We start from the raw sequence: 457,666 nt of genomic DNA on the forward strand, positions 1-457,666 counted from the left end.
GGATGTGGGTGGAGATCACCCAGTCGCCGCCGTCGTCGGCTCCCCACCGAGTCAGGTTGAACTGCAGCCGGCCGAGCCAGTAGAGGGCACCGGACCAGGCCACCCGCATCCAGCCGTAGGTGTGCAGCCCGAACGCGTCGAAGGTCCGGCGGTGCACCCACGCCTGCTGGCCGAGATCGGCCAGGCTCGCCCGGGAGATCTCCGGATCGATGCCCCGACCTGCGTGGAAGGCGGCGACCTCCTCCGCGCTGGCCAGCAGCGCGAGCATCGGCAGCACCCCGACGCCCCACTGGCGGTCGGCACGCTCCCGGACGGCCGCCTCGATCACGGCGTACGGATCGGTCGGGTTGTCGAACGCGCCGACGCCGGCACGCAACGCTTCGGCCATCCGCTCGACCTGGCCGATCGCGTCGGGATCGTCGATCACCCGCTCGATCACCCGGCGTGCGTCGCGCCGATCCTCTTCGGTGAAGCCGAACCTTGCCAGCGCGGCCTCGTCAAACCCAGCCAGTCGGCTGCTGGTCACAGTGGTGGACACAGCCAAACCCTACGGCCGGGAGTTTCCCCGGCCCCAGAGGCCCGTTGGAACGCGATGCAAGAATGCCCCCTATGAGTGAGCAGCAAGCGGCGTTGCCGAACCGTCAGACCCCGTTCTCGGACGCCTTCCGGGCGTTCATCGGCACCGGCTGGGCGCCGGACAGTGGTGAGCTGCCCGAGCCGCTGCCGGCCACCGCGTACGCTCCGGCCCGGCGCGAGCAGCTCAGCGCCGCCTACCCCGGTGAGCGGATCGTCATCCCCGCCGGTGGGCTGGTGGTGCGCTCCAACGACACCGACTACCGTTTCCGGCCGCATTCGGCCTTCGCACACCTGACCGGTCTCGGTACCGACAAGGAACCCGACGCGGTCCTCGTCCTGGAGCCCACCGACACGGGCCACGATGCCACGCTCTACTTCAAGCCGCGTGCGCCGCGGGACTCCGAGGAGTTCTACGCCAACGCCCGCTACGGCGAGATGTGGGTCGGCAAGCGGGAGACGCTGGAGGAGTTCGCCGCGCTGTCCGGGCTGCGGTGTGTGCCGATCGAGGAGCTCGAGGACGCATTGGCGAAGAACGCCGACCAGACCGCGATCCGGCTGCTCCGCGCGGCCGATCCGGCGATCACCGCGCTGATCGACCGGCTCCGGGCAGAGCACGCGGTCGACTCCGCTGACGCAGCGAGCGCCGAGGAGGCCGACGCTGAACTCGAGGTCTTCCTGTCCGAGTTGCGGTTGATCAAGGACGCCTTCGAGCAAGATCAACTTCGGCAGGCCTGCGCACAGACCGCGGCCGCGTTTGCCGAAGTGGCCAAGGACTTTCCGGAGGCGATCCGGCGAGGTCGCGGCGAGCGTTGGGTGGAAGGGATCTTCGGCCTGCACGCCCGGCACGCCGGCAACGCGGTCGGCTACGACACCATCGCCGCCTCCGGTGATCATGCCTGCACGCTGCACTGGATCCGCAACGACGGTGATCTTCGCGACGGCGATCTGATCTTGATCGACGCCGGCGTCGAGCTGGATTCGCTCTACACCGCCGACGTCACCCGAACCCTGCCGCTGAACGGCAGGTTCACCGACGCCCAGCGCAAGGTGTACGAGGCCGTGCTGGCTGCGCAGGAGGCCGGAATCGCGGCCGCCAAGGCCGGCACCACGTTCGCCGACGTGCACAAGGCGGCGATCGCGGTGATCGCGCAATACCTGCAGGAGTGGGGAATTCTGCCGGTCAGTGCCGAGGAGTCGTTGAGCGAAGAGGGCGGTCAGCATCGTCGCTGGATGGTGCACGGCACCTCGCACCATCTGGGCATCGACGTGCACGACTGTGCCCAGGCCCGCAAGGAGAACTACCGCGAGGGCGAACTGAAGCCGGGCATGGTGATCACCGTGGAACCAGGGATCTACTTCAAGGCCGACGATCTGCTGGTGCCCGAGGAGTTCCGCGGGACCGGTGTCCGGATCGAGGACGACATCCTGATCACCGAGGACGGCAACGAGAATCTGTCCGCGGCTCTGCCTCGTACCGCCGACGACGTCGAGGCCTGGATGGCCGGCCTTCAGTAGTTGATCACTGGAAGTACGCGGCCCGGGCGCCGGGCATCTGCTGCAGCATCTCCCGCGCCTTGGCCGCGAGCTTGTGCTCGCACAACACCTCGTACTGGGCGGCGACGGTGTGCGAGATCGAGGTGAAGTCGCGCCGACCGCGGCTCATCGCGTAGCCGAGCGCCTGGAAGCCGATGCCCAGCAGGATGCCGATGCCCAGCGCCACCACCAGCAGCGCCAGGATGCTGGAGGGCCGGGCGAACAACATCATCACGATGCCGACCAGCAGGCCGGTGGTGATGCCGGACTGCACGCCGCCGGCGATCACCGTGCCCCAGCTGCGCCGACCGAGCACCCGCTCGACCGACTTCAGCCCGGTACCCACGATGGCGAGATTCTGCACCTCGAACTTGTTGTCGGCCAGGTAGTCAACCGCCTTCTGCGCGTCCTCATAGGTGTTGTAGAGGCCGACCGACTGCGGGAATTCGAGCTCGAACAGCGAATTCGGCTGCTTGGCGAAGTTCTGGTTGGAGAAAGACATCTGTGCTCGCCTCCCGTTGGTTGTCGCCAACGCTACCGCGCGAACACACAGAATTCGTTGCCTTCGGGATCGGCCAGCACGTCCCAGCTGATCTTGTGGCTGTCCGGGATGTCGGTGGATTCCGGGTCGTCTCGGGCCCGCAGCAGGGTCGCGCCGGCAGCCAGGAAGTCCTCGGTGTCACCCCAGACATCCCAATGCACACGGTTCTTCACCGACTTCGGCTCCGGCACCGGGTTGAAGATCAGATCCCAGGGCAGCCCGGCCTGCCCGCCGTCCAGCCAGAACCACGGATCGCTCTCGTCGTGCCCGGCAGGGACGCCGAATCGTTCGGCCCACCAACTGCTGATCATGGCCGGGTCGGCGGCGTCGACCACCACCTCGTACAGCCGATAGTTGGGGAGTTGATCCGGCGGCCGCGGGAACACGCAGAACTCGCCGCCCTCCGGATCGCGCAGCACCGTCCAACCGGGATGCTCGGTGTCGACGACGGCGCCGAGCCGCAACGCGTCGCTGACCGCGGCGGCGTGAACGTCCAGGTGCACGCGCTGCTTGACCGTACGCGGTTCGGGTACCTGATTGATCCAGATCGTGTGCTCCGGCACGGCACCGTTCAGTACGGCGTTCGGACCGGCGCCCGCCGTCTCAGCCGTCAGACCGAGCAGGTCGGCCCAGAACGCCGCCGTCCGGGCCGCGTCGGTGGCGTCGATCACCAGATCCTTAAAGCTGCTGAAAGCCATATCAGGCAGAGTAAGGGCCAGCGTCATCAGCTGAAACCCGATGGGACGCCCAAGGAGGCGAGCATGCAACACAAGACCCTCGACCCGGGACCGCAGCAGGTTGCCACCCCGACCGCGTTCGTGCTCTTCGGCGCGACCGGTGATCTTGCCCGGCGGATGGTGCTACCGGCCTTCTACGACCTGTTCTGCCGTGGGCTGACCCCGAAGGAGTGGGTGCTGATCGGCAACGGTCGTGGCGACGTCGCGCACGAGGACTTCCGTGATCACGTGCACAAGTCGCTGGTCGAGTTCGGGCCCGGCGAGGACAAGATCGATCAAGGTCAGTGGGCCGAGTTCAGCAAGCGGCTGCGGTTCGCCGGCGGTGGCTTCGACGAGGACGATCCGGGCAGTCTGCTGGACGTGATCAACGAAGCGGCCGGCGGGCTCGGCGAGGAGCGGCAGTTCGTGCACTACCTGGCGATTCCGCCGTCCGCGTTCGGGTCGATCGCCTCCGGGCTGGCGGCCCACGATCTGTTGCAGGGCTCGAAAGTGGTCTTCGAGAAGCCGTACGGCGAATCGCTGGAGTCCTTCGGTGAGCTTGATCAACTGGTGCATTCGCTGATGGACGAGGATCAGGTCTTCCGGATCGATCACTTCCTCGGCAAGGAGGCCACCCAGAATCTGCACATGCTCCGCTTCGGCAACGCCATGATCAACAACAACTGGTCCGCCGACGCGGTGGCCCAGGTGCAGATCGACGCCCCGGAGACCCTGGACGTGGCGCAGCGGGCCGCCTTCTACGACGCCACCGGCGCCTTCAAGGACATGATCGTCACCCACCTCTTCCAGGTGGCTGCCGAGGTCGCGATGGAACCGCCGGCCAGCATGGCCGCCGAGGATCTGCAGACCGCCCGCGAGTCGGTGCTCGGCCAGTTCCGGCCGCTGGACAGTAGCGAGGTGGTGCTCGGTCAGTTCGACGGCTACACCGAGATCGACAAGATCGCCGACGACTCCACCACCGACACCCTGGCCGCGGTCCGGCTGTGGGTGGACACCGATCGTTGGCGCGGGGTGCCATTCCTGCTGCGCAGCGGCAAGCGGATGGCCGGCGACCACGAGCTGGTGTCGTTGATCATGAAAGAGCCGAAGGGCCCGCTGGGTGACCTGCCCGACACGGCCGCCCGGCTGGAGATCTCCCTGAAGGGCAAGGGCGGGATCGGCGTCGCGTTGATCTTGAAACATCCCGGCCCCGGCTTGACCGTCAGCGAGCAGCGGATCGACCTGAGCCTGGCCGACGTCGACCCGGGCGAGGGTCTGGATCCGTACGTGGCCCTGCTGCACGACGTGTTGATCGGCGACCGGTCGCTGTTCACCAGCTCCGACGGGCTGGCGCACGCCTGGCGGGTGGCCGATTCGCTGCTGAAGAATCCACCCCGGCCGATCAGCTACCAGCCGGGCAGTTGGGGTCCGGAGGAGGCGACCGAGCTGACCGGTGGATTGGGCTGGGTCACCCAGCGCAACGAACAGGCCGGTTGAGCCTCGGTACCCCGCGTCGCGTCACGTCCGGTCGAACTCCGCAGGCTGGACCAGGCCGGATTCGTAGGCCGCGATGACGGCCTGCGACCGGGCGTGCACGCCCAGCTTCGCGAACACATGGCCGACGTGGGTCTTCACGGTGGCCCCCGATACCACCAGCGCCCTCGCGATCTCGGCGTTGGACAGGCCGCGCGCGATGAGGACGAGCACCTCCTGCTCGCGCTCCGTGAGCCGCGCGGCGAGCTCCGACCTGGTCGTGCTGCCGCTGCGCGGCGGACGGGCGGCGACGAGCCGGCCGATGAGCCGGCGCGTCACCGTCGGTGCCAGGAGCGCGTCGCCCGCGTGGACCGTACGGATCGCGTCCACGAGTTGGTCAGCCTTCACGTCCTTCAGCAGGAACCCGCTCGCACCCGCCGCGAGGGCGTCGTACACGTGCTCGTCCAGGTCGAACGTCGTGAGCACGAGCACGCGGGGCCCGCCGGGCTGGCCGGTGAGCCCGGCGGTCGCGGCGATGCCGTCCAGCACGGGCATGCGCACGTCCATTAGCACGACGTCGGGTCGGGTCGTCCGAGCGAGCTCGATGGCCTGCTGGCCGTCGGCCGCCTCGGCGACCACGGTCAGGTCCGGCTCGGACTCGAGGATGAGCCGGAACCCGGTCCGCACGAGCCGTTGGTCGTCGGCCAGCAGGATCCGGATCACGGCAGCCCGGCCCCCACCTGCGCGGCGACCTCGTCGAGCGGCAGGACGGCCCGCATGCGCCAACCGCGGTCGTGGGGGCCGACCTCGAGCTCCCCGCGGACCAGCGCGATCCGCTCGCGCATCCCGATGAGCCCGCGGCCGGTGCCCGCGGCACCGCCACCACCGCCGCCACCGTCGTCCGCCACCTCCAGGACGAGGCGACCGTCACCGGCCCGGACCGACACCCGCACCGCCGCCCCGGGTGCGTGCCGGATCGTGTTGGTCAGCGCCTCCTGGACGACCCGGTACGCCGTCGCGTCGGTCAGCAGCCCGAGGCCGGTCGGCGGCTCCCCGCTCACCTCGACCCTCAGCCCCGCCTGTCGGCAGCGTTCGACGAGCTCGGGCAGGCGGCTCAACGACGCGAGCGGCTCGGATGCCGTCTCGTCGCCACCGGACAGCATGCCGAGCAGCTGGCGTAGCTCACCAAGCGCGGCGCGGCCGCTCGACTCGATCGTGGCGAGGACCTCGGCCGCGACGGCCGGCTCGCGGGGCAGCGCGCGAGTACCGGCCTGCGCCTGGATGACGATCACCGCGACCAGGTGCGACACGATGTCGTGGAGCTCGCGGGCGATCGCGGCGCGCTCGGCTGCCGTGGCCCGCTCGACCTGTTCGGCATGCTCCCGGCTCGCGCGCGCCGCGCTGTCCTCCAGGTCGCCGATGCGGCGCTGACGTGTCCGCACGGCCCAGCCGGCGAGCCAGCCGGCCATCATGATGCCGAAGCCCCACACGACATCCCCGACCCCCTGCACGTGCGGGTCCCGTAGCTCGTGAACGGCACCCACGAGCACGACGAACGACGCGCACAGCACAGACCGGCGGCCCTGGACCGCCAGCTCAAACGAGGCCACCAGGAACACCAGAAACGACGTGGTGGCCTCCGCACCCCCGAGAAGCAGGGCGCCCAGGCCGAGCGCCAGCAGCGCGCCGGCGGGCGCGGCGGTCGGATACCGCCGCCGCCACGCCAGGGGCAGCGTCGAGGCGGCCACGAGTACGACGTTGGCCGCCGTCGGCCCGGGCCAGACGGGATCGCCCCCGTACCGCGCGGGCACGAACAGCTCGACGTAGCCGAGCGCGCACAGAACGGCTGCGACGAGAGGATCGCGGCCGACCACCCCACAGTCGCCTCAGGTCGACTCCCGACATATCGCCACTGTAAAACCGAGAAACCTCGCCGGTCGTCACCCTGCGTGGCGATCTTGCACGCGTCTCATCCTGCGGGGTGAGGAACGAGTTCGGACCGTTGGCCGACGCGCGCAGGGGCGCGTCATTCCTATCGTCGGGCGCAACCGATCCACCTCCGACCGATGAGAGCACCGCCATGAACTACCGCACCGCCGCCTTCCTGGCGGCCGCCAGCTTCGCCGTCGAGGGACTCTGCGCTCTCGCGCACCGCGCCCTAGGCTTCGACGGGGCCCCGTACGATCACCTGCTCGACGCCGCGTACGCCGTGGCGATGGTGGGGAGTGCGCTGGGCATCGTCGCCCTAGCAAGGCTCCTGTCCACGAGCAAACCGCTGCGGGTGTTCGCGTTCGTCGCCGCCGCGGGCTTCGGGTGCATGGGGCTCGAGTCCGCCGTCGGCGCGGTGCACCGAGTGGGTGCGCTCGGTCCCTTGTTCACGGTGGGAATGGCGCTCGGCTTGCTGGGGAGCCTCGCGTTCACGATCACGGGCAGCATCGTCGCCCGACCACGCTGGATCGCGGCCGCGCCGCTCGTCGCCATCATCGCCGCTGCCGCCGGCGGTGAGATGGGGCTCTCGCTGCTCTCAGGCGCCGCGTGGCTCTGCGTCGCGGTCGCCGCCGAGATCCCGAGCACGCGGAGCCGCGACGAGTCGAGCGCACGTGCGTGAGGGTCGCCGTCACCGGCGGTCGACCCACAACGTACGCGATACGCTCACCGAGTGAACGGGTCCAGCTCGAGCATCTTCATCTCCCGGATCCGCGGGTTGTCGATCCTGGACGACGCCGGCGACACGATCGGCAAGCTGCGCGACGTGCTGATCACCGAGCGCAGTCTGAGCCGTCCGCCCCGGGTCAAGGGGCTGGTGGTCGAGTTGTTCGCGCGCCATCGGATCTTCGTCCCGATGGCACGGGTCCGCAGCATCGATGCGGTGCAGATCATCACCACCGGCGTGGTCAACACCCGTCGGTTCGCCCGCCGCGAGTCGGAGACCCTGGTGGCCGAGGATCTGTTCGATCAGCAGGTCAGCCGGCCGTCGAGCCCGGCCCCGTGGGTGATCTTCGACGTGGCGATGCACCAGGTTCGTAACCGGGATTGGGAAATCTCCGAAGTCGCACTGCGCGAGTCGACCAGATCGCGCCGCTTCGGCGGTGCGTTCGGCCGGCGCGGCCAGGTGGCGATCGTGGAGTGGTCCGACATCGCAGCCCTGCTCGGATCGTACGGACAGGCCACCGAGCAGTTGCTGGCCGAGATGGAAGACATGAAGCCGGCCGACGTGGCCCGCGAGCTGCATGACCTCTCCCCCACCCGGCGCTCCGATGTCGCCTCCGCGCTCGATGATCAAAAACTCGCCGACGCTCTCGGCGAGTTGCCCGAAGACGAACAGGTACAGCTGATCCAGGCTCTGGACGTCGAACGAGCGGCCGGAGTGCTGGAGGAGATGGACGCCGACGACGCGGCCGACTTGATCAACGAGCTGCCGGACGAGATGGCCGAGGTGCTGCTGGCCGAGATGGAGCCGGAGGAGGCCAAGGACCTGCGCCGGCTGCTCACCTACGAGGAGTTCACCGCAGGCGGCATGATGACGCCCGAACCGGTGATCGTGCCGCCGGACGCGACCGTTGCCGACGCGTTGGCACTGGTCCGGCAGGAGGAGCTCAGTCCGGCACTGGCGGCGATGATCTTCGTCTGCCGATCGCCGCTGGAGACGCCGACCGGACGCTTCGTCGGCGCGGTGCACATCCAGCGGTTGTTGCGAGAACCGCCGTCGGAGCTGGTCTCCGGACTGATCGATTCCGATCTCGAGCCGCTCGATGATCAAGCCGATCTGCACGCGGTCAGTCGCTACTTCGCGACCTACAACCTGGTGAACGCACCGGTGGTGGACAAGGCCGGCAGGTTGATCGGCGCGGTCACCGTGGACGACGTTCTTGATCATGTGCTGCCGGAGGACTGGCGTGGTGATCAACTCGACGCGATGAGCAGCTCCGCCGATGCTGGGGACAACCGCTGATGGCCCGGGCGCCACGGGAGGAGTCGAACCGGCTCAACACGCCGGGCGGCGGCCGGCAGCCGGTGCTGCCACGGATCAAGATCTCTGGGGACGCGTTCGGCAACTTCGCCGAGGCGTTCGCCCGGTTCATGGGCACAGCACGCTTCCTGGCCTACATGACGGCCTTCGTGGTGCTCTGGGTGATCATCAACCTGGTCGGACTGTTCGGGCTGCGTTGGGACCCGTACCCGTTCATCCTGTTGAATCTGTTCTTCTCCACCCAGGCGAGCTACGCCGCGCCGTTGATCTTGCTGGCCCAGAATCGGCAGGAGGCCCGGGACCGGGTCCAGTTGGAGCAGGACCGCCGGCAGGCCGCACAATCCCGTGCCGACATGGACTTCCTGGCCCGCGAGATCGCATCCCTGCGGATGTCGGTCGGCGATCTGGCCACCCGGGACTACCTGCGAACCGAACTCCGCACCGAACTGCGGTCGATCCTGGCCGAGCTGGACGAGGACACCGACGAGGAGCCCCGCCGACACGATGACGGTCAGGGACGACGATCTCGAAGCAGCCGGGAGAGCAGCAGGTAGAGGCCGCCGGCGACGACGAAACCGACGATCCAGTTGTAGGGCCAGAACACCTTCAGGAACGGAATGAACCCGTCCACCGGGAACGGGCCGGTCTTGTTGCCCTGGGCATCGAGCGGCGAATTCGCCCCGCCGACGGCCATGATCATCCCGATCACGGTGGCCACCACGGCCTTCACGTGCCAGCCGCCGGTGAACCAGTAGTGACCGTCGCGGCGATAGCACTCGGCGACCTCGATCCGGCGCCGCTTGATGAACCAGTAGTCGGCGATCATCACCCCGGCCACGGCACCGAACAGACCGCCGTAGAAGTCGAGCCAGACGAAGATGTAGGTGTTCGCGTTCTCCAGCAACCTCCAGGGCATGATCACGATGCCGAGGATGCCGGTGATGATGCCGCCGGTGCGCCGGTTGATGATCTTGGGGAAGGCGTTGGAGAAGTCGTACGAGGGTGAGACGACGTTGGCCGCGACGTTGACGGCCAGTGTCGCCACCGCGACCGTCACCACGCCGAACAGCACCACGAAGGTGTTGTCGAACTTGCCGATCAGCTGCGTCGGATCCCAGATCACCTCGCCGTAGAGGGCGACGCCGCCGGAGGTGATCAACACCGCCAGCACGGAGAAGAAGGTCATCGTCGTCGGCAACCCGAGCCCTTGGCCGATCATCTGCCCCTTCTGGGATTTGCTGAACCGGGTGAAGTCGGGGATCGACAACGACATCGTCGACCAGAACGCGATCATGCCCATCAAGCTGGGGAAGAAGACCTTCCAGAATTCAGCACCCCAACCCAGCTTGGACGGCTGGTTGATCAGCGGTCCGAAGCCGCCGACCTTGGTGACGATCCAGATCAGCATCACGATGGCGACCGCGAGCACGGCCGGCCCGGCCCAGTTCTCGAATCGCCGGATGGTGTCCATGCCCTTCCAGATCAGCAACATCTGCAGCACCCAGAAGATCGCGAAGGAGACCCACAAGGTCCACTTTTCCCCTGCGACCGTGCCGGCGTTGTCCCACCAGTCGCCGAACACTCGGCCGAGCACCACGGCGACACCGGAACCACCCAGCCAGGTCTGGATGCCGAACCAGCCGCAGGCGATGAAGGCACGCAGCAGGGCGCCGAAGTTGGCCCCGCGTACCCCGTAGATGGATCGCAGGAAGACCGGGTACGGGATGCCGTACTTCGTGCCGGCGTGGGCGTTCAACAGCATCGGCACCAGCACGATCACGTTCGCCACCGCGATCACCAGGATCGCCTGCGCCCAGTTCATCCCGACGGCGATCAGGCCGGCCGCCAGTGCCCAGGTGGCCAGGTTGTGCGACATCCCGATCCACAACGCCGCATAGCTGTACGTCGACCAGGTCCGCCGCTTCAGCGGCACCGGAGCAAGATCATCATTGACGTACTGGCTCTGCGCCAGGTCGTCACCGAGGATCGTGTCCACCCGCCCGTCGGGCAGCTCCTCGGATCGTGTCTGAACTGTGTCGACCATTCCCGTCCCCCGCCTCGTTGCGTACCGGTGCGCGTCAGATCACAAATCTCCATCACTATGGCGGAACCTGGCGCCCCGGGCAACCGATCCGTGGGCCGCCTGCCCCGAACGACACCAACCCCCAGCCGATCCCCGGACCCGGTCTGCAAATTTCCAGCACATGCGGGGTTCTCAGCGGTGCGGACCCATTCGGGGCGCCAACCTCCAGCACGTGCGGGATTCTGGGCGGTGCAGAACGATTCGATGCGCCAACTTCCGGAACGTGCGGGGTTCAGAGCCCCCGCTGGGCACCGCCCCGACGCCAAGAATCGCAGGAGATTGTAGCCCCATACAGTCCCCCGCGAGAGCCCGAACCTCCTGAAATCCGGAGCCCGCAGCCATCGGTAGGTTGACCGTCATGAGGACAGCCGTCTGGAGTCATCAGCCGGCCGAATACGGGTGCCCGATCTGTGACGCACTCGCCGGTCGCATCGACGGAATAACCGAAGCGGACTATGTGATGCACGATGACTGATCCACGCTGTGGTTTCACCGGTCTGCCCTCTTCGATGTGACCCAGCAGATCGCGGTACGCATGCGCGCTCGCTACGGGTGCACCGGGGTCTCGCTGCGCCAGCACAATGAACCGGACGGGAACCAAACCGTCTGGCACTTCCACCAGCACATCATCGCCCGATGGCCCGATGATCACCTGACAGCAGAGGACCGAGCAACCAGATATCCGTCTGCCGACGAGCGCCGGATGTATGCAGATCTCCTTCGCCTGGACGGGCCCGTTGTCCTTGGCGTCGAGTGATCGATTTGTCTGAGCTAACGGCAACTTGGCCGAGCCAGTGCACAGAGGGGATCGGCCGATTTCGATGCATACACTCGGCCAAATCGACACAGGCTCGGACAAGTCGCCACACGCTCGGAGCAGTCTGCACAAGCCCGGAGATGCCAGGGCGATGTGACCTTGCTTGCATCCGGCCGGTGCGAGCGAGACCGGAGTCGGCTCCGCGAGCCGCGGAGATTACGCTGGCGGCCATGCCGGATGTTGAGACGCTGACCCCTGACAACCCACTGGTGAACGCGATCACCAAGGTGCTGGAAAAGGTGAACGACCCCGAGATCCGGCGGCCGATCACCGACCTGGGGATGGTCAAGCGGATCGACGTCGGCGACGGCGGCCGGGCCGAGGTCGAGGTGTTGCTGACCGTCGCCGGCTGCCCGATGAAGGACACGCTCCGTCGCGACGTGACCGCCGCGGTCGCGACCGTGCCCGGGATCGAGACCGTGGACGTGACGCTGGGGGTGATGTCGGACGAGCAGCGTACGGCGCTGCGGGACAACCTGCGCGGCGGCCAGACCGAGAAGGAGATCCCGTTCGCCAAGGCCGACTCGCTGACCAAGGTGATCGCGATCGCCTCCGGCAAGGGCGGCGTCGGCAAGTCGTCGGTGACGGTCAACCTGGCGATGGCGCTGGCCGCGCACGGCCAGTCGGTCGGCGTGCTGGATGCCGACATCTACGGCCACTCGGTGCCGGCCATGCTCGGCATCGCCGACGCTCGGCCAACCTCGGTCGAGGACATGATCATGCCGGTGCCGACCGCCGATCCGAACACCGGTACCAGTCTGAAGGTGATGAGCATCGGCATGCTCAAGCCGCGTCGTGATCAGGTGGTCGCCTGGCGCGGACCGATCCTGGACCGGGCACTGCATCAGATGCTGGCCGACGTGTTCTGGGGAGATCTGGACTTCCTGCTGCTGGACCTGCCGCCCGGCACCGGCGACGTGGCGATCTCGGTCGGCCAGAAGCTGCCGAACGCCGAGGTGATCGTGGTGACCACGCCGCAGCAGGCCGCCGCCGAGGTGGCCGAACGCGCCGGCACGATGGCCTCGATGGTCAACCAGCGGGTGATCGGCGTGGTGGAGAACATGTCCTACCTGCAGGTCACCTGCCCGGACTGCGGCAAACAGCATCGCTACGACGTCTTCGGCAGCGGCGGCGGCGAGGAGGTCGCCGAGACCCTGTCCACCCGAGTCGGGTACGACGTTCCGCTGCTGGCCCAGGTGCCGCTCGATCCGCAGCTGCGTTCCGGCGGCGATCTGGGCAAGCCGATCGTCGGCACCGACCCGCAGCAGCCGTCGGCGCGGGCGCTGAGCGAGCTGGCCGACACCCTGATCAAGCGCGGCCGCGGCCTAGCAGGCCGCAAGCTCAACCTGCAGCCGGTAGCCCACTGAGCCTGGCTATGCGCCGGGTCGGACGTCCTTGACCGTTGGGATCTCGGTGATGCGCAGGCGGGCACTGCCGTACGGGACCAGGGTGACGTCGTTGCTGACCGGGCAGCCGAGCACCGGGCCTTCGGGGACGGTGGCGGCCTGTTCGCCGTCCATCCCCCAGCCGGGGATGCGGGCGCCGGGCACGCGGATCCGTACGGGTGCGTGGTCGAAGGCGAACGGGACCGGGGCGACCGGGCGATGCTCGATCGGCCACTGCGCCGGTTCGGCCGGATCGATGCCGTAGTTCCAGGAGCTGCGCGGGTGGACCTCCCACTCGCCCAGGCCCGGCGCGTCCGGCACCGGGATCCAGTTCTCCCCCACTCCGGCGACCATGGTCAGCGCGCCGTAGCGGACCGCAACCGCCTGCCGGTCCCGCCGCTCCACCCGAGGCCGGGTGTCAAGATCAACTTCGATCCGATCGCCGGACTGCCATTGCCGCGAGATCCTGGCGTACCCTCCATCCGCATCGACCGAGAACGCCGAGTTGTTGATCATGATCTTGGGTTCCGCGCACCAGCCCGGGATGTGCAGGCCGAGGGCAAAGTCGACGGGCTGCTCCACCGTCACCTCGATGTTGATCTTGTGACTGAACGGATAGTTGCCGGCCACCGCCAGCCGGACGCCGACGTTGTTGATCTTTGTCTGCACGGTGCAGGGCGGATATCCGGTCAGTGCCAGGCCGTCGGGCCGGCCGGCATCGTCCAGGGTCTGCAGGCACAGTGAGCGGACCAGCTTCGGCCAGCCCTGGTGCAGATTCGCTGTACAGCAACCGAAATGCGGTTCCAGCCCGAAGAGGTTGGCGTCGTCGCTGGAGTAGGTCCACGGCCGTTGCCCGACCGAAACCCTGACCTGGTTGGCCTGCTGGTGATACTGATGCGCCAGCATCCGCGGGTCGCAGCTGGCCGGCAGCAGGTTGTAGGCGACCGATTCCAGCCGGTCGGCCCACACCCCGTCGCCGAAGATCAACGACAGCTGCTCCAGGGTGTACATCAGCTCCACCACCAGGCAGGTCTCCGCCCCGGCGGTGGCTTCCCGGCCGCCGAGGAACTCGTCGCCGGAGAACCAGCCATGCGCCTGTCCGTGCCAGCGTTCGAGCGCGGCCAACGACGCTTCGGTACGGGCCCGGTAGCGTTCGTCGCCGGAGCGCAGATAGCGTACGGCGTCGGTCTTCAGTCCCATCGCCACGTTCACCCCGTGGGTGCGGTGATCGAAGAACAACGCCCGGCCGGTGACCAGGGCCTCGGTCAGGTACCGGCCCCAGTCCTCGGTCTGCTCCAGCAGCAGATCGGCCAGCTCCAGCAGCCGGTCCTCAGCCGTGTGCCGATGCAGCCAGAGCACGCTGAGCACGTTGTCTGCACCCCGGACCCGGCCCCAGCCGGACAGCGGACGGCCGGGCAGATTCTCAAGCTGGTAACGGAAGTACGCCGACAGCATCGGCAGCACCCGGTCGTCACCGGTGGCGTCGTGATGCTGGGTCAGGACCTTGGCCGCGATCATCCGCGGCCACCAGTCGTCGTTGTCCGGCGGCCCGAACCAGCCGTCGGCGCGCTGGGAGTCGATCAACCAGTCCACCCACGGCCGGGTCTTCTCGATCAGCTCGCGGTCGTCCAGCAGGTAGGCCAGGGGCAGCAGCCCGTCCAGGTAGTAGGGGCCGCGTTCCCAGGACTCGCCCGGCCCGCCGAGCCAACCGCTGTCCGGGCCGACATCCGGCCAGACCTCGGGCAGCCGGCCGGTCAGACCGTCGGCCTGCAGCCGAAGTTGATCATGGAGCCAGCCGGTCGGGCGGACGGCGCCCAACGGCAGTTCGGCATGACGAGAGCGGCCCGGTGAAACCATGGGCCAGGAGCCTACGGCAGCCCTCGGTCAGGTGGCGTCCGGGTCGAACGGTGTGCCGGCCGTGACTGGCTCCAGGGCGGGCACCATCGTCGCGGTCACCCCGGCTCGGGTGCTGACCGAGGTACGGGTGGTGACGCGGGCCGAACTCTTCGCCTCGTTGATGGCTGCAGTGGCCTCGCCGACGGTGTCCTTGCCGAGGCTGCCCAGGCCCTTCAGTTCGTCCTTCATGTCGTTGGCCAGGGGCTCGATGTCGCCGAGCAGGTGCTTGGCCACGAAGGTCTTGGGGTTCAGGTCGCGGAAGTCGAGGTCGTCAAAGTCGGTGCCCAGCTCGCTCTTCAGCTGGGTCTGCGCGCTGCCGGCCATCTGGCGTACGTAGCGCAGCGCCTTGGCCGCCTTGCGCGCGAACTGCGGCAGCTTCTCCGGGCCGAAGACGATCACGGCTATGACCGCCAGCACCAGGATCTCCGGTGCCCCGATATCCAACATCTCGCTACCCCTTCGTCGCCTCGCGAGCACAGACTAGACGATCCGGCAAGCTAACCCCGTTCCGATGCCAATTTCAGCTGAGCCGAGTGCTCGTCACCGTCACGCTGGTAGCTCAACCGGACCGTGTCGCCGGGACGATGGTTGCGGATCGCCACGATCAGGTCGTCGGTCTCGAAGACCCGTTGGCCGTCGATCGCGGTGACCAGGTCCTCCGGTTTCAGCCCCGCCTTGGATGCCGCCCCACCCGGGGTGATGCTGGCCATCAGGACGCCGCCGCGTTGGCTGTCGGTCGACACCGTCGCGTTGATCACCGGATAGGTGGCGTAGCCGTTCTTGATCAGCAACCCGGCGATCTGGCGGGCCTGATTGATCGGGATGGCGAAGCCGATGCCGATGTTGCCGCTGCGGTCGTTGCTGCCGGATCCGGTCAGGATCGCCGAGTTCACCCCGATCACCGATCCGCTGCCGTCGGCCAGCGGGCCGCCGGAGTTGCCGTGGTTGATCGGCGCATCGGTCTGCAGCGCGTTCAGGTAGGCCTGGCCGCCGGCGGAGGTGCCGCCGACCGCGACCGGACGGTTGACCGCCGAGATGATGCCTTCGGTCACGGTGCCGCCGAGGCCGAGCGGGGATCCGACCGCGACCGCCGCCTCGCCGACCCGCACCGTGGACGAGTCGCCGAGCGTTGCCGGCCGCAGCCCGCCAGGTTTGGACAGTTGGATGACGGCCAGGTCGTAGGCGGGGCTGCGGCCGACCAGCTTCGCCTTGGACCGTCGCCCGGTGGAGTCGGTCACCCAGATGGCGTTGTGGCCGGCGTCGGCGACGACGTGGTTGTTGGTCATGATCCGACCGTGCCGGTCGAGGACGAAGCCCGAGCCGAGTTCGGTGGCGCTGCCGCTGGAGATGCGGATGGTCACCGTGCTCGGCAGTAGTTGTTCGGCCACTCGTACGGTGTCGACCGAGTTGCGGGTGGGCGGCACCGACGCCGTCGGACTCGGCGGATGCGTCGCCGCGGGCGCGGCTTGGGTCGGACCGTTGGTCGCCGGTGATTCGGCCTCGGATGCGTCCGGCTGCGCCAGCTTCGCACCGAGGTAGCCGGCGCCGCCGCCGACCAGCAGAGCTACCAGTGCGACGCTGCTGAGGACGGCCGCCATCCGGCCGGTGCCGCTGCTGCGGCGCGCCGGAGGCCGGTACGGCTGATGCGGCGGGGGGTAACTCATCGGTTCACCCAACGCTGTCGAGGATGCGAGCCCAGCCCGCGCGGACGCGCGCCATCGTACTGGCGCCGTCCGGATCGTCATGCGGCAACGCCGCCACCACCCGATCCCGCAGCGCCGTCGAACCATCGGTGGCAACGGTGAAGACGGCCCCGCCGGACTGCCAGCTGGCGGTGTTCAACAGGGCGTCGTTGCGGTAGGCGCCGAGGGTGGGATCCCAGCGGGACTCCGCCGACGAGTCGGCGAGCAGGCCGCGCCGTTCGAACACGCTCACGGTGGACAGGCCGTCGGTGTAGACCATGTGGACGACGCCGGGCTCGGTCGGCGCATCGGCCTGCAGCCGGCTGAGCGCCATGCCGGCGAGCTCGGCGTGGCAGAACCAGCCCTGACGGGTCAGCCGCACGGCACTGGCAGTGCTGAAGGCCGCCGTGGTGGACGACGAGCCGAGCAGTGGGGCGGCCAGCTGCGAGGGGCTTCCGATCGCGGCGGTGTTCACGGCGCGGCCGAGCCGCAGTGAGCGGTAGCCGACCGACACCACCAATCGGCCGGCGTGGTCGTAGTTCTGTTGCCGCAGGATGAGGCCGGTGGCGTCGTCGATCCACCAGCGAGCGGCCGCCGGCTGCCCCGCAGGACTGCCGTGCCGACGGGCCTCGACCAGGGACACCGGACGGCCGAGCAGGGTGCCACCGCTGACGCCGGACAGCTGGTAGGCCGACGCCATCGCCTGGAGCTGATCGTCGTCGTCGAGTTGGCCCGGCGTCGACGGGATCAGGCCCCGGGTGAGTTCGGCGCCGGACAGCGACCGAACCACGACCCGGCTGCCGATGCCCGGTTCGGTGCTGATCGTCACGTCGGCGGCGGTGGACCGGTGGTCCCGCGGCGCCAGCACCCGTACGACGCCGGTTCTGGCGAGTCGATCGGAGGCACGGTCGGCCTGGTGCAGCAGGGCGGTGATCTGGTCGGCCGTCAGGGCCGGACCGCGCATGGCAGGGTCGGCGGGACTCTGGATCTCGGCGGTCCGCAGCTTGTCGGGATCGACCAGCAGCGCCGCCGACACCGCCGGGTTGGTCAGCGGCAGCTCGTCGATGGCGGCGGAGAAGTCCGCACGCACCGCGGCGGTCGGGTCGGCGACGCGTGCTCGTTCGGCTGGTGCCGCGACGTACCCGACACCGGCGATCACCATCAGCAGCAGCACCACCCCGGCCGCCGACATCGGGGCAACCACCTTGATCCGGTGACCAGGCGGGTCGTAGGTGGCGGTGGCGATCGCGGCGAGCCGGTCGGACAGCTGAGCCGGCATCGGGGTCGGTGTCCGCCCGGTGTCGGTCAGCAGGATCCGCAGTCGCTGGAGTTCGGCGACCTCATCGCGGCAGGCCGCGCAGTCGGACAGATGCCGGAGCAGCGCTTGCCGCTCGGCTTCGCCGAGGTAACCGTCCACGTACGCCGAACGCGCTTCGGCGAAGTCCCGACATGACCGCAGATTCACGCCGTCCCCATGGCTCCCAACATCGACGGCCGACGATCGCCGGACTCGGCCTCGACGCCGAAGTAGCGGGCGTGCTGCTGGGACGGGCTGCGGTGAGCCAGCGCCGTACGCAGCTGGGTCCGTCCGCGATGGATCCGGCTGCGTACGGTGCCGATCTTCACCCCGAGCACCGAGGCGATCTCCTCGTACGACAACCCCTCGATGTCGCACAGTACGACCGCTGCTCGGAACTCCGGTTGCAACGCCGCCAGCGCCGCGGCCACGTCATGATCAAGATCCGCGTCGGCCAGCTGCTCACCGGGAGCCGGCAGTGGGCTTTGCAATCGTTCCTCGGCCCCGTCGGCCAAGCCGTCGAAACGGATCCGCTGCTTGCGACGGGCCGAGTCCAGGAACAGATTCGTGGTGATCCGATGCAGCCAGCCCTCGAAGGTGCCCGGCTTGAACTTGTGCAGCGAGCGGAAGACGCGGACGAAAACGTCCTGGGTGAGATCCTCGGCGTCGTGCCGGTTGCCGGTCAGCCGGTACGCCAGCCGGTAGACCCGGGCGCTGTGGTCGCGGACCACTTCCTCCCAGGTCGGCGGGATCCATTCCTCCGGAGCCGGTACGGGCTCAGTCGCGCTGCGGGACATCGGTTCACCTCTCGGCGGGGTGACACCCGTGCCCTGGACCGTCTCCTTGGCTTCGTACAGCGGGGCGGCTTCGTACAGCGGGTGCAGGGCTGGCTGCCCTGGCGGCTCATTCTTGTGAGCCTTTCTAGTAAACCGCTGTGAGAACACTGGTAAACCGCCCAAGTCTGCGCCCGACTCTCTTAGGAGATTCTCACCAGGCCCAACGGCGGCGGGAAGGGGTTTGTTCCCGGCTCAGAGTCCGGCGGCGGTCAGTGCCTGCTGCAGCGCGACCTTCTGCTCGTCGGTGGCCGGCACCATCGGAGACCTCAGTCCGCCGACCGCGCGACCCTGCAGCTCCAATCCGGCCTTGACCAGGATGCAGCCCTGGGTAGCGAAGACGCCGGTGAAGATCGGCAACAACTGCCGATGCAGCCGTAGCGCCTCCTCGACCTTGCCGTCCAGGTACGCCTCGATCATTTGTTTGGCGCCGACCGCACTGAAGTGGGTCGAGGTGCCGACCAGGCCGACGCCGCCGACCGACAGCAGCGGCAGCGTGTTCGCGTCGTCACCGGAGTAATAGAGCAGATCGGTCGCCGCCATCACCTTGCTCGAGGCGGTCAGGTCGCCCTTGGCGTCCTTGACCGCCACGATCTGCGGATGCCGAGCGAGTTCGATCATGGTCTCGGTCGCCACTGGCGTGCCGGCGCGCTGCGGGATGTCGTAGATCATGATCGGCAACGCGGTCGAGTCGGCGACCGTGGCGAAGTGCCTCAGCAGTCCGGACTGCGGCGGCCTGGAGTAGTACGGAGTCACCACCAGCGCGCCGTCGGCGCCGGCCTGGTCGGCGACCGAGATCAGCTCGACGGTGTGTCGGGTGTCGAAGGTGCCGACGCCGGCGATCACCGAGGCCCGGTCGCCGACCGCCGAGATGACGGTGGTGAGCAGCTCGGCCTTCTCCTGGTCGGTGGTCGTCGGCGCCTCACCGGTGGTGCCGCTGATCACCAGCCCGTCGGTGCCGAGATCGTCGACCAGGTAACGGGCCAGGTCGGCGGCACCCTCGAGATCAACGGACCCGTCGGCGGCGAACGGCGTCACCATCGCGGTCAGCAGCCGGCCGAACATCGGGCCAGATGTGAAGATCATTGTCGAAACCTCAGCACTATCTCTCGTCGATGACGACCAGCGGGTCGCCGTCCGTGACCACATCTCCGGCGCCGGCGATGATCTCGGCCACCATCCCGTCCACCTCGGCCAGCACCGGAATCTCCATCTTCATCGATTCCAAGATCACCACCGGATCATCGGCGGTCACCAAGTCACCGACCTCGACCTCGACCTTGAGCACGTTGGCCACCAGTTCGGCCGTGACGGTGTGGCTCATCCGGTCTACCCCTCGCCGGTTTGCCCGGCCGGGGCACGACTCGTCGGGATCATTGCGTCATCCTAATGGTGGATGCCGGCCGGGCAGGTTCTCGCTCACCACGGCCATTCCGGTTTCGATAGGGTGAACGCCGTGAGTACCTCCGAGGTTGGCAACGTGCCCGCAAGCGCGTCCGTCGGCGCCGATCATCCGAACGCCGAGACCTGGTCCTACGCCGAACTCTTCCACGAGGAGAGCGCTGCGGCCGCCGAGGCCCGGGAGGCCGGTCGCGCGTTCGGCGCGGTGCCGGTCAGCCGCGGTACGGCCAGCACCCTGACCGTGCTGGCCAAGGCGATCAACGCGCGAGCGGTGGTCGAGGTCGGCAGCGGCGCGGGCGTCTCCGGCCTGGCGCTGTTCGCCGGCATGCAGCCCGACGGAATCCTCACCTCGGTCGACATCGAGGCCGAGCATCAGAACGCTGCCCGCAACGCCTTCCGTACGGTCGGCATCCCCAACCAGCGATTCCGGTTGATCGCCGGTGCCGCGCTGACCGTGCTGCCCAAGCTGAGCGACGGTGCGTACGACCTGGTGCTGATCGACGCGGACAAGCTGGAGTACGCCGAGTACTCCGAGCAAGCGTTGCGGCTGCTGCGCCCCGGCGGCCTGCTGGTGATCGACAACTCGCTGTGGCACAACAAGACCGCCGACCCGGCCAACACCGACGACGAGACCGAGGCGATCCGGCACACCCTGACCGCGATCCGGGAGAACGAGGGACTGGTCAGCACGCTGCTGCCCACCGGCGACGGACTGCTGGTCGCCGTCAAACTCTGATCAAGACGCGGTAGGGATCGTCACGGTCACACCGAGGGCCTCGACGTCGCGATCGAAGGTCGCCACGGATCCGCCGTACTCGATCGCCAGCGCGGCCAGATGGGCGTCGGAGGTCAGATTGGCCGCCGTACCTCGCTCAACCAGCAGACCCTTCATGATCATCAGGTGCCGAGCCGTCGGCTCCAGCACGACAGCCTTCGGACTGGCCAGCCAGCTCTGGACCGCATCAAAGGCCTGCTCGACCGTCAGCGGGTGCTGCATCGCGGCCGGGTTGGTGCAGATTCGAACGAAGCCGAGAATCGTCGACCAACTGAAGCCGACCGTGTCGGATCCCTGCAGCGCGGCAGCCAACCAGCCGGCGGCGGCCCGGTGATTCCTGTCGGCTGAATTGATGGCATAGATCAGCACGTTGATGTCGACGATCTTCACCGGCCGGCCGACATCTTTCGCAGAACCTCTTCGTCCTCCATGGCCGCGGCGAGGCGGGAGGCGTGACTCAGATCGACCAGGGGTCGCCCCAGGTCATAGCTCGGAAACTCAAGATCAACAACGGGGTCGAGGTCGAGACCGGCGCGCAGGGCGCTGTTGATCGCTTCCTTGAAGCCGATCCCGCGCTCCTTCATCAGGGCGCGCAACCGAACCTCGACCTCGGACTCCAGTGTCACCGTCGTGCGCATGGCACGCATCATAGCATCAACACCGATGATGCTCTGATGCCCGAACGACGGGCGTGGCCGCCCCGCTCAGGTGGGGTTGCCGACGGTGATGCCCTTGCCGACCACGGTGATGCCGGCCGCGGAGACGGTGTAGCCGCGGGCCAGGTCGGCTTCATGATCAACACCGACCTGTTCGCCCGGTGGTACCACCACGTTCTTGTCCAGGATGGCGTTGTCGACCACTGCCCCGGCACCGACGCGGACGCCCGACATCAGCACCGACCGGTTGATCACCGAGCGTTCCTGCAGCCGTACGTTCGGTGACAGCACCGAGCTCTCCACCTGACCGCCGGAGATGATGCAGCCGGGGCTGACGATGGAGTCCTCGGCAACACCGTCCAGCACGAACTTCGCACCGGGCATCTGCGGGATGAAGGTCCAGATCGGCCATTCGTCGTTGTACAGATTGAAGATCGGATCCACCGACACAAGGTCCATATGTGCCTCGTGATACGCGTCGATGGTGCCGACGTCACGCCAGTAGTTCTTGTCCTTCGCGGTCGCGCCGGGCACCGAGTTCCCGGTGAAGTCGTACACCTGGGCATCACCCTTGGTGACGAAGCCGGGGATGATGTCGCCACCCATGTCATGCCGCGAATCGGTGTCGGCCGCATCGGCCTCCAGCGCGTCCACCAACGCCGTCCGGGTGAACACATAGTTGCCCATCGATGCGTACGAGGATTCGGGGTCGTCGGCCAGGCCGGGCGGATTCTCCGGCTTCTCCAGGAAGGAGTTGATCTTGTTGTCCTGGGCGGCGTCGATCACGCCGAACGCGCTGGCCTGGTTGCGCGGCACCCGGATGCCGGCCACCGTACAGCCCAATCCGCTGTCGATATGGGCGTCGACCATCTGGGAGACGTCCATCCGGTAGATGTTGTCGGCACCGAAGACCACGATGTAGTCCGGGTCCTCGTCGGTGATCAGATTCATCGACTGGAAGATCGCGTCCGCACTGCCCTGATACCAGCGCGGTCCGAGTCGCTGCTGTGCCGGCACCGGAGTGACGTAGTTGCCGAGCATGGTGGACATCCGCCAGGTCAGCGAGATGTGCCGGTCCAGCGAATGGGACTTGTACTGCGTCAGCACACAGATCTGCCGCAGCTCGGCATTGGCGAGGTTGGACAGCACGAAGTCGATCAAGCGATAGGTCCCGCCGAACGGCACCGCCGGTTTGGCTCGGTCCATCGTCAGGGGCATCAGTCGCTTGCCCTCGCCGCCGGCGAGGACGATGGACAGGATCCTCGGTCGCGCTGCCATGAAGTGAACCTAGAGGGCCGCGCGAATGCTGGCAAGGGTGCTGACGCCGACGCGCCGAACGTGCAACGATGCCGCCATGGAAGCCGGTGCAGAAACAGGACTGGAGCTGTCGATCTCGATCCTGACCCGGGAGTACCCGCCGGCCATCTACGGTGGCGCGGGCGTGCATGTCGGTCAGTTGGTGCCGCAGCTTCGCCGGCTCGCCTCCGTCGACGTGCAGTGCATGGGCGAGCCTCGCGAGGGGGCGACCGCGCACGCCGAGGACTACCCCGCCGGTGCCAACGCCGCGCTCCGGGTCTTCGGCGCCGACCTTTCCATGATCGCCGCGCTGGACCGACGCCCGGACGGCCCAGTTGATCTTGTGCACAGCCACACCTGGTACGCCAACCTGGCCGGGCAGTTGGCAAGCCTGTATTTCGACATCCCGCATGTCGTCACCGCGCACTCCCTGGAACCGCATCGGCCATGGAAGGCGGAACAGCTCGGCGGCGGATATCGCTTGTCCAGTTGGGCAGAACACACCGCGTTCGCCGGTGCCGATGCCGTGATCGCGGTCAGTTCCGGGATGCGGCGCGACGTGCTGGATTCCTATGATGATCTTGATCCGGACCGGGTGCACGTGGTCCGCAACGGCATCGACACCGACGAATTCCGTCCCGATCTTGATCTTGATGCGCTGGATCGGTACGGGATCGATCCGGATCAGCCGTACGCGGTCTTCGTCGGCCGGATCACCCGGCAGAAGGGCCTGATCCATCTGGTCCGGGCAGCCGAACGGCTCGATCCCGGCACCCAGTTGGTGTTGCTGGCCGGCGCACCGGACACCCCCGAGATCGCCCAGCAGATCTCCGACGCGTTCGCGCAGCTGCAGCAGAGCCGGGGCAACGTGATCTGGGTGGAGAAGATGCTGCCCCGAGGCGAGGTCCGGCAGATCCTCTCCCACGCCACGGTCTTCTGCTGCCCGTCGGTGTACGAGCCACTCGGCATCGTCAATCTGGAGGCGATGGCCTGCCAGACCGCGGTCGTGGCCAGTGCTGTCGGCGGCATCCCGGAGGTGGTGGTGGACGGCGAGACCGGCTATCTGGTCGATTACGATCCGGCCCAGGCCGACGACCCGGCGGCGGTGGCCGCCTTCGAGCAGGGTCTGGCGGACAAGATCAACGAGCTCACTCGCGACCGTGAGCGGGCGGCCGCATTCGGCCGGGCCGGTCGGCAGCGTTGCATCGACGAATTCTCCTGGTCCAAGATCGCCGCCGAGACGATCGCCGTGTATCGCCGCGCGATCGACATCCACCGAGGTAGTTGATCTTGGTCCGTGGCGGTCGTGATCGTTGATGATCTTGGAGCAGCGATGAGGTTCCGTGACCGCGCCGAGGCGGGTGATCAACTCGCCGATCAGGTCGCCGCGCTGCTGACCGGCGCCGGTCCCGATCGAGAACTGCCCCGCAGGCTTCAGGTGCTCGCGCTGCCGCGTGGCGGCGTACCGGTGGCTCGGCCGATCGCCGATCGACTGGACCGTCCGCTGCGGCTGCTGCTGGTCCGCAAGCTCGGGCTGCCCGGGCATCCGGAGTTGGCGATGGGTGCGATCGCCGCGCTCGGCGGCCGGATCGAGATCGTGCACAACGATGCCGTGCTGCATCAGCACCGGGTCGATCCCGACGAGTGGGCTGCGGTGCTCGAGGCCGAGACCGCCGAACTGCGCCGCCGGGTCGACGAGTTCGGCGCCTGGACCGGGGCCGATCCCGCCGGCGCCGCGGTCGTCCTGGTCGATGACGGACTGGCCACCGGCGCCACCATGCGGGCCGCGGTCGCGGTCACCCGCGCCGTCGGAGCTGGACGGATCGTGGTCGCCGTCCCGGTCGCCTCGACCTCCGCGGTGGCGCAGCTGCAGCAACCCGGCGTCTCGGTGCTGGCTCTGTCCCGGCCGGATCCCCTGATCGCCGTCGGCGAGGCGTACCGCGACTTCCATCAACTCGACGACTCCGAGGTGATCGCCCTGCTGCAACGCCGCTGAGGTTTGGGCCCGGCCGATCGACCGGTGCGGCGCGTGGTCGAGTTCATGCAGCCCTGGACAACACCTCCCGGCCGCGTTCGAGCAGAGTGTTGAGGATGCGTTCGGTCGCCGCGACATCGGCTGCCGGCAGGTCCTCCCATAGACCCCCTGCCAGGGCCGCCGTACGTTCGCGAACGCCTGCCATCAGCGTCCGCGCGGATTCGGTGAGCGCTCCGTCGGCCAACAGGTCGCGAGCCGTGAGCGTCTCGACCAGGTCGGCGGCGTTCTCGAAGTGGGCCCGGTCGCGCGCTGCGGCCACCAACGCGTCGGCATCAGCACTTTCGCCCCGCCCAGCCAGTCGCAATGTCACCCACTGCGGTTCGGTGAGTTCGGTGCCGTCGAGCGCGCGCCGGAGCAGTACCTGCAGCGTCTTCGCTGTCGTCCCGACCAGTTCGGGTCCGAAGGAAATGGACATGATGTCCTCCTAAATCGTTGGATGGCCCAACAGTAGCGTTATTGGTGCCACCAACAACCCCTTTAGACTGATTTCGTGCCCCTTCGCCGCGTCGCCGGTCAGCCCACCTGGCTGCTCAGCCAGGCCAACCACCGTGCCCAAACGATCCTGCAGGCAGCCTTCGCCGGGGCGGGTGCGCGGACCTACCACTACCGACTGATGGCAGCCCTCGAGCAGTACGGGGACCTGTCCCAGGCGGAGCTCTCCCGGCGGACCGGGATCGATCGCAAGGACGTGGTGCACGCGCTCAACGAGCTCGAATCCGGCGGACTTGTGGTCCGCGATCCGGATCTCGCCGACCGGCGCCGCAACGTCATCCGGCTCACCGCCGCCGGCAACGCCGAACTGATCCGACTGGATCGGGTGCTGGCCGACGTCCAGGATGAGGTGGTCGCCCCGCTGTCCGCCGCCGAACGCAGCCGGCTCGCCGAACTGCTCGGCAAGCTCGCCGGCGTCGAAGGACACACCCCACCAGGTGTGACCCGGACATGACTCGGCCCCGGACACCGCCGTGGTGTCCGGGGCCGATCAGGTCGGTACAGCCGTCAGCCGACAACCTCTTTGAGTGCGCCGGCAAGCTCGGCTGCCTCATCAGCATTGAGCTCGACCACGAGCCGGCCGCCACCCTCGAGGGGAACTCGCATGACGATTTCCCGGCCTTCCTTGGTGACCTCCATCGGACCGTCACCGGTTCGCGGCTTCATCGCAGCCATTGCATCCTCATCTCTGTCATCAACTGCAGCATCCAGCATGGGGCAGGCCTATTATCCCGTATCCGGCCCGCCGCGGCCATTCGGGGCGGCAACAGCCTCCGCGCTCAATCGGTCCCGCTGCGATCCCCGGCGGTGACGAAGCAGTCGGCCAGGTGATCATCGACCAGGCCGGTGGCTTGCATCATCGCGTACGCCGTGGTCGGGCCGAAGAAGCGGATGCCCTTCTTCTTCAGCGCCTTGGACAGCGCGATCGACTCCGGTGTCACCGCCGGCACCTCGTCCCCGCTGCGCGGCCGCGGCCGGTCCGGCTGGGCGAAGGACAAGATCAACTCCGCGAACCCGTCGCCCCAGTCGGCGACCACCCGGGCGTTGCTGATCGCGGCGTCGATCTTGGCCCGATTCCGTACGATCCCGGCATCGGCCATCAGCCGGGCCACGTCAGCCTCGCCGAAGGCGGCGACCCTCTCCGGGGCGAAGCCGGCGAAGGCCGTACGGAAGGCCTCCCGTTTGCGCAGGATGGTGATCCAGGCCAGGCCGGACTGGAACGCCTCCAGCGTCAGCCGCTCGTACAGCCCCTGGACCGAGGTGACCGGACGGCCCCACTCGGTGTCGTGATAGTCGAGGTAGAGCGGATCGCCGGTCCCCCACGCGCACCGCAGTCGGCCGTCCGGACCGAGCGTCGCGCCGAAGGCGCGCTCAGTCTGCCCCAGGGCGTCGCTCACGACCGGGCGACGCGGCGTCGCTGCTGTCGGCGCTGACGCTTCTCGGCCTCGTCGGCGAAGATCGGCGCCTTGTTGCGCCGGGACAGATAGCGCCGGGCCGGGTCGGTGAGCTCCGTCGGCCGCGGCGCGTTGTCGGCGACCAGCCGGACGAACCGCTGCAGGCTGTCGGCCAGCTGTCGCTGCAGCAACGGGCGGAACGCCAACGCTGCCTTCTCGGCGACCTTGCCGCCACGCACGGTGATCCGCTCGCGGACCGACAGCCAGGTCCGCAATCCGCGGGCCTCGATCGTGAACACGCCGACGCCGGTGAACCAGGGACCGAGGTGGGTCATCTCCAACTCGTACGGAGGTTCCCAGCAGGTGACCACCATCTCGTCACTGAAGCCGAGCCGGCGGCCGCCGATCGAGGGACCGTGCCGGCCGCGGATCCGGGTGCCCAAGCCCTCGACCTGCCGGCCGATCGCCTGCATGGTGGTCATCGGGATCCACTGGCCCTGGCCGGTCCAGTCGACCAGTTTGGGCCAGACGTCCTCCGGCGTGGCCGCGACCATGATCGAGCCGTTGAACAGCAGGCTCACCGCGCCACCGTCCCTTTCTGTGCTTCGGGGCCGTCCGGGCCGCCGGTCAGTTCGGCGATCAACGCGTCTCGATCGGCAATCTCCTGACCGAGCCGGACCAGCACGTCATCCACCTGATCCATCGCATAGCCACGCAGCGTGACGCCGAACCGGAGCTCCTGCAGATCGGCGCCGGTCAGCGGGTGTTGCGGCAAGTCCTGCCGATAGCCGTCCCGTACGGGTTCGGTCTTCATCTCGCCCACGCCTCCTGCCGCGACCGCCGCAGCGACGCCGAGCACGGCGATCACCAGCACCGCGATCGCCCATTCCATGCAGGGAAGCCTAACGCCGATCACCGACAGCTCCACTCGGGTATTCCGCGTGCGGTCAGCACCCGATCGCGGGATGTGGGGACCGGCGTGTCGGCACCCTAAGGTTGTCCCCATGCCTGACACCGATCCGACGATCTCTGCTGACACGTACGCCCGACCGGCCTGGGGATGGGGCTTGGCCACGGTGCACGCCTCGGGGCAGGTGCTGGACACCTATTACCCGCAGCCGTCGCTCGGCCTGCCGGACTCCGCCGGCGCTCCCGAGGAACTGGCCATCACCGCGGCCGGCGCCAGCAGCAGTGACCCGGTGCGACAGGTGCACACCGATCTGGTCCGCACCGTGATCGACCTGGATCGGGCACCGCACAGCGCCTCCGACGTCTACCTCCGGTTGCACCTGCTGAGCTATCGGCTGGTCCGCCCCCGCGAGGTCAACCTGGACGGCTGGGCCGGTCTGCTGAACACCGTGGTCTGGACCTCGGCCGGTCCGTGCGCGGTGGAGGGCTTCGAGCAGATCCGGACCCGGTTCCGGGCCGACCGCAAGGAGCTCACCGTCCTCGCGGTCGACAAGTTCCCGCGGATGCTGGACTACGTCACCCCGACCGGCGTTCGGATCGGTGACGCCTCCCGGGTCCGGCTGGGTGCTCACCTGGCCCCCGGCACGGTCGTGATGCACGAGGGCTTCGTCAACTTCAACGCCGGTTCGCTCGGCCCGGCGATGATCGAGGGCCGGGTCAGCCAGGGCGTCATCGTGGGCAAGGACTCCGACGTCGGCGGCGGCGCGTCGATCATGGGCACGATGTCCGGCGGCGGCACCCATATGGTCACCGTCGGCGAGCGCTGCCTGATCGGCGCCAACGCCGGCATCGGCATCTCGCTGGGCGACGACTCGGTGGTCGAGGCCGGTCTCTACGTCACCGAGGGCACCAAGGTCACCCTGCCGGACGGGCAGATCGTCAAGGCGGCCGAGTTGTCCGGCTCACCCAACCTGCTGTTCATCCGCAACTCGGTCACCGGCACCGTCGAGGTACGAGGCCGGGCCGGCCGCACGGTCGAGCTGAACGCGTCGCTGCACGCGCACTGAGCCCCGGTAACCAGACGATGGCTCGAACTGCCCGTCGACTGGGCGCCGTGGTCGCGGCGCTCGTCTGCGTGGTGGCACTGCTGGTCGTGTTGGCGGTGATCATCATCAAGTCGATCCCGAATCATCAGCCGCTGCCCGGCGAGCAGCGGTGTGTGGCCACCGCGGCGGATCAGTCGGTCGCGGTGGACACCGAACAGGCGCACTATGCGGCGTTGATCGCCGGCATCTCGGTTCGCAAGGGGCTGGCTCCGCGGGCCGCGTCGATCGCGCTCGCCACCGCGTACCAGGAAAGCAATCTGCGCAATCTTGATCATGGCGATCGGGATTCGGTGGGCCTGTTCCAGCAGCGGCCGTCGATGGGTTGGGGCACCGAGAAGCAGTTGATGAATCCGTACTACGCCACCACCCGCTTCTACCGCGCGTTGATCAAGATCCACGGCTGGGAGAAGGGCGACATCACCGAGATCGCCCAGAAGATCCAGATCAGCGGCTATCCGGACGCCTACCGTGATCATGAAGCCGATGCCCGGGTGCTGGCCTCGGTGCTGACCGGTCAGAGTCCGGCCGGGATCCGTTGCCTGATTCGAGATCAGCGGCCGGGCGACGTGAGCGGATTGATCAAGGACCTGCGCAAGACGTACCAGCTCAAGCCGAAGCATTCCGGCTCGGTGATCACCATCTCCGCCGGTTCCACCACCCTGGCCTGGTCGTACGCGCAGTTCGCAGTCGCGAACGCTCGGCAGTACGGGGTCGCGCGGGTCGAGGTCGGATCGCACAGCTACCAGGTCGACAACCGAATCCTGGCGGAGTGGAAGACGACCCAGGACTCGATCGGCGCCAAGTCGGTGAAGATCACCACCCGAGCATCCTGAGCTGACTCAATGGCTCAAAGCGCCGCGCGAATGACTGTTCTTGATAGATGTTCACGACACAAATACCCCCGAACCAATCCGATTCCAGCCGTCCGCTGCGCCGGGCATTCGCCGACTCCCTCGGCTACACGGTGCGGATGCACTGTCCGGCTCCCCGGATCGACCCGGGCAGCGCGGCCGGCCGGCAGTGGATCAGCGAACAACACCTGCCCGAGGGCTATGCGACGGTGGCCATGACCGAGCTGCCGACGGATGCGGTGGTTCGGGCGTGGGCGACGTCGTACGGCTGGGCCCATCGTCCGCTCGGCGGAGTTCACGCCGACCGACTGCCGCACGTCTGGACGGATTACAGCCGCGGCGTCGACCCGGACATGTCGATGCTCACACTGGACCGATCCGGCGAGATCGTGGCCTTCAGCCTGGTCAGTCCCGACGTCTGGGACGGCCGCACCATGATCATTTCCGAGACGGTCGAATTCGATCAACCCGACGGAACGGGGTTGCAGAAGGCAACGGTTGCGGCATCGTTGGCGGTGCTGGCGCAGAACAAGCTGCACCCGGTCGACCTGCATCGGATCGAATTCGAGGGACACTCGACCGATCCGCATACACCGGCGCTGTTCGACAGCCTGCCCGACGCGGGCGCCGACCCGATGGACATCGTCGAGCTCGCCCCGCCGTTGTGAGTGGCCGGCCATCTCCCGGCCAGGCGGTCAGGCCGACAGGGCGCCTTCCAGCTCCTCGGGCGTGGGGTACGAGGGTTGGGCGCCGGCGCGGGTGACGGCGAAGGTGCCGACCGCGACCCCGTACCGGACGGCAGCTGCCAGGTCGGCGGATTCGGCCAACTGCCGGGCCAGCCCGCCGACGAACGCATCGCCGGCGCCGGTGGTGTCGACCACCTCGTCGACCGGCGGCGGCGCGACGTGGCCGGAGTCGTCGGCGGTGGCCCAGCAGGCACCGGCGCCGCCGAGGGTGATCACCACCGAACGGGCCCGGCCGACCAGCTCGGCCGCGGCCTCCAGCACCTCCGGGATGTCGCGGATGATCCGCCCGATCATGTCGGCGGCCTCGACCTCGTTGACCACCAGCGGGTCGGCCAATGCCAGCACCTCGTCCGGCAGCTGGGTGTACGGCGCGAGGTTGATCACCGGACGCAGCCCTGCTTCGTCGGCCGCGGCCACCGCAGCGCCGATGGTGTTCACCGGGATCTCCGCCTGCACCACCAGGACGCCGCCGGATGCCGCCAGCCGGCGGACTTCCTCGGCCGCACGGTCGGCAGTGACGGTGAAGTTGGCGCCGGGCACCACCGTGATCGCGTTCTCGCCGCCGGGCAGCACGTTGACCAGCGCCAGCCCGGTCGGTTCATCGGTCACCTCGACCGCTTCGGTGTCGATGCCCTCGTCCCGCAATGCGGTGATCATCCGACGGCCGTCGTCATCGTCGCCGATCGCACCGACGAAATGGACGGCCGCGCCGAGCCGTGCTGCGGCCACGGCCTGGTTCGCGCCCTTGCCGCCGGTCAGCTTCTTCATCCCGTTGGCCAGCCGGGTCTCGCCGGGCTCCGGCAGCCCCGTACTGTCAATCACATAGTCCTGGTTCGCCGAGCCGACGACGATCACGTTGCTGGTCACAGACCGACTCCTTCGGGTGCGGACATCGGCGAGCCTATCGTCCGCGGCTCCCTGCGTTGCTCCGGTTCAGCCGGACCGGAATTTCTCTGCCGCGTCTCGGATCTGTCGGGTGAAACGCGCCAAGAAGGCCGGGTCGCCGCCGAGTTGATCCTCGGTGTTGCCGGCCCGGTGGTCGATCAGCTCCCGCACGATGTCGGCGTGACCGGCGTGCTGTGCGGTCTCGGCAAGCATCCGGATCAACAGCACCCCGAGGGTGGTGTCGGGCTCCGTCCACCAGGGCACCCGGCCCGGGCTGTCGAGGTCGAGCTCGTCGATGGTCCGGTCGGCGTGCGTCGCGGCGCGTCGGTACAAGCCGAGGATGTAGTCGCTGGACTCATCCGCGGTGGCCCACATGTCGGCGCCCTCGGCGATGGAGCCGTCCTCGATCCAGCTCAATTTCTCCTGCGCCGGGCGGCCCACACATCCGCCGAGGTAGCCGAATTCCAAGCCGGCCAGATGCTTGACCAGCCCCAGCAGATTGGTGCCTGTGGGCGTCAGTGGCCGTCGCAGGTCGTACTCACCAAGGTCATCGAGATTGGCCAACAGGTTGGCCCTGGCGACGCGCAACTTGCGGTGCAACTCGTCCTTGATGCCCACGCTCATCATGATCTTGACGCTAACTGAGTACGCCGGCCACGATCTTCACGGACGCGCACCCGGTGGTTTCGAGGTTGCCGCCGGATCGCCAGCCAACCGGAGCTGTTCAAGTCGTGCCGCCCCTCCCGACCACGCGCAGTTGCTCAGCCGCCTGCTCGAACGCACCAGCCCAGCAAGCGTTGTACTCGACGATCTCGATCACCCCGGCACGTTACACAAGCCAGCACGGCCGACTTCAGTCACCACAAGCCGGTCTTGATGCCGGACGTCGTCGACTTCGGGCAGGTCGCGGGACAGATCCGAAAACTTGCCGCGCTCGGTCAGATTCACCCGTCGGATCGACTGTCGGGATGAATTGTCGGAGGTCTGGTCTAGATTCGTCTGTATGAGCGAATCGTCGGTGGCGGGTTTGGGGGCGCGGGAGTCTCTCGCGCTGCTGTCGACCTCCCGGACGGCCCGGCGGCGCAGCGAGTGTGACGACCTGATCGTGGTCGCCCATTACGCCGATCTGCACCCACCCCAGCTGCTGGAAGGACGCCCGGTAGTGCGCGGGATGGAACGAGCGATCCGGCTCGGTGGCGAGGGGACGCCGGCGGTGACCGAGTTCTGCGCGGTCGAGTTGGGTGCCGCGCTCGGACTGTCCGATCGGCAGGCGCGGGAGCTGATCGCCGACGTGTTGGATCTGCGGCATCGACTCCCGCGATTGTGGGAATTGGTGCTGCGCGGGATCGCGCCGGTGGACCGGCTGCGGGAGATCGCCCGCCGGACCCGGACCCTGGCAGCCGAGGCGGCGCGGGCGGTCGATGGTGAGGTCGTCGGCTACGTGAACAGTTTGTCGTCGTGGGGCAGGTTGTTCGACGCGGTCGATGCCGCGATCCTGCGCGCCGACCCCGAGCGCGCCAAACGGATGGCCAAGCAAGCCAGAGACGGCCGGTATGTGAAGATCTCAAGCAGGTCGCGGTACGGGACGCGGACGGTGTCGGCCCGAATCGATGCCGACTACGCGGTCTGGATGCAGGCCACCATCGACACCCTGACCAAGACGATCACCGGCCCGACCGGGCTACCGGCCGAGGTCGGAGACCGACACTGTGAAGAACCGGAAGAATTCCAAGCCCAGGCGTTCGGACTGATGGGACTGCCCTTGCTGTCGACCCGACTACTGGCCCAACAACAACACCCCGACCTGTTCACCACCGAGGCTGGCCAGCAGTACGACACGACCACGACGCATCATGATCGGCACGACCATGATCAACCCCATCAGGATGATCATGATCACGAGCCGGGGAACCGCGGCCACGACGAAACACCGGCCGGTGAAGCTGGTCGAACCGCCGGTGGAAAGCATTCGCACACCAAGGACCCGAACCATCCAGACTGGCCCGAAGATCAGCAGCCTGCCGACCACTGCCGGCACCCGCGCAGGAACGACGACGCCGCGCACGGCAAGCTCCCGCCATCCACCGAGACTGCCACCGGAGATCGGGAAACCGTGATCACCGACGATCGCGAGTCTCCGCGCGAGCATGATCACGAGTCGACGAGCCGGGATGGTTACGGTCTGCTCGGCTACGAAGTTGATCATGGTGACCTGCGCCGGGTCCCGATCCCGGTCAATCCCGACCCCCGGTTGAGCAGAGACACGGCGTTCTGGTTGGCCCGAATCAACCCGACCAAACTGCTACCCAAAGTGATCTTGCACGTCCACATCACGACCGACACGGCGGCTACCGGCCGAGGCGTGGCCCGAGTCGAAGGCATCGGACCGATCCTGGCCACCCAGGTCCGGGACTGGCTCGGCAACGGCTGCCGGATCCGGCTGCAACCCGTCCTCGACCCCGCCGACATCCACCCGGTGGACGCCTACGAGACGCCCGACCGAATGCGTGACGCCCTGCTGGCCAGGACCCCGGCCAGTTGTTTCCCTAACTCGGCCAACCGGAGCAGATCGATGCAAGCCGACCACACCATTCCGTACGTGAGAACCGGCGGACCCAGCGGCAACGCCCCACCCGGCCAGACCGGCCTGCACAATCTGGGACCCCTCGGCGAGACCGAGCACCGGATCAAAACCCACGGTGGCTGGTCCGTCAGGCAACCCGTGCCCGGCACCTACGTGTGGCGAACCCGCTACGGCCGGGTCGTGGTCGTCAACGACTCCGGCAGCCACGACCTCGGCGACAACCCCTTCGCTCACGCCGTCTGGCACGCCGCCGTGGCAGCCGACACCGACGTTGGTGCGGGCATGGACGCCGGTGATGATCACCCACACCGCAGCGACCTGGAGTGGGCCATGCAACGGATGTTGGAGGTCGCCTGACCGAACGGAGCACGTCGGCAGAATTACCTTGCACAGAAGGAATCCGGTCGGCACGATCGGTACGTCACCGCTGCAGGTGAGACCGGCACCGTCCGGAGTTGATCATGCCCGAGAGCACTCATCCGCGGGGAATGCCGGATTAGGCACCGACCCGACGCGGCGGATCGCTGTACTACCAGGAGCTCGCCGGGCCTGCGCCGACGGTGATCTTCGAGGCCGGTCTTGCGTCGACGCGATCCCACCCACGATCGCCGTACATGCCGGTGGGTCCGTATGCCGGAGCAGCGCGGGATGGGTGTTGATCGTGCGCCCCTGGTAGGCAGTCGGAACCCGCGGCCCAACCTTCCTCAGGTAACCGGCGAGGGCCACCGGATCGACTCGGCCGTACTCCCGGCGCCGGATCCGATCACTGCTAGTCGCTTCATCGAAGACACATCCGAAACCTAGTGCCTGTGCTGGTCGAGCCGAGCCTCAGTTGTAGTTGGCGGTGACGGTGCGGGCTGCGACCGCCTCGAGGTAGCCACGTTCGCCCAGCCCACGTACCCATCGTTCGACGTCGGCCGCAGCCGGCAGCTGCTCGCTGGTCTCCAGCAGCAGGATCCCGCCGTCCAGACTCTCGGCTTCAGGCATCCGGCCGGCCATCGCGATCTGGTCGATCACCTCGATGCAACCGCCCCACGCGCCATGTCTCCGCGCTGGCCCGGAACTTCCTCGAGCACGGCTTCGACGTCACGATCGCGGACTTCGTCACCGCCAGGTCAATCGATGTCTACCGTCGGGAACTACCGGACTGCTTTGTCGTCCACTTGCAGATCTCTTTCTCGGAAGCACGTGAGCGGAGTTCGAACTGCTGCACCGACAGGCCTCGATCCCACTGCAGGCAGACCTCGTCATCGACGTCGACCATCTCACGCCGGAACAGCAGATCAGCCGTGTCCGAGGCGCGTGGACCGCGGCCGGATGATGCGGCCGCGGTGACTCATGCGGTCAGGATCGCCCGACGAGCTGGGCCAGGCCGTCGGCGGCGATCACGCGGGCGTGGTTGATCTTGCCCCAGGTGCGGCTGGGATGGACGCGGTTGGTGAGCAGGATCGCGTACGCGGCTCGGTCGAGGTCGATCACCAGCGACGTACCGGTGTAGCCGGTGTGTCCGATCGTGTGCAGTGAGGCCAGCCGGCCCATGTACCAGGGCTGATTGATCTCGAACCCGAGACCATGATCATGATCGCCGAATTCCGGCGTCTGGTTGGTGATCATCTCCGCATACAACTCCTCGTCGAGCAGTCGCCCGCCGTCGTACGCGGTCCGGTTGATCATGCACTCCGCGAGCTTGCCGAGGTCGGCGGCAGTGGAGAAGACACCGGCGTGCCCGGCCACTCCGCCCAGCGACCAGGCGTTCTCGTCGTGCACCTCGCCCCAGACCACACCACGATCGGGTACGCGCTCGTACTCGGTGGCGGCGATCTGCGGCCGCAGTAACAAGTTGGGGTTGTATCCCGTGTTGATCATGGACAACGGTTCGGTGATGCCGGTCCGGACCAGTTCATCCAGCGGTCGCCCGGTGAGGCGATGCGCCATCACGCCGAGAGTGATCAGGTTCAGATCGCTGTAGCAGTAGGCGGTTCCGGGCTCGACGACCAGTTCTGCGGCCAACGCGCCCTGGACGCGTGCCGGCACATCGTCGTACAGCCGCCAGAGCGGGATCTCGGCCGGGAAACCGGAGGTGTGGATCAGCAACTGGCGTACGGTGATCGCCGACTTGCCCGCACCCGTGAAGTCGGGCAGGTAGTCGACCACCGCCCGATCAAGATCGATCTTGCCCTGCTCGACCAGCTGCAAGATCACGATCGAGGTGAACAGCTTCGAGATCGAGGCCAGGTCGAAGATAGTGTCCGTCCGCATCGCGATCCGGTCCGACTCCGGCAGCAGCGATCCCTCACCGTCGGCGTAGCAGCGCGCCCACCCGCGGGCCTGGACCGAGATGATCTTGCCGTCGGTGCCCCATTGCATCACCGCGCCGGGAAACAGCGGATGATCACCGCCCTCGCTCCGCAGACCGAGCAACCGCCCCCAGGTCTCCTCCACAACTCCCCCTTCATCTGGACTTGTCAGTCGGTGGTGTGGCTATAGGCAAACTACCGACTGACAAATCGGCTAGTTGGGGACGATACCGGCGCCGAACGGGAACAGCGGATGGTCGGGATTCTCGCCGACCGCAACCGGGAGTCGGCCGGTCGGTTGCCGGCGGCCGAGCAGCACGTCGGCGACCGCATCGAGCGCGACCGGAGTGGCCGAGTAGCTGAGCAGCATGGTGCCGCCGGCGGTCACCAGTCCGGCATCGTACGGCTCGGTGATCGCGACCATGCTGACCTGCGGCGCGATCTCCCGCACGCTGCGCACCAGGGTGCGCTGCCAGCGTTCCCGCCAACCGGACGAGGTGACGATCACCGTCTGCGAAGCTGCCCGAGCCAGCCGTCGGGCTGCGTTGATCAGATCCCGATCCGGCCGCTGCCCGGTGACGAGTTCGGAAACCTCCAGGCCGTCGTCCTTCAATGCCGCGGCCAGCCGGCCGATCGCGACGGCGTCGGCGCCGAGCAGGCAGACCGAGCCGCGCTTCAGGGGGAAGAGTTGATCATCGTCACGGATCAGAGTGAGGGTCCGGGCGGTGATCTCGGCTGCGCGCGCGTGCGACTCCTGACTGCCGACCTCGGCGGTGATCTTGGCCGGTACGGTCGGCGCCGGTTGCAGAATTCCACGCCGTTGCTTGAGTTGCAGGACGCGTACGACACTCTCGTCGATCCGCTGCTCGGTGAGCCGACCGCTCGCCACGGCATCCGTCAGTGCCGACACCGCACGTTCCGGATCCGCGGGTTCGAGCAGCACGTCGACGCCGGCCTCGATCGCGCGCACCGCGACCTCGCCGTCGTCGTACAACTCGCGAACGCCCTGCATCCGCAGCGAATCGGTGATGATCACCCCGGTGTAGCCGAGATACTCCCGCAACAGCCCGGTCAGGATCGGCCGGCTCAGCGTGGCCGGGTCACCGGACGGGTCGAGCGCCGGGAACGACAGATGCCCGGTCATGATCATCTCCACCCCGGCACTGACCGCCTCCCGGAACGGCAGCGCGTCGATCGACTCCCAATCGATCATGGAGTGGGTGATCGTCGGCAGCCCGTGATGGCTGTCGGTGCCGGTGTCACCATGACCCGGGAAGTGCTTGGCGGCAGCGATCATGCCCGCGTCACGCTGCAGGCCGGCAATCGCTGCGACCACCTGTTCGCCAACCACGTCGGGCTCACTGCCGAAGGACCGAACGCCGATCACCGGATTGGCCTGATTGACGTTGACGTCGGCAACCGGCGCAAAGTCGGCGTTCACACCGACGGCAGCCAGCTCCCGGCCGGTGATCTGATATGCCTCCCGGGTCAGGTCAAGATCATGAGCCGCGGCCAGCGCCATCGCCCCGGGGAATTGCGTGGCCGGCGGACCCATCCGCGCCACCCGCCCGGTCTCCTGATCGGTGCCGATGATCAAGCCGATCTCGGAGGCGGCCTGCAAGCCGTTGCTGAGTCGTCCGATCTGCTGCGGATTCTCGGTGTTGCCGGCCCAGGCGAAGTAGATCACCCCGCCGAGCCGATACTTGGCCACCACGTCGGCCGGCGTGTCCACGCCGAACAACGCTCGATTGCGGTCGTCGGCCTGATCGGCCGCCGAACCGTAGACCAGATGGAAGATCAACTGGCCGAGCTTGTCCGGCAGGCTCATCCCGGCCAGCAGGTCTGAAATCACGGGCTGCTGTGAGACATCAGTCATCACGGCGGAACATTACTGGTCGGCAGCCAGCCGATGTACGGCCGCCTCGATCCGTTCATCGGATGCGGTCAGCGAAACCCGTACGTGATCATCACCGGCCGTCCCGTAGAAGGCACCCGGCCCGACCAGGATGCCGAGATCGGCCAGCCGGTCGACCGACTTCCAGCAGTCGTCGCCGATGCCCGCGCTCTGATCAAGGGGGCCCTGAGTTGCCCACAGATACAGCGAACCCTCGGAGTGATCGATCCGGAAACCCGCCTGTTCCAGTGCCGGTCGCAGTAGCTCGCGCCGGCGGCGGTAGCGCTCCTGCTGGACGCGTACATGATCATCGGTGCCGAGCAGTGCGATCATCGCCTGCTGCACCGGCCGGGACACCATCATGCCGACGTGGCGCCTGATCAAGGTCAGCTCGGCGACGATGGTCGGATCGCCGGCCACGAAGGCGGCCCGATAGCCGGCCAGGTTGGCGATCTTGGACAGCGAATGCACCGCGAGCAGGCCGGTGTGATCGCCGCCGCAGATGTCGGGATGCAGCACCGACAGCGCCGGCGCGTCCCAGGCGAAGTCCAGATAGCACTCGTCGGAGGCGACCACGGCGCCCCGTTCGCGGGCCCAGTCCACCCAGGCCTTGAGCTGGTCGGGGCTGAGGATCCGGCCGGTCGGATTGGACGGCGAGTTCAGCCAGACCAGCTTGGGATGTTCGTCGCGTACCGAATCCAGATCGTCGGTCGCGATCACCCGGCAACCGGCCACCTTGGCTCCGACCGCGTAGGTCGGATAGGCGGTGGCCGGGATGATGATCAGGTCATCGGGCTGCAGGGCCAGCTGGGTCGGCAACCAACCGACGAACTCCTTGCTGCCGATGGTGGCCAGGCAAGCCCCCGGCTCGACCGTCGCGCCGCGCCGGCCCAGATAACCGGCGATCGACGCACGCAGCGCGGGCGGACCGACCACCGTCGGGTAGCCCGGACTGTTGCCGGCTGCAGCCAATGCCTCCTGCGCGATCGCCGGAGTGTCGTCCACCGGCGTACCGATGGACAGATCGACGATCCCGTCCGGATGCTCGGCCGCCCTTTGCTGGGCGGACGCGAGCGCATCCCAGGGATAATCGGCAAGGGCTGCGGCCAGCGGGTTGGTCACTCGTCGTGCTCCTGCGGGGGCAGCGCGGCGATCATCGGGTGGTCCTTGTCGATCGGACCCAGCTTGGCGGCGCCGCCCGGCGAACCGAGATCGTCGAAGAACTTGACGTTGGCGTCGTAGTAGTCCTTCCACTCCTCCGGCGTGTCGTCCTCGTAGAAGATCGCCTCGACCGGGCAGACCGGCTCACACGCACCGCAGTCGACGCACTCATCGGGGTGGATGTAGAGCATCCGCTTGCCTTCATAGATGCAGTCCACCGGACATTCCTCGACGCACGCCAGATCCTTCAGATCGACACACGGCTGCGCGATGACGTACGTCACAGCGTCCTCCTTGGTTACTCGTCCACAGATATCCCGCTTAGTATCGCGCCTTGACCGCCGGGAATCGAAGGAAGCCCCCTATCTGGACAGGAATGCCGCCTGATGGACCAGACACCGCCCCGCGCGATCGGAGCCGACGCGCTGTCCGCAATGGTGCCACCGCTGGGGATCGACGACCGGGTGACCATTCGCTACCGCCTCACCGACGGTTCGGCGACCGACGTGGTGGGCTGGGTGGTCGGGCTCGACGACGACCAGGTACGAGTACAGCCGCCCGCCCCGGACGGTCGTCCACAGCCGGCGCTGGTGGATCGCGATCGGATCATCCTGGCCAAGCGCGTGCCACCGGTCCCCGGCGGTCGTCCGGTGAGCAGGACGACGGCCGAGGAACTGGAACGGATCGCGATGCAGGGCTGGATCGACGAGTCCGCACCCCTGCTGCCCGGGCATCACGGATGGACGCTGCGCTTCGGCAACGGCTTCACCGGACGGGCCAATTCCTGTTTGGCAGTAGGCGATCCGGGACTTCCCTATCCCGAGGCGTCGAAGTTGATCATCGAGCAGTACCAGGCCGCGGGGCTGCCGCCGTGGGTGCAGGTGATCACCGACTCGGTGCCGGACCGCCGACTTGTTGATCTTGGTTGGCAGCCGACCTACGTGCCGACCACGGTGATGACGGGCACGCTCGGCGCGGTGGTCGGTGATCATCGGCGCACCGACCGAGTGCAGGTCGCCGAGCAGCTCACCGAGGACTGGTGGCAGGGCTATCTGCAGTACCGGCCGATTCCCGATCATGAAACCGCGCGCCGGATCTTGATCAACAATCCACCGGTCGGACTGGCATCGGTGCACCACGACGGCCGGCTGGTCGCGCTGGGACGTGGCCAGATCACCGCCGACTGGCTCGGCATCGCCGGCCTGTGGACCGATCCGGCGTTCCGTCGTCAAGGCCTGGCGACCATGATCATCCGCGAGCTCGCGCACTGGGCAGCCCGGCGCGGCGCCCGCTACGGCTATCTGCAGGTGGCCCAGGAGAACGCCGGCGCCATTGCTGCCTACTCGCGGCTCGGCTTCGTACGCCATCACGATTACCGCTACCTCGCACCGGCGCCGGTCTAAGTCCAGACTTGCCCGGATCAGATAATCTGATCGCATGCGGACCATGACAGCAACCGAGGCCAGTCGATCGTTCGCCGCGCTGCTCGACGACGCGGAGCGCGGTGAAACCACCATCGTGACCCGTGGCGGGCGACGGGTAGCAACGATTGGTCCGGCACCGTCCGGAAACGGTCGAGGCGTTGCCGAATTGCTGTCGGCCGGCTTGGTTGACGATGAATTCGCCGGCGATGTCGCAGCTGCGCGCGAGTCGGTCGAACTCCAGGATCCGCAATGGCTCGCCGGCTGATCCTCGACACCGGAATCCTGATCAACTCCGAACGCGGCGGCCCCCCACTGCAGGAGGTCATCGAGGACGACGACGATCTGGTGATCGCTGCGATCACGGTCGCCGAACTCCGCACCGGAATCGAACTCGCCTCCGACGCGCATCGCGCCAATCGCAGCGAGTTCCTGGTCCGGGTACTGGAAACCCTGCCGATCCAGTCGTACGACCTTGCTGCGGCCGAAGTGCATGGCCGCCTGCTCGCCCATGTCCACCGGGCCGGGGCCAAACGTGGCGCCCATGACTTGATCATCGCCGCCACGGCGGTCGCCACCAACCGCATCGTGCTGACCCGAGATCGGCAGGCGCGCTTCGGAGAATTGCCCGGCGTCGAGTGCATCACGATCGACTGAGCGGGCCGCACCGGGCTCCGACTCAGACGCAAGTGCGGCGATCGGTGGGGTGGTAGGTCCAGGCGAAGTCTTCCTTCTTCACCTGGTTGCCGTCGCGGTAGAACAGCCGCGAATAGCTGACGTCGAATCCCTGCACCGGCGCGGTCGCGACACAAGTCGCGCTGTCGTCGGTGAGGTCGCGGCCGGTGGTGAAGTTCGACTTCACCGGTTCGGTCGATTCGATCTTGTCGTAGGTCTTGGTCGACCACATCCGCACGGTCAGGGAACCCTGACCGCCCGGCTCGGCCTTCTTCAGTTTGGCCTGCACCAACACGCCGTAGTCGGTGTTGTTGCGGAACTTCAGGTCCAGCGTCGGCCAGGCGACTGTGGCCTCCCGGCCCGCCGGGTAGCGGTCGATGTAGAGCGTGTGCGGCTGGTGCTGAATGTCCTCGAGGCCGGCGAAGAACATCGCGTTGTAGGTGGTGGTCGCGCTCTGCGAGACGCCGCCGCCCAACTCCTGCTTGAATCGGCCGCCGGTGATGATGCTGCCCTCGGTGAAGCCGTTCGCCCGGGTTCGTTCGCCGACCACCTTGTTCAGACTGAAGGTCTCCCCCGGCTTCAGCAAGGTGCCGTTGATCAACTCGGCGGCCCGGCCGATGTTGACGTTGCGGTATTCGGCGTACGGGTAGTGGGTGGTGAATTCGCCGGTCACTTCCTCGACGCCGAGCTTGTGCGCGTCGGCCGTGTTGAACTCCGGCTCGACCTCGGTGGTCTGGACCGCTGCCGTCCGCTCGCTGCCAGTCTTGGTCATGGCCGCGTCGACGGCCGTGGCCAGCTCGTCGGCCGAGATCCCGGTGCCCGGCTTGCCCTCGACCACGGTCGGCTTGCCGTTCTTGATCTTGATCGTGGCGTCAGTCGCCTTCTTGGTGTCGAACGTCGCCAGTGCCGATTTCGCTTTCTGGTGAAGCGTTCTGGCGTTGAGCGTTGCGGTTGGTCTGCCGTGGGTCTGGTCGATCTCGATCGCTTTGGCGATCATCGCCGGCGTGATCTCGGCCTGGCTGCTGTCGGCGGTCACCGTGACTGGGCCGGACAACGCCGGCTGCACCCGGTCCTTGATCAACTTCGCCACCTCGTCGTCGGTGATCTGCGGCTGCGATGTCCGGACCGGCAGCGCCACCGGCTCTTCGGCGAGCAGACCGTCCGGGATCGCCCGTGCCGCCGCGGCACGGTCCAACGACAGTCCGGTGATCATCTTCGTACTGTTGATCTTCGGCTGATCGGAGTCGTTGATCTTGATCTTCGCGTCCTTCGGCTTGCGATCATGGTCGTCGGCCAGCCCGTCGACCGCAGCCTTCAGCTTCGCGTTGTCGGTCGCGATCACCGGATCGACCTCGTGCCCACCGGTCAGCCCGGCCCAGATCCGGCGCGGATCGAGGCTCCGGCCGATGCCGACCCGGTCGACGGTCGCCTGGTAGTCGACGCCGACACCTGCATCGGCCGGATCGACCTCGGCACTGCGGTTGTCGATCGTGACCGCGATCGGTTCCGTGGCCCTCGGTCCGAGCGCCTGCTGCAGCTGCTCGACCGCGTCGGTCCGGCTCATGCCGCCGATCGGGATCCCTGCCACCGAAGCATTCCGCGCGGTCTTGTCGCCGGTCATCAGGTAGCCGATCAGATAGAGCCCGAAGGCGAGCACCACCACCGCGCCGGCACCGAGTCCGACGACCTTGGCCCTGCTCCGCGCCGGTGGCGCGGACTTCTCCCCCGTCATGTCGCTGTCCCCCAACCGCGATTCAGAGCCCGACGAACAGGTCGTCGGCCCACTTGTCGGAATCGGGGAACGGTTCTCCGGCCGCGAGCCGGAAGTGCTCGGCGGCCCAGAAGTCCTCGATCGTTTCGGTGGCGGTGAAGAACCAGCTGTCCTGGGCGATCTGGGTCGGGTAGGCGCGCAGCGCGGCGATCTTGCGGTCGACGTACTCCGGTCCGCGAACCTCGGCGACGATCGACTCGTCCGGCACCGTCATCGGCAGTGAGCCGGCCACATCGGGATCGACGCCCTCCCAGGTGGTGGTGTCGCCGGCCGCCCGCAACGCCCGAATGCCTTCACGCATCCGGGTCTCGCTGTTGGCGGTCCAGAGCACCCGGCGGACCGTCCACGGCTCGCCGAGATCGGGGCGGTAGGTCGGCACCCCGGCCAGCAGATAGGCGTACATCGCCACCCGGTGGGCCTGGATGTGGTCGGGATGGCCGTAGGCGCCGACCTCGTCGTAGGTGACCAGCACCTGCGGCTTGCGATCGCGGATCAGCGGCACCAGTTCGTTGGCCGAGGTGAGCAGGTCGGTGGTCCAGAAGATCCCGTCCCGCAGCGCGTCCCGCGGCACCGCAAGGTGCCCCTCCCACTTCATCCCGGAGTCCCGGAAGCGGTAGTCGCCGCCGAGCCGGACGTAGTCGGTGACGCCGAGCGCGGCCATCGCGTTGTGCAGTTCGGTGATCCGGTGCGGGCCGAGCCGATCCTCTTCCTCGGCGCCGAGATGTACGAGGTCGGGCACCAGCACCTCGCCCTCCTCGCCGAGGGTGCAGGTCACCAGCGTCACGCCGGCACCCTCGGCGACGTACTTCGCCATGGTGATGCCGGTGCCGATGGATTCGTCGTCGGGATGGGCGTGGACCAGCATCAGGCGCCGGTCGGGAAGCTCAGAAGTCACGGCGCAAGCCTACGAAATGCCGCCGACAGTCAACGAACGCTCGTCCGGGTCGCAAATCGCATCGGTCAGCCAGCCGAGATAACGCTCGGCCGATTCGGCCACCACCCGCTTGGCGTCGGACTCGATGCAGGTGCCGAACGCGCCGTAGATCCGGTCGTAGTCGTACGGCTCCACGGCGGCGACGATCTGCCGCACCAGCCGCACCGACAGCGGCAGGTAGTTGGGGAACGATCGCATGAAGCTGGCGGTCCGGTTCGGCGTGACGGCGATGGTGTCGCCGCTGAACAGCACCCCGCGACCGTCCGCGCCGTCGGCCCAGTGCGCCACCGAGCTGCCGGGAAAGTGTCCGCCGGCCTGCACCAAGGTGATGCCGGGAAGGATCTCGAGCCGATCCCGCCAGAGCCCGATCCGGTCGTCGGGATGGCTGATCCAGCGCCGATCGTCGGCGTTGAAGTAGAGCGGTACGTCGAACTCGCGGGCCCAGACCGCGGCCGCCCCGACCAGGTGCGGATGGCTGGCCGACACCGCCGCCACGCCACCGTTCTCGGCGGCAGCGGTGAGCATGGCGTCGGTGACGACCCCGTTCGGCTCCCAGACCAATTGACCGGTCGGGGTCTTGATCAACATCGTCTTCTGCCCGATCCCGAACGTGGGCCTGACTTCCAGCCGAGTCAGCCCCGGCTCGACCTCGACGAACCCGAATTCGTGATCACCGGCGATCTCGGAGCATTTGGTCCATTGCTGGCCGTCCTGGGGCACCCACTGCCGGTCGTCGGCACAGATCGGGCACACCCCGGGCAGGTCCTGATCGATCGGAAATGCGTTGCCGCAGGTGCGACAGAGGTAGATGTCCATGACCCCAGCCAAGCCCCTCAACCCGGGTCGAGGTCAAGGTGTACGAGTCAAGCCTGAACTTGGGGCGCCGCTGAGCGCCCGCTGTCAGCCGACCCGCTGGCTTCGGCCGGAGATCTATCGTGATCCAGCCGTTGCTCGCGGCTAGTTCAGGAAGAGGTGTTCGGTGAGTCCGGTGAGGAGTTCGCAGGTGGTGAACGTGGCCGACGATCCAGAGCTCGAGCCGGACCTGATGGTGCCGACCCAGCTGGGCCGGACCGGTGCCCTGGTCGGGGCGACGGTGAGTTTCGGCGCTTCCTTGCTGTACGTGGCCTGCTTGCTGCTGTTCCAGCTCGGCGTTCACACGGCAGGAGCGACCAGCCGGGCGCTGATGCCCCAGACCGCCGAATGGGCAACCTTGCTGCTGGTCTATTTGATCTTCGGCACAGTCGCCTCGGTCGTGCTCGGCGCCGCTGTCGGTGCGCTGAACGGAGTCATCCAGACCAAGACATGGAAGAGTCAGTCACCCGGTCTGGCCTGGACCATCGGCATGGTGATCGGGCTGGCCGTCGCGCTGCTCGTCCAGCTGATCTTAAACGCCGAGGGGCTGCATCATGACCTGTCCGAGCAACTGCGCTTTTTCACCATCCCGAGCATGATCTTCGTGATCTCGACAGCGTTGACCAGCGTGCTCACCCGCCAGCGGCATCGATTGTGAACGCGGCGACCCGCGGTGCACAGAACTGGTCGAACGCACCCTCGGTTCGTTGACGGATCCCTTCACACCAACGAGTGCAGCGATTCTCGCTCCCGGCCATCGGGCCACAGCCCACGACACCGTCACCGACCGAGGAGTGCCTCGCTGAGACGCTCAGCGCGATCGTCGACGTGAGCGCCGATGCACCGCTAGTGTGCGCTAACGCACCGTCCGAGCGAGCCGAAGACCGCGAATGTGCGCTAGCGCACCGATTTCTTCGCCGATAGGGACGAGAACGGTGCTTCTTCGCACACTCGCGCTCTCTGGCGCGTGCAAACGGTGCGTTTGCGCACACTCGCCGATTCGCTCGGGTTGGCGACGATCCGGGGGTGGTGCGCGAGGCTTCGCCCGAATAGCGCGTCGCACAGTCCTTGGCCGCGCGGCGGATGCCGAAGGCGGGTGTTCGGATCTTTGCGCGCGCGACGTGGATGGGACTGGCCGTCCGTACGATGCCCGACTACCGCCCAATCAACCGGGCCGTCTCCAACGCGCTCGGCGACCAGGGCATCGTGCGGACCGGATGTCGCGCGCACAAAGACCCGAATACCCGACTGACCACCAATCAGCGCTCGCGTCCCGGCCCTTCGACAAGCTCAGCGGCCCTGGTTGGATCAACTCATCGGCTCGGCGAAGTGGCAGGCGGAGTCGTGTTCGTCGATGCCGTCGGGGCGCGGGATCAGGATCGGTTCCTCGACCGAGCAGCGATCCTGGGCCTTCCAGCAGCGGGTGTGGAAGCGGCAGCCGGTGGGCGGGTTTGCCGGACTCGGTACGTCGCCGGTCAGCACGATCTGATTCTTGTTCTGGCGCTGAGTCGGGTCCGGCACCGGCACCGCCGACAGCAACGCCTGGGTGTACGGGTGGGTGGCGTGCTCGTAGATCTGTTGATCATCACCGATCTCGGCGATCTTGCCGAGGTACATCACCGCGACCCGGTCGGAGATGTGCCGGACCACCGAAAGATCATGGGCGATGAACACGTACGACAGACCCAGCTCGGTCTGCAGATCCTTGAGCAGGTTGACCACCTGAGCCTGCACCGACACGTCCAGCGCGGACACCGGCTCGTCGCAGATGATCACCTTCGGGTTCAGCGCCAGCCCGCGGGCAATGCCGATCCGCTGCCGCTGACCGCCGGAGAACTGATGCGGATAGCGATGCAGATGCTCCGGATTCAGCCCGACCAGCTCGAGCAACTCCTGCACCCGCTTGCGACGATCACCGCGCGGCAGCACCGACGGGTGGATGTCGAACGGCTCGCCGACGATCTCGGCCACCGTCTTGCGCGGATTCAGCGAGGTGTACGGGTCCTGGAAGACGATCTGGATGTCGCGGCGCAGCCGGCGCATCGCGTTGCCCTTCTGGGCGTACACGTCGACGCCGTCGAAGGTGAGCTTGCCGGCGGTCGGTTCCTCCAGCCGCATCAGCAGCCGGCCCAGGGTCGACTTTCCGCAGCCGGACTCGCCGACGATGCCCAGCGTCTCGCCGCGGTAGAGCTCGAAGTCGACCCCGTCGACCGCCTTGACGTGGCCGACCGTACGGCGGAACACGCCGGCCCTGATCGGGTAGTGCTTGACCAGCCCTTCGGCCTTCAAGATCACCTCGGTGCCGACACCGGTCTGGGTACTCATCGGCTGACTCCTTCTGCAAGCACATCCTCGGCAAAGTGACACGCGGCCCGACGTTGCAGGCCCACGTCACGCAGTTCCGGCGGCGAACCGGCACGACAGACATCCTGCGCATACCGGCAGCGCGGATGGAAGGGACACCCCGGCGGAATTGCGGTCAGATTCGGCGGCAGGCCCCCGATCGCGGCCAGCTGCTGGCCCTTCTGATCAAGTCGCGGGATCGACTCCAGCAGGCCCTTGGTGTACGGGTGCGCCGGGGCCGCGTACAGGTCGAACACGTCTGCCTGCTCGACGATCTTGCCGGCATACATCACCGCGATCCGGTCGGCAACGTCGGCCACCACACCAAGATCATGAGTGATCAGGATCAACCCCATCCGGCGCTCGTCCTGCAGATCGGCCAGCAGCCGCATGATCTGTGCCTGCACGGTCACGTCCAGTGCCGTGGTCGGCTCGTCGGCGATCAGCACCGCCGGGTCCAGTGCGATCGCCATCGCGATCATGATCCGCTGTCGCATGCCGCCGGAGAACTGATGCGGATAGGCCTTCACCCGCTGGTTCGCACCGGGGATCTGCACCCGTTCCATCAGCTCGACGGCACGTTTCATCGCGTCGGACTTGTTCATCCCGCGGTGTTTGCGGAACATCTCGGCGATCTGCCAGCCGACCGGGAACACCGGGTTCAGCGCGCTCAACGCGTCCTGGAAGACCATCGAGATCTCCGGACCTCTGACCTTGCGGCGTTGGGCTTCCGGCAGTTTCAGCACATCGGTGCCGCAGTAGCGGACCTGCCCGCCGGTGATGTAGCCGGGCGGGCTGTCCAGGATGCCCATGATCGCCTGCGCGGTCACCGACTTGCCGGAGCCGGACTCGCCGAGAACCGCCAGGGTCTGGCCCTCGTACAGGTCGAAGCTGACGCCGTTGATCGCTTTCGCCACGCCCTCTCGGATGCGGAATTCGACCTGCAGGTCGTCGACCTCCAGCAGCAGGCCATCCGGTCCGGGCTGCCAGAGGTTGCCGATGGTCTCCGTGCCGTCCTTGTTGATCTTGGTGTTGCTGCGCATCGTCTCGGTCATGATCACCTCAGTCTCGGATCAAGCGCATCCCGGACCGCGTCGCCGAGCATGATGAAGGCCAGCACGGCAACGGACAGGAACAGGCTGGGGAACAACAACATGTGCGGTGCCGCGCGGATCAGTCCGATACCGGAGGCGTCGGAGATCGCCACACCCCAGGAGATCACCGGCGGCTGGAATCCGATCGCCAGATAGGACAACGTGGCCTCGACCCCCATGTAGACACCCAGGTTGATGGTGGAGACCACGATGGAAGCCGCGATCGCATTCGGTACGACGTGGGAGAAGATGATCCGGAAGCCGCCACCGCCCAGGGCGCGGGCGGACTGGATGTAGTCGTTCGGCAACACCTGCATGACGCTGGAGCGCATGATCCGGGCGGTCACCGGCCAGCCGAAGGCGGACAGGATGAGGATGATCCGGGCCACCTGCAGCGCGTACGGATCGTCCGGATCGGCGGGGAACTGATACAAGATCAACAGCCCGCCGAGCAACAGCGGGAAGGCCATGAAGATCTCCCCGGTCCGTTGCAGCACCGCGTCCAGCCAGCCGCCGAAGTAGGCAGCCATCACACCCATGAAACCGCCGAAGATCAACGTCACCAGCGCCGTCCCGGCGCCGACCAGGATCGACGCCCGAGCGCCGTAAATCGTTCTGGCGTAGACATCCGCGCCCTGACCGTCCATCCCGAACCAGTGTTCGGCCGACGGCTTCTGCCGCGCCTTGGACAGGTCCGCATAGGTCGGATCGACGGAGGTGAAGAGTTGCGGCACCACCGCCATCGCGAAGAACAGCAAGATCAACACCGCGGACACCCAGAACACCGGGCTGCGGCGCAGCTCGTACCAGGCGTCAACCCAGCCCGACCGCGGCCGGCGCTGCTTCTTGCCGATCTCGTCGGCCGGCGGTTCGGTCGGCGCGACCGGCAGGTCCGGCCGCTCGGTGATCGGTTCAGTCATTGCTGATCCTCGGGTCGAGTACGCCGTACAGGATGTCGACGATCAGGTTGGCGAGCAGGTAGACCAGCACCAGGACCAGCACCGCGCCGACCACCGAGACGCCGTCCTTCTGGTTCAGACTGCGCCAGATGAAGAAACCGACCCCGTTGATGTTGAAGATCCGTTCGGTGACGATCGCGCCGCCCATCAGCAGGCCGATGTCGGTGCCGATCTGGGTGATCACCGGGATCAACGAGTTGCGCAGCGTGTGCACACCCGTCACTCGGGACGGGGCCAGCCCCTTGGCCCGGGCCGTCCGGACGTAATCGGACCGCACGTTCTCGACCAGACTGGTACGGGTCAATCGAGCCACGTAGGCGATCTGCAGCGAGCCGAGAACGAAACCAGGTAACAAGAGTTGATACCAGGTCCCTTCGCTGGCGGTGACCGGGAAGATCCCCCACCGGACACCGAAGAGCAGCTGGGCGACGCTACCGAGGACGAACACCGGCACCGAGATCACGAACAGGCTGGACACGGTCACCAGATAGTCGACGAACCGGCCACGGAAGACCCCGGCGAACACTCCGGCGACGATGCCGACGACGATCTCGCACATCAGTGCGATGAACGCCAACTTGATCGTGGTCGGATAGCGGATGGCCAGTTCGTGCGCGACCGAGTTGCCGTAGAAGTTGGTGCCCAGATCACCGTGCAGCAGCTTTCCCAGATACAGCATGTACTGCACGATCAGCGGCTTGTCGAGGTTGTACTCCTCGGTGAACTTGGCCACGTAGGCCGGTGGGCAAGGCCGCTCCCCGCAGCGTCCCTCGGCCGGGTTGCCCAGGGCGAACACGGCCGCGTACAGGATGAAGGTCGCCCCGAGGACGACCGGGATCATCTGGAGAATCCTGCGCACGATGTAACTGATCACGCGCTGCCTCCTCAATCGTTACGTCGGGCCCCACGTCGGCGTGGTCGTCGTCGATTGCGGGAGTCCCGGGCGTGGTTGTGGCGATCCGGCGCGTTCGGCCGAATCGCCACAACTCACGCTTGTCGGCGGGTAGGACGGGTCAGACTGTCGGGTCGGTCAGGTTGATCACTGCTTGACCTGAATGGACGCGTAGTCCAGCACGCCGAAGGCGTTCACCTTCACATTGCTGACCCGATCCGACCAGGCCACCAAGGCGTCGTCGGTCCAGGTCGGGAAGGTCGGCACGTCCTGCGCCAGATGGGATTCGGCTTCCTGGTAAAGCTTGTTGGCCTCGTCCGTGCTGGGAGCCGCAGCTGCCTGCGACAGCAGCTTCTGGAATTCCGGGTTGTTGTAGCGGGTGTCGTTGCTGGCCGCGCCCTTGGCGTAGATCGGGGCCAGGAAGTTCTCGATCGACGGGTAGTCCATCTGCCAGCCGTTGCGGAAGATGCCGTTCAACTCGCGGTTGTTCAGCTCGTCCCGCAGGGTCTTGAAGTCCGGTTCGATCTTGGCCACGCAGTTCACGCCCAGGTTGTTCTTCAACTGGTTACAGACCGCCTCGGCCATCGCCCGGTGACCACCGTCCTGATTGACTGCAAAGGTCAAGGTGCCCTTGTATCCACCGGCCTCGGTGTAGAGCTGCTTGGCCTTGGCGGCATCGAAGGTGCACACGTCACCGCAGGCGCCCTTGTTGTAACCGTCCACCACCGGGGACACCCAGCTGTCGGCCGGAGTCGAGCGTCCGTTGTAGATCTGCTTGGTGATCTCGTCGCGATTGATCGCCATCGAGATCGCCTTGCGCATGTTGGCGTTCTTCAGTTGCGCGTCGTTCGGCGAGAATCCGATCGCCTGGATGACGCCCTGCGGCTGCTTCAGCCAGCGGTCCGGAAGCTCGTTCTGGTAACCGTTTCCGACCAACCGGTCGGTCGGGATGATGTCGGTGTAGTCGAGCTGATTGGCCACCACGTCGTTGTAGGCCGCGCCTTCGTCGTTGTAGATCTTAAACGTGATCTTGTCGACGTTGCCACCGAATTCGCCGGAGTAGTTCTTGTTCTTGCTCAGCGCGATCGAGGTGTCGCTGACACTGTCGACCTGGTACGGGCCGGCGCCGATCGGCTTGGTCTTGAACGAATCCGGGTCGGCGAAGAACGCGTCCGGCTGCGGCGCGAAGGCGGTGTAGCCCAAGCGCACCGGCAGGTTCGAGACCTTCTCGGTGGTCTTGATCGAGAACGTGTAGTCGTCGACCACCTTCAGCCCGGTGAGTTTGTCGGTCTTGGCCGGATGCCCCTTGCAGTCGGCCTCACCGTCCTTGCCGGCACCGCATTGGGTGTCGGCGTACCCTTCCACCGGCTCGAAGAAGTACGAGCCCTGCTGGCCGTTCTCGCCGGCGGCGGTGTAGTTCCAGGCGTCGACGAAGTTCTTGGCCTTGATCTCGGTGCCGTCGGAGAACTTGTACCCCTTCTTGATTTTGACGGTGAAGTTCTGGTTGTCCGAGGTGTCGATGTTCTCGGCGATGTCGTTCTGCGGATTTGCGGTCTTGGGGTCGTACTTGACCAGCCGAGCCACGAACGCGTCCAGGATGTTGCCGCCACAAACCTCGGCTGTGTTGCCGGCGACCAGCGGATTCTGCGGCGTACACCCTCGCAGGGTGATTTCGCCGCCGGTGGCCTTGGCCGCGTTGGTCTGGGTGTCGTTGCCGGTCTCGGACCCGCCGCCACCACAAGCCGCTGCAACCAAAGCGACCGCTGCGATTCCAGCCGCAGCGGCCATTGCGCGAGTGCGTCCTCGCATGGATTCCTCCTACTTCGAGCGCCCTTGTCTCGAGCGCAGGGCTACTGACGGCAACCCTGCCGTCTCGACAAGGCTGACGCGGAGCCACCCTAGAAGAAGAAACCCGATCGTGACCTGGTTGGCACAAGACTTTCTTGATACAACGCGCCGGCCACCATCAATTCGCGCTTGTGGCGAACCGCTGCACCGATGCCAGCGCCCGGCGCAGCGGATCGGTCTCCTCGGCCATCACCCGGGCGATCACCGGCGGAGCCTCGATCGACGTGCGCAGCCGGTCGGCCCGCGCCAGCACCTCCGGTTCGGTGATCGCCATCGGGAAGGCCAGGCTGGGCACCTTGCCGAGCACCCAGCCGGAGCGGAACTCGGCCGTGCCGGCGATGTCGTCGAAGAACCGCAACGCGTACGCCCGGGTCAGCGCGACCTGTTCGGCGGAGTAGCCGAACATCGCTTCGGCCGTGGCGTACAGCTCGTAGGCCGAGAGGTCGGACGGCTCGGTGAGCAACCGGTACGCGGCCTGTTTGGCTGCTGCGGTCGGCAGCGCCGCCCGGGCCCTGGCGGCGTTGACCTGGGCCGCGGCCGAGGTGTCGACGCGCAAGGTTTCGTCGATGATCTCCGGCCGGTCGGCCAGCGAGCACAACCGGGTGACGACGGCCCAGCGCAGCTCCGGGTCGAGCTCGATGCCTTCCGGCAGCTGCTGTTCCCGTCGCCAGGCGTCGAGTTGATCTTGGTCGACCTGACTGGTGATCGCTGCCCGGAAGGCGATCAGCTGTCGATCCGAACCGGGTTCGGCGGCCGCCAGCATCTCGTCCGCCAACCGATGCACCGACGCGAGCCGGGACGCGCGCTGGGCGACCGGGGCGAAGGCGCCGGCCAGTGTGCGTTGGGCGAACGTGAGCATGCTCGCCGCGATCACGTCCTCCGACTCCGAGCCGAGGTTGTCGATGATCACCTGCAGTGCCTGCTGCGGATCCAGCTCGGCGTCGCGGACCTGATCACGCAGGCTGTTGAAGATCACCACCCGGGTGCGCGGATCGCTGATCCTGCTCAGCCGAGCGGTCAGCGCGGACCAGTCCGCCGACTCGAATCTGATCTTGGCCCAGGTCTCGTCGTGGGCGTCCGGCACCATCGCGACCGCGCCGTCCGGCCGCTGCACCGGCTGACCGAGATCACCGACCACGGCCCGGTCGGCGGTGATCAGGGCGCCGTCGTCGCCAACCGCGGCGACGGCGACGGCGTGCAGCCGTTGCGCCGGCCGTTGCTCCGGCGGGGTCCGGACCAGCTCGCGGCTGCCGTCGGCAAGGCTGCAGATCTGCACGGTGTCCAGACCGGCGGTGAGCAGCCACTCCTTGGTCCACCGATCAAGATCAACTCCGCCGGCCGCGTCCCAGCAGGCCACCAACTGGGCGAACTCGGCGTTGCCGAAACGATGATCATCGAAGTACTGCCGCAACCCGGTCAGGAACACGTCGTCGCCGAGGTAGCTGGCCAACTGGAGCAACACGGCGGCGCCCTTGGCGTAGGAGATGCCGTCGAAATTCTGCAGCGCGGTGGCCGCGTCCACCGCTCCGTTGCCGGCCACCGGGTGGGTCGCGTCGGACTGATCGACGACATACCCCCACGCCTTGCGGACGATGCCGAACTCGGTCATCAGCGGGTAGTCGGTCGCCTCGGTGCAGCAGCGGTGCGCCATGTACTCGGCGAACGACTCGTTCAGCCACAGGTCGTCCCACCAAGCCATCGTGACGAGGTCGCCGAACCACTGATGGGCCATCTCGTGTGCGATCACGCCGGCCCGGCTGGCCCGCTCGGCGCGGGTCGCCCGGGATCGATAGATGAAGGAGTCCCGGAAGGTGACGCAGCCGGGGTTCTCCATCGCACCGGCGTTGAAGTCGGGCACGAAGGCCTGGTGGTATTCGCCGAACGGATAGCGGACGCCGAAGATCCGGTGGTAGTAGTCGAAGCACTGGCCGGTGACGGTGAAGATGTCGTCGGCCTCGCGCTGCAGCGCGTCGCCGAGCGAGGCCCGGACGTGGATGCCGTACGGGATCCCGTCGTGCTCGGAGTAGATCGAGGCGTACGGGCCGGCGATCAGGGTGACGAAGTAGGTCGACAACGGCTGCTGTGGTGTGATCGTCCACCGGGTCAAGGGTCCTGAGCCTGTCGAAGGATCCTTGACTGCGGGGCCGTTGCCGTGGATCGTCCAGTCTGCGGGAGCCAGGACTTCCAAGCTGTACAGGGATTTCAGGTCCGGCTGGTCGAAGCAGGCGAACCAGCGCGGAGCCGCGTCGAGGAAGCTCATCGCGTACAGGTAGATCTTGCCGTCGGCGGGATCGACGTGCCGGTGCAGGCCCTCGCCGTCGCTGGAGTAGGCCATCACACCGTCCACCACGACCGTGTTGGTGCTCTGCAGATCGGTCAGGGCGATCCGCTCGTCGGACCAGGCCGACGTGTCGATCGGACGGCCGTTCAGGGTGACCCGGTTGAGTCGTACCCCCTTGAAGTCGAGGAAGGTCTGCGCCCCGGGAGTCGCGTCGAAGTCGACGGTGCTGATCGAGCCGAACTCGGACTCCCCCGAACCGTGTTGATCACCGAGATCCAAGGTGATCCGGGTGTTGCGGACGGTGATCAATTCGGCTCGTTGACGGGCCTCGACCTGACTCAGACTGGGCACGGATGTCGACGCTACCCCATGATGTGATCATGGACCTGACGATCCGCAAACCCAGCAGTCCCGATGAGTACGAGCAGTCCCGCCGGCTGGCCGGCGAGGCGTTCGGGATGCCGGCCCAGCCACCGTCCGAACCGGCCGGACCCGACGGGCCGGGTGCCACCACGTTCGCCGCCTTCGACGGCTCGATCATGGCGGCGCGGATGATCGAACGCGACTACCAGTCCTGGTTCGGCGGCCGGCTGGTGCCGACCAGCGGCATCGGCGGCGTCACGGTCGCGGTCGAGTATCGCGGCCGCAAGCTGCTCGCCGGCTTGTTCACCGAGTTGTACGCCGCCGCCCGGGAGCGCGGTGCGGTGATCTCCACGCTCTACCCGTCGGCCCCGGCGATCTACCGCCGGCTGGGCTACGAGGTGATCGGCACCGCCGAACCGGTTCGGGTGCCGATCTCTGCCCTGGCACGGATCCGCCGCCCCGAAGCAGTGATCACCCGGCGGGCCACCGCCGCCGACGTGCCGGCAATTCGCCGGCTCTACGACGGCTGGGCGGCGGCGCACAACGGCCCGCTGAGCCGCCGCGGCCCCTCCTTCCCGACCACCGACGAGGAGTTGATCACCGCGTTCACCGGCATCACCGTCGCCGTCCGGGACACCGGCAACTCCGCTCCCGCTTCCGGCGAGGTGATCGGCTACGCCAGCTGGCAGCGCGGATCGGACTGGGGCGCCGACGCGGTGATCAAGATCAGCGATCTGATCGCAACGGCGGCCGACGGCTACCGCGCCCTGCTGGCCGACTTCGGCACCTTCGCCGGCCTGCTCGGCCAGCTGTCGCTGGACACCTCCGGGCTGGACGTGGTGCGGTACCTGCTGCCCAGCTCGGATTGGCGTCCAGGCAACTGCGACCCGTACATGCTCAAGATCATCGACGTGCCCGGCGCCATGCGGGCCCGCGGCTTTCCGCAGGGATTCTCACTGTCGTTGGAGTTCGGCCTGTCCGGTGATCCGATCACCGGCATCGACGGCCACTACCGGCTCGACCTCGCCGACGGCAGCGCCGACTGCCGGCGGCTCGCCGATCTTGGCCCAGGCCCCGAGGCACAGGGCCGGTTGGAGTTGCCGATCTTCACACCGAACGGGCTGGCCCTGGCCTACGCCGGTGCGCAGTCGCCAGCGGCCATCCGGACCGTCGGCGGGCTGTGGGGACCGGATGGTGACGACGATGCCTGGGGCGCGATCTTCGCCGGCCGGCCGGTCCGGATCCGCGACCACTTCTGACACAGGGTTCAGCGCTTGGACTCGACCCACGTGTCGTAGGTCGTTGCCCCCAAGACGGCATCGGGCCCGGGCACGAGCGAATCGTTGGCAAGTTCGGTACCGAAGTACTTCGCGTGCGGGTCGACGACCAATTCGCGGATGTCACCGTTGCCCTTCAGGGCGGCCGGAATGAACTCATCCATTCGGACCCGATCCGGGCCGCCGGTCTCCCGCACGCCATTCACCGGAGAGCCGGCAGTCGCACGCGCGACCGCAGTCGACACGTCATCGGCGGCCATCGGCTGATAGTGCACCGGCGGGAGGTGGAGCTTGCCGTCGATCATGGACTCGTCGGCAATCGCTGTGGTGAACTCGAAGAACTGGGTCGCCCGCACGATTGTGTAGTCGATCCCGGATTCCTTGATCAACTTCTCCTGGGCAGCCTTCGCTCGCAGATATCCGCTGTCGGGCAGTCGGTCGTTCCCAACCACGGACAGAGCGACGTAGTGGCCGACACCGGCGGCCTTGGCCGCGGCGATCAGATTGTTGGTTGCGGTGACGAAGAACTTCAGCACATCGTCGTCGGCGAACGACGGTGAGTTGGAGACGTCGACGAGCACCTCCGCTCCGGCGACTGCTGCGTCGACGCCTTCATTGGTGAGAGTGTTGCAGCCGGTCTGCGGTGATGCCGGAGCGGCGTCATGACCGTGTGCATTGAGTTTCTCGATCAGCCTGGAGCCGATTCGTCCGGTTCCGCCGATGACGACAATCTTCATGATGAAGACACCTTTCTGTTCGGGTGGAGAACTCCTGCGGCGATCCGCAAGGAGCCGACAAAAGAGGCAAGGTGGCGAGCGGGTCCAATCGCTCTCTGCTTCCAGCCTGGCGGCTGTGCACATGACAAGGTCGACCCGGGCCGCCCCGGTGATACCCGGTCAGACTCGCCGTTACCTGCGACTCGACCTGGCCTCCGTCACCCGGATCGACCGGGCTGATGCCCCAGGTGTGACACAGATTGTCACACCGCATAGCCGAGCGCGGTCGAGAGGAGAGATCGGCGGAAGCCAGTTCGGCGCAAGCGAAGGAGACAACCATGGCCGACCAGACCGGCGCCCGAGTGAACCTCCTCCATCTACGAGCAGAGGTGGAGACCGAAATCGAATTGACCGAGTCGGTCGCGGATCCCAACAACATCGAAGATCCCGACACCGAGGCGTACGACATCAGGCTGCGCAGCCTCCGTGACGCCGTCGAGGTAGCTGCATTGTACGAGCACGGGTCCGATCAGCCGGCGTGGCTCTCCCCGGAAAAACGAGATCGCTGATCTGGGAGGCGGTCCGCGATCCGACGGCGAGATCGGATGCCGAGCTTGCCGAAAACCTTGCGCAGATGCCATTCCACGGTGTGTGGACTGATGAACAGCCGAGCACCGATCTCGGGATTGCTCAGGCCGTCGGCAGCGAGTAGGGCGATCTGTAACTCCTGCGGCGTCAACTCCTCGCCGGGCCGATTCGTTCTCGATGGTGACCGACGCAGCGTGCCGCCGGTGGCTTCATACTCACGACGCGCGCGGTCGGCGAAGGCCGTTGCACCACTGTCCCTCAACACCTCGTGCGCCATGCCGAGTTGAGCCCGGGCATCGACCCGGCGATTCTTCCGCCGCAGCCATTCGCCGTACAACAAGCGAAGCCGGGCTGTCTGGATCCGCACCCCGATGGGCCGCAACCGGTCGATAGCTTCGCGGAAAAGCTCCTCTGCCTTGGCGCCGTGACTGATCTGGGCCAGCACTTGGGCACGGGTGCCCAGCGCCCAATCGGTTCCGCTCGCCTCGGTGAGCTCACGAATGCGCTCAATCGCGGCATGAGCCTGCTCCGGTCGGCCGACGTGCACCGCGGCCTCGACAAGCTCGATCATCGACCACGTGGACAAGCCCAACTCCTGCGGATGGGCCGCACCCCGGCGTGCCGCGGCCAACGCGTCTTCATACCGGCCGTGGCCGTTGTGCAGAACTGCCGTCGCCCATTCCGTCGCGGTGAAAACCTTGCCCTCGCCGGACAGCGCAAGATCACCTCTGATCGATGCAATCGCGGCGCGCGTGCTCGGCCCGTCGCCTCGCCATGGCTGGAGGACCAGCTGTCCGTAATGGGCGAAGAAGCTGCTGCCGGTGACCTCCCCGATCGCCAGCGCCTCGGCAGCCAGCGAATCGGCGCCGGCCAGATCGCCCGCATACACCCGATTGGACAGCCGAAGCAGCAACGCGGAGGGCAATATCGACAACGCACCGGACTCGCGCGCCAAGTCGACCAACCGGGCCGACAACACCGACCAGTTGCCGAAGTCCCACCCGTTGTGCGCCATCCGGCTCGCCAGCGGCAACCACCCCAACCCTTCAGCGATCGAGATGTCCGGATCGCAGAAGTCGGCGACCGCCCGCAGCAGCAGTGGCACGCCGGCTGAATATCTCTGGGTGATCACCCGGGTCAGGCCGTCCAGCAAGACCTCACCGCGGCACGGATTCGGGCTCCGCGGCATCGTCCGGTAGGCCGCGGCGAACTGCTCAAGGCCGTCTGTGCTGGACAGCTGTCCGGCAGTGAGGGCCGCGTAGCCGGCGTCTCGATAGGTCTCGCGGGCCAACGTCGGGTCCAGTGTCTGCAACTGCCCGGCCGCGGCCAGCAGGATCGGCAACCCTGCGCTGGCGCTTCGCGCGGCGAACATGATCTGCCCACGCACGAGCTCGGCACGAGTCCGGCCGAGGTCGTCCATTCGGCTGAGGTCGGCGGCATCCAGCAGCTCCAACGCCTCGGCGAACGCACCCGCCTGGTACCTGGCCTCGGCGGCTGCCAAGGTCCGCGCGCCGCGTTGTGCCGGGTCAGCCGTGAGCTGTGCGGCGCGGTCCAGGAAGGAAGCAGCAGCGGACAGACCGCCTCGCGAGCGGGCTCGGCCGGCAGACGCCTCCAGAGCCGCCGCAGCAGTCTCGTCCGGTCCGACGCTCGCTCGGGCAAGATGCCAGGCCCGACGGTCCGGATCGGTCACGGGGTCGGTTGCTCTGGCCAGAACGCGATGCGCTTCCTGCCGCTGCACCGGCGTCCCTGCCTCGTACGCCACCGACCGAACCAGCGGGTGCCGGAAAGTCACCGAGCCGTCAACCCTGATCAGTTCCGCGTCGACGACAGCTGCCAGGGCGGCTACGACGTCGATGCCGGCGAACGAGGCGGCCCGACGCAGCAGATCCACGTCTCCGATCGGCTCGGCCGCAGCAATCAGGGCGAGCTGCCGGGTCTGCGGAGGCAGAGCCGCCAGCCGACGCAGAAACCCTCGCTCGATGTGACCCGCCGAATGCTGGCCGCCCGAGGGCATAAGTCCATCGATGGGTTCGGCGGAGTCCAACCCTGTCCACGACTCGAGTAACGCCAGTGGATTTCCCTGCGTCTCGGCAACGATCCGATCCCGGATCCGGTTGTCAAACGGGCCGACCCGCATCGTCGCCAGCAACGCGCGGGCGTGATGATCATCCAGGCCACGCAACCGAAGTCGCTCCAGGCCGTCCAGAATGTGACCACCGATCGGGTCACGGATCGCGAAGACCAACAGGACGGAGTCAGCGACCAGGCGCCGAGCGACGAATGCCAGCGTCTCGGCGCTGGCCCGATCGAGCCATTGAGCATCATCGATCAAGCAGACCAGCGGTCGATCCGCGGCAACCTCGGCAAGAAGGTTCAACACCGATAATCCGATCAGGAACCGATCGGGCGGATCGCCCAAGACCAGACCGAACGCTGTGCCGAGGGCGTCGAGCTGCGGCGACGGCAACCGATCGAGTTGATCAAGGAACGGCGCGCACAGCTGATGCAGCCCGCCGAAGGCGAGTTCCTCCTCGGACTCAACTCCCGCCGCGCGAGCCAGCCGGCAATCCGCGGCGCGCCACATCGCGTAGTCGAGCAGAGCGGTCTTGCCGATGCCTGGCTCGCCGTGTAGCACCAACGAGGCACTCCGGCCACCGTGAATGTCGTCGATCAGCCGGTCGATAATCCGACGCTCGGCGCTCCGACCGATCAGGTCTGGCCGCGCGTCACCCGATTCAGCCCATCTCCTCATGCGGTATATCCCCCGAGGCAGGAGACTACCGGTCGTGAGCAGATCCGGGTCAGGCAGCGCGCGCTTGCTGACCTAACAGGTGGTCACGGAGAACGCCCTCCAGGTGTGTCAGATCGCCGGACTGCGCGGCGCTCATGAAAGCCGCGGTCAGCCGACGCCCAGTGCGGACGTCTGCGAGTCGGATCCGCGGCCCTTGGATTCTCGTCCGGGACCGGGAGACCAATTGGCGTGCATTGGCAACGCTGACGCTCAGCACCCGAGCTATCTCGGCGTACGGGTAGTCGAAGGACTTCCGCAACAGACAGGCAGCCAGTTCGGCGGGGTTCAGCCTGGTCAAGAGATACTCGATGATCAACTCGACATCGGCTTCCTGCCCCGGTTCGCCAATCGGGTCGTCCCGCCCAGGCTGCATCAGCTGGCCCTCCCTGGCTCGATCTGGGAAGATCTCGGCCGTTGTCTCGTGGCGATGACGAGCCGAGTGGATCAGGTTGATGGCCAGCCGGGTGGCGGTCGTGGTGAGGAATGCAGCCGGGTTCTGCACCACACGCCGATCCGCGTGCTGCCAGCGGATCCATGCTTCCTGAACCAGGTCCTCGGCCGTATCGGCGTCACCGACGATTCGTCGCACGATCCGCAGCAATCCATCGCGTTCTGCGAGAAAGACCCGCACGTCTTGCTCCCACTCGACCTCACCCGCGGCCGACCGGTAACCGGCGCACGGAAGCGCCGAGGGAACTTCCAGAAATGACGCTGACATTGCAGACTCCTCCAGCTCGACCGCGGCAGAGTTGCCGTGGTCGTGCCAGCGTCGGGCGTTCGTACAGCGGCTCGCGCCCTGGAGTTGCGTGGTGTGACGCGGGGCCACACAACCACGCACCGGTGCCTGGGCCACCACTGATCACTGGTGGCTGCATGTGTCGGCGCCGATGCTCCGACGATCAGTTGGTGCTTCTGGCCGGTAGCTTGTCGGCCAGTCGCTTGCGGGAGCGCACCCCGAGCTTGTTGTACACCTTCCTGAGGTGCCATTCGACCGTGTGCGGACTGAGGAACAGTTGGGCGCCGATCTCGGGATTGGTCAGCCCGTCGCTGGCGAGCCGGGCAATCTGAGCTTCCTGCCCCGTCAGAGTTGCGGCCGCGTCGAGACTTTGCGCTTGCACGGTGACGCCGACTGCTCGCAGTGTCCGCCGGGCGCGTTGAGCGAAGCCAACGGCGCCCATCGTCGTGAACAGCTCATGGGCGGTCGTCAACTCCGTGCGAGCCTCGGCTCGCCGACCGCCGCGATGTAACCATTCGCCGTACAGCAACCGGCTGCGGGCCAGTTCAGCCACCATCCGGGTCGTGCCGAGCCGGCCGATCGATTCACGAAATGCGTTGTCGGCCGCGCTGTCTCCTGCCAGGAGCGCCCGCCCCCTGGCCTCGACGCCCAGAGCCCAGTCCGTCCCGCTGACCGTGGCGAATTCGGCCAGTCTCTCCAGTACCTCGAAAGCTAGGTCGCGGTGCCCGGCTCCGGCTGCCGCTTCGATCATCTCGCTCATCGCCCACTTCGGGACCGCCAGCTCGTCGGGGTACGAAGCGGCGTCGGTCGCCGCACTCAGCGCCGCTTCGTAGTTGCCGAGTCCGAGCTCGAGCAACGCTTCGGCCCAGTAGGACATTGCCACGCCTACGCCTTCACCACGCGCGCGCACGTCGGCCAAGTTGGTCTCGATCAAAGTGCGCGCACTTCCCGCGTCCCCGCGCCAGGCGGCGAGCGCCATCGCCGCGTATGCGGCAACATGCGTGCCGGTGCTCGCGGTGACGTTCGGGATCTCGGCCACCAGCGATGCCGCCGCGTCCCCCTCACCGGCAAACAGGTGGACCACGGCCCGCGAGTTCAGCGCCAGCGGAAGCTCGGTCAGAGAACCGGTCTCGCGGGCGATCCGTACGTGCTCGGTCGCCAGGCGCTGCCAACTCTCGCCGTCCCAGACGTCGGCCGCCGTAGCAGCGGCCAGCCACAGGTAGCGCAGCTGCCCGGCGGTGAGTTCGCCGTCGCAGATGGCCTGCAGCATGGCCCGGACGGAGTCGATCGATGCCCGATAGCCGTCGCTGAACCGCGCGGTCAGAGCCCGCAGAAGTTGATCACCAAGGCTGTCTCGCGATCGGGAGACCGTGCCGGACCGGGCGTCGCGCGCAACCTGGGCGACGTTCGGCGAGCCCGCCAACCGGCCGGCGAACATCGCAGCCGAGATCGCTTCCAGAAAGGTGTCCATGGCCAGACGGGGATCGATCGGTTCGAGCCGACGCGCGGCTTGCAGCAAGAGCGGCACCGCGTCGCGTCCCCGGTCCGCGACGAACCGGCTCTGGGCCCTGACCAACGCCGCTTTGGCTCGATCGGAATCCGACAGTGGACTGGTTTCGGCGATGGCGAGCAGGCTCAGGGTTTCGTCGACCGCACCGGCCCGCAGCTTGGCCCCAGCCGCAGCCAGCGCTCGTTCGCCTCTCCTACGTGGCTCGGGCGTCAGCTGCACGGCACGCTCCAGCAGGGCCGCCTCGGCCGCCACGCCGCCACGCTGTCTGGCCCGGTCGGCCGAGGATTGCAGTTCGGCCGCTACCTCCTCGTCGGCGGTTCGGGCGGCCAGTGCTCGATGCCAGGCCCGACGGTCTGGGTCGAGGTCGGCGTCGATCGCTTCGGCGAGCGCCTGGTGCGCACGTTGTCGATCTTGTGCGGTGGCGGCGGCGTGAACAGTCGCCCGCAGCAGCGGGTGCCGGAACCTGACCCGATTGCCGATACTGATCAACCCTGCCGACTCGGCGGGCAAGGCAGCGTCGGCATCGATCCCGAGGAGGTCGACCGCGCGCCACAGCAGTGCCGCGTCGCCGGTCGGCTCGACCGCAGCGATCTGCAGTAGTTGTCTCGTCGGCTCCGGCAGCGCGGCGATGCGACGCGCGTAGCTGTCCTGCAGTTGTTCGGTGATCGGCCGGGGGCTGGGGATCGCGAAGCCACCGGTCAGACGTGGATCGAGCCGGCTCGGCAGTTCGATCAGAGCCAGCGGGTTGCCACCGGTCTCGGCGATGATCCGGCTGCGAACGTGGGCGTCGATTCGACCCGGGATGATCGAATCGAGCAGAGCCCCCGCGTCAAACGTGTCCAACCCCTGCAGTCTCAACTCGGGGAGGCCGCGGAAGTCGGAGTCATCCTCCTCACGGGTGGCGAACACCAGCACAATCGGCTCGGCGAGCAACCGCCGCGCGACGAATGCGAGCACCTGGACCGAGGATCGATCCCACCATTGAACGTCGTCGATCAGACAGATCAGCGGTCGCTCGCCCGCGACTTCTGCGAGCAGGCTGAGGGTCGCCAGGCCGACCAGGAATCGGTCCGGCGGCGGTCCCAGCTTGATCCCGAAGGACGTCTCCAACGCGTCTCGCTGCGGGGGAGGCAACTCGGCGATCGGGCCCAGGAACGGGCCGCACAACTGGTGCAAACCGGCGTACGGCAGCTCCATCTCCGCCTGGACGCCGGCTGCCCTCGCCAGGTGGCATTCCGCGGCCCGATCGGCCAGGAACTCCAGCAGTGCGGTCTTGCCGATGCCGGCCGCACCCCGCACCACCAAGACCTCGCTCTGCCCGGCTCGGGCCTTCTCGACCAACCGAGCCAAGGCCTCGCGCTCCCTGCGCCTTCCGCGCAGGGAGTGCCCGGGGTCGGTGTCGTTGGTTGGTGACATCGCAGATGGCCTCGCCCGAGGTTACTTCGCGGCCGCCCTTCGCGGGCGAACTGGGTGTGATTGCTCGAACCCGCCGTCACATCCGAGACCTGCCGCATGGTCGCTCCAGGTGAGAGATACCGCTCCGTTTGATCCCACGAAGGAACCTCCCATGACCGAGCATTTCCTCGAGCCCGAGGCACAGCGGCTGGCCGATGCGACCGAGCAGCCGCCGTACCTGTTCGAGCTCACCGTTGATCAGGCACGAAAGGTCCTTGACGACCTGCAGGCAGCGCCGGTGGCCAAGCCTGACATCGACGAGACCTGGGTCGTCGTACCAGCAGCCGTCGGCGACGTACAAGTCAGAATTGTGAAACCAGTCGGCAGCACCGGATCGCTGCCGACGGTGCTCTATCTGCACGGCGGCGGCTGGGTGCTGGGCAACTCCGGAACGCACGATCGGCTGGTCCGTGAGCTCGCCATGGGCGTCGATGCCGCAGTCGTGTTTGTCGAGTACGACCGTTCACCCGAGGCACGCTACCCGGTCGCGATCGAGCAGGCGTATGCCACCGCTCAGTGGATTCGCCAGCACGGCGCAGAGCATGGCCTCGACGCCGACCACCTGGCGATCGCCGGCGATTCGGTCGGCGGCAACATGACCGCGGCGGTGACGATCCTGGCCAAGCAACGCGGTGACGTGGCTTTCTGCCACCAGTCGCTCTACTACCCAGTCACCGATGCCAAACAGGACACCGAGAGCTATCTCGAATTCGCCCACGGACCGTATCTCCGGGCCGCGTCGATGAGGTGGTTCTGGGACGCTTACCTGCCGGACCTGTCCGCCCGCGATCAGATCACGGTCTCGCCGCTGCGGGCGACGCTGGCCGACCTCGCCGGGCTACCCGACGCGTTCGTGATCGTCGACGAGAGCGACGTGCTCCGAGACGAGGGCGAAGCGTACGCCCGTCGACTGCTCGATGCTGGCGTCCGGACCACGGCGGTCCGCTACAACGGCACGATTCACGACTTCATGATGCTCAACCCGCTGCGGGCAACCGCGGCCAGCACTGCCGCGATCGAACAGGCGATCTTCGTTCTGCGCAAGGCACTTCGCCCTGCCTGACTCCACATCAAGCACAGCCTGACATCCGCATCAACTACAGGAGATGATCATGAGCAATTCAACCCCGACCGTGTTGCTGGTGCACGGCGCATTCGCCGAATCGGCCAGCTGGAACGCGGTCCTGCACAACTTGTACGGCCGCGGCATCGATGCCATCGCGGTCGCGAACCCGCTGCGCACCCTCACCGGGGATGCCGCCTATCTGCGTGACGTTATCGCCGGCGTCGGCGGGCCGGTGCTGCTCGTCGGCCATTCGTACGGTGGCATGGTGATCACCGAGGCAGCCGCGAATAATCCGGCGGTCGTCGGCCTCGGCTACGTCGCAGCCTTCGCTCCGGACACCGGCGAGAGCGCCCTCGGTCTGTCGACCCAGTTCCCTGGCAGCACGCTGGGCCAAGCGTTGACGTCCTACCCCGTGAGCAGCGGCGGCAACGAGTTGACCATCCGCCTGGACACGTACGCTGAACAGTTCGCTGCCGACGTGCCGCAGTCCGTGGCCGGCGTCATGGCCCGTACCCAGCGGCCGGTCGCCGAGGACGCACTGAGCGAGGGACTGCCGACACCTGATCCGGCCTGGAAGTCACTGCCGTCGTGGTTCGTCGTCCCAGACCAGGACCGCAACATTCCGCCCACGCTGCAGCGCTTCGCGGCCGAGCGAGCCGGCGCCCGCGGTGTCCGAGAGGTGCCGGGCGCATCTCACGCGGTCGCCGTGTCCCGGCCGGACGACGTCGCCGGAGTGATTGTGGAAGCCGTCAACGGTTGCCCTGTCGCTGAGGTGGCGTGATCAGCCGGGGAGGACGCCGGTCCGGGCGAGTTCGGCGTACCAGCGGGCACTGTCCTTCTCGATCCGTTCCAGGGTGTCGTAGTCGACCCGGACGATGCCGAACCGCTTGCTGTAGCCGAAGCTCCACTCGAAGTTGTCCAGCAGCGACCAGACGAAGTAGCCACGCACGTCGACACCGTCCTCGATCGCCCGATGCACCGCGGCCAGATGTCGTTGCAGGTAGTCGATCCGGTCCCGATCCTGCACCCGTGGCCGGCCGTCGACCATGGTCACCTGGTCGGCGAAGGCGGCGCCGTTCTCGGTGATCATCAACTGCTGCCCCGGGAATTGATCATGAACCGAGAGCAGCAGGTCGTAGAGCCCTTCCGGTTCGATGTTCCAACCCATCTCGGTGTACGGGCCCGGTTGCGGCAGGAATTCGATGTCGTCGGTGCCCGGCCAGGGCGAGGCGCCGCCGGCCGGATGGCTGTCGGCGCGCTGCTTGGCGCCGGCACCGTCCCAGAGCCGGACCCGGCTGGTCGAGTAGTAGTTGATCCCGAGCACGTCGATCGGCTGGTGAATGACGGCAAGATCATCATCGGCGACGAAGGGCCAGTCGGTGATCGTCGCGGTGTCCGCGATCAGGTCGTCCGGGTAGGCGCCACGCAGCATCGGGCCGGTGAAGGCGCGGTTGCCCAGCGCGTCCAGCCGACGTACCGCCTCCGGACCGGTCGGGCCCTCGGGCCGGATCACATGCAGATTATGGGTGACCGAATACCGCGGGTCGTTGCTGACCACACCTCGCAATGCCTCGATGCCCAGCCCGTGGGCCAGATTGAGGTGGTGCACGGCGCGCAGTGCCGCCGCGGGCTCGGTCCGCCCCGGCGCGTGCACCCCGGCCGCGTACCCCAGGTAGGCCGCGCACCACGGCTCGTTCAGGGTGGTCCAGACCGCGACCCGATCGCCGAGTGCACGACCGACGATGTCTGCATAGGCGGCGAACCGTTCGGCGGTGGCACGGACTGGCCAACCGCCCTCGTCCTCCAGGGTCTGTGGCAGATCCCAGTGATAGAGGGTCGCGACCGGCAGGATGTCGCGTGCCAGCAGCCCGTCCACCAGTCGGGAGTAGAAGTCCAGGCCGGCCTGATTGGCCGGGCCGCTGCCGGTCGGCTGGATCCGGGGCCAGGAGATGGAGAACCGGTACGCACCCAGCCCCAGTCGCTGCATCAGATCAAGGTCGGCCTCGAGCCGGTGGTAATGATCAACGGCAACGTCGCCGGTGTCACCGTTCAGCACCTTGCCCGGGGTATGGCTGAAGGTGTCCCAGATGGAGCGGCCGCGGCCGTCCTCGTCCGCCGCGCCCTCGACCTGATAGGCCGCGGTCGCGGAGCCGAACAGGAAGTCCGTACCGAAGTCGAGTTGGCTGCTTGGCCGCGTCGCGGCGCTGGTTGACGTCATGTGCTGCCTCTCCTGGTTCGTCGCCGAAGCGACTGCTGTCGAAGGCCAACTTAACCGCTTCATCCGCGAATGAGGCTATTCGCTCCGATGAAACCTGAGCACGCTCGCACCGTTCGAACACGCTCGCCACGGATACGGCGGCCATGATTGACTCCAGACATGACAGACGTCGCGTCCCCGACCCACACTCCCCCTCACCGCAGCGAACTGACCCTCAGCCCGCTGACCGAACAGGACTTCGAGAACTACTTCACCGTCGTGGCGCGCGGCTTCCACAGTGAGTTGCACGCCGACGACCTGGAGATCCAGCGGGCGATGACCGACGTCGATCGCTGCTTCGGATTCTGCTCCGGTGATCGTTGGGTCAGCACCACCCTGTCCTTCGCCCAAAGGATGGCCGTTCCCGGCGGCTCGGTGCCGACCGCCGCGGTGACCGACGTGACCGTGACGCCCGGCCATCGCCGACGCGGGCTGCTGACGCAGATGATGCGGCACCAGCTGACCGGGCTGCGCGAACGGGGCGAGGAGCCTGTCGCCTTGCTGTGGGCCAGTGAGTCGTCGATCTACGGCCGGTTCGGCTACGGCCAGGTCACCCGCCGGTTCAATCTGTCCGGACAGACCCGGGAGTTGGGATTCCTGCGCGAAGTTGATCTTGGCGACGGGTCCGCGGACGAGGTCACCGCCGATGCCTACTTGGCCGCAGCGGCGCCGTTGCGGGAAACGATCTTCACCGATCGGCCCGGTCATCTGCATCGCAGTGATGCCTGGTGGCGCCGCAATCAGCACGATCCGGAACGCAACCGGCACGGCGCCGGCCCGCTGCGCTTCGTCCTGCACTTCGCCGCCGACGGTACGCCGGACGGATTCGCCAATTTCCGAATCAAGGAAGACAGTTCGATCACCGATCTCGGCGGCGAGGTCATCATCGGTGATCTTGATGCTGCCGATCCCCAGGCCTATGCAGCGCTCTGGCGCTGGCTGCTGGATCTGGATCTGATTCGAGCGTTCCGGCGGCATGTCGCACCGACCGACGAGCCGCTGCTGCAGTTGGCCGCCAACCCGCGGATGATCAAGACCGAGTTGGGCGACGCCACCTACGCCCGGATCGTCGACGTGCCGACGGCCTTGCAGGCCAGGACGTACGCGCAGGAAGTTGATCTTGTGCTGGAGATCGAGGACTCCTTCCTGCCCGAGGCCGGCGGCCGCTTCCGGCTGGCTGGTGGACCCGACGGTGCAGACGTCAGCAGGACCGATCACACACCGGACCTGAGCCTGACCGCGCGCCAGCTCGCGATGATCTATCTGGGCGGTACCCCGGTTCGCGATCTTGCTGTAGCCGGCCAGGTCGTCGAACACACGGCCGGTGCGGTGCAGCGAGTCTCGGCGGCCTTTGCCGGACCGCGAGCGCCGTTCTGCCGGGACTTCTTCTAGACATGGTCGCCGAGGTTTTCCGGGACCCGTGGGGCATCCCGCACTTGCGGGCCGACAGCGTCGACGAGCTGGCCCGGTTGCAGGGCCGGATCGCCGCCACCGACCGGGCCTGGCAGTTGGAGTGGAACCGGCGCCGGGCCGAGGGGCGTACCGCAGAGGTGGTCGGCAGCGCGGGCGTCACCTTCGACCGATTCGCCCGCCGAGCACGGATCGACGAGACCGCGCGCCGCGGCTTCGATCGACTGGACCCCCGGACCCGGAACTGGTGTACCGCCTACGTCGACGGCGTCAACGACGGGCTCGATGCCGGCGCCGCCGGAGCGTACGAGTTCGTCAGCCTGGAGATCGGGCCCGGCCGTTGGCAGCCGTGGACGCCGTTGGCCGTTTTCGCCGTCCAGCAACTGCTTTTCGGCGGTTTTCCGTACAAGCTGTGGCGCCGGCACATCGACCAGCGGCTCGGCCAGGGGGCGATCGGGCTGCTGGAGTCGGCGATCGAGGACAGTCCGGGCAGCAACGCCTGGGCGGTGACCGGCGATCGCGCTCGCGGTGGACTGCCGATGATCGCCGGCGATTCCCATCGCACGATGGACTTTCCGGGGGTGTATCAGCAGGTCCGGTTGGCCTGTCCGGAGTTCGACGTGATCGGGTTCAGCTTCCCCGGTGTCCCGGGCATCCAGCATTTCGGCCATGCCGGCGAGGTGGCATGGGCGATCACCAACGCGATGGCCGACTACCAGGATCTCTTCCTGGAGGAGCTGCGCGCCGACGGTGATCAACTCAGCGCCCGAGGTCCGGACGGCTGGCGCCCGGTCCGCCACAGCGAGGAGTTGATCATGGTTCGCGGCGGCGAACCGGTACCGGTGAAGATCAACATCACCGAGCGCGGCCCGGTGATCATCGACGAGCCGGACGGCCCGACGATCAGCCTGCGGACGCCGTCCCAGGTTGAGGCAGATCTCGGTTTCGGCGCCCTGCTGCCGCTCCTGCGTGCACGCACCGTCGACGACGTCACGGCCGCGTTGTCGCACTGGGTCGAGCCGGTGAACAGTGCGTTGATCGCCGACCGCGCCGGCGCAGTACGCCATCTGATCGCCGGCCGGGTGCCGATCCGGGACGATCGCAATCTGGATGTCCCGGTGCCGGCCTGGGACCCTCGCCACGCCTGGACCGGCGACTACGCCCAGGTGCCGTACGACGAGGTCACCGACCTGACCGCCAACGGCAACGACCGCGCCAGCGGCGGCGGACTGGGTCGCTACTACGCCTCCGACTGGCGGGCCACCCGAATCCGCCGACGGCTCGGCGCGTTGCCGCCGCGGTCGGCCGACGCCGAGGCGATGTCGATCATCCACCGCGACGTCCGGAGCGGTCCGGGCGGGCGCGCGGTGGAACTGATCCGCGCTGCCGAGGTCGACGGACCGGCGAAGTTGATCAAGGACGAGCTGGTGGACTGGGACGCCGAGATGACGGCGGACAGCCGGCCGGCCCTGCTGTACGCGGCCTGGCGGGAGGCCATGATCGACTGGCTGCTGGAACAACCCGCACTGGCCCGCCTGCACGATCCGGATCCGCTGCCCGCGCTCTACGACGCGGTGATGAACGTCCCGTACCGGATCGGATCGTCCTTCGACACCATCTGTGCCAACGCCGATCGTCTCGGGCTGGACCTGAACGCCGGTGTGGTCAGCGCCTTGGAGGCGGTTGCGGCTGACCCGCCGCACGGGACGTGGGGCGACGTACACCGGCTGTCCGCGGTTCATGCGCTGACCGATCTGGCCGATGATCACGTACCGCCGATGCCGCAAACGAGGTTGGCCGGCGACACCGGCTGCGTGTTCTGCACGCACTCCTCCCCCGGCATCAGTCACGAGTGCTCGTTCGCCTCGGTCACCCGCTATGCCTGGGATCTGAGCGATCGATCGGCCAGCCGGTGGGTGGTGCCGTTCGGCTCGTCCGGTCGCCCGGACAGCCCGCATCACCTTGATCAACACGGCTCCTGGGCGCGCGGCGAGCTGCTGCCGGTGATCACTGACTGGGCACAGTTGATCAAGGAAGAGTGAACACCGGGATCCGCGTCAGGCCGCCAGACCGTCGGCCTCGACCATGATCCGAACCACCTCGTCGACGTCATCGGTGAGCTTGATGATGTCGAGATCGGCGGCCGCGATGTTGCCGTCGGCGAGGACGGCTTTCTCCAACCAGGCCAGCAATCCCGACCAGTAGTCGACGCCGAACAGCACGATCGGGAACCTGGTGATCTTGCCGGTCTGCACCAGGGTGATCGCCTCGAACAGCTCGTCGAAGGTGCCGAAACCACCGGGCAGCACAACGAAACCCTGGCTGTACTTGACGAACATGGTCTTCCGGGCGAAGAAATAGCGGAAGTTCACCCCCACGTCGACCCACTCGTTCAGCCCCTGTTCGAAGGGCAACTCGATGTTCAACCCGACGCTGACGCCGCCCGCCTGGCAGGCACCCTTGTTGGCTGCCTCCATCGTGCCCGGGCCACCGCCGGTGATCACCGCGAACCCTGCCTGAGCGAGCTTTCCGCCCAACTCCTCCGCGGTCGCATACCGCGGATCCTCGGGTTTGGTGCGAGCCGAGCCGAAGATCGCGACCGCCGGACCGAGCTCGGCCAGCGCGCCGAAGCCCTCGACGAATTCGGCCTGCATCCGCAGCACCCGCCAGGGATCGGTGTGCACCCAGTCGGCCGGGCCGCGCTCATCCAGCAACCGCTGATCGGTGGTCTTCTGCTCCACCTGCGCACGGCGTTGGATCAACGCTCCCTTGATCTTGGACTCCACCATGACTGTTGCTCCCCGGATTCGACGACGGTCCGCTCACGCTACTCGGTGTCCTTGCCTCTCACTCACACCCGTGGCAGCCGACTGCGACATTGCGATCACCGGGTCACCGTCACCCCCTAGAGTTGGCGCGTGATCAACTCAGGAGCACTTCGATGAGCAACACGCTTCCGATCGGTACGGCGGCCGGCAACCCCGATCAGCAGGTGGCCCTGCGCGCCGACAAGTTCAATCGGCACACGTTCTGGTGCGGCCAGAGCGGCTCGGGCAAGTCGTACGCGCTCGGCGTCGTGCTGGAGCAACTGCTGCTGAACACCGATCTGCCGTTGCTGATCATGGACCCGAACTCCGACTACGTCCGGCTGGCCGAGACGCTGCCGCATGCCTCGGCGGCCGAGTCGGAGCGCCTGGCAGCTGCCGACGTACGCGTGCTGAACTCCGGCACCCGCGGCGGCGAGCGACTGCAGACCCGGTTCCTCGATCTTGACGTGGCCACCAAGGCGGCCACCTTGCGGCTGGACCCGATCACAGATCTGGACGAGTACAACGTCCTCCTGCACATCGACGAGCGGCGCCCGGAATCCTGGGATCGGGACAGCTACCTGGAGATGATCCATCACTCCGACGATCCCGGGGAGCGAGCGATCGGCAGGCGGGTGGAGAACCTGCAGGTGTTGGAATGGGAGCTCTGGGCCTGGGGCGGGCGTTCGGTCACCGACGTCGTGGACGAGCGTCCGTCAGCGACCGTACTTGATCTTGGTGGCTTCACCCATCGGGGCGAGTCCGCAGTGGCCGCATTGAGTGTGCTGGAGCATCTGTGGCGGCAACGCGAGGAGCGGCGGCCGGTGCTGATCGTGATCGACGAGGCGCACAACCTCTGCCCGCCCAATCCGCAGACACTGGTCGAGCGGGCGTTGGTGGACCAGATCGTCCAGATCGCTGCCGAGGGACGAAAGTTCGGGCTGTGGCTGCTGCTGTCGACGCAGCGGCCGACCAAGATCCATCCGAACGTCCTGTCCCAGTGCGACAACCTCGGGCTGATGCGGATGAGTTCGCCGCGTGATCTCGGCGAGCTGGCCGACGTCTTCGGCTATGCCCCGTCGCATCTGATCCAGGAGTCGCCGCACTTCACCCAGGGTCAGGCCCTGTTCGCCGGCGGATTCGTCTCCGAGCCGACGATCGCCAGGATGGGCCGCCGGCTGACGGTCGAGGGCGGTTCCGACGTCGGCGTTCCCATCCGCGCCTGACCTGGCCAGAACAAGGCCCGCGCCCTCAAGCGCCGGCCAACCGCCTCGCGCTCGCTACCCGAATCAGGGGTGGTCAGGCGGTCGCTGCCCAGTCACCAAGCCGTCCCATCCCCAATGCGGCAACTCCAGTCCGTCCGGGATGGCGTCGCGCTCGCGTGGCTCGCCCATCATCTGGTACGTGGCCCAACTGAAGTAGTCCAGCAGCGGTCCCCGGGTTTCGTGAGGCAGGTCCGCGTCGACCAGGGCGAGCTCGAAAAGCTCGATGCACCGACGGTTCAGTTCTTCATGTTCGCCGTTGCCGACGTGCATCCGGACTACCTGTGTCTCGTCGCCCATGGATTCGGTGTATGCCGGAGGTCCACCGATCGCCTCACCCCAGTACGCCGCCAGCCGCTCGCTGTGCTGCGGGTGCTGGCCGGGGTGGCTAAACGGATGGCTGGCCAGCGGGTCGGCCATGCACCGCCGATGCCACGCGTAGGCCAGCCGGAGCATCCCCTCGGCCCCGCCCGCGGCCTCGTACAACGTCGTTGTCATGGTCCCCATCATGGCAGGATGCCTACCGTGTCCGAGCATCTCCGGCCGGCGCCGCCGTCGGGCGACGCCGCTTCACCGCCGATGGTCCGCCCCACGCCGCCCTGGCGTTATGCCATCGGCATGTTCGGCACGTCGATCCCGATCAACATGGTGAAGGGGTCGATGATCCTTTACTACGTTGACATCCTCGGACTCGACGTCCGAGCGTACGGCGTGGTGATGACGGTTTATGCGGTGATCGACGCGCTGGACAACCCGGTGCTCGGCTACCTGTCCGATCGGACCCGGACCCGATTCGGCCGGCGGCGACCGTGGTTGGTGATCGCCGGCCCGCTGTTGGCCGCGAGCATGATCGGCTTCTTCTCCGCACCGACCTCGCTGGACGGGATCGGCCTGGTGATCTGGTTCGCCGTGTTCGCGATCCTGTGCGAGGCCTGCGACTCGGTGCTGAACGCCAACTACGGCGCGCTGCTGCCGGAGCTGTATCCGCACGAACGCAAACGGGCCAAGGCGAATTCGCTGCGGCAGGGCTTCCAGCTGGCAGCGCTGGTGATCTCCTTGGCGGTGACGCCGGCGTTGACGACCAGTGTGCTGGGATCGGAACGTTCGACCGTCGGCTTCACCACTACGGCGATCGTCTACGGGGTGATTGCGGCCGCGGTGATCATCTTCATGGTGATCGGGATCCGGGAGAATCCGCACTATGCAACGGATCAGCGGCCGCGACTGATCGCCGGCATCCGCTCGATCATCGCCAACCCGTTGTTCTGGAAGGTCGGTCTGGTCGGCGCCTGTTACGGCATCGCGATGGCGATGGTGCTGTCCGGCGTCCAGCTGTACGTGCGCTATTCGCTGGGTCTGGCGGTGTCCAGCGCGCTCTATCTGCAGGGCGTGGTGATCATCATGTCGGTCGGCGGGCTGGCGATCTGGACCCGGGTGGTGGCTCGTCGCGGCGCACTGTGGTCCTGGCGATTGGCCTTCGCGATCTTGGCGGTCAGTTTCATCGGACTGTTCCTCGCGCACGGGTTGGTCACGGCGCTGGCCGCCGGCGTGCTGGTCGGCGCCGGCTGGTCGGGCATGCTGGCGAACAACGACCTGATCGTTGCTCGGGTGCTGGACAACGACGCCGAGCGCAACGGCGAACATCGCGAGGGGCTGTTTCTGTCCGCGTTCGGCACCTTCGGCCGGCTGAACGGCATCGTCAGCGGCCTGGCGTTGACCTCGCTCGGCGTCTTCTTCGGCTACAACTCCGGCCGCGATCCGGGTGATCAGCCGGGGTTCGCGTTCCGGATGTATCTCTGCGTCTATCCCTTCGTGCTGACCGCGATCGGCGCGATCGCGGCCCGCTTCATCACGGTGCCCGAGCCGGCCGCGGACCGGAGGCGATCCGCCCGCGAACCGGCTGTCTGACCCGGCCATCCGGCTCAGTCGACGAGATCGGCGGGACGATCGTCACCTCGCGACCACGAGGTCCGGTGGCACACGGAACAGCCGCGCGCAAACCTCACTCCCGCATGCCGAATATCGGGTGCGCGAGCAGGTTTTGCGCGCGGCTGTGAGGTAGGCGGGCGGCACCAGCACCGGACGATCCGCTCGAGTCGGGTTCACACCCGACCCCACGGGGGTCGCCGAGGTGAGTCTGTTTCCTTTGGCTACAGGCAGTTCCGTTCGGCTTAGAGTCGTGAATTGAGCACACGACCACCCTCGGTCGGGGGCGGCCTTACGCGCAAGGAGGCCATTCGTGTTCATTCAAATCATCCAGGGCAAGTGCACCAAACAAGACGAGCTTCACGCGCTGGCCGATCGCTGGCGCAGTGATCTCAGTCCCGGCGCCACCGGCTGGCTCGGCGGCACGTACGGCTTCACCGACGACGACACGTTCGTCGGCGTGGTCCGCTTCGATTCCCGCGAGTCCGCGATGGCAAACTCCCAGCGTCCGGAGCAGTCGGCCTGGGCCGAGGAGTTCGCGGCCTGCATGGACGCGCCGATCACGTTCCACGACTGCGACGATGTGACGTTGATGATGGATGGCGGCTCCGACGACGCCGGGTTCGTCCAGATCATCCGCGGAAAAGTGGACGATCCGTCGGCGCTGAAGGCGATGATGGCCGACACCACCATGCTGCACGAGATGCGGCCGGAGATTCTCGGCGCCACTCTGGCGATCGAGGACGACGGCACGTTCACCGAAACGGTCGCCTTCACCAGCGAGGCAGCGGCCCGCGACGGTGAGCGTCAAGAACCGCCCGAGGACGTCCGGCGGTCACTCGAGACGATGATGGCCGACGCCACCTTCTACGACTTGCACCACCCGTGGTTCGAGACGGCCTGATCACCAACTCGCCCCGCCGGTTCGCCGGCGGGGCCTTCACGCGGCGTGCGCAGAGCGGCCGCGGATAGCGTCCAGGTCTCTCGGGTGCATGCCACCGGTGACGCCGTCGCCGCAATGTAGGCGTCGCGCTCCGGCCTCGGGACAGGACCTGCAGTTCAGCCGCTCGGCAGGCTCACCGCGATCGGTGATCACGACGGGTCCATTGTCTGCTGACCGGCGATCATCGCCTCCCGTCGGCTGCCTTAAGCATCCTGGTCGCCGCAGCGCGGACCTGCTCTTTGAGCTCCTGGGGGCGATCGATCACCACCTCGCAGCCGAGAGCCGCGATCACTGACGGCAGCCAGTCCAGGTTCTGGGCGTGGATCTCGGCCCGATGCCACGGCCGGGCTCGGTCGTCCTGGGTGGCATCGGCCGCAGGATCGAGCCGCTCCAGTCTGGCCACTCCGGCCGGCAGGTATGCCCGGATGTGCTTCTGGGTTGCTCGGATCCGCAGCACCACCTGCCATCGATAGTCCGCATCGGCGAACCGGTCGAGCAGACGATCTTCGTCAACCGGATGTCGCGGCCGCGAAAAGGTCCCGGAGGTCTGCCGGGCCGTCCTGATGCGGTCGACCCGGAACGTCCGCTCCTGCTGCTTCTCCCGGTCGAACGCGACGAGATACCACCGGCTCAGGTGTGCGACCAGGCCATATGGGTGGATGGTGCGCCTCGACGCAACGCCATCGCGGTCGAGGTAGCGCAGGTCAAGCACGTGCCGCAGGTTCACCGCCTCGGCCAGTGTCAACATCACGGACGGGTCCGGCGTGACTTCGCCGGCACTCGATGTATGGGTCATCGCTGTGAGCAGTTCGTCGATCCGCTGCGCATCGACAGTCGGGAGCGCTCGTTTGACCTTGGCCAGCGCTGTCTGTGCGGCAACCTCGCGTTCGGGCGTGGCCGCCGGCGCCTCGGCGAGCCCCAGGTACACCGCGACCACTTCCTGCTTGCTGAACATGAGCGGGAGGATGCGGTGTCCGGGTGCCAGCCGATAGCCGCCGTACCGGCCGCGCACCGTCTCGACGGGCACTCCGAGGTCGAACAGCCGAGCCACGTCTCGGCGAACGGTCCGCTCGTCGACGCCGAGGCGTTCGGCCAGTTCGGTGACGGTGCGCTGCTGCGCGGACTGCAGCAGTTCGAGCAGGCGCAGTGCCCGTGCGGTGGTGTCGGCCATTGCCCCATCATGCGCGAATACCGGGCAATTTCTGCCCGGTATATCTCGTACGGTCATGACGTGGTCGCAGATACGGCCACCTGGACGCCCACAGGAGGAACCACCATGCAGCTTGCCGCCACTCGCATCATCACCGACGACGTCGACGCGCTCGTCACGTTCTATGAGAAGGTCACCGGGATCACTGCGGATCGGTTGCACCCGATGTTCGCCGAGTTGCGCACCGCGTCCGGAACGTTGGCCATCGCCAGCTCCGCCACTACACCGTTGCTCGGCGACAACGTCGCGCACGCTCGAGCCAACCGCAGCGTCCTTCTGGACTTCCTCGTCGACGACGTCGATGCGCTCTACGCGACACTTCGAGTCGACGCGGCCTATGCGGCACTGCGGAGTGACCACGACGTCTTCGTCAACGAACCGACCGACATGCCGTGGGGGAACCGCTCGCTGCTGGTCAGGGATCCGGACGGCAACCTGATCAACTTCTTCACCCCGATCCAACAGGCGGCCCGGACTCGGCCCTGAGGTGTCTGCGTAAACGAGCTTCAGGCGCAGAATCGAACAACCTTATGGCCGAGGAGATCTGCTCGCGGTACAGGGCATGCTCCACACAACGGCCAGTGCATGAACAGTAGCGGTCGCCGCGATGAGAGCATCGCATTCGGCCCAGGCTCCGGAACGTGGAGGCTAGCTGACAGATAGAGGTCCGACGGCGCGCGGTCAGCAACCCAGGCTCAGACGTTGAAACGGAACTCCACCACGTCGCCGTCCTGCATGACGTAGTCCTTGCCTTCCATCCGGACCTTGCCGCGGTTGCGTGCCTCCAGCAGGGTGCCGGCTTCGACCAGATCCTCGTACGAGACGATCTCGGCCTTGATGAAGCCCTTCTGGAAGTCGGTGTGGATCACGCCGGCGGCCTCGGGCGCGGTGGCGCCCTTGCGGATGGTCCAGGCTCGGGATTCCTTCGGGCCGGCGGTCAGGTAGGTCTGCAGCCCGAGCGTCTCGAAACCGACCCGGGCCAGATGATCAAGGCCCGGCTCCTCGATTCCCATGTCCGCAAGGAATTCCGCGGCTTCGTCGGGTTCCATCTCGGCCAGTTCGGATTCGATCTTGGCGTCCAGGAAGATCGCCTCAGCGGGTGCGACCAGCTTGCGCAGCTCGTCCCGGGTCGCCTCGTCCGTCTCGTCGGCACTGGTGTTGAACACGTACAAGAACGGCTTGGCGGTGAGCAGGAACAACTCCTTCAGCAGCTCTCGATCGAGCCCGGCGCCGAAGACGGTCTGCCCGGTCTCGAGTACGGCCTGAGCCTCCTTCACCGCCGCCACGACGGCCTGCTTCTCCTTGGCGAAGCGGGCCTCCTTCTCCAACCGGGGCAGGGTTTTCTCGATCGTCTGCAGGTCGGCCAAGATCAACTCGGTGGCGATCGTGTCGATGTCGCCGGCCGGATTGATCTTGCCGTCGACGTGGGTGACGTCGGCGTCCTCGAACACGCGGGTGACCTGACAGATCGCATCCGCCTCACGGATGTGCGACAGGAACGCGTTACCCATCCCCTCGCCCTTGCTGGCGCCGCGGACGATGCCGGCGATGTCGACGAAACTCACCGTGGCCGGCACGAGGCGTTCTGAGTTGAACAGCTTGGCCAGCACGCCCAGCCGTGGATCGGGTACGCCGACCACACCCACATTGGGCTCGATGGTCGCGAACGGATAGTTCGCGGCCAGCACGTCGTTGCGGGTCAGCGCGTTGAACAAGGTCGACTTGCCCGCATTGGGCAGCCCGACGATTCCGATGGTGAGGGCCATTCAGCAGACTCCGAGATCAGGGGTGGATCGGCAACGGCCAACCCTACTCGCGCCGCCCGGGATCGTAGATTGACCTCGTGGACATCATCGGCGAGTCGTTCACCCCGTACGGCTTCGGTCACTGGTTGATGCTGGCGATCACCGTCGTCGGCGCAGTCGCACTGGTGCTGGCCGGCCGTCGGCTGCGGGATCGACCGGCGTCGACGATCATCGCCCGCACCCTGGCCCTGGTGCTGGCCGTCGCCGCCACCATCCACCTGATCGTCGGGCTGGTACCGGCCAATTTCCGGGTCGGCGCATCGCTGCCGCTGCAGTTCTCCGACGCGCTGCGCTTCATCGCGGCGGGCGCGCTGTGGTTCCGTTGGCGCTGGGCGTTGGTGATCACCTACTACTGGGGCCTGACTTTCAATCCGTGGTCTCTGGTGACGCCGAATCTGGATTACGTGATCGCCCCCTGGTACGACTTCACCGCCTACTGGGCCTTGCACATCCTGGTGATGTGGGCGCCGATCTATCTGGTCTGGGGACAGGGCTGGCGTCCCGACTGGCGCAGCTACCGACTGGGCATCGTGTTCACCCTGATCTGGTCGGCGATGACGCTGGGCCTGAACTTCCTGCTCGGCACGAACTACGGCTTCCTGAACCGCAAGCCCGCTGCTGCGACGCCGCTGGATCTGATGGGGCCGTGGCCGATCTATCTGTTCGTCTGCTTCGTGTTGATGTTCATCATCTGGGCCTTGATCACCTGGCCCTGGACGATCCGTCGCCGGACCGAACCTCCCGGGAAGGCTAGGCCGCCAGAAACGCTTGCATCGCACGGCTGAGTGCATACGTGTCCTGCACGCCGGCCAGTTCGCGGGCCGAGTGCATGCCCAGCAACGGCGCACCGACGTCCACCGTGGTGATGCCGAGCCGGGTTGCGGTGATCGGTCCGATCGTCGACCCGCACGGTACGGCGTTGTTGGACACGAATTCCTGGGTCGGTACGCCCGCTGTCGCGCACGCCTGTCGCCACACCGCCGCCCCGACGGCATCGGTCGCATAGCGCTGCACGGCGTTGATCTTGAGCAGCGGACCACCGTTGAGCACCGGGCGATGCTGCGGATCGTGATGACCGGGATAGTTCGGATTGACCGCGTGACCGGTGTCGGAGGACAGGCAGATCGAATCGGCCAACGCACGCAGATGATCTTGACCGGATGCTCCGAGAGCGACGCTGATCCGCTGCAGGGTGCTGTCCAGGATCGGACCGGCCGCTCCCGAAGGTGTCGCGCTGCCGACCTCTTCATGATCAAAAGCGGCCAGCACCGGGATCCGGTCGCCGTCGTCGGCATGCTCCACGGCAACCAGACTGGCGTGCACGCTGCTCAGGTTGTCCAACCGGCCGGAGGACAAGAATTCCCCATCCACACCGATGATCGCCGGCGGTGTCGTGTCGTAGGCGGTGACGTCGAAACCGAGAAGTTGATCATGATCGACACCGGCCATCCGGGCGAGATGATCAAGGATTCTGCGGTCCGGCCGGCCGACGCCCCAGACGGGCGCGGTGTGCTGCTGCCGATCGAGCTTGAGCGCCTCGTTCACCGTACGGTCCAGGTGCGGTGCCAACTCGGGAATTCTCATCATCGCGTCGGTCTTGATCAGCACGGTCCTGCTCGACTTCGTACCCGCCGGGTCGCCGTCGGCGATCACCAGTCGCCCGGCCAGACCAAGATCACGATCCATCCAGGTGTTGATCAACGGACCGCCGTAGATCTCCACTCCCAATTGCTGCCAGCCGTCGCCCGTCCGGATGTCCGGCCGCGGCTTCAGCTTGAACGTCGGCGAATCGGTGTGCGACCCGACGATCCGATAGCCGCCACCGGCGGTCGCACCCGCCGGGATGCGCCAAGTAACCAGGCTGCCGCCACGGACGATGAAGTAGCCGCCCGGCGTCAGCTCCCAGGCCTCGGTCTCGTCCAACTCCGTGAAGCCCGCTGCGGTCAACCGCCGGGCGCCCTCGGCAGCCGCGTGGTACGGCGTCGGCGAGGCGACCACGAAGGCGGCCAGATCTTCGGTGTGCGCGCGTGCGGCAGTCGGGTCGACAGTCATGGGCTCATCCAACAACACGCGCCGACAGCGGGCGCAATACGGGCGCGCCGGACAGGGTTCCCCGGTTTTGTCGGAGGCAGGCGACAAGATCGGGCACGTGGCTACTTCGATCCTTCTCCTGCTCTGCGGACTCGTCCTCGGTGCGCTGCTGACCGGCCTGGCCGGTTGGCTGGTGATCCGGGCCAGATCCGAGACCCGCGGTGCCCAGGACGATGCCCAGGATGCACGCTCCCGCTCCGAGCTGGCGATCGCCCAGAGTCAGGCGGCCGAGGCCAGATCGGAGGCGTCGCAGGCCCGGTCTGAGCTGGCCGGGCTGCAGCGGGTGGTCGCCGAGGCGAAGGCGGAGGCGTCGGCGGCTCAGGCCGAGGCGGCCGAGGTGCAGGCCGGTCTGGCCAAGGTGTCCGCCCAGCGGGATGCCGCGGTGCAGCGAGCGACGGAGATCGCGGCCGATCGGGAGGCGATGCTGAATCAGTTCAAGGTGCTGTCGGCGGAGACGATCGAGCGGCAGAGCAGGCAGGCCGACGCCGCCGCCGAGCAGCGGCTGAAGGCGACCGAGCAACTGATGGCTCCGGTGCGCGAGTCGCTGGACCGCTTCAACAGCCGGCTGACCGACGTGGAGAAGGAGCGAGCGGCGATGTCGGCCGATCTGCGGGCGCAGGTGCAGACCGTACGGCAGACCGGTGAGACGCTGCGTCGGGAAACCGGGGCGCTGGTCACCGCCTTGCGCAAGCCGCAGGTGCGCGGGGCCTGGGGCGAGGTCCAGCTGAAGCGGGTGGCCGAGTTGTCCGGGATGCTGGAGCACTGCGATTTCGATCTACAGACCACCACGCGGACCGACGACGGCACCGTCCGACCGGACATGCGGGTCAATCTCAGCGAGGGCAAGCACATCTTCGTCGACTCGAAGGTGCCGTTGAGCGCCTTCCTGGACGCGGCCGAGACCGAGGACGAGGACCGCCGCGCCGAGCAGCTGCAGCGCTACGCCAAGCACGTACGCAAGCACGTCGACCAACTGTCCGGCAAGCAGTACTGGAAAGCCGCCGAGACGCCGGAATTCGTGGTGCTGTTCCTGCCCAGCGAGGCCTTCTACTCCACCGCGCTGGAGCAGCAGCCGGACCTGTTCGACTACGCCGCCCGCAAGGACGTGGTGTTCGCCACGCCGACCACGCTGATCGGGATGCTCCGTTCGGTGGCCTACGGCTGGCGGCAGGCAGCACTGGCGGAGAGCGCGGCCGAGGTGTTCAAGCTGGGCCGGGAGCTGCACGAGAAACTCGGTCTGATGGGCAACCGGTTCGACAAGCTCGGCCGGGCACTGCGGACGTCGGTCAACGCGTACAACGAGACCATCGCCACCGTCGAGGGCACGGTGCTCGTCCGGGCCCGGAAGTTCACCGACCTCAAGGTCAGCGAGTCCGAGCTGAAGCCGCCGACCGCGGTGGACGAGCCGGTCCGTCAGATCCAGGCGCAGGAGTTGGTCGACGACGCGGTCCGGGTCGAACCCCTGATCGGCCGCGACGCGGAACCGAAACGCCGCGGCCGGCGCAGGAACGCCGCGCCGGAGGCCGACGAACTCGTACGCGGTGAGCCGGACCTGTTCGAACTCACCGCCGGCGAGCTCGACCCGGGCAGGCGAGACGCCGACACCGGCTCCTGACGTCACCGACCGATCGTGCTCAGTCGTTCAGGGCACCCTTGCGCAGGTCGCGGCGCAGTTCCGGGGGCAGCGCGAAGACCAGGGACTCCTCGGTCAGCCGTTCCTCCGTCGCGGCCGGGAATCCCTTCTGCTGCAGGTGTTCCAGCACTCCGGTGACCAGGTCGTCGGGCACCGACGCGCCGCTGGTGACCCCGACCGACTCGACCCCGTCCAGCCACTCGTCGGCGATCTCGCCGGCGTTGTCCACCCGATAGGCGGCCTTCGCACCGGCCTCCAGTGCGACCTCGACCAGCCGCACCGAATTCGACGAGTTGGCCGAGCCGACCACGATCACCAGCTCGGAGTGCGCGGCGATCTGCTTGATCGCCAGCTGCCGGTTCTGGGTGGCGTAACAGATGTCGTCGCTGGGCGGGTCCATCAGCGCGGGGAACTTCTCCCGCAGCTTGGTCACCGTCTGCATCGTCTCGTCCACGCTCAGGGTGGTCTGACTCAGCCACGCCACCTTCGACGGATCGCGTACCTCGACGCCGGCGACGTCGTCGGGCGACTGGACCAAGATCACGTTGTCCGGCGCCTCGCCGGTGGTGCCCTCGACCTCCTCGTGGCCACCGTGGCCGATCAGCAGGATGTCCAGGTCCTCGCGGGCGAACCGCTTCGCCTCGTGATGGACCTTGGTGACCAGCGGACAGGTCGCGTCCACGGTCTTCAGCTGCCGTACCTTGGCCTCGTCGCGGACGGCCGGTGAGACCCCGTGCGCGGAGAACACCACCGTCGCACCCTCGGGCACCGCGGACAGCTCGTCGACGAAGATCGCGCCCCGCTCCTCCAGCGATTCGACCACATGCCGGTTGTGCACGATCTGCTTGCGTACGTAGATCGGCGCCCCGTAGGTCTCCAAGGCTCGCTCCACCGTGATGACCGCACGGTCGACACCGGCGCAGTAACCCCGCGGCGCCGCCACCACGACCCGCTTGCCGGTCACCGAGGTTTCCGGCCGGTCGGCAGGGTGGTGGGCAGCGGTCATCGGCTCGAGCTGGGACGTCATGGCGGTCAGTGTATGAGCGGTACGGTCGGCGGGTGGACGGTGAGGATCGTGCAGAGCTGCTGGGTGGCCTGGGGGCCGAAGCCGGCCTGTGTGCCACGTGCCGATTTGCCCTGCTCAACCGGACTCGTCGTGGCACCACGTACCTGCGATGCGGGCTGGCGTCCGGGGACGATCGCTTCCCGCGGTATCCGCGACTGCCGGTTCTTCACTGTGCGGGATTCCAAGCCGCTGCCTGACCAGGCGACGCCACGGCCGACGGTGCCGTACGGCTATGTCGATGGGCTCGGAGTCCGCCGGGTCCAGGTCGACCACGACGAGTGATTCAGTGCCGTCGGTCGGACCTTGCGCGATCCACCGGCCGTCCGGGCCGACCACGCCGGAGGGTACGGCAGCGCTGCATTGCGCCGGCACGCTGAACGTCATCCAGTTGCTGTTCGCGGCGGCGTGCCCCCGAGCCAGCACGCCGAACATCGGATCCTCGGAGAAGGACGAGAACAGCACGCAGTCGACGTCGAGCCGCTCGTACTCGGCGAAGACCTCCGCGAAGTTGATCTCGATGCAGAGCGCCGTCCCGAACCGCCAGCCGTCGACCTCGAACACCAGCGGGTCGATGCCCGGCGCGTAGAGATAGCTCAGCTCCGAGTGGGAGATCAGACGTTTGTCGTACCGGTGAACCAGCCGGCCGGTGTCGGAGATGACGTACAGGCTGTTGTACGGCCGTCGCTCGCCGTCCGGTCGAACCAGCCGGGTCGACCGGTGGACCGAGCCGAGCACGGTCCACAGCCGGAGGTGGCCGGCGAGCGCGGCTGTCCGGCTCAGTTCCTCTTCCAGGACGGGCCAATCGGCCTTGGACCAATCGGCCGGCCCGAGATCTGCGGTGGACGACATCAGCCGCTTGTCCGGATAGCTCGACAGCGCGCCCTCGGCGAACTGGATCATCCGCGCACCGTGCCGCTCGGCCTCGCGCATCAGTTCCCGGATCCGCTCCCCGGCGCGCCTGATCTGCGGACCGCTCGGATCCTGACCCACCGTCTGTTGGGCGACGGCGATCCGGAAGGACTCGGTCGTGGGCAACGCATCCCCCTGTGAACGTCAGCTGCAGGCGCCGATCGTGCCCACTCCGCGCATGATCTGCAGTACGGCCAGCAGCACCAGCACCGCGCCGGCGACCACCATCATCCAGGTGCCGGTGCGCCGGGTGTGACAGGCCCCGCCACGGCTCGACCAGGCGATCGGGACGCAGGCCAGACAGACCGCGATCCGTCGAGGACCCAGGAAGCAAACGCCTCGGCCCCGTCAACCACCGCCTCGAAACGCGCCGAGTGGAAGACGTCGAACGAGTGTTGGCCGCCGGGGAGTTCGGCGTAGACGACGGTGTTGTCCCCAGCGCGACGCAGCCGTGCGACGAAATCTCTGGCGCCCTCGACGGTGCCCCAGCCGTCGTTGGTGCCGTGGGCGACGAAGATCGGCGGAGTCTCACCTCGTACGAAGCCCTGCGGCTGGAGCTCCGGCGGTGGCCCGGCAGGCTCCTCGCCGAAGTAGCGGCCGTAGAAGCCGTACAGCAGGATCGCGCCGCTGACGCTGGTGTCGGCCGATTCGAACCCGGGCTGGAACCTCGGATCGTTCGGCGTGAGCGCGCACAGACCCGCCAGGTTGGCGCCGGCCGAACTGCCCGACACGAACAGTCGCGACGGGTCGGCGCCGTAGGCAGCACCGTGTTCGCGGACCCAGGCGACGACCTTCTTGGCATCGATCTGGTGATCGGGGAAGGTGACCTCGGGGCGCAGCCGGTAGTTGGCGCTGACGCACACCCATCCTTGGCTCGCGAGCCGGGTCAGCAGCGGTCGGGCCTCGCGGCTTTTCTTCCCGCCGCTGAAGCCGCCGCCGTGGAAGTAGATCAGCACCGGCGAGTCCTGCGGCGCATCCCGCCGACGGTAGAGGTCGAGCAAGTTCCGGCGACCCGCGTCGCCGTAGCTGACGTTGCGGATCCGTACCACGTCGGGTCGCGTTCTCAGCCACGGAATGAAGAGGATGCGGCCCCACGGACGATGACGCCGCAGCGACGCCGACGCACGGTTCCGCCAGTCGTCACCCAGCCCCACGTGGAGGGCTTCGCCGACCGCCCGGTCGCTGCGGACGCCGCGCCAGGCCACAACGGCAAGCCCGGCGATGGTGAGCACCGCCACGCCGGCCGCGATCTTGGCGAGGGTCGAGTCCAGATCGCCCTGGGCGACGGCCATCACGGTCGCCGCCGTCAGCAGATAGATGGCCAGGAACGGCACTTCGTTGATCACCATGCCGAAGAACCAGCTCGCCCTCGCCACCAGTTGCGGTCGTCGCGGCGCGACGAGGGCGAAGAACGTACACCAGGCGGCAATCACCACCGGCAGCAGATATCCGATCGGCACAGTCATGCAATCTCCCCTTCGTTGCGGTTTGGACGTACCGACCCAGCCGTGACGATACGTAGCGTTGCGCCAACACTGCCGGTGAATCGGCCCCGTGTCAATACGCCACGTTTCGTTTCGCCTACGATGAGGGCGTGTCACCCGGCCCGAATGCAGCCCGCCGCAGCGAGTCCAGCCGGAAGGCGATCCTCGCCGCAACGGAGGAGCTCTGTCGCGAGAACGGCTACCGGAAGCTGACCATCGAGGCGATCGCTGCCCGGGCCGGCGTGGGCAAGACGACCATCTACCGCTGGTGGCCGTCCCGGGGCGCCATCGTCCTGGAGCTCCTGGACGAGACCGCGACCGTCGGCACCGCTCCCCCGAACACCGGCGATCTGGCCGCCGATCTCCGTGCCCTGCTGCAGGAGGTGATCGACATCATCGTGCCCGCGGACACCTCGCCCGGCGTCGGACTGATGGCTGAGTCGCTACAGGATCCCGAGCTCGGCCGGGCCCTCCGGGAGCGGCTGATCGAGCCGCGGATCGAGACGTTCAAGCAGCGCCTTCGACAGGCGCAGGACGCCGGTCAGCTACCTGCCGACGCCGACCTCGAGGTGGCGCTCGATCTGCTGTACGGGCCCATCTACCACCGACTGGCGCTGCATCTGGGCATGCCGGACTCCGATCACCTCGACGCCCTGATCGCGCACGTGCTGCGTGCCCTCACTGCCCCGAAGGCCGGCTGAACTGTCGGCGGTGACCGTTAGGGTCTGCGCATGGCCCTGGAGTCTTCGCCCGATCAGCCGCAACCGCTGCGGGTGGTCGCGCAGGCGGTGAAGGGTTGGATCGAGCGCCTCGGCTGGGTCTGGGTGGAGGGGCAGCTGATCGAGATCAACCGCCGTTCCGGCTCTCGCACGGTGTTTCTCACCCTGCGCGACAAGCTGGCCGAGGTCAGCGCCAGCGTGTCGATCTCACCGGCCAACCTGGATCTGGCCGGGCCGCTGCGGGAAGGATCGACGGTCGCGGTCCGGATCCGGCCCAGTTACTACACGCCCAGTGGCCGCTTTTCCTTCTACTGCGACGAAATCCGGCCGGTCGGCGAGGGACGGCTGCTGGCCCAGCTGGAGCAGACCAAGCGCCTGTTGCAGGCCGAAGGCCTGTTCGATCGGGTCCGCAAGCAGCCGCTGCCGTTCCTGCCTCGATCGGTCGGCCTGATCACCGGCGCCAACAGCGCCGCCGAACGTGACGTGGTGGAGAATGCTCGCCGCCGCTGGCCGGCGGTCAGGATCGAGACCCGCAACACTCTCGTACAAGGACCGCAGGCGGCCGAGGAGATCATCCGGGCGCTGCGCCAGCTGGACAACATCGCGGCGGTGGAGGTGATCGTGATCGCCCGCGGCGGCGGTTCGCTGGAGGACCTGCTGCCGTTCTCCGACGAGGGCCTGATCCGGGCGGTCGCCGGCTGCCGGACTCCGGTGGTGTCGGCGATCGGCCACGAGACCGATCAGCCGATCCTGGATCTGGTCGCCGACGTGCGGGCCTCCACACCGACCGATGCCGCACGTCGGGTGGTGCCCGACGTGACCGAGGAGTTGTCGCGCGTCGACCAGGCCCGGCAGCGGGCGTACGGGGCAATGATCAAGATCATCGACCGGCAGCAGGAGTTTCTCAGCACCTTGCGCAGCCGGCCGGTCCTGGCCGAGCCGACGGCCAGCTTCGATCTGCGCTACGAGCAACTCGATACGCTCCGGCAGCGGGGGCAGCGCGCGATCCGGCACCTGCTGGCCAGCGAATCGAACACCATCACCCACACCCTGGCGAGAGTCCGGGCGATGTCGCCGAAGGCGACCCTGGACCGGGGCTATTCGATCTTGGTCGACGATCAGGACCGGACCGTCACCTCGATCACCGCGGTCGCCGACGGCGCATCGATGACGGCGCACCTGGCCGACGGCCGACTGCTGGCCACCGTGACCGGCCGCCGGCCAGATCAACACCATCAGCTCGACGAGTGAGGACGACCATCGACCATGACCGATGAAGCAGCCGGCACCGAGGACCTCTCCCAGCTCAGCTACGAGCAGGCTCGGGAGGAATTGGTCGCCGTTGTCCAGCGACTCGAGTCCGGTGGCGCACCGCTGGCCGAATCACTCGCCTTGTGGGAGCGCGGCGAACGGCTGGCCGAGATCTGCCAGCAATGGCTGGACGGTGCCAAGGCCAAGGTTGAGGCAGCCCGGGCCTCGGCCACCGACGAAACCCCGTCCTGACTCCGGCTCAAGCCGTGTGGACCTGGCCGAAGCGACGCCGGTACTCGACCGGCGCCAATCCGACGTGACGGCGGAAGTGATCACGCAGCACCACGCTGGAGTTGAAGCCGACCCGATCGGCGATCTGCTCCACGCTCAGATCGCTCTCCTCCAACAGTCGACGCGCCTCCAGGACCCGCTGTTGGTTGATCCACTTGTGCGGCGTGGCCCCGGTCTCCGCCACGAAGCGGCGCGCGAACGTGCGCTCGCTCAGATTCAGCCTCCGGGCGAGCGAGGCCGCCGAATGCGGCTCGGCCAGGTTGTCAGAGATCCAGGCCAGCAGCCCGCCCAACGCCTCGGAGTCGTCCACCGGGAGCGGCAGGTCGACGAACTGCTGCTGCCCGCCGTCCCGATGCGGCGGCACCACCATCCGGCGGGCGATCCTGATGGCGATCTCCTGCCCCAGCTCCCGACGGATCAGGTGCAGCGCCGCGTCGATCCCGGCGGCCGTGCCGGCGCTGGTGATCACGTTGCCGTCGTCGACGTACAGGACACCGCAGTCGACCCGGGTCCGCGGAAACTCCTGCTGCAACTCGTCGGCGTACATCCAGTGGGTGGTTGACGGCCGCCCGTCGAGCAGGCCGGCAGCGCCGAGCAGGAACGCGCCCGAGCAGAGACTGAGGATCACCGCGCCGTCGTCATGGGCCTGCTGGATCGCGCGGATGATCTGCGGCGGATATCCGTGCTCGCCGCGCGGCGGCGTCGCCGACACGATCACCAGTTGACTGCCCTTGACCGCGTCCAGGCCGTGCGAGGCGATGATCTGAAACGGCGTCACCGTCTTGGTCACCAGCGGCCGCTCCGGATGCAGCGCGCACACCCGGAAGTCGAACGGCTCGTACCCCTCGTCGCGCCGGTCGATGCCGAAGATCTCGGTGGCCATCGCGAACTCGAACACCGAGACCGGCTCGGTCAGGATCACGCTGACGCGCTTCAACGGCGCCACCGACTTCAGTCCGGCGGCGGTTCGATCGGTCGCCCCTGCCCTGCTGCTCATCGAATCCTCCCAGACCGAACAGTTGGCACGATTCCTATTAACAGAGTCAATATTGCCACTGTTGACCGCGGTGCGCCAGCAGAAGACTCATCACATGACCGAGTTGATCATCCTGCTGGCACTGACCGCAGTCCTGGCGTCCACCTTTATCAGAACCGACCCCCACGCCCACAGCACCTCCCGGATCGCCCGTGTCCTGCACAGGATCCTTGCCACAGTTGGGGAAATGAACTACGCGGTGCGGCGGCAGACCGAACGGCAACTGAGCGAATTCGACGCTGCACCAGCTCGTACGAAGCAGCCGCACCGGGCGCTTCGCTAGCCCACCGGGCTTGGCGCGAATCTTTCGTTCTTTGTCGTTTTTGACACTGTCCGGCAGCGTGCGTTGCCGGCCGGAAGGCGACCATCATGACCCTATCGATCTTGCTGGCGATCCTTGTCGCGGCGGCCGTCGCACTCCTGCAACTCACCCATCGCCGCAGCGATCAGCTCGGACCGCTCACCAGGACGGCACCCGACGACGCCGACCTTCGCCGCACCCGTGACGACGTACGAAGCGTCACGGCTGGGCGCGCAACAACCCGGCGTAATCCTCCAACAGCCGATAGCTCGTGTCACCCGACACCACGGTGGTCACCTTCGGCGTCGCCAGCACCAGGGACCGGGTCCGGTCGTCGTCGGTGACCAGGCGCTGCCAGCTCTGCCCGGCCACCGTGCTGGTGCCGTCGGGCTGACCGTTCCGGGTGATGTCGTCGACGAAGTCCTGGGCCTGCTTGTCCACCTGGTCGAGCTCGATGTAGACCTGCTGGTCGGTCAGCACGCCGAGCCGCCAGCGGTTGCGGGGCGACTCGTTGCCGGTCGGATCCGGCTCGCCGATCTTGGTCCAGGACACCTGGGTCGCGCGCCAGCCGGCCGGCAGTTCGGCCGGTGCCAGCACCTCGTACGGAGCTTCCTTCGCCGCCTGCGCCGCCACCGGCTTCCAGTCCACGGTCGGCACATTCGGCTCGTCCTGACCACGAGTCAGCAGGAAAGCGATGATCGCCACCGGGATCAAGATCACCAACAAGGAGAGAATCATGTCCCGGTTGGTCGGTGATCTTCGCGCGCGTGCCACGGGGCCCATCCTCACACGCGGCAGCCGCCCGCACCGAACCGGCGGGAGGCGGTAAGAATGACCTCATGAGCTCTGAGGACTACCGGATCGAACACGACACCATGGGCGAGGTACGCGTGCCCGCCGCCGCACTGTGGAAGGCCCAGACCCAGCGGGCGGTGGAGAACTTCCCGATCTCCTTCCAGCCGATCGATCCGGCGCTGATCTCGGCGCTGGCCCGGATCAAGGGCGCGGCGGCGACCACCAACGCCCGGCTCGGCGTGGTCGAGGAGAAGATGGCCGACGCGATCGCTCAGGCCGCCGCTCAGGTGGCCGACGGGAAGCACAACGACGAATTCCCGATCGACGTCTTCCAGACGGGCTCCGGCACCTCGAGCAACATGAACACCAACGAGGTGATCTCGTCGCTGGCCACCGACATCCTGGGCAGCGACGTGCATCCGAACGATCACGTGAACGCGTCCCAGTCGAGCAACGACGTCTTCCCCAGCGCCATTCACATCGCCGCCACCGACGGCCTGATCAACACCCTGATCCCGGCGCTGGAGCACCTTCGCGATGCCCTGTCGGCCAAGGCCGACGAATTCGCCGAGGTGGTGAAGAACGGCCGTACCCATCTGATGGACGCCACCCCGGTCACCCTGGGTCAGGAGTTCGGCGGCTACGCCGCCCAGATCGGCAACGGGATCGAACGGATCGAGGCGGCGTTACCCCGGGTTGCCGAATTGCCGCTGGGCGGTACCGCGGTCGGCACCGGGATCAACACCCCGGCCGGCTTCGCCGACTCGGTGATCAAGATCATCGCCGAGCAGACCGGGCTGCCGCTGACCGAGACCCGTAACCACTTCGAGGCCCAGGGCAGCCAGGACAGCCTGGTCGAGGCGTCCGGTGCCTGCAAGGTGATCGCGGTCAGCCTGACCAAGATCGCCAACGACATCCGCTGGATGGGCTCCGGCCCTCGATCCGGCCTGGGCGAGATCGCCTTGCCGGACCTGCAGCCCGGCTCCTCGATCATGCCGGGCAAGGTGAATCCGGTGCTCTGCGAGGCGACGATCATGGTCTCCGCGCAGGTGATCGGCAACGACACCACGATCACCACCGCCGGCCTGCAGGGCAACTTCGAGCTGAACGTGATGCTGCCGGTGATCGCCCGCAACGTGCTGGAGTCGATCCGGCTGCTGGCAAACGTGTCCCGGCTGTTCGCCGACCGCTGTGTCTCCGGGATCACCGCCAATGTTGATCATGATCGGCAACTGGCGGAGTCGTCGCCGTCGATCGTCACGCCGCTGAATCGCTACATCGGTTACGAGAACGCGGCCGCGGTCGCCAAGCAGGCACTCAAGGACGGCAAGACGATCCGCGAGGTGGTGATCGAGAAGGGCTTCGTCGCCGACGGCAAGCTGACCGAGGAGCAACTCGACACCGCCCTCGACGTGTTGTCGATGACCCGCGGCCCGGCCGGCTGAGGAGTCAGCGGCCCGCGGCGCCTTGCATGTTCGCGGTGCAGTCGTAGAGTGAGCGTGAGAGACAACACAACTGCAACGAAGCTGATCGCGGAGATCGCCACCAGAAAGGAAGTCTCCGATGTCTGTCTCACATGTCGCACCACCACATCTCGGGCTACACCGGCATCAAGCGCACCGAGTGAGCGGAAGCATCCGCTATCACGGCCGATCCCGGATCATCTTCGCCGCGATCGGGCTCGCCCTGGTGGCGATCATGGTGATTGCCTGCATCGGGATGGCCACCACGATCCCGTACAACGCTCAGGGCACCACGCAGGTCATGCACCTGTCCAACATGGCCGTGTTCTGGCTGTGGCTCGCGTTGATGGACATCCCGGCGATCTTGGCGTACTTGATCAGCTGGGCTTACCGCGCGTAGCCGGACCGGCGAGAAACCTTTCTGCACAAGGAAGACCCGCCGACCGTTCTCGAGACGGTCGGCGGGTTCTGCTTGCCTTGATCAACCCTGCATGATCATCGGGATCATCGGGCCCGGACGATGTCCACGTCGGCCGCCTGCACATACATGATCCGGTGACCGAAGGAGATCTGCAGATACTTCGTCTGGCCGCGGATGTCGATGTGGTCGGCCGGCGGCGGCGTGTCGTAGGTGACCGCCCGGTAGTAGTCGGTCGACACCGTACGGTCGGTGAGCACCGCACTCTGCCCGGCCGTCAGCTGATAGGACAGCGACAGGATCGACTGGGCCGGAATCGGATCAGGATAAGCAGAAGCCTCCGGATAGGCCCGCCCATAGGTGGCCACCGCATCGACTCCGGCCTTCGGCTTCACCAGCCAGCCGCCGACGTCCTTGGCGGTCCGATCGCCCCGCGGGTTGTAGAACCAGCCCTTCTGACCGAGATACCAGACCGCGGTCCAGTCGCCCTGCCGATCGGCCACCGCGAAGTCCTGGCCGGCCACTGCTCGCGCACCGACGTCCGACACCTGCGTGGTGCTGGCCGAACCGTCGGTGTGCAGATCGATGTCCTTGACCAGTGGCGAATCCGCGTTCGGCTCGGTGTGCAAATAGACGAAATCGGTGCCCTGCGGATCGCACGGCTGACCGGCCGTGGTACAGCCGGTGACCGGCTGCTGGTTGTTGTCGAAGCCGGGCAGGATGCGGACGATCTCCTTGCTGGGCTTGCCATGCCGGGCCTCCAGCGGAGCGCCGAGCAGGTGGAAGTAGTGCTGCCAGTCCCAGTAGGGGCCCGGATCCCAGTGCATCCCGGCGACGTAGTCGGCGTAGATGCCGGGCACATTGTCGTGACCGAGGATGTGCGCCCGATCCAGCGGGATCTGCCACTTGTGCGCCAGGTAGCGGACCAGCCGTGCCGAGTTGCGGTAGAGCGATTCGGTGTACCAGGTGGCTCCCTGGGCGGCGAACCCTTCCTGCTCGATGCCGATCGAGTGCTGGTTGATGTACCAGTTGCCGGCGTGCCAGCCGACGTCCTTGGTCGGGATGTGCTGTGCGATGTGCCCGTCGGCCGACCGGATCGTGTAGTGCCAGCCGAGGTAGGTCGGGTCCTGCACCAGCTTCAGGGTGGTGTCCCAACTGCCCTCGGTGTCGTGCAGCACGATGTAGTCGACGGTCGGCCCGGCAGGAGTGTCCCGGGGTGCCTTGTCGTAGTTGCCGTAGTCGCCGGCGCCCGGTCCGTACTTCTCGTACGGGGCCGGGATCGATTCGCAGTCCAGCCCGGGCGGGCATTCGATCCCGGACTTGTTGCTGCTCTTCTTCAGCCCCAGCAAACTGAGCTGGCCGGTCTGCGGTTCGGTCTTCGCTGCCTTCATCGAGACCCGCTGACCGTCGTCGGTGGTTCGTTGGGCGCCGTCGGCGAGCGCGGCGTACACGTCGTCGGCGAAGGTCTTGGCGGCCGACTGTTCGGTCGCGCCGCTGCTGGCGGCCACAGCCGCGTACCAACGGCCGGGCGAGGTGGATGCACCGACCGGGAGTTTCAGCGAGCGCTGTTCGGCGGCCAGCAAGGCTGCCCCACCGCGGATGTTCGCCGCCGGATCGGTCCGCAGCTGCTGCCGGTCGACGCCGAGCAGCTTGGCGGCCCGGCCGAGCGAGTCGATCTTGGCCGGCGCGGCACCGGCGGCGTCGCCGTTCTTGGCCTCACCGCGGTCGCCGGCGAACAGCGTGCCGTCGATCAGGTTCATCGGCCCGTAGCCGCCGTCGGTGTTGTGCTCCCCGACGTGGTCGTCCCACCGCGTCTGCGCGTAGGACAGTGCTTCCAACAGCGACTCGGGAACGCCGAATTCCTTCGCTGCTTGGCCGAACGCCTGATCGCGTCCGGCGTCCGGACTGGCCGAGGCCGCCGGGGTCGAGGTCAGCGCCAAGGCACCGAGGACGGCAAGGGTCGAGACGCCGCCGACGATGCCGTGCCACCTCTTCCGGGGCCATCTCTTGCGGGTTCGTGCTGTCTGATACATCGAATGCCTCCGAGGGCAGTGGTACGACAGATCAGCGGTAGTCAAGCACTTCCGTCCCGATTGCGGAATAGGTTGTTTTGTTACGGCGCCGCAGTGGCGAATCTCCGCCTACGGTCAGCGGCCGAGCTTGCGCAGTTCGGACCGGCTGGCCGGCCGTGCCTTGAAGCTGCCCATGCCGAGTCCGCCGTACACCACCAGCAGCGGTTTGCCGGGGGCCGGTTCACGGGGCACCTTGATCGTCTTCGAGCCCCAGGACTTGGACAATCGATCATGATCAACTGCCCAGCCGTCCGGCAAGATCATCACCACCGAGCCGGTGCCGCCGATCATCTCGATCTCGATCAGTTGTGCGGCCGGGATGGCCTGCAGGCAGTTGAGTTTGACCGACCCCATGCCCTGGTTGATCCGGATGAACGGCGGCACGGTCCAGACCCCGACCCGCTTCTCGCTGCTCAAGCCGCCGTCCAGGCTCAGCGGATCCTCCCGGGAGTAGCCCGGCGGAGGCGGTCCCTGAACGGATCGCGACGGCAGTCGGGGGCCGGCGGGCTGTCGCGATGGCAGCTCGCCACCGGCGCCCAGGTCCGCGGTCAACGGCTCCAGATCCCCGTACGTCTTGGCGTTCAGCGCCGCGTCCAGACGTTCGTCCAACTCCTCCATGCTCAGTCGACCGTCAGCCGCCGCGGCTTGGAGGATCGCCGCGACGGCATCCCGCTCACTGTGGCCGACCCTCAGATTGCGCGCAGTTGACGGATCCTGACTCATGACCGGAACCCTACTGACCGCCGCACCCGGCTGGGCATCGCAGCAGGAACGGCAGCCGGTCAGCGGGGCAGATCCTCCAGCAGGTCGGTGACCAGAGCGGCGATCGGCGACCGTTCGGAGCGATGCAGGGTGACGTGGGCGAACAGCGGATGGCCCTTCAGCTTCTCCACCACCGCGACCACACCGTCGTGCCGGCCGACCCGCAGGTTGTCCCGCTGGGCGATGTCGTGGGTGAGCACCACCCGCGAGTTCTGCCCGATCCGCGACAGCACGGTCAGCAGCACGTTGCGTTCCAGGGACTGCGCCTCGTCCACGATCACGAACGCGTCGTGCAGCGACCGGCCGCGGATGTGGGTCAGTGGCAGCACCTCCAGCAGTCCGCGTTCCATCACCTCGTCGATGACCACCTTGGAGGTGACCGCGCCCAGGGTGTCGAAGACCGCCTGGGCCCAGGGGCCCATCTTCTCCCCCTCGGTGCCGGGCAGGTAGCCGAGCTCCTGACCGCCGACCGCGTAGAGCGGCCGGAAGACGATCACCTTGGAGTGCTGCTGGCGTTCCAGGACGGCTTCCAGTCCGGCGCACAGGGCCAGCGCCGACTTGCCCGTGCCGGCCCGGCCGCCCATCGAGATGATGCCGACGCTCGGATCCAGCAGCAGGTCGAGCGCCACCCGCTGCTCGGCCGACCGGCCGTGGATGCCGAACGCGTCCCGGTCGGTGTTGATCAACTTCACGTCCTTGTCCGGTGTCACCCGGCCGAGCCCGGTCGCCGTACCGGTGCTGAGCACAACGCCTGTGTGGCAAGGAAGATCGCGCGCCTGATCAAGATCAACTCGACCGTGCTCGTACAGCCGATCAAGATCATCACCGGTCACCGCGAGCTCGGCCATCCCGGTCCAGCCCGAGTCCGGTGACAGCTCAGCGCGATACTCCTCGGCGGCCAAGCCCACCGCCGAAGCCTTGACCCGCATCGGCAGATCCTTGCTGACCAGCACCACGTCCCGGCCCTCACGGGAGTAGTTCAGTGCGACGGCCAGGATCCGGGAGTCGTTGTCGCCGAGCCGGAAACCTGCCGGCAGCGCCGTCGGATCGGTGTGGTTGAGCTCGACGTGGATGGTTCCGCCCTGATCATTCACCGGCACCGGCGCGTCCAATCGCCCGTACTGGATCCGCAGATCGTCCAGGCAGCGCAGGGCCTCGCGGGCGAAGTAGCCCAGCTCGGCGTGGTGCCGTTTGGCTTCCAGTTCGGTGATCACCACGACCGGCAACACGATGTCGTGTTCGGCGAAGCGACGGAGTGCATGAGGATCGCTCAACAGGACGGACGTGTCGATGACGTAGGTGCGTTGCTGAGCGGACGTTGCTGCTTGCACGATCGGTCCTCACTGGGGGCCGCGCGACACCGTCACCCGGCCCCACGGTTCACGTGGTCGGCCGGGGTGGACACCAGTTCGTCGTTGAGCCGGCTGTCCGTTGACATGCTGGCGCTCGAAGCATCAACTGCCTCCCCGACGAGGCACTTCCCCATGCCTCGCGCCACCCACGCTAATCCGCCTTCGGCCCAGCTCAGCGCAAGCGGCGGGCGTGTCGCCCTCTCTCCCGAGTTGTCAGTCGGTGGTTTGGCTGTAGCCACAGCAGCGACTGACAACTCGGCTGAATCAGCGGCGTACGAGGGCGGCGACGGCGACACCGACCAGGGTGAGGGCGCAGCCGACCAGGTCGAGGGTGGTCAGCCCCGCCCCGGTCGGGACCACCAACTCGACCAGCACCGAGCCGATCAGCTGTCCGGCGATCGCGGTCAGGCCGAGCAGCAGCACGCCGACCCAGCGCACGACGACCGCGGCGGCGGCGATGAACACCACCCCGAACAGACCGCCGAGGTAGAGCCACGGATTGCTCGGCAGCGCCGCCGGCCGGCCCTGGATCAGGACGCTGACCGCGGTGGCGATGATCAGCGCAACGGTGCCGACACCGAAGTTGATCGACGCCGCGACGATCGGTCCGCCGACCACGCCGACCCGGCCGTTGATCGCCTGCTGCCAGGCCATCCCGAAGCCGGCGATCGCCGGCAACAGCGCCAGCACGTACGCCTGGGGTCCGGCGTGACCGAGACCGCCTGCACTCGCGATCACCACCGCCAGCAAAGCGATCCCGGCGCCGAGGGCGCGGCCGACGGTGATCGGCGCCTTGCCGGCCGGCCCGAGACCGATCCGGTCGACCCACAGGCTGCTGATCAACTGTCCACCGACCACCGCGACGGTGAAGGTGGCCACTCCGATCGCGGTCACCGCCAGCCCCTGCGCGGTGACCAGGAAGGCGCCGGAGACGCCGCCCATCAGCTGCCACCAGACCAGCCGGCGATCGGCCACCGCCGCTCGTACGGCCGAAAGCCGGCCGCGGGTCCTCCGGTTGCAGGCGAGGATGATGATCAAGACCAGCAGCCCGGTGAGAAAGCTGATCAGCGCCGCCGCGATGCCGTTGTGCAGTTCGGTGCCGAGCGCGCCGTTGATCCGCGACTGGATCGCGATGAACGCGCCGGTGATGAACGCGACCACCAGACCGACCGCGCGCAGTTGGGTACGCACGCCGGCTACTTGCCGAACCGGCGTTCGCGTTGGTTGTAGGCGCGCAGCGCGCGGATGAAGTCGACCTTGCGGAAGTCCGGCCAGAGGGCTTCGCAGAAGTAGAACTCGCTGTGCGCCGACTGCCACATCAGGAAGCCGGACAACCGTTGCTCGCCCGAGGTCCGGATGATCAGGTCCGGGTCGGGTTGACCCGCGGTGTAGAGGTGATCGGCGATGTTGTCGATCTCCAGGGTCTCGGCCAGCTCGCCGATCGTCATCCCCTCTTTGGCCTTCTGGGCCAGCAGCGAGCGGAAGGCGTCGCGCAGCTCGTGCCGGCCGCCGTACGAGACGGCGATGTTGATCATCATCCCGTCGACGTCGCGGGTGTCGGCCTCGGCGCGGCGGAACACCTCGGCCGACTCGGCCGGGATCAGATCCAGCGCGCCGACCGGATGCACCCGCCAGTGCCGGGACTTGGCCAGGTCGGTGACGAGCTGCTCGATCACCTGCAACAACGGGCCGAGTTCCTCCCGATCGCGGGAGAAATTCTCGGTGGAGAGCACCCACAGGGTGACGATCGGGATCTTGACCTCGTCACACCAGGCAACGAACTCCTTCAGCTTGTCAGCGCCGGCACGGTAGCCGACCGCCAGCGGTTGGCCTGGCGCGTTCGCCCTGGCCCAGCGCCGGTTGCCGTCGGCGAGCACCGCCACGTGCTGCGGAAGTTGATCATGGTCCAGTTCGGCGATCAGCCGGTGTTCGTAGGTGGAGTAGAGCCAGCTCGACGGACGCAGGCGGTCGACGACCTCGCGCAGCTGCTCCACTCGTGACACGCACCGCAGACTACGCCGCCCGACGTCTTTCGGCGCGCTTGCCTCACCACGTACGGTGAAGTCCCGGTTACGGTGAAGTCCTCGCACCTGGCGATCGCTCGTGCTGAGAACCGGTCGCTCGTGTTGAGAAAGAAGGAGGGCCCGATGGCCACCAGTCACGAACCGCAGGTGGTCCGCTCGCGCGCCTCCGCCGATGCGCGGCAGCTCCCGCCGCTGGGCGTCGAGCTGGTCAAGCCGCGGCTGCGGGGCTGGTTGCACGCGGCCATCACCCCGCTCGCCGTCGCCGCCGGCATCGTCCTGATCTGCCTGTCACCGACCACCGCGGGCAAGGTCGGCGGAGGTGTGTTCCTGGCCGCCGCGGTGCTGCTCTTCGGCACCAGCGCGCTGTTCCACCGATTCAGTTGGGGCGTGGTCAGTTTCGGCATCCTGCGCCGGCTCGACCACTCCAACATCTACATCTTCATCGCCGCCTCGTACACACCGTTCGCACTGCTGTTGCTGGACCGGCGATCGAGCACCGTGTTGCTGTTGGTGATCTGGAGCGCGGCGGTGCTCGGGCTGCTGTTCCGTACGTTCTGGCTGAGCGCGCCGCGGTGGCTCTACACCGCGCTGTACGTGGTCACCGGCTGTGCTGCGATCGGCTGGCTGCCGCAATTCGGGTCAGCAGGCGGTCCGGCCGTGTTGACGTTGATCTTGATCGGCGGCGGCCTGTACGTGGCCGGTGCGCTGGTCTACGCGCTGCGCCGGCCGGATCCGTGGCCGCGCTGGTTCGGCTTCCATGAGGTCTTCCACTCCTGCACCATCGGCGCCTTCATCAGCCACTACATCGCCATCTCCCTGGTCAGCTACTCGGCGACCTGACGGTCAGACCAGCCCGCCGATCCCGTCCAGCCGCAGCGCGCTGCTGCCAGCCAGTTCGGCCAGGTCGTCCTGAAGTTGCCTCATCCGGCGGCGGCCGATCCTCACCGCCCACTCGGCCTGGATCTCGTCGAAGATGCGAGCGCTCTGGATCAGCATGTCCCGCCCGCGCGCCGTCGGCTTGATGATCTTCCGCCGGGCGTCGGCGGGGTCGGCGGTCACGCTCAGATAGCCCATGCCGACCAGCCGATCGACCGACTTGGCCGCCGCCTGCTTCGACACCCCCAACGTGCGGCCGACGTCGCTCACCGTCGCGCCCGCGCCGACCGCCTGCATCACGAATCCGTGCACCGCCCGGTGATCGTGATGGCCGGCCTCATCGAGGCGGCGATGGGTCTCGTCGATCAGTTCCCGGAACGCGCCGAACAGCAGCATCGGCAGTTCGTAACCCGGCCTGTCCATCGCGATCCTTCCGTCCTCGCTGAAAGCTCTTGAAAGTCAACCAGGTTGACTGTAGCTTGCTCTCATATTCGTCAACCACGTTGTCTTTCTTGAGCGGAGACCCAGCGATGCCTTTCCCAGTCCACAGCCTCGACAGCGCACCTGAGGAGTCTCGATCCTCGATGATCGCGATGGAGCGTGAGTTCGGCGCGATCCCGGTGCCGATCGCGAAGATGGCGACCTCACCGGAACTGCTGAACGGGTTCCTGGAAGCAACCCACGCCTTCGACCGAACGACCCTGCCGCCGATCGCCCGGGAGGTGATGATCATGACCGTGGCGGTCCGCAACGGCTGCCACACCTGCGTCGGCCTGCACGCCGCGGCCCTGCGCCGACTCGGCGCCGCCGAGTTGGTCGACCCACTACGTCACGACCAGGCGCTCCAAGATCAACAACTCGACGCGATCCGGGTCTTCACCCACCGATTGATGGACCGCACCGGCGCCGTCGAGGACTCCGACCTGACCGCCTTCCTGGACGCGGGCTACACCGAGCAGAACGCCCTGGAGGTCGTCTACGGCATCGGCGCCTACACCATGTCGACCTTCGCCAACCGACTGATCGGCGCCTGAGCCCCGCCCTCCCGACAAGGCACGCGTCACAACGCGCTATAGCGCTTCCTCACGCTGACAGGTCGGCGAGTTGTGCGGCGAGATCGTCGAGGTCCGTCACCGGAAAGCGGCAGACGAAACTGCGGCAGACGTAGCCGGTCGGACGGTTGTCGATCATGGTCCGGTCGGACAGCAGCGGCACGTTCGGGGTGTCCGGCGGTCCGGTGACGATCACCGATCCGGCGGCTGCACGACGTCGAGCCAGGTCGGCGAACTCCTCGACTCGCGGATCGGCCGGATCGCCGACAATCGCCACCTCCACAGCGGCGTCGCTGAGGCGGCTGACCGCGTCGGCGAGCAGCCAGCCGGCGAATCGCGGCGCTGCGGTGATCAACTTGGCCGCCGAGTCGGACGCCCGGTCGGCCCGGCGGGCAAGATCAACTTCACCGGTGTACGTGGCCAGCCGGCGCAGCGCGTGCACGGCGGCGCTGAGCCCGGACGGCGCGGCGTTGTCGGTCGGATCCTTCGGCCGGTTGATCAAGGTCTCGGCGTCGTCGGCGGTGTCGTAGAAGCCACCGTCGGGAGCGCTGAAATGATCGTCGAGGACGGCGAGCAACTGACGGGCGCGGTCGGCCCAGACAGGGTCGCCGGTCACCTCGGCCAGGCGTACGAAGGACAACGCCAGTAGGGCATGGTCGTCGGCACCGCCCTGCGCAGAGCCGCGCTTGCCGTTGCGGGAACTGCGAACCAGCCGACCGTCGACCCGGTGCAACTGCCAGATCGTGGTCGCCGCGCGGACCGCGGCCCGGGTCCACTCCGGCCGCTGCAGCAGAGCGCCCGCTTCGGCGAGGGCGTCGATCACCAACGCATTCCAGGCCACGATGATCTTGTCGTCGCGGCCAGGCCTCGGCCTGGCCGAACGCGCCTGGGCCAGCCGTGTTCGCAGCGACTGCCAATGCGGTTGATCTTCCTCGGTGACACCCTTCAGTTGCAGGGTTGAGAAGCCGTCGTCCGCGGGGCCGTACTCGGCCACCCCACAGTGGTCCTCCACCCACTCGACCTCGGACTCGACGCCGAGCGCAGCGTGCAGCTGATCACGATTCCAGAGGTAGAACGCCCCCTCGGTGAGCTGTCCGTCGGGCCCGCGCGAGTCGGCGTCCAGGCTGGCCGCAAATGCGCCCTGCTCGGTGATCATCTCCTCCAGCAACCATTCGACGATCTCGATCGCCACCCTGCGCAGCCCGGCATCGCCGGTCAGCCGCCAGCCATGCAGGTAGGCAGCCAGCAGCAATCCGTTGTCGTACAGCATTTTCTCGAAGTGCGGCACCACCCAACCGGAGTCCACGCTGTAGCGCGCGAACCCGCCGGCCAGTTGATCATGGATTCCGCCGGAGGCCATCGCCTGCAGCGTCGCGACTGCCAGGTCGCGGGCCTGATCTCGTACCGAGCGGTCCGGCCAGCTCTCGGCAAACCGCAACAGCGCCTCGATCACCATCGACGGCGGAAACTTCGGCGCCGCACCGAAACCGGCATGATCCTGATCGAAGTCGGCCGCCAGCGCTTGCACCGCACGACCAACATCATCTTGGGTGAGCGAACCGCCGATGTCGCCGGATCCGGCCTCGGCCAGTCGCCGGCTGATGTCGGCCGCCCCGCTGCTGATCTCCTCCCGCCGGTCATGCCAGGCCCCGCTGACCGCGTCCAACACCTGACCGAAGGACGGCAGCCCGTGCATCGGCAGCGGCGGGAAGTAGGTGCCGGCATGGATCGGATCGCCGGCCGGGGTGAGAAAGACGGTCATCGGCCAGCCGCCCTGCCCGGTCATCGCCTGGGTGGCTTGCATGTAGACGGCGTCGACGTCCGGGCGTTCCTCCCGGTCGACCTTGATCGGCACGAACGCGTTGTTGATCTTGGACGCGACCTGCTCGTCCTCGAACGACTCGTGCGCCATCACGTGGCACCAGTGGCAGGCGGCGTAGCCCACCGACAGCAGGATCGGCACGCCTCGCCGGCGCGCCTCGGCAAAGGCATCCTCGCTCCACGGCCACCAGTCGACCGGGTTGTCCTTGTGCTGCTGCAGATACGGCGAGGTTGCGTCCGCGAGACGATTCGGCATGCCTCCACCCTGCCACGTCCCGTCCGACGAAGATCATGATCACTTGACGCCCGCCCGGGTAAGTGCAAACGTGCAGGAGGTCACCGGTTGAAAGGACGGTCCCATGACGGAGCGGTCATCGGATCCTGGAGCCAAGATCGTCACCCGCGGGCCACTACGGAAGAAGCCGATCGGCCCGGCGCACTTCGAGACCGGGCTGGAAAGATCGATCGGCCTCTGGCAGTTGACCGCGATCGGGCTGGGAGCCATCATAGGCGCCGGCATCTTCGCCTTGGCCGGCACCGTGGCCAAGAACGACGCCGGTCCCGCGGTGACCATCTCCTTCGTCATCGCCGGCATCGCCAGCGCCTGCGCGGCGTTCTCGTACGCAGAATTCGGCGGCATGATCCCGCGCTCGGGGTCGGCCTACACCTACGGCTACGCGACGCTGGGTGAGGCCGTCGGCTGGTTCATCGGCTGGGACCTGCTGCTGGAGTACACCGCGATCGTGGCGGTGGTGGCGATCGGTGTTTCGCAGTACGTCGGCTACCTGTTCACCAGTTTCGGTGTGGATCTGCCGGCCTGGATGCTCGGCGCTCCGGGCACCGGGCCGGGGCATCGGATCGACCTGTTCGCGGTGATCCTGTGCATCGGAGTCGCCGCGCTGCTCAACCGCGGCATCAAGTCCGGTGCACGGACCGAGTTCTGGCTGGTGTTCATCAAGATCGCGATCGTGCTGGCGGTGATCATCGTCGGCGCCTTCTACATCAAGCCCTCGAATCTGACGCCCTACTTCCCGTACGGCTTCGGCGGCGCGGTCACCGGAGCGGCCACGGTGTTCTTCGCCGTGTTCGGTTACGACGCGATGAGTACGGCGGCGGAGGAGTCCAAGAGTGCGGAGCGGAATCTGCCCAAGGCGGTGATGCTGTCGCTCGCCATCGCCATGGTGCTGTACCTGCTGGCGGCTACCGTGCTGACCGGCATCCAGAAGTACACCGACCTTTCGGACTCGGCGGCCTTCGCGTTCGCGTTCGAGGCGGTCGGCCAGCCCGTGTTCGCCAAGGTGGTCGCCGTCGGCGCGATCATCGGCATCTTCACCGTGCTGTTCTCGTTCACGCTGGGGGCGTCCCGGGTCTGGTTCGCGATGAGTCGGGACGGGCTGTTGCCACGGTGGTTCAGTCACACCAACGCCAAGCGATCACCGGACCGGCCGGTGTGGATCGTCGGCATCGTGGCCGCCGGCATCGGCGGATTCGTGCCGATCGGCAGCGCGGCCGAACTCACCAACATCGGCATCCTGCTGGCGTTCGTGGTGGTGTCGGTCTCGGTGATCGTGTTGCGGTACCGGCGACCGGAGGTGCCGCGGACGTTCCGCCTGCCGTTCATGCCGGTGACGCCGATCCTGGGCATCATCTTCTCGATCTGGCTGGTCACCAAGCTGCAGCCGATCACCTGGCTACGCTTCGTGATCTGGTTCATCATCGGCGCGCTGATCTACATCTTCTACAGCTACCGGCACTCCCGGCTCGCCCACGGCGAGGTGGTCGACGAGGAACCGCCGACACCACGAAGTTGATCTTCGCGGGTCAGCTGGGCCGACGTAGCCGGCCGGCGAGCTTCATCGGCGCCTGGATGCAGTAGGAGTCGGTGAGCAGCTCGCGCAACTCACGCCAGTCCGTCTCCCGGTCCAGCACCAGACCGACCACGTTGCTGCCCCAGTCGGTCTTGAAGTACGGCGGCCCGAGATGCTCGAAGGCGGCGACCTCGTCCGGCTCGGCCCGAAAGGTGATCCGGAAAAGCTGATCCTCGCCGCCGAACACGTGCGCGACCGTCTGCTGACGAATCCGCCAGCAGACGCCGATCCAGGCATCCTGCTCGATGCACTCGGGAAACCTGTCGATCACGGTACGGATCCGGCGCAGCAGAGCAGCGGGGACCTCGGGACGTTCAGCCACGAAGACCAGTCTGACCGCGACCACTGACAGCGCGACCGGATGAGCAAAGACCGAACACGTGCCCCTGGCTAGGCGGCCTGCTGTTCGTGGTCGAGTTGGATGTTGAAGAGGGCTTGGACACAGTTGTTGAGGTCGAAGCGTTCGCCGTACTGTTTCGGCCAGATGACCTTGGCTTCGGGATCGCCGAGGTGGGTGACGTGATCGACGTTGGCGGGTTGCTCGCGGGTCAGCTCGCGCAGTAGCCGCTCGGCGGTGCGGGCGCGCCAGCCGGTGGTGAGGACGGGTTCGCCGTCGGGCATGGTGAATTGCCAATGGTCGGCGGATTCTTCGCCGATCTGGCCGGATTCTCTGCTGCTGGTTCGGTCGCTGATGGTGATTCCGCCTTCGTGGCAGGTGGTGTGGTGGAATCGGCAGAGCAGGATCAGGTTCGCCAGGTCGGTCTTGCCGCCGCGGGCCCAGCTGATGATGTGGTGGGCTTCCAGGTGCCGACGCTGATGGCAGCCCGGGAATTGGCAGCTGGCTCGGTCGCGGATCATCAGTGCTCGGCGTTGGGGCTTGGAGACCAGGCGGCGAGAGCGGCCGAGTGCGAGCGGGGTGCCGTGTCGGTCCAGGATGATGCCCAGAACGTTGGCAGTGCAGGTCAGACGTTCTGCGGTGGCCGGCTCGATCGCGCCGATCCCGCGGATGGTGCACACCTGAGCCGGCATCGCCGATGCCGGAAATCCTGCCTGGCCGGGAGTTCCCGACGTTCCCGCGGGAACGTCCGGAGCAGTCGCGCCTGCAGCGGCGAGTTGTTCGGCGCCGACCTCGAACGCGGCTCCCAGCGTCGGCATCTGACGCAGCGCTCGCGCGACCCGAACATGCTCGCGCGCCACGCCGGGCGACATCGAACAGGTGAACGCTACCCAGTGCGCCACCGACTTCACGCCACTGAGGATCCCCAGACCGCCACCGGCATCGAACCGACCGATCAACTCGATCAATCGAAACGAAGCCTGCGCCTCCTGCGCAGCCCGAGCGCAGATCTGTGCCGACAACGCATCCAACTGTGTCGGCGTCAACCGCTCCGCCGGACCCGCCTCGGCCGCCGTTGTCCCGTTCGTTGTTGTCCCGAACGTTGTTGTCATTGTCATGCCGATGTCCCCCTCGACGCCGTCACCAAACCCTTGCCCGTAACGGAATCCAAGCAGCCGCCACCGACACTCCTCCGCTCTCGTGATCCGAGCGCGGCGTTCGGGGTCGGGTCAGTGGGACCAGCGGATCTCACCTCCGACCACCGTGGTGATGACCTTCGTACCGGGTAACTGTTCGGCGGCACATTGGTACGGGTCGGTGTCGATCGCGATGAAGTCGGCGAGCCGACCGACGGTCAAGGCGCCCTTGTCCCGCTCCTCGCCGGCCGCGTACGCGGCGCCCAGAGTGAAGGCGTTGGTCGCCTCGGCCACGCTGATCCGCCGCTCGGGCTGCCATCCACCCCGCGGGGTCCCGTCCGGCCGGCAACGCGTCACGGCGGCGTAGATGCCGAGGAACGGGTTGGGGTCCTCGACCGGCGCGTCGGAGCCGAACGCCAAGCCTGCTTGGGCATCCAGCACGCTGCGCCACGCGTAGGACACGATCGGCCGATCCCCCAGCAGCCGATCGACCAGATCGATGTCGCTGGTGCAATGGGTCGGCTGCATCGACGCGATCACACCGAGTCCGGCCATCCGAGTGATGTCGGCCGGTTGCAGATGCTGGGCGTGCTCGACCCGATTCCGCAGCCGGTGCTCACCGGCGACGTCGGCATAGGCATCGAGGACGAGATGGGCCGCGCGATCACCGATCGCATGAGTGGCGACCGCGATGCCGGCACCGTTGGCCAACCGGACCAACCGCAGCAGCTCCTCGTACGGGGTGACCTCGATACCGTGGCTGCCATCCGGGAACGGATCGGTGAGATGACAGGTGTGCGAGCCGAGCGCGCCGTCGCTGAAGATCTTGACCGGCCCGGTTCGGACCCAGTCGTCACCGTCGCCGGTGCGGCGGCCCTGCTCGATCGCCAGCTCCAACGCAGTCACCGGAATCGCTTTGTGCACACGGATTGCGAGCCGTCCGGCATCGCGCAACCGAAGATAGGCCGCGCGGGCATCCTCGCCGTCGATGTCGTGCACGCTGGTCAATCCGACCCCGAGCAGCAACTGCTGGGCATCGGCCAACAACTCGGTCAGATCACGCGGATCGGACGCGTTGGCCAATTCGCCCAGGCCAAGCCGGCCGGCCTCCCGCAGAATCCCGGTCGGTTCCCCGGTCTCGTCCCGGACGATCTCGCCGCCGACCGGATCCGGGGTCCTCGCGTCGATCCCGGCGGCGCGCAACGCTGCCGTGTTCAGCCACAGGGTGTGGCCGTCGATGCTGCTCAGCACGGCCGGACGATCGGGGCACACCGAGTCGAGCGCACGCCGATCCGGTTGAACCGGCACATCCCACCGGTTGAAGTCCCAACTGCCACCCGACAACCAGACGCCGTCCGGCAGTCGCGGCAGGAAGGCGACGATCCGATCCAGCGCCTCGCGCAGGCTGGCGGCACCGCGCAGATCGACCGCGCTCAGATCGCGCGCCAGGCTCGCAGTGTGGATGTGGGCGTCGTCCAGACCGGGCAGCACGCAGGCACCGTCCAGATCGATCAGCTCGACCGCGTCGCCGACCGATTCGCGGACCGCGGCCTCGTCGCCGACGCCGACCAGCCGCTCCCCCTCGACCGCGAGCGCGGTGGCCACCGGCCGGGACGGGTCGCCGGTGTAGATCCGGGCGTTGCGGAACACGCGAACCGTCATCGCGATGACCTCCCAATACGAGCCGACGCGGACACGTCCGCGGCGCCAGTCCACCCGGACGTGCGGGCGACTCTACTGGCCGGTCGACCGACCGCGGGCCGCGAACAAGGTCTCCTCGGCGGCAATCTCGGCCGCAGACGCCTCTGTGCGGTCCAAAATCATCATTGCCTCCGGGTCGAGGTCGATCTCGGCTGCGGCGACATTCTGCTCCAGATGATCGATCTTGCCGGTGCCGGGGATCAGCAGGATTTGTTGATCATGACGCAGCAGCCAGGCCAGCCCCACCTGAGCGGGGGTCGCACCGATCGCCTCTGCGATCTTGATCACGTCCGGGTGCACGGACACTCGCGGGAGTGCCGAGTGGGCAGAGCCGAGCGGAAAGTACGGCACATACGCGATCCCGTGCTCACTGCAGAGGTCGAGCACCGGCTGATCAGTACGACGCAACAGACTGAAATAGTTTTGTACGCAAGCGATTCCGACCGGCAGCGCCGCCGTCAGTTGATCAACGCTGACGTTGCTGAGCCCGATCGCGCCGATCTTGCCCTCGTCGCGCAGCGTGATCAGCTCGGCCAACTGGTCATCAAGATCAACTCGTTGGTCACCAGTCGCGATGATGCCGGGCTGCAGGTCGGCGCGTCGCAAGTTGATCACGTGGACCTGCTCGACGCCGAGGTGGCGCAGGTTGTCCTCGACGCCGGCCCGCAACTCCTCCGGTCGTTGGGCCGGGACCAGGCTCCCATCCGGTTGATGCAGCGCGCCCAGCTTGGACACCAGGACAAGATCGCCGGGGTACGGATCGAATGCGTCCCGGATCAGCCGATTGGTGACGCCGTCGCCGTAGAAGTCGGCGGTGTCGAGGTGATTGACGCCGAGCTCGACCGCCCGCCGTAGCACGTTGACGGCGTCGTCGTGGTCGACGCTCGATCCAGCGAGTTGCATGGCGCCGAACCCGATCCGGGAAACCGAACGTCCGGCCAGCGATCCGGACAGCGCCGTTGAGGTTGACATGATGAAACCCCCATAGGATGAAGGAACTGAGCCGGAGGACCCTCCGCTTCGATCCAGCCCAAACACTAACCGGAGGATCCTCCGCTTTGTCTGCCCGATCTCGACCCGCCGACCCGGCTGCACAGCGAACCGACGCGCCGGTCCGGCGCACCGACGCCCAACGCAACCGCGAGCGGCTGATCGACGTCGCCACCGCGGCGTTCACCGCGGGCACCGGCAAGGTCGCGCTCGAGTCGATCGCCCGCGACGCCGGTGTCGGCATCGGCACGCTCTACCGCCACTTCCCCACCCGCGAGGCGTTGGTCGAGGCGGTCTACCGGTCCGAACTGGAACGGCTGTGCGACCGGATGCCCGGCCTGGTCGCGGCCATGCCCGCCGACCAGGCGCTTCGTGAGTGGATGGGGCGCTACGCCGACTTCTTCGAGACCAAGCGGGAGATGGCCGAGGCACTGCGTGCGGTGATCGCCTCGGGTGCGGTCAGCGCCGAGCAGACCCGGGCTCGGTTGGGCGACGCCATTCAGCTCGCCCTCGACGCGGGAGCCGAGGCCGGCCTGCTGCGCTCCGACATCGCGGCCACCGACATCTCGGTCGCGCTGGCCGGGATCATGGTGATGGCGGGCTCGGCCGACCAGCGCGAGCAGAGCGATCGGCTGCTGGATCTCTTGCTGGACGGACTGCGGCCCGCCAAAGGATCGCCGAACAAGCGGGATCGCTGATCAGAGCAGGTTGACCAGCAGTACGAAGACGAGCGTGCCGGCGCCGACGCTGAGGATGGTCCGTCGGCCGAGGATCAAATGCACAGCGATGGTGACCGCCAGCGCCATCAGTCCGTACCAAAGCGCGGCCGGCGCCACCGAGACCGTGCTGTGGAACGTCGTCACCACCAAGATCAACAAGATCCCGACCGGCATCCACACCGCCAGCGAACGGACGAAGGCCGACTTCCGTAACCGCCGCAACAGCACGAACGGCAGCGCGCGCAGCAACAAGGTCGTGACGGCGAAGCCGATGGCCAGCGCGAAGATCAAATACAGCGTTTCAGGCATGGCGATCCCTGCCTGCGTAGCGAACCACGCGGAACCGTACGGTCAACAGCAGGACGAAGATCACCAACGACAGCAGCATCGCCAGCTGCGGCGCGACGATCAACGAGAAGGCGACCGAGCCGGCCGCCAGCAGCAACGACGGCATGGTTCCCCGACCTCGTACCGCATCCAGGGTGAGCACCGCGAACAACGCCACCAAAGCGAATTCGAGGCCCTTGATCGGCGCCGGCAACGCCGAACCGATCAGCACCCCGATCAACGCGCCGCCGACCCAGTAGGACTGGGAGGCGATCTGCATCGAGATCATCCGCCGGGCCGACCGCTTCCCGTCGGGCAGGCCGACCTGAACCGCGTACGCCTCGTCGATCATCGCGTACACCGAATAGCCGCGCGCGAGCCGATTACGGACGATCTGCACCGGGAACGAGAACGCGTAGAACACGTGCCGGAAGTTGATCACCAGCATGGTGGCCGCGATCAGAGCCAGCGACTGCCCGGCCGACACCAGCCCGACCAGCACCAGCTCCGACGAGCCGGCGAACACCGCGATCGAGGACGCCGGCGCGTACCACCAGGGCAGGCCGGATTGGATCACCAGCAGCCCGAGCGCCACCCCGATCGGGAAGATCCCGGGGCCCGCCGAGAACGAGTCGCGGATGCCGGCAACCACCTGCTCGCGATGCGTTGCCGGCACTGATGCGGTGCTCGACTCGGCAGGGTTCACCCGGCCATTCTGGCAACCGCCGTAGGCGCGGGTCGATGAACCCGGCCGCGATAGGGTGCCTCGGCCGCACTCCCGGCGGCGCCATCAGGAAGGAAGGCCGCGAGTGCACCGACGGCTGATCCCGGCAGTACTGCTCGGCTGTGTCGCCCTACTGTCCGCATGCTCGGGCAACTCGAGTCCGGTGCCGGCATCGCAGTCACGGGCGAACTCGCTTTCGTCGAACTCTGGCCGAAGGGGAAGTACTCGAAACCCGGCAGCTGGCAGTACTCCTCGTTGGCGAATGGGAAGTACACCCTCTACGCCCAGGGCCACTCCGTCTCCGAGACGAAGGCACTGGCCACCGAGTATCTCCAACGGTTGGGCTGATCACAGTCGAGACGTCAGCGACGATCGCGATTAGGGTCGGGACCATGCGTATCGCGATCGTCGGCGGCCACGGCAAGGTGGCCCTCCAACTGCATCCCATCCTGGTTCGCCTCGGCCACACGCCCGTGGCGTTGGTCCGGTCGGAGGACTATCGCGCTGAGTTGGAAGGACTGGGCGCTGAGGTCCGGCTGCTCGACATCGAGCGGCAGGAGGCCGGCGACTTCGCGGCCGCGTTCGACGGCTGTGACGCGGTCGTCTTCTCTGCCGGCGGCGGCCCCGACGGCAACCAGGAACGCAAGCAGACAGTGGATCTGGAGGGTTCGCTGAAGTCGATCCAGGGTGCCAAGGAGGCCGGCATCCGCCGCTTCCTGCAGGTGTCCGCGATCAACGTGGACGAGCCGCTGCCGACCGACACCGAACCGGTCTGGCGGGCCTATGTCGAGGCCAAGCGGGATGCCGATGCGGCCTTGCGAATCAGTGATCTGGACTGGACCATCATCCGGCCGGGAACGCTGACCGACGGAGCTGGTACGGGTCTGGTTGCGCTCGGCCGGGACCTCACCCGCGGTGAGATCCCGCGCACCGATGTCGCCACCGTGCTGGCGATCTCGTTGGACAACGACGGCACCATCGGGCGCCAGTGGGACCTGATCGGCGGCGACACCCCGATCGCCGACGCGATCGAGGCCGCGGTCGGTAGGGTCGGGAAACGTGGATGATCATGATCGGGAAGAGACGTCGCTGTCCCTGCCGGAACTGGTTGATTCACCGCCGGTGGTGATGAGCCCCCGACCCGACGGCGTCGAGGTCGTGTGGTCGGTCACCGCACCGGCCCGCGGTTGGGTCGAGTGGGTGCCGACGACTGACGATCCAAGATCACAGCGCACCGTCGATCGCCGAGTTGTTGATCTTGACCGGTACGGATTCGTGCCGCAGGGTTCGCGGATCATCCGGGTCCGCGTCGACGGCTGGCAGCCGGGCACCGAGTACCTGATCCGTACGGTGACCGAGGCGGCCCGCGACGATCGCCGAGTCGAGTCGGAGTGGAAGCGGGTGCGGACGCTGGATCCGGACGCGTCGCAGTCAAGCTTCGTGGTGTGGAACGACACTCACCAGCGCGAGGAAACCCTACGCAGGTTGGACGATGCCTCACCCAAGGCCGACCTTTGGGTCTGGAACGGTGACGTCTGCAACAACTGGAACGACCCGGACGAGATTGCACCGACGATCTTGTCGCCCGGTGGACGTGACGCCACCGACGGTCGCCCGCTCGCCTTCGTCTGCGGCAATCACGATGTCCGCGGACCGTGGGCCTACCGGCTCCGCGAGGTGATCGCAACGCCGGATGATCGGCCCTATTACGCGGTTCGCAGCGGACCGATCGCGGCGATCTTCCTGAACACCGGCGAGGACAAGCCCGATGATCACCCGACATTCGAGGGCCGGCCCGCTTTCGAACAACTCCGCCGGGTGCAGGCCGACTGGCTCGCCGAGCAGATTCGCCAACCCGGGTTCGCCGATGCTCCGTACCGGATCGTCTTCTGTCACATGCCGTTGCGCTGGTTGGACGAGCCGATCCTCACCGACGCGGACTACGCCGACGGCGAATTCGATCACTACTGCCGGACCGGGCGCGACCTGTGGCACGACTCGTTGGTCGCCTGGGGTACCCAGCTGGTGATCTCCGGCCACACTCACCAATCGGCCTGGTTCCCTGCCACCGAAGAGTTTCCGTACGCCCAGCTCACCGGTGGCGCCCCGGCTTCCTGGGCTGCGACCTGGATCGAGGGCGACGCCGACTCCGAACGGCTCTCCGTGATCACCCGCCGACTCGACGGCTCGGTCCTGCACGAAACCTCGGTCCCGCCGCTGACCTTCCCGGTGATCCGGCTGGGCCGCGCCGTCACCTCGAAGGATGTCGCCGACGCCCTCGACGATGAATGAGTTGGTCCGGCTTGCGTCCGGAATGTGATCCTCGATTCCCAGATTTCGGGCAATCGGGAGCAAACTGAGCCTCGTGTCTCGACCGCTACGCTCCGCAACCTCCACCACTGGACGCAACATGGCCGGTGCTCGCGCGCTCTGGCGCGCGACCGGGATGACCGACGGCGACTTCGGCAAGCCGATCGTCGCAGTCGCCAACTCGTTCACCGAGTTCGTGCCCGGCCACGTACATCTGAGGAATCTCGGCAAGTTGGTCGCCGATTCAGTACGCGATGCCGGCGGCGTGGCCAAGGAATTCAACACCATCGCGGTCGACGACGGCATCGCGATGGGGCACGGCGGGATGCTCTACTCGCTGCCCAGCCGGGAGTTGATCGCCGACGCGGTCGAATACATGGTGCAGGCGCACTGCGCGGACGCGCTGGTGTGCATCTCCAACTGCGACAAGATCACCCCCGGCATGTTGCTGGCTGCGCTCCGATTGAACATCCCGACGATCTTCGTCTCCGGTGGTCCGATGGAAGCGGGCAAGATCATCGCCAGCAATGGAGTCGCCCGCCCCAAGCTGGACCTGATCGACGCCATGATCGCCTCCGCCGACGAGAAGGTCAGTGATCAAGAACTCAGCCAGATCGAGCAGTCGGCCTGCCCGACCTGCGGATCCTGTTCGGGCATGTTCACCGCCAACTCGATGAACTGCCTGACCGAGGCGATCGGGCTTGCCCTTGCCGGCAACGGATCCACGCTGGCCACCCATGCCGCCCGCAGGCAGCTCTTCGTCGACGCGGGCACCAAGATCGTTGATCTTGCTCGGCGTTACTACGACGACGAGGACGATCGTGTGCTGCCGCGCTCGATCGCCGATCGGCGCTCGTTCGAGAACGCGTTCGCGCTGGACGTCGCGATGGGCGGCTCCACCAACACCGTGCTGCACCTGCTGGCCGCAGCCCGCGAGGCCGAGCTGGACTTCTCGGTCTCCGACATCGACGCCGTCTCCCGCAGGGTGCCCTGCCTGAGCAAGGTCGCGCCGAACACGCAGAAGTACCACATGGAGGACGTCCACCGGGCCGGCGGCATCCCCGCCATCCTGGGCGAACTCAACCGGGCCGGCTTGCTCAACAACCAGGTGCACAGGGTGGACGCACCGAGCCTGGACAGCTGGCTGGCCGAGTGGGACATTCGCAGCGGGACCGCATCCGAGCGTGCGCTGGAGCTCTACCACGCAGCACCGGGCGGCGTTCGGACCACCGAACCGTTCTCCACCGAGAATCGCTGGGAGTCGCTGGACACCGATGCCGCGAACGGTTGCATCCGCGATGTTGATCATGCCTACTCCACCGACGGCGGCTTGTGCATCCTGTTCGGGAACATCGCCGTCGACGGCTGCGTGGTGAAGACCGCCGGCGTACCCGACAACTGCCTCACCTTCACCGGCGAGGCGAAGGTGTTCGAGTCGCAGGAGGCTGCTGTTGAAGGGATCCTGGCCGGCGAGGTCAAGGAGGGCCACGTCGTGGTCATCCGGTACGAGGGCCCCAAGGGCGGGCCGGGCATGCAGGAGATGCTCTACCCCACCTCGTTCCTGAAGGGCCGCGGACTCGGCCAGGCCTGTGCGTTGATCACCGACGGCCGCTTCTCCGGCGGCACCAGCGGTCTGTCGATCGGGCACATCTCCCCCGAGGCCGCCGGCGGCGGGTTGATCGCCCTGGTCACCGACGGCGACAAGATCGCCATCGACATCCCGCAGCGCAAGATCGAACTGCTGGTCGGCGAGGACGTGCTGGCCGATCGCCGGATCGCCGAGGAGAAGCGGGAACGCCCGTACACCCCGCAGAATCGGGACCGGGTCGTCTCCCGGGCGCTCAAGGCGTACGCGTTGATGGCGACCGCCGCCTCCGACGGCGCGTACCGCCGCGTCCCGGAGTGAGGCTGAATCCGCGCCGAGTTTCGCCTCGATCACGACACGGCAGAAACCAACACGCCTCACAGTCAAAAGGTGAATAGACTCCCGACCGTTTGAACTCAACGCGGACGGGAGATCACAGTGACCGCAACGACGCCGTCAGTCGCCGCAGACCGGCGACCACCCGACGGGGAGCGAGTTGGCTCACGCCGCAGACTCAGGCGGCGGGAGTACGCGCTCTTTCTGGCCTTCATCGCGCCGAACGTGATCTTGTTGGCCGTGTTCGCGTTCTGGCCGGTTGTCTACAACGCGTACCTGTCGCTGACCAGCTGGAATCTGCTGTCCCAGACCAAACCGTTCGTCTGGTTCGCCAACTACGTGGACATGTTCACCGATCCCGAGTTCGGCATGGTCGTGCTGCGGACGATCATCTTCTCCGGTGGTGTGGTGATCATCTCGATCACCCTCGGCCTGATGGTCGCGCTGTTGCTTGATCAAAAACTCCGGGCCCGCAACCTGGTCCGGACGTTCTCGTTCGCTCCGTACATCGTCTCCGGTGCGGCGATCGGCACCATCTGGCTCTACATCTTCGACCCCAACTACGGCCTGCTGAAGTCGATCCTGGGCGTCTTCGGGATCACGTCGCCGGCCTGGATGACCGACTCCGCCTGGGCGTTGCCGGGCTTGATCATCGTCTACGTGTGGAAGACCACCGGGTTCGTCGCGGTCGTCTATCTTGCCGGCCTGCAAGGGCTTCCGACCGACCTGTACGAGGCCGCACGGATCGACCGGGCGGGCCCGGTCACCACCTTCTTCCGGATCTCGCTGCCGCTGTTGTCGCCGGTCACCTTCTTCGTCGTGGTGACGTCGATCATCGGCAGCTTCCAGGCCTTCGACGTGATCGCGGTGATGACCGACGGCGGTCCGGGCACCGCGACCACCACCCTGTCCTGGTACATCTATCAACAGGCGTTCCGGGCCTTCGACGCCGGACACGCCGGAGCTGGAGCCATGATCATGTTCGTGCTGCTGGTCCTGATCACCAGTGCGCAGGCACGCTTCACCAGGAATCGGGTGCATTACCAGTGACCGCACCGGCAACACTTCCCCAGCTCAATCAGCCGACCAGCGAGCGGACCGGACGCGGCTCCGCCGTCGGTGGCAGAAGTCGTCCCGGTCGGGTGATCGGACGCATCCTGCTCTATCTCGGTTTGATCTTGGTCGGGCTGGCGTCGATCATCCCGGTCTACTGGCTGCTCAGCTCGTCGGTGAAACCGACCGCGGAGATCTTCGTCTTCCCGCCGAAGTGGATCCCGAGTTCCCTGCACTGGCAGAACTTCGTCGACGCGTGGAATTCGGCGCCGTTCGGCCGGATGTACATCAACTCGCTGGTGGTCACCATTGTCGGCGCCGTCGGTGAGATCTGCGTGGCGATCCTGTCCTCGTACGCGTTCGTCTTCCTGCGCTTCCCGAAGAAGAACTTGATCTTCGGCATCTTTCTGGCCGCGATGATGGTGCCCGGCACCGTCGTCCTGCTGCCGAACTACATGACGGTCGCCCAGCTCGGCTGGGTGAACAGCTACGCCGGCATCATCGTGCCGGGATTCGGCAGCGTGTTCGCGATGTTCCTGCTCCGCCAGCACATGATGACGCTGCCGAAGGAGATCAACGAGGCCGCCCGGGTGGACGGCGCCGGACACCTGCGGACGCTGTGGACAATCGTGCTGCCGCTGTCCAAGCCGATGGTGGTGACCGTGATGATCGTCGCCCTGGTGACCAAGTGGAACGACTTCATCTGGCCGTTGATCGTGACCAACACCGACAACATGCGGGTGCTGCCGGTCGGCTTGCTGATGTTGAAGAGCGACGAGGGATACGTGAACTGGGGCGCGGTGATGGCCGCCACCTGTTTCGTGGTGATCCCGGTGCTGATCGTCTTCTTCTTCGCCCAGCGGCACATCGTCGCCGGCCTGACCCAAGGAGCGACGAAGGGATGAGCAAGATCAACAAGTTCGGCCGGCGCGGCCTGCTCGGGCTGATGGGCGGTGCCGCGGCGGCGATGGCGACCGGCTGCAGCCGGGACTTCAGTCAGGTCGGCGGCAGCGCGGTGCCCGGCAAGTTCGGCAATCGGGTGCACCTGATCGCGTGGCACTCGTATGGCGGCTCGACCGGCAAGGCGTTGCAGACCATCGTCGACGCCTTCAACAACTCCCAGTCCGACGTCTACGTGGAGACGCAGTTCCAGGGCAGTTACGAGGACACCCAGCAGAAACTGTCGGCAACGATCATCGCCCGGCAGATCCCGGACCTGACGGTGTTGAGCGAGGTGACCTGGCGGGCGATGCATCTGGCCGACGCGCTGGAGCCGTTGAACGACTACTTCGACGACGAGTTGCAGCCCAGCGACTACATCGACCAGTTCATCGAGGAGGGCACCGTCAAGGGCAAGATCTGGTGGCTGCCGTTCGCTCGTTCGACGCCGTTGTTCTACTTCAACAAGAGTGTGTTCACCAAGGCCGGGTTGCCCGGCCGGTCGCCGGAGACCTGGGACGAGTTCGCCGAGTGGGCGCCGGCGATCAAGAAGGTCACTGTCGGCAAGAGCAACGTGATGCCGCTAGCCCTGGACGGTGGCTACTCGGCCTGGTACTTCCAGGGCAACATGTGGCAGTGGAAGGCGCACTACTCCGACGGGCTGGACATCCAACTCGATTCACCCGAAGGCATCGCCGCGGCAACCTGGATGGCCGACTTCATCCGCAAACACAAGGCCGCCTACCTGTCGGCGAAGAGTTCGATCGACTTCGGCAACCAGGCCGCGGCCGCCGCTCTGATGAGCACCGCAAGCCTGGCGCAGACCACCGAACTCGCCAAGGCGAGCAAATTTGATCTTGGTACCGGGTTCATGCCCAAGCATGATCAATTCGGCTGCCCGACCGGTGGCTCCGGCTGGGGAATCATGACCAAGGCCACCACCGAGCGCAAGCAGGCAGCGTTCGAGTTCCTGAAGTTCCTCGGCCGGCCGGAGAACTCGGCGTCCTGGACGATGGCGACCGGGTACCTGCCGATCGTGAAGAAGGCGCAGCAGGATCCGCGCCTGGTCGAGCTGGTGAACAAGGATCCGAACTTCTCCACCTCGCTGCGCCAGCTGCCGAAGACGAAGACCCAGGACCTGGCCCGGTTGGTGATCCCCGACGCCAGCAACTTCATGGACGAGTCGTTCGAGACGCTCTACTCGTCCAACATCGCGCCGGAGAAGTCATTCGCCCAACTGGCCAAGAAAATGCGCCGCAAGGCAGATCTGCTGGAAGACAACTTCCGCGCCCACTACGAGTAATCCGAGTTGTCAGTCGCTGGTTTGGCTATAGGCACACCAGCGACTGACAAGTCGGGGTCAGAGGCCGACCTCGGTGCGCCATTCCTCATGCAGGGTACGAAGTTGGTCGACACGTTCCGGACGCTCGGCAGCCAGATCATTTTGCTCCGAGGGGTCGGACGCGAGGTCGGTGAGCCGAAGCCCGGCACCCATCGGGGCGTGCTCGTAGCTGGCCAGATGCTGCACGTTGGTCGAATCCGCATCGACCCAGCTGAGCTTCCAGTCGCCCGATCGCACCGCCCACTGGAAGCCGCACTCCCAGTGCAGGGCCTCGTGCCCTGAGTTGTCAGCGTCAGGTTGCGCTATAGCGCCTTCTGCCGCTGACAAGTCGGTGGGCAGGAGGGGGTTGCCGTCGCAGTGTTGCCAGGTGGACGGGTCGGCACCGGCCGCCGCCAGCGCGGTTGGGTAGATGTCCATGCTGGAGACCAACCCGGAGTGGGTCGAACCGGCGGCGACCCGGCCCGGCCAGCGAACCAGGAACGGCACCCGGATGCCGCCCTCCCAGACGGTGTACTTGGTGCCCCGCAACGGAGTGTTGTCGCCGAAGTTGCAGGTGGAACCGCCGTTGTCGGTCAGGTAGATGATCATGGTGTTCTCGGCCTGCCCGGTCCGGTCGAGATGATCAAGGAGCCGGCCGATCTCGCGGTCCATCAACTCCAGCTGAGCCAGGTAGTACTCCCGTCCGTGCGGCAGATTCGGCACGATCGCATCGTCGTACCACTCGCCGTAGCCGGTGCCCGAGTCCGGATCCCAGTCCCGGTAGGCCGGCAGCCCGCGCCGTTCCAGTTCGTCGGCGGGCAGCTGCCAGCAGAAGTTGTGTACGGCGTTGAACGCCAGCATGCAGAAGTACGGGTCGTCGCCCGCCTCGGTGATGAAGTCGCGGGCCCTGCGGCCGAGCTCCTCGGTCAGGAATCCCTCGTACTCATAGGCATCGTCGCCCTGCAGCAGCGGCTGCACCGCCATCGGCACCGCGGCCTCGCCGTAGTCCTGCTGTGCCGAGCGTGAGTGATGCAGGTAGTTCAGCCGTCCCAGCGACTGGCCGGCCAGCCCGTACAGAGTCTGATCGAAGCCGTGATGCGGCGGGCAGGCACGATCGCCGACGTCCTCCGATCCGTAATGCACCTTGCCGAAGTAGCCGGTGCGATATCCCTGCTGCTGCAGGGCTTCGGCAATGGTCGGCGCCCGGTCCGGATCGTCCGGCGGGAAGGATGCCGAGTCGAACCAGAGTCCGCCCCAGCGCTGTTGGTAGCGGCCGGAGATGATGCCGGCGCGCGAAGGGCTACAAATCGGGGCTGTGACGTAGGCGTCGGTGCAGGTCATTCCTTCGGCGGCGAGCCGATCCAACCCCGGCGTCTGTACGTCCGGATGAATCCCCAACGCGCTCCGGTCGGCGTAGCCGTGGTCGTCGGACAAGATCACGATGATGTTGGCAGGACCTTCAGGCACGACCGACTGCACTCCTCTGGGCGGAACCGAAACGGTGCCCGGCCGGGCACCGGCCCAACTCTTTCGCAGGATCGGAACGTTGGCAACCACCCACTGCGAGCCCGCCCACGCGACGGCCGAGTTGCACAGCCGGGCCGATTCTGAACGCAGGCTGAGAATTCTGAGGGTGGATCCGCAACATGCCTGGCCTATGGACCATCCTCGCAGCGCAGACGATGTGAGAGTGGGTCTGGACGCCGCACTGCGCTCCGTCCGTCTGTGATCGAAAACCAGTGACGGGAGGAGATCGGAAATGACACACGAGGGTCCAGGCAGTACCACCGTCAAGGTCGCCGGTGACGACGCACGCCTGAAGAAGGACCTCGGCACCATCAGCCTGCTGTTCGCCGCGATCGGATCGATCATCGGGTCCGGCTGGCTGTTCAGCTCGCTGCACGCATCCGAACAGGCCGGACCGGCCGCGATCGTGTCCTGGATCACCGGCACGGTGATGTTCCTGCTGATCGGCATGAGCTATGCCGAACTCGGCGTGATGTTCCCGCGCAGCGGCGGCGTCGCTCGCTATCCGCACTACGCGTGGGGATCGTTCGCCAGCTACTCGATGGGCTGGGTCACGTGGCTGGCCTGTGCGGCCGTCGCCTCGGTCGAGGTGTCGGCGGTGCTGACCTACGCGACGTCCTACCTGCCCTGGCTGATGAACGCCAACGCCACCTTGAAGCCCGCCGGCCTGGTCATCGCGATCGCGTTGATGGCGGTGTTCGTGCTGGTCAACTACTTCGGCGTCCGCTGGTTCTCCCGGATCAACAACGTGCTGGTCTGGTGGAAGCTGGGCATGATCGTGTTGGTGATCGTGGCGTTCATCGCGGTCTCCTTCCACACCCAAAACTTCACCGTTCACACCCCGCAGGGCAGCGGCTTCCACCCGTTCGGCTGGAAGGGCGCCTTCGAGGCCATCCCGGCCGCCGGCATCGCGTTCTCCTTCCTCGGCTTCCGCCAGGGCATCGAGCTTGCGGGCGAGACCAACAACCCGAAGCGGAACGTGCCACTCACCCTGATCGGCTCGGTGCTGATCTGCGGCATTCTCTACATCCTGTTGCAGGTCGCCTTCATCGGCGCGATCCCGACGCATCTGCTGACCGACGGTGGCTGGGCCGCGCTGGGCGGCGAGCATCCGACGCTGACCGCATCCGGCGGCGCCTCGGCGACGTTCAGCCCGCTCGCGGTGGTCGCCAGCATCCTCGGACTGGGCTGGCTGGCCGGCCTGCTGTACGCCGACGCGATCATCTCCCCCGGAGACACCGGCTTGATCTACACCAGCGTCACCGCGCGGATGTCGTACGCGATGGGTCGTAACCGCAACGCGCCGGCCGTCTTCGCCAAGGTGAACGATCGCGGCGCTCCGTGGCCGAGCCTGATCCTGGCCTGGGTCGTCGGCTGCATCTTCTTCCTGCCGTTCCCGAGTTGGCAGAGCCTGGTCGGGATCGTCACCTCGCTGACCGTGCTCTCCTTCGGTAGCGGCACGATCGCCCTGCTCACCTTCCGCAAGCAGTTGCCGAATCAGGAACGCCGGTTCGTCCTCAAGGGCGCCTGGATCATCGCTCCGCTGGCCCTGCTGTCGGCCAACCTGATCATGTACTGGGCCGGTTGGGATCAGGTCTGGAAGATGATGATCGCGGTGGCCATCGGCTACGTCTTCCTGGCGATCTTCCAGGCCGCCGATCGGAACAAGAAGCGGGCCCCGAAGGTCGACTTCAAGCACGGCTGGTGGGTGCTCGTCTGGTTCGGCGGCATCACCCTGGTCAGCTGGCTGGGCAGCTACTCCGGCGTCAGCGGCCAGGCCGACGCCGGCGAGGCCAACCTGTACGGGTTCGTCGGCGGCATCATCGCCAACATTGTCCTGACCGCGGTGGTGCTCGCGCTCGCCTGGTTCTGCATGCTGCCGTCGCAGGAGGTCGAGCGGATCCTGAACGAGGTCGAGGAGGACGAGGTAGTGGGTGGCGATCCGTCCACCCACCAGCCGGTTTAGGAGAGCTGCGGCGGCAGCGCCTCCAGTGCCTGCCAGGCCCGGCCGGAGAGATCGTCGGCGATCAACTCGACGTTGGCGGTCACCTCGGCCGGGCTCTGCATGCCGGCGACCACCGCGGCCACGGCCGGGTGCCGCAGCGGGAACCGCATCGCCGCTTGTGGCAACCGACTGCCGTACTCCTCGGCGGTGGCGGCGAACCGGCGTGCGGTCGCCAGCACGTCTGCGGTGACCGGTTCGTAGTTGAAGTAGCCGTCGGTCGGCGGTTCGCGATGGGCGAGCAGCCCGGTGTTGAACGGAGCCGCGGACAGCACGCTGACACCGCGTTCGGCGCACGCGTCCAGCAACCGTCCGGCGGTGCGGTCCAGCAGCGTCCAGCGGCCGGCGACCAGGATCACGTCCAGCGAGTACGCCGACTGCTCACGGGTGACGAACCAGTGCAGCGGATCGACGAAGTTCATCCCGAGCCCGACTGCGCCGATCACGCCCTGCTCGCGCAGCTCACACAGCGCCGGCAGCGCCTCCTCGGCCGCCTGCTGGAGATGATCTTCGGGGTCGTGAACGAGGGCGATGTCGATCCGGTCCAGGCCGAGCCGTTCCAGGCTCTGCTCCAGGCTGCGGCGAACCCCGGCTGCGCTGTAGTCGCGGACCCGGGTCAGATCGTCGGCGTGATCGAAGCCTTCGCTGTCCGCCCCGGTCGGGTCGGGGTTCGGCACCAGCAACCGGCCGACCTTGGTCGAGATCACGTACTCGTCCCGCGGCCGGTCGGCCAGCGCCAGGCCGAGCCGCCGCTCCGACAGACCCAGCCCGTAGTGCGGCGCGGTGTCGAAGTAGCGGATGCCGCCCGCCCAGGCGGCGTCGACGGTGGCGATCGCCTGCTCGTCGGAGATGGCTCGGTAGAGATTGCCGATCGGGGCGGCACCGAATCCGAGCTCTGTTACCTCCAGCCCGGTGCCGCCCAGCTTGCGGGTGTTCATCATTTGCGCAACCGCAGACCCTGCATGCCACCGTCGACCGCGATCGAGGTGCCGGTGGTCGATCCCGCGGCCGGAGAGGCGAGGTAACAGACTGCCTGGGCGACCTCGTCGGCCGACACCAGTCGGCCGTGCGGCTGCCGGGCCTCCAGCGCCGCTCGCTCGGCGGCCGGATCCGGCGCGCTGCCCAGCAGCCGTCCCACCCACGGGGTGTCGGCGGTGCCCGGGTTCACCGCGTTGACCCGGATGCCCTCGGCGATCAGGTCGGCGGCCATCGCCTGGGTCAGCGACAGCACCGCGCCCTTGCTCGCCGAGTAGAGCGCCCGCTGCGGCAGCCCGGCGGTGGCGGCGATCGAACTGGTGTTGACGATCGCGGCGGCATCGGACTTGCGCAGTGCCGGCAGCGCGGCCCGGGCGACCCGGACCATGCCGACGACGTTGATGTCCAACACCCGGTGCCATTCCTCGTCGTCGTTGTCCTCGACGCCGCCCTGGGCGCCGACACCGGCGTTGTTGATCACGATGTCGAGGCCGCCGAGTTCGTCGACGGCCTTGGTGACGGCGGCTCGTACGGCCGCGTCGTCGCTGACGTCGGCCCGGCAGCCGATCAGTCCCAAACCAATCAGATCTGGGCCAAGATCATCAACGTTGCGGTCGAGCACGGCCACCCGGGCACCGCAGGCGACCAGCCGGGCCGCGATCGCGGCGCCGATGCCGGACGCGCCCCCGGTGACGAGCGCCTTACGTCCCTGGAATTCACCCATCGGTCTGCTTCTCCCTCACGCCTGCTGGAAGGTCTGTCGCTGCTTGCCGAGGCCGTCGATCTCCAACTCGACCACGTCGCCGGCGCGCAGGTAGGGCTGTCCCTCGATGCCCATCGCGACTCCGGCCGGAGTGCCGGTGTTGATCACGTCGCCGGGCCGCAACACCATGAACTGGGACAGATACCAGACCAGGTGATGGACACCGAAGATCATGTCCGCGGTGCTGCCGTTCTGCCGCTGCTCGCCGTTGACCCACAGCCGCAGGCCGAGCTGCTGCGGATCGGCGACCTCGTCGGCGGTCAGGATCCACGGGCCGAGCGGGTTGAACGTCTCGCAGTTCTTGCCCTTGTCCCACTGGCCGCCGCGCTCGATCTGGAACTCGCGCTCGGAGACGTCGTTGCTGATCGCGTAGCCGAAGATCTTGCTTGCGGCTTCCTCCGGTGAATCCAGGTAGCGAGCCTCGGCACCGATCACCACTGCGAGTTCGACCTCCCAGTCGGTCTTCACCGACGTACGCGGGATCAGCACGGTGTCTCCTGCGCCGACCACGGTGTCGGTGGTCTTCATGAACAGGATCGGCTCGGCCGGAATGGCGGCTCCGGTCTCGGCTGCGTGGTCGCGGTAGTTCAGCCCGATGCAGATGATCTTGCCGATGCCGGTCAGCGGCGGGCCGAAGCGGCCGACGTCGGTCACCGCGGGCAGGTCGCCGGCTTCGACCGCTGCCCGGGCGGCATCCAGACCGCCACCGAGCAGGTCCGGATCGATGTCCGTGACGATGGGGCTGAGGTCCCACCAGTTGCCGTCCGCGTCGCCGATCAGTGGCTTCTCGTTGCCCAGCTCGCCGTGTCGTGCCAGTCGCATGCCGATGCCTTTCGTCGCAGTTCTCTGAGTGCGCGGACAACGATAGATCCGAGCTATTTCCGGTCGTACGCGGGTGGCTGTGAAAGACTCTGCCTCGTACGGGGCGGGGACCGTTCGCAAAGACCCGACGTCTTGCTTATCTTGCCAGTGATCACCGCCCCGCCGCAGCCCGCCCGAATCGCGGGCATCACAAACCGGAGGTGCAGGTGCGATGGCGGTAACCGACGACGCGATCGAACGCTTGAAGAACATGATCACGTCCGGCGAGCTGCGCCCCGGCGACCGGCTGCCACGGGAGGCCGACCTGGCGCAGACGCTGGGGTTGAGCCGCAATTCACTCCGCGAGGCCGTCCGCGCCCTGTCGCTGATGCGGGTGCTCGACGTACGGCAGGGTGATGGCACCTACGTCGCCAGCCTGGCCCCGGACTCGTTGCTGGAGGCGCTGAACTTCGTGGTCGAATTCCACCGGGACGACTCGGTGCTCGACCTCTTCGAGGTACGCCGGATCCTGGAGCCGGCCGCGACCTCCAAGGCGGCCGCACGGATGTCCGACGCCGACTTCACCGAGCTGGCCGACGTACTGGCCCGGGCGGACGCTAACTCGCCGGTGGAGGACCTGGTCGAGGTGGACACCGAGTTCCACCGCCGGATCGCGATCGGCTCCGGCAATCCCATCCTGGCGTCGATGATCGCCAGCTTCGCCGGTCCGACGCACGCCGCCAGGGTCTGGCGCGGGCTGACCCAACGCGGCTCGCTGATCCGCACGCTGGACGAGCATCAGGGGATTCTGGACGCACTCACCCGGCGTGATCCGGAGTTGGCCGCGGTCCGCGCCAACGCCCACATAGCCGGTGTCGAGGACTGGCTGCGCACCGCGACGCTGGACGAAGCCGGCTGATCCGGGGCGCTAGCCGGAGTTGCCGATCGGGTGCCGGTCGTCGTGGTCGACCGGCTCCTCCACCTCGGCCTCGTCGCTCTGCTCGGCCACCGACGGTTCGGTGTCCTCGGCCTCGGACTGTTCCTGCGCGCGCAACTCGTCCCGGTACGGGACCGTCACCTTGCGCATCTGCCGGCGCATGCTGATCATCAGCAGAGCGATCGCGGCGGCCAGCAGGATCGTGATGATCAGCGGGGTCCAGCCCGGCTTGACCACGTTCGGGTCGATGTCCAGCACGATCATGATGGCGACCCTACTCCGGGCCCCGGCTGGGTCGGAATTCCCGCGAACAGGTCGTCCTCGGGCAGCGTGGTCTCCACGTACGACTGGACCAGCTCGTAGTCCTCGGTCGGCCAGGCCTGCTGATGCACCTGCAGCGGCACCGCGAACCAGTGCCCCTCCGGGTCGATCTGGGTGGCGTGCGCGATCAGCGCCCGATCGCGGGTGGCGAAATAGTCCGCGCAGTTCACCCGGGTGGTCACCCGGTCGGCGGTGTCCCGGGACCAGCGGCTCAGCCGTTCGGCGTACGGAGCGTCCTGACCGCGCGCCAGCATCGCGGCATCCAGCGCCTCGTACTTGGCCCGGGAGTTCATGTGGTAGTAGAGCTTCTGCGGCTGCCACAGCGGTCCGGCGTCGGGAAACGCGCCGTCCTTGCCGGCAGCTTCGAAGGCGGCAACGCTGATTTGATGGCACCGTACGTGGTCGGGGTGCGGATAGCCGCCGTTCTCGTCGTACGTGGTGATGACGTGCGGGCGGAACTCACGCACCACCTTCACCAGAGCCTCGACCGCGACATCGAGATCGACCAGTCCGAAGCAGCCGGCCGGCAGCGGCGGCAGCGGATCGCCCTCGGGCAGTCCCGAGTCGACGAACCCCAGCCACACCTGGTGAATGCCGAGGATCTCGCGCGCGGCATCCATCTCCTGTTTGCGGATCTCGGCGATGTTCTCCAGAACGTCCGGCCGGTCCATCGCCGGATTGAGGATGTCGCCACGTTCACCGCCGGTACAGGTCGCAACCCACACCTCGACCCCCTCGGCCACGTACTTGGCCGTGGTGGCCGCTCCCTTGGAGGATTCGTCATCGGGATGGGCGTGCACGTGCAACAGCCGGAGGCGCTCGCCGGCCGCGTCGAGGTGTAACGGCGCAACAGTCACGGCGTCTATCTTCGCACCCGATGCGGCTCTGGCTCATCTCGGCGGGGAGAATGGCCCGGTGCCCGATCCCAGTCGCTATCCCCGCCGCCGTACGCCGAAGATCCTGATCGTCGTCGCGGTGGCCGTGGTGGCGATCGGCGGAATCGGCTGGCTGGTCTGGGCGGCGCTCGCCCATGCCGAGCCGGCAGTCAGCGGCGAGGTGCATGTGTGGAAGATCGAGTCCGACCAGAAGGTCAGCTACACCTTGACCGTGCAGCGGCGCGATCCGTCGGTTCCGGTGGCGTGCCGCGTGATCGCTCAGGCCAAGAACTTCGAGACGGTCGGTGAAAAGACGGTCTCGCTGGGTGCCAGCACGGCGAAGCTGGTCGACGTTCAGGACACGATGCGTACGCTGCGGGAGGCGACCTCGGTGTCCTCGAGTCGTTGCTGGGTGCAGCAATAAACGTCGCCCGCTGACCGGGTGGGAAATGGACCAACCGAAGGTGGGGATGTCGGCGATCTTGCTAGGCTTGCCGGATGTCTGAGAACACCTCTACCGAGACGATCTGGCTGACTCAGGACGCCTACGACAAGCTGGCGGCCGAGCTGGATCATCTGACTGGTGCAGGCCGGGCCGAGGTGGCTGCGAAGATCGCGGCCGCTCGGGAGGAAGGTGACCTGCGCGAGAACGGCGGCTACCACGCGGCACGCGACGAACAGGGGCAGCAGGAGGCCCGCATCCGTCAGCTGACCGACATGTTGCGCCGAGCGAAGGTAGGTGAGGCGCTCGCCGATTCCGATGAGGTGGCCCCGGGCATGGAGGTCACCATCGCCTTCTTCGGCGACGCGTCCGACACCGAGACGTTCCTGTTGGGTTCTCGCGAGGTGCTCGGCCTGGACGACGCTCAGAACGTCTACAGTCCGCAGTCTCCGCTGGGCTCTGCCATCCTCGGCAAACGCCCCGGGGACGAGGTCACCTACCAGGCTCCCAACGGCAAGCCGATCGAGGTGACCGTGCTCAAGGTCCAGCCGTTCAAGTCGTGATTTCCGGTCCCGATTGAACGTCCCACATCAACCAAGAAGGGCCGCACCCGGCGGGTGCGGCCCTTCGTCATGTCGGCAGTTCTCGGCAGGTGATTCAGCTCAGCAGTCGAGCGGCCTCGGCCGGACTCAACGCCCCGGACGCGACCTCGGAGAGGATCTCCTCCCGGCTCGGTTCGGACGCCTCGGGCTCGGCCCGGCTCTCGTCCATCGGCGCCAGTCCCATCCTCTGCAGGACCCCGGTGAAGCGGAGCCGAGCGGTCGGATACGACACGCCGAGATGCTTCTCCACCTCACGGAGATTCCCGCGGGCCGCCAGGAAGACCCGCAGCATCTCCAGGTCCGAGGCCGGCAACGCGCAGAACTCGCACGGCGCGAAGATGCCGGCCAACTCGGTGCCGCAGGAGGCGCAGCCGAGCCGGGTCACCACCAGATGCTCGCCGCAGACCGGGCAGTCGCTGGGGGCGCGATGGTCCGGCATCGATCCGGCAACGCTCATGCCGCACCGGTCGGGCTGGCCGCGGCGGTTCCTGCCTTCACCGATGCGTGACCCATCACGACCTCGATGTCGAGCCGGCCCGCGCCGGATCCCATCACGACCTCGTCCCCGGCGAAGCCGGCGTGCGCGCCGCCCCAGCTGACCTTGCCGAGCTGAGACTCGGTGGCGACGGTCACGTTGGACGAGTCGGCCAGTTGCAGGCTCAGCGAACCCGACTCGACCCGGATCCGCGAGCGGCCGGCCCCGATCGCCGCCTTGACGGTGGCCTGGCCGGCCTGGATCAACGCGTCGGAGATCTCGGTCACGTCGACCAGTTTCGCGCCGCCGGCGGTGACTCGTACGCTGCCCAACCGCGGCACCGCCTCGGTGCTCAGGCTGCCCGCCGTCACCTCGATGTCGACCAGCAACTGCGGGTTGACCCGCAGCAGCAGTTCCTTGCCCAGGCCGAGCGAACGGAAGTCGTCCAGGCTGCGGGTGGACCTCAGCAACTGGAAGCCGTCGATCGAGGCGCCGAACTCGCCGTCGCTGGAGATCTCCAGCACCGATCCGTTGCGGCGCAGCACGTGCGGGCCGTCAGCGGAGACGGTGGCGACCGACGGCTCGCCGACGATCCGGACCCGCCGGCCGACCGCGCGGACGCTCAGCTTCTCCACCCCTCCGCTGCCCTGCGGGCGGCGCATGGTCTCCTTGCTCTTTTCTGCGCCACTGTCTCGTACCGACTCGCGTACGTGGGTGGCCTGCTGCGGGCGGTCCGTGCTGGCCGCCCAGGCGTCGGTGCTCCCGGTCTGCTCGGTGGTCTCCGTCTCGTCGGCGGAAGCGGGGCTGTCGTCGGTGCCCGTCGCCTTGTCGGCGGCCGGGAGCGCATCGATCCTGCGGGCCGCCTCGGCCGAATCGATCCGGCCGGCGGCGAGGTCCTCGAGGATCTTCGTCATGTCTTGAGAAGGGCTCATGGCAAAGAACCTAAAACCGATCTTCCAGATTGGAAAGTACGGTTTTCACTTTCCAGGGTCGCCTCAGGGTGACGTCCCGTTGAGGCGCCTCGGCCCCCCGGCACGGACTCCGCGTCGTTTTGGCGGACAGCGGTCCGGCCCTGAGAATGGACATCACATCTTGACAACCCCTGGCTTGCCGACGTTGGGATCCGCCACTCCCCATGGCACATTTGCGAGGTCTGCCGTCGGCCAGGGAAATCCCCGACGTAGCGGTTTCGTCGCGCGCACGTGCGCGGACCTGGCTGAACTCGGCGGCGGGCTCGAACGTGAGATTGTGAGGAAGCATGAGGCGGTTCGGTAACCCGGTCGTTCGGAGCGCGGTGGTGGCCACGGTCCTGCTGACCACCGTCGGACTGGCCGGGTGCGGCCAGCTCGCCCGCGGCGAGAACCCGCTGGGCAAGTCCGACTCCGGATCGTCCCAGCAACCGACCTCGGGACAGACCTCGGCCGCGCCGAAGAGCGAGCCGTCGAAGAGCACTCCCCCGCCCGACCCGTTCCGGCTGACCGCCAACGTCGCCGACGGCGCCGGCTCGGTCAAGATCAACAAGGTGCTGAAGGTCTCTGCCACTCACGGCGACCTGTCGAAGGTGTCGGTGACCGGCACCGTCGTCGACCACGGCAAGACCACGAAGGTCACGGTGGACGGCAAGCTCAACTCCTCGCACAGCGGCTGGACCGCCTCGGAGCTGCTCGAGCCCAACGGCGAATACACCGTGAAGATGACCGGCGACAGCGACCAGGGTGGATCCAAGACCTTTACCTCCCAGTTCAGCTCCCAGGAGCTGTCGCTGGATCAGCAGGTGTACGCCAGCTTCGCGGGCACCATGAGCGGCACCGTCGGCGTCGGCACTCCGGTGGTGCTCACCTTCGACCTGCCGGTCAAGGACAAGGCAACCTTCGAGAAGCATCTGCACGTCAGCAGCAGCTCCGGCCAGAAGGGCAGCTGGCACTGGTACAGCGACAAGGAGGTGCACTGGCGACCGGCCACGTACTGGAAGCCGGGCACCCGGGTGACCGCGTCGGCGGACCTGAACAGCATCCCGGCCGGTAACGGTCTCTACGGCCAGACCGACACCTCGACCAGCTTCACGGTCGGCAGCTCGGTGGTCACCAAGGTCGACCTGAAGTCCGACATCGCCAAGGTGTACGTGAACGGCAAGGTCGCGCGGACCATCCCGGTCAGCGGTGGCGGCACCGACACGCTCTCCACCACCACCCGCAGCGGCACCTCGCTGATCACCCAGAAGGAAACCAACTACCGGATGACCTCGCAGATGATCGGCCTGCCGAAGACCGGTCCGCAGTCCTACGACCTGCGGGTCAAGTACGCGATGCGGATCACCAACTCCGGCGAGTTTCTGCACTCGGCCCCCTGGAACGCGGCCTACTTCGGTCGCGAGAACGCCAGCCACGGCTGCGTCGGCATGAGCAACGAGGACGCCGGCTGGCTCTACAAGACCGCGCTGCCGGGCAGCCCGGTGGTCGTCACCGGCACCAGCCGTGAACTGGAGCCGCAGAACGGCCTGACCGACTGGAACGCCGACTTCGCCACCTACGCAGAAGGTTCCGCGCTGTAATTTCTGGGGCCGAGCCCCCAGACCCCGCGTTCCGACCGGGTTGCGCTGGGCGGTCGCCAGATCTTGTTGGCGATTCTCGCCGCCGCGGGCGGCTCGAATCACGCTGCCGCTGACCGCCCGGGTCAGCTGCACAGCCACCGATTCCGACTTCGGAGATGGGGCCGGTGTCGAAGGGTCCTCAGCCTGTCGACGGGATCTAAGCGCATCCGATCCCGACGGCGCACAGTCGCGACAACGTCCGGGCAGCTGCCCTGCGAAGTAGGGGCGGGAGATCCGCGAATCTTCGACCCCACATCGGTCGGCCCTCAGTCGCCGGAACGGGCGGTTCCGCGGTTAGGGCCGGTTTGTCCGAGGTTCGTGCTCTCTGTCCGAGGTAACTCGTCATTTTCTGCGCAGATCGGCTGGGTTAGCTCGGCGAACTCCGCGGAACCTCGGACAAGCTTGCGGAACCTCGGACTCCGCCCCTCGGATCTGGGAGCTTGGGTTACGACGGTCAGCGGTTCTCCCGGCCGGCGGGGAGCTCCCGAACTCGCGTCGTCGCGACTTTCAGCGGTCCCTGGCCCGACCCGAGGACCCGAACTCGCGTTGTCGCGACTTTGCGAGGGGCGGCGGCGGTCGGTCGTGGGTCGTGATGGGTGGCGGATTCTACTCGCGGACGGTGGTGGCGACGGTGTCGGACTTGCCGGTGGCCACGTACTGGATGAAGGTCTTGGCGAAGGCCAGCAGCGGGATGGACATCAGCGCGCCGACGATGCCGCCGACGATCACGCCGATGGCGATGCCGAGCAGGACCGCCAGCGGATGCAGCTTGACCGCGCGACCGAGCAGGAACGGCTGCAGGATGTGGCCCTCCAGCTGCATCACCGCGATGATGCCGGCGAGCATGATCAACGCCTGCACCCAGCCCAGCATCACCAGTGCGACGAAGACCGCGACGAAGCCGGACACGAAGGCGCCGACCAGCGGCACGAACGCGCCCAGGAAGACCAACGCGGCCAGGGCCGGAGCACCCGGCACCCGCAGGATCAACGCCACGATCAACACGCCGATCGCGTCCACGAAGGCCACCAGAATGGTGGCCCGGACGTAGTGCACCAGCGAGCTCCAGCCGCTCTTGGTCGCGTTGTCGATCTTGCTCCGGGCCGACTTCGGGGTGAGTTTGACCAGGAACGCCCAGATGCCGGCGCCGTCGTACAGGAAGTAGAACGTGGCGAACATGGTGATCGCCAGGCCGGCGAAGAAGTGTCCGAGCTGGGACCCGAACGCGGCCGCGTAGCCGGCGACCTGGGTGCTGCTCTGACTCAGGAAATCCGTTACCTGCTTGGTCAATTGATCGACCTGCAGGAACTGTTCGGGGATGTGCAGCGGACCGTTGGCGAGCCAGTTGGTGAGCTGGGCGAAACCACTGGCGACCCGGCTGCCCATGCCCTCGGCCTGGCCGGCGATCTGGGTGGCGATCAAGGTCAGCGTGCCGGAGACCAGCACCACCCCGATGATCATGGCCAGCGCTGCCGACAGTGCGCGGGGGAACCGACGGCGGTTGAACCAGTTCGCCACCGGCGAGATCAGCGCGGCCAGCAGGATCGCGACCGCGATCGGAATCGTCACCTCGGACAGATACCGCAGCAGCCAACCGAGACCGGCGACCATGATCACGATCACGATCAGTCGCCAGGACCAGCTGGCGGCGATCCGAAAACCGCGCGGCACGAGTAGGTCGATCCGTTCCTGTTCCGAGGACGGCTGGATCGTCACCTCGGCGACCTCGGTCTCCGGCTGGTCAGCGTGCTCGGTCTCGGAATGCTGGACCGCGACCTCGTCCAGCCGGTCGTCGCCGTCCGCGTGCGCCTGCATGCCGGCCCGCGCACGCCGCAGCCGTCCGACGCCCAATCGGCCCCGGATGGGCGAACGATCCTGCGCTGCCATTCTGCCCCCTGCGTCTCGGCGGTAGATCTGGGCCACCAACCGTAGCCACCAAACGTACTGGTACCCGGCTCCATGACATCATCCCCGGTGAACACGAGCGATAGGGAGCAGGCGTGTCAGGAAAGCCGCTGAACGAACTGGTCAGCCCGGACTGGGCCGCCGCGCTGGAGCCGGTCTCGCCCACCGTACGGCGGATGGGCGACTTCCTGCGGGCCGAGCTGGCCGCCGGCCGCGGCTACCTGCCCGCCGGCGATGCCGTGCTGCGCGCCTTCACCCTGCCGTTGGCCGAGGTGCGGGTGTTGATCGTCGGCCAGGACCCGTACCCGACGCCGGGTCACCCGGTGGGACTGTCGTTCTCGGTCGCCCCGCACGTCCGGCCGATCCCCCGCAGTCTGGCCAACATCTATCGCGAGCTCAACACCGATCTCGGCATTCCGCCCGCCGCCGGGGGCGATCTGACGCCCTGGTTCGATCAGGGCGTGCTGTTGCTGAACAGGGTCCTCACCGTGCAGCCCGGTAGGTCGGCTTCCCATCGGGGCAAGGGATGGGAGGAGGTCACCCAGTGCGCGATCGAGGCACTGGTCGGCCGCGGCGGGCCGCTGGTGGCGATCTTGTGGGGACGCGACGCCCAGTCGTTGATCCCGATGCTGGGCACTGTTCCGTACATCAGCAGCGCGCACCCGTCGCCGATGTCGGCCGACCGCGGCTTCTTCGGCTCCCGCCCGTTCAGCCGCGTCAACCAGTACTTGATCAACTTCGGCGCCGACCCCATCGACTGGCGGATCGACCGCTGACCTAGTGTCCTGGCTTCGCTCGGCCGAGAGCTTGATCAAGATCGTCGATCAGATCGTCGATCGTCTCGATGCCGACGCTGAGCCGAATCAGATCCGCCGGCACCTCCAGCGCGGTGCCGGCGACCGACATGTGCGTCATTCGGCCAGGGTGTTCGATCAAGGACTCCACGCCACCCAACGATTCGCCGAGGGTGAAGGTCTTGGTCCGGCCGCAGACGTCCAAGGCGGCCTGTTCCCCGGCGGCAACCCGGAAGCTGATCATGCCGCCGAAGTGGCGCATCTGTCGCGCAGCAAGATCGTGACCGGGATGGCTGTCCAGGCCGGGATAGAGCACCTCCGCCACGCCCGGATGATCTTGCAGATGCGCCGCGATCCGGGCGGCGTTGGCACAGTGCCGATCCATCCGCAGCGCAAGGGTCTTCAGCCCACGCAGCACCAGCCACGCGTCGAACGGCCCGGCCACACCGCCGATCGCGTTCTGATGCCAGGCCAGCCGTTCACCAAGATCAACATCGGCGGTGATCGCGGCGCCGCCGACCACGTCGGAGTGGCCGCCGCAGTACTTGGTGGTCGAGTGCACGACCACGTCGGCGCCCAGCCGCAGCGGCTGTTGCAGGTACGGCGTGGCGAAGGTGTTGTCGACGACGACCTTCGCCCCGGCCTGATGCGCGGCGTCGGCGATGGCGGCGATGTCGGCAACGTTCAGCAACGGGTTGGTCGGCGTCTCCAGCCACACCAGCGTGGTCCTGCCCGGGGTGATCGCTGCGGCGACGGTCTGCGGATCGGTGATCGGCACCGGCGTGATTTCCAGTCCCCAGCGCTGATGCAGCTGGGCGAACTGCCGGTAGGTGCCGCCGTAGGCGTCGTTCGGCAACAGCACCTGATCACCCGGTCGGGTGAGGGCCCGGATCACCGCGTCCTCTGCGGCCAGTCCGCTGGCGAACGCAAGACCTCGTACGCCACCCTCGAGCGCGGCCAGGCACTCCTCCAGGGCCGTCCGGGTCGGGTTGGCCGATCGGGAGTATTCGTAGCCGGATCGCAACCCGCCGACGCCGTCCTGGGCGTAGGTGGAGGTGGCGTAGATCGGTGGCACCACCGCCCCGGTGGTGGGATCCGGTTCCTGGCCGGCATGAATGGCGAGGGTCTCGAATCCTGTCCGGTCTGCGGCGGGCTGCTCGGTCATGCTCGGGAGCGTACCGTCGGTGTCGAGCACGACGACCGGCCCTCAGCAGGGGAATACCGGACGTCGGGATCGGATTGAGACCGGTGGGTGCGGAGAGTCGACCGGACCCGGAGCGAAGGAGGCGGAAGTCGTGGCGTTGTTCTCACAGCACAAGCAGACCCTGATCGAGGCGGAGCAGGCGCTGCCCGGCCGCGACACCCCGGTGTTGGCCGGGCCGACCTTCCATGAGGTGTTCGGCACCGAGTTGCACAAGGTGCCGGAGGGCTCCGAGCTGGCCTACTTCGCGCTGGGCTGTTTCTGGGGTGCGGAGAAGCTGTACTGGCAGACCCCGGGAGTGACGCTGACCGCGGCCGGTTACGCCGGTGGCTACACGCCGAACCCGACGTACGAGGAGGTCTGCGCCAACCGCACCGGCCACGCCGAGGTCGTGCTGGTCGCGTACGATCCGACCAAGATCAACTACGCCGAACTGCTGAAGATCTTCTACGAGAATCACGACCCGACCCAGGGCATGCGGCAGGGCAACGACCTCGGCACCCAGTACCGTTCGGCGATCTATGTCGTCAATGATCAACAACGCGAGATCGCCGAGCAGGTGACCGCAGATTTCCAAGCAGAGTTCGAGAAGCAGGGTTTCGGCAAGATCACCACCGAGATCCTCCCGGCCGGCCCGTTCTACTTTGCCGAGGACTATCACCAGCAGTATCTGATCAAGGTCCCGAACGGTTACTGCCCCGTGCACGCCACCGGAGTCACCTGCAACGTCGCCGTGTGACGGACGCCCGCGTCACAGGACGGTGAGCGCTCGCGGACGCCGCGTTCAGGCGGCCAGGTGGCGATCGAGGAAATCCAGGGCCAGTTGCCAGGCGTGGGCCGCTGCCTCGGCGTCGTACCGGTTGCCGGTTTCGTTGAAGAACGCATGCTGGGCTCCGTCGTAGATCTTCACGGTGAAGTCGACACCGGCCTCGGCCATCTTCCCCCGTACGGCCGGCAGGCTCTCCATCAGCCGTTCGTCCTGGCTGCCGTAGATGCCGAGCACCGGACAGGAGATCCGCGGGACTTGATCAAGGTCCGGCGGCGAGCCGTAGAACGGTACGGCGGCCAGGATCCGTTCGTCCGCAGCGGCCAGCGCGAACGTGTACGAGCCGCCGAAGCAGAAACCGACCACACCGATCCGGGCGTCGATCGCGGGCCGGCGTTGAAGATCATCAACCACTTCGCGCAGCGCCGGCACGGCCCACTGGGCGTAGGCCGGGTCGTGCGCAGGTGCGGTGCGCTCGCGCATCAGCGGCTGCGCCGCCTGCCGAGTCTCGGGATCCGGGCTCGCCAGCAGCCGCTGCAACTCTTCGCCTGCCTTCGGTGTGACGCCGGCATGGGTCAGGATGTCGGGCGCGTACGTCAGGTAGCCCTCGCCGGCGAACCGATCGGCGACTTGCTTGATGTGATCGCTCAATCCCCAGATCTCGTGGATCAGCACCAGCCCGCCCTTTATCGGTCCGCTGGGTGTCGCGACGTAGCTGTCGATGCCGGCCATCATCTCGCCTCCTGGCCGCCATTCTTCCCTCTTGTCGCGCGGTCAGGTCAAGTGCCCACCGAAGCGATCAGGGGCTTCACCTCCTCGGCCAGGAAGCTGATGAAGGCCTCCAGATCGGGCTCGTCGGCGGTCGGTTGGACGCCGTAGCTGGTCACACCGAATGATGCGTAGCGCCGGGCTGCGGCGGCCACGGTCCGGGCGTCCCCGGCCACGCCGATACCGAGCCCCGGCTGGGCATCCCACAGCGGCAGTTCGCGGTCGAGTCGCTGCTGGGCATCAGGTCCGGTGGCGACGATCTGCGCGGCGCCGATCTCCGGACGATCGGCGTCGGCCGCTCCGATCTTCGTCTTGACCGCGATCACCGCGGCGATCAGGTCTCGTACCTGATCGTCGGTGAGGGCGTTGGTGAAGAGGTTGCCGTCGCCGAGTTCGGCCGCCAGCGCCACCGACTTCGGACCGGCACCGCCGATCATCAGCGGTGGCGGTGCCGTCGGCGGCCAGTCCAGCCTGACCCGGTCCAGCCGTACGTAGCGGCCGTCCATGCTGACCTCCTCGCCGGCCAGCAGTCGCCGGATCGCGGTCGCGTGTTCCCGAAGCAACGTCAGCGGAGACTCGGCTCGGACACCGGCCTGGCCCATCCATTCCTGGACGCCGTGACCGATGCCGGCGACGAACCGGCCCGGGAACATCCGCGAAATGGTGGCCAACTCCATCGCCGTCAATGCTGGATTTCGCAGCGGCACGGGCAGCAACGAGATGCCCACTCGCAGGTTGTCGGTCCAGGCCAGTGCCGCGGTTGCCGAGGCGACACCGCTTTGTTTGAACGAGTCCTCCCAGACCCAGAGCTCGTCCAGGCCGGTCCGATCGGCCCTCTCGGCCAGGCTTCGCAGACGCTCGGGTGGGATGGTCGGTGGGATGTGGATGCCGATGCGCATCGTCCCAGCATGGCGGTGGCCACCGACATTCGCCACGATCACGGCTGGTCGCGGTCGTGCCAGCGCAGGACACGGAGGGCACGCAGTGTGTTCCAGCGGCTCGGTCGGCCGTCGCCGTCCTCCATCTCGAAGTGGACGATGCCCGGATGGGTGTTCTCCAGCAGCCAGCGGCCGTCCGGTTGCCGCTTGTCGCGGACCAGCTCGATCGCTTCGGCCAGTCGCGGATCCGGAGCGCCGCCGACCGTACGGAAGTAGTCCAGTCCGTACAACACGTCGTAGTGCCACTGGGTCGGGAAGGAGAAGAGCAACCAATCCGGATCGACCACCTCACCGGTGCTCGCCCGTCGTAAGAGCTTGCGGGACAGCAGATACTCTTCCCCTGCTCTTCGGGCATCCCCGACCGCAACGTCGCCGCCGGCCCGTTCGTAGGCCAGCAGACCGTCCAGCACGCAGATGGTCGAGTGGAACGACGACCGGGTCGACCCGTTCTCCAGATTCACGCTGTCGCAGTTCCAGCCGCCGTCGGCGAGTTGATCGCCCAGCAGCCGGCCGACGATCCTGTCCACCTTCTCCCCGAAGTAGGCACCCAGCGCCACCGCACCGCCGTTGATGCACGGCTCGACCTCACCGTCGAAGAACGGCGCACCGTCGTACTCCCAGCGGGAGTTGTCGCGGACACCGGCGATCGCCGCCCGCACCGCCGGCACGTCCGGATCGACGCCGAACTCCCGCAACAGCCGCAAGGTCGGCAGCGTCGCCGTCCACGGCTGACCGTCGGGAAATCTGCTCAAGTGTTCGGGCGGCTGCCAATCCGTGGCCGGGAAGCAGGCGCCGCCGGCCCACTGCCCGTCGACCTGGAGGTCGAGCAGCCGCTTGCCCCACCCGGTCTCGGCCACCTTGGCGCGTTCGGCGGCGACGTGTTCGCTCGGCGCGTCCTCGAGGTCCCGCAGCACCTGCCATCGCAGGGCTGGATCGCTGTCCATCAACCAACCCGTGACATCGTGCATCGCCTTCTCCTTCCGGGAGTCGGCGTCACGCTAGCCGTGGTTCCGGACGATCCGCGTCCGGCTGTCGCAGCTGGTTCAGTTGTGCCGGTAGGCCGGCAGGATCGTGTCGCTGCGTACGATCTCCTTGCCCAGCGGCATCAACGACACCGGGATCAACTTGAGGTTCGCCCAGCCGAGCGGGATGCCGATGATGGAGACGAACAGCGGGATCGCGGTCAGCACGTGACCGATCGCCAGCCAGATCCCGGCCACCACCAGCCAGATGATGTTGCCCAGCGCGGCGCCGATGCCGGAGGTCGGCTTGTCGACCACCACCCGACCGAACGGCCACATCGCGTACGCGCCGATCCGAAACGACGCGATCCCCCACGGAATGGTGACGATCAGGATGCAGCAGATGATGCCCGCGGTGAAGTAGCCGATCGCCAGCCACAAACCGCAGAACACAAACCAGATGATGTTCAGGATCGTCTTCATGGCGGCTGCCACCTCTCATCTCGGCGGATCATCTGGGCGGGCGACCACTCGACCCTACTCGCAGACGTCAATCGCCTGCTCAGCTTCCGATGACTGCCGAACGGGTCAGATCTGTCGGCTGCGGCGGCTCGCCCCAGGGGCTGATCATCAGCACCGTTTCCGGCACGGCCACCGTCGGATCCGACTGCATCCGAGTGATCAACTCTCGTTCGGCGGCGACGTCACCGGCGTCGGCTTTCATGATCAACTCGCTGAGCTGATCAGCGATCTCGACCTGATCTTCGGTCGGTCCGTCCGGGTCGCTCATCGCACCCCAGCCGTCCCACAGCAGCAGCTCCGTGCCGGCCCGGAAGGCGGCATCGATCAGCACCGCACACTGCAGGAACCACGGTCCGCGGATCGGGACGTCGGTGCCGACGCCGTACGTCTGCGGATCGATGCTTCCGTTGCGGTACGCCGTCCACGCCTCGGCCGCGGTCTCGTACGGCTGTCCCGTGCCGGGCGGGATGTCTCTGGGTGTGGGCATCGATTCCCACGGCTCCTCGACCTCCGGATCGAACCGCAGCCAGCGATGTTCGTCCGGTAGCCAGCGCTCGACCACCACGTGATCGACATGGAAACCCGGCGCGAAGTAGCCGGCGAACCCGTACCGGATCCGAGCCGGCTGATCATGCTGACGCAACACCGCGGCGGCGAACAGCGAATGATCCCGGCAGCAGCCCTGCACTCTCGACAGCGGATCCCGTTCGGCGGCCAGGTCGCCGGGGTGACGCTGTTGATCAAGGTCGAGAATCGCTTCCAGCCAACGGGCGTTGATGTCCGGCTTGGTCTCCTCGGGCAGTTCCATCGCCGAGGCGCGGTAGTGAATGATCAGATTGCGCGCCACCGCAGAAAGTTGATCAAGGTCCGGTGGCACGGCCTGCAGCAGCTCGGCGTGCCGTCCGGGATCGGTGTACGCCGTGTGCTCGGCCCAGCGGGTCGGGTCGTAGTCGATCGGCATGATCATTTGCTGCTTCATCTGACGTTCCTCCAGCATCGGTGGCAGCCCGTTTCGGCTGTTACTCCAGTGCAGCACCTGACGCAGCGTCAGGGTCAAGGAGCGGGATTTTCGACTTTTCTGTCCGCGGTTGTCGAAACAAACCAGGTTGGTCCGACGCACTGGCAACAGACACCGATCGCGGGCATGCTGAGGCACCACCCGCACAGTCAGAGGAGGACCGATGCGAGTCATGGCGTTCATGATGGGCAACGAGGACAGCGAGACCGGCCGGATCCCCGACCCGGAGGAGTTCGCGGCGATGGGCCGATTCAACGAGGAGCTGGTGAAGGCCGGGATCCTGTTGTCGGCCGAGGGACTGCACGCGACCAAGGACGGCGCCAAGGTGAAGTGGACCGGCGACGGCCCGACCGTGGTGGACGGCCCGTTCACCGAGGCCAAGGAGGTGGTGGCCGGCTTCTGGATCGTCCAGGTGTCCTCGCTGGCCGAGGCCAAGGAATGGTTCCAGCGCTGCCCCGGCGGTGACGGCACCGAGATCCAACTGCGGCCGGTCTACGAGCTGGAGGAATTCGGCGACTCGCTGCCGTCCGAGGTACGTGACCTCGAGGAGCAGGTTCGCACCGCGACGCGGCAGGACGGCTGACCTCACCGCTCGTACGCACCCCGTAGACGGCGGCGATCGAAGACCCGGTTGGATGGTCACATGCCGACCGAACTGATCTTGATCCGTCATGGCCAGTCCCACGCCAATGTGAATCCGGTCGTCGGCGGGATGCGCGGCGATCTCGGCCTGACCGACCTCGGTCGACGTCAGGCCGAGCTGCTGCGTGACCGGCTACGGGCCGAGCAGGCCACCGCGGACGTGCTGTACGCGAGCACCCTGCCCCGCGCGCAGGAGACGGCCCGCTACGTCGCCGAGGCGATGGATCTGCCGATCAAGGACGACGACGAGTTGCAGGAGTTGCGGGTCGGCGAGGCCGACGGGCTGTCCCACGACGACTGGTCGGCGCGCTGGCCCAGGATGGAGCAGAGTCTGACCGCACGCCCCTACCAGGAGTTCGCCACCGGCGGTGAGAGTTGGGCGACCTTCCTGGCCCGGGTCGGCTCCGCGCTGACCTCCCTGGTCGACCGGCATCCCGATCAGCGGGTGGTGGCGGTCACCCATGGCGGCGTGATCGACGTGTCGTTCGCGGTGGCGTTCGGGCTGGGCGCCACCGCGACGCGGGTACGGATCAATCCCGAGAACACCAGCCTCACCCGTTGGCAGCACGACCCGGAGCCCGACCACCCCCGGTGGACGCTGAACGGCTTCAACGACGCCCGCCATCTCGACTGATCACCGCAGTCCAGGTGCGTATCGTGTGGGCGTGAGCCGGGTGACGCTGGACGAGGTCAACGAACGCATCGAGGCGGTGTGGCGGATCGAGGCCGCCCGCCTGATCAGCGGGCTGGCGCGGCTGCTGGGTGATCTCGGCACCGCCGAGGAGGTGGCGCAGGACGCCCTGCTGGCGGCGATGGAACAGTGGCCGGTCGAGGGCATCCCACGCAATCCGGGAGCCTGGCTGATGACAACCGGGAAACGACGCGCGATCGACCGGATCCGGCGTGAGGTGACACTGCGGGACAAGCTCAAGATCATCGGCGCCGAGCTTGATGATCATGAAGATCCGTACGGCGCGGTCGACGACCGACTCGATGATCAGATCGGCGACGACCTGCTGCGGTTGATCTTCACCGCCTGCCATCCGGTACTCGGTCCCGACGCCCGGGTCGCGTTGACCCTCAAGGTGGTCGGCGGCCTGTCCACGGCGGAGATCGCCCGGGCGTTCCTGAGCACCGAGACGACGATCGCCCAACGCATCGTACGAGCCAAGAAAACCCTTGCCAGCAAGGAGATCGGTTTCGAGGCACCGACCGCGGACCAGTTGCCGGACCGGCTACCGACGGTGCTGTCGGTGATCTACTTGATCTTCAACGAGGGGTACGCGGCCAGCGCGGGTGACGACTGGATGCGGCCCGAACTGTGCATCACCGGGCAGCGGCTCGGCCGGATGCTGTACGGACTGCTGCCGACCGAGCCCGAGGTGTTCGCGCTGACGTCGTTGATGGAGCTGCAGGCGTCGCGGCTGCATGCTCGTACCGATCATGACGGTAATCCGGTGCTGTTGCTTGATCAACAGCGTTCCCGCTGGGACCGGTTGTTGATCGTGCGCGGGCTGCAGGCCCTGGACGAGTGCCATCGACTCGGCGGTGCTCGCGGCAGTTATGCACTGCAGGCTGCCATCGCCGCCTGCCACGCCCGCGCGCTCACCGCCGAGGACACCGACTGGACGATGATCGCGGCCATCTACGAGACCTTGGCCGAGGTGTCACCGTCGCCGGTGGTGGAGCTGAATCGGGCGGTCGCACTGGGCATGGCGTACGGTCCGGCGGCGGGCCTGCAGCTGGTTGATCAACTCCGCGACCTGCCGGCGATGGAGCGCTATCACCTGCTGCACAGCGTCCGCGGCGACCTGCTGGCCAAGCTCGACCGGGGCGACGAGGCGGCCGAGGAATTCCGCCGGGCCGCCGAGTTGGTGGGCAACGAGCAGGAGCGCGCGTTGATGATCAATCGCGCGTGCGCCACAGCCAGTACAGCCCGATGAACGGTAGCACCAGCGGCACGAACCCGTACCCGATTCCGTAGCTGGACCAGACCGTGGCCTGGGGGAACGCGGCCGGGTCGACCAGGCTGGCGGTGCCGACCGCGAGCACGCCGACCAGTTCGCAGCTGATCGCGATCCAGGCCAGGGTGCGGCCGACCCGATTCCCCAGCGCCAGCGCGATCGTGGCCAGGATGTAGATCGCTCCGGACAGCGCCGACAGCAGATAGGCCAACGGGGCTTCGTGAAACTGGGTGGCGAGCTGGACGCCGGCCCGGGAGCTGGCGGCGATCGCGAACAGGCCGTAGACGGCGATCAGCACCCGCCCCGGTCCGCGCCGGGTGGCCGGCCGAGTTTGTTGATCTTGGTTCTGCTCAGCCACCGAGCGCTCCGGTGATGTCCAGCAGCCGCAGTGTCATCACCGCGATCGCGGCACCGGCGATCGTCATCACCAGCCCGGAGTAGCGGCTGCGGTCGGAGACCGCCCACCAGATCGCGGCCGGCATCAGCACCAGCAGCCCGATCAGGTAGCCGATCGACGTCGCCGTCTCCGCCGGCCAGTGGCCGCGCGCCATGGTGATGAACGCGACCACCGACTGCACGATCACCGCGAGCTCGGTCAGGAACGACCAGTAGAACTGCAGGTTGCCCGGCGGCTTGCCGACGGCCATCGACACCAGGCCCCAGATCGTCGTCACCACAGCGATCCCGATCACCACCAGGCTCAACCCGACGATCATGCCCTATCCCTCACGACGCAGCCCTTCACACCGACGCAGCGTAGTAGAGAACGACGCAGGCATCAGCCGTCGGGATGGCGCACGGGGCGCAGGTCAAGCCGTTCGATTCCTTCGAAGTCGTCGGGATTGCAGGTGTACAGCGGTAGCCCTTCGGCGATGGCAGAGGCCGCGATCAGCGCGTCGTACGCCCGCGCGTTCGACTTCCGCCCGGAGCGTCGCAGCGAGGCTGCTACGGCAGCGAACTCGCGCGCAGCGCTACGGTCGAAGCTGATCGTGTCGAAGTCCGATTCCGCCTGTTGGAGGTGCGCTTGCCGCGCTTCGCGCTCCTCATCGGTGTCGGCGACGAGCGGTCCGACCGACAACTCCGCGACGGTCACCGCGCTGACTACACAATCGTCCGGCAGTTCCTGCGGTTCGCTCAACCGACCCAACAGAATGACAGTGGAGGTGTCGAGCATTCCGCGATCTGGGCGTAGGCCGGGTTCAGCCATCACCGGCACTCTTCCCATTCATTGACTCCGGTTGAAACGGTCGCTCACACACTTGAATCAATCACAGCATCGATGTCCCGCCGGAGCTTGATCGGATCGACCTGCGGCATGCCCCGTCGGCGCTCGATCAACTCGGCCGGACGCGGACTGCGTCGCCGAAGCGGGCGAATCTCAGCGACCTCGACGCCGTTGCGGGTGATCAGCAGGGTCTCGCCCCGCTCCACCCGATCCAGCACGTCGCCGCCGTGGTTTCGGAGCTCCCGGACCGTGACAGCTTCCATGGGGACACCGTATCACCGGTGATACAGCGGTGCGTCAGATGTCGGTGAGGAGGTCTTGCCGGGTGACGATGCCGGCGGGCCGGCCGCCCTCCAGGACCAGCAGAGCGTCGTTGTCGACGAGGGCTTCGACGGCGGCGTGCACCGGTTCGGAGCCGCCGAGCATCGGCAGCGCCGGTTCCATCACCGACTCCACCGCCGCGGCCGGTTGCACCGAGCGGTTGAACAGGGCGCCGAGCAGGCCGCGTTCGCTGACCGAGCCGACCACCTCGGCCGCCATCACCGGCGGCTCGGCCCGGACCACCGGCATCTGGGACACCCCGTACTCGCGGAGGATCTGTACCGCCTCGGCGACCGTCTCGTTCGGGTGGGTGTGCACCAGGGTCGGCAGATTGCCCGACTTCTCCCGCAGCACGTCACCGACGGTGCGGACCGCCGCGTCCGGTCGCGGCGCGAACCCGTACCGGGCCAGCCAGACGTCGGAGAAGATCTTGGTCAGGTAGCCGCGGCCGGAATCGGGCAGCAACACCACGATCACCGCATCCGGGTCGTCGAGCTCGGCGGCCAGCCGGACCGCGGCGGCGGCGGCCATCCCGGACGATCCGCCGACCAGCAGCGACTCCTCCCGGGCCAGCCGGCGGGTCATCGCGAACGAGTCTGCGTCGGAGATCTCGATCACCCGATCGCAGATCTGCCGGTCGTAGTTGTCCGGCCAGAAGTCCTCGCCGACGCCCTCGACCAGGTACGGCCGGCCGCTGCCGCCGGAGTAGACCGAGCCGGCCGGATCGGCGCCAATGATCTGCACCCGGCCGTCGGACACCTCCTTGAGGTAGCGGCCGGTGCCGGAGATGGTGCCGCCGGTGCCGATGCCGGCGACGAAGTGGGTGATCCGACCCTCGGTCTGCCGCCACAGCTCCGGGCCGGTGGTCTCGTAGTGGCTGGCCGGGTTGTTCGGATTGCTGTACTGGTCCGGCTTCCAGGCGCCCTCGGTCTCCCGCATCAGCCGATCCGAGACCGAGTAGTAGGAGTCGGGGTGTTCCGGGTCGACGGCGGTCGGGCAGACGACGACCTCGGCCCCGTACGCGCGAAGCACGTTCTGCTTGTCCTCGCTGACCTTGTCCGGGCAGACGAAGATGCAGCGGTAGCCGCGGGCCTGCGCCACCATCGCCAGCCCGACCCCGGTGTTGCCGCTGGTCGGTTCGACGATCACTCCGCCGGGCTTGAGCTTCCCCTCGCGTTCGGCCGCGTCGATCATCTTCACCGCGATCCGGTCCTTCACCGAGCCGCCGGGATTGAGGTATTCGACCTTGGCCAGCACCAACGGCCCCTCGGCGTCGCCGCGGTCGGTGACCCGGGACAGCTTGAGCAGCGGGGTGTTGCCGACCAGTTCGATCAGCGAGTTCACGTACTCCACGAGGCGACCCTAGCCGGAAACAGAGCGGGCCGAGACTCCGCTGAGTCTCGGCCCGTTCGTGGTCAGTTGATGATCATCGGCGCAGGTAGGACAGGATCCGCAGGATCTCGACGTAGAGCCAGACCATGGTGACGGTCAGGCCGAACGCGCCGCGCCAGGACTCGCTGGCGGGGGCTCCCTGGGCGACGCCCTGCTCGATGTAGTCGAAGTCGAGCACCAGGTTGAGCACCGCGAGGGTGACACCGATCGCGGAGAACAGCAGCCCGAGCATGCTGAAGCCGCCGACGCCGCGCAGTCCGAGATTCATCCCGAACAGCGCAAAGACGAGGTTGATCAGCATCGCGACCGCGAAGCCGATGGTGGCCAGGATGACCACCTTGCGGAACTTCGGAGTGACCCGGATGTTGAAGATCTTGTACGCGGCCAAGGTCACGCCGGCGGCGGCGAAGGTGCCGATCACGGCCTGCATCACGATGCCCGGGTAGAGCCGCTCGAACATCAGGCTGAGCATGCCGATGAAGATGCCCTCGATCGCCGCGTAGACGAGCACGAAGGCCGGGTTGACCTTGCGCCGGGCGGTGACGGCGAACACGGTGATGAAACCGACGATCGCCGAGATGATCATGGCCGGCCAGACCATGACCGGCGGCACCACGCCCGAGCTGACGCCCCACCAGCTGGCGACCGCACCGGCCACCAGCACGGCCAGCGTCATCATCGTCTTGCTGACCACGTCGTCGAACGTCATCCGACCCTCGGCCGGCTCGACCGGCTGACCGTCGTTGCCGTACGGCGGCTGGCCGTAACCCTGCTGCGGGTAGGGCTGCTGGCCGAAGCCCTGCTCGGGCGCGTACGACGGCTGGCCGTACTGAGGAGCAGCGGGGGTGAACGCGTCCTTCCGCGAAAGAACGGGGTTCGAACTACGCAACATGGAGTGTCCTCACTGTTCATCGGCCGACGCCTCGGTCGGCTGCGGTCAGTCTACGTGGCGAGGCTGACGGCCGACCGAGGGTTGCTATGGGTTGCCTGTGAGTTCCGGTACGGGGCCGCCGAGCGGCTGCCAGAACGCCTCGACAGGGTCGGCGGTCACGGTCAGCTCGCCTTGTGTCGGGTGGGCAAAGGTCAACCGCCACGAGTGCAGATGGGTCCGCGGACCGGTCGGCTTGCAGAACAACGGGTCGCCCTCGATCGGGTGGCCGATCCAGGCCAACTGGACCCGCAGTTGGTGGCGTCGTCCGGTGTGCGGCCGCAGCGCCAGCGCGGCGTGATCCTCGGTCTCGGCGACTGTCCGGAAGTCGGTGCTGGCCGGATAGCTGCGGACGTGATCGAAGACGCGGCCCGCCGGGACCGTCCAGTGGCCGGGTTCGATCTCGGTGATGTCGTCGCGGTTGGCCGCCACCCGGACCCGGGACTTGCGGCCGACGCTGAGCGGGAGATCGATCCGACCGTGGTCACCGAGCCCCGGCTCGCGGACGACGGCCAGATATTCCTTGATCACCGTACGGTCGGCGAACTGGCGGGTCAGCATCGCGTGGGTCTGCTGGTCACGGGCCAGCAGCACCAGCCCGCTGGTCACCTTGTCGATCCGGTGGGCCGGCATCACGAACTCGCCGGCATCCCGCGCCTGCTGCATCAGATCGGTGTCGTGCCGCTCCCCCACCAACCCGATCCCGCCCGGCTTGTCGATCACCAGCACAAGATCATCTTCGTACAGCACGTGCTGATCGCGAACCTGCTGCCAGGTTGATGCCACCCCCTCTGCCGACATCATCCTCCTCCGTCCGTGGTCACCGCAGAGTAGCCCTACGGCCCGCGAGGAGGGCCGCGGTTGCGTTACCGGTCCTTCGAGAAGCTCAGGACCTACGACAAACCCAGGGCCCTTCGGCAAGCTCAGGGACCTGAAAAGCGGCGCGGGGTGCTCGGGAGCTTCGATACAAACGCCAGGGACCGACCAGCAAGTTGATCTTGAAAACCCGGACACCTCAACGCAACCTACGCACGCCCGTCGAGCGCCCCAGCGCGAGACCGGTGCCGCGCGCAGCGGAGGCGCCGCGGCGACCCGACCGTGAACGCAACCACGCCCGGGGGTCCGGGGGTCGTCCCCCGGAACGGAAGCCGCCAGCGTAAATCGCGGCAGCAGGCACCCAACCCGACCGCGCAGACTAGCTAGTGATGGAAATAGCGCCGAGGGGTCTTGACGAAGCTGATGCCGAGGTCGCGGCAGCGGTCGAAGACGGCGTCGTCGCGGACCGAACCGGTCGGCGCGGCGATGGTGGAGACGCCGTACTTGTGGGCCTCCTCGACGTTGTCGGAGAAGGGCAGGAAGCCGTCGGAGGTGAAGCTGATGCCGGTGGTGTCGGCCAGGATCTGCTGCCGTTCGTCGTCGGTCAACGCGTCCTTGATCAACTCGCCGGCACCGGCGGCATCGCCCAGAGCCAAGGCGTACAAGAGATTCAGCCGGTCCTGGCCCTTCTGCGCGGCGGCGACCTCGCGGATCCGCGGGTGCTGGATCCACAGCCAGGTGGCGAGCTTCTCGCCGGCCAGCGCGGTGCAGGCGATCCGGGACTGCTGGCCGGCGCCGATCGCGATCACCTGTCCGTCGCGGGAGTAGGCCACCGAGTTGGACTGGGTGTATTTCAGCGCGATCAGTCCCAAGATCAAATCCCGCTTGCCGGCGTCGTCGACCGAACCGACGATCACCTCACCGAGTTCGGACTCGATGGTTAGCGGGGTGATGTCGGCGTCCTGGATCAGCCGGACGCCGAAGATCTCCCGGGTCTCGGTGGCCGGCGGCTGATAGGCAGGATCGGCCTGCAGCACCAGGTAGGAGCCCTTACGCTTGCTGGACAGGATCTCCCGCGCCTCCGGCGTGTAGCCGGCGGCGATGATCCCGTCGGAGACCACCTTCTTGATCAACTGCGCGGCCGACTCGTCCACCACGCCGCTGATCGCGATGAAGTCACCGTACGAGGCCCGCGGGTCGGAGCTGCGCGACCGCAGGTAGGCCGACGCGACCGGCGACAGTTGATCTTGGTCCACCCGGAGCACGTCCAGCAGGAACGGCGGCACGTCGCCGTCGACCGCGACACCGGCCGGCGAGACGTGCTTGAACGAGGTCGCCGCGACCTGGCCGGTCGCGGCCGCTGCCTCGGCCACCAACTGCCAGGAGTTCAGCGCGTCCAGCAGGTTGATGAATCCGGGCGCGCCGGACAACACCTCGAAGGGCAGCCGATCGCCGACCGGTTCGATCCGGGCGTGCGGCTGATTGGGGTTCATGCCATAGCGAAGGTCCACGGACACAGTCTGTCAGGCCCGTCGGCCGTTCTGTCACCGACTGGGACGCGAGCGCCGACCCGGCCCGCATGTGATTCACTATTATTCCGGTAGGAAATGGAGGCATCTGGTGCAGGACGACCATGCTGTGCGGAACAACAGGGCGCGCGACAACGACACCGAACGAGACCTGGCCGACGCGGTCGCCCGGCTACGACGCGCGATGCGACGCGCCGCCCGGTCCGCCGACCCCGGCAACAAACTCTCGGTGGCTCAGTTGGAGCTGCTGTCGGCGGTGGCGGAGAACCCGGGCGCGCGGCCGGGACGGATTGCCCGGTATCTGCATCTGGCGCCCAATTCGGTGACCACGCTGGTGAACGGACTGCAGGCCGCCGGTCTGGTGACCCGCAGCAGCAACCCCGATGACCGGCGTACGGTGCAACTGTCGCTGACCGCCGACGGCGAGACCGCCGTACGCCGCTGGCACGCCACCAACTCCCGGATCCTGCGGACCTCGTTCGAGGAGCTGCACCCTGGCTGGCAGCAACTCATCTCGGCGGCGCTGCCGGCGCTGCGGGAGTTGATCGGCAGCATCGACCAGCTGGTCGAGCCGGGTCAGCAGAACTCTCGCGACGCCGAACTGCGGGTGCCCCCGATGGGATTCGAACCCATACTGCGGCGGGTTTAAGCCGCCTGCCTCTGCCGGTTGGGCTACGGGAGCGCTGCCGGTGATCGTAGCGTCCGGCGGCACCCATCCGTGATGCTCAGGATGGAGCGTTCGTACCGGAGGGACTCGGCGAGACCGCCCGGCCCGATGCGTTTGGGGCCGCCTCGTCGCCGCCCAGCCGGCCTCGAGTCTGCGCAGGCAGGTCGGCCAGGTCACCGGTCGGAATGCGGTTGTCGATGATCACCGAGCCGTCGGGCAGGCAGTGCACCGGTTGCACGCCGGTGATCAACCCGGTTTCAAGATCACGGAAGAAGAAGTAACCGTCGGCCGAGGTCCGCGGCGTACTGAACGGGGTGCTGAAGGAGGTGATCGTCGGCGGCGCGACCCCGCCCGCGGTGCCCAGTTGCATGGCCACCGTCCAGGAACCGTCCTCGTGCGTGTTCACGTACGGGCCTTCCTGGATGTGCATGTGGCCCCAGGCGACCAGCTTCGTCGGCGGGTTCTTCGCGTCGGCGACCACCCGACCGGCCGCCGGTTGATGGACCATGATCACGTCCACGTTCCGTCCGGCAGCGGTGTCGATCATGCGTTTGCCCAACTGCTCTTCGGTTTCCGACCGTTCCTGCACCCGGTCGGTGCTGAACGGCGGGTTGTACTCGGGATCGTCATCGCCCAGGAAGCGGACGTCGTCGACCTTGGTCACCTTGCCGTCGAGGACGGTCGCGCCGGCCGCCTTCATCTGCCGCTCGGTGATCGGCGAGTCATGGTTCCCGCCGACGTCGATGAACGGCCGGTCGCCGGCGATAGCCCGCTCCGACACCACACAGGTCCGTTCGGTGGCGGTCCCGTTCATGGTGTCGTCGCCGCTGCTGAACACCATCGCCGGATCGCTCAGGCTGACCAGCACCTTCCAGAATCGGGTCATCGCCAGGCTGCAGTGCAGGTCGCTGATGCCGAAGATCATCTGCTCGCCGGGTGCGGGCGACGGGATCTTGCTGGTCTGGTTGACCAGGTTCTCCTTCGTCTTGTCCACGTACGCGTCAATCTGGGCGTTCTGCCGGGCCGCCATCTTCCGTACGCCCTTGACGCCGCGGTCGAGCACGTCGGCCAACAACTGCGAGTCCACCGTCATCCCGTCGAAGCGGGTGTCGTCGGCGATCGTCACCGGATAGCGCGCGGTGGGCGCGGTCGCCGGCGGGGCGACGGTGACCGTGGCGGTGATGATCATCACCACGAAGTAGCTGACCACCGCGTACCGGGTCCGACTCATCCGGACCAGCCGCGCGGACAGGAAATGTCGCCGCTGGGTCCAGCCGATCATGATCAACACCAGCACGATCTCGGCCACCACCGCGTGACTGATCGCACTGGTCACCAGCTGGTCGCGGATGCCGGTGATCGCCTCGGCCGGATCGTTGTACAGGTTGAGGTAGGACTGCAGGGTCTGGGTCGACAGCAGCGATCCACCGGTCGCCGGCTCGACCACCCCGTGGATGGTCAGCGTCAGGCCGACCGGGCCGTAGGACAGCGGCAGGTAGGCGTTGCCCAGCGGTCCGAGATCGATCCGGGTCTCGCCGGTGTAGTCGACGGCGATGGTGGCCCGGTTGGCCCCGAGATAGTCGGTGATCTCGGCGTGTCCGAGGCCCCAGATCGCTGCCAGCGGGGCCGCCAGCAGCCCGCAGACCAGTACGGTCAGTACGCCCCGTACCAGCAGTCTGATCAGCTGACTGCGATCGATCCCCGCAAACATCCAGCCCAGAGTAGGTGGGATCGTCAGCCTTCGGGCAAATCGGGCCGGTTTGCCGCTCGGTGTTCGTTCGGCGCTTCGAGGTAAACCTTCCGAGCGTGCAGCGCGTGCGCACCCGCGACGCGGTCGAGGAAGATCCGGCCGTTGCAGTGATCGATCTCGTGCTGCAGTGCCCGCGCCTCGAACGCGTCGGTGCTGAATTCGACCCGTTCGCCGGTGACCGGCAGCAGACCGGCGACGGTGACCCTGCTGGCACGTTTCACGTCCCCGGTCAGATCGGGCACCGACATGCAGCCCTCGCGGGCCTTCTCGTTGCGGCTGGACTGCACGACCGTCGCGTTCACCAGCACGATCAGACCGTGATGGGTACGCGTCTTCGGATGGTCGGCGACATCGATGCAGAACGCCTGCCCGGAGACCCCGACCTGCGGCGCCGCCAGCCCGACGCAACCCGGCGAGACCCGCATGGTGGCGACCAGATCGGCGCAGAGCTGGATGGTGTCCGGCGCGGTCGGATCCAGCTCGGGGCCGGGCCGGGACAACACCCGGTCGGGAGCACGGACCACCTGCAGCACCCGACCCGCTGGCAGCAGCTGAGACCAGTCCGGAATGTCCAACGCCGTCACAACTCGTCCTGCTCGACCGGCTGCAACCAGGCGTCGACACCGAGCCGGGCCGCGGCGGCGTCGACCTCGGTACGGACCTCGGACAGCTCGGCGTCGGCAGGCAGGTCGACCTCGGCGGTGAGCGCGTACAGCTCGCCGGCCAGATGGGTGCTCAGGTCGGTGATGTTGCCGCCGGCGTTCGCGATCACGCCGGTCAACGCAGCCACGATGCCGAGCCGGTCCGCGCCGTGCACGGTCAACAGGTAGGGCGATCCGGCCACGGCGGCGCTACCGCTGTCGGGCACCGGATGGACATGAATGATCAGGTCGTCGCCGGCTGCGGCGTTCATCGCCGAGCGCACCCGCTCCAATTCGGTGTCGCCGGCGCAGATCAGCGTCATCGCCAGCTGCCCGTGCAGGACCGTCATCGACGAGTCGGCCAGGTTGAGCTGCTCGGTGGCCAGAGCCTCGGCCACCCGGGCGATGATCCCGGGCTGGTCGGTGGCGACGACGGTGATGGCGTAGGTGGTCACCGATGCTCCCTTTCTTGATCGGATCCTTGATCGGGCCCGTGCAACAGCTCCATCGCGGTGCCGTCGAGGATGTCCGATTCGCTGACGACCAGCTCCAGGCTCGGCAGTCGGGCCGCGATCCGAGCCGCGATCAAGGCGCCGGCGGTGATCACATCGGCACGTTGCGGGTGAACGGACCCGAACGCACGGATCTGCTCCACCGTGGACCCGGCGAGCCGGTCGGCGATCGCGATCACCTCGGCAGCGGCGATCCGGTGGGTGTGCACCAGCGACCGGTCGTAGTCGGACAGGTCAAGATCAATTGCGGCCAGTGTGGTCAGCGTGCCGGCGACGCCGATCCAGGTCCGAACGCTCGTCCAGTCGATCGGCTCGCCGTCCAGCAGTCGATCCACATGATCAACTGCGGCCGACAGCTGCTGCCGATCGGGCGGATCGCTGCGCAGGTAGCGTTCGGTCAGCCGTACCGAGCCGATGTCCAGCGAGACCGCGTGCTGCATGGTCTGGTCGGCGTCGCCGATGATCAACTCGGTGGAACCGCCGCCGATGTCGACCACCAGCACCGGAGCCTGAGCGTCGGCAACTCCGGACACCGCGCCGGCATAGGACAACCGGGCCTCGTCGTCGCCGCTGATCACCTCGGGGGTGACGCCGAGCCGTTGTTCGATGCCGGCGAAGAAGGCTTCCCGGTTCCGGGCATCACGGGTGGCCGAGGTGGCCACGAACCGGACCAGGTCGGGCGTGACCTCGTACTCACGGATCAGTGCGGAATACCGATCCGCGGCCGAGAACGTACGACGCATCGCATCGGGGTGGAATTCGCCCTTGGCGTCGACGCCCTGGCCGAGCCGGACGATCTCCATCCGTCGGTCGACCTCGGTCAGTCCGCCACGACCGTCGTCGTCGGCAATCAGCAACCGGATGGTGTTGGTGCCGCAGTCGATGATCGCTGCCCGTCGGGTATTCGTCACGACTGCTCCTCGATCACGTCGGACAGGCACGGTGAACGCCAGAATTCGCCGATCGCGGCCACCGCCTCGTCGCCGAACGGGTTCACACCCGGTCCGACGGCGAGCGCGTGTGCGGCCAACGCATGAAGGCATTTCACCCGGGTCGGCATGCCGCCGGCGCTGACTCCGTCGATCTCCGGCACGTCGGCGCTCGGCCCGTCACCGAACGACTTCCGGTCGGCCAGATAGGCCAGGTGGGCAGCCCGATAGGCCTCGGCCAGTTCGGCGTCGTCGGCGAGCCGATCGGTCATCTCGGCCATCCGGCCGTCGGACTCCAGCCGAGAGATCGCCGCGGTCGCGCGCGGGCAGGTCAGGTAGTACGTGGTCGGGAACGGCGTCCCGTCCGGCAGCCGCGGCTCGGTCGCCAACACCGCCGGTTTCCCACAGGGACAGCGATGCGCGACCCCGACGACGGCCCGCGGCACCCGGCCGAGTTGCGCGTGCACGGCGGCCTGGTCGGCCTCGGAGAACGGTTCCAGCACCCGCACAGTGTGTCAGATGGGGTCGGGCCCTTCGACAGGCTCAGGGACCGACTGGGCGGTGGGCTCGGTGACCTTCTGGGCGATGGACTCGGGGACCTTTCCCTCCAGCGGGAAGTGGCAGGCGACCTTGTGGCCGCCGGGGCGCAGTTCGATCAGCGGAGGCTCGACGGCGGCGCAGACTTCCTGGGCCAGCGGGCAGCGGGTGCGGAAGCGGCAACCGGACGGCGGATTCACCGCCGACGGCGGCTCGCCCGCCACCAACTGGTGTTCCTTGCTGCGTTCGCTCCACGGATCGGCGACCGGGATGGTGGTGATCAAGCCGTGGGTGTACGGGTGCAGCGGGTGATCGTAGACGTCACCGGCCGGTCCGACCTCGACCAGCTTGCCCAGGTACATCACCCCGATCAGGTCCGACATGTAGCGGATCACCGACAGGTCGTGGGAGATGATCAAGTAGGTCAGTCCGAGACCGCTCTGCAGGTCTCGCATCCGGTTCAGCACCTGTGCCTGGATGGAGACATCCAGCGCGGACACCGGCTCGTCGGCGACGATCAACTTCGGCTGCAGCGCCAACGCCCGGGCCAACCCGAGCCGTTGCCGTTGGCCGCCGGAGAATTCGTGCGGGTAGCGATCCAGTGCGTTGTGCGGCAGTCCGACGTCTGCCAGCAGATCGGCCACCCGGGCCCGTTGCTGTCGCGGACTGCCGACGCCCTGGATGATCATCGGCTCGCGCAGGATCGCCCCCACCCGCATCCGCGGATCCAAGGAGGAGTAGGGATCCTGGAACATGAACTGCACCCGGCGGCGGTAGCGCCTGCGATCCTTTCCGCGCAGCCGGAACAGGTCGATGCCGTCGATCAGGGCCGTGCCGGCGGTCGGCTCCTCGAGCCCGACGATCAGTCGCCCGGTGGTGGTCTTGCCGCAGCCGGACTCCCCCACCAGGCCGAAGGTCTGACCGCGGATGATCTCCAGGTTCACCCCCGCGACCGCCGACACCGCACCGACCTGCCGGCCGAAGAGGCCGTGCCGGACCGGGAAATCCTTGACCAGGTTGGCCACCTGCACCAGCGGCCGGCCGATCGGGACGCCGCTGTCCAGCTTGTCCGCGACGTCCAGCTCGCTGATCTTGATCTTGGTCGGCGCCGGCGAGTCCTCGGCCAACCGCAACGGCTTCAGCCCGGTCGGCCTGATCAGCTCCGGATCCCCGACCGGATGCAGACACGCGAAGCTGTGCCCCGGACGTTCGGTGATCAGCGGCGGATCGATGGCCCGGCAGTCGTCCTGGGCCCGCGGGCAGCGAGCCGCGAACCGGCAGGCCGCCGGCGGATCGGTCAGGTCCGGCGGGATGCCCGGGATGGTCCGCAGCCGGCCGCCCGCACTGGCCGCGTGCTCCGGCAACGCGTTGAACAACGCCTCGGTGTACGGGTGCCGCGCGTTGCCGAACAAGGTCAGGGTGTCGGTTGTCTCGACCACCCGGCCGGCGTACATCACCACCACCCGATCGGCCCGGCCGGCGATCACCCCGAGGTCGTGGGTGACCAAGATCACCGCCATGTCCAACTGGCGGCGCAGGTCGTCGATCAGCTTCAGGATCTGTGCCTGGATGGTGACATCGAGCGCCGTGGTCGGTTCGTCGGCGATCAGCAGCCGAGGTTCGCAGGCCAACGCCATCGCGATCATCACCCGCTGTCGCATGCCGCCGGAGAACTGATGCGGGTAGTCGTCCAGCCGATCGCGCGCCTGCGCGATGCCGACCAGATCCAGCACTTCGGCCGCACGCAGACGGGCCTGGTGGTGGCTGACCGGTCTGTGCAGCAGTACGCCCTCGGCGATTTGATCACCGATCTTGATGGTCGGATTGAGTGCCGCCAGCGGATCCTGGAACACCATCCCGATCGCATCACCCCGTACCGATCGCATCTGCTCTTCGGTCAGCGTCAACAGATCCCTGCCCTGCAAGAGAATCGAGCCGCCGACCACATGGCCGCCCGGTGGCAGCAGTCGCATGATCGAGATCGCCGTCATCGTCTTGCCGCAGCCCGACTCACCGACGATGCCGACCGTCTCACCGGGCATCACCTCGAAGTCCACTCCGTCGACCGCGTGCACGGTCGCATGCCGGAGCCGGATCTCGGTACGAAGTCCGGACACCTGCAGCAGCGGTCCGTCGTAGTCGTCGCTGAGATCGAAACCGGTGCTCAGGTCGAGTCGTTCGATGCCGGTCGAGCCGTTCATGATCACCGCGCCCGCAGCCGAGAGTCGAAGGCGTCGCGCAACGCGTCGCCGAGGAAGTTGAACGCGATCGCCACCAGCACGATCGCCAGGCCGGGTGGATAGATCAGCCACCAGTAACCGCTGTTCATGTACGTGGTTGCGGTGGACAGCATCGCCCCCCAGTCGGTCTGCGGCGGCTGGATGCCCAGGCCCAGATATCCCAACACGGACAGGGTGATGATCGAATCGGCGACGGTGAAGGTGGCGAACACCACCACGGTGCCGATCGCGTTGGGCGCGACGTGCCGGACCACCGCCCGGCCGCCGCCACCGCCCATCACCTTCACCGCTTGGACATACTCCCGCACCCGCAGGCTGAGCGCCTCACCGCGAACCAGCCTCGACGCGCCCAGCCAGGAGAAGAACGCGATGATCAAGATCATGATTCCGGTGGACGGGTGGAAGATCACCGACAACACCAGCAGGATGAACAGCGACGGAATCGCCAGCAGGCCGTCCACCATCCTCATCATCACCGCGTCCACGGCACCGCCGATGTAGCCGCTGATGGCGCCGTACAGGGTGCCGACGATGGTGGCCAGCACGGCCGCGGCGATGCCGACCTCCAGCGACGCCTGACCGCCGTACATCAGCCGGCCGAGTTCGTCGTAGCCGGTCGGATCGGTGCCCAGCGGGTGGCCGTTTCCGGGTGGCAGGTTTGCGTTCATCAGGTTCGTGTGCACCTGATCGGTGTGATAGAACAGCGGCCCGACGAAGCAGAACAGCACCAGCGCGATGATCACCGCGAGCCCGATCACCGCCAGCTTGTTCTGGATGAACACCCCAACGGCACGTCGCCACGGGCTGACCGCGACCTGCACCTCGCCGCCGGAACTGTCGTCGAGCGGGACCGCCGCGGCGGCGTCGGTGGCTGTCGGCGTGACCGGGTCACGGCCGATCGATCCGTAGGCCATCAGACGTACCTCACCCTCGGATCGAGAATCGCGTAGCCGATGTCGGCGGCCAGGCTGCCCACCACGGTGGCGACACCGACGATCAACGTGATGCCGAGCAGCACCGGATAGTCCTGGACCTGCGCCTCCTGATAGAACAACAGGCCCATCCCGGGGAAATTGAACACCTGCTCGATCACCAGTGAACCGCCGAGCAGGATCGGCAACGACAGCCCCAGGATGGTGACCATCGGGATCAGCGAATTCCTCAGCACGTGGCGATACAGCACTCGGTTCTCGTCGGCGCCCTTGGCCCGCGCGGTGCGGACGTAGTCCAAGATCAAGTTGTCCATCACCGCCGAGCGCATGTAACGGGTGAACAGCGAGACCTGCAGCAGCACCAGCGTCAGCACCGGCAGCACCATTGCTCGCGGCTGGGCCAGGATCTCCCAGATGCTGTTGCTCTGCGGCGCCTCTGCCGGGAACAACCCGGTGTTGACCGACAACCAGAGCACCAGCAGCAGGCCGAGGAAGAACGACGGGGTGGAGTAGAAGACGAATCCGATGCCGGTGGCCGCGTAGTCGAAGATGCCGTTGCGCCGAACGGCCTGGGTGACGCCGATCGGGATGGCGATCGCCACCGAGATGATCAACGCGATCAGGTTCAGCACGATGGTCTTGCCCAACCGCGAGACGATCAACGAGCCGACCGACTGGTTCAGGTGGTAGGAGTAACCAAGATCACCACGCAGCAGTTGTCCCAACCAGTGCAGGTATTGCACCGGCAGCGGCAGGTCGTAGCCGTTCTCGTGATTGAAGGTGGCGATCTGCGCCGGAGTCGCCCGTGGGCCGAGGATCGCGTGCGCCGCACCACCCGGCAACAGGTGCAACAGAACGAAGACGATCACCGTGACCAGGAACAAGACGATCAACGCCTGGCCGGCCCGGCGCAGCAGATAGCCACCCATCAGGACCCCTTGGACGCCACACGAACTCGTGAAGACCGAGCCCGGTCGCGTGCTCACCGCGACCGGGCCAGGAGGAAGGGCCGCTACTTCGTCCGGTACCAGTACTCGGGTACCAGAGTTTGCAGCGGGTTGTAGTTGACGCCGCCGACCTTCGTCGAGGTGGCGAAGACGTCGTACACGTTGGCCTGGAAGATCACCGGCAGTTGCTGAGCGGTGTAGTCCTCGAAGGCGTAGAAGGCGTTCATGTCCGAGCTGGTCAACGTGGTGTTGATCAACTTGTCCATCTTGGCGTCGCTGTAGCTGCCGGAGTTCGAGCCGGCACCGGTGGCGAACAGTGACTCACCGGTCGGCAGGTAGTCCGGCGCGTAGATCCAGCCGCCGCCCCAGTTGCCCATCTCCCACTTGCAGATCTTCTGCGAAGCCGTGCACGGGACGGACTCGCCGGTGACACTGTCGAACGGCTTGGACGTGACGTTCAGCACGATGCCCGCCTTGGACGCGTCGGACTTGTACTGCTGCATCTCTTGATCCAGCGACGGAGTTCCGGATGCGTAGTCCAGGTTGAACTCCATCTTCGCGCCCGACTTGACGTCCGGTCCGCACTGGTTCGAACCGCTGCCCGGTTTGGTGCAGGTCATCACGCCGTTGGTTTCGGTCCAGCCGTGCGAGGTGAGCAGCTGCTTGGCCTTGTTCACGTCGAACGGGTACGGCGTCCCCTGCTTGGCAGCCGGCGACATCCACTTGTTCACCGGCTTGGCCGGCACCGGTCCGAAGTTGACCAGACCGTAGCCCCGTAAGGCCTTCTGCACGTCGACCGGCTGATCCAGCGTCTGCTCCAATGCCTGCCGGACGTACAGCTGCTTGAACGTCGGACCGACGGTCGGGTTGTTGAAGTTGATCGGGAAGTAGTTGATCGACCACCGATAGGCGGCGGCCAGATCGTAGTTCGAACCTGCCGGATTGTTCTTCGGCAGATCGGAGCCGGCCGGCTTCGTCGGCAGATCCTGTGGCGGCACGTAGCCGAGGTCGATCTGGTTGCCCGACTTCAGCACGTTGAACTCGGCGGTGTCGGTGGTGAATGGCAGGAAGTTGACTTGATCAAGCTTCGGCTTCGGCGAACCTGAGTAGGCCGTGTTCGGCACGATGCTGTAATGCCCGTCGGAGTTGTAGCTCTTCAACTTCCACGGCCCGTCGACGACGCCCCAGATCTTGCTGGTCGCGTACGTGCTCTGGTCCTTCGACTGCGCGGTCAGGAACTTCCACACGGCCGGGCACTTGCTGACCGAGGTCAAGCAACCGCCGCTGCCGGCGGCGGCCGACGCGCTGGTCACGTCCCACGCCATCGGCATCGGGGTGATCTGGGAGAACTCGTTGTACAGCAGCCAATTCGACGAGTACTTCTTGTCCATCGTCAGCTGCACCGTGTCGGCCGAAGTGGCCTTGTACGACTTGATGTTGTCCGGATAGGCGCCCGGCACGGTGCCGGCCCACTGAGCTGCCTCGGCCTTGGACATGTTCAGCCAGAACACAACATCCTTGGCGTTGACCGCCTCACCGTTGGACCACTTCCACGGTTTGATCTTGATCGTCACCGTCTTGCCGTCGGTGGAGTAGGTCGGCTGCCGCGCCACCGACAGGCCCGGATCATTGGTCGGCTGATCGTTGTGACCGCCGAACCAGTACAGCGGCCGATACAGCAGCTGTTGCAGGTCAGAGATGTTGGCGACACTGAAGTTCGCGATCGGGCTGAACGGGAAGATCCAGTTCGGTGTCACCGAAGCGGCTTCGGCGACGTTGACGGTGCCGCCGTTCACTGCCTTTCCGCTGGTCTGCGATTGCGGTTGGGTGCTGGTCGAGTGTCCACCCGAACAGGCTGCCAATGTGACGGCCACTGCGGCTGTCATGCTCACTCCGGCGATCAGCCGGACCCTACGGCGCCCCCGACGGCGCCCGAAACCCTTGTCCACGGCCACTCCCAAGTCCCTGGTGAACTGAAGAATGTGCCGGCCGTGCAGTGGGGGCCCCTGCCGCGGAGATGATCACACGGCTCCACTGCGAGTCGGTACGTGCCATTCAGGTTAGCCATGATCAACTTCTCAGCCACTGTGTCCACCGAATTGACACTCAGCCTCGGATCAGACCTTCTCAGGAACCACGCAGACAGTCTGACGAACCACGCAGGCAGTCAGCGGTGCTTGGTCTTCTCGGTGATCGTCGGCTCGGCGCTGGGTTGCTCGGCCTTCTTGGGGACCGTCGGTTTGTCGGCTGCTTCGACCGAACCCCACAGCTTGGAGTACCAGGCCGTCGCCGGTTTGCTGGCGGGCTGCGCGCCGGTGATCTCGTTCTCTCCGCTGACCGGTTTGCCGTCGGCGTCGACGACCCGGAACCCGCGCTCGCCGGGCATCACCCAGCCGAGCCGCTCGCGTGCCTGGGTGCGGACGTAGTTGGGGTCGTTCCAGCGGGAGATCTCGTCACTGAGCTCACCGATTTTCTGTTGTGAGGTAGTGATTTCCTGCTTGGTCGCGGCGATGTCCTGGCGTTGATTGAAGTAGGCCCGCAGGCTGGACGCGTACGAAATGGTCAAGATCAACAACACCACCGCCAGCGCGATCGCGCGAGTGGTCAGGCTGGCCCGCGGACGAGCCGCCGCGACCTTCGGAACGTCGCGGCTGATGGTCGGCTCGACCGGCTCGGGCTGCTGCGACGGGGCGGCAGCCGGCTTGCGGGTCGATCCGGGGCGACGAGAGCCGGTCGCCCCGGAGCGGGTCCGGCCGCGCCCGGCCGACCGAGGGACGTCCGGCTTGTTGCGGCCGGGTCCGGATCGGCTGGGGCCGGAGCGATGCGGCCCGGACGAATTCGGCATCAGCAGGACCTCAGTTGGCGCCCTGGTAGCGCGGGAAGGCGGCAGCACCGGCGTAGCGGGCGGCGTCGTCCAGGTCCTCTTCGATCCGCAGCAGCTGGTTGTACTTGGCCACCCGGTCGGTCCGGGCCGGAGCGCCGGACTTGATCTGGCCGACGTTGGTGGCGACGGCGAGATCGGCGATGGTGGTGTCCTCGGTCTCGCCGGAACGGTGGCTCATCATGCAGCGGAACTGAGACCGATGAGCAAGATCAACAGCGTCGAAGGTCTCGGTCAGGGTGCCGATCTGATTCACCTTCACCAGCAGGGCATTCGCGGCGTCGGAGTCGATGCCGCGCTGCAGCCGCTCGACGTTGGTGACGAACAGGTCGTCGCCGACGATCTGCACCTGATCACCGATCTGGGCGACCAACTTGCTCCAGCCGGCCCAGTCGTCCTCGGCCAGCGGGTCCTCGATCGAGACGATCGGGAAGTCGTTCAGCCACTGCTGGTAGATCGCAGCCATCTCGTCGGACGACAACTTCTTGCCCTCGAAGGTGTAAGCGCCGTCGGCGAAGAACTCGGTGCTGGCCACGTCGAGTGCCAGCGCGACGTCTGTGCCCAGCTTGAGACCGGCCTGCTCGACCGCGGTGGAGATCAACTCCAGTGCGGCCACATTCCGCGGCAGGTTCGGGGCGAAGCCGCCCTCGTCGCCGAGTCCGGTGGACAGGCCCTGCTTCTTCAGCACCGACTTCAGCGTGTGGTAGACGGCGACTCCGGTCTCCAGCGCCTCGGCGTAGGTCGGTGCACCGATCGGCGCGATCATGAACTCCTGCACGTCCACGTCGGAATCGGCGTGCGCGCCACCGTTCATGATGTTCATCATCGGTACCGGCAGGGTGTGCGCGTTCGGGCCGCCGAGGTAGCGGTAGAGCGGCAACTCGGCCGACTGAGCCGCGGCGTGCGCCACCGCGAGAGAAACGCCGAGGATGGCGTTGGCGCCGAGCTTGGCCTTGTTCGGCGTACCGTCCAAGTCGATCATGGTCTGGTCGACCAGCCGCTGCTCGCTGGCGTCGAAGCCGACGATCTCCGGACCGATCTGGTCGATCACGCCGGCGACGGCCTTGGTCACACCCTTGCCGCCGTAGCGCTTCTCGCCGTCGCGCAGCTCGACCGCCTCGAAGGCGCCCGTCGACGCGCCGGACGGAACAGCGGCCCGGCCCTCCGCGCCGTCGTCCAGCAGCACCTCGACCTCGACGGTCGGATTGCCGCGCGAATCGAGAATCTCCCGGGCACCGACGAACTCAATACTGGCCACAGATCTTGCCTTCCTAAGATGCAAAGTGAGCGCGCCCGCGTACATCCGGCGCGGTTCCCCACTCTAACGGCGAGACCAGTGACGACCGTGGTCCGCCACGAGCAATCCGCGCACCGCGCCCGGACGCGCCGGAATCCTCGCCCTCGCCTCAGCCGCGCGCAAAAACGTCAGCCGCACCCGGAATTTCGAGTGCGGCTGACGATTTGGGGTGCGGCTGTCTGCGCCGCGGAGGTTTCGGGTGCGGGTGCGGGGGTCTGTGGTGTGGGGAGTCGCGTCAGCGGCGGTCGCGGTTGCTGCGGTTGCTGCGGTTGAAGACCAGGTTCACCGCGACGATGCCGGCCCAGCTGACGGCCACGCCGAGCAGACCGGGGTCGACCTGGGTGGCGGCGATCGCGGTGATCGGGATGCCGGTGCCGAGGGAGATGATCGTCAACGCGAACCGCTGGCCACGGTTCAACTTCTCGTCCCGGATTCGGGCCAGCTCCAACTGGGTGGCAGCTTGCTGGCCCTGCTGGTGTTGCTGCCAGACGGCCTGTTCGACGCGCTCTGCCAGCCCGGCCGCGATCTGCGCCTCGTACTCGGGTCCGAGCTCTCGACGCGCGGCCATGGCTGCTTCGGCCTCGCGGCGGGCCTCATAGGACGGAACGGACATGGCAGCAATTTAGCTCGGCCGCGGACCGTTCGCAGTGGGGACAGCCCCACTGCCGGCACCTCCCGCGGTCCTCCTGGCCGGTCAACCTCGTACGGGGCCGGGCCGCTGGGCCGCGAGCCATCGCTCGACCTGCCGCGGATGGCTGAACACCAGCACCGGCGGGCCTTGCGGATCGGCCGCCCACTCGCGCAGTCGCTGCCGCTTGCGCGCGAACGAACGGAAATGCCAGCGGACGATGGAGTCGTCGGCCACCGCGGTGGCCACCGTCTCGGTGTTGCCGTTGCAGGTGGGCGTGCGCAACAGCACGTTGCCGATCGTCCTGCGGACCAGCCGGGACAGCGACAGCCATCGCGGATAGTCCAGGCCGATGATCAACTCCACTCGCTCGTTGACGATGTCCAGCCACTTCCCGTAGCCGTGATCGAGGATCCAGGACTCGCCGGCACAGATCTCGGAGATGATCTTGCGTTGTTCGTCGCCGGGCACCGGCACCCAACCGGGACGCCAGGTCAGCTCGTCAACGGCAACAGGTGGCAGCCCGGTCCGCTCGGCCAACTCCTGGGCCAGCGTGGACTTCCCACTCCCGGTGACCCCGTACACCATCACGCGCCGCGCCTCCACAAAGCAGCACCCTATGAGTACGGTGGCTCGATGGCCGATCCGACAAACAGGCAGTCCCTCACGCAAACCGATCTCGATCATCTGCGCCGATGTGTCGAACTGGCGCGAGGAGCACTGGATGACGGCGACGAGCCGTTCGGTTCGGTGCTCGTCGACGCATCGGGAACCGTCCGCTTCGAGGACCGCAACCGGGTCAAGGACGGCGATCAGACGCGGCATCCCGAGTTCGAGCTCTCTCGCTGGGCGGCCCGACATCTCTCGCCCGCCGAACGCGCCGGCTGTGTCGTCTACACCTCCGGTGAGCATTGCGCGATGTGCAGCGCCGCCCATGCCTGGGTCGGTCTCGGCAGGATCGTCTACGCCACCAGTACCCAGCAGCTCGTCCGATGGCGTACGGAGTGGGGCCTCGCGGCCGGTCCCGTCGCCGCGCTGCCGATCGAGGCCGTTGCCCCCGGCATCGAGACCGCGGGACCGGCGCCGGAGTTTGCCGACGAGATCCGTTCCCTGCACGAGCAGCTGATCAGTCGGCGCCGGCCGGGCTGGCCGAGCCCTCGGGCGAAGACGGACCGGACCGGACCGTCAGAGTTCGGCGGTCGGCCGTAGTGATCAGGGTCCGAGAGAAGATTCGGCTTCGACGACACGGGACTCCAACCGGCGTACGGCGTCTCGGGCGGCTTGGTCGGCGTCGACCCCGCCTGCCTGGGCTCGCGCGACCAGCTTGATCAACTCCTCACCGACCGTGTCCGCGTCGATCGGCGAATCCGCCAGTTCGACCGGAACCGACCGCGATCGGGCCCGGCTGATGATCTTGTTCGCCCGGGCCAGCGCGGACAACTGCTCCGGAATCCCTTCCAGTACGGACTTCCGGCCCTTCTCGGCGGCCTTCCGCTCTTCCCAACTGGCGTGGAGGTCTTGCGGCACTTCGCCGTCGGCGTACACGTACGGATGCCGGGCGATCAGTTTGTCTGCGACTCCGCGTGCCACCGACCCGACGGTGAAGTCGGGATCGGTCTCGCCGGCGATGGTGGAGTGGAAGATCACCTGCAGCAGCAGGTCACCCAGTTCCTCACGAAGATGATCATGATCGGCGACGGCCTCACCGGCGCTGCTGCCGCCCGGGCCCTCGATCGCCTCGACCACTTCGCAGGTCTCTTCGATCAGGTACTGGATCAGCGACCGATGGTTCTGCTCGGCATCCCAGGGACACTGCGTCCGCAGCGTCTGCATGACCTCGATCAGCCGGACCAACTCCCGGCCGTCGGCCTGCTGCGTCACTGCTGCGGGCGGGTCTTGGCGACGTCGGAGAGTGAACCGGTGCCGGGGATGACGGTCAGCGACTGCTTCGGATCCCAGCTGCCGTAGCGCGGATTCACCGTCACATCGGCCTGCTCCAGTTCCTTCTTGAACTCGTCCTCGCCGATCTTCTTGGTGATGAGCTGGACGTCGGCCAGGTCGTAGGCGAGCTCGTGGGCGTCCGCGATCTGCAGCACCGCCGGGTTGAGCTGGGCATCGCGATCGGCGTCGGTGATGGTGATGCCGCGCTTCGCCGCGGTGTCCAACGCCACTTGTCCCTGGATCAGCACGGACAGGACCTGATCCCGGGACAGATCGCTGACCTGCTGGGCACCGGCCTCGGCGGTGTTCAGTTGGTCGCGGGTGATCGAGGTTCCGTCCACCACCGCGACGTCGGCGGGCGACTGCGCGCAGCCACCGAGCAGAACCGCGCCCGACACGGCGGCACCGATCAGCGCACCGATCCTGCGTCGGGTGGGCAGGGCTTTGACGTCGGTGCTGTCCTGTGTCCTCATCTGCTGCCTTCCAGGTCGTGCCGCGGCCCACCGGACCGCCGATACTTCAACTGCCCACACCGGACCGGGGCGATCCTATGCCATCGCCGCGGCTGCGCGGAGTCGGCCGGTACTGCCACAGGATGATCGCGATTCCACCTACGGACTGAGGAATTCCTGAACCCGGCTGCCAACACTTGTTGGGTGCTAGCGTCCCGCCGATCCCCGCGCCCAGGACGGGCTGGCCGTCCAGCCCGCGGCGGGCAGACGGCCGGCTCCGCCATCTCAGCTGTCGTCACCGGATCCTCCCCGGCCACCGGGCTGTCCCGGCTGCTGAGGGCGTACGCGATCACGCTGCTGTCGGCGCTGATCGGGCTGCCGGGACTGGCGGCCGGCGTAGTCACCTCGACGAGCTGCGGCGCCGGCGCAGGAGATTGCGACGTCCGCTGGGTGTACGGGCTGGTCGGCGGCGTGGTGCTGGCATTACTCGTCCAGCTGGTGCTGTCGCTGCATCTCAAGCTGGGTTGGTTGTTCTGGATCACCTCGTCCGCGATCACCGCGACGGTGATCACCAATCTGGACGCCTGGCCGGTGGTGCTGGTGACCGTACTGATCGCGCCCGGGATCGCTGCCTGGCTGAGTGATCCGCCGCAGCGTCGGCGAGGCGTCCTGGCCCACTGGGCACCACGCCTCGGCATCCTGGTTGTGGTCGTTGCTGGGCTCGTCGGCATCGGCCTGATCGGCGGCATCACCGCCCCGAAGGCGCTCAGCTCTGGTCACGCGCTGGTGGTGCGGCGGTAGCGATCAGCACGTTGTTGATCACCTCGGTGCACCACTGCAACAGCTCCAGATCCTTGATCTGGGGCCCACCGATCTGACGCGATCGCGGCTTGGGCACCAGCATCAGGCCGGCCGTCTGCTTGATCACACTGCCGGGGTGCAGACGCTTCAACCGCAGCTGCGCCGACTCCGGCAGGTCGACCGGGGCGAACCTGATGAAATTGCCCTGCACCACCACCTCGCTCAGGCCGGCTTGCCGGGCCAGCAGCCGAAAGCCCGCCACCGCAAGCAGGTTCTCCACTTCCGGTCCCGGCGTGCCGTAGCGGTCGGTCAGCTCGGCCCGGACGGCGTCGATGTCGGCGGTCGATCGGACCTCGGCGATGGTCTTGTACATCTCCAGCCGCAGCCGTTCCGACTCCACGTAGTCGGTCGGCAGGTGCGCCTCGATCGGCAGTTCGATCCTGACCTCGGGCTCGGGCTCGCCGCCCTCGCCGCGATAGTCGGCGACGGCCTCGCCGACCAGCCGGACGTAGAGATCGAATCCCACATCGGCGATGTGGCCGGACTGCTGCCCGCCGAGCAGATTGCCGGCACCGCGGATCTCCAGGTCCTTCATCGCCACTGCCATCCCGGCGCCGAGATCGGTATGGGCAGCGATGGTGGCGAGTCGATCATGGGCGGTCTCGGTCAGCGGCTTCTCCGGGGGGTACAAGAAGTACGCGTACCCCCGTTCACGACCACGACCGACGCGGCCGCGGAGCTGATGCAACTGGGACAGCCCGAGGGTGTCGGCGCGCTCGACGATCAGGGTGTTGGCGGTGGAAATGTCCAAGCCTGCTTCGACAATCGTGGTCGCCACCAGCACGTCGGCACGCCGTTCCCAGAAGTCGACCATGACCTGTTCGAGCCGGTGTTCACCCATCTGACCGTGCGCGGTGACCACCCTGGCCTCGGGCACCAGCTCGCGGATCCGGCGGGCCACCTTCTCGATCGACTGGACTCGGTTGTGCACGTAGAAGACCTGCCCCTCGCGCAACAGCTCGCGCCGGATCGCAGCGGTCACCTGGGCCTCGTCATACGGTCCGGCGAAGGTGAGCACCGGATGCCGTTCCTCCGGCGGGGTGGTGATCGTCGACATCTCCCGGATGCCGGTGACGGCCATCTCCAGGGTGCGCGGGATCGGCGTCGCCGACATCGCCAGCACGTCGACGTCCATCCGCAGCTTCTTCAACTGTTCCTTGTGTTCGACGCCGAATCGCTGTTCCTCGTCGATGATCACCAGGCCCAGGTCCTTGAACTTCACGCTGCCGCCGAGCAGTCGGTGGGTGCCGACCACGACATCGACGCTGCCCTCGGCGATCCCTGCCACGGTTGCCTTTGCGTCCAGGTCGGAGGAGAACCGACTGAGCGCGCCGACCTTGACCGGGAACCCGGCATAGCGATCGGCGAAGGTGTTGTAGTGCTGCTGAACCAGCAGCGTGGTCGGCACCAGCACCGCCACCTGCTTGCCGTCCTGGACCGCCTTGAACGCGGCCCGGACGGCGATCTCCGTCTTGCCGTAGCCGACGTCGCCGCAGATCAGCCGGTCCATCGGCACGATCTGCTCCATGTCCTGCTTGACCTCGTCGATGCACACCAGTTGATCGGGTGTCTCGACGTAGTTGAAGGCATCCTCGAGCTCACGCTGCCAGGTGGTGTCGCGGGAGAAGGCGTGACCGCGGCTGGCCTGCCGGGCCGCGTACAGCTTGATCAACTCCGCCGCGATCTCACGTACGGCCTTGCGGGCGCGACCCTTCCGTTTGGCCCAGTCCGAGCCGCCCATCCGATCCAACGTCGGGCTCTCACCGCCGACGTAGCGAGTGACCAGATCCAGCTGGTCCATCGGAACGTACAACCGGTCGGCAGGCTGGCCGCGCTTGCTCGGCGCGTACTCGACCACGAGGTATTCCCGGGTGGCGCCGCCGACCGTACGCTGCACCATCTCCTGATAGCGGCCGACGCCGTGCTGCTCGTGCACGATCGGGTCGCCGGGCTGCAGTTCGAGCGGGTCGATCTGCTTCTTCCGGCGGGCCGGCATCTTGCGTTCGGCACGGTCGATCTGATGCTGACCGGACAGGTCGCCGGTGGTGTAGACGGCGAGTTTGATCTTGTCCACCAGCACGCCGGTGCGCAGTTCGCCGACACTGACGGTGACCAGCCGCGGCTGTGGCGCGGTGTCGAGATCCTCGATCAACTTTGCCGGAATCTCTTGCTCACCGAGCATCTGGACCATCCGCTGCGCGGTGCCCTTGCCCTCGGCGACCAGCACCACCTGCCAGCCGTCGTGAACATGATCACCGATCTCGGTGATCGACTTCTCCGCGTCGCCGCGATGCGTCTCGGGCACCTGGGCGGAGACCGTACGGGATTCGACACCCCGGGTGCTGACCGCGGCGGAGAAGTCGATCACCTCACCCTCTTCGGTACGGATCGGCATCGCCGCCGCGTCCGGTGCGGCGCTGAACGTCGACAGCGACCACCAGGCCAGACCGCGATCCAGGGCGTGCTCGCGGACGTCGGCCAGCGGACGATAGGCCGACGACCCGAGATCGATCGGAGCCTGACCGCCGCCGGCGGCCGCGGCCCAGGAGGCGCCGAGGAACTCCTCACTGGTCTTGACCAGATCGGCCGACCGGGTCCGGACCAGTTCGGGGTCCGACACCAGCACGTGGGTGCCGTCGGGCAACAGGTCGACCAGCAACTCCATCCCGTCGACCAGGGCCGGCGAGAGTGACTCCATGCCCTCCACCGCGTGCCCGGCGGCGATCCGTTCCAGCATCTCGGAGAGCTCGGGATGTTCGGCCATCAGGGCCGCTGCCCGCTGCTTGACCTGGTCGGTGAGCAACAACTCGCGGCACGGTGAGGCGGTGATGTCGTCGATCACGATGTCGCTGGATCGCTGATCGGCAACGGCGAAGTAGCGGATCTCCTCCACCGTGTCGCCGAAGAAGTCGATCCGGACCGGATGTTCCTCGGTCGGCGGGAACAGGTCGACGATGCCGCCGCGGACGGCGAACTCGCCCCGACGCTCGACCAGATCGACGCGGACGTAGGCGGCGTCAACCAGGGCCTGCGCCAACGCGCCGAGCTCGAAGTCCTCGCCGTTGCGCAGATGCACGGGTTTGAGGTCGGCCAGCCCCTTGACCTGCGGCTGCAGGACGCTGCGGATCGGCGCCACGATGATCTTCAGCGGGGTGCCGTTGTCCTCGGGATGCACCAGGCGGCGCAGCACCGCGAGCCGGCGGCCGACGGTGTCGGAACGCGGGCTCAGTCGTTCGTGCGGCAGGGTCTCCCAGGCCGGGTAGTAGGCGACCTGGTTCGGGTCGAGCAACGATTGCAGCGCATCGGTGACGTCCTCTGCCTCGCGATAGGTCGAGGTCACCAGGAGGACGGGGGCGTCGGCTCCACCGCGGTCGGCCGACGCGGTCATCGCGGCGGCGAACAGCGGACGCAGCGGCGCCGGCATGGTCAGGTCGAGGGCCTTGACGGTGTGCGAGCGCGCGTCACCGAGGGCCTCGGAGATTGTGGGTTCTTGTGCAAGCTGGTCAACGAGTCCCGAGAGGGTCACCGGATCACCCTACTCGGACACGCGAACAGAATTCGTCGGCCGCAACAGCTGTGGATAACTTCGCGGGGTCGTGTGAAACTGACCGTAACGTTCTGGGCAAGGAGGTGGAACGCCGTGACAGCAATGGATCTGACGTCCGACGGCCTGTTGGCGCTGGACGAATGGAACGCGCTCGATCCGATCGAGGGCAGGCGACTGGAATTGGTCGACGGCGTCGTGATCGTGAGCCCACGCCCAAAGATCCTGCACGCCGCCGTGGCCGGACGATTGATGCAGTTGTTCGGCGCCGAGTCGTTGCTTCTGCTGCCGGAGCCCGAGGTTGTGATCGCCGGCGAGCGGCCGTCTACAGTTCGCGTACCCGATCTTGTCCTGCCACGCGAGACAGCACCGGCTGACGACGCCCGCTTCGACGCCAGCGAGGTTCTGCTCGTGATCGAGATCGTCTCGGCGGGCTCGCGGCGCACCGACTACATCGCCAAGCGGTATGACTACGCGCACGCAGGGATCCCGTACTACTGGATCGTCGATCCGGACGATCGGGACGTGCTGTGCCTGGAGTTGGCCGACGGGACCTACCGCGAACTTCCGGTGACGGTTGACGACACGGTCGTGCTCCCCCGGCCGGTACCGATCACCGTCGACTGGGATCAGCTACTCGGCCGGGGTGGGCCGTCGTGAGGATTCAGTTGCAATAGTTCGGGGCGCGGCCGACGTTGTCGATGTAGCGGGCCGACACCCAGTTGTGGTCCTTGGTCCAGTACCACAGCGAGTTGCCGTTGACGTTCTGCGACGGCAGTTTGCAGATCAGGTCCACGCCCGCCCCCTTGCCGAGAGTACGAACCCTACCGTCGGCAGTGGTCGGCCCCCTGCGCACGCTGACCGCAGTGGCGGCCTTGCCGACGAAGCGTTCGGCGGTGCCGCACCAACCCGGCGCCGGGCCGATGTTCTGCACGTACCGGGCGGCGATCCATTCGTGACCGCCGTGGCTGTCGCCCGGCAACAGATACCACCGGTTGTTGCCGTCGACCGACGTCCCGGTCACCTTGCACTCCAGCGGGAAGACCTCGCCGCGTTTGACCGAGTCGACGGCCTTGGCGTGCGTGCTGGGTGCGTACCGGACGGTCAGCCCGGTCTTGGCGATGATCTTGCCCTCGGACTCTTGTGCCTGCGCGGATGTCGCACCGAGTGCCACCACGCCGGCTGCTGCTGTCAGTGTGGCGGTTGCCACCCCGACGACCTTCTTGATCATGTGAATCTCCCTTGATTCCGGGTTTCCCCGTCTCCCCCGATCACCTCTCGAGTGATCGATTACCTCGAGTGATGCAGCCCCAGGAACGCCCGCGTGGAGCTCACACCTTGCGCTTGTACCCCAACTGGGGTCGTGTCCAGGACACTAAGCCTGCAAGGGATCAACACGACGGCGCCCCGGTCACAGACCCGACACAAACCGGCCACAGTTGGGGCCCACGGCAGCGGAACCCCCGCGGACGACATCAAACCGCCACGTTGCACACCCGTCGAGCGCCCCAGCGCGAGACCGTTGTCGAAGCGAAGCGGAGACAACGCGGCAACACGATCGCGGACGTAATCGGGGTAAGGTTCGGCGGCAGCGGAGCGGACGTCGCAGCGATCCGGCTGCCACGTTGCACGCCCGTCGAGCGCCCCAGCGCGAGACCGTTGTCGCAGCGAAGCGAAGACAGCGCAGCAACAAGATCGTGGACTGAAGCGGGGTAAGGGGTTCGGGGATTGTTCCCGAAACGCGACCCACAGCACCCAGACCGCGGCAGCGGCACCCAGGCGGACGTCATCAAAAGATGCGTCATCAAGAGTTATAGGAACTCTGGGTGCGTTCCAGGCCGGAGCCGATCAGCGACTCGACGGCATCGGCGGCACGGCCGATCTCGATCTGCACCTCGTCGGCTTCCCGGGGCGGGAAGTTGCTCAGCAGGAAGTCCGCCGGATCCTGCCGGCCGGGGGGCCGGCCGACGCCGACGCGGACTCGGAAGTAATCGCCGGTGGACAGCGACTTGCGGATGGACTTCAGGCCGTTGTGTCCGTTGTCGCCGCCGCCGTGTTTGACCCGGAGTTGGCCGAGATCAAGATCAAGTTCGTCGTGGACGACGATCAGCCGATCGGGTTTGATCTTGAAATAGTTGGTGGCCTTGGCCACCGCGGCGCCGGACTCGTTCATGAACGTACGAGGTTTCAGCAGCACGATACGGGTGCTGTCCGGGCCGATCGGACCGAGTCGCCCCTCAGCGATCTCGGCCCGCATCCGGGCCGGGGCGGCAAACCGAGCCCCGGTCCGGTGCGCAAGCTCGTCGATCACCCGGAAGCCGATGTTGTGACGGTTGTCCACATAGCCGGGGCCCGGGTTACCGAGCCCGACGATCAGCCACATCCGCTACGACTTCCGGGCGTCCGAACGATGATCTTGCTCGACGATCAGGACTCGGCCGTCTCCGACTCGGCGGGCTCCGCAGCAGCTTCCTCACCGGACTCGGCGGCGGCCTCGGCGGCCTCTTCCTCGACCGCGGCGCGGGTGTCGCTGACGCTGACGATCAGCGTCTGGGGATCGATCGCCAGGGTGACACCGGCCGGCAACTGCAGGTCGGCGGCGTGGATCTGGGCGCCGGCTTCCAGGCCTTCCAGGGACACGGTGATGCCCTCGGGGATGTGGGTGGCCTCGGCCTCGACCGAGACGTCGTTGCGGTCCCACATCGCCACCGCGTTCGGAGCGGTCTCGCCCTCGGCGTGCAGCGGGATGTCGACGGTGACCTTCTCGCCGCGACGGACGATGACCAGGTCGACGTGCTCGATGAATCCCTTCAGCGGGTCACGCTGGACCTGCTTGGGCAGCGCCAACTGGGACTTGCCGTCGACCTCGATCGACAGCAGCGCGTTCTCCTGGCGCAGAGCCAGCAGGGTCTCGTGACCGGGCAGGGCGATGTGTACGGGATCGGTGCCGTGCCCGTACAGGACGGCGGGGATCTTGGCGGCGCGACGGATCCGGCGGGCAGCACCCTTACCGAACTCGGTGCGCAATTCGGCGGTGAGCTTGACCTCGGCCACGAACGAACTCCTCGAACTCAAAAGCGTGTGATCAACGGTTACGTGCCCGGAAAGAGAGAGGTCCGCGAGCCCGAAACAACCGGGCGTCGGCAATCGACGACGCGGAGGAACCACGCCCAGTCGATCACGGCCGAACCGGCCCTCGCCGAGGCAACTGCGTCAGCGTACCGAATCGCCTAGTCGGACGCCAACTCGCCCGATCAGCTGGCGCCGTTGAAGAGCGAGGTGACCGAGCCGTCCTCGAAGACCTCCTGGATCGCGCGGGCGATCAGCGGCGCGATCGACAGCACGGTGAGTTTGCCGAACTGCCGCTCCGGCGGGATCGCCAGCGTGTTGGTCACGATCACTTCCTCGAACAGCGAGTCGTTCAGCCGTTCGGTCGCGGGCCCGGAGAGGACGGGGTGGGTGGCCGCGGCGATCACCGACTTGGCGCCGCGGGCGACCAGCGCCTCGGCGGCCTGGCAGATCGTGCCGGCGGTGTCGATCATGTCGTCGACCAGCAGGCAGACCCGGCCCTGGACGTCGCCGACCACCTCGTGCACGGCCACGGTGTTGGCCACGTTCGGGTCGCGTCGTTTGTGGATGATCGCCAACGGGCAGCCGAGTTGATCACTCCACATGTCGGCCAGCCGGACCCGGCCGGCGTCGGGCGAGACGATCGTCATCTCGCTGGTGTCGTACTGCGCCTTGACGTGTTTGGCCAGCACCGGCAGAGCCCACAAATGATCAACCGGGCCGTCGAAGAAGCCCTGGATCTGCGCCGCGTGCAGATCCACCGACATCAGCCGGTCGGCGCCGGCGGTCTTGTAGAGATCGGCGATCAGCCGCGCGGAGATCGGCTCCCGGCCGGCGTGCTTCTTGTCCTGCCGGGCGTACGGATAGAACGGCGCGACCACGGTGATCCGCTTGGCCGATGCGCGTTTCAGCGCGTCGACCATGATCAACTGCTCCATCACCCACTCGTTCACCGGCGCGGAGTGGGACTGGATGACGAAGGCGTCGGAGCCGCGGACGGACTCCTCGAAGCGGACGTAGATCTCGGAATTGGCGTAGGCCAGGGCTCGGGTCGGGACCAGCTCGACCTTCATCAGGTCTGCGATCTCGTGGGCGAGTTCGGGATAGGCCCGCCCGGTGAACAACATGAGATGCTTGTTGTTCGGCTTGAGCACTCCGGTCATCGCTGGTCTCCCTGTGCCGATGTTGCTTGTGGTGATGAGGCCTTGTCGGTGTTGGTGCCGGCCCGATTGCGGCCGACCCATCCGGACGAATTGTGCTGCCGTCCGCGGGCAATTCCCAACTCGCCCGAGCCGACGTTCTCAGTGATCGCCGAGCCGGCCGCGACGTAGGCGCCGTCGGCGATGTCGACCGGAGCCACCAGCACGGTGTCGCTGCCGACGAAACTGAACCGGCCGACGGTCGACTTGTGCTTGTTCACCCCGTCGTAATTGGCGAAGATCGTGCCGGCACCGATGTTCGCACCCTCGCCGATCTCGGCATCGCCGACGTAGCTGAGGTGCGGCACCTTGGCGCCGGGTCCGACGTGGGCGTTCTTCAGCTCCACGAAGGTACCGACGTGCGCTCGGCTGTCCAGTACGGTGCCCGGCCGCAGGTAGGCGAACGGGCCGACTGTGACGCCGTCCCCGACCACCGCCAGCGAGCCGTGGGTACGGCAGACGGTCGCGTCCTCACCGACCTCGACGTCGCGCAGCGTGGTGTCCGGACCGATCACCGAACCGGAGCCGACCACCGTGGTCCCCTCCAGGCTGGTGCCCGGCAGCAGGGTGACGTCGGGAGCAAGATCGACATCGGCCTGGATCCAGGTGGTCTGCGGGTCGACGATGGTCACCCCGGCGAGCATCCACCGTTCGCAGATCCGCCGATTGAGTTCGCGGCCGAGCGCGGCCAGCTGAACCCGGGTGTTGACGCCCTCGACCTCCCACAGGTCGTCGGTGACGTAGGCGCCGACCCGGTGCCCGAGCCCGCGGGCGATGTCGGGCAGGTCGGTCAGGTAGTACTCGCCCTGCGCGTTGTCGGTGCTCAGCCGGGATAGACCGTCGGTGAGCACCTGCGCGTCGAAGACGAAGACGCCGGAGTTGATCTCGTCGATGGCCCGTTCGGCCTCGCCGGCGTCCTTGTGTTCGACGATCCGCTCGACACCTCCGTCTGCGGCTCGGACGATCCGGCCGTACCCGGTTGGATCGGGCACCCGGGCGGTCAGCACGGTGATCTGATTGCCCTCGGCGCGATGCTGCGCGGTGAACCGCTGCAGCGTCTCGCCGGTCAGCAGCGGCACGTCGCCGTAGGTGACCACCACCTCGCCCTGCAGCTCGCCGAGCTCGGCGACCGCACACCGTACGGCGTGACCGGTGCCGTAGGCATCATCGGTCTGGTGGACGACGCGTACGTTCGGCGCCAGCTGCTGCAGGGCCGGTTCGACCTGATCGGCCATCACCCCGACGACCACGGCGAGCTGCTGGGCGTGCAGAGCTTCGGCGGCGTTGATCGCGTGCGCGATCAGCGGACGGCCGGCGATCTCGTGCAGCAGCTTGGACCGTTTCGATTTCATCCGGGTGCCACCCCCGGCAGCCAGCACGATCACCGCGGCGACCGGTACGGCTTCGGGGGTTGCACCGGGTTCGCTGGCGGTGGTCGATGTGCTCACGCAGACTCCTGTGATCGACGACAAGCTCACGCAGCAGCAGCTCCGCGGCCAGACGCCGCCCGGATGCGGACGCTGGCGTTGCTCCCCTGACGCCGAAACACTAGCCGGGTCGATCGACCGGCACCAAGCGGACGCCGGGTGTGGGGCGCACCCGGCTCTCCCGCCACACCGCGGCGGAGATCGCCGTCGGGTTCTGCCGAGCCGTGTGAGCGATGGCCGTGGCCGCGCCCTGGGAGTTGACGTCGAGTTTGGTCAGAATGCTGCGGATGTGGGCTCGTACGGTCCGGATCGAGGTGTAGCTCTGCTGCGCGATCTGGGCAGCCGAGGTGCCGGCGGCCAGCTGATCCAGCACCTCACGCTCCTTGGCCGTCAGCCGGGCCAGCCGTCGATCGACCGCTGCCGCCGCCTGTTGGGCAGCCTGGTGACGCTCGAGCATCGTACGGCGTTCGGCCTCCGACATGCCGCCGCCTTGAGCCAGCGCGACGGTCGCCGCGACCAACTCGGTCAGGTCGGCTCCCTTCACGACCCAGTCCGCGGCACCGGCGACGACGGCCGCGGCGACTCGGTCGAGCTCGGAGGTCCCGGTCAGCACGAGCACCAGCCAGCCCTGAGCGCGCAGCGGCGCCACCAGGTCCACCCCGTCGAGAGCCCGGCCGTCCGGACCGGTGCCCAGATCCAGGTCGAGCAGCACCACGCCCATCGGAGCTGACCATCCAGGACCGGCCGGGCCCGGCCAGGCGGGGATGAGGTCCTCGGCCGCCGCCTTGACGGTCTCCAGATCGCTGACCGGCAGCCGGTGGGCGTCGAAGCCGTGCCCGGACAGCGCGTACGTCAGGCTCGCGGCCACCAGATCGTGGTCGTCGACGACCAGCACCGTCCCGAGCGTCACGACGCCATCCGCTCGCTCACCGCCGGTGCCACGGTGAGATGTCGGGTCGATTCCGCGGCCGTGGGGAGATGCAGCAGCGCCGTGGTCCCGGTCGGGAAGCGGGTCCCGGTGCGCAACTCGAGCCTGCCGCCGGCTGCTTCCACCAGTCGCGACGAGAGCGCCAGCCCCAGGCCGTCCCCGATCGTCGGTGCCGCCGGGTCCAGCCCGGGCCCGGCGTCGCTGATCTCGATCACGCACCCGGCAGCCTTGCGTTCGACCCCGACGTAGACCTCGGCGCCGGGAGCATGCCGGGCACAGTTGGCCAGCAGGTTGGTGACCACCTGGGCGAGGGTGGCGGTGGACACGGCGACCCGCAGGCCGGGCGGGCAGCGCAGGGTGATCTCGGAGCCGGAGAGCCGGCGCAGGGTGACCAATCGAGTGAGTACGGCGTCCACCGCGGCCGAGTTGTCGTCGTCGCTCGGCGACGTCTTTTCCAGCAGTCCGTGCAGCCGGGCCAATTCGTCGTTGATCATCGCGCTGATCGAACGACCTCCGGTCACCGCCTCCACGTCGGGACGCGGCGTCATCAACGTGGTCACCGAGGACAGGGCGATCAAGGCGTTGCGGATCTCGTGCCGGCGTTCGAGCGCGGCCCGCTCGGCCGCGGCGGTGCGTTCGGCCTCCTCGGCGGCGACCGCGCGGCGTTCGATCATCACCGCGTGGGTCTGCAGGCAGGCTGCCGCCAGCAGGACCAGCACGCCGATGAACCGCATCACCGCGAATTCGAGATTGCTCCCGGTGAACAGCAGCAGCGCCCGGGCCGCGCAGAGGAGGGCCAGCCCGAAGCCGATGCGCCACCACGCCGGCGACCGACGGCGCAGGCCACGCATGATGAAGGCGCAGGCCAGCAGGCCCCAACCGGCGAGCAGGACGGTGCCGCCGACGTACAGATCGGTGGTGTCGAGGATCCGTTCGGGCAGCACCACCGCGGTCGTCATCGCCAGCGCGTTCAGCACCAGGGCGGCGGTGATCGCGCGTGGCCAGGACCACCACCGCGGCAGTCGCTCGGCCAGTCCGAGCAGGAGCAGCGCGCCGAAGACGACGACGGAGGCGGCCGCGGCACCGCGTACCAGTGGGCTGCGTCCGGGCACGGCGTTGACGACACTGATCGGCATCCCGACCAGGGCGTAGAAGCCGAAGGCGTAGCTGATCAGCCGCAACCCGAGGTCCGGTCGCAGGTGGGAGTTGAGTGCGGACAGGACGGCGACCACCGCGATCGAGCCCGCGGTCGTGGCGCCCAGCACCGGAACTGCCTGGCCCTGCAGCGGATGGGCGTCCGCCGTCATGACGAGGTGTAATAGCAGCGCGCCGACGACGGTGGCACCGAACACCACGACAGCCTCGGCGGCCATCCGTATCGGCGCGGAGATCGGCGTACGACCCAACCGCGTCAACGGTCGGCGCAACCGCTGCTGCGGTCGGTGTACGCCGTGAAAAGTCATCCGTGTCTCCCCCGAAATCACGGTTTCGTCATCCTCGAATCGGTTTGCCCGATCCGACGGATTCGCCCCTTCCGCAGGTTATCGCAGCTGACTGACAGTCGTTGCCTGTTCGACGGAAACTGCCTAAGACAAAAGGGACCCGGCCCATCCGACAGGAGCTGGTCACGACACGAGCCTGCCCACGTGGAGTCTCCCCCGAGGACTCTCACGTGGGCAGGCGGACCCTGACTTGGCCGGTGGCTGCGGCCGCGAACGGCACCGTCGCGTTCGCTCCTTACACCGGGGCGCTGGTCAGCGTCGCCTCGAGGACCGCCTTGGCCTGGAGATTCTCGAGGTAGTTCTGGTCCTGACCGTTGTCCGGCAGCTTCATCTGGAAGACGAACGTTGTCGGCTCTCCCGGGGCGAGTTTGATGCCCGGGCGGATGGTGCCCGCGTTCTCGACCGCACCGAGTGACATGCAGCCGTTGCCGTTGACACCGCAGAGCTGGACGGCGTTCAACATGGCGGTGTCGCTGCCCTTGTCGATGACCTTCAAGGTCAGGTAGCCGTCGACGTTGCCCTCGTTGGTCACCGTGAAGCTGTTCGAATCGCTCCAGCCGGGAATGACCTTGGTGATGTTGATCCGGTGATCCAGGCTGGTGCCGATCTTGAGGTGGCCGGTCTTGACTCGCTGCTGCGACGTCGTGTTGCTGTCGGTGAAGTATGAGAAGGTCCCGGCAGTCAGGCTGACGGCTGCTCCGACCACGACGACGCCGGCCGCAGCGGTAGCCAATTTCTTCTTGGTCTTGGATTCCATTGCGTTCCCCCCGATCGCATCGCCGTGGTCCACAGCTCAGCGGCTCCGACGACTGAGTCACTGCTTGTGCAGAACTCTGCCGCGCGGCGACATCGACCGGCATCGGCAAACTTGACTATTCGCGGATAGGCAAAATTGCCGATGCGCCGGCCCCGGTTGATTTCCCACACTGGCCCCGACAGGGGAGGCATCTGCGGGTGCCCGGCCGGACCGCCGGAAGGGATGGGGATCCGCCATGGCAACGGCAGCATCTCAACCTCCCGAGGCCGAGAGCGGCGTCGAGGTCGTGACTGCGGCCGTTCCCGCCGGGAAGCCGCGCCGATTCCTCGGCCGGCTGGGTGCCGTGGTGCTCACGCTGGTCGTGGTCGCGGTCGTCGCGCTGGCGGTCGCGTTGACGGTGCTTCCCGCGTTGGTCGGCGGGCAGACGCTGACGGTGCTGTCGGGCAGCATGCAGCCGCGGCTGCCGGTCGGATCGGTTGTGGTGAACAAGCCGGCCGATGTGGCGACACTCCAACGCGGCGACATCGTCACGTACGCCATCGGGGACACCCTGATCACCCACCGGATCGTCGCGATCAAGCAGAGCTCCGACGGGCCGGTGTTCACCACCAGGGGCGATGCGAACAATGCCGACGACACCGCACCGGTGCATGCCGCTCAGCTCCGCGGCCGACTCTGGTACGACGTGCCCTACATCGGCACCGTACGCAATTTCGTACTGAGCAAGGCGGGCATCATGGTCGGCGGCGGAGCCGTGGTGTTGTGCGCCGGGATCTGGTTCCTGGTACGGCTGAATCGGCCCCGTGAACTGAATCAATCCCGCCAAGACGGATCATGAGACGCCACGCGGGCCCGACGATCGTCGCCGCGCTGGCGGCAGCCGCGTTCCTCGGAAGCTGCGCCGGCTCGTTGTCGGCCAACCCCGGCACGTACGCCTACTTCGTCGACTCGTCCTCGGTCGCGATCAAGATCACGACCGCGAAGGGTGACGCGGCTCCGAAGAAGGCGCCCACCGCAGCGAACGACGCGGCGGAATCGAAGACAGCATCGCCCGAGCATCCGGATGCGCGGAGCACTCCCGCAGCGAGCACGAGCCCCTCGGCTACCAAGTCCCCAAGCGCGACCAAGGAACCCGCTGCGACCAAGTCCTCTGCCACAACCACGAAGCCCGCTGCGACGCGGACTGCTACGGTGACGAGCAGCCCTCCAACGACCAACGCCGCCAACGACCCCGTCGTCAACAGCAGCGATGCCGCCAACAACAGCCCGGCCGCCGATGAACCAGGCCGATCGGGAGCGCGGCACGGTTCGAAGAGCAACTCCGCATCGGCCCAACACCGATCAGCCGAAAAGGCATCCAAGAAGGAGAAGGGGAAGCACGGCAGGTCCAAACACCGCGACGTCGGCATCGAGAACGACCAGACGAATCGAGCCAGTTAGCGGGCACCCGCTACGGGCACTGATGCAAAGCTCCGCGAGGTGGTTTGTCGTCCGTCTGCTCCCCGGGTAGGAGTCGAACCTACGTCGCTAGTCCTGATTCAAAGTCAGGCGGGCCCTGCCGGCAGACCAACCGGGGAACGGCCGCCCGTGGGGCGGCCGGCACCAAGGTTACGCATGCCGGCCCGTCGGCGCATCTCGGGTCCGGCCGCCGACCCGCTGGGCCAGGATCGCGATCGCCAGACCGACCAGGTAGATCAGCGTCACCACGGCGAGGATCTTGACCGCCTCGCGGTCGGTGTTGTCGCCGAGCACTCGGGTCCGGTCCGGGTTGCCCGCGTCGTACTGGATCCAGATCGCGCCGCGGCCGTAGCCGAAGTCCGGCGGGATCACCCGACACGGCCGGGTCACCTTCGTCGTGTGCTCTCCCGTCGGGATCGGAAAGCGCACCCGGTAGGTGATGGTCTTGCCGCCGATCGGCGTCGAGCCACTGCCGATCGCACCGAAACAGCCCACGTCGGAGCTCAGGATCTTCGCGTCCACCCGGACGCCGTGATGATCGAGCCGATAGGCCCGATACGCGTGGCTGCCGAGTTGGAACAGCAGCAGCGCCGCCACTGCAGCCAAGATCACCCAGACCCACCATCGCCACCTGCCCCGCATGTCAGACCTGCGGCATCCGGCGCAGCACGCCGACCGGGCGCGGGCGATCGGTGAGCGCAGCCAGCGCCTGTGGATCGGCCTCCTCGACGACCCGGGCGAGTTCGTCCAGCACCCGATCCAGCTCGCCGGCCAACTCACGCTCGGACTCGCTGCCGAATCGATAACTCGGCGGATCGGCCAGCAGCCGCTCCCCCAGCACCGCCCGCCCGAGGCCGTACGACTCCGCCCAGTCGGGCAGCACCGACAGCAAGGCCCGGTAGCGCACCCAGCGATGGTTGTCCCAGCCGGTGCTGGTCGGCCGGCCGTCCACGTACGGCGGATAGTGCGGCTCTGCGAACTGGTTCATGATCGCGTCCGCGGCCCGCTCCCCGCGCCGCGCCAGCCGTTCGATCATCTCGTCGTCCATCGCCAGATTGATGCCGCCCTCGTGCTTGGTCTGCAGGACCCGGACGATCCGATCCCGGAACCCGGGAAACGACAGCTGAGTGGTGTCCTGCCAACTGCTGGATGAGGTGTAGATCGCACCCAGGAATCCCGCCACAGCAGCGATCCCGCGGTTCGGCCAGCGGGCGATCTTGGGTGCCAAGCCGTCGTTGTTGCCGTGCGCCCACTCGACGTTGTCCGCCTCGTCGGTGTCCGGCTGTACGCCGGGTGGAAAGCTCTGCAGATTGATCGCGTACGTGGGCCGGGTCGGCAACGCCGCGTCGAAGAGTTGCACCGGGAAGTTGTTGGACAGCCCGCCGTCGGAGAACCAGACCTTGACGAACCGGCGCGGACCGGTCGGATCCAGTCGGCCGTCCGGACCCTCGTCGGCGCGTTCGATCACCCACAGCGGGACCGCGGAGATCACCAGCGGCATGCTCAGCGACATCCGGGCGGCGATGATCACCGGCAGGTCCTGCGCGTCGGGCAGCCGGCACAGCCCCGGCGAGTGCGCAATCCCTTGCTGGCGGTCGATCTCCCAGGACTGTGCGTCGGCCCGTTCCGGACTACGCGGTTCGGCAGCCGCCTCCAACGCCGCCATCACCTTCGGCGGAAAGATCCGTCGCCACTCGTCGGGGTCGTAGAAGAACCGATGCGCCGCGAACGGCAGATCGTACGGCCGGGACTCACTCAGGCAGGTGGTCGTCACCCGCAGGTCGATCCGGCGTTGCCGCGGATCCTTCAACGCCGCATCCATGTCAGGGTCCTGACACCCCGCAGTCCACAGCTGACCGAAGGTCAGCGGCGGGTCATCGGTCTGCAGACCGGCGGCGGCGTTGATCTTGTTCGCCAGCCATTCGGTCAGCGCCGGTCCGCGTTCGTCCTTGGTGGGTTCGGATTCGGTCAGCCCGGTGCACATCCCGAAGCTGTTCTCCGGTACGTCTCTGGTCAAGTTGATCATGATCGAGACGAGCAGCGCGACCAGCTCGACAATCACCAGCAGAACCGCACCGAGCACGATCGCCCAAGGCCCCGCGATCACGATGCCCAGGATGATCAAGATCAATCCGGGCAGCGCGCCGAGCACCGCAGCCGGCGGATAGCCGGTGACCGCAGTACCCAGCGCGGCGAAGATCCGATTGGGCAGGCTGCGGCCGTTCATCCGATCGCCACCGGTCAGGATCAACATCAGCCGCAGCAAGGTCCGGGTGTTCGGCTGCGGCTGGAACAGCGCGAGCATCCGGCCGCGACCGAGCTCGTGCGGGATCTGATCGAACAGCCCGAAGCCGCCTCGGCCGGTCACCCGGCCGTACTCGGCCGCAGCGGCCACCGCCGCGGCCATCGCACCGGCCGACGTGCCGCCGATCCCGCGCAACCGGTACCGCCGGGCCAGCGCCGCCAACGCCCGCGGATAGATCACCCCGGACGCGGTCCCGCCCTGAAGGACGATGTCGCATTCCTGCTCGGGTTCGTGGTTCGGGTCGGTCGGCATGCAGACATCTTCGCCAATACCCCGGCACGAGCACGTCGGCGACCCACCGCGGGTCGACAAACGTCTCGACATCAAGACTCTTCACTAGACTCGGCAGCATGCCGGATCAGCCCGCAGCCATCGCCCCCGATGCGACCAACGGCATGGGCGACGAAGTCGAAGTCATGCGCGACGAGGTCGAAGTCATGCGCGACGAGGTCGACGGTCTGGTCGAGGCGTGGCGCCGGGAACGGCCGGATCTGGACAGCTCGCCGATGGAGGTGCTCTCCCGAGTCACCCGACTGGCGCACTACCTGGATCGGCAGCGGCGGACGGCGTTCGCCCGGCATGAACTGGAGTCCTGGGAGTTCGACGTGCTGGCGGCACTGCGCCGCTCCGGCGATCCTTATCAACTCAGCCCGGGCCAACTGCTGCGCGAAACCATGGTCACCTCCGGCACCATGACCAATCGGGTCGACCGGCTCGCGGCGCGCGGCCTGGTCAACCGGACGAACCGGCCCGACGATCGGCGCGGTGTGCTGGTCCGGCTGACGCCCGACGGCAAGCGCGCGGTCGATGCGGCGATCACCGACCTGCTCCGCGCCGAACACCAGATCCTCGGCGTGTTGCCGAGCGCGCAGCGTGATCAGCTTGCCGAGGCCCTGCGCCAACTGATCGCCCCGTACGAATAGGCTCTGCGGGTGACCCAGCCACCCGTCGACGTCGTTCCAGGCCTTGAGCATTTCCTCCGCAACGGTGAGCCGCATCAGATCATCTCCGGCGCCCTGCACTACTTCCGCATCCCGGCCGAGCTCTGGCCGGATCGGCTGGCCCGGCTGCGGGCGCTGGGTTGCAACACCGTGGAGACCTACGTCGCCTGGAACTTCCACCGGCCCTACCGCGATCGGCCGTCCGATTTCACCGGCATGCGGGACCTCGGCCGGTTCCTCGACCTGGCCGCGGCAGCGGATCTGGACATCCTGGTCCGGCCGGGCCCCTACATCTGTGCCGAGTGGGACAACGGCGGTCTGCCGGCCTGGCTGCTGGATGATCACCGGGCCGCAGCGGCGTTGCGGACCAGCGACCCGGCCTACCTTGATCATGTCGACCAGTGGTTCGACGAGTTGCTGCCGATCATCGTCCGCCGGCAGGCCGACCGGGGCGGCCGGGTGATCGGGGTCCAGGTCGAGAACGAGTACGGCAGCTTCGGCAATGATCACGACTACCTGCAACACCTGCAGGACGGGCTGGTCGAGCGCGGAGTGACGTCGATGCTGTTCACCTCCGACGGTCCGACCGAGTTGATGTTGTCCGGGGGCCGGCTCGGCGACACGTTCGCGACGATCAACTTCGGCTCCCGGCAGCGAGAAGCCTTTGCCCTGTTGGATCAGCTGCAGCCGGGCAGGCCCGGCATGTGCATGGAATTCTGGAACGGCTGGTTCGATCACTGGGGCGAGCAGCACCACACCCGGGACGCCGCCGACGCTGCCGCCGAGCTTGATCAACTTCTGTCGGACGGCCGTTCGGTCAATCTCTACATGGCCCACGGCGGTACGAACTTCGGCACCTGGGCCGGCGCGAATCTCGGCGATCACGATCGACTGCAACCGACCGTCACCAGCTACGACTACGACTCGCCGATCGCCGAGGACGGCCGGCTGACCGACAAGTTCCACGCGTTCCGAGACGTGATCAGCAAGCGTACGGGGGCCCGGCCTCCCCAGCCGCCGGCCGATGCTGAGATCCAACCGGCGCGCAGCGTCGGGGTCACCGACTTCCTCGACCTGCAACAGATCCTGGACAACCGCGAGCCGGTGCCGAGCCCGACCCCGGAGACGTTCGAGCATCTCGGCCTGCATCACGGCGTGGTTCGCTACCGGACCAAGATCGCCGGACCGATCACCGGCGAGCTCGGCCTGGTCGGTTTGGCCGACCTGGCCGAGGTACGGCTGGACGGCGCATTGATCGGCCGGCTCGGCCGGCTGGACGCCGATCCCGCCTACCCGCTCGCCACCGAGACCAAGCTGCCGATCGACGTCGCCGCCGGTGATCATGATCTTGACGTCACCGTCCAATCGCTGGGCCGGGTCAACTTCGGACCGGGCATCGGCGACCACAAGGGCCTCGGCCGGATCCGGCTCGATTACCAGCACCTGTTCGGATTCGAGCAGTCTGCTCTCGACCTGGAGCAGCTACCCGGCCTGGCAGATCTCGACTGGCAACCTGCTGGCGACCGGCCGGGCTTCTACCGCACCACGGTGCAGGTCGAGGAAGTCGCCGACGCGTATCTTGAGCTGCCCGGCTGGCACAACGGCTTCTTGTATCTGAACGGGTTCAACCTGGGCCGCTACTGGAACCCGGCCGGACCGCAGCGCACTCTGTACGCTCCGGCGCCGTTGTGGCGCACCGGCGCCAACGAGTTGGTGATCTTGGAATTCACCGCTCCGGGTGGCGAGATCGCCTGGCGGGACCGGCCCGACCTCGGCTGAGGCTGAACCTGGCGACCTCAGATCAGCCGAGCCCCGGGCACCGGACCGCCGACGTAGCGGGTGGACCGGCACAGCCCGCTGGCCGACAATCCGACGGTCAGGTCGATCGCCGACCGCTCGTCGCCGGCCAGGAAGGCACAGGTCGGCCCGGAGCCGGAAATCACCGCGCCGATCGCACCAAGATCACGCCCGACCTGCAGCAACTCCTTCAGCTCCGGCATGAGGTCGATTGCCGGCGCCTCGAGATCGTTGATCAGATGCCGGCCGAGTTGTTCGGCATCGCCGCTGCGCAAGGCGTTCATCAACTCCGCCGGCACCTCGAACGGGACCGGCGGCGTCGGGCCGAGTTCGTCGTAGCGGTTGTAGACGGCGGGCGTGGACAGCCCCCGGTCGGCGAAGGCGAGCGCCCAGTAGTAGTGGCCCCGACCCAGCGCCGGCACCACGCTCTCGCCCCGGCCGCTGCCGACCGCGGTGCCGCCGATCAACGCGAACGGCACGTCCGAACCGAGTCTGGCCGCCATCGGCTGCAGCGCCTGCGGTCCGAGTTCGAGATCCCAGAGGGTGGCGCAGGCCAGCAACGCGGCCGCCGCGTCGGCGGATCCGCCGGCCAGCCCGGCCGCCACCGGGATCGACTTCTTGATCATCATCGAGACGCCGACCTGGTCGATCAGGCCGGCGTCGGTGGCGAGTTTGCGTGCCGCCCGCAGAGCGAGATTCTGATCATCGGTGGGCAGCGTCTCGCTGCCCTCACCGGTGGTGACGAGTTCGAACACGCCCGGCTCGGCCAGGGTCGCGGTCAGCTCCTCGTACAACGACACAGCTTGATAGACGGTGGCCAGCGGGTGGAAACCGTCGCGGCGTGCCGGGCCCACGCGCAGCGTAAGATTGATCTTGGCGGGAGCGCGGACGTGCACCGTCGGCGGCCCGGGGAGGATTGGCTCGGCCACGGGCCCGAGCGTATCGGTCTCAGCCGTGCAGCTGTTCGGCGATCCGCGCGAACTGCTCGACGGTGCAGGTCTCGCCGCGGGCGGTCGGATTGACCCCGGCCGCGGTCAGCGCCGTCGACGCGGCCGCCGACGACCCCGCCAGACCTGCCAACGCGGCGCGCAGCATCTTGCGTCGTTGGGCGAAGGCGGCGTCGACGACGGCGAACACCTGCTCCCGGGTCGCGGTGGTCTGCGGCGGATCTCGGCGCTCGATCGACACCAACCCGGACTCGACGTTGGGCACCGGCCAGAAAACCCGTGGCGGTACCGATCCGATCCGGGCCGTGGCCGCGTACCAGGCCATCTTGACCGAGGGCACGCCGTAGATCTTCGAGCCGGGCTCGGCGGCCAGCCGGTCGGCGACCTCGGCCTGCACCATCACCAGCCCGCGGCGCCAGCTGTCGAATCCGGCGAGCAGGTGCAGCAGCACCGGCACCGACACGTTGTACGGAAGATTGGCCACCACGATGCTCGGCGGGGCAGGCAGCTCGGTGACGCGGAGCGCGTCGGCCCGGATCACCTGCAACCGGTGCTGCCGTTCCGGTGCCCGCTCGGCCACGGTGCCCGGCAGGGCTTCGGCCAGCAGCGGATCGATCTCGATCGCGATCACCTGCTCCGCGACGTCGAGCAGAGCCAGGGTCAGCGACCCCAGGCCGGGGCCGATCTCCAGTACGGTGTCGGACTCGCCGACGCCGGCCAGTTGCACGATCCGGCGCACGGTGTTGGCGTCGGTGACGAAGTTCTGCCCGCGCTGCTTGGTCGGGCGCAGCTCCAGCCGGGCGGCGAGTTCACGGACCGCGGTCGGGTCCAGCAGTCGGGTCAGCGCAGCCCCAGCCTCGAGCTGCAGGCCGGCCAGGCGCCCCAGCCTTGGCTGGCCTGGATCTTCTTGCCGACGGCGATCTGCTGCTCGCGGCTGGCCTGGTTCGGCATCCCGCTGCCGCCGTAGGCTCGCCAGGTCTGCAGGGTGAACTGCAGGCCGCCGTAGAACCCGTTGCCGGTGTTGATGTGCCAGTTGCCGCCGGCCTCGCACTGCGCCAGCCGGTCCCAGACGCTGCCGGACGGCACCGACGCCGCCGTGCTGCCGGAATTCTTCGAGTTGCCCGAATCACCCGAGTTGCCGGTGTCGGTCGTGTCGCGCTGCGGCTTCGGCTTGTGGGTGCCGACCAGCACCACCTCGTCGACCGGATCGGTGGTGAGCTCCTGGGAGATCAGTCGGCGGTCGTGCTCCTTGCCGTCGTACTTGGTGACCAGGTAGGTGTACGTCCGCTCGCCCGCCTTGCCGTCGGTGTCCACCCGGGTCTCGCCCCGGTCCAGCTTCTTGGTCTTGCGATGCACCACGTCGTAGTCGACGCGCTTGGTCTTGGTCAGAGTCTTGGTGCTGACCTTGGTGACCTTGATGGTCGTGCCGTCGGCCAGTTTGGCGCTCAGTGCCTTGGAGACCTTGTCGTTGTCGTCGACCGACACCTTGGCGACCTTCAGCGCCGCACCGACGGTGCCTGCGGTGGTCCGGACGGTCTTGGTCTTACCGCCGGCGGTGATCTTCACCGACTTGCTGGTGTCCATCGTCAGGCTCAGCCCCTGCCGGTTGATCGGGGCGCTCCGGCTGGTGGACAGGTCGGCGTCCTTGCCGGTCAGCCCGGCCAGTTGCAGCGCCGCACCGACCGACTGGGCGGTGGTCCAGAACGTCTTCTGCTCGCCATCCACGTTGACGGTCACCTGGCGGCCGTACCGCACCGACACCTTGGCGCCCTCGGTCAGCTTGCTGTTCAGCGACGGAGCGACCTCGTCCCGGTCGCTGACGGTGATGCCGCGCGATTTCAGCAGCCCGGAAACGGAGCCCTGGAAGGTGTTGACGGTCTGCGGCCGGCCGTCGACGGACAACGTGACCTGCTTGTCCGCGGAGGCGTAGGCGAAGGTTCCACCCGAGGCAGCAACGACGACGGCACCTGCTGCAACGATCGGAAGAATCTTGCGCACGGCTCTCCATAACGGTTAGGCGTCGACAACGTCACGAGAGCATAACGGTGACGGCGCCCGCCCGCTAGTCCGCGGTCCACCGTCCGCGTCGTACGAGGTCGGTTCGCGGTCGCCGCGCCCGCTTCCGGGGCGAACCGGACGGAGCTTCGGTACGGGCCCGGTAGCCGACGCTGATCACCCCGACCACCTGCTGCTCGGCCGGGATCGCGAACGCGCTACGAACCTGCTCGACCGTGTCGGCGGGCAGGCCGAAGAAGCAGCCGCCGAGCTCGGCGTCGACGATCGCGTACAGCACCGCCATCGCCGCCATGCCGGCGTCGACATGCCAGTACGGCGCGGTCCAGGGCTCTTCGGAACGCTCGGTCCAGCCCTTGTCCGGCAGCGCGTAGCGGTCCAGGTAGGCGTCCGCGCTGGTCAGCACCAGGATCAGCGCCGGCGCGGTCCGCATCCCCCGCAGCCAACTGTCCGGTTCGTCGCCGTCGCTGGTCGCGGCCCAGAACCGGTCTCGATCCTGGTCGTCCTCCAGGATCAGGAACGAGACGCCCTGGGTGAAGCCGGCCGAGGGCGCCCGCAGCCCCGTGTCGATCAGCCGATCCAGCAGCCCGTCCGGCAGTGGCCGGTCCGGGTCGTACTCGCGCACCATCCGGCGCTTGCGCACCACCTCGGAGAATTCCATCAGATCGCCTCACCCCAGCTGCCGCCGAACGCGGCGGTTGCGTTGTCGTCCAGCGCCCGGCAGACCGTCTCCAGGTCGCGATCGAGCACCTCGGCAATCCGCCGAGCGGTGTACGGGATCAGGTAGGACGCGTTCGGCCGGCCCCGGTAGGGCTCCGGTGTCAGGTACGGCGCATCGGTCTCGGTCACGATCCGGTCCATCGGCGTGATCGCCAGCGCCTCCCGCAGTTCGGTCGAGTTCTTGAAGGTGACGGTGCCGCCGAAGGACAGATAGCCACCGCGATCCAGGCAGGCTCGGGCGAAGTCGGCGTCGCCGGAGAAGCAGTGCATCACGATCCGCTCCGGCGCACCCTCGGCGTCCAGCACGTCCAGGATGTCGGCGTGCGCGTCCCGGTCGTGGATCACCAGGGTCTTGCCGTACTGCTTGGCCAGCGCGATGTGAGCGGCGAAGGCCCGCTTCTGGATCGCCTGCCCGTCGGCGTCCCGGGTGCGGAAGTGGTCCAGCCCGGTCTCGCCGATCCCGCGCACCCGCTCGTCGGCGGCGAGTTGCTCGATCTCCGCCAGCGCGGCGGCCAGCCCGTCACCCCCCGCTCGATCGACCAGCCGAGCGGCGTCGTTGGGGTGGATCGCGACGCTGGCCACCACGTTCGGCCAGCTGTGTGCGGCCTGCACCGCCCAGCGGGAACCCTCCACGTCACAGCCGACCTGAACGATCCGCGTCACGCCGACGCCCGCGGCGAGCTCGATCGCCTCGGCTGGGCTGATCTCGGTGCGCCCGTCGGCAACGTCGAGGTGGCAGTGGGTGTCGACCACCGGATGTGGCAGCGGCTCCGGCGTGGCCGGCCGTTCGAGATTGCGGCGTTGACCCTGCTCGTTCGCGGCGGCCCGCCGTTCGCGGTGTTGAAGATCGCTCACCGGCGACAGCTTAGGAAGTGCCGGCGCCGCGGGCCGCGAGCGCTGCCTGGTAGAGCGCGTTCTTGGCCAGCTTGTGCCGTTCGGCGACCAGCGCGACCGCCGGTTTGAGCTTCATCCCACCGGTGGTCAGTTCGGCCACCTCGGCCACCGCGTCGTCGGTCGACACGCCCCGGCCGTCGCCCGAGGCACCGGAGACGACGATGGTGATCTCACCTCGTACGCCATCTTCAGCCCAGCCGGCCAGCTCGGCCAACCCGCCGCGACGTACCTCCTCGTAGGTCTTGGTCAGTTCGCGGCACACCGCCGCCGGCCGGTCGTCACCGAACGCGCCGGCCAGATCGGCCAGCATCTCGGCGCAGCGATGCGGCGACTCGAAGAACACCAGGGTCCGCGGCTCGCCGGCCAGCTCGGCCAGCCGGCGCCGCCGCTCACCCGGCTTGCGCGGCAGAAACCCCTCGAAACAGAACCGGTCCACCGGCAGCCCGGACACCGCCAGCGCGGTCAGCACCGCCGACGGCCCGGGCACCGCAGTCACCCGCACCCCGGCCTCGGCTGCGGCGGCGACCAGTCGGTAGCCGGGATCGGACACCGACGGCATCCCTGCGTCGGTCACCAGCAGCACCCGCGATCCGGACCGGGCCGCCTCCAGCAGCTGCGGCGTCCGGCCGGCCTCGTTGCCCTCGAAGTAGGACAGCACCCGGGCCTCGGAGCTGACGTCCAGCCGATCCAGCAGTCGTTGCAGCCGCCGGGTGTCCTCCGCGGCGATCACGTCGGCCTGCCGGAACTCGTCGAGCAATCGCGGACTGGCGTCGCGGCTGTCGCCGATCGGCGTCGCCGCCAGCACGATCACGCCTTGCTCGCTCAACACGGGCCCCGCTCACTCAACACTGGCCCCACCGACTCAACATGGGCACAGCCTGGCACATTGGTTGGCCACCTAATATGGCCGCCGTGACTCAGCCGGTGATCGGGACGAGCGGCCCGGCAGCGCCCTCGACCGTCGCCTCGAGAAGCGACGGCGTACTGCTGCCGATTCGCGCGTTTCCCCAGCCGACCATCGTCGAGCGGCTTCGCTCGGCGATGCCGACCGACCGCCTGGTCGGTTGGCTGGCGACCCTGGTGATCACCGGGATCGCGTTCGCGTTGCGGATCGTGCACCTGGGCCGGCCGCGCTATCTGGTCTTCGATGAGACCTACTACGCCAAGGACGCGTACTCGCTGCTGAAGTTCGGCTACGAACGCAACTGGCCGGACAACGCGAACGCGTCGATCGTGGCCGGTCACCCGGACGTGACGCTGAATTCGGCGGAGTTCGTCGTGCATCCGCCGATCGGCAAGTGGCTGATCGCGGTCGGCGAGCAGATCTTCGGGATGAACTCGTTCGGTTGGCGGTTCGCGTCACTGGTCTTCGGCTCGTTGTTGATCTTGATGACGATCCGGCTGGTCCGCCGGGTCAGCCGGTCGACCATGATCGGCTGCCTCGCCGGGGTGTTGCTGACCGTGGACGGGTTGAGCTTCGTGATGTCCCGGATCGCCTTGCTGGACATCTTTCTGGCGTTCTTTCTGGTCGCCGGATTGGCCTGTCTGGCGGCCGATCGGGACTGGTTCCGGAACCGTCTCGCTGATCATCTCGTCGCCACCGGCAAGCCCGATCTGGGCTACGAGTTCGGCCCGCTGATGTTGTTCCGGCCGTGGCGGCTGCTGGCCGGTCTGACGTTCGGGCTGGCGCTGGGCACCAAGTGGAACACGCTGTACGTGTTGGCCGCGTTCTGCCTGCTGGCGCTGGCCTGGGACGTCGGGGCGCGGCGCTTGGCCGGCGCCGGACGCCGATCGGCGTGGGCCATCCTGAAGGACGGAATTCCGGCGTTCTTCTCCATCGTGGTCGTCACCGGAATCGTGTACGTGGCCAGCTGGGCCAGCTGGTTCGCCACCTCGGGCGGCTACGACCGGCAGTGGGGCGCACAGAATCCGGACGCCACCACGACCCGGCTGTTCGGCTCGGCGTTCGCGTCCTTCCTGCACTATCAGAAGGACATCTACGCCTTCCACACCGGCACCTACATCAACGAGCAAACCCATACCTACAACGCAAATCCGGCCGGTTGGTTGATCATCGCGCGGACCATCGGCATCGATGCGGTCAACGACATCAAGCCGGGCACCGACGGCTGTCCGACCGGTGGCGAGAACTGCCTGCGGGTGATCAGCGGCATCGGCACCCCGCTGTTGTGGTGGGGTGCGGTGATCGCACTGGTGATCGCGTTGATCTTGTGGGTCGGCGGCCGCGACTGGCGGTTCGGCATCCCGATCGTCGGCGTGCTCAGCGCTTGGTTGCCCTGGTTCCAATACACCGGCCGGCCGCAGTTCTTCTTCTACGCCATCGCGATCATCCCGTTCTCGGCGATGGCGGTGGCACTGTGTCTGGGTCTGTTGATCGGACCGCGGCCCCACACGCCGGATCAGCGACGAAGACGGATGTTCGGCGGGATCGCCGCCGGAGTTTTCGTCGCACTGGTCGCGCTCAACTTCGCCTACATCTATCCGATCCTCACCGACCAGTTGCTGCCCTACTCGAAGTGGCTGTCCCGGATGTGGTTCAAGGGATGGATCTGACCTACTCTGTGGCGGCGATGACTGATCAACCCAGACCCTCCCGTACGCCGCGGGCCCGTACGCTGCGGCGCGGCTTGCTCGCCGGTGCACTGATCGGACTGCTCGGCGTCGGGGCGTGCAGCGGCAGCGGCCCGGACACGCCGAGCAGCAGCCCCACCCCGTCCGGCCCGGCGCCGGTCGACATCAACAGTCAGCCGCGGGATGTGCTGGCCGAGGGCGGTGAGCTGCGGCTGCCGGTGGCCAAGTTGGGTCAGCAGTGGAATCCGCTGCACGCCGATGCCGACGCGGACACGAAGTTGATCATGAGTTCGCTGCTGCCGCAGTTGTTCAGCTACGACGCGTCCGGCAACCCGGCACCGAACCCGGACTACCTGGCCGGGGTCGACGCAACCGGCGACAACCCGCAGCAGGTCACGTACACGATCAATCCGAACGCCAAGTGGGGCAACGGGCGGGCGATCGAGGCCGCCGACTTCATCGCCGACTGGAATGCCTGCAACGGGCAGAACGTCAGCTTCAAATGCGCCGACAGCAAGCGCTTCGCTCAGGTCGCCTCGGTCAAGCAGGGTTCGGATCCGCAGCAGGTGATCGTCACCTACACCGGCTCGTACGACAACTGGCCGTCCACCTTCGAGTTCTTGCTGTCCAAGGAGTCGGTGGCCGATCCGGCGACGTTCAACGACGGCTGGAAGTCGATCACCAAGATCAACGACTGGCTGTCCGGGCCGTTCCAGGTGGATCGGACCGACGACAAGGCCGGCGTGTTGATCGAGACCGCCGACCCCGACTGGTGGGGCGACCGGGCCAAGCTCTCGCAGCTGACCTTCCGTGCGGTAGCCGCGAAGGACGTCGTGCCCGACCTGAAGGATCATCTGATCGACGCCGCCGACCTCGGCTCCGATGCTGACAAGGCCGACGCAGTGACCAAGATCAGCGGCGTGGAAGTCCGCAAGGCCACAACCACCGGGAAACAACCCGAGCTTGTAGCAGCCCGCAGCACGCTGGCCAATTACGGCGCCTTCGGCAAGTCCACCGTCAACTGGACCGACGTCGGTTACCTGCCTCCCACTTCCTGAGGCCGCGGTCGGCGAGAGGGAGCGTGGGGTCTACATCGTCGCAACCAGAGCCGGAAGGTGCCATCCAGATCGTCCGGCGAACTGACGACGTAGTAATGGATCAACAGCCGCCTGGTCAGCTGGTCGGACCGCCGAATTCTCGCGTCGACAATCGGATACGGCAGGTTCAGGTGTCCGGTCAGGCCCTTCGGCGTCGGCTCGACCGAGGCAAAGATCCGACGATCCACGCAGCACCGGGCGGGCAGTCTGCAGCTCGAACCGTGTAGCCCCACACTCACGCGCGATCGCGATGAAGCGCCAGAACAGGTCAACAGTCGACTTCGGCATCATCAGGAGTAGGGCTCGAAGTCTGAATCAACTTCGGAGACCTTCCACTTGCCACTCATCGAGCCTCATCGACAAAGCACTGGACACGTTCAAACTGAACCATACGCGCCACCCACGATCACTGCTGGGCGGCTTCGATCTGCTTGCGGAACGAGGAAACCATGTATTCGGTCAGTTCGACCACCGAGGTCTCGTTGGTCTTCTGATCAAGGGTGACGCGGCCCTGCTGGATCACGTTCACTCGATCACACAGCTCGAAGATATGGGTGTAGTTGTGGTCGATCACCAGCATCGACACCCCACGAGACTGAGCCAGGCTCTTCACCAGCGCGATGATCAGCGACGCTTCCTTGGCGCCCATCGCGGCCAGCGGCTCGTCCAACAACAAGATCTTGATGCCGGGCTGCCGGGTGGCCCGGGCCACTGCGATCGCCTGCCGCTGGCCACCGGACAGCTTCTCCACCGGCACATCCACGGACGGGATGTCGACCCCGATGTCCGTCAGGTACCGCCGCGCCTCGGCCCGCATCCGCCGGTTGTTCAGCAATCGCAGCGGACCGGCAACGGTTGTCTCCCGATTCAAGAACAGGTTGTGGTAGACCGGCAGCTCGTCGACCAGGGCCAAGTCCTGGAAGACGGTCTCGATCCCGTACCGCCGGGCGTCGGTGACCGTACGGAAGTTCACCGGCTGACCGTCCACGTAGAGTTGCCCGCCGTCCGGCGGTTGATAACCGGTGATGATCTTGACCAGGGTCGACTTGCCGGCGCCGTTGTCGCCCACCACACCGAGCACCTCACCCGGCGCCAGATGAAGATCAACTCCACGCAGCGCGATCACCGAGCCGAAGCTCTTGGTGATGCCTTCGGCCCGGAGCACCTCGCCGGGTTGATCAACCGCCGGCCGGTCGGCTGTAGCGTCGTCCGTCACGTTCGAGCCCTCCTGCCACCGATCCGCAACAGCAACCTGGCAAAGGATCCGCGGCCCTCGATCCGGCCGGACCGGACCCTCTCCAGCTGCACGTTCAAGATCATCGCGCCGAGGATCGCCAGCCCCAGCACCAGTTGATAGGCGAACGCGTTCACGCCGATGATGTTGAAACCGTCCTCCAGGATGCCCAGCACGATCGCCCCGATCGCGGCGCCGATCATGGTGCCGCGACCGCCGGTCAGTGCGGTTCCACCGATCACCGCCGCGGCCACGCCGTAGAACATCAAGGTCAGGCCGTCGGTGCCCGGGTTGAGACTGCCGATGTGGTAGCCGTCCAGGATGCCCATGAAGCCGCCGAGGAAGGCACAGATCACGAAACACCAGATCTTGATCGCGCCGACTTTGATGCCCGCCTCACCGGAGGCGATCTGATTGCCGCCGACCGCGGTGATGTGCAGCCCGAAACTGGTCCGGCGGAAGATCACGTGACAGATCACCGCGATGCCGAAGGCCCAGGCGATCTCCGAGAACGACCAGCCGCCGAGCACGTTCGCCAGTGTCCCGGTGCCGGCCGGATTGACCTGAATTCCGTTGGAGGACAGCAGAACGACGCCCTTCAGCGCGAACACCGTGCCGAGCGTGGTGATGAACGACGGCACCCGGAGTCGTACGGTGACCAGGCCGTTGAAGCAGCCGATCAGCGCCGAGATCGCCAACGAGATCAGGATGCTGATGATCACGCTGACCCCGGCATTGTTCAGAAACACCACCAGGAACGGCGACAACACGTACACCTGCCCCACCGACAGGTCGATCTCGCCGAGCGTCAGCACGAAGACCTCGGCAACAGCGAAGATCATGATCGGCGCGACGTAGCTGGCCAGCGTCGGCCCGTTGTCGGCGCTGCCGAAAGCGGACGAGTAAATGGTGAAGAAGATCGCCAACCCCAGGCCGATCAGGGCCATCACCAGTTCCTGGCCCTGAAGCAGCCTGCGCAGCCAGCGATCCCGGGCCACGACCTCGTGCGGGACGGTGGTGGTCGCCGTCACGATGCCTGAATACTCGACGGCGCCTGCAGGGTGGTCTTCTTCTCACTCGACCCCTCGAACCGGTTCTGCGTTGCCAGATACGGTTCGACGTTGTCCTTGGTGACGAACTTCAGACCGGTGTTGGTGTCCACCGGGGCGACCAGACCACCCGAGACCTGATACAAGAACAGCTGCAGGATCGACAGGAACCCTTGCAGATAAGCCTGTTGATCGATCGTGAAGTCCAGGTTGCCGGACTTCACCTGCTGCAGCGTGGGTGTGCCGACGTCCCAGCCGGAGCCCTTGACGCCGGTGGACTTGTACTTCTCCACCGCCTTCGCCACCGCGATGCCGCTGCCGGCATCGACCGCGTACAAGAATTTCGTGTCCTTGTGCCCCTGGAACCAGGAGTCGACCGCCGGGATCTCCTTGGTCTCGATCGCGCCGGTGGCGACCTGGACGAACTTGATCCCGGCCGGTTCCAGCACGCTCTTGGCGCCGTCGGCGCGCGGCTGGATGTTGCCGGTGCCGGGGGTGGCGATCATGCAGGCGACCGTGTCACCGGGCTTGACCTGCTGGAGAATTCGCTGCCCAGCCTCGACTCCGGCCTTGGTCAGGTCCTGGCCGATGTAGCTCATCACCGGCGTCCTGCTGCCAACCGGCGGATTGGCGTTGTACGAGATCACCGGGATGCCCGCGGCCAGTGCGCTCTGCGTCGGTGCGGTGAACGCGGTCTTGTCGATCACCGGTATGCCGATGCCGGCCACCTTGGCGGTGACCGCGCTGTTCATCGCGTTCACCATCTCCGAGACGATCGAATTCTCCGACCCGGTCCAGCTGTAGGAGCAGCCGAGGATCTCGCAGGCGTCGTCGGCACCGTATCGGGTCGGGGTGAAGAACGAGTTCGTGGTGACGTGATTGACCAGGTTGAACTTGTACTTCTTGTGCCCGGGGAACGGACTGTTGCCGCCGCCGCTGCCCGAGTCGTTGTTGTTGCCCCCGCCGCTGCAGGCGTCGAGCAATCCGGCCAGAGCCGGAAGTCCGATACCGAGAACCCCGGCGTTACGCAGCATGCGCCGCCGGGACATTTCTCGAGGATCCAGTTGACTACCTTCTGTTGAACCGCCCATCGTCTTGCTCCCTTGCAAGTCCCCTGTACGAAGTTCCCCCCAGTAGGCAAGCGCCAGTACTTAAGCGTTCAATCTGCACTGTACGACGGACGGCTCGGGAATGCGCGGAGTTCTGCGACGGCCTATTCGATGATCAACTCCATCCTCAGGTCCGTCTCGGTGAGCTGCGCCGGGTCGAGCCGGTAGGCCGGCAGCACGCCCGGACCGCACGACGCGGTGCCGATGCCGAGCTGGCGATGGTCGATGGTCAGGTGCAACCTGCCGTCGGCGACGAGGTCGACGGTGTGCTCGGCCGCGGCCAGCGCCTGCTGCGACCACGGCCGAGCCGCGAACGCGAACCCGTCGGCGGAACTGAACGTGAGCGGGCGATCACCCGTCAGGGTCAATCGCTGCGCCCAGCGGGATCCGTTCTCCTGCGGCCGGACGTACGGCACCTGCAGATCGGCCACCGACGAGGTGAAGTAACCCAGCCGGGCCGCCTGGCCGGTGTCGGGATACTTCTGCCCCGGACCTTGGCCTGCCCAGGCGAGGTTGTCGTAGCCGCCGCCGAGGACGAAGTCCAGCCCGATCCGAGCCCAGCTCGGCGACCACTCCCCCTGCGGGACAAGCGTTGCCTGCATCCGGATCCGACTGCCGTCGCTGCGCCAGGTGGTGATCACGTCGACGTGCCGGTCGTAGGACGGGGCGGCATACCGGGTGGTCACCCGCAACCCGTGACCATGATCATCTTCGATCTCGGCGACGTCGGCCAGCCGGCCCTGCAACTGGTCCAGCCGGACCTCCTGCCAGCCTGCCGACTCCCGCCGTTTGATGTGCCAGTCCATCCCGTTGTCGTTGTCCGTGGGTGCCCGCCACAGGTTCAGTCGCGGCCCGTCGATCCGGGTGCCGGCCAGGTCCGTCAGCCGGCCGGTGGTCGCGTCGAACCGGGCCGGTCCGAGCACCAGCACGTCGGCTTCGTGCACCACCGGGCTGCCGCCGGACACCGACTGTTCGGTGGCCGCGACGCTGCCGGCCTGCCCCCAGGCGATCTCGTGTCCTTCCGTTGCCCAGTTGGTGTCCTTGGCCAATCGGGCCGTCACGGTCAGCACCGCACCGGCGCGACGCGCGGCCGCGATCTCGGCCGGCAGGTTCGCGGTCGCCTGCTGCCCGGCGGCGACCTCGACCGTGGTCAGGACGCCGGCGGCGTACCGGCCGTCGGCGTCCTCGGCCGCCCAGTCCCACCGAAGATGATCAAGGTCACTGAACGCGTACTTGTTGGTGATCGTGATCGTCCGCCAGGCGTCGTCCACGTCGATGGCGACCGGTTCGTACACCTTCTTCAGGTCGATCAGCCCGGGCCGGGGCTCCCGGTCGGCGCTGACCAGACCGTCGATGACGAAGTTGCCGTCGTGAACCTGCTCGCCGAAGTCGCCGCCGTAGCCGAAGTATTCGGTGCCGTCGTCGGTCCGCCGGCGGATGCCGTGTTCCAGCCACTCCCAGACGAAGCCGCCGACCAGTCGCGGATAGCGGTCGAAGAGCTCCTGGTATTCGCTCATCCCGCCCGGGCCGTTGCCCATCGCGTGGATGTATTCGCACAGTACGAACGGGAGCTCGCGGCGATGCGCGTCCGCGGCCTCGTCGTCCAGCGGTTCCTCGGTCTTCTCGCCGATCTTGTGCACTTCGTCCACCGGTGCATACATCCGCGAGTACAGGTCCACATACGTCGAGGACCAGTCGCCCTCGTAGTGGATCAGCCGGGCCGGGTCGATGTTGCGGGCGGTCTCGGCCATCACGCGTAGGTTGTCGCCGGTGCCGCATTCGTTGCCCAGTGACCAGATCAACACCGACGGATGATTCTTGTCCCGATGCACGGTCCTGCTCATCCGGTCGACCAGCGCCGGCCGCCAATCCGGATCGGCCACCGGATTGCGCCGCCACTGGTTCATCGCAAAGCCATGGGTTTCCAGATCGCATTCGTCGATCACGTAGAAGCCGAGTTCGTCGGCCAACTCCAGCAACACCGGGTGCGGCGGATAGTGCGAGGTCCGGATGGCGTTGATGTTGTGCTGTTTCATCAACCGGAGCTCGGATTCCACCACGCTGCGCGGCACCACCCGACCAAGATCAGGATGATGTTCGTGGCGATTCACGCCGCGGAACATGATCGGCTTTCCATTGATCAGGACCTGGCTGTCGGCCACCGTGATGGTCCGGAAGCCGATCTTGAGCTCGATCGTCTCCAGCTCGGTGCTGATCTTGGCGGTGTAGAGCTTCGGCTGCTCGGCGGTCCAGCCGATCACGTTGCTGATCTTGACCTGTTGGCCGGCTGCCGCGACGACGCCGAGTTCGTCGATGCGGACCTCGGCGGGCAGGTCGCCGTCCACGTCGACCCGCAGCGTCCCGGTCTGGTCGGCGTAATCGGCGTGTACGAAGAGATCCCGGATCGCCTGCGCCGGCCGGGCCATCACGGTGACATCGCGGAAGATGCCGGGCAGCCACCACATGTCCTGGTCCTCCAGGTAGCTGCTGGCCGACCACTGTGCGACCCGCATCACCAGCACGTTGCCGGCGGCCCGGAGCAGGTGACTGACGTCGAATTCGTTCATCAGCCGGCTGCCGCGGGTGGTGCCGAGCAGCTCGCCGTTCAGCCAGACGTCGGCGGTGCTGTCGACACCGTCGAAACGCAGCACCGCACCCTGCAGCAGCGACTCGTCGGCGTCGAAGGTGAGCCGATGATCACCGATCGGATTCTCGTCCGGCACGAACGGCGGGTCGAGCGGGAACGGGTACTGGACGTTGGTGTACGCGGGTGCGCCGTACCCGTGCATCGGCCAACTCGACGGCACCGGGATGGTGTCCCAGGAGCTGTCGTCGAAGTCCTCGGCCTCGATCCCCTCCGGAGCTGCTGCCAGGGACGGCGACAGCCGGAACCTCCAGTCTCCGTTGAGCTTTTGCTCACCCGAATTCGAGTTGAGCTTTTGCTCACCCCGATTCGAGTTGAGCTTTTGCTCACCCCGATTCGAGTTGAGCTTTTGCTCACCCCGATTCGAGTTGAGAGACTGCTCGCCCAGGCTCGAGCGGAATCGGGCTCGCGGCGGCAGGGTGCCGACTGCGGGTTCGCGAGATGACAGGTCCATCGATGGCTCCAGACGCTCGGATCGTGAACGTTCACGATATCCGATCGTTGCTGGATCACATCAGTGCTGGCCTCATCAGTGTTGGGCCCGATAGCGGGCAGCGGCCTCGGCGCGATTGCCGACCGCCAGCTTGGACAAGATGTTGGACACATGCACGCTGGCGGTCTTGGTGGAGATCACCAGCCGCTCGCCGATCTGGCGATTGGACAGTCCATCGGCCACCAGGGCCAGCACCTCCAACTCGCGTGCGGTGAGCCCGGGCAGCGACGAGTCCGCACGCCGGCCGGCGGGCCGGACCAAGCCCGACGCCGTACCGAATTCGTCCACCCAGCGCGCCAACAGGCGCAGCCCGATCCGCTCGGCCAGTTCCCGGGCGTGACCGGCGCTGCGCCGGCTCTCCTCGCGCAGACCGTCGGCCGCCTGATACTCGGCCAACCGCAGCCAGGCGTATCCGATCAGGTGCGGCGGGCTGCCCTCGCTGCGCATCGCGGAGGTGGCCGACAGCCAACGCTCGGTGGACGACTCCAGCTCCGCGCTGATCAACGGCAGCCACTGCCGGGTGATCGGCAGTGTCGGATCGAACCCCAGTCGGCTACGGATTCTGCCGTCCCAATCGGCCGGTCGGATGTCCGCAGCCCGGCCGTAGGCCATCGCGGCCACGCCGACCAGCGGAAGGTCATGACCGGGATCCGACCAGGGCATCACGTCCAGGGTCGACAGCGCGATCTCGCCGGCCAGCACCGGATTGCCCTGGGCGAGGGCCAACTCCGCCTCGCAGCCGCGGATGGCCACGAAGTATTGCGGTCCGTTGACCTCGAGCTGGCTGAACCGTTGCAGGTCGGTCAGCACTTCCTCGGTCGTTTCAAGATCATCATCGGCCCACAGGACGATCGCCGCGAGCAGTCGGCGTTGATGGATCCAGTGATTGCCGGGCGGACTCAGCCGCAGCGCCCACTCCACCAGTTCCCGCGCCCGGGCCCAGTCACCGAGTGCCAACGCGGCTTCGGCCGCATTGCCGGCCATCATCACGCCGCTGTGCCGTTCCCGGCCGTAGCGGACGGCGATGTCGCGTCCCTCGGTGGCGATGTCCAGGGCTTCGCGATAGCGGCCCAGCATCGTCAGAGTGTCGGACAGGTTGACGATCTGCCGCAGTTGTACCCGTTCGTTGGAGTTGAGTTCGCCGGCTCGACGCAACTCGGCCAGCCCGGCCTCCGGGTCGGCGCCGGCCATCGTCGCCAGGGCGCAGCCCAGCGTGTTGCGGGCGTGTGCTTCCAGTCCGGTGGCACCGACCGCGCGGGCAACGTCGATCGCCTTCCGAGCGGCGTCGGCGGCTGCCGGTTTGTCCAGCAGCAACAGCATGTTGGCGCGCATGGTCAGCACGTCGGCCAGTCGGCGGCTGGGCGGGTCGACCGGCACCAGTTCCATCGCGGCGTTGATCGTCTCCAGCACGCCGGGACGGATCAGCGCCTGCAGCCGGCGGGCCTTGTCCACCAGCAGGTCCGCGGTCCACAACGGATCGGTGGCCGGATCGGTGCAACTGAGCGCCTCCTCCAGCAGGGCCAGCGAACGCTCCGGCTCGCCGGCGTTCACCGCGGCCTCGGCGGCCTCCTGCAGCACCCGCACCAGTGGTCCGGCGACCTGCTCCGGATCCGACACCACCTCCCACAGCTCAAGCGCCCGCTCGTAGAGCCGCAGGGCCTCGCTGAAGCCGGAGCGCAGCAACCTGGCGGCCTGGACCGACCACCGGAATGCGCGCTCGTTGTCCCGGGCCGCGTACCAGTGGTGGGCCAGCGCCACCGCGCGGACCGAGGGCTGCCACAAGTCCGAGTTGTCCCCCAGTCGCTCGAACGACTCGGCGTAGGTCCGGTGCAGCCGGGTCTGCTCGCCGGGCAACAGGTCGTCGCGCAGCACCTCTCGCATCAACGCATGCCGAAACCCGTACCCGGTGCGATCGGCGATCAGCAGGTTGGCGTCGACCGCCTCGCGCAAGATCAACTCCAGTTGATCATCGGGCAGGTCACTGACCTCGGCGATCAGCTCGTGCTCGACCCGGTTGCCACCCAGCGCCAGCGTGCGCAACATCTGCTGGCAACCCATGCCGACCCGGGAAACCCTGAGCAACAGGGTGTCGCGCAAGGTCTCCGGAAGTTCATTGCTGCCGCCGGCGCTGGCCCGGACCAGCTCGACCGCGAAGTACGGCACACCGCCGCTGGCCCGTACCACCCGCTTGATCAAACCGGCCTGGTCAGACCCGGGCGACGCCACCGCGGTGTTGATGATCAAGGTCTCCAGGTCGGCATCGGACAGCGGGCCGAGCTCGATCCGATGCACGGTCGGTAACCGGCCGATCTCGCCCAGGAAGGGGCGCAGCGGGTGCCGGCGGGTGAGTTCGTCGGTGCGGTAGGTCAAGATCAACAACACCGGCACGTCGGTGATCGCCCGCAGCATGAAGTCGATCAGGTGCCGGCTGGAGTCGTCGGCCCAGTGCAGGTCCTCGATCACCACCAGCAGCGGCGTCTGCCGCGCGGCCCGTTCGACCAGGCCGACCACGGCCTCGAAGATCCGCAACCGATGCTGTTGCTGCTGGGTCAGGTCGGCCGGTTCGTCGGCGATCGCCAACTCCGGCAACAGGGTGCCCAGGTCGGCGGCGGCACCACCGGCCCACTCGATCATCAGTTCGGGCCCGACCTGATCGGCGAGATCACGCAGCAGGCCGACGATCGGTGCGTACGGCAGACCGTCACCACCCAGGGGCACGCACTCGCCTCGGATCACCGCAGTGTCGGAGCGCTGCTGCAGACAATCGGCGATGAAGGCGTTCACCGCGGTGGTTTTGCCCACGCCGGCCTCACCGCCGATCAGCGCTGTCCCGGCGTCGCCGGTGAAGGCCGCGTCTCGGAGCCGGCCCAGCAGCGCGAGCTCCGCCTGGCGACCCACGATCACCGCCGCAGCCGCGGCACCGGACGCACGGTGCAGCGCAGCTGCGGCGGGATCGAGGGGCTGGCCGGGAGGGTCAAACCCGGCCCCTGACACCACGGCTGGGCGGGCACCGTTCATGGTCGCCATGGTGTCATGTCCTTCGGTGGGGGTGTCGTGTCCTTCGGTGGGGATGGCCGCTCAGTGGGTGTCCGCGGTGGGCTTCGTCGGCTCCGACTCCGGCGCCTGCTCGGGGTGCAGGAATCGGTCCACCGGCCCCGGCTGGGGCGCGGTCTCGGTCTGGGTGCCGGCGAAGAACTCCCGGATCGCGCCGAGGACGCCGTGCCGTGGCCTGCGGCCTTCGTAGGCAGCGCGAAGATCCTCGATCGACCGTTGCCGTGCGCGCTGTTCCTTCGCAGCCCGCCGCGCTTCCTTGGCCAGCCGGTCCTGCGCCGCACGCTCGTACAACTCGATGCTGCGCTGGCGGGCCAACATGTGGGTGTAGAAGTCGCTGTTCATCAGTGTTCCTTCGGGCCTGCGAGTCCGGTTGAACTCGCAAGACCAAGCCTGGTTCTGAGGCGACCCCGGAGGCATCGGGCAACTGCCCTATCTTTGGCTCGGCAACGGCTGCGGCCCGTCGGCGAATCGTCTGAGTCGATTCCCTAAGGTGCCTTAGCCGGCCTGAGCAGCGGCGCCGATACCTAGACGACTACCTAGACCCGAACGAGTTGATCATGGACCCCTTCCGCGACCCTGCCCTGCCGACGGCCGAGCGTGTCGCCGACCTGCTGTCCCGGATGACGTTGTCGGAGAAGATCGGCCAACTGAACCAGCGCCTGCTCGGCTGGCACACCTGGCAGCGCCGCGAGGACGGCTTCGCGCTGACCGACGGGCTCGACAAAGAGATCGAGGCGACCGGCGGGATCGGTGCGGTGTACGGGCTGTTGCGGTCCGATGCCTGGTCGGGCCGGGACTGGCGGACCGGTGCCGGACCTGAGGAATCGGCCGAGCTGACCGCGATGGTGCAGGAGCGGATCGTCGGCCGATCCCGGCTGGGCATCCCGGCACTGTTCGCCGAGGAGGCGCCGCACGGACATCAGGCGCTCGGCGGTCAGCTGTTGCCGACCAACATCGGGGTCGCGGCCACGTGGCGGCCACAGCTGCTGGAGGAGGCTGCGGCGCAGGTGGCGACCGAGCTGCGTGCCCGCGGGACGCACCTCGCGCTGGTCTCCGGTCTGGACATCCTGCGGGATCCGCGCTGGGGTCGTTCCGAGGAGTGCTTCGGCGAGGATCCCTTGCTGGCTTCGGCTTTCACCCGCGCTTTGGTGAACGGTCTGCAGTCGGTGCCAGGGGTGGGCGCCGTGCTGAAACACTTCGCCGCTCAGGGCGCCGGCATCGGCGGCCGGAACGGGTCGGGCGCGCCGATCGGTCCGCGCGAGTTGGCTGAGATCCACCTGCCCGCTGCCCGGGCCGGGATCGAAGCCGGCGCGGTCGGGGTGATGGCCGCCTACAACGACATCGACGGCGTGCCATGCGTGGCCAACGCCGACCTGCTGGGGCGAATTCTCCGCCAGGACTGGGGATTCGGCGGTCTGGTGATGGCCGACATGGGCGCGATCGACCGGTTGACGCTGACCGGTGATCACCGAGTCGCAGCCGCGCTCGCATTGTCCGCCGGCGTTGATCTGAGCCTGTGCGACCGGGCGTACACCGAGCTCGCGGACGCGTTGGCCGCGAGCATGATCTCCGAGGAGCTGATCGATCGCGCCTGCGCCCGGGTGCTCACAGTGAAGATCGACCTCGGGCTGCTGGATCCGCCGCAGCCCGCTCCCTCGTTCCCCGCGCCGTCCCGGTTGGACGACCTGATCGCCGACACCGCGGTGTTGATCAGCAACGACGGCACGCTTCCCTTGCTGGACGGCGATTGCGGCCGGCTGGCGGTGATCGGCCCGAACGCCGATGATCTTGATGCGCTGCTCGGCGACTACGTGCCGCCGCTGCCGGAGGGAACCGGCACGACGGTGCTGACCGGGCTGCGGGATCGCTTCGGGGCCGACCGGGTGGCCTACGCGCCGGGCTGCCTGCTCACCCGGTCGATCCCCGGCGGCATCGACCGTGCCGTCGAGCTGGCCCGGGCCGCGAACCGCGTGGTGCTGGTGATCGGCAGCAGCGGCCAGCGCCACTACGAAGATTCGTTCGCCGACAACGGCGCCGCCGACCTCACCGGGCAGCCGGTCACCGCGACCACCGGCGAAGGGTTCGACGTCGCCGACCTGGAGTTGCCCGAGCCGCAGCGCGACCTGGTGGCGGCGGTCGCTGCCACCGGGACGCCGGTGATCGCGGTGATCATCTCCGGACGGCCGCTCAGCCTGGACTTCGTGGCAGACCGATGCGCGGCGGTGCTGAGCTGTTGGTATCCCGGCCCGGACGGCGGCCGTGCGGTGGCCGCGTTGCTCGCCGGCGATCGGGAGCCCGCCGGTCGGCTGCCGGTGTCGCTGCCACGATCCAGCGGAACGCTGCCGGTGGCGTACAACGAGCGGGTGGAGAGTGTCAGCCGCTACATCGACAGCGAGACCGGCACCCGGTTCGGCTTCGGTGCCGGCCTCGGCTACGCCACCTGGTCGCTCGGCCCGGCGCGGCGGACCGTCGACGGACTGACCGCGGAGCTCACCAACACCTCCAATCGATCCGGCCGACAGGTGGTGCAGCTGTACGGCCGGGCTCGGGTTGCCGGGATTCAGCCCCGGCGGGCGGTGCTGCTGGGCTTCAGTACGGCCGAGCTGGGCGCTCGGCAGAGCGCGACGGTGACCGTACCGGTCCGGCCCGACGCCCTGACTGGGCTGGGATCGCCGACCGACGGCGTTGTGGACCTGTGGCTCTCGCTGACGGGCGCCGACGATCAGCCGGACGTGATCGCGGTTGCTGCGATCGACGTTGCGGCGATCGACGTTGCTGGGGCTGGCGGCTGACCGTCCAGCTCGACCCGCCAGATCTGGCCGACCAGATCTCGGCCGAAGCTGTGATGAGTCTCCTCACTGATCAGCCGGAACCCGCGTGACTGATAGATCTTCCGCGCCGACACCAGCACGTCGTTGGTCCACAGGGTGACCCGCCGGTAACCGGCAGCTCGCGCGAAGCGCAGGCACTCGTCCACCAGTGCCGCCCCTACACCGTGACCGCGGAAGGACGGATCGACCAGCAGGATGCGTAGCTTCGCTGTCGCACCGCTGGCATCGTCGGGATCCCTGATGCAGAACACACATCCAGCTCGCCGTCCGCCCACCTCGGCGATCCAGGCCGCCTCGTGCTCGTGATCATGGTCGTCGGCAAAGTCCGCAACGATCCGCGCGACCAGTCGCTCGAACTCGGTGTTCCAACCGAACTCGCGCTGGTACTGCTCGCCGTGGACCATGATCACCCAGCCAAGGTCACCGGGCCGGTCGAGCGACCGGATCCGAGTCGTGTTCGCATGCTCCGCAGACATGATCAGCTCCCCACTGAAACACCCGTGTCAGTGGTGGCACCATAACTCCATGACCGACCCGGGCTCAATGGAATCAGCACGCAAGCGCGAACTTCTGGACCTTGCCTACGATTACGTGCTGCGCCACGGCCTCAGCGATCTCTCGCTGCGTCCGCTGGCCGCCGCCATCGACTCCAGTCCGCGGGTGCTGCTGTTCCTGTTCGGCAGCAAGGAACAGTTGCTCCGAGCCCTGCTCCGCCGGGCCAGGGCCGACGAACTGCAGGTGCTCGACCGGATCGCGGCTCAGCGCCCACCCGCCGACCTGACCGAAACCGGGCTGCAGATCTGGGACTGGCTGTCCGCTCCGGCCCATCGCGACCTGCTGAAGGTCTGGTTGGAGGCGTACGCGAGATCGGTCACCGAGCCGACCGGTCCGTGGGCAGGGTTCGCCCAAGACACCGTCTCGGACTGGCTGACCCTGTTGGCCCGGACCCAGCCCGGATCCCAGCGGCGGACGAAGTCCGGACTCGCCCGCCGGACGCGTGCGCTGGCGATCCTGCGCGGCGGCCTGATCGACCTGCTCGCCACCGACGAGACGGACCGGGTGACGGCAGCAGTTCGGTCGGATCTGGCCGAGTTGCGAGCGCGGGAATAGCCGCACCGCAACTGCCGTTAGAGTCGATGCAAACGCATTGATCTTGGTCCGCTACGGCGGCAGTCAGCAGGAGTTGGAATGCAGTTCGGAATCATGTCGGTCAGCGACATCACCCGCGACCCGGTCACCGGGGTGACGCCCAGTGAGGCGGAGCGGATCGACGCCGTCGTGCAGATCGCGCAGAAGACGGAAGAGGTCGGGATGGACGTGTTCGCGATCGGCGAGCACCACAATCCGCCGTTCTTCTCCTCCTCGCCGACCACCTTGCTGGCACACATCGCGGCGTTGACGAATCGGTTGATCGTGTCGACCTCGACCACCTTGATCACCACCAACGATCCGGTCCGCATCGCCGAGGAGTACGCGATGCTGCAGCACCTGTCGAAGGGCCGGATGGATCTGATGCTTGGCCGCGGCAACACTGCGCCGGTCTATCCATGGTTCGGCCAGGACATCCGGCAGGGACTGCCGCTGGCGTTGGAGAACTACAACCTGCTGCATCGGCTGTGGCGTGAGGACGTGGTCGACTGGGAGGGCCAGTTCCGGAGCGCGCTGCAGGGATTCACCTCGACGCCGCGGCCGTTGGACGACGTACCGCCGTTCGTCTGGCACGGATCGATCCGTACCCCGGAGATCGCCGAGCAGGCAGCCTTCTACGGCAACGGATTCTTCGCCAATCACATTTTCTGGCCGACCTCGCACTCGCTGCGCTTGATCAACTTCTACCGGCAGCGGTTCGAGCACTACGGCCACGGGACGAAGAAGCAGGCGATCGTCGGCCTTGGCGGCCAGGCCTACATCGCCAAACGGTCCCAGGACGCGGTACGGGAGTTCCGGCCGTACTTCGACGAGGCCCCGGTCTACGGCAACGGCCCTTCGCTGGAGGACTTCAGCCAGATGACGCCGCTGACCGTGGGCAGCCCGCAGGAAGTGATCGAGAAGACGCTCACCTTCCACGACACCTTCGGCGACTATCAACGTCAGTTGTTCCTGATGGACCATGCCGGACTGCCGTTGAAGACGGTGTTGAACCAACTCGATCTGCTCGGCTCCGAGGTCATCCCAGTGCTGCGCAAGGAACTCGAGTCCCGCAGGGATCCCGAGTCCGCGGACGCGCCCACCCACGCCAGCCTGGTGCAGGCGAAGTACGGTGATCAGCCGGCTCGGCAACCGCGGCCGAACGCCAACCGCGGCGACAACGTGACCGGCGCTTCGCCCTACCAGGACAGCGAAGTCGAGGCCGAGTACCCGAGCATCTACTGAGAGTTGATCATGAAGCGGACGACCGGCCGACTGGCCAACGACGCCTGGGAGTCGTTGCTCACCGCACACGCGGTGATGATGAAGGAACTGGCTGCGGCCGATGTTTGGCAGGACGTGTCGATGCGGGAGTACGACGTGCTCTACACGCTGTCCAAGTGCCCGGAGCCGATTCGGGCCCGGGAGCTGACGCGACACGTCCTGCTCAGCCAGCCGGCGCTGTCGCGGATGGTCGACCGGCTGGTCGAGCGAGGACTGGTGGCACGCAGTACCGACCCGACCGACGGCCGCGGCGTCCGACTGTCGCTGACCGAGGCCGGTCGTGATCAACAACGACGGGTCGGCGGCAGGCACGCGGTCGACGTCGCCCGGCTGGTCGGCGACCGTCTCGATAATCAAGAACTTCGTCAGCTCGAGCAGCTGTGCAAGAAACTGAGCAGCACAGATCAGCCAATATCGATCAAAAGAGGCAAGAAATGACCGACAGCTACCAGCTGGTCGTGATCAGCGCCGGAACCAGTGATCCGTCGTCCACCCGTCTGCTGGCCGACCGGATCGCCGATCGGGTGGCCAAGCTGGCCGGCGAGCGCCACGAGCAGGTGATCATCAACACCGTCGACCTGCGTGACCTGGCCGGGGAGATCTCCACCGCCCTGGTCTCCCAGCTGCTCGGCCCGAAGCTCACCCGCGCGGTGGAGCTGCTCGGCGATGCGGACGGCATCATCGCCAGCGCGCCGGTCTACAAGGCCGGCCCGAGCGGTCTGTTCAGCTCCTTCTTCCATGTGCTGGACAACGATCTGCTGATCGCCAAGCCGGTGGTGCTGGCCGCCACCGCGGGCACGGCGCGGCACGCGCTCGTCGTTGATCATGAAATGCGGGCGCTGTTCGCCTACCTGCGGACGATGACCGTACCGACGTCGATCTTCGCTGCCAGCGAGGACTGGAGCACCGCCGAGTTGGGCAAGCGGATCGAGCGGGCCGCCTTCGAGTTGCTGCTGCTGATGGAGAGTGGCTTCGCGCACAAGATCAAGAACCAGGGCTGGCAGAGCTACCAGCACAGCTACGGCAGTGCCGGCGGTACCGAACTCGACATTGATCTTGACACCGATCTGATGCGGCTGGCCACCGGAGGTCCCGCCCGGGAGTGATCTGACGGCAAGATGACGCCATGGCCCTGCTGGAGGCCGATCCGAATCGGCTTCCGGGACAAGACGTACGCGATGCCGATCGCAGCGCATGGACTGAACATCGCCTGGGAGTGTCGGTTCGCGATCGCCTGGGACGACGCCGCCCGGTCCGCTGGGCAGCCGTGACGGCGGCCGTCACAGCCGTTCCGTCCGCACTCACGCGATCAGGGTGTCAGCACAAACCTGATCTTGGGAGGACACCATGCCTGGCACCAACCGGGAGGACGCGGCCGTCGGCGTCGACACCGACGAGATCGAAGGCCGCTATGCCGAGCTCGGCGATTACACCGTCGGGTTCGAGCGATTCCCACTCGACATCGATCCGGCGAGGTACTTCGTCGGCCTGCCCGGCGACCGATGCGGCTGCCCGCACTGGGGACAGGTGACAACCGGCCGAATCACCTTCCGCTGGCTCGATCACGAGGAGACTTTCGTCGCCGGCGACGTGTACTACGCACCGCCCGGCCACCTTCCGTTGATCACCGCCGGCACCGCGGTGATCGAGTTCAGCCCGACCGCCGAGTTGCAGCGGACGCTCGAGGTCGTCGGAACGAACATGACCGGAGCCTCGGCATGAACAGCGCCACCAACAGCACAGCTGGGACGGCAGCTTCGCCCATGGTCGGCGCGACGGCAATCGCTCAGACAGACACCGACGACCTAGTTGCCGCTCTGGTCGATTACCTCGAATCCGGTACCCAGCAGGGAATCTTCGCTCCGGACGTCTTCGCCGATGTGACATTTCCCCGCTGGCGGATCCAGACCGCAACCGCCGAGGATCTTCTGCGGCTCCGCTCCGACAGCCATCCGCACCCCGGCCGAGTGCGGGTCGAGCGAGTCGACCGCCTCGACGACGGGTTCGTGATCGCCTTCGAGGAGCGCTGGTCCGACGACGCCGAATCGTGGTACGCCCGGGAGCTGATCCGCGCCGACGTGGTCGATCACCGGATCTGCGAACTGTCGATCTACTGCACCGGCGACTGGGATTCCGCACGGCGCAGCGAGCATGATCGGCAGGTCACTCTTATTCGTCCCTGAACGACAGGCGCCGCCGTAGGCTGATCATCGAGGAGATGACCTGCCATGCAGCCAGCGGCGGCGCTCGACGACCTGCTCGACCGAGCGGACGCCGCGCTGTCCGCCGGCCACGGCGACGAGGCTGCTCGGCTGTACGATCTGGCGCTCGACCGCAGCCGCAACTCCGGTGATCTTGTTCGCTCGACCAGGGCCGGATTGGGTGCCGCCTCGGCGTACGTCTTCGGCACCGATCCAGGCAAGGTCCCGGCGCAGCTCTACGACCTCCTCGTACGCACCACCGATGACGTCGATCGGGCCCGGCTGGCCGCCGCGCTCGCCCGCTGTTGGTCGTACGCAGGTCAGCCCAGACGGTCGATACGGTTCGCGACAGAGGCGGTGCAGCGTGCCCGATGCTGTGCGCAGCAAGCACTTCTCGCCGATTGCCTCGATGCGGCCCTGTCCGCGCACTGGGGGCCCGATGATCTTGCTGAACGCGCCCGATTGTCGGCCGAACTCGACGAGGTGGCAGCGCATGTCCTCGATCCGCTCACCCGGCTGCAGGCACAGCTGTGGGGCCTGCAAGTCGCGGTCGAATCGCTCAACCTGCCCGCGATGAACCGACATCTGCGGGCCATGGAGTCACTCGGCGAGGAGTCCGACCGAGCCCGCTTCTTCGCCGCGTCACGGCGCTGCATGATGGAGCTGATGCAAGGCCGGACGACGAAGGTCGCCGCGCTGATCACGATCGCCGAAGAATCGGCCAGCCGGGCGGGCCTGGCGGACGCTTGGATGGTGATCGAGTCGATGAAGGGCTACTCGGCGGTCCAACGGGGCGACGTGGCGACCATCGCCGCGTTGGCCGGCCGGTGTGAAGACTTCGGTCGCACCGAGGGCATCGTCGTGATCTTGGCGGAGGCGGCCTACCTGTGGTCACAAGCCGGGGATGTGTCTCGAACCCGGAACGTCCTGGACAACTTTTCCTCCGACGTGCTCGACGAACTCCCGTACGACGTCAACCAACTCCTCACTCTGCAATGTGTGCTCCAAGCAGCCCTCCGGGTCGGCCGGACCAGCATGATCGAATCGGTCGCGCCGATGCTCGGCTGCTATCCGGAACGAGCCGTGATCAACGCGGGCGCGGTGATGTTTCACGGTGTCACCGACGATCCGCTGTCGCGGGCGGCGGCCGTGCTCGGCGATCCGGCGACGGCCGAACGGCTGAGGGATCGAGCCATCCGCAGCTACCAGCGCGTCGGTGCGACCTGGTGGCGCGATCAACTCCTCGCGCAGCACCGGGCCCCGGCCCCATCGGATGGCGGTCGCCACGATGCTTGGGTCCTCCGACCGGCAGCCGCCGGGTTGTGGATGATCGGCCCGGCAGACAACCCCAGCATGATGCGGGCGCTACGAGGTTTTCGAATCCTGCAACGGCTACTGCGGACGCCCGGCGATCCGGTCCCCGCACTCGAGTTGATCACCGAGGGAGGGCCGACGGTGATCCAATCCGATCTTGGTCGCACGGTGGACGCGGAAGCGCTGTCGGCCTATCGGCAGCGGCTGACCGAGATCGATTCCGAACTGATCGAAGCCGACAACTGGTCAGACCTTGCCCGGTCCGAGCTGTTGCGCGCGGACCGAGACGCATTGCTCGCAGAGATCCGTTCGGCGACTGGGCTGAATGGCCGCCGTCGACCGTCCGGATCGACGCACGAACGCGCCCGAGTGGCCGCCACCAAGGCCATCGGCGGAGCGATCGACCGGATCAGCAGCGTCGACGGGCCACTCGGCGAGCACCTTCGCCGATCGATCCGGACTGGCGGCGAGTGCAGCTACCAGCCGGTCGGAGTCCAACCGGACTGGATGCTCGACTGACCAACCCGGATCTAGATCGTTGTCGCCCGCGACACCGGGCTCTCGTTCCAGCGTCGATCCAACGCACTGATCAGGTACGTGTAGCGCTGCCCGGATTCGGCGGTTTCGTCGAGGTAGCTCTGCATCCGGCCGTCGGTCCGCCGCACGGTGGCCAGCAGGTGGGTGGCGTCGGCAAGATCACGACCGCTCGGCCGGACCCGGCCGTCGAAGCGCCAGATCGCGTACGAGGTTGCCTCGCTGTGCCCGCCCCGGGGCGACGACCAGCGTAAGGTCACGCCGTCGCTGCCGCGGTCGGCGTCGTACAGCTCCGGCCGACGCGGCGGGTTACCGCCGAGGTGGCGGATCGGCGGGATGATCGCGGGACGGCTGTAGTGCGTGTCCACCATCAGGGTGGTTGAGCCGTGGGCGTCGGCCCGTACATCCTTGGCGCTGAAGAAGACGTCGCCGTCGACCTGCGGATAGTCGTGGTTGAAGGTCAGGTGGTTGCTCAGCTCGGCCGGGTCGGTGAAGACACCGCTGGTCTCCTTGTAGGTGGCCTGGCCGATGTAGAGGTGCACGTCGGTGTGATCGACAACGTCGGCCCACCACGGCGTGAGCTTGGCGTAGTCGGCGACGGCGAGCCCGATCTGCCAGTAGATCTGCGGGTTGATGTAGTCGATCCAGCCTTCCTTCACCCAGCGGCGGGTGTCGGCGTAGTTGGCGTCGTAGGACTGGGTGCCGCCGGTGTCGGAGCCACGAGGATCGTCGGCCTTGTTCCGCCAGATGCCGAAGGGGCTGACGCCGAATTTCACCCAGGGCTTGCGCCGGTGGATCCGTTGCTGCATCTCGGCGGCCAACAAGTTGATGTTGTGGCGCCGCCAGTCGCCGATGTCGGTGAAGCCGTCGCCGTAGCGGGCGAAGGTGTCCGCGTCGGGCAATTCCTGGCCGGCGACCGGGTAGGGGTAGAAGTAGTCGTCGAAGTGCGCGCCGTCGACGTCGTAGCGCAGCACCGCGTCCAGCATGGCGTCCTCGACGAACCTGCGGACCTCGGGGATGCCGGGGTTGTAGTAGAGCTTCGGGCCGTAGGGAAAGATCCAGTCCGGATGCACCCGGCCGGGGTGGGTCGGAACCAGCTGGTTCGGGTCGGTCTGCATCGAGACCCGGTACGGGTTGAACCAAGCGTGGTATTCGAGATTTCGCTTGTGTGCTTCGGTTATCTGGAAGGCGAGCGGATCGTAGCCGGGGTCCTTGCCTTGGGTGCCGGTCAGGTATTGCGACCACGGCTCGTACGGTGACGGCCAGAAGGCATCGGCGGTCGGCCGGACCTGCGAGATCACCGCGTTCAGGTTCAGCTTCTTCGCCAGGTCGAGCCAGGCAACGAACTCGGCTTGCTGCTGTTCGATCGTCAGCCCGGTCGCGCTCGGCCAGTCGATGTTGACCACGCTGGCGATCCACATCGCCCGGAACTGATGTTTCGGCCGGAAGGGATCCGTGTGGCCTGATTGCCGACCGCCGGGCTGTCGCTCGTGTGCGGCGGCCGGCAGCGTGCCGACGGAGACCGCGAACGCGCCGCCGACGCCGGTGCCCGCGGCAAGTTGCAGAAATCGTCGACGGTCCACGTTGACCATGAGTGCTCCCAACTCCCGACTCGGTGTCGAGCGACAGCATGCCACGGACGCGCGGCTACGTCACTTGTTTGCCGGAAGTTCGTTCGTCGCGTGAATCGCCAACGTCTCGCCCTGGCCGGCAGCAGCTTCAGTCCGATCACCGCGGCAATGATCCCCGCCAAGAAGATGATCTTGAGTGCCGACACCGCTTCCTCTCCGGTGATCATGGCGAAGCCGACGGTCAGGGCGGCGCCGACACCGGTCCAAACCGCGTACGAGGTGCCGATCGGGATCCGCTTGGTGGCCCAGCCGAGTCCGAGCATGCTCAGTGCGAGGGCGATGAAGAAGATGACGGCCGGCAGCAGCCGGCTCAGCCCGTGCGAGTGGCCGAGGGCGGTGGCCCAGACGGCCTCGAAGACGGCACTGATCAGCAGCACGATCCACGCCATGATCAACTCACCACCTTCAGGCCGACGACGCAGCCGACGAGCATGATCAACAACAGCATCCGGCCCACGCTGGCGCGCTCCTTGCCGGTGATCACGCCCCACAGCACGGTCAGGCTGGCGCCGATGCCGACCCAGATCGCGTAGGCGGTGCCGGTCGGGATCGAGGTCATCGCGTACGCCAAGCCGGCCATGCTGCCGGCGAGTCCGAGCACGAAGATCACCGCTGGTCGCCAGCGTTTGAAACCTTGGGACGCCGACAGTGCGGTGGCCCAAACGGCCTCCAACATGCCCGCGATGATCAGGACGACCCAGGACACGACAACTCCTTCTCGAGCCGGCCACGTGGGCCGGTTCTGAGTCAGTCTTGTCCGATGCGGGTACTGCTCCCTCGTCCGCCGAGCCCGAGAACCGGGCTCGCGATTTCGAGGGTAGCAACTCCCCTTTTCCCGGGCCAATCCGCGATCTTGACGGCGACTCTGCAGGTGTCAGGTGATCATGCTGCCCCCAGCTTCCGCCACATCATCCACTCGGGAGTGCTGCTGCCGGAACAGTCCCCGACCGCTACGCGGTCGCCCGCTCTCGCATCCGAGCGGGCAGGAACGTCCGCCTTCTCGCCATCCGCGCGGGCACCGGGATCCGCTTGCGCTGCCACGGCGGCGTGCCAGACGGCGGTTGCGAACCTGTTGTTGCCGAGGTCGTGGCTACCGGAGTCATTGACGATCAGCACCCGGCCGTAGCGGGTTCGCCACACGTAGGTGCCCGGCACGGGTTGCCTCACGGACCAGCCGCCGTGGGTTTTGATCCGGTGCTCGGTCTCGCCGAGTGGACCCAGATTGTGCAGCCCGGTCTGGCCTGGCGGGGCGTTGCCGCCGGGCCCGCCGGTTCGCCGGTAGGCGACGGTGTGGTCGGCCTGCATGGATCTGCTGCGGTTGGCCGAGTTGGGAAAGCAACTGGCCGGGGTCCTGGCCAGCAGGGCGTTGCGCATCGCATCGGGGACTTCGTAGGCGTCCACCGGGTGGATGTCGGCGTGGTTGAGGACGGGTTGTAGCCGGATTTGGCAGCCGGCGCCGAGCCAGTCCCGGATCTGGGAGGCGAGGATCGGGCCGATGCCTTCGGCTCGGGCGACGCCGTGGCCGGTGGTGGCGGTGTCGGCGGAGATGTGGACGTGCAGAACGACCTTGGGCAACAGTTTGGTGGGGTCGATCCGGGCCAGCCAGAACGCGGTGTCGCGGTCCAGTCGGGGGTCGGGGTTGATCGGGATCGGGACCCGGCGCAGGTCACCATGATCAACTTCGAACCCGATCGTCCCGCAACCATCCCGGCTCGTCGACTCGTGATCATGCTCGCGCGTCAGCTCGCGATCGTCGGTGACCACGGTTTGCCGCTCTCCGGTGGCAGTGTCGGTGGGTGCCGGGTCCTTGCCGTACGCGGCTTCATGATCGTTCGTGCTCTGGTGGCGGCGGTGGTTCTGACCGGCAGGCTGCTGATCTTCTAGCCGCCGCGGATGGCCCGGGTCTTCGGTCTGCGAATGCTCGCCACCGGCGGTTCGGTCAGCATCACTCGCCGGTGTTTCGTCGTGGTCGCGGTCCTCGGACTCGTGATCATGGCGGTTCCGCTGCGACCAAGATCAACAACCAGCCAGACGAAAGATCGAGGTCTAATGACCGCCTTGGCCGAGCATCCGGACGTATTCGGCGTCGGGCCACGCATGTCCTGGGACGGCGAATCACCGATGCCCGAGAACCTGAGTACCAATCCTGGGATCTACGTCAACCGACTCCACCCGTGCTGCGCTTGGTCGCCAACACCCCCGTCTTCCGGTCAGTCACCGAAAACATTGGGCTCTCGTGCGCCCGCATGCTCTATGCCGACCACGACTACTACTTCGACACCTTCGAACTCATGACCCAGGTCATGCGCACCCACGGGCTCCGCCACGTCATCGCAGACGACACGTTGATCATGCACGCGTTTGCCGTCTCCTACCCCGACGAGTCCAGCGCCCTGATCCCGCAAAAGGAGCGCCGACGCGACGAATGGCTCGCCATCGTGCGTCAGCAATGACGACGCGAACAAGACAGAACAGTGTGTCAACGGGATGGTCTATCGGGACTCGGGGTCGGCCGTTGGTTCAAGATCGCCCTGTTCGGTGAGCACGAACATCTTGGAGCACTGGGGGCAGCGGACTACTGGTCTGGCCCTGAGATCGCCGTCGGTGGCCGCCGTCAACCGCGCCCGTCGTCCGGGCAGATGACGTACTCCATTCACCCAATCTATGGTTGGTGCACATTGCGTGCCGGCGTGGTGAGCGACGAAGACGTTCGACCTTCGCAGAGTTTCGGAAGCAATTCGCGCTACCAACGAGGCATGCGATGCCCGTCAACGCCGCCGCCGACAGACCGTCGACAACTTCGACCGACTGCGACCTGAGCGCGGAATCGGTGTGTTCGTCAGGGATCCGCTGCGGGCACACTTATTGCGTCGTTGGAGTGAGCTTCTCGCGGTGCCGCTGGATCTCCTCAAGTGTGACAACCAGCCCATCGCGATCGCCAGCTACGACCTTCTTCCGCACCGAAACACAAGCCGCCGCTGCCTTCCGAAGACAACCTCAATCGCGTCCTCAACGAACCCTGACAACACTGGGCAACAGACCGTTGCCCGAAGCCTCGCCTCGCACGACGGGCCGCCCGCACGGGATCCATCACCGGACAGGCGATCATTTTGGGCGCCCAGCGTGTGGAGTTAGTTACAGCAGTCGCAGCCGGGCTCGCAGGTGCTGCAGTTCTCTTCCTCAGATGGCAGGGTTAGGCCGACCGGTGCGCAGCAGTTGTCGCCGCGCCAGGCTTGAACTCCTTCACGAACGGCGAGGCCGGCGATCACCAATGCCACGAGCGGATCGGCCCAAGACCAGCCGAGCAGCGCGTTGAGCACCAGACCAAGCAGCAGTACCGCCGACAGATAGGTACAGATCAGGGTCTGCTTGGAATCGGCAACGGCCGAGGCCGAGCCCAACTCTCGCCCGGTGCGACGCTGCGCGTAGGACAGGAACGGCATGATCATCACCGACAATGCAGCCAACACGATGCCCGGTAGGGATTTCTGGCTCTTCGCAGTTGAGGGTGTAGCTGGGATGTGATCAAACGCGCTCGAGTGGCGGCGCGTCGGTGAGCTGGTGGGTGTCGGGGTCTTTCGATGATGGAGGTTCTCACACCGGCCCATCGGAAAGACCCCGACGTTGCACAACGCTACCTTCCAGTGCCCTGATCTGACCACGTTCTGCCGGCTCGACGCGCTCGGGCTTCAGGTCGTCGGTCAGCGGCTCGAAGCCGGCCGGGCCGAGCTGGCCTGCCGGGTCGTCGATGCTGATGATTGGTGTCACCGCTGCGGCTGTCAGGGCATTGCCCGCGACAGTGTGGTGCGGCGGCTGGCGCACGAGCCGCTCGGGTGGCGGCCCACCACGTTGGTCGTCACGGTCCGCCGGTACCGCTGTACGGGCTGCGGGCATGTGTGGCGCCAAGACACCAGCCGGGCGGCCGAACCACGAGCCAAACTGTCGCGAGCTGGTTTGCGGTGGGCCTTGGAAGGGATCGTGTGTCAGCACCTGACGGTGGCCCGGATCGCCGAAGGACTCGCGGTGTCATGGAACACCGCCAACACCGCGATCCTGGCCGAAGGCAAGCGGGTCTTGATTGATGATCCGGCCCGGTTCGACGGTGTGCGGGTGATCGGGGTCGACGAACACTCCTGGCGGCACACCCGCCACGGGGACAAGTTCGTCACCGTGATCATCGACATGACGCCGGTGCGGGATCGGAGGGGACCCGCGCGGCTGCTGGACATGATCGAGGGCCGCTCCAAGCAGGTGTTCAAGACCTGGCTGAACGATCGACCACAAGCCTGGCGCGACCAGATCGAGGTCGTCGGCATGGACGGGTTCACCGGCTACAAAACCGCGGCCACCGAGGAACTACCCGAGGCGGTCACCGTGATGGACCCATTCCACATGGTCCGCCTGGCCGGGGACGCGTTGGAACAGTGCCGGCAACGGGTCCAGCAGCAAACTCTGGGCCACCGCGGCCGCAAGGGTGATCCTCTCTACAGTGCCCGCCGGACCCTGCTCACCGGGCAAGATCTCCTCACCGACAAACAACGTGACCGACTGGCCAACCTGTTCGCCACCGACCGGCATGTCGAGGTCGAAGTGACCTGGGGCATCTACCAACAGGTGATCGCTGCCTACCGGGCGCCCGACCGGACGGCCGGGAAGATGATCATGAAACGAGTCGTCGACGCGATCTCCGACAACGTTCCGGCCGCGCTGGTCGAGATCGGCAAACTCGGCCGCACCCTGAAACGCCGCGCTGCTGACGTGATCGCCTACTTCGACCGGCCCCACACCTCCAACGGACCTACCGAAGCGATCAACGGCCGCCTCGAACACCTCCGCGGCTCCGCCCTCGGATTCCGCAACCTCACCAACTACATCGCCCGTAGCCTGCTCGAAGCCGGAGGATTCAGACCCCAACTACACCGTCGATTCTGAAGAGCCGGATTTCTCTGCCTGATGGCCACCGATCAGGGCGATCGCCGCATTGACGGTGACGTAGCCGGCGAGGGCGAAGAACGACAGGGCGATGATCCGCAGCGCGCGGCGTTCTCGTGCCTGCCGAACGGTGTGGTCGCGGGCGGAGAACTGCCAAGCCACGGCAGCGGCCGAGGACACCTCGATCACCGAATCCAGGCCGAACCCGACCAAGGCGACTGATGACGCCACGGAACCGGCGACGATTGCTACCACGGCCTCGATCACGTTGTAGGTGATCGTGGCCGCGACCAACAGCCGGATCCGTCGAGTGAGGACATCGCGCCGGCTCTTCACGCCGGGAATGCTGAGGTCGGTCATGGGCAGCTGCACCCTTCACCGTCACAACAACCCGGTTCGATGTACAGGACCACCTTCATCAGCTCGTCCAGCGACGGGGCCAGGTGGGAATCCGACAGCCGGTACCAGACCCGCCGACCGTCCGGGATGGCCTCGACCAGACCGCAACCCCGAAGACAGGCCAGCTGGTTGGTCATCACCTGACGCGAAACTCCCAAGGCGTTGGCCAGATCGGACGGGTAGGCGGGTGCTTCACGCAGGGCGAGCAAGACTCCCGCCCGGGTCGGATCCGACAACGCGTGGCCCAGTCTGGCCAGCGCAGCCGTGTGCGGCAGAGTTGCCGTGGCAGTGGACATGGACCTGATAGTACAGCGAAACGTGTACTAAATGACCCGACAGAGATTCCCGTTGATGCAGACCAGTCAATGGAGCGCACTGCCCGGAAGCCGTTCCCCGACGGACACCGGCGCACGCCGCCCGGTAGCCGGCCGTCGGCGGGCAGAGCATCGGGCAACCTCGCCGGGCAGCCAACCGAGCGCAAGATCGCTGTTTCAGAGGGAGTGACCAGCCAGACCGGCCATCGACCACTCGGGCAAGGCACTTGGCTGGTGCCAGCGCCCAGCTATCGCCGGATCAAGCAGCAGCGGGATCGACCGCCGGCAACTGTGAAGGAGAAGGGCCACCGAATCCACGCGGTGATTGTTCCAGACCAACCGCCAGGCCCGCATCGGATCCACGACCGGGCGATGTCGGGCCAGCTCCCCCTTCGGAAGTCAACGTCACCGTCGCTGCTGCCAGTTCGGGACGGCCGCTGATAGCTTCCGGACATGCTCCTCGAAGACGACGTCGTCGACGCAGTGGCCGAGTTCATCACGCAGCACGGCTGGACCATTGAATCGATCGCTCACGCCACAGAACACGGTGACGACATTGTCGCCACCAAAGGCAACGAAGTGTTGAGAGTCGAAGCGAAAGGGTCCGGCAGCTCGCGTGGGCATAGCGCTCGATTCGGAAAGACGTTTACCAGCGGCCAGGTACATACCCACGTCGCAGTGGCGGTGCTGCGTGCGATGACCTGGGTGTCGCAATCTCAATCGACCCGGGCAGCAATCGCCCTGCCCGACGACCAGGCTCATCGGTCCCGAATCGAGAGAGTCGACGCGGCCCTTCGGCGCCTCCACATCGGAGTCTTCTGGGTCACAGAAGGCCGTGCCGTTTCCGTCGATGCACCCTGGCGCCTGGACTGAACACCATCGACCGCATGGGATCCCGTTCCGGGCAGGTGGCGTGACCACGTCAGGGCGGGCGACTTGCCAATCGGCAAGGTTCGTTCCCTCGGGCTCTGCGCATGGTCCAGCGGAATCGCCAAGCACGGTGACCGGCCGTCACGCGCGCTGGCTCGCGTCCGATAGCTTGGCGATCGTGACCTCTGTACTGGTCCTAGGAATTGACCCGCGTGCCATTCCCGGCATGGACGGCGAAGCCGTGCGAGCCCGGCTCGAGGCTGAGCTGAGTCGATTCGCGAATCTAGGGATCGAAGCTGATATAACATTGCTGAGGCTCGACGAGACCACCGAGGACGCGGCACTGGCGGCATTGGTCGAGCGGCGGTGGGACGTCGTTGTCGTCGGAGGTGGCATCCGCAAGCCAACGCAACTGCTCGAACTCTTCGAATGGATCGTCAACATGATCCGACGCGAGGCCCCGCAGGCCGCGATCGCGTTCAACACCAGCGGGGGCGACAGCGTCGAGGCTGCAAAACGCTGGCTCTGAACGCGTAACCGGAGTATCGATGCCAGCATCTCGCCTACGCCGAGACACGAGCGTTCTACCGACCGTGTCTCCCTTCTCGTGGAAGAGATGGCCGGCGTCGGCTGCAAGGGATCGACAGTGATCATGGCAAAGACCGCTGGGGTCATAAGGCACGCCCGCAAGCCGTTCCCCGGCCGACCGGTCGTCAGTCGACCGGCCGACGCCCGCGGCCGGGCAGACCATCGGGCAGCCTCACCGGGCACACAGCTGAGCGTGGAATCGTCGTGCCACAAGGGATCCCTTACCGGACAGCGGATCCCGTGCTACCAGAGGGAATGGGCGGCGATGAAGTCTCGGATCGCGTGAAGAGCAGGCTTGGGCGTGTAGTCATCGCGCAGCAGTCCGAACCTGGTGTGCCAACTACCCGCGGTCAGCCCGTCTCGGAGACCGAAGAACTCGTAGGTAGCGACGCCGGCACTCGAGTTTCGGACAGCTTCGGCGACGGCGACCAGGGTTCGTGCCTGTGTGGCCTCGTCCCGATCCTCACCGGTGGGCCAGCCGGTTTCGGTGATGTGGATCGGTGTGTTTTCGGGCACCCCGGCCTCGGCAGTCACCCGCCGGAACGTCGTCAGGAGAAACTCCACGGCCGCCGGCAATTGCTCCCAGGAGATGCGTCGGAATACATCGGGGAACGCGTCAAGTCCGATGTTGTCCGCGTACGACCTCACATGTCGTTCTCCGTACGACCTGACGTGTAGGTCGGTCTCGGCGAGTTGAGTCCCTGCTCGCCTTGAGTTGGGTCACCCTTCGGTTCGTCAACTGCCAAGTAGACGAGTCCGAAGGGTGACTTGCTCCATGATCCTGGATACGGAGTCCTGGATGAATGTCCGTCGTTTCCGCGCCTTGCATGTTGCCGGCGCGAGCTTTGCCGAGATCGCCCGTGAGTGCGGGGTGGATTGGCGCACGGTGAAGAGGTATCTGATCGAGGACGCTGCCTCGGTCCCACCGACACCACCGCCCCGGGCCGGGACGCAGCCGAGGGTGATCGCCCCGTTCATCGGGGTGGTCGAGGCCTGGCTGCGTGCCGATGTCGGGTTGAAGGGCACGGTGATCCATGAGCGGCTGGTGGCCGAGCACGGGTTCACCGGGTCGTATCAGCGGGTGAAGATGTTCCTGGCCGAGGCCCGGCCCCGGATCGCCGCCGAGCTGGCCCAGACCGATGAGAACCCGTTGATCGGGTTCCATCGCCGGTTCGAGGTCGTGCCGGGTGCGCAGGCCCAGGTCGATTGGGGCGATGAGGGTGATCTGCTGGCCCATGTCGGGATCGGCCATGTGTATTCGTTCCACATGACCTTGTCCCATTCCCGGGACCCGTTCTGCTGTTTCACCACCAGCATGGATTTGGCCACGTTCTTCGACTGCCATCGGCGCGCGTTCGCCCATTTCGGCGGGGTGCCGGGTGCGATCGTCTATGACCGGACCAAGACCGTGGTCAAACGCCATGTCGCGCCCGGGCTGGCGGTGCCGGTGCACCCGGAAGCGGCCGCGTTCGCCGATCATTACGGGTTCGTCATCGACGTTCTGGCCGCCTACCGACCCACCGGTAAGGGCCGGGTCGAACGCCAGGTCAACATCGTGCGTGAACACGTGGTCGCCGGCCGCTGGTTCGACTCGATCCAGGAGTTGGACGGCGCCTTCGATGCCTGGCTACCGATCCGACGTGGGCAGGTCCACCGCACCCACGGTCAGGTCATCGCCGTTCGCGCGATCGGCGATCGGGCCGCCCTGTTGCCGTTGCCGGACCGGCCATATCTGGTTTGCGATCGGTATCTGCGTCGAGTCGGTAAGGACGCCCTGGTCTCCTTTGAGGCCAGCTTCTACTCCGTGCCCGCCAGCCGGGTCCGGCCCGGTGGGCAGGTCGAGGTGGCCGTGAACGCCGACACCGTGACCATCAGCGCGCTCGCCGTTGATGGTGGCGGCTGGCTGGCGACCCACCAACGGGCCCGCCGACGGGGCTCGTGGATCGTCGATGAGACCCATTGGGCCGGGCTGCCCGACGGTCACACCCGGGCCATCTGTCTCGACCCTCCACCGGCACCACGCTCCAGAACCGGTCCGGCCGAGCCAAGTCCGTTGACCGCGCTGCTGGCCAGCCATCACGCCGCCGGCCAGCCGGTCGCTGTCCGGCCGCTGTCGGACTACCAGACCGCCGCCCAGACCAACCCCGCCGCCCAGACGAACCCCGCCGCCGGATCCCACACCGCCAGGAGCTGACCATGATCAACAACAGGAACAAGATCAACAACGACGAGAGCATGATCAACAACGACATGATCAACAGCACGAACAGCAGCAGCGGTAAGGTTTGCGGCCCACCCAACTCCGTGTCGTCGATCCAGGGTCTGCCCGGACACAGCCTGGACCCGAGCCCGACACCAGCAGCTGCCGGGGTGGAGCTGAGCCAGTACACCGCCGCCACGTTGGCCGAGCTGCTCGGCCTGTGTGAGGAATTCCTCCGCACCGCCGGCCCGGCCGTCCATGCCGAACTTCGCCGATACCTCACCGGCCAGACCCCACCGGCCGACCCGGGCTGGCTGATCGACATGCTCGGCTTCCACCAACTCCACCTGCACCAGCGGATCAAGGCCACAACCCCCAGCCCACGCGACAACTGGCACACCGACCCCGACCACGACCGGATCATCCCGGTCACCGCTGCCCAGGCCCGCACCGGGGTGGTGGCCCGGTGAACAGCCTGACCAGCGACCGGATCCGTGACCACGCCACCAAACTCGGACTGACCCACCTGACCGAATCGATCGGCCCACTGGTCGACCGCGCCGAGCAAGCCCAACTGGGCTACCTCGACTTCATCGACCTGCTCCTGGGAGAAGAAGTCGGCCTGCGCGAGGGCCGCAGGTTCCGCAACGCCCTACGCCTGTCCGGCCTGCCCCACCACAAAACCCTCGACGACTTCGACTTCGCCTTCCAACCCGACCTCGACGTCCGCAAGGTCCGCGACCTGGCCACCCTGGAGTTCGCCCGCACCAAATCCAATGTGGTCCTCCTCGGCCCACCCGGCGTCGGGAAAACCATGATCGCCGTCGCCCTCGCGGTCGCCGCCTGCCAAGCCGGGTTCTCCATCTACTTCACCACCCTGGACGACCTGGTCCGCAAACTCCGCGCCGCCGACACCACCGGCCGGTTCAACCGCCAACTCGCCACCTACCTCCGACCCGCGGTCCTGATCGTCGACGAAGTCGGCTACCTCCCCCTGGACCGGGCCGAAGCCAACATGGTCTTCCAACTCGTCTCCCGCCGCTACGAACGCGGCTCCATGATCATCACCTCGAACAAGGCCTTCACCGAATGGGGCAGCGTCCTGGGCGACGACGTCCTAGCCACCGCCATCCTCGACCGACTCCTACACCACTGCGACGTCATCAACATCAACGGACCCTCCTACCGACTCAAAGACCGCTTCAACCTCACCACCGGAGGAGAAACCATGCCATGATCACCATGCCGAGACCGACACGTCAGGTCGTACCCCATGCAACATGTGAGGTAGTACGCCGACAGATGTAGTCGAGTCGTTGGATGTGGTCGCGGCCGATGGCATCGGCCAATGTCTGCCAGAACCGCGCATCTGCCAAGCCGGCCGAGTTCACCCCGATCGCCACCGAGGCGTCCAGCCGGTCACGCTCATCAAGACCTGCTTGCACTCCCGCTGAGACGGCCTCGAAGCATCCCGGGCTGCCGCCGTCCAGCGGTGCCGGCACGTTCAGCTCCTCTCCGACTTGGACCTTCCCACCTCCCCAGCCGGCGACGTCTCGGACCGCTTGCCGGACGAATTCAGCGAACCCGTCAGCATCAGGTGTCGGGCTTTGGTAACACGCAACGAGGTCGACCTGGCGACCGCCACCGATGTATAGACCCGGATCAGCCGGTGTTGCCACCGCCCCGGCGTGATCGACAGCGCCCGGGCCGAAGTGGCGGTAGCTGCGGATGAAGAACCGTTCGGAATCGCCCTGCAAGGTCTGCAACGCCTGCAGCGTCTGCTGCGGTTGTTCCGGTGGGCAGTCGATTGGTTCCAAGGTGACGAGGTCGGCGGCGATGGCGCCGGGCCAGATTCCGAAGATCACAGAGCATCACTCCCAGATAGCCGTATACGGCTAAATCTAGAATGATCAGCCGTATACGGTCAACTGAGGGAGACATCACGTGCCGACCAACGCGCTGGCAAATCCACTCGTGCTACCGATCCTCGGCCTGCTAGTCGAACAGCCTCGGCATGCCTACGCCGTGTTCGCCGAGCTGCGCCGCCGCTACGCGTACCTGACCGTGCGCAACGCCACCGTCTACACGCTGCTGAACACGTTGGCCGATGAGGGATGGGTCGAGACGGCAAACCACGCAGTAAAACCAGTTCTGGCTACCACACCGCGCGGGCGGAAGGCATTCGCCGAGATCGTCGACCGGCAGCTCCGCACCGCCCACCCGGCCGACGGGGCCGCCTTCATGACCGCCCTGGCCTACCTCGGCATCCTGACGCCTGCCACTGCGAGCCACGCGCTACAAGATCGACTCACTCTCATCGCGGCCGAGCGACGAAAGACGCAACAATTGGTCACCGAATCCGGCGCAGCCGAACTCCACATGATCGAAGCGCACTTCTACCTCAACCGCCTCACCGAGGACGCCAACTGGATCGAACGAACCATCCACCGAATCGAAGCCGGTCAGCTCAGCTGGCCCGTCAGTCATGGCCCCACCTCCCCGTAAGAGGTTCGTGCTGGGGCCGTGTCGTGGGCTGCCCGGACACGCCCGTTGCCGGGCACACCTCCGGGCAGCCTCAACGGGCACGACCCGGGTCACACGGCAACGATGGGCCCAGAACCAGGGTCCGGCTTCTCAGCGGCTACCCGGTCGCGATCAGTCGCCGCTGTCCCGGCGCCTTTCGCCAGAGCACCCTGCTGTGCCCGATAGACCGTCGACCGTGCAACACCGAACAACTCCGCCGCCTCACCGGTACTGTACCGGCCCGAGTTCATCAACTCGACCAGATGAGCCTCCTGCCGAACGCTCAACTTCGGCAGCTTCCCGCGCAGATGCCCTTTCGCTTTCGCGACCCTCATACCCTCCACGGTCCGCATCCGGATCAGATCGGCTTCAAACTCAGCGACCATGGCCAACACGTTGAACAACAGCCGACCGATCGCATCAGTAGGGTCATAGACCGAGCCACCCAGGCTCAACCGGACCCCACGTGTCACCAGATCGACACGCCGCCATCGCCTGCCGCAACCCCGGCCGATCCCGATTCGTGCCAGTCAAACCATGATCAACATAGATCCGATCCACACCGACACCCAGACGCTGCAGCGCCTCACGCTGAACCGTCAGATCCTGATCCTCGGTCGACACCCGTGCATAGCCGACCAACAATTCCGTCATCACTCAGCCCTCCTGAGCAAACCCCGGCATTTTCCCCGAGGAGCAACACGATGCTGCTCACCCCATCGAAACCTCAACAGGCCTGAGCGCGGCGGTATCGCAGACTGGATCGTTCACCGGGCCACCTTTCTCGACCATGTGATTGCACCGATGATCGCGACGGAGGAACCACCCTCGCCACGTGTTCAGTACTGGGCTCTTCGGCAGCGCAGAACCAAGTTGCGGGGCACGTCGGCAGGCGGCTCCAGAAACTCGGCGACCTCCAGGCCAGAGCGAATCACCGCATTCAGGTAGGTCGAGAGCCTTCGGTGATAGGCACCGACACGGCCACGAACGCCATCGGTCTTTGTGGTCCACCATCCCTCCCACGAGTAACCGCGGTCCGGAGGCCAGCTCGACAACGTCCCAGTGTCAGACCGCCCGGGAAAACACGGATGCAGAAGGGCGATCAGGACCCAGCCCCCAGGACGGACAACCGCGGCGATAGTCCCCAGCACGGCGTCCAGATCCTCGATATCCATCAACGCCATGTTGGACACCACACCGTCGAAAGCCACACCATCCCACCAATCAGTGCTCGTGGCATCGCCCTGGCGATACTGCACGCGCCCGGAAGGCGCCGCCTTGTCGAGCATCATTTGCGATGCGTCGATTGCGGTGACTGTCGCGTCACGCTCTGCAATGACACCGCTGAGAGAGCCGATCCCACACGCCAGGTCCAGCACCCGCTGATCTCTCAGATCTACAGGCAGATATGGAAGACAGACCGGCGACCAATCGCGGGTGAACTCTGCATACCACTGAGCCACTCGGTCGTAGCGAGACTCCATCCAGGGATGGTAGGCCATCCTCAGACCCCGCTACGAAGCCGCAAACCATTCCCTTGCCGAAGCGGCTGACTTCCGTCCGGACAGAGCACCTCATCGATCAGGGCATCGGGCGGTATCGTCGGCCACCCAGCTGAGCGTCGGATCGGTGCATCACAGACGACCCTTGACCGGGCCGCCTGCGGGGGCTGTCCGGTGAACGGTGTGTGAGGTCCGGCGGTTTCATCAGTGAGTGGCTGCTTCGAGCCGGCCCTCGAAGGTGATCGCGAACGCGTTCAGCGCCGGTTTCCACCTGATCATCCATCGTGCCCTGCCGCCACCGGTCGGGTCCAGGGATCGGGTGACCAGATACAGGCATTTCATCGCCGCAGCCTCGTTGGGGAAATGGCCGCGGGCCTTGATCGCTCGCCGGTAGCGGGCGTTGATCGACTCGAACGCATTCGTCGAACAGATCACCCGGCGCACCTCGACGTCGTATTCGAGGAACGGCACGAACTCGGCCCAGGCGTTCTCCCAGAGTCGGATGATCGCCGGATACCGTTGACCCCACTGGTCGGCGAACTCGTTGAAGCGTTCCTTCGCTGCGGCTTCCGACGGTGCGGTATAGATCGGCCGCAATGCCTTGGCGATCTGGTCGCGGTGTTGCCGGCCGGCATAGCCGAAGCTGTTGCGAATCAGATGCACCACACAGGTCTGCACTACCGTCCGGTCCCACGTTGTGGTGATCGCTTCCGGCAACCCTTTCAGCCCGTCACAGACCGCGATCAACACGTCGCCGACGCCACGATTCTTCAACTCAGTAAAGACTTGCAGCCAGAACCGTGCCCCCTCGCCACCGTCCCCGGACCAGATACCCAGAATGTCACGTTCCCCGGCCGTGGTGACGCCCATGACGACATAGAACGGGGTGTTACGGACCTGCCCGTCGCGGACCTTGACCACAATGGCGTCGACGAAGATCACCGGATAAATCGGATCCAAGGGTCGACTGGCCCACTCGGCCATCTCCGCGATCACCTTGTCGGTGATCTTGCTGATCGTGTCCTTGCTGACCTTGGCCCCATACACATCGTCGAAGTGCGCGGCCACCTCACCGGTGGTCAAACCACGGGCGGTCAGCGACAACACAATCTCATCGATCCCGTCCAACCGGCGTTGCCGCTTGCGGACGATCTGCGGCTCGAAGGACCCTTCCCGGTCCCGGGGAACCTCGATCTCCACCGGCCCGATCTCGGTGATCACCGTCTTCGACCTGGTGCCATTCCGCACATTCGACCCGGCCGGTGTGTCACCGTGTTCATGGCCCAGATGCTCGGTCAGCTCGGCCTCCAACGCGGTCTCCAGCACCTGCTTGGTCAGGCTGGAGAGCAGACCGCCGGGGCCGACCAGGCTGACACCCTGGGCCCTGGCCTGAGCCAGCAGCTGCTCGGCCAATTCCTTCTCATCCATCGGCTCACCCGTCACGGGATCGAGCATCACCGCATCACCGCCGTTCGGCGGGCTGATCGGCATCGTGTCGCTCCGGGCATCCAGCCCGGGTGTTGCATCGGTCGTCATTCCGACCCGTCCTTTCGGTCAGGCCGGACCCCGCACACCGTTTTTCTGACAGTCCCCGCCTGCGCGCGAACCAATTATCAGTCGTGCCGCATCCACTCAGAAGCGACCATCAGGCGCTCGTGTACCTGGGTCGCGTCAGCTGCTCAGGAATTGCAGCAGCGCGGTGTTGACTTCGTCGGGATGGGTCCAGCCGATATTGTGCGGACCCCCTTCGACAGGGATGACGGTGAGGTCCGTGATCAGGCCGGGCAGTCGTTGCGCGGTGGCTTCGAACGGCAGAATGCGATCCTCGGTGCCGTGCATGATGAGAACCGGCACGTCGATCCGTGGCAGGTCGGCGCGGAAGTCGGTCAGCCAGCTGTCAACGCAGGCGTACGACGCATGCGGAGAGGCGGATGCCGCGACGTTGAAGGAGGCCTGCCAGGCGCGCTCGCTGATCCGGTCCGGTGCAAGCTTGTCGACGTTGTAGAAGTCGTTGAAGAAGTTCTCGAACCAGGTGTAGCGGTCGGCCAGCACCATCTCTTTGATGTCGTCGAACACCTTCTGGTCGACACCGTCGGGATTGTCGGTCGTTTTCAGCAGGAATGGTGGGATGACGCCGAACATAAACGCCCGGTCCACCCGGCCCGAACCGTACCGGCTCAGATAGCGGGTGACCTCTCCGGTGCCCATCGAGAAGCCGCCGAGTACCAGATCGGTCAGGTCGAGCGTCTCGATCAGGGTGTTCAGGTCGGCGGCGAAGGTGTCGTAGTCGTAGCCTGTCGTGGGTTGGCTGGAGTTGCCGAACCCGCGCCGGTCATAGCGGATGACCCGGTAGCCGGCCGCCAGCAGGACGCGTTCCTGCCGTTCCCAGGACTGCCCGCTCAATGGGTAGCCGTGAATCAGCACGACCGGTTGGCCGCTGCCGTGATCTTCGTAGTAGATGCTGATGTGGGTGCTGTTCTCGGTACCGACCTTGACGTAGCCCATGACGGCCCCTTCCACGTTGACGATCTTTTCCTGATCCGCAAGCGTCGGCCGCCGTCATCCGCATCCGCGACCGCACAGCACAACTCGCTCGTTCTGTCTGACCGAGACCTGTTGATCAACTGGCAACTCACCCGACTCGACAGTTCGTGGGCGCTCTGCCAGCCGCGCGTCTGGATGCCTGACCTTGGCTCTGCTCGGGATGCTTGGCTCGGAGCTCTTATGAGGTTGCCGCTTCGGCTGGGTTGATCTTTGCCTGGTTGGCGGTGATCCAGTCGAGGGCGATCTGTGCGACGTCGGCCCAGCCCGCATCGATGGTGAGGGAGTGGCCTCTGCCGTCGATCGTGCGGTAGTCGGTTTGGGACGGATTGTCGGCATACAGCTTGACGACGGCTTCGGTCACTTTTTGCGGCACGACGTGGTCCTCAGTGCCCGAGATCAGGAGGAGGGGTCCGCGCGCAGCTTGGTGCATGTCGATGGCGGCTGGTGAGTTCCGGACGAAGTTCGCTGTTGCGTCTTCGAACAAGGGCCGGCCCGGACCTGGAATCGTCCACCGCGAGTAGAGGCTTTCTGATTCCTCCTCGGTCAGAGTGTTGCCGAAGCTGTAGCGGAACTGCTCGCGGGTCAACGCGACGGTCTTCTTCTTGTTGGCCGGGTTGCTCAGGACCGGCCAGCTCGACTTCAGTTGCGAGAACGGGAGCGCCTTGACTCCCTTGATCGGCGCCGGGTCGATTCCCACAGCGGCCGCTGCGTAGCCGTTGGCCAAGAGTTCTTGAGCGATCAGGCCGCCGAAGGAATGCCCGACCACGATCGGTCGGGTCGCCATGGCATCGATCAGGTCGGCGTAGTGGTGACAGATCGCCTCGATACCGATGCCGTTGAGTTCCTCGTGGTGGTCGCGGGTTTCCTGCACGGTTGCGCCGTCTCCGGGCCATCCGGGTGCTGTCGTGGTGTAGCCGCGCTCCTCGAAGAGCGCCTGCCACGGTGCCCAGGCAGTCGCATGGATCCACAGACCGTGGACAAACATCACCGGCACCGGGCCGGACAAGGGTGAATCAGACATCGCAAGACTCCTTTGAATATGCGAACGGCCGATCCGATCGGCCGTGCAGCCAGGATTTGACTACAAAGTGGGGATCATTCCGCCGTCGACGGCGAAGTTGGCGCCGGTCACGTTGGCTGTCCGATCGCTTGCCAGCAACAGGACCAGATCCGCCACTTCCTGGGGGCGGGAAAACCGGCCGGTCACCGATTCCGCCGCGGCATCGGCAGCCACCTGTGCTGGGGACCGTCCGGCCTCCTGACCGACCGTCTGGGCCACGCCGTGCTCCCCCAGCCAAAGGTCGGTCTCGACCGGTCCGGGGCCGATCGTGTTGACCCGGATTCCGGCCGGACCGACTTCCTTCGACAGTGACTTGGAGAAGTTCGTCAGAGCAGCCTTCGCCGCCGAGTAGTCGATCACCAGTGGGTCGGGAAGAGATGCGTTGACGGAGCTGATTGAGATGATGCTGCCGCCGGCGGACATGTGCGGCAGGGCCGCGCGGACGGTACGAACCGCCGCCAACAAGGTCAGGTTGAGTGTGGCGACCCAGTCTTCATCCGTCACGCTGTTGAACCCTCCCGGCCGCGGTGTTACCGCGCCGACATTGTTCACCACGATGTCGACTCGACCACCGCGTTCGACGGCCCGGTCCACGAGCGTTTGCGCACCAAACGTGGTGGCCAAATCCACCGAAACGAACTCCACACCGCCGGCCGACTGCAACCAGGCAAGGTCGGGGCTCACCGCTCGGGCCCCGGCCATCACCTGAACACCCTCATCGACCAGCGCCCGAGTGATCGCCAAACCGATGCCCTTGCTGGCCCCGGTCACGACAGCCAACTTTCCGTCCAAACCAAGCTTCATCGCGCGACCCTTCCCCCGATCCACAGCAGCCGGCAGGGATCGACATTCAGCCGACCGCTGATCAACCGCTCTGGAGACCCAGCACCAGGTAGACGGACCCGTCTATCTATGATTTGAAGTATCAGCTATGCGCGACAATCCCGTCAAGGGCCAAAGGAGGGATCACCATTTCCCCGGCAACCCACGAGCCAGCAGTTGCCGTCCGCCCCTCGGCAGCACGCGACCGCATCCTGGCCACCGCCACACGACTCTTCTACAGCGTCGGCATCCGCACCGTCGGCGTCGATCGACTCATCGCGGAATCCCAGGTAGCCAGGATGACGTTCTTCCGCCACTTCCCCACCAAAGACGACCTCGTCGTCGCGTTCCTCACGGCCCAAGCCAGCGCCGCCCGCGACGAACTGACCCAGATCCGTCAAACCCGAGGACCCCACGCACTGCTTGCTGCGGTCGCAGCCGGCATCACAACAGCCACCAACACCGACGGGTTCCGAGGCTGCGAATTCATCAATACCGCGGCAGAGTTCTGCAACCCCAACCACCCAGCCCGCGTCCTCATCGCCCAACATCGCGCATGGGTCCGGGACCAAATGAAAGACGCCCTCACCGCCCTCCGCCACCCAACACCGAGCGAGACCGCCGAAATCCTCCTCATGCTCCGTACCGGCGCAATCGTCGCCGCATCCCTCGAAGGTCTTACCGACACCAGCAAACTCGAACAAACCTGGTCGACCCTCATCAATCAAACCTCAGCGCACCAGCCCCGCAGCGCGCACCCGACATCTCAGGACTGACCGATAGACGCGCTTGCCCGCACGGCTCCCGGATTTGGACCATCATCAACTGTCGCGCCAGGAGAGGTTCCTTACTCGGGCACCGTGGCAGTCCCACGGATGTGAAAGGCGTTCCCGCGGGAACGTTTTTGCGCTGTGCCAGTCCCCGGCGGGGATCCCGACCCGGGCACTCACTTTGTTCAGGTCCACGCTGACGCCGTCGGGGGTCTGTCAAGTTTTCGGTGTAACTGATTTTTGATCTTGTTAGTTGCGTCCGGCGGATAGGCGTCCGTCGAAGGTGATGTCGAAGGCGTTGAGTGCTGCCTTCCATCGGTTGGTCCAGCGTTTGCGTCCTCGGCCGGTCGGATCGAGACTCATGATCGCCAGGTACAGGCACTTCAGCGCTGCCTGCTCGGTGGGGAAATGACCGCGGGCATTGACCGCTCGCCGGAGTCGGGCGTTGATCGACTCGATCGCATTCGTCGTGCAGATCACGGTGCGGATTTCGCGGTCGAACTGCAGGAATGGGACGAACTCTGCCCAAGCGTTGGTCCACAGCCGGATGATCGCCGGGTAACGCTTCTCCCACTTGGAGCTGAAGTCGGCGAACCGGTCCAGCGCTTCGGCCTCGGAGGCGGCGGTATACACCGGTTTCAGGTCCTTGGCGACCGACCCCCAGTCCTTCTTCGAGGCGTATTTGAACGAGTTCCGCAGCAGATGCACGATGCAGGTCTGCACGATCGTCTTGTCCCACACCGCCGACACCGCGTCAGGGAGTCCGGTCAGCCCGTCGCAGACCAGCATGCACACATCGTTGGTGCCACGATTCTTGATCTCGGTCAGCACTCGCAGCCAGTACTTGGCACCTTCCCCGTCGCCGTGCTCACCGGCCCACAGGCCGAGCACGTCACGCTCACCGTCGGCGGTGACACCCAGGGCCAGGTAGATCGGCCGGTTGCAGACCTCACCCTCCCGGATCTTGACCTGGATCGCGTCGATGAACAGCACCGCATACACCGGGTCCAACGGACGAGACTGCCAGGCGGCCAGCCCCTCCATCACCCGGTCGGTGATCGTCGAGATCGTCTGTTTCGACACCTCCGCCCCATACACCTCGGCGAGGTGCGCCGAAATCTCCCCGGTCGTGAGTCCCTTCGCCGACAGCGAGATCACTAGGTCCTCCACCCCAGACAGTCGCCGCTGCCGCTTCGCCACGATCGTCGGCTCGAAACTGCCGTCCCGGTCCCGCGGCACCGAAACATCAACCGGCCCGGCTTCGGTCAACAGCGTCTTGGCCCGGTAGCCGTTGCGGGAGTTACCGCCGTCCCGGCCGACCGGATCATGCTTGGCATACCCCAGGTGATCATCCATCTCACCCTCCAGGGCGCCCTCGACGATCATCTTCGTCAGCCGGCCCAGCAAGCCGCCCTGACCGGTCAGCTGCAACCCGTTGGCCCGGGCCCGATCGGTCAGCTCGCGCACCAGCTGCTGATCGCTGGCCGACAGCTCCTGCCCGTCAGCAGCAGCCACATCCCTACTCGTCACGTCAGTCACAGGTGTCTCCTTCGTCTCAGGAGTTACACCGTTAAAATTACAGTCCCGCCGTCGGGGCGATCACTGGGCGGCTCAACTTCTGGGCTCGGGAGGAATCGCGGGCGGCAGTCCCAGGCCGCCACCGTTCAGCGGCGTTTCACGGCGTAGGTGACTCGCATGGCGCCGTTGTCGAAAGTGTTGACGCCGATCAACTGCAGGTTCGTACGCCCGACCAGGTTGTCGAACAGTCGCCTACCCTCGTGCACGACGGTCGGGTGGATGATCAGCTGGAATTCGTCAACCAGCTTGGCGTTGATCAGGGACTGAACCAGGGTCGGGCTGCCGAAGGTCATGATCTCGCCGCCGGCCGACCTCTTCAGTCTCTTGATCTGCGTCTGGAGGTCGTCGCCGGTGAGCTGGGTCACCGGTTCGAACCTGCCCCAGGCCAGATCCGCCAACGGTTCGCCACTGACGATGATCTTCCTGGTGGTGTTGATCTTCTCGGCAAGACGGGAGGTTGTATCGGCCTGCCCGGATTGTTTGAAGTTCGGCCATTTCCGGACCAGGTCCTCATAGGTGGCGCGTCCCACAAGGATGGCATCGACGTCGGCCAACGACGCCAAGAACGCCTCGAGCGACTCGGCAACGGGGGCACTTCCCCACTTCCACTCCGTCTCGTCGCCTGTCGGCGGGCCAGTGACAACTCCATTGACGGTGCTGTTGATGGAGACGGTGAGCTTACGCATGGTCGTCCTCGAATCCGATCTCACTGTGCAGCCAAGGGAATTGGTTGCTCGCCGGGCGTCTTGCTGTACCCCAGCGCTTCGACGACCACGCCGTCGGCGACGCGCATCACATTGACACCGCGCACATAATCACCCTCGCCGGTGCCGAATCGGTATCGCCACAGAATCGTGCCGTGGCCCTCACCGGCATCGATCCGTTCGGGTTCGAACTGCGTTGTCCGATCACTGGCCAGCGCCTGCCAGAACGCGAGGCAGGCATCGCGGCCTTCGTACCGGCCGCCATCCGGCGCCGGCTGCACACTCTCCATCACACAGTCGGCGCCCACCAGATCGGCGAGCAAGGCGGGATCGTGATCGACAAATGCTTGATTGAAGCGGCTGATGACCGCCCCAGTGTCTGGACCTGACATGGTTCAACCCTTCATGGACCTGATAGACCGGTTGGTCTATCCCCGGGAGATAGTAGACCACTTGATCTACCTCCGCAAGCGATGCATGCTGGGGCCATGAACGTTGCCGGGCCGGGTCCACGTGAACGTCTGCTCGAAGCCGCGGAGCGGCTGACCTACACGGCGGGTGCCAACGTCGGCGTGGGCGCTCTGCTCAAGGAGGCCAACGTGGCCAGACGATCGCTCTACCAACACTTCGGCGGCAAGGACGCACTGATCGCCGAACTGCTCCGGGACACAGCACGGAAAGACCTGGACGCGTACCGATCGGCAATGGAATCGGCGGGCGACGATCCACAGGCCAGAGTGCTAGCGATCTTCGACTACCTGGACGAGGTGGTCAGTTCCCCGGGATTTCGGGGCTGCCGCTACCTCGGCACCGATCTTGCTCTCGCCGGCCCCGACCACCCCGCGCACCGGGTCACCCGTGACTACCGCCGCGGCCTCCACGACCTCGTCCAACACGAGATGCAGCGACTCGCCCATCCCGACCCCGCCGACGCCGCCGAGCAGATCCTGCTGCTCATCGAAGGCACACTGGCCACCGGCGCAACGCGCCCGACTGCGCGGCCGGCCCAGACCGCCCGCCGGATCACCAACACCCTGCTCGACAAATAACCCGCAACCCTTCAGACCCGAAACGTGTCCGGCCCGGATCGATCGCCGGGCGGCCAGTTGAGTGACCGCGGATCTGCCGCATTCCCGCTGGAGCGTGCTGAACCGCTCGCGCGGACGGGCTCGTACGGCGTCGATCCCCTGGGATCAAGGCATCAGATCAAGAAACTCGCGGTCCTCCGGTGATCTTGACCATCTGGCGCCTCATATTCAGGGTCCCGGACCCGCCAACGTCCCAGACCCCGAGGTGCGCTGTCCGGCCGCAAGCCGTTCCACCAGCGGGCCGACCGAAACCCCTCGTGACCAGCGGAATCGCCAGTGCCCGATAGACCCGCCCGGCTGCGATTGCCCGCAAGGGTGCGCTATACGGCGCATTCACGCGGTTCCAATACTTCGTGTTACCAGTGACCCTGACGACCGCGTTGCACCGATGGCTCCCGCGAGCTTCTTCCCCGTCGGGGCCGTCCGGACGTTCGCATCGGAGGCTGAGGCTGCCTGTGGCGGGTGACAGAACCACGGCGTGACTGGTGAGCGACTTGTGTCCGTCGGCGACGTAACGCTGTTCGTTCGAGAACTGGGAAGCCGTCGCCCGGGCGCCCGTCGCTGATCGTGCTGCGGCGGCCCTGATGTCGGTGACAGCTATCTTGTGCCAGGTTTCGAACCGCTCGCGCTGATCGACACGTCGTTCTGTTCGACTTTCGCGGCTGTGGACGCAGCAGGGTGTCGTCGATGACACGCATCAGCTGATTGACATTGGAGCTCGGGCAGGTTGATCTGCTCGGCTTCTCAACGGGTGGCGAGCAGCGACTGCATTCGTCGGACGCTACCCAGCAGATGTCCGCCTCATCCTCGCAGGGACGACTGCGCAATTCGACGATTCTAGTCTGGGACCTGGACCTGGCTCCGCGATACCTGCAGCTGATTGGGGACCTGGATGAGGGTGATGGGAGCTACGAGGCCTACCTGGACGGACGCATGCACCCGGCCCACATACGGGAGTTCGTCGAAGCACCCAAGATCAATTGACCCGAAGGTTCTGGCGAGTGGAGCTAAGGGGATTCGAACCCCTGACCTTCGCATTGCGAACGCGACGCTCTACCAACTGAGCTATAGCCCCGTGCTGATCTTCGTCCGAGCATCCGGCCGAAGCGCGCGAGCGAGTCTAACATCGCCGCCGCCGGGCGGCGAATCGGCCGGATGGTCGGTCACTCACCGACTGCGCGGCCGATCTCCCGGTCGGTCTCCGAGCCGGACAACTCCGTACGCTCTCCCGACTTCTTCACCGCAACGACCTGATCGGGTTGGGCAACCGGCTGTGGGGTCGGGCGATCGGCGGTCACCGGACCTTCGGTACGCACCGGCACCGTCAGCTCCGGAGAGGACAGATCGATGGTGCGGACGGTCCGCGGCGCGAGCGGCTTTGACACGTAGGTCGGCATGGTGATCGGCAGCGGATCCCACAACCCGCCGGACTTGGCCTTTGCCTTGGCTTTGCTCTGCCCCGGCGCGGCCGCGGCGTCGGAGATCAGCCGGGCAACCTCCTGCCGATTGAGCAGCACCGTCGACTCGTCGCTGCCCTTGCGGATCTCCTCGTAGCGGGCATCGAGATCGCGGCGCATCGCGGCCACGGTGAAACGCGAGACCCCGAAGAACGCGACCACCAGGCCGCCGGGGATCGCCACCACCCACCACGGCACCAGCTCGGCCACGCACACGGCGACGGCGGCGGTGACCAAGATCATCAACACCGACAGCACCCGGCGCCGCCGGCCGGCCGCCGACTGCTCGAGCCGGCGGATCTCACGGATCGCGGCCCGCCGAGTCAGCGGCGTGGACACCTCGACCTCGGGCATCACCGCAAGATCTTGATCAAGAAGCGGAGCCGATCCGGACCGGATGATCCGCACCGAATCGGAGAACCGCTCATTGGGGTCCGTCTCCTCCGAAGCGGTTGCCTGCTCCTTGCGGCGCAGGTAATTCGGGATCAGATAGGCAAGCCATGCGAAGGCGATGGCAGCATAAATCAGTCCTGTCGTACCCACACCGAAACCGTAGGTGCTCGCAGCGTCCGCGCCGCCCACGTCGTACGGTGTGTCGCGGACTGATCGGCGCGAAAGCGCCGATTCACAGCTGACTGCTGGGTTGTTGATCTTGATCGCGGCCGCCCTGGTCGACCTGACGCTGCAATCTGTTGATCATGGATTCGCCGACCTCGTCGACGTTCAGCGCGAAGATCAAATGATCACGCCAGTCGCCGTCGATGTGCAGATAGCGCGGCCTGATCCCCTCGGACCGGAAGCCCAACTTCTCCACCACCCTGAGGCTGCGGGCGTTCTCCGGTCTGATCGCGACCTCGATCCGATGCAACTGCAACTCGCCGAAGCAGTAGTCCATCGCCATCGCCACCGCCAGCGGTGTCAACCCACGACCGGCCAGGCGCTGATCGATCCAGTAGCCGATCTGTGCCGACGCCGCCGATCCGCCGACGATGCCGCTGACCGTCAGCTGGCCGGCCATCACCGGCCGACTGGACCGGCCGTGTTCCTGCGGCTGATAGATGATCAGCCACGGCAGCATCCGACCCTGCCGAGCCTGCCGATTGAGGTTGCGGACCAGCGATCCGTACGTCTGCGGTCCGGGTGTGGCCGACGGCGGCAACGTCGCCTCCCACGGTCGCAGCCAACCGGCGTTGTGCCGGCGGACGCGTTCCCAGTCGGTCGCATCGCGCTGCCGCATCGGTCGCAGGGTGACATCGCCGTGCTGCAAGGTGACCGGCCAGCGTCGGCCCGTCGGCGTACGGTCCATCAACGGTCCCGACTCATCAGTGGTCACCGCCGCGCAGCTGAGTGACGGCATGTTCCAACAACGGCGCCAGTACGGCCATCCCGTCCCGCGCCCCGCCGGCCGAACCGGGCAGATTGATGATCAAGGAATCTCCGACGGTGCCGGCGATGCCGCGGCTCAGCACCGCAGTCGGAACTCCGTGCGCGACACCGTAATCGGCGATCGCCGCCGGCAGTTGCGGAATCTCCCGCCGGACCACCTGCCGAGTCATCTCCGGCGTCTGATCGTCCGGGCTGAGCCCGGTTCCGCCGGTGGTGATGATCACCGCGTACCCGGCGGACACAGCCCGACGTAGCGCCTCCAACACCGGCGCGCCGTCACGGACCACGGTCGGCCGGTCGGTCTTGAAACCGGCCGCGATCAGCGCATCCACGATGATCGGCCCGGACCGGTCCTCGTACGCCCCCGCCGCTGCTCGGGTGGAGACCGTGATCACCGTCGCAGTGAGTGTTGATTCATTCATGATCATCTGGCCGCCTCCAGTCGCCGCGGCGTCCGCCGCTCTTGGATTCCACCCGGACGTCGGTGATCACCGCGGCGCGGTCGATCGCCTTGATCATGTCGATCACCGACAGCGCCGCGACCGAGACCGAGGTCAGCGCTTCCATCTCCACCCCGGTCCGTCCGGTCGTCCGTACGGTGGCCCGGATTTGTACGCCGTCGTCGATCACCTGCAGCTCGATGTCCACACCGCTGATCGGCAACGGATGGCACAGCGGGATCAGATCCGGCGTCTTCTTCGCACCCTGGATGCCGGCGATCCGAGCCACCGCCAACGCATCCCCCTTGGGTGCGGTGTGATCGCGCAGCGCGGCCACCGCCTCGGCGCTGAGCCGTACCCGACCGGAGGCGGTCGCGATCCGAGCGGTCGACTCCTTGCCCGACACGTCGACCATCCGGGCCGTACCGGTCTCGGTCAGATGCGGCAGCCCTGCCGCACCGGCATCGGTCATGATCAACTGTCCTCGTCCAGCAGCCAGGCGTCGACCTCGTCACCGGCGGCGACGAAATCGGTGTCCTCGTCGATCAACAACAGCGCGTTGGCCGCCGCCAGTCCGCCGAGCAGATGGGATCCGTGCCCGCCGGCCAGCTCGACCGTCCGCTCGCCCTCCTCGGTCCGGTGTACGACGCCGCGAGCGAACTGCAACTTGCCGGCGACCGAGGTGATCGGATGCCCGGCGAAGATCCGCACCGTCGGCCGCAGGTAGTGCGCGGTGCCGGCCAGCTTGCGCAGCACCGGCCGGACGAACGCCTCGAACGACACGAACGCGCTGACCGGGTTGCCCGGCATCATGATGATCGGTGTCTTGTCCTCTCCGATCAGCCCGAACCCTTGTGGCTTGCCCGGCTGCATCGCCACCTGGGTGAAGTCGGTCGCGCCGAGCTCGGGCAGCACCTGTTTGACGATGTCGTAATCACCCTGGGAGACACCGCCGGTGGTCAAGATCAAATCCGCCCGGACCAACTGGTCGGAGATCACCTGCTTGAGCCGTTCCGGATCGTCGGGCACCAGGCCGACCCGGAACACCTGCGCCCCGGTCGCCTTCGCCGCCGACGCGAGCATGTAGGAGTTTGAGTCGTAGATCTGCTGCTCGTTGTCCATCGGCAATCCGGGCTCGACCAACTCGCTGCCGGTGGAGATCACCACCACCCGCGGCCGCGGCCGCACCATCACCTTGTCCACCCCGATCGCTGCCAGCAGGCCGATCGCGCGAGAGGCCAGGTGCTCGCCCGCCCGCAACACCACGGTGCCGGCGGTGATGTCCTCACCGGTCCGCCGGACATGCTGACCGACCGCCGACGGTTCGGTGATCCGGACGTCGGTGGCACCGCGGTCGGTGGCCTCGTACGGGACGACGGCGTCGGCACCCTCCGGGATGGCGGCGCCGGTCATGATCTTCATCGCCGACCCGGGAGACAGCTTGTGCGGCGCCGGCGAACCGGCCGGCACCTCACCCACCACCGGCAGGCTGACCGGACTCTGTTCGGACGCGTCGGCCACGTCGGCGGCCCGCACCGCGTAGCCGTCCATCGCCGAATTGTCGAAGCGGGGCAGGCTGATCGCCGAGGTGACGTCCTCGCACAAGGACAGGCCGACCGAGTCCAGGATCTGCTGCCCGAACGGCGGAAGGGGTTCGATACAGCTCAACAGATAGTCGCGATGATCGGCCATCGACCGCAGCCCGTTCGGCCCGGCGGCCGGCGGCTCGGGAAGCTGCGGCGGCTCCGGTTTCTCGACGGCAGGGGGCGGTGCACTCTTACGTCGCAACAACGGCATGCCGCACACCCTATGCCGCAGCGGCCCGATCCAAGTGACCCGCGCAGGGTCTGCCGTTACGCTCGCCGGTATGAACAGCCCGAGCAGCAGTTCACCGGCGACCGAGCTGGAGATCGGGCCGTACGCGGTGCGGATCTCCAACCCCGACCGGGTCTACTTCCCGGCGCGCGGCGAGACCAAGCTGGATCTGGCCAACTACTACCTCGGCGTCGGCGATGGCATCGTCCGGGCGTTGCGCGAGCGGCCGTGCATGCTGCACCGCTACCCCACAGGCGTCACCGGGGAAAAGGTGCATCAGAAGCGGCTGCCGCACGGGGCGCCGCCGTGGGTGGAGACGGTCCGGGTCGAGTTCCCGCGCTATCAACGGCACGCGTACGAGTTGTGTGTCACCGACATCGCGCAGGTGATCTGGGCGGTGCAGATGTCCACGGTCGAGTTCCATCCGTGGAATTCGCGCCGCGCCGACACCGAGAAGCCGGACGAGTGGCGGATCGACCTCGATCCGATGCCGGACTGCACCTTCGACACCGTACGGAGGGTGGCGCACGTCGCGCACGAGGTGCTGGACGAGCTCGGCGCCACCGGCTGGCCCAAGACCTCGGGTGGATCAGGGATGCACGTCTACATCCGGATCGCGCCCGAGCACGGCTTCACCGACGTCCGCCGCGCCGCGCTGGCCTTCGCGCGCGAGGTGGAGCGGCGGATCCCGGAGTTGGCCACCACCACCTGGTGGCGCAAGGACCGCGATCCGAAGAAGCTGTTCATCGACTTCAACCAGAACGCGCGCGATCACACCATCGCGGCCGCCTACTCGGTCCGCGGCAATCCGGAGGCCCGGGTGTCGGCGCCGCTGCGCTGGGACGAGATCGATGACGCGTCGCCGCAGGACTTCACCATCGCCACCATGCCGGCTCGGTTCGCCGAGCTGGGTGATCTGCATGAGGGCATCGACGAGGCGGTGTTCGAGATCGATCCGTTGCTGGAGTGGGCCGACCGGGACGAACGCGAGGGCGCCGAGACCCCACCCGAGCCGGCGGCCTGAACGCGCGATGATCTGGCCACGTTCCGCCGCGGACGCGGAGGCGATCCGCGACGCCAAACGGGTGTTGCGACGGGCCGTGCTGCAGCGGCGCCGGGTGCGGCCGGCCGAGCAGCGCGACGCCGACGATCGGGCTCGGTTCGAACAGCTGCGCAGGTTCGTCGGGGAGTCGACGGTCGAAACGGTGGCCTGCTACTTCTCCACTCCGCCCGAGCCGGGATCCCTGCAATCCATTGCCTGGTTGGCATCCCGGGACGTACGGGTGTTGCTGCCGGTGATCACCGAGCCCCCAGCCCGTCAAGATCAGCCCGATCAAGATCAACTTTTCGGCGAGCCGGCGTGGGCAGCGTACGCGGGACCGGATGCACTGCACACCGGCCGGTTGGCGATCGTCGAGCCGAGCACCGATAAGCTTCCTGCCGATGCTCTGGCGGACGCGAAGTTGATCATCGTCCCGGGGCTGGCCGGCAACGTCGCGGGGCAGCGGCTCGGCCGCGGCGGCGGCTGGTACGACCGGGCGTTGCGGCACGCGGCTCGGTCCGCGGTGGTGGTCATGCTGCTGAACGACGACGAGGTGATGGAGGCCATCCCGACCTCCGGCTGGGATCGTCGGGTGGACGTGTTGATCACGCCGACGCGCGTGATCAACTGTTCATGATCACCGTTGATCAACTCTGGTTGGCCTTGCGCAGCAGCACATCACGTTCGCGTTCGTTGCCGCAGAGCCCGGCCGCCAACCGCCATTCGGACCGGGCCTCGTCGGTCCGACCGAGCCGGGACAGCAATTCACCTCGGACGCTCGGCAGCAGGTAGGACCCGGCCAACACGTCACTGACCGCCAGCTCGTCCACCATCGGCAGTGCGGCTTGCGGTCCGTGCGCCATCGACACCGCCACCGCACGGTTCAGCTCCACCACCGGCGAGGCGGCGATCCGGCCGAGAGCCTCGTACAGCAACACGATTCGTTCCCAATCGGTGTCGTCGACCGACCGGGCGATCGCGTGCTGTTCGGCGATCGCGGCCTGCAGCCCGTACGGTCCCAGCCCGCTGCGCGCGGCGGTCGCTCGACCCAGCGCGGCCCGACCACGGCGGATCGCCGAACGATCCCAACGGGCTCGATCTTGATCTTCCAGCAGCACCGGCTCGCCATCGGATCCGGTCCGCGCCGGGAACCGGGCCGCGGTCAGCTCCATCAACGCCAGCAGGCCGTAGGCCTCGGCCTCGTCCGGCGCCAGGCGTACCAGCGAGCGAGTCAACCTGATCGCCTCGGCAGCCAGGTCGGCCCGCATCCAGTCGCTGCCGACCGACGCGGTCGAACCTTCGGTGAAGATCAGATACAGCACGTTCAGCACCGACGAGATGCGCTGGGTTCGTTCGTCACCGGTCGGCAGTTCGAACGGCACCCGAGCCGCACCCAATGTCTTCTTGGCGCGAGTGATCCGAGCCTGGATGGTCGGCACCGGCACCAGGAAGGCACGGGCGAGCTGTTCGCTGCCCAGCCCCGCGACCACCCGCAGGGTGAGCGCCACCCGCGCCTGTTTGGACAGCACCGGATGGCAGGCGATCATGATCAACGCCAGCCGATCGTCCTCGACCCGATCCGGGTCCCACAACGGATCCTTGTCCCCTGTCGCCTGCTCCCGAGCGGCGTCGTGAGCCAGCATCGCGTACTTCTCGTCCCGGTTGGCCCGGCGGCGAAAGTCGTCGATCGCCCGCCGCCGGGCCACCGACATCAACCAGCCGGCGGGTTCGCGGGGAACACCGTCTCGGGGCCAGCTCACCAGCGCCTCCGAGAGGGCCGTCTGCGCAACATCCTCGGCCAGCGCGAAGTCGCCGGTGTAGCGGGTCAACGCGCCGACGATCCGGGCCGACTCGATCCGCCAGACCGCCTCGACGGCCCCGATCGCGGAGTGATCACCCGAAGAGCCCTGGCGTGCCGCTTCTGGCGCAGGGCTGGATGGCTGCTCAGAGCTGGCCATTCGCCTCACGCCAGGCCCGTTCCTTCTTGATCCACACGTTGTCCTGCGGGAATTCGTCGATGGTCGGCACCCGGCGGATCTCGGTCTTGAAGCCCGGCCGGCTCGGGATCCGCTTCGCCCACTCGACCGCGTCCTGCTTGGTCGGTACGTCAAGCAGGTAGAAGCCGCCGAAGAGTTCCTTCGTCTCCCCGTACGGCCCGTCGGTCACCACCGGCGGTTCGCTGCTGTAGTCGACGACCACACCGTCGGAGGCGTCGTCCAATCCTTCGGCGGCGAGCAGCACGCCGGCGTTGATCAACTCGTCGTTGAACCGGCCCATCGTCTCCAGCATCTGATCGAAGTCGGTGTCCTGCAGATTCTTGTAGGCCTCGTCGTCGTTGGCCCGCATGATCAGCATGTACTTCGCCATGACACGTCTCCTTGGTTCGTGGCACCTCTGGTGAGGAGCCTGACATGAGGTGGTCGAACGTGGAAGGTCTCGGATCGACATCGTGGTCGAGGAGATTTCGGCGAATCCGGTGAATCCTGCTCCGAGCCGGTCCGGTAGGTTCACGCCGGAAGGTGATGCGCGTGCTGAGGTCGATCCTGTGGCCAGTCCTCGCGCCGGCATTCCTGTACGCCTGTGGCACCGGTGCGCTGGCCCCGGTGATCGTGCTGGCCGCCATCTCGCTCGGTGCCAGTGCCTCGCTGGCCGGCGGCATCGTCACCTTCGCGGCGGTGGCGGCTGCCATCAACGCCATTCCGTCCGGGTACGTGATCAACAGGTTCGGCGAACGGCCGAGCATGATCGGCGCCACCGTGGTGGCCGGTTCGATGACCGGGCTGTGCGTGGTGGCGCTGATCCTGCACAACGGTGTCTCGCTGCCGTTGTTCATCGGCGCGATCGTGTTGCTCAGTGCGGTCGAGGTGATCTGGAGCCTGGCCCGGCAGGCGTTCATCGCCGAGACCGTACGGACCGAGTCACTCGCGCTGGCGATGACCAGCCTGGGCGGTGCGCAGCGGGCCGGCCAACTGGTCGGGCCGCTGATCGGTTCGGTACTGCTGTTGTGGCTGCCGCTGTATTCGGTGTTCGTGATGCACCTGGTGATGGCGCTGGCCGCGACCGTGTTGATCGCCCGGGTCAAGGTCGACCCGTCCCGGCGGCCTCACAAGTCCGCGGATCACACCGCGGTGAAGGTGCGCTGGAGCGCCGTGGTGCTGGCCGGGATCGCAATGATCACGCTGTCGATGGCCCGCAAGGGCAAGAACGTGATCATCCCGCTCTGGGGTGATCATCTGCACTTGTCGGCGAGCACCATCTCGCTGATCGTCGCGCTCGGTTCGGCAGTGGAGTTGATCTTGCTCTACCCCGGCGGCCGGCTGAAGGACAATCTCGGCCGGGTGAGCACCTTCGTCGCCTGTGTTGCCCTGCTGGGCATCGGATTCGCGATCCTGCCGCTCGGTGGCACGCTGACCTGGTTCTGCATCGGGATCGGTATCGCCAGCGTCGGCAACGGTCTCGGTTCCGGCATCAACATGACCGTCGGTGCCGACCTCAGCCCACCGGTCGGGCGGGCGAAATTCCTCGGCTACTGGAACGCGCTCGGCCAGATCGGATCGCTCTCCGGCCCCGGCCTGATCAGCATCCTGATCGCCCTGGCCGGACTGCCCGTGGCCATCGGCGCACTGGCCCTGTTCCCGCTGGCCGGCGGCGCCTGGATGATCATCTTCCGGAACCGGATCGGCCTGCCTGGCCGGCGGGTGCGGGCACCGGCTCGATGACACCAGCGCGACCGGCTGCGCTCTCACCCGGTCTTGCGAAGTACGCAGCCGACCAGGAGCGCCCGGACTATCAGAAGGTTCTGACGGACCTCCATGAGCTGACTGCTGCTGGTACGACCGAGGTCTGCGACGATGATCACGGCGTCGCACCTGCCCGCCACCAGCATCGCCTCGGCCGGCCCGCGCGCGAATGAAGCTTCGACAACCGTGAGCCGCGAGCCGTCCGCGCGACGGTCGATCGGCATCGTTTCCTGACTGCCCGCCAGGTTGAAGGTCGCCGCCCCGGTCAGCCGGGTCGGTTGTCCACGCTGCTGGAGCCGAAGGACCAGACCGCCCGCGACGCCGCCGTAATTGTTGTGGCGTTCCATCTCGATCACCCCGAGCACGTCCAACTGCTGCCGCTTTCCGATGGCCGCGACGGCAGCCGCTGCCTGCCGCAGGTCCTCGGTGGAACGGCCAGTCATCTCGAGCGTTTCGAGGACCGGGACTCCGAGCAGCGCCTCGACCTCTTGACCATCTCGAACGGATTGACCGAGCACGCGCCGAATCAACACGGCCGCAAACCCCAGCACGAGACCGCCCGCGAGACCGATCCCGAGCCAGCGAAGGCGGTGCGGTGCGGCCGGAAAGGGATCGAGCTCCGGCGGTGACAGCACCGAGACCCGCAGGATGCTCCGAGTTCCCGCGTTTTCGAGATCACCCGCCAGAGCAGGGAACTCCACGGCCAGACCTTGTGCGATGGCCAATGACTCGTTTGCCGATGAACTTCTGACCACAACGCTGATCATCGACGCCCGGTCCGGCGTCGTTGCGTTGATCGCTGCGGCGATGTCCGCCGTCGACGCGTCGACCTCATCGCGTCGCTTTACGGCCTGCACCAATCGCCCGGAGTTCATCAGCGCGACGTACGACTGCACGCGCGACGTGACATAGGCCTGGGCAACCTGCGGGCGTTCCGTCGGCGCGGACTTGCTGCCGACGTAGAACACCACGGAGGACTGATAGACCGGACTGGTTGCGGAGACGGCAACCGCCGATACGCCCAGTCCGACAAGCGTCAGCAGGGCAAAGGTGCGCCAGTACAGTTTGACTGCCTCGAGGGTCGTACGGAGCCAGCTCATCGGCCGACTGCCTTCATGATCAACGGATCGACGATCGGGGCCAACCGCCGCGAGTAGTTGTCGGCGAGATGGATCCCGTCGATCAGCGGTGTGTTCGTGCCGACGAACGGCGGACAGTAGCCATCAGCGGAGCAGAAGAACAGATGAGTGTCCAGGTAGGTCTGCCCTTGGTCCTTCATCACCCGTCGCTCCGCGTCGGCGACCACGCGCCACTCGGCAGAGACGGTCGCGATGCAATGCGACGGGTCACCGTCTGCCGGCGTACAGGACTGCATGCTCGAGCCCTGCGGCGGTGACGCGAGTAGGACCACGTGGTCGACGCCTGCGCGGGTGATTGTCGAAACCATCTGCTCGGTCCCGTGGGCCCACTGCGCAACGGCTGCGTCCCCGACCTGGCCGCTGTTGAGACGCTCGACGGTGCTGTACGCACTTGCCAGCACAACGACATCGGGCTTGATCGAGCGGAGCTGGGCCAGAGCCCAGGACCGGTGATCATCACAGGCCTTGGTGAAGTCTGCTCGGCCGCCCACCTGTGGTTGCACACTGACCTTGGGCGCGGGACATTGGCCAAAGGTCAAGGCATAGATGCTGAACCCGGATCCCTGCAGCCCACGGATGGCCGGTAGCCAGGTGATCGCAATGGAGTCCCCGATGACGACGAGCTTCTTGATCTTCCCGTGCTTGGTTGCCGGAAAGGTGCAGCGCGTCAGTTGTGCGGGGCCGACGTTGCCGCAGGTGTTCCATTCGGGGACCTTGTCGTCGGCCAGTCGTGCCTGCGGGGGATTCAACTTCGGCATGGCGTGGCTGTTCAAAGCCGCGACGATCTGGCGAGACCACGCAGCAGGTGGTGTCACCTGCCCGTACGGAACATCTCCGGCGCTCGGGGCTTTGCTCGGCGCTTCGGCGAAAACCCGGACGGGAGCATAGGGGCGAAGCGACCAGCAGACCAGGGCACCGACTACGGCTGCGACCACCGCCACCGAGACCGGTCGCAGACGCCGACGGCCCGCCCTCCGAGGCGCCGTGCCGAAGGTCGACGGACGCAAGCCCCGGACCATAGCGCCGTAATCGAAAGTGCGCAGCGGATTCTCCACGAACTCGTGACAGGCAACACCGGCGGCCGTGATCGCGAGGACGGCCACTGCGTAGTCGGCAATCGACTGTGACGTGGTGACCGCGCCGAGCAGAACGATCACCGGGAAATGCACGAGATAGAGCGAGTACGAAGCACGGCCGATGTATCGGCAGACCGGATTCGTCAGCACGAGCGCACTTGCTGGCAGTCGAGCCGCGCCACCGGCCACGATGATCGCTGCGGACCCCAGTACGGGCAGCGCTCCGAGCGGCGCCGGAAAGCCCGGACCGTCATGAACCAGCACCGCTGCGCAGGCAATGGCCGCAAGGCCAGCCGGCAGGAGCACCCGTGACAGCGCCGACGGCACCGTCCGGTTCATCATCAGCAGTGCAATACAGGCGCCGACGCCCAGCTCCCAGGCACGAGCCGGTGTGACGAAGTAGGCCGCAGAGCGGTCCGTCCAGGTCAGGTAGCCGGCCAACGCGAACAACGAAACATTGATGATCACAGTGATGATCACCAAGCCGCGCTGTCGGTGCCTCACCAACCGCGACGTCAAGGCCAGCAGGACGATCAGCGCGAGCGGCCACACCAAATAGAACTGTTCCTCCACCGACAGCGACCAGTAGTGCTGAACGGGCGAGGGCGGCCGATCTGCCTGAAAGTAGTCGGTGCCGACGCTGGCGAAGTGCACGTTCGCCAGGAAGACACTGGCCCAACCCACGTCATGAATCGCCTCTGTGTACCGGGACGACAGCAGGAGGAATCGAGCGGAGACCGCGGTCACCAACAGCACCAGTAAGCCCGCCGGAAGGATTCGACGGGCTCTGCGTTGGTAGAACGCCTTGATCGAGATCCGACCGGTCTTCGCATGCTCACGCACCAGCAGCGACGTGATCAAGAATCCGGAGATCACGAAGAACACATCGACGCCGATGAAACCGCCGGCGGGCTCGTGAATCAAATGGTCGGCTATGACCAGCAGTACCGCGACTGCGCGCAGTCCTTCGATCTCTGGCCGGAATCCCGTGCGAACACGTCCCTCAGCGGGCCGCTCCAAGTCAACCGCAAGCATCGTCCGTCCCCCCGAACGGTTCGACTGGATCCGCCGCCAATATTTCCGGCGACAGCGATCACCTCACGCGAGGAGGTTACTGACAGCAGCAGCAACTCACGCGCGATTGCCGAAATCGACTCGAAACCCCCGCTGTCAGCCACCCGGCCGCAGAGCGGCGAACGGGTCGGTGATCGCCAGTTCGCGATGGCTGAAGCGGTAGAGCGCGGCGGGTCGGCCGCCGCCGAGGCTCGGGGCGGCGGTGTGACCGGTGGGTTCGAGTTGGCCACGGCGCTCCAGCACCCGTTTCAGGTTGGTCGGCGAGACGTCGTAGCCCAGCGCGGCGCGGTAGATCTCCCGTAACTGCGCCAGGGTGAACTCCTCCGGCGCCAGTCCGAAGCCGATGTTGCTGTAGGAGAGTTTGCGCTGCAGCCGGTCGATCGCGGACCGGACCACCGAGGCGTGATCGAAGGCCATCGTCGGCAAGCGGTGGGTACGGATCCAGCCGGCGTTCTCCGGCAGGTGCGGATCGGCGGTGCTCGGCACCAGCCCGAGGTACGCGGTGGCGATGGTCCGCTGGAACGGGTCCCGATCGGGATCGCTGCGGGTCTCCAACTGCTCCAGGTGCGCGATCTCGGACAGATCCACCTTGCTGGCCAGATTCCTGGCCGCACAGGCGCCCAGCGTCTCGTCGGCCTGCACCGGTCCGCTGGGCAGCGCCCAGGCTCCAACGTAGGGATCCCGCTCCCGTCGCCAGGCCAGCACGGTCAGCCGCGAATCCGTGATCTTGAACACAACGGCCACTGCTTCGTGCCGAAACGTGGGCACCGCACTCGATCTGGCCACAGCTGCATGCTAGCGTCACACCCAGTTTTCGTCTCCGAGGCGAAAACCCGACGACTCGGGAGTTTCCGTGACCATCATCGAATCGGTCCACCGCGAAGAAACCAGCAATCTCCAAGGAATGGGCACCGCTCTGCCGCCCGGCTTCACCGACTGGACGCACTGGCAGTCCGAGGTCCGCGAACTCGCGCGGCAGAAGGACGCCGTGATCCTGGCGCACAACTACCAGCTGCCACAGATCCAGGACGTCGCCGATCACGTCGGCGACTCGCTCGCCCTGTCCCGGCTGGCTGCATCCGCCGAGGCGTCCATGATCGTTTTCGCCGGCGTGCACTTCATGGCCGAGACCGCCAAGATCCTCGCCCCCGACAAGCGCGTGCTCATCCCCGATGCCCGCGCGGGCTGTTCGCTGGCCGACACCATCACGGCGGATCAGTTGCGGGCTTGGAAAGCCGAGCATCCGGGTGCGGTCGTGGTCGCGTACGTGAACACCACCGCCGAGGTGAAGGCCGAGTCCGACATCTGTTGTACGTCGTCGAATGCGGTCGAGGTGGTCGAGTCCGTTCCGGCCGATCAGGAGGTGCTGTTCCTGCCGGACATGTTCCTGGCCGCACACGTGAAGCGGAAGACCGGCCGGACGAACATCCACAACTGGCTGGGCGAATGCCACGTACACGCAGGGATCTCGCCCGCTGATCTTGAAGCCGCCGTACACGCCGACAAGGACGCCGAGCTCTACGTCCACCCCGAGTGCGGCTGCTCCACCTCGGCACTGTGGATGACCACCGTCGGCGACATCCCGGCCGAACGAACCCACATCCTGTCCACCGGCGCGATGCTGGACGAGGCCCGACACAGTACCGCCAGCAAGGTTCTGGTGGCCACCGAGATCGGCATGCTGCACCAGCTCCGCCGCGCCAACCCCGGCACCGACTTCCAGGCCGTGAACCCGAAGGCGTCCTGCAAGTTCATGAAGATGATCACTCCGGAGAAGTTGATCACCGCACTGCGGGACGAGAAGGACGAGGTGCACGTCGCTCCCGAGATCGCGGCTCGTGCCCGCCAGGCCGTCGAGCGGATGGTGGCGATCGGTCAACCGGGTGGCGGTGAGTGATCATGATCACCGAAGCCGATACATCCTGGCGCCGGCCACCGGCCGACAGCCGGCCGTTGATCCCGACCGTGTTGCCGACCTCACCGGTCAGCCGGCGGGATGAGACCGATGTGATCATCATCGGCTCGGGTGCCGCCGGTATGTCCGCTGCGCTGCCGTTGCTGGACTCCGGCCGCCGGGTCACCATGATCACCAAGGGCCGGCCCGGCGACGGCTCGACGGCCTGGGCTCAGGGCGGTCTGGCCGCCGTATTGGCTCCGACCGACTCGCTGCGCAGCCACCTGGAGGACACCCTGACGGCCGGCGCCGGGCTGTGCGACGCCGAGACGGTGGCGGAGTTGGTCGCTGCCGCACCCGGCACGATCGAACGGCTCACCGCGTTGGGTGCGCGGTTCGACCTGGATGATCACGGTCGGTACGCGCTCGGTCTGGAGGGCGGACATCACGCCCGGCGGATCGTGCACGCCGGCGGTGATGCGAGCGGTGCGGAAGTCGCCCGCACCCTGGCCACTCGGGTCCTGAGCCTGTCGAAGGACTCGAAACTCGAACTCCGTGAGCAGACCACCGTGGTCGACCTGCTCACAGATGATCATGGAATCACCGGTGTCCGGGTGATCGACTCCGCCGGCCGGATCGGCGAGATCGCTGCACCGGCGGTGATCCTGGCCGCCGGCGGTATCGGACAGGCCTGGGAAACCACGACCAATCCGGCCACTGCCACCGGCGACGGCGTCGCCCTGGCCCTGCGAGCCGGCGCGGTCATCCGCGACCTCGAGTTCGTCCAGTTCCACCCGACCGTGTTGGTGGTGCCGGAAGATCATCGGCGCCCCGGAGATCGCGGCGTGCTGATCTCCGAAGCGGTACGCGGCGAGGGCGCCCGGCTGGTCGATCGGCGGGGCACGTTGATCATGGACGGCAAGCACCCGCTCGGTGATCTTGCTCCGCGCGACGTGGTCGCATCCGCGATGCACACGCATCTGATGGACACCGGCGATGATCATCTCTTCCTGGACGGCACCATGCTCGGCGAACAGGTTTGGCGCCAGCACTTCCCCACCATTCTCGAACTCTGCCAGGCTCGTGGTGTCGATCCGATCACCGAACCGATCCCGGTCCGACCGGCCGAGCACTACTCCTGTGGCGGAGTGCTGGCCGGGCTGGACGGCCGGACCACGGTCCCCGGGTTGTACGCGGTCGGCGAGGTCGCCTCGACCGGGGTGCAGGGAGCGAACCGATTGGCATCCAACAGCCTGACCGAGGCGGTGATCGCCGGCAACCTCGTTGGCTCACTCCTCACTCGTGGGGCCGCCGAGCGGGGCGATGCCTTGACTCACGCCCTTGAAGCCTCGTCGGGCTGCGCAAGCTTGCCCGACGAGTTTCAAACGCCCGACCCACCCCGAGCCAAGGCATCGCCCCGCTCGGCTCGGGCTGGTCGCGACGCCACCTCGGCCGCTGCTGTTGGGAACCTAGAAAACCATGCGGTGGTGGCGGGTGCTCGTGCAGGCATCGTCTCCTCGGTCAGTCGGGGGGCTGGGGTGCAGCGGGACGAGGCGGAGCTTGTCGTGTTGTTGAAGTCGCTCGGCGAGGTCGAGCTCTCCGAACGCGCCGTCGGGGTGGCGGAGGTGGAGGCGACGAACCTCTACACCGTGGCGGTCGCGGTGGCGACGGCGGCGGTGGCGCGGGCGGAGAGCCGCGGGTGCCATCGGCGGGCGGACTACCCCGGCCCGGACCCGGCGTGGCGGCGGCACTCGTTGCTGCGGCTCGGCGCCGACGGGTTGGAGATTACCCATTCTGATCAGATTGCAGATTCAGGGGAGTTCGCGTGAGCACGGAAGTTGATCTTGAGCAGTTGGCTGGTGCGGCCGGTCTGAAGGTTGATCATGTTCGGGAAGTGGCGCGGCGGACTCTCGCCGAGGATCTGCAGTGGGGACCCGACATCACCACCCGAGCGACCATCGGAGTTGATCAACGCGGCACCGCCGACGTGGTGTCCCGTCAGCATGGCACGCTGGCCGGGCTGCCGGTGGCGATCGCGGTCCTGCACCAGCTGGCCGCCGATCACAACACCGAATTGATCATCGACGTGATCGCGGCCGACGGCGATCGACTGCAGCCCGGCAGCCTGGTGCTCACCGTCAGCGGACCGCTACGCACCCTGCTCACGGCCGAACGCAGCATGCTCAACCTGCTCGGCCAGCTGTCCGGGGTGGCGACCGCGACCGCCCAGTGGGTCGACGCCATCGGTGATCATCAGTGCTCGGTCCGAGACACCCGGAAAACCGTTCCTGGCTTGCGAATCCTCCAGAAGTACGCGGTCCGCTGCGGCGGCGGGGTGAACCACCGGATGGGCCTCGGTGACGCGGCGTTGATCAAGGACAATCATGTTGCGGCAGCAGGTTCGATCAAGGCAGCTTTCGACGCGGTCCGCGACAGCAATCCGTCGATACCGTTGGAGATCGAGTGCGACACCCTTGATCAAGTACGCGATGCCCTCGCTGCCGGCGCGGATTTGATCTTGCTCGACAACATGGACACCGATCAACTGCGGGCGGCGGTGAAGCTGGCGGAGCCGTACCAGGCAAAGCTGGAAGCCAGCGGCGGGCTCACTCTCGCCGGTGCTGCCGCCGTCGCAGCAACCGGCGTCGACTACATCGCCGTCGGCGCACTCACCCACTCCGCTCCGGTGCTGGACCTCGGGTTCGATCTGCGGGCCTGATCAGCGGACGCGGGGGCGTAGCACGCCGTGGCACATGTTGCTACGCTGCGTGTATGACAGTGCACCAGCAGATCAGCCAGCGCGACCTGCGACACCGTTCCCGGGAGATCATGGACGCCGTCGAGCTGGGCGAGTCGTTCACGGTCACTCGCGACGGGCGGGATATCGGTGAGCTCGTACCGCTGCGAACTCGCCGGACGTTCGTCTCCCGGGCCGAGTTCGTGGCCGCTTCCCGCGCCGCAGCAACGATGAACCTCGAACAGTTCCGCGCCGAACAGGACGATGCACTCGACGACACCATGGATCGCTATGCCCGCTGAGGACGCGGGTCTCCTCGACACGAACATCCTCCTCCTGCGGCGCTGGATCGACCCCTCAGAGCTGCCGGGTGAGATGGCGATCAGTGCCGTGACCTTGGCGGAGTTGTCTGCGGGGGTGCATCTGGTTCGCGGAGACGACAACGATTCGCGCGCCGAGCGCGGGCGCCGCCTTGATGTGCTGCAACGAGCAGAGAGTGAATTCGACCCACTTCCATTCGACGCCCCCGCGGCGCGAGTCTTTGGACGAATCACCGCCGCTGTCCTGCACACCGAACGGAAACCTCGCCGACGGAGGGCAGACCTGATGATTGCCGCCGTCGCGTCCGCCAACGATCTCCCGCTGTACACAACAAACCCGGACGATTTCGCCGGCCTGGAAGAGATCACGACCATCATCGCCGTCACGCGGCCCGCCCTCGACCTGGATCAGGCCGACCACACCTGACCCGGCAGCAGGAACAGCTTGGGCAGCAGGCGTCGGATCGGGGCGGCGCCGTCGATGGTCACGGTGCCGTTGCGGGCGGCGCGCTCCCAGGTCTGGTCTCCGCGCCAGATCATGATCATCATCCGTAAGGTGGTGCGGATCGTCACCGACAGGTCGAAGCCGGGATCCTGATCACAGACGTCGACGTCGCCGCCGGAGAACACCAACCACCACCGTCGCCGTGCCGGGTCGACGTCGGCGAAGTCGAACTCCAACACCGTACGGATCTGTGGTGCCGCCGCCGGATCGACGTGACGATGCAGATCCCACATCAATAGCTTCGGATCAAGATCACGATCCCCGATCTCGCCGATCCAGCGGACTCCCCAGGCACCGAGCTGCACGACGATCGGCTCCAGCTCTCGGCCGGCGTCACTCAGCCGATAACAGATGCCGCTGCCGTCCTCGGACTTGATCACCAGCCCGGCGACGGTGAGTTGGTGCAGACGTTTGGACAACAGCGCCGGTGACATCCGCGGTAGTCCGCGGCGCAGCTCGTTGAAGTGCTGGCTCCCGGCCAGCAGCTCGCGGATCACCAGCAGCGTCCAGCGTTCGTCCAGCAGCTCCATCGCCTTGGCCACCGGGCAGAACTGGTAGTACGGCGCCCCCATCCGATCAGGCTAGATCCGATCCTGCTCGAGCATCGGTGAACAGAGATACAGATCCTGAACTAGTCGGGGCGTGCCCGGCTTCCTAGCGTGATGGTCGGCCGGCAGAGCGCCGGTCCCAGGATCGGGGAGCACCAACATGGGTGAGAGTACGACGATCAATCTTGATCGCGAACTGAAGAACCGGCACCGCGCGATGTGGGCGCTCGGCGACTATCCGCGGATCGCCGACGAGATGGTCGCTCCGTTGGGGCCGATCCTCGTCCGGGCCTGCGAGATCGGCCCCGGACAGCGAGTCCTGGACGTTGCCGCCGGCACCGGCAACACCGCCATCGCGGCCGCTCGGGCCGGCGCCGACGTCGTGGCCAGCGATCTCACGCCCGAGTTGCTGGCCGCAGGGCGGAACCGCGCACCGGCCGGTCTCAAGCTCACCTGGGAGCAGGCCGACGCCGAGGATCTGCCCTATCCTGACGACGAGTTCGACGTGGTGACCTCGAGCATCGGCGTCATGTTCGCGCCCCATCATCAACGTGCCGCCGACGAGTTGGTCCGCGTGTGCAAGCCCGGCGGCACGATCGGCCTGGTGGCCTGGACGCCGGATGGCTTCGTCGGGCAGATGTTCTCCTGCGTGCGACCGTTCGTGCCGTCCCCGCCACCGGGGGTGCAGCCGGCGCCGCTGTGGGGGAACCAAGATCATCTGCGCGAGCTGTTCGGCGACCGGGTCACCGAGCTGACCGTCCGGACCGAGATGTTGAACGTCGACACGTTCACCGGACCGGAGCACTTCCGCAGCTATTTCGCCAGCAACTACGGTCCCACCATCGTGGCGTACCGGGCCAACGCCGGCGATCCGGAACGGACCGCCGGGCTGGATCGGGCACTGATCGAACTCGCCGAGCGCTCGGTCAACCCGGACGGCACGATGGACTGCGAATACCTGCTCTACACCGCCCGAAAGGCTTGAGCTGACTGCACTGCCCTGAAGGGGCGAGCCAGATAACCATAAAGCTGGGATACTGGCGCCATGAAGACGACTCTGGATCTGCCAGACGATCTGATGCGAACCGTCAAGGTGCGGGCGGCCCAGGAGGATCGGCGGCTGAAGGACGTAATCGCCGATCTCTTGCGCCGGGGCCTGGCTGCAGAGTCAGCACCACGACAGGGCGCAGCACAGCGCGTGCAATTCCCGATCATTGCCGGCGGTCACCCGGCGAAACCTGAAGAGGAAGTCACTCCGGAGAGAGTTGCCGAATTGCTGCTCAACGACGAAGTGGATTCGGTGGGCAAGTGAGCTCGTATGTGCCGGACACGAACGTTTGGCTGGCGCTGACAGTAGCTGTGCACGGCAAGCACCTTGCTTGCCGTGACTGGATTCAAAGCATCGGCGACACCGATTCGATCGCGTTCTGTCGAGCGACCCGCCAGTCCCTGCTGCGACTGCTGACGACGGCAGCTGTCCTCAAGCCGTACGATCTGCCACCGCTGTCCAACGAGCAGGCATGGGCAACGTACGACCTGTTCACGTCGGATAGCCGAATCTCTCTCGCTGAGGAGCCGGCGGAGATTGATCAGGACTGGCGGATCCGATCCTCTCGTCCCGATCCGTCGCCGAAGCTTTGGATGGACAGTTACCTAGCGGCATTCGCAAAGGCTACGGCGGCGACCTTCGTGACGACCGACCAAGCCTTCCGTCAGTGGGCCGATCTGGAAGTCGCCATCATCGACTGACGGACCAGGCTCAACCCACCTTGGTGACTCGGGCGCCGACCTTGCGGCCGTCGCCGAGGTCGGCGGGCTGACCACCAAGATCAACTCCGAAGTCCAACGTGTCGGCCAGCGTTTCGGACCTGATCAATTCGCGATGCGATTCGATCGCCGATCGCACGTCGTCATCGCCCGGCGTGAGGACGAGGACGATGCGGTCGCTGATCTCCAGGCCGGCGTCGCGGCGAGCCTGCTGGATCGCCCGGATCACGTCCCGGGCCAGCCCCTCGGCGGCCAGCTCCGGCGTCACCTCGGTGTCCAAGATCACGAAGCCGGAACCAGGCAGCATCGACACCGCCTGGTGCTCGTCGTCGCCGCCGGCCACCACCGTACGCAGGGAGTATTCGCCTTCCTGCAAGGCGATCCCGCCGGAGGTGACGGTGCCGTCGTCGGCCACCGACCAGTCGCCCGACTTGCTCGCCTTGATCGCCGTCTGGACCTCCTTGCCGAGCCGGGGTCCCGCCGCCCGGGCGTTGACCTGCAACTCCTGGCCGACACCAAGATCGGCTCCGGCCGCGGCCAACTCCGTCAGCTCGACCTGCTGCACGTTCAGCTCGTCGGAGATCAGCCCGATGAATGGCTGCAGCGCCTTGGCGTCGTCGACCACGACCTGCAGCCGGGACAGCGGCAGCCGAACGCGCAGATGCTTGGCCTTGCGCAGCGCCGACGTGGTCGAGCAGACGTCACGGACCCGATCCATCTGGGCGACAAGATCACCGTCGGCGGGAAGTTGATCAACGTCCGGCCAATCGGTCAGGTGCACCGAGCGGCCGCCGGTCAGCCCGCGCCAGATCTCCTCGGTGATCAACGGCAGCAGCGGCGCCGCCGCCCGAGTGAGTGTTTCGAGCACGGTGTAGAGCGTGTCGAACGCCTGCTTCGATTCCGCGCTCTCGCCGTCCCAGAAGCGCTCCCGGGAACGCCGGATGTACCAGTTGGACAGCACCTCGCCGAACCAGCGCACCTCGTCGCAGGCCGCGGCGATGTTCAACTCCTGCAGCGATTCGGCGATGTTGGCCACTGTCTGCCGTAGCTTGGCCAGGATGTAGCGGTCCAGCACGTCGGTGGACGCGGTGGAGAACTGCGCGTCGTAACCGGCACCGCCCTGGGCGCTGTTGGCGTACAGGCTGAAGAAGTACCACGCGTTCCAGAGCGGGATGATCACCTGCCGCACACCCTCGCGGATGCCCTGCTCGGTGACGATCAGGTTGCCGCCGCGCAGGATCGGCGAGCTCATCAGGAACCAGCGCATCGCGTCGGCGCCGTCGCGGTCGAACACCTCGCGGACGTCGGGGTAGTTGCGCAGCGACTTGCTCATCTTCTGCCCGTCGCTGCCCAGCACGATGCCGTGGCTGATACAGTTGCTGAACGCCGGCCGGTCGAAAAGTGCGGTGGCGAAGATGTGCATCATGTAGAACCAGCCGCGGGTCTGGCCGATGTACTCGACGATGAAGTCTGCCGGGTAGTGATGCTCGAACCAGTCGGTGTTCTCGAACGGATAATGCACCTGGGCGTACGGCATCGAGCCGGAGTCGAACCAGACGTCCAGCACCTCGGTCACCCGGCGCATGGTCGACTTGCCGGTCGGATCGTCCGGATTGGGCCGGGTCAGCTCGTCGATGAACGGCCGGTGCAGATCGGTCACCTCGACACCGAAATCTCGTTCCAGGTCGGCGATCGAGCCGTACACGTCGACCCGCGGGTACGCGGGGTCGTCGGACTTCCAGACCGGGATCGGGCTACCGAAGAAGCGATTGCGGCTGATCGACCAGTCGCGGGCGTTGGCCAGCCACTTGCCGAACTGGCCGTCCTTGACGTGCTCGGGCACCCAGTTGATCTGCTGGTTCAGCTCGCCCATCCGGTCCTTGAACTTCGTCACCTCGACGAACCAGGACGAGACACCCATGTAGATCAGCGGTTCCCGGCAACGCCAGCAGTGCGGATAGGAGTGGTCGTACATCTCCTGCCGCAGCAGCACGGTGCCTTCGGTGGTGGAGCCGAAGTCGGTCCCTGAGCTTGTCGAAGAGCCCTTCGTCCGGTTCTTCAGGTGCTCGATGATCAACACGTTGGCATCGAAGACGTGCACACCGAGGTAGTCGTGGACGGGCTCGGTGAAGGTGCCGTCGAGGGCGACCGGCACCACCGGCTCGATGTCGTTGCGGTCGGTGACGATCTTGTCCTCTTCACCGAACGCGCCGGCGCTGTGCACCAGCCCGGTGCCCTCGGTGGTGGTGACGAACTCCGGCGCCGGCACGATCTTGTGCGCATTCTCGTGCCCGAGGTAGTAGCTCATCGGCGGGGTGTAGGAGCGGCCGAGCAGCTCGGATCCCTTCAGGCGTTGGACAATCCGCTCCTCGGCGTCCTCCCCCAGCTCCCGCGCGTACGCCGATAGCCGGGCCTCGGCGATCACATACCGTTCGGTGGTTCCGGTGTAGTCCGACTCGACCACCACGTAGTCGACATCGGGGTGGACCATGATCGCCAGGTTGGACGGCAGCGTCCACGGGGTGGTGGTCCAGATCAGTGCCAACTCGCCGGTCTCCAGTCGGAAGCCGACCGTGACGGCCGGATCGCGGCGTACCTGGTAGACATCCTCGTCCATCCGCAACTCGTGGTTGCTCAACGGTGTCTGATCGTTCCAGCAGTACGGCAGCACCCGGAAGCCCTCGTACACCAATCCCTTGTCCCACAGGGATTTGAAGGCCCACAGCACCGACTCCATGAAGGTCAGATCGAGCGTCTTGTAGTCGTTGTCGAAGTCCACCCAGCGGGCCTGCCGGGTGACGTACTCCTTCCAATCCTCGGTGTAGCGCAGCACCGAGGCCCGGGCTGCCTCGTTGAACTTGCCGACGCCCATCTCGTGGATCTCGTCGGTGGTCTTGATGCCGAGCTGACTCATCGTCTCCAGCTCGGCGGGCAGTCCGTGGGTGTCCCAGCCGAACCGGCGCTCGACGTGCTTGCCGCGCATGGTCTGGAAGCGGGGAACGATGTCCTTGACGTAGCCGGTCAGCAGATGGCCGTAGTGCGGCAGCCCGTTGGCGAACGGCGGGCCGTCGTAGAAGACGTACTCGTTGCTGCCGTTCTCACCGGTCGGGTTCTTGTCCACCGATGCCTGGAAGGTGTCGTCGTCGGACCAGAACGCCAGCACCCGCTCTTCGAGCTCGGCGAAACGGGGGCTGGACGGCACCTTGGCCGGGGTGCCGTGATCGTCACTCGGGTCGGTCGTTGCCTTCGGGTAGCTCATCGCTGGCGTTCCTCTTCGTGCTGGACATGTCTGCAATCCCTGCACGAGGACGACTTGCGCCGCGGTACCACCTCGCTTGCCCGATGATCAACTTCATCGGACCGCTCATTACGGCCTGTCACGGGCCCACCCGTCCGGTTCTACTAAAGCCCCAGCCGACTGACAACTCAGTTGGATGGTGCTCGTTCTTCCGGAGGCTCACCGGTGATGGCCGGATCACTGCCTGTACGACGCATGCTAATCCGCCCGTCGGCACTGCCGCTAATTCTTACTCGCCGGCGGCTGATCGAGCTGCGCTGCGAAGCCGCCGATGATCAACTCCACTCCGGCCGCGAAGGAGGCGTCAAGGTCACCCCAGACGTACTCGCTCGATGCCGACGACAACGGGAACCTGTCGGGATCGAGACGTTCTGCCCGGACAGCGGGGTCGTAGCGCGGATCGCGGCGACCGGAGGGATCCACGACGCCCTGTTCCTCCAGCACGAAGCCGATCACGAAGCAGTTCAGGGTCCGCATCACCATCACCGCACTGCGCAGGTCGCCGGCTACGTCGATCAGCGCCCGCAGCAACGGCTCGCCGGCGGTGACCGGGCTCGGGTCGGTCAGATAGGTGCCGCCGAAGAGTCGGGCGCCGTCGCGGTGACTGAGCAGCATCCGGCGGAAGCCGCCGGCCTGGCGGCGGAGTTGGTCCGGCCACGGCAGTCCCTCGTCGACGGTTTCCTCGGTCGCCGCCCGCAGCATCGAGGTGGCCATCTCGTCCAGCAATTGCTGCTTGTTCTGGAAATGCCAGTAGAGCGCAGGCGCCTTCACGTCCAGGGCGGACGCGATCTTGCGCAGGGTCAGCGCGTCCAGCCCGTCGTCGTCCATCAGCTTCAGGGCGGTACGGATCACAACGTCACGATCCAGCGGCATGGTCGAGATTCTGCCAGCCCCTTGACGAATTTAACAGCGTTAAGCACACTGTCTCAGGAACGCTTAACAGCGTTAAGGACGAGATCAACGAAGGAGACAACCGTGAAAGCAGCAGTGATCGACAACTTCGACCAGCCACCGGCTTACCGGGACTTCGCCGATCCGGTGCCGAACGGTCCGGAGGAACTGGTCGAGGTGGTGGCCGCCGGCGTGCATCAGATCGTCCGCGGTCAGGCGTCGGGACGGCACTACTCCTCCCATCGGCAGCTGCCGATGATCCCCGGAGTGGACGGGGTGTGCCGGCGGTCGGACGGGAGCCTCGCCTACTTCGGTGGCTTGCGGGCTCCGTACGGGACGTTCGCCGAGCGAGCCGCCGCGCCGATGCTGATGCCGCTACCGGACGGTCTTGATCCGGCCGTGGTCGCGGCGTCGATGAACCCCGGCATGTCGGGCTGGAACGCCCTTGCGGTGCGGGCCGCGTTGCAGCCCGGTCAGTCCGTCGTGGTGCTCGGCGCCACCGGGGCTTCCGGGCAGACCGCGATCCAGGCGGCCAAACTGCTCGGCGCTTCGGAGGTGATCGCGGTGGGTCGATCGGCCGCAGGTTTGCGGGCCGTGTCCGAACACGCCGATCACACCGTACGCATCGACAGCGGCACCGACTGGCCGGCTCAGGTCGCCGCCCTGGCCGACCACGTCGATGTCGTCGTCGACTACCTCTGGGGTGAACCGGCCGCCGGGTTGCTCGGCGCGCTGGTCGCCGGTCGTGCCGACAGCACCCGGCAGCTGACCTGGGCGCAGGTCGGCTCGATGGCCGGATCGCCGCTGGCGCTGGACTCCGAACTGCTCCGCAGCAGCAACCTGCACCTGATCGGCAGCGGACTGGGCAGCGTGCCGATGGAACAGATCGGCACCCAACTACCGGCCTTTCTCGGTCATCTGGCCGCCGGACATCTGCACGTCACCCCGGTACGCCGCCGGCTGGCCGACGTCACCGAAGCCTGGTCCGAGCCCATCCCGCCCGGCCAGCGCCTGGTGATCGTGCCGTGACATCAGTCTGTCCAACGGAGGTCACCCAGCATCACAAGACCCTCCGACAATGGGTGAGTTTCGCACCGATGTCGGTACGAAACTCACCCAATCCCCTGGGTTGGCCGTTGCCACCTGACCGCACGATCAAGATCAACCACGATTCGAGACCGCATATCATCATATGGACGAATTGACACGATCAACTTGCGCCCGCTATCGACCTGTAGTGAACTGAGGCCAGTTGTGTGATGAGTGTCAGCGTCAAGCCCCGGCTTGCTGACCGGCAACCCTCCTCCGCGGTGGGGTGCCCCGGGTGAACCACACGGCCGGTTCCACACGGACACCGGCAAGCGCGGGTCCTCTGACGCTCACGGCGGGCCCCTGAGTTGTGAGGAGTCGATCGATGTCGGTCGCCAGCCTGTCCCGTCCCACCCAGCACGATGCCGCCGACCTGGAGCCTGCCTGTCCGAGCGCGCAGCTCCCGACCCTCGGCAGACGGCTGGATGCGTTCGGCCCACTGGCCGGGGTCAGCGGGTCCGAACTCGAGGTGCCGCTGATCGACGGCCGGACCGTCCGCTACGCCAACCTCGACTACGCCGCCAGCGCCCCGGCCCTGGACGCGGTGATCGAAGATCAACAGCGGATCCTGCCCTACTACGCCTCCGTGCATCGCGGCGCCGGGTATGCGTCCGCGGTCAGTACGGCGCTGTACGAGCAGTCCCGCGCGACCGTTGCCGACTTCGTCGGGGCTCGCGGCGATGACCTGACGATCTTCACCCGGAACACCACCGATGCGCTCAACCTGCTGGCAAGCGCAGTGCCGGACGGTGCCGAGGTGGTCTGCCTGGACATCGAGCATCACGCGAATCTGCTGCCCTGGCAGGGATTGGGTGCCACGATCGTGCCGGCCGCCGCGACGCTGGCGCAGACCCTGGATGATCTTGGTCGGGTGCTGGACGAGACCGGCGCAGGACTGCTGGCGATCACCGGAGCTTCCAACGTGACCGGTGAGGTGCTGCCGCTGCGCCGGCTTGCTGATCTTGCTCATCGGCACGGCGCCCGGATCGCGGTGGACGGCGCTCAGTTCGTACCGCACCGCAAGATCAACATCGCCGAGCTGGGCGTGGACTACCTCGCCTTCTCCGGACACAAGATCTATGCCCCGTTCGGATCCGGCGCGCTGATCGGACGCGCCGACTGGCTCGATGCCGCGGAGCCCTACCTGGCCGGCGGCGGCGCTGTCCGCAAGGTCACCGTCGAGCACACCAACTGGGCGACGGGTGAGGCGCGGCACGAGGGCGGCACACCCAACGTGCTCGGCGCCGCTGCACTCGCCGCAGCCTGCACCGCGATCACCGAGATCGGCGACGATCATCTGCGCCGGCACGAGTGGCGGCTGCGGACCCGGTTGCTGTCCCGGCTGGCCGCGCTGCGCGAGGTTCGGGTGCTGAACATCTGGCCGGACTGCACCGACGCGGTCGGCGTGGTCGGCTTCACCGTCACCGGGTACGACGCCGGTCTGGTCGCCGCCTACCTGTCGGCCGAGCACGGCATCGGCGTCCGCGACGGGGCCTTCTGTGCGCATCCGCTGGCCGCCCGCCTGGATATCGCGGGTGGCGCGCTGCGTGCCAGCTTCGGGCTCGGCAGCGGCTCGGACGACGTCGACCGACTGCTGGCCGCGCTGCGTTCGTTGATCAACAACGGCCCGCGCTGGGCGTACGAACTCGTCGACGGCCGGCACCAGCCGGTCGCCGACGCTCGGCCCAAGCCGTCCTGGCTGCGTTCCCTCGACAGCGCCCCGAATCCCTGCCAGGCTTGAGAAAACTCAGTGGATGCCGGCGCGCTGGGCCAGACCTTTGACGTAGAAGGCCTGGCCGAGGTGCTGGGTGATGTCGCCGATCACGCTGACCAACCGGACTGATGCAGTGACCGGCGGATCCCAGTTGTCGTCGACGATCCGGTCCAACTCGGCCTCGGTGAGACCGCCCAAGTAGCGACCGGTCAACCCCTGCACGTCGTGGTAGTAGCCGGCCAGCAGTTCGCCGCTGACCTGCACCTCGCCGACTTCCTCGGCGCTCTGGCCGTAGCCGGTCGCCCAGTCGTCGAACGGCAGGCCGAACTTCTCCCGCCAGGCCGGCCAGGCCTGATCGACGCCGGCCAGGTCGGCGACATGGTCGTCCTGCACCCGAGACGCGTGCCAGACCAACCAGGCAATGGAATTGGCGTGATCATCGGGACGATAGGTCGCCTGCGCCTCGCTGAGATCCCGGGTGATCTGATCAACCAGTTCCTGCACACGGCTGAAGGCGTCGCTCACCAGGGCGCGCAGAGCTTCGATGTCGCTCATCGGATTCCTCCCTCGAATTCGCTTCCCGACAGCCTGCCACCGGTGCCGTTCCTGGCCAACAGGGGTGCCGATCGCACGCCGATAGCTTCAGCTGGTCGGATTCAGGGTCAGCGTGGAGGTCGCCGCCCGACGAATGCTCGCCGGTTCGGATCGGAACGGCAGCATCCGATTGGCCGCCCACAGCGGAAGTTGATCATCGTAGTTGTGCTGGAAGGCGTGGCCGGAGTTGCCGCTCTGGTTGATCCAGCGGCTGTCGTCCACATCGGCCCAGTTGATCAACATCCGCATCGCCGGCCCGTTGGTGACGGCGAACCCCTGCCGGTCGTCGAAGGAGAGGGCGTTCACGATCGCCGGACCGCCGGGCGCCGGGTAGTCGCCGCGGTTGAAGAGTCGGTCGATGCCGCCGACCTCGCCGAAGGCCTGATGTCGCAGGGTGATCCGGTGCAGTTGTCCCCAGCGCCACTGCTGCGAATCCTCGGCCATCATGGCGGTGATGTCCTTGCGGGCCGTCGTCATCGCCCGGATGATCATGTCGTCACGGGTCTCCCGCACGTTCTCGGTCCGGACGTCGTCCCACCACGGGTCGTCCGGCTTCGTGATCAACTCCGCCAGCACCGCGTACCAGCGATCTCCGCTGCTGGGCTGCAGGTCGGCCGGGAGTTGATCATCGAAGGTCTGATGCAACAGGTCGCGCATCAGCACGTTGAAGAAGGCGGCGCCGGCCGAGTCGGCCGAGGCTCGGCGATCCCAGGATCTCAATACCTGTTGGCCTTCGGCGACCCACCGATCGGTGATCTTGACCTGCAGCAGGGCCGGCAGCAGCGGGTCGGCGTACCGCACCCGGTCGTCGGCGAAGAAGGTCTCGGCGGTCGCGGGATCGATCTTGCCGGCCGCGGTGATCCGATCGATCAGCTGCTGGCTCCGCCAGCCGTACGACTCGCCGGCCGACAGCGGGTAGGGGTAATCCGCGCTGACGATCGGCTGGTTGGCCGCGACGATGTAGCCGCTGGGCGGGTTGTAGCTGTACGGCAGTTCAGCGAACTTGATCATGCCGGTCCAGTCGTACCGCCGGTCCCAGCCGGGCACCGGCACCGAGCCTTCGCCGCGGCCGCGGATCGGGATCGCGCCCGGCAGTTGGTAGCCGATGTTGCCCTGCCGATCCGCGTAGAGCAGGTTCTGGGACGGGGACGACAGCAGCTTCGCCGCGGCGCGGAAGCCGGTGAAGTCGGTAGCTCGATCCAGCGCGAACACCGCGTCCATCGACCTTGACGGCGTCAGCGCGGTCCAGTTCAGAGCGACTGCGGTGGCGGGCTTCTCGGCCGCACCGACCCGGTGGAATTGATCATCGACGTCCGACATCAACGGGCCGTGCCGGGACTGCCGGATGGTGATCTTGTACGGCTCGTCCTGCCCTTTGATCTTGATCTCCTCGGTCCGGATCGTCAGCGGCTGCCAGTCGTTGCCGACTCGGACCTGATCACCGCGAACCCTTTCCAGATAGAGATCCTGCACGTCGACGTAGGAGGTGGTCAGGCCCCAGCTGATCTGCTGGTTGTGGCCGATGATCACGCCGGGCATGCCGGAGAAGGTGAAGCCGCTGACGTCGAACGGGCACTGCGCATTCAGGTTGCGGCAGTGCAGACCCATCTGCTCGAAGATTGACGGGATCGAGGTGGCCAGATGCGGGTCGTTGGCCAGCATCGCCGCCCCGGTGGTGGTCCGGGATCCCGAGACTGCCCAGGAGTTCGAGCCGACCCCCGCGTCCGCGCCACCGCCGCCGACCAGCTGCGGGATCGACTGCAGACTCCTCGCCACCCGGCCGAGCGCCGCCTGCGCGTCCGGCGTCTCGACATCGGCGACCGGCGGGCGTCCGGACGCCGGACGTGCCTGTGGGTCGAACCGTCCGGCCCGCACCGCGCCCCGAGAGATGATCGGCTGGAACTGATCAAGATCGTAGGGCGGGAACAGCTCGGCCACCTGGTCGGCGCCGTACTTGGGAGTCAGCAGGGCACGTTCGATCTCGTCGTCCTTGTTGCTGCTCAGATCCCAGGCCATCGCCTTCAACCAGGACACGGTGTCGACCGCGGTCCACGGCTCCGGCCGGTAGTCCAGCCCGGTCAGCCCGAGCACGCTGTATTCCAGCGACAGCTCGCTCGGCGACTGGCTACGCAGATAGGCGTTCACCCCGTCGGCGTACGCGTCCAGGTAGCGCCGCGTGCTCGACGACAGCAGCTGCACCTCCTGTTCGGCGACCTGCCGCCAGCCCATCGTCCGGATGGTCTTGTCGGTCTCCAACTGGGAGGGGCCGAACAGCTCCGACAGCCGTCCGGCGGTGATGTGCCGGCGGAAGTCCATCTCCCAGAACCGATCCTGAGCATGGACGAAGCCCTGCGCCAGGAACAGGTCCTCGGCGTTGTCGGCGTAGATGTCGGGCACGCCGTACTGATTGCGGATCACCTCGACCCGCGAGCGCAGGCCCGGCAACTTCAGCTCGCCGTCGGCCTGCGGAAAGGAGGATCGGGTTGTGGTCACGGCCAGGCTGGAGAGCGCGCCGATGATCAACACCAGCACGAAGATCACGAACAGCATCCACCGATGCACCCGACGCACTCCGGCAGCGTACAGACAGCCGGAATACGCTCCGGCGGGCCACGCGGGAATAAGATCGGCTTAGCAGTCGCTATGCTTGAGTGCCAGCCGGCTCGGCGGGTTCCGTCGACCGGCACTTCTTTGCCGAGTGTGATCCGAAGAGAGCCCAGATGCCGACCTACCAATACCGTTGCTCCGAGTGCGGCCAGGACCTGGAAGTGGTCCAGAAGTTCAGCGACGCCGCGCTCACCGAGTGCCCGAACTGCCACGGCCAGCTGCGCAAGGTCTACAACGCGGTCGGCGTGGTCTTCAAGGGATCCGGCTTCTACAGCACCGACAATCGCAGTGGTTCCAAGGCGGGCACGGCCACCGCGACCAGCGATTCGGGCAGCAGCAGCAAGTCCGACTCCGCCAGCAACGGATCGTCGTCCAACGGTTCGTCCTCGTCGGGTTCGAAGGAATCCAGCAGCAAGGCGGCACCGGCGAAGGCTGCCGCCGGCTGATTTGTTCCCGGCCTGTGGATAACTCGGGCCGGAACCTCCCGAACACTCCTTAGGTTCGGGACATGGCACGTACCTCAACCTCACCGCTGTCCGAATTCACCCGGCTGATCTCCTGGCACCGGCGCAAGCTGGCGGTGCTGGCCGCCATGGGCGCGGCCGTCGCCGGCATCAGCGCAGCCACACCCGAACCGCCGCCCAGCGTCAGCGTGGTGGTGGCGTCGCGCCAGTTGTCCGGCGGGCGGCAACTGACCGCCTCCGACCTGAGCACCGTGGATCTACCGGAGTCGGCGGTGCCGTCGGCTGCTCTCACCGACCCGGCGCCGCTGATCGGCCGCACCCTGGTCGCCCCACTCAGCGAAGGTTCGGTGCTGACCGACCTCAGCGTGCTCGGTCCCCGACCGGACGTCCGGGCCGGCATGGTGATCGCGCCGCTGCGAATCTCTGACGCCGCCGTCGTCGGGCTGCTGCGGGTCGGCGATCGCGTCGATGTGGTCGCGTCGAATCCGGAGTCCGACGCCGGCGCGAAGGTGATCGCCGATCAGGTCCGAGTGGTCACCATTCCCAAACCGGCCGAGGACACCAGCCAACTCTCTCCCACCAGCGGCGACCCGCAGACCCTGCTGCTGATCGAGGTCACCCGAGACCAGGCCACCGCGCTGGCCGACGCCGCCGCGACCAGCCAACTCAGCGTGCTGCTGGGTTGACCGGATCTGACCGACGGAGCATCTAGATGGATAGACTTATTTCATCTACCAGGGTAGTCTTATGAAGCGCAGGGACCTTCTGGACCTCATTGCCGAGTACGCAGCCGAGAACGGCCTGCCGTACACCGAATTGGAAGGTGCTAACCACACCAAGATCAGGGTCGGCAGTAAACAGGCGACGATCCGGCGTCACCGCGAGGTGAACGAGTTGACCGCTCGGGCCATCCTGAAGCAGATCGGAGTAACGCCATGAAGATCACCGCCGTCGCCCAACGGTCGAGCGCCTGGTGGGCGATCCGCATCCCCGAGGTGGAAGGTGCGTTCACCCAGGCGCGCCGCCTTGACCTGGTGCCCGGCATGGCTGCCGAGGCTGTCGGAATGCTGTTGGACATAGATCCCGCCAGTATCGAGGTGACGGTCGAACCGCATACCGATCAGGACTCGCTGATCGCCCAGGCCCGAGAAGCACGTCGGGCTGCCGACGAAGCAGCCACCGAGGCAGCGCGAACGATGCGCCAGGCTGCCCAGCATCTGCTCGCCGAGAATTACACAGTCCGCGATGCTGGGCGGCTGCTCGGACTGTCGCCACAGCGGGTTTCCCAACTGGCGCATCAAGAGCTGGTTGACGCCTGACCTCAGTGGCCGTGGTGCGGGGGGACGTCGGCGAGTAGGCGGCGCTCGTCGGCGTCCGGGGCGCGGTCGCTGAGCACGGGGCGTTCCGGGTTGTCCAGGTCGAGGCGTTGCCGCAACGCGTTGAGTGCGGCGATCCACTGGGCGGCGCCGATGCCCTGCCGCAGCTCTGCCGGCACCGGATAGGGCCACGGCTCGCCGGCTGCGCGCCGCTGCCGGATCAGTTCGCGCAGACCGTCCGGGCCGCCGTCGCTGCGGTCCGCGATTGCTGCTGCAACCACCTGAAGGTCCGGCGTGGGCTGGGTACCGAGGCCGTCGAGCCGCTGACCGGTGATCGCGTACGCCAGCGCCTCGTGCCAACGGACTCCGACGGCATCACGTCCGCTGTCTTCGCTGCCCGTCACGTTGGGCATCGTACGGCGGCCGCTGCCCCACCGGCGACCACGCCGGAGGAGCCTTTAGGGTTAGGGCCAAACGAGCAACAAGGAGGTGACCGGGTGAAGGTGTCGTTGTTCGTCACCTGCCTGGCCGACACGCTGTTTCCCGACGTCGGCAAGGCCACGGTCACCCTGCTGGAGCGGCTGGGATGCGAGGTCGGATTCCCGGTCGAGCAGACCTGTTGCGGTCAGATGCACATGAACACCGGCTACGCCCGACCGGCCGGCGACATGGTGCGCGGCTTCGCCGACACGTTCGCCGACGCCGAAGCCGTCGTCGTCCCTTCGGGATCCTGCACCGGAATGTTGCGCGAGTACGGTCAGAGCGTCGCTCCCGGCGTCCACCTCCCACCGGTGTACGAGTTGACCGAGTTCCTGGTCGACGTGCTCGGCGTCACCGACGTCGGAGCCTCGTTCCCGCACAGCGTCACCTATCACCCCACCTGCCACTCGCTGCGACTGATCGGCGTCGGCGACCGCCCCTACCGGCTGCTCGAGGCGGTCAAGGGCATCGAGCTGCGCGAACTGCCCGAGGCCGAGCAGTGTTGCGGCTTCGGCGGCACCTTCGCACTGAAGAACGCCGACACCTCCTCGGCGATGGGCGAGGACAAGATCAAGAACGTGATCAAGACCGGCGCCGAGGTGGTCTGCACCTCCGACTCCTCTTGCATGATGAACATCGGTGGCTTCGCCAGCCGGCACAAGACCGGGATCCGGTCCATGCACCTGGCCGAGATCCTCGCCAGTCAGGAGTGATCATGACCAGCCAGCAGGTAGGGCTACATCCCAAGCCGGGTGAGGCATTCCTGGGCATGCCGACCTTCACCAAGGCCGCCCACATCGCGCTCGCCGATGATCAACTTCGACGCAACCTCGGTCACGCCACCCACACCATCCGGGACAAACGCAAGCGGGTGGTCGGCGAGCTGGAGGACTGGCAGGACCTTCGCAGCACGGCCGCGGCGATCAAGGACAACACGCTCGCCAATCTCGATCGGCACCTGGAGCAGTTCGAGGCCGCCGCCACCGCGGCCGGCGCCACCGTGCACTGGGCCGCCGATGCTGCCGAGGCCTGCAAGATCGGGATCGAGATCGCTCAGCGCCACCGGGCCACCGACGTGATCAAGGTGAAGTCGATGGCCACCCAGGAGATCGGGCTCAACGAGGAGCTGGAGAAGAACGGCATCCACGCCTGGGAGACCGATCTGGCCGAGCTGATCGTCCAGCTCGGCGGCGACACCCCCAGCCACTTCCTGGTGCCGGCGATCCACCGCAACCGGGACGAGATCCGGCAGATCTTCGCCGACAAGATGGGTGAGGTCGGCCGACCCGCACCGGCCGACCTGACCGACGAGCCGCGCCGCCTGGCCGAGGCCGCCCGGCTGCATCTGCGGGAGAAGTTCCTGGCAGGAAAGGTGGCCTTCTCCGGCGCCAACTTCGCCATCGCCGAGACCGGCACCCTGGTCGTGCTGGAGTCCGAGGGCAACGGCCGGATGTGTCTGACCCTGCCGGACGTGCTGGTCTCGGTGGTCGGGATCGAGAAGCTACTGCCGACGTTCGCCGATCTCGAGGTGTTCCTGCAGGTGCTGCCCCGGTCGTCGACCGCGGAGCGGATGAACCCGTACACCACGATGTGGACCGGCGTGACTGAGGGCGACGGACCGCAGGAGGTGCACATCATCCTGCTGGACAACGGCCGCACCCGGGCGCTGGCCGACACCACCGGCCGGCAGGCGCTGCGTTGCATCCGCTGCTCGGCCTGCCTGAACGTGTGTCCGGTGTACGAGCGGGTCGGCGGCCACGCCTACGGCTCGGTCTACCCCGGCCCGATCGGTGCGATCCTGAATCCCTTGCTGCACGGGGTTTCCGAGCCGCACGACGCCGCGCTCCCCTACGCGTCCAGCCTGTGCGGTGCCTGCTACGAGGCCTGCCCGGTCAAGATCGACATCCCCTCGGTGCTGGTCGAGCAACGGGCCGAGGTGATCGAGGATCGTGCCGAGCGCGGCGGTCCGAACGCCGAGGCGCTGGCGATGCGGATCGCGGCCTGGACGTTTGCCGATCATCGCCGGCTGGAGCGTGCGCAACGGCTGGCCGGCCGGGTCGGCCCGGCCGCAAAGTACGTACGGCGGCTGCCCGGCATGCTGGGCGGCTGGACGCAGAGCCGGGACCTCCCGCCGGTCCCGAGGGAGTCCTTCCACCAGTGGTGGGAACGGACCCGAGCCGCAGGCAAGGAGGGCGGCCGATGAGCAGTCGAGAACAGGTGCTGGCGGCGGTTCGCGGCGCGATCCGGGACGCAGCAGCACCGCCGATCCCCCGCGACTATCAACGCGACCTCGGGATGGACTCGGCCGGGCTGATCGCGCTGTTCGCCGAGCGGGTCGGTGACTACAAGGCCGACGTGGAGGTGATCAAGCGAGCCGACGTCGGCCGGGTGATCGGCAATCAGCTGGCGACCCGGCAGATCGGCTCCGTGGTGGTCCCCGATGATCTTGATCCGGGTTGGCTGACAACCGTTACCAGCAAGGTGATCCGGGATCATGCGGACCTTTCCGCCGTTGATCTTGATCAGATCGACGCGGTGATCACTGGCAGCGCTGCTGCCGTCGCGTTGACCGGGACCATCGTGCTCGACGGCGGCCGGATCCAGGGCCGGCGAGCGATCAGCCTGGTGCCCGACACCCACGTCTGCGTGGTCGACGCCGACGACATCGTCGGCACCGTGCCCGAGGTGATCGGCCGGCTCGACCCGACCCGTCCGTTGACCTGGATCGCCGGCCCGAGCGCGACCAGCGACATCGAACTGGACCGGGTCGAGGGTGTGCACGGTCCCCGCAACCTTGTGGTGTTGATCACGACGTCGTGACCGAACGCGAGCACCGTGAGCAGCGTCACAGTCCATAGTGGAACAATCATTCCTCACTTGAATGTTCAAGCAATCATGACGGACACCACCAACACCTCCGCGGACCTGGCCGAGTTCGAGGCCGAGTTCGCCGCACAGCTGGCGCTCGCCCCCGAGGCCCAGGACCTGCTCTTCCGCTCCGCCCGTACGGCGAACACGTTCACCGACGAGCCGGTCAGCGACGAGCAGCTGCGCGCCATCTACGAACTGATCAAGTACGCCCCGACCGCGGCCAACAGCCAGCCGCTGCGGATCGTCTTCCTGCGTTCGGCCGAGGCCAAGGAGCGGCTGCTCCCGCTGCTGGGCGAGGGCAACCGGGCCAAGACCTCGGCCGCCCCGCTGGTCGCGATCCTGGCCGCCGACACGGACTTCCACGACGAACTGCCGAAGGTGTTCCCGCACGCCGGTGCCGCCTACCGGGAGATGTACGCGGGCAACGACGACGCCCGGATCGGCAGCGCCCGGCTGAGCGCCGCCCTGCAGGTCGGCTACTTCATCCTCGGCGTCCGCGCCGCCGGCCTGGCCGCGGGTCCGATGGGCGGCTTCGACGCCGACGCGGTGAGCCGGGAGTTCTTCCCTGACGGCAAGCACCAGGCGCTGGTCATCGTCAACATCGGCAAGCCCGGCGAGAACGCCTACTTCGAGCGCAACCCGCGGCTGAGCTTCGACGAGGTCGCCAGCTTCATCTGAGCAAGATCAACTTCCACATCGTTGCGAACGCTCCCTGCCCGATCCGGGCAGGGAGCGTTTCCTTGTTGGGAACAGATTCAGGCCGGCCGGAGACCGAGCCGCTCCACGAACGGCAGGAAGTCACGGTCGGCAAAGAGCAACTGATGGTCGTGCTCGATGCAGAAGGAAGCGATCATCACGTCGATCGTCTTGCGTACGGTGATTCCGCTCCGTCTCAACTGCCGAAAGTTGGCCGCGCTCAGAAGCGCCATCTCGACGCCGAGCATCGGAAACTGCGTCAGAGAATCCATCGCAGCCCGCGCCCGTTCTGCATCGGCCTCGGATCGAAAGCCCTGCAGAACTTCGGCCAAGATGAGATCGCCGACCGCCAGCAACTCAGTCGACAGCAGGGCATCCAGCCGATCGGTTTCACGGCTGACGATGCCGTTGAAGTAGTCGATCCAGACGCTCGAGTCGACGATGATCACGACGCGACGTCGGTGCGCATCTGGTCAAGATCACCGGTCCAGACGAGCTTGCCCCTGAGCTCTCGAATGTCCGACTGTGCACCGAGACGCACCAGCAGCTCGAGTCCGCGCTCGACGGTTTCCTTCTTGGTCGACGTGCCGGCGGCAGCCTGAGCGGCCGCCATCAGCCGGTCGTCAATCTCGATGTTGGTTCGCACCCTGACTCCATGTGTATGACTGTCCTTCATCATACACACGCCCGCGGCGGAGTGTGCGCGCTACTCGATCACCGCGTTGTCGGCGATGGTCTGCGGTTCGCCGGTGTCGGTGAGCTTCACGGCACCCTCCACCCGGACGCCGGAACCGAAGGTCCAGTCGCCCTCGACGGTCAGACTCTTGGCCTGTTGCAGCGACGGCGGACCGGCCGGAAAGCGGGCGTCGAAGTCGGCGATCTTCTTGTAGTAACGGGAATCCAGCTTGATCAACGGCGCCTCGGGCACCGACTTGTTGATCTTGCCGTCGGCGCCGACGGTGTAGCTGTCGGAGCGCAGCAACAGCAGATCGTTGGTGGTCTTCACCGGCAGGAAGCGTTCCCGGCCGACCACGATCGCGGTCGCCCCCTGGAAAACCTCGATCGCCGCACCCATCGCCGACTCGACCTGGATCACCTCCGGCGAGGACGAATCGGAGGGGTCGACGTTCTTCACGTTCTTGATCAACGGCAGCCCGAGCACCCCCTTGCGTTCGGCCAACGTACGCTGCAGCGCCCGCAGGTCGAACCACAGATTGTTGGTGTGGAAGTACGGATGCCGGTGCTCGTCGGTGAAGTAGCTCAGCTCGTCCTCCGGCGTCTGCGCGGTGTCGCGCAGGATCAGCCGGCCGTCGGACTTGCGGATGGCCAGGTGCCCGCCCTTCAGGTCGGCCTTCGTACGCCGGCACAGCTCGGCCGCGTACGGGGCCCGCGAGTCGGCGAACCAGCCGGCGATCGCCGCGTTCGGCGCCGCGCCCAAGTTGTCGGAGTTGGACACCGAGGCGTAGCGGTAGCCGGCGTCGATCAGCTGCTGCAGCACACCGGATGCCAGCAAAGCGGTGTAGAGATCACCGTGCCCGGGCGGACACCACTCCAGGCTCGGGTCGGCGGGCCACTCGACCGGGGTCAGGTCCGAGGCCAGCAGCTTCGGCTCCCGGTTCTGCAGGAAATCCAGCGGCAGCCCGTCCACCGCCAACTTCTTGTACGGCTTCAACGCTTCCAGGGTGTCGTCGCGCGTCCGAAAACTGTTCATGAAGATCAACGGCAGCGGTACGTCGTACGTCTTCCGGGCCGCCTTCACCTGGGCCACGATCAGGTCCAGGAAGGATTTGCCGTCGCGGACCGGCAGCAGCGACTTGGCGTTCTCCATCCCCATCGAGGTGCCCAGACCGCCGTTCAGCTTGATCATCACCGTCTGGGACAGCGCCGCTCGCTGATGCCCCTCGCTGATCGCGGTGTCGGCCAGCTCGTCCGGATCGGTCAGTGGCGCGATGGTGTCCTCAGGAATCAGGCCGGTCGCCCCGGACTCCAGTTGCCGGTAGTAGTGATCGAAGACCTCGATCGCCTCCGGCGCCACTCCGGCCGCCGCCATCTTCTCCCGGGCAAGAGTCAGTCCGCTCATGGGCTGATCGTAGGGGACGTGAGATATTGACAGCCAACCACCGACGCACGATCAGGACGGACGACATGCTGCGACTGGGCCGCCGAGGATTCCTCGGCCTGACCCTGGCCGCCGGCAGCATCCCGCTGCTCGGCGCCTGCAGCTCCGGATCCGATGCACCGCAGATCACCCAGGACGAGGTCCAGCAACTGCAGGACAGCTTTGCCCACAAGAGTTTCCAGGCGATGCGGACCCGAGATCGGCAGTTGATCAAGACCGTGGAGACGGGCGAGTTGCTGCAGCGAGACCTGGACACCATGGACCTGGCCGACCGGCTGAAGCTGCCCAAGACCGCACAGGAATTCACCCTGCCCAACTCACGCGGCTACCCGGTCGCGGGCTCGGGTGACCAACAACAACTGGTCACCGTTTCCGACTACAGCAACGCACCGCAGAACTGGCAGAACCTCGGCCTCTACCAGCGGACTTCGCCCGATGCGGCCTGGCTGCGTGCCTTCAGCGCCGGGATGTACGCCGCCGACGTACCGGACTGGTCGACGGACAAGCCGCTGACCACGGTCGATCCCAGCGACGACGAGTACGCCGCCGAGCCCCAGGAGATCCCCGGCATCGTGGCCGCGGCACTGCAACACCCGAATGGCGCCGACGGCCGCAGGTTCGCCGCCAGCGATGTGCTGCAGCGCTACGCCGACGACCTCGCCGCCAACAATCAGAAGGCCGCGTCGATGGGGCCGGTCACCCGCAGCTATCACCCGGGCCGGTTGTTGATCGCGGTGGCCACCGACGGCGGCTATCTGGCGTTGGGCACCTTGACGTTCACCCAGACGGTGACCGCCAAGCCCGGTTCGTCGGTGACGTTCAGCCCGAACTCCGATCAGCACAAGGTCTATCCCGACAAGTACAGGGTGGCCACTGCGAGCTACTCCGGCATGATCGCGGTTCAGGTGCCGACCGCGGGTAAGCTCACCCTGGTCGCCGGCGAGGAACGGCAGACCGGGCTGGCGGTGAAGTAGCCTGGCTTGTTACAAGGCAGCCTTGTATCTCCACAAGACTTGAGGGACTACTCCGGCTCGCTTCGGCAACGCAGCATGGATGCCGAGATGAGAACGGTGCAGATCCAGCGGTCCTCCGCTGCACACAACGTGGCCACAACCCTGCCTGGTATCGGCGTCGCCGTCCTGATCGCCGTGCTGGCGACCATGATCGGACGCCTGGTGCCGGTGCTGGGCGGGGCCGTGCCCGGGATCGTGATCGGTGTCGGGGTCGCGGTCGTGGTGAAGCCGGGCGAACTGCTGGCACCGGGGATCCGGTTCGCCGGCAAGTATGTGCTGCAGTTCGCCGTGGTACTGCTGGGCACCCAGCTGTCCATCGCCGAGGTCGGCCGGGTCGGCGTTGAGTCGCTGCCGGTGATGCTCGGCACGCTGACTGCCTGCCTGGGCGGTGCCTGGCTGTTCGGCCGGCTGCTCGGGGTGGTCGGTGACCTGCGGACCTTGATCGGCGTCGGCACCGGGGTCTGCGGCGCATCCGCGATCGCGGCCGCCGCGCCGGTGGTCGGCGCGGTCAGCATGGACGTCGCGTACGCGGTGTCGACGATCTTCCTGTTCAACATCGCCGCCGTGATCACGTTCCCGCTGATCGGGCACCTGCTCGGGCTGAGCCAGCAGGCGTTCGGCCTGTTCGCCGGCACCGCGGTCAACGACACCTCCTCGGTGGTCGCCGCGGCCACCACCTACGGCGCGGAGGCCGGCCAGTACGCGATCGTGGTGAAGCTGGTCCGGTCGTTGATGATCATCCCGATCTGCATCGGCCTGGCGGCGCTGGCCGCCCGCCGAGCTCGTTCCGGCGGAGCGTTGCAGCCGGCGGCAGGCAGGCCGAGCATGATCACCCAGCTGAGCCGCTGGGTGCCGTGGTTCCTGGTCGGCTTCGCGCTGATGGCGGCGATCAACTCGCTCGGGTTCATCCCGGACGCCGCGCACCCCGGACTGAGCACCGCGTCCACCTTCATGATCACCGTCGCACTGTCGGCCATCGGGCTGTCCACCGATGTCCGCGCACTGCGCCGCGCCGGCGCCCGACCGCTGGCCCTCGGCGCCTTGCTCTGGGTCACCGTCGGCCTCACCAGCCTCGGCCTGCAGTGGCTGACCGGCGCTCTCTAACCGACTTGTCAGCGTTAGAGAGCGCTATGGCGCGTTGTGGCGCTGACAAGTCGGTGGGATTGGCGCCCTCGGTCAGATTCGAACTGACGACCTACCGCTTAGGAGGCGGTTGCTCTATCCCCTGAGCTACGAGGGCAGGACCCGTGCTGGGCCGCGGACCAGCGTACGGCATCGGGTTGAAACAGGCGGGGCCCGCGCCGAAGCGCGGACCCCGCCCGAAGTGATTCAGCCGTGATCAGCTGATCAGCATGGTGATCAATCGATCACTTCTGCCAACCGAAGTTCTGGACCGGCTGCACACCGAATCCGTCCAGACCGGAGTACGGCTCCGGGGTCAGGTTGGCCAGACCCTTCTTGGTAGCAACGACCGTCGGACCGTTGAACATCGGCATCATGCCCCAGGTCTGCTTGAAGACCTCGACCTCGAGGTTCATGCCGGCCTCGGTCTGCTTGGTCTGATCGGCGATCTTCCAGAGCGCCTCGATCTTCTTGTCCATCTCCGGGGTGCCCGTCTGGGTCTTGTTCAGCGAGGTGGAGGTGGAGCAGTACAGCTGGCACATGTAGGCCACGCCGAACGGGTCACTGGAGGTGAACCCGAGCATGAACGCGTCCCACTGTCCGCCGGAGAAGATCTTGGAGAAGTCGGCGCTGGCGATCTGCTTGATCTGCATGTCGACGCCGATTTCCTTCTCCATCGACTGGATCGCCTTGCCCTGGGCGATGATCGACGGATCGTCACCGGTCAGCGGCAGCTCGAAGCTCAGCTTCTTGCCGTCCTTCTCGCGGATGCCGTCGGAGCCCTTGGTCCAGCCGGCCTCGTCCAGCAGCTTGCCGGCCGCGGCGGTGTCGTACTTGTAACCGGCCTCGGTGAAGGCGTCCTTGTAGCCCGGCTGGAACGGCAGCAGGTTGAAGGAGCCCGGGGGCTGCTCGGTGTAGTCCAGACCGTTGAACCGGATCTTGGCGACGGTCTTCCGGTCGATGCCCTCCATGATCGCCTGGCGGACCTTGGGGTCCTTCAGGATCGGAGTGCCGGCGTTGAGCTCCAGCACACCGTTGTACAGCCGGGAAGCCCGGTGCACGGTGATGTCGGACATGCTCTTGACCTGGGCCAGCCGGTCCTTGGTGGCAACGCTGACCATGTCGATCTCGCCGTTCTTGAAGGCGTTGATCGAGGCGGTGTCCTCGTACTGCTGGAAGACGACCTTGTCCAGCTTGCCCTTGTCACCCCACCAGTTCGGGTTCTGCTTGAAGGTGACCCGGCCGGTCTTGAAGTCGGCGCTGTCGATCGTGTACGGGCCGGCGCCCCACTCCGGGCGCATCTTGTTCAAGTAGCCCGTGTTGTACACGTCCGGGGTGTTCACGTGCGGGTTCAGCACCGTGTTGAACAGACCCTGCCACCAGGCCCACGGTCCGTCGAAGGTGACGACGGCCTGACGATCGTCGGTGCCCTTGGTGACCGACTTGATCTGGGAGTAACCGTCGGTGCTGCTGGCGATGAACTTGGAGTTCTTACCGCTGTTGTCCTGCCAGGTGGTCTTGAAGGTCTCCCACGTCATCGGGGAGCCGTCGTTCCACTTCGCCTTCGGGTTGATCGTGTACGTGATGACGGTGTTGCCGTCCTTCTGCTCATCCTTCACGTCGGTCAGGTAGTCCGGGTTGGCGGACCACTTGCCCTCGGGGCTGAAGAACATCATCTGCGGGTTGTACCAGGTCCAGATCTGGTTCGTGTAGGCCGAGCCGTCCGCCTGGAAGGTGTTCTGCTGGGCAGACACCTCGACGATCGGCATCGTGACGGTGCCGCCGTCCTTGATGTTGTCGCGCGGCTGCGGGTTGTAGTCGGCCAGCAACTTCGTGCTGCCCTGCGCGGCCGAGCTCTGGTCGCTCGAACCCTGGTCGTTGTTGTCACCGCTGCCGCCACCACAGGCGGCCAGCGAGAGGGAAAGCGCAATGGCCGCGACCCCCGCGACCAAGCCCTTCTTTCCGAATCTCATGACTTTCCTTTCGAATGCTCTGACATTTATCTGGGGTTGCTGTTCTCAACTCATCACTCGATAGCCAGAACCTTTCCCCCGGGCTGCACCGGACGGAGCACCCGAGAACGCGCCTCGTTGCCGCAGGCTCGATCTTGATCTGCATGGTCAGCGCCAGTGGCACGCATTGGTATGGACCCCCTCCGTTCCGGTGAGCAGTGGTGTTTCCTGCCGGCAGCGGACTTGTTTGTCCTCCGGCAGCGTCTGGTAGAGCGGGCAGCGGGAAACGAACCGGCAGCCCGGAGAGTTGTCGATCGGACTGGGCAGGTCGCCGGTCAGCAGGATCCGTTCCCGGGTCCGTTCCTTGACCGGATCCGGCAGCGGGATCGCCGACAACAACGCCTGCGTGTACGGGTGTTGCGGATTGTCGAAGACCGCGTCGATATCGCCGTACTCGACGAACTTGCCCAGATACATCACCGCGACCCGGTCGGCGATGTGGCGAACCACCGACAGATCGTGGGCCACGAACAGGAACGAGATGCCGAGCTTGGCCTTCAACTCGTCCAGCAGGTTGATCACGCCGGCCTGGATCGACACGTCCAACGCCGACACCGGCTCGTCCAGCACGATCAGCTTCGGATTCGTCGACAACGCCCGCGCGATCCCGATCCGCTGGCGCTGACCACCGGAGAACGCCGCCGGGAAACGATCACTGTGCTCGGGATTCAACCCGACCAGGCTCATCAGTTCCTCGACCCGGGCGTCCACCTCGGACTCGGAATGGGCGAAGGCCCGCAGTGGCTCGGCGATGATGTCGAACACGGTCAGCCGCGGGTCGAGAGCGCCCATCGGGTCCTGGAAAACGATCTGCAGATCACGGCGTACGTTCCGGGTCTCCCGGCGGCCGAGCTCGGTGACACCGCGTCCGCCGACCTCGATCACGCCGCCGTGCTCCGGGGCCAGGTCCATGATCTCCAGCAGCGTGGTGGTCTTGCCGCAGCCGGACTCGCCGACCAGCGCCATGGTCTCGCCCTCGCGGATGTCGAACGACACCCCGTTGACGGCGTACACGGTGCCGACCCGACGCTTGATCACCGCCCCCTTCAACAAGGGGAACTGCTTGACCAGGTTGTCCACCTTCAGCACCGCCGGACGCTGTTCGCGCGGCACCGCCGCCAGTTCGCCCTCGGGGATCTGCGGCACCGGATACACCGGCTCGCCGTGGATCATCCCGCCGGCGTCGATCTCGTCGGCACGGATACACGCCGCCACGTGCGGAATCCCGAGTTGATCATGACCGACGGACGGGTCGACCATCCCCTTCGGCGGCACCGGCAACAACTCCGGATCCACCGAGAAACACGCCTCGATCGCGATCGGACACCGATCGGCGAACCGGCACCGCTCGGGCAGATCGATCAAGATCGGCGGATTGCCCTTGATCGGGATCAACGGCTCCTTCTCCGCCTTGTCCGCCCGCGGAATCGCTGCCAGCAAGCCGATCGTGTACGGCATCCGCGGCTCGGCGAACGTCTCGTACACCGGCGCCTGCTCCACCGGCCGACCGGCGTACATCACCACCACATCATCGGCGGTGCCGGCCACCACACCCATGTCGTGGGTGATCATGATCACCGCGGCCCCGGTCTCCTCCTGGGCCCGCTTCAACACCTGCAGGATCTGCGCCTGGATCGTCACGTCCAGCGCCGTGGTCGGCTCGTCGGCGATGATCACCTTCGGGTCGTTGGCCATCGCAATTGCGATCACCACCCGCTGCCGCATCCCCCCGGAGAACTCGTGCGGGAACGACTTCATCCGCGACTCCGGCTGCGGAATGCCGACCAACCGCAACAATTCCACCGCCCGCGCTGCGGCCTGCCGCTTCGTCATCGTGCCGTGGATCGTCAACGCTTCGATCAGTTGATCACCGATGGTGAAGACCGGCGTCAGCGAGCTCAACGGATCCTGGAAGATCATCGCGATGTCGCGACCGCGGATCTTCGACATCTGCTTGTCGTCGAGGTCCAGCAACTCGCGATCACCGAGCTTGATCGACCCGCGGATCCGCGCGGTCTCGGCCAACAGACCCATGATCGCCATCGAGGTGACGGACTTGCCCGAGCCGGACTCGCCGACGATGCCGAGCGTGCGCCCCGGCATCAGGTCGAAGGAGACTCCGTCGACCGCGTCCACCCGGCCGGCCTCGGACGGGAAGCTGACCCGAAGGTCACGAACAGAAAGTACGGGGTCGGTCATGCCTGCCCTCCCGCCGCCGAGGTCGGATCCAGCGCATCGCGCAGACCGTCGGCGACCAACGCCATCGACACGGTGAGCAGCGTCAAGGCCGCAGCCGGGAAGTAGAACAGCCAGGGCGCACTGGTGATGGTGTCCGCGCCGCCGCCGATCAACGAGCCCAGCGACACGTCCGGCGCCTTCACGCCGAACCCGATGAACGACAGGCTGGTCTCGGCCAGCACCGCGCCGACCACGCCGAGGGTGAACTGGATGATCAACAACGAGCCGATGTTGGGCACGATGTGCCGCAGCACCACCTTGAAGCCGCCGACGCCCATGTAGCGCGACGCCCGGACGTAATCCCGTTCCCGGATCGACAAGGACAGCGTCCAGACCACCCGAGCAGGGAAGAACCAGTTGATCAACAACAGGATGATCGCGATCACCAGCCAGTTGCCGCCGGAGCTGTTGGAGAACAGCGCCAAGATCAAGAACGCCGGGACCACCATCAGGAAGTGGATCACCGCGAGCACAACTCGCTCGTAGTAACCGCCGAAGTAGGCAGCGGTGGCACCGATGATGGCGGCGATGATCGTGCTGCCCGCACCGACGATCAGAGCAATGATCAAGGACCGCTGCAGACCGTGCACGACCTCGGCGTACAGATCGTTGCCGGCGTCGTTCGTGCCGAACCAGTGGTCGGCCGTCGGGCCGGTGGACAGGTTCATGAAGTCGGTGGCGAGATAGTCGTGCTTGGCGAACAGGCCACCCAGGATGGCGAACAACGCCAGCAGGACGAAGATGAACAACCCGGCCACCGCGGGCCGGTTGCGGACGAAGCGCCGGGTGTAGAGGGCACGCCGGGAGAGCCTGCGCCGGCCGACCGCGGCCGGAGTCGCTTCCTCGGTGTGGATCTCGGGATCGCGCAGGTCGCCGTTCTCCAGATCGGTCAAGCTCATCTCAGCTCACCCGCACTCTCGGGTCGAGGGCCACCACGGCGATGTCGGCCAGCACCGCGCCGACGGCCGTCATCAGCGCACCGAAGGCAGCGACCGCAACCACACCGTTGACGTCCATCTTGTTGATGGTGTCGATGAAGTACTTGCCCATGCCTTCCCAGTTGAAGATGGTCTCGGTCAGCACCGCGCCGGTGAACAGCGCCGGGATCGAGAACGCCACCTGAGTGGCCACCGGGATCAGCGACGGACGCAACGCGTGCTTGCGAATCGCATGCGACTTGGTCAGACCCTTCGCCCGCGCCATCCGGACGTAGTCGGCCGAGATGTTGTCCAGCAACAGCGACCGCTGCAGCATCTGGGTGGACGCGTACTGGGTGATGATCAACACGATCGTCGGTAACGCCAGGTGCTGCAGGATGTCCGGAATCGCCGCCAATCCGTGCACATCGGCTGATCGAGATCCGGTGACGTAGAAGACGCGATGCCCGACGGCCTGATTGAACTTGATCGCCAGCAACACGATGCCGAGACCGGCCACGACCACCGGGATGTTCAGGGTGATGATGGACAACGCCTGGTTGATCCGGTCGGCCGGCCGGTACTGCCGCGACGCGGCGTACACACCGAGACCGATGCCGATCAGCGTGTAGAGAATGAACGCGCCCATCATCAACTCGGCGCTGACCGGGATGCGGAAGGCGATCTGCCCGTTCACCGGATCCCCGGTCGGGCTGTTGCCCCAGTCCCAGTGCAGCACGATGCCCTTGATCCACACCCACCAGCGTTCGAAGATCGGAACCTTGTCGTTCAAATTGTTTGCGTCCAACAACGCATCCACCTGCGCCTCCGGCAGCGGCGGGCGCCGACCGACGTACAGCGAACGGGGATGCAAAAAGAAGTTGGCCAGGAAGTAGGTGATGTTGGTAGCGATGATGATCATCAGCAGCCAGCCACCGACTCTGCGCAGCAGGTACTTGACCACTTACCGAATCCTCCAGGGAATTGGCCGCGGCGACCCCTCGCTCGCGGCTGCGGCCGAGCCGACGTACTCGTCCGCCGAAGGACGGTAACTCACAAACCCGCGACGCAACAAAACGCCCCCAGGAGCCGATGCTCCTGAGGATGTGGTTTCTGGGGCGCTCGATGCGCCAAAACGTTGCGAATCCACGCGGGTTGCCCTCCAACTGATGCCATCCCCGCGTGACTATAGACGGCAGTTTCGCCGGGTTCACTCAGTTCGGTTCGCAGGACAGTCACAGTGTTGCAACAGTCCGAGTACGGAATGGTTTCGGGCAGCGCAAAGGGCCCGCCCGGTAGACCGGACGGGCCCTTCGGTGGCTCGGAGCGCCGGGGTCAGCCCTCGGGCTGCTCGCCCTGCTCTGCCTTCATCTTCTCGACCTGGGAGTGGACCTCGGCCATGTCCAGACCCTTGACCGCGGTGACCACCTCTTCCAGCGACTGCGGCGGCAATGCGCCGGCCTGGTTGAAGACCAGCACCCCCTCGCGGAAGGCCATCAGGGTCGGGATGCCCTGGATGCCCAGTGCGTCCCGCAACTCGGCGTTGGCGTCGGTGTCGAGCTTGGCGTAGACCACGTCCTCGTGCTTGTCGGAGGACTTGCTGAAGACCGGACCGAACTGCCTGCAGGGACCGCACCACTCGGCCCAGAAGTCGACCAGCACGATGTCGTTCTCGGTGATCGTCTTCTCGAACGTGTCGGCGCTGATGTCGACCGTTGCCATAGCCTGACTCCTCCATCGTCGCCCGGGCGGGCGGCGTACTCGATTGATTGGGTTCACTCGATCGGTGACGTCTTGGGCAACGTCACGCGGCGGTCGACTATTCCGTTCTGCTACTTGATCGCGACGAGGCTCTACTTGATCGCAACAAGGCTCTACTTGATCGCGACGAGTCGACGCATCGGGATGGCCAGTTCGAACGGGCCGCGGCTGCGGACCCGGTCCTCCAGATGCTCGATCGCCGATTCCACCCGGGACCAGCGGGTCTCCGGCAGGTACAACGCCGACATCACGGTCTCCGCGTCGGCCCGCGACGTCACCCAGAATCCGTAGCGCTGCCGCGCGTCCTCGACCCGCCGCATCCCGCACCGGATCAGCGCCTGCTTGAAGCCCGCCACCTCGACGTTGCCGGGGAACTGCGGTTTGGTGTGCAGCCGTGCGGTGACCCGGGTCAGCACCCGCAGGTCTCGCGGCGCGATCCCGCGCAGCGCCGGCGCGATCGCCGCCAACACACCACCGGGCCTGAGCACCCGGGCCACCTCGGCCAGCACCCGGTCGAGTTCGGGCACCACGATCAGCCCGAGCGAGGCGGTCACCGCGTCCACCGAACCGTCCCGCAGCGGCAGCCGCCGGATGTCGCCCTCGATCCACGGTCCGGGGCTGCGTTCGGCGGCCAGCTTCAACTCGGCCGCGGAGATGTCGATGCCGATCACGGTGCGATCCGGGGCCGCGAGTTCGCGCGACATCGCACCGGATCCGCAGGCCAGATCCAGCACCGTACGGACCGGGCCGGAGATCGCTCGGGCCAGCCAGCGGTACGGAGTGTGGTCGCCTGCCGTCGCCTGCGACAGCACGGCCTCGACCGCACCGGGCCGGCGGGTGTGGAAGTCAGCCAGGTAGCTTTCCCAGTCCACCTCGTCGCCGGCCATCAGCTCCTCCTGGCTCGTCGTCGAGCCCAGCTCGTGGTCACGCCTTGCTGACGAACAGGTGGGCGGCGGAGGCGCGATCGACCTCGCAGGCGACGCCCTCGGTCGGCGTCAACACCACCCCGAGTCCGCCGCTACCCGCCTTCACCTCGACGCCGGGCTTGATCCCGGCCTCGCGCAGGGTGGCCATCAACTCGACGTCCTTCTGCAGTTCCTCACCGATCCGGACCAGCCGGGTCCGGACCTCGACACCGGACTCGTCGACCGCGTCAGCCAGCGGCTCGTTGCCCTCGCGAAACGACTCGACCTGCTCCCGCACGCCGAGCTCTTCCATGCCCGGGATCGGGTTGCCGTAGGGCGACAGCTGCGGCGCCTTCAGCAGCTCGATCAGATGCTCCTCGACCTCCTCGGAGATCACGTGCTCCCAGCGGCAGGCCTCGTCGTGCACGAGCTCCCACTCGAGCCCGATCACGTCGGTCAGCAGCCGTTCGGCCAGCCGATGCTTGCGCATCACCCGGGTGGCCCGTTCGCGGCCGAGCTTGCTCAACTCCAGATGCCGATCGCCCTCGACGTGCAGCAGACCGTCCCGCTCCATCCGGGCCACCGTCTGGGACACCGTCGGGCCGCTGTGGTGGAGTCGCTCGGCGATCCGCGCCCGCAGCGGGACGATGCCCTCCTCCTCCAGTTCGAAGATGGTCTTCAGGTACATCTCGGTGGTGTCGATCAGGTCTCGCACGTCGCCATCTCCTGACTGGTGGGGGCCGCCGACCGTACGGCAGAAATCTGGAACGATGCAAGATTATCTTGCATCCGCCGATTTGCGGCGTCGCGAGCGGCGCCAGACGGGTGTGCTGGCAAGGCGCCGCTGCGAAGGGCTACCGGGCGTAACGCGAGCGGCGGCAACGCCGCCAGCGCGCCCGTATGGGGCCGCGCAGCAGCCGGAAATCGGCGGATGCAAGATTAGTCCACGGGCGCCCCGTGCAGCATCCCCAGCAGACGCGCCACCTCGGCGGCCACCGCGTCCCGGGCCGGGCCGAGATACTTGCGGCTGTCGACCAGCTTCGGATCGTCGCCGAGTAGGTCCCGGACGGTGCCGGTGAACACCACGTTCAGGTGGGTGGCGATGTTGATCTTGGTCATCCCGGCCCGGACCGCGCGGACGATCTCGTCGTCGGGGACGCCGGACGATCCGTGCAGCACCAGCGGCACCGGGACCGCGGCCTTGAGTTCGGCGATCAGCGCCAGATCGAGTACGGCGGTCCGGCTGGTCATCGCGTGCGAGGAGCCGACCGCGACGGCGAGCGCGTCCACCCCGGTCGCCTCGACGAACTGCCGGGCTTCTTGCGGCTCGGTCCGCGCTCCCGGTGCGTGCACCCCGTCCTTGCCGCCGACCTCGCCGAGCTCGGCCTCGGCGTCGATCCCGGCGCGGTGACAGCGGAGGACGACGTCGGCGGTGGCGGCGACGTTGGCGTCGTAGTCCAGCTTCGAGCCGTCGTACATCACCGACCCGAAGCCGAGCGCGATCGCCTGGTCGACCAGCTCCTGATCGTCGGCGTGATCGAGATGGACGACCACCGGTACGGCCGCCGACCGCGCGATCGACAAGGTGGCCAGGGCGATCGGCTCCAGGCCGCGGTGATACCTGACCGCGTTCTGGGAGATCTGCAGCACCACCGGCAGACCGGCCTGCTCGGCGCCGGCGACGTGCGCCTCCGCGTGCTCGATGCTGAACACGTTGAACGCACCCACTCCGGTGCCGTCGGCTGCGGCCGGCTGGAGCAGGTCGGTGAGTCGGGCCAGGCTCATACCTCGTCCTTCCTTCTTTGCCACTCGCTCTGCCACTGACCGCCGGCCATCACCTGGAGCAGGTTTCCTTGATCATCGACGACGGCCAGGTCGGCACGCTTTCCGGACTCCAGTCGGCCGACGTCGTCCAGGCCGTGGGTACGGGCCGGGGTGGTCGCCGCCATGGTGGCGACGTCGGCAATCGGCAGGCCGAGGGTCTGCACGCAGAAGGCGACCGCGCCCTGCATGGTCAGCGTCGAGCCGGCGATCGAACCCTCACTGCCGTCGGTGGTCTGCAACCGGGCCACCCCGTCGCTGACCCGGACGTCCAGCCCGCCGAGCCGGTAGTCGCCGTCGGACATCCCGGTCGCCACCATCGCGTCGGTGATCAGGGCGACCCGGTCCGGACCGGCCGTCCGGATCGCCATCCGTGCGATCTCGGGATGCAGATGCACGCCGTCACAGATCAACTCGACGGTGGCCCGCGGATCGGTCAACAACACCGGCACCGGACCCGGCTTGCGGTGATGGATCGACGGCATCGCGTTGAACAGGTGGGTGACGACGGTGGCGCCGGCGTCCAACGCATCCAGCGTCACCCGGTCGTCGGCGGTGGTGTGGCCGATCGCAACGGTCACCCCGGCGGCGACGAAACGGCGGACGGCATCGAGCGCACCCGGCAGTTCGGGCGCGATGGTGATCATGGAGATCCGGCCGTCGGCGGCGGTCAGCAGCCGGTCGACGGCGCTGGGATCCGGTACCTGCAAGAGATCCGGATCGTGTGCGCCGCGCTTGGCGGCCGACAGGAACGGCCCCTCCAGGTGGATGCCGGCGATCTCGCCGGCGACCAGCAGCGGCGACAGCGTACGAAGTTGATCTTCCAGGGTGTCCAGCGAAGCCGTGACCAGGCTGGCGAAGATGCTGGTGCTGCCGTGGCTGCGAGCAAACGCCGCGACCCGGCGTACCGCATCGGGATCCTCGGTGGCCAGGTCGTCCCCGCCGCCGCCGTGGGTGTGGGTGTCCACGAAACCCGGCAGCACCCAGCCGTTGATCAACTCCGTCGAGCGTTCCTGATCGGGGACGTACGGCTCGACGGCTTGGATCCTCGACCCGTCGATGATCAACATCGCGTCCTCGAGCACCCCGTCCGGGGTGACCAGCTTGCGACAGCGCAGTCGTCGAATGCTCACGACGGCACGCTATTCCAGCCGAGCAGCCCGGCGCCGACCATGCCGGCCTGACTGCCGAACGCGGAGATGATCAAGGACGGCCGGCGTTGGAAGGTGAGTCGACGGTCGAACTCCTGCTCGATCCGTGGCAGCAGCAGGTCCGCGGCTCCGGACAGCCCGCCACCGATCACGATCGTCTCCGGGCCGAACAACGTCACCGCGATCACGAATGCCTCGGCCAGCGCCGTCGCGGCCAACTCGAACGCCGACTGCGCCGCATGATCACCGTTGCGGGCGGAGGCGGCGATCTCCTCCGCGCTCGGCACCCGGTCGAAGTTGGTCACGCGGGTGTAGTTGCGGACCACTCCGGCCGCCGAGGCGACGATCTCCAGGCAGCCGATGCCGCCGCAGGCACAGACCAACTCGCCGGCGGCCGGGACCGGGGTGTGGCCGAGCTCGCCGGCGTAGCCGTCGGCCTCCAGCAACCGGCCGTCGACCACCACGGCGGCGGCGATGCCGGTGCCGAGCGGCACGAAGAGCAGATTGCTGCTCCCCCGAGCCGCGCCGAGCTGCCATTCGGCCAGCCCGGCGGTCCGGACGTCGTGCCCGATCGCACCGGGCAGCCCGAGGCGCTCGGTCAGCGGTCCGGCGACCTCGACCTCGTACCAGCCGATGTTGGGGGCGGCGATCACGGTGCCGGATTCGGAGTTGATGATGCCGGGCACGATCACACCGAAGCCGACGACCTGCTGCGCCGGCCGGGGCGCCTCGGCTTCGACGAAGGCGGCGATCTCGTCACCCAGCCAGCTGACCGTGCCGAGGCCGCCGTCGCCGTCCGGGCCGGCGGTGATCTTGGTGGGCACCTTCGTCTCGGCCAGCACCGTCGCGTTGCGGTCGATCAGGCCGATCTTGGTGTAGGTGCCGCCAAGATCAACAGCGGCCACCAGCGGGGTCGGTTCGGATTCTGTTGTCATGATCAACTTCCGGCAGGACGCGCGGTCAGGAGGAGAGGACGACGGAGCGGGTGAGGTTGCGCGGCTCGTCGGGATTGCCACCCAGCTTGAGCGCTCGGGCCACAGCCACCCGTTGTGCCAGCACCAGATCGACCAGCGGATCAAGATCATGATCAACGAATTCTGCACCGGTCGCGGCGACCTGATCGGCCAGACCGGCCGGGGCCTCGCCGAACACCCAGGTCAGTCGACCGGGCTGGGCGATGCTGATCGGGCCGTGCCGATACTCCATCGCCGAGTACGACTCCGCCCAACTGGAGGAGGTCTCGCGGAATTTCAGCGCGGCCTCGTTGGCGATGCCGATGCTCCAGCCCCGGCCCAGGAAGCTGATCTGCTCGGCATCGACATGGCGCTCGGGCAAGTCGGCCTCGACCGCGGCCCGGCAGGCATCGACGATGCCATCGGGCACCAGGCCGAGTTGTCGGCGGAACAACATCAGCGCGGTGGTGGCGAAACGGGTCTGCACCACCGACGTCTCGTCGGCGAAGGACAGGTCGATCACCTCGTCGGCCGCATCGACGATCGGCGTGTTCAGGTCGGCGGTCAGCGACACCGTCGGCGTCCTGCCCTTCACCTGCTCCAGCAACTCGATCACCTCGGTGGTGGTGCCGGAGCGGGTGATGGTGACGATCCGGTCGTAACTGCGACGCAGCGGGGTCTCGGTGGCGGTGAAGGCGTCGGACTCGCCGAGCCCGGCCGCTTCCCGCCAGGATGCGAGCACCTGGCTGACGAACCAGGACGTACCGCAGCCGACGAACGCGACCCGTTCGCCGGTCCTGGGCAGGCGATCGGCGACCTGGGCGGCCAGGTCGACGGCCCGGGACCAGGTCTCGGGCTGAGAAGCGATCTCTGCGGTGACGTACTGGCCGGGCGCTGTGACCACCGGGTCCTCCAGGGATGTCGTACGGGATGAAAGTCCCGCTCGAACGGATGAATTGTGCTTATTTCCTACGCAAACAAGCAGATATGAACATATCATGCTGGGAACCCGCCGGGGTCCGAAAAGCCCGCGGGACAGGAGGCAACGATGACCCGAGCCGAGCGGTTGACCGCCCTTCTCGAGCGACTGGTCGAGAACGGCAGGATCGACGTCGAGCAGACCGCTGATCATTTCGGCGTTTCCGCGGCGACCATCCGCCGCGACCTGGATCATCTTGCCGATCAGCAACTGTTGTCCAGGACGCACGGCGGCGCCGTCCCCAATGCCACCAGCTACGACCTGCCGATCCGCTACAAGTCCACCAATCGGGCAGAGGCGAAGACTCGGATCGCGCAGCGGGCGGTGGAAATGCTCTGGCCCGGCTGCACGGTGGCGATGAACGGCGGCACCACGACCGTCGAGATCGCCCGCGCGATCCCCACCTCGGCACCGCTGCGCGGCGGCGTCACCGTGGTGACCAACGCGATCAACATCGCCACCGAGCTGACCGTCCGGCCGTTCATCAAGATCGTGGTCTGCGGCGGGGTCGCGCGGCCGCAGAGTTACGAATTGGTCGGGTCGCTGGCCTCGGAGACGCTGAGCCAGCTGACGCCCGATCTGTGCTTTCTCGGCGCGACCGGGATCGATGCGGACGCCGGTGTCAGCACCAACGACGAGGCGGAGGCCGCGATCAACCGGATCATGGTGACCCGGGCCAAGCAGGCCTTCGTGGTGGTCGATGCGACCAAGTTCGGCGAGGTCGGCTTCTCCCGGATCTGTCACCTGTCGGAGGTGACCGCGGTGCTGACCGACACCGACGCCGATCCGGATCAGGTCAAGCGGATGCGGGCGTCCGGCGTCGAGGTGATCCTGGCCTGACCGGTGATCCCGGCCTGAAAAGGCGCCGGGAGAAATCCATTGACCGGGGTGGGTCGGCCGACCTAGCGTGGGCCGCACACGGAAAGGAGGTGGTCCGAAGGATGTATGACTTACGGACAAGTGAGGTGACGGCTAGCTAGCCGCCCCAGGACAGGTCAGCTGGATACGTTCCAGCGCGGATGACTGGCCCGAGCGGCCGGCGAATCCACAGCCAACACCCGAACCCGCGAGCGCCGGATTTGTCCCCCGGCCGCGTACCTCCACCTCCTACGAGGAACCGATCCTCATGTTCGGTTGGGTACGACGACCAGCTCGCGGGTTTGTCCTGCCCGGGATGCCTGGTCGCCGCTGCATTTTTAGATAGCACTTGTGCTACTTCGGAGTAGGGTGGCGCCATGAGCATCCACGTCGGCCTACGCGAACTACGCCAGAATGCCTCCGAACTTGTCCGGCGCGTGGAAGCAGGAGAAGACATCACGGTCACAGTTGCCGGCCGGCCGGCGGTGCACTTGGTGGCCGCTGCCGGCGTCACCAGTCCGTGGCGCACCTGGGATCAGGTCGCGGACCTGTTCAATGGCCCAGCGGACACTGCGTGGGAACATGACCGGGAGCGGCTCGACGACCTTCCACAAGATCCCTGGACAGTCGCATGAGGGCAATCCTGGACACATCCGTGGTCATCGCCACCGATGTCGCGCCCCTGGACGGTGAACTAGCGATCAGCGCTATCACGTTGGCCGAGCTTCACTTCGGAGTGCTGATTGCCACCGACCTAGCTACCCGAGCCGAACGACTGCGCCGACTGACGATCTTGCAGCGCCGGTTTGACGCACCGTTGCCCGTTGACGAGCCTGTCGCCGACAGCTACGGCCGACTCGCCTCTGCTGTAGTCGATGCCGGCCGGCAGCCCCGGCGTCGCAACATGGACTTGTTGATCGCTGCAACCGCGCACGCCCACTCCGCCCGCTTGTACACCCGCAACCCGGACGACTTTCGGGGGCTCGAGGACCTCGTCGAGGTCACCGAGATCTGACGGTTCACGCGCATGTCCGGGTCACCGCCGGTGTTCGTCCGCATCACCCCTGGCCGGGGACTCCCGCAATCCGTAGCGTCGCTGTCACACGGCAACCGCTCCAGGAGAGTTCTTGATCATGACCACCACCGACGACGTCGTACCGCTGACCGATCTGACCGCGCCGGCACCGCACTATTCCCCTGACCAGCTTGAGATGTACGCCGCCGCGTACGCGGAGCAGGGCTTCGTCAAGGTGGACGGCCTGCTCGGTCCGACCGAGGCGGCCGCGTACCGGAGCGAGACCCATCGGCTGCTTGCCCAGCTCGCCCGCGACGACGACCCGACCTGGGCTTCGGCGGCCACGGTGTCGATGGGCGCGACCACGCATCTGAAGCACCTGCACGACGCGCAGTTCTACTCGGCCGCGTACTCCCGGCTTCTGGTCGATCCGCGCTTCACCGAGGTCGCAGCGGCCGTGCTGGGCACCCCCAATGTGCAACTGCATCACACCAAGGCATTCGTGAAGCCGCCGGAGAACGGGTCGCCGTTCCCGATGCACCAGGACTACCCGTTCTTCCCGCACACCCATCACCGGGTCGGCGCGGTGATCTTCTTCTTCGACGACGCGCCGGTCGAGCGCGGGTGCCTGCGAGTAGTCCCCGGCAGCCATCTGGCCGGGCCGCGCAAGCATGACGAGACCGGCGGCTATCACCTGCCCGAGGTGCCGATCGAGGACGCGATCGACATTCCCGCCAAGGCCGGCGACGCGATCTTCTTCCCCTACCTGACCGTGCACGGCTCGGGTGTGAACGTGAGCGACGAGATGCGGACCACCTGGCTGGTGCAGTTCCGCGATCCGGCCGATCCGCCCGCGATCAAGGCCCATGATCATTCGCTCGGCCAGGGCATGATCTTGACCGGGATCGACCCGACCGGACGCCAGGGGGCATGATCACCGGGTGACTTCCGACCTCGCCGCGCCCGGCACCGCCTTGGCGGAGATCGCTTCGGCGGGCGCGATCGTCCGGTTGCCCGGACTGCTCGATCACTGCCGGGTCGAGGGATTCGAGGCCGACTTCACCAGTTGGGGCTTCTACGAACCGGAGCCATGGCGCAACTACTGGCACCGTCACTCCTTCTACGAGGTGTGCCTGTGCTACGCCGGCACCGGGCGGTTCAGCCACGGAGACGACGAGTACACCGTCGGGCCGGGCCAACTCTTCCTGGCCCGGCCGGGCGTGGTGCACGAGATCGAGTCGGACCCGGATGATCCGCTCGGGATCGCCTTCTGGGGCTTCGGTCTGCTGGCTCGATCGTCGGCGCCGCGGATCGGCAGCCGGGGTTGGTGGACCGGCCTCGACACCGGTCCGGTGGTGTCGAGGAGGCTCGGTTCGATCCCGGCGTTGTTGTCGGCGCTGGCCACCGAGGCGGACCGGCCTCGGTCCGGCCATCGCGGACTGTGCCGGTCGCTCGGCGCGGCATTGATCATCGAGACCGGCCGGGCGTTCGCCGACGATTCGGTGATCGAGGTGACGCCGGTGAGGCAGCAGCCGGGGCAACAGGCGTACGCGTTGATGCATCGCTACCTGCGGGACAATCTCGCCCGGCCGATCACGGTACGCGAGGTCGCGGCCGCGGTGCATCTGTCCCAGCGCCACGCCGAACGGTTGTTCATCGACAACGGGGGCCGGCCGATGATGGCGACGCTACGCGAGTTGCGGATGGCGTCCGCGGCCCAGCTGTTACTGGAGGACCGCACGGTGACCGAGACCGCGGCCCAGGTCGGCTACGGCGACCTGCCGTCCTTCCGGGCGGCCTTCCGGAGTCGATACGGCCAGTCACCGGTGGAGTTTCGCCGGACCCGCGGCACCAGACACGAGGCCGACTGAATCGTGGCCGCCGAATCACGCAAGATCAGCATCGAACGCTCCCGGCTGCTCCGCTGGCTGCAGAATTTCGCCGTCCGGCACGGCGAGCCGAGCGCGACTCTTCATGATCAACAACTCGCGCTGGCGGCACCCGACGGTGCCGAGGCCATGATCACCGTCCCGTTCCCGCCGTTGTCCGAGTCGACCGGATCGCTGCAGCAGCGGCTGGTTGATCATGTGCTGCTCGATCGACGCGTCGGGGTGATCTTGGTCCGCCGCGGCGGCTTCGGAGTCGGCCTGTTCGACGGCGATCGGCTGCTCGGACACAAGACCGGAACCGGTTACGTACAAGGGAAAACCAAGGCCGGCGGTTGGTCCCAGCAGCGCTATGCGCGACGCCGTGACAATCAGGCGCGGCAGCTCTATCAGAAGGCGTCGGCGGCCGTTTCCGAGCTGCTGCTGCCCGCCGTCGATGATCTTGCCGCGGTGGTCGGCGGCGGCGACCGCGCCGGCGTACTGGCGGCTCTCGAACCCGCCGAACTGACTCCGATCAAGGAGCTCCTGCAACCGCGGCTGCTGCCCGTCCCCGATCCTCGGCTGCGGGTGCTGGAGGAGTTTGCCGATCAGTTTCTCGGCGTCGAGATCGAGCTCAACGAGCTCGCTTGATTGTTGTGTTCCGTATGTCGCCATCTGACCCATCAGATCGGCCAGTAGCGGCTCGGGCCACCGCAGAACTTCGGACAACCTACCCAACACGGAAGAAAAGTCCACTTTCTCACGTGAACGCCTCGTCATCACGAATTCCCTAACGAAACGAACACTCGCGGCGGCGAGCATTCGACGGCATTTAGAGTCGCGATCGGCCGGGTCGGCCGGAATCCGCAGTCAATCGACCGCAGACACGCCCGTTCGTAGCAGTGAATACCAGTAGGCGTTAGTACGACTAGCTACAGAACTTGTTCGCAGAGCAGTCGATAATTACACCGCCGCCTCCACTGCATGAATCACACATATGCCTCTGAACTGCTTGCGCTTCTGCGGCACCGAGGCTGCCCAGTAGAATTAGCGCAGTCGCCACCGAGACACCACATGCGCGAACATACTTGCGCATCTTCCGATGACCTTTCGTACTCTTGCCACTCGCGTACTTTCGCTGAACGTTAACGTAATACGGGAGATTGTCAAGAGGCCTACGATCTCGCGCTGCCTTCAGGAATGTGGCTCGTAGGCTCGGCAATCACTGGAGAACGTCCAACGACGCGTTCACCCGATCGCTAGCCGGCTACCGGCCCGTCGATCCGTGGATGGCAGCCGACGCCAGCGCCTTCGAAGCTTATGGCTTGTGTCCGATCAACTGTGTGCAACTCAGGTCTGATCTGACTCTCGAGAGATCCTGTCCGCGCAGGGCGACGGTGAGAACCAGATCTTCCATCAGGGTCCGCTGATCTGGTCATCCTATCGCCCTCGGTGGCGCGCCCGCGAGCAGAGGAGTCGGTACGCAGGGGCAACCACAAATCAGGGCGGTGCCCCGGCGCTTCTATCCGCTGGCCAACCCAAGGCGCCGTGAGATTCGAGAGAGAGGCCTTACGTCGCCTTGGCCCAGGTATCCCCTGGATCTACATGCGACCCGTGTACCCCGCCGGAACATGCAGACCATCCGTTGAGACCAGTTGTATAGACCTCGGGCGATCCGGCGTGGTCGCCCGAGGAAAACCAACGGAAACGGCGCAGCTGTCGATATTGCAGCGCACTGTCCAACCGTCGTCGCCCTCCGACATGAGCCCGGTAACGGGCGCACCATCGACATAGACAATCACTTCCACGTCAGACGGGTCCATGTTGATCGAACCGTGGCGCATTTCAACCGAATATGTGCATTCGGCGATTTCCCCCTCAGGTAGACCGTGTTGCCGGAGGCGGCCCGAGCCATGCACTCGGACCACTGAGTCGAGGACTGCAACCACTTCGTCAGGCCCAGTGAGATACCAGCGCAAACCAGAGGCAATCTCGTCCTCTACGGGTACAGGAACCCTGTACAGGGCGTCGAAGTGCTCCAGCAAGAACTCCTGCACCTGCCGTCGAGACCTCAGATCCCGCAATGGATATCCTCATCAAATTTGTCGTAGGCGGAAGCATGATACTCCGTGCCGCCTATGGCCAATGACCCCTGGGTGTTGGTCCTGAAGCCCGAGAGGTTCGTGTTGTTGCAGTTCCAGTGGTACTCAAGCACCGCGCTGGTCTCGCCAGTGTAGTTCGCAGTCTTGCCGGCGACTTGCTGTGAAATCCGCGTTGTGTGATGGATCAGATAGAGCTGTGACGTCATCGTTGCAAACTGGAATGTTGTCTTGCAGGCAGTCATGTTGCTGCTTTCAACGTATCCAGCGTCATTGAAGATGTACACATAAAGGGCTCTTCAGAATCGACGGTGTAGTTGGGGTCTGAATCCTCCGGCTTCGAGCAGGCTACGGGCGATGTAGTTGGTGAGGTTGCGGAATCCGAGGGCGGAGCCGCGGAGGTGTTCGAGGCGGCCGTTGATCGCTTCGGTAGGTCCGTTGGAGGTGTGGGGCCGGTCGAAGTAGGCGATCACGTCAGCAGCGCGGCGTTTCAGGGTGCGGCCGAGTTTGCCGATCTCGACCAGCGCGGCCGGAACGTTGTCGGAGATCGCGTCGACGACTCGTTTCATGATCATCTTCCCGGCCGTCCGGTCGGGCGCCCGGTAGGCAGCGATCACCTGTTGGTAGATGCCCCAGGTCACTTCGACCTCGACATGCCGGTCGGTGGCGAACAGGTTGGCCAGTCGGTCACGTTGTTTGTCGGTGAGGAGATCTTGCCCGGTGAGCAGGGTCCGGCGGGCACTGTAGAGAGGATCACCCTTGCGGCCGCGGTGGCCCAGAGTTTGCTGCTGGACCCGTTGCCGGCACTGTTCCAACGCGTCCCCGGCCAGGCGGACCATGTGGAATGGGTCCATCACGGTGACCGCCTCGGGTAGTTCCTCGGTGGCCGCGGTTTTGTAGCCGGTGAACCCGTCCATGCCGACGACCTCGATCTGGTCGCGCCAGGCTTGTGGTCGATCGTTCAGCCAGGTCTTGAACACCTGCTTGGAGCGGCCCTCGATCATGTCCAGCAGCCGCGCGGGTCCCCTCCGATCCCGCACCGGCGTCATGTCGATGATCACGGTGACGAACTTGTCCCCGTGGCGGGTGTGCCGCCAGGAGTGTTCGTCGATCCCGATCACCCGCACACCGTCGAACCGGGCCGGATCATCAATCAAGACCCGCTTGCCTTCGGCCAGGATCGCGGTGTTGGCGGTGTTCCATGACACCGCGAGTCCTTCGGCGATCCGGGCCACCGTCAGGTGCTGACACACGATCCCTTCCAAGGCCCACCGCAAACCAGCTCGCGACAGTTTGGCTCGTGGTTCGGCCGCCCGGCTGGTGTCTTGGCGCCACACATGCCCGCAGCCCGTACAGCGGTACCGGCGGACCGTGACGACCAACGTGGTGGGCCGCCACCCGAGCGGCTCGTGCGCCAGCCGCCGCACCACACTGTCGCGGGCAATGCCCTGACAGCCGCAGCGGTGACACCAATCATCAGCATCGACGACCCGGCAGGCCAGCTCGGCCCGGCCGGCTTCGAGCCGCTGACCGACGACCTGAAGCCCGAGCGCGTCGAGCCGGCAGAACGTGGTCAGATCAGGGCACTGGAAGGTAGCGTTGTGCAACGTCGGGGTCTTTCCGATGGGCCGGTGTGAGAACCTCCATCATCGAAAGACCCCGACACCCACCAGCTCACCGACGCGCCGCCACTCGAGCGCGTTTGATCACATCCCAGCTACACCCTCAACTGCGAAGAGCCACATAAAGGCCACAGCCACTGGGGAATGCCATCGGCGAAACTCCGCCTGGGGTCGCCGAAGATGCCGGCGTATAGTTTGAAACTGACAGTGCGACTTCTGTTCCCCCGAGCTTGATCGAGGACTCCAGCTTCTTTGTTGCCCACTCTTTGACAACAGGATCATCCATGGCTTGGATCTGCGCCTGAACTTTGTCGATGCTCGACGACGTTTCCGGGGATGCGTGGGCTTCCTGAGGAAACATCCTGGCGAGGATGCTCACCGAGATGAAGGCTGTGAGAAGCAACCCACGACTGCGCAGCGATTTCTTGAGTTGGACTCCTTCGTCCGTCGTTTCTTCGGTTCTTGCTCTTGCATTCACCAAAGTGCGCAAAAACACTTCTCGACACCATGTCGAGATACCCGAGGAGGCCCTTTTTTCGATGGGCCTTTGCTATGTAAGGGCAAATGTTGGCGAAGCTATGGTTCGACGTCAATCTCCTCCTCAGGCTGGACTCAGCTTCAGAGCGTGATTCGGCCTCGTCGCGCCATCGCTCCGCGTCCTCACCAGGCGATCGTTCAGTCAGGGACGCTCTTGAGATCAGTTGGGATCAACGACGCCGGTCAACCGAGTCGATTGAGGACCCAAGGTCCAGCGACGTGATTCAGCGACTCGTTCGCCTGTCCCGGTTGTGATGGGTCGACCGATTCCACTGCGCCCGTAGGGGCAACCAATGTCATGCCTGACATAGCGAAGCACTGGTAGTAATGCCAGCCAGGCGGGATGCCCGGCCAGATCTGCTTCGCGAACGGCACAGCAGCGATCGGCAGGGACGTGCACCGAGTGCGGCGCACAGCGCGAGCCGACCCCACATGCTCCAGGATCTGACGCCGGCCATTGCGCTTCTCCACGACAGCTATAGCGCCCGACGCGGTCTTCACCTTCCGCACAAATGGGGCCACCCCGCAGGCTATCCGTCCACCCATTAGTGCCCCAGACCAGCACACTTCCCAGCCTCTGATAAGGCCCTCTAACCCGCCCAACCCGACAAATTCGACTCAACTGTGCACCTCAGGATCAACATCGCCCCGTTACCGATCAGCGCCCAACCCCGAATCGACGCCGACACCGAAGCCATGATGAACAAGATCACCGACCCTCCGCGGCACTAAAACCACGATCAGTTGTGCAAGTCAGCTCCGACCCTGCGTCCAGGTTCAGGTTCTAACGACAACTGGCGGGGGCGAGACCGACGCATGGTTCGACTGCTTAAGGGAAGGCCAGTCCAGGCAGAGTAGCCGTTGGATTTGTTCTGTTCCAGCCGACCTGTCATCCACTCTCAGCGGGTGATCGACTTCTGCTGGGTCTTGCCGGCGACGGCGGCTCGATCGGTGGCGGGTGCCAGTGGCGCGGTGGAGTTGCTGCCGCGGAAGACCCACAGTCGCATCATCAGATACAGGTAGAGGCCCTCCACGCAGGCCGAGATGATCCGAGCCACCTGATACTGCACGCCGATCACGTCCAGCACGGTGGAGAAGCCGAGGATCCAGATCAGGTAGTTGCTGACGACGACCACCAGCTGCTTGCTGGACTGCTTGGCGATGTCGCCGTGGACCTGGAAGTTGAGCCAGCGGTTGAGGATGAAGTTGGCGACGCTGGCCACCGTGTAGCTGAGCGTCACCGCGATCGGGTACGGGACGTGCACGCCGCCGTGCAGCAGCGTCAGCATGCCGATGTCGATTCCGAAGCCGGTCAGCCCGATCATCGCGAAGCCGATCCAGGTGATCGGGATCCAGCTCAGGAATCGTGGCAGCAGGCCGTGCAGCCACACAGTGAGCCGGGAGTAATGTTCGGCGGCGCTGGCTCGCGCCGGCTGTTTGATCCCCGACAACACGGGATCATCCTTCCACCGCAACACAAACCCTTCACAGCGGGTATCCAGTGTCCGGCCTCAGCGGCAACTCACCATTGCCCGTTCGGTCGGATCCCGGGTGGTCACGGCGCGACTCGGGTGATGGTCCAACCGGTGCCGGTCCGGCGGTAGAGCAGCCGGTCATGCATCCGGCTCGGCTGTCCCTGCCAGAACTCGATCGTCTCGGGCCGGATCCGGTAGCCGCCCCAATGCTCCGGTCGCGGCACGTCGGCGCCGTCGAAGCGGCGCTCGGCCCGGGCGTACGACTCCTGCAGCTCGGTCAGTGATCCGACCTCGCTGGACTGGGCCGAGGCCCAGGCGCCGAGCTGCGAACCCCGCGGCCGGGTGGCGAAGTAGGCGTCAGAGTCGGCCACCGGCAACCGTTCGGCCACGCCCTCGATCCGGACCTGCCGCTGCAGCGGATACCAGCCGAACAGCAACGCGGCGTGCGGGTTGGCCTCCAACTCGGCGCCCTTGCGGGAGTTGTAGTTGGTGAAGATCACGAAGTCGCCATCCGTCACCGCCTTGAGCAGGACGGTGCGCGAACTCGGCCGGCCGGTCGCGTCGACGGTACTGACCACGACGGCCGTCGGCTCCGGCAGCACGCCGCGTTCCTTGGCCGCGAACGCGTCGTCCATCCACCGGTCGAACAACCGGTACGGGTCGGCCGGTGCGGTGGCCTCCAGCAGATGATCACCGGAGTAGTCGATCCGTTCCGCGGCCAGGTCGTGCGCATCGTTCATGTCGGCCAGTCTTGCAGCCATCACCGACACCACCGGAGGGACCGACGGGCGAGGCGTGGGAACCGGTCGGGGCCGTGGCGGTGACGATGAAAGAATCAGCCCGTGACCGATCTCGTCATCCCTGCTGAGCTGCTTCCCGCCGACGGCCGTTTCGGCTGCGGCCCGTCCAAGATCAGGCCCGAGGCCTTCGCTGCGTTGGCCGCGGCCGGCCGGCTGCCGATGGGCACCTCCCATCGCCAGGCTCCGGTACGAGATCTGGTCGGTCGGGTGCGTGCCGGACTGGCCGAGCTGTTCGACCTGCCGGACGGCTATCAGGTGGTGCTCGGCAACGGCGGCTCCACCACCTTCTGGGACGTCGCCGTCAGCTCGCTGATCCGCAACCGCAGCGCGCACGGCAGCTTCGGCGAGTTCTCGGCCAAGTTCGCCGCAGCCGCGGCAGCAGCTCCGTACCTGGACGAGCCGGTGCTGACGTCCGCACCGATGGGATCGGTGGCGCTGCCCGAACCGACCGACGGCGTGGACGCCTACGCCTGGGCGCACAACGAGACCTCGACCGGGGCGATCGCACCGGTCCGGCGCATCGTCGCCGATGATGGCGGCGGCAAGCCGGCGCTGACGGTGGTCGATGGCACCTCCGCCGCAGGAGGGGTAGAGGTCGACATCAGCCAGACCGACGTCTACTACTTCGCCCCGCAGAAGAATTTCGGCTCCGACGGAGGGCTGTGGATCGCCCTCTGCTCCCCTGCGGCCCTGGAACGGGTCGCCGAGATCGCAGCGACCGACCGCTGGATCCCGCCGACGCTGAGCCTGGCCACTGCCGTCTCCAACTCGGCCAAGAACCAGACCTACAACACGCCCGCGGTCGCCACCCTGATCCTGCTCGCCGAGCAGTTGGACTGGCTGAACGGCAACGGCGGCCTGTCCTACGCGGCCGGCCGGACCGGCGAATCCGCCCGCCGGCTGTACGCCTGGGCCGAGGCGACCGACGGAGCTACCCCGTTCGTCCAGGACCCGGCCCTGCGCTCACCGGTGGTAGGCACGATCGACTTCGCGCCCGAGATCGACGCCGCATGGCTGGCGAAAACCCTGCGCAGCAACGGAATTCTGGACACCGAGCCGTACCGGAGCCTGGGCCGCAACCAGCTGCGGATCGGCATGTTCGCCGGCATCGAACCCGACGATGTCAGCGCCCTGTGCGGGGCGTTGGATTATCTCCTGGCGCGGGCGAAGTAGACGCCGGCGGCGGCGACCACGGCGACCAGACCGGCCAGCCCGATCGCACCCCAGGTCCCTCGCCGGCCGGGACCGGAGGTGTTCTCCACGTCGGTGTCCTGCGGAGCCTCGCTGCGCCGGGCCGTCGCGCTCGGCGTCGGCGTCGGGGTGGCGCTCTCGGCCGGCGGTGAGGCGCCGGCCGACGGGGCCTGTCCGACGCTCTGCGGAATCGGCATCGAATAGACCGCCGAGTCCTTGCCCTCGCTGCCGACCAGCAGACTCTTGCCGTCCAGCGAGGTGGTGATCGACTCGCCCTGCGGCTGGAACGGTGTCGCCGCCTGAGCGACCACCTTGTAGTCCTGGCCGGGATCGACGATCTTGACGTCGACATAGCTGCGCAGCGCCATCCGGCCATCGGCGAGGAACGTGCCGTCGGTCACGTACGGCGGTGCGTCGGCGACCCGGGTCAGCTGGTTGACCTGCTGCCGGGACGGGTCCTTCGGAGCCCGGTAGATGCCGCCGTCGGCGCCCTTGGTGACGATGTAGATCCGGCCGGTGTCCTTGATCAACAACGCTTCGGCGTCGTGGGCGCCGTCCGGGTAGGCGAAGTCGTAGGCGTGATAGAGCACGGTGCCGTTGTCGGGCGCCGGATTGGACAGTTCGTAGACGGTGACGAAGTCGCGTTTGCCGTCGTTGTCGCCGATGTCACCGATGTAGAGCGAGCCGTCGTGATAGGCGACCGCCTCGACGTCGGTGACCTGCGCACGAAAACCGAGCGTCCCCCGGACCTGGCCGGACTCGTTCAGCGCGAACGCCCGGGCCTCGTCGCCGGAGTCGTTCACGGTCCAGTAGAGGCCCTGGTTGGTGTCGGTGGCCAGGCCGCTGGATTCGCTGATCCGCGCGTCGCTGATGGTGAAGACGGGCTGGTCGTCCGCGTACGCCGGTGCAGCGGCCCAGCCCGCCAGCAGCAACCCGACGAGCAGCAACCCGATCAGTGCGGGCAACGGGCGCGCCGGACGCGCGCTCACCCGGCGTGTGCCTGGTGCTGGGATCGGCAGCACTCGTGTTCCCCTCGTCAGCCCGACTCGTCGACGGCGACCGACCCTACTACGAGAGGGCGCGGACGATGGCGGCCACAACGACGACGGCCACCAGGAGAAGCAGAAGTCCCGTGACGATCAGTTGCCGGGACTTGGTGTTCATACCGCGAGCCTATAGCCGGTGCCGCGCGGGTGAATTAGGTTGAGCCCATGGGCGAGCTACGGCTGTACGCCATCGGGATCGAGGAGGTCCGCAGCATGTTCGGCGCCCCGCCACAGTGGGCGGAGCGGCTCCGGCAGCAGGCAGTCGTCGCCCTGGCTCCGCCGCACACCGCCGATCATGGCGGGCTGTTGTCCAAGCTCGGGCCGATCTTCCGCCGACCTCCCGGGACGCCGGTGCTGGACCCGGACGATCCGGTGCCCGCAGATCTTGAACGGATCCTGGCCGGTGCGTTCGTACCGGCCGAGCGGAGGGCGGCCAGCTGGCGGCTGCTGGAGTTGTTGATCAAGGAAAACGCCTGGGGTTTCACCAGTCTGTCACTGCACGGTGAGAAGCTGGACAGCCTGGATTTCGCGCTCGCGCGTGGTGGGGTGCATGCGGCCGCCGGCCTGCGGCACCTGCTCAGCAGCCACACGGAATTGCCGCTGATCGCACCCCGCGGGCTGCTGGTCGGTTTTCAGTCCGGCGAGGAGGCCACCTGGATGGCCGACTCGTATCGGCAGGCGATCGACGAGATCGAGGACGGCGACGACCGCGAACGGGTCTATGCGCTCGCGAACTGGCTGGACGGCTTCAGCCATTGGGCCGATGTCGCACCGACCTTGCAGCGCCCGGCACCCGATCTGATCGGCTTTTGGGGTGTGACCTGATTGGCCACGCTTCGGGTTGCCGGTCTGATGAGCGGGACCTCGTTCGACGGCATCGACGCCGCGGTGGCCGAATTCGATCTTGTCGGGACGGAACTGTCCTGCCGTCCGCTCGGACTCCTCAGTCGTGGGCTGTCGGACGAACTGCGCTCCCGGATCGCGGCCGTGTTGCCGCCGCAGCGCACCGACATCGCCGAGGTCTGCCGACTGGACACCGAATTGGGGCGGTTGTTCGGCGAGGTGGCCGCCGAGGCGATCAACACGTACGGCGATGTTGATCTTGTCGTCTCACCCGGGCAGACGGTGTTTCACTGGGTGTCCGACGGGCACGCGTTGGGCACCCTGCAACTGGGTGCGGCTGCCTGGATCGCGGAGGCGACCGGGACGCCGGTGCTGTCGGATCTGCGGACCCGCGACATCGCTCGCGGCGGCCAGGGCGCGCCACTGGCTCCGATGCTGGATTCCCTGCTGCTGTTGGAAGATGACGTACGCCGCGGGGTGCTCAATCTTGGTGGGATCGCCAATCTCACCGTCCGCGATGATGATCATCGGGTGATCGGTTACGACCTGGGCCCGGCGAGCGCGTTGATCGATCTGGCGGTCAGCAGGGCAACCGGTGGAGTCGAGCGAATGGACACCGACGGGGTGCGTGCGGACCGCGGTGTTGTTGATCATGAACTGCTGTGTCGGCTGTTGGACGAGCCGTACTATCGAACCGATCCACCGAAGTCCACCGGCAAGGAACTCTTCGACGCCGACTACCTGTCTGCCAAGGTCGGCGATCATGATCTTGGTCTTGACGATCTTGTCGGGACCTTGACCGAGCTGACCGCGGCCCTGGTCGGCGATGCCTGCTCCCGTTGGCAGCTGGAAGAACTCGTGGTTTCCGGTGGCGGCGTACGCAATCCCACCATGATGCGCCGGATCGCGGCGCTGGCGGGGACGACGGTCGTGCGTACCTCGGAGGACTTCGGTATCCCGGCGCAGGCCAAGGAGTGTTACCTGATGGCACTGCTCGGATTCCTCAGCTGGTACGGACTTCCGGGCACGATTGCATCGGCCACCGGCGCCAGTTCGCTGCTGGGATCGTTCACCCCTGGGGCGCGCCCGCTGCAGCTTCCCGCACCGCCGCCCCAGCCGCCGACCCGGTTGATCATGCGGGGCTGATCAACTGCTGGTGATCACCGTTGCGCCGCCTTGGCGATCACGATCGACTGGGTGACCCAGTCGTCGTCCGGGGACTTGTCGCCGTCCACCAGAGCCCACAGCACGTTGACCAACTCGCGCACGATCACCCAGTCCCGGACGCGATCCTCGTCGAGGCCGGTCGCGTCGACCACGGTGTAGATGCGGTCCAGGACGGCGTTGCGCAGGTCGCCGGTGGCGACTGCCTCGTCCCAACGGTTCCAGAGCAGTGGAGCCACCTCGTACGCCGGATCGCCCGACATCGGCTTCGGATCGATCGCCAGCCATTCCTCCTTGCCACGCAGCGATCCGAGCACGTTGTCGAAATGCAGGTCAGTGTGGATCAGCCGACCGTCGGTGTCCGGATCCGTGGCGAATTCGCGCGCGAGTGCCGTCGCGTGCTCGACCAGGCGCCGCGGAACCGCCCGATGATCAAGCAGTGACGTCAGGCGGTCCGCCCAGCCGGCAGTGGCGTCGGACAGCTTGATCAACTGCGGAATCGCGGGGACGTGCAGGTTCGCGTACAACTCGGCGACTGTTTCACACGCGTCGGTGATCGGCAGTTGATTCGGATCCTTGGTCGCGTCCGCGCGCTCGAGCAGCATCGCCCAACGCCGCGGATCGGCCCGCAGCAGCCGGATCGCACCGTTGCCGTCCCAGGTCCGCAGCGCCAGATGTTCGTGGTCTGCCTCGGGATGCGGCATAGTGATCTTGAGCGCTGCAAGCTGACCCTGCGCGTCCCGGACCGGGAGCACATAGGCCGCCGCACCGTGCATCGCCGGCCCGTCAGGGCGGAGCCCCCACTCCCCCACCAGTTCCTTGATCAACTTCGGCAGCCGGTCCAACCACTCGTCCCATTTCGGGTCGCCATGGTTGCGCGTCAGGCCGTCGGGAATTGCCTCAATCATCGTGTCGGCATCCTCGCACAGAGGAGTGATCAGGTTACGCCACCGGCCACATCACCTCATCGCCAACCAACCATCTCATCGGCCCGGCCGAACAACGACGCGTACCACTCCAACCCGGTTATTGTGTTTGATCGATGATCAACCCGGAAGCCGTTTCACTGCGACCCGCAGAGCCCGCAGACGTCGAGACCCTCCGTCGTCTTGCACGGCTGGCCTACCAGCCGTACGTGGAACGGATGGGATGCGAACCCGCCCCGATGGCCACCGACTACAGCCAGGCCGTCAACGACGGCCGCACCTGGGTAGCGCAGCAAGGCGATGCGCTGATCGGGCTGCTCGTGGTCGCAGTCGCCAAGGACCATCTGCTGCTGGAGAACGTGGCCGTCGCACCGCACGCCCAAGGCCTCGGCGTGGGCACCCGACTCCTGCGCCTCGCCGAGGACCAGGCCCGCGCGAACGGTTTGTACGAAGTCCGCCTCTACACCAACGAGGCGATGACGGAAAACCTGGATTACTACCGACACCACGGCTACCAGCAGACCCACCGTGCGACCCAGGACGGCTTCCGCCGCGTCTTCTTCACAAAGCAAGTCAGCTGACCACCGCCTGACCAACCCCTCACTGGGAGAAGTTCGACCACGGGGCCGGCAGAGGACGATCAGTCGACGCGCAGCCCATATCACACGCCACCGACAACCAACCCGCCCAGTTTTTCCTTACCTGCAAGAGATTTCTCGCCTCAATCTCTTGATCGAACACCTGTTCGATAGTAGAATCAGGGCATGGCACCTGTCGATCAACCAGCCCCCGCGGCATCCGACCTCGGGCACACGCTGCAGCAGCTGGACACCGCCCTCGATGCGGTGATCGACACCCTCGCCCACGACCGCCTCGCCGGGGTCGGCGATGATCAACTCATCGACTTCGCCCGCCGATTCGAAACCGTCCGATCCCGGACGTCGGTGGTGGATCAGGAGATCGTGACCGCCTGCCAGGCGACCGGGCTGGCCCGTCGGCTGGCCCAATGCGCCACCTCGAAACTACTGGTCGACCTGCTCCACATCGACCACAGCGAAGCCCACCGGCGCGTCCGCGCCGCCAAGGCGCTGCGCGGCGAAACGACGATGCTCGGTGAGCGGTTGGAGCCGAAACGGCCCCGGCTGGCCGCCGCAGTCGCCGCCGGCCACGTCCCGGCCGGGAACGCCGACCGGGTGATCCAAGCCCTCCGCGACCTGGACCAGTTGCCGTGGACCACGACCGAGCAACTCGACGAGGCCGAAGAAATCCTCACCGACGCCGCCACCACCCTGCCACCCACCGAACTCGGCTACGTGATCGACGAACTGGCCGACCGGATCAACCCCGACGGCACCTTCAGCGAAGAACAAGTCCACCAGGCCCAACGCGCCGTCTACCTCTGGAAAGGCCGCGACGGCGCCTGGCACCTGCGCGGCCGACTCACCCCAGCCCTCGGCCAGAAACTCAACGCCATCCTCGAACCCCTCACCGCACCCCAACACAGCTATCCCGACCCCGACCACGAAGCCGAACAAGATCAACAAGCCGCGAGACAAGAGCAACCCGACGGTCAAGATCAACAACCCGACGAAAATCAACAGCTGAGTGACGATCACCAGGCCGGCGACGATCAACAGGCGGGCGAGGATCAACCGTCGAACCCGAACCGGCCACCGGTCGAACCCGACCTGCGTACCCGCGGGCAACGGCTGCACGACGCCCTGGACGAAGCGTTCAGCCGGCTGCTCCAGGCTGGCGACAACCCATCGGTCGGCGGCACCCCGGCCACCGTGATCATCACCATCGACCACGACAACCTGATCGGCCAGTACGGCCACGGCCGCTACGGCGACGGCACCCCCATCTCACCCGAGATGGTGCGCAAACTCGCCGACAACTCCGACATCGTCCCCACCATCCTCAGCGCCAAAGGCAAAGTGCTGTGGCTCGGCCGCGACCGCCGGATCGCCGACAAGAACCAGACCGCCGCCCTGATCGCCCGCGACGGCGGATGCTCCTTCCCCGGCTGCAACCGGCCACCCCAATGGTGCCAACGACACCACATCATCTCCTGGCTCAACGGTGGCCCGACCGACATTGACAATCTCACGTTGACGTGTTTGTTTCACCACAGCAACTTCGAAGCACTCGGCTGGCAATGCCGGATGATCGACGGACTCCCGTACTGGATCCCACCCCGCTGGATCGACCATGATCAAAAACCCAGGCTCAACTACCGCATCCGAATACGCCACCATCTCGACAAGCCCCCGACACCGTCTGTTGTGCTGGGTGCCTGACCGGTCGAGATGATCATGACAGCCGCCGCGCGATGGTTGCGGTGTTCGTCGAGCCGCTATCGTGCTGTTGATTGACCGAGGCGCATTCGAGAGGGAGTCCGTTCCATGGCAAGCCGAGTTGCCAGCAGGCCCAACGTCGTGTTGATCATTTCCGATGATCAGGGAGCCTGGGCGCTGGGTGCCGCCGGGAATCCGGAGATTCAGACGCCCCATCTGGATGCGCTGGCGGCCAGCGGGACCCGGTTCAGCAACTTCTTCTGCACGTCGCCGGTCTGTTCGCCGGCACGAGCGACGCTGTTCACCGGCCAGCCGCCGTCCAAACACGGCGTGCACGACTGGATCAGTGCGCATCACGTCGGCGCCGACGGCATCGACTTCCTGCGCGGCCAGCCTCTGGTGACCGACGTGCTGTCCGATCACGGCTACCGCTGCGGGCTGTCCGGCAAGTGGCACCTGGGCGCCAATGATCAACCGCACAGGGGATTCGAGCACTGGTTCGCCCATCAGCTGGGCGGCGGTCCCTACTACGGCGCGCCGGTGGTCCGCGACGGCGAGTTGATCAACGAACCGAACTACCTGACCGAGGCGATCGGCGATGACGCGCGGACCTTCCTGGAATCGGCCGACGGGCACCAGGATCCGTTCTGGCTGAGCGTCAACTTCACCGCGCCGCATGCGCCGTGGAAGGACAACCACCCCGAAGAGTTCACCAAGCTCTACCAGGACACGGAATTCGCCAGTTGTCCGCAGGAGCCCGATCACCCGTGGACGCGCTACAGCTCCGGCGGCTGGCCGCTCGGTCGCGAGCAGGATGTCCGCCAGTCGTTGGTCGGCTACTTCGCCGCGATCTCGGCGATGGATCGGCAGATCGGCCGGATCGTCGATGATCTTCGTGACCGCGGCCTGCTGGAGAGCACCGTGATCATGTTCCTCAGCGACAACGGCTACAGCTGCGGCCAGCACGGTGTCTGGGGCAAGGGCAACGGCACCTACCCGCTGAACATGTACGAGGAAGCGGTCAAGGTGCCGGCCATGATCAGCATGCCCGGCACCATCCCCGCACAGATCTGCGATGAGTTGATCTCCGGCTACGACCTGGCGCCGACGCTGTTGGAGCTGGCCGGTCTGCGGCCGGACGCTCTCGGCGACGGACCCGGCAGCAGTTTCGCCGATCTGATCACCGGCGGTGATCAGCCGCGCGACCGGGTGGTGATCTTCGACGAGTACGGCGCAACCCGGATGATTCGTACCAGGCAATGGAAGTACGTGCTTCGCCGCGGCGACGAGCCGGACGAGCTCTACGACCTGGACGCCGACCCCGGCGAGCGCAACAATCTGGTGGAGGATCCCGGCCGGCGCGACCGGGTCGCCGGGCTGCGGGCAGAACTCGAGGATTGGTTCGGCCGATACGCCGATCCCGCCTTCGACAGCAGCAATCTCGAGGTCACCGGGCTGGGCCAGACCGAGGTCCTGGTTCAAACCGAGGTGCTGGGCCGGTCCTGACGCGCTCGCCCGGCCGGCCGAGCAATGACCAGCAGCCCGATCATCGACACCGCCGCACCGCCGATGATCAACACCGCCATCGGCACGGCTGTGTGTGAACCGCCGAGACCGGCGATCGGCGGGATCACGCCCGCGGCGATCCACTGCACGCAACCGAGCACGGCCGAGCCGGTGCCGGGGTGGTCGGGCACCGCGGCTGAGGCGAGCGCCCCGCCGTTGGGGCCGATCAGTCCCTGCGCCGACATCAGCACAAAGAAGGCGATCAGCGCCACGATCAGCGGCGTGTCGAAGAACAGCGCGCCGACCAACATCACCAGCCCCGCCGCCAACGCCGCCAGTTGACCGACGAAGATGATCTTGCGGGTGGCGACCCGCCCGGCCAGCCTCGACGCGACCGCCGCTGCCAGCGTCATCCCGGCCGCGTTGGCGGCGAAGTCGATCGAGTACGCCACCGGCGACAGGCCGTTCATCGACTGCAGTACGAACGCCGACGTCGCGACGTAGGCGAACAGCGCCGCCATCGCCGAACCCGCCACCACCAGATAGCCGACATAGCTTCGATGGCCGAGCACCTGACGCCCTGCACGGACGAAGGTCCGCAGCCCGCCGCCGTGCCGGCGCTGGATCGGCAACGACTCCGGCACCGCGATCGCGATGCTGATGGTCATCGCCAGGCCGAGCACGGCCACCACCCAGAACGAGACCCGCCAGTGCGACAACTGCAGGATCACCGCACCGAGCAGCGGACCCACGATCGGCGCGATCCCGCCGACGGCGGCAATCGCGTTCAGCACCCGGACCAGCCGCGCACCGGTAGCCAGATCAACAACGACCGCCCGCCCGATCACCATCGCCCAGCCGCCGGCGAAGCCCTGCAGGAATCGGGCCGCCATCATGATCGCGATCGACGGCGCGACAGCACAGCCGACCGATGCCACCGTCATGATCATCGTCGACACGAGCAACAACCGGCGCCGGCCGTACTGATCGGACACCGGTCCGCCGATCAGCTGTCCCAATCCCATCCCGGCAAAGAAGGCCGTCAGAGTCAGCTGCACGCCGGTGGCGCCGGTCGACAGGTCGGCCGCCACCTGCGGGAAGGCCGGCACGTACATGTCGGTGGCCAGCGGGGCCATCGCGGTCAGGAAGATCACCGTGCCGACCAACGCGCTCGTCAGCCGAGCACCGGGCTGGTCGACGCCGCGGCGCGGCGACGTGCCCGATGCTTCGTCGCCGGAGAGTGCTGCCGGAGTTGTCACGGCCGCAGCAGCACCTTGATCGCGCGCCGCTCGTCCATCGCCCGGTAGCCCTCGGCGGCCTGGTCCAGCGGCAGTTCGAGATCGAACACCTCGCCCGGATCGATGACCCGGTTCACGATCAGCTCGATCAGCTCCGGCAGGAACCGGCGTACCGGAGCCGGGCCGCCGTGCAGGTGCACGTGGGTCATGAAGATGTCGTCGCCCTTGATCTCCACGTCGTGCAGCACGCCGACGAAACCGACATGACCACCTGGGCGGGTGGCACCGATCGCCTGTCGCATCGACTCCTGGGTGCCGACCGCCTCGATCACGCTGTGCGCGCCGAGTCCACCGGTCAGCTCCTTCACCCGGGCAACGCCTTCCTCGCCGCGTTCCTCGACGATGTCGGTGGCGCCGAACTTGACGGCCAGCTGCTGCCGCGACGCGTGCCGCGACATCGCGATGATCCGCTCGGCACCGAGTTGCTTGGCCGCCAGCACCGCCAGCAACCCGACCGCACCGTCACCGACGACGGCAACCGTTTTGCCCGGTCCGGCCTCGGCCGCGACGGCACCGAACCACCCGGTACCGAGCACATCGGAAGCGGCCAGCAAGCTCGGCACCAGATCGGCGTCCGGCAGGCTCGGGGTCGCGACCAGGGTGCCGTCGGCCAGCGGCACCCGCATCCGTTCGGCCTGCGCTCCGCCGCTGGTGCCCAGCACCTCACGGTGGACGCACGACGTCTGGTAGCCGGCCCGGCAGATCTCGCAGGTGTTGTCGGAGGCGAAGAACGAGCCGACCACGAACTGGCCGGGCTTGATCGTCGTCACCGCCGAGCCGACCTCCTCGACCACACCGGCATACTCGTGGCCCATCGACAACGGTTCGGTGACCGCATCGGCGCCGCGATAGGGCCACAGGTCGGATCCGCAGACGCACGTCGCGGCCAGCCGGATGATCGCATCCGTCGGCTCCTTGATCACCGGATCGGGCAGGTCTTCGACCCGGACGTCGCCGGGGGCATGCATCACGACACCACGCATCGAAAGGTTCTCCTCGTACTGATCTGTATCGACCGGCAGGGTTCGCGCCGGCAGCTGTCGTCCAGCTAACGCGATCGGGCGAATCCGGAGAAGTCACTGTCGTGGGGTGTACCGGCAGGGCACCTCTGGCGGGTCTGGACCGGCGGGGATGGCCTTAACCTCGTCCCATGGACAACAAGGCCCCCAGCAACAAGGCAGAGGTACGCGAGTTCCTGATGTCGCGACGGGCCAAGCTCACTCCGGAGCGCGCCGGCATCCCGGCCGGGCTCAATCGGCGGGTGGCCGGACTTCGCCGTTCCGAGGTCGCCCTGCTCGCCGGCGTCAGCGTGGAGTACTACGCCAGGTTGGAGCGGGGCGCCATCGGCGGTGCGTCCGCCTCCGTCCTCGATGCGGTCAGCCAGGCGCTGCAACTGGACGACACCGAGCGGGCGCACCTTCTTGATCTTGCTCGCGCCGCCGACGGCGTCCCCGCTTCGGCCCGGAATCGGCGTCGTACCAGCAAGAATCCGGCCACCCGGGCGAGCCTGCACTGGGCGTTGAATTCGATCACCGACGGTGTTGCGTTCGTCCGCAACGCCCATCAGGATCTACTGGCCACCAACGAACTCGGCCGGGCGTTCTACTCGCCGCTGATCGGCGACGGAGGTCGGACGCCGAACCTTGCCCGGTTCCAATTCCTCGACCCCGCCTCCCGGGATTTCTATCCTGATTGGGATCTGTTCGCCCAGATGTGTGTGGCGATCATGCGCGCCGAAGCCGGACGAGACCCACACAACCGCAATCTGCAGGACCTGGTCGGCGAGCTGTCGACCTGCAGCGAGACCTTCCGCACGCTCTGGGGATCGCACGACGTACGGACGCACGGCTCGGGCACCAAACGCTTCAACCATCCGGTGGTCGGCGAAGTGATCTTCGCCTACGAGGAACTGGCGATCACCAACGATCCAGGACACATCCTGATGCTCTACACGGCCGAGCCCGGCTCACCCTCACACGAAAGGCTGCGGCTGTTGGCGTCGTGGGCTGCCGAGCAGCCGTCACCGGCCGCGCCCGCCGCGTCGTGACAGGACACCCAGCGATCACGCGAGGTGGTAGACCGACGCGGCGGTGTGGTGGGTGACCTGTTCGAACTCGTCGCCGCTGAATCCGAAGCCGGTAAGGGCTTGCAGCGATTCGGTCGGTGAGAACAGCGGGTAGTCGCTGCCCCACAGCACCCGGTCGAGGCCGTGCCGGCGACACAGCCAGGCCAGTTGCTCGACGTACGGGCTGTCGGCGAACATGCAGACCGTGGCCGACAGTTCGAGGTAGACGTTGCGCCGGGTGCCCGGATAGCGGCTCAGCACCGAGAACATGACGGCCTGGACGAACTTCGGGCCGAACGTGTGGGCCAGCACCAGCTCCGTGTCCGGACAGGACATCGCGAGCCCGACGAACTTCTCCGGCTGGCCCGGATCGGCGACGGCCACGCTGTCGAACAGAACCGGCAGACCATGATCACCGGCCCGCCTGACCACCGCCAGTAGTTCCTCGGACGCGACGTCGAACTGCTGAGTGCTTGGATGAAGCTTCAGTCCCGCGGCACCCGCCCGCGCGACCCGGTCGATCTCCGCCAGGGCCCGATCGCCGTCGTCGGGATGGACCGAGCACAGGGCGAACGCTCGCTCGTCGCTGCCGGCGACGGACAGTGCGTAGTCGTTCTGCGCCCGGGTCCGGTGCAGGTCGCCCGCCGGCGCCATCACCAGGACGGCGAACCGCGACAGCTGAAGATCGGCAGTTGCCTGCTGGTAGTCCGGCAGTCGGTGCGGTGCATCCACCCAGGCTTCCTCGTCGGACAACTGCAGATGCGCGTGCGCGTCGATGATCTTGCCCATCACGACAGCAACTCGAGTTCGCTCAAGGCAGCCGACTCGTCAGCAGCCAGGATCACCAACCGATAGTCGCGGTACGAGCCGGGTTCGGTGATCTTGAACGGCCGGGTCTGCCGGCGCCAGCGGAACTGTTGATCGAATCGTTCGTCGAGCACTGTCCAGGCTCGACCGTCGACAGAACCTTCCAGCCGCCAGGAGTGTGGGTCGCCGTCGGCCGATCCGGAGCTCAGCGTGTAGAACTCGGCCGCGGCCGGTTCGTCCAAACTCCAGCTGATCGATTCTTCAACCCTGACGGGCAATTCCGTACGCGAGTCGTCGTCGAAAAGCGCCGCGTAGGGGCCCTCTTGGGATCCGATCCGATCGGTCAACACGGCCGGTTCATGATCAACTCCGGTCAGCGACGGCGGCATTTCGTCGGCGGCGGTCGCCCAGTCGGACGGTTCCGGACCAAGATCGAATTCCAGCGTTCCGGTCAGCTCCTGTGCACCGATCGATGCACTGCGCAGCGCCTCTGTGTTGATCGTCACCTGCTGCACGTAGTGATGATCCCGGTCCTGATTCCGAGCCACGATCGTGATCGGCCGACCGCCCAGCGGCCGCACCTCGGCTCGGCTGAACAGGGGTGCGTTGAGCGCGTAGTCGGGTGCCCCGACACGCAGCGGATACAGGCCGAGCGCGGAGAAGATGTACCAGGCCGACATCTCGCCGTTGTCCTCGTCGCCCGGATAACCCTGACCGATCTGCTCGCCCACGAACAGCCGTTGCAGCACCTCGCGGACGATCCGTTGCGCCTTGTACGGCGTGGCCGTGTAGTTGTAGAGGTGAGCGATGTGATGGGCGGGCTGATTGCTGAAGCCGTACTGCCCCATCCGGACGGCTCGGGCCTCGAGCATCTCGTGGATGATCGAGCCGTAGGTGCCCTTCTTGTCCGCGAGCTCCGGCGTGCTGAAGAACTCGTCCAGCTTGGCTTCGAGCCCGTCCCGGCTGCCGTACAGCTTCGCCAGACCGACGCCGTCGTGCGGTACGTGGAAGGCGAAGTTCCAGCCGTCGGTCTCGGTGAAGTCGCCGCCCCACTCGCACGGATCGAAATCCTGCACGCTGCGGGCGAAGCTGCCGTCCGGTCGCCGTCCCTGAAAGAAGTTGATCTTGGGGTCGAAGAGCAGCCGATAGTTCTCCGCCCGGCGGCGGAAGTAGCCGGCTTCCTCACGGAGTTGTTCACGCCGTTCGTCGGGAGTGACCGGATCGTCGGCCAAGCGTTCGGCCATCAGCGCCAGACCGAAGTCGTTGATGTAGCCCTCCAGCGTCCAGGAGACGCTCTCGTCGGTGTCGGTGTCGACGTAGCCGGCGAAGAACCCGCGGTCGACGCCTTTGCGTCCGACCACGGATTCGGGTGAGGCGACGGTGGCGTTCCGCAGCCCGGCATCGTACGTGGCCAGCGGGTCCGGCAGTTGCACGCCCTTCAGGTAGGCGTCGGCGAAGGCGACATCCGAGCTGGTGCCGGTCATGCAGTCGGCATAACCCGGCGACGACCAGCGCGCGATCCAGCCGCCGTCGCGATACTGCTGGACGAAGCCGTCCACCAGCTCGCCGGCCAACGTCGGGTACAGGAACGCGTAGGCCGGCCACGCCGTCCGGTACGTGTCCCAGAATCCGTTGTTCACATAGCATTTCCCGGATCTGATCACCGCGTTGGTTCGCTCGTCGCCCGGCTCACCGATCGGTGCGATCACCGGGCTGGCGTGACGGAAGTCGGGTTGATCGACGCTGCCGGTGTTCTCGAAGTGTGAATTGGGATAGAGGTTGAGCCGATAGAGGCAGCCGTAGAGCGTCCGCAGCTGCGGTTGGGTCGCGTCCGCGACGCGGATCACCGAGAGCCGATCGTTCCACGCCTTGTTGGCTGCACGCCGCACCTCGGCAAAGCTGCGATCGGCCAGCTCCAACTCCAGGTTGTGCCGGGCTTGATCGACGCCGATGAACGAGGTCGCGATCCGAAGCGTCAGCTCGGTGATCTCACCAAAGCTCGCGGCCCGAGCCGGTGCCCGACCGTCTGCGGTCGGCGCGAACTCAATCGGAGTCGAGGAAAAGACGCCGTAGCAGTACATCCGCGTCATCCCGGACTCCGAACGCGGCGACCCGCTGTCCACCCAACCGGTCAGTGCCGTGCCGTCGAAGGAGAACGAACCATGATCATCAACGGTGTCGAAGATCAGGTGTCGAGACCCGGTGGTGTCGCCGTAGTCGAAGCGGAAGATCGCGCCGTGGTCGGTCGGTGCCAGCTCCGCAAGCACCCCGTTGTCCAGCCGGACCGAGTAGTGGTCGGGTCGGGCGATCTCGTTGTCGTGGCTGAACGCAACCGCTCGAGCGGCGGGATCTCCGAGCGGTTCGGCGCCGAGACACGGCATGATCGACAACTGGTTGCGATCACCCATCCACGGGCTGGGTTGGTGGGAGAAGCTGAGCCCCTGCAACTCGGGCCGGTTGTCGGCGTTGTTGGCCCGGTGATACTCGTACGGCCAGCGATGGGTGCTCGCGTCGGTCACCGGGGTGACGAAGTTGAAGCCGTTCGGCCAGGCCGTGATCGGCAGATTGTTACCGCGGGAGAAGCCGCCGCTGGCGTTGGTGCCACGCCGGGTGTCCACGTAGCCGACCAGGTCGGAGCCGTCCGGCACCGCCGGCCAGGGCCCGATCTCGATGTCGTCCAGCCAACCCGAGAACGCCTGTCCGGCAAGGGATTCCGGCGGGTCGACGACCAGCAGGATCTCCTCCACGCGACGGCCGGCGGCGGCCGACAGGTCGATCTGGACGTCGTTCCACTGGTCGGCGTAGAGGATCTTGGCCGCCCCCTGTCCGGCCGCGTCAGCGGGCATCCCGTACTGATCGCGGACGCCCAGCTCGGACAACAGCGAACCGTCGTCGAAGCGAAGCTCAATCGCCGCGTAGGTGGCCGGGTAGTCGAGTCGGTCGTCCAGCTCGGGATAGATCTTGTAGCGCAGCCGGTCGTTCGGGCCCAGAGCCCGGGCGGGCTGCGCGATCACCGCCGACTGACGGCCCGACGCCGTACCGGTGTAGTGGGTCGCGTCGACACTGCCGAAGCCGGCGCCGTCCTTGCTGGTCGGTCCGCCGACGGGACCTCCCCCTACCTGAATGAGCACGCCGCTATGCTACGGGCTGGAAACGTTTCCCCATGGAGGGGCCAGCACGATCAGGTGCTGGACCGACTCGATCCGAGGAGTCATGCAATGAAGCATTCCGTTCCCATCTCGCGTCCCTTCTCAACGTCACGCAGGGGCGCGTTGGCCGGCGGTCTCGGCCTGGCAGCGGTCGCCGCCACCGGCTGGCAGGCGGCGCCGTCTGCACACGCCGACGGGACCACCGCACCGGCCCACGGCCGCTTGCCCGCCCATCTGATCCGTGCGCAGCAGGCGTACAACGCGCTGCAGAAGTACTTCTACGACCCGGACAGCCACTTCTATCTGGAGCAGTACCCGTACACCGACGGCAACCCGTGGAGCTACGTCTGGCCGTTCGGCCAGGCCATGGTGGCCACCCAGGTGATGTCCGGCATTCCCGGCATCGGCCGCCGCTACCGTTCCGACGTCGACGATCGCTTCCGCGCGCTGGAGGCGTACTGGAACAACCAGACCGATCCGCCGGGCTACGACTCCTACCTGCGGCCGCCGGCCGGGCAGGGCGGCGACAAGTTCTACGACGACAACGAGTGGCTCGGGCTGGGCTTCCTGCTCCGGCACAACCTGAACGGTCGCGGCGACCGCACCGCGCTGACCAAGGCCGAGCAGATCTTCGATCTGGTCACCTACGGCTGGGACACCGACGCCAGTCATCCCTGTCCTGGTGGGGTTTTCTGGACCCAGGCCAGTTGGAGTCACGACCGCAACACGGTGTCGAACGCGCCCGGTGCGGAGATCGGGCTGCGGCTGTATCTGCTGACCGGCAAGAGGTCCTACCTGGACTGGTCGCTCAAGATGTACGACTGGGTGCGCAGCTATCTGCTCGCGCCGAACGAGCTCTACTGGGACAACGTGCACATGGACGGCAGCATCGACCGGACCCAGTGGTCGTACAACCAGGGCGTGATGATCGGCGCCGGGGCGCTGCTCTACCGGGCCACCGGCCGGCGGCAATATCTTGATCAAGCTCGGCGTACGGCTGCTGCCGCACTCGACTTCTACGCCGCTGACGAGCACTACTTCGACCAGCCGGCCGAGTTCAACGCGATCTTCTTCGCCAACCTGCTGCAGTTGTCCACGATCGCCCCGGATCGCTTGTACCAGAAGGCGATCCGTTGGTACGCCGACCAGTCCTATCAGCGCTACCGCGACCCGGCCACCGGGCTCTACCGCTTCGACGGCGACAACCCGGTGACCCTGCTGCACCAGTCCGCGATGGTCCGGATCGAGGGCATGCTGTCCTGGAGCCCGCGCGACTACCGCAAACTAACCTGACCCACCCGAGTTGTCAGTCGCTGGTTTGGCTATAGCAACACCAGCGATTGACAAGTCGGCTAGGAGAGGACGAGGACGAGGTCGCCGCCCTCGACCTGCTGGACACCACCGATCGCCAACCGCTGTACGACGCCGGCCTTCGGGGCGGTGATGGATGCCTCCATCTTCATCGCCTCGATGGTCGCGACGGTGGCGCCGGCCTCGACCCGGTCGCCCTCGGCGACCTTGAGGCTCACCACGCCGGAGAACGGTGCCGCGACGTGATTCGGGTTGTTCGGGTCGGCCTGTTCGGCGGCCTTGATGTCGACCTTGATCGAGTTGTCCCGGACCCGGATCGGCCGCAGTTGGCCGTTCAGCGTGCACATCACCGTCCGCAGGCCGCGCTCGTCGGCCTCGCCGATCGCTTCCAGGCCGAGGATCACGCTGACCCCGCGGCCGATCCGGGCCACGTGCTCGGTCTCCGGCTGCAGCCCGTAGAGGAAGTCGGCGGTGTCCAGCCGGTTGATGTCGCCGTAGTCCTCGCGGCCGGCCAGGTAGTCCTTGGTCGGTCCCGGGAAGAGCAGCCGATTCAACGTGTGGCGGGCGGTCGCGCCGCCCTCGTCCAGCGCCTTCTCGTCCTCCGGGCTGAGCGTCTCCTCCCGGATCGGCACCGTACGACCGGCCAGCGCCTTGGTCCGGAACGGCTCCGGCCAGCCACCCGACGGAGTGCCGAGCTCGCCGGCCAGGAAGCCGATCACCGAGTCCGGGATGTCGTACTTGTTCGGATTCTCCTCGAAGTCCATCGGGTCGGCGCCGACCGCGACCAGGTGCAGCGCAAGATCACCGACCACCTTCGACGACGGGGTGACCTTGGTCGGCCGGCCGACGATCTTGTCCGCGGCGGCGTACATCGCCTCGATCTGCTCGAACTTCTCCCCCAGCCCGAGCGCGATCGCCTGCTGCCGCAGGTTGGACAGCTGCCCGCCGGGAATTTCATGATCGTAAACGCGGCCGGTCGGGCTCGGCAGGCCGGACTCGAACGGCTTGTAGATCCGCCGCACCGCTTCCCAGTACGGCTCCAGATCCATCACCTTACGAAGATCAAGATTGGTCGATCGCTCGGTGTTGGCCAGCGCCGCGACCAACGCCGAAGCCGGCGGCTGGCTGGTGGTCGACGACATCGGCGCACTGGCCACGTCGACCGCGTCCACGCCGGCGTCGACCGCCGCCAGCAGGGTGCCGATCTGGCCACCGGCGGTGTCGTGGGTGTGCAGGTGCACCGGAAGATCGAATCGCTCCCGCAGTGCGGTCACCAGCTTTCCGGCCGCCGGCGGCCGGAGCAGACCGGCCATGTCCTTGATCGCCAGGATGTGCGCCCCCGCAGCGACCGCCTGCTCGGCCAGCCGCAGGTAGTAGTCGAGGGTGTAGATCTTCTCGCCGGGATCGTTCAGGTCGCTGGTGTAGCAGAGCGCGACCTCGGCCACGGTGGTGTTGGTCTCCAGCACGGCCTCGATCGCCGGCCGCATCTGCTCGACGTCGTTCAGCGCGTCGAAGATGCGGAAGATGTCGATGCCGGTCCCGGCTGCCTGCTGGACAAAGGATTTCGTCACCTTCGTCGGGTACGGGGTGTAGCCGACGGTGTTGCGTCCGCGCAGCAGCATCTGCAGCGCCAGCCCCGGCATGTTGTACCGCAGCGCGGCCAGCCGATCCCACGGATCCTCGTGCAGGAAGCGAAGTGCGACGTCGTAGGTGGCGCCGCCCCAGCACTCGACCGAGAACAACTCCGGCAGCATCCGGCCGACGTACGGCGCGATCCGCAGCAGATCCTTGGTCCGCACCCGGGTCGCCAGCAGCGACTGATGGGCGTCCCGGAAGGTGGTGTCGGTGACCTCGACATGATCACGGGACCGCAGGTCCGCGGCGAAACCGGCCGGACCAAGATCAAGAAGTCGCTGCCGCGAACCCGACGGCGACGGCGAGGCAAGATCGACGCCCTCCGGCCGCTTCTCACCCGGATCCAGCAGCGTCGGCCGATCGCCGTGCGGCTTGTTGACCGTCACCTCGGCGAGATAGCGCAGCAGCTTGGTGCCGCGGTCGCCCGGGGTGCGGGAGTTCAGCAGCTCCGGTCGTTCCTCGATGAAGTGGGTGGAGACGTTGCCCGCCAGGAACTCCGGATCCTCCAGAACCGCTTGCAGGAAAGGAATGTTGGTGCTGACACCGCGGATCCGGAATTCGGCCAGCGCGCGCCGGGCCCGGGCCACCGCGGTGGTGAAGTCACGGCCGCGACAGGTCAGCTTGACCAGCATCGAGTCGAAGTGGGCGCTGATCTCCGCGCCGGTGTCGGCGGTGCCGCCGTCCAATCGGACCCCGGCACCGCCGGCGGAACGGTAGGCGGTGATGGTGCCGGTGTCCGGACGGAATCCGTTGGCCGGGTCCTCGGTGGTGATCCGGCACTGCAAAGCGGCCGCGATGATCTTGATCTCGTCCTGCCGCAGACCAAGATCATCGAGGGTTTCGCCGGCGGCGATCCGCATCTGCGACTGGACCAGATCGACACCGGTGATCTCCTCGGTCACCGTGTGCTCGACCTGGATTCGCGGGTTCATCTCGATGAAGACGTGTTCACCGGCGCGCGGCCCGTCCGTCTCCACCAGGAATTCGACCGTGCCGGCGCAGGAGTAGTTCAGCGACTCGGCGAACTTGACCGCGTCGGAGGTGAGCGCCTCCCGCAACTCGGCGCTGATATTCGGCGCCGGAGCGAGCTCGATCACCTTCTGGTGCCGGCGCTGCAGCGAGCAGTCGCGTTCGAAGAGGTGGATGGTGTTGCCCTGGCCGTCGGCGAGGATCTGCACCTCGATGTGCCGCGGTCGGCTGACGGCCTGCTCGATGAAGACGGTCGGATCGCCGAAGGCGCTGTCGGCCTCCCGCATCGCCTGGTCCAGGGCATCCCGTAGCTCGCCCGGCTCGTTCACCCGGCGCATGCCGCGACCGCCGCCACCGGCGACCGCCTTGACGAAGACGGGGAAGCCGATCTGCTCGGCGCCGGCGATCAGCGCGTCGACGTCGGTGGAGGGTTGGGTCGACTGCAGCGTCGGGATGCCGGCCGCGCGGGCAGCACCGATCGCCCGGACCTTGTTGCCGGCCAACTCGAGCACGTCGGCCGGCGGGCCGATGAACGTGATGCCGGCATCGTCGCAGGCCCGGGCCAGGTCCGGATTCTCACTCAGGAAGCCGTAGCCGGGGTAGATCGCGTCGGCGCCGCAGGCGGTGGCCGCGCGGACGATCTCGGCCACGTCCAGGTAGGCGCGGACCGGGTGCCCCTTCTCACCGATCAGGTACGCCTCGTCGGCCTTGATCCGGTGGATCGCGTTGCGATCCTCGTACGGATACACGGCGACCGTCTTGGCCCCGAGCTCGTAGGCAGCACGGAAGGCGCGTACGGCGATCTCCCCGCGATTGGCAACCAGAACCTTGGCGAACATGGCGACGAATCTAATGGGTCGGACGTGACAGCCCGCACACGGTCCCACAGTGCTGGATTCAGCGGGCCCGCTCGACCCTGGCTGGCTAGGGCAGCGCCGTACAAGAACACACTGGTGACCAGGCTGCTGGCGGGTCCCGTCCTGACATGATGCCCGGGTGATCAACATCCCGGAGACGTTGGCCGTCGCCACGATCGCCCGCGAAGGTGATGCGGGCCGGAGCTGGATCGACGAGCTGCCGGTCCTGGTGCAGCGGTATCTGACTCGCTGGGCTTGTGCGCCCAGCGGACCGCCCACCCACGGTGGCGTCGGAATGATCATCCCGGTCGAGTCGCCGTATGGGCCCGCGATGATCAAGATCTCTTTCCGGCATCCCGGTAACGTCGACGAACCGGCCGCCTTGCAAGCCTGGCAGGGAAACGGGGCCGTACGACTCTACGAGCACGAGCCGGCCGACTTGGCCATGTTGATCGAACGGGTCGAACAACGCAGTCTCGACCTATCGGCGGACGAGGGCTTGATCGTAGGGGCCGAGCTGTCGGCGCGGTTGGCCATCCGTGCGCCCGCCCGCGTGCCGAGCTTGGCGAACGACTGTCCCGGCTGGGCCGAACAGCTGCGTGACCAAGATCAACAACTCGGGCACCCGTTGCCGGACCGGGTCATCGACGGCGCGCTGGAAGTCATCGATGATCTTGGCCGGGATCGGACGGAGACGATGATCCACGGCGACCTGCACGGGCAAAACATCCTGCACGCCGACCGCGGCTGGGTAGTGGTCGACCCCAAGGGCCGATCCGGAACCGGCGGCTTCGATGCGATGACGATGTGCCTGTACCGGCACGAAGAGCTGCTGGGCGCACCGGACCCGGTCGCCGAGCTACGCCGCCGGATCACCATCTTCGCCGAGGCCGCCGGGGTGGACACCGCGCTTGCGATCCGATGCACCCAGGCCCGCCTGACCAGCTCAGCGCTGTGGGACCTGCTGCATGCCAACACACCGATCCAGCAGCAGTGGGCCCGAATCGCCGCGGACGCCGCCCAATCGCTGCTCTGATCGAACGTCCAACGCGCAAGCTGAGAGCCATGCTGTTGTCTAGCGTGGAGATAGCCGGCGTAGAAGGTCGGGCCAGGAGTCCGGTACCCCGCTGGAGATGAATGCGAGGATGTCGAGCAGTGTCGCCTGCCGTGGCGCTGCCCAGTTTCGGTCTTCCGATGTGGAGGGTTGTTTCAAGAGAATGGCCAGTGCCAGATACAGGTGGAACCACAAGGCGTCCCGCTCAAGCGACAGCTCATTGTCGTGGTCGTGTAGTGGCGGCGTGGCGACGTTGACCGCTGATCGGTAACCGGACACGAGGTCGGGTAGGGCTCGAAGCGGCAGACCGACAAGAACGCGGGCTCGGGATCCCCATTCGGCACAGCCCCAGTCCAATAGTGCGGTTACGCGTCCTTGTCGGTCGATGATCAGGTTCGATGGGATGACGTCGCGGTGGAGCAGCACCGGGTCTGCGTGTGAGGGGCCGTCTGGCTTCAGCAGGTCGAATTGCTCGAGGAGCCAACCGGACTGGGCAGTCCCTACAACAGCCCTGGCTGGCACAGGATCAATTGGCCCAACGACTGGCCGTCAGTGACCTCGATTGGTCAGCCGTCGATGTCGACGCACGGTTCCCGGCAATCTGGGCCCGACGCGACAACTACCTGGCGCAGCTGTCGAACCTGCAAAGGAGCATCGCGCACGGAGACTTCAGCGTCGGAAATCTTCACACCGACGAAGCTGGGGTGATCGCGCTGGACTGGGCAACGCTCGGTTCATCGCCGGTCGGGTTCGACCTGGCGCACCTGGCGCTGTCGACCCAGGCTGAGTCGCTGCTACCGGTCTATCTTGATGGGCTCAACGGGCAATTCGACGCTGATCACGTCGAGCGGGGATACCGAACCGCCGTATGCCTCGTAGGTGCCAGCAGAGCCCACTGGATGGCAACTCGATCGAAAGCGCTCCCACCGACCTATGCCGACTTCATCGCGGGGCATCAACTCTGAGAATGCACGGTCATGGATCCCTTCTGACGTGGGTTCGTGTTACGGCCGGAATGGCGACTCGCTGGCGGCGTCCTGGGTCCTTCTCCTGCCACGCAATCTACATATCGTCTACACTCGTTCGTATGGCTTCCGAGGACACCACAACGGTCCGGGTTCGCCGGCCGGATTCCGAGCGACTCCGGTCGATGGCCCGAGAGCGCCACACCACCGTCATCGACGTGCTCCATGCGGCCGTCGACGCTTTGGAGCGCCGGGATTTCCAGCTCGGGCTGAACCAGGACTATCAGCGGCTACGTGCCGATCCCGAGCTCTGGCAACAGTATTTGGCCGAGCGTCAGGAATGGGATGGGCTGGCTTGATCTGGCGCGGGGAGCTGTACAGCGTCGACCTCGGCCAGCCGGTCGGGCACGAACCCGCTTTTACCCGCCCTGCCGTTGTGGTTTCTGCTGACATCCTCAACAACGGTTCCGGCGGACTCGTGGTGGTGGTGCCCGTTACGTCGGCTGACTATCGGCTACGAAGTCACATCGAAATCGAGCCTGGCAGCAGCGGCTTGGATCACACGTCCTACGCCCGCTGCGATCAGCTCCGGGTGGTCTCCACCGAGCGCCTGATGACGCGTCAGGGAAAGCTCGGACCCGCGGAGATGCAATCCATCGACCATGCGATGCGGTTCGTACTCGACCTGTGACCCGTTTGCGGATCCCCTGCGGACGTTCCCGAGCTGTCCACCGGCCTGTCCGGTAAGGGACCGCTGTGGGCGTCGCCGGTCGCATCCGCAGCGGTCCCTCGGGATGACGTTGCCATCGGGCGCGAGTCTGCACTTGAGTGAGCACAACGGCGACGGCACTCCACGGAGCATTCTGCTGGTGCCGGTGGAGGACCTGGACCGAGAGGTTGCAGAGATGACCGCCTCCGGGTGGGGTGCGCCGCCGACGATCGAAGAGTCCCGGATGGGCCGAAGCATCATCGTGCATGATTCGACGGGCAATCGGATCGTGTTCGTGTCGACACTGGCTGTTGGTCATCGATACTCCGACGAGTCCCTCCGATTGTGAACGAGGTGATGTTGCCGCTGCCGCCTGCTGCTGCCGTCAATCGATTCACATCGTTCAGTTGGTGGCATGACTACGATCTGACAGACGACAGTCATGTCTCGATCGATGACGGTGCAGTCGTCTTTCACGACCCCGACAGTTCGTTCTCGATCGGCCGTGTGATGGCCTGGGAGCCCGGAGCACGATATGCCCAGTGGCGCTCAACGCCCGTAATTGATCATCGCTCCACCAGATAGATGTGGGTGAGTGCCAGCACCGTCTCGCCGTCCTGATTGGCGACGGTGACGAGCTCGTCCACGAAACCGGCATCGTCGCGACGAGGATGATCACGCTTGCCGGTGATCTCGGCGCTGACGGTGATGGTGTCGCCGATGTGCACCGGTCGGATGAATCTGATCTTGTCGTAGCCGTAACTGAAGGCGCGCGGGTTGATGTCGCCGGCGGTCATCCCGACCGCGATCGACACGATCAGCGTGCCGTGAGCGATCCGCTGGCCGAACGGCTGACCCGCACACCACTCGGCGTCGACGTGGTGCGGGAACCAGTCGCCGGTCTGACCGGCATGCAGCACGATGTCGGCCTCGGTGATCGTTCGCCCGGTGGTCGTCCTGGTCTCGCCGATCTCGAAGTCGGTGAAACTCCTACTGACCGTCTGCATGTCTCACCTCAACGTCGGGGGTCGTTGTCTGCCCAAAGCCGATCATCAGTCAGCCAGTAGCTGATCCTTGATCAACACGGCCAGAAGCGCTGTCCTGGCAGGGATCTTCTCCACCAGTACGTGCTCGTCGTCGGCGTGCGCACCGCCACCGACGGCACCCAGACCGTCGAGAGTGGGGACGCCGATGCCGGCGGTGAAGTTACCGTCCGACGCGCCGCCGACGGCCATCGATTCGAGCGAGCCGAGGCCCTCGGCTTCGGCCAGCTTCACCGCCCGATCGAACAGTGCCGCCGATGCGCTGCCGGGTAGCGGCGGCCGGTTCGGGCGGCCGCCGATGATCAACTCGGCACCCGGCAGCTGCGGCTCGAGCGCATGCATGTCGTTGTCGACTCGTTGCTGCTCCCCCTTGCTGCGAACCCGGACGTCGACCTTGATCTCGGCTCGGGCCGGCACCGTGTTGGTGGTGGTACCGGCAGACAACACGGTCGGCGTCACTGTCGTCCCAAGATCAGCATTGCCTAGTTGGGCGATCCTGAGAACCTGGTGCGCCAGTTCGATGCCGGCGTTGATGCCCTTCTCCGGTTCGAGTCCGGCATGGGCGGCTCGGCCGGTGATCTTGATCTGGTAGTCCGAGGTGCCCTTACGTTCGGTCTTGATCGCGCCACCCGGTCCGGATGCCTCCAACACGAACGCGGCCCGGCATCCGGCGGCCTCGGTCTCGATCAACTTCCGCGAGGTGCGGGAGCCGATCTCCTCGTCCGCCGTGACCAACAGCGTCACCCCGTCGACCGAGCTGCCGTCCTCGATCAGCAGCCGAATCCCCAACAGGGCTTGCAGAATCCCGGTGATCATGTCGAAGCAACCCGGACCGCGGATCACGCCGTCGACCAGGCTCCACGGATCCTCACCCCAGGAACCGATCGGCCAGACGGTGTCGTGATGGGCCAAGATCACCACCTTGCGCGGTCCGTCACCGAGGCGCCAGACCAGATGCGGCCGACCCTCGACGTCGACCCGCTCCGGTTCGACGCCGAGATACTTGGCGCCGATCTCGGCCACCAGGTCGGCACTGCGGCGTACCGCTTCAAGATCATCGGACGGCGACTCCAGCCGCACCAACGCCTCGATGTCCTTGATCAACTCGGGCAACCGCTGCTCGGCCCGCACCGCCAACTCAGTCACGTCAGTCCTTCCGGGTGGTTTCGTTCACCCTAGCGATCGCGACGCTCTACTCGGGCCGATCGGCTAGCACAGCAGGCTTGGACGTCGCTGGGACCGAGACGACATCCCGACATGTGAGAGTCGTTGGAAACGCTCCCGATATTTCCTACAGTTACCGCAGGTATTACCGGCAACTGTACACTTCCACACCCAGGAGAACGTCATGACCATCACCACCGACCGCCCCACAGTTACCGAGTCGGCGAACCGCCCGGACGCGTACGACCCGAGCTACTCCCACATCCAGGTCGCCAAGACCGGCGAACTGATCGGCGCCCGGATCGGCGGCGTCCGGCTCAGCGGCGACCTCGACGACGCCGTGGTGGCCGAGATCCGCCGGGCCCTGCTGGAGAACAAGGTGATCTTCTTCTCGGGTCAAGATCATCTGGACGACGGGATCCAACACGAGTTCGCCAGCCGGCTCGGCACCCCGACGCTGCCGCATCCGAACGTCCGCGGTGACGGCAAGTCGGTGCTGTCGATCGACTCCGACTACAGCAAGGCCAACAGCTGGCACACCGACGTCACCTTCGTCGACCGGATCCCGGCGATCAGCCTGCTGCGCGCCATCACGTTGCCCACCCACGGCGGGAACACCGTCTGGGCCAACACCGTCACCGCGTACGAGGCGCTGCATCCTGCCGTCAAGGCGCTGGTGAATCAACTCTGGGCCGTACACACCAATCTGTACGACTACGCCGCGGATCGCGACGAGAAGCGGATCGGTGGCATCGACGTCAAGGAGCAGTCCTACTACGACGAATTCCGCAAGCAGGCCTTCGAGACCGAACACCCGGTGGTCCGAGTGCATCCGGAGACCGGGGAACGGTCGCTGCTGCTCGGCCACTTCGTGAAGTACTTCGTCGGACTCAAGTCGGCCGACTCCAGCGACCTCTTCCAGCTGCTGCAGCGCCAGGTCACCAAGCTGGAGAACACCGTCCGCTGGAACTGGTCGCTCGGCGACCTGGCGATCTGGGACAACCGGGCAACCCAGCACTACGGCGTCGCCGACTACGGCCAGCAGAAGCGGGTCCTGCACCGGATCACGCTGGCCGGCGACGTACCGGTCAGCATCGACGGCGTCACCTCCACGCCGCGCAAGGGCGATGCATCGCACTTCTCCGATCTCGGCTGACGAAGCCGTTTTCCTGAACGCAAGAACGAGGCTTTCGATGACCACACCACCGGCGTTCGGGACGACCACCCGGCGCACTTTGCTGCAGGCGGCCGCGGTCGGCGGGGCGGGCACCGCGCTGCTCGGCGCGGCCGGTTGCGAGTCCGCGGTCAGCCAGGCCCGGGAGTTGGGCAAGAGCGGCAGCAACCAGCCCCGGCGCGGTGGCCGACTCGCGGCCGGGCTGGCCCAGGACGTCATTCCGGCCAACTTCTTCACCAACACCAGTTCGATCACCGTGATCATCGGGCTCGCCTACGAATCACTGACCCGCTACCGCAATGACAAGATCATTCCGCAGCCCCGGCTGGCGACCCACTGGCAGCTGGCCTCGGACGGCAAGTCGATCAAGCTCTGGCTGCGGAAGGGGGTGAAATTCCACAACGGCAGGGAATTCACCGCTCCGGACGTCAGGGCGTCGATCCGGACCTACGCTGCCGCCAAGTGGAACGGGCAGCTGCGCAGCACCGCCGCAGCGGTGACCGGCTTCGAGCTGCACGACGATCACACCATCACGCTGCGATTCGGTCATCCGCTCGCCAACATCTTCGACCTGCTCGACACCGTCCCGATCATCGACATCGACTCTCTTGATCAACTCGCCACGGGTGAGGCGTTCATCGGCACCGGCCCGTTGAAGGTGACGAAGTGGCTGCCGAACACGTCGATCACCTTCGACCGGTTCGACGACTACTGGCAACCGGAGCGGCCCTATCTGGACGGCGTCGACGCGCGGATCATGAAGGACGCCAAGGCATCGCTGTCTGCGTTGCGATCCGGACAGATCGACCTGAGCAACAACGTCGGCAACCTCGACCTGCTCAACCTCAGCAAGCGCGGCGGTTTCCGGGCCGTCCGGTTCGACGGCGCCGAGTTGCAGTTGTACGTCGGTGCCAACGTGACCGCGAAACCACTGGACGACCTTCGTGTCCGGCAGGCGATCGCGTACGCCTTGGATCGCGAACGGATCGTCAGCGACGTGCTGCGCGGTGCCGGCTATCCGATCAACGTCCCGTGGCCGAAGTACTCCCCCGCCTACGACGAGCAACGAAACCGGACGTACCGCCGCGATCTGGACAAGGCCCGGGAGTTGATCAAGGACGTCGGCAGCATCGGCACCATCCCGTTCAACTACTCGACGCCGTCCCCGGAGGTGGCCGCGTTGGCCACCATCGTGCAATCCAACCTGGCCGATGCCGGCATCGACGTGGAGCTGATTCCGACCGAGACCGCCCAGCACACCAAACTGCTGATCGGGGCGAAGTTTCCAGGCCTGTGGTTCAACTACCACTCCTGAGCGCAGTATGTGCCTTCCACATTGACCGTCAGCGCCTACCCGTTCAACGCCGAGCACAACGCCTCCCGCTATCAGCCCGAGCAGTACCGGTCCGATGCGACCGGCGTCTGGACGCTACCGGCCACCAACGACGGCTCCGGCCGCGCAGCGACAGACGCGCTCTCGCACGCGACCTGCGCCTACGACCGGCTCTCCGAAGACCTGATCAACTCGCTGTTCCTGATCGAGATGGCCGTGAAGTTCCCGCAGGTCGCGGTCTCCAACCGGCTGCAGGGCGTCGACCACACCAAGCGCTCCGAGTTGATCTTGACCGACGCCTATCTGACCGCCTGACTGTTTCGAGCTGGAGTTCTCTCATGATCAGTTATCTGCTCCGTCGGCTGCCGTCGGCGATCCTGGTGCTGTTCCTCGCCTCGGTGTTGATCTTCGCGGTGCTGCGGCTGGTGCCCGGTGACCCGGCCACCACCTTGGCCGGGGTGGATGCCACGGCGGAGGCGATCGCACAGATCCGGCACAACCTCGGCCTTGATCGCCCGGTGGCCGAGCAATATCTCACCTGGATCCGTGGCGTCGTCACCGGGGAGCTGGGCACCTCGTACACGATCGGCGGCAAGATCAGTTCGCTGATCGCTCACGGTGCGGTCAACACGCTGATCCTGACCGGCGCCGCGCTCGCCCTGACGATCCTGATCAGTTTGATCACGGCGTGCGTCTGGGTCTGGACCAAGAGCAAGATCATCGACTCGATCATCACCGGTTTCAACACGATCGCCCTCGGCCTGCCGACCTTCGTCACCGGCATCGTGCTGGTGTTGATCTTCGGGATCCTGCTGCCGATCCTGCCAGCCGGCGGCACCCCGCCGAAGGGATTCGCGGATCGGATCGACATTTCCGCGCAGTATCTGCTGATGCCTGCGCTGTGTCTGGCGTTGCCGGCCTCGGCCGGGCTGACCCGATTCCTGGCCGAGTCGTTGCGGACCGAGTTGCACGCGCCCTACATCACCACCGCGCGGGCCGCCGGCGTCAGCGAACGGCGGCTGCTGGCGCACGCCTTGCCGGCCGCCCTGCCGACCTACCTCACCGCGCTCGGCATCCACATCGGCGGCCTGCTGGGCGGAGCGGTCCTGGTCGAAGCGGTCTTCACCTGGCCCGGCCTCGGCCAGCTGATCGCGCAGGCCATCGACAACCGCGACTATCCGGTCGTGCAGATCCTGCTGTTGATCTCGGTCGGCGTCTTCATCGTCATCCAATTGATCACCGACGCCGCTCACGCAGCGCTCGATCCGCGAATCCGGATCGGCGGATGATCATGCACCATCACCAACGGGAGCACTCCTGATGACCGTCTCCACCTCGACCCGAACCGCTGAAGAACTCGCCCCCCGCCGGCTTCGGCGCGGATCGCGATTTCGCCAGCAGCCGCAAGCATTCGTCGACACTCTCCCGGCTCGTACGCGGCCGCGGGCTGGTCGGTCTGGTGCTGCTCGGGCTGTTGATCTTGATCGGCGTCTGCGCTCCGCTGCTGGCGCCGTACCCGCCGAATCTCCAACTGGACAACGCCAATCTGCTGACGCCGAGCGCCCAGCACCTGCTGGGCACCGACTACGTCAACCGGGACGTCTTCTCCCGTACGCTGTACGGGCTGCGCACCGACCTGGTGGTCGTCTTCGTCGCGGTTCCGATCGGCGCCGTCTGCGGCACCCTGCTCGCCCTGGCCGGCACACTGAGCTCGGCCGTCGACGTTGCGCTGCAACGATTCTTCGACGTCATCCTCGCCTTCCCGGCGTTGATCATGGCCATCGGGCTGACCGCGGTCACCGGCACCGGGATCGGCACGGTGGTCGCGGTGATCGCCATCGTGGAGACGCCGATCTTCGGCCGGATGCTGCGATCCTCGATCCTCAAGGTGCGCGCGATGCCCTACGTCGAGGCGGCAGAGACCATCGGCGCCGGCCGACTCTGGGTGCTGCGCAGGCACGTGCTGCCCAACGCCGCCGAGCCGATCGGGGTCCAGCTTGCCCTGTCGTTGTCGATGGCGGTGTTCGTCGAGAGCGCCATGAGCTTCCTCGGCATCGGCGTTCGCCCACCAGCTCCGTCGCTGGGCAGTCTGATCAGCGACGGCATCAACTACGCAGACAACAATCTCGCCTTCGTGCTCGGTCCGCTCGCCATGGTGATCATCCTGGTGCTCGCCCTGCAGCTGTTGGCCCAAGCACTCGGCGCGGCCAGGAGGGTGAACTGATGAGCGAACCGAGCACGGATCCGTACGCCGGCTTCGGCGGCACGATCGGACGCACCTTCGGTGAATCGACGCCCTGGTGGCGACCCGAACCGAACGCGTACGGCCGTCCCAACGTCGTGATCACCTATCTCGATGATCTTGGTTTTGCCGACATCGGACCGTACGGCAGCGAGATCCGCACGCCGCATCTGGATCGGCTGGCCGACGGTGGGGTCCGATTCACCAACTGCCACACCACTGCGTTGTGCTCGCCGTCGCGGGCCGCGCTGCTGACCGGGTTGAATCCGCACCGCGCCGGGTTCGCGGTGCCGGCCAACTCCGATCCCGGCTATCCGGCGTACACCTTCGAGCTGCCCGAGGACACCCCGACCCTGGCCGAGTCGCTGCGTGACGCGGGCTACGCGACCTTCGCCGTCGGCAAGTGGCACCTGACCGGCGACCGGTCGCTGCACGACGCCGCCGATCGGCGGTCCTGGCCGCTGCAACGCGGCTTCGATCGCTATTTCGGCAGCATGGAAGGGCTCACCAGCCTGCACGCGCCGCACCGGCTGATCTGGGACAACTCACCGTACGAGGTCGATCACTTCGACGAGAACTACTACCTCACCGACGATCTGACCGACCGCGCCGTTTCCATGATCAGGTCGCTGCGCGCGAATGATCAGCGCAAGCCGTTCCTGCTCTACTTCGCCCATCACGCGGTGCACGGTCCGATCCAGGCCAAGGCCGCCGACATCGCAACCTATCAAGGGATCTACGACGCCGGCTGGGACCACATCAGGGATGCCCGGTTCCGTCGTCAGATCGAGCTCGGCTTGTTCGCCGAGGACACCCGGCTGCCGGCATCGAACTGTGAACCGGGCAAGGACGTCCCGGCCTGGGTCGGCCTGACCGATGATCAGCGACGGCTGTTCGCCCGCTACATGGAGACCTATGCCGCCGCGGTCACCGCGGTCGACGACAGCGTCGGCCGGATCGTGGCGACGCTGGAGCAGTACGGCGAGTTGGACAACACGATCATCGTCTTCGCTTCCGACAACGGCGGCACCGCCGAAGGCGGCCAGGACGGCACACGCAGCTACTTCAGTCAATTCGCCCACCTGCAAGGACTTCCCGACGACTGGGACCGCGACGTCGAACGCGATCTGGACCTGGTCGGCGGGCCGCAGACCACGGTGCACTACCCGCGGGGCTGGGGTCAGGTCTCGAACACGCCTTTCCGGCTGTACAAGTCCGACACCTTTGCCGGCGGCATCCGTGCACCTCTGCTGGTGCACTGGCCGGCCGGCCGGATCCGTGGCGATTGCGACGGAGGTTTGCGCCGGCAGTACGTACACGTCACCGATCTGACCCCGACCCTGCTGGAGCTGGCCGGGGTGGCCCGATCGACGCATCGGCACGGAATCCCGGCGCCGGAGGTCGACGGCGTCAGCGCCGCCGCGCTGGTGCGGTCGGCCGACGCGGTCACCCGGCACGTCGAGCAGTACAACGAGACCGGTGGCAATCGCGCCTATCAGAACGAGCACTTCAAGATCGTCACCAGCCATCGGCCCGGCACACCCTGTGACGACAAGGAATGGCAGCTCTACGATCTGATCACCGATCCGACCGAGACCACCGACCTCGCCGCCGCACGACCGGAGGTGCTGGTCGAGTTGGCCGCGGCCTGGGAGCGGGCGGCCCGGCAGAACCGGGTCTTCCCGCTCAATGATCATGGTCCTGCGGGCGCCCTGCGGCGACCCGACGATGATCATTTCGCTGACCCGGTGACCCTGTACCCGGGCACCCCGACCCTGGAACGGGTCCGGTCGGCACGGCTGCTGCAGCACCGAGACCTGGAGATCGTCATCGATCTCCAGGTGGCAGCGGGCGATCAAGGGGTCTTGATCAGTCATGGCGATCAAGGGGGCGGCTACCTGGTCGCCGTCGAGCCGGACGACCGTGGCGAGCCGGCGGCCTTCTTGACCTTCAACGCGTACGGCCGGATCCACCACAGCGGCATGATCAATCTCGGACTCGGACACCAGCGACTGTCCGTGCGCTTCCAGGCGCTGCCGGAATTCCGTTGGAATCTGATCTTGACCGACGGCGTCGCGGTTGTTGATCTTGCCGAAGTGCCGCAGTTGGTCGGGAGATGGCTCCGTTCACCGGGATCAGCATCGGCGCCGACCGCGGTGGCCCGGTCGACTGGGAGTTGACGAAGGGACGCGGCAGCTTCGGCTACACCGGAACGCTGCACCGGTCCGCTATCTCCCCGGCGCCTACTCGTCCACGGCGCCATCGGAACGTGCCCGAGTCTGGGCCGAAGGAGCGAAGATCTATGACTGAGCAGAATGTCGCCGGCCGGCCGACCGGGTCCTCGTCCGGCCGGCATCCGGTGCTGACGGTGTCGGACCTGACCATCCGTTTCGACGGCAGCAGCGGTCCACCGGCGGTCGACGATGTCTCCTTCACGGTGTCGCACGGTGAGGTGCTGGCGCTGGTCGGCGAGTCCGGATCGGGCAAGACGATCACGGCCCGATCGGTGCTCGGACTGTTGCCTCCCACCGCCCGCGCGACCGGCACCATCCGACTGGCGGTGCCCGGGCGTGATGATCATGACGATGCGCTGACCGACAACCTGCTGTCCGGTCGGGTCGACTGGCGTACGGTGCGGGGCCGCGGAGCCGCGATGGTCTTCCAGGAGCCGCAGACCGCGTTGAATCCGGTACGGACGATCGGCTGGCAGCTGGCCGAAGCGCTCCGGGCGCACGGCAGACACGGCCGCCGTGCGGCCCGCGATCGTGCGGCGGACCTGCTGTCGATGGTGGAGCTGACGGACACCCGGCGCATCCTCGCCGGCTACCCGCATCAGCTGTCTGGCGGCCAGAAGCAGCGGATCGTGATCGCGCTCGCGCTGGCCGGCGAGCCGTCGCTGCTGATCGCCGACGAACCGACCACCGCGCTCGATGTCACCGTCCAGGAAGAGATTCTGGCGTTGTTGGCGCGACTGCGGGATCGCAACGGAGTTGCGATCTTGTTGATCACCCACAACATGGGTGTGGTGGCCGACCTCGCTGATCACGTGCTGGTGCTGCGGCGCGGCCGGATGGTCGAGCGCGGCGACGTGATCTCGCTGTTCGGGGCGCCACGGACCACGTACACCCGGGAACTACTCGCCGCTGTGCCGCGGCTTCCTGATCCGGTGTCGACACCGGGACCGATCCCGGCTCGCGCGGCGGCCGATCCGGCGAGCATTGCCGCCGTCGATGCCGGCGTCGATGCCGGCGCCGCCGTTCAGTTCATCGACGTCACGCTCAGCTATCGCGGCCGTGGCGGGAGGTCCAGCTTCACCGCGTTGCGGAACGTGTCCGCCGTGCTTCCTCGTGGCTCGGTTCTCGGAGTTGTCGGCGAGTCCGGTTCGGGCAAGTCGACCTTGGCCCGCACGGCCAGTGGCACCCTGCACCCGGACAGCGGCAGAGTTCTGGTCGGCGGCACTGGATTGGCAGGTCTGGACCAAGGGTCACTGCGCCGACTGCGGCGTGACATCGGCTTCGTACAACAGGATCCGGCGACAACGCTCGATCCGCGGCTGACGGTGGCCGACTGCGTGGCCGAACCGCTCCAGGTGCACAAGATCGCGTCCGGGCGCGAGTTGACCGACCGAGTCGGCGGGTTGCTGGAACAGGTCCAGCTACCTCGGCATTTCGGCCGGCGACTGCCGGGCGAGTTGTCCGGCGGCCAACGCCAACGGGTGGCTCTGGCGCGTGCCCTCGCGCTGCGGCCGAGTCTGCTGATCGCCGACGAACCGACTAGTGCGTTGGACGTCTCGGTGCAGGCGGAGGTGCTGGCGCTCTTCGCGGATCTTCAAGCGGAGTTGGGATTCGCGTGCATCTTTATCAGCCATGATCTTGCGGTGGTTGATCAGATCAGTGATCAGGTGCTGGTGATGCGCAGCGGTGAGGTGGTCGAGTCCGGTCCGACTGGGAAGGTGCTGACGGACCCGGCGACGGATTACACCCGAGCGTTGCTGGCTGCCGCGCCGGTGCCGGATCCGGAGCAGATGCGGATCCGGCGCGCGCGAGCAGAACAGGACGCGGGAGATCAGGAACTGGCCGTCGCGGTCAGGTGATACATCCGACCGCCCCAGCCGTCATTCGGGAAGGAGTCGCCGACGCGCAGGTAGACGACCTTGTCGATGCCCAAGTACGGCGTCAGGTCGACAGTGTGCTCGGCCCTGTTCTCACCGTCGTGGATCTGCTGATCTTCCTTGGCCAACGCGGTCCAGGTCTTGCCGTCCGCGCTGGCCTCGATCGTGTACTCGTTGTCGATGTCGAGTGTTGCTTTGGCACTGGCACTGTCGGCAGGGAACGGGAATCGGTAGCTGAAGTGGCTGTTGCCGTCGGCAAAGCGGCTGCCCGCTTGGTTGCTCTGCGAGCCGTCCGCGTCGTACAGCCAGGGAGTCTCGGCTGCCGTACCGGCATCGAAGTCGATCTTGCTGGCGATCAGCACGTCGGTCTGCGCGGTGAAGCTCAGGCCGTGTCCGGCGCTGACCTCGACAGTCACCGTGTAGTGGCCGTCGGCAACGCCTGCCGGAATGTTGATCTTGACAGGTACGACGGTACGCACCGGCTCGGCGTTGCCGTGCGGCCGCAGAAGCACGGATCGCTGCGCGGACCGGGCGGTCCAGCCCTTCGGCGCTGTCAGATCGAGCCGGACGTTCAGCTTCTCCGAGCGGGTGGCCGTGGCGGTCACCGCAAGATCAACAGTGATCGCGGTCCGGGCGTTGCCGGGCATGATCACCGGCTGCGCCGGGTCCATCGTTGCCGACAACGACCTGGCCGGCGTACGACGCGGAACGTCGGCGATCAAGGCGCTCAGCGCGCTGGCCTGAGTCCGCCAGTCGAACGCGTTGGGATGATCGGCGTCCCCGGCAGCACCGCTCCAGCGGGTGCCCAGCCGGTTGGCCGCGTCGCGATCTTGGCCCCAGATGGTGTCGGCCTGTTCGGCGACGAACGCGGTGAGCTCGGGAGCCTGGGTGGTTTCGGCGAGGTCGGCGAAGTAGCGCAGGAAGATCCCCTTGAACTGCTTGCCGTTGTCGTCGCAGGTCTTGTCGTCAGCGTCGCAGGACTCGGTCAGAATGCCGTTCGAGGTCAACTCGTCGGAGTTGATCGCGGCGTCGGCGAGCTTCCGCGCGGTGTGCAGAAGTTGATCATCGCTGGTGGCCCGCCACAGCTCGACCGCCGCGCCGATCGCCAGGCCCTGGTTGTAGCTCCACACCGTCTGACCGTTGTTCTTGCAGTTGTCCAGCCCGTCGTTGACCAGGTTGTCGGAGTTGATCATCCCGCTGCCGGTGAACCAGTCCCAGGCCCGCTGGGATCGGTCCAGCCAGGTCCGGTCACCGTGCAGCCGATTGTGCAGCTCGGCGGTCATTCGGATGTAGAGCCCGTTGGTGATCGCGTTCTTGTACGTCCGTTCCGCATTCCACCAGACACCACCGCCGCAGGTGTCGTCCCAGTAGCCCTGCACATAGTCGGCGATCTTGACCGCCATGTTCAGGTACTTCTGCTGGCCGGTGAGGTCGTAGGCCTCGATCCAGGTGAGCGCCCACCACTCCGAATCGTCGATGGCGCGACTGGTGAAGTTGCCCAGCAGCGGGTCGCCGGACAACTCTCCGGGTGGGAAGACTCCCTGGTCCTGTTCGAAAGTCCGGTCGAGTTGAGGCAGGTAGCTGAGATTTCCCCGAAATCGTGAAGGGTTTCGGTTTAGGCCGCTGCCGGTTGGTCAGCGGTGATCATCTCGTATTGGTCGGGTGGCAGCAAGGCCGCGCCGCTGTGCCGTCGTTGGACGTTGTAGAACTGGTGGCACCAGGCCAGGACGACAGCCCTGGCTTGGGCTTTGGTTTCGAAGTGGTGGCGGGACAGGACTTCGTGTTCGAGGGTGGAGAAGAACGACTCCGCTGCCGCGTTGTCGAAACAGGATCCGACCCGTCCCATCGACTGTCGGATCCCGAGTTTCTTCTTACACAGCAGGGAAAAGTCCTTCGCTGTATACGTTGATCCACGGTCGGAGTGGAAGATCACACCCTCGATGTGGTCCCGGCCACCGCGGACCGCCGCGGCGATCTTGATCGCATCACAGACCAATGGCGCGTCGGGGTGATCGCTGATCGGGCAGGCCAGCAGCTTGCGCGAGAACAAGTCGATCACCGTGGCCATGTAGAGCTTGCCCTCATCGGTCGGAATCTCAGTGATATCGCCACACCATTTGCAGTTCGGCGCCCGGGCGGAGAAGTCCCGCTGCACCAGGTCCGGGAACTTGGCCGCCTTGCGGTCCTGTTTGGTCAATCCCTTACGGTGTTTGCGTTTTCTGCCCTGCAGGCCTTGGCGGGTCATCGAGTCGGCGACCGTGTTGTGGCCCACCCTCCAGCCGGCATCGACCAGATCCCGGTGGATCCGCGGTGAGCCGTAGGTACGACCGGACGCCTCAAACATGGCCAGCACCGCAGCATCCAGCTCGCGGCGCCGCTGCTGTCGGTCGGTGACCGGGGACTTGATCCACTTGTAGAACCAGCCCACACTCAGGCCGAGGATGGCGCAGCAGACCGCGATCGGGACGCGGTAGAAGGTCCTCTGGTCGGCGATGAAGCGTGCCACGCTCACCTCATCGCCTCCTTCACCCACAGGACCACGGAACGCTTGAGAACATCACGCTCCATCCGCAGCTCGGCGTTCTCAGAGCGCAGCCGCTTCAACTCGTCAAGATCATCTTTGGACAGGCTATTGACGCCTTCACGCTGTTCACGGTCCCGGGCCACCCAGTTGCCCAGGGTGCCCTCGTTGACCCCCAGGTCACGGGCGACCTGCGCGATCGACTTGTTGGACTCGTGCACCAGCCGCACAGCGCCCTCGCGGAACTCCGCGTCGAACTTCCGTCGCTTCTCTGGCATGACAACTCCTCATAGTGCATGCCTTCACGAAAGTGGGGGATTTCCAAGCGGCGGTCGCCGGTGCGCTGCATGTAGTCGCCGATGGTCTCCAGCGCGACCGCGGAATTCCACCAGCTGGAAGGAAACCACGCCTTGCCGGGATCGTAGGAGCCCATCAACACATCGGCGGCGACCCTCGCCCGTGCCATCGCTGTCGCACCGTCCGTCGGCCGCTGATGTCGCGGGCCGGCATGCGCCCCGACCGTCGAGGTCAGGACCAGCGCCAACGCGCTGACGAAGATCAAGATCGTACGAATCGGGCGAAGGGTGCGCACGGCTCTCATCGAGGTAGGACTCCTTCGGGCGGCGTTGCCGAATCCTGTCCGCTTCCATCCTGGTTTGGAAACGTTTCCGGGCGATTCTGCTGCGGCCCGGGTGGCGCTGTCAAGAGCACGCCCGGCCGTGTTGCTGGTCAGCGGCCGATCACGACCTCAAGATCAAGAGCGCAACCGACCAGCGTCGCCACGGTTCCGTCACGTTGTGGTTCGTCGAACCAGACGCCCTGCTCGAACCCGGTCTTGGCCAGGATGCGCAGTGACGCGGTGTTGCGATGGTCGGGTGCCACGAACACCTTGCTGCTGGCGGGATGCTGATCCGGCAGACCGGTGAGCCAGGTCCAGATCAGTCGGGTGCCGATGCCGCGCCCGATCCAACTCGGCTCTCCGATCAGGTAGTCGCCACCGATCGCATCGGCATCGGGCGTCAAGATCGCGTACTCGGGATAGTCCTTGATCACGTAGTCCTGGATGAAACCGATCGATCGCCCGTTCACCTCGACCACCGACATCCGCGTCGGCTCGTCGCCGTCGATCCGCGGCCCATAGCGGTCACTGATCTCCTGAAGGGTCGAGCGCCCACCGAACCAGCGCTGAACGTGATCGGCTTGCCGCCACCGCAGGACGTCAGCAAGATCACCTCGCGTCATCGGTCGTAGCACGATCCGCAGATCATGATCAACAGCGAACAGCTTGCAGTCGCCGGAGAGATCATCAGCCACCGGTTCGTCCGGCGCCGCGATCCGGCGTGCAGCCGCCAGCCAACTCTCCGCCCGTTCCGTATCGGTCTCGGATTCGCACACCCCGTCCCGAACCACAACCCGCGTCACCGACCGCACCCGCCTTCATGCCCTTCCCCGTTCACGAACACCCAACAACATCCGAACAACTCAGCCACCCGAACGCAACCCATATGTCCTGAGCATTGATTCGAATCGTGAGCGCACTCCAAGGGCCCTGAGCTTGTCGAAGGGCCGGTCAGCTCGTGCGGACGTCCCGGCCATCCACGTTCGGGGCGAGAGACCCGACACCCGACCTCGCGACTAGCGGGCCGACCCCTCTGGGCCGAACAGGCACGCGGCCAGCCAACTCGACTCAAGGGTCCTGAGATTGTCGAAGCGCTGGTAGCCGGGGTGCGGTCGGTCGGGTGTTCGGCTCTCTGCGCGACGGACCATCGATGCGACGTGAACCTCCGGAGCCCAGGGGACGCAACCGACGGGTCCCGATCCGGTCGAAGGACCACCACAGCCGCCGGGCCATGAGTACAGCGTCCGGCCCGTCGACAAGGTCAGGGCCCCGACTCCAGAGCGTGATCACAGCCGCCGCACCCTACCCCAGACCGGACGCACGTTCGGCAGAACATTCGGAGATTTCTCTTGCAGGGTTGGGCTTTCGACGGGCATGTTTTGTCAGAGGTCGTCTGTACCGTCAGGTGCATGATCAACGAGGGCGGTCGGGACGCGGCGCAGATCTTGCGCGGCCTCGATGATGCCGACCGGCAGGAGTTGATCGGTCGCAACACCAAACTGATCCAGGCCGTCGAATGGGCCCATTACCATCCGGCCGAGTCGATCGACCCGCATCAGCTCGCGATCCCGGGTGGGGACAGGCCGATCCATCCCGGCGGCGCCGGCACCCCGGCGATGGCCGAGTTCGCGATCCCGGAGTTCGCCACCCACCTGCGTAAATCGATCACGGCCGGCCGGTACTTCATCGCCGACGCCCTCGACCTGCGCTATCGGCTGCCCCGACTCTTGGCCCGCGTCCGCACCTTCGAGATCGAGGGCGCCGATGCGCAACTGATCGCCCAAGCCACCCGGCACCTCAGTGTGGAGCAGGCCGGCCTGGTCGACGCCGCCGTCGCCGACTATGTCGGTCGGTTGGGCCGGGCGGCCCTGATGCGCCTGGTGGAAGCGAAGATCATCGAGGTCGACGCCGACCGGATCGCCGCCGAGGCCGAACGCCGCCAACGCGAGAAGGGCGTCTGGGTCGGCCAGGCGACCGAACACGGTTGCAAGACCGTGTTCGCCCGGGCCGATGCCTGTGACGTGATCTGGTTCGACGCGATGGTCGACCGGTTCGCCGACCTCCTCGGACGCCGCGGTGACGACCGGACCAAGGACGAACGCCGCGCGGCCGCAATCGGGATCCTGGCCAACCCCGCCTACGCCCTACGGCTGCTGGCCGAAGACGACGCACCCTCTCTGTTCGACTCCGCACTCGGTGATGAGGATCTGCCCGAGGATGATCATGATCCGGCCGGCGAGCACCCAGCCCAGCCCGAGGGTCCTGAGCTTGTCGAAGGACCAGAGACCCAACCCGGCCACGATCATCCGGTCCGCTATCCCCGGTTCGATCATGATCACAACCTGGCCCGGGCCGCGATCCGGGCGATCAGCCAACCGACCCCGCGAAGTTGCGGCCCGACGCCACCCTCTACCTGCACATCGCCCACGAAACCCTGCAACACGGACTCGGCGTGGTCCGGGTCGAGGACATCGGGCCGGTCGTGTCCAGCCTGGTCGCCGACTGGCTGCACGGCTGCCAGGTCACCATCAAACCGGTGATCGACCTGAACACCGACCTGCTTCCGGTTGACGCCTACGAAATCCCAAGGCCGATGCGAGAACGGATGTTCCTCAAACGCCCCGGCAGCGACTTCCCGTTCTCCACCTCCACCGGCCCACATCTCGACCTGGACCACAGCGACCCCTACCGACCCGGCCGCACAGGACAAACCCGAGAGAACAACCTCGGCCCCGAAGCCCGACCCGAACACCGAGTGATCACCCACGGACTGTGGAACCGACGACAACCCGAGCCCGGAACCGTCCTGTTCCGGGCGCCGTACGGCAGAGTCTTCCTGGTCAATTCGACCGGAGCCCACGATCTCGGCGAAGGACCCTTCGCCCACCACATCTGGCAAGCCGCCGCGCCCACACACGACTGACCCACCAACCCATCAGTGGCGGCCGTCAGCAGCTGGAGTCCGCGCCGTCGTGCGGCAGCCCTGATTGCACCCTGCGGCAGTGCGCGGGTACACCTCGACTGGGTGGCGGCGACAGTGCCCGAGCAGGCAGCGCAGACCGGGCTCAGGGGCCTTGAGAACGGCCGAATCGGTACGGCCCGATGCCCGGCGATGCCGCGTGTGTCGACGGCCGACCACCGACGGGCCCAACCATGCGCCGAGGTCGGGGGTTCGGGGCTCTCCGCGCGGAACGTGGATGGGCCTGGCCGTCCGTACGATGCCCGACCGACACGCAGGACCAGCCGCCAGAATCCTTACCAGGCAAGGGATCCAGGGCATCGTGCGGACTGGTTGTCCGCGCGGAGAGCCCCGAACACCCGACCGACCGCACCCAGTTACCAGCCCTTCGACAGGCTCAGGGCCTTGGGCGGGGCCCCTCAGATCGGTGCAGCCTTGTCAGCGGGTGCGGGTGTGCATGCCCAGGCGGGGTGGGCGCAGGCTGATCTGGGGCGAGATGGTGATGCCGCCACGGCGGGCCATGATCGCTACCGATGCCATCACGCCGAGCAGGGCGATCAGGCCGCCGCCGATCAACGTCCAGCGGGCGCCGAAGACGCCGGCAACCCAACCCAGCAAGGGCGCACCGATCGGCGTACCGCCTTGCATCACCATCATGTAGATCGCCATCACGCGCCCGCGCAGCTTCGGATCGACGCCCATCTGCACGCTCATGTTGGCCGCGTTCAGCGTCAGCATCGACGCGAGCCCCATGATCGGCAACAGCGCTGCGTACGTCCAGTAGGTCGGCATCATGCCGACGACCATCTCGATCGCACAGAACGCCATCGCCACCGCGATGATGAACCGGCCCCTGGGCGCGGTCTTGCGCCGGGCACCGATCAACGCGCCGGCCAGCGAACCGACCGCCATGAAGGTGCCGAGGATGCCGTACTGCCCGGCGCCCTTGTGGAAGACCTGCTGCGCCATCAGCGCCGACGTCATCTGGAAATTCAGCCCGAAGGTGCCGACGAAGAAGGCGATACAGAGCACCAGGATGATGTCGGAGCGGCCGCGGATGTACGCCAGTCCTTCGCGGATCTGCCGCTTGGCTCGTTTGGTCAGCACCGTCGGCTGCAGCTTCGTCGGATCGATCATGCTCAACGCGATGATGAACGACAGATAACTGACCGCGTTGGCCAGAATCGCCCAGCCGGACCCGAACGCCGCGATCACGATGCCCGCCACCGCCGGCCCGACAATCCTTGCAGCGTTGAAACTTGCCGAATTCAGCCCGATCGCATTCGGCAGGTGTTCCCGGCCGACCACTTCGGAGACGAACGCCTGCCGGGCCGGGTTGTCGAAGGCGGTACCGACGCCGAAGACGAAGGCCAGTACGAAGACGTGCCAGGTCTGCGCAACTCCCAGCACGGCCAGCAATCCGAGCGCCGCAGCCGACAGCGCCATCCAGGTCTGGGTGATCCGCAGCACCATCCGCTTGTCGAAGCGGTCGGCGATCAGACCTCCGTACGGGGTGATCAACAGCATCGGCAGGAACTGCAGCGCGGTGGTGACGCCGACGGCGAGGCCGGATCCGTGGGACAGCTCCAGCACCAGCCAGTCCTGGGCAACCCGTTGCATCCAGGTGCCGATGTTGGAGAAGAGTGCGCCGGAGAAGTAGATCCGGTAGTTACGGACACTGAGAGCGGCGAAGGTACGGCCGGCTGAGCTCAGGCCGGGCAGCCGGCGGCGGCCCGGTTGTTGATCGGGTTCGGGAAGCGTCGAGGACGCTTGCGTCACGCGCGGTTCACCTTCTCCAAGATCGGTATGGCCTTGCGGAGGATGTCGCGTTCCTGCGGCTCCAGCTCGGCGATCCTCCGGGCCAGCCAGTCGTTGCGACGTTTGCGGTTGGCCAGCAGCACTTCGCGGCCGGCGTCGGTGAGCGAAACCCTGGCCTGTCGTCGGTCATCCGAACCCGCCGACCGGCGGACGTAACCGCGGCGCTCGAGTTCGTTGACGATCCGGGTCATCGACGGCGGTTGCACCGTCTCGTGCGCGGCCAGCTCCCCCATCAGTTGATCACCGTGGTTGAGCAGCACGCCCATCGCCGACAGCTGATTGGGACTCAGCTCCAGCGACTCGTCGCGCATCTGCCGCAACCGTCGCGCCAGCCGCAACAGGGCAGGCCGCAGAGCACCGGCCAGGCCGGCGTTGCTGCGCAGATCGGTCGGCCGCGCGGACTTCATCCCGGGATCACGTGTCGTCACCGGGAGGCAGTCTAATGTTTAGCGGCGCTAATTACAAAGGCTAAGCATCTGATCTCAGGACGCGGGACGATCGTCCTCGTCCAGGCCCACGATCACCTTCTCCAGCAGGTTCGCCAGCTCGCGGGTCTGCCGCTCGGTGAGCGGGGCGACGATGTCGCTCTCGACCACGTTGGCCTCCCGGATCGCGGCAGTGAAAAGCTCCCGGCCACCGTCGGAGAGCTGGACCAGCACCCGAGTTCGGTTGTCCGGATCCGGCTCACGCTCGACCAGCTTGCGCTCGACCAGGCCGTCGAGTCGGTGCGTCATCGAGGACGGGGCGACGTCGGTCGCGGCAGCGAGCTGGCTCGGCGTCATCGGGCCGTCCTTGCGCGCGAGCTCCTTCAGCACCGCCCACTCGCCGGACGACACGTTCAGGTCGGCGAGCTGGCTGTCGTACCAGGCCGACAGCCGCTTGGCCAGCCGATACACCGACTCCACCACCCGCTGCACCTGCTCGTCGGCGCCGGCCGCGACGAAGGTGGCGACCGCTGCGCGGTAGTCGTCGGTCAGGGACGTGCGCTGTGCTCTGGCCATCGGAGAACCCCGTTCCGGGCGTGATATTATTTCGACGTCGAAGTCTTCTGCCTTGAAGTCTTCGTAGTTCTCAGTCTAGGACCCGGCCCGGCAGTGATGCCGATCGCCGGGTCTTGTTACGTCTTCGGGGAGGTTCGCCGTGCGCCGCCGCGCCGTTCTGCTCATCGTCGCTTCCGTCGTCGCCATGCTCGGCTGGGGTGCGGTGCTGCCCTATCAGTACGCCTATGCAGCGCAGACCCGCGGCTGGGGCGGGATGATCGGTGCCGCGGCGGCCAGCCTGTTCTCCGTCGGCGCGCTGATCGCCGCTCCGCTCGGTGGGCGGCTGGCCGATCGGCACAACCCGGCGCTGATCGCGATGATCACCCGGGCACTGGCCGCGGTCGCGGCGGCGACGTTGATCATCGCCGACAACCCGGCCACTTTTCTTGCCGGGATGGCTTTCTTCGGCTTCGGGCTGGCCGGCGGCAACCCTGCACAATCGGTGCTGGCCCTGCGCTGGTCGTCCGACGGTACCGATCGGCGGCGGCTGTTCGCCTGGATCGTCAGCGGGCAGGCGCTCGGCATGGGGCTGGGGTCCTTCCTCGGCGGCTTCGTTGTTGATCTTGATCACCCGGACGGCATGCTGCCGGCCTTCGCGCTGGCGGCCGGCGGGTTCGCCCTCTCTGCGGTGCTCGTCGGCGCCGCCGCCCGCGGTGCGTCCGATCTGAGCGGTGACGCGATCAGCTCCCGCGAACTGGACGCGCGGCCCTCGCAGTTTTCTCCACAGCCGCGCTCCGCGCGGACGGCGTGGAAGTTGATCAAGTCGTCCCGGCCGCTGTTGTTGATCGCGGTGATCAGTTTCGCCCTGCAGCTGGCCTACAACGGGCAGTTCGAGAGTGGCCTGCCGGCGTACGGATTGACCGTGCTGAACGTCTCCGAGCAGACCATCGGCATCGCGGCTGCGGTGAACTGCGCGGTGCTGCTCGGGCTGCAACTGCTGGTGATCCGCTGGACCGCCCACCGCTCGGCGCCCGGTCTGTTGATGATCGTCGGGGCGGTCTGGGTCGCCTGCTGGGCGGTACTCGGCCTGGCCGCGCAGCTTCCCGGACTGTCCTCGATGATCTTCGTCGGCAGCTTCGGCCTGTTCGCGGCCGGCGAGACGCTGTTCGCGCCGGTGCTCAATCCCCTGGTTGCCTCGCTCACTCCGGCGCACATGGTCGGCAGCACGCTGGGCCTGTTCACCGCATTCAACACTGCCGCCACCGCGCTCGGCCCGCTGATCTCCGGACTCACCCTCGGCGCCGGAATGAGCTGGCTGTTGATCGTCGGCAACATCGCCATCAGCGCGGTCGCGATCGGCGCCGCTCGACGGCTCGAGTTGGTTCTGTGCCGTCCGACCACGGTCCCGGCAGAGGTGGCGCCCAGCGTCGCCTGACCAACGCCGATTGCCACATAAGGTTAGGCACACCTAATGTGACTTCGTACTTTCGTTCGACTCCGGCCCCCAAGGCCCGGCTGTGGCTTCGACTTCGCCGCTGCCCGAACGCGTGGTGCCCGCCCGGGTCGGCCGACTGCTGCAGGCCGCGGCGGGCACGCCGGTCGATCGTCGCGCTCGGCTGATAGCCGCCTTCTGCGCGGCGGCCGGCCGATCCGGTACGCCTCTGGTCGACCCTGTCGACGGCGACCCGTACCGGTGTGAGGTGACCTTTCTGTGGCGCGGCGAGGCCGATGGTGTCGGGCTGGTGATGAGCGGTCTGCCCCGCTCTCCGATCAGCCGGACCGCACTGGAACGGGTCCCCGGCACCGATCTCTGGTACGCCGGCTACCGGCTGCGCTCCGACCATCGCGCCTCCTACCGTTTCGCCGTTCGCCACGGCAGTCCGGGGACGAAACCTCAAGACGAGTCGGCCCAGTGGCGCACGCTGATGCGGACCGCGGTCGCCGACCCGCTCAACCCGAACCTGCTGCCCGGCCGATGGGGACAGAACGCTGCGTCCGTGTTCGCGTTGCCCGATGCTCCCGCCGAATCCTGGACCACAGTTGATCATGGTCGAGTTGATCATGAGGAAGTCGATCAAGACCGGCCGGTGCTGGTGCTGTGCGACGGCGACCGTTGGTTCGGCGAACTGGGCCTGCAGCGCACCCTGGATCGGATGATCAACTCCGGCGCCCTGCCGCCGGTCGTCGTGCTTGCCCCGGACGCGGTTGATCTTGACACCCGCTGGCGGGAGCTGACCACCCACCACCCCTATCTCGACTTCCTCGCCGACGAGTTGCTGGGTTGGGCGGCCGAGCGCTGGCGATTCACCGGCGACCCCGCCCGGACGGTGATCGCCGGCCAGAGTCTCGGCGGTCTGACCGCGCTCTACGCCGGACTACGCCGGCCGGATCGATTCGGTGTCCTGCTGGGCCAGTCGCCCTCGCTGTGGTGGCATTCGGGACGGCCCGTCGGCAATCCGCATCCGGCGGGCGTCGACAATTGCTGGCTCGCCGACCGGTTCGCCGAGGCGGACACGTTGCCGTTCCGAGTTGATCTTCAAGGTCGGCCTGCTGGAAGGCAAGCTGGCCGACCTGACCCGCGAACTGGCCGACGTGCTGCACCGGCGCGGCGTGCCGGTCACCCGTACCGAATACGCCGGCGGACACGACTACGCCTGGTGGCGTGGCGGATTGCCCGCCGGACTGTCTCGACTGCTCACCGGCGTGCCGTCGCGATCTTGAACATTTCCCTGACCAGCAAAGAGAGAAGCATGCCCATCGCGTCGCGAATGTTCCGCCGGATCCTGCCCCCTGTGGGAGACGTCCTTCCTGGCCGCCGGCGACGCGCTCGGCCAGAAGGCAGCTGCGCAGACCGGGCTGGACGAGTTCCATGATCAGCAGACCAAGATCAAGAACGAGCTCGGCGACAACGCCGGCAGCAAGATCAGCGTGATCCGCTGGGTGGGCGACGCGCCGACTGAGATCGGGTGGGCAACGGCCACGTCGCCACCACCCTGAAGGGGCTCGGCCTGACCCGCCCGGCCAATCAACAGAAGTCGATGTCGGGGCACAGCGACCCGGTCAGTCTGGAGCGGCTGGACGCGATCGACGCGGACTGGATGTTCTTCGGCGCACTGGGCGACAAGGCGGCCTCACAGCAGGCCTATCGGCAGGCGCAGAAGGTGAAGACGTTCCAGCAGTTGAGCGTGCAGCAGGCCCATCAGGTTGTCCCGGTGGACGGATCTGCTTGGACCAGTGCCGGTGGCCCGCTGGCGACCCGACTCGTCCTCCAGGACACGGCCGCAGCTCTGGCCCCCTGACGCGCCCAGCAGGTGATGTAACCTTACATCATGTCGCACCGGACCCAGATTACGCTCGCCGACGAGCAGTACGAACGACTCCTCACCGAGTCGAGCCGCAGCGGCCTCGGTCTCGCCGAGTTGGTCCGTCGGGCCATCGATCAAACCTACGGGTGCAACGATGTGGCTAAGGTCCTGCAGGCTCTGGACCTCAGCTATGCAAGTTGGTCCGAGGAAGGTGACCGCGGCGAGGTGTACGTCGAGAGTCTCCGCCAGGGTATGGCCCGCCGGCTCGAAGCGACTCGATGATCATTCTCGACACTTCGGTCCTGATCGATCACCTTCGCGGCGTCGCCGATGCCCGGCGAGCCATGACCTCGGCGGTTGAGCGTGGTGACTTGCTGGCCGCGTCGGTCCTGACGAAGGTCGAGGTTCTTGCCGGGATGCGTGCCGGCGAGGAGACACAAACTCGGATCTTGTTGGACAGTCTGCGCTGGGTCGAGGTCACCGATGCCATCGCCGAACGGGCCGGCGCCCTGGCCGGCCACTTCCTGAGATCGCATCCTGGAGTCGATCCGGTTGACTACGTGATCGCTGCTACTGCTCAACAGCTGAACGCCCGGCTCTGGACGATGAACCTCAAGCACTTCCCGATGTTTGGTGATCTGCAGCACCCGTACTGATTCAGTCGAACAGGCCGCCGGTCTCGTCCCAGGCGATGGTGTCCCACACCGGGGCCGGCGGCTCGGTCGTCCGCTCCGGCTCGGCCACCGACGAGTGCGCTCCGCAGCCGTGATCGGTACTGACCACAGAGGCATCCGAGGGCGAGTACGCGTTGGCACAGACCCCGAACTCGCGTCCGAGACTGCCGCGCAGCCGGACGAAGAAGCCGCACGTGACACAGGTCGCCGGAGCCTGTTTGCTGAGTGGATTGTCCGGGCCGCCGTCGCCGGCCAGCCAACGCTCGGCGGCCTCGTCCCGGCCGTCGACGGAGAGCACCCGCTCTCGGCCCAGCCCGAGCTCGGCGACCACCGCGCGGACCTGAGACGCCTCGGCCGGATCGGCGTCCTCGGCGTTCTCGCCTCCGGTGTAGCCGGGCTCCAGGCGCGGATCGGTGTCCGGTGACGGCATCAGCATGCCGGGGCCGACGTCGCCCGGCTGGACCCGATCGGCCCACGGAACCCAGTCGGCGGCCAGCAGCGAATCGTCGCCCGGCAGCAGCACGACCTCGTCCACGGTCGGCTGCTTGGCCCGGGACGCTCGGGCCACCGTCACCGACCACTTCCAGCCGACGTAGCCCGGATGCGGGCAGGCGAAGTGATGCGTGACGACGCGTTCGGCCTCGGCCACACAGCCGAGGTAATCGCCGACCCCGAGCACACCGGCCGACTCCTCGACCGCTTCGCGGGCGAGGTCGACGGCGCCCGCACAGATCGTGTCGAGTTTTATCGCGCGGGTGCGACCGGTGGTAGCCATGCGCCCTATTCTGGCAGCCGAGGACGCACCGGCTGTAATCCCAGCAACACCGTTCGGTGACGAGGCCGTCCCAGGACGTCGGCGCAGGGGTCGTAGATGACACAGAGCAGGTCGGGGCTGGTGGCCGGGGCCGCCAACGCCGTCGGTTCCGGCGCGAAGTCGATCGGGCATGGCATCGGTGCCGGCTTCGGCAGGCTGGTGGGACTGGTCAACTCCGGCGGCTCGCGGGAGAGCGGGCTGGCCCGGCTGCTCTATCTGGAGTTCATGAACTCCGCCGGCGACGCGGCCGTGGCGATCGCGCTGGCCGGCACCATCTTCTTCGGTACGCCGACCGATCAGGCTCGGCCACAGGTGGCGCTGTTCCTGGCCATGACGATGGCGCCGCTGGCGATCCTGGCCCCGTTCATCGGTCCGTTCCTTGATCGTTTCCGGCACGGCCGACGCTGGGCGATCGGGATCACCGCCGCGCTGCGCGCCTTCCTGTGCTGGGTGCTGGCCGGCGTGCTGGACGACAGTTCTGTCTGGCTTTTCGTGTGTGCGTTGGGAGTGCTGGTCGCCAACAAGGCGTACGCGGTCAGCCGGGCGGCCGCCGTACCGCGCCTGCTGCCGGAATCCTTCACCCTCGTCCAGGCCAACTCGCGCATCGCCATCGCCAACATCGTCGGGCTCGGTGTCGGCGGCGGACTGGCCGCGCTGATCGCCAGGATCGGCCCGGACTGGACGCTGAGGTTCGCCTTCTTGATCTTCATCGCGGCCACCGTGTTGTCGATCCTGCTGCCGGCCCGGGTCGACTCCGCCCGCGGCGAAACCGATGCAGGGCTGGCGTTCTGGCGCCGGCGACGCGACGACAAGCTCTCCCAGCTGCGCCGGTTCCGCTCAATGACAGCTCGGCTGCAACGCGCACTGCTGGCAACCATCGGCGCCCGGCTGATGTCGGGCTTCCTGACCTTCTTCCTGGCATTCCTGTTTCGCGAGCATCCGATCGGCGACCTGCCGACCATCCTGGCGCTCGGGATCGTGGTCGCCGCGTCGGGCATCGGCAGCGCGATCGGCACCGTGATCGGCAACGTGATCAAGGACCGGTGGCGGCCGGAAACCGTTGCCTGGTTGGCTTTGCTGCTCGACGCCGGAATGGCGATCACCACCACCCTGCTCTACTCGGCGGCGACGGTGATCGCGATGGGCTTCGTCACCGGGCTGGCCTCCCGGCTGGCCAAGCTGTGTTACGACGCGCTGGTGCAGAGCGACGTGGACGAGTCGGTACGGACCTCGGTGTTCGGCCGGTCCGAGGCGGTGTTCCAGGTCTTCTGGGTGGCCGGTGGTTTCCTCGGCATCGGTCTGCCGCTGTTGCCCCGGCTCGGCTTCGGGATGATCGCCGGGCTGTTGTTGATCGTGATCGTGTTGATCTTCATCCAGTCCCGGTTCGCTCGCCCGGACCTGGTCAGGACGTCGACGAGTCAGCCACCGGCCGGAACACCGTCCGAATCAGGTGGCCGATCATCACCACCACGGTGATGATCCAGGCGGCAACGGCAACCCACAACTCGACGCTGCCGATGGCGCCCACCAGCGGCAGCGAGTCGGCCTCGCCGAGGTACATGCCGGCGACCGCGTACATTCCCAGCGGGAAGACGATGCTCCACCAGGTCGCTTGATAGGTGAAGGGCATCCGATGGGTCCGGTGCCGCCACCAGCCGGCCGCCACCAGCGGCGGAAACAGCCAGGTGGCGAACGCCCAGAACACCACCGCCAGACCCGCGATCAGGCCACGGGTGGCGTCGACCATCGGCGCGTCGGCCATCTCCACGATCCGGGCGCCGGCCAGCACCGTGATCGAGCTCGCTCCCATCGCCACCCAGTAGGGCGGGGTGAGGTCGGCCGGCCGCAGCGGGTGCACGATCAGCCGCGCGGCCACCAACCCGCCGACCAGCAGATAGAGAAAGACGCCGACCGACCAGGACAGCACGGCCACCACCGCCAGCACGTCCCGGGCGGACGGGTAGACCGGTTCCAGGGTGGCCGAGGAGACGGCGACGGACTGGCTGGCGACCACCCAGATGAACCAGGTCCCGTTCGCGGTCGACAGCAGCGGCCGGTGCGGGTTGCCCAGCACCGCGGTCCACGGGATCACGTAGCCGAGCAGCAGCCAGAGCAGGCCGCCGATCACCAGGAGTACTGCGGTCGCCTGGTGGTAGCCGGCGACCGCGAGCCGGACCCCGAGCACGTTGGTGGCCGCGATCACGGTGAAGAAGCCGAACGCACGCGTCGGGTCGGCGAAGTCGGCGCGGATCGCGTCGCGGTGTTTCACCAGCCGCCAACCGGTCAACAGCAACAAGATCACGTACGCGATCAGGTCGATGATCATCAGCACCAGCGACAACACCTGGAAGCCGCCGAGGTGCAGGCCGGTGGAGATGATGCCGCTGGCCATCACCAGCGCGAAGTACCCCGGGTTCAGGCCGCGGATCGCGACGTCCGCACGATCCCGGAGCCCTGTCGTCACCCGAGCAGAATAGCCTCTTGTTTTTACTAGTTTTATTGTGGTAATTGCTAGAGGTGTTGTTCCCGTTGCCAGCAGAGGAGCGTTCGGATGACGTACGTGATCGCTGAGCCGTGCGTCGATGTCGTCGACCGTGCCTGTGTCGAGGAGTGTCCGGTCGACTGCATCTACGAAGGTGCGCGCTCGCTCTACATTCATCCCGACGAGTGTGTGGACTGCGGCGCGTGCGAACCGGTCTGCCCGGTCCAGGCCATCTATTACGAGGACGACCTGCCTGCCGACCTGCAGCCGTACTTGCTGGACAACGCCGACTTCTTCACCCTCACCTTGCCGGGTCGAACCGGTCCGATCGGCTCCCCCGCGGGCGCGGCAAAACTCGGCCGGCTCGGCGTCGACACTCCGCTGATCGCCTCGCATCCACAGCGCGAGTGATCACAGCTTCCTCGTTAGGCTCCGGCCCATGACACATCAGGAACTGCGGCGCGCACTGCGGGTGGAGCCCGAGAACGGGCTGGTCGACCTGGGGGACTACTCCACCGACCGGGTGCACGTGGGACCGAAGTCGAAGAAGAAGTCGCAGCATCGGCTGGACGCGATGGCCGACGGACTGGCCGAGCTGCAGGAGCGGCTGTATGCCGCGGCGACCGACGGCGACCACCGTTCGGTGCTGCTGGTGCTGCAGGGCATGGACACCGCAGGCAAGGGCGGGGTGATCGATCATGTGGTCGGGCTGGTCGGCCCGAGCGGCACTCAGATCAGGGCGTTCAAGCAGCCGACGGCAGCCGAACGCAAACACAACTTCCTCTGGCGGATCCGCAAGGCGCTGCCGGCGGCCGGCATGATCGGGGTCTTCGACCGATCCCACTACGAGGACGTGCTGGTCCCGGTCGTCCATGATCAACTCGACGACGCCGAACGGCGGCACCGGTACAAGTTGATCAACGACTTCGAGGCGGAGCTCAGCGAGAGTGGCACCACCTTGATCAAATGCTTCCTGAACGTGAGTTACGACCGGCAGCGAGATCGGCTCCTGGCCCGACTGGACGATCCGACCAAGTACTGGAAATTCAACGAGGGCGACATCGACTCCCGTCGGCAGTGGCCGGATTACCGATGGGCCTACGCCGAGGCGCTGGCGGCGACCTCGACCGAGATCGCGCCCTGGTACGCCGTACCGAGTGATCACAAGTGGTATCGCAACTGGGCGGTCGCCACGTTGCTGCTGGACACCCTGCGTGATCTTGATCCGCAGTATCCGCTCACCGATCTTGATCTGCCCCGGCTGCGCAAGCGCCTCGCCCCACCGAACTGACCCGCCCCATCAGCCGCGCGCAAGAACGACCGCCGCACCCGAAATTTCGGATGCGGCGGTCGTTTTGGGGTGCGGCTGTGTCGGTCAGCTGACCAACTTCATGATCAGGCCCTGCAGGAAGTAGATCAGGAACGCGACGGCGATCCCGTACAGCAGCGGGTGGATCTCGCGCGCCTTGCCGCGGACCAGCTTCAAGATCACCATCATCAGGAAGCCGGCGCCGATACCGGTGGTGATCGAGTAGGTGAACGGCATCAGGATGATCGTCAGGAACGCCGGCAGGCCGATCTCCACGTCGGCCCAGTTGATCTTGGTGACCTGCGACATCATCAGGAAGCCGACGAACACCAGCACCGGTGCGGCCGCCTCCGACGGGACGATGGTGGCCAGCGGCGCGAAGAACATCGCCAGCAGGAAGCCGAGCCCGGTGACGACCGACGCGAGGCCGGTCCGGGCACCCTCACCGACACCGGCTGCGGACTCGATGTAGGCGGTGTTGGAGGACACCGAGCCGATGCCGCCGGCGGTGGCCGACAGGGCATCGACCATCAGCACCGGACCGAGGTGCGGCGGATTTCCGTTGTCGTCCAACAGATTGCCCTCGGCACCGACACCGACCACCGTGCCCATGGTGTCGAAGAAGTCGGACAGGATCAGCGCGAAGATCAACATCACCAGCGGCAGGAATCGATGGATCCCCTCGCCGAACGCGCCGAAGACGCTGACCTGGCCGATCAGGCTGAGATCGGGCACCGACACCAGGTGGCCGATCGTCGGTACGTTCAGTGCCCAGCCGGTCGGATGTTGATCACTCTGCGCCGGTAGGTGCGCGGCCGCCTGGATGATCACCGCGATCACGGTGGCGATCACGATCGACAGCAGCAGGGCGCCCTTCACCTTGCGGACATGGAGAATCGCCACCACGAACAGCCCGATCGCGAACACCAGCATCGGCCAGCCAGTGAGCGATCCGTCGATGCCCAACTGCACCGGCACCGAACCCTCGGGCTTGCGGATCACACCGGAGTCGACCAACCCGGCGAACGCGATGAACAGGCCGAGGCCGACTGAGATCGCGGCCCGCATCGACGGCGGTACCGCTCGGAAGACCGCGGTACGGAAACCGGTCAGCACCAGCAGCGCGATCACCAGGCCCTCGATCACCACCAGGCCCATCGCCTGCGGCCAGGTCATCTGCGGGGCAATGGTGAAGGCCAACAGCGCGTTCAGCCCGAGGCCGGTGGCGATGCCCAGCGGGTACCGGCCGATCACCCCCATCGCGATCGTCGCCAGCCCGGCGATCAGTGCGGTAGCGCCGGCGACCAGGGTGATCGCGTGACTGACGTTGGCGCCGATCACCTGCCCGGCCGCATCCTGGTACGGGAGACCGCCGAGCAGATTGCCCGCGCCGTCGGGGGCGGTGCCGATGATCAACGGGTTCAGCGCGACGATGTAGGCCATCGCGAAGAAGGTGACCAAACCGCCGCGGATCTCCCGTCCGAAGGTCGAGCCGCGCTGAGTGATCTCGAACCAGCGGTCGATCGCACCCCATCGCGAGTTCGGCGGGGTGGTGTTCGACGCAGTCTGTCGTGCCTCGGTCGCCATGGTTCCCAGATCGTAGTGGCCGGGACCCGTTCAGCTCACATCGCTCAGACGTCCAGTTCGTCGGCCACCGCACGAAGCACGCTGGCGACCTTCTGGCCGACCTTGTGGTCGGGGTGCCGACCGCGCCGGTAGCCGTTGCTGATCGAGTCCAGCATCTTGATCAGGTCCTCGGTGATCGCGGCCATCTGTTCGGCGGACTTGCGATTCTGCTTGGCCAGAGACACCGGCTGCTCCAGCAGTCGTACCGACAGAGCCTGCTCACCCTTGCGGCCCTCGACGACACCGAATTCGACTCGCTGGCCCGGCTTGAGACTGGTGACCCCAGGCGGGAGCGCGGTCGAACGCACGTAGACGTCCCCGCCGTCTTCCTTGCTCAGGAATCCGAACCCCTTGGCGGAGTCGTAGAACCTGACCTTCCCTGTTGGCACCGCTACCTCACTTGCTCGATCCGTGGTGTTGTCCTCATTGGCCAACACCCGCCTGACCCCGGTCCATTCCGGGCGCCGCCCAGCGTAACGACTCCCTCCGGATCCGCGGCACGATTTCAGCCGTCGGCCCGGGGCCGCGCGACTATGCGGTACCCGGCCCCCTACGACTCTCACGGGCGCGGGTCGCGCCGTACCGTTCAGATTCCTCCGAGCCAGCGGAGATTTCTCCGAGGTACGAGCAATTTCGCCGAGCGTACGCGCGTCATACGGGGCCGTTCGGTTGCATTGACTCGGCGAGGTTCTCGTTAGCTCGGACAAGTTCACGAATCGTCGGCCCGGCCGTAGGCCAGATCGAACCACCAGCATTGGAGAGCGCGACACACCGGATGCTACGAGTCGGCGCTACGGCCGCAGCGGGGCGAGCGGGAGGTTGTGGATGGCGCGGGCCAGGGCTTCGACCGGTTCGCGCGGGGCCAGCGGGTTATCGACCAGGGCCATCTCCACGTCCGGCAGGGTCGGCAGGGCGAAACGGCCGGCCAGCGAACGCAGGTCGCCGGGGATGCGGCTCTGAGCGAGCACGCAGATGCCGAGTCCGGCGCGAGTGGCGGCCAGGATGGCGTTGATCTCGCGGGTGTTGCAGGTGATCCGCCAGGTCCGACCGGCCGCCTCCAGCGCGTTGATCGCGGCGCTGCGGCTGTAGCTGGGGGCGTGATAGGTGATCAGCGGCACCGGCTGCAGCGGGTCGAGTTCGGTCTTCTCCAGCCCGACCCAGACCAGCCGGTCGCGGCGGACCAGCCGGCCGCGGTCGGTGTCCGGCTCCTGATTGATGAAGATCAGGTCCAGATGGTTGGCGATCAGCCGCCGTTGCAGGATGCCGGACTGGGTCACCGTGAGCTCCAAGTTGATCTTGGGATAGAGCTGGCGGAAGTCGCGCAGGATGTGCGGCAATTCGCTCAGCGCCAGTTCGTCGGCTGCCCCGAAACGCAGCCGGCCGGCCATCGCCGACCCGCGGAAGTACGCGATCGCCTCGTCGTTGGCGGCCAGGATCGTCCGGGCGAAACCGGCCATCGCCTCGCCGTTGTCGGTCAGTCGCACCGTCCGGGTGTCCCGCGCGACCAGCTGACGGCCGGCCGCATCCTCCAACCGGCGGATGTGCTGGGAGACGGTCGGCTGGCTCAACCCGAGTTGTTCGGCGGCCCGGGTGAAGCTGAGCCCCTCCACCACCGCCAGATAGGTACGCAACAGCACCGGGTCGAAGGTCTGCTGATCGGCCATCGTCAACCTCTCTGGGGCCACAACCGCTCGCGGTCATTACGAACGTCAATGGTAGATATAGCGGCAATGATGGCGGCAAATATTGCCACCGCCCTTAGGCTTGCCGACAAGCCTCGCATCCGAGCACTCTCCAACGCCGATCGTCGTGATCATGACCCGATCACGAGCCAGTCCCGCCTGCCCTCGGCACCCGGGCCGAGCCCAACGACACCGGCGCCCGACGTTGCTCGAGCACACCGGAGTGTGCGCGGCCACGCCTACCCAGTGGTTCCTTTGATCAGAGTTTGGTGATTGCCCCGTGTCCACGGTGCCCGCAGTACGCCGTGCGTCCCGTATCGACGATTCGACTCTCGACGCTCCGCCCCTGGAGCTCGATCGAGACGAGCCGACCCCACACCTCGACACCGCGCCGGAGTCGATGGCGGCAGCCAAGTTCCGCTGGCCGCGCGCCTTCTCCGCACTCCAGGTCCGCAACTATCGGATCTACGTCTGCAGCCAACTGGTCGCCAACACCGGCCTGTGGATGCAGCGGATCGCCCAGGACTGGCTGATCCGCGAGCTCACCGGCAGCGCCACGGCCGTCGGCATCACCGTCGCCTGCCAGTTCCTGCCGGTGTTGCTCTTCGGCATGTTCGGCGGACTCGTCGCCGACCGCTTCCCCAAGCGCAAGGTGCTGATGATCACCCAGTCGGTCGCTGCCGCGCTGGCGATCCTGCTCGGCGTGCTGGCCGTCACCGGGGCGGTACAAGCCTGGCATGTGTTCGGCATCGCGATCATGCTCGGCTTCGTCACTGTGGTGGACAACCCCACCCGGCAGGCGTTCGTCTCCGAACTGGTCGGACACCGGCACATCCGCAACGCGATCAGCCTCAACTCCTCGGTCTTCCAACTCGGCGGCCTGATCGGCCCGGCCATCTCCGGCATCCTCATCCACGCCGTCGGCCAGGGGCCGTCGTTCATGATCAACGGCGCCGCCTGCCTGCTCGTTGTCACCCTGCTCGGCATCATGGCGGTGCCGGACGAGATCAGCTCGACGAAGTCGGCGGAGGCGTACTCGATCAAGGAACAGTTCGCCGAAGGACTGGACTACATCCGGCGTACTCCGGAGATCACCTGGACGATCGTGCTGGTCGCCGCGCTGGCCCTGTTCGGGCTGAACATGCCGGTGATCCTGACCGCCTTCGCAACCACCGAATTCAGCAGCGGGGTCGGCGGCTACAGCCTGTTCAACACCTTGGTCGCGATCGGCTCGCTGACCGGCGCGTTGCTGTCGGCTCGGCGCTCCGGTGGGCCGCGGTTGCGGTTCCTGGTCAGCTGCCTGGTCGGGCTGGGTGCGGCCCTGATGCTGGCATCGGTGTGGCACGTCGAACCGTTGTTCTGCGCAACGCTGATCGGCATAGGCATCGTCACCATGCTGTTCATGACCAGCGCCAACTCGCTGGTGCAGATGACCGCGCCGGCCGCGGTCCGTGGCCGGGTGATGAGCGTCTACCTGCTGGTGCTGCTGGGTTGTCAGGCGATCGGCGGACCGATCGTCGGCAGCGCGATCGACCACGTCGGCGTCCGTACGACGATGCTCACCTGCGGCGCGATCGTCGCGCTGGTGGCATTGATCGCCGGTCTGGGAATGGCCCGGCAGTCGCAGCTGCGGCTGGCCGTCGGCCGCAGCACCGGCCGACTCGCGCCGGTCCAGATCGTCCACCGCTGATCCTCACCGACTTGTCAGCGGCACAAAGCGCTGTAGCGCGTTCTGCCGCTGACAACTCGGTCAGAGATCGGCCAACACCCGATCCAGGTCGCGGCCTTCGCGGTCGAAGTCGAAGGTGAAGCCGGAGCGGAAGGCGTCGTAGGACCAGCCGCCGTCGGGATGGTCAAGATCGGGAACGCTGTCGATCAGGTGGACGGAGTTACCCAGCACCGAACTGATCAAGTACTCGTTCACCGAGGTGTACGAGCGTGGCCGGATGATGATCACCGTCGCCGGCTCGGTCCGGAAGAGCAGGTTGAACATGCCGCTGCCGCCGAAGCCGGCGACCACCGTGGCGGCGCGAAACATCCGCACCTGTTCGGCCATCGGATGCAACTCCGGCCGGACGATCTCGAAACCGGCCCGCCGGAACCGATGCTCGACCTGCTCGCGATTGTGGCACTCCCGCAGCCGGTTGTCCGGCGCGCGGGTGACGAAGATCTTGTCCGGGTACGATCCCGCCGGCCCGCCGGCCGCCAGCCGGTCACCGACCCGTCGCCACAGCTGCTCGATCTCCGGGTGGATGTAGTTGGGCAGCGAGGACATCGGCGTCGCACCGATCAGTTCCTCGACCTGGGTCGGACCGAAGATCGGCACCACCTCCTCGGCCGCGACACCGGCGGCGGCGAGGACGTCGAGCTGCCACTGCCCCGGTTTGCTGTGACCGCGCTGCAGCGACAGCACGACTTTCAGGTCCGGCAGCTCGGCTTTCAGCTGCGGCCAGGCCCACAGCCGCGGCAGCTGCTCGGTGGTGAAATGACCGAAGTGCTCCCGCCATTCGATGTCCAGGAAGAAATACCGGCCGTGCAGCCGAGCGCCGGCGTCGGCGTCGGCGACGGTCGCGAACAGCGGGCTCAGGTCGATCAACCTGCGGTGCTTCAGCCGACGGAACTGGTTGTGCCGAAAGGTCTCGGGCAGGATCAGGTTGCCCTGCAAGGCGATCCCGGCCGGTAACAGGGTGACGTCCCGATAGCGGCGGATCGACAACTCGGGGACGTCGTAATGGCGGGCGAAGCGATCATCGGTGTCGTAGAGTTCGGCCGGCTCGAGCGTTGCCCGGGAGTCGAAGCCGACCGGCGGTTTGGTCATGATCAACTCGGCTCGATCGTCGGCGCGTTTCATGATCAACGCGTTGAACTCGTGCTCGCGGAGCTTGGCGTAGCCGGTGACTCGGTTCTCCAGGATCAGATGTTCTTCGCCGAGCACCACCCGGCCAAGGGATTCGGCGCGGCGTCGCTCGTCCCGTACTCGCCAGTCACTCTCGTCGGCCGGCGGTTCGCCGCGACGGTTGATCAACTCGACCGCGTACGGCCAGATCACGTTGTCGTAGGAGCGTCGGTCGTTCGGCCACGGCTTCGCGCGGACGTCGCGGACCACGTACGCGCCGCCCGGTTTGAGGTGATACCAGCTGTTGCCGAAGACCCGCAACCGGCGGGCGACCCGGCGGGTGTCGTCGATGATCAGGTCATACGGCCCGAACGCGGCAAGGTCAACATGCAGCTCGGACTGCTTCGCCAGGAACTCGAATCGGTGCAGGTCGGTCTGGGGGAACGCCCTGGTGATCATCTGCCCGAGCGGACTGGCCCGATCGCCGACCAGCAACGCGATCCGCGCCCGCGGCCGCTGGGTCAGCTCCCGCTCGACGTCGAGCAGCATGGTCCACTCGGGTTCGCGAACCGACCAGTTCGACTGTCGCGCCGCCTCCAGCAGCGGATGGGCGAGCTGCTGGCGGTCCGGCTGCAAGCCTCGGAGACCGAACCGTCTGAATCGTCGCAGCCCGCGCACGTCTACTCTCCTGGTCAGCGTTCGGTCGTCGGAATGCTTACCACCAGTTCGTGTCCTGGACCTTAACCTGGATCCACCGATTTGCAGCGTAGCGAGCGGCACCAGACGGGTGTGCTGGCAAGGCGCCGCCGCGAAGGGCTACCGGGCGTAACGCGAGCGGCGGCAACGCCGCCAGCGCACCCGTATGGGCCGCGCAGCAGCTGGAAATCGGTGGATCCAGGCTGAGGCCGAGCGACGGGCGATGTCTAGGCTGGCCGCATGCCCCGAACTCGGTTGGCTGCCGCGGCCGCGATCATCCTGGTCGCGGCCGCGGCCGGTGCCTGCTCGGGCGCTCCTGCGGCTTCCTCGTCGACCTCCCCGAGCGCGGCCGCCTCCAGTCCGGCCGACACCTCGGGACCACCGACGTCGACCGCCTCGGCCGGCGCCTCGGCACCGACCTCGTCGTCGCCGAGTGTGTCGTCGCCGTCGGCCACCGCCTCCGCAGGTGCGGCCCACGGCTCGGTCAAGGTCGACCGGCAGATCGCCGACGATCTCAACGTGCCTTGGGGACTGGCGTTGTTGCCCGGCGGCGACCTGCTGGTCACCTCACGTGACACCCGGCAGATCACCCGGATCGACCTGTCCACCGGGAAGAAGACGCTGCTGGGCACCGTCGACCAAGCCGTGTCCAATGGCAACTCCGGCGGCGAGGGCGGCCTGCTCGGGATCGCGATCTCCCCCGACTTCGCCCATGATCATCGGCTCTACCTCTATTACTCGACCGCCAACGACAACCGGATCGGCTGGCTGACCTATCGGCCCGACGCAACCGCCGGCCACCAGCTGTCAGCACCGCAGGTGATCTTGAAAGGCATCCCGCACGGACTGCATCACAACGGCGGGCGGATCGCGTTCGGCCCCGACGGCATGCTGTACGCGTCCACCGGCGAAGCCGGAGATCCGCCACTGGCTCAGGACAAGAACTCGCTCGGCGGCAAGATCCTGCGGATGACGCCGGAAGGCAAGCCGGCCAAGGGAAATCCGATCGCGGGATCGGTGATGTGGTCGTACGGGCACCGCAACGTCCAAGGGCTGGCCTGGGATCCGGCCGGCCGGCTGTGGGCGTCGGAATTCGGTGACCGGACGGCCGACGAACTGAATCTGATCAAGCCCGATCACAACTACGGCTGGCCGGCCACCCAGGGCAAGACCAGCAATCCGAAGTACACCAGCCCGGTCGCCCAGTGGGGCACCGAAGTCGACTCACCGAGCGGCATCGCGTACGCCGCCGGCTCGATCTGGATGGCTGCGCTCAAGGGCGAGCGGCTCTGGCGGATCCCGCTCAACGGCACCAAGGTCGTCGCTGAATCTCAGGACTTCCTGGTCGGGACGTACGGCCGGTTGCGGAGCGTGATCGCCCTCGACGATCACACCCTGCTGATCACCACCAGCAACACCGATCACCGCGCCGGCCCACGTCCTGGAGACGATCGGATCCTGGAATTGACCGTCCGGTGAGCCGTTTAGACTGACCCGCATGGCTACCTGGCAGGACGGTCCCGAGTACGCGCCCGCGACCCCGCCGGACGAGTACGCCGTCCCGGACGTCAAGCCGCTGGACAGCGCACCGCCAGCGGATCAGCTGGGGGACGCACCCGGGGCACGGCCGGTCTTCGGCAATCCCGGCGAACCGGTCGCGCCGCTGGCCACCCTGATTCCCGACGAGGGCGAGGACGTCCGCGATCCCAGGTCGCCCTTCGACGTCGACAGCGACACCATGACCAGCAGCTCCGGCGGCGCCTGGGGCGCTGCGCACTGGCGACAGCCCGCCGGCCAACCGGTGACCGCGGCAGGACCGTGGGGCCCGCCCACCGGCACACCGGCCGGCCTGCCGACCGATCCGATGCAACTGCGAGCCGGCGCACCGCCAACGGTCGGCAACCTGCCCGCTCCGGGCACCCCCGGCTGGTTCGGCCCCGGGCCGTCGATGCCGGCACCGGCCGGCCCGCCGCCGTCGCTGTGGAAGGCCACCCCGCCCGGCGCGATCATCGCACTGGCGCTGTCGGTGATCTTCCCGATCGCGCCGATCACCTTCCTGATCGGCTTGCTGTTGTCGGCCCGGGCCCGATACGCCCGGCGCAAGATCATGATCGGGTTCGCCGTGAGCACGGCGTCGATGCTGTTGATCGCCACCGTCTCGACAATCGCCAACTACGGCGACTTCTCCACCTGGTGGGACACCCTGCGCGGTTGGGCGTTGCTCGGATCGCTGGTGATGATCGTGTTGATCTTGGTGTTGGTGAACACCGAGCTGAAGAACGGACAGCCGCCGCGGCCGGGTCCGTACGGTCCCGGGCCCTACGGTCGGAGCCCCTACGATCAGGGCCCGGATCAGCAACAGCAGCCCCCGCATCATTCGTGGTGACGGCCGGCACTCATGGTGACTGCACCCCGTACCTTGACCGAAGCCGTCCGGCTGCTTGACCAAGATCAACTGATCGAGTTGCTCCGGCTGCGTCCGGACCTGCGCTACCCACTGCCCCGCCACATCGCGGAGTTGGTCGGCCAGGCCACCACGTCCACCTCGATCGCCCGGGCACTGGACGGTCTGAACGCGTGGCAGGCCGCAGTCGCCGAAGCGCTGGCGGTGCTCGGTGACGGCACCGACATCGACGAGATCTCTTACCTGCTGGGGAATCCGGCCTCCGCGATCACCCCGGCCGTCGCGGCCTTGCGCCATCGCGCGCTGCTCTGGGGCAGCGATGATGATCTTCATCTGGTCCGTGCGGTCCGTGATCATTTCGGCAACTATCCGGCCGGTCTGGCGCCGGTGTCACCCCATCCGCTGACCGACCGCCAGATCGATGCCGCGCTGCGTGCCTGCGGTGATCAGGTCCGACCGGTCCTGGATCGACTGCTGTGGGGGCCGCCGACCGGCACCGTCCGCAACGCGGACCGGCCGATCAGCACCGACGCCGCCCGCACCCCGGTCGAACTGCTGCTGGCCCACCGGTTGTTGCGGCCACTCGATCGGGACACCGTGATGCTGTCCCGCGAGGTGGCGCTGCTGCTGCGCGGCCGGGAGTCGAGCTGGCTGCTCGGCCGCGAACCGGTGCCGCCGCAGCCGCCGGAACTGACCGGCCCCGGCCGGACTCGTACGGTGATCAGGTTGGCCGCCGTCGGTGCCGCCAACGAGATCGTGCACGATGTGGAGTTGATCATCGCCGAGCTCGACCTCGATCCCCGTCGACTGCTGCGCGACGGCGGGCTGTCCACCCGGGACGTGCAACAGTTGGCGCGCGACTTCGACGGCCGGCTGCCGTACACCGGATTCCTGCTGGAGATCGCGGCAGCCGCCGGACTGGTCGGCAGCCAGGACAAGATCACCCTGGTGCCGACGGTGGACTACGACCGGTGGGTCGGCCAGCCCGGCCCGCTGCGATGGTTGCGGCTGGCGCGGGCCTGGCTGGGCGCCGACCGCTACTTCTCCGCGGCCGCCGAGACTCATCCGCTGCGGGCCGATGCGCACGCCGCGCGGGCCGTCGACAACCGGAAGTTGATCATCGAGATGGCCGCCGGGGCGGCGATCGGCACGGTTCTGAACACCGATCAACTGCGGACCGCAGCCGGTTGGCATCGACCGGGCGCGGCCCGGCACGGACACCGGCTGGACGAGGTGATCGACTGGACCTGGCAGGAGGCCGGCTGGCTCGGCCTGGTCGCGCTGGGCGGCGTGTCCGAGCTGCTCGGCGTGCTCGCCGACGGCCGCGAGCTGCCAGCGGAGCTGGCCAGGCTGTTTCCGGAGCCGCTGGATCACGTGATCATTCAGTCCGACCTGACCGCGGTCGCTCAGGGACCGCTGGAGGCGGCGGTGTCCAGCAGCCTGCGGCTGCTGGCCGATCAGGAGTCTCGCGGCGGCGGCGCGGTCTACCGGTTCAGCCAGAAGTCGATCCGCCGGGGGTTCGACGCCGGCTGGGCGGGCGCCGAGATCGGCGACTGGTTGCAACGCCACTCCAGCACCGGTGTCCCGCAGCCGCTGCGCTACCTGATCGACGACGTGGCACGGCAGTACGGCGCGATCCGGGTCGGCGCGGCCACCAGCTATCTACGGGTCGAGGACCCGGCTCAACAGGCCGCGATCCTGTCCCACCCGCAAGCCGCCCGGCTGCAGTTGCGTTCGATCGCACCGGGGGTGCTGGTCTCGCCGGCGGATCCGGACGAGGTGGTGACCGTGTTGCAGGACATCGGCCTCAAACCGGCCGCCGAGGACGCCCGGGGTCAGCTGCTCACCACCGGTCCGCGACGCCGAGCGCCGGCGCACACCGAAGCCGGCACCCAGGCGTGGTCGGTGGCGGCCGAGGAGGCTGCGGCCGCGATCCTGGCTGCGGAGCAGCGCCTGCCGGCTGCTGCCCGGATGCCGCTGGAGGACGGCATCGCCCTGCTGGCCGAGGCGGTCGGCACCAGAGCCCTGGTACGGGTCAGTTACGTCGATCCGAACGGCACTCCGGCGACCCGCGAGCTGCAGCCGGTCGAGGTCGCCGCCGGCAGCGTACGGGCCGTCGACCCGGCCAACTCTGAAATCGTTTCACTTCCGATATCGCGCATATCCGGCGTGTCACTGGCGGCCGACAGGGCTTAGACTCCGGCCAATGCGCGAAACGACCCTGCGGCGAACGCTGGTGTTTGTGCTGTGCGCATTGGGCGTGGTCGGACTGTGGCTGGTCAACGATCGGCTGCGCTCACACCCGTCGGCCGAGCAGACCGTACCGATCACCACGCGCCCGTCCTCCTCGTCGGATCCGCCCTTCTCCTCGGATCGACCCGTCTCCTCGGATCAAGTGGCCACGCCGCTGGCGACCGGGGTCCGCGACTCCCGGCAGACCCACCCGCCGACCCGCGATCGGTATGCGGGCGGGCCGGTGATCGATCCGCACCACCCGAACCCGACAGCTACCGGCGACGACACGCCGCCGGGCCCGGTGACCGGACTGCATCTGATCCAGAACAGCCATCAGGCGGTAACCGTCGGCTGGCGCGATGTCGCCGACCCGAGTGGCATCGCCTACTACGAGGTAACGCTGAACGCGATCCCGGTCGGTCAGACCGGCAGTCGGGAGTTGACGGCCGACTGGCTGAACGACGACATGAGCGCTCACTTCATCCAGGTCCGCGCGGTCGACGGTGCCGGCAACCGGGGCCCGCGGGGCCGGCCGCTGATGGTGACCCGACCGCCGACTCCGCCGACTCCGCCGACCCCGCCGGCCCGATCGACTCAGCGGGCGCCTTCGACTCAGCGGGCGCCTTCGACTCAACGGGCACAACCATCGGAATCGGCGCCCCCGCGGGAGCAACCCGCATCGCGTCCGAACGCTTCGACCAAGCCGTCGACGCAGCCCGATCGGCATCCGGCCCAACCGGATCGCGGGCCGGTGCCCGGCACGCCACCGCTGGGCACTCCGCCACTGGGCACCCCGCAGCCCGGCGACACGCCGACCAGTCCGGTACCGACTCCGGATCCCACGGCGACGACTCCGGAGCCCGGCGCGACCACCGGTGAACCGACCGAGACTCCGGGCCAACCGCCGGCCACGACTCCGACAGCATCCCCCTCGTCGACTTCGACGTCGTCCTCGTCGTCCTCGCCGAGCAGGTAGCCTCGATCGCGCACCGCCACCCATCGCTTACCTTGTGAGGTCCACCCGACTATGAATCAAGGCCCTCTTGTCGTGCAGTCCGATCGGACCCTGCTGCTCGAGGTCGATCATCCCGACGCGGCCGCCTGCCGAATCGCGATCGCCCCGTTCGCCGAGTTGGAGCGAGCGCCCGAACACATCCACACCTACCGGTTGACTCCGCTCGGGTTGTGGAACGCGCGGGCTGCCGGGCATGACGCCGAGCAGGTGGTCGACGTGCTGCTCACCTACAGCCGCTACCCGGTGCCGTCGTCCTTGTTGGTCGACGTCGCCGACACGATGGACCGGTACGGCCGGTTGCGGATCGAGAAGCACCCCACGCACGGTCTGGTGCTGGCCAGCACCGACCGGGCCGTGCTCGCCGAAGTGATCAAGAGCGCCAAGGTCAAGGGACTGATCGGCGCCCGGGTCGACGACGACACGGTGGTCGTCCACCCCAGCGAACGAGGCCACCTGAAGCAGGTCCTGCTGAAGCTGGGCTGGCCGGCCGAGGACCTGGCCGGCTATGTCGACGGCGAAGCCCATGCCATCGATCTTGACGAGCACGGCTGGCAGCTGCGGCCGTACCAGAAGGACGCCGCCGAATCGTTCTGGCACGGCGGCTCCGGAGTCGTCGTACTTCCTTGTGGAGCAGGGAAAACCGTGGTCGGCGCGGCCTCGATGGCTCAAGCCCGGGCGACGACGTTGATCTTGGTCACCAACACCGTGTCGGCGCGGCAGTGGCGCGACGAGTTGATCAAGAAGACCTCGTTGACCGCGGACGAGATCGGCGAGTATTCCGGCGCCAAGAAGGAGATCAAGCCGGTCACCATCGCCACCTATCAGGTGATCACCACCAAGCGCGGCGGCGTGCATCCGCATCTGGAACTGTTCGACGCGCGCGACTGGGGCTTGATCATTTACGACGAGGTGCATCTGCTGCCGGCACCGGTGTTCCGGATGACGGCCGATCTGCAGGCCAGGCGTCGGCTCGGGCTGACCGCGACCCTGGTCCGGGAGGACGGCCGGGAAGGTGACGTGTTCAGCCTGATCGGGCCGAAGCGGTACGACGCCCCGTGGAAGGATCTGGAGCAGCAGGGCTACATCGCGCCGGCCGACTGCGTCGAGGTCCGAGTGACCCTCACCGACGACGAGCGGATGACATACGCGGTGGCCGAGGAGGACGTGAAGTATCGGCTGGCCTCCACAGCCGATTCCAAGACCGAGGTCGTTGTTGATCTTGTCGCCAAGCATCGCGGTCAGCCGACCCTGGTGATCGGTCAGTACGTTGATCAACTCGACGATCTGGCGATGAGGCTCGGTGCCCCCTTGATCAAGGGCGAGACCACGGTGAAGCAGCGGGAGAAGCTGTACGAGGAATTCCGCTCCGGCGAGATCGACCTGCTGGTGGTCAGCAAGGTGGCGAACTTCTCCATCGACCTGCCCAGCGCCGAGGTCGCGATCCAGGTGTCCGGCGCCTTCGGTTCCCGGCAGGAGGAGGCGCAACGCCTGGGACGGCTGCTCCGCCCCAAGGGAGCCGGGCTGTCCGCCCGCTTCTACGCGGTGGTCGCCCGGGACACGGTCGACGCCGACTTTGCCCAACACAGACAGCGTTTCCTCGCCGAGCAGGGCTACGCCTACCGCATCCTCGACGCCGCCGACGCGGTCTGAGCGGTTCGCGTCGGGATCCCGTCGGGAACTGCTGCTGAGGCATCCGCGAGATTTGCCATCATCGTCGGACAGTGCTGCGAAACGCGGCGGATCATTCGGCCGGCGCCGAGAGCCCTGAAACGGGGCCACATCCTCGGCTCGATCGTGACCTGGCCCGACCGGCCTATCCGCAGGTCTGCTCGCCGAGGTCGGCGGGGTTGACGATCGGGCGCATGCCGGACGCGGCGTTGCTCTGGTTCACCGGGGCGTTGTACCAGGCTCCGGTCATCGTGATCTTGCCGTCGGCGGTGGCGAAGGCGCCGATCGGCAGCGGGTATTCGCTGCCCGAGGCCGCGCCGAATCGGGCCACGTCCAGGTAGGCGTCGGCCGGCGCTTTGGTGGTGACCAGCGCGTCGCCCTGGCCGTTGGTCGCGGTGGCGGTGGTCGCGGTGGCGAGCGCGGGAACCACGCCGTTGGCCGGGATCAGCAGTCCGGCCGTGTCCCGCCTGATCGGGAAGTTGATCTTGCCGCGTACGCCGACGGTCGCCTTGCTGGATTCGGCAAGGTCGATCGCGGTCCCGGTCTGGTTGTCCTCGCCGTTGAAGGCCAGCCGTGCCCCGCCGAGCTTCTCGCCGTCCTGGGTGTGGACGGTCGGCTTCCAGCAGATGCCCGACTCGTACCCGCCACCCAGCGACTCCGCCGTCAGAACCCGCTGGGGTTTGTCCAGCAGGCCGACGACCCAACTCGTCTCGCTCGGATCATCCACGTAGCCGCTGACACCGACCAGGCCGGCGTCGTATCCGTGCGCCGGCAGTTGCGCGACGGCGGAGTTGATCTTGCTCGGATTCTCGCCCGCGAACAGCCGGACCGGAGTGTTGCCGATCATGGTGATCTTGTAGGAAGCCTTGCCTGACGAGGCTCCTGCCCCGTCCTTGATCGTCCGGTAGTGAGTCCGGAAGCTGAGTTGATCATGGTCGGCGCTGGTGCTGATCTTGCTGCCGGTGGCGACGATGCCCAGGTCGGCCGGCTTTCCGTCGACGACGCCGACCAGGTGCACGGCTGCGATCTTGTCCTGGCCGACCGTGCAGGAGAATTCGGCCAATGCATACTGCCGACCGGCCAGGGTGATCTCGCGATGTCCGGTCAGCGTCGCGGTGCTGTGCTCGCCGTCGAACGACGGGGTCCGATTGCTCTGCTTGTCGTTCTTCACCTCGAGCGTCGCGGCCGGCACCTCCCATCCGCAGCCACCGAGATAGCTGAAGTTGGGGAGGTCGACGTCTCCGACCCGTACCTCACCGGACGCCGCAGCCGACGGCGTCGCGGCGGACGGCGTCGCGGCGGACGGCGTCGTGGCGGACCCCGGAGCCGTCCGAACCGGACCGGACTGTGCCGGGGCGTTCGGCGTGGGTGACTGGGACGGGGTGCTGGCGGAACTGCACCCGGCGAGGGCGACTGCTGCGCCCATCACCAGGGCTGCGGTCCGCAGGGGCCGAATCACGCCGTCACTGTAACGGTCCGATGCTCGGTCGCCGATCGGCCCGGTCGGCGAGCGGCCCGCTACGCCTCACGACTGCGATAGCTGAGAAGTCCTTCGACTCCCCGCAGGAAGGTCTCGCCGACGGATTTCGGATCGGCGAGACAGCCTTCGGCCATCGCGCCGTCGCGCAACTACCACCCCGGCCGCGTCCACCGGCCCCATCGACGGCCTCAAGACGCTGCGTACCCTGTACTACGTCCGATTCGGGTTCGCCGTCGGTTGGGCGGCACTGACGGTCGCGATCGCGCGGACCGTGAATCCGGGCGCCATCTCCCTGCTGGTGATCTATCCGCTGTTCGATGTCGTGGCGGCGATGATCGATTTCCGTTCCTCGGGCGCAACCCGCGCGAAGGCGCGGCTCTACCTCAACATGGCCCTGAGCCTGCTCGCAGCCATCGGCCTGGCCGTCGCCGCGACGTCCGGGATCCCGAGCGTGCTGCGGGTCTGGGGCGCCTGGGCGATCACCGCCGGAATCGTCCAGCTGGTGGTCGCGATTCTGCGCTATCGACTCGGTGGGCAGTGGGCGATGATCCTCAGCGGCGGCATCTCCGTCATCGCCGGCGGCAGCTTCATCGCGATGGCTGCCCAGTCGCAAGCGTCCCTCGGCTCGATCGCCGGTTACGCGACTCTCGGGGGCGTCTTCTTCCTGGCCTCCGCGATTCGACTGCACCGCCTCGCGACAAGATCGAACTGGCTTCTCCGGGACCCAACCACAGGCGATGGAGGCCGACCCGATCGATCAGGACGCCAACCGGGTGCGGATGATGGTCGGTTCGGTGTCCTCGTCCAGGTCGGTGACGAACAGCTCGGTCGCCGCCGGTTCCAGCCAGTCGTAGTTCTTCGGCGTGCTCGGCGCCAGGAACCACCGCGCCGTGTAGTAGGCGAACACGACGAAGCTGATCGTGGAGGCGAAAAGCAGCGGCCAGACCGCGGCGTCGAGTGCACCCTCCGGCAGCCCGGTGCGGCCGTGATCGTACGCCGCCCACCAGACGGCGATGTGCAGGCCGCCGAGGAACAGCCAGCAGGCTCCGGCCAGCCGCGCGCGGCGCCGTAGCCGTCGACGGTGGATGACCCGCAGCAGCAGCGGGTTGGTGGTCGGTGTCATCGCGAGAACCCAACCACATCAGTCAGATCAGGCACATCAGTCAGATTGGACACATCAGTCACAGCGGAAACTCTAATCACGCTGTTCGGCCCCGTCGGGCGCGACGCGACCGGCCGATTCCAAGTTGTGATCAGGCCAGCGGCACCCGCAGCGGATCGGCGCGCAACAACGAGGCGTAGATGCCGAGCAACGTGTCGGTCGCCGAGGCCCAGTCCCAGGCCAGTGCCCTCGCCCGCGCGGCCGCCGCGGCAGCCGGCCGGCGATCCTCGCCGATCAGATCAGTGATCCGGGACGCAGCGTCGTTCCACTCGTACGGCCGCAACATCATCCCGCCGGCGCAGCCGCCGAGGATCTCGGCCGTCGGCTCGCTCGCCGCTGCCAGCACCGGCAGCCCGGAGGCCAGGGCCTCGATCAGCGCGAACCCGAGCGTCTCGGTGTTGGACGGGAAGGTCAGTACGTCGGCGGCGGCGTACGCGTCGGCCAGATCGTCGCCGGTCAGCCAACCGGTGAAGTGCGCGCCGGAGTTCGACAGCTCGCGTTCGAGCTCACGTCGCTGCGGACCGTCGCCGACCAGCACCAGGCGGATCCCCGGCGTCCGAGCCAGCCGATGGAGCCGGCGCAGATCCTTCTCCGGGGCGAGCCGGCCCACGTACAGCGCGATCGTGTCCGATCCGGCGCCGAACAGCCGCTGCCGCGCGATCGGATCCCGGCGAGCGGGTGTGAATCGCACCGAATCCACCCCGAACGGCCACAATTCGACCGATCCGATCCGCTGCCGATGCATCAGGTCGATCATGGCCCGCGAGGTCACCAGGTTGCGATCGGACAGCCCGTGCTGATGCCGGAAGTAGGCCCAGATCGGCCCGGCCATGAAGCCCAGGCCGGCCTCCCGGCTGACCGCGGCGAGGTCCTGATGGAAGGACGACACCACCGGCAGCTCGAGTGCCCGAGCGGCCGAAATCCCTGCCCTGCCGAGGATGTACGGGCTCAGTGCATGCACCAGGTCCGGGGCGAAGTGCCGCAGCACCCGCTGGACTCGACCCTGCAGCGGAATCGCGAACAGCCTCCCACCGGAGACCCACTGCCAACCGACCGACGGGATCTCTACCACCTCGACGCCCGCCGGGTGTTCGGAGACACCGTGACCGTCCGGGACGATCAACATCACCTCGATGCCCCGCCGGGTCAGCTCTGCGAGCGTTGCCCGCAGCCGGCTCACCACGCCGTCGATGGACGGCGCCCAGGTCTCGCTGACGTAGGCGATCCGCATGGCAGCAGCGTAGGTGCCGCGAACGTCGAGAGCTGAGGGCCATTCAGCCTGGCCGGGGCCTCGGTTCAGCTGAGAAGGTGCAGCCCGGCTCAGCCTGGCTCAGCGAATCGCGGTTCAGACCGGGCGGGTGGATTCGTCGGTGACCAGACCGAGATCGACCGGGACCCCTGGCCCCTCGTCGGCCAGCGCCAGCAGTTGCCGCAACTGTTGCGGCCAGATCCATTCGGTGGTCTCGCTCAACTCCCGCGGCGACCACCAGCGATGCTCGACCAGGGTGATCTTCTCCTCCTCGGTGAAACCCGAAGAGTCGAGCTCGAAGGCGGCGGTCCGCAGCACGAAGAAGACCTCGTCCTGATCCAGCACCTGATCGGAGTAGCCGTGCTGCACCCGCCGCCGGGCCACCGGCCCGATCAACTCGGTCTCGGCGATCCGCAGGCCGTTCTCCTCGGCCAACTCGCGGACCGCCGCCTCGCGTTCGGTCTCGCCGGGATCGATGCCGCCACCGGGCGTGACCCACCAACGCTGCCCGGGGCATCCGGGATCGGTGTCGCAGAACAGCAGAATCCGGTCGTTCGGATCGACGACGATCACCCGAGCCGCGGTCCGCCGCCGCCGCAGCCGGTCGGCGGGGTCATCGGGGATCACGAAGTTGCGCGGCGGCGTACTCATCGGGACACAGTAGCGATTGCGCCGGACCGACAGGCGGCGTCGCAAGTCGCGGTCGAATATTCGTTTTGCCGACGGCTATCGACAGGAGTAACGTCTCCCCGCTCCTCAAACCCTCCCGATGCGTATCGGAGTGTCTCGCATGCCCGAAACTCTGCCCGCAACCGACGACACAACCAGCCTGTTCCCGACGCCGGCGGACGACGTGATCGCCGCCGAACAGAACCACATGGACGTCTCCCGCGCAGCGTTGCGCCAGATGCGTGCACGCGCCGCCGGGCTCGACGCGGTCGGCGCCGCCGCCGTCAGCGAAGGCCCGAACGTCTCCACCGAACACCTGAAACAAGCGCTCTACCGGCGGATGAAGTCGCTCGAGGACGACCCGACGGTCCCGCTCTTCTTCGGCCGGCTGAACTACGAGGCGGTAGATCTGCCGGGCACCATCTACATCGGTCGCCGGCACGTCACCGGCGAGGCCGGCGGTGAACCGATGGTGATCGACTGGCGGGCGCCGGTCTCGCTGCCGTTCTATCAGGCCACTCGAGACAACCGGATGCAGGTGCGATTGCGCCGCCGGTTCGGCTTCTCCCACGGCCGGCTCACCGCGTACGAGGACGAGGACCTGGTCGCGGGTGATCGGCTGGAGAACTCCGACATCCTGGAGGCCGAGATCGAGCGGCCGCGTACCGGGCCGATGCGCGACATCGTGGCCACCATCCAGCCCGAGCAGGACGTGATCGTGCGGACCGATCTGGCCCGCTCGGTCTGCGTGCAGGGCGCGCCGGGCACCGGAAAGACCGCGGTCGGTCTGCACCGGGCGGCCTTCCTGCTGTACGCCTTCCGCGATCAGCTGTCCCGCTCCGGTGTGCTGGTGGTCGGCCCGAACGACAGCTTCCTGTCCTACATCGCCGACGTGCTCCCGGCGCTGGGCGAGATCGACGCCACCCAGACCACGGTGGAGACGCTGGTCGGCAAGGCGACCGGGCTGCAGGTCGGTCGGCTGGAGGATGCGACGGCGGCGGTGATCAAGGGCGACGCCCGGCTGGCGGAGGTGATCAAGCGAGCGATCTGGAGCCAGTTGCGACCGGCAGCCGAAAACCTGGTGGTGCCGCGCGGTTCACACCAGTGGCGGGTCGCCGCCTACCTGGCCGACGAGATCGTCGGCTCGATCAAGGACCGCGGGGTGCGGTACGCCGCCGGCCGCGAGATGCTGCCGCAGCGGCTGGCGCACCAGGTGCTACTGCGGATGGAGGCCGCCGGCGACTCCCCCGACGACCGGGTGCAGAACGCGGTCGCCCGCAGCAAGCCGGTGAAGACGTACGCCGACACGCTCTGGCCCGCTGTCGATGCGGCGAAGTTGATCATGCGGCTGCTGACCGAAGTTGACTTCCTGGCCGAGCATGCCGAAGGGCTGCTGACGGCGGAGGAGCAGAAGTTGATCTTGCTGCCCAAGCCGCCGCGTTCGGTGAAGTCGATGAAATGGTCGCTGGCCGACCTCGTGCTGGTGGACGAGGCCGCCGACGTGCTGAACCGGACGCCGAGCCTGGGCCACGTGATCATCGACGAGGCGCAGGACCTGTCCGCGATGCAGCTGCGCGCGGTCGGCCGCCGGGCCAGCACCGGATCGGTGACCGTGCTCGGTGATCTTGCCCAGGCGACGACTCCCTGGGCGACCACCTCCTGGTCGGATTCTCTTGCTCACCTGGGAAAGCAGGATGCCGTCGTCGAGGAGCTGGTGGCGGGCTTCCGGGTGCCGGCGGCGGTGATCGAATTCGCCGGCCGGCTGCTGCCCGACATCGCACCCGATCTCACTCCCCCGCACTCGATCCGACGGACCCGCGGTGATCTTGTGCTCAGGTCAACGACCGAACCCGAAGTTGATCTTGCGGCTGCGGTGAACACCGCGCTGACGTCGGAGGGCAGCATCGGCCTGATCACTCCGGATGCGTTGATCAACGACGTCGAGGCCGCGCTCGATGCTGATGGCATCTCGTACGCAATCCTCGGTCGGGAGACCGACCCGATCGACACCGAAGCCTTCACCCGGCGGGTGGATGTGGTGCCGGCTTCGATCGCCAAGGGCCTGGAGTTCGATCACGTCGTCCTGTACGAGCCGGCAGCGATCGTGGCCGGCGAGGCGGATCGGACAACCGGCCTGCGCCGGCTCTACGTCTGCCTGACCCGGGCGGTCACCTCACTGCAGATCGTGCACACCGAACCGCTGCCCGCACAGCTGTCGGCGGCCTGATCCCTTCACTGCCAAGGAAAAGTCCGCACCCCGTCGAAGGCCAACAGCGTGTCCAGCAAGAACCTCACTTCTGATCGCCTTCCCAGGCTGCGAGCTCACTCTCCGGCAAGTCTTCGAAAAATTCGTCCGGCACCACCAGGCCGTCGATGAGGCCACCGAATGTCGGCTGCCGGGGCTGGACCTGCCCGTGACCAGATCAGCATCGATCAGGCCGGATGCGGGCGCGGCAAGCCGAAGTTGGGTGCCCACGGGGCGTCGTCGACGCCGACTCGATCCAACGCCTCGGCCGTCCGGACGGCCAACGCCTCGAGAGCAGCGATCTCGTCGATCGTTGCTTGGTGGTTCGTGCTCCAGTAGCAGCCGATCGCGGCCAGCGGCGTCGGCAGCCCGACCGGCATCATCAGCAGGCTGCGTACGAAGGTCGGCCGATAGGCCTCCTGCGGGATCCGTTCGTCGGTGAAGATGTCGGCGATCACCGCCGGCTCAGCGTGCAACATCGCCCACCCGGAGATGCAGGACTCGATCGGAAACCGCTGCCCCTTCCACAGCGGGGCGATCGCGTCCTCGTCCACGTAGAAGCAGAAGTCGCCGTCGCGCAGGACAAACGTTGCGCCGTCGGCACGACAGCTTCGGCGCGCCAGATGACGCACCTCCGCGGCAACTTCGAAGACCGAGGTCGCATGATCAAGATCGAGGTTGAAGTCCATCCCGAGCTCCTTCCAGATCAGTGTCACCCGCCGAGCGCCGGCCGTCCACTCTCCGATAGCCGACCTATATCAACGTCAGCTCGCCGCTCTCGGCGTCCAACCTGACCAGCGCACCCAACGGCAGCGCCAAATTGCGATCGGCATGGCCGAACGGCGCCCGCCAGAGGATCGGGATGCGCAGGTCGGTGAGCCGTTCCGCCAGGACCGCCTCGACCAGCGTCGGGTCGTCGGCCTCGGTGAACTCGCCGAGCACCACGCCGGTGACATGAGCGAACCAACCGGACCGCCGCAACTGGGTCAGCATCCGATCGAGCCGGTAGGCCTCCTCGCCGACATCCTCCAAGATCACGACGGCGGGCTCGGCCGGAGCCGGTTCGACACCTTGATCATTGGCAATCAACGCCAGGTTGCCGCCGATCAGCCGACCCTCGGCTCGCCCGGCCACCAGCGGCGCTCCGGTGATCAACGGCTGTCCCGGCTGTGGCCGGCCGAAGATCAACTTCCGCAGGCTTTGGGCCGACGGCGGATCGGTCAGTTGAGTGCCGGTGCCGACCGGCCCGTGCACGGTGATCTGGCCGAGCTCTCGACCGAGCCGGGTGTGCAGCGCGGTGATGTCGGAGAAGCCGATGAAGTGTTTCGGTCCGGCGGCACGCAACGCGTCGAAGTCCAGCAGGTCGACCATCCGCTGTGCCCCGTACCCGCCGCGGGCACACCAGATCGCGGCCACCTCCGGATCCGTCCACGCCGTCAGCAGATCCGACGCGCGATCCTCGTCGTTGCCTGCCAGATAAGGAAGAACGCGATGATGATCAAACAGATGCTTGCCGGGGTGAACGTCGAATCCCCAGCCGGTCAGCTGAGCAATTCCGCGTTCGATGCGTGCCGGCGGCATCGGTCCGCTCGGCGCCACCAGGGCCACCACCGACCCTTGGCGCAGCGGCGTCGGCCACTGCCGGGTCGTCAGCGTGCTAGTCGTGATCGTTTCCTCCTGCGCAGGCCGGCCGCGTTGAGCAGGGCCACCAATTCCCGGGACCGACGCTGTTGCGCGCCGGCGGCCAGGCACTCGGCGAACCGCTCAGCCGGCACGTCGTAATGATCATCGTCGAACGCGCGGCGAGGAATCCCTGTCCGGGCAGCAAATCCGTGCAGTTCAGCGAACGAGGTGTCGCTGATCAGGTGCGACCACAGATGTCCGTGGCCGGGCCAGTTCGGCGCATCGATGAAGATCGTCATGGCGATCCTGCAGGCCCGGACACCTCACCGGCGTTCTCCGCCCGCCGGACCGCGTCGTTGATCAGATTGCGCCAACTGCGGACCAGATCGGCATCGACGTACGCCTTCCAGGAGCCGGTCGGCCGCGCCGAGCTGCCGATGTGGAAGGCCCGGACTCCGGCCTGTGCCAACCAGGGCACGTGTTCGGCGCGCAAACCGCCGCCGGCCATGATCACCTGCCGGGCGAATTGATCTTGTTCGGCGCGGCGCAGCAGATCGTCCAGGCCGTCCTCGACGCCGCGAGCCGAGCCCGCGGTGAGCACCTGGTCCAGCCGCGGCAGGCGGCGCAGTTCACGCCAGGCACGGTCGGGCGAGATGCAGGCGTCGACGGCGCGGTGAAAGGTCCAGCCGCACGCCAGGTCACCGATCACCTCGGTAATCACGTCGGCGTCGATTTCGGTGTGTCCGTTGAGAAATCCGAGCACCAGTCCGTCGGCGCCGACCTCGAGATAGCTCTCCGCCAGCCCCTTCAGCCGAACTGCCTCGCCGCCGTCGGTGCTGAACCCGTCGCGCAGTCGCAACATCACCCGGATCGACAGGTCGGTGACCCGAGCGATCCGGCCGATCAGAGCCGGTTCGGGCGACAGTCCGTCGTGGTCCATGGTGCCGACCACCTCCAGCCGATCGGCGCCACCCAGCTGGGCTCGCTCCGCGTCCGCCGGATGCAGGGCGATCACTTCCAGCAGGCCGCGACGTGCCTCGCCGGCGGCCTCATCGTCCATGATCGGCCCCTTCACCGTCATCGGCTTCATGATCAACAGCGACAGTGGCCAGTGACGGGCCACGTTCGGCGCGGATCTCGGCGGCTCGTTCCTCCACAGCGGCAAAGGTCCGGCAGATGTTGCCGTGAGCGAGCTTCGCCAGGTCGCCGTCGCTCCACCCGCGCTCGGCCAGGGCGGCGAACAGCACCGGATACGTGGACACGTCCTGCAGCCCTTCTGGCAGCGATCCGACGCCGTCGAAGTCACCGCCGACGCCGATGTGATCGATCCCGGCCACTTCGCGTACGTGTTCGGCATGGGCGACCACGTCGGCCAGGTTTGCGGTCGGTCGCGGGGTCGGATAGTACTTCTGGAAGTCCGAGACCGCTGCGAGGTCGCGGGGGTCGACGCCGGCCCGCTCGGCGGCCGCGTCCAGCTCAAGTGTCCACTCCCGTACCGCTGGACTGACGAAACCCGGCACGAAGGTGATCATGCAGGTGCCGCCGTTGTCGGCCAGCCGGGACAGCACGTCGTCGGGCACATCGCGGGGATGATCACAGACCGCGCGAGCCGAGGAGTGCGAGAAGATCACCGGTGCCTCGGTGACGTCGAGCGCGGCGTGCATGGTGGCCGGCGCGACGTGGGACAGATCGACCATCATGCCCAACCGGTTCATCTCCCGGACCACCTCGCGACCGAACGCGGTGAGCCCGTCGTGCGCCGGGGTGTCGGTGGCGGAGTCGGCCCAGTCGGTGTTCTCGTTGTGCGTGAGTGTCATGTACCTGACACCCAATCGGTAGAGCGATCGCAGCACGCCCAGCGAGTTGTCGATCGAGTGCCCGCCCTCGGCGCCCATCAGCGAGGCGATCGGGCCGCCGGCGCCGACCTCGCCCAATGCGGTCCGCAGTCCGGCGGCGCTGGTCACCAGTTCGAGCCGGTCGGGATAGCGTTCGATCATCGAGTAGACGGCGTCGATCTGTTCCAGGGTTGCGGTGACGGCCTGTTGCCCGGTCAGCGAGCAGGGCACGAACACCGACCAGAACTGCCCACCAACCTGCCCGGTACGCAGCCGGTCCAGATCGGTGTGCATCGTCGGCTGGTGCTGTGCGATGTCGCGAACGGCGAAGTCGTAGCCGATCTCCCGCATCACCCACGGCAGGTCGTTGTGCCCGTCGACGACCGCCAGATAGTTCTCGGTCACTCGTGCATCATCGCAGCACCGGATCGGCCGGTGGCGCAGACACGACAGGTAACCGGGCTTTGGGCAACCGGGACCATTAGGTTGTTGCGGTGACGACGGCTGATGATCGCGTTCCGGTACAGATGTGGACCGACGGCGCCTGCAAGGGAAACCCCGGCGTCGGCGGCTGGGGTGTGCTGATGCGCTACGGCGATCACGAGAAGGAGCTCTACGGCGGCGAGGCGCTGACCACCAACAACCGGATGGAGTTGACCGCTGTGATCGAGGGTCTGCGGGCGCTCAACCGGCCCTGCCGGGTCGCACTGCACGTCGACTCCGCGTACGTGATGAACGGCATCCAGAAGTGGATGCACGGTTGGAAGCGCAACGGCTGGCAGACGGCGGACAAGAAGCCGGTGAAGAACGAGGAGCTGTGGCGTGCGTTGGACGCCGAGATCGCCCGACACGAGGTGACGTGGACCTGGGTCAAGGGCCATTCCGGCGACCCCGGCAACGAGAAGGCCGATCAGTTGGCCAACAAGGGAGTGCTCGGCGTCAGCAACGTCTGAGGCGCCACACGATCACCGGGGATCTACCGATGGGCGTCGAAGATGCTCAACACGCGGCGTGCGGCGGTGCCGCGCAGGTAGCTCCGCTTCGGGTCAGCGCCGTACTCGACGGTCAGCGCCGTGCCGTTCAGATTGCGGTTGAACCACATCGTCATGGTGCCGTGGCAGCCGCCGTTGCAGCTGAACTTCTTGTTCGGCAGATGCAGCGTCTTGGCCACTTTCCGGGAGAACTTCTTGTCCGGGGTCAACGTGTCGACGCCGTGCAACGGCTGGTGAAAACTCAACAGATAGTCGGGATCGACCCGCTTCAGGAACGCCATCATCGCGCGGGTCTCCGGCTCGGACCCCGCCTTGCGGCCCGAGTTGAAGTAGCCCTTGACCCGCTTCCACGAGGCCGGGTAGTTGCGGTTGAGATCGACGCCGTGGGCGTTCTGCCGACGGTCGTGCGCGTGCCCGTCCGGGTTGTAGCGCGGCACCACCCACAGGTTCACGCCGCGGATCCGCCGGCCGTCGCGAAGGCTGGTCAGGATGTTGGCCACCTTCTGCTCGTCGCCGTGCATCTGCGCGACCAGCACCACGGTCTCGATGCCGCGGCCCTGCTGGCCGAGGTGCCAGGCGCGGATGGGCCGGCCCTGCACCGAGTGGCCGATCACCCGGCTGCTGATGACCGCCGGCCGAGCCGCCTCGGCCGGCACCCGATCGACGGCCAGCGCGACGACCAGGGCCAGCGCGAACATCGGCACCAGCCGACGCCTCACCATGATCAACAACTGACGACGGTCGACGGCCATCACGGCCTCCAGATGCTGGTGTCACGGGCCCCGGCCGGGACCCTTGACTGCATCATGGACGCCACCGGTCGGGTGCCGCAACAGCACGCCGAGTGAACCGGTGCTGCGCGACGGTCTGCGATGATCGGCAGGGTGAGTGGCGAACGCGATCTTCGCGGCACCTTCGATCAAGCCGCCGACAGCTATCAGAACGCCCGGCCTGCGTATCCGGATCGGCTGTATGACGACCTTGTTGATCTTGCCGGGCTGGCACCCGACGCGACGCTGCTGGAGGTCGGTCCGGGTCCGGGCAAGGCGACATTGCCGTTGGCCCGACGCGGTTTCAAGATCATCGCCCTCGAACCGGGACCGAACCTGGCCGCACAGGCCCGCCGAAACCTTGCCGGCCTCGGAAACGTCGAGGTGATCACCACGACCTTCGAGGACTGGCGGCCGCCGGCGACCGCGGCCTTCGATCTCGTCTATTCGGCGACTGCCTGGCACTGGGTGGATCCGAAGATCGGCTGGCCGAAGGCTGCCTCATTGCTCAAGCCGGACGGGCAGCTTGCGATCTTCGGCGCAGGCCACGCCTTTCCCGACGGCTACGACCCGATCTTCGACGACTTCCAGCAGCTCTACCGCGAGATCGGCGAGGACGATGTTGATCAATGGCCCCCGACACCGCCGCGCGAGGACTCCGGTCTGCCCGAGGGCGACTACGAGGGTTCGGACTACTTCACCGCCGAATCGGCACGACGCTACGTCTGGGCACAGCAATACACGGTCGACAGCTACATCGCCTTGCTGAACACGTTCTCCGGCCACATCGCGATGGAGCAGGCCAAACGTGATCAGCTCTACACCGGCATCCGCCGGCTGATCAGCGCGCGGCCGGACGGACTGATCACTCGGCACTGGGCCTCCACCCTGACCCTCTACCGGCGCCTGCCGACTTAGCGTTGACGTAGCCCACGCCGTCGAACACCTCGACCGGGACCCCGTACCGGGTGCTTCCTGGTGTTTGCGATCCGTCGTGACCAGCGGGCACCGGAGTCCCACGGCCCGGGATCAGGGCCGGAATCGGCGGATTATCGACCAGCACGCTGACGGTCGCCGACGCGCCCACGACGATCATGAAGCCGCGCGCGTCTTGCGAATCTCTGCGACGGTGTCTGCAGACGCCGAAGGGCGGCCCCATTGCGGGACCGCCCAACGTAGGTTGTGTTGCTGGGTTGAGCGCGGACTCAGAAGTCCATGCCGCCCATGCCACCCATGCCACCGTCGCCGGCCGGGGCGGCCGGAGCCTTCTCCGGCTTGTCGGCGATGACGGCCTCGGTGGTGAGGAAGAGGCCGGCGATCGAGGCGGCGTTCTGCAGCGCGGAACGGGTCACCTTGACCGGGTCGTTGATGCCGGCGCCGAGCATGTCGACGTACTCACCGGTGGCAGCGTTCAGACCCTGACCGGCGGGCAGCGAAGCAACCTTCTCCACCACAACGCCACCCTCGAGGCCGGCGTTGAAGGCGATCTGCTTCAGCGGTGCGGCGGCTGCCGACAGCACGATCTGCGCACCGACGGCCTCCTCACCCTCCAGCTTGACGTCGGCCAGCTTGGCGGCCTGCAGCAGCGCCACGCCACCGCCGGGGACGATGCCCTCCTCGACCGCAGCCTTGGCGTTGCGGACGGCGTCCTCGATCCGGTGCTTGCGCTCCTTCAGCTCGACCTCGGTGGCCGCGCCGACCTTGATCACCGCAACGCCGCCGGCCAGCTTGGCCAGCCGCTCCTGCAGCTTCTCCCGGTCGTAGTCGGAGTCGCTGTTCTCGATCTCGGCGCGGATCTGCTGGACCCGTCCGGCGATCGCGTCGGAGTCACCGGCGCCCTCGATGATGGTGGTCTCGTCCTTGGTGACGACGACCTGGCGGGCCTGGCCCAGCAGATCGACCTCGACCTGGTCGAGCTTGAGGCCGACCTCCTCGCTGATCACCTGGCCACCGGTGAGGATGGCGATGTCGGCGAGCATCGCCTTGCGGCGATCGCCGAAGCCCGGAGCCTTGACAGCGACGGACTTGAAGACGCCACGGACCTTGTTCACGATCAGGCCGGCCAGCGCCTCGCCCTCAACGTCCTCGGCGATGACGACCAGCGGCTTGCCGGACTGGATGACCTTCTCCAGCACCGGGAGCAGGTCCTTCAGGCTGGAGATCTTGGAGTTGGCGATCAGGATGTACGGATCGTCGATCACCGTCTCCTGACGCTCGGCGTCGGTGACGAAGTAGCCGGAGATGTAGCCCTTGTCGAACCGCATGCCCTCGGTGAGCTCGAGCTCCAGGCCGAAGGTGTTGGACTCGTCGACGGTGATGACACCTTCCTTGCCGACCTTGTCCATGGCCTCGGCGATGATCTCGCCGACCTGCGGGTCACCGGCGGAGATCGACGCGGTGGCGGCGATCTGCTCGCGGGTCTCGACCTCGGTGGCCAGCCCGATCAGCTGCTCGTTGATCGCGGCGACGGCCTTGTCGATGCCCCGCTTGAGGTCCATCGGGTTGGCGCCGGCGGCAACGTTGCGCAGGCCCTCGCGGACCAGCGCCTGGGCGAGCACGGTGGCGGTGGTGGTGCCGTCACCCGCGACATCGTCGGTCTTCTTGGCGACTTCCTTGACGAGCTCGGCGCCGATCTTCTCGTACGGCTCCTCCAGCTCGATCTCCTTGGCGATCGACACACCATCGTTGGTGATGGTGGGCGCGCCCCACTTCTTCTCGAGCACGACGTTGCGGCCCTTCGGGCCAAGGGTGACCTTGACCGCGTCGGCGAGGGTGTTCATCCCCCGCTCGAGGCCGCGCCGCGCCTCGGTGTCGAATTCAATGAGTTTGGGCATGTTGCTCCGCGAGTCCTCCCGCGTCAGGCGACCGGGGCCGCCGTCTTGACTGTCATGGATGTCTTCTTCGTCCCCAGAGCGGTGCCCGCGACGGACGGCCGGGCCGTTGCGGACCCGACCTCACCGGACTTGGGTGGGTGGCACTCTCACCTGGAGAGTGCTAGCTCAATGTTTAGCACTCGACGGGTACGAGTGCAAACGGTTGGGCCAACCTTTCGACCCGATCGGGCCGGCCGCTCCGGGTTCGGCGGGCACGATCCGAACTCAACCTCCAGCCCGAACGCGCCAGTCCGCCAGGCTCCCCAAACCCCGGCGACACACGACGTCCGCGGCACCGTCGGCACACGCCCGGCCAGCACCGTCGACACACGCCCGGCCAGCACCGTCGACACAGGCCGACCCGGCGCGGTCACATCGCCACGGACTCCTGCGGCCAACGCGCCGTCCGGCCCCAAAGTCGCGTCCCCTAGCCTCGTCGTACGCGGTTGACTTCGGGGACGAACTGGATTCAAGGAGGTGTCGCCTGCCAGGAGGAAGGGACCACCGGTTTGCCATGAGGATGGGACCGGGTTCGTCCCCGGTGGTCGACCGTGGGACCGATGATTGCTGATGGGTGGGGTTCTGGTCAATCCTGCTGGTCGGACTCGGCTGGTTTGCCGGGTCGGGGCCGTTGTCGTTGGCGGTAGGACTCGCCTTCGACGACGAGTTCGTAGGCGGCTGATTGGAACCGGTCCATCGCGGATTGGGCGAGCAGCGGGTCGGCCATCATGGTCAGGATTTCGGGTGGCTCGCGGTTGCTGGTGATGATCATGGAGCCTTTGCGGTGTCGTTCGACGATGAGTTCGTAGAAGTCGCTGGTTTCGGTGGTTTCGAGGCGGTGCAGGGCGAGGTCGTCCATGATCAACAAGTCGACGCGGTGGAGTTTACGCATCTCGTCGTCGTAACTGCCGTCGAGCCGGGCGCCGCGGAGTCGTTTGAACAGTTTGTCGGCGCGTTCGGCGTGCACGCTGTGGTGACGTCTGACGGCGATGTGGCCGAGTGCGTTGGCCAGGAACGTCTTCCCGACGCCGACGGGTCCCATGATCAGAACGTTGTAGGCATCGGCCAGGAACCTCAGTGAGGTGAGTTCCTGCCATAGGTCCTGATCGAAGCTGGCCGGCGTGGTGTCGTCCCAGGCCTGGAGCTGCATCTGCGGGTCGAGGTGGGCTGCTTTGGCGCGGCGTTGGGCGGATTGGCGGTCGCGGCGGGTGACTTCGTCGGAGAAGATCATTTCCAGGAAGTCGTGGTGCGGCATCCGGTTCGACCGTGCCAACGCGAGCCGGTCGGGCAGGGTGTCGAGGAGTTGACCGAGTTTCAACCTGCGCATCAACGACTTCAACTCCGGGGTGACCTCGATCGGCTTGACCGCAGGCTCGGCATCCGGTCGACGACTCGCGCGCTGGCTCGTGCTCATGGCAACCTCCGGACCGTCTCCGACGACGAGTCGGAGCCTGTTGTTGATCTTGAAAGTGTTGGTCTCGACGTTGATCTTGATGTTGACGTTGATCGCCGGATGGCGAAGTCGCCGGTGTCTCGGACGAACCGGGACGGCGCTGACACCGATCTCGCTGGACCCGGTGTCGCCGAGTCCGCTGTTGCTGGCAGCAGCGCGGGCTGGGCCTGGATGGCTTGGGTGGTGGCGCGGGTGAGCATGCGGTCGATCAGGCCGATGTCGATGACTTCGGCTTCCAACGCCCGCCGGCAGGCGTCATCGACCGCTTCCGGGCCGTGGCGTTTGACCAGGCCGAGGAGCCGGTAGACCTGCCGCATCTTGGTCCACGGCAACGGATGCTCCAACACCTGCGCGGCATAGACACCGATGTGGTCGCCGTGGATCGCGGCTTTGCGTTGCAGGGCGTCGATATCACGCATCGCATAGACCGACTGATGCGCCGGCAGATCAGCCGGATCGGTCTGCCGACGACCAGGTCCCACCCTCGGGTGGACCTTGATCAACTCGGCCCGCCAATACAGCTTCACCGTCGCCGCATCGGCGCGGGCGGTGATCCGTTGCCCGATCAGATCGCCCGGGACGCTATAGAGGGCCTTGGCGACCTGGACGTGCCGGTCCGGGGCCACCTTCGGCCGGGTCCAGGACGGCACGTCGAACGGCGTCACAGGGCGGGCCAGCAGCTTCGGCTGCTCGTCGGCGGTGAACACCTCGGCCGGATGGAGCCGGGTCGTGCCATGGACCCGCATCCCGGCGGTCTCAGCACACCACCGCTCGGCCCGAGCCCGGCAATCGTCCAGGCCGTTGAAGGACTCGCCGGCGAAGAAGTTCGAGCGCGCATACTGCACGCACCGCTCGACCCTCGGTTTGTCCTGCGGGCTGCGGACCCGGGCCGGGTCGATCACGAACCCGCGGGACTCGGCATACTCCCGGAACGATTCGTTCAACCGCGGATCGGTCGCGTCCGCGCGGTCGACGATGGCCTTCATGTTGTCCGGAATCACCACCGCGAACACGCCGTCGAAGAACTCCCACGCCGCCTCGAACCCGGCAATCACCTCCTGCAATGTTTCACCGAAGGTCGGATAGACGAACATGTGCCGCGAATAGACCGCGGTGAAGATCAACCCCTTCGTCACCCGACGACGAACCTGACCGGAACCATGATCAACTTCGATCATCCCGAGTCGTCCGAAGTCGACCTGCAACTCTGCACCCGGCTCACAATCAGCGACTCGAACCGTGGCCCGCCGACGACCGAAGTCCAACTCACTGGTCGCATACCGATTCAGGGTCCGATACGACACCACCACACCCCGACGACCCAACAAGATGTTGATCTTGGTCAACGTCAGGCCCTGATCCAACCAGGCCTTGAGTTGATCATGATGAACAGCGATCGTCTCCCACGCCTCACCCTTGCCGTTGGGACGCTTGCTACGAACTCCACCGACCACCGCGGTGATCAACTCACTGGTCAGCTGGGACGCGTCCCCGTCACGGTCCAGGCCGTGGGACTGCGCCATCTCCACATACCGGCGGACCGTCTTCCGATCGGTGCCCGACAACCGGGCCACCTCCCGCAGACCGGTACCCGCCAGCCACAATCGCAAGATCTCTCGGATCTCGACCACCGAAACCTCCCGGAAGCTCATAGGGCCAATAGATCGGCCGAACAACCGAGACCCCGGCAGGCGCGCCAACGGTGGTCCCATCACTGGCAAAACCGTCAGCCAGGTGGTCCCATCACTGGCAAACCAGTGGTCCCATCCTCATGGCAAAACCGGCTCCAAAGCGGTCCCTTCCCGCTGGCAACCGACACAAGGAGGTTCCGGCCGCCCAGAGCACCTTATGCGTGCCGAAGCTCCTGGAATACGTCGCGGACCAACACGTCCGGCGGTGACGAGCCCATCGATCCCCAACTCGCGTTGTCACGATTTCCGGCGGTCACGAGTCCGGCCTCGTCGCCGAAAGTCGCGTTGCCACGACTTCGAGCGGTCAACCCGAGCCTCCGCGCAACCACAACTCGCATGGTCACGACTTCGCGCAGCCACCAACCCCGACCGCAACCACAACTCGCGTTGTCACGACTTCGGGAGACGTGGATCCCGACTGAATCCCGGGTTGTCCCAGCGACTTCTCCTCGCACGTCCTCGGATTCCAGGAGGTTCCGGCCGCCAACAGCGCCTTATGGGTGCGCGAGCTCCTGGAATCCGTCGCGATCCGCTGCTGTCGGTGATCTCAAGATCGCCGGATCGCCGAAAGTCGCGTTGTCACGACTTCCTGCGGTCAACCCGAGCCTCCGCGCAACCACAACTCGTGTTGTCACGACTTCCCGCGGTCACCCGAGCGCCGAGCGCAACCACAACTCGTGTTGTCGCGACTTTGCGCGGCCACCCCCACGAGACGGGCTTGGAAGTCGCGGTGTACGACGGGAGCCGGACCGGGCGGGGTGGTCAGGCGGCCGGGTGGATGCCGGCTCGGATGATGCCGAGCTGGGTGTCTACGTCGACGGTGCCGGCGGGTGACTGGTCGACGAGGAAGGCGATGCCGCTGACCATCTGACAGACAGTCTTGGCCTCGACGTCGGTACGGACCAGGCCGGCAACCTTGGCTCGGTCGATCACCCGCGTACTGATGCCGGTGAGGATGCCCTTGCACTCACCCAACGCGGACTGATCGTTGTCGCCGGGCACCTCGAGCAACGCGACATGCAGGCCGCGGAAGAAGTTCTTGTAACCCATGTAGCGACGCAGCCACTCGTCCAGCGCCTGCTCGGGATCTTCCAGCGCCAGGATCCGGTCACCCTCGGTCTGCACGTCGGCGATCCAGTCCTGCAGCACCGCCAGATGGAGATCGGCGCGCGTCGGGAAGTGCCGATACAGCGTCCCGGGGCCGACGCCGGCCCGTTTGGCGATGTCGTCGAGGGAGGCGTTGGCGCCGTACTCACTGAAGGCATCGCGCGCGACCGCAACCAGCTTGTCGTAGTTGCGCTGGGCGTCGGCGCGCAGCTTTCGACCCGATTCCTGAGCCGGCGACGTTGCTGTGGCGCGCATCACACTTCCAAATCCCTTGATAACCGGAGGCTGTCTCCGTTAGTGTATCCGGAGATGGTCTCCGATTAACCGGTCTCCACTCCGGTTCTGTCGACAGCACCGAGCATAGCGGCAAATCGGAGTCCGTCTCCGAATCAGTCTGACTTCCTCGTCACATCCACGACTTTTCTCGTCACAAAAACCCGCCGACCACCGTCGTACGGGTGGATCAAACCTCCATGAAGGATCGCTGTGACTGTTCAAACCTCACCCCGACTCGACGGCGTCACCGCCTCGCCGAGCCGTTTCCGGGCCGGCATCACGCTGGCCGTCATCCTCACCGCCCAGCTGATGCTCGTGCTGGACTCCACCATCGTCAACGTCGCGCTGCCAGTGATCCGCCAGCAGTTCGGCTTCACCCCCGCCTCGCTGAGCTGGGTGCTGAACGCCTACACCCTCGCCTTCGGCGGTCTGCTGCTGCTCGGCGGCCGACTCGGCGACGTGCTCGGTTATCGCCGTACGTTCATGATCGGGTTGGTGATCTTCGTCATCAGTTCGGCACTCGGTGGTGCCGCTCAGTCCAGCGAATGGCTGATCACCGTACGGGCGACCCAGGGCATCGGCGCCGCACTGGCCGCACCGGCCGCCCTGTCGCTGCTCACCCGCTCGCACCCCGAAGGACCCGAGCGCAACCGCGCCCTCGGCCTGTTCGCCGCGGTCAGCTCCGGCGGCGCCTCGATCGGACTGATCCTCGGCGGCATCCTCACCTCGAGCGCCTCCTGGCGCTGGTCGTTGTTGATCAACGTGCCGATCGGCATCGCCGCGCTGATCATCGGCTCCCGGGTACTGCCGGACACCGAACGCCGGCGCGAACCGTTCGACCTGCCCGGCGCGCTGGCCGCCGTGGTCGGGATGACCTCGCTGGTCGCCGGTTTCGTCTGGATGCCGGAGTACGGCTGGTCGGTCCGGACCGTGGTCAGCATCGCGATCGGAGTCGCCGCGATGGCGACCTTCGGCATCATCGAACGCCGTACGACCTACCCGCTGTTCGCCCTGCGGCTGCTCCGGGATCCCAACCGGGTAACGGCTTTGCTGGCCTTCATGCTGGTCGTCGGCGGCCAGATGGGCGGCTTCTTCTTCCTGGTGCAATACCTGCAGGTGGTGCACGGCTTCAACCCGTTCACCTCGGGCCTGGCCTTCCTGCCGCTGACCGTCGGCATCTTCGTGATGTCGCGGATCGCTCCTCGGCTGATCACCCGGTTCGGGCCGATGCTGGTGGGGCTGGGCGGCATGTTGATCTTGATCAGTGCGCATCTGATGCTGAGCCGGCTCACCGCCGACAGCAGCCTGATCTGGCTGCTGGTCCCGATGACGTTGATCGGCGTCGGCGGCGGCGCGAGCTTCCTGCCGCTGAACGTACGGATCCTGTCCGGCGTACCGGCGCGCGACGCCGGTTCGGCCTCGGGCATGTTGCAGACCGCACAGCAGGCCGGCGGCGCGGCGCTCGGACTGGCCGTACTGATCGCAGCCTCCGGGCTCGGCTCGAACGGCGCCGGCGCGATCGAGGTGCCGGCGATGATCACCGGAATGCACCGGGCCTTCAGCACGGCAGCGATCTTCGTCAGCATCGGCTTCCTGATCACCACCGGAATGCTGCTGTGGCAGCGGGTCGTCGCCCGCCGGGAGGTGGCGGCGGTGGATGCCGAGGCGTGATCGGTGTGTTGACCTCGACCGGACTTCAGGTCCTACGGTGTTGCTGACACCGCCAGGAAGAGAGTCATGACCCAGTCCAGCACACCGAGCCGGGCCAGCGTCGGATTGCGATCCGAACGCGGGCCCGTGCTCGGCTCGCTGATGCTGGGTACGGCGTTGATCGCGCTGGACGCGACCATCCTCGCCACCGCCGTCCCGTCGGTCGTCAACACCCTCGGTGGTTTCTCTCAGTTCCCTTGGCTGTTCTCGATCTACGTGCTGGCGCAGGCGGTGTCCGTGCCGATCTACGGCAAGCTGTCCGATCAGATCGGCCGCAAGCCGATCATGATGTTCGGTATCGGCCTGTTCGTGGTCGGCTCAATCCTGTGTGGACTGGCCACCTCGATGCCGATGTTGATCATCTTCCGAGCCGTGCAGGGCCTCGGCGCCGGCGCGATCGGGCCGATGGCGATGACCATCATCGGCGACATCTACACCGTCGCCGAACGGGCCAAGGTGCAGGGCTACACCGCCAGCGTCTGGGGCATCTCGTCCGTGGTGGGCCCCACCCTTGGCGGTGTCTTCACCGACTTCGTCAGCTGGCGGGCGATCTTCTTGATCAACATCCCGGTCGGCATCCTGGCCGGCTGGATGCTCTACCGGCACTTCCACGAGTCCGTCAAGATCACCAAGCACAAGATCGACTTCGCCGGCGCCGGCGCGCTGACGGTCGGCGCCTCCTTGATCATTCTCGGCCTGCTCGAAGGCGGCGTGTTGTGGTCCTGGCTGTCGCTGCCGAGCGTGTTGATCTTCGTCGTCGGCGCCGCGGTGCTGGTCGCGTTCCTGATCATCGAACGTCGCGCCGCCGAGCCGGTGTTGCCGAGTTGGGCGTTCAGCCGGCGGATCTTCGACGGCGTCTACATCACCGCGATGGCGGTCGGTGTGCTGACGCTGGGGCTGAGTTCGTACGTGCCGATCTTCGTCCAGGACGTGCTCGGCAGCAGTGCGCTGATCGCCGGCTTCGCGTTGGCCGGGCAGAGCATCGGCTGGCCGTTGGCCGCCAGCCAGTCCGGGCGGATCTATCTGCGGATCGGCTTCCGCAACACCGCGTTGATCGGCGGCGCCTTCGCCCTGGTCGGTTCGCTCTCGCTGCTGCTGCTCGGACCCGGCAGCACTCCGCTGCAGGTGGGCATCAGCTGCGCGGTGGTCGGCCTCGGTCTCGGCCTGACCACCAGCCCGACCTTGGTCGCTGCCCAATCGGTGGTCGGCTGGGAACAGCGGGGCGTGATCACCGCGACCAACATGTTCGCCCGGTCGATGGGCAGCGCACTGGGCACCGCCGTCTTCGGTGCGATCGCGAACGCGACCATCGGCCGCAGCGGCGCCACCACCGGCCACGGCGCCACCGCCAGCGGAGTGCCGCGGCCGGTGCTGAACGAGGCCATCGGCAACGTGTTCGTCGCCTCGGTCGTGGTGTCGGCGATCATGATCGCCGCCATCCTGGTGATCCCGCGCAAGATCAACACCACCGACTGACGCGCGCCCGTTGCACCCGTCCGTTACGCCGCCGCCCAGGCCGAGGTGTCCCGCCCGGTCCAGTTGACGAACCGCTCGGTCGGCGTCGCCGTCGGGGCCGACTCCACCACCGGGCCGAACGGCACCCGGCCGCCGCGCACCTCGGCCGGGATCCGCCGCCGAGACACCTGCAGAGCGATCTCGGCCAGGTCCTGGTCGGCCTCGGCCGGCTGACCGGTGGCCACGGCCAGATCCCAGCCATGGGCCAGCGCCTCGCAGAGGTAGTTGCCGATCGCCTCGGCTGCGGGCACCTCGCCGAACGGAGCCCGTACGACGCCGGTCAGGTCGTTGTCCTGCCAGGCCCGCTGGGACGCCAGCGCCCGTTCTCCATAGCCGCCCGCAAGATCATCTTCGGGCAACTCACTGATGAACGGGATGCTCAGCGCGTCGCCGCCGGCGGCCATCACGGCGACCCGATCGGCGCCGGTGTAGAGATGGCCGATCAACGCCCGAACGTCGAATTCCGGGCACGGCGTCGGCCGGTCCAGCTGATCGTGGGTGACGCCGGCCATCACCCCCTGCACCCAGTCCTGGGCACGGGCCAGTTCGGTACGGAGGTCGGGGTAGGTCTGCTCGTTCATGGTGACTCCTGGGTTGGTTGATCAGGGCGATGACAACCAGGATGTATCCCGATAAGTGACATCCGATGTCGTGTATTTCTGACAGAGTTTCATTCATGTGGGGAGCGTCTCGGTGAGGGCCGACCGCCTGTTGAGCCTGGTCGCGCTGCTACGACGGCACGGCAAGCTGTCCGCGGCCGAACTGGCGCGCCGACTGGAGGTGGATCGGCGGACGATTCTGCGTGACGTCGAGGCGCTGTCGACCGCAGGCTTCCCGATCTACGCCGAACGCGGTCGAAACGGCGGTTTCGCGCTGTTGCCGGAATTCCGGCCGGACGTCGGAGGTCTGACCGCCGACGAGACCCGCGCCCTGTTCCTGGCCGGCGGGCAGCCGGCGCTGGACCGGCTCGGGCTGGCCGGCCCCTTGGCGTCGGCGCTGACCAAACTGGGGGCCGAACTGCCCGAGGACCGGCAACGCCAGTTGGCCCGCAGCGAGCAGCGGATCATCTTCGACGCGGCCGGCTGGATGGCCGGACCCGAGCCGTTGCCGGATCTGGAAACGCTGCAGCGGGCGGTGTTGACCGATCACCGGGTGCGGTTCGACTATCAGCCGATGCCGCCGGCCCGCCCCGGCGTGCGCACGGTCGACCCGTACGGGTTGTTGCAGGCGGCCGGCAGTTGGTATCTGATCGCCGCCCACCGCGGCCGACCTCGTACCTATCGGGTGTCGAGGATGCAGTCGGCCCGGCTGTTGCCCCAAGCCAGCAACCGACCTGTCGATCTTGATCTTCGTACGCTGTGGGAGCAGCTCCGCGGCCGCTACGCCGAGAAGCGTCCGGGAATCAAGATCAAATTACGTACCACACCGCAATGGGTCGACATCGTCCGCCGCAACCTGTCGATTCAACTCATCGGCGAACCGACGATCACCAAGGTCGGCCAGGAGATGATCTTGGAAGCCAAGGTCGCCGGCATCCGCGGCACCGTTGGCGTGCTGGCGGGTTTCGGCACCATGATCACGATCCTGGAGCCGCCGGAGTTGATCACCGCGATCCTCGAGGTCGCCGACCAGCTCCAAGATCAATATCGGCGTCGCTAATCGGCGCTCAACTCTTCGTCCTCCGTGGGTGTCAACTCCTTGACCAACGGAACCACGTCAGCGATCGACTCCATGATCCTGGTCGGCCGGTACGGGAAGGAGCCGACCTTGTCGCGCGGCGTGGAGCCGGTCAGCACCAGGATGGTCCGCAGCCCTGCTTCCAGGCCGGAGATCACGTCGGTGTCCATCCGATCGCCGATCATGATCGTCGTCTCGGAGTGCGCTTCGAGCCGGTTCAGGGCCGACCGCATCATCAGCGGGTTCGGCTTGCCCACGTAGTAGGGCGCCAGCCCGGTCGCTCGGGCTATCAAGGCGGCCACCGATCCGGTGGCCGGCAGCGATCCCTCGGCCGACGGGCCGGTGGCGTCAGGATTGGTGGCGATGAACTTCGCGCCGCGTTCGAGCAGCCGGATCGCCTTGGTGATGGCTTCGAACGAGTAGGTGCGCGTCTCGCCGAGCACGACGTAGTCCGGGTTGGTCTCGGTCAGGACGAAACCGGCATCGTGCAACGCCGTGGTCAGGCCGGCTTCGCCGATCACGAACGCCGTGCCGCCAGGGCTCTGCTCGGACAGGAATTGCGCGGTCGCCAACGCCGAGGTCCAGATAGCGTCCTCCGGCACCTCGATGCCGCTGATCAGCAGCCGCGCCCGCAGGTCACGCGGGGTGTAGATGGAGTTGTTGGTCAGCACCAGGAAGCGTCGGCCGTTGTCCTGCAACGCCTGGATGAAGTCGGCGGCGCCGGGCAGTGCCTCCTGTTCATGCACCAGCACGCCATCCATGTCGGTCAGCCAGCAATGTACGGGCCTGTGCTCGCTCATGTCCTCAGTCTTGGGGCTCTGTGGGCCAGCGCCAAACCCGTGCCGTAACGATCTCTCGTTGCCGGGTTACGGTTTGCCGGTGACCGACACCGCCACCCTGCTGAAGGATCTGCATCGGGACCTGCCAGCCGGTCGACTCGTCACCGACCCGCAGGTGATGGCCGGCCTGGCTCATGACGACGCCGAGTGGGCGCCGTGGGAGTTGCCGGCCGCGGTGGTCCGGGCGGAATCGGCTCGCGAGGTGCAGCTGGTGGTCGGACTGGCGATCGAGCATCGGGTGCCGGTTATCCCTCGCGGCTCCGGCACCGGACTGTCCGGCGGCGCCAACGCCGTCGCGGGCTCGATCGTGATCGACCTGTCCCGGATGAACGAGATCAAGATCATCGATCCGGTCGAGCGGCTGGCGGTGGTCGGCCCGGGCGTGATCAACGATGATCTTCGCGCGGCCTGTGCGCAGCAGGGCTTGTGGTATCCGCCGGATCCGGCGAGCTCACCCTGGTCGTCGATCGGCGGCAACGTCGCGACCAACGCGGGCGGCGTCTGTTGCGTGAAGTACGGCGTCACCGGCGACTACGTGCTGGAGCTTGAGGTCGTCAACGGACGCGGCGAACTCGTACGGCTCGGTCGACGGACCGCGAAGGGGGTCGCCGGCTACGACCTGACCTCGTTGCTGGTCGGTTCGGAGGGCACGCTCGGCATCGTCACCGAGATCTCCGTACGGTTGCGGCAGCAGCGGCCGATCGAGCACACCGTCGTCGGCTACTTCGATTCGGTCACCGACGCCGGCGTCGCCGTGACGAAGATCGCCGAAGCAGGTTTGACCCCGTCGGCGCTGGAGCTGGTCGACCGGCACTGCCTGGAAGCCGTCGACGCCTGGAAGAACATGGGCCTCTCGGCGGACGCGAACGTGATCTTGCTCGGTCGTACCGATGCGCCCGGCGAGGCGGGTGCCGCCGAGGCGTCGGCGATGATCACGGCGTTCGAGACGGGCGGCGCGACCTGGAGCGCGCAGACCGATGATCAACAAGAGGGCGATGCGCTGTTTGCGGCCCGCCGCCTCGCCTACCCCGCGCTGGAACGTCTCGGACCGGTGCTCACCGAGGACATCTGCCTGCCGCTGCGCAACGTGCCGGCGATGCTGTCCCGGATCGAGCAGATCGCTGTTGATCATGACACCAAGATCGCTAACATCGCGCATGCGGGCGACGGCAATCTGCATCCGTTGTTGATCACCCCGATCGGCGACGAACAGGCCAAGATCCGTGCCCAGCAAGCATTCTCCGACATCATCGCCGGCTGCCTGGAGCTCGGCGGCACCGTCACCGGCGAGCACGGCGTCGGGCTGCTGAAGCTGCCCGGGCTGGCCGACGAGCTGTCGCCCGCCGTGCAGCAGATGCAGGCCGACGTCAAGGCCGCGTTGGATCCCTACGGAATCCTCAACCCCGGCAAGGCAATCGTCTGATCCGGGTCGGTCAGCGAGCAGTGATCAGCAGCGGCTGGCCGTCCGGGTCGGTCACCTCGATCCCGGACTCGCCGGTGTCGACGTGCCGGGTCGCGAACCCGGCGGACCGCAGCAATTCGTCGACCGCGTCGAGGTCCTGCTCGATCTCCAGGCCGACCAGGTAGCGATCGGGTCCGCCGACGATCGGATGCAGGCAGATCACACCGGAGGATTCGCTCGCCTGCAAGCGAATCCGGTCATCCGGCCCGCCCGCCGGGTCGACCGCCGCGAAGCCCAGCTCGGCGAACGCGCTCCGGGTCGTCTCGACGTCGTCGGTGTAGCAGTGTCCGACCACGGTGACCGGCCCCGGCTTCGGATCGGACACCTGATAGCCGTACGGATCCGACTGCTGTTCGTTGATGCTGATCGTGCGCTCTCCAACCGTCATCGTCGCCTGTCGGCCGAACGCCTCGTCCCAGACGTCCACGGAAATGTTCCCGTCGGCACGCAACTGCTCGGCCAGCGCGATCAGGTCGGGGGTGATCACGATCACGTCGGTGGTCCCTGGCTCCGCGGTGGTGCCGCCGAGCTCCCCTGCCCCGTGGATGCTGATCGATCCGGCGGCGCCCTGCAGCTCGTACCAATTGCCGGCGGAGTTCGACACCCGCACGCTCAGCCCCAGCAGCGACAGGAAGTCGACCAACGCGGTGGGATCGGCGGAGAAGCGGAACGCCGACACCTCCAGGGTTTGGGTGACTCGTGCGGACCCGGTCCGGCCCTGGTTGGTGATCATGACTTCTTTCCCTTCGTCGTCGAAGCATTCAGGTAGGCCGTGAGCGCGGACTCGACCAGCGCCGACAGGCTGCTGCCGTCATCGATGGCCCGGTGCTTGACCTCGCGCACCAGGTCCTGCGGTAGATAGACGTTGAACTGCACCTTGGGTGCGCTCTGCTCGGTCATGCGAGGATGCTAGCATCCTAGCTGCCGCGCGTGAAGGTCACCTTTGCAGCAGGGCCTGAATCGCCCGAACCGCGACCGCGACCTCGGCGAAGCTGGTGGACAGTGGCGAGAGTCCGAGCCGCAGGCCATCCGGCTGGCGGTAGTCGGGCAGGATCCCGCGCCGCCACAACTGGTCCTTGATCATCCGGAAGTCGCGATGGGTGATCATGATGTGGCCGCCGCGATGATCGTGATCACGCGGTGAAGCGAGCTGCACGTCCAGCGGGGCCAGGTGCTCGTCGACAAGCCCGACAGCGAAGTCGGTCAACGCCAGCGACTTGGCCCGGATGGCGCCGATGCCGACCTCGTTGATCATGGATACCATCTGCCGCATCGGTACCATCCCGAGGATCGGCGGCCCACCGGTGAGGTAGCCGCGGATGCCGCGATGCGGCTCGTACTCGGGCCCCATCTCGAACGGCTCGGCGTGGCCCATCCATCCGTGCAGCGGCTGCCGGGTCCGGTCCTGATGTCGCGTGGCCACATACCCGAAGGCGGGCGAACCCGGTCCACCGTTCAGGTACTTGTAGCTGCACCCGACGGCGAAGTCGGCGTCCCACTCGTCCAACTGGATCGGCACCGCACCGACCGAGTGACAGCAGTCCCACAACACCAGACCGCCGGCGCCGTGGACGATCTCGGTGATCAACTTCGCCTCGGCGACGTAGCCGGAGAGGTACGACGCGTGGCTGGCCAGGAACAGTGCGGTGCGCTCGTTCACCGCATCGCGGACCTGGTCCGGAATGATGCCGAATCCGAGGTCGGACCGGATCCAGACCACCTCCAGACGGAGTTCGGAGGCGATGCCCTCGAGCAGGTAGCGATCGGTCGGGAAATTGTCCACGTCGAGCACGATCTGATCCCGCACCGGATCGGCCAGCGACAGCGCCGCGCGGGCGAGCTTGTAGATCGCCACCGAGGTCTGGTCGGCAACGTAGGTCTGTCCCGGCGCGGCACCCAGCGCGGCCGCGGCCAGCTCGTCGCCGACGACGGTCGGCCAGTCCAACCACGCCTCGTCCCAGCTGCGTATCAGCCGGGTTCCCCAATCCTGCTTGATGAAACCACTCATCACCTCCGGCAGATCCGCGGTCGGCCGACCGAGCGAGTTGCCGTCGAGGTAGGCCACCATCGAGTCGTCCTCCGGCGGCACGAAACGGCGCCGGTAGGCGGCGAGCGGATCTTGATCATCGAGCTCGGCAGCCCGGTCGGTCATCTCAGCCATGCCCCTGACGGTAGCCCTCGATCCACGTCACCGACCCCGGAGTGCCGCGAGTTCACAACGGCCAGTCGATGCCGTAGATGCCCACCCAGCCGGGCTCCGCGGCGACCATCAGGTTGTTGATCACCAGATGATGCGACCGGCCGTCGTTGGTCCGCAGCACGGCCGCGGTCAACAATCGCGCGTCCGCCGGATCGGCTCGCCGGACGACAGCCAGAAAATCGGCCAGCACCTGCAGATCATCGAAGTCCGCCTCGATCCGGCCGATTCCGTCCTGCTGGCCGATGATCGTGATCGTGCCCTCGTCCCCGAGCACGGTGGCGTCGACGTCGTCGCAGTCCCGTTCGGCTCCGGCGTCGGCGCAGTCGTAGCCGAGATCGTCGAGAATCCCGGCCGCTGCGTCGGCGCTGAGCGGCAGGATCCGTGGAGCCAGGAACCGTCCGTCGCGGTCGCCGGTGCTGTTCAGCCGCAGCGAGAATTCGTTGCCGTACTGGTCGGCGTTGGTGCTCACGGTCCCACTCCAGCCGCGGGCCGAGGTGGTGTCGACGGTCACCGGACCGTTCCGGGCAGCGGCTCGATCGACTCCGCCCAACACCTGGTGCACCGTCGCGGCGTCCATGGCGGTCGACGCGATGATCTTGACCTGTCGCCGGAACTCCACCGAGTCGCCGTTGTCGTAGGAGCCGCCGTCGAGGCTGATGCCGACGATCGCACCGTGCACCGTACGGAATCGCAGGTCGACCCAGAGATCATCGTCGTAGCGGTAACAGCCGGTGATCGCCAACCGCCGCGACGATTCGATCAGGCAGTCGTAGCCGGCGCCGGTCAGCGTGGCGGCGACGTCGGCCCGCTGTTGTTTCGGCAGCACCACGGTCGGGTCATCCGCCGGAAGTGTCGACGTCTCGGGTGCACTGAGCGCGCTCAGCTCGGCTGAGATGCGGTCGATGTTGCTGATCAGCAAGCCGATGCCGAGCAGTTCACTGGCGCGGACCAGTCCGGCGATGATGACCAACGCGATGATCGATCGCGGCCACCGAGCGCGCATGCAGTCCCCTTGATGTGAACGGCTCCTCAGACGATGGCGTACATCATCTCCGAAGAAACGCCGCCATCTGCGATCGATGCCTGATTCGTTACGGCAGCTGGTGGATCGCGAACGGCAGCACCTCACTCGCACCGGCGTCTGTGAGCAGCTTGCCGGCGACGGTCATCGTCCAGCGGGTCCGGACGGTGTCGTCGACCAGAAGCACCGGGCCGTCGAGCCGGACCCCGGACTGAAGTCCGAGACCGGCCAGGAGTTCGCGGACGCGTACACCGGAGGCTGCGTCGTCGGTCGGCGTGGGTCCGGTGATCATCAAGGCGTCGCTCAGCGGCAATCGACCGACCGTGGCCAAGTGGCCGGCGACGGAGTTGATCAAGGTCGGGAACCGTCGCGACGGCATCGGCACCACCGCGGTCGGTCGGCGCCAGTGCCGCGACCAGCGCTTCAGCACCTCGACTGCGGCATCCAGAATCTCCTGCGGGGCTTCGACATCGCGGCGCCACAGGTGATCAAGCGTGTCCTGCCAGGCCGGATCATCGGCGTACGCGATGGCCCGACCCTCGTCGAGGAAGTTGATCTTGCCCTTGACGCCGTCGATCCTGGACGGCCACAGCTTGCGCGGTTCGATCATCACGTCCAGGCCGCGGAAGAACCGCTGCGCCGACTGCACCGTCTCGGTCGCTGGGTGTGCGCCGGGTTCAGGCAGCCGGCCGGTGCAGACCGAGCACCGGCCGCACGGTGTGGGATCGGGATCGTCCAACGCCTGTTGCAGAAACTGCATCAGGCAGCCCTCGCCGTGGGCGTAACTTCGCATCAGATCGGCCTCGGCCGACCGGACCCGGCGCAGCTCGGCCCACTTGCGCTGGTCGTAGGTCCAGCCCTTGCCGGTCGACACCCAGCCTCCGGTGACCTTCTGCACCGCATCGTCCACGGCGATGATCTTGAGCAGGGTGGACAGCCGGCCGGGCCGGATGCCGGTCGCAGTGCTGATGGCGCTCTCACTCAGCGGCTCGTCGGTGATCAACTCCAGCACCCGATCGACCTGATCCGGATCGGGAATGCCGGCCGTTGCGAAGTAGTCCCAGATCCGTTCGTCGGCCTTCGACGGCACCAGCACCGCGACCGCCTCGTCGAGGGCGCGGCCGGCGCGGCCGACCTGCTGGTAGTAGGCCACAGGCGAGGCCGGCGAGCCCAGGTGAATGCAGAACGCAAGATCGGGTTTGTCGTAGCCCATGCCCAGCGCCGAGGTCGCCACCAGCGCCTTGATCTTGTTGTCGCGAAGCCTGTCCTCCAACTCGGTACGGTTCTCGGTCTGCCCGGTGTACGCGGCCACGTCGAGTCCCTGTTCGGTCAGGAACCCGGCCACTCGATCGGCTTCGGCGACCGTCAGCACGTACACGATTCCCGAACCAGGCAAGGACTTGACCGCCTCGGCAACCCAGGCGTAGCGCTCCAGCGGCGACAACTCCGGCACCACCGCCAGCCGAAGGGAGGACCGGGCCAAAGACCCGCGGAGGGTGACGGTTTCGGCGCGGTCGGCCGCGTCGGCGGAGAGCTGACGCGCCACATCAGCGGTCACCCGTTCGTTGGCAGTTGCGGTGGTGGCCAGCACCGGCGTGCCCGGCGACAGCGACAACAGGGTCCGGGTGAGGCGTTGATAGTCCGGCCGGAAGTCGAACCCCCAGTCCGAGACACAGTGCGCCTCGTCGATCACCAGCAGCCCGCAGGCCGCCAGCAGGCCGGGCAGCCGTTCGGCGAACCGCGGATTGCCCAGCCGCTCCGGAGACACCAGCAGCACGTCCAACCGATCGGCGTCCAACGCGGCGAAGATCTCGTCCCACGCCTCGAAGTTGGTCGAGTTCACCGTGGCCGCGCGGAGGCCGGCCCGTTCGGCGGCGGCGATCTGATCCCGCATCAGCGCCAGCAGTGGCGACACCACCAGCGTCGGTCCCCCGCCGGCCGCCCGGATCGCCGCCGTGGCACCCCAGTAGACGACCGACTTGCCCCAGCCGGTGGCCTGCACCAGCAGCACTCGGCTGCGGTCGTCGACCAGCGCCTCGACCGCACGCCGTTGATCTTCGCGGGGTTCGGCGCCGGGCCCGGCGGCTGCCTTGACGGTCGCGGTCAGCGTTTCAGCGGTCGTCTGCGTCATGCGAGCCATCCTGCCCCGGCCGTCGGACAACTCCCCCCTCGTCATCCACAGGTCAGGTCGAGCGGGGCGTCAGGACGGGTGCGGTACGGGGCATCCGGGCTGAGGCGGCTACCCCGACGAGGAGGAGGGTGGCGCCGACGGCGAAGGCCGCGGGATACGAGACGCGGTCGGACAGGGCGCCGGCCACCAGCGGGCCGACGATGGCGCCGATGTCGGAACACATCGAGAAAATCGCCACCGGACGTCCCGCCCTCCCGCCGGCCGCATCACCGACGGCAGCTGCGGGCGCCGTACCGAGGAAAGCGGATGCGGCGCCGTACCCGCACAGGGCCAGGCCGAGCAGCCAGATGTTCGGCGCGAACGCGACGATCATGATCATCGCGGTGGCCAGAGCGCCGCCGATGATCATCGCCGGTCGACGACCCACCGTGTCGGAGAAACGGCCGGCCGGACCGAGCATGATCGTTTGCACCACCGCGGCACAGGCGAAGGCGATCCCGGTCCAGGCCGGTTTGCCGTGCAGGACCTCGACGATCAACACCGGCACCAATGCTGAGCGGACCCCCATCGACGTCCAGCCCTGGGCGAGATTGGTCAGGCAGGCCGCCTGATATCGCTTGTCTGCAACGACTTCCCGGAACGGAACCGGCGGTTGCTCCGTGCCACCCAGCTGCTGCCCGGAGGTGTGCAACAGCAGCAACCCGACCGTGCCGGCAACGATCAAGGTGCCGGCATAGAAGACAAACGGAGCGGTCAGCGAGATCGTCGCCAGTACGCCACCGACCGCGGGCCCGGCCATCCCACCCAACAGGAATCCGCCCTGATAGATGCCGGTGGCGCGTCCGCGGCGATCAGCCGGAACCGAGGTCAACAACAACGTCATCGCCGACACGGTGAACATCGCCGAACCGATGCCACCCAGCCCCCGCAGGATCAACAACTGCGGATAGTCCTGCGCCAACGCGGTCAGTCCGCTGGACACCGCGACGATGTAGATGCCGATGCCGAGCACCAGCCGCTCGCCCAGCAGGTTGATCAACCGCGGGCAGAACGGGCTGCAGATCAGCCGCATCAGGGCGAACGCCGACACGACTGCGCCGACCTCGAAATTGCCGACCCCGAAGGACGCCGCGTAGACCGGCAGCACCGGTAGCACCACGCCGAAGCCGACCATCACGCAGAACGCGATCACGCCCAGCACGAAGACCTCGCGTGGCATGCCGACGAACCGGGAACGGGTGCTGATCACGCGCCCAGAGCGTACGCGATGGGCCCGGGAGGAGGATCTCGGCGGCTTCAGCCGCGCACACTCGGAGCCGACGCGAGTGCTGCAGAATGAACCTGTCGCCCGACACGACCGTGCGCTGGGCGAGGTCGGGGGTGACGATGCGTATCGATCAGTATTTCGACGTCATCTATGACCTTCTTGGCATCGCGTTGTTGTGCGGTCTGGCGATCGCGCTGGTACGCGGCGTCGTGATCAGTCGGCGGCACGCGGTACCGGCGGATGCACGACACGGACGGGGAGTCGCGCTGATTGCCTTCGGTACGGCGTTGGCGTTCGGCGGCGGCCTGTTCGCCGATGCCCAACTGAAGGATTCTCGCTGGTTCCAGCAGGTCCGGTTCGGGATCTACTTCCTCGGGTTTGCGTTCGTGGTGGCCGGACTGGTTGCCGTGCTGCGCGCGTCACTCGGACCGGACGGGCGCGGTGCGCGGCGCTGGTCTCTGCTGCTGTGGATTCTCTATCTGGCATCACTTGTCGTTGCCGGCATCCTTCTCGTCGCGCCGGCAACGTTCGTGCTGAATCAGTACGGCGACCAGGTGCAGCGGCCCCTTTATTGGGCACCGCTTCTGATAGCGACGGCAAGCGGCGCCGTCGCCCTCGGGCTTGCCCGCCGCGGTCGGTCAACCGACGACGCGCACCGGCCGCAAAGCGGCTCTTCGCAGTTGAGGGTGTAGCTGGGATGTGATCAAACGCGCTCGAGTGGCGGCGCGTCGGTGAGCTGGTGGGTGTCGGGGTCTTTCGATGATGGAGGTTCTCACACCGGCCCATCGGAAAGACCCCGACGTTGCACAACGCTACCTTCCAGTGCCCTGATCTGACCACGTTCTGCCGGCTCGACGCGCTCGGGCTTCAGGTCGTCGGTCAGCGGCTCGAAGCCGGCCGGGCCGAGCTGGCCTGCCGGGTCGTCGATGCTGATGATTGGTGTCACCGCTGCGGCTGTCAGGGCATTGCCCGCGACAGTGTGGTGCGGCGGCTGGCGCACGAGCCGCTCGGGTGGCGGCCCACCACGTTGGTCGTCACGGTCCGCCGGTACCGCTGTACGGGCTGCGGGCATGTGTGGCGCCAAGACACCAGCCGGGCGGCCGAACCACGAGCCAAACTGTCGCGAGCTGGTTTGCGGTGGGCCTTGGAAGGGATCGTGTGTCAGCACCTGACGGTGGCCCGGATCGCCGAAGGACTCGCGGTGTCATGGAACACCGCCAACACCGCGATCCTGGCCGAAGGCAAGCGGGTCTTGATTGATGATCCGGCCCGGTTCGACGGTGTGCGGGTGATCGGGATCGACGAACACTCCTGGCGGCACACCCGCCACGGGGACAAGTTCGTCACCGTGATCATCGACATGACGCCGGTGCGGGATCGGAGGGGACCCGCGCGGCTGCTGGACATGATCGAGGGCCGCTCCAAGCAGGTGTTCAAGACCTGGCTGAACGATCGACCACAAGCCTGGCGCGACCAGATCGAGGTCGTCGGCATGGACGGGTTCACCGGCTACAAAACCGCGGCCACCGAGGAACTACCCGAGGCGGTCACCGTGATGGACCCATTCCACATGGTCCGCCTGGCCGGGGACGCGTTGGAACAGTGCCGGCAACGGGTCCAGCAGCAAACTCTGGGCCACCGCGGCCGCAAGGGTGATCCTCTCTACAGTGCCCGCCGGACCCTGCTCACCGGGCAAGATCTCCTCACCGACAAACAACGTGACCGACTGGCCAACCTGTTCGCCACCGACCGGCATGTCGAGGTCGAAGTGACCTGGGGCATCTACCAACAGGTGATCGCTGCCTACCGGGCGCCCGACCGGACGGCCGGGAAGATGATCATGAAACGAGTCGTCGACGCGATCTCCGACAACGTTCCGGCCGCGCTGGTCGAGATCGGCAAACTCGGCCGCACCCTGAAACGCCGCGCTGCTGACGTGATCGCCTACTTCGACCGGCCCCACACCTCCAACGGACCTACCGAAGCGATCAACGGCCGCCTCGAACACCTCCGCGGCTCCGCCCTCGGATTCCGCAACCTCACCAACTACATCGCCCGTAGCCTGCTCGAAGCCGGAGGATTCAGACCCCAACTACACCGTCGATTCTGAAGAGCCCGCAAAGCTCGCGTGCGGGTTGGGTGGCCGGCTTCGCGATCCTGATCTTCGTGGGTCTGCTGCGCGAGTCGAAGATCCTGCCCGATCTCGGCGATCCGGTCGCCAATCTGGCGGTGGCTTTCGTACCGTTCGTGGCAGCCAGCGTGATGCTGATCATCGGAGCCCGATCGGCGGCGGGACGAAACTAGGACACTCGACCGGCCGCGCTCACCGGCGGCTGGCAGTGCGACTCGATCGCCAACCCGCGACGATCACGGCACGGGCCATCACGATCAGCCCGGCGGCGGTCAGCACGCCGCCGATCGCCGTCACGGCAGCGAGGATCGAGACGATGGTCGCGTCGTCGACCACGCCGAGATAGCGGTAGACCAGCCATTGATAGACGAAGCGGCCGAGCAGCCCGAGCAAGATCAACACCGTACCGATCATCGTCAGCATCCGGGAGCCCTTGCGGGCAACGGTGATCCACAGCGACAGCCCGACCACGGCGACCACCACGACCACGACCGAGCCGACGACGAACACGGTGGACTTCGTCCCGTACGCGCTGCCCAACGATCCGGTGAAGGAGTACAGGATCATGGCGAGGAACACCAGCACGACTCCCGCGACACCGAGGGTGCGGGTGCTGCCCCGCGAGAGGCGCAGGGTGATCATGACCACCGCTATCACGAAGCAGACAACGATGAGTGCTGCGGAGAGAAACTCCGCGGCCGGAATCCAGGATGAAACCATCGATGCCGACCCTAACGCGTCGGTGGACCGAATTCGCGCAGTTGTCGACCGACATCCCGCCGTTCGGGCGATACGAGGTGCTCAGCAGCCGCCGGCGACCGCGGGGATGATCGAGACCTGAGCCCCGTCGTCGATCTTGGCGTCCAGGCCGCCGATGAAGCGGACGTCGTCATCGCCGACGTAGACGTTGACGAAGCGCCGCAGCGCACCCGTGTCGTCCAGCACCCGGGCCTTGATGCCGGGATGGTTGGACTCGAGATCGTCGATCAGCTCGGTCAGCGTCGCCCCTTGCGCGCTGACCTCCTTCTCGCCACCGGTGTAGTTGCGCAGGATGGTCGGGATCCGTACGGATGCGGTCATGATCAGTTGTTGCCCTTCCAGAAGTCCTCGAACGCGTCGTAGCGCGGCGGAATGGTGATCTTCGGCCCGACCTGGTCGGCGACCGCGTCCAGTGTCTTCAGTCCGTCGCCGGAGTTGATGAACACGGTCTCGGCGTTCGGATCAAGATCACCGTCGTTGATCAACTTCGCGGTGACGCCGAGTGTCACTCCACCGGCGGTCTCGCCGAAGATCCCTTCGGTGCGAGCCAATCGACGGATGTTGGTGACCACGGTGGCGTCGTCCACGTCCGCGATCTTGCCGCCGGTGCGCCGGATCACGTCCAGCACGTACGGACCGTCGGCGGGGTTGCCGATCGCCAGCGACTTGGCGATGGTGTCCGGCTTCACCGGAGCGACCACGTCGTGCCCGGCCCGATAGGCCTGGGCGATCGGGGAGCAGCCGGTGGCCTGCGCACCGAAGACCTTGTACGGCTTCTCCTCCACCAGACCGAGCTTGATCAACTCGGTGAAACCCTTGTCGATCTTGGTCAGCTGGGAGCCGGAGGCGACCGGGATGACGACCTGGTCGGGCAACCGCCAGCCGAGCTGCTCGGCGATCTCGTACGCCAGCGTCTTGGAGCCCTCGGCGTAGTACGGCCGGACATTGACGTTGACGAACGCCCAGCCGTCCTCCTCGCCGGCGATCTCGCTGGCCAGCTTGTTGACGTCGTCGTAGGTGCCTTCGATCGCGATCAAGGTGGTGTCGTAGACCGCGGAGGCGAGGATCTTCTGCTGCTCCAGGTTGCTCGGCACCAGCACCACCGAGCGGATGCCGGCCCGGGCGGCGGCCGCGGCGACCGCGTTCGCCAGGTTGCCGGTGGAGGGGCAGGCCAACACCTGCAGGCCGAGCTCACGGGCGGCGGACAGCGCGACCGCGACCACCCGGTCCTTGAACGAGTGGGTCGGGTTGCCGGAGTCGTCCTTCACCCAGAGCTGCCGCAGACCAAGATCATCGGCGAGGTTGCGGGCGTCGACCAGCCGGGTGAATCCGGGGTCGGTGGAGCGGAAGCTCGCGATGTCGGCCGGCACCGGCAGCAGCGGCGCGTAGCGCCAGATGCTCTTCGGGCCGCGCTCGATCTGCTCGCGGGTGATCTCGGGATACTCGTAGCCGACCTCGAGCGGGCCGAAGCACTCCAGGCATGCGTAGAACGGGCCGAGCGGGCTCTTGGCGCCGCAGGCGCGGCAGATCAGATGGGTGGCGTTGCCGAAAGCTCCCGGGCGACATCCTGCGGGGGCGTCTGACGCGACGGCTGTGGTCACAGCGAGTACCTGTCCTTCATCATCTTTCCCGGGCGACCTTCGCTCCGAGTCGGAGTTGGCACCGTGGCCGCCGACCGAACGTGGCGAGCTGGTTGCCGGGGGGTCATCGGGCCGAATCCCTCGCCCCCTCTGGATGAGCTCTGCACAGCGTACGGGTCGGGCCCGGCCCAATACCTAATCGAGTCCCAGATTGCGGCCAGATCGACCACATAGTGAGATTCGCCGCGTAGAGCCGCCCCCGATGAACCAACGGACAGTCACGGACGAACAGTCAGGAGCGCAGTCAGAGGCGGCCCGGCACCCCGCGGACGATGTCCATCACGTCAGCGCCGGCAACCGACTTCTGCATTCGCTGCATCATCGGCCGGCTCGAACCGCTGAACGGTTGCGCGTTGCCGAGGCAACGGGCGCCCTTGGCCGGCAGCTTCACCGAGATCAGCGCCCGGTTGACGGCCTTGGTCACGCAGGCCGAGGTGCCGTAGGCGGTGTGGCCCCAGTTGTCGCTCAACAGCAGCCGACTGTGCGGGAGCATCCGGGCCACCTTCTTCGCGTTCAGGTAGTACGTCGCCGGGTCCCAGTAGTTGCCGACCACCAGCACCGGCCCGGCGGTCCTCCGGGTGAACGGACCGCGGTAGGCGTCCTCGTCGTGCACCGTCCAGCCGGTCCGGGCGCACGGCCGCGACGACCATGCCCAGAGTTCGCCGAAGTACTTCGCGCTGCTGGGCGTGCGGGTGGCGGCGTTCTGCCAGGCGGCGCCGTGCCGCGGGTTGAGGGCGTCGGTACACATCACCGACCAGTAGGCGTCCGAGCTGTTGTCGTAGGAGAAGCCGAGCGGATTCTGCTGCCGAGCCGCCAGCCGCTGGTGGGCGAATCCGAGTCGTCCCAGCGCGGAGGCGCCGGCGGCGGTGCCGATCTTCGCCGGTGCGGTCAGCGCCCACAGCTCGGTCAGCTCGTCGATGATGTACTCGTAGCCCTCCGGGTCGTACAGCCCGGACAGCGTGTCGGAGATCAGCGCCGGGTAGTCGAAGGTGAAGTCGCCGAAGAACGGGTCGTGCACCTTCAGCGGGTGCTTCTGCAGCCGACGCACCAGCCGGTCGAACTTTTTGCCGGAATCGGCCGAGGCGAAACTGCAACGCTTCCGGCCGGCCGCATCGCAGCGACTCAGCAGCTTCGTCAGCGCCTTGTGGCCGCCCTGGCCCGACCGCAGTCGTACGGTCTGCGGCGTCGCCCGAGTCTTGCTGGTCCCGGCCCAGGCGACCGGGTCGACCACGCCGTCGATCACCATCGACCGCACCCGATCCGGAAACAGACCTGCATAGACCTGCCCCAGGTAGGTGCCGTAGGAGAAGCCGAGGTAGGTGACCTTGCTGTCGCCGACGGCGCGCCGGATCACGTCCATGTCCCGGGCGTCCTCGGCGGTCGAGACGGCGCCGGTGAGCGGGCGACCGTGGCCGGAGCAGGCTCGGCCGAGCTCGGTCGAACCGGCACCGAAGCTGCGTACCTCGGCCTTGGTGTAGGGAAAGGCGACGGCCAGCTTGGCCATCGTCGGCTGCTGCCGGCGGGCATCGGGGAAGCACTTCACCCGGGCGCTGTAGTTGGTGCCGCGCGGATCGATGCCGATGACGTCGAACCGGCGCAGCACCGATGCGGAGAACAGGTACGGCGCGTACGCGGCCAGCTCGGTCGCCGAACCGCCCGGCCCACCCGGATTGACGAACAGCGAACCGATCTTGTGCTTCTGGTCCGTCGCCGGCGTCTTCACCACCGCCAACTGGACCTTCGCGCCGTGCGGCTTGTCGTAGTCCCGTGGCAGTTTGACGGTGGCGCAGCGGGCGCCGGGATAGTCGTCGCAGCCGTACCAGTGCAGCTTCGGCGTCGGCACCCGGTCGACTCGGCGGGCCTCGACGGCCTTGGTCCGGCCGGGCTTCGCGGTCGCAGCGGTGGCCAGGGTGGGGCCGGTGGCCAGCGGCAGGACCGCCGCCGGAAGGATCAGGGCAACGCTCGCGAGTGCGACCGGCAACAACCGCCGGACGCGAGCGGGCGGGCGGTTCGGGGCGCGCTGGACGATCGGCACGACAACACTCCGGGAAGCCTGGAGCCTCTACCTGCGGAGGCTGTCTGGCCAGAAAGCTACAAAGCCGGCCCACAGCTCAGACCAAGACCGACAAGCCGTTATGGAACCGCAATCCGGTCGATCCTCGGCCGAGTCAGGCCAGCGCGTTGCGGGCCATTGCCAGTCGGCTCGCGCACCGCTGCGGCATGGTGTGCCAGTAGTACGGGAACGTCATCACCGCGATCGACAGCGCCCAGGCCCGGCCACGCTGCCACTCGGCCTCGTCGATGCCTGCGCGCTCGCGCACGATCTCCCGGCTCGGCTCATCGAAGAGCTCCCAGACACCGTGCAGATCGATGGCCGGATCGCCGATCGCCAGCCCGCCGAAGTCGAGCACCGCGGTCAGCCGGCCGTCGCGGACGAGCAGGTTCTCGGCCAGCAGGTCGCAGTGATACCAGCGCGGTGGCGTTTCGTCGGCGACACCCGGCAGTCGCATCGCCTGCTCCCAGAACCGCAGCGCCGCATCAAGATCAAGATCGAGGCCGTCGATCCGGCGGCAGGCCTCGATGTCGCGGCGGGTCGCCTCGGCGCGGGTGATCAGCGGCAGGCCGCGATAGTTGCGCAAGGCCGGATCGGCGTACGCGTCCGCCGGCACCTCGGTCTCGCGGAGCGCGAGGAGAACGTCGGCGAAGTCGCCCGCGAACTGCGTACGGGATTCGTCGGCCGCGTGGTCGGGCCCGACCACGTCGGGATGCCGGCCGTCGATCCAGCGCACCACCGACCAGTGCTCCGGATAGCCGAAGCCGGGCTCGCCGACGGCGAGGATCTCGGGCACCTCGACCGGCAGGTTGGCGGCCATCAGCGGCGACCAACGCCGTTCGAGGTTGATCGAGCCGCTGCCACCGGGCTGGCGCGGCATCCGCACCAGGAGATCATCACCGAGTCGGAAGAGTGCGTTGCTGGAGCCGGAGGCGCCGAGCCTGCTGAGCGGAAGTTCCGCGTGCTCGGGCAGATCGCGATCGACCAGGCGGCGTACCAGGTCACGATCGATCGCCAGCTCGTCGTCATGCAGGATGTCGGTCACCGGCGCCATCCAACCACCGACTTGTCAGCGTCAGGAAGCGCTATAACGCCCTGTCCCGCTGACAACTCGCGGGGCGTTAGACGTCGAGGTTGATGCCGAGGCGGCGGGCGGAGCGGTTGCGCTGCCGGGTGGCGCGCAGCCGGCGCAGCCGCTTGACCAACAACGGGTCGGCGGCGAGCGCCTCGGGACGGTCGATCAGGGCGTTGAGCAGCTGGTAGTAGCGGGTGGCCGACATCTCGAACTTGTCCCGGATCGCCTGCTCCTTGGCGCCGGCGAACTTCCACCATTGACGCTCGAAGGACAGGATCTCGGCATCGCGCTCGCTGAGTTCGCCGACCGGCTCGTCGCCGGGGAGGGCTGCTGCCTCGTTCGCTGACACCATGGGTGCATCCTAAATCGGGAATGACACTCGTGTCATTCCCAGCCTCGGCGAGCCGCTCATCCAGCGGCCGACCGGTGCTCATCGGGACCAAATGCGGTTGGATGGGTCCGTGACCAATCATCGGACCCGCTGGGGTGTATTGAGCACCGGCCACATCGCCGGCGTCTTCGCGCGTGACCTGGCGCTGCTGCCGGACGAGGCCGAGTTGGCGGCGGTGGCGTCGCGGACGAGTGAGAAGGCGGAGAAGTTCGCTGCCGAGTACGGCTTCGAGCGGGCCTACGGCAGCTACGCCGAGCTGGCCGCCGATCCGCAGATCGACGTGGTCTACATCGCCTCCCCGCATCATGATCATTTCGACTCGGCCCGGCTCTGCCTCCAGGGTGGCAAGTCCGTGCTGGTGGAGAAGCCGCTGACCACCAGCGCGGCCGACACCGAGGAGTTGATCAAGCTCGCCGAACGGCACGGGCTGTTTCTGATGGAGGCCCTGTGGACGCGGACGAATCCCCTGCTGCGCAAGGCGGTTCAGGTGGTACGCAGTGGCGAGCTCGGCTCGGTGCGCCATCTGGAGATCAGCTTCGGATTCCGGTTCACCGGTCCCGATGATCATCGTCTGCTCGACCCTGCGCAGGCCGGCGGCGCGATCTGGGACCTCGGCGTCTACCCGGCGCACGTCAGCAACGCGTTCCTGGGCGAACCGGCCGAGTTGCTGGGATTCGGTCATCATCACCCCCGCACCGGCGTTGACTCCCACGCGGCCGCCCTGCTGCGTTTCCCTTGCACAGAAGGCGATCCGGCACCCACCGGTTCGTTGCTGGCCACCTTGGAGACGGATCCGGCCAACCGCACCACCGTCTACTGCACCGAGGGACGGGTCGAGCTGGACAACGTGGTGAAGCCCGACGTGCTCAAGATCATCCGCGGGTCCGGCTCCGACGCCGAGACCGAAGAGGTGATCACCCAACTACCGGGCGGCGGCTACACCCTGCAAGCCCAGGAGGTCATGTTCCGGCTGCGATCCGGCGAGTTGGAGTCGCCGCTGGTGCCCTGGCAGGACACCCTGGCGGTCGCCCGTACGCTGGACCGCTGGTTGCTGGCGGTCGGTGATGGGTCTCGGGAATCGACGAGAGGTGTGGATCGATGAAGCGTCTGACCGGAAAGATTCAGCCGTACGCCTGGGGATCGAAGTCGGCCATCCCGAAGCTCATCGGCACCGAGCCGAGTGGTGAGCCACAGGCCGAGCTGTGGCTCGGTGCGCATCCGCTGGCTCCGTCACTGCTGGTCGACCATGGCGGCGCCGGCGAGGGGCTCGATGCTGCGATCGAGGCCGATCCCCAGAGCTGGGTCGGCAAGGCGCCGGTGCAGGAGTTCGGGCCGCGACTGCCGTACCTGATGAAGGTGCTGGCAGCGGCCCAGCCACTGTCCCTGCAGGCCCACCCGAATCGACAGCAAGCCGAAGAGGGTTTCGCCCGCGAGGAGGCGGCCGGAATTGCCCGCAATGCGCCGGAGCGCACCTACCGGGACGACTGGCCGAAGCCGGAAGCCCTGTGTGCGTTGGGAGAATTCCATGCCCTCTGCGGATTCCGGGAGCCTGCGGAGACCTATCGGCTGTTCGAGGAGTTGGAGGTGCCGGCCGCGCTGCAGTTGGTCGCACCGCTCAAGGGCGGCGGGCCGGCCGAGCTGAAACAGGTGTTCGGCGACCTGCTGCGGATGCGGCATGCCGGTGACCTGGTCGATCACGTCGTCCGGGCTGCGATGGCGTGGGCCGCGGAGACCGGTCCGACGGGCCGGTTTGCGCGGACGGCGGTCGAGGTCGCCGGTTTCTATCCAGGCGACCCGGGCGTGCTGGCGGCGTTGCTGATGAACCGGGTGATCTTGAACCGGCATCAAGCGCTGTTCCTGCCGGCGGGCAATCTGCACGCCTACCTGCGCGGCCTCGGTGTGGAGATCATGGCCAACTCCGACAACGTGCTGCGCGGCGGTCTGACCGGCAAGCACATCGACGTCGACGAGTTGCTGAAGCTGCTGGACTTCACCCCGGGAGCGGCCCGACCGGTGCCGACGGTCGAGAACTCCCCCGGCGTCGTTCGCTATCAGACTCCGGCGCCCGAGTTTGCGCTCTGGCGGCTCGATGTCGATCATGAACCGGACGCCGGACTGACGTTGCCGGCTGACGACCTCGGCCGGGTGGCGCTGTCCACGGATGGCTCGGTTTCCCTGCACACACAGGACAGTACGCTGCACATCGGCCAAGGGCAGGCGGCTTTCCTGCGACCCGGAGAGCAGGTCACGGTGTCCGGCGACGGGACCGTCTTCGTCGGATCGGCCGGATCGAGCGCGTCGTAACTCAGGCGAAGGTGTGCCGCCGCTCGGGCGGGACCTGGAACTGCAGCGGCCGGTCGGTCAGGATCCGTTCCGCCTCGTCGATCGCGCCGTTGGCCATCCGGCGTACCTCGACCCCCTTGGAGCCGGCGATGTGCGGCGTCAGCACCACGTTCGGCAACGTCCACAGCGGTGAGCCGGGCTCCGGCGGTTCCGGGTGCGTGACGTCCAGGATCGCCCGGATCCGTCCGGTCTGCAGTTCCTTGATCAACGCGGGTTCGTCGATGATCTTGCCGCGGGAGGTGTTGATCAAGGTCGCTCCGTCGCGCAGCCGGGCCAGCAGGTCGGCGTTGATCATGCCGATGGTCTCCGGCAGCAACGGCGCGTGCACGCTGACGATGTCGGAGGTCCTGAACAGTTCGTCGAGTTCGACCTTGCGAGCGCCCAGTGCCGCGATCTCGTCCGCGTCGCAGAACGGATCACTGATGATCACGTCGAACTCGAATGCCCGCAGCAGTTCGGCAACCCGACGGCCGATCCGCGAGGCACTCACCAGCCCGATCGTCTTGCCGTAGTTGCCCAGCCGGTCGCCGTACCAGTCGCCGGTCGGCCGATCTCGACGTCGGGCGAACTCCTCGATCGACTCGAGCACCCGCTTGTTCTCCAGCAAGATCATCGCCAGCACGTACTCCGCAACCGGCAGACCGTTCAGGTCCGCCATCGACGACACGGTGATGCCGCGATCCCAGACCGCGTCGCCGGCAATGGCCCGTACCGATCCGGCGGCATGCACCAGTGCGCGCAACCGCGGCGCCGCGGCCACCACCCGGTCGTCGACCGTCGGGCAGCCCCAGGAGGTGATCAAGATCTCCGCATCGGCCAGCAACGGCAGCGACGCGTCGTCGAAGGCCGTGAGCACCCGCTGCTGCGGCCGGCTGATCGACCGCAGCCGCTCCCACTCGGCCGGCCCGAACTGCAGCTCGGCCGTCTCGGCGGCCATCGCCAGGACCACCGTGGCCGACCCGGCGGGACGAACTTGATCTTCGCTGTGCAACGCTTCTCCTTGGACCGGTTTGTTGGGTGCCGACGAGACACGATCGGCGGCTGCTGCCACCTGCGGCAGCGTACCGGGGCGGGCTTCGGAGAGGAGGGGCCATGGCGAAGAAGGCCGAGGTTCGGCGGGTCTACGACGAGCCGCAGGACGACGACGGCCGGCGGGTGCTGGTCGACCGGCTGTGGCCGCGCGGAGTCAGCAAGGAGCGTGCCGACCTGACCGAGTGGTGCAAGGAGGTCGCCCCGTCGACCGAACTGCGTAAGTGGTACGGCCACGTACCGGAGCGGTTCGACGAATTCAGCCGTCGCTATCGCTCCGAGTTGGAGGACGCCGATCACGCCGACGCGCTGAAACACCTGCAGGAGTTGGCATCCAAGGGAAAGCTGACCCTGCTGACGGGCACCAAGGAGCCCGAGATCAGTGAGGCCGCCGTGCTCGCCGACCTGCTGAACAAGGCGTGACAGGGATGCGCGAACGGATGATCCGGGTCGGCCTGATCGGCGTCGCCGATCCTCGGCATCGGTGGTTCCTGGCCGCCGCTGTACGACGCCGGGCGGGTGTCGGCATCGTCGGCCTGAGCGAGCCCGATCCGGTGGCCAGGACTGAGGTCGGCGACCGCTACGACCTGCCGACCTGGGATGATCATCAGGCGATGCTGCAGTCGGTTCGGCCGACGCTGGTTGCGGTGACCCAACCGGATCCCGGACCGCTGGTGATCGACGCGCTGCAGCATGGGGCCGACGTGCTGGTGCTGCCGCCGATCGCGGATTCCCTTGCAGGGTTGGAGAATGTCGCCGCGGCAGCCGACGCGACCGGACGTCGGGTGATCGCCGCCCACACCTATCGCGGACATCCGGCGACCCGGACGGTGCAGCAGCTGACCGGGCGGCTCGGCCGGCTCGACGTCGTCTCGCTGATGATCAGCGGGCGGCTCGACGACCACGCTCGCCGGGCCGCGATCGTGGAAGGACTGGACGTCTTCCGGTTGCTCACCGGTTCGACACCCAGCGTGATCACCGAGATCGGCGACGGCGATCGGTTGCGGGAGGAGGACCCGGCCGAGCTGCGTACCGGATTCGGTGAGTTGATCATGGTCGCCCCCGCCGACGCCGCCGACGCCGCGGACGAGGAGGCACCGGTCTTCGAGGTACGCGTCCGGCCGGACACCGACGAGCTGCAGCAGACGATCCAGGTCGTCGGCGAGGGCGGCGCGGTCGAGTGGGACACCCGGACCGGACTGATGCACTCGGCCTTCGACGGCACCGGCGGAGGCGAACCGATCACGGTCAGTTGCGGTCACCCCGAACCAGCCGAATGGGTGTTGAACAACCTGATCCGCCGGCGCCGACCGCTGTTCAGCACGGAGGAGTCGCTGGAACTCACCCGGCTGCTGTTGTCGAGGTCAGCGCCCGTCGGTTGACGGCGGTCGCTGCGCGACGCGATCGGGACGGAATCCGTGCTCGATGCCCCACAGGACGGCCTGCGTCCGGCTGGTCGCGCCGATCCGGCGATAGCAGCTGCGGATGTAGGACTTGATCGAGTTGATCGACAGGTGGGCGCGCTCGGCGATCTCCTGATTGCTGAGCCCCTGGGTGATCAGGGCCAGGATCTCGGCCTCGCGTGCGGTGAGGCCCTCCTCCCGGCCCGGCCAGTCTCCGCCGACGACGGCCGACGTCTTGGCCGAGCCGTCCGGTCGCACCCGGACGCCGCGGTGCACCTCGGTCAGGGCGTTTACGAGCTCGGCTGCGGGCAGTGCCTTCGACAGGTAGCCGCTGGCTCCGTTGTCCAGTGCCGCCGTGACCAGAGCCGGCTCGACGTTCCAGGAATAGACGACGACCTTGCCGACGCGTGGGTTGGCGGTCAGCTTCCGTACCTCGGCCCGGTCACCCTGATTACTGGCGAAGGTGTCATACATCGCGATGTCGACCGGATGATCGACCTGACCGTCGGCGTCCAGCTCCACCACCAGGACCTTGTCCTGGTACGAGCGAAGCATCGTCGCGAGCCCGTGCACGACGACCTCGTAGTCGTTGACCAATGCCACTCGGATGACCATTGGGCCACCATAGAGGACAAATGCCACCCGCAAGGGTGAAGTGCGATACCCGTCGTCCGCCTACGCTGAAACCCGGTTGGTCACGTCCGGCAGGCATCCGGGCCGACCGACCTCGACCCGTTGCCCCAGGCCGACTTGGCGGCGGCTCATTGCACGGCGGTGGTTGAGATCGGACGCCGCCCGCAAGGAACTGGTCCTCATGGAACCGAGCCGGATCCATGAGGACCAGTTCTTGTCCGGGGCGCGGGAACTGAACCGATCCGACGAATGCGGGCTTGAAGAACGGAGTTGCGGGTGGAAAGCGGTGCGGGCGGCGATCAGCAGGTTGAGTTCGCTCGCGCGGTCGACGGCTCCCGGCCGACCCGTGAAATCATCGACCTGGCGGCGCTGCAGGAGGCGCTCGCCGAAGCGGAGAACGAGATAGCCTCGCTGCGGACAGCACTGGAGGCGAACCGCGTCATCGCCGTCGCTCTGGGCATCCTGATCGAACGCTACGGCATCAGCCAGGACACCGCGTTCGCCTACCTCAAGCGACTCAGCCAGGACAACAACCGCAAGCTCCGCGACCTCGCCGCCGAACTCGTCGACACCGGCAAGCTCAGCGACGACGGTGAGGTCAGCTGGCCTGACGGTCCGTGAAGTTGATCATGAAACGTTGTGGAGCCGCGTGGGAGAATCGAACTCCCGACATTCGATTTACAAGATCGACGCTCTGCCAACTGAGCTAACGCGGCCTGCGCCCTGGGAGCGTGCCAAACAATCCGCTCTGCTGCGCGACGCGCTGCACGCACATCACGCCGCTCGCTACGAGCGTCATATTCAGCACCCTCCTGGGAGCGCCTGCCAATACTAACGGTGCAATCGGCACACCTCGGACGGCAGGTCTTCCACGGGCGCAGGCCGCCGGCTCCCCCGAAGCCGGGTTGCTCCCCGATGTCGCGTCAGCTCAGGGTCGGATCTCGTACACCAGGTTGAACGGCGTCTGCGCGACGGTGTCGAAGCGGGTGAAACCGGCCGTGGTCACCACGTCGCGGATCCGCGCCGGACCGGCCTGGGCACCCAACGCCAGCCCGACCTCCTGCGACAGCGAGCTCGGCGTACAGAGCAGTGTGGAGAAGCCGTAGTAGGTCCGGCCGACGGGGTTGAGGTTGTCCTCGACCCGATCACCGGCCATCGGCTCGACCACCATCCAGGTGCCGTCGTCGGCCAACGATTCGCGGACATGCCGAGCCGTGCCGACCGGGTCACCCATGTCGTGCAGCGCGTCGAAGGTGGTCACCAGGTCGAACCCGCTTCCGCTGTACGCCGCCGCGGCCGCCTGCTCGAAGCTCACCCTGTCGTCGATCCCGGCGGCCCGGGCCGCCTCCCGCGCCGCGGCGATCGAGTCGGCGTGATAGTCCGAGCCGGTGAAACGCGAGGCCGGGAACGCACCAGCCATGATGATGGTCGAGGAGCCGAACCCGCAGCCGATGTCGGCCACCCGTCCACCGGCCTCGAGTTTGGCCACCACACCGTCCAGCGCGGGCAGCCACTCGGTCAACAAGTTCGCGTTGTAGCCCGGCCGGAAGAACCGTTCACAGCCTTCGTGGACATCGTGGTTGTGCTCGTCCCAGCCGTAGCCGTCCCCGGTGCGAGCGGCGTCGATGATCTTTTCGGTGGCTGCCAGCGATCCCAACGCCAGTTGGAAGAACCCGGGCAGATAGGCGGGGCTGGATTCGTCGGTCATCGCCATCGCCTGCTCCGGCGGCAGCAGGTAACTGCCGTCCTGGGCGTCGTAGCTGACGAACCCACCGGCCGCTTGGGCGTTGAGCCACTCCCGGGCGTACCGTTCGGCGGTGCCGGTGTCCTGGGCGAGCTTGCTGGGTGTCGTCGACCCGTCGGCCATCGCCCGGTAGTAGCCCAGCCGGTCGCCCATCACGACTTGAGCGGTCGTGAGACTGGCGCCGACCTCGTCGACGCAGCGGAAGACGAAAGCCATCAGCTTGTCGAAATCGACCGCCGCAGGTTCCTTCAGTTCCGTCATGATTTCCTTCCCCCATTGGAAAGATAGCCAATTGATCTTGAGCCGAGACCGCAACCGGACGCGGCGTACCGACGCTAAGTCGCCGGCACTTCCGGTCGCATCCGGTGCCCCACCTAGTCGTTCGGCCCCGCGAGCGGACGCAGCTTCCTAGACTGAGGTGATGCTGGCCGGGCGGGAGACCGAGCAGAGAACCATCGGTACGCTGCTGGCCGGCGCGCGGATGGGCGACAGTCATGTCCTGGTGTTGACCGGCGATCCCGGCATCGGCAAGACGGCGCTGCTGACCGAGGCCGCATCGATGGCCGGTTCGATGCGGATGCTGCGAGTCCAGGCCACCGAGGCCGAGCAGCAGATTCCCTTCGCCGGTCTGTTCCAACTGCTCCGGCCGATCCTCGATCTGCGGGAGCGGATCCCGCGTGCCCAGCAGCGTGCGCTGTCCACCGCGCTGCTGCTCGGCGGTCCGGCCGACGACGATCCTGGGACCGTCGGACCGCAGCGCTTCGCCATCGGTGCCGCCACCCTCAACCTGATCACGATGGCCGCCGAGGACAGGCCGACCATGATCATCATCGACGACGCACACCTGCTGGACGAGTCTTCGGCCGAAGCGATCACGTTCGTGGCACGGCGGTTCGCCGCCGACGCGGTGGCGCTGCTCGCCGGCGTACGCTCCGGTGCGCCCGGAGGCGAACCCTGGCTGAGCCTGCCGGTGCTGCCGATCGGCGGCATCGACCTGCCTGCGGCCAAGGACCTGATCGGCGACCTGCCGATCCGACCGGATCAACTGCTCCGGTGGCATCGGCTGACCGGCGGGAATCCATTGGCGCTGTTGGAGTTGCGCGACCATGTCGACGAGTTGGACGCCGTCCCGGAGGACTTCCCGGTGGCCGTCTCCGATCGGCTCAGCCGGGCTTTCGCCGCCCGCGTCGCCGGCTTCAGCGACAGCGGCCGGACCGCGCTGTTGCTGGCCGCCGCGGACTGCAGCAGTGCCGCCGCCGTGTACGCCGCCTGTCACGAACTCGGGGTCGACGAGCACTGCCTCGGCGAGGCGATCGACGCCGACCTGCTACGGATCCATCATGATCAACTTCGCTTCCGGCATCCGTTGATCAGGTCGGCGGTTTACGGAGCCGCGACGCCCCAGCAGCGCCGCGCCGCACATCGGGCGTTGGCTCGGGTGCTCGGCACGGAGCAAGTGCACCGGCTCGCCTGGCATCTGGCCGCCAGCGCCGTGGATCCCGACGAGACGACGGCGGCGGCGTTGGCCGACGTCGCCGCGCGTGCCGCCGGACAAGGCGCTCACGCCGTCGCCGCCAACGCGTACGAGCGAGCCGCGGCGCTGAGCGCGCAGCCGACGATCGGGATGCGGCGGCTCGTCGAGGCAGCCGACGCTGCCTGGTCCGCCGGCCAGCCCGACCGTACGTTGCGGCTGGTCAACCAGGCGATCGGCGCCGATCCGCCGGCACCGACCCGGATCCACCTCTACGAGCTGCGCGGCGCCGTCGAGAGCCGCGCCGGTCGGTTGGATCACGCTCTGCTGACGCTGCTCGACGCGGCCGAGTTGATCATGGAACAGGACCCGGCCGCAAGCATCCGGCTGCTGTCCGACGCGATCCACGTCGCGTTCTATCTCGGCACGCCCGAACCGGCACGACTGGCCGCCGACCGCATCGACTGCCTGACCGCATCCACCACCGACGCGGCCAGCCTGGCCCTCGGCAGGCTGGCCAGCGGGATGGCGTTGATCATCGCCGGGGACGGTGCCCGAGGCACCGGACTGATCCGCAGCACGGCCGGTCGGGTGGCCGACAGCGAAGAGCTGCGAGCCGAACGCTTCCGGATGCCGCTGCGGGTTCAGAGCGCGTTGTGGATGCGCGAGTCCGGCCCGGTCCGGGAGTTCGTCGACGCGGCGATCGAGGATGCCCGGGAGCAGGCCGCGCTCGGATCGCTGCCCTACCTGCTGATGCACATCGGCCGTGATGCCGCCACCTCCGACCGCTGGAGCGACGCCGAAGCCGCTTACCTGGAAGGGATCCGGCTGGCCCGCGAGACCGGCCAGAGCACCGACCTCGCGGTCGGACAGGCCGGCATGGCCTGGTTGTATGCGCGTCGCGGCCAGTCCGACCGCTGCCTGGAACTGATCTCGGCAACCGAGCCGATCGCCGACGAGCGGCGGATCCGGCTGGCCTCGTTCTGGCTGACGTTCGCCCGCGGCGATCTTGCCGCCGGTCTCGGCCGACCCGACGAGGCCGTCGAACACTACCGGCTGCTGCAGAGCTGGTTCGCCGAGACGGGTTTCGCCGATCCGGACCAATGGTGTGTGCCCGAACTGATCGAGTGCGAACGCCACCTCGGCCGAGACGTCGAGCAGGACGAACTCAGCAAGATGACCGAAGACTTCGTCGCGTTGACCCGCGCGAAGGGCCAGCCCTGGTCGCTGGCCCGCGGCGAGCGGACCCTGGCCCTGCGGGACGAGCCGGCCGCCGAGCCCCACTTCGAGGCCGCGTTGCAGTGGCACGCCAAGTCACCGGACGCGTACGAGACCGCCCGCACCGAACTCGCGTACGGGGCCTGGCTGCGCCGGAACCGGCGACGTACCGATGCCCGCCCGCATCTGCGCCGAGCGCTCGACATCTTCGATCGGCTCGGCGCCACACCCTGGGCCGACACCAGCAGCCAGGAACTGACGGCCACCGGTGCCACCGTCCGACGCCGCACCGAGAACCCGGTCGATCAACTGACCCCGCAGGAGCGCCAGATCGCGCAACTGCTGGCCTCCGGGCGGACCACCCGGGAAGCCGCCGCGGCGCTGTTCGTCAGTCCCAAGACCGTCGAGTATCACCTGCGCCACGTCTACGCGAAGCTGGGCATCGGTTCCCGTACCGAACTCGCCGCCCGGATGGCCGGTTGACGGGCTTGATGTCTCAGGACGCGATGCCGTGGCGGTAGGCGTACACGACCGCCTGGACCCGGTCGCGCAGGTCGAGTTTGGTGAGGATGCGGGAAACGTAGGTCTTGACCGTCTCCCGGCTGATCACCAGAGTCGCCGCGATCTCGCTGTTGGATCTGCCGTCGGCGATCAGCCGCAGCACCTCCAGCTCACGTGGAGTCAGGGCGTCATCTGGCGTGCTGTCCTCGCCGGACCATTCCTGCGTACGCGATCAGCGCCGCCACGGCGGTCGCGACTCCGGCCGTCAGCGTGAGCACGGCGTTCCCGGTCACCCGCGGCGACCGCGCGGTTGCCGAGCAACGCGATGGCTTCGACGACTGCCAGCTGGCCGAGCTGTTTGAGCAGCTTCACTACCTGCACGATGTCTCCTTGACGCTGTAGAGGACGGTTGTTCACCCGTCTCTGACGCTACGGAGATGGCGCCGGCAAATCGTCGCCTTGTGGTGGACAGTCCGGGTAGCTCGCGCGGGGGACAACCGCTACGGGACCTGCAGTTGATCAACTTCGGCGGCGTCGCTCAGGCGCTGCCGGATCACGTAGTGCATCTTCTTCCCGGTCGCGGTGCGCGGCAGATCGTCGACGAAGCGGTAGCGGCGAGGGCGCTTGAAGTCGGCCAGCATCGGGCTGGCCAGGCAGTGCTTGTCGAGTTCGGTGGCGGTCAGCTCATGATCATTCGTCTGCACGTACGCGACGACGATCTCGCCCCAGCGCTCGTCCGGCAGCCCGATCACGATCGCGTCGGTCACCGTCGGGTGCTCGTTCAGCACCTCTTCGACCTGCACCGGATGCACGTTCTCCCCGCCGGAGATGATCATGTCGTCCTTGCGGCCGACGATGGTGACGAACTCGCTGGCGTCCCAGGTGCCGAGGTCGCCGGAGTAGAGCCAGCCGTCGCGGAATTTCGCCTGCTGTTCGTCCGGCTTGTTCACGTACGCATAACCCGACTTGAGCGATCTCATGATCACCTCGCCGGTGGTCGCGCCGTCCTTGGCGACAAGATCATCCGGTTCGGCCGGCCGATCCTCGTACACGCTGACGACCCGGACGTCGTCGTCGGTGCATGCCTGCCCGGCGGTGCCGGCATGATCAGGCAGGTCCGCCGGCCGCAGGAAGGTGTTCCAGAACGCCTCGGTTGTCCCGTACCCGTTGAAGATTCGTGGGGTGAGCACCGACTGGTAGCGCAGGCAGGCGGCACGCTCCAGCGGGGCGCCCATGGTGACGATGCCGCGCAGCGTGGACAGATCGCGCGGCTTCGCCTCCTGCGCGGCGGCCAGCAGCGCCAGGTTGGTCGGGGCGCCGATCAGGTAGGTCAGCCCCTCGCTCTGCACAAGATCAAGTACGGCGTCGGCGTCGAAGTGTTTCAAGATCACCGACGCCGCGCCGACGTAGAACACGGGCTGCGGACCGGCCGACGAGATGCCGCCGCGATGGAACCACGGCGTCATGTTCAGGGTCTTGTCCTGCGGCGCCAGCGGGAAGTGCATGATCACGTCGTGCGCGCTGAGCACCTCGGCGGCGTTGTTCAGGGAGACGCCCTTGGGCATACCGGTGGTGCCGGAGGTGTAGAGCCGCAGCGTCTCGTCCCACGCGGTGGTCGGGTGCGGGGTGTCGAATCCGGTCTCGGACGCCAGCTCCTCGTACCGTTCGGCTCCGTCGATGCCGGGCTCACCGCCGACCGCGATCAAGGTGCCGGGACGATGATCGGCCAGTTCGATCGCGGTGCCGACCTGCTCGCTCAACGACGCGTCGTAGACGAAGATCACCGGTCGGCTGTCGTCGAGTACGTGCGCGGTCTCGCCGGGTGAGAAGCGGAAGTTGATCGGCGATGCGATCGCACCGACTTGTTCGACGGCGAGATAGAGCTGGGCGAACTCGGCGCAGTTGTAGAGCTGGAAGGTGACCACATCGCCGGGTTGTACGCCGCGATCGGCGAGTCCCTGCGCCAGCCTGGTCACCTCGTCGCCGAGCTCGGCGTAGGACCAGCTCCGCCGTTCCCCGGTCAACCCGGGATCGATCAGCGCCGGCCGATCGCCGAAGCGGCGTACGTTGCGCCAGAACCCTGCCAGGTAATTGAAGTTCGCGTCGAAGGTCGCGCGGTAGGCCCTGCTGTCATAGCGGTACGACATCGATTCCCCCTCTGGTCGGCCGTTCGTCCATCATTCCGGAGCGCTGAAGACAGCGACGCAGTTCTGCCCACCGAAACCGAACGCATTGGTGGCGGTCACCCCGACCGGCATCCGCCGGGCCTGATTCGGTACGTAGTCCAGGTCGCACTCCGGATCGGCGGTGTCCAGATTGATCGTCGGCGGCACGATCTGGTCCCGGATCGCCAGCACCGACACCAGGGCACCGAGAGCACCGGCCGCACCGATCAGGTGCCCGACCATCGACTTCGGGCTGCTGATCGCGAGCTTGCCGGCCGCCTCTCCGTACGCCTGATGCAAGGCTGCCGTCTCGGTCCGGTCGTTGGCCTTGGTGGAGGTGCCGTGGGCACAGACGTAGTCGACCTCGTCGGGCTTGACGCCGCCGCTGCGCAGGGCGTTGGTGATCGAATGCGCGGCGAAGCTGCCGGTGGGCTCGGGAGCGCTGACGTGAAAGGCGTCGGCGGTCAACGCGCCGCCGGCAACGCTGGCATAGACCCGGGCGCCGCGCCGGCGAGCGTGGTCGGCCGACTCGACCACCGCCACCACCGCACCCTCACCGAAGACGAACCCGTCGCGTTCGGCGTCGAACGGCCGCGACGCCTTGGCCGGGTCACCGTCGTACTTGCTGAGCGCACCCATCGTCTGCAGGCCGTGGAACATCACCGGGGTGATCGCCGCGTCGGTCCCGCCGCAGACCACGACGTCGGCCTCGCCGGCGAGGATCAGCCGCCGCGCCTCCAGGAAGGCGTAGACGCCGCTGGCGCAGGCCAGCGCACTGGCGGTGACGGGGCCGTGCGCACCCAGATCGATGGCGACCTCGCAGGCCGGCATGTTGGTCAGCGACGACGACACGAAGTAGGGGCTGACCCGGCCGCCGACGTCTCCCAGCACCTGCCGGGTGGCGTGCTCGATCGTGTCGAAGCCGGCGCAGGCGGCGTTGATCACCACTCCGACCCGGTGCGGATCGATCCCCTCGACCGGCTCGACCTTGTCCCGTTCGTCTCGCGGGCGGTCCGCCTCCGGGGGAATGATCCCGGCGTCCAGCGCGGCCTCCCGGGCTGCCGCGACCGCCAGGTGGGTGAAGCGGGCCGAACGCCGCAGCCGTTTGCCGGTCAGCACCTGTGACGGGTCGAACCCCTTCACCTCGGCGGCAATGTGCACGCCCAACTCGCTGGAATCGAACGCGCTGATCGGAGCCACCCCGGACTGCCCGGCCAGCAACGCCTGCCAGGTGCTCTCCCGGTCGTTGCCGACCGGTGTGATCGCCCCGAATCCCGTGATGACGACATCGTTGGTCAACACACCCTGGTCGTTGGTCAAGACTCCCTGCGATTCCTGGTCCGGCGCCCAGCCGGTCCGGATCACCGTCCCGGTCATTTGGCGTACGAGTGGTCGTTAAGTGCTCTCCCAACATAGAACCGCGGGGGCGGGATCTGCCAGTGGGGGCCGCGTGTTGCCGATCGTGCGGACTGTCCCCGCCGAAGACTGTAAGAACGTCGGACGAGATGACCAGAACCCCGCAGAACCAGGGGTTGGATGCGATCTCGCCCGACGTTCTTACCGCCCCGAAGCGGACCTCCCCTGCGGTTACCGTTCGACGGCGCGACCGGCTTCGGGAAAGATGTGACCTTGAGGTTCCGATCACGTCCGGCCGGCATGGGAGCACTGCGATGTCACTCGTACGAGTCCACAATTTCTCGATCTCGCTCGACGGTTTCGGCGCCGGCGAACCACAGACCGAAGACACCCCGATGGGTCACGCCGGGCACCGGCTGCATGAGTGGATGACCGCCACGCACGCCTGGCAGCACACCGGCGGTAGCCGCGGCGTAGACAATCTCTACACGCAGGACACCGACACCGGGATCGGCGCGGAGATCATGGGTGCGGGCAAGTATGGCTACCCCGGCTGGCACGACGACGCGGACTGGACCGGCTGGTGGGGCTCGAATCCGCCGTTCCACACACCGGTCTTCGTCCTCACCCACCATCCCCGTCCGCCGCTCGAGATGGACGGCGGCACCACGTTCCACTTCATCGACGCCGCGCCCGCCGAGGCGCTGGCGGCCGCGCGCGAAGCAGCGGGCGATGCCGACGTACGGATCGGCGGCGGAGCGACCGTGATCCGCGACTTCATGGCCGCCGGCTTGATCGACTATCTGCATGCCGTCGTGGTCCCGATCGTGCTCGGCCACGGATCGCGTCTCTGGGACGGCCTCGAAGGCCAGGAGGCCGACTACCAGATCGAGTCGATCTGCTCGCCGAGTGGCGTAACGCACCTGACCTTCACCCGTCGTGGTCTGTGAGGCTCACTCCCCGCCGACCTCGGACAGCCCCGGCAGGTTACGGCGTCAGAATCCAGCTCGAGCTGGAATTTGCGGTGGTGGTCAGCGACGGCCGGCGCTAGGGTCCGGCGGGTGAACGGGCCGCGAGCGGGTTTTCCGAACGAGACGATCAGCCGGGATCAGGTGTCCCTGCGCGAACTGCTGCCCGAGGACGCGCCGACGGTCGCCGCAGCGGTGGACGCGGAGATCCTGCGCTGGTTGCCGTTGCTGCCGAATCCTTACCGGCTTGAGGATGCGGCGTTCTTCTGCACCGAAGTCGCTCCGGCCACACTTCGATCGGGCAAGGGAATCGTCCGAGCGGTCGAGGTTGACGGACAGCTTGCCGGAGTGATCGATCTGAAGAAGGCCGACTGGCGGGCACGTACCGTCGAGGTCGGCTATTGGACGGCGGGCTGGGCGCGCGGTCGCGGACTGACGTCTGCGACGGTGGACCTGTTGAGTCGCTGGGCGCTGACCGAGCAGGGCTTCCGGAGGGTCGAGTTGCGGGCAGCGGTGGGCAACGTCGGCTCCCAACGGGTTGCGGAGAGGGCCGGCTTCGCCCGCGAAGGCGTGTTGCGGTGGGCGGGGCTGACCGCCGACGAACCGACTGACATCGTCGTGTTCTCCCGAATCCGTACCGATCTCGGCGACGCGTTAGCGTGATCGCATGCCGGAGTTGCAGTTCGTTCAGGGCGACATCACCGAGCAGTCGGTGGATGCGATCGTCAACGCGGCCAACTCGTCGCTGATGGGTGGCGGCGGGGTTGACGGAGCCATCCATCGGCGCGGTGGACCGGAGATTCTCCAAGCCTGCAGGGAAATCCGACGTACGACGTTTCCCGGCGGGTTGCCGACCGGGCAGGCCGTCGCCACCACGGCAGGACGGCTGCCGGCGCGCTGGGTGATTCACACCGTCGGGCCGGTCTACGCCAAGTCCGAGGATCGCTCGGACTTGCTCGCCTCGGCCTACCGCGAATCCTTGCGAGTGGCCGACGAAGTCGGCGCCGTTTCGGTCGCGTTTCCGGCCATCTCGGCCGGTATCTACGGCTGGCCGATGGACGACGCCGCTCGGATCGCGGTGACGACCGCGCGAGAGGGCGCGACCTCGGTCGAGCGGGTGATCTTCGTCCTCTACGGCCGCGACGCCTACGCCGCGTTCACGTCAGTTCGCTGAGGCGTCGGCGCAGATAGCTCCGTTCGCCGCCGTTGCTGGTCAACCGGATCGCCTTGCGGTATTGAGTTTCCGCCTCACTCGACCGTCCTAGCCGGCGCAGTAGATCGGCCCGGGTTGCGGGCAGCAGATGATCATCCGGCAGCGTGTCCGGCGTTGCTTCAGCCAGCATGGCCAGCCCGACCCCGGGTCCGTCTCGCATCGAGATCGCGACGATCCGGTTCAGCCGGACGGTCGGCGACGGCGCCACGGCCAGCAGCGCGTCGTACAAGATCACGATCCGGGCCCAGTCGGTCTCCTCCGCGCGTGCGGCAATCACGTGGCAGCCGGCGATCATCGCCTGCAGCTGGTACGGTCCCGGTCGATCCCGATGGCGGGCCTGCACCAGCAGTCGCAGTCCGTTGCCGATCATGTCGCGATCCCACAGGAGTCGATCTTGTTCCTCCATCGGAATCAGCACGCCATCCGGGTTCATCCGGGCTGTCGCCCGCGCGGCGTGCAAGATCAACAACACCTGCAACCCGATCACCTCCGGCTCGTCCGGCATCAACCGAGCGACCAGATCTGCCAACCGCAGTGCCTCATCGAAAAAGGTCGCCGCGGATCAGCCGATCCCCACCGGTGCCGGCGTAGCCCTCGTTGGACAGCAGGTAGATCGCGCCGAGGACACCGTCGATACGCTCGGCCAGCTGAGCCGCAGGCGGCACCCGGTAAGGGATGCCGGCGTCCCTGATCTTGATCTTGGTACGCGTCAGCCGCTTGGCCATCGCCACTTCGCTGACCCCGAAACCCCGGGCGATCTCGGCCACCGACAGCCCGAGCAGTGTCCGCAGCGCCAGAGCGGCTTGTGATTCGACGGCCAGCGCCGGATGGCAGCAGGTGAAGAGAAGTCGCAACCGTTCGTCGGCAACTCCGCTTTCCAGTTGATCTTGCTCCAGTTGATCTTGTGCTGGTTGCCCGGCGCCGGCCTGCGCGGAGTGGTCGGAGCCGGCGATGATCCGCAGCTTGTCCCGGCCGACCCGATCTCGACGAATCCGGTCCACCGCTCGTCGTCGTGCAGCGGTCACCAGCCAGCCCTCGGGACTGTCCGGGATCCCGGCCGACGGCCAACGGTCCAGCGCCTGGGCGAATGCCTCCTGCACGCACTCCTCCGCCAATTCGATCTCGCCTGTCTGCCCGATCACGATCGACAGCAACCTGCCCCACTGATCACGAAAGAGCCGATCGACCAGTGCGGCAACAGCGGGCTCGGCCTCGGTCACGAGGAGGCGATCTGCCGGATCGGCCGGACCTCCACCTGGCCCCAGGCACAGGCCGGATGGCCGGCGGCAATGGCGATCGCGGCATCAAGATCATCAACCTCGACGATCGCCATCCCGCCGATCTGATCCTTCGCCTCGATGTACGGCCCGTCGGTGAGCAGGGTGTGGCCGTCGCGGACCCGTACGGTAGTCGCCGTCCGGCTGGGCTGCAGTCCCTCGTGACTCAGCAGCACACCGCGGCGGACCAGATCGTCCATCCAGTCGGTGAATACCTTGATCGCCTCGTCGGACGGTTCGCCGTCGTCGATCCGGGACTCGTCGGCGCTGATCAACAACAGATAGCGCATGATCATCTCCTCATTGCGGGCTCGGCCGGTGAGCCGACTCGGTCCCCGGTCGTACGAGCTCAGCCTGCCAGGACACCGCGGAAGAAATCGCAGCAGAAGTTGAGCAGAATGTGTCCAGATCGGCTGATCCGCTTCGACCAAGGGGCATCAGTCATCACCAACTCGAGGAAGCGTCATGGAAAAGACAACCTCCGCCGACGGCACCGTGATCGCGTACGAGGGGAGCGGCAGCGGCGCAGCGCTGGTCTGCGTCTCTCCCGCCTTCGGTCTGCGCGGCGTCTTCGACGACCTGGCGGCCGAATTCGCCGCCGAGCACACCGTGGTGCGCTACGACCGGCGAGGTCGCGGCGACAGTACCGATGCGATCGCCCCGGCCGATGTGGCCTCGTACCGGATCGAACGTGAGGTCGAGGACCTGGCCGCGGTGATCGCCGCAGTCGGCGGCCCGGTCGCGGTGCTCGGCTACTCCTCCGGCTGCCACCTGGCCTTGGCGGCAGCGGCCGCCGGGCTGCCGGTCGACCGGATCGCCCTGTACGAGCCGCCGTTCCGGCGCGGCGATACCGTGATCAAGTCCGAGCTGGTCGACAAGCTGGCCGGGCTGGTGGCGGCCGGTCGCCTCGGTGACGCGGTCGCGACGTTCCAGATCGAAGGCGTCGGCGCACCGGCGGAGATGGTCAACGACATGCGCCGGACGCCGATGTTCGCGGCGCTGGAGGCGGTCGGACAAACCGTCGTCTACGACGCCACCCTGACCGCCGATCCGGCGCCGAGCCAGGCCGTCCGTTCACTGTCCCAGCCGGTGCTGGCGATCGCCGGCGCCGACACCTGGCCGATGCTCATCGACGGTGCCCGCTACGTCGCCGAGTCGGTTCCCCACGGCGAATTCATCGAGGTGCCCGGCGGCGCGAACCACGCGATGGGTGCGGTCGAAACGGCCGCCGCGCTACGCCCGTTCCTGAGCTGACGCGATCCGGGGTTCGGCCCTTCGACAAGCTCAGGGCCCTTCTACTGGCGGGCGCGTTCGAAGGCGGCGAGGGCGCGATCAAGATCATCGCGGGTGTGTGCGGCAGACATCTGGGTTCGGATCCGGGCCTTGCCGCGCGGCACCACCGGGTAGGAGAAGGCGCGGACGTAGATGCCGTCGGCCAGCAGCTTGTCGGCCATCTCGGCGGCCTTGACGGCATCGCCGATCATCACCGGCACGATCGCGTGGTCGGATTCGGGGATGTCGAAGCCTCGTTGGCCCATCTCCGCACGGAAGTACGCGGTGTTGTCACGCAACTGCTGCAGCAGTTCGCCGGAGGACTCGAGCAGATCGATCGCGGCCACCGCGGCGGCCGCGATCGACGGCGCCAGCGAGTTGGAGAACAGGTACGGCCGCGAGCGCTGCCGCAACATCTCCACGATCTCGGCTCGGGCCGCGGTGTAGCCGCCACTCGCTCCACCCAGCGCCTTGCCCAGAGTGCCGGTGACGATGTCGATCTTGTCCTGCACCCCGAACAGCTCCGGGGTGCCGGCTCCGGACGGGCCGACGAAGCCGACGGCGTGTGAGTCGTCGACCATCACCAGCGCGTCGTACTGCTCGGCCAGCTCGACGATCTTGTCCAGCGGCGCGACGTAGCCGTCCATCGAGAACACCCCGTCGGTGGCGATCAGCCGGTACCGCGCATCGGCTGCGCTTTCCAACTGGGCTTGAAGATCTGCCATGTCCCGGTTCTTGTAACGCAACCGCCGGGCCTTGCTCAGCCGGACCCCGTCGATGATGCTGGCATGGTTCAGCTCGTCGGAGATGATCGCGTCCTGATCGGTCAGCAGGGTCTCGAACAGACCGCCATTGGCGTCGAAACAGGACCCGTACAGGATCGCGTCGTCGGTGCGCAGGAAGCCGGCGATCTTGGCTTCCAACTGCTTGTGCAACGCAGTGGTGCCGCAGATGAATCTGACCGACGCCATCCCGAAACCCCAACGGTCCAAGGCTTCATGGGCTGCGGTGATCATCGCCGGGTGGTCGGCCAGTCCGAGATAGTTGTTGGCACACAGGTTGAGTACGGTCTCGCCGCCGACGCCGATCGAGGCCGACTGCGGGGTGTCGATCACCGCCTCTGCCTTGTACAGCCCCTCGGTCCGCAGCTGCTCGAGACCGGCCGCGAGCTGGTTCTTCATCGAGGTGTACATCATTTCTCCCAGTTCATGATCACTTTGCCGCCGTGGCCCGACCGCGCGGTGGCGAACGCCTGCTCGTACTCGGTGTGATCGAACCGGTCGGTGATCACTCCGGAGATGTCCAGTCCACTCTGCAACAGCACCGACATCGCATACCACGTCTCGAACATCTCCCGGCCGTAGATGCCCTTGATGGTCAGCATGTTCAGCACCACGGTGGCGAAGTCGATGCTGATCTCGTCCGACGGCAGCCCCAGCATCGCGATCCGGCCGCCGTGCGTCATCGAGGCGATCATGCCGCGCAGCGCCACCGGACTGCCGGACATCTCCAGCCCTACGTCGAATCCTTCCTTCATCCCGAGTTGATCATGGGCGTCCTGCAACGTCCGAGTACGCGGATTCAGAGCAAGATCAACACCGAGCCGGGAGGCCAACTCCAGCCGTTGATCACTGAGATCGGTGATCACCACGTTCCGGGCCCCGGCGTGGTGGGACACCATCGCGGCCAGGATGCCGATCGGGCCGGCGCCGGTGACCAGCACGTCCTCGCCGAGCATCGGGAAGGTCAGCGCGGTGTGCACGGCGTTGCCGAACGGGTCGAAGATCGCGGCCACGTCGAAACCGATCGGGTGCTCGTGCACCCACAGATTGCCCGACGGCATCGCGACGTACTCGGCGAACGCGCCATCGATCTGAACCCCGATGCCGCGGGTGTTGATACACAGGTGCCGTCGCCCGGCGCGGCAGTTGCGGCACCGCCCGCAGGTGAGATGGCCCTCGCCGCTGACGACGTCGCCGACCGACACGTCGGTCACCGACTCGCCGATCTCAACCACGACTCCGGAGAACTCGTGCCCGACCACCAGGGGCGCCCGCACATGGCTCGCCGCCCAGTCGTCCCACGCCTCGATGTGCAGATCGGTGCCGCAGATCCCGGTCTGCTTGACCTGCACCAACGCCTCGCCGGGGCCGACCTGCGGAACGTCGACGTCGGTCAACTCCAGGCCGGGACCGGCCGTCCTCTTCACCAGCGCCTTCACACCGCAGACCGTACGGCATCGGGCGTCGGCGCGACGAGCCTGGCTAAACGATTGACCAACCTGTGAGCAACGCCTCACCGTGTCGGTGCTGGACCCGGGCGTTGCGAGCACATAGAACTGGGGCCGTACGCGGGTTACCCCTTTCGCACAGGACTGCGTACGCGCCCATGCCGGGTATGAGCCGGCATGGGCGCGGAATGCTCGTGAACACAATCGCCCGCCGCTTGAGCGATATCGCAAGAATCCCGACGATATCCAGCAATCAGCGGGCGATGGTGTTCGCGAGGTTCCCGCCTCGACACGATCACACTGCGGTTCTACGGCGACCGATGGAAGACTGACGGCGTGGTGAGTGTCTTCGATCTGTTGAGCATCGGCATCGGGCCGTCGAGTTCGCACACGGTCGGGCCGATGCGCGCTGCGGGCCGGTTCGTTCGAGAACTCGCCGACTCCGACCAGCTGCATCGGGTCGATCGGGTGCAGGCACAGCTGTTCGGGTCCTTGGGCGCCACCGGTCACGGGCATGGCAGCGAGAACGCGGTGTTGTGGGGGCTTGAGGGCGAGGATCCGGAATCGGTAGACACCGACACCGCTCCGGCCCGGGCCGAGAAGATCCGCAGCACCCGTCGGATCCGCCTCGACGGCAGCCGCGAGATCGACTTCGATCCCGACGTCGACCTGGTGCTGCATCGCCGCAAGTCCCTGCCGTTCCACCCCAACGGGATGACCTTCACCGCCTGGACCGGGCGCGCCGGCGAGCAGCCGCAACTCGTCACCGAACGCACCTACTACTCCATCGGCGGCGGTTTCGTGCTGGCAGACGACGGCTCCGGACAGCCCGAGCTGCGGCCCGATCCGACGCCAATGCCCTACCCGTTCCGGACGGCCGCGGAGTTGTTGGCGATCTGCGCCCGGGAAGGGCTGCGGATCAGCGACGTCGCACTGGCCAACGAGTGCGCTCGCCTGCCCGAGACCGAGATCCGGGCCGGGCTGCTGCGGATCTGGCGGGTGATGGCCGACTGCGTACGGCACGGCTGCGACACTCCGGGCGTGCTGCCGGGCGGTCTGAAGGTACGCCGCCGCTCTCACGAGCTGCAGGAACAATTGCTCCGCACCGCCAGCACCGAGCGTCCGGTGAACGCCGATCCGCTGGCCGCGATGGACTGGGTGACGCTGTGGGCGCTGGCGGTGAACGAGGAGAACGCCGCCGGCGGCCGGGTCGTCACCGCGCCGACCAACGGAGCTGCCGGCATCATCCCGGCGGTGCTGCACTACGCCGTACGGTTCGTGCCCGGCACCGACGACGACGCAATCGTCCGGTTCCTGCTGACGGCCGGTGCGATCGGCGCGATCTACCAGCAGACCGGTTCCATCTCCGGTGCCCAGGTGGGCTGCCAGGGCGAGGTCGGCACCGCCTGCTCGATGGCCGCCGGGGCCCTGGCCGAGCTGCTCGGCGGCACCGTCGACCAGGTCGAGAACGCGGCCGAAATCGGCATGGAACACCACCTCGGGCTGACCTGCGATCCGGTCGGCGGACTGGTCCAGATCCCTTGTATAGAACGAAATGCGGTCGCCTCGGTGAAGGCGATCACCGCGGCTCGGCTGGCCCTGCACGGCGACGGTCAGCACACCGTCAGCCTGGACAAGGTGATCAAGACCATGATGGAGACCGGCCGGGACATGAAGATCAAATACAAGGAGACCGCGCGCGGCGGGCTGGCCGTCAACATCGTCGAGTGCTGAGCAGGCGCACGGATACCGTTTTCCGCAACATCCCGGCCCGGGCTTGTCCCGCCGGGATCGGCATGTAAAGCTTGCGCCACCAATTTCTGTTCCACTACGGATCGTCGGGCACGTACCTGCCCGTGGAGAGGAAGTGCGGCATGGCTGCCGTTGCTTACAACGACGCAACTCGGATCTACCCGGGTGGCGATCGCCCCGCCGTCGACAAGCTGAATCTCGAGATCGGCGACGGCGAGTTCATGGTTCTGGTCGGCCCCTCCGGCTGTGGCAAGTCCACCTCGTTGCGGATGCTGGCCGGCCTGGAAGAGGTCAACTCGGGCTCCATCACCATCGGCGATCGGGACGTCACCGACCTCCCGCCGAAGGATCGCGACATCGCGATGGTGTTCCAGAACTACGCGCTGTACCCGCACATGACCGTCGCCGACAACATGGGCTTCGCGCTGAAGATGGCCAACGTGCCGAAGGCCGAGCGTCAGCAGCGTGTGCTCGATGCGGCCAAGCTGCTGGGCCTGGAGGAGTTCCTCAACCGCAAGCCGAAGGCCCTGTCCGGCGGTCAGCGCCAGCGGGTTGCGATGGGCCGTGCGATCGTCCGCCAGCCGCAGGTCTTCCTGATGGACGAGCCGCTGTCCAACCTGGACGCCAAGCTCCGCGTCTCCACCCGTACTCAGATCGGCGCCCTGCAGGCCCGGCTGGGTGTCACCACCGTGTACGTGACCCACGACCAGATCGAGGCCATGACCATGGGCGACCGGGTGGCCGTGATGCGCGACGGTCTGCTGCAGCAGTGCGACAGCCCGCTGTCCCTCTACGACAAGCCCGCCAACCTGTTCGTGGCCGGCTTCATCGGTTCGCCCGCGATGAACCTGATCGAGGGCACCGCGACCGAGGGCGGCATCAAGATCGCCGACGTCACCGTGCCGGTTTCCCGTGAGGTGCTGGCCAAGGCCGGCAACGAGAAGAACCTCACCCTGGGCGTCCGGCCGGAGAACTTCGCGATCGCCGATCAGGGCATCCCGCTGGACGTGGTGATGGTCGAGGAGCTCGGCGCCGACAGCTACCTCTACGGCACCCTCAGCGGCGCCGGCGAGAGCGAGATCACCGGTCATCAGTACATCGCCCGCATCCCCGCCCGGCAGGCGCCGGGCCGCGGCAACACCGTACGGCTGACCGCCGATCCGGAGCACCTGCACGTGTTCTCCACCGCCTCCGGAGAGCGCATCTCGGACTGATCCGAGACCGTCTCGACCGAGGCCGAGAAACACTCAGCCTGCGAGCCCCCGGCGCCTTGCGCGTCCGGGGGCTTTCGGGTTTCGATGGACCGTTCGCTCCCGCCACACCCGACTGATTGAGGACCACCGGTGCCCCGCTTCCTGTCCGCACGGCCTGACGCCCGGCTGATCACCCTGCCCTGGGAAACGCCCCTGGAGGCGTGGCCGCTGGACAACCTGGTCGCCCTGCCCCGCGGCATCTCCCGGCACGTGGTCCGCTTCATCAAGGTCGGCCAGGACATCTACGCCGCCAAAGAGGTCGTCGAGCATCTGGCCCGGCACGAGTACGAGTTGCTCCGCGACCTGAACCGGCTGGACACCCCGTCGGTCGAGCCGGTCGGCGTGGTCACCGAACGGTTCGCCCCCGACGGCACCCCGCTGGACCCGATCCTGCTCACCAGACACCTGCAGTTCTCGCTGCCGTACCGCTCGCTGTTCAACCGCGGCGTCCGACTGGACACGGTGAATCGGCTGGTCGACGCGATGGTGGTGCTGCTCGCCCGGCTGCACCTCGTGGGCTTCCTGTGGGGCGACGTGTCGCTGTCCAACACGCTCTTCCGCCGCGACGCCGGCTCGTTCGCCGCCTACCTGGTGGACGCCGAGACCGGCGAGCTGCACGACGAACTGTCCGACGGGCAGCGCGAACACGACCTGTCCATCGCCCGGACCAACCTGTTCGGCGAATTCCTCGACGTCGAGGCTGGCGGGCTGCTGGACGAGGCGCTCGACCCGCAGACGCTGGTGGAGAGCATCGAGAACCGCTACCGCGAGCTGTGGGCCGAACTGACCGAGGTGGAGGAGTTCGACGGCAGCGAGATGCACCGGATCGAGAGCCGGGTGCGCCGGTTGAACGCGCTCGGCTTCGACGTGGCCGAGCTGGACATCACCACCGACTTCGCCGGTTCCACCGTCCGGATCCAGCCGAAGGTGGTCGACGCCGGACACCACACCCGCCGGCTGTTGCGGCTGACCGGTTTGGACGTCGAGGAGAACCAGGCTCGCCGGCTGCTGAACGATCTCGACTACTTCCGGGCGCAGACCGATCAGCAGAACGCCGACGAGGCGATCGTGGCGCATCAGTGGCTGCAACAGCGGTTCGAGCCGGTGATCGACCAGGTGCCGTCGGACCTGCGGGGCAAGTTGGAGCCGGCGCAGTTCTATCACGAGGTGCTGGAGCATCGCTGGTTCGAGTCGGAGCGGGCCGGCCGGGAGATCCCGATGATCGAAGCGGCGAAGAGCTACGTCCGTACGGTGCTGCGCAACCTCCCGGACGAGCAGGTCGAGGTGCCCGGCCGGGCCGAGCTCGCCGAGCTGGCCAACCCGTACGACCCGTCCCAGGGGTACGCCGACGAGGAGGACGAGGAGAAGCCGTACGATCCGTGGGAGGACGATGATCTCGGACCGGACGCCGGCGTGAGTGCGGCCCCGGACTTCCTCGACATCGAGGCCCTGCGGCAGAAGGCACGGAAGCATTCCTAGGAGATCGATATGACGATCAACGTCAACGACGTACCGGAGCAGAAGCGTTTCGAGGCCCGCGACGAGCAGGATCAACTCCTCGGCTTCGTCGACTACCGGCAGGCCGACGACACCATCACCTTCATCCACACCGAGGTGCAGCCGGCGGCCGAGGGAAATGGTGTCGGCAGCACGCTGGCGCGGGCCGTGCTGGATCAGGCCCGGGCCGACGGTTTCACGGTTGTTCCGCAGTGCTCCTTCATCCGGGGCTGGATCGACCGGCACCCCGACTATGCCGATCTGGTCTCCGAGCTCTGAACCTCACCCCACATCGCTGTGTCGTAAGGAAGGTCTTCGATGTCGACACCCAGCTCTGCCGACCGCCCGCTGCGGATCGGCGTCCAACTCCAGCCCCAGCACGCCGACTACGCCGACATCCGCCGCGCGGTCGCCGCGGCCGAGGATCTCGGCGTCGACGTGATCTTCAACTGGGATCACTTCTTCCCGCTGTCCGGCGACCCGGACGGCAAGCATTTCGAGTGCTGGTCGCTGCTCGCGGCCTGGGCCGAGCAGACCAGCCACGCCGAACTCGGCGCCCTGGTGACCTGCAACAGCTACCGCAATCCGGATCTGCTGGCGGACCTGGCCCGGACGGTCGATCACATCAGCGGCGGCCGGCTGATCCTGAGCATCGGCGCCGGCTGGTTCCAGCGTGACTACGACGAGTACGGCTACGACTTCGGCACCGCGGGCAAGCGGCTGGACGCGCTGGCCGAGGCGCTGCCCCGGATCAAGGCCCGCTGGGCCAAGCTGAATCCGCAACCGACCCGCGACATCCCCATCCTGATCGGCGGCGGCGGGGAGAAGAAGACGCTGCGGATCGTGGCCGAGCACGCCACCATCTGGCACTCCTTCAGCGACGCCGAAACCCTTGCCCGCAAGGGAAAAGTGCTGGACGACTGGTGCGAGCAGGTCGGCCGCAACCCGGCCGAGATCGAACGCTCCGTCGGCGCGTCCGGTGATCCGGCCAAGATCGGCGACGCCCTCTACGACGCCGGCGCCCGCTTGATCACCATCGAATGCGACGGCGCAGGGGGCTACGACCTAGCCCCGCTCGAGGACTGGCTGGCCTTCCGCGACCAGAAGAACGCCTGAACCACGGTCGCGCCGCCAAGCACCTGATCACCGCAGCAGTTCCCTGGCGATCACCAAACGTTGTATCTGGTTCGTACCTTCGAAGATCTGGGTTGCTTTCGCCTCGCGCAGATAGCGCTCGACCGGGTAGTCGCGGGTGTAGCCGTAGCCGCCGAGCACCTGCACCGCGTCGGTGCTGACCTTCATCGCTGCATCGGTGGCGGTCAGCTTCGCCACGGCCGCGTCCCGGCTGAATCGCTTGCCGGCGTCGCGTTTGCGCGCCGCCATCAGATAGCTCGCCCGCGCGTTGTCGACCGCGGCGGCCATGTCGGCCAGCAGGAACTGCAGCCCCTCGAATTCGGCGATCGGCCGGCCGAACTGCACCCGCTGCTTCGCGTACGAGGCCGCGATGTCGAGCGCGGCCTGCGCCAGCCCGGTCGCTCCGGCAGCGATGCCCAACCGGCCGGAATCCAACGCCGACAAGGCGATCTTCATCCCGTCACCTTCGGCACCGATCAACCGATCGTCACCCACCGCGACCCCGTCGAAGTAGACGGCAGCGGTGGTCGAGGCGGTCAGCCCCATCTTGCGTTCCGGCTCGCCGAAGGACAGCCCGTCGGCGTCGGCCGGGACCAGGAAACAGCTCACCCCGTGGCTGCGGTCCGGACCGGTCCGGGCGAAGGTCAGGTAGTAGTCGGCGTGACCGGCGTGGCTAATCCACGCCTTCTGCCCGTGCAGCTCGTAGCCGGAGTCGGTGCGCTTGGCCCGGGTTGTCATCGCCGCCACGTCGGAGCCGGCCTGCGGTTCGGACAACGCGTACGCCCCGAGCAGGTCGCCGCCGAGCATGTCCGGCAGGAACCGGTCGCGTTGATCGTCACTGCCGAAGCGCACCAACGCCAGGCAGGTCATCACGTGCACCGAGGCGCCGACGCCCACCCCCATCCAGGCGGTGGCCACCTCCTCCAACGCCTGCAGGTAGACCTCGTACGGCTGATCGAGGCCGCCCCAGCGCTCGGGGTAGGGCATGCCGAACAGCCCTGCGCGTCCGAGCACCCGAAACGCTTCCCGCGGGAACACCTCCTGCGCCTCGGCCTCCGCGGCCCTCGGCGCCAGCTGTTCGCGGGCGATCTCGGACACCAGTGCGACGAGTTCGGTTGCCTCGGTGTCGGGCAACATCCGATCAACGGGCATGAACGCTCCCAGCTCAGACGAATGCAGTCCTGCGGCGCTCGAAGGATTTCGCAGCTCGGCGCCGATTCATTTCCGACGTTACCGCCGACGTGTTTCGCCCACGCGCCTGTGCTGCAACGGATACGATCGGCCAATGACCGAAGATCTCCACCACTTGGGTGAAGACCTGATCAGCATTTCCGCGCGGGTGGTCCGATGGGCACCCGCCGAGCAGTCTGGGCTGAGCGTGGCGGCGGCCAGGATTCTCAGCAGACTTCGAGACGCCGGGCAGATGAAGATCAGTGATCTTGCTGTTGCCGAGCGCAGTTCGCAGCCCACCATCACCAACCACATCAAGCGTTTGGAGGAGGCCGGACTGGTCGAGCGACACTCCGATCCGAACGACGCCCGGGTGTCGCTGATCTCGGCCACCTCGCACGGCAGGGCCAAGTTGTCGGCGATCCGGCACGAGCTCGGCACCTTCCTGGCGCCCCGTCTGGGCGCGCTGTCGGAGTCCGACCGGGAGACGCTGGAGCGGGCGATCAAGGTGCTCAACGACCTGGTCGAACAGGACCGCTGACCTCGGTCGACCGGCCGGGCCGATGACGGCGCAGGCGGTCGGCGTGCGGACCATTAAGCTCTCGGTGTGACTTTTCGACTTTATGACTCCGCCACGCAGGCCGTGCGGGACCTCGAAACCGTGGTTCCGGGTCAGGTGTCGATCTATCACTGTGGCTTGACGGTCCAGTCGGCGCCGCATGTCGGGCACATCCGCAAGGAGGTCGTCTTCGACGTGCTCCGGCGCTGGCTGACTCACCTGGGTTACCAGGTGACGGTGGTCGCCAACGTCACCGACATCGACGACAAGATCCTGGCCAAGTCCGCCGAGGCCGGGGTGCCGTGGTGGGCGCACGCCTACCGGTTCGAGCGTGAGCTGCACGAGGCGTACGCGGCGCTGGGTTGCGTGCCGCCGACGTACGAGCCGAGGGCGACCGGGCACATCCCGGAGATGGTCGAGTTGATCAAGATCTTGATCGACCGCGGACATGCCTATCCGGCGGCCGACGGCTCCGGCGACGTCTACTTCGACGTACGTTCCTGGCCGGACTACGGGATGCTGTCCCGGCAGAAGATCGATGACATGGAACCGGCAGCGGACTCCGAGCCGCGAGGCAAGAAGGACCCCCGCGACTTCGCGCTGTGGAAGGGGCACAAACCGGACGAGCCCGAGACGGCGTCCTGGGACACGTCCTGGGGTCGCGGTCGGCCCGGCTGGCATCTGGAGTGCTCGGCAATGGCCGGCAAGTATCTCGGCGACGAGTTCGACATCCACGGCGGCGGCATCGATCTGCGCTTCCCGCATCACGAGAACGAGCTGGCTCAGTCCACCGCGGCCGGTCGCCCCTTCGCCCGCTACTGGATGCACAACGCGTTCGTCACCGCTGCCGGGGAGAAGATGAGCAAGTCCCTGGGCAACGGTGCGCTGGTCAATCAGGTGACCAAGAACTATCCGCCGCGCGCCGTCCGTTTCTACCTGCTGGGGCCGCATTATCGTTCGACGATCGAATTCGCCGACACCTCGTTGGCCGAGGCCACGGCTTCGTTGGATCGGATCGACAACTTCGTCGCCCGGGCGAGCGATCAGGTCGGCCCGGTGACGTCGGTGGTGCCTGATGCGTTCGCCGAGGCGATGAATGATGATCTTGGTACGCCTGGCGCGCTCGCGGTCCTCTACAACACCGTCCGTGAGGGAAATTCGGCCATCGAGGCCGGCGATCAAGCCGCGGTTGCCGAGGCGCTGGCACGGGTGACCGGCATGCTCGAGGTGCTCGGGCTGGCCGCCGACGATCCGATCTGGCAAGGCCAGGGTGGTCGGGACGAGACGCTGACCTCGGTGGTCGACGCGCTGGTCGGCGAGCTGCTGAAGCAGCGCGAGGATGCCCGTGCCCGCAAGGATTTCGCCGCCGCCGACGGCATCCGCGACACCCTGATCAAACTCGGCGTGGAAATCTCCGACACCCCGGCCGGCCCGAAGTGGCGGCTGACCCGATGACACAGTGGAAGGTTGTTGATCTTGCCCGGTAACAGTCAGCGCAAGGGCGCGGTACGCCGCAAGGGCAAGGGCAACACGGCCGGATCCGGTGGCCGGGTTCGCCGCGGTTTGGAGGGCAAGGGTCCTACTCCGAAGGCCGAGGATCGCCCGTATCACAAGGCGTACAAGGCAAAACAGGACCAGCAGCGGCAGCAGGGAGCTCGGCCCAAGCGGCCGTCCGTTGCCCGCACCGGCGGACCGGAGTGGATCGCCGGACGCAACCCTGTGCTGGAGGCGTTGCAGGCCGAGTTGCCGATCAGCGCCGGGTACGTGGCCGAGGGTGCGGAGCGCGACGATCGGCTGCGGGACATCTTCAAGATCACCGCGGATCGTGGGATCTCGCTGTTGCAGACCAGCCGTGGTGATCTTGATCGGTTGACCGGCGGCGCCGTGCACCAAGGTGTTGCGCTGCAGTTGCCGGCGTTCGACTACAAGCATCCCGACGACCTGCTGGCCGACACGGACGGTGCACCGCTGATCGTCGCTCTTGACCACGTCACCGATCCGCGCAACCTGGGTGCCGTGGTTCGTTCGGCGGCGGCGTTCGGCGCGAACGGCATCCTGATTCCGGAGCGACGGTCGGCCGGGATGACCGCCGCTGCCTGGAAGAGTTCTGCCGGTGCGGCGGCCCGGTTGCCGATCGCACGGGCCACCAACCTGACCCGGACTCTGCAGAGTTACGCCAAGGCCGGACTCTTCGTGGTCGGTCTGGCCGGCGATGGCGAGGTGGACATCGCCGACCTGCCCCAGGCCGCCGATCCGCTCGTCCTGGTGGTCGGCAGCGAAGGAGAAGGCTTGTCCCGGCTCGTACGGGAGACCTGCGACGTCGTCGCCTCGATTCCGATCAGCTCGTCGATCGAGTCGCTGAACGCCGGTGTCGCCACCAGCATCGCCCTCTACGAGGTCGCCAAGAGCCGAAGCTGATCATGCAACATCACGATGACAGCATCGCCGCCTTCGTCGACCGGGCGCGCGACAACTACGCCGTGCTGGCGGTGATCGTGGACGGGTCGGTGTCATCGGGCACCGAACGCCCAGACTCCGATGTCGATCTTGTGCTGGTGCTCACCGAGGACGCGTTTGCCCAAGCCTGGCAGGAGAATCGGCTCAGTTACGTCGAACGCGACGGCATAACGTACGAGGGTGGCTACTACGACATCAAGGTCGCCAGCGTGGCCTATCTGCGCCGGGCAGCTGATCATGCCGACGACCCGATGCGGGCCTCGCTCCTGCATGCGCGGATCGCCTGGTCTCGGCTCGATGATCTTGCTGACCTCGTGGCGGCGATCCCGCGGCTGCCGGAGGAGGTCTGGGAGCGGCGGATGGCGTCCTTCATCGCCCAGGTCCGGCTGCACGGCGGCTACTTCCTCAAGCAGGCGGTGCAACTTGACAACGAATTCCTGCTGCACCACGCCGCCGTGCATCTGGTCGGCGCCGGTGGCCGCGCCCTGCTGGCCCTGAACCGCACCCTGTTCCAGGGCCAGAAGTATCTCGACCGGACCCTGGCTCGACTCGAACGCGTGCCCGCCGGTTACGCCGACGCCGCCCACGCAGTGCTGTCGACCCCGAGCCTGCAGACCGGCACCGCCTACCGCGATCTGATCGAGAACTTCGCCGCCTGGCCGATCACCGCCGAAGAGACCCTCTCCACCTTCGTTCGCGACAACGAGCTGTCCTGGTACACCGGCCGCTCCCCGATCGAGTACGCCTGACCTCGCCGATGTTGTCACTCCAGGCCCATTTCGAGCTCTCTTTCGATCTGCTCGATGGTCGGAAGACTCGTCTGCAAGTCGTAGGTAGCGACTCCGCGAGTTGGTAGTCAGCAATTCCAAGTGGGCCAGTGCTGTCCCGCATCGCGTACTCGGCGACTACGGCGTTCTTACCTCTACAGAGCAAGAGTCCGATCGTCGGCCCGTCTACGTGAGACTTCATCTCGTTGTCTACGGCAGTCAGGTAGAACGCCAGCTGACCCAAATGCTCAGGTCTGAACTTCTCGGCCTTGAGCTCGATAACCATGTAGCGGTGCAACTTCAGGTGATAGAACAGCAGATCGATGAAGAAGTCATCGCCGCCGACCTCGGTGAGCGCCCCTCCCTGACGCTCGAGCACACGACGCTCGATCTGAGCGCCCAGAACGTTACGGGACCACCCGTGCCTGACCGCAGCCTCCGCGTAGGCCAGTCGTTCTCCGGGAGCCTTGAGCATGGTGAGCAGTACCACATTGTGGCCCCACGGCAATTGTCCAACAGCCTGTTGGACAATTGCCGCTCGTGGCCACGCCTCGGCGAAGGCACGCTGTACATGAGGTTCGCGCGAGAGAAGCCCTTCAACTCCGGAAAAGCGCCGCGCAGGTCGTGCGCAAGACGAGCAACAACCTTGCTACCCCAGCCCTGTCTCGCCTGCCGATCCAGGATGTCGCGACCGATCTGCCAGTAGAGCGAGATCAGCTCGATGTTGACTGCGAGCGCGGCTCGCTGCTGCGCAGTTTGGATACGCGTCTTCAGCTCGGCGAGCCACTCCGCGTAGCCGTCAGGTGGCGGTGTCAGGCCGGGCGGCTTCGTCGCCCCGGCTTCGTTGCCCTCTCTTCCCATAGCGGTGACTGCAGTCACCGCTGACAGTTCTGTCCCTGTCGGACAAGACCTCAGGAGGGTTGGCTGACGATCTGGATCAGGTTGCCGCAGGTGTCGTCGAAGACGGCGGTGGTCACGTTGCCCATTTGGGTGGGCGGCTGGGTGAACCGCACACCAAGATCAACAAGTCGGTCGTACTCGGACTGAATGTCGTTCACCGCAAAGGATGTCGCGGGAATCCCGTCGGCGACCAACGCCTTCTTGTACGGACCGACGGCCGGGTGGCCGTCCGGCTCGAGCAGCAACTCGGTGCCGTCGGGCGCATCCGGGGACACCACGGTCAGCCAGGACGCCTGGCCGAGCGGGATGTCGTTCTTCTTCACGAACCCGAGCTTCTCGGTGTAGAAAGCCAACGCCTTCGCCTGATCGTCGACGAAGACGGAGGTGATGTAAATCTTCATGGGTCCTCACTTGATCATCGGTGATCTTGGTCCGTCGGCCGTACGAGCCAGCCGTCGACCGCTCGATGCAACGGCTCAAGATCAAGATCGTGGAATTTGTAGCGGCCCTCGCGGCGGGTGTGCAGCAGTCCGGCTCCTTCGAGCACGTCCAGGTGTTGCGACACCGCCTGCCGGCTGAGGTTGACCTGATGCCGCATCGTCAGCCGGCTGCACAACTCGAACAGCGTCTGACCGTCCCGCTCGCACAGCTCGTCGATGATCAACCGACGCACCGGTGCGGACAAGGCATGAAAGACGTTATCCATCACCCAGCACAATAGGCAAGTCGCTGCTTGCCTGTCAATCGCTGGCGCCGGTGCCTTCAAGATCGCGGATAGGCGACGAATGCCAGCATTTCGCTGTCCGGGGCCCAACTGTTGACGTTCAGCGTGCCCTGCCCGCCGAACACCGGGTAGCGCTGCCGTACGGTGCCCCAGTCGCTGGTCGAGACCACCCGGACCTCGACGTCGAGATCGGCCGGATGGCCGATCGTGCCCGCCGGGAACGTGATGTACGAAGCCCAATTTCCGTCCGGCGATAGGTGCGGGAACCAGTCGACGGTGTCGCTGGCGACGAGCCGCTCGGCCGGACCGCCACCGTCCGGCACTCGAGCCAGCTGGGCATGGCCGGGAGCCTTGGTGAACGCCTCGGTGTTGAGGTAGATCCACTGCCCGTCCGGTGACCATTCCGGACCGTCCAGGTGCCCGTCGCCGACCGGCACCCGATCCGGCGCGGCCGGCGAGTCGGCGTCCAAGATCATCAACTGCCCGGGTCGGGAGAAGTCCTCGATCTCCACGTAGGCGAGCCGCGCACCGTCCGGGGAGACGCCGTGCAGGAAGTGCCAGCGGCCGTCGTCCGGCGTCACCCGGGTCACCGGACCGCCGGCCAGCGATCCGCGATAGATGTGCCGATCCGCAGCGGACAGGTAGATGTGCTCGCCGTCGGGATCCAATACATGATCATTGTTGATCGGCGGCAGCCCGGAGAATTCGATCGCCTCCAGCCGGGCACCGGAGCGCGGCGCCAACCGCCAGAGTGTCCCGTTTCCGTTCAAGATCAACGATTCGCCGTCCAGCGTCCAGTTCGGCGCCTCGATCAAGATCGCGTCGGTTTCGAAGATCAACTCACCTTGATCAAGATCGGGCCCACCGAGCCACACCTGCGAACGTTGTCGGGGACCGAGAACGCGGTACGCGGGCACTGATTCTCCTTCGTGCATCGTCGCTGCCATAGGAACCGTAGCGGTCCGATCCGGCTGCCGTAAGTCGCGTTGTCACGAGTTCGGGACCCCGAGATCGACCGACACCGCCCAAAGTCGCGTTGTCACGAGTTCCGGACCCCGAGATCGACCGACACCGCCCAAAGTCGCGTTGTCGCGACTTTGGTGCGGCACGGTCGGGTGGTCAGGTGGCTGCGCCGACGCTGGCCATTCGGCGGAGCGGTCCAGACAAGCCGCGCGCCAACCGGGAGATGCTGGCCGTAGTGGACGGCGCAGCTATGCGACGGTGCCGCTGTACGACGGTGCCGCTGTACGACGGTGCCGCTGTACGACAGTGCCGCTGTACGACAGTGCCGCTGTACGACAGTGCCGCTGTACGACAGTGCCGCTGTACGACAGTGCTGCCCAGTTGGGAGTCGTGCGGGCCGACGACGGTGCGGGTGCAGAACGAGCCCGGCCGATCACACCCCGAAGGGTGGATGGCCGGGCTCTTCGGCCGCGGTCGGTATGACCGCGGCATCAAGATCGGAGCGGGGAGAGCTCAGATCGCGCGGATGTTCGAGGCCTGGAGGCCCTTGGGACCCTCGGTGATCTCGAACTCCACCTGCTGGTTCTCCTCCAGCGACCGGAAGCCGCTGCCGGCGATCTCGGAGAAGTGAGCGAAGACGTCCTTGCTCCCGTCATCGGGAGTGATGAAGCCGTAGCCCTTTTCGGAGTTGAACCACTTGACGGTTCCTGTTGCCATGATCATTCCTTCTGTATTGCTCCCGGCCCGTGCTTCGGACCGGATCCCGACGTGCCTCCCTGGCACGCCAAGTCTGTGGGGGACACGCTATCGGCGTCCCAGTTGTGATGCGACCGGGCACGCGAACGGATCGCGCGCGGCCAGTCCGACCCGGTTGAGATAGCTCACCACCGTGCCGTACGACGATGCCAGCGACACCTCGGTGTACGGCACGTCATGGTCCTGACAATGCTGCCGAACCAGCAACCGGGCCCTGGCCAGATGCGGCCGCGCCATCGACGGGAACAGATGATGTTCGACCTGGTAGTTCAGCCCGCCCATCAGCACGGTCGGCCAGAACCGGCCGGCGATGTTACGCGACGTCCGCACCTGGCGGCTGAAGAAGTCGAGCTTGACCTCGGCCGGGATGATCGGCATGCCCTTGTGGTTGGGAGCGAAACTCGCGCCCATGTACAGACCGAAGATCGCCAACTGCACCCCGAGGAAGGCGAACGCCATGCCGACCGGCAGCACCCAGAACACCGCGCCGAGGTAGAGGGCGAACCGGCCGGCGAGCATGCCGATCTCAACGAAGCGACCCTTGGTCGGCTTCTCGCTGCGGGTCACCAGCGACTTCACCGACGCGTAATGCAGGTTGAGACCTTCCAAGATCAACATCGGAAAGAAGAGGTAGCCCTGCTTGCGGGCGATGATCGCGCGCAACCCCGTACGCGGGACGGCTTTCTCCTCGTAGAACGCCAGCGCCTCGCCCTCGATGTCAGGATCCTTACCGACCCGGTTCGGGTTGGCGTGATGCCGGCTGTGCTTGTTCATCCACCAGGAGTAGCTGATACCGACGAACGCGGTGCCGAGGATCCGTCCGTACCGGTCGTTGGTGGTGCCCTTGGCGAAGATCTGCCGGTGCGCGGCCTCGTGAGCCAGGAAGGCGAACTGGGTGAAGATGATGCCCAGCGCCCCGGCGATCAGCAACTGCAGCCAGGAATGCCCCAGCAGTACGAAGCCGGCCACCGCGCCGCACAGGGCGACCATCAGCATCCCGAAGACCAGGTAGTAGAAGCGACGCGTCCGACCGAGCAGACCCTGCTCCTTCACCAGCCGGGACAGCTCGGTGTAGCTGCTGGTGAGCTTCTGCCCCGCGACGCGGCGATGGGCAGCATCGGCAATCTGCAGTTCGGTCACGTTGTGTGCCTTCCTGGGATCGAAACAGTCCCAGTCCTTGGCACCCGTGAGCGCTATATCGTGGGGTCTTGCCGGGCCAGCCTAGCGGCACCAACGCGGATCCGACGAAGTTGGCGCGTGATCTTCACAGCCCGAGCGTTGTCCTGACCAAATCCTTGCACTCGGCCGAGTCTCGACCGGTTGCGGACACCGGATGCCGCCCCGCCGAGCACCCGGATAGATTTGGGCCGAACCTGACGAACGCGTCATTGCGCCACCCGACCAGCTTGGAGTCTGTCGTGTCCCAACCCACCCCTGAGACGCTGGCCGCCAAGGCCTCGGAGTCCTACCGCGCCGCACTCTCGGTGATCGAGACGGTGGAACCGCGGATTGCCGGTGCCATCCGCTCCGAACTGGCCGATCAGCGGGACTCGCTGAAGCTGATCGCCTCGGAGAACTACGCCTCCCCCGCCGTCCTGCTGACGATGGGCAACTGGCTCAGCGACAAGTACGCCGAGGGCACCGTCGGGCACCGTTTCTACGCCGGCTGCCAGAACGTCGACACGGTCGAGACGGTGGCCGCCGAGCACGCCCGCGAGCTGTTCGGCGCGGAGTATGCCTACGCCCAGCCGCACTCGGGCATCGACGCCAACCTGGTCGCGTTCTGGTCGATCCTGGCGCATCGGGTGGAGACGCCGGCGCTGGAGGAATTCGGCGTACGGCAGATCAACGACCTGTCCGAGGCGGACTGGGAGACCCTGCGCAAGCGGTTCGGTGAGCAGCGTGCGCTGGGTATGTCGCTGGACGCCGGCGGCCACCTCACGCACGGTTTCCGGCCGAACATCTCCGGCAAGATGTTCCACCAGCGCTCCTACGGCACCGATCCCGAGACCCAGCTGCTGGACTACGACGAGGTCGCCCGGATCGCGCGCGAGTTCAAGCCGCTGGTGCTGATCGCGGGCTACTCGGCCTACCCGCGGCGGATCAACTTCGCCAAGATGGCCGAGATCGCCGACGAGGTCGGCGCGACCTTGATGGTCGACATGGCCCATTTCGCCGGTCTGGTGGCCGGCAAGGTGTTCACCGGCGACGAGGATCCGGTGCCGCACGCCGACATCGTCACCACCACCACGCACAAGTCGCTGCGCGGTCCGCGCGGAGGTCTGGTGCTGGCCAAGCAGGAGTACGCCGCCGATGTCGACCGCGGCTGCCCGATGGTGCTCGGCGGACCGCTGTCGCACGTGATGGCGGCCAAGGCGGTGGCGCTGGCCGAGGCGCGCCGGCCGGAGTTCCGGACGTACGCACAGAACGTCGCCGACAACGCGAAGGCGCTGGCCGACGGCTTCCTTTCCCGCGGCGCGAAGCTGGTCACCGGCGGCACCGACAACCACCTGGTGCTGCTGGATGTTGCCGGCTACGGACTGACCGGCCGGCAGGCCGAGTCCGCGCTGCTCGACTCCGGCATCGTCACCAACCGCAACGCGGTGCCGAACGATCCGAACGGCGCCTGGTACACCTCCGGCGTACGGCTGGGCACGCCCGCGCTGACCTCGCGCGGCTTCGGGCCCGACGACTTCGACCGGGTCGCGGAGTTGATCATCGGCGTGCTGACCAAGACCACTCCGACCACCACCAAGTCGGGTGCACCGGGCAAGGCGAAGTACACGATCTCCGACGGGATTGCCGAGGCCACCCACCAGGCGGCTGAAGAGTTGCTGGGAAATCACCCACTTTATCCGGGCCTGGACCTCTGAGCGGGTTTCGCACACGCACGCCCACCTACACTGACGGGCGTGCTCGGGATCAAGATCGCGTCGGCTTCGGCCGCCATGGCTGCCATGGTGGGCCTGGCCGGTTGTTCCCATACCAGCCTGACCACCGAGGACGCGTACAAGATCGGCTGTCCTGCGATCGACGCCACCGCGGCCAGCGGCTCGGTGGCCAACGAGGTGGCGGTTTCGACGCTGCGGGAGATCCGCGATCATGCGCATCCGTCCAAGCAGACCAAGCACTGGTTGAACGCCGCGATCGACCTGCTCACCTCGGACCATCCGAGTGAGGCGTCGAAGCAGACCAAGAAGATGATCATCGACGGCTGCAAGCGCAACGGCTACCCGCTGCAGAATCTGAAGTAGCCGCCGTCGGTAGGTTATGGGGGCATGTCGTTCTCCCATCTGATGTACGCGCTGGTGCTGGCGGCGATCGCGGTGGCCGGAACACTCCTCGGCGTCACCGCGGTGACCCTCGTGCTGCGCGTCCGACGTCAGAAGTGGCCGCGCGCCTGGCGCGGCTGGGCACGGCTGCGCAGACCGTTCGCGCTGGCGCTGTGCTCGGTGTTGGTCTTCGTGATCGCGCAGTCCGCACTCCCCAAGGGCGACTGGGAAGACGCCGTCCGGCACGTCACGCTGATGCTGGCGATCGCCGGAGTCGTCTGGCTGGCCGCGACGATTCTGCTGTACGCCCTCGCGGCAAGCGAGGAGCGACTGCTGGAGCGCTACAGCGTCGACCGGGACCGCCGCCGCGCGCAGACCAGATTCCGGCTGACCCGCCGGTTGATCACGGTCGGGTTCGTCATCGTCGGCATCGGCTTGGTGTTGCTGACCTTCCCCGCGGTGAATGTTCTCGGAGCCGGCGTGTTGGCATCGGCCGGAGTTCTGGGTGTGGTCTTCGGCATCGCCGCGCAATCCAGCCTCGGCAACGTCTTCGCCGGCATCCAACTGGCCTTCTCGGATGCGATTCGCCTCGATGACCTGGTGGTGGTGGAGGACGAGTCGGGTCGGATCGAGGACATCACGCTGACCTACGTGGTGGTCCGGATCTGGGATGAGCGACGGCTGATCCTGCCGTCCGCGTACTTCATCACCACCCCGTTCACCAACTCGACCCGGACCGGAACCGAGTTGAACGGAACGGTGACCTTCGAGCTGGACTGGCGGGCCGACATCGACGGCATGCGATCACGGCTGGACGAACTACTGCACAACACTCCGTTGTGGGACGGCCGCTCGAAATCGTTGCAGGTAACGGAATCGATCGGTGATCGGCTCACCGTGCGGATCGTCGCCTCGGCCGGCGATTCGGGTGACCTGTTCGACCTGCAGTGCTTGATCCGCGAGACGCTGGTGCGGTGGCTGCGCGAACACAACCCCGAAGGACTTCCCGTGCAACGGATCCTTCGCACCGACAACTCCGACGTGTCAGCGGGAGAAGGCGCTACAGCGCATCCTGACGCTGACAAGTCGGTGTGATCACTGGGCAGCGCCGCGCAGGGTGGCGTTCTGCTGGGCCACCAGGGCCAGCCGCATGGTCTCGAAGGTGTGTTCCTGCGGGGCCGCCGTCTCGGTCCGATTGCGTACGTCGTTGACCACGTCGGCGTAGTAGCTCAGCTCGACGTCCGAGGAGTCGACGTACTGGGTGCCTTCTTGGTCAACAAGGAAGAGGTGGTTGCCGCCGTCGCGGCCGGCGATGTCGACGTACTTGCGCATCTCGATGTAGCCCTCGGTGCCCAAGATCATCAATCGGCCGTCACCCCAGGTCGGCAAACCCTGCGGGGTGTACCAGTCGACCCGGATGTAACCCTGCGCGCTCTCGCTACGCAGCAGGATCTCGCCGAAGTCCTGCAGACCTGGGGTGTCCGGGTTGGCGAAATTGCCGACCGTGCTGCTGACCACCTCACCCTGGGTCGAGCCGGTGAACCAGAGGAACTGATCGATCTGGTGGGAGGCGATGTCGGCCAGGATGCCGCCGTAGCGGGATTTGTCGTAGAACCACTCCGGTCGTCCGGCGCCGCCGGCCAGGTGGGCCCGGTCGCCGATCCGGTGTGGGCCGAGTCCGAGGGTCTGCACCACCTTGCCGATGCGCCCTTGCCGGACCAACTCGCCGGCCTTGGTGACGCACTTGACCCCGAACCGCTCGGAGAAGGTGACCGACCAGAACCGGCCGGTCTCGGCGACGGTCTTCTTGATCTCCTCGAGTTGATCAAGACTGATGCAGCCGGGTTTGTCGGTGACGACGTCCTTGCCGGCCTGCATCGCCTGGACGGCGATCGGGCCGCGCCGGTCGGGTACCGCAGCGGTGGTGATCAGATCGATCCCGTCGGCCTCGATCAGGTCGCCGGGATTGTCGAAGACGCGCGCGTCCGGGTACTTTTCCCTGACCTGCTTGGCCACCGACGCATCCGGGTCGTCGGTAGCCAGACCGACCAGTTCACAGCCCGCGTCGAGAAGGCCGGCGATCTGGCCGAAGATGTGGGCATGATCAAGTCCGACCGCGGCAAAGCGGACAGGCTGCGAGGTCATCGTCGTCCTTTCGACAGGGGTACGCATCGGGGTCGTCCCGACGGGCGCTGGCCAGTCTGCCGACGATTCCGTCGAGTTCCTACCTGTTGCACTGTATTGCCAGCCTCGGCTCGACTGCAAACGTTTGCGAGTACAGTGCGATCACCGGTCGACGGAAGGAGTGGCGATGGCGCCCGACCGCGCGACTCCGACCATCCACGACGTCGCGGCCGCAGCAGAGGTTTCACCGGCCACCGTGTCCCGTGCGTTGTCGCGTCCGCAACTGGTGGCCGAGGCCACCGTGCAGCGGGTGTTGCTGGCGGCCGGCAAGCTTGGCTACTCCCCCAGTCCGCAGGCGCGGTGGCTGCACACCGGCAAGTCCAACGCACTGACGCTGGTGCTGCCCGACATCACCAACCCGTTCTTCTTCGACCTGATCCGTGGCGCCCAGCACGAGGCGGCGGGGGCCGGCTACACCCAGGTGCTGGTCGACACCGAGGAGTCTGCGGACCAGGAGCGCGATCAGCTGATCGCCGCTCGGAACGCCTCCGACGGAGCGGTGCTCGGCGGCTCGCGGCTGCCCGGAGCGGCCCTGGGCGAGCTCGCGGCGAAGTTTCCGCTGGTGCTGGTGAACCGGCAGGCACGCGGGGTTCCGAGTGTCGTGATCGATACCCTGCCGGCGCTCACCGAGGCCGTGGATCTGCTGTTCCGGTTGGGACATCGGCGGATCGGCTATCTCGGCGGGCCGGAGTCGGCCTGGTTCGAGCCGCGCCGCTGGCAGGCGATCCGGACCGCCGCAGTTGATCATGGAATGAGTTGCCGGCGGTTGGGTTCGCAACCGCCGACCCGGGCGGCAGGCGAGGCAGCGGCCGCGGAGGTTGCGGTCACCGAGGAGACCGCAGTGATCACCTACAACGACCTGCAGGCCCTCGGATTGCTGCACGGCTTGGAAGAACTGGGGGTCTCGGTGCCCGACCAGGTGAGCATCGTCGGCTGCGACGACATCTTCGGAGCCGACCTGACCAAGCCCGCCCTGACCACGGTGTCCGGTGCCGCGGAGCAGGCGGGCGAACTCGCCACCCGGGCGCTGGTCGACCGGCTGCGTACCGGCGAGGCGCCCCGACGGGTGAACCAGGTCGTACCGGCGAAGTTGATCATCCGCAACTCCACCGGCCCCAGCTCGGTGGCTAGGCGAGGGTGAGGGCGGCCCAGGACAGCGGCGGGAGCTCGACGGTCAGGGTGCCGTTGTCGATCTTGTACGAGGTCAGCTCGGCCAGGGCGACTCGATTCTGATCATCCTTGGTGTTGGCGGCCAACCTGTCGGAATCGGCCAGCACAAAGGCATCCTGAACGGTCGCACCGGACAGTCCGGCAAGATCAACGTCGACGGTGCTGGCGGCCTGATGATCACGGTTGACCAGGAACAGGCTGGTCACACCGGACTGATCATCGTGGGTGGCGGCCGCATCGATGCTGTTGACCACGCCGTACTTGGCGGTGTCGTGGGTGTCGGAGTCGACCCGCAGCCGCAGCGCCGAACTGACCGCCCGGCGAGCGGTCTCGGCGAACGGGAAGAAGGTGGTCTGCCGCCAAACGTCGCCGCCGGGCTCGGTCATGATCGGAGCGATCACGTTCACCAACTGGGCCAGACTGGCCGCCTTGACCCGGTCCGCGTGATTGAGCAGCGAGATCAGCAGATCGCCGACCACGACCGCGTCGGTGAGGTTGTAGACGTCCTCCAGGATGCGCGGCGCCTGTGGCCAGTTGTCGATGCCGCGGATCGTGTTCTTCTCCGCGTCCCGGCGCAGATACCAGACATTCCACTCGTCGAAGCTGATGTTGATCCGTTTGTCGTTCTTCAGCTCCGCGCCGACGCTGTCCGCGACGGCCACCACCGACTCGATGAACCGGTCCATGTCCACCCCGGAGGCGAGGAAGCTGTCAAGATCATCTTCGCCCTCCTCGTAGTAGGCGTGGCAGGAGATGAAGTCGACGTCTTCGTAGGTGTGCCGCAGCACCGTACGTTCCCAGGAGCCGAAGGTCGGCATCGCCCGGCTGGAGCTGCCACAGGCGACCAACTCGACCGACGGGTCCAACTGCCGCAATCCCTTGGCTGTCTGGGATGCGAGCTTGCCGTAGTCGTCGGCGTTGCGGTGACCGAGCTGCCACGGACCGTCCATCTCGTTGCCCAGGCACCACATCTTGATCTTGAAGGGATCCGTTGCCCCGTTGGCGATCCGCTGATCGGCCAGCGCGGATCCGGACGGCACGTTGCTGTACTCCAGCAGGTCGATCGCCTCCAGCACGCCTCGGGTGCCGAGGTTGATCGCCATCATCGGCTCGACACCCGCCTGTTCGGCCCAGGCCGCGAATTCGTGCAGGCCGAACTGATTGGTCTCGGTCGAGTGCCAGGCAAGATCGAGCCGGGTCGGCCGCTGATCGCGCGGGCCGACACCGTCCTCCCAGCGATAGCCCGAGACGAAGTTGCCACCGGGGTAGCGAATGGTGGTCACTCCGAGCTCGCGGACCAGCTCCAGCACGTCGGACCGGAAGCCGTCGGCATCGGCCCGCGGGTGACCGGGCTCGTAGATCCCGTCGTACACACATCGGCCGAGGTGCTCCACGAAAGAGCCGAACAGGCGCCGGTCGATCCGTCCCACCTCGAATGCCGGATCGATCGCAATCCGCGCGCGTGCCATCTGTTTCTCCTTCTCGCTGAAGCCTTCGGGCCAACGCCCGACACTACGCTAGTACATCGTTGTAACGCACACATCCTCGTGCCACTCCCCGGCGCCGATTAGTGTCGGCACCACACGTTGACCACGCTGCCGAGGACCTCGCATGGCTGTTGCCACACCGTTCGATCTGACTGGACGAACCGCGCTGATCACCGGCGGTGCCCGGGGCCTGGGCCGCGGCATGACGGAAGGGCTGCTTGACGCCGGCGCCGACGTGATCAGCGTGCAGCGCGGGAGTGTTCCGGACTCCGTGGAGCAGCACGCGGTCGCAGCCGGTCGCCGGCTGACCTCGCTGCGAGTCGACCTGAGCAACCGGCAGCAGATCGCCGACCGGGTGGCGCCGCTGCTGGCCGAGCAGCAGGTGGACATCTTGATCAACAACGCCGGACTGCAGCACCGCGAGGACTCCGTCGACTTCGCACTGGATGCCTTCGACCGGGTGCTCGACGTGAACCTGCGGGCGGCTTTCCAGCTCAGTCAGCTGGTCGCCCGGCCGATGCTCGAGCGCGGCTACGGCAAGATCATCAACATCGCGTCCATGGTCAGCTTCTCCGGCGGCTATCGGGTGCCGGCCTACGCGGCCAGCAAGGGCGCGATTGCCCAACTGACCAAGGCTTTGTGCAACGAATGGGCGGGGCGCGGGATCAACGTGAACGCGATCGCGCCCGGCTACATGGACACCGAGATGAATGAGGCGCTGATCGCCGATCAGCAGCGCAACAGCGAGATCACCGCGCGGATCCCGGCGGGTCGTTGGGGCACCGGCGGCGACCTCGCGGGCGCGGCGGTGTTCCTGGCTTCAGCGGCCAGCGACTACGTCCACGGTGCGATCATCCCGGTCGACGGCGGCTGGTTGGCGCGCTGAAGCTGGATACTGGGCCGGTGACGCCCGACCAACTGACGTACGACGATGTCGCCGACTTCCTGGTCGACCGGATCGGCGAGGTTCGTGATCTTGAACCGTTGACCGGTGGCGCCTGGTCCTCGGCCTGGGCCTACCGGTGCGGTGACGAGGAACTCGTCGTCCGATTCGGCAACGAGCGGACCTGGTACGAGGCCGACCGGACGGCAATGGGGTTCGCCGGAACGGATCTGCCGGTGCCCGAGGTTCGCGAGGTCGGCAGCACTCCGTCCGGCGGCGCGTACGCGATCTCGGTCCGCCACCACGGGGAGTTCCTGGAGGACACTCCGGTCGAGCGTGGCGCCACGGTCGGGCCGACGCTGACCCGCTTGCTGGTGGCGCTGTTCCGGATCCGGGCGGACGCGCAGGCGCCGGTGATGTGGCATCAGGGCGGCCCGCCGGCCGCGAGCTGGCGCGACTTCCTGCTGGCCGGGCTGCGCGACGATCCCGGAAAGATCGTGCACGGATGGGGTGCGATGCTCGCGGCTGACCCGAAACTCGGGCCGTTGGGCGCTGCCGCCACGGCTCGGGTGACAGAGCTGGTGGATGCGTGCCCGGAGCGCCGCGATCTGGTCCACGGCGACCTGTTGCACGGCAACGTGCTGGTCAGTCCGGACAGCCGCCAGGTCGAGGCGGTGCTGTCGTGGAAATGCTCGGTCCGCGGCGATTTCCTGTACGACGCCGCCTGGTGCACCTTCTGGTCGCCCTGGCACCCGGGCATCGCGGCCGCCGACCCGCTGACCCGGCTGCTCCAGGATGCGGCAATCCGCGCAGATCCGGCGGCCCTGGTCGATGCCGCCGAACGCCACCACTGCTACGAACTCCAGATCGGCTACAGCCACCTGGGCTGGAACATCTGGACCGACAACCGCCAAGCCCTGAAGGAAACCGCCGATCGTCTGGCCGAGGTTCTCGAGCGCGGCCCAGTCCGGTTGCAAATGTGATGCTTCGCGAGGAGCTGAGTTGATCATGGCCATCGACACCAATCCTGTCGTGCGGGTTGCGGTGCCGAACGATGTCGCGGCGATCTGCCAGTTCGGACTCGAGCACATCCCGACGCATTACGCGCCCTTGATCGGAGCGCAGGCCGCGCAAGATCAAATTGATCGGTGGTGGAACGAGGCCTACCTCGCCAACGCCGTAGGAAGCGGTCAGGTAGTCGTCGCCGATGCTGCCGGCGAGCTGGTCGGTGTCGGGCAACGTGGCCTGGCAGGCGAAGATCACGTCATCTACAAGTTGTACGTCCATCCCGACTGGCGCGGCCACGGGCTGGGCCCGCGCCTGATCGAGGGACTCGTCGATCAGCTGCCACCTGATACGGATCGGATCTATGTGGAGGTCTTCGCTTCCAACGAGCGAGCCATCGCGTTCTATCAGCGCGAGGGCTTCACCTTGAGAGGCACCACCTCGAACCCGGCCGGAGGCCCGGCTATGGCGCAACAATGGCGGGCGCGAGAACTACCGCGCAGCGCGGTCAGCCCTTGACGGCGCCGCTGGCCAGACCACGAACGTAGAACCGCTGCAGGGCCGCGTACAAGATCACGCAGGGGATCATCGCGACCACCGCTCCGGCCGCCAGCAGCCCGTAGTCGACCTGCCCGTAGGCACCCTGCTGCAGGTTCACCAGGTTGACCGGCAAGGTGAAGCGATCCGGATTGGTGATGAAGACCAACGCACCCAGGAACTCGGTCCAGGACACCAGAAAGGCGTACAACGCGGTGGTCGCGACACCGGGCACGACCAACGGCCAGAGCACCGAGAACAGCGTACGCAGCGGCCCGGCGCCGTCGACGTGACTGGAGTCCTCCAATTCGCTGGGCAAGCCGCTGAAGGAGTTGCGCATCACGAACACGCCGAACGGCAGGTTCACCGTGGCGTAGAACAAGATCAGTCCCAGCAGGTTGTTCGTCAGCCCCATCGCGTTGAGCTGCAGATACAGCGGGGTGAGGATCGCCTGGAAGGGCACCATCATCGACAGCAGGATGGCCGCGAACAGCACCGGCGATATCCGGAACCGGAACTTGGCAAACCCGTAACCGGCGAACAACGCCAGGGCCGAGCACAGCACCGCAGCACCCAGGGAGACGATCAGACTGTTCAGCACCGAGCGGCCGAGATTGCTTTCGGAGAAGAGTTTCGCGAAGTTGGAGAAGGTCAGGTCGAAGAAGGTGTTCGGATCCGGTGGCGCACTGATCACGTCGCTCGGCTGCATCGAACGCAACAGCGCCCACAGCAACGGCACCACGATGATGATCAAGGTCAGGATGCCGCCGACGGCGTAGAGGACCTGTTTGGTCGGTGTGTCTCGTTCTACCCCACTGATCGCAGCCATCGGATCAATCCCTTTCCCTGAGCAGCCAGAACTGCGCCGCCGTGATCAGTCCGACGATCACGACCAGTACCAGTGACATGGCCGTCGCCGCACCGAGTTGGAGTTGCACGAAGCCACGGCGGTAGATCTGCAGCACGACCGTCGTGGTTGCCGAGCCCGGCCCGCCCTGGGTCAGGATGAAAAACTGGTTGAACGCCAGGAACGAGCCGATCACCGAAATGATCAAGCTCAAGGCGATCTGCTGGCGCAACAACGGGATCGTGACCTGCCGTTCACGGCCCCACCAGCTGGCCCCGTCGATCTCGGCGGACTCGTACAGATTCGCATCGATGCCCTGCATCCCCGACATCAGCAACATCATGGTGAGACCCGAAACGGCCCACACCACCAGGACGCAGATCAGCCCGGTGCCCAGCGGACCACTGACCAACCAGGCCGTCGATCCGTCGGTGATGCCCAGCGCCTTGAGTACCAGGTTCACCGCACCGCTGTTGGGCTGAGCCTCCAAGACGGCCAGGAAACTCAACGTCGCCAGGCCCACCACGTACGGCAGGAAGATGATCGTCCGCAGCACCTTGGCACCGCGTCGGTTGGATCGCACCATCACGGCCAGCAGATACCCCACAACGAGGATCGGGCCGGTGACGATGCCGGTGTAGATCAACGTGTAGAGCAGCGACCAGCCGAACGCCGGATCGGTGAAGATGTCGGCATAGTTCTTCAGACCGATGAACCGGTAGTTGCCGATCAGCGGGAAGTTCGTCAACGAGATGAAGATCGCGCCGACCAGAGGTGCCAGCGCGAAGACGGCAACGAAGACCACCGCCGGCAACACCATCAGCAAACCGACCCTCGGCGGATGGGTCAGCGAGTAGCGCTTGGCGGCTGCCTGATCCGAGGTCGCGTTCTTGACGCCACTGGGCTGTACGGCGGTGGTCATGCTTGTGCCTGCTTCAGGAGTCGGTTGTATCCGGATTCGGCGGCCTGCATCGCGGCCTCGACCTGGCCGGAGAAGACGGCACGCCGGAACATGGCCAGCCACGGGCCGTCGGCCTGGTTGTAGATCACGTTGTAGGCCAGCGTCTTGGGCGCGTATCCGGCATCCAGATGGGTTGCGGTGAGCACGGCCAGTGGGAAGCTCCTCCGGAAGTCGGCCGTGATCGCATCGGACCGGATCGGCACGAATCCCGACTTCGGAAGTTGCTCCTGCTGCTCGGGCGCGACGCAGAAGGAGGCGAATTCCCAAGCTGCGCTGGGATTCGGAGCCCCGTTCAGCATGCACAGATTGTCGCCGCCGTCGAAGAACGCGCCGCCGCCGTCCGGTCCGGGAAGCAGCCGGACCTCGAGCTTGTCCAGAAAGGACTTCGAGGCGCCGTTGACGACGCTCTGGAAGTTGCCCGGAAACATCCCGATGGTCCCGGCGCGGAAGTCGGCTCCCCATTGGGTGCCACTGTCGGCGTAGCTGCCGGGTGGCACGAGCTTCTCCTGCCACAGTGAACGCATGAACTTCAGCGTCTCGGTGACGGCGTCGTTGCCGACCAGATTGGCCCGCTGATTGCCGACCGGGCCCGCGATCAGATCGGTTTGTGCGGCCCAGATGTGCGGCTGGACGGTGAATCCGAGGATGCCGGACGAGTTGCCGGCGTAGGTCCAACCGTAGATGTTGTCGCCGAGCCGGCTGATCTTCCGGGCGGCGTCCAGCAGTCCGTCCAGCGACTTCGTCGCTTGGTCAAGATCAACACCGGCGCGCTCGAAGAGTTCGGTGTTGCAGAACAGCACCGAGTTGTCAGCCAGCAGAGGTAACCCGTAGATCCGCTTGTCGATCGTTGCCAGCCGCAGGTGCCCCGGGCTCAGCGCGGACCGGTTGGGAATCCGGGACACCGGATCGGTGATGTCGGCAAAGGCTCCGCGTGAGCTGAACAGCAACGAGTTGATGTCGTCGAAGTCGACCATGTCCGGGACTTCGCCGCTGCGGATCGCCGTGGCGAGCTTGGTGACGAACTGGCCGTCCGGGACCGGCGTGATCCGGACCGAGATCCTCTGCTGTCGCTGGTTGAACGCGTCGGCGAACGCTTGGATCCCGGCCTGGGTGGCGCCGCGGCACCAGATCTCGACCTGGCCGGTTCCGCCCTGGCCGAAGCCGGCACCGGTAGTGTCGATCTTCGGCAGTGCGCCGGAACAGCCGGAGACAACGCCACCCAACGCGCCCACTCCAGCCAGCGCCAGCAGACTCCTGCGGGTCAACGACATCGCATCTCAGCTCCCTTGCCGATTCGTCCGACTTGTCAGCGTCACGACGCGCCATAGCGCTCTGAAATGCTGACAAGTCGGGGTTGTTACGCGGTGGGGATCCAAACCCGCATGGCCTGCGGGCCCCGGTTGCACCAGGCGTAGTACGGGATCGCGACCAGTTCGGTGTCGCGGGTCGCCGGCGCCGGGCGCGGGTGCGGACGCGATCCCGGCTGTTCGGTTGCCCGGTCGATGACCTTTCCCTGCGCAGTCACCACGACGATGCCGTCGAGCAGGTCGGATTGCTCCCGCTCGGCGAAGCCGGCGTCGGCGGTGATGGCAAGATCATCGGGCGCCACCCCGCCCGGCTGATCGGTCTTCTCCAGCGCGTAGACCAGCGGGCCGCGTTCGATCGCCAGGCAACCTCGTACGGCGTCGACGCGCGGGTCCGGCGCGGTCAGCCGCGGCCGCAGCGGCAACTCCAGGACAAGTTGATCATCGGCCTGCCAGGTCCGTTCGACGGTCGCGTAACCGCCGGCTTCGACCACTGCCCCGTCCACGGTCGCGTCCTCGGCCCAGGCCGGGATCCGGAAGCTGATCTTGGTCGCGGTGGCCGAGGCCTGTTCGATGATGATCTTGATCCGGCCGTGCCACGGGTAGTCGGTCTCGACCCGCAGCCTCAGGTCACCGGAGTCGATCAAGCCCGGCACGTACTGGTGGATCTGCACACCGCCGGCATCCGTGCTGGCGATGTAGCCTTCCAGGCTGGCGAAGGTGCGCATCACGTTCGGCGGGCAGCACGCACAGTCGAACCAACCGAGCCGACCGTTCTGCACGCTGCGCTGGGTGTCGGCCAGCGCATGATCACGATGTTGCAGCGGATTGACGTAGAAGTATTCGGTGCCGGGCAGCGAAACGCCTGCCAGGAAGCCGTTGTAGAGCATCCGCTCGATCTGATCTGCGTACGAGGACTTGCCGGTGGCCAGCAGCAATCGCCACGCCCACTGGATGCCACCGATCGCCGCGCAGGTCTCGGCATAGGCACGATCCGGCGGCAACTCGTACGGGTCACCGAACGCCTCACCCTCCCAACGGGAGCCGAGCCCGCCGGTCAGATACTCTTTCTCGTCCACCATGGCGGCGAACTGGGCCTCCAGCGCTGCCAGCAGTTCTTGATCATCCAACTCGGCGGCGACATCGGTCGCGCCGGCCCCGAGATAAACCGCGCGGACCGCATGCCCTTCGACCGTGGTCTGCTCGCGGACCGGCACCCGATCGGAGAAGTACGCCGGCTGGAAGCCGTAACCCTCGATCAGCCCCCTGCCGCGGGCCTCGACGAAGTAGCGAGCCAGCTCCAGATAGGCCGCGGTGCCGGTCTCCCGATACAGCTCGACCAACGCCATCTCGATCACCGGATGGCCGTCGACGTCGTGCCGCTTGTCCTCGCCGAAGGTGGCCACCAGGTGATCGGCGATCTTCATCGCGACCTCCAGCAGCTGCCGCCGGTCGGTGGTCCGGGCGGTGGCGACCGCGGCCTGGATGAGATGCCCGTAGCAGTAGAACTCGTGATGCTGCGGAAGATCGACGTAACGGCCGCCGTCGCGCGTCGGCACCATCGAGTTGAGGTAGCCGTCCTCCTCCTGCGCCGCCGCGATCAGCTCGACCACCCCGTCGATGTCGGCCAGCAGTCGCTCGTCGGCTTTGCGGCCGTACTCCCAGGCGGCCGCCTCCAACCACTTGTACACGTCGGAATCGGCGAAGATCGGGCCGACCGGCTGTCCGCTGGTACGGCCGGCGGCCAGTTCGAGGTTGAACAGGTTCTTCGCCTCGCCCAGCTGCTTCAGACCGGACGGGATGGCGGCGGCCCGGTTGCGTTCGGCGCGGGTTGCCCAGAGTCCGCCGGTGATCTTGACCTCCCCCGGCGACAGCGGGCGGTAGACGGACCGGGCCTGGTCGGTTGGCTGTGCGGGCCCACCTCGTGCCATCGAGCTACTCCTTCGTGGATCTGGATCCGGTCGCTGTCGACCGCGCAAGAAAGAAACGCAGGAAACACGTTTTCCGAAACGTTAGGGGCCTGGCCGCTCTATCGTCAATACCTGTACAGCAAGAAGTTCTTGGTTACGATGTGCGCCCACCCGCACAGCAGACGGAAACTGTGAGAACTGGTTCTGCAGGAGGCCAGATGACGAGCACCCAGCGGCCGGTTCGGATCACCGACGTCGCGGCGCTGGCCGGCGTCTCGCCCGGAACGGTGTCCAAGGCACTCAACAACACCGGCAGCCTGAAAGAGGCGACCCGGCAGCGAGTGCGGGCCGCCGCGGACAAGCTCGGCTTCGTACCCGACCCGGATGCGCGGTGGCTGGCGGCCCGGCGCAGCTACACGGTCGGCCTGCTCAGCGCCGATGCCGCCGGTCGTTTCAGCATCCCTGTGATGCTCGGTGCGGAGAATGCGCTGGCCGCCGGCGAGATGTCGGCGCTGCTCGCGACCACCCGCTACGACCCGGTCCGCGAGGCGTACCACCTGAAGGCGTTTCAGGCACGACGGGTGGACGGCATCATCGTCACCGGACGTACCACCGATCCGCGGCCACCGGTCGACGTCGACATCCCGGTGGTGTATGCGTTCGCACCGTCCAGCAATCCCGACGATGCGTCCGTGGTGCCCGACGACACCGACGGCACGACCAAGATCATCCAACACCTGCTGGCGACCGGACGGCGGCGGATCGCACACGTCGGCGGCCGGCCGCGCAAGCACACGTCGGAAGTCCGTGCGGCGGCAGCCGTCGCGGCGCTGGCTGATCACGGCCTCCGGTTGGTGTCCGAGCCGATGTTCGGTGATTGGAGCGAGAGTTGGGGGCGCCGAGCCGTTGATCAGCTTCTGCTGCGGCACGCCCTCACGGCAACTGGTGATCAACTTCTCGCCGCCGACCTGGTGCGCGCCGAACGACATCAGGCCGAGCTGTCCGATCTTGATCTCGGCCTGGACGCGATCATCTGCGGCAGTGATCAAATAGCCCGCGGCGTCACCGATCGGCTGCGTGAGCTCTCCATCGACGTGCCGGCGCAGCTTGCGGTCACCGGCTTCGACAACTGGGAGGTGATGGCGCTGTCCAGCCGGCCGCCGCTGACCACCATCGATCTCGGCCTGGAGGATCTCGGTCGCCGTGCTGCCGAGCAGTTGCTGGACGCGATCGCCGGCAACCCGCACCACGGCATCGAGTACACCCCGATGGAGCTGATCCCCCGCG

At 66.9% G+C, this 457,666-nt stretch carries 444 protein-coding genes, 5 tRNA genes, 4 pseudogenes and 3 riboswitches (2 of these 456 cut by a window edge); of the genes and pseudogenes, 189 read left to right on the plus strand and 264 right to left on the minus strand.

Annotated elements, in window-relative coordinates:
- Positions 1-538: the 5' portion of an acyltransferase domain-containing protein gene (locus FOE78_RS19560; protein ID WP_143987765.1), read on the minus strand. Its footprint begins 419 nt before the window's first position; only the first 538 of its 957 coding nucleotides appear in the window; it begins with the start codon at positions 536-538; its stop codon lies beyond the left edge, outside the window.
- Positions 539-609: 71 nt separating this feature from the next.
- Between FOE78_RS19560 and FOE78_RS19565 the strand changes: the two genes are divergently transcribed.
- Positions 610-2,091: an aminopeptidase P family protein gene (locus FOE78_RS19565; protein ID WP_143987766.1), complete on the plus strand. Its 1,482-nt coding sequence runs from the start codon at positions 610-612 to the stop codon at positions 2,089-2,091.
- Between the two features lie 4 nt (positions 2,092-2,095).
- On the opposite strand, the gene FOE78_RS19570 is transcribed toward FOE78_RS19565, so the two are convergent.
- Together FOE78_RS19570 and FOE78_RS19575 are read right to left on the minus strand one after the other, a co-directional pair.
- Entirely contained in the window at positions 2,096-2,611 is a 516-nt protein-coding gene (locus FOE78_RS19570; protein WP_143987767.1) for a general stress protein, read from the minus strand.
- 32 nt (positions 2,612-2,643) lie between these two features.
- Positions 2,644-3,348, minus strand: coding sequence for a VOC family protein (locus FOE78_RS19575; RefSeq protein WP_143987768.1), 705 nt, complete (start codon positions 3,346-3,348; stop codon positions 2,644-2,646).
- A gap of 63 nt (positions 3,349-3,411) precedes the next feature.
- On the opposite strand from FOE78_RS19575, the gene FOE78_RS19580 reads away from it, so the two are divergent.
- Positions 3,412-4,863, plus strand: coding sequence for a glucose-6-phosphate dehydrogenase (locus FOE78_RS19580; protein ID WP_143987769.1), 1,452 nt, complete (start codon positions 3,412-3,414; stop codon positions 4,861-4,863).
- 21 nt (positions 4,864-4,884) lie between these two features.
- Here FOE78_RS19580 and FOE78_RS19585 read toward each other — a convergent pair whose 3' ends face one another.
- Together FOE78_RS19585 and FOE78_RS19590 are read right to left on the minus strand one after the other, a co-directional pair.
- A complete protein-coding gene (locus FOE78_RS19585; RefSeq protein WP_143987770.1) occupies positions 4,885-5,562 on the minus strand; it encodes a response regulator in 678 nt (225 codons plus the stop codon).
- The gene (locus tag FOE78_RS19590) at positions 5,559-6,713 is read right to left on the minus strand and encodes a sensor histidine kinase (protein ID WP_143987771.1); all 1,155 of its coding nucleotides are present in this window, start codon (positions 6,711-6,713) and stop codon (positions 5,559-5,561) included. Before FOE78_RS19590 ends, FOE78_RS19585 begins: the two co-directional genes overlap by 4 nt.
- A 206-nt stretch (positions 6,714-6,919) precedes the next feature.
- Between FOE78_RS19590 and FOE78_RS19595 the strand changes: the two genes are divergently transcribed.
- The 3 genes from FOE78_RS19595 to FOE78_RS19605 are packed head-to-tail and all read left to right on the plus strand — an operon-like array spanning position 6,920 to position 9,363.
- Complete coding sequence (locus FOE78_RS19595; RefSeq protein ID WP_143987772.1) at positions 6,920-7,447, plus strand: hypothetical protein; 528 nt, start codon at positions 6,920-6,922, stop codon at positions 7,445-7,447.
- 51 nt (positions 7,448-7,498) lie between these two features.
- Positions 7,499-8,791, plus strand: a complete 1,293-nt coding sequence (locus FOE78_RS19600; protein WP_407662597.1) for a magnesium transporter MgtE N-terminal domain-containing protein — start codon at positions 7,499-7,501, stop codon at positions 8,789-8,791.
- A complete protein-coding gene (locus tag FOE78_RS19605) occupies positions 8,791-9,363 on the plus strand; it encodes a DUF1003 domain-containing protein (RefSeq protein ID WP_143987773.1) in 573 nt (190 codons plus the stop codon). Before FOE78_RS19600 ends, FOE78_RS19605 begins: the two co-directional genes overlap by 1 nt.
- Here FOE78_RS19605 and FOE78_RS19610 read toward each other — a convergent pair.
- Entirely contained in the window at positions 9,321-10,853 is a 1,533-nt protein-coding gene (locus FOE78_RS19610) for an NCS1 family nucleobase:cation symporter-1 (RefSeq protein ID WP_143987774.1), read from the minus strand. The genes FOE78_RS19605 and FOE78_RS19610 overlap by 43 nt on opposite strands.
- A 574-nt stretch (positions 10,854-11,427) precedes the next feature.
- Here FOE78_RS19610 and FOE78_RS24860 point away from each other — a divergent pair.
- Positions 11,428-11,649 (plus strand): HIT family protein, encoded by a 222-nt coding sequence (locus FOE78_RS24860; RefSeq protein WP_143988953.1) that lies wholly within the window; start codon positions 11,428-11,430, stop codon positions 11,647-11,649.
- Between the two features lie 248 nt (positions 11,650-11,897).
- On the plus strand, positions 11,898-13,076 hold the full coding sequence (locus FOE78_RS19620) for an Mrp/NBP35 family ATP-binding protein (RefSeq protein ID WP_228266247.1): 1,179 nt from the start codon (positions 11,898-11,900) through the stop codon (positions 13,074-13,076).
- A 6-nt stretch (positions 13,077-13,082) separates the two neighbouring features.
- Here the strand turns inward: FOE78_RS19620 and FOE78_RS19625 are convergent, their stop codons facing one another.
- From FOE78_RS19625 to FOE78_RS19655, 7 genes are all read right to left on the minus strand, one after another.
- Positions 13,083-14,951 carry a beta-L-arabinofuranosidase domain-containing protein gene (locus FOE78_RS19625; protein WP_143987776.1) on the minus strand — a complete coding sequence of 623 codons (1,869 nt, stop codon included), beginning with the start codon at positions 14,949-14,951 and terminating at the stop codon, positions 13,083-13,085.
- A gap of 27 nt (positions 14,952-14,978) precedes the next feature.
- Entirely contained in the window at positions 14,979-15,437 is a 459-nt protein-coding gene (locus FOE78_RS19630; protein WP_143987777.1) for a sec-independent translocase, read from the minus strand.
- A gap of 50 nt (positions 15,438-15,487) precedes the next feature.
- The gene (locus FOE78_RS19635) at positions 15,488-16,654 is read right to left on the minus strand and encodes a trypsin-like peptidase domain-containing protein (RefSeq protein ID WP_168207604.1); all 1,167 of its coding nucleotides are present in this window, start codon (positions 16,652-16,654) and stop codon (positions 15,488-15,490) included.
- Between the two features lie 4 nt (positions 16,655-16,658).
- Positions 16,659-18,137 (minus strand): zf-HC2 domain-containing protein, encoded by a 1,479-nt coding sequence (locus FOE78_RS19640; protein ID WP_143987779.1) that lies wholly within the window; start codon positions 18,135-18,137, stop codon positions 16,659-16,661.
- A complete protein-coding gene (gene sigE, locus FOE78_RS19645) occupies positions 18,134-18,766 on the minus strand; it encodes an RNA polymerase sigma factor SigE (RefSeq protein WP_143987780.1) in 633 nt (210 codons plus the stop codon). The genes FOE78_RS19640 and sigE overlap by 4 nt, the downstream gene beginning before the upstream one ends.
- Positions 18,767-18,997: 231 nt before the next feature.
- Complete coding sequence (dapA, locus tag FOE78_RS19650) at positions 18,998-19,888, minus strand: 4-hydroxy-tetrahydrodipicolinate synthase (protein ID WP_143987781.1); 891 nt, start codon at positions 19,886-19,888, stop codon at positions 18,998-19,000.
- A 16-nt stretch (positions 19,889-19,904) separates the two neighbouring features.
- The gene (locus tag FOE78_RS19655; protein ID WP_143987782.1) at positions 19,905-20,126 is read right to left on the minus strand and encodes a biotin/lipoyl-binding carrier protein; all 222 of its coding nucleotides are present in this window, start codon (positions 20,124-20,126) and stop codon (positions 19,905-19,907) included.
- A gap of 132 nt (positions 20,127-20,258) precedes the next feature.
- Between FOE78_RS19655 and FOE78_RS19660 the strand changes: the two genes are divergently transcribed.
- The gene (locus tag FOE78_RS19660; protein ID WP_228265901.1) at positions 20,259-20,939 is read left to right on the plus strand and encodes an O-methyltransferase; all 681 of its coding nucleotides are present in this window, start codon (positions 20,259-20,261) and stop codon (positions 20,937-20,939) included.
- On the opposite strand, the gene FOE78_RS19665 is transcribed toward FOE78_RS19660, so the two are convergent.
- From FOE78_RS19665 to glgC, 3 genes are all read right to left on the minus strand, one after another.
- Positions 20,940-21,368: a TA system VapC family ribonuclease toxin gene (locus FOE78_RS19665; RefSeq protein ID WP_143987784.1), complete on the minus strand. Its 429-nt coding sequence runs from the start codon at positions 21,366-21,368 to the stop codon at positions 20,940-20,942.
- Positions 21,365-21,616 (minus strand): antitoxin, encoded by a 252-nt coding sequence (locus FOE78_RS19670; RefSeq protein WP_143987785.1) that lies wholly within the window; start codon positions 21,614-21,616, stop codon positions 21,365-21,367. The genes FOE78_RS19665 and FOE78_RS19670 overlap by 4 nt, the downstream gene beginning before the upstream one ends.
- A 66-nt stretch (positions 21,617-21,682) precedes the next feature.
- Positions 21,683-22,912 (minus strand): glucose-1-phosphate adenylyltransferase, encoded by a 1,230-nt coding sequence (gene glgC / locus FOE78_RS19675; protein WP_143987786.1) that lies wholly within the window; start codon positions 22,910-22,912, stop codon positions 21,683-21,685.
- A 106-nt stretch (positions 22,913-23,018) separates the two neighbouring features.
- Between glgC and glgA the strand changes: the two genes are divergently transcribed.
- Together glgA and FOE78_RS19685 are read left to right on the plus strand one after the other, a co-directional pair.
- Positions 23,019-24,218, plus strand: coding sequence for a glycogen synthase (glgA, locus tag FOE78_RS19680; RefSeq protein ID WP_143988954.1), 1,200 nt, complete (start codon positions 23,019-23,021; stop codon positions 24,216-24,218).
- 9 nt (positions 24,219-24,227) lie between these two features.
- Entirely contained in the window at positions 24,228-24,926 is a 699-nt protein-coding gene (locus FOE78_RS19685) for a phosphoribosyltransferase (RefSeq protein WP_210414684.1), read from the plus strand.
- 43 nt (positions 24,927-24,969) lie between these two features.
- On the opposite strand, the gene FOE78_RS19690 is transcribed toward FOE78_RS19685, so the two are convergent.
- Positions 24,970-25,380: a MarR family transcriptional regulator gene (locus FOE78_RS19690; protein ID WP_143987787.1), complete on the minus strand. Its 411-nt coding sequence runs from the start codon at positions 25,378-25,380 to the stop codon at positions 24,970-24,972.
- Between the two features lie 75 nt (positions 25,381-25,455).
- Between FOE78_RS19690 and FOE78_RS19695 the strand changes: the two genes are divergently transcribed.
- Positions 25,456-25,911, plus strand: a complete 456-nt coding sequence (locus FOE78_RS19695) for a MarR family winged helix-turn-helix transcriptional regulator (protein ID WP_143987788.1) — start codon at positions 25,456-25,458, stop codon at positions 25,909-25,911.
- Between the two features lie 53 nt (positions 25,912-25,964).
- Here the strand turns inward: FOE78_RS19695 and FOE78_RS19700 are convergent, their stop codons facing one another.
- From FOE78_RS19700 to FOE78_RS19715, 4 genes are all read right to left on the minus strand, one after another.
- Positions 25,965-26,132: a DUF3117 domain-containing protein gene (locus FOE78_RS19700; protein WP_091521298.1), complete on the minus strand. Its 168-nt coding sequence runs from the start codon at positions 26,130-26,132 to the stop codon at positions 25,965-25,967.
- Positions 26,133-26,236: 104 nt separating this feature from the next.
- On the minus strand, positions 26,237-26,854 hold the full coding sequence (locus FOE78_RS19705) for a DNA-3-methyladenine glycosylase I (RefSeq protein ID WP_228265902.1): 618 nt from the start codon (positions 26,852-26,854) through the stop codon (positions 26,237-26,239).
- Positions 26,851-27,432, minus strand: a complete 582-nt coding sequence (locus tag FOE78_RS19710) for an SRPBCC family protein (RefSeq protein WP_143987789.1) — start codon at positions 27,430-27,432, stop codon at positions 26,851-26,853. Before FOE78_RS19710 ends, FOE78_RS19705 begins: the two co-directional genes overlap by 4 nt.
- Entirely contained in the window at positions 27,429-27,743 is a 315-nt protein-coding gene (locus FOE78_RS19715) for a DivIVA domain-containing protein (protein ID WP_143987790.1), read from the minus strand. Before FOE78_RS19715 ends, FOE78_RS19710 begins: the two co-directional genes overlap by 4 nt.
- 112 nt (positions 27,744-27,855) lie before the next feature.
- Here FOE78_RS19715 and dapD point away from each other — a divergent pair, with 112 nt between their 5' ends.
- The 3 genes from dapD to FOE78_RS19730 all read left to right on the plus strand — a co-directional run bounded on the left by dapD (position 27,856) and on the right by FOE78_RS19730 (position 30,385).
- Positions 27,856-28,827, plus strand: a complete 972-nt coding sequence (gene dapD / locus FOE78_RS19720; RefSeq protein ID WP_143987791.1) for a 2,3,4,5-tetrahydropyridine-2,6-dicarboxylate N-succinyltransferase — start codon at positions 27,856-27,858, stop codon at positions 28,825-28,827.
- Positions 28,828-28,844: 17 nt separating this feature from the next.
- Positions 28,845-29,699, plus strand: coding sequence for a hypothetical protein (locus FOE78_RS19725; protein WP_143987792.1), 855 nt, complete (start codon positions 28,845-28,847; stop codon positions 29,697-29,699).
- Positions 29,700-29,836: 137 nt separating this feature from the next.
- A complete protein-coding gene (locus FOE78_RS19730; RefSeq protein WP_210414685.1) occupies positions 29,837-30,385 on the plus strand; it encodes a hypothetical protein in 549 nt (182 codons plus the stop codon).
- Positions 30,386-30,412: 27 nt separating this feature from the next.
- Here FOE78_RS19730 and FOE78_RS19735 read toward each other — a convergent pair whose 3' ends face one another.
- From FOE78_RS19735 to FOE78_RS24485, 3 genes are all read right to left on the minus strand, one after another.
- Complete coding sequence (locus tag FOE78_RS19735) at positions 30,413-31,330, minus strand: ribokinase (protein ID WP_143987794.1); 918 nt, start codon at positions 31,328-31,330, stop codon at positions 30,413-30,415.
- Between the two features lie 66 nt (positions 31,331-31,396).
- Positions 31,397-31,975, minus strand: coding sequence for a DinB family protein (locus tag FOE78_RS19740; protein WP_228265903.1), 579 nt, complete (start codon positions 31,973-31,975; stop codon positions 31,397-31,399).
- A 189-nt stretch (positions 31,976-32,164) separates the two neighbouring features.
- Entirely contained in the window at positions 32,165-32,296 is a 132-nt protein-coding gene (locus FOE78_RS24485; protein WP_266094991.1) for a hypothetical protein, read from the minus strand.
- A 55-nt stretch (positions 32,297-32,351) separates the two neighbouring features.
- Here FOE78_RS24485 and FOE78_RS19745 point away from each other — a divergent pair, with 55 nt between their 5' ends.
- Complete coding sequence (locus FOE78_RS19745; protein ID WP_143987795.1) at positions 32,352-34,289, plus strand: DUF222 domain-containing protein; 1,938 nt, start codon at positions 32,352-32,354, stop codon at positions 34,287-34,289.
- A 471-nt stretch (positions 34,290-34,760) separates the two neighbouring features.
- Here FOE78_RS19745 and FOE78_RS19755 read toward each other — a convergent pair whose 3' ends face one another.
- The 5 genes from FOE78_RS19755 to fdxA (FOE78_RS23915) form a co-directional block, all read right to left on the minus strand.
- Positions 34,761-34,949, minus strand: coding sequence for a hypothetical protein (locus FOE78_RS19755; RefSeq protein ID WP_210414686.1), 189 nt, complete (start codon positions 34,947-34,949; stop codon positions 34,761-34,763).
- A gap of 327 nt (positions 34,950-35,276) precedes the next feature.
- Positions 35,277-36,374, minus strand: a complete 1,098-nt coding sequence (locus FOE78_RS19760; RefSeq protein ID WP_143987796.1) for a serine hydrolase domain-containing protein — start codon at positions 36,372-36,374, stop codon at positions 35,277-35,279.
- A 69-nt stretch (positions 36,375-36,443) separates the two neighbouring features.
- A complete protein-coding gene (locus FOE78_RS19765) occupies positions 36,444-38,105 on the minus strand; it encodes a glycoside hydrolase family 3 protein (RefSeq protein ID WP_143987797.1) in 1,662 nt (553 codons plus the stop codon).
- Between the two features lie 12 nt (positions 38,106-38,117).
- A complete protein-coding gene (dapC, locus tag FOE78_RS19770) occupies positions 38,118-39,245 on the minus strand; it encodes a succinyldiaminopimelate transaminase (RefSeq protein ID WP_143987798.1) in 1,128 nt (375 codons plus the stop codon).
- Positions 39,242-39,568 carry a ferredoxin gene (gene fdxA / locus FOE78_RS23915; protein WP_143987799.1) on the minus strand — a complete coding sequence of 109 codons (327 nt, stop codon included), beginning with the start codon at positions 39,566-39,568 and terminating at the stop codon, positions 39,242-39,244. The genes dapC and fdxA (FOE78_RS23915) overlap by 4 nt, the downstream gene beginning before the upstream one ends.
- 102 nt (positions 39,569-39,670) lie before the next feature.
- Here fdxA (FOE78_RS23915) and FOE78_RS19780 point away from each other — a divergent pair, with 102 nt between their 5' ends.
- The 3 genes from FOE78_RS19780 to FOE78_RS19790 are packed head-to-tail and all read left to right on the plus strand — an operon-like array spanning position 39,671 to position 41,362.
- Positions 39,671-40,687: a GNAT family N-acetyltransferase gene (locus FOE78_RS19780; protein ID WP_143987800.1), complete on the plus strand. Its 1,017-nt coding sequence runs from the start codon at positions 39,671-39,673 to the stop codon at positions 40,685-40,687.
- Between the two features lie 43 nt (positions 40,688-40,730).
- Positions 40,731-40,973, plus strand: coding sequence for a type II toxin-antitoxin system Phd/YefM family antitoxin (locus tag FOE78_RS19785; protein ID WP_228265904.1), 243 nt, complete (start codon positions 40,731-40,733; stop codon positions 40,971-40,973).
- The gene (locus tag FOE78_RS19790; protein ID WP_143987802.1) at positions 40,958-41,362 is read left to right on the plus strand and encodes a PIN domain-containing protein; all 405 of its coding nucleotides are present in this window, start codon (positions 40,958-40,960) and stop codon (positions 41,360-41,362) included. Before FOE78_RS19785 ends, FOE78_RS19790 begins: the two co-directional genes overlap by 16 nt.
- A gap of 22 nt (positions 41,363-41,384) precedes the next feature.
- Here the strand turns inward: FOE78_RS19790 and FOE78_RS19795 are convergent, their stop codons facing one another.
- The 3 genes from FOE78_RS19795 to FOE78_RS19805 are packed head-to-tail and all read right to left on the minus strand — an operon-like array spanning position 41,385 to position 44,901.
- Positions 41,385-43,112, minus strand: a complete 1,728-nt coding sequence (locus FOE78_RS19795; RefSeq protein WP_143987803.1) for a VanW family protein — start codon at positions 43,110-43,112, stop codon at positions 41,385-41,387.
- A 22-nt stretch (positions 43,113-43,134) separates the two neighbouring features.
- Positions 43,135-44,046: an N-acetyl-1-D-myo-inositol-2-amino-2-deoxy-alpha-D-glucopyranoside deacetylase gene (gene mshB, locus FOE78_RS19800; RefSeq protein ID WP_228265905.1), complete on the minus strand. Its 912-nt coding sequence runs from the start codon at positions 44,044-44,046 to the stop codon at positions 43,135-43,137.
- Positions 44,047-44,055: 9 nt separating this feature from the next.
- Entirely contained in the window at positions 44,056-44,901 is an 846-nt protein-coding gene (locus FOE78_RS19805) for an MBL fold metallo-hydrolase (RefSeq protein ID WP_143987804.1), read from the minus strand.
- Between the two features lie 163 nt (positions 44,902-45,064).
- On the opposite strand from FOE78_RS19805, the gene FOE78_RS19810 reads away from it, so the two are divergent.
- Positions 45,065-45,595, plus strand: a complete 531-nt coding sequence (locus FOE78_RS19810) for a hypothetical protein (protein WP_143987805.1) — start codon at positions 45,065-45,067, stop codon at positions 45,593-45,595.
- A gap of 650 nt (positions 45,596-46,245) precedes the next feature.
- Here the strand turns inward: FOE78_RS19810 and FOE78_RS19815 are convergent.
- The 6 genes from FOE78_RS19815 to pepN form a co-directional block, all read right to left on the minus strand.
- Positions 46,246-47,262, minus strand: coding sequence for an ABC transporter ATP-binding protein (locus tag FOE78_RS19815; RefSeq protein WP_143987806.1), 1,017 nt, complete (start codon positions 47,260-47,262; stop codon positions 46,246-46,248).
- Positions 47,259-48,335, minus strand: a complete 1,077-nt coding sequence (locus tag FOE78_RS19820) for an ABC transporter ATP-binding protein (RefSeq protein WP_228265906.1) — start codon at positions 48,333-48,335, stop codon at positions 47,259-47,261. The genes FOE78_RS19815 and FOE78_RS19820 overlap by 4 nt, the downstream gene beginning before the upstream one ends.
- 2 nt (positions 48,336-48,337) lie before the next feature.
- A complete protein-coding gene (locus tag FOE78_RS19825) occupies positions 48,338-49,294 on the minus strand; it encodes an ABC transporter permease (RefSeq protein ID WP_143987807.1) in 957 nt (318 codons plus the stop codon).
- On the minus strand, positions 49,287-50,207 hold the full coding sequence (locus FOE78_RS19830; protein ID WP_143987808.1) for an ABC transporter permease: 921 nt from the start codon (positions 50,205-50,207) through the stop codon (positions 49,287-49,289). Before FOE78_RS19830 ends, FOE78_RS19825 begins: the two co-directional genes overlap by 8 nt.
- Positions 50,208-50,372: 165 nt before the next feature.
- Positions 50,373-52,034, minus strand: coding sequence for a peptide ABC transporter substrate-binding protein (locus tag FOE78_RS19835; RefSeq protein ID WP_143987809.1), 1,662 nt, complete (start codon positions 52,032-52,034; stop codon positions 50,373-50,375).
- Between the two features lie 157 nt (positions 52,035-52,191).
- A complete protein-coding gene (pepN, locus tag FOE78_RS19840) occupies positions 52,192-54,705 on the minus strand; it encodes an aminopeptidase N (protein ID WP_143987810.1) in 2,514 nt (837 codons plus the stop codon).
- A 2-nt stretch (positions 54,706-54,707) separates the two neighbouring features.
- Here pepN and FOE78_RS19845 point away from each other — a divergent pair, with 2 nt between their 5' ends.
- Positions 54,708-55,976 carry a GNAT family N-acetyltransferase gene (locus FOE78_RS19845; protein ID WP_143987811.1) on the plus strand — a complete coding sequence of 423 codons (1,269 nt, stop codon included), beginning with the start codon at positions 54,708-54,710 and terminating at the stop codon, positions 55,974-55,976.
- An 8-nt stretch (positions 55,977-55,984) separates the two neighbouring features.
- Here the strand turns inward: FOE78_RS19845 and FOE78_RS19850 are convergent, their stop codons facing one another.
- Complete coding sequence (locus FOE78_RS19850) at positions 55,985-56,731, minus strand: SDR family oxidoreductase (protein WP_143987812.1); 747 nt, start codon at positions 56,729-56,731, stop codon at positions 55,985-55,987.
- A 317-nt stretch (positions 56,732-57,048) separates the two neighbouring features.
- Here FOE78_RS19850 and FOE78_RS19855 point away from each other — a divergent pair, with 317 nt between their 5' ends.
- Positions 57,049-57,279: a hypothetical protein gene (locus tag FOE78_RS19855; RefSeq protein ID WP_143987813.1), complete on the plus strand. Its 231-nt coding sequence runs from the start codon at positions 57,049-57,051 to the stop codon at positions 57,277-57,279.
- Here FOE78_RS19855 and FOE78_RS19860 read toward each other — a convergent pair.
- From FOE78_RS19860 to FOE78_RS19870, 3 genes are all read right to left on the minus strand, one after another.
- Positions 57,240-60,050, minus strand: a complete 2,811-nt coding sequence (locus FOE78_RS19860; protein WP_143987814.1) for an ATP-binding protein — start codon at positions 60,048-60,050, stop codon at positions 57,240-57,242. The genes FOE78_RS19855 and FOE78_RS19860 overlap by 40 nt on opposite strands.
- A 49-nt stretch (positions 60,051-60,099) precedes the next feature.
- The gene (locus tag FOE78_RS19865) at positions 60,100-60,807 is read right to left on the minus strand and encodes a sigma-70 family RNA polymerase sigma factor (protein WP_143987815.1); all 708 of its coding nucleotides are present in this window, start codon (positions 60,805-60,807) and stop codon (positions 60,100-60,102) included.
- A gap of 181 nt (positions 60,808-60,988) precedes the next feature.
- Complete coding sequence (locus FOE78_RS19870; RefSeq protein WP_143987816.1) at positions 60,989-63,751, minus strand: ATP-binding protein; 2,763 nt, start codon at positions 63,749-63,751, stop codon at positions 60,989-60,991.
- Between the two features lie 151 nt (positions 63,752-63,902).
- On the opposite strand from FOE78_RS19870, the gene FOE78_RS19875 reads away from it, so the two are divergent.
- Both FOE78_RS19875 and FOE78_RS19880 read left to right on the plus strand, forming a co-directional pair.
- Positions 63,903-64,853, plus strand: coding sequence for an alpha/beta hydrolase (locus FOE78_RS19875; protein WP_143987817.1), 951 nt, complete (start codon positions 63,903-63,905; stop codon positions 64,851-64,853).
- Between the two features lie 49 nt (positions 64,854-64,902).
- Positions 64,903-65,637: an alpha/beta fold hydrolase gene (locus tag FOE78_RS19880; RefSeq protein ID WP_143987818.1), complete on the plus strand. Its 735-nt coding sequence runs from the start codon at positions 64,903-64,905 to the stop codon at positions 65,635-65,637.
- Here the strand turns inward: FOE78_RS19880 and FOE78_RS19885 are convergent, their stop codons facing one another.
- A complete protein-coding gene (locus tag FOE78_RS19885) occupies positions 65,638-67,074 on the minus strand; it encodes a GH1 family beta-glucosidase (RefSeq protein ID WP_143987819.1) in 1,437 nt (478 codons plus the stop codon).
- Positions 67,075-67,233: 159 nt separating this feature from the next.
- Here FOE78_RS19885 and FOE78_RS19890 point away from each other — a divergent pair, with 159 nt between their 5' ends.
- Both FOE78_RS19890 and FOE78_RS19895 read left to right on the plus strand, forming a co-directional pair.
- Positions 67,234-68,505 (plus strand): GNAT family N-acetyltransferase, encoded by a 1,272-nt coding sequence (locus tag FOE78_RS19890; RefSeq protein ID WP_143987820.1) that lies wholly within the window; start codon positions 67,234-67,236, stop codon positions 68,503-68,505.
- A gap of 2 nt (positions 68,506-68,507) precedes the next feature.
- Entirely contained in the window at positions 68,508-70,565 is a 2,058-nt protein-coding gene (locus FOE78_RS19895; protein ID WP_143987821.1) for a penicillin acylase family protein, read from the plus strand.
- 15 nt (positions 70,566-70,580) lie between these two features.
- Here FOE78_RS19895 and FOE78_RS19900 read toward each other — a convergent pair whose 3' ends face one another.
- Positions 70,581-71,312, minus strand: a complete 732-nt coding sequence (locus FOE78_RS19900) for an LOG family protein (protein WP_143987822.1) — start codon at positions 71,310-71,312, stop codon at positions 70,581-70,583.
- Between the two features lie 152 nt (positions 71,313-71,464).
- Here FOE78_RS19900 and FOE78_RS19905 point away from each other — a divergent pair, with 152 nt between their 5' ends.
- Positions 71,465-72,556, plus strand: coding sequence for an ATP-binding protein (locus FOE78_RS19905; protein ID WP_143987823.1), 1,092 nt, complete (start codon positions 71,465-71,467; stop codon positions 72,554-72,556).
- 63 nt (positions 72,557-72,619) lie between these two features.
- Here the strand turns inward: FOE78_RS19905 and FOE78_RS19910 are convergent, their stop codons facing one another.
- On the minus strand, positions 72,620-73,090 hold the full coding sequence (locus FOE78_RS19910) for a globin domain-containing protein (protein WP_143987824.1): 471 nt from the start codon (positions 73,088-73,090) through the stop codon (positions 72,620-72,622).
- Positions 73,091-73,117: 27 nt separating this feature from the next.
- On the opposite strand from FOE78_RS19910, the gene FOE78_RS19915 reads away from it, so the two are divergent.
- Together FOE78_RS19915 and FOE78_RS19920 are read left to right on the plus strand one after the other, a co-directional pair.
- Positions 73,118-74,500 carry an MFS transporter gene (locus FOE78_RS19915; RefSeq protein WP_210414687.1) on the plus strand — a complete coding sequence of 461 codons (1,383 nt, stop codon included), beginning with the start codon at positions 73,118-73,120 and terminating at the stop codon, positions 74,498-74,500.
- A 331-nt stretch (positions 74,501-74,831) separates the two neighbouring features.
- Positions 74,832-75,422 (plus strand): hypothetical protein, encoded by a 591-nt coding sequence (locus FOE78_RS19920; RefSeq protein WP_143987825.1) that lies wholly within the window; start codon positions 74,832-74,834, stop codon positions 75,420-75,422.
- A 220-nt stretch (positions 75,423-75,642) separates the two neighbouring features.
- Here FOE78_RS19920 and FOE78_RS19925 read toward each other — a convergent pair whose 3' ends face one another.
- The gene (locus FOE78_RS19925; protein WP_143987826.1) at positions 75,643-76,632 is read right to left on the minus strand and encodes a helix-turn-helix transcriptional regulator; all 990 of its coding nucleotides are present in this window, start codon (positions 76,630-76,632) and stop codon (positions 75,643-75,645) included.
- A 60-nt stretch (positions 76,633-76,692) separates the two neighbouring features.
- On the opposite strand from FOE78_RS19925, the gene FOE78_RS19930 reads away from it, so the two are divergent.
- Positions 76,693-77,157, plus strand: a complete 465-nt coding sequence (locus FOE78_RS19930) for a VOC family protein (RefSeq protein WP_228265907.1) — start codon at positions 76,693-76,695, stop codon at positions 77,155-77,157.
- Positions 77,158-77,366: 209 nt separating this feature from the next.
- Here FOE78_RS19930 and ychF read toward each other — a convergent pair whose 3' ends face one another.
- Entirely contained in the window at positions 77,367-78,437 is a 1,071-nt protein-coding gene (ychF, locus tag FOE78_RS19935; RefSeq protein WP_143987827.1) for a redox-regulated ATPase YchF, read from the minus strand.
- 77 nt (positions 78,438-78,514) lie between these two features.
- Between ychF and FOE78_RS19940 the strand changes: the two genes are divergently transcribed.
- On the plus strand, positions 78,515-79,261 hold the full coding sequence (locus tag FOE78_RS19940) for a YwaF family protein (RefSeq protein WP_210414688.1): 747 nt from the start codon (positions 78,515-78,517) through the stop codon (positions 79,259-79,261).
- On the opposite strand, the gene FOE78_RS19945 is transcribed toward FOE78_RS19940, so the two are convergent.
- The gene (locus tag FOE78_RS19945; RefSeq protein WP_143987828.1) at positions 79,227-80,528 is read right to left on the minus strand and encodes a M18 family aminopeptidase; all 1,302 of its coding nucleotides are present in this window, start codon (positions 80,526-80,528) and stop codon (positions 79,227-79,229) included. The two genes, FOE78_RS19940 and FOE78_RS19945, sit on opposite strands and share 35 nt — an antisense overlap.
- 97 nt (positions 80,529-80,625) lie before the next feature.
- Between FOE78_RS19945 and rmuC the strand changes: the two genes are divergently transcribed.
- Positions 80,626-82,182: a DNA recombination protein RmuC gene (rmuC, locus tag FOE78_RS19950; protein WP_228265908.1), complete on the plus strand. Its 1,557-nt coding sequence runs from the start codon at positions 80,626-80,628 to the stop codon at positions 82,180-82,182.
- A 19-nt stretch (positions 82,183-82,201) separates the two neighbouring features.
- Here the strand turns inward: rmuC and FOE78_RS19955 are convergent, their stop codons facing one another.
- The 3 genes from FOE78_RS19955 to FOE78_RS19965 form a co-directional block, all read right to left on the minus strand.
- The gene (locus FOE78_RS19955) at positions 82,202-83,206 is read right to left on the minus strand and encodes a 4-hydroxy-3-methylbut-2-enyl diphosphate reductase (RefSeq protein ID WP_143988964.1); all 1,005 of its coding nucleotides are present in this window, start codon (positions 83,204-83,206) and stop codon (positions 82,202-82,204) included.
- 135 nt (positions 83,207-83,341) lie between these two features.
- Positions 83,342-84,301 (minus strand): carbon-nitrogen hydrolase family protein, encoded by a 960-nt coding sequence (locus tag FOE78_RS19960; RefSeq protein ID WP_228265909.1) that lies wholly within the window; start codon positions 84,299-84,301, stop codon positions 83,342-83,344.
- Between the two features lie 101 nt (positions 84,302-84,402).
- A complete protein-coding gene (locus tag FOE78_RS19965) occupies positions 84,403-85,641 on the minus strand; it encodes an alpha/beta hydrolase (protein WP_210414689.1) in 1,239 nt (412 codons plus the stop codon).
- A gap of 128 nt (positions 85,642-85,769) precedes the next feature.
- Between FOE78_RS19965 and FOE78_RS19970 the strand changes: the two genes are divergently transcribed.
- The 3 genes from FOE78_RS19970 to FOE78_RS19980 are packed head-to-tail and all read left to right on the plus strand — an operon-like array spanning position 85,770 to position 87,881.
- Positions 85,770-86,360, plus strand: coding sequence for a TetR/AcrR family transcriptional regulator (locus tag FOE78_RS19970; protein WP_143987830.1), 591 nt, complete (start codon positions 85,770-85,772; stop codon positions 86,358-86,360).
- A 30-nt stretch (positions 86,361-86,390) separates the two neighbouring features.
- Positions 86,391-87,629 (plus strand): exodeoxyribonuclease VII large subunit, encoded by a 1,239-nt coding sequence (gene xseA / locus FOE78_RS19975; RefSeq protein WP_143987831.1) that lies wholly within the window; start codon positions 86,391-86,393, stop codon positions 87,627-87,629.
- A 15-nt stretch (positions 87,630-87,644) separates the two neighbouring features.
- Complete coding sequence (locus FOE78_RS19980; RefSeq protein WP_143987832.1) at positions 87,645-87,881, plus strand: exodeoxyribonuclease VII small subunit; 237 nt, start codon at positions 87,645-87,647, stop codon at positions 87,879-87,881.
- Between the two features lie 7 nt (positions 87,882-87,888).
- On the opposite strand, the gene FOE78_RS19985 is transcribed toward FOE78_RS19980, so the two are convergent.
- Positions 87,889-88,917, minus strand: a complete 1,029-nt coding sequence (locus FOE78_RS19985) for a GlxA family transcriptional regulator (protein ID WP_143987833.1) — start codon at positions 88,915-88,917, stop codon at positions 87,889-87,891.
- A gap of 94 nt (positions 88,918-89,011) precedes the next feature.
- On the opposite strand from FOE78_RS19985, the gene FOE78_RS19990 reads away from it, so the two are divergent.
- The gene (locus FOE78_RS19990) at positions 89,012-89,239 is read left to right on the plus strand and encodes a hypothetical protein (RefSeq protein WP_143987834.1); all 228 of its coding nucleotides are present in this window, start codon (positions 89,012-89,014) and stop codon (positions 89,237-89,239) included.
- Positions 89,240-89,476: 237 nt separating this feature from the next.
- Here FOE78_RS19990 and FOE78_RS19995 read toward each other — a convergent pair whose 3' ends face one another.
- Positions 89,477-90,031: a DUF4245 domain-containing protein gene (locus tag FOE78_RS19995; RefSeq protein WP_168207607.1), complete on the minus strand. Its 555-nt coding sequence runs from the start codon at positions 90,029-90,031 to the stop codon at positions 89,477-89,479.
- Between the two features lie 65 nt (positions 90,032-90,096).
- Here FOE78_RS19995 and FOE78_RS20000 point away from each other — a divergent pair, with 65 nt between their 5' ends.
- A complete protein-coding gene (locus tag FOE78_RS20000) occupies positions 90,097-91,497 on the plus strand; it encodes a class II fumarate hydratase (RefSeq protein ID WP_143987836.1) in 1,401 nt (466 codons plus the stop codon).
- A 178-nt stretch (positions 91,498-91,675) separates the two neighbouring features.
- Positions 91,676-91,915 carry a hypothetical protein gene (locus tag FOE78_RS20005; RefSeq protein ID WP_143987837.1) on the plus strand — a complete coding sequence of 80 codons (240 nt, stop codon included), beginning with the start codon at positions 91,676-91,678 and terminating at the stop codon, positions 91,913-91,915.
- A 104-nt stretch (positions 91,916-92,019) separates the two neighbouring features.
- Here the strand turns inward: FOE78_RS20005 and FOE78_RS20010 are convergent, their stop codons facing one another.
- The 5 genes from FOE78_RS20010 to FOE78_RS20030 form a co-directional block, all read right to left on the minus strand.
- On the minus strand, positions 92,020-93,966 hold the full coding sequence (locus FOE78_RS20010) for an N-acetylmuramoyl-L-alanine amidase (RefSeq protein ID WP_143987838.1): 1,947 nt from the start codon (positions 93,964-93,966) through the stop codon (positions 92,020-92,022).
- 114 nt (positions 93,967-94,080) lie between these two features.
- Positions 94,081-94,728, minus strand: a complete 648-nt coding sequence (locus tag FOE78_RS20015) for a DUF1707 SHOCT-like domain-containing protein (RefSeq protein ID WP_143987839.1) — start codon at positions 94,726-94,728, stop codon at positions 94,081-94,083.
- 59 nt (positions 94,729-94,787) lie between these two features.
- Positions 94,788-96,098: a PhoH family protein gene (locus tag FOE78_RS20020; protein ID WP_143987840.1), complete on the minus strand. Its 1,311-nt coding sequence runs from the start codon at positions 96,096-96,098 to the stop codon at positions 94,788-94,790.
- A 285-nt stretch (positions 96,099-96,383) separates the two neighbouring features.
- Positions 96,384-97,310 (minus strand): DMT family transporter, encoded by a 927-nt coding sequence (locus tag FOE78_RS20025; RefSeq protein WP_143987841.1) that lies wholly within the window; start codon positions 97,308-97,310, stop codon positions 96,384-96,386.
- A 5-nt stretch (positions 97,311-97,315) separates the two neighbouring features.
- A complete protein-coding gene (locus tag FOE78_RS20030; protein WP_228265910.1) occupies positions 97,316-98,122 on the minus strand; it encodes an isoprenyl transferase in 807 nt (268 codons plus the stop codon).
- Between the two features lie 144 nt (positions 98,123-98,266).
- Between FOE78_RS20030 and trhA the strand changes: the two genes are divergently transcribed.
- The gene (gene trhA, locus FOE78_RS20035) at positions 98,267-98,983 is read left to right on the plus strand and encodes a PAQR family membrane homeostasis protein TrhA (protein WP_143987842.1); all 717 of its coding nucleotides are present in this window, start codon (positions 98,267-98,269) and stop codon (positions 98,981-98,983) included.
- Positions 98,984-98,986: 3 nt separating this feature from the next.
- On the opposite strand, the gene FOE78_RS20040 is transcribed toward trhA, so the two are convergent.
- Entirely contained in the window at positions 98,987-99,442 is a 456-nt protein-coding gene (locus FOE78_RS20040) for a MarR family winged helix-turn-helix transcriptional regulator (protein WP_143987843.1), read from the minus strand.
- A gap of 107 nt (positions 99,443-99,549) precedes the next feature.
- On the opposite strand from FOE78_RS20040, the gene FOE78_RS20045 reads away from it, so the two are divergent.
- The gene (locus FOE78_RS20045; protein ID WP_143987844.1) at positions 99,550-100,053 is read left to right on the plus strand and encodes a carboxymuconolactone decarboxylase family protein; all 504 of its coding nucleotides are present in this window, start codon (positions 99,550-99,552) and stop codon (positions 100,051-100,053) included.
- A 49-nt stretch (positions 100,054-100,102) separates the two neighbouring features.
- On the opposite strand, the gene FOE78_RS20050 is transcribed toward FOE78_RS20045, so the two are convergent.
- Entirely contained in the window at positions 100,103-102,148 is a 2,046-nt protein-coding gene (locus FOE78_RS20050) for a thioredoxin domain-containing protein (RefSeq protein WP_143987845.1), read from the minus strand.
- Positions 102,149-102,251: 103 nt separating this feature from the next.
- On the opposite strand from FOE78_RS20050, the gene FOE78_RS20055 reads away from it, so the two are divergent.
- Positions 102,252-103,703: an amino acid permease gene (locus FOE78_RS20055; RefSeq protein WP_143987846.1), complete on the plus strand. Its 1,452-nt coding sequence runs from the start codon at positions 102,252-102,254 to the stop codon at positions 103,701-103,703.
- A 10-nt stretch (positions 103,704-103,713) separates the two neighbouring features.
- Here the strand turns inward: FOE78_RS20055 and FOE78_RS20060 are convergent, their stop codons facing one another.
- From FOE78_RS20060 to FOE78_RS20075, 4 genes are all read right to left on the minus strand, one after another.
- Complete coding sequence (locus tag FOE78_RS20060; protein ID WP_143987847.1) at positions 103,714-104,082, minus strand: MmcQ/YjbR family DNA-binding protein; 369 nt, start codon at positions 104,080-104,082, stop codon at positions 103,714-103,716.
- A 68-nt stretch (positions 104,083-104,150) separates the two neighbouring features.
- Complete coding sequence (locus tag FOE78_RS20065; RefSeq protein WP_143987848.1) at positions 104,151-105,215, minus strand: HNH endonuclease; 1,065 nt, start codon at positions 105,213-105,215, stop codon at positions 104,151-104,153.
- Between the two features lie 111 nt (positions 105,216-105,326).
- Positions 105,327-106,895, minus strand: coding sequence for an amidohydrolase (locus FOE78_RS20070; RefSeq protein WP_143987849.1), 1,569 nt, complete (start codon positions 106,893-106,895; stop codon positions 105,327-105,329).
- Positions 106,896-106,967: 72 nt separating this feature from the next.
- Positions 106,968-107,906 (minus strand): aldo/keto reductase, encoded by a 939-nt coding sequence (locus FOE78_RS20075; RefSeq protein WP_143987850.1) that lies wholly within the window; start codon positions 107,904-107,906, stop codon positions 106,968-106,970.
- A gap of 86 nt (positions 107,907-107,992) precedes the next feature.
- Here FOE78_RS20075 and FOE78_RS20080 point away from each other — a divergent pair, with 86 nt between their 5' ends.
- Positions 107,993-108,622 (plus strand): TetR/AcrR family transcriptional regulator, encoded by a 630-nt coding sequence (locus FOE78_RS20080; protein WP_228265911.1) that lies wholly within the window; start codon positions 107,993-107,995, stop codon positions 108,620-108,622.
- Here FOE78_RS20080 and FOE78_RS20085 read toward each other — a convergent pair whose 3' ends face one another.
- Both FOE78_RS20085 and FOE78_RS20090 read right to left on the minus strand, forming a co-directional pair.
- On the minus strand, positions 108,623-108,952 hold the full coding sequence (locus FOE78_RS20085) for an AzlD domain-containing protein (RefSeq protein ID WP_143987852.1): 330 nt from the start codon (positions 108,950-108,952) through the stop codon (positions 108,623-108,625).
- Complete coding sequence (locus FOE78_RS20090; RefSeq protein ID WP_143987853.1) at positions 108,945-109,676, minus strand: AzlC family ABC transporter permease; 732 nt, start codon at positions 109,674-109,676, stop codon at positions 108,945-108,947. Before FOE78_RS20090 ends, FOE78_RS20085 begins: the two co-directional genes overlap by 8 nt.
- A gap of 159 nt (positions 109,677-109,835) precedes the next feature.
- On the opposite strand from FOE78_RS20090, the gene FOE78_RS20095 reads away from it, so the two are divergent.
- From FOE78_RS20095 to FOE78_RS20125, 7 genes are all read left to right on the plus strand, one after another.
- Entirely contained in the window at positions 109,836-110,042 is a 207-nt protein-coding gene (locus FOE78_RS20095; protein WP_143987854.1) for a hypothetical protein, read from the plus strand.
- Between the two features lie 44 nt (positions 110,043-110,086).
- On the plus strand, positions 110,087-110,761 hold the full coding sequence (locus FOE78_RS20100) for an SDR family oxidoreductase (RefSeq protein WP_143987855.1): 675 nt from the start codon (positions 110,087-110,089) through the stop codon (positions 110,759-110,761).
- Positions 110,754-111,986, plus strand: coding sequence for a metallophosphoesterase family protein (locus FOE78_RS20105; RefSeq protein ID WP_143987856.1), 1,233 nt, complete (start codon positions 110,754-110,756; stop codon positions 111,984-111,986). The genes FOE78_RS20100 and FOE78_RS20105 overlap by 8 nt, the downstream gene beginning before the upstream one ends.
- Before the next feature lie 118 nt (positions 111,987-112,104).
- Positions 112,105-113,910, plus strand: a complete 1,806-nt coding sequence (gene ilvD / locus FOE78_RS20110; protein WP_143987857.1) for a dihydroxy-acid dehydratase — start codon at positions 112,105-112,107, stop codon at positions 113,908-113,910.
- Between the two features lie 117 nt (positions 113,911-114,027).
- Positions 114,028-114,975 (plus strand): carbohydrate ABC transporter permease, encoded by a 948-nt coding sequence (locus tag FOE78_RS20115; RefSeq protein WP_143987858.1) that lies wholly within the window; start codon positions 114,028-114,030, stop codon positions 114,973-114,975.
- A complete protein-coding gene (locus FOE78_RS20120; RefSeq protein ID WP_228265913.1) occupies positions 114,972-115,883 on the plus strand; it encodes a carbohydrate ABC transporter permease in 912 nt (303 codons plus the stop codon). Before FOE78_RS20115 ends, FOE78_RS20120 begins: the two co-directional genes overlap by 4 nt.
- The gene (locus FOE78_RS20125; RefSeq protein ID WP_143987859.1) at positions 115,880-117,220 is read left to right on the plus strand and encodes an ABC transporter substrate-binding protein; all 1,341 of its coding nucleotides are present in this window, start codon (positions 115,880-115,882) and stop codon (positions 117,218-117,220) included. The genes FOE78_RS20120 and FOE78_RS20125 overlap by 4 nt, the downstream gene beginning before the upstream one ends.
- 57 nt (positions 117,221-117,277) lie before the next feature.
- On the opposite strand, the gene FOE78_RS20130 is transcribed toward FOE78_RS20125, so the two are convergent.
- Positions 117,278-118,705: a sulfatase family protein gene (locus FOE78_RS20130; protein WP_228265914.1), complete on the minus strand. Its 1,428-nt coding sequence runs from the start codon at positions 118,703-118,705 to the stop codon at positions 117,278-117,280.
- Between the two features lie 292 nt (positions 118,706-118,997).
- Here FOE78_RS20130 and FOE78_RS20135 point away from each other — a divergent pair, with 292 nt between their 5' ends.
- A complete protein-coding gene (locus FOE78_RS20135; RefSeq protein WP_143987861.1) occupies positions 118,998-120,731 on the plus strand; it encodes an APC family permease in 1,734 nt (577 codons plus the stop codon).
- Here the strand turns inward: FOE78_RS20135 and FOE78_RS20140 are convergent.
- The 3 genes from FOE78_RS20140 to FOE78_RS20150 are packed head-to-tail and all read right to left on the minus strand — an operon-like array spanning position 120,728 to position 123,327.
- A complete protein-coding gene (locus FOE78_RS20140) occupies positions 120,728-121,708 on the minus strand; it encodes an aldo/keto reductase (protein ID WP_143987862.1) in 981 nt (326 codons plus the stop codon). The two genes, FOE78_RS20135 and FOE78_RS20140, sit on opposite strands and share 4 nt — an antisense overlap.
- Positions 121,705-122,466, minus strand: coding sequence for an SDR family NAD(P)-dependent oxidoreductase (locus FOE78_RS20145; RefSeq protein ID WP_143987863.1), 762 nt, complete (start codon positions 122,464-122,466; stop codon positions 121,705-121,707). The genes FOE78_RS20140 and FOE78_RS20145 overlap by 4 nt, the downstream gene beginning before the upstream one ends.
- Before the next feature lie 15 nt (positions 122,467-122,481).
- A complete protein-coding gene (locus FOE78_RS20150; protein WP_143987864.1) occupies positions 122,482-123,327 on the minus strand; it encodes a fumarylacetoacetate hydrolase family protein in 846 nt (281 codons plus the stop codon).
- A gap of 211 nt (positions 123,328-123,538) precedes the next feature.
- Here FOE78_RS20150 and FOE78_RS20155 point away from each other — a divergent pair, with 211 nt between their 5' ends.
- A complete protein-coding gene (locus FOE78_RS20155; protein WP_143987865.1) occupies positions 123,539-124,225 on the plus strand; it encodes a FadR/GntR family transcriptional regulator in 687 nt (228 codons plus the stop codon).
- Between the two features lie 9 nt (positions 124,226-124,234).
- On the opposite strand, the gene FOE78_RS20160 is transcribed toward FOE78_RS20155, so the two are convergent.
- Together FOE78_RS20160 and mca are read right to left on the minus strand one after the other, a co-directional pair.
- On the minus strand, positions 124,235-124,507 hold the full coding sequence (locus FOE78_RS20160; RefSeq protein ID WP_143987866.1) for a hypothetical protein: 273 nt from the start codon (positions 124,505-124,507) through the stop codon (positions 124,235-124,237).
- Positions 124,504-125,421, minus strand: coding sequence for a mycothiol conjugate amidase Mca (gene mca, locus FOE78_RS20165; protein WP_143987867.1), 918 nt, complete (start codon positions 125,419-125,421; stop codon positions 124,504-124,506). Before mca ends, FOE78_RS20160 begins: the two co-directional genes overlap by 4 nt.
- Before the next feature lie 58 nt (positions 125,422-125,479).
- Here mca and FOE78_RS20170 point away from each other — a divergent pair, with 58 nt between their 5' ends.
- Entirely contained in the window at positions 125,480-125,863 is a 384-nt protein-coding gene (locus tag FOE78_RS20170; protein ID WP_168207608.1) for a DUF4307 domain-containing protein, read from the plus strand.
- Between the two features lie 74 nt (positions 125,864-125,937).
- Entirely contained in the window at positions 125,938-126,444 is a 507-nt protein-coding gene (gene greA / locus FOE78_RS20175) for a transcription elongation factor GreA (RefSeq protein WP_143987869.1), read from the plus strand.
- Between the two features lie 94 nt (positions 126,445-126,538).
- Here the strand turns inward: greA and FOE78_RS20180 are convergent, their stop codons facing one another.
- Both FOE78_RS20180 and FOE78_RS20185 read right to left on the minus strand, forming a co-directional pair.
- Positions 126,539-126,940 (minus strand): DUF2089 domain-containing protein, encoded by a 402-nt coding sequence (locus FOE78_RS20180; RefSeq protein WP_210414690.1) that lies wholly within the window; start codon positions 126,938-126,940, stop codon positions 126,539-126,541.
- Positions 126,937-127,890: a hypothetical protein gene (locus tag FOE78_RS20185; RefSeq protein WP_228265915.1), complete on the minus strand. Its 954-nt coding sequence runs from the start codon at positions 127,888-127,890 to the stop codon at positions 126,937-126,939. The genes FOE78_RS20180 and FOE78_RS20185 overlap by 4 nt, the downstream gene beginning before the upstream one ends.
- Before the next feature lie 365 nt (positions 127,891-128,255).
- Here FOE78_RS20185 and FOE78_RS20190 point away from each other — a divergent pair, with 365 nt between their 5' ends.
- A complete protein-coding gene (locus tag FOE78_RS20190) occupies positions 128,256-129,509 on the plus strand; it encodes a L,D-transpeptidase (RefSeq protein WP_168207609.1) in 1,254 nt (417 codons plus the stop codon).
- A gap of 645 nt (positions 129,510-130,154) precedes the next feature.
- Here the strand turns inward: FOE78_RS20190 and FOE78_RS20195 are convergent.
- Positions 130,155-131,435, minus strand: coding sequence for an AI-2E family transporter (locus tag FOE78_RS20195; RefSeq protein ID WP_143987871.1), 1,281 nt, complete (start codon positions 131,433-131,435; stop codon positions 130,155-130,157).
- Between the two features lie 113 nt (positions 131,436-131,548).
- Here FOE78_RS20195 and FOE78_RS20200 point away from each other — a divergent pair, with 113 nt between their 5' ends.
- Positions 131,549-132,229 carry a uracil-DNA glycosylase gene (locus tag FOE78_RS20200; protein WP_143987872.1) on the plus strand — a complete coding sequence of 227 codons (681 nt, stop codon included), beginning with the start codon at positions 131,549-131,551 and terminating at the stop codon, positions 132,227-132,229.
- 1 nt (position 132,230) lies between these two features.
- Here FOE78_RS20200 and FOE78_RS20205 read toward each other — a convergent pair whose 3' ends face one another.
- Positions 132,231-133,412, minus strand: a complete 1,182-nt coding sequence (locus FOE78_RS20205; RefSeq protein WP_143987873.1) for a cystathionine gamma-synthase — start codon at positions 133,410-133,412, stop codon at positions 132,231-132,233.
- Between the two features lie 136 nt (positions 133,413-133,548).
- Between FOE78_RS20205 and msrA the strand changes: the two genes are divergently transcribed.
- Positions 133,549-134,187, plus strand: a complete 639-nt coding sequence (msrA, locus tag FOE78_RS20210; RefSeq protein ID WP_407662668.1) for a peptide-methionine (S)-S-oxide reductase MsrA — start codon at positions 133,549-133,551, stop codon at positions 134,185-134,187.
- A 45-nt stretch (positions 134,188-134,232) separates the two neighbouring features.
- On the opposite strand, the gene FOE78_RS20215 is transcribed toward msrA, so the two are convergent.
- The 5 genes from FOE78_RS20215 to FOE78_RS20235 all read right to left on the minus strand — a co-directional run bounded on the left by FOE78_RS20215 (position 134,233) and on the right by FOE78_RS20235 (position 138,383).
- On the minus strand, positions 134,233-134,949 hold the full coding sequence (locus FOE78_RS20215; RefSeq protein ID WP_143987875.1) for a dienelactone hydrolase family protein: 717 nt from the start codon (positions 134,947-134,949) through the stop codon (positions 134,233-134,235).
- Between the two features lie 44 nt (positions 134,950-134,993).
- On the minus strand, positions 134,994-135,881 hold the full coding sequence (locus FOE78_RS20220) for an LLM class flavin-dependent oxidoreductase (protein WP_143987876.1): 888 nt from the start codon (positions 135,879-135,881) through the stop codon (positions 134,994-134,996).
- Positions 135,882-135,919: 38 nt separating this feature from the next.
- Positions 135,920-136,888, minus strand: a complete 969-nt coding sequence (locus FOE78_RS20225; RefSeq protein WP_143987877.1) for a hypothetical protein — start codon at positions 136,886-136,888, stop codon at positions 135,920-135,922.
- Between the two features lie 75 nt (positions 136,889-136,963).
- Complete coding sequence (locus tag FOE78_RS20230; protein WP_143987878.1) at positions 136,964-137,365, minus strand: YccF domain-containing protein; 402 nt, start codon at positions 137,363-137,365, stop codon at positions 136,964-136,966.
- A gap of 79 nt (positions 137,366-137,444) precedes the next feature.
- Entirely contained in the window at positions 137,445-138,383 is a 939-nt protein-coding gene (locus tag FOE78_RS20235) for a transglutaminase-like domain-containing protein (RefSeq protein WP_228265917.1), read from the minus strand.
- Between the two features lie 202 nt (positions 138,384-138,585).
- Here FOE78_RS20235 and FOE78_RS20240 point away from each other — a divergent pair, with 202 nt between their 5' ends.
- Genes FOE78_RS20240 through FOE78_RS20250 form a run of 3 tightly spaced genes read left to right on the plus strand, consistent with a single transcriptional unit; the run spans position 138,586 to position 141,007 of the window.
- Complete coding sequence (locus FOE78_RS20240; protein WP_143987879.1) at positions 138,586-139,005, plus strand: YciI family protein; 420 nt, start codon at positions 138,586-138,588, stop codon at positions 139,003-139,005.
- 60 nt (positions 139,006-139,065) lie between these two features.
- On the plus strand, positions 139,066-139,698 hold the full coding sequence (locus FOE78_RS20245) for a histidine phosphatase family protein (RefSeq protein WP_143987880.1): 633 nt from the start codon (positions 139,066-139,068) through the stop codon (positions 139,696-139,698).
- A 31-nt stretch (positions 139,699-139,729) separates the two neighbouring features.
- Positions 139,730-141,007: an RNA polymerase sigma factor gene (locus FOE78_RS20250; RefSeq protein WP_323125699.1), complete on the plus strand. Its 1,278-nt coding sequence runs from the start codon at positions 139,730-139,732 to the stop codon at positions 141,005-141,007.
- On the opposite strand, the gene FOE78_RS20255 is transcribed toward FOE78_RS20250, so the two are convergent.
- The 8 genes from FOE78_RS20255 to FOE78_RS20290 form a co-directional block, all read right to left on the minus strand.
- A complete protein-coding gene (locus FOE78_RS20255; RefSeq protein ID WP_143987881.1) occupies positions 140,970-141,386 on the minus strand; it encodes a hypothetical protein in 417 nt (138 codons plus the stop codon). The genes FOE78_RS20250 and FOE78_RS20255 overlap by 38 nt on opposite strands.
- The gene (locus FOE78_RS20260) at positions 141,379-141,744 is read right to left on the minus strand and encodes a hypothetical protein (RefSeq protein ID WP_143987882.1); all 366 of its coding nucleotides are present in this window, start codon (positions 141,742-141,744) and stop codon (positions 141,379-141,381) included. Before FOE78_RS20260 ends, FOE78_RS20255 begins: the two co-directional genes overlap by 8 nt.
- Before the next feature lie 62 nt (positions 141,745-141,806).
- The gene (locus tag FOE78_RS20265) at positions 141,807-142,235 is read right to left on the minus strand and encodes a type II toxin-antitoxin system VapC family toxin (RefSeq protein WP_210414691.1); all 429 of its coding nucleotides are present in this window, start codon (positions 142,233-142,235) and stop codon (positions 141,807-141,809) included.
- A 44-nt stretch (positions 142,236-142,279) separates the two neighbouring features.
- Positions 142,280-142,516: a type II toxin-antitoxin system Phd/YefM family antitoxin gene (locus FOE78_RS20270; protein WP_143987883.1), complete on the minus strand. Its 237-nt coding sequence runs from the start codon at positions 142,514-142,516 to the stop codon at positions 142,280-142,282.
- 34 nt (positions 142,517-142,550) lie between these two features.
- Complete coding sequence (locus FOE78_RS20275) at positions 142,551-143,927, minus strand: cystathionine beta-synthase (RefSeq protein WP_143987884.1); 1,377 nt, start codon at positions 143,925-143,927, stop codon at positions 142,551-142,553.
- A gap of 73 nt (positions 143,928-144,000) precedes the next feature.
- Positions 144,001-144,858, minus strand: coding sequence for a Bax inhibitor-1/YccA family protein (locus tag FOE78_RS20280; RefSeq protein WP_143987885.1), 858 nt, complete (start codon positions 144,856-144,858; stop codon positions 144,001-144,003).
- Positions 144,859-144,942: 84 nt separating this feature from the next.
- Complete coding sequence (locus FOE78_RS20285; protein WP_210414692.1) at positions 144,943-145,680, minus strand: RluA family pseudouridine synthase; 738 nt, start codon at positions 145,678-145,680, stop codon at positions 144,943-144,945.
- A 413-nt stretch (positions 145,681-146,093) separates the two neighbouring features.
- Entirely contained in the window at positions 146,094-147,221 is a 1,128-nt protein-coding gene (locus FOE78_RS20290; protein ID WP_210414693.1) for a 5-aminoimidazole-4-carboxamide ribonucleotide transformylase, read from the minus strand.
- A 202-nt stretch (positions 147,222-147,423) separates the two neighbouring features.
- Between FOE78_RS20290 and FOE78_RS24610 the strand changes: the two genes are divergently transcribed.
- A complete protein-coding gene (locus tag FOE78_RS24610; protein WP_143988975.1) occupies positions 147,424-147,888 on the plus strand; it encodes a MarR family winged helix-turn-helix transcriptional regulator in 465 nt (154 codons plus the stop codon).
- Here FOE78_RS24610 and FOE78_RS20300 read toward each other — a convergent pair.
- The 14 genes from FOE78_RS20300 to FOE78_RS20365 form a co-directional block, all read right to left on the minus strand.
- Positions 147,848-147,921: transfer RNA gene (locus FOE78_RS20300), tRNA-Leu, on the minus strand. The two genes, FOE78_RS24610 and FOE78_RS20300, sit on opposite strands and share 41 nt — an antisense overlap.
- Positions 147,922-147,964: 43 nt before the next feature.
- On the minus strand, positions 147,965-149,617 hold the full coding sequence (locus FOE78_RS20305) for a metallophosphoesterase family protein (protein WP_143987887.1): 1,653 nt from the start codon (positions 149,615-149,617) through the stop codon (positions 147,965-147,967).
- Between the two features lie 23 nt (positions 149,618-149,640).
- Positions 149,641-150,240 (minus strand): peptide deformylase, encoded by a 600-nt coding sequence (locus tag FOE78_RS20310; protein WP_228265918.1) that lies wholly within the window; start codon positions 150,238-150,240, stop codon positions 149,641-149,643.
- A complete protein-coding gene (locus tag FOE78_RS20315) occupies positions 150,237-150,752 on the minus strand; it encodes a glycine cleavage system protein R (RefSeq protein ID WP_143987888.1) in 516 nt (171 codons plus the stop codon). Before FOE78_RS20315 ends, FOE78_RS20310 begins: the two co-directional genes overlap by 4 nt.
- A complete protein-coding gene (locus tag FOE78_RS20320; RefSeq protein WP_143987889.1) occupies positions 150,749-151,720 on the minus strand; it encodes a Ppx/GppA phosphatase family protein in 972 nt (323 codons plus the stop codon). Before FOE78_RS20320 ends, FOE78_RS20315 begins: the two co-directional genes overlap by 4 nt.
- Positions 151,717-152,241 (minus strand): DUF501 domain-containing protein, encoded by a 525-nt coding sequence (locus FOE78_RS20325; RefSeq protein WP_143987890.1) that lies wholly within the window; start codon positions 152,239-152,241, stop codon positions 151,717-151,719. The genes FOE78_RS20320 and FOE78_RS20325 overlap by 4 nt, the downstream gene beginning before the upstream one ends.
- A 12-nt stretch (positions 152,242-152,253) precedes the next feature.
- Positions 152,254-154,476, minus strand: a complete 2,223-nt coding sequence (locus FOE78_RS20330; RefSeq protein WP_143987891.1) for an ABC transporter ATP-binding protein — start codon at positions 154,474-154,476, stop codon at positions 152,254-152,256.
- A 2-nt stretch (positions 154,477-154,478) separates the two neighbouring features.
- Positions 154,479-155,429 carry an ABC transporter permease gene (locus FOE78_RS20335; protein WP_143987892.1) on the minus strand — a complete coding sequence of 317 codons (951 nt, stop codon included), beginning with the start codon at positions 155,427-155,429 and terminating at the stop codon, positions 154,479-154,481.
- Positions 155,429-156,376 carry an ABC transporter permease gene (locus FOE78_RS20340; RefSeq protein ID WP_143987893.1) on the minus strand — a complete coding sequence of 316 codons (948 nt, stop codon included), beginning with the start codon at positions 156,374-156,376 and terminating at the stop codon, positions 155,429-155,431. Before FOE78_RS20340 ends, FOE78_RS20335 begins: the two co-directional genes overlap by 1 nt.
- An 83-nt stretch (positions 156,377-156,459) precedes the next feature.
- Positions 156,460-158,280, minus strand: a complete 1,821-nt coding sequence (locus FOE78_RS20345) for a peptide ABC transporter substrate-binding protein (RefSeq protein WP_143987894.1) — start codon at positions 158,278-158,280, stop codon at positions 156,460-156,462.
- A gap of 281 nt (positions 158,281-158,561) precedes the next feature.
- Positions 158,562-159,239 carry an FtsB family cell division protein gene (locus tag FOE78_RS24295; protein WP_228265919.1) on the minus strand — a complete coding sequence of 226 codons (678 nt, stop codon included), beginning with the start codon at positions 159,237-159,239 and terminating at the stop codon, positions 158,562-158,564.
- A 10-nt stretch (positions 159,240-159,249) separates the two neighbouring features.
- Positions 159,250-160,533, minus strand: a complete 1,284-nt coding sequence (gene eno / locus FOE78_RS20355; protein WP_143987895.1) for a phosphopyruvate hydratase — start codon at positions 160,531-160,533, stop codon at positions 159,250-159,252.
- Positions 160,534-160,807: 274 nt separating this feature from the next.
- Positions 160,808-161,185: a hypothetical protein gene (locus FOE78_RS20360; protein WP_143987896.1), complete on the minus strand. Its 378-nt coding sequence runs from the start codon at positions 161,183-161,185 to the stop codon at positions 160,808-160,810.
- Between the two features lie 81 nt (positions 161,186-161,266).
- Positions 161,267-161,806, minus strand: coding sequence for a P-loop NTPase family protein (locus FOE78_RS20365; RefSeq protein ID WP_210414694.1), 540 nt, complete (start codon positions 161,804-161,806; stop codon positions 161,267-161,269).
- A 30-nt stretch (positions 161,807-161,836) separates the two neighbouring features.
- Between FOE78_RS20365 and FOE78_RS20370 the strand changes: the two genes are divergently transcribed.
- Positions 161,837-162,409 (plus strand): nucleoside deaminase, encoded by a 573-nt coding sequence (locus FOE78_RS20370; protein WP_143987897.1) that lies wholly within the window; start codon positions 161,837-161,839, stop codon positions 162,407-162,409.
- 3 nt (positions 162,410-162,412) lie between these two features.
- Here the strand turns inward: FOE78_RS20370 and FOE78_RS20375 are convergent, their stop codons facing one another.
- Complete coding sequence (locus tag FOE78_RS20375; RefSeq protein WP_143988979.1) at positions 162,413-163,033, minus strand: MazG family protein; 621 nt, start codon at positions 163,031-163,033, stop codon at positions 162,413-162,415.
- 44 nt (positions 163,034-163,077) lie between these two features.
- Positions 163,078-163,614 (minus strand): SurA N-terminal domain-containing protein, encoded by a 537-nt coding sequence (locus tag FOE78_RS20380; protein WP_143987898.1) that lies wholly within the window; start codon positions 163,612-163,614, stop codon positions 163,078-163,080.
- A gap of 183 nt (positions 163,615-163,797) precedes the next feature.
- On the opposite strand from FOE78_RS20380, the gene FOE78_RS20385 reads away from it, so the two are divergent.
- A complete protein-coding gene (locus FOE78_RS20385) occupies positions 163,798-164,394 on the plus strand; it encodes a hypothetical protein (protein WP_143987899.1) in 597 nt (198 codons plus the stop codon).
- On the opposite strand, the gene mfd is transcribed toward FOE78_RS20385, so the two are convergent.
- Positions 164,360-167,980 (minus strand): transcription-repair coupling factor, encoded by a 3,621-nt coding sequence (gene mfd, locus FOE78_RS20390; RefSeq protein ID WP_228265920.1) that lies wholly within the window; start codon positions 167,978-167,980, stop codon positions 164,360-164,362. The genes FOE78_RS20385 and mfd overlap by 35 nt on opposite strands.
- 123 nt (positions 167,981-168,103) lie before the next feature.
- Here mfd and FOE78_RS20395 point away from each other — a divergent pair, with 123 nt between their 5' ends.
- A complete protein-coding gene (locus tag FOE78_RS20395) occupies positions 168,104-168,658 on the plus strand; it encodes a Uma2 family endonuclease (protein WP_228266249.1) in 555 nt (184 codons plus the stop codon).
- 4 nt (positions 168,659-168,662) lie between these two features.
- Here the strand turns inward: FOE78_RS20395 and FOE78_RS20400 are convergent, their stop codons facing one another.
- From FOE78_RS20400 to FOE78_RS20435, 8 genes are all read right to left on the minus strand, one after another.
- On the minus strand, positions 168,663-169,229 hold the full coding sequence (locus FOE78_RS20400; protein ID WP_143987901.1) for an SH3 domain-containing protein: 567 nt from the start codon (positions 169,227-169,229) through the stop codon (positions 168,663-168,665).
- Between the two features lie 573 nt (positions 169,230-169,802).
- A complete protein-coding gene (gene pth, locus FOE78_RS20405; protein WP_143987902.1) occupies positions 169,803-170,381 on the minus strand; it encodes an aminoacyl-tRNA hydrolase in 579 nt (192 codons plus the stop codon).
- A gap of 44 nt (positions 170,382-170,425) precedes the next feature.
- On the minus strand, positions 170,426-171,052 hold the full coding sequence (locus tag FOE78_RS20410) for a 50S ribosomal protein L25/general stress protein Ctc (RefSeq protein WP_143987903.1): 627 nt from the start codon (positions 171,050-171,052) through the stop codon (positions 170,426-170,428).
- 200 nt (positions 171,053-171,252) lie between these two features.
- Positions 171,253-172,194 carry a ribose-phosphate diphosphokinase gene (locus tag FOE78_RS20415; protein WP_266095043.1) on the minus strand — a complete coding sequence of 314 codons (942 nt, stop codon included), beginning with the start codon at positions 172,192-172,194 and terminating at the stop codon, positions 171,253-171,255.
- 32 nt (positions 172,195-172,226) lie between these two features.
- Complete coding sequence (gene glmU, locus FOE78_RS20420) at positions 172,227-173,714, minus strand: bifunctional UDP-N-acetylglucosamine diphosphorylase/glucosamine-1-phosphate N-acetyltransferase GlmU (RefSeq protein ID WP_228265921.1); 1,488 nt, start codon at positions 173,712-173,714, stop codon at positions 172,227-172,229.
- 100 nt (positions 173,715-173,814) lie between these two features.
- Positions 173,815-174,603: a LuxR C-terminal-related transcriptional regulator gene (locus FOE78_RS20425; RefSeq protein ID WP_168207610.1), complete on the minus strand. Its 789-nt coding sequence runs from the start codon at positions 174,601-174,603 to the stop codon at positions 173,815-173,817.
- Positions 174,600-176,084 carry a sensor histidine kinase gene (locus FOE78_RS20430; protein WP_143987906.1) on the minus strand — a complete coding sequence of 495 codons (1,485 nt, stop codon included), beginning with the start codon at positions 176,082-176,084 and terminating at the stop codon, positions 174,600-174,602. The genes FOE78_RS20425 and FOE78_RS20430 overlap by 4 nt, the downstream gene beginning before the upstream one ends.
- 274 nt (positions 176,085-176,358) lie before the next feature.
- Positions 176,359-176,880: a TasA family protein gene (locus tag FOE78_RS20435; RefSeq protein WP_143987907.1), complete on the minus strand. Its 522-nt coding sequence runs from the start codon at positions 176,878-176,880 to the stop codon at positions 176,359-176,361.
- Positions 176,881-177,115: 235 nt separating this feature from the next.
- Here FOE78_RS20435 and FOE78_RS20440 point away from each other — a divergent pair, with 235 nt between their 5' ends.
- Both FOE78_RS20440 and FOE78_RS20445 read left to right on the plus strand, forming a co-directional pair.
- A complete protein-coding gene (locus FOE78_RS20440) occupies positions 177,116-177,718 on the plus strand; it encodes a signal peptidase I (RefSeq protein ID WP_143987908.1) in 603 nt (200 codons plus the stop codon).
- Positions 177,715-178,320: a hypothetical protein gene (locus tag FOE78_RS20445; protein ID WP_143987909.1), complete on the plus strand. Its 606-nt coding sequence runs from the start codon at positions 177,715-177,717 to the stop codon at positions 178,318-178,320. Before FOE78_RS20440 ends, FOE78_RS20445 begins: the two co-directional genes overlap by 4 nt.
- A 58-nt stretch (positions 178,321-178,378) precedes the next feature.
- Here the strand turns inward: FOE78_RS20445 and FOE78_RS20450 are convergent.
- From FOE78_RS20450 to FOE78_RS20460, 3 genes are all read right to left on the minus strand, one after another.
- Positions 178,379-178,457, minus strand: a tRNA-Gln gene (locus FOE78_RS20450).
- Positions 178,458-178,488: 31 nt separating this feature from the next.
- The gene (locus FOE78_RS20455) at positions 178,489-178,950 is read right to left on the minus strand and encodes a hypothetical protein (RefSeq protein ID WP_143987910.1); all 462 of its coding nucleotides are present in this window, start codon (positions 178,948-178,950) and stop codon (positions 178,489-178,491) included.
- A gap of 31 nt (positions 178,951-178,981) precedes the next feature.
- On the minus strand, positions 178,982-180,895 hold the full coding sequence (locus FOE78_RS20460; protein ID WP_168207611.1) for a patatin-like phospholipase domain-containing protein: 1,914 nt from the start codon (positions 180,893-180,895) through the stop codon (positions 178,982-178,984).
- Between the two features lie 185 nt (positions 180,896-181,080).
- Between FOE78_RS20460 and FOE78_RS20465 the strand changes: the two genes are divergently transcribed.
- Positions 181,081-181,566: a MarR family winged helix-turn-helix transcriptional regulator gene (locus FOE78_RS20465; RefSeq protein WP_143988982.1), complete on the plus strand. Its 486-nt coding sequence runs from the start codon at positions 181,081-181,083 to the stop codon at positions 181,564-181,566.
- Positions 181,567-181,575: 9 nt separating this feature from the next.
- Positions 181,576-183,363 carry a glycoside hydrolase family 35 protein gene (locus tag FOE78_RS20470; protein WP_143987912.1) on the plus strand — a complete coding sequence of 596 codons (1,788 nt, stop codon included), beginning with the start codon at positions 181,576-181,578 and terminating at the stop codon, positions 183,361-183,363.
- A 17-nt stretch (positions 183,364-183,380) separates the two neighbouring features.
- Here FOE78_RS20470 and FOE78_RS20475 read toward each other — a convergent pair whose 3' ends face one another.
- The 6 genes from FOE78_RS20475 to rsmI form a co-directional block, all read right to left on the minus strand.
- Positions 183,381-184,310, minus strand: a complete 930-nt coding sequence (locus FOE78_RS20475; protein WP_143987913.1) for a 4-(cytidine 5'-diphospho)-2-C-methyl-D-erythritol kinase — start codon at positions 184,308-184,310, stop codon at positions 183,381-183,383.
- Positions 184,311-184,329: 19 nt separating this feature from the next.
- Positions 184,330-185,172, minus strand: a complete 843-nt coding sequence (gene rsmA / locus FOE78_RS20480) for a 16S rRNA (adenine(1518)-N(6)/adenine(1519)-N(6))-dimethyltransferase RsmA (protein WP_143988983.1) — start codon at positions 185,170-185,172, stop codon at positions 184,330-184,332.
- On the minus strand, positions 185,169-186,326 hold the full coding sequence (locus tag FOE78_RS24615; protein WP_143987914.1) for a resuscitation-promoting factor: 1,158 nt from the start codon (positions 186,324-186,326) through the stop codon (positions 185,169-185,171). Before FOE78_RS24615 ends, rsmA begins: the two co-directional genes overlap by 4 nt.
- A gap of 64 nt (positions 186,327-186,390) precedes the next feature.
- A complete protein-coding gene (locus FOE78_RS20490; RefSeq protein WP_143987915.1) occupies positions 186,391-187,002 on the minus strand; it encodes a nitroreductase family protein in 612 nt (203 codons plus the stop codon).
- Positions 187,002-187,826 carry a TatD family hydrolase gene (locus FOE78_RS20495; protein ID WP_228266250.1) on the minus strand — a complete coding sequence of 275 codons (825 nt, stop codon included), beginning with the start codon at positions 187,824-187,826 and terminating at the stop codon, positions 187,002-187,004. The genes FOE78_RS20490 and FOE78_RS20495 overlap by 1 nt, the downstream gene beginning before the upstream one ends.
- 100 nt (positions 187,827-187,926) lie before the next feature.
- On the minus strand, positions 187,927-188,781 hold the full coding sequence (gene rsmI / locus FOE78_RS20500; protein ID WP_210415057.1) for a 16S rRNA (cytidine(1402)-2'-O)-methyltransferase: 855 nt from the start codon (positions 188,779-188,781) through the stop codon (positions 187,927-187,929).
- A gap of 215 nt (positions 188,782-188,996) precedes the next feature.
- Between rsmI and FOE78_RS20505 the strand changes: the two genes are divergently transcribed.
- On the plus strand, positions 188,997-190,529 hold the full coding sequence (locus tag FOE78_RS20505) for a dolichyl-phosphate-mannose--protein mannosyltransferase (protein ID WP_228266251.1): 1,533 nt from the start codon (positions 188,997-188,999) through the stop codon (positions 190,527-190,529).
- Positions 190,520-191,605 (plus strand): ABC transporter substrate-binding protein, encoded by a 1,086-nt coding sequence (locus FOE78_RS20510; RefSeq protein ID WP_143987918.1) that lies wholly within the window; start codon positions 190,520-190,522, stop codon positions 191,603-191,605. The genes FOE78_RS20505 and FOE78_RS20510 overlap by 10 nt, the downstream gene beginning before the upstream one ends.
- 445 nt (positions 191,606-192,050) lie before the next feature.
- Here FOE78_RS20510 and FOE78_RS20515 read toward each other — a convergent pair whose 3' ends face one another.
- The 6 genes from FOE78_RS20515 to FOE78_RS20540 form a co-directional block, all read right to left on the minus strand.
- Positions 192,051-192,860 carry an ATP-binding cassette domain-containing protein gene (locus FOE78_RS20515; RefSeq protein WP_143987919.1) on the minus strand — a complete coding sequence of 270 codons (810 nt, stop codon included), beginning with the start codon at positions 192,858-192,860 and terminating at the stop codon, positions 192,051-192,053.
- Positions 192,857-193,909, minus strand: a complete 1,053-nt coding sequence (locus FOE78_RS20520) for an ABC transporter permease (protein ID WP_143987920.1) — start codon at positions 193,907-193,909, stop codon at positions 192,857-192,859. The genes FOE78_RS20515 and FOE78_RS20520 overlap by 4 nt, the downstream gene beginning before the upstream one ends.
- On the minus strand, positions 193,906-194,976 hold the full coding sequence (locus FOE78_RS20525) for a substrate-binding domain-containing protein (RefSeq protein WP_210414696.1): 1,071 nt from the start codon (positions 194,974-194,976) through the stop codon (positions 193,906-193,908). Before FOE78_RS20525 ends, FOE78_RS20520 begins: the two co-directional genes overlap by 4 nt.
- A gap of 164 nt (positions 194,977-195,140) precedes the next feature.
- The gene (locus FOE78_RS20530) at positions 195,141-198,134 is read right to left on the minus strand and encodes a glycoside hydrolase family 2 TIM barrel-domain containing protein (protein WP_143987922.1); all 2,994 of its coding nucleotides are present in this window, start codon (positions 198,132-198,134) and stop codon (positions 195,141-195,143) included.
- A 75-nt stretch (positions 198,135-198,209) separates the two neighbouring features.
- The gene (locus FOE78_RS24620; protein ID WP_168207612.1) at positions 198,210-201,077 is read right to left on the minus strand and encodes an ATP-binding protein; all 2,868 of its coding nucleotides are present in this window, start codon (positions 201,075-201,077) and stop codon (positions 198,210-198,212) included.
- Positions 201,078-201,251: 174 nt separating this feature from the next.
- The gene (locus FOE78_RS20540; protein WP_143987924.1) at positions 201,252-201,569 is read right to left on the minus strand and encodes a hypothetical protein; all 318 of its coding nucleotides are present in this window, start codon (positions 201,567-201,569) and stop codon (positions 201,252-201,254) included.
- A gap of 215 nt (positions 201,570-201,784) precedes the next feature.
- Between FOE78_RS20540 and FOE78_RS20545 the strand changes: the two genes are divergently transcribed.
- The gene (locus tag FOE78_RS20545; protein ID WP_143987925.1) at positions 201,785-204,019 is read left to right on the plus strand and encodes a glycoside hydrolase family 3 N-terminal domain-containing protein; all 2,235 of its coding nucleotides are present in this window, start codon (positions 201,785-201,787) and stop codon (positions 204,017-204,019) included.
- Here the strand turns inward: FOE78_RS20545 and FOE78_RS20550 are convergent.
- Complete coding sequence (locus FOE78_RS20550; RefSeq protein ID WP_143987926.1) at positions 203,950-204,534, minus strand: GNAT family N-acetyltransferase; 585 nt, start codon at positions 204,532-204,534, stop codon at positions 203,950-203,952. The two genes, FOE78_RS20545 and FOE78_RS20550, sit on opposite strands and share 70 nt — an antisense overlap.
- Positions 204,535-204,583: 49 nt before the next feature.
- Here FOE78_RS20550 and FOE78_RS20555 point away from each other — a divergent pair, with 49 nt between their 5' ends.
- From FOE78_RS20555 to FOE78_RS20585, 7 genes are all read left to right on the plus strand, one after another.
- The gene (locus tag FOE78_RS20555) at positions 204,584-205,168 is read left to right on the plus strand and encodes a TetR family transcriptional regulator (RefSeq protein ID WP_143987927.1); all 585 of its coding nucleotides are present in this window, start codon (positions 204,584-204,586) and stop codon (positions 205,166-205,168) included.
- Between the two features lie 78 nt (positions 205,169-205,246).
- Positions 205,247-206,431, plus strand: a complete 1,185-nt coding sequence (locus tag FOE78_RS20560; RefSeq protein WP_143987928.1) for an LLM class flavin-dependent oxidoreductase — start codon at positions 205,247-205,249, stop codon at positions 206,429-206,431.
- A 9-nt stretch (positions 206,432-206,440) separates the two neighbouring features.
- On the plus strand, positions 206,441-206,908 hold the full coding sequence (locus tag FOE78_RS20565; protein WP_143987929.1) for a MarR family winged helix-turn-helix transcriptional regulator: 468 nt from the start codon (positions 206,441-206,443) through the stop codon (positions 206,906-206,908).
- Positions 206,905-207,576: a CE1759 family FMN reductase gene (locus tag FOE78_RS20570; protein ID WP_143987930.1), complete on the plus strand. Its 672-nt coding sequence runs from the start codon at positions 206,905-206,907 to the stop codon at positions 207,574-207,576. Before FOE78_RS20565 ends, FOE78_RS20570 begins: the two co-directional genes overlap by 4 nt.
- 241 nt (positions 207,577-207,817) lie before the next feature.
- The gene (locus FOE78_RS20575; protein WP_143987931.1) at positions 207,818-208,192 is read left to right on the plus strand and encodes a cupin domain-containing protein; all 375 of its coding nucleotides are present in this window, start codon (positions 207,818-207,820) and stop codon (positions 208,190-208,192) included.
- Complete coding sequence (locus FOE78_RS20580) at positions 208,189-208,653, plus strand: hypothetical protein (RefSeq protein ID WP_143987932.1); 465 nt, start codon at positions 208,189-208,191, stop codon at positions 208,651-208,653. The genes FOE78_RS20575 and FOE78_RS20580 overlap by 4 nt, the downstream gene beginning before the upstream one ends.
- A 45-nt stretch (positions 208,654-208,698) precedes the next feature.
- Positions 208,699-210,504 (plus strand): hypothetical protein, encoded by a 1,806-nt coding sequence (locus FOE78_RS20585; RefSeq protein ID WP_143987933.1) that lies wholly within the window; start codon positions 208,699-208,701, stop codon positions 210,502-210,504.
- 11 nt (positions 210,505-210,515) lie between these two features.
- Here the strand turns inward: FOE78_RS20585 and FOE78_RS20590 are convergent, their stop codons facing one another.
- The 4 genes and pseudogenes from FOE78_RS20590 to FOE78_RS20605 form a co-directional block, all read right to left on the minus strand.
- Positions 210,516-212,111, minus strand: a complete 1,596-nt coding sequence (locus FOE78_RS20590) for a glycoside hydrolase family 10 protein (RefSeq protein WP_143987934.1) — start codon at positions 212,109-212,111, stop codon at positions 210,516-210,518.
- A 215-nt stretch (positions 212,112-212,326) separates the two neighbouring features.
- Positions 212,327-212,539, minus strand: a pseudogene (locus FOE78_RS20595) (DMT family transporter); the annotation flags it as partial.
- 2 nt (positions 212,540-212,541) lie between these two features.
- On the minus strand, positions 212,542-212,856 hold the full coding sequence (locus FOE78_RS20600; RefSeq protein WP_143987935.1) for a DMT family transporter: 315 nt from the start codon (positions 212,854-212,856) through the stop codon (positions 212,542-212,544).
- A gap of 35 nt (positions 212,857-212,891) precedes the next feature.
- A riboswitch (guanidine-III (ykkC-III) riboswitch) is annotated at positions 212,892-212,958 on the minus strand.
- 74 nt (positions 212,959-213,032) lie between these two features.
- Positions 213,033-213,914, minus strand: coding sequence for a hypothetical protein (locus FOE78_RS20605; protein ID WP_143987936.1), 882 nt, complete (start codon positions 213,912-213,914; stop codon positions 213,033-213,035).
- A gap of 410 nt (positions 213,915-214,324) precedes the next feature.
- On the opposite strand from FOE78_RS20605, the gene FOE78_RS20610 reads away from it, so the two are divergent.
- Positions 214,325-214,603: a hypothetical protein gene (locus tag FOE78_RS20610; protein ID WP_143987937.1), complete on the plus strand. Its 279-nt coding sequence runs from the start codon at positions 214,325-214,327 to the stop codon at positions 214,601-214,603.
- A gap of 678 nt (positions 214,604-215,281) precedes the next feature.
- Here the strand turns inward: FOE78_RS20610 and FOE78_RS20615 are convergent.
- Complete coding sequence (locus FOE78_RS20615) at positions 215,282-215,599, minus strand: cation transporter (protein ID WP_323125700.1); 318 nt, start codon at positions 215,597-215,599, stop codon at positions 215,282-215,284.
- A 175-nt stretch (positions 215,600-215,774) separates the two neighbouring features.
- On the opposite strand from FOE78_RS20615, the gene FOE78_RS20620 reads away from it, so the two are divergent.
- Positions 215,775-217,082, plus strand: coding sequence for an ISL3 family transposase (locus FOE78_RS20620; RefSeq protein WP_143985364.1), 1,308 nt, complete (start codon positions 215,775-215,777; stop codon positions 217,080-217,082).
- On the opposite strand, the gene FOE78_RS20625 is transcribed toward FOE78_RS20620, so the two are convergent.
- Positions 217,065-217,442, minus strand: a complete 378-nt coding sequence (locus FOE78_RS20625; RefSeq protein ID WP_210414697.1) for a hypothetical protein — start codon at positions 217,440-217,442, stop codon at positions 217,065-217,067. The genes FOE78_RS20620 and FOE78_RS20625 overlap by 18 nt on opposite strands.
- Positions 217,439-217,777, minus strand: coding sequence for an ArsR/SmtB family transcription factor (locus FOE78_RS20630; RefSeq protein WP_143985295.1), 339 nt, complete (start codon positions 217,775-217,777; stop codon positions 217,439-217,441). The genes FOE78_RS20625 and FOE78_RS20630 overlap by 4 nt, the downstream gene beginning before the upstream one ends.
- Positions 217,778-218,248: 471 nt before the next feature.
- Here FOE78_RS20630 and FOE78_RS20635 point away from each other — a divergent pair, with 471 nt between their 5' ends.
- Positions 218,249-218,668: a hypothetical protein gene (locus tag FOE78_RS20635; protein ID WP_143987938.1), complete on the plus strand. Its 420-nt coding sequence runs from the start codon at positions 218,249-218,251 to the stop codon at positions 218,666-218,668.
- 175 nt (positions 218,669-218,843) lie between these two features.
- Positions 218,844-219,194: a hypothetical protein gene (locus tag FOE78_RS20640; protein WP_143987939.1), complete on the plus strand. Its 351-nt coding sequence runs from the start codon at positions 218,844-218,846 to the stop codon at positions 219,192-219,194.
- A gap of 302 nt (positions 219,195-219,496) precedes the next feature.
- Here FOE78_RS20640 and FOE78_RS20645 read toward each other — a convergent pair whose 3' ends face one another.
- Entirely contained in the window at positions 219,497-219,787 is a 291-nt protein-coding gene (locus tag FOE78_RS20645; RefSeq protein ID WP_143987940.1) for a hypothetical protein, read from the minus strand.
- Positions 219,788-220,028: 241 nt separating this feature from the next.
- Between FOE78_RS20645 and istA (FOE78_RS20650) the strand changes: the two genes are divergently transcribed.
- Genes istA (FOE78_RS20650) through istB form a run of 3 tightly spaced genes read left to right on the plus strand, consistent with a single transcriptional unit; the run spans position 220,029 to position 222,690 of the window.
- The gene (gene istA, locus FOE78_RS20650; RefSeq protein WP_210414671.1) at positions 220,029-221,447 is read left to right on the plus strand and encodes an IS21 family transposase; all 1,419 of its coding nucleotides are present in this window, start codon (positions 220,029-220,031) and stop codon (positions 221,445-221,447) included.
- A 2-nt stretch (positions 221,448-221,449) separates the two neighbouring features.
- Complete coding sequence (locus FOE78_RS20655; protein WP_143984780.1) at positions 221,450-221,923, plus strand: hypothetical protein; 474 nt, start codon at positions 221,450-221,452, stop codon at positions 221,921-221,923.
- Positions 221,920-222,690 carry an IS21-like element helper ATPase IstB gene (istB, locus tag FOE78_RS20660; protein ID WP_143984779.1) on the plus strand — a complete coding sequence of 257 codons (771 nt, stop codon included), beginning with the start codon at positions 221,920-221,922 and terminating at the stop codon, positions 222,688-222,690. Before FOE78_RS20655 ends, istB begins: the two co-directional genes overlap by 4 nt.
- A gap of 22 nt (positions 222,691-222,712) precedes the next feature.
- Here the strand turns inward: istB and FOE78_RS20665 are convergent, their stop codons facing one another.
- Positions 222,713-223,318: a hypothetical protein gene (locus FOE78_RS20665; RefSeq protein ID WP_143987941.1), complete on the minus strand. Its 606-nt coding sequence runs from the start codon at positions 223,316-223,318 to the stop codon at positions 222,713-222,715.
- Between the two features lie 160 nt (positions 223,319-223,478).
- Here FOE78_RS20665 and FOE78_RS20670 point away from each other — a divergent pair, with 160 nt between their 5' ends.
- On the plus strand, positions 223,479-223,958 hold the full coding sequence (locus FOE78_RS20670; protein ID WP_266094992.1) for a hypothetical protein: 480 nt from the start codon (positions 223,479-223,481) through the stop codon (positions 223,956-223,958).
- A gap of 89 nt (positions 223,959-224,047) precedes the next feature.
- Here the strand turns inward: FOE78_RS20670 and FOE78_RS24315 are convergent, their stop codons facing one another.
- From FOE78_RS24315 to FOE78_RS20700, 7 genes and pseudogenes are all read right to left on the minus strand, one after another.
- Positions 224,048-224,362: a helix-turn-helix domain-containing protein gene (locus FOE78_RS24315; protein WP_407662669.1), complete on the minus strand. Its 315-nt coding sequence runs from the start codon at positions 224,360-224,362 to the stop codon at positions 224,048-224,050.
- A pseudogene (locus tag FOE78_RS24320) lies at positions 224,345-224,630 on the minus strand (recombinase family protein); the annotation flags it as partial. The pseudogene FOE78_RS24320 and the gene FOE78_RS24315, both read right to left, overlap by 18 nt.
- A gap of 185 nt (positions 224,631-224,815) precedes the next feature.
- Positions 224,816-225,460, minus strand: a complete 645-nt coding sequence (locus FOE78_RS20680; protein ID WP_168207613.1) for a class I SAM-dependent methyltransferase — start codon at positions 225,458-225,460, stop codon at positions 224,816-224,818.
- Positions 225,461-225,682: 222 nt separating this feature from the next.
- Positions 225,683-226,933 (minus strand): IS256 family transposase, encoded by a 1,251-nt coding sequence (locus FOE78_RS20685; RefSeq protein WP_143988986.1) that lies wholly within the window; start codon positions 226,931-226,933, stop codon positions 225,683-225,685.
- Between the two features lie 216 nt (positions 226,934-227,149).
- Positions 227,150-227,998 (minus strand): alpha/beta fold hydrolase, encoded by an 849-nt coding sequence (locus tag FOE78_RS20690; protein WP_228265922.1) that lies wholly within the window; start codon positions 227,996-227,998, stop codon positions 227,150-227,152.
- 202 nt (positions 227,999-228,200) lie between these two features.
- Positions 228,201-229,028 (minus strand): alpha/beta hydrolase, encoded by an 828-nt coding sequence (locus tag FOE78_RS20695; protein ID WP_210414698.1) that lies wholly within the window; start codon positions 229,026-229,028, stop codon positions 228,201-228,203.
- 75 nt (positions 229,029-229,103) lie between these two features.
- Positions 229,104-229,886 (minus strand): oxidoreductase, encoded by a 783-nt coding sequence (locus tag FOE78_RS20700; RefSeq protein WP_143987944.1) that lies wholly within the window; start codon positions 229,884-229,886, stop codon positions 229,104-229,106.
- A 113-nt stretch (positions 229,887-229,999) separates the two neighbouring features.
- Between FOE78_RS20700 and FOE78_RS20705 the strand changes: the two genes are divergently transcribed.
- Positions 230,000-230,680: a TetR/AcrR family transcriptional regulator gene (locus tag FOE78_RS20705; RefSeq protein WP_168207614.1), complete on the plus strand. Its 681-nt coding sequence runs from the start codon at positions 230,000-230,002 to the stop codon at positions 230,678-230,680.
- Positions 230,681-230,923: 243 nt separating this feature from the next.
- Here the strand turns inward: FOE78_RS20705 and FOE78_RS20710 are convergent, their stop codons facing one another.
- The 3 genes from FOE78_RS20710 to FOE78_RS20720 form a co-directional block, all read right to left on the minus strand.
- Positions 230,924-232,165 carry an IS256 family transposase gene (locus FOE78_RS20710; RefSeq protein ID WP_168207653.1) on the minus strand — a complete coding sequence of 414 codons (1,242 nt, stop codon included), beginning with the start codon at positions 232,163-232,165 and terminating at the stop codon, positions 230,924-230,926.
- A 173-nt stretch (positions 232,166-232,338) separates the two neighbouring features.
- The gene (locus FOE78_RS20715; protein ID WP_143987946.1) at positions 232,339-232,938 is read right to left on the minus strand and encodes a dihydrofolate reductase family protein; all 600 of its coding nucleotides are present in this window, start codon (positions 232,936-232,938) and stop codon (positions 232,339-232,341) included.
- A gap of 20 nt (positions 232,939-232,958) precedes the next feature.
- Positions 232,959-233,348 carry a nuclear transport factor 2 family protein gene (locus FOE78_RS20720; RefSeq protein ID WP_143987685.1) on the minus strand — a complete coding sequence of 130 codons (390 nt, stop codon included), beginning with the start codon at positions 233,346-233,348 and terminating at the stop codon, positions 232,959-232,961.
- Positions 233,349-233,444: 96 nt separating this feature from the next.
- Here FOE78_RS20720 and FOE78_RS20725 point away from each other — a divergent pair, with 96 nt between their 5' ends.
- Entirely contained in the window at positions 233,445-234,005 is a 561-nt protein-coding gene (locus tag FOE78_RS20725; RefSeq protein ID WP_143987686.1) for a TetR/AcrR family transcriptional regulator, read from the plus strand.
- 1,041 nt (positions 234,006-235,046) lie between these two features.
- On the opposite strand, the gene FOE78_RS20730 is transcribed toward FOE78_RS20725, so the two are convergent.
- The 6 genes from FOE78_RS20730 to glp form a co-directional block, all read right to left on the minus strand.
- Positions 235,047-235,119 (minus strand) — tRNA-Ala (locus FOE78_RS20730).
- An 88-nt stretch (positions 235,120-235,207) separates the two neighbouring features.
- The gene (gene sepX / locus FOE78_RS20735) at positions 235,208-236,044 is read right to left on the minus strand and encodes a divisome protein SepX/GlpR (protein ID WP_143987947.1); all 837 of its coding nucleotides are present in this window, start codon (positions 236,042-236,044) and stop codon (positions 235,208-235,210) included.
- Between the two features lie 82 nt (positions 236,045-236,126).
- Complete coding sequence (locus FOE78_RS20740; protein ID WP_228265923.1) at positions 236,127-236,834, minus strand: GNAT family N-acetyltransferase; 708 nt, start codon at positions 236,832-236,834, stop codon at positions 236,127-236,129.
- Positions 236,824-237,315, minus strand: coding sequence for a MogA/MoaB family molybdenum cofactor biosynthesis protein (locus tag FOE78_RS20745; RefSeq protein ID WP_143987948.1), 492 nt, complete (start codon positions 237,313-237,315; stop codon positions 236,824-236,826). The genes FOE78_RS20740 and FOE78_RS20745 overlap by 11 nt, the downstream gene beginning before the upstream one ends.
- Complete coding sequence (gene moaC, locus FOE78_RS20750) at positions 237,302-237,799, minus strand: cyclic pyranopterin monophosphate synthase MoaC (protein WP_143988990.1); 498 nt, start codon at positions 237,797-237,799, stop codon at positions 237,302-237,304. The genes FOE78_RS20745 and moaC overlap by 14 nt, the downstream gene beginning before the upstream one ends.
- Positions 237,800-237,801: 2 nt before the next feature.
- Complete coding sequence (gene glp / locus FOE78_RS20755; protein ID WP_143987949.1) at positions 237,802-239,124, minus strand: molybdotransferase-like divisome protein Glp; 1,323 nt, start codon at positions 239,122-239,124, stop codon at positions 237,802-237,804.
- 70 nt (positions 239,125-239,194) lie between these two features.
- Between glp and ligD the strand changes: the two genes are divergently transcribed.
- Both ligD and FOE78_RS20765 read left to right on the plus strand, forming a co-directional pair.
- Entirely contained in the window at positions 239,195-240,166 is a 972-nt protein-coding gene (gene ligD / locus FOE78_RS20760; RefSeq protein WP_143987950.1) for a non-homologous end-joining DNA ligase, read from the plus strand.
- A 7-nt stretch (positions 240,167-240,173) separates the two neighbouring features.
- Entirely contained in the window at positions 240,174-240,821 is a 648-nt protein-coding gene (locus FOE78_RS20765; protein ID WP_168207615.1) for a 5-formyltetrahydrofolate cyclo-ligase, read from the plus strand.
- A gap of 10 nt (positions 240,822-240,831) precedes the next feature.
- Here the strand turns inward: FOE78_RS20765 and FOE78_RS20770 are convergent, their stop codons facing one another.
- Both FOE78_RS20770 and FOE78_RS20775 read right to left on the minus strand, forming a co-directional pair.
- A complete protein-coding gene (locus FOE78_RS20770) occupies positions 240,832-242,142 on the minus strand; it encodes an RNA polymerase sigma factor (RefSeq protein ID WP_143987952.1) in 1,311 nt (436 codons plus the stop codon).
- Entirely contained in the window at positions 242,129-242,551 is a 423-nt protein-coding gene (locus FOE78_RS20775; RefSeq protein WP_143987953.1) for a YciI family protein, read from the minus strand. The genes FOE78_RS20770 and FOE78_RS20775 overlap by 14 nt, the downstream gene beginning before the upstream one ends.
- 161 nt (positions 242,552-242,712) lie before the next feature.
- On the opposite strand from FOE78_RS20775, the gene FOE78_RS20780 reads away from it, so the two are divergent.
- The gene (locus tag FOE78_RS20780) at positions 242,713-243,903 is read left to right on the plus strand and encodes an MFS transporter (protein WP_168207616.1); all 1,191 of its coding nucleotides are present in this window, start codon (positions 242,713-242,715) and stop codon (positions 243,901-243,903) included.
- Positions 243,904-243,926: 23 nt separating this feature from the next.
- Here the strand turns inward: FOE78_RS20780 and FOE78_RS20785 are convergent, their stop codons facing one another.
- From FOE78_RS20785 to FOE78_RS20795, 3 genes are all read right to left on the minus strand, one after another.
- Positions 243,927-245,024, minus strand: coding sequence for a hypothetical protein (locus tag FOE78_RS20785; RefSeq protein ID WP_143987955.1), 1,098 nt, complete (start codon positions 245,022-245,024; stop codon positions 243,927-243,929).
- Complete coding sequence (locus FOE78_RS20790; RefSeq protein WP_266094995.1) at positions 245,021-247,063, minus strand: acyltransferase family protein; 2,043 nt, start codon at positions 247,061-247,063, stop codon at positions 245,021-245,023. Before FOE78_RS20790 ends, FOE78_RS20785 begins: the two co-directional genes overlap by 4 nt.
- Positions 247,064-247,309: 246 nt before the next feature.
- Entirely contained in the window at positions 247,310-247,999 is a 690-nt protein-coding gene (locus FOE78_RS20795) for an NUDIX hydrolase (protein WP_143987957.1), read from the minus strand.
- A gap of 118 nt (positions 248,000-248,117) precedes the next feature.
- On the opposite strand from FOE78_RS20795, the gene nadA reads away from it, so the two are divergent.
- From nadA to FOE78_RS20820, 5 genes are read left to right on the plus strand one after another with little or no spacing between them, the layout of a single operon-like run.
- Positions 248,118-249,110: a quinolinate synthase NadA gene (gene nadA, locus FOE78_RS20800; RefSeq protein ID WP_143988991.1), complete on the plus strand. Its 993-nt coding sequence runs from the start codon at positions 248,118-248,120 to the stop codon at positions 249,108-249,110.
- Positions 249,111-249,112: 2 nt separating this feature from the next.
- The gene (gene nadB / locus FOE78_RS20805) at positions 249,113-250,936 is read left to right on the plus strand and encodes an L-aspartate oxidase (RefSeq protein WP_143987958.1); all 1,824 of its coding nucleotides are present in this window, start codon (positions 249,113-249,115) and stop codon (positions 250,934-250,936) included.
- Positions 250,933-251,826 (plus strand): carboxylating nicotinate-nucleotide diphosphorylase, encoded by an 894-nt coding sequence (gene nadC, locus FOE78_RS20810; RefSeq protein WP_143987959.1) that lies wholly within the window; start codon positions 250,933-250,935, stop codon positions 251,824-251,826. Before nadB ends, nadC begins: the two co-directional genes overlap by 4 nt.
- A 53-nt stretch (positions 251,827-251,879) precedes the next feature.
- Positions 251,880-252,146 (plus strand): type II toxin-antitoxin system Phd/YefM family antitoxin, encoded by a 267-nt coding sequence (locus FOE78_RS20815; RefSeq protein ID WP_143987960.1) that lies wholly within the window; start codon positions 251,880-251,882, stop codon positions 252,144-252,146.
- Positions 252,136-252,591, plus strand: coding sequence for a type II toxin-antitoxin system VapC family toxin (locus FOE78_RS20820; RefSeq protein WP_143987961.1), 456 nt, complete (start codon positions 252,136-252,138; stop codon positions 252,589-252,591). Before FOE78_RS20815 ends, FOE78_RS20820 begins: the two co-directional genes overlap by 11 nt.
- Here FOE78_RS20820 and FOE78_RS20825 read toward each other — a convergent pair.
- On the minus strand, positions 252,573-253,241 hold the full coding sequence (locus FOE78_RS20825; protein WP_143987962.1) for a winged helix-turn-helix transcriptional regulator: 669 nt from the start codon (positions 253,239-253,241) through the stop codon (positions 252,573-252,575). The two genes, FOE78_RS20820 and FOE78_RS20825, sit on opposite strands and share 19 nt — an antisense overlap.
- A gap of 136 nt (positions 253,242-253,377) precedes the next feature.
- Between FOE78_RS20825 and FOE78_RS20830 the strand changes: the two genes are divergently transcribed.
- From FOE78_RS20830 to FOE78_RS20840, 3 genes are read left to right on the plus strand one after another with little or no spacing between them, the layout of a single operon-like run.
- Positions 253,378-254,202, plus strand: a complete 825-nt coding sequence (locus FOE78_RS20830; RefSeq protein WP_143987963.1) for a class I SAM-dependent methyltransferase — start codon at positions 253,378-253,380, stop codon at positions 254,200-254,202.
- 60 nt (positions 254,203-254,262) lie between these two features.
- Complete coding sequence (locus tag FOE78_RS20835) at positions 254,263-254,529, plus strand: antitoxin (RefSeq protein ID WP_143987964.1); 267 nt, start codon at positions 254,263-254,265, stop codon at positions 254,527-254,529.
- Positions 254,526-254,966: a TA system VapC family ribonuclease toxin gene (locus FOE78_RS20840; protein WP_168207617.1), complete on the plus strand. Its 441-nt coding sequence runs from the start codon at positions 254,526-254,528 to the stop codon at positions 254,964-254,966. The genes FOE78_RS20835 and FOE78_RS20840 overlap by 4 nt, the downstream gene beginning before the upstream one ends.
- A gap of 10 nt (positions 254,967-254,976) precedes the next feature.
- On the opposite strand, the gene ileS is transcribed toward FOE78_RS20840, so the two are convergent.
- On the minus strand, positions 254,977-258,243 hold the full coding sequence (gene ileS / locus FOE78_RS20845; RefSeq protein ID WP_143987966.1) for an isoleucine--tRNA ligase: 3,267 nt from the start codon (positions 258,241-258,243) through the stop codon (positions 254,977-254,979).
- A 261-nt stretch (positions 258,244-258,504) separates the two neighbouring features.
- A complete protein-coding gene (locus tag FOE78_RS20850; protein ID WP_143987967.1) occupies positions 258,505-259,155 on the minus strand; it encodes a TetR/AcrR family transcriptional regulator C-terminal domain-containing protein in 651 nt (216 codons plus the stop codon).
- A gap of 102 nt (positions 259,156-259,257) precedes the next feature.
- On the opposite strand from FOE78_RS20850, the gene FOE78_RS20855 reads away from it, so the two are divergent.
- On the plus strand, positions 259,258-260,202 hold the full coding sequence (locus FOE78_RS20855; RefSeq protein ID WP_143987968.1) for a quinone oxidoreductase family protein: 945 nt from the start codon (positions 259,258-259,260) through the stop codon (positions 260,200-260,202).
- A 226-nt stretch (positions 260,203-260,428) separates the two neighbouring features.
- A riboswitch (SAM riboswitch) is annotated at positions 260,429-260,543 on the plus strand.
- Positions 260,544-260,587: 44 nt separating this feature from the next.
- Positions 260,588-262,003 carry an aminotransferase class V-fold PLP-dependent enzyme gene (locus FOE78_RS20860; protein ID WP_143987969.1) on the plus strand — a complete coding sequence of 472 codons (1,416 nt, stop codon included), beginning with the start codon at positions 260,588-260,590 and terminating at the stop codon, positions 262,001-262,003.
- Between the two features lie 6 nt (positions 262,004-262,009).
- On the opposite strand, the gene FOE78_RS20865 is transcribed toward FOE78_RS20860, so the two are convergent.
- Together FOE78_RS20865 and FOE78_RS20870 are read right to left on the minus strand one after the other, a co-directional pair.
- A complete protein-coding gene (locus tag FOE78_RS20865; protein WP_143987970.1) occupies positions 262,010-262,531 on the minus strand; it encodes a mycothiol transferase in 522 nt (173 codons plus the stop codon).
- An 87-nt stretch (positions 262,532-262,618) separates the two neighbouring features.
- Positions 262,619-265,141, minus strand: a complete 2,523-nt coding sequence (locus FOE78_RS20870; RefSeq protein WP_210414699.1) for a penicillin acylase family protein — start codon at positions 265,139-265,141, stop codon at positions 262,619-262,621.
- Positions 265,142-265,290: 149 nt separating this feature from the next.
- On the opposite strand from FOE78_RS20870, the gene FOE78_RS20875 reads away from it, so the two are divergent.
- The 4 genes from FOE78_RS20875 (at position 265,291) to FOE78_RS20890 (ending at position 266,960) form a co-directional block, all read left to right on the plus strand.
- A complete protein-coding gene (locus tag FOE78_RS20875; protein WP_143987971.1) occupies positions 265,291-265,623 on the plus strand; it encodes an FmdB family zinc ribbon protein in 333 nt (110 codons plus the stop codon).
- Positions 265,624-265,685: 62 nt separating this feature from the next.
- Positions 265,686-266,327, plus strand: coding sequence for a Flp pilus assembly protein CpaB (gene cpaB, locus FOE78_RS20880; RefSeq protein WP_143987972.1), 642 nt, complete (start codon positions 265,686-265,688; stop codon positions 266,325-266,327).
- 61 nt (positions 266,328-266,388) lie between these two features.
- Positions 266,389-266,580, plus strand: a complete 192-nt coding sequence (locus FOE78_RS20885) for a toxin HicA (protein ID WP_143987973.1) — start codon at positions 266,389-266,391, stop codon at positions 266,578-266,580.
- On the plus strand, positions 266,577-266,960 hold the full coding sequence (locus FOE78_RS20890) for a hypothetical protein (RefSeq protein WP_143987974.1): 384 nt from the start codon (positions 266,577-266,579) through the stop codon (positions 266,958-266,960). Before FOE78_RS20885 ends, FOE78_RS20890 begins: the two co-directional genes overlap by 4 nt.
- A 2-nt stretch (positions 266,961-266,962) precedes the next feature.
- Here the strand turns inward: FOE78_RS20890 and FOE78_RS20895 are convergent, their stop codons facing one another.
- On the minus strand, positions 266,963-267,361 hold the full coding sequence (locus FOE78_RS20895; protein WP_143987975.1) for a hypothetical protein: 399 nt from the start codon (positions 267,359-267,361) through the stop codon (positions 266,963-266,965).
- A 93-nt stretch (positions 267,362-267,454) separates the two neighbouring features.
- Between FOE78_RS20895 and FOE78_RS20900 the strand changes: the two genes are divergently transcribed.
- From FOE78_RS20900 to FOE78_RS20915, 4 genes are all read left to right on the plus strand, one after another.
- A complete protein-coding gene (locus FOE78_RS20900) occupies positions 267,455-268,150 on the plus strand; it encodes a (Fe-S)-binding protein (protein WP_143987976.1) in 696 nt (231 codons plus the stop codon).
- A 2-nt stretch (positions 268,151-268,152) separates the two neighbouring features.
- Positions 268,153-269,640 carry a lactate utilization protein B gene (locus tag FOE78_RS20905; RefSeq protein WP_143987977.1) on the plus strand — a complete coding sequence of 496 codons (1,488 nt, stop codon included), beginning with the start codon at positions 268,153-268,155 and terminating at the stop codon, positions 269,638-269,640.
- Positions 269,637-270,257: a LutC/YkgG family protein gene (locus tag FOE78_RS20910; protein WP_143987978.1), complete on the plus strand. Its 621-nt coding sequence runs from the start codon at positions 269,637-269,639 to the stop codon at positions 270,255-270,257. The genes FOE78_RS20905 and FOE78_RS20910 overlap by 4 nt, the downstream gene beginning before the upstream one ends.
- Before the next feature lie 75 nt (positions 270,258-270,332).
- Positions 270,333-270,986 (plus strand): malonic semialdehyde reductase, encoded by a 654-nt coding sequence (locus FOE78_RS20915; RefSeq protein WP_143987979.1) that lies wholly within the window; start codon positions 270,333-270,335, stop codon positions 270,984-270,986.
- A gap of 77 nt (positions 270,987-271,063) precedes the next feature.
- Here FOE78_RS20915 and vapC read toward each other — a convergent pair whose 3' ends face one another.
- From vapC to FOE78_RS20930, 3 genes are read right to left on the minus strand one after another with little or no spacing between them, the layout of a single operon-like run.
- Complete coding sequence (gene vapC / locus FOE78_RS20920) at positions 271,064-271,453, minus strand: type II toxin-antitoxin system VapC family toxin (protein WP_143987980.1); 390 nt, start codon at positions 271,451-271,453, stop codon at positions 271,064-271,066.
- On the minus strand, positions 271,450-271,650 hold the full coding sequence (locus FOE78_RS20925) for a type II toxin-antitoxin system VapB family antitoxin (RefSeq protein WP_143987981.1): 201 nt from the start codon (positions 271,648-271,650) through the stop codon (positions 271,450-271,452). The genes vapC and FOE78_RS20925 overlap by 4 nt, the downstream gene beginning before the upstream one ends.
- A 60-nt stretch (positions 271,651-271,710) precedes the next feature.
- Entirely contained in the window at positions 271,711-273,084 is a 1,374-nt protein-coding gene (locus FOE78_RS20930) for a UTP--glucose-1-phosphate uridylyltransferase (protein ID WP_143987982.1), read from the minus strand.
- 65 nt (positions 273,085-273,149) lie between these two features.
- Between FOE78_RS20930 and FOE78_RS20935 the strand changes: the two genes are divergently transcribed.
- Positions 273,150-274,097 (plus strand): hypothetical protein, encoded by a 948-nt coding sequence (locus tag FOE78_RS20935; RefSeq protein ID WP_143987983.1) that lies wholly within the window; start codon positions 273,150-273,152, stop codon positions 274,095-274,097.
- Positions 274,098-274,184: 87 nt separating this feature from the next.
- Positions 274,185-275,240 (plus strand): YeiH family protein, encoded by a 1,056-nt coding sequence (locus FOE78_RS20940; protein WP_143987984.1) that lies wholly within the window; start codon positions 274,185-274,187, stop codon positions 275,238-275,240.
- A gap of 60 nt (positions 275,241-275,300) precedes the next feature.
- Here FOE78_RS20940 and FOE78_RS20945 read toward each other — a convergent pair.
- The 12 genes from FOE78_RS20945 to FOE78_RS21000 all read right to left on the minus strand — a co-directional run bounded on the left by FOE78_RS20945 (position 275,301) and on the right by FOE78_RS21000 (position 287,920).
- Positions 275,301-275,376 (minus strand) — tRNA-Arg (locus tag FOE78_RS20945).
- 127 nt (positions 275,377-275,503) lie between these two features.
- Positions 275,504-277,231 (minus strand): ABC transporter family substrate-binding protein, encoded by a 1,728-nt coding sequence (locus tag FOE78_RS20950; RefSeq protein WP_143987985.1) that lies wholly within the window; start codon positions 277,229-277,231, stop codon positions 275,504-275,506.
- 147 nt (positions 277,232-277,378) lie between these two features.
- On the minus strand, positions 277,379-279,469 hold the full coding sequence (locus tag FOE78_RS20955) for a dipeptide ABC transporter ATP-binding protein (protein WP_143987986.1): 2,091 nt from the start codon (positions 279,467-279,469) through the stop codon (positions 277,379-277,381).
- Positions 279,466-280,407: an ABC transporter permease gene (locus tag FOE78_RS20960; protein WP_143987987.1), complete on the minus strand. Its 942-nt coding sequence runs from the start codon at positions 280,405-280,407 to the stop codon at positions 279,466-279,468. Before FOE78_RS20960 ends, FOE78_RS20955 begins: the two co-directional genes overlap by 4 nt.
- 1 nt (position 280,408) lies before the next feature.
- Positions 280,409-281,389 (minus strand): ABC transporter permease, encoded by a 981-nt coding sequence (locus FOE78_RS20965; protein ID WP_143987988.1) that lies wholly within the window; start codon positions 281,387-281,389, stop codon positions 280,409-280,411.
- Positions 281,390-281,760: 371 nt separating this feature from the next.
- A complete protein-coding gene (gene trxA, locus FOE78_RS20970; RefSeq protein ID WP_143987989.1) occupies positions 281,761-282,147 on the minus strand; it encodes a thioredoxin in 387 nt (128 codons plus the stop codon).
- Positions 282,148-282,299: 152 nt separating this feature from the next.
- Positions 282,300-283,073, minus strand: a complete 774-nt coding sequence (locus FOE78_RS20975; RefSeq protein WP_143987990.1) for a class I SAM-dependent methyltransferase — start codon at positions 283,071-283,073, stop codon at positions 282,300-282,302.
- A 37-nt stretch (positions 283,074-283,110) separates the two neighbouring features.
- Complete coding sequence (locus FOE78_RS20980; protein WP_143987991.1) at positions 283,111-283,806, minus strand: metal-dependent transcriptional regulator; 696 nt, start codon at positions 283,804-283,806, stop codon at positions 283,111-283,113.
- 224 nt (positions 283,807-284,030) lie between these two features.
- The gene (locus FOE78_RS20985; protein ID WP_143987992.1) at positions 284,031-284,876 is read right to left on the minus strand and encodes a class II fructose-bisphosphate aldolase; all 846 of its coding nucleotides are present in this window, start codon (positions 284,874-284,876) and stop codon (positions 284,031-284,033) included.
- Positions 284,873-285,982, minus strand: coding sequence for an N-acetylglucosamine-6-phosphate deacetylase (gene nagA / locus FOE78_RS20990; protein WP_143988993.1), 1,110 nt, complete (start codon positions 285,980-285,982; stop codon positions 284,873-284,875). The genes FOE78_RS20985 and nagA overlap by 4 nt, the downstream gene beginning before the upstream one ends.
- 59 nt (positions 285,983-286,041) lie before the next feature.
- Positions 286,042-286,998 carry an ROK family protein gene (locus FOE78_RS20995; protein WP_143987993.1) on the minus strand — a complete coding sequence of 319 codons (957 nt, stop codon included), beginning with the start codon at positions 286,996-286,998 and terminating at the stop codon, positions 286,042-286,044.
- Between the two features lie 25 nt (positions 286,999-287,023).
- Positions 287,024-287,920 carry an SIS domain-containing protein gene (locus FOE78_RS21000; protein ID WP_228265925.1) on the minus strand — a complete coding sequence of 299 codons (897 nt, stop codon included), beginning with the start codon at positions 287,918-287,920 and terminating at the stop codon, positions 287,024-287,026.
- A gap of 144 nt (positions 287,921-288,064) precedes the next feature.
- Between FOE78_RS21000 and FOE78_RS21005 the strand changes: the two genes are divergently transcribed.
- The 6 genes from FOE78_RS21005 to FOE78_RS21030 all read left to right on the plus strand — a co-directional run bounded on the left by FOE78_RS21005 (position 288,065) and on the right by FOE78_RS21030 (position 292,384).
- Positions 288,065-288,835 carry a DeoR/GlpR family DNA-binding transcription regulator gene (locus FOE78_RS21005; RefSeq protein WP_143987995.1) on the plus strand — a complete coding sequence of 257 codons (771 nt, stop codon included), beginning with the start codon at positions 288,065-288,067 and terminating at the stop codon, positions 288,833-288,835.
- A gap of 395 nt (positions 288,836-289,230) precedes the next feature.
- Positions 289,231-289,488, plus strand: a complete 258-nt coding sequence (locus FOE78_RS21010; protein ID WP_143987996.1) for a type II toxin-antitoxin system Phd/YefM family antitoxin — start codon at positions 289,231-289,233, stop codon at positions 289,486-289,488.
- Positions 289,485-289,868, plus strand: a complete 384-nt coding sequence (locus FOE78_RS21015) for a type II toxin-antitoxin system VapC family toxin (RefSeq protein ID WP_143987997.1) — start codon at positions 289,485-289,487, stop codon at positions 289,866-289,868. Before FOE78_RS21010 ends, FOE78_RS21015 begins: the two co-directional genes overlap by 4 nt.
- 118 nt (positions 289,869-289,986) lie before the next feature.
- Positions 289,987-290,802 carry a phytanoyl-CoA dioxygenase family protein gene (locus tag FOE78_RS21020; protein ID WP_228265926.1) on the plus strand — a complete coding sequence of 272 codons (816 nt, stop codon included), beginning with the start codon at positions 289,987-289,989 and terminating at the stop codon, positions 290,800-290,802.
- A 7-nt stretch (positions 290,803-290,809) separates the two neighbouring features.
- Positions 290,810-291,739 (plus strand): AraC family transcriptional regulator, encoded by a 930-nt coding sequence (locus FOE78_RS21025; RefSeq protein WP_143987998.1) that lies wholly within the window; start codon positions 290,810-290,812, stop codon positions 291,737-291,739.
- Between the two features lie 3 nt (positions 291,740-291,742).
- Positions 291,743-292,384: an acVLRF1 family peptidyl-tRNA hydrolase gene (locus FOE78_RS21030; protein WP_143987999.1), complete on the plus strand. Its 642-nt coding sequence runs from the start codon at positions 291,743-291,745 to the stop codon at positions 292,382-292,384.
- Positions 292,385-293,804: 1,420 nt separating this feature from the next.
- Here FOE78_RS21030 and FOE78_RS21035 read toward each other — a convergent pair.
- The 5 genes from FOE78_RS21035 to pdxH all read right to left on the minus strand — a co-directional run bounded on the left by FOE78_RS21035 (position 293,805) and on the right by pdxH (position 298,227).
- A complete protein-coding gene (locus FOE78_RS21035) occupies positions 293,805-294,119 on the minus strand; it encodes a hypothetical protein (RefSeq protein ID WP_143988000.1) in 315 nt (104 codons plus the stop codon).
- A gap of 12 nt (positions 294,120-294,131) precedes the next feature.
- Positions 294,132-295,439: an ISL3 family transposase gene (locus tag FOE78_RS21040; protein WP_143985362.1), complete on the minus strand. Its 1,308-nt coding sequence runs from the start codon at positions 295,437-295,439 to the stop codon at positions 294,132-294,134.
- A 118-nt stretch (positions 295,440-295,557) separates the two neighbouring features.
- Positions 295,558-295,950, minus strand: a complete 393-nt coding sequence (locus FOE78_RS21045) for a hypothetical protein (protein WP_143988001.1) — start codon at positions 295,948-295,950, stop codon at positions 295,558-295,560.
- A gap of 940 nt (positions 295,951-296,890) precedes the next feature.
- Positions 296,891-297,445, minus strand: coding sequence for a GtrA family protein (locus FOE78_RS21055; protein WP_143988003.1), 555 nt, complete (start codon positions 297,443-297,445; stop codon positions 296,891-296,893).
- Between the two features lie 101 nt (positions 297,446-297,546).
- The gene (gene pdxH / locus FOE78_RS21060; RefSeq protein ID WP_228265927.1) at positions 297,547-298,227 is read right to left on the minus strand and encodes a pyridoxamine 5'-phosphate oxidase; all 681 of its coding nucleotides are present in this window, start codon (positions 298,225-298,227) and stop codon (positions 297,547-297,549) included.
- A gap of 81 nt (positions 298,228-298,308) precedes the next feature.
- On the opposite strand from pdxH, the gene serC reads away from it, so the two are divergent.
- A complete protein-coding gene (gene serC / locus FOE78_RS21065; protein ID WP_143988004.1) occupies positions 298,309-299,439 on the plus strand; it encodes a phosphoserine transaminase in 1,131 nt (376 codons plus the stop codon).
- Here serC and FOE78_RS21070 read toward each other — a convergent pair.
- Positions 299,415-300,446 carry a hypothetical protein gene (locus FOE78_RS21070; protein WP_143988005.1) on the minus strand — a complete coding sequence of 344 codons (1,032 nt, stop codon included), beginning with the start codon at positions 300,444-300,446 and terminating at the stop codon, positions 299,415-299,417. The two genes, serC and FOE78_RS21070, sit on opposite strands and share 25 nt — an antisense overlap.
- A 222-nt stretch (positions 300,447-300,668) precedes the next feature.
- Here FOE78_RS21070 and FOE78_RS21075 point away from each other — a divergent pair, with 222 nt between their 5' ends.
- Together FOE78_RS21075 and FOE78_RS21080 are read left to right on the plus strand one after the other, a co-directional pair.
- Entirely contained in the window at positions 300,669-301,328 is a 660-nt protein-coding gene (locus FOE78_RS21075; protein ID WP_143988006.1) for a DUF7691 family protein, read from the plus strand.
- Positions 301,329-301,355: 27 nt separating this feature from the next.
- On the plus strand, positions 301,356-302,492 hold the full coding sequence (locus FOE78_RS21080) for an anhydro-N-acetylmuramic acid kinase (RefSeq protein ID WP_143988007.1): 1,137 nt from the start codon (positions 301,356-301,358) through the stop codon (positions 302,490-302,492).
- Positions 302,493-302,506: 14 nt separating this feature from the next.
- Here FOE78_RS21080 and FOE78_RS21085 read toward each other — a convergent pair whose 3' ends face one another.
- Positions 302,507-303,418: an aminoglycoside phosphotransferase family protein gene (locus FOE78_RS21085; protein ID WP_143988008.1), complete on the minus strand. Its 912-nt coding sequence runs from the start codon at positions 303,416-303,418 to the stop codon at positions 302,507-302,509.
- A gap of 134 nt (positions 303,419-303,552) precedes the next feature.
- Between FOE78_RS21085 and FOE78_RS21090 the strand changes: the two genes are divergently transcribed.
- From FOE78_RS21090 to FOE78_RS21100, 3 genes are all read left to right on the plus strand, one after another.
- On the plus strand, positions 303,553-304,017 hold the full coding sequence (locus tag FOE78_RS21090; protein WP_143988009.1) for a GNAT family N-acetyltransferase: 465 nt from the start codon (positions 303,553-303,555) through the stop codon (positions 304,015-304,017).
- Between the two features lie 183 nt (positions 304,018-304,200).
- A complete protein-coding gene (locus tag FOE78_RS21095; RefSeq protein ID WP_143988010.1) occupies positions 304,201-305,736 on the plus strand; it encodes an HNH endonuclease signature motif containing protein in 1,536 nt (511 codons plus the stop codon).
- A 105-nt stretch (positions 305,737-305,841) separates the two neighbouring features.
- Positions 305,842-307,239, plus strand: coding sequence for a sulfatase family protein (locus FOE78_RS21100; protein ID WP_143988011.1), 1,398 nt, complete (start codon positions 305,842-305,844; stop codon positions 307,237-307,239).
- Here the strand turns inward: FOE78_RS21100 and FOE78_RS21105 are convergent.
- Together FOE78_RS21105 and FOE78_RS21110 are read right to left on the minus strand one after the other, a co-directional pair.
- Complete coding sequence (locus FOE78_RS21105) at positions 307,212-308,498, minus strand: multidrug effflux MFS transporter (protein WP_228265929.1); 1,287 nt, start codon at positions 308,496-308,498, stop codon at positions 307,212-307,214. The genes FOE78_RS21100 and FOE78_RS21105 overlap by 28 nt on opposite strands.
- The gene (locus FOE78_RS21110) at positions 308,495-309,520 is read right to left on the minus strand and encodes a zinc-dependent alcohol dehydrogenase family protein (RefSeq protein ID WP_143988012.1); all 1,026 of its coding nucleotides are present in this window, start codon (positions 309,518-309,520) and stop codon (positions 308,495-308,497) included. Before FOE78_RS21110 ends, FOE78_RS21105 begins: the two co-directional genes overlap by 4 nt.
- Before the next feature lie 167 nt (positions 309,521-309,687).
- Between FOE78_RS21110 and FOE78_RS21115 the strand changes: the two genes are divergently transcribed.
- Positions 309,688-310,584 carry a helix-turn-helix transcriptional regulator gene (locus tag FOE78_RS21115; RefSeq protein WP_143988013.1) on the plus strand — a complete coding sequence of 299 codons (897 nt, stop codon included), beginning with the start codon at positions 309,688-309,690 and terminating at the stop codon, positions 310,582-310,584.
- Between the two features lie 15 nt (positions 310,585-310,599).
- Here the strand turns inward: FOE78_RS21115 and FOE78_RS21120 are convergent, their stop codons facing one another.
- Both FOE78_RS21120 and FOE78_RS21125 read right to left on the minus strand, forming a co-directional pair.
- A complete protein-coding gene (locus tag FOE78_RS21120; RefSeq protein ID WP_143988014.1) occupies positions 310,600-311,391 on the minus strand; it encodes an amidohydrolase family protein in 792 nt (263 codons plus the stop codon).
- On the minus strand, positions 311,391-314,540 hold the full coding sequence (locus FOE78_RS21125; protein WP_143988015.1) for a GH92 family glycosyl hydrolase: 3,150 nt from the start codon (positions 314,538-314,540) through the stop codon (positions 311,391-311,393). The genes FOE78_RS21120 and FOE78_RS21125 overlap by 1 nt, the downstream gene beginning before the upstream one ends.
- Positions 314,541-314,627: 87 nt before the next feature.
- Here FOE78_RS21125 and FOE78_RS21130 point away from each other — a divergent pair, with 87 nt between their 5' ends.
- Positions 314,628-315,851 (plus strand): glycoside hydrolase family 76 protein, encoded by a 1,224-nt coding sequence (locus tag FOE78_RS21130; RefSeq protein WP_143988016.1) that lies wholly within the window; start codon positions 314,628-314,630, stop codon positions 315,849-315,851.
- Between the two features lie 59 nt (positions 315,852-315,910).
- Here FOE78_RS21130 and FOE78_RS21135 read toward each other — a convergent pair whose 3' ends face one another.
- The gene (locus tag FOE78_RS21135) at positions 315,911-319,312 is read right to left on the minus strand and encodes a pyruvate carboxylase (RefSeq protein ID WP_143988017.1); all 3,402 of its coding nucleotides are present in this window, start codon (positions 319,310-319,312) and stop codon (positions 315,911-315,913) included.
- A gap of 157 nt (positions 319,313-319,469) precedes the next feature.
- On the opposite strand from FOE78_RS21135, the gene FOE78_RS21140 reads away from it, so the two are divergent.
- Positions 319,470-320,366: an aminoglycoside phosphotransferase family protein gene (locus FOE78_RS21140; RefSeq protein WP_143988018.1), complete on the plus strand. Its 897-nt coding sequence runs from the start codon at positions 319,470-319,472 to the stop codon at positions 320,364-320,366.
- A 39-nt stretch (positions 320,367-320,405) separates the two neighbouring features.
- On the opposite strand, the gene FOE78_RS24865 is transcribed toward FOE78_RS21140, so the two are convergent.
- Positions 320,406-320,906 carry a phosphotransferase gene (locus tag FOE78_RS24865; protein ID WP_168207618.1) on the minus strand — a complete coding sequence of 167 codons (501 nt, stop codon included), beginning with the start codon at positions 320,904-320,906 and terminating at the stop codon, positions 320,406-320,408.
- A gap of 8 nt (positions 320,907-320,914) precedes the next feature.
- Here FOE78_RS24865 and FOE78_RS21150 point away from each other — a divergent pair, with 8 nt between their 5' ends.
- From FOE78_RS21150 to FOE78_RS24870, 4 genes are all read left to right on the plus strand, one after another.
- Positions 320,915-321,349: a phosphotransferase gene (locus FOE78_RS21150; RefSeq protein WP_168207619.1), complete on the plus strand. Its 435-nt coding sequence runs from the start codon at positions 320,915-320,917 to the stop codon at positions 321,347-321,349.
- 122 nt (positions 321,350-321,471) lie between these two features.
- Entirely contained in the window at positions 321,472-321,708 is a 237-nt protein-coding gene (locus FOE78_RS21155; RefSeq protein ID WP_143988020.1) for a hypothetical protein, read from the plus strand.
- Entirely contained in the window at positions 321,705-322,040 is a 336-nt protein-coding gene (locus tag FOE78_RS21160) for a type II toxin-antitoxin system PemK/MazF family toxin (RefSeq protein WP_143988021.1), read from the plus strand. Before FOE78_RS21155 ends, FOE78_RS21160 begins: the two co-directional genes overlap by 4 nt.
- A gap of 103 nt (positions 322,041-322,143) precedes the next feature.
- Positions 322,144-322,407 carry a glyoxalase superfamily protein gene (locus FOE78_RS24870; protein ID WP_407662598.1) on the plus strand — a complete coding sequence of 88 codons (264 nt, stop codon included), beginning with the start codon at positions 322,144-322,146 and terminating at the stop codon, positions 322,405-322,407.
- 217 nt (positions 322,408-322,624) lie between these two features.
- Here the strand turns inward: FOE78_RS24870 and FOE78_RS21165 are convergent, their stop codons facing one another.
- Together FOE78_RS21165 and FOE78_RS21170 are read right to left on the minus strand one after the other, a co-directional pair.
- Entirely contained in the window at positions 322,625-323,065 is a 441-nt protein-coding gene (locus FOE78_RS21165; RefSeq protein ID WP_143988022.1) for a MaoC family dehydratase, read from the minus strand.
- 45 nt (positions 323,066-323,110) lie between these two features.
- Positions 323,111-324,247 (minus strand): M20 family metallopeptidase, encoded by a 1,137-nt coding sequence (locus FOE78_RS21170; protein WP_228265931.1) that lies wholly within the window; start codon positions 324,245-324,247, stop codon positions 323,111-323,113.
- Positions 324,248-324,449: 202 nt separating this feature from the next.
- Here FOE78_RS21170 and FOE78_RS21175 point away from each other — a divergent pair, with 202 nt between their 5' ends.
- The 7 genes from FOE78_RS21175 (at position 324,450) to FOE78_RS21200 (ending at position 333,107) form a co-directional block, all read left to right on the plus strand.
- Positions 324,450-325,421: a TauD/TfdA dioxygenase family protein gene (locus FOE78_RS21175; protein ID WP_143988023.1), complete on the plus strand. Its 972-nt coding sequence runs from the start codon at positions 324,450-324,452 to the stop codon at positions 325,419-325,421.
- Between the two features lie 37 nt (positions 325,422-325,458).
- Positions 325,459-326,754 (plus strand): ABC transporter substrate-binding protein, encoded by a 1,296-nt coding sequence (locus FOE78_RS21180; RefSeq protein ID WP_210414700.1) that lies wholly within the window; start codon positions 325,459-325,461, stop codon positions 326,752-326,754.
- 9 nt (positions 326,755-326,763) lie between these two features.
- A complete protein-coding gene (locus FOE78_RS23920) occupies positions 326,764-327,087 on the plus strand; it encodes a hypothetical protein (RefSeq protein WP_210414701.1) in 324 nt (107 codons plus the stop codon).
- 23 nt (positions 327,088-327,110) lie between these two features.
- Positions 327,111-328,061, plus strand: a complete 951-nt coding sequence (locus FOE78_RS21185; protein ID WP_143988024.1) for an ABC transporter permease — start codon at positions 327,111-327,113, stop codon at positions 328,059-328,061.
- 170 nt (positions 328,062-328,231) lie between these two features.
- The gene (locus FOE78_RS21190) at positions 328,232-328,996 is read left to right on the plus strand and encodes an ABC transporter permease (RefSeq protein WP_228265932.1); all 765 of its coding nucleotides are present in this window, start codon (positions 328,232-328,234) and stop codon (positions 328,994-328,996) included.
- Positions 328,996-331,194 carry an arylsulfatase gene (locus FOE78_RS21195; RefSeq protein WP_210414702.1) on the plus strand — a complete coding sequence of 733 codons (2,199 nt, stop codon included), beginning with the start codon at positions 328,996-328,998 and terminating at the stop codon, positions 331,192-331,194. Before FOE78_RS21190 ends, FOE78_RS21195 begins: the two co-directional genes overlap by 1 nt.
- A gap of 122 nt (positions 331,195-331,316) precedes the next feature.
- On the plus strand, positions 331,317-333,107 hold the full coding sequence (locus tag FOE78_RS21200) for a dipeptide ABC transporter ATP-binding protein (RefSeq protein WP_143988026.1): 1,791 nt from the start codon (positions 331,317-331,319) through the stop codon (positions 333,105-333,107).
- Here FOE78_RS21200 and FOE78_RS21205 read toward each other — a convergent pair.
- The 4 genes from FOE78_RS21205 to FOE78_RS21220 all read right to left on the minus strand — a co-directional run bounded on the left by FOE78_RS21205 (position 333,080) and on the right by FOE78_RS21220 (position 337,068).
- Complete coding sequence (locus FOE78_RS21205; RefSeq protein ID WP_210414703.1) at positions 333,080-334,645, minus strand: glycoside hydrolase family 76 protein; 1,566 nt, start codon at positions 334,643-334,645, stop codon at positions 333,080-333,082. The two genes, FOE78_RS21200 and FOE78_RS21205, sit on opposite strands and share 28 nt — an antisense overlap.
- Before the next feature lie 95 nt (positions 334,646-334,740).
- On the minus strand, positions 334,741-335,637 hold the full coding sequence (locus FOE78_RS21210; RefSeq protein WP_143984784.1) for an IS3 family transposase: 897 nt from the start codon (positions 335,635-335,637) through the stop codon (positions 334,741-334,743).
- The gene (locus FOE78_RS21215; RefSeq protein ID WP_143984785.1) at positions 335,634-335,924 is read right to left on the minus strand and encodes a transposase; all 291 of its coding nucleotides are present in this window, start codon (positions 335,922-335,924) and stop codon (positions 335,634-335,636) included. Before FOE78_RS21215 ends, FOE78_RS21210 begins: the two co-directional genes overlap by 4 nt.
- A 451-nt stretch (positions 335,925-336,375) precedes the next feature.
- Positions 336,376-337,068, minus strand: a complete 693-nt coding sequence (locus tag FOE78_RS21220) for a GNAT family N-acetyltransferase (RefSeq protein ID WP_143988028.1) — start codon at positions 337,066-337,068, stop codon at positions 336,376-336,378.
- A 606-nt stretch (positions 337,069-337,674) separates the two neighbouring features.
- Here FOE78_RS21220 and FOE78_RS21225 point away from each other — a divergent pair.
- Entirely contained in the window at positions 337,675-338,805 is a 1,131-nt protein-coding gene (locus FOE78_RS21225; protein ID WP_143988029.1) for a DUF222 domain-containing protein, read from the plus strand.
- Complete coding sequence (locus FOE78_RS21230) at positions 338,748-339,188, plus strand: hypothetical protein (RefSeq protein ID WP_143988030.1); 441 nt, start codon at positions 338,748-338,750, stop codon at positions 339,186-339,188. Before FOE78_RS21225 ends, FOE78_RS21230 begins: the two co-directional genes overlap by 58 nt.
- A 474-nt stretch (positions 339,189-339,662) precedes the next feature.
- On the opposite strand, the gene FOE78_RS21235 is transcribed toward FOE78_RS21230, so the two are convergent.
- From FOE78_RS21235 to FOE78_RS21245, 3 genes are read right to left on the minus strand one after another with little or no spacing between them, the layout of a single operon-like run.
- Entirely contained in the window at positions 339,663-341,003 is a 1,341-nt protein-coding gene (locus tag FOE78_RS21235; RefSeq protein ID WP_228265933.1) for an MFS transporter, read from the minus strand.
- Positions 341,000-341,470, minus strand: a complete 471-nt coding sequence (locus tag FOE78_RS21240) for a MarR family winged helix-turn-helix transcriptional regulator (protein ID WP_228265934.1) — start codon at positions 341,468-341,470, stop codon at positions 341,000-341,002. The genes FOE78_RS21235 and FOE78_RS21240 overlap by 4 nt, the downstream gene beginning before the upstream one ends.
- Positions 341,471-341,524: 54 nt before the next feature.
- Entirely contained in the window at positions 341,525-342,043 is a 519-nt protein-coding gene (locus tag FOE78_RS21245) for a MarR family winged helix-turn-helix transcriptional regulator (RefSeq protein WP_143988031.1), read from the minus strand.
- Positions 342,044-342,182: 139 nt separating this feature from the next.
- On the opposite strand from FOE78_RS21245, the gene FOE78_RS21250 reads away from it, so the two are divergent.
- The 5 genes from FOE78_RS21250 to FOE78_RS21270 all read left to right on the plus strand — a co-directional run bounded on the left by FOE78_RS21250 (position 342,183) and on the right by FOE78_RS21270 (position 345,983).
- On the plus strand, positions 342,183-343,457 hold the full coding sequence (locus FOE78_RS21250) for an MFS transporter (RefSeq protein WP_143988032.1): 1,275 nt from the start codon (positions 342,183-342,185) through the stop codon (positions 343,455-343,457).
- A gap of 82 nt (positions 343,458-343,539) precedes the next feature.
- A complete protein-coding gene (locus FOE78_RS21255; RefSeq protein WP_143988033.1) occupies positions 343,540-344,895 on the plus strand; it encodes an enterochelin esterase domain-containing protein in 1,356 nt (451 codons plus the stop codon).
- A gap of 93 nt (positions 344,896-344,988) precedes the next feature.
- Positions 344,989-345,321 carry an ABC transporter substrate-binding protein gene (locus FOE78_RS21260; protein WP_143988034.1) on the plus strand — a complete coding sequence of 111 codons (333 nt, stop codon included), beginning with the start codon at positions 344,989-344,991 and terminating at the stop codon, positions 345,319-345,321.
- 30 nt (positions 345,322-345,351) lie between these two features.
- A complete protein-coding gene (locus tag FOE78_RS21265; RefSeq protein WP_143988035.1) occupies positions 345,352-345,609 on the plus strand; it encodes a hypothetical protein in 258 nt (85 codons plus the stop codon).
- Positions 345,606-345,983 carry a type II toxin-antitoxin system VapC family toxin gene (locus tag FOE78_RS21270; protein WP_143988036.1) on the plus strand — a complete coding sequence of 126 codons (378 nt, stop codon included), beginning with the start codon at positions 345,606-345,608 and terminating at the stop codon, positions 345,981-345,983. The genes FOE78_RS21265 and FOE78_RS21270 overlap by 4 nt, the downstream gene beginning before the upstream one ends.
- 1 nt (position 345,984) lies before the next feature.
- Here FOE78_RS21270 and FOE78_RS21275 read toward each other — a convergent pair whose 3' ends face one another.
- On the minus strand, positions 345,985-346,776 hold the full coding sequence (locus tag FOE78_RS21275) for a DUF3027 domain-containing protein (protein WP_143988037.1): 792 nt from the start codon (positions 346,774-346,776) through the stop codon (positions 345,985-345,987).
- Positions 346,777-346,872: 96 nt separating this feature from the next.
- On the opposite strand from FOE78_RS21275, the gene FOE78_RS21280 reads away from it, so the two are divergent.
- Positions 346,873-348,291: an MFS transporter gene (locus FOE78_RS21280; protein ID WP_143988038.1), complete on the plus strand. Its 1,419-nt coding sequence runs from the start codon at positions 346,873-346,875 to the stop codon at positions 348,289-348,291.
- Here FOE78_RS21280 and FOE78_RS21285 read toward each other — a convergent pair.
- The gene (locus FOE78_RS21285; RefSeq protein ID WP_228265935.1) at positions 348,218-349,279 is read right to left on the minus strand and encodes a tellurite resistance/C4-dicarboxylate transporter family protein; all 1,062 of its coding nucleotides are present in this window, start codon (positions 349,277-349,279) and stop codon (positions 348,218-348,220) included. The two genes, FOE78_RS21280 and FOE78_RS21285, sit on opposite strands and share 74 nt — an antisense overlap.
- 87 nt (positions 349,280-349,366) lie before the next feature.
- On the opposite strand from FOE78_RS21285, the gene fdxA (FOE78_RS21290) reads away from it, so the two are divergent.
- Together fdxA (FOE78_RS21290) and FOE78_RS21295 are read left to right on the plus strand one after the other, a co-directional pair.
- Complete coding sequence (gene fdxA, locus FOE78_RS21290) at positions 349,367-349,708, plus strand: ferredoxin (protein ID WP_143988040.1); 342 nt, start codon at positions 349,367-349,369, stop codon at positions 349,706-349,708.
- A 28-nt stretch (positions 349,709-349,736) separates the two neighbouring features.
- Positions 349,737-350,588: a PPK2 family polyphosphate kinase gene (locus FOE78_RS21295; protein WP_143988041.1), complete on the plus strand. Its 852-nt coding sequence runs from the start codon at positions 349,737-349,739 to the stop codon at positions 350,586-350,588.
- 84 nt (positions 350,589-350,672) lie between these two features.
- Here the strand turns inward: FOE78_RS21295 and FOE78_RS21300 are convergent, their stop codons facing one another.
- From FOE78_RS21300 to FOE78_RS21310, 3 genes are all read right to left on the minus strand, one after another.
- The gene (locus FOE78_RS21300; protein WP_143988042.1) at positions 350,673-352,193 is read right to left on the minus strand and encodes an NCS2 family permease; all 1,521 of its coding nucleotides are present in this window, start codon (positions 352,191-352,193) and stop codon (positions 350,673-350,675) included.
- Between the two features lie 44 nt (positions 352,194-352,237).
- Positions 352,238-352,621: a cold-shock protein gene (locus FOE78_RS21305; RefSeq protein ID WP_143988043.1), complete on the minus strand. Its 384-nt coding sequence runs from the start codon at positions 352,619-352,621 to the stop codon at positions 352,238-352,240.
- Positions 352,622-353,023: 402 nt separating this feature from the next.
- Positions 353,024-353,896: a LysR substrate-binding domain-containing protein gene (locus FOE78_RS21310; protein WP_143988044.1), complete on the minus strand. Its 873-nt coding sequence runs from the start codon at positions 353,894-353,896 to the stop codon at positions 353,024-353,026.
- A 298-nt stretch (positions 353,897-354,194) separates the two neighbouring features.
- Here FOE78_RS21310 and FOE78_RS21315 point away from each other — a divergent pair, with 298 nt between their 5' ends.
- Positions 354,195-355,604: an MFS transporter gene (locus tag FOE78_RS21315; RefSeq protein WP_228265936.1), complete on the plus strand. Its 1,410-nt coding sequence runs from the start codon at positions 354,195-354,197 to the stop codon at positions 355,602-355,604.
- 60 nt (positions 355,605-355,664) lie between these two features.
- Here the strand turns inward: FOE78_RS21315 and FOE78_RS21320 are convergent, their stop codons facing one another.
- Both FOE78_RS21320 and FOE78_RS24325 read right to left on the minus strand, forming a co-directional pair.
- Positions 355,665-357,428 (minus strand): glycosyltransferase family 61 protein, encoded by a 1,764-nt coding sequence (locus FOE78_RS21320; protein WP_143988045.1) that lies wholly within the window; start codon positions 357,426-357,428, stop codon positions 355,665-355,667.
- 245 nt (positions 357,429-357,673) lie between these two features.
- A complete protein-coding gene (locus FOE78_RS24325; RefSeq protein WP_228265937.1) occupies positions 357,674-357,934 on the minus strand; it encodes a hypothetical protein in 261 nt (86 codons plus the stop codon).
- 31 nt (positions 357,935-357,965) lie between these two features.
- Between FOE78_RS24325 and FOE78_RS21325 the strand changes: the two genes are divergently transcribed.
- Genes FOE78_RS21325 through FOE78_RS21345 form a run of 5 tightly spaced genes read left to right on the plus strand, consistent with a single transcriptional unit; the run spans position 357,966 to position 364,750 of the window.
- Positions 357,966-358,925 (plus strand): PQQ-dependent sugar dehydrogenase, encoded by a 960-nt coding sequence (locus tag FOE78_RS21325; protein WP_228265938.1) that lies wholly within the window; start codon positions 357,966-357,968, stop codon positions 358,923-358,925.
- Between the two features lie 19 nt (positions 358,926-358,944).
- On the plus strand, positions 358,945-359,832 hold the full coding sequence (locus FOE78_RS21330; protein ID WP_143988047.1) for a hypothetical protein: 888 nt from the start codon (positions 358,945-358,947) through the stop codon (positions 359,830-359,832).
- Between the two features lie 12 nt (positions 359,833-359,844).
- On the plus strand, positions 359,845-362,046 hold the full coding sequence (locus FOE78_RS21335; RefSeq protein ID WP_143988048.1) for a helicase-associated domain-containing protein: 2,202 nt from the start codon (positions 359,845-359,847) through the stop codon (positions 362,044-362,046).
- Positions 362,047-362,056: 10 nt separating this feature from the next.
- Positions 362,057-363,061, plus strand: coding sequence for a hypothetical protein (locus FOE78_RS21340; RefSeq protein ID WP_143988049.1), 1,005 nt, complete (start codon positions 362,057-362,059; stop codon positions 363,059-363,061).
- A 51-nt stretch (positions 363,062-363,112) separates the two neighbouring features.
- The gene (locus tag FOE78_RS21345; RefSeq protein WP_143988050.1) at positions 363,113-364,750 is read left to right on the plus strand and encodes a DNA repair helicase XPB; all 1,638 of its coding nucleotides are present in this window, start codon (positions 363,113-363,115) and stop codon (positions 364,748-364,750) included.
- Positions 364,751-364,913: 163 nt separating this feature from the next.
- Here FOE78_RS21345 and FOE78_RS21350 read toward each other — a convergent pair whose 3' ends face one another.
- The 4 genes from FOE78_RS21350 to FOE78_RS21375 all read right to left on the minus strand — a co-directional run bounded on the left by FOE78_RS21350 (position 364,914) and on the right by FOE78_RS21375 (position 369,310).
- Entirely contained in the window at positions 364,914-366,227 is a 1,314-nt protein-coding gene (locus FOE78_RS21350) for a hypothetical protein (protein WP_143988051.1), read from the minus strand.
- 778 nt (positions 366,228-367,005) lie between these two features.
- Entirely contained in the window at positions 367,006-367,371 is a 366-nt protein-coding gene (locus FOE78_RS21365; RefSeq protein ID WP_143988052.1) for a hypothetical protein, read from the minus strand.
- Positions 367,372-367,501: 130 nt separating this feature from the next.
- Entirely contained in the window at positions 367,502-368,641 is a 1,140-nt protein-coding gene (locus FOE78_RS21370; protein WP_143988053.1) for a glycosyltransferase, read from the minus strand.
- A 114-nt stretch (positions 368,642-368,755) separates the two neighbouring features.
- Positions 368,756-369,310, minus strand: coding sequence for an NUDIX hydrolase (locus FOE78_RS21375; RefSeq protein ID WP_143988054.1), 555 nt, complete (start codon positions 369,308-369,310; stop codon positions 368,756-368,758).
- Between the two features lie 139 nt (positions 369,311-369,449).
- On the opposite strand from FOE78_RS21375, the gene FOE78_RS21380 reads away from it, so the two are divergent.
- Positions 369,450-371,555 (plus strand): HelD family protein, encoded by a 2,106-nt coding sequence (locus tag FOE78_RS21380; protein ID WP_143988055.1) that lies wholly within the window; start codon positions 369,450-369,452, stop codon positions 371,553-371,555.
- A 206-nt stretch (positions 371,556-371,761) separates the two neighbouring features.
- Here FOE78_RS21380 and FOE78_RS21385 read toward each other — a convergent pair whose 3' ends face one another.
- The 5 genes from FOE78_RS21385 to FOE78_RS21405 all read right to left on the minus strand — a co-directional run bounded on the left by FOE78_RS21385 (position 371,762) and on the right by FOE78_RS21405 (position 375,436).
- A complete protein-coding gene (locus tag FOE78_RS21385) occupies positions 371,762-372,262 on the minus strand; it encodes a GAF domain-containing protein (RefSeq protein WP_143988056.1) in 501 nt (166 codons plus the stop codon).
- A gap of 64 nt (positions 372,263-372,326) precedes the next feature.
- A complete protein-coding gene (locus FOE78_RS21390) occupies positions 372,327-373,181 on the minus strand; it encodes a S66 peptidase family protein (protein ID WP_143988057.1) in 855 nt (284 codons plus the stop codon).
- A 41-nt stretch (positions 373,182-373,222) separates the two neighbouring features.
- Entirely contained in the window at positions 373,223-373,495 is a 273-nt protein-coding gene (locus tag FOE78_RS21395; RefSeq protein ID WP_143988058.1) for a DUF4031 domain-containing protein, read from the minus strand.
- Positions 373,492-374,256: a copper homeostasis protein CutC gene (locus FOE78_RS21400; protein WP_143988059.1), complete on the minus strand. Its 765-nt coding sequence runs from the start codon at positions 374,254-374,256 to the stop codon at positions 373,492-373,494. The genes FOE78_RS21395 and FOE78_RS21400 overlap by 4 nt, the downstream gene beginning before the upstream one ends.
- Positions 374,246-375,436, minus strand: coding sequence for a dipeptidase (locus FOE78_RS21405; protein WP_228265939.1), 1,191 nt, complete (start codon positions 375,434-375,436; stop codon positions 374,246-374,248). Before FOE78_RS21405 ends, FOE78_RS21400 begins: the two co-directional genes overlap by 11 nt.
- A gap of 89 nt (positions 375,437-375,525) precedes the next feature.
- On the opposite strand from FOE78_RS21405, the gene rnhA reads away from it, so the two are divergent.
- Positions 375,526-375,984, plus strand: coding sequence for a ribonuclease HI (rnhA, locus tag FOE78_RS21410; protein ID WP_228265940.1), 459 nt, complete (start codon positions 375,526-375,528; stop codon positions 375,982-375,984).
- Positions 375,985-376,007: 23 nt separating this feature from the next.
- Here rnhA and FOE78_RS21415 read toward each other — a convergent pair whose 3' ends face one another.
- Positions 376,008-376,775: a DUF2817 domain-containing protein gene (locus FOE78_RS21415; protein ID WP_143988060.1), complete on the minus strand. Its 768-nt coding sequence runs from the start codon at positions 376,773-376,775 to the stop codon at positions 376,008-376,010.
- A gap of 132 nt (positions 376,776-376,907) precedes the next feature.
- Between FOE78_RS21415 and FOE78_RS21420 the strand changes: the two genes are divergently transcribed.
- The gene (locus tag FOE78_RS21420) at positions 376,908-377,711 is read left to right on the plus strand and encodes a class I SAM-dependent methyltransferase (RefSeq protein WP_228265941.1); all 804 of its coding nucleotides are present in this window, start codon (positions 376,908-376,910) and stop codon (positions 377,709-377,711) included.
- Positions 377,712-377,998: 287 nt separating this feature from the next.
- Here FOE78_RS21420 and groL read toward each other — a convergent pair whose 3' ends face one another.
- From groL to FOE78_RS21440, 4 genes are all read right to left on the minus strand, one after another.
- Positions 377,999-379,627 carry a chaperonin GroEL gene (groL, locus tag FOE78_RS21425; RefSeq protein WP_143988062.1) on the minus strand — a complete coding sequence of 543 codons (1,629 nt, stop codon included), beginning with the start codon at positions 379,625-379,627 and terminating at the stop codon, positions 377,999-378,001.
- A 625-nt stretch (positions 379,628-380,252) separates the two neighbouring features.
- Positions 380,253-381,080, minus strand: coding sequence for an ATP-binding protein (locus tag FOE78_RS21430; protein ID WP_143984739.1), 828 nt, complete (start codon positions 381,078-381,080; stop codon positions 380,253-380,255).
- Positions 381,077-382,771 (minus strand): IS21 family transposase, encoded by a 1,695-nt coding sequence (istA, locus tag FOE78_RS21435; RefSeq protein WP_210414704.1) that lies wholly within the window; start codon positions 382,769-382,771, stop codon positions 381,077-381,079. Before istA (FOE78_RS21435) ends, FOE78_RS21430 begins: the two co-directional genes overlap by 4 nt.
- An 801-nt stretch (positions 382,772-383,572) precedes the next feature.
- Entirely contained in the window at positions 383,573-384,172 is a 600-nt protein-coding gene (locus FOE78_RS21440; RefSeq protein WP_143988063.1) for a TetR/AcrR family transcriptional regulator, read from the minus strand.
- A gap of 231 nt (positions 384,173-384,403) precedes the next feature.
- Here FOE78_RS21440 and FOE78_RS21445 point away from each other — a divergent pair, with 231 nt between their 5' ends.
- Complete coding sequence (locus FOE78_RS21445) at positions 384,404-385,864, plus strand: MFS transporter (protein ID WP_143988064.1); 1,461 nt, start codon at positions 384,404-384,406, stop codon at positions 385,862-385,864.
- A 66-nt stretch (positions 385,865-385,930) separates the two neighbouring features.
- Entirely contained in the window at positions 385,931-387,379 is a 1,449-nt protein-coding gene (locus FOE78_RS21450) for an MDR family MFS transporter (protein ID WP_143988065.1), read from the plus strand.
- 23 nt (positions 387,380-387,402) lie between these two features.
- Here FOE78_RS21450 and FOE78_RS21455 read toward each other — a convergent pair whose 3' ends face one another.
- Complete coding sequence (locus FOE78_RS21455; RefSeq protein WP_143988066.1) at positions 387,403-387,999, minus strand: TIGR03086 family metal-binding protein; 597 nt, start codon at positions 387,997-387,999, stop codon at positions 387,403-387,405.
- Positions 388,000-388,111: 112 nt separating this feature from the next.
- On the opposite strand from FOE78_RS21455, the gene FOE78_RS21460 reads away from it, so the two are divergent.
- Complete coding sequence (locus FOE78_RS21460; protein WP_143988067.1) at positions 388,112-389,077, plus strand: helix-turn-helix transcriptional regulator; 966 nt, start codon at positions 388,112-388,114, stop codon at positions 389,075-389,077.
- On the opposite strand, the gene FOE78_RS21465 is transcribed toward FOE78_RS21460, so the two are convergent.
- Complete coding sequence (locus tag FOE78_RS21465) at positions 389,074-389,895, minus strand: HAD-IIA family hydrolase (protein WP_143988068.1); 822 nt, start codon at positions 389,893-389,895, stop codon at positions 389,074-389,076. The two genes, FOE78_RS21460 and FOE78_RS21465, sit on opposite strands and share 4 nt — an antisense overlap.
- Before the next feature lie 79 nt (positions 389,896-389,974).
- Here FOE78_RS21465 and FOE78_RS21470 point away from each other — a divergent pair, with 79 nt between their 5' ends.
- Positions 389,975-391,357: an FAD-binding oxidoreductase gene (locus tag FOE78_RS21470; protein ID WP_228265942.1), complete on the plus strand. Its 1,383-nt coding sequence runs from the start codon at positions 389,975-389,977 to the stop codon at positions 391,355-391,357.
- A gap of 10 nt (positions 391,358-391,367) precedes the next feature.
- Here the strand turns inward: FOE78_RS21470 and FOE78_RS21475 are convergent, their stop codons facing one another.
- From FOE78_RS21475 to FOE78_RS21500, 6 genes are all read right to left on the minus strand, one after another.
- Complete coding sequence (locus tag FOE78_RS21475) at positions 391,368-392,129, minus strand: hypothetical protein (protein WP_143988070.1); 762 nt, start codon at positions 392,127-392,129, stop codon at positions 391,368-391,370.
- A complete protein-coding gene (locus tag FOE78_RS21480) occupies positions 392,126-392,296 on the minus strand; it encodes a ribbon-helix-helix domain-containing protein (protein ID WP_143988071.1) in 171 nt (56 codons plus the stop codon). Before FOE78_RS21480 ends, FOE78_RS21475 begins: the two co-directional genes overlap by 4 nt.
- Positions 392,297-392,333: 37 nt before the next feature.
- Entirely contained in the window at positions 392,334-393,557 is a 1,224-nt protein-coding gene (locus tag FOE78_RS21485) for a kynureninase (RefSeq protein WP_143988072.1), read from the minus strand.
- A gap of 52 nt (positions 393,558-393,609) precedes the next feature.
- Positions 393,610-394,599, minus strand: a complete 990-nt coding sequence (locus tag FOE78_RS21490; RefSeq protein ID WP_143988073.1) for a hypothetical protein — start codon at positions 394,597-394,599, stop codon at positions 393,610-393,612.
- Positions 394,600-394,687: 88 nt separating this feature from the next.
- Positions 394,688-396,748: a RecQ family ATP-dependent DNA helicase gene (locus tag FOE78_RS21495; protein WP_143988074.1), complete on the minus strand. Its 2,061-nt coding sequence runs from the start codon at positions 396,746-396,748 to the stop codon at positions 394,688-394,690.
- Positions 396,749-396,800: 52 nt separating this feature from the next.
- Positions 396,801-397,997, minus strand: coding sequence for an MFS transporter (locus FOE78_RS21500; RefSeq protein WP_228265943.1), 1,197 nt, complete (start codon positions 397,995-397,997; stop codon positions 396,801-396,803).
- An 86-nt stretch (positions 397,998-398,083) separates the two neighbouring features.
- On the opposite strand from FOE78_RS21500, the gene FOE78_RS21505 reads away from it, so the two are divergent.
- The 3 genes from FOE78_RS21505 (at position 398,084) to FOE78_RS23695 (ending at position 400,319) form a co-directional block, all read left to right on the plus strand.
- Positions 398,084-398,707: a hypothetical protein gene (locus FOE78_RS21505; RefSeq protein WP_143988075.1), complete on the plus strand. Its 624-nt coding sequence runs from the start codon at positions 398,084-398,086 to the stop codon at positions 398,705-398,707.
- Between the two features lie 110 nt (positions 398,708-398,817).
- A complete protein-coding gene (locus tag FOE78_RS21510) occupies positions 398,818-400,125 on the plus strand; it encodes an ISL3 family transposase (protein WP_143985362.1) in 1,308 nt (435 codons plus the stop codon).
- A gap of 29 nt (positions 400,126-400,154) precedes the next feature.
- Positions 400,155-400,319: a hypothetical protein gene (locus FOE78_RS23695; protein ID WP_168207621.1), complete on the plus strand. Its 165-nt coding sequence runs from the start codon at positions 400,155-400,157 to the stop codon at positions 400,317-400,319.
- 19 nt (positions 400,320-400,338) lie between these two features.
- On the opposite strand, the gene FOE78_RS21515 is transcribed toward FOE78_RS23695, so the two are convergent.
- The 6 genes from FOE78_RS21515 to FOE78_RS21540 all read right to left on the minus strand — a co-directional run bounded on the left by FOE78_RS21515 (position 400,339) and on the right by FOE78_RS21540 (position 406,025).
- Positions 400,339-400,866 (minus strand): hypothetical protein, encoded by a 528-nt coding sequence (locus tag FOE78_RS21515; RefSeq protein ID WP_143988076.1) that lies wholly within the window; start codon positions 400,864-400,866, stop codon positions 400,339-400,341.
- Between the two features lie 81 nt (positions 400,867-400,947).
- A complete protein-coding gene (locus tag FOE78_RS21520; protein WP_143988077.1) occupies positions 400,948-401,226 on the minus strand; it encodes a MoaD/ThiS family protein in 279 nt (92 codons plus the stop codon).
- Positions 401,227-401,228: 2 nt separating this feature from the next.
- On the minus strand, positions 401,229-402,506 hold the full coding sequence (gene thrC / locus FOE78_RS21525; RefSeq protein ID WP_143988078.1) for a threonine synthase: 1,278 nt from the start codon (positions 402,504-402,506) through the stop codon (positions 401,229-401,231).
- Positions 402,507-402,522: 16 nt separating this feature from the next.
- A riboswitch (SAM riboswitch) is annotated at positions 402,523-402,646 on the minus strand.
- A gap of 143 nt (positions 402,647-402,789) precedes the next feature.
- Positions 402,790-404,580 carry an alpha/beta fold hydrolase gene (locus FOE78_RS21530; protein ID WP_143988079.1) on the minus strand — a complete coding sequence of 597 codons (1,791 nt, stop codon included), beginning with the start codon at positions 404,578-404,580 and terminating at the stop codon, positions 402,790-402,792.
- Positions 404,581-404,713: 133 nt separating this feature from the next.
- Complete coding sequence (locus FOE78_RS21535) at positions 404,714-405,643, minus strand: aminoglycoside phosphotransferase family protein (RefSeq protein WP_168207622.1); 930 nt, start codon at positions 405,641-405,643, stop codon at positions 404,714-404,716.
- A gap of 76 nt (positions 405,644-405,719) precedes the next feature.
- Positions 405,720-406,025 (minus strand): DUF3263 domain-containing protein, encoded by a 306-nt coding sequence (locus tag FOE78_RS21540; RefSeq protein ID WP_143988081.1) that lies wholly within the window; start codon positions 406,023-406,025, stop codon positions 405,720-405,722.
- A 109-nt stretch (positions 406,026-406,134) separates the two neighbouring features.
- On the opposite strand from FOE78_RS21540, the gene FOE78_RS21545 reads away from it, so the two are divergent.
- Positions 406,135-407,166 (plus strand): Gfo/Idh/MocA family protein, encoded by a 1,032-nt coding sequence (locus tag FOE78_RS21545; protein WP_168207623.1) that lies wholly within the window; start codon positions 406,135-406,137, stop codon positions 407,164-407,166.
- Positions 407,163-408,368: a mannose-6-phosphate isomerase, class I gene (gene manA / locus FOE78_RS21550; protein WP_143988083.1), complete on the plus strand. Its 1,206-nt coding sequence runs from the start codon at positions 407,163-407,165 to the stop codon at positions 408,366-408,368. Before FOE78_RS21545 ends, manA begins: the two co-directional genes overlap by 4 nt.
- Position 408,369: 1 nt before the next feature.
- Here the strand turns inward: manA and FOE78_RS21555 are convergent, their stop codons facing one another.
- Entirely contained in the window at positions 408,370-409,458 is a 1,089-nt protein-coding gene (locus FOE78_RS21555) for a hydroxyacid dehydrogenase (protein ID WP_143988084.1), read from the minus strand.
- Positions 409,459-409,499: 41 nt separating this feature from the next.
- Here FOE78_RS21555 and FOE78_RS21560 point away from each other — a divergent pair, with 41 nt between their 5' ends.
- Positions 409,500-409,859, plus strand: coding sequence for a DUF488 domain-containing protein (locus FOE78_RS21560; protein ID WP_143988085.1), 360 nt, complete (start codon positions 409,500-409,502; stop codon positions 409,857-409,859).
- Between the two features lie 5 nt (positions 409,860-409,864).
- Complete coding sequence (locus tag FOE78_RS21565; protein WP_143988086.1) at positions 409,865-410,818, plus strand: Gfo/Idh/MocA family protein; 954 nt, start codon at positions 409,865-409,867, stop codon at positions 410,816-410,818.
- Here FOE78_RS21565 and FOE78_RS21570 read toward each other — a convergent pair.
- Positions 410,801-411,454 carry a response regulator transcription factor gene (locus FOE78_RS21570; RefSeq protein WP_143988087.1) on the minus strand — a complete coding sequence of 218 codons (654 nt, stop codon included), beginning with the start codon at positions 411,452-411,454 and terminating at the stop codon, positions 410,801-410,803. The two genes, FOE78_RS21565 and FOE78_RS21570, sit on opposite strands and share 18 nt — an antisense overlap.
- A gap of 294 nt (positions 411,455-411,748) precedes the next feature.
- Here FOE78_RS21570 and FOE78_RS21575 point away from each other — a divergent pair, with 294 nt between their 5' ends.
- Positions 411,749-412,093 carry an ANTAR domain-containing protein gene (locus FOE78_RS21575; RefSeq protein ID WP_168207624.1) on the plus strand — a complete coding sequence of 115 codons (345 nt, stop codon included), beginning with the start codon at positions 411,749-411,751 and terminating at the stop codon, positions 412,091-412,093.
- Positions 412,094-412,112: 19 nt separating this feature from the next.
- Here FOE78_RS21575 and FOE78_RS21580 read toward each other — a convergent pair.
- Both FOE78_RS21580 and FOE78_RS21585 read right to left on the minus strand, forming a co-directional pair.
- Positions 412,113-412,188, minus strand: a tRNA-Thr gene (locus FOE78_RS21580).
- Positions 412,189-412,400: 212 nt separating this feature from the next.
- Entirely contained in the window at positions 412,401-413,477 is a 1,077-nt protein-coding gene (locus FOE78_RS21585; RefSeq protein WP_143988089.1) for a class I SAM-dependent methyltransferase, read from the minus strand.
- Between the two features lie 160 nt (positions 413,478-413,637).
- Between FOE78_RS21585 and FOE78_RS21590 the strand changes: the two genes are divergently transcribed.
- Entirely contained in the window at positions 413,638-416,388 is a 2,751-nt protein-coding gene (locus tag FOE78_RS21590) for a helix-turn-helix transcriptional regulator (protein ID WP_143988090.1), read from the plus strand.
- 13 nt (positions 416,389-416,401) lie between these two features.
- Here FOE78_RS21590 and FOE78_RS21595 read toward each other — a convergent pair.
- Positions 416,402-416,593 (minus strand): annotated as a pseudogene (locus FOE78_RS21595) (response regulator transcription factor); the annotation flags it as partial.
- Positions 416,594-416,676: 83 nt separating this feature from the next.
- Here FOE78_RS21595 and FOE78_RS24495 point away from each other — a divergent pair.
- Positions 416,677-416,808: a hypothetical protein gene (locus tag FOE78_RS24495; RefSeq protein ID WP_266094996.1), complete on the plus strand. Its 132-nt coding sequence runs from the start codon at positions 416,677-416,679 to the stop codon at positions 416,806-416,808.
- 98 nt (positions 416,809-416,906) lie between these two features.
- Here FOE78_RS24495 and FOE78_RS21600 read toward each other — a convergent pair whose 3' ends face one another.
- The gene (locus tag FOE78_RS21600; protein WP_143988091.1) at positions 416,907-418,553 is read right to left on the minus strand and encodes a class I adenylate-forming enzyme family protein; all 1,647 of its coding nucleotides are present in this window, start codon (positions 418,551-418,553) and stop codon (positions 416,907-416,909) included.
- 30 nt (positions 418,554-418,583) lie between these two features.
- Positions 418,584-419,948 carry a beta-ketoacyl-[acyl-carrier-protein] synthase family protein gene (locus FOE78_RS21605; RefSeq protein ID WP_143988092.1) on the minus strand — a complete coding sequence of 455 codons (1,365 nt, stop codon included), beginning with the start codon at positions 419,946-419,948 and terminating at the stop codon, positions 418,584-418,586.
- A gap of 293 nt (positions 419,949-420,241) precedes the next feature.
- Between FOE78_RS21605 and FOE78_RS21610 the strand changes: the two genes are divergently transcribed.
- The 3 genes from FOE78_RS21610 (at position 420,242) to FOE78_RS21620 (ending at position 422,069) form a co-directional block, all read left to right on the plus strand.
- Positions 420,242-420,877, plus strand: coding sequence for a dihydrofolate reductase family protein (locus tag FOE78_RS21610; RefSeq protein WP_143988093.1), 636 nt, complete (start codon positions 420,242-420,244; stop codon positions 420,875-420,877).
- Between the two features lie 111 nt (positions 420,878-420,988).
- Positions 420,989-421,558 (plus strand): GNAT family N-acetyltransferase, encoded by a 570-nt coding sequence (locus FOE78_RS21615; RefSeq protein WP_168207625.1) that lies wholly within the window; start codon positions 420,989-420,991, stop codon positions 421,556-421,558.
- Between the two features lie 4 nt (positions 421,559-421,562).
- Positions 421,563-422,069: an O-acetyl-ADP-ribose deacetylase gene (locus FOE78_RS21620; RefSeq protein WP_143988095.1), complete on the plus strand. Its 507-nt coding sequence runs from the start codon at positions 421,563-421,565 to the stop codon at positions 422,067-422,069.
- Here FOE78_RS21620 and FOE78_RS24330 read toward each other — a convergent pair.
- The 3 genes from FOE78_RS24330 to FOE78_RS21630 are packed head-to-tail and all read right to left on the minus strand — an operon-like array spanning position 422,053 to position 423,675.
- Positions 422,053-422,637: an RNA polymerase sigma factor gene (locus FOE78_RS24330; RefSeq protein WP_228265944.1), complete on the minus strand. Its 585-nt coding sequence runs from the start codon at positions 422,635-422,637 to the stop codon at positions 422,053-422,055. The two genes, FOE78_RS21620 and FOE78_RS24330, sit on opposite strands and share 17 nt — an antisense overlap.
- A 10-nt stretch (positions 422,638-422,647) precedes the next feature.
- Positions 422,648-423,328: a sigma-70 family RNA polymerase sigma factor gene (locus FOE78_RS24335; RefSeq protein WP_228265945.1), complete on the minus strand. Its 681-nt coding sequence runs from the start codon at positions 423,326-423,328 to the stop codon at positions 422,648-422,650.
- Complete coding sequence (locus FOE78_RS21630) at positions 423,325-423,675, minus strand: YciI family protein (RefSeq protein ID WP_143988096.1); 351 nt, start codon at positions 423,673-423,675, stop codon at positions 423,325-423,327. The genes FOE78_RS24335 and FOE78_RS21630 overlap by 4 nt, the downstream gene beginning before the upstream one ends.
- A 175-nt stretch (positions 423,676-423,850) precedes the next feature.
- Between FOE78_RS21630 and FOE78_RS21635 the strand changes: the two genes are divergently transcribed.
- Positions 423,851-424,639 (plus strand): alpha/beta fold hydrolase, encoded by a 789-nt coding sequence (locus tag FOE78_RS21635; protein ID WP_143988097.1) that lies wholly within the window; start codon positions 423,851-423,853, stop codon positions 424,637-424,639.
- 41 nt (positions 424,640-424,680) lie between these two features.
- Here FOE78_RS21635 and FOE78_RS21640 read toward each other — a convergent pair whose 3' ends face one another.
- Both FOE78_RS21640 and tdh read right to left on the minus strand, forming a co-directional pair.
- Positions 424,681-425,838: a glycine C-acetyltransferase gene (locus FOE78_RS21640; RefSeq protein ID WP_210414705.1), complete on the minus strand. Its 1,158-nt coding sequence runs from the start codon at positions 425,836-425,838 to the stop codon at positions 424,681-424,683.
- An 11-nt stretch (positions 425,839-425,849) separates the two neighbouring features.
- A complete protein-coding gene (gene tdh, locus FOE78_RS21645; protein ID WP_143988098.1) occupies positions 425,850-426,878 on the minus strand; it encodes an L-threonine 3-dehydrogenase in 1,029 nt (342 codons plus the stop codon).
- 348 nt (positions 426,879-427,226) lie between these two features.
- Between tdh and FOE78_RS21650 the strand changes: the two genes are divergently transcribed.
- The 5 genes from FOE78_RS21650 to FOE78_RS21670 all read left to right on the plus strand — a co-directional run bounded on the left by FOE78_RS21650 (position 427,227) and on the right by FOE78_RS21670 (position 432,505).
- On the plus strand, positions 427,227-428,621 hold the full coding sequence (locus FOE78_RS21650) for an L-serine ammonia-lyase (protein ID WP_323125701.1): 1,395 nt from the start codon (positions 427,227-427,229) through the stop codon (positions 428,619-428,621).
- A 140-nt stretch (positions 428,622-428,761) separates the two neighbouring features.
- The gene (locus tag FOE78_RS21655; protein WP_143988100.1) at positions 428,762-429,853 is read left to right on the plus strand and encodes an ABC transporter ATP-binding protein; all 1,092 of its coding nucleotides are present in this window, start codon (positions 428,762-428,764) and stop codon (positions 429,851-429,853) included.
- A 129-nt stretch (positions 429,854-429,982) separates the two neighbouring features.
- A complete protein-coding gene (locus FOE78_RS21660) occupies positions 429,983-431,371 on the plus strand; it encodes a DUF4032 domain-containing protein (protein ID WP_143988101.1) in 1,389 nt (462 codons plus the stop codon).
- A gap of 9 nt (positions 431,372-431,380) precedes the next feature.
- Entirely contained in the window at positions 431,381-431,668 is a 288-nt protein-coding gene (locus tag FOE78_RS21665; protein ID WP_143988102.1) for a GNAT family N-acetyltransferase, read from the plus strand.
- 39 nt (positions 431,669-431,707) lie between these two features.
- On the plus strand, positions 431,708-432,505 hold the full coding sequence (locus FOE78_RS21670) for an LLM class F420-dependent oxidoreductase (protein WP_143988103.1): 798 nt from the start codon (positions 431,708-431,710) through the stop codon (positions 432,503-432,505).
- 27 nt (positions 432,506-432,532) lie between these two features.
- Here the strand turns inward: FOE78_RS21670 and FOE78_RS21675 are convergent, their stop codons facing one another.
- On the minus strand, positions 432,533-433,675 hold the full coding sequence (locus FOE78_RS21675) for an acyl-CoA dehydrogenase family protein (protein WP_143988104.1): 1,143 nt from the start codon (positions 433,673-433,675) through the stop codon (positions 432,533-432,535).
- Positions 433,676-433,808: 133 nt separating this feature from the next.
- Here FOE78_RS21675 and FOE78_RS21680 point away from each other — a divergent pair, with 133 nt between their 5' ends.
- The 4 genes from FOE78_RS21680 (at position 433,809) to FOE78_RS21695 (ending at position 437,458) form a co-directional block, all read left to right on the plus strand.
- A complete protein-coding gene (locus FOE78_RS21680) occupies positions 433,809-434,234 on the plus strand; it encodes a MarR family winged helix-turn-helix transcriptional regulator (protein WP_168207626.1) in 426 nt (141 codons plus the stop codon).
- A 66-nt stretch (positions 434,235-434,300) separates the two neighbouring features.
- Entirely contained in the window at positions 434,301-435,707 is a 1,407-nt protein-coding gene (gene cysS / locus FOE78_RS21685) for a cysteine--tRNA ligase (protein WP_143988106.1), read from the plus strand.
- A 21-nt stretch (positions 435,708-435,728) separates the two neighbouring features.
- A complete protein-coding gene (gene rlmB, locus FOE78_RS21690) occupies positions 435,729-436,670 on the plus strand; it encodes a 23S rRNA (guanosine(2251)-2'-O)-methyltransferase RlmB (protein ID WP_143988107.1) in 942 nt (313 codons plus the stop codon).
- A 2-nt stretch (positions 436,671-436,672) separates the two neighbouring features.
- Positions 436,673-437,458: a nucleotidyltransferase domain-containing protein gene (locus FOE78_RS21695; RefSeq protein WP_143988108.1), complete on the plus strand. Its 786-nt coding sequence runs from the start codon at positions 436,673-436,675 to the stop codon at positions 437,456-437,458.
- Here the strand turns inward: FOE78_RS21695 and FOE78_RS24875 are convergent.
- From FOE78_RS24875 to FOE78_RS21725, 7 genes and pseudogenes are all read right to left on the minus strand, one after another.
- On the minus strand, positions 437,373-437,855 hold the full coding sequence (locus tag FOE78_RS24875) for a PDDEXK nuclease domain-containing protein (protein WP_228266254.1): 483 nt from the start codon (positions 437,853-437,855) through the stop codon (positions 437,373-437,375). The two genes, FOE78_RS21695 and FOE78_RS24875, sit on opposite strands and share 86 nt — an antisense overlap.
- Positions 437,856-438,337: pseudogene (locus FOE78_RS24880) on the minus strand (DUF1016 N-terminal domain-containing protein); the annotation flags it as partial.
- A gap of 50 nt (positions 438,338-438,387) precedes the next feature.
- The gene (locus FOE78_RS21705; protein ID WP_143988109.1) at positions 438,388-438,777 is read right to left on the minus strand and encodes a VOC family protein; all 390 of its coding nucleotides are present in this window, start codon (positions 438,775-438,777) and stop codon (positions 438,388-438,390) included.
- 14 nt (positions 438,778-438,791) lie between these two features.
- Positions 438,792-439,082 carry an ArsR/SmtB family transcription factor gene (locus FOE78_RS21710; protein ID WP_143988110.1) on the minus strand — a complete coding sequence of 97 codons (291 nt, stop codon included), beginning with the start codon at positions 439,080-439,082 and terminating at the stop codon, positions 438,792-438,794.
- 56 nt (positions 439,083-439,138) lie between these two features.
- Positions 439,139-439,975 (minus strand): TolB family protein, encoded by an 837-nt coding sequence (locus tag FOE78_RS21715; protein ID WP_228265946.1) that lies wholly within the window; start codon positions 439,973-439,975, stop codon positions 439,139-439,141.
- Between the two features lie 601 nt (positions 439,976-440,576).
- The gene (gene cspE, locus FOE78_RS21720) at positions 440,577-440,780 is read right to left on the minus strand and encodes a transcription antiterminator/RNA stability regulator CspE (RefSeq protein ID WP_143988111.1); all 204 of its coding nucleotides are present in this window, start codon (positions 440,778-440,780) and stop codon (positions 440,577-440,579) included.
- A gap of 87 nt (positions 440,781-440,867) precedes the next feature.
- The gene (locus FOE78_RS21725; protein WP_210414706.1) at positions 440,868-441,959 is read right to left on the minus strand and encodes a fatty acid desaturase family protein; all 1,092 of its coding nucleotides are present in this window, start codon (positions 441,957-441,959) and stop codon (positions 440,868-440,870) included.
- 302 nt (positions 441,960-442,261) lie between these two features.
- On the opposite strand from FOE78_RS21725, the gene FOE78_RS21730 reads away from it, so the two are divergent.
- From FOE78_RS21730 to FOE78_RS21740, 3 genes are all read left to right on the plus strand, one after another.
- On the plus strand, positions 442,262-443,692 hold the full coding sequence (locus FOE78_RS21730; protein WP_407662670.1) for a glycine hydroxymethyltransferase: 1,431 nt from the start codon (positions 442,262-442,264) through the stop codon (positions 443,690-443,692).
- A gap of 75 nt (positions 443,693-443,767) precedes the next feature.
- Positions 443,768-444,073: a hypothetical protein gene (locus FOE78_RS21735; RefSeq protein WP_143988113.1), complete on the plus strand. Its 306-nt coding sequence runs from the start codon at positions 443,768-443,770 to the stop codon at positions 444,071-444,073.
- A gap of 24 nt (positions 444,074-444,097) precedes the next feature.
- Entirely contained in the window at positions 444,098-445,186 is a 1,089-nt protein-coding gene (locus FOE78_RS21740) for a mechanosensitive ion channel family protein (protein WP_143988114.1), read from the plus strand.
- Here FOE78_RS21740 and FOE78_RS21745 read toward each other — a convergent pair whose 3' ends face one another.
- On the minus strand, positions 445,187-446,236 hold the full coding sequence (locus tag FOE78_RS21745) for a Gfo/Idh/MocA family protein (protein ID WP_143988115.1): 1,050 nt from the start codon (positions 446,234-446,236) through the stop codon (positions 445,187-445,189). It abuts the gene before it with no gap.
- A 166-nt stretch (positions 446,237-446,402) separates the two neighbouring features.
- On the opposite strand from FOE78_RS21745, the gene FOE78_RS21750 reads away from it, so the two are divergent.
- Complete coding sequence (locus FOE78_RS21750) at positions 446,403-447,416, plus strand: LacI family DNA-binding transcriptional regulator (RefSeq protein ID WP_143988116.1); 1,014 nt, start codon at positions 446,403-446,405, stop codon at positions 447,414-447,416.
- Here the strand turns inward: FOE78_RS21750 and arfA are convergent.
- Complete coding sequence (gene arfA / locus FOE78_RS21755) at positions 447,403-448,914, minus strand: arabinosylfuranosidase ArfA (protein ID WP_143988117.1); 1,512 nt, start codon at positions 448,912-448,914, stop codon at positions 447,403-447,405. The genes FOE78_RS21750 and arfA overlap by 14 nt on opposite strands.
- A 142-nt stretch (positions 448,915-449,056) precedes the next feature.
- Between arfA and FOE78_RS21760 the strand changes: the two genes are divergently transcribed.
- The 3 genes from FOE78_RS21760 to FOE78_RS21770 are packed head-to-tail and all read left to right on the plus strand — an operon-like array spanning position 449,057 to position 451,339.
- Positions 449,057-449,818 carry an SDR family oxidoreductase gene (locus tag FOE78_RS21760; protein WP_143988118.1) on the plus strand — a complete coding sequence of 254 codons (762 nt, stop codon included), beginning with the start codon at positions 449,057-449,059 and terminating at the stop codon, positions 449,816-449,818.
- Positions 449,819-449,835: 17 nt separating this feature from the next.
- The gene (locus tag FOE78_RS21765; protein ID WP_143988119.1) at positions 449,836-450,798 is read left to right on the plus strand and encodes a phosphotransferase family protein; all 963 of its coding nucleotides are present in this window, start codon (positions 449,836-449,838) and stop codon (positions 450,796-450,798) included.
- 25 nt (positions 450,799-450,823) lie between these two features.
- On the plus strand, positions 450,824-451,339 hold the full coding sequence (locus FOE78_RS21770) for a GNAT family N-acetyltransferase (protein ID WP_143989008.1): 516 nt from the start codon (positions 450,824-450,826) through the stop codon (positions 451,337-451,339).
- Here the strand turns inward: FOE78_RS21770 and FOE78_RS21775 are convergent.
- The 4 genes from FOE78_RS21775 to FOE78_RS21790 all read right to left on the minus strand — a co-directional run bounded on the left by FOE78_RS21775 (position 451,329) and on the right by FOE78_RS21790 (position 456,400).
- A complete protein-coding gene (locus FOE78_RS21775) occupies positions 451,329-452,186 on the minus strand; it encodes a carbohydrate ABC transporter permease (protein ID WP_143988120.1) in 858 nt (285 codons plus the stop codon). The genes FOE78_RS21770 and FOE78_RS21775 overlap by 11 nt on opposite strands.
- A gap of 4 nt (positions 452,187-452,190) precedes the next feature.
- Complete coding sequence (locus FOE78_RS21780; RefSeq protein ID WP_143988121.1) at positions 452,191-453,126, minus strand: carbohydrate ABC transporter permease; 936 nt, start codon at positions 453,124-453,126, stop codon at positions 452,191-452,193.
- Positions 453,123-454,436 (minus strand): ABC transporter substrate-binding protein, encoded by a 1,314-nt coding sequence (locus FOE78_RS21785; RefSeq protein WP_143988122.1) that lies wholly within the window; start codon positions 454,434-454,436, stop codon positions 453,123-453,125. Before FOE78_RS21785 ends, FOE78_RS21780 begins: the two co-directional genes overlap by 4 nt.
- A gap of 86 nt (positions 454,437-454,522) precedes the next feature.
- A complete protein-coding gene (locus tag FOE78_RS21790; protein WP_143988123.1) occupies positions 454,523-456,400 on the minus strand; it encodes a glycoside hydrolase family 127 protein in 1,878 nt (625 codons plus the stop codon).
- 197 nt (positions 456,401-456,597) lie between these two features.
- On the opposite strand from FOE78_RS21790, the gene FOE78_RS21795 reads away from it, so the two are divergent.
- A protein-coding gene (locus FOE78_RS21795) for a LacI family DNA-binding transcriptional regulator (protein WP_143988124.1) crosses the window boundary here: on the plus strand, positions 456,598-457,666 show its 5' portion. The gene runs 11 nt beyond the window's last position; the window shows 1,069 of its 1,080 coding nt (coding positions 1-1,069); its start codon is at positions 456,598-456,600; the stop codon falls past the right edge of the window.

The sequence above is a fragment of the Microlunatus elymi genome (genome assembly GCF_007362775.1).
GTDB lineage: Bacteria > Actinomycetota > Actinomycetes > Propionibacteriales > Propionibacteriaceae > Microlunatus > Microlunatus elymi.

Excerpts from the sequence above, each read along its gene's own strand:
- FOE78_RS19860 (WP_143987814.1), bottom strand. The coding sequence starts at position 60,050 with ATGAGGAGATGGGCTGAATCGGGTGACGCGCGGCCAGACCTGATCGGT.
- FOE78_RS20825 (WP_143987962.1), bottom strand. The coding sequence starts at position 253,241 with ATGGGGGCGCCGTACTACCAGTTCTGCCCGGTGGCCAAGGCGATGGAG.
- FOE78_RS21085 (WP_143988008.1), bottom strand. The coding sequence starts at position 303,418 with ATGATTGAGGCAATTCCCGACGGCCTGACGCGCAACCATGGCGACCCG.
- FOE78_RS19785 (WP_228265904.1), top strand. The coding sequence starts at position 40,731 with ATGACAGCAACCGAGGCCAGTCGATCGTTCGCCGCGCTGCTCGACGAC.
- FOE78_RS21640 (WP_210414705.1), bottom strand. The coding sequence starts at position 425,838 with ATGAAGAACCAGCTCGCGGCCGGTCTCGAGCAGCTGCGGACCGAGGGG.
- FOE78_RS20490 (WP_143987915.1), bottom strand. The coding sequence starts at position 187,002 with ATGGAATTCTCCGAGGTGGTGCGCAAGCGCCGGATGGTGCGCGAGTAC.
- FOE78_RS19670 (WP_143987785.1), bottom strand. The coding sequence starts at position 21,616 with ATGCGCACGACGGTGACACTGGAGTCCGAGGTCGAGGTTCGGTTGCGC.
- FOE78_RS21120 (WP_143988014.1), bottom strand. The coding sequence starts at position 311,391 with ATGGGCAAGATCATCGACGCGCACGCGCATCTGCAGTTGTCCGACGAG.
- FOE78_RS19790 (WP_143987802.1), top strand. The coding sequence starts at position 40,958 with ATGGCTCGCCGGCTGATCCTCGACACCGGAATCCTGATCAACTCCGAA.
- FOE78_RS19595 (WP_143987772.1), top strand. The coding sequence starts at position 6,920 with ATGAACTACCGCACCGCCGCCTTCCTGGCGGCCGCCAGCTTCGCCGTC.
- FOE78_RS21495 (WP_143988074.1), bottom strand. The coding sequence starts at position 396,748 with ATGACGCAGACGACCGCTGAAACGCTGACCGCGACCGTCAAGGCAGCC.
- FOE78_RS19570 (WP_143987767.1), bottom strand. The coding sequence starts at position 2,611 with ATGTCTTTCTCCAACCAGAACTTCGCCAAGCAGCCGAATTCGCTGTTC.
- FOE78_RS24295 (WP_228265919.1), bottom strand. The coding sequence starts at position 159,239 with ATGCCGAATTCGTCCGGGCCGCATCGCTCCGGCCCCAGCCGATCCGGA.
- FOE78_RS19885 (WP_143987819.1), bottom strand. The coding sequence starts at position 67,074 with ATGACGTCAACCAGCGCCGCGACGCGGCCAAGCAGCCAACTCGACTTC.
- FOE78_RS20700 (WP_143987944.1), bottom strand. The coding sequence starts at position 229,886 with ATGAAGCTTGGTTTGGACGGAAAGTTGGCTGTCGTGACCGGGGCCAGC.
- FOE78_RS19905 (WP_143987823.1), top strand. The coding sequence starts at position 71,465 with ATGAGCAACACGCTTCCGATCGGTACGGCGGCCGGCAACCCCGATCAG.
- pdxH (WP_228265927.1), bottom strand. The coding sequence starts at position 298,227 with ATGGCTGCAAGACTGGCCGACATGAACGATGCGCACGACCTGGCCGCG.
- FOE78_RS20040 (WP_143987843.1), bottom strand. The coding sequence starts at position 99,442 with ATGGACAGGCCGGGTTACGAACTGCCGATGCTGCTGTTCGGCGCGTTC.
- FOE78_RS21225 (WP_143988029.1), top strand. The coding sequence starts at position 337,675 with ATGATCAACGAGGGCGGTCGGGACGCGGCGCAGATCTTGCGCGGCCTC.
- FOE78_RS21705 (WP_143988109.1), bottom strand. The coding sequence starts at position 438,777 with ATGAAGATTTACATCACCTCCGTCTTCGTCGACGATCAGGCGAAGGCG.
- FOE78_RS20560 (WP_143987928.1), top strand. The coding sequence starts at position 205,247 with ATGCAGTTCGGAATCATGTCGGTCAGCGACATCACCCGCGACCCGGTC.
- FOE78_RS21735 (WP_143988113.1), top strand. The coding sequence starts at position 443,768 with ATGGCTGCCATGGTGGGCCTGGCCGGTTGTTCCCATACCAGCCTGACC.
- FOE78_RS20720 (WP_143987685.1), bottom strand. The coding sequence starts at position 233,348 with ATGTCAGGTCCAGACACTGGGGCGGTCATCAGCCGCTTCAATCAAGCA.
- FOE78_RS20340 (WP_143987893.1), bottom strand. The coding sequence starts at position 156,376 with ATGGGTGGCTATCTGCTGCGCCGGGCCGGCCAGGCGTTGATCGTCTTG.
- FOE78_RS21110 (WP_143988012.1), bottom strand. The coding sequence starts at position 309,520 with ATGCGTGGTGTCGTGATGCATGCCCCCGGCGACGTCCGGGTCGAAGAC.
- FOE78_RS21585 (WP_143988089.1), bottom strand. The coding sequence starts at position 413,477 with ATGACGGAACTGAAGGAACCTGCGGCGGTCGATTTCGACAAGCTGATG.
- FOE78_RS20375 (WP_143988979.1), bottom strand. The coding sequence starts at position 163,033 with ATGCAGACGCTGCGGACGCAGTGTCCCTGGGATGCCGAGCAGAACCAT.
- FOE78_RS20505 (WP_228266251.1), top strand. The coding sequence starts at position 188,997 with ATGCCGACCGACCGCCTGGTCGGTTGGCTGGCGACCCTGGTGATCACC.
- FOE78_RS21600 (WP_143988091.1), bottom strand. The coding sequence starts at position 418,553 with ATGTCGTACCGCTATGACAGCAGGGCCTACCGCGCGACCTTCGACGCG.
- FOE78_RS19565 (WP_143987766.1), top strand. The coding sequence starts at position 610 with ATGAGTGAGCAGCAAGCGGCGTTGCCGAACCGTCAGACCCCGTTCTCG.
- istA (WP_210414704.1), bottom strand. The coding sequence starts at position 382,771 with ATGAGCTTCCGGGAGGTTTCGGTGGTCGAGATCCGAGAGATCTTGCGA.
- FOE78_RS19575 (WP_143987768.1), bottom strand. The coding sequence starts at position 3,348 with ATGGCTTTCAGCAGCTTTAAGGATCTGGTGATCGACGCCACCGACGCG.
- FOE78_RS21505 (WP_143988075.1), top strand. The coding sequence starts at position 398,084 with ATGAACCTGTCGCCCGACACGACCGTGCGCTGGGCGAGGTCGGGGGTG.
- trxA (WP_143987989.1), bottom strand. The coding sequence starts at position 282,147 with ATGGCAACGGTCGACATCAGCGCCGACACGTTCGAGAAGACGATCACC.
- FOE78_RS20850 (WP_143987967.1), bottom strand. The coding sequence starts at position 259,155 with ATGCCGCTGGATCGTGACGTTGTGATCCGTACCGCCCTGAAGCTGATG.
- FOE78_RS20955 (WP_143987986.1), bottom strand. The coding sequence starts at position 279,469 with ATGACCGACCCCGTACTTTCTGTTCGTGACCTTCGGGTCAGCTTCCCG.
- FOE78_RS20445 (WP_143987909.1), top strand. The coding sequence starts at position 177,715 with ATGAGACGCCACGCGGGCCCGACGATCGTCGCCGCGCTGGCGGCAGCC.
- FOE78_RS20240 (WP_143987879.1), top strand. The coding sequence starts at position 138,586 with ATGCGAGTCATGGCGTTCATGATGGGCAACGAGGACAGCGAGACCGGC.
- FOE78_RS20460 (WP_168207611.1), bottom strand. The coding sequence starts at position 180,895 with ATGCCGACCGACCCGAACCACGAACCCGAGCAGGAATGCGACATCGTC.
- FOE78_RS19875 (WP_143987817.1), top strand. The coding sequence starts at position 63,903 with ATGACCGAGCATTTCCTCGAGCCCGAGGCACAGCGGCTGGCCGATGCG.
- FOE78_RS21130 (WP_143988016.1), top strand. The coding sequence starts at position 314,628 with ATGAAGCATTCCGTTCCCATCTCGCGTCCCTTCTCAACGTCACGCAGG.
- FOE78_RS19655 (WP_143987782.1), bottom strand. The coding sequence starts at position 20,126 with ATGAGCCACACCGTCACGGCCGAACTGGTGGCCAACGTGCTCAAGGTC.
- FOE78_RS19870 (WP_143987816.1), bottom strand. The coding sequence starts at position 63,751 with ATGTCACCAACCAACGACACCGACCCCGGGCACTCCCTGCGCGGAAGG.
- FOE78_RS21155 (WP_143988020.1), top strand. The coding sequence starts at position 321,472 with ATGGCTTCCGAGGACACCACAACGGTCCGGGTTCGCCGGCCGGATTCC.
- FOE78_RS20585 (WP_143987933.1), top strand. The coding sequence starts at position 208,699 with ATGCAGCCAGCGGCGGCGCTCGACGACCTGCTCGACCGAGCGGACGCC.
- FOE78_RS19715 (WP_143987790.1), bottom strand. The coding sequence starts at position 27,743 with ATGGAATGGGCGATCGCGGTGCTGGTGATCGCCGTGCTCGGCGTCGCT.
- FOE78_RS21565 (WP_143988086.1), top strand. The coding sequence starts at position 409,865 with ATGCGCGAACGGATGATCCGGGTCGGCCTGATCGGCGTCGCCGATCCT.
- FOE78_RS21340 (WP_143988049.1), top strand. The coding sequence starts at position 362,057 with ATGCGCGAAACGACCCTGCGGCGAACGCTGGTGTTTGTGCTGTGCGCA.
- manA (WP_143988083.1), top strand. The coding sequence starts at position 407,163 with ATGAAGCGTCTGACCGGAAAGATTCAGCCGTACGCCTGGGGATCGAAG.
- FOE78_RS20530 (WP_143987922.1), bottom strand. The coding sequence starts at position 198,134 with ATGGACCTGTCATCTCGCGAACCCGCAGTCGGCACCCTGCCGCCGCGA.
- FOE78_RS20745 (WP_143987948.1), bottom strand. The coding sequence starts at position 237,315 with ATGATCATGAATGAATCAACACTCACTGCGACGGTGATCACGGTCTCC.
- FOE78_RS20725 (WP_143987686.1), top strand. The coding sequence starts at position 233,445 with ATGAACGTTGCCGGGCCGGGTCCACGTGAACGTCTGCTCGAAGCCGCG.
- fdxA (WP_143988040.1), top strand. The coding sequence starts at position 349,367 with ATGACGTACGTGATCGCTGAGCCGTGCGTCGATGTCGTCGACCGTGCC.
- FOE78_RS21560 (WP_143988085.1), top strand. The coding sequence starts at position 409,500 with ATGGCGAAGAAGGCCGAGGTTCGGCGGGTCTACGACGAGCCGCAGGAC.
- moaC (WP_143988990.1), bottom strand. The coding sequence starts at position 237,799 with ATGACCGATGCCGGTGCGGCAGGGCTGCCGCATCTGACCGAGACCGGT.
- FOE78_RS21200 (WP_143988026.1), top strand. The coding sequence starts at position 331,317 with ATGACTGAGCAGAATGTCGCCGGCCGGCCGACCGGGTCCTCGTCCGGC.
- ilvD (WP_143987857.1), top strand. The coding sequence starts at position 112,105 with ATGGCCGGTGCTCGCGCGCTCTGGCGCGCGACCGGGATGACCGACGGC.
- FOE78_RS21430 (WP_143984739.1), bottom strand. The coding sequence starts at position 381,080 with ATGAGCACGAGCCAGCGCGCGAGTCGTCGACCGGATGCCGAGCCTGCG.
- FOE78_RS20625 (WP_210414697.1), bottom strand. The coding sequence starts at position 217,442 with ATGACCGACCTCAGCATTCCCGGCGTGAAGAGCCGGCGCGATGTCCTC.
- FOE78_RS20225 (WP_143987877.1), bottom strand. The coding sequence starts at position 136,888 with ATGCACGATGTCACGGGTTGGTTGATGGACAGCGATCCAGCCCTGCGA.
- cspE (WP_143988111.1), bottom strand. The coding sequence starts at position 440,780 with ATGGCAACAGGAACCGTCAAGTGGTTCAACTCCGAAAAGGGCTACGGC.
- FOE78_RS20270 (WP_143987883.1), bottom strand. The coding sequence starts at position 142,516 with ATGGAAGCTGTCACGGTCCGGGAGCTCCGAAACCACGGCGGCGACGTG.
- FOE78_RS19745 (WP_143987795.1), top strand. The coding sequence starts at position 32,352 with ATGAGCGAATCGTCGGTGGCGGGTTTGGGGGCGCGGGAGTCTCTCGCG.
- FOE78_RS20525 (WP_210414696.1), bottom strand. The coding sequence starts at position 194,976 with ATGTCCCGGCGGCGCATGCTGCGTAACGCCGGGGTTCTCGGTATCGGA.
- FOE78_RS19580 (WP_143987769.1), top strand. The coding sequence starts at position 3,412 with ATGCAACACAAGACCCTCGACCCGGGACCGCAGCAGGTTGCCACCCCG.
- FOE78_RS21280 (WP_143988038.1), top strand. The coding sequence starts at position 346,873 with ATGACACAGAGCAGGTCGGGGCTGGTGGCCGGGGCCGCCAACGCCGTC.
- FOE78_RS21570 (WP_143988087.1), bottom strand. The coding sequence starts at position 411,454 with ATGGTCATCCGAGTGGCATTGGTCAACGACTACGAGGTCGTCGTGCAC.
- FOE78_RS21090 (WP_143988009.1), top strand. The coding sequence starts at position 303,553 with ATGATCAACCCGGAAGCCGTTTCACTGCGACCCGCAGAGCCCGCAGAC.
- FOE78_RS20330 (WP_143987891.1), bottom strand. The coding sequence starts at position 154,476 with ATGAACGGCTCGACCGGCATCGAACGACTCGACCTGAGCACCGGTTTC.
- FOE78_RS21675 (WP_143988104.1), bottom strand. The coding sequence starts at position 433,675 with ATGCCCGTTGATCGGATGTTGCCCGACACCGAGGCAACCGAACTCGTC.
- ligD (WP_143987950.1), top strand. The coding sequence starts at position 239,195 with ATGAACAGCCCGAGCAGCAGTTCACCGGCGACCGAGCTGGAGATCGGG.
- FOE78_RS20140 (WP_143987862.1), bottom strand. The coding sequence starts at position 121,708 with ATGATGAACACCCGCAAGCTGGGCGGCACCGGGCTGGAGGTAACAGAG.
- FOE78_RS20100 (WP_143987855.1), top strand. The coding sequence starts at position 110,087 with ATGCGTATCGCGATCGTCGGCGGCCACGGCAAGGTGGCCCTCCAACTG.
- FOE78_RS21620 (WP_143988095.1), top strand. The coding sequence starts at position 421,563 with ATGCCGGAGTTGCAGTTCGTTCAGGGCGACATCACCGAGCAGTCGGTG.
- FOE78_RS20150 (WP_143987864.1), bottom strand. The coding sequence starts at position 123,327 with ATGCGACTGGCACGACACGGCGAGCTGGGCAACGAGAAGCCACTGATC.
- FOE78_RS20280 (WP_143987885.1), bottom strand. The coding sequence starts at position 144,858 with ATGTTGCGTAGTTCGAACCCCGTTCTTTCGCGGAAGGACGCGTTCACC.
- FOE78_RS20305 (WP_143987887.1), bottom strand. The coding sequence starts at position 149,617 with ATGTTTGCGGGGATCGATCGCAGTCAGCTGATCAGACTGCTGGTACGG.
- FOE78_RS19945 (WP_143987828.1), bottom strand. The coding sequence starts at position 80,528 with ATGACTGTCGACCCGACTGCCGCACGCGCGCACACCGAAGATCTGGCC.
- FOE78_RS19895 (WP_143987821.1), top strand. The coding sequence starts at position 68,508 with ATGGTCGCCGAGGTTTTCCGGGACCCGTGGGGCATCCCGCACTTGCGG.
- FOE78_RS21180 (WP_210414700.1), top strand. The coding sequence starts at position 325,459 with ATGACCACACCACCGGCGTTCGGGACGACCACCCGGCGCACTTTGCTG.
- FOE78_RS19690 (WP_143987787.1), bottom strand. The coding sequence starts at position 25,380 with ATGTCCATTTCCTTCGGACCCGAACTGGTCGGGACGACAGCGAAGACG.
- FOE78_RS21450 (WP_143988065.1), top strand. The coding sequence starts at position 385,931 with ATGACCCAGTCCAGCACACCGAGCCGGGCCAGCGTCGGATTGCGATCC.
- FOE78_RS20580 (WP_143987932.1), top strand. The coding sequence starts at position 208,189 with ATGAACAGCGCCACCAACAGCACAGCTGGGACGGCAGCTTCGCCCATG.
- FOE78_RS20540 (WP_143987924.1), bottom strand. The coding sequence starts at position 201,569 with ATGAACAGCGACTTCTACACCCACATGTTGGCCCGCCAGCGCAGCATC.
- FOE78_RS20820 (WP_143987961.1), top strand. The coding sequence starts at position 252,136 with ATGCCCGCTGAGGACGCGGGTCTCCTCGACACGAACATCCTCCTCCTG.
- nadB (WP_143987958.1), top strand. The coding sequence starts at position 249,113 with ATGATCACCGAAGCCGATACATCCTGGCGCCGGCCACCGGCCGACAGC.
- FOE78_RS21380 (WP_143988055.1), top strand. The coding sequence starts at position 369,450 with ATGCCCGAAACTCTGCCCGCAACCGACGACACAACCAGCCTGTTCCCG.
- FOE78_RS20765 (WP_168207615.1), top strand. The coding sequence starts at position 240,174 with ATGATCTGGCCACGTTCCGCCGCGGACGCGGAGGCGATCCGCGACGCC.
- FOE78_RS20345 (WP_143987894.1), bottom strand. The coding sequence starts at position 158,280 with ATGACAGCCGCAGTGGCCGTCACATTGGCAGCCTGTTCGGGTGGACAC.
- FOE78_RS19730 (WP_210414685.1), top strand. The coding sequence starts at position 29,837 with ATGCACTGTCCGGCTCCCCGGATCGACCCGGGCAGCGCGGCCGGCCGG.
- FOE78_RS20370 (WP_143987897.1), top strand. The coding sequence starts at position 161,837 with ATGGCCGATCCGACAAACAGGCAGTCCCTCACGCAAACCGATCTCGAT.
- FOE78_RS21635 (WP_143988097.1), top strand. The coding sequence starts at position 423,851 with ATGGAAAAGACAACCTCCGCCGACGGCACCGTGATCGCGTACGAGGGG.
- FOE78_RS21080 (WP_143988007.1), top strand. The coding sequence starts at position 301,356 with ATGAGCGGGACCTCGTTCGACGGCATCGACGCCGCGGTGGCCGAATTC.
- FOE78_RS19980 (WP_143987832.1), top strand. The coding sequence starts at position 87,645 with ATGACCGATGAAGCAGCCGGCACCGAGGACCTCTCCCAGCTCAGCTAC.
- FOE78_RS21740 (WP_143988114.1), top strand. The coding sequence starts at position 444,098 with ATGTCGTTCTCCCATCTGATGTACGCGCTGGTGCTGGCGGCGATCGCG.
- arfA (WP_143988117.1), bottom strand. The coding sequence starts at position 448,914 with ATGGCACGCGCGCGGATTGCGATCGATCCGGCATTCGAGGTGGGACGG.
- FOE78_RS21375 (WP_143988054.1), bottom strand. The coding sequence starts at position 369,310 with ATGAGTACGCCGCCGCGCAACTTCGTGATCCCCGATGACCCCGCCGAC.
- FOE78_RS20565 (WP_143987929.1), top strand. The coding sequence starts at position 206,441 with ATGAAGCGGACGACCGGCCGACTGGCCAACGACGCCTGGGAGTCGTTG.
- FOE78_RS19900 (WP_143987822.1), bottom strand. The coding sequence starts at position 71,312 with ATGGTGGAGTCCAAGATCAAGGGAGCGTTGATCCAACGCCGTGCGCAG.
- FOE78_RS20655 (WP_143984780.1), top strand. The coding sequence starts at position 221,450 with ATGATCAACAACAGGAACAAGATCAACAACGACGAGAGCATGATCAAC.
- FOE78_RS20815 (WP_143987960.1), top strand. The coding sequence starts at position 251,880 with ATGACAGTGCACCAGCAGATCAGCCAGCGCGACCTGCGACACCGTTCC.
- FOE78_RS21020 (WP_228265926.1), top strand. The coding sequence starts at position 289,987 with ATGACCACCACCGACGACGTCGTACCGCTGACCGATCTGACCGCGCCG.
- FOE78_RS20050 (WP_143987845.1), bottom strand. The coding sequence starts at position 102,148 with ATGCCGAATCGTCTCGCGGACGCAACCTCGCCGTATCTGCAGCAGCAC.
- FOE78_RS20685 (WP_143988986.1), bottom strand. The coding sequence starts at position 226,933 with ATGCTCGATCCCGTGACGGGTGAGCCGATGGATGAGAAGGAATTGGCC.
- FOE78_RS20875 (WP_143987971.1), top strand. The coding sequence starts at position 265,291 with ATGCCGACCTACCAATACCGTTGCTCCGAGTGCGGCCAGGACCTGGAA.
- FOE78_RS20070 (WP_143987849.1), bottom strand. The coding sequence starts at position 106,895 with ATGACGGTTCGCGTGTTCCGCAACGCCCGGATCTACACCGGCGACCCG.
- FOE78_RS19890 (WP_143987820.1), top strand. The coding sequence starts at position 67,234 with ATGACAGACGTCGCGTCCCCGACCCACACTCCCCCTCACCGCAGCGAA.
- istA (WP_210414671.1), top strand. The coding sequence starts at position 220,029 with ATGATCCTGGATACGGAGTCCTGGATGAATGTCCGTCGTTTCCGCGCC.
- dapD (WP_143987791.1), top strand. The coding sequence starts at position 27,856 with ATGCCTGACACCGATCCGACGATCTCTGCTGACACGTACGCCCGACCG.
- FOE78_RS19985 (WP_143987833.1), bottom strand. The coding sequence starts at position 88,917 with ATGAGCAGCAGGGCAGGGGCGACCGATCGAACCGCCGCCGGACTGAAG.
- FOE78_RS19825 (WP_143987807.1), bottom strand. The coding sequence starts at position 49,294 with ATGACTGAACCGATCACCGAGCGGCCGGACCTGCCGGTCGCGCCGACC.
- FOE78_RS21480 (WP_143988071.1), bottom strand. The coding sequence starts at position 392,296 with ATGACCGAGCAGAGCGCACCCAAGGTGCAGTTCAACGTCTATCTACCG.
- FOE78_RS20680 (WP_168207613.1), bottom strand. The coding sequence starts at position 225,460 with ATGGAGTCTCGCTACGACCGAGTGGCTCAGTGGTATGCAGAGTTCACC.
- FOE78_RS20430 (WP_143987906.1), bottom strand. The coding sequence starts at position 176,084 with ATGACTTTTCACGGCGTACACCGACCGCAGCAGCGGTTGCGCCGACCG.
- FOE78_RS20910 (WP_143987978.1), top strand. The coding sequence starts at position 269,637 with ATGAGCAGTCGAGAACAGGTGCTGGCGGCGGTTCGCGGCGCGATCCGG.
- FOE78_RS21515 (WP_143988076.1), bottom strand. The coding sequence starts at position 400,866 with ATGGTTTCATCCTGGATTCCGGCCGCGGAGTTTCTCTCCGCAGCACTC.
- FOE78_RS21100 (WP_143988011.1), top strand. The coding sequence starts at position 305,842 with ATGGCAAGCCGAGTTGCCAGCAGGCCCAACGTCGTGTTGATCATTTCC.
- FOE78_RS19605 (WP_143987773.1), top strand. The coding sequence starts at position 8,791 with ATGGCCCGGGCGCCACGGGAGGAGTCGAACCGGCTCAACACGCCGGGC.
- FOE78_RS20935 (WP_143987983.1), top strand. The coding sequence starts at position 273,150 with ATGCTGCGACTGGGCCGCCGAGGATTCCTCGGCCTGACCCTGGCCGCC.
- FOE78_RS20125 (WP_143987859.1), top strand. The coding sequence starts at position 115,880 with ATGAGCAAGATCAACAAGTTCGGCCGGCGCGGCCTGCTCGGGCTGATG.
- FOE78_RS20860 (WP_143987969.1), top strand. The coding sequence starts at position 260,588 with ATGTCGGTCGCCAGCCTGTCCCGTCCCACCCAGCACGATGCCGCCGAC.
- FOE78_RS20890 (WP_143987974.1), top strand. The coding sequence starts at position 266,577 with ATGAAGATCACCGCCGTCGCCCAACGGTCGAGCGCCTGGTGGGCGATC.
- FOE78_RS20335 (WP_143987892.1), bottom strand. The coding sequence starts at position 155,429 with ATGGCCTACGGATCGATCGGCCGTGACCCGGTCACGCCGACAGCCACC.
- FOE78_RS21695 (WP_143988108.1), top strand. The coding sequence starts at position 436,673 with ATGCAACATCACGATGACAGCATCGCCGCCTTCGTCGACCGGGCGCGC.
- FOE78_RS24610 (WP_143988975.1), top strand. The coding sequence starts at position 147,424 with ATGCGACGCGCCGCCCGGTCCGCCGACCCCGGCAACAAACTCTCGGTG.
- FOE78_RS21195 (WP_210414702.1), top strand. The coding sequence starts at position 328,996 with ATGAGCGAACCGAGCACGGATCCGTACGCCGGCTTCGGCGGCACGATC.
- FOE78_RS20590 (WP_143987934.1), bottom strand. The coding sequence starts at position 212,111 with ATGGTCAACGTGGACCGTCGACGATTTCTGCAACTTGCCGCGGGCACC.
- FOE78_RS20570 (WP_143987930.1), top strand. The coding sequence starts at position 206,905 with ATGACCGACAGCTACCAGCTGGTCGTGATCAGCGCCGGAACCAGTGAT.
- FOE78_RS20145 (WP_143987863.1), bottom strand. The coding sequence starts at position 122,466 with ATGGGTGAATTCCAGGGACGTAAGGCGCTCGTCACCGGGGGCGCGTCC.
- FOE78_RS21630 (WP_143988096.1), bottom strand. The coding sequence starts at position 423,675 with ATGCGCTATCTGTTGTTGATCAGCGCCGACGAGTCCCGGATCGACGAC.
- FOE78_RS21655 (WP_143988100.1), top strand. The coding sequence starts at position 428,762 with ATGGCTGCCGTTGCTTACAACGACGCAACTCGGATCTACCCGGGTGGC.
- FOE78_RS21520 (WP_143988077.1), bottom strand. The coding sequence starts at position 401,226 with ATGACCGCATCCGTACGGATCCCGACCATCCTGCGCAACTACACCGGT.
- xseA (WP_143987831.1), top strand. The coding sequence starts at position 86,391 with ATGGCCCTGGAGTCTTCGCCCGATCAGCCGCAACCGCTGCGGGTGGTC.
- FOE78_RS21790 (WP_143988123.1), bottom strand. The coding sequence starts at position 456,400 with ATGGCACGAGGTGGGCCCGCACAGCCAACCGACCAGGCCCGGTCCGTC.
- ychF (WP_143987827.1), bottom strand. The coding sequence starts at position 78,437 with ATGGCCCTCACCATCGGAATCGTCGGGCTGCCCAATGCGGGCAAGTCG.
- FOE78_RS19700 (WP_091521298.1), bottom strand. The coding sequence starts at position 26,132 with ATGGCTGCGATGAAGCCGCGAACCGGTGACGGTCCGATGGAGGTCACC.
- FOE78_RS19610 (WP_143987774.1), bottom strand. The coding sequence starts at position 10,853 with ATGGTCGACACAGTTCAGACACGATCCGAGGAGCTGCCCGACGGGCGG.
- FOE78_RS20235 (WP_228265917.1), bottom strand. The coding sequence starts at position 138,383 with ATGAAGCAGCAAATGATCATGCCGATCGACTACGACCCGACCCGCTGG.
- FOE78_RS20360 (WP_143987896.1), bottom strand. The coding sequence starts at position 161,185 with ATGTCCGTTCCGTCCTATGAGGCCCGCCGCGAGGCCGAAGCAGCCATG.
- FOE78_RS20550 (WP_143987926.1), bottom strand. The coding sequence starts at position 204,534 with ATGTCTGCGGAGCATGCGAACACGACTCGGATCCGGTCGCTCGACCGG.
- FOE78_RS20245 (WP_143987880.1), top strand. The coding sequence starts at position 139,066 with ATGCCGACCGAACTGATCTTGATCCGTCATGGCCAGTCCCACGCCAAT.
- FOE78_RS19990 (WP_143987834.1), top strand. The coding sequence starts at position 89,012 with ATGACCGAGTTGATCATCCTGCTGGCACTGACCGCAGTCCTGGCGTCC.
- FOE78_RS21490 (WP_143988073.1), bottom strand. The coding sequence starts at position 394,599 with ATGCGCGCTCGGTGGCCGCGATCGATCATCGCGTTGGTCATCATCGCC.
- FOE78_RS20400 (WP_143987901.1), bottom strand. The coding sequence starts at position 169,229 with ATGATCAAGAAGGTCGTCGGGGTGGCAACCGCCACACTGACAGCAGCA.
- FOE78_RS20885 (WP_143987973.1), top strand. The coding sequence starts at position 266,389 with ATGAAGCGCAGGGACCTTCTGGACCTCATTGCCGAGTACGCAGCCGAG.
- FOE78_RS20960 (WP_143987987.1), bottom strand. The coding sequence starts at position 280,407 with ATGAGCTTGACCGATCTGGAGAACGGCGACCTGCGCGATCCCGAGATC.
- FOE78_RS20465 (WP_143988982.1), top strand. The coding sequence starts at position 181,081 with ATGCGCGACGAGGTCGACGGTCTGGTCGAGGCGTGGCGCCGGGAACGG.
- FOE78_RS20715 (WP_143987946.1), bottom strand. The coding sequence starts at position 232,938 with ATGCGTAAGCTCACCGTCTCCATCAACAGCACCGTCAATGGAGTTGTC.
- FOE78_RS20415 (WP_266095043.1), bottom strand. The coding sequence starts at position 172,194 with ATGTTGTTCACCGGGCGGGCCTATCCCGAACTCGCCCACGAGATCGCA.
- FOE78_RS21395 (WP_143988058.1), bottom strand. The coding sequence starts at position 373,495 with ATGACGATCTTCATCGATGCGCCGAACTGGCCCGGCCACGGACATCTG.
- FOE78_RS21015 (WP_143987997.1), top strand. The coding sequence starts at position 289,485 with ATGAGGGCAATCCTGGACACATCCGTGGTCATCGCCACCGATGTCGCG.
- FOE78_RS20265 (WP_210414691.1), bottom strand. The coding sequence starts at position 142,235 with ATGGCTGAACCCGGCCTACGCCCAGATCGCGGAATGCTCGACACCTCC.
- FOE78_RS19925 (WP_143987826.1), bottom strand. The coding sequence starts at position 76,632 with ATGGCCGACACCACCGCACGGGCACTGCGCCTGCTCGAACTGCTGCAG.
- FOE78_RS21710 (WP_143988110.1), bottom strand. The coding sequence starts at position 439,082 with ATGGATAACGTCTTTCATGCCTTGTCCGCACCGGTGCGTCGGTTGATC.
- FOE78_RS20835 (WP_143987964.1), top strand. The coding sequence starts at position 254,263 with ATGAAGACGACTCTGGATCTGCCAGACGATCTGATGCGAACCGTCAAG.
- FOE78_RS24860 (WP_143988953.1), top strand. The coding sequence starts at position 11,428 with ATGCGCGCTCGCTACGGGTGCACCGGGGTCTCGCTGCGCCAGCACAAT.
- trhA (WP_143987842.1), top strand. The coding sequence starts at position 98,267 with ATGGCCACCAGTCACGAACCGCAGGTGGTCCGCTCGCGCGCCTCCGCC.
- FOE78_RS21075 (WP_143988006.1), top strand. The coding sequence starts at position 300,669 with ATGGGCGAGCTACGGCTGTACGCCATCGGGATCGAGGAGGTCCGCAGC.
- FOE78_RS21455 (WP_143988066.1), bottom strand. The coding sequence starts at position 387,999 with ATGAACGAGCAGACCTACCCCGACCTCCGTACCGAACTGGCCCGTGCC.
- FOE78_RS21610 (WP_143988093.1), top strand. The coding sequence starts at position 420,242 with ATGTCACTCGTACGAGTCCACAATTTCTCGATCTCGCTCGACGGTTTC.
- FOE78_RS21010 (WP_143987996.1), top strand. The coding sequence starts at position 289,231 with ATGAGCATCCACGTCGGCCTACGCGAACTACGCCAGAATGCCTCCGAA.
- FOE78_RS19850 (WP_143987812.1), bottom strand. The coding sequence starts at position 56,731 with ATGAAGATTGTCGTCATCGGCGGAACCGGACGAATCGGCTCCAGGCTG.
- FOE78_RS21780 (WP_143988121.1), bottom strand. The coding sequence starts at position 453,126 with ATGACCACCGCCGTACAGCCCAGTGGCGTCAAGAACGCGACCTCGGAT.
- FOE78_RS19815 (WP_143987806.1), bottom strand. The coding sequence starts at position 47,262 with ATGAGTACCCAGACCGGTGTCGGCACCGAGGTGATCTTGAAGGCCGAA.
- FOE78_RS21165 (WP_143988022.1), bottom strand. The coding sequence starts at position 323,065 with ATGCAGACGGTCAGTAGGAGTTTCACCGACTTCGAGATCGGCGAGACC.
- FOE78_RS20085 (WP_143987852.1), bottom strand. The coding sequence starts at position 108,952 with ATGCCTGAAACGCTGTATTTGATCTTCGCGCTGGCCATCGGCTTCGCC.
- FOE78_RS19795 (WP_143987803.1), bottom strand. The coding sequence starts at position 43,112 with ATGACGGGGGAGAAGTCCGCGCCACCGGCGCGGAGCAGGGCCAAGGTC.
- FOE78_RS21680 (WP_168207626.1), top strand. The coding sequence starts at position 433,809 with ATGACCGAAGATCTCCACCACTTGGGTGAAGACCTGATCAGCATTTCC.
- FOE78_RS21785 (WP_143988122.1), bottom strand. The coding sequence starts at position 454,436 with ATGTCGTTGACCCGCAGGAGTCTGCTGGCGCTGGCTGGAGTGGGCGCG.
- FOE78_RS21750 (WP_143988116.1), top strand. The coding sequence starts at position 446,403 with ATGGCGCCCGACCGCGCGACTCCGACCATCCACGACGTCGCGGCCGCA.
- FOE78_RS20015 (WP_143987839.1), bottom strand. The coding sequence starts at position 94,728 with ATGAGTCAGGATCCGTCAACTGCGCGCAATCTGAGGGTCGGCCACAGT.
- FOE78_RS20095 (WP_143987854.1), top strand. The coding sequence starts at position 109,836 with ATGCTCGGGCAACTCGAGTCCGGTGCCGGCATCGCAGTCACGGGCGAA.
- FOE78_RS21370 (WP_143988053.1), bottom strand. The coding sequence starts at position 368,641 with ATGCGGATCGCCTACGTCAGCGAGACCTGGGCGCCGTCCATCGACGGC.
- FOE78_RS20000 (WP_143987836.1), top strand. The coding sequence starts at position 90,097 with ATGAGCTCTGAGGACTACCGGATCGAACACGACACCATGGGCGAGGTA.
- cpaB (WP_143987972.1), top strand. The coding sequence starts at position 265,686 with ATGGCACGTACCTCAACCTCACCGCTGTCCGAATTCACCCGGCTGATC.
- FOE78_RS20785 (WP_143987955.1), bottom strand. The coding sequence starts at position 245,024 with ATGAGCTGGCTCCGTACGACCCTCGAGGCAGTCAAACTGTACTGGCGC.
- FOE78_RS20930 (WP_143987982.1), bottom strand. The coding sequence starts at position 273,084 with ATGAGCGGACTGACTCTTGCCCGGGAGAAGATGGCGGCGGCCGGAGTG.
- FOE78_RS19855 (WP_143987813.1), top strand. The coding sequence starts at position 57,049 with ATGGCCGACCAGACCGGCGCCCGAGTGAACCTCCTCCATCTACGAGCA.
- FOE78_RS21330 (WP_143988047.1), top strand. The coding sequence starts at position 358,945 with ATGGCTACCTGGCAGGACGGTCCCGAGTACGCGCCCGCGACCCCGCCG.
- FOE78_RS19635 (WP_168207604.1), bottom strand. The coding sequence starts at position 16,654 with ATGAGTTACCCCCCGCCGCATCAGCCGTACCGGCCTCCGGCGCGCCGC.
- FOE78_RS20940 (WP_143987984.1), top strand. The coding sequence starts at position 274,185 with ATGAGAACGGTGCAGATCCAGCGGTCCTCCGCTGCACACAACGTGGCC.
- FOE78_RS20055 (WP_143987846.1), top strand. The coding sequence starts at position 102,252 with ATGACGGAGCGGTCATCGGATCCTGGAGCCAAGATCGTCACCCGCGGG.
- FOE78_RS21590 (WP_143988090.1), top strand. The coding sequence starts at position 413,638 with ATGCTGGCCGGGCGGGAGACCGAGCAGAGAACCATCGGTACGCTGCTG.
- FOE78_RS20185 (WP_228265915.1), bottom strand. The coding sequence starts at position 127,890 with ATGAGCCCTTCTCAAGACATGACGAAGATCCTCGAGGACCTCGCCGCC.
- FOE78_RS21775 (WP_143988120.1), bottom strand. The coding sequence starts at position 452,186 with ATGGCTGCGATCAGTGGGGTAGAACGAGACACACCGACCAAACAGGTC.
- FOE78_RS21335 (WP_143988048.1), top strand. The coding sequence starts at position 359,845 with ATGGTGACTGCACCCCGTACCTTGACCGAAGCCGTCCGGCTGCTTGAC.
- FOE78_RS20230 (WP_143987878.1), bottom strand. The coding sequence starts at position 137,365 with ATGAAGACGATCCTGAACATCATCTGGTTTGTGTTCTGCGGTTTGTGG.
- FOE78_RS21185 (WP_143988024.1), top strand. The coding sequence starts at position 327,111 with ATGATCAGTTATCTGCTCCGTCGGCTGCCGTCGGCGATCCTGGTGCTG.
- FOE78_RS19780 (WP_143987800.1), top strand. The coding sequence starts at position 39,671 with ATGGACCAGACACCGCCCCGCGCGATCGGAGCCGACGCGCTGTCCGCA.
- FOE78_RS20395 (WP_228266249.1), top strand. The coding sequence starts at position 168,104 with ATGGATCTGACGTCCGACGGCCTGTTGGCGCTGGACGAATGGAACGCG.
- FOE78_RS20440 (WP_143987908.1), top strand. The coding sequence starts at position 177,116 with ATGGCAACGGCAGCATCTCAACCTCCCGAGGCCGAGAGCGGCGTCGAG.
- FOE78_RS19630 (WP_143987777.1), bottom strand. The coding sequence starts at position 15,437 with ATGTTGGATATCGGGGCACCGGAGATCCTGGTGCTGGCGGTCATAGCC.
- FOE78_RS21770 (WP_143989008.1), top strand. The coding sequence starts at position 450,824 with ATGGCCATCGACACCAATCCTGTCGTGCGGGTTGCGGTGCCGAACGAT.
- FOE78_RS20045 (WP_143987844.1), top strand. The coding sequence starts at position 99,550 with ATGCCTTTCCCAGTCCACAGCCTCGACAGCGCACCTGAGGAGTCTCGA.
- FOE78_RS20010 (WP_143987838.1), bottom strand. The coding sequence starts at position 93,966 with ATGTATCAGACAGCACGAACCCGCAAGAGATGGCCCCGGAAGAGGTGG.
- FOE78_RS19625 (WP_143987776.1), bottom strand. The coding sequence starts at position 14,951 with ATGGTTTCACCGGGCCGCTCTCGTCATGCCGAACTGCCGTTGGGCGCC.
- FOE78_RS20075 (WP_143987850.1), bottom strand. The coding sequence starts at position 107,906 with ATGTCAACCTCAACGGCGCTGTCCGGATCGCTGGCCGGACGTTCGGTT.
- FOE78_RS21295 (WP_143988041.1), top strand. The coding sequence starts at position 349,737 with ATGACACATCAGGAACTGCGGCGCGCACTGCGGGTGGAGCCCGAGAAC.
- FOE78_RS21215 (WP_143984785.1), bottom strand. The coding sequence starts at position 335,924 with ATGCCAGAGAAGCGACGGAAGTTCGACGCGGAGTTCCGCGAGGGCGCT.
- FOE78_RS21465 (WP_143988068.1), bottom strand. The coding sequence starts at position 389,895 with ATGAGCGAGCACAGGCCCGTACATTGCTGGCTGACCGACATGGATGGC.
- nadA (WP_143988991.1), top strand. The coding sequence starts at position 248,118 with ATGGGCACCGCTCTGCCGCCCGGCTTCACCGACTGGACGCACTGGCAG.
- FOE78_RS21115 (WP_143988013.1), top strand. The coding sequence starts at position 309,688 with ATGGACAACAAGGCCCCCAGCAACAAGGCAGAGGTACGCGAGTTCCTG.
- FOE78_RS19805 (WP_143987804.1), bottom strand. The coding sequence starts at position 44,901 with ATGGACATCTACCTCTGTCGCACCTGCGGCAACGCATTTCCGATCGAT.
- FOE78_RS20865 (WP_143987970.1), bottom strand. The coding sequence starts at position 262,531 with ATGAGCGACATCGAAGCTCTGCGCGCCCTGGTGAGCGACGCCTTCAGC.
- FOE78_RS19820 (WP_228265906.1), bottom strand. The coding sequence starts at position 48,335 with ATGACCGAGACGATGCGCAGCAACACCAAGATCAACAAGGACGGCACG.
- FOE78_RS20905 (WP_143987977.1), top strand. The coding sequence starts at position 268,153 with ATGACCAGCCAGCAGGTAGGGCTACATCCCAAGCCGGGTGAGGCATTC.
- glp (WP_143987949.1), bottom strand. The coding sequence starts at position 239,124 with ATGCCGTTGTTGCGACGTAAGAGTGCACCGCCCCCTGCCGTCGAGAAA.
- FOE78_RS20065 (WP_143987848.1), bottom strand. The coding sequence starts at position 105,215 with ATGACAATGACAACAACGTTCGGGACAACAACGAACGGGACAACGGCG.
- FOE78_RS20630 (WP_143985295.1), bottom strand. The coding sequence starts at position 217,777 with ATGTCCACTGCCACGGCAACTCTGCCGCACACGGCTGCGCTGGCCAGA.
- FOE78_RS20555 (WP_143987927.1), top strand. The coding sequence starts at position 204,584 with ATGACCGACCCGGGCTCAATGGAATCAGCACGCAAGCGCGAACTTCTG.
- FOE78_RS20775 (WP_143987953.1), bottom strand. The coding sequence starts at position 242,551 with ATGGCGAAGTACATGCTGATCATGCGGGCCAACGACGACGAGGCCTAC.
- FOE78_RS20205 (WP_143987873.1), bottom strand. The coding sequence starts at position 133,412 with ATGACCGAGCAGCCCGCCGCAGACCGGACAGGATTCGAGACCCTCGCC.
- FOE78_RS20435 (WP_143987907.1), bottom strand. The coding sequence starts at position 176,880 with ATGGAATCCAAGACCAAGAAGAAATTGGCTACCGCTGCGGCCGGCGTC.
- sigE (WP_143987780.1), bottom strand. The coding sequence starts at position 18,766 with ATGTCCCGCAGCGCGACTGAGCCCGTACCGGCTCCGGAGGAATGGATC.
- FOE78_RS21605 (WP_143988092.1), bottom strand. The coding sequence starts at position 419,948 with ATGACCGGGACGGTGATCCGGACCGGCTGGGCGCCGGACCAGGAATCG.
- FOE78_RS20380 (WP_143987898.1), bottom strand. The coding sequence starts at position 163,614 with ATGAGGACACAGGACAGCACCGACGTCAAAGCCCTGCCCACCCGACGC.
- FOE78_RS21270 (WP_143988036.1), top strand. The coding sequence starts at position 345,606 with ATGATCATTCTCGACACTTCGGTCCTGATCGATCACCTTCGCGGCGTC.
- FOE78_RS21440 (WP_143988063.1), bottom strand. The coding sequence starts at position 384,172 with ATGCGCGCCACAGCAACGTCGCCGGCTCAGGAATCGGGTCGAAAGCTG.
- FOE78_RS21400 (WP_143988059.1), bottom strand. The coding sequence starts at position 374,256 with ATGGACGATGAGGCCGCCGGCGAGGCACGTCGCGGCCTGCTGGAAGTG.
- FOE78_RS20180 (WP_210414690.1), bottom strand. The coding sequence starts at position 126,940 with ATGAGCGTTGCCGGATCGATGCCGGACCATCGCGCCCCCAGCGACTGC.
- FOE78_RS20985 (WP_143987992.1), bottom strand. The coding sequence starts at position 284,876 with ATGAGCCTGGCCCGACTCACCGACCTGCTCCAGCCGGCCGCAGCCGAC.
- FOE78_RS20215 (WP_143987875.1), bottom strand. The coding sequence starts at position 134,949 with ATGATGGCCGGCATCGACAGCTACGTCGCGACACCCAGCGGACCGATA.
- FOE78_RS20770 (WP_143987952.1), bottom strand. The coding sequence starts at position 242,142 with ATGGCCAGCTCTGAGCAGCCATCCAGCCCTGCGCCAGAAGCGGCACGC.
- FOE78_RS21385 (WP_143988056.1), bottom strand. The coding sequence starts at position 372,262 with ATGGACTTCAACCTCGATCTTGATCATGCGACCTCGGTCTTCGAAGTT.
- FOE78_RS19880 (WP_143987818.1), top strand. The coding sequence starts at position 64,903 with ATGAGCAATTCAACCCCGACCGTGTTGCTGGTGCACGGCGCATTCGCC.
- FOE78_RS21670 (WP_143988103.1), top strand. The coding sequence starts at position 431,708 with ATGTCGACACCCAGCTCTGCCGACCGCCCGCTGCGGATCGGCGTCCAA.
- FOE78_RS20155 (WP_143987865.1), top strand. The coding sequence starts at position 123,539 with ATGGCGGTAACCGACGACGCGATCGAACGCTTGAAGAACATGATCACG.
- FOE78_RS20615 (WP_323125700.1), bottom strand. The coding sequence starts at position 215,599 with ATGATCATGCCGTTCCTGTCCTACGCGCAGCGTCGCACCGGGCGAGAG.
- dapA (WP_143987781.1), bottom strand. The coding sequence starts at position 19,888 with ATGATCTTCACATCTGGCCCGATGTTCGGCCGGCTGCTGACCGCGATG.
- FOE78_RS21245 (WP_143988031.1), bottom strand. The coding sequence starts at position 342,043 with ATGGCCAGAGCACAGCGCACGTCCCTGACCGACGACTACCGCGCAGCG.
- groL (WP_143988062.1), bottom strand. The coding sequence starts at position 379,627 with ATGCCCAAACTCATTGAATTCGACACCGAGGCGCGGCGCGGCCTCGAG.
- FOE78_RS19865 (WP_143987815.1), bottom strand. The coding sequence starts at position 60,807 with ATGTCAGCGTCATTTCTGGAAGTTCCCTCGGCGCTTCCGTGCGCCGGT.
- FOE78_RS21265 (WP_143988035.1), top strand. The coding sequence starts at position 345,352 with ATGTCGCACCGGACCCAGATTACGCTCGCCGACGAGCAGTACGAACGA.
- FOE78_RS21095 (WP_143988010.1), top strand. The coding sequence starts at position 304,201 with ATGGCACCTGTCGATCAACCAGCCCCCGCGGCATCCGACCTCGGGCAC.
- FOE78_RS21485 (WP_143988072.1), bottom strand. The coding sequence starts at position 393,557 with ATGGCTGAGATGACCGACCGGGCTGCCGAGCTCGATGATCAAGATCCG.
- FOE78_RS19740 (WP_228265903.1), bottom strand. The coding sequence starts at position 31,975 with ATGATGAGCGTGGGCATCAAGGACGAGTTGCACCGCAAGTTGCGCGTC.
- FOE78_RS21275 (WP_143988037.1), bottom strand. The coding sequence starts at position 346,776 with ATGGCTACCACCGGTCGCACCCGCGCGATAAAACTCGACACGATCTGT.
- greA (WP_143987869.1), top strand. The coding sequence starts at position 125,938 with ATGTCTGAGAACACCTCTACCGAGACGATCTGGCTGACTCAGGACGCC.
- FOE78_RS20575 (WP_143987931.1), top strand. The coding sequence starts at position 207,818 with ATGCCTGGCACCAACCGGGAGGACGCGGCCGTCGGCGTCGACACCGAC.
- FOE78_RS19765 (WP_143987797.1), bottom strand. The coding sequence starts at position 38,105 with ATGACTGATGTCTCACAGCAGCCCGTGATTTCAGACCTGCTGGCCGGG.
- FOE78_RS21175 (WP_143988023.1), top strand. The coding sequence starts at position 324,450 with ATGACCATCACCACCGACCGCCCCACAGTTACCGAGTCGGCGAACCGC.
- FOE78_RS20995 (WP_143987993.1), bottom strand. The coding sequence starts at position 286,998 with ATGACAACAGAATCCGAACCGACCCCGCTGGTGGCCGCTGTTGATCTT.
- FOE78_RS21310 (WP_143988044.1), bottom strand. The coding sequence starts at position 353,896 with ATGGCCGATCAGCAGACCTTCGACCCGGTGCTGTTGCGTACCTATCTG.
- glgC (WP_143987786.1), bottom strand. The coding sequence starts at position 22,912 with ATGGCAGCGCGACCGAGGATCCTGTCCATCGTCCTCGCCGGCGGCGAG.
- FOE78_RS19910 (WP_143987824.1), bottom strand. The coding sequence starts at position 73,090 with ATGACAACGACGTTGTACGAGGCCGCGGGCGGGGCCGAGGGGATGCTC.
- FOE78_RS24870 (WP_407662598.1), top strand. The coding sequence starts at position 322,144 with ATGACGTTGCCATCGGGCGCGAGTCTGCACTTGAGTGAGCACAACGGC.
- FOE78_RS21135 (WP_143988017.1), bottom strand. The coding sequence starts at position 319,312 with ATGTTCGCCAAGGTTCTGGTTGCCAATCGCGGGGAGATCGCCGTACGC.
- FOE78_RS21665 (WP_143988102.1), top strand. The coding sequence starts at position 431,381 with ATGACGATCAACGTCAACGACGTACCGGAGCAGAAGCGTTTCGAGGCC.
- FOE78_RS21345 (WP_143988050.1), top strand. The coding sequence starts at position 363,113 with ATGAATCAAGGCCCTCTTGTCGTGCAGTCCGATCGGACCCTGCTGCTC.
- FOE78_RS24315 (WP_407662669.1), bottom strand. The coding sequence starts at position 224,362 with ATGGTCGCTGAGTTTGAAGCCGATCTGATCCGGATGCGGACCGTGGAG.
- FOE78_RS21415 (WP_143988060.1), bottom strand. The coding sequence starts at position 376,775 with ATGGCCGTCGACCGTCGTCAGTTGTTGATCATGGTGAGGCGTCGGCTG.
- FOE78_RS20635 (WP_143987938.1), top strand. The coding sequence starts at position 218,249 with ATGCTCCTCGAAGACGACGTCGTCGACGCAGTGGCCGAGTTCATCACG.
- nagA (WP_143988993.1), bottom strand. The coding sequence starts at position 285,982 with ATGTTGATCATCGACGGGTCGAGGATCCAAGCCGTCGAGCCGTACGTC.
- ileS (WP_143987966.1), bottom strand. The coding sequence starts at position 258,243 with ATGAGCTACCCGAAGGCAACGACCGACCCGAGTGACGATCACGGCACC.
- FOE78_RS20545 (WP_143987925.1), top strand. The coding sequence starts at position 201,785 with ATGGACCCCTTCCGCGACCCTGCCCTGCCGACGGCCGAGCGTGTCGCC.
- FOE78_RS20135 (WP_143987861.1), top strand. The coding sequence starts at position 118,998 with ATGACACACGAGGGTCCAGGCAGTACCACCGTCAAGGTCGCCGGTGAC.
- FOE78_RS20195 (WP_143987871.1), bottom strand. The coding sequence starts at position 131,435 with ATGGCAGCGCAGGATCGTTCGCCCATCCGGGGCCGATTGGGCGTCGGA.
- FOE78_RS21745 (WP_143988115.1), bottom strand. The coding sequence starts at position 446,236 with ATGACCTCGCAGCCTGTCCGCTTTGCCGCGGTCGGACTTGATCATGCC.
- FOE78_RS21300 (WP_143988042.1), bottom strand. The coding sequence starts at position 352,193 with ATGGCGACCGAGGCACGACAGACTGCGTCGAACACCACCCCGCCGAAC.
- FOE78_RS20260 (WP_143987882.1), bottom strand. The coding sequence starts at position 141,744 with ATGATCGTCGGGTTGAGCCTGGTGGTGATCGGGATCGCTGTGGTGACG.
- pth (WP_143987902.1), bottom strand. The coding sequence starts at position 170,381 with ATGTGGCTGATCGTCGGGCTCGGTAACCCGGGCCCCGGCTATGTGGAC.
- FOE78_RS20160 (WP_143987866.1), bottom strand. The coding sequence starts at position 124,507 with ATGATCGTGCTGGACATCGACCCGAACGTGGTCAAGCCGGGCTGGACC.
- FOE78_RS20975 (WP_143987990.1), bottom strand. The coding sequence starts at position 283,073 with ATGGCCGGCGACGAGGTGGACTGGGAAAGCTACCTGGCTGACTTCCAC.
- FOE78_RS20915 (WP_143987979.1), top strand. The coding sequence starts at position 270,333 with ATGACGGACACCACCAACACCTCCGCGGACCTGGCCGAGTTCGAGGCC.
- FOE78_RS21760 (WP_143988118.1), top strand. The coding sequence starts at position 449,057 with ATGGCTGTTGCCACACCGTTCGATCTGACTGGACGAACCGCGCTGATC.
- FOE78_RS21540 (WP_143988081.1), bottom strand. The coding sequence starts at position 406,025 with ATGGTGTCAGCGAACGAGGCAGCAGCCCTCCCCGGCGACGAGCCGGTC.
- FOE78_RS19725 (WP_143987792.1), top strand. The coding sequence starts at position 28,845 with ATGGCTCGAACTGCCCGTCGACTGGGCGCCGTGGTCGCGGCGCTCGTC.
- FOE78_RS21365 (WP_143988052.1), bottom strand. The coding sequence starts at position 367,371 with ATGACACCGACCACCAACCCGCTGCTGCTGCGGGTCATCCACCGTCGA.
- FOE78_RS20830 (WP_143987963.1), top strand. The coding sequence starts at position 253,378 with ATGGGTGAGAGTACGACGATCAATCTTGATCGCGAACTGAAGAACCGG.
- FOE78_RS20510 (WP_143987918.1), top strand. The coding sequence starts at position 190,520 with ATGGATCTGACCTACTCTGTGGCGGCGATGACTGATCAACCCAGACCC.
- FOE78_RS21475 (WP_143988070.1), bottom strand. The coding sequence starts at position 392,129 with ATGATCACCAACCAGGGCCGGACCGGGTCCGCACGAGTCACCCAAACC.
- FOE78_RS19955 (WP_143988964.1), bottom strand. The coding sequence starts at position 83,206 with ATGACCGCTGCCCACCACCCTGCCGACCGGCCGGAAACCTCGGTGACC.
- FOE78_RS19835 (WP_143987809.1), bottom strand. The coding sequence starts at position 52,034 with ATGCGAGGACGCACTCGCGCAATGGCCGCTGCGGCTGGAATCGCAGCG.
- FOE78_RS19965 (WP_210414689.1), bottom strand. The coding sequence starts at position 85,641 with ATGACTGTGCCGATCGGATATCTGCTGCCGGTGGTGATTGCCGCCTGG.
- FOE78_RS20220 (WP_143987876.1), bottom strand. The coding sequence starts at position 135,881 with ATGCGCATCGGCATCCACATCCCACCGACCATCCCACCCGAGCGTCTG.
- FOE78_RS21005 (WP_143987995.1), top strand. The coding sequence starts at position 288,065 with ATGACCCGAGCCGAGCGGTTGACCGCCCTTCTCGAGCGACTGGTCGAG.
- FOE78_RS20950 (WP_143987985.1), bottom strand. The coding sequence starts at position 277,231 with ATGAGATTCGGAAAGAAGGGCTTGGTCGCGGGGGTCGCGGCCATTGCG.
- FOE78_RS19845 (WP_143987811.1), top strand. The coding sequence starts at position 54,708 with ATGTCGACGCTACCCCATGATGTGATCATGGACCTGACGATCCGCAAA.